This is a genomic window from Cupriavidus sp. USMAA2-4 (assembly GCF_001854305.1).
GTDB lineage: Bacteria > Pseudomonadota > Gammaproteobacteria > Burkholderiales > Burkholderiaceae > Cupriavidus > Cupriavidus malaysiensis.
This window is the reverse complement of record NZ_CP017748.1, coordinates 1,354,695-1,809,587: the sequence shown is the minus strand read 5'-3', so window position 1 is coordinate 1,809,587 and position 454,893 is coordinate 1,354,695. Positions and strand designations below refer to the sequence as shown.

Below are 454,893 nucleotides of genomic sequence, written 5' to 3'. Positions count from 1 at the left end.
CGCCCGAGGAACTGCGCGAGTTGATGGTGCACAGCGCGGTCTACTGCGGCTTCCCTGCCGCCCTCGACGCCAGCCGTAAGTTGACCGAGGTGCTCGAGGCCGCCGCGCATGAGCAGGGCGGAGCCTCCGGGGCGGCGTAGCCGGCGGGCACCCGCCAGGCGCCTGGCCGCCGTGTGGCGCTCGTGCCCGGCGCGGCGTGCTGCGGAGGCGCCCCGCGTCCTCAGTGGCATCGGGCTGATTGAGAATATTCTCGTTGCGTTTCGGAATAACGGCCAATACATTGAGGGAGCTACTCAGGTGGCGGACCCTGCCTGCGTCCTATGCTTGTTCCAGCCTATTTCTCAGCCCTGATGAGGAAAGGCGGATCGCCGCCCGGCCCACCCATCGCCCCCGGCCGGAAGCCCGCCAGTGCGGCGCGCGGGCAAGCAGGCGCATCTCCCCCGGTCCAGCCGCCAGGACGTTCCGCCATGGCCGACGCGCTCATCGTCGACGATCATCCCGCCATCCGACTCGCGGTCAGCGCGCGTCTGGAGCGCGAACTCGGGTTCCACGAGATCCTGGAGAGCGACAATGGCGACGAGGCGTTCGAGCTGGTGCGCCAACACCTGCCCCCCTTGCTTATCGTCGATCTCGGCATTCCCCGCATGTCGGGCATCGACCTGATCGAGCGCGTCGGTGCGGCCCATCCCGAAGTGCGCATGCTGGTCCTGTCCGGTCAGGACGAGGACCTGTCCTGTTCCCGCTCCATGCGGGCGGGCGCGCACGGCTTCGTGGCCAAGCGCCAGAGCCTGGGCGAACTGATCAGCGCCGTACGCAGCCTGCTGGCCGGTTACTCGGTGTTTCCGCTGCACGCGCTCGGGGCGGCCCGCCACCAGGGCTATGCCACCGGGCGCGACGCCCTGACGCTGCTGACCGAGCGCGAGGTCACGGTGCTGCAATACCTGGCGCGCGGCTATTCCAACAAGGACATCGCCCGGGAGCTGCTGATCAGCAGCAAGACGGTCAGCACGCACAAGGTCAATATCATGGAGAAGCTGCACATCGCTTCGCTGATCGAGCTGGCCGACTTCGCGCGCCATCACAACCTGCTGCGCTGACAGCGCGCGCAGGGGCGGGGCGGCGCGCAACGCCTCAGTCCCCGGCGGCTTCCCGCGCGCGCAGTGCCGGCACCGGTTCGGCCGGGACGCTGCGCGCGGCCGGCTGCGTCATATCGCGCCAGCTCGCGTACCGTGCAGGCCGGGACGGGACAGGCCGCGGTGGTCGATAACAAGCCCCCGGCGGCGCCATCGGCGCCGATGCTGGCCGAATGCGGCGCCGACGTGATCACGATCGAGCCGCCCGACGCCGCCGAGGTGATCGGCCGCGCGGTGGCCGGTGCCGACGTCTTCCTGACCAATATGCGCAACCGCGGCGACTGCGCGCCGCGCCTGGGCCAGCATACCCGGCAGATCCTCGCCGAACTGGGCCTGGGCGGATGCGCGCGGGCGCCGGAAGTTGCTCAGCGCCGGTGGTCGAAGCGCCGCGCCAGCCGTTCGCCGCCGAACTGCACCAGCGTCACCAGCACCACCAGGATGGCGATCACGTTGAACATCACAGCGGTCTCGTAGCGCTCGTAGCCGTAGCGGATGGCAAGGTCGCCGAGGCCGCCGGCGCCGACCGCGCCCGCCATCGCCGAGGAGCCGATCATGGCGATCACGGTGACGGTGGCGCCGCCGACCAGGGCCGGCATGGCCTCGGGCAGCAGCACGTGCCGCACGATGTGCCAGCGGCGGCAGCCCATCGCGCGCGCGGCCTCGACCAGGCCGGGATCGACCTCGTTGAGGCCCACCTGCGCGACGCGCGCGAAGAAGGGGATCAGGTGCGCGCTCAGCGGCACCACGGCGGCCCAGGTACCCATGGTGGTGCCGACGATCAGGCGCGTGAGCGGCAGCATCGCCACCAGCAGGATGATGAAGGGGATCGAGCGGAACACATTGACCAGCACCGACAGTACGCGGTGCAGGCGCGGGCGCGGCCACAGCCCGCCCGGCGCGGACAGCGTCAGCACGATGGCCAGCGCCATGCCGCAGACGAACACCACGGCACAGGCGCTGCCGGACATCAGCAGCGTCTCGCCCAGGGCGCGCAGGTACTTGTCAGCCAGCGGCGGAAACATGGCGCGGAATCTCCTGGTAAAGGGCGTGTGCGCCGGCCGCGTGGCCGCTCGCCTCATCCATGGCGCCGCGCGCGGCGCCCGGGTCCGGTTCGTTGGCGGCCGGCGGCAGCGCCTGGTGCAGCGCGCGCAGCGGCCGCAGCAGCGCCAGCGTGGCGTCGGCACGCGGCGCCAGGAAGACCTGGCGCACGGCACCCTGTTCCACCACGCGGCCGTGGTCGAGCACCAGCACGCGATCGCAGGCCTGGCGGATCACCGACATATCGTGCGTGATCAGCACCACGGTCAGGCCGAAGCGCTGGTTGATGTCGCGCAGCAGCGCGAGGATCTGCTCGGTGGTCTCCGGGTCGAGCGCCGAGGTGGCTTCGTCGCACAGCAGGATCTCGGGCTGGTGCACCAGCGCGCGGGCGATGCCGACGCGCTGCTTCTGTCCACCCGAGAGCATGGCGGGATAGGCCTGTGCCTTGCCGGCGAGCCCGACCAGGTCGAGCAGCGCCATCACGCGCGGTGCGATGTCCAACCGTGGCACGCCGGCCACGCGCAGCGGCAGCGCCACGTTCTCGAACACGGTCTTGGCCGACAGCAGGTTGAAGTGCTGGAAGATCATGCCGACGCGGCGCCGCAGCGCCACCAGGCCGTCCTCGTCGAGCCGGCCGATGTCGGCGCCGTCTATCCGCACGTGGCCGCGGCTGGGACGCTCCAGCATATTGACCGTGCGCAGCAGCGTGGACTTGCCGGCGCCGCTGCGGCCGATGATGCCGAAGATCTCACCGCGCGCGACCTGGAACGAGACGTCGTCGAGCGCGGCCGCCGGCGCGCCGGCATAGGTCTTGCCCAGGTGTTCGAAGACGATGTGGGCCGGCGCGGAATCCGGCGGGGGCGGGGAAGGGGCGAAGGTCACGATGGCTCTCCTTGCTCGGGGGCCGGTGGCGGGGCGGGGGGGCGCTGGGCGCTGCGCGCTCAGAATGCCGGGATCACCGATCCCTGGTACTTCGACAGGATGAAGCGCCGCACCTCCTCCGACTGGTAGGCCTTGACCAGCGGCGCCACCCAGGGTGCATTGCGGTCCTGCTCGCGCACCGCGATGACGTTGACGTAGGGATTGTGTTCCTTCCGTTCCACCGCGATGCCGTCGCGCGTGGCGATCAGGCCGGCCTGGTAGGCGAAGGTATTGACGATGGCCGCGGCGTCCACGTCGGGCAGCGAGCGCGCCAGCACCACCGAGGCGCTCTCCACCAGTTCCAGCTTGCGCGGGTTGGCGGTCACGTCGGCCAGCGTGGCGGTGCCGGTGAAGGGGTCGAAGCCCTCGCGCAGCTTGATCAGGCCATGATCGCGCAGGATCACCAGCGCGCGCGTCTGGTTGCTCGGATCGTTGGGGATGCCGATGCGCGCCCCTGCCGGCAGTGCCTCGAGGGATTTGAACTTGCGCGAATAGAAGGCGATCGGCGAGATCAGCGTGTTGCCCACGGTGACCAGCTTGTAGCCGCGCTGCTTGATCTGGTCGCGCAGGAAGGGAATGTGCTGGAAGGAATTGGCATCGAGGTCGCCGTTGTTGAGCGCTTCGTTGGGACTGGCGGTGCCGGTGATGACGATGGGCTGGACGTTCAGGCCCTGCTTCTGTGCCACCTTGGTAACCACTTCCCAGATCTCTTCGTCGACGCCGCCGCGCACGCCTACCTTGATCACCTTGTCGGCAGCGGCCGCCGGCGCGCCGCCGAGCGCGAGGGAGAAGATCGTAGCGCCGGCCAGCAGCGCGGAAAGAAGCGAGCGTCGTTTCATGGGCGGGTTCACCTGGACTGGGAGGGTTTGCGGTGGAAGTCGGCCGGCACCAAGCCGGGAGACCCAGTCTAGGCAGGCACGCGGTGGCGGTCCAAGAAGGAATGCGCACTTGCAAATGCGGCGAGCGCGGCGAAGCGGCGCGCGGCGCGAGGGCGCGCCTGTGGCGATGCCGGAACCGCCGGGAGGCGGGTGGCAATACGGGCGGCCATACAGGCGGCCATACAGGCGGCCATACCGGGCCGCCCTGCATATCCATGCGCGGATTGCTTCGTTGGCGTCGCTGGAGCGGTGCCCTAAGGTGATGGCGCGATACGGCGGACGCAGCGCGCTCCGGACCCATCCGTCCGCGGCCCGTCCGCGCCGACGCAAGCCGATGGCGCCGGATGCGGCTGGTCCGCCCGGTGCCGGTCATACGCTACCGGGAACCTGCCAATGAGCACCACGCCGCCGCGACAACTGCACCTGAACGTCAATATCCTCCACTCGGGCTTCGTGCCTTCGGCCTGGCGCCTGCCGGACAGCGATCCGGCGGCCTTCACCGACGTGCAGCACTATGTGCGCGTGGCCCGCATCGCAGAGGCCGGCAAGCTCGACGCGGTCTTCCTGGCCGACAGCGCGGCCATCATCGACCAGATCCATTTCCGGCCGATCACCGCGCTCGAGCCGACCGTGCTGCTGGCCGCCATCGCCGCCGCCACGACCCGCATCGGCCTGATCGGCACGGCCTCGACCAGCTACAACGAGCCCTACAACATCGCGCGCCGCTTCGCCACGCTGGACCATGTCAGCGGCGGGCGCTCCGGCTGGAACGTGGTCACCACCGCCGACCTGCCGTCGGCACGCAATTTCGGCCGCGACAGCGTGCCCGACCACGCGCAGCGCTACGCGCGCGCCGACGAGTTCACCACCGTGGTCAAGGCGCTCTGGGATAGCTGGGAGGACGATGCCTTCCTCGGCGACAAGGCCGGCGGCCGCTTTGTCGATGCCGGCAAGGTGCATCCGGTGGAGCACCGCGGCGAGCACTTCGCCGTGCACGGGCCGCTCAACCTGCCGCGTTCGCCGCAGGGGTATCCGGTGCTGGTGCAGGCCGGCGGTTCGGCCGACGGGCGTGAGCTGGCCGCGCGCCATGCCGAGGCGGTGTTCTCGGCCTCGCAGTCGTTCGAGGAGGCGCTCGACTACGCGCGCGGGCTGAAGGCGCGCGCGCAGGCGCTGGGACGCGGCCCCGAGGCCGTGCGCGTGCTGCCGGGACTGACCACCATCATCGGCGCGACCGAGGCGCAGGCGCGGCGGCGCCGCGACGAGCTGGTCGATGGCATTCCCTGGGACTACAGCCTGACGCGGCTGGCCGGCACGCTCGGCATCGCGCCGGAGCGGCTCAAGCTGGACCAGGGCCTGCCTGACGACCTGCCCCTGCCGGCGGGCGGCAACGGCAATCACACCTTTTTCCGTGCCACGCTGGCGCGCGGGCGCGGCCTGACCGTGCGCCAGCTGATCCGCGAACTGGCCGGAGGCGGCGGCCATCGTGTCATCGTCGGCACGCCGGAGCAGATCGCCGACGACATCGCCCACTGGTTCCGCCACGGTGCCGCCGACGGCTTCAACCTGATGCCCGATGCGCTGCCGGACGGCCTGCAGGACTTCGTCGACGGGGTGGTGCCGATCCTGCAGCGCCGCGGCCTGTTCCGCAGCGAATACGCAGGCCACACCCTGCGCGAGCATTTCGGGCTGGCGCGCCCGCCCGGCAGGGGGGCACCGCATCGCGCCGCCGCCTAGCGCCGCCCAGTGCCGCCCAGTGCCGCCCAGCGTTGCCTAGGGCCGCCGTACCGGCCCGCCGCCCAGCGGCGGTGCCACTTCCTCGAGCGGCCGCCGTTCGGCATCGATGCCATGCCGCAGGGCGAACAGTCCTGCCGCCACCACCAGCGTCGCGCCGATGGCGTAGCCACCCGCCACGGCGGCGCGGCTGCCGCTCTGGATCAGCAGGCCGAACAGCACCGGCGCGACCAGGCCGCCCGCGCCCGTACCGACGGCGTAGAACAGGGAAATGGCCAGTGCGCGGATCTCCAGCGGGAAGATCTCGCTGGCGGTCAGGTAGGCGGAACTGGCCGCCGCCGATGCGAGGAAGAACACGGCCGCCCAGCACAGCGCCTGGGTGCGCGCATCCAGCCAGCCGGCCAGGAAGGCCCAGCCGGTCAAGGCCAGCCCGACGCCGGACATGACATAGGTGCAGGAGACCATGCGGCGGCGCCCGATCCGGTCGAAGGCGGGGCCGAGCAGCAGGGGCCCGGCGGCGTTGCCGAGCGCGAAGGGGAAGATGTAGAGGGCCGCGCGGGCATCCGGCACGCCGTAGAAGCGCACCAGCACCATGGCATAGGTGAAGAAGACGGCGTTGTAGAGGAAGGCCTGCGACACCATCAGCGACAAGGTCACGGCGCTGCGCATGCGGTAGCGTCGCATCAGCAGCCAGGCCACGTCGCCCAGTGTGGGCGGCGTGCGGCGGGCCGCGGGACGCTCTGCCGGCGCCGGCCGCGCCGGGGCTGCGGCAGCGCGTGCGGCAATGCTCTGCTCGATCTTGCGCAGGGTCGCGTCGGCTTCGTGGAGGCGTCCGTGCATGGCCAGCCAGCGCGGACTTTCCGGCACGTGGCGGCGCACCAGCAGGATGGCCACGGCCAGCGCCGCGCCCAGGCCGAAGCAGGCGCGCCACCCGCGCGCGGGGCCCAGCACGCGGGGATCCAGCAGGAACAGGCTGAGCCCGGCGCCGAGCGCGGCACCCAGCCAGAAGGTCCCGTTGATGGCCAGGTTGACGCGTCCGCGCACGCGCGCGGGGATCAGTTCATCGATGGCGGAATTGATGGCTGCATATTCGCCACCGATGCCCAGCCCGGTGCAGAAGCGGCAGCCTGCGAAGTAGGCGAAGCCGGGGGCGGTGGCAGTGGCAAGCGTGGCCAGCAGGTAGACCAGCAGCGTGAGCAGGAGCAGGCGCTTGCGGCCAAGATTGTCGGCGAGCCGGCCGAACACCAGGGCCCCGCCGATCGCGCCGGCAACATAGAGCGTGCCAGCCAGCCCCACCTGGGCAGCGCTGAGCGACAGGGTATCCGGCCGCTGCAGCACGGCGCCGAGCGAGCCGGCCAGCGTGACTTCCAGTCCGTCCAGCACCCAGGCGATGCCGAGCGCACCGCATACCCGCCAATGCCAGCGCGACCAGGGCAGCCGGTCCAGCCGGGCGGGGATGTCGTGATCGAGCTTGCCGTGCCGGCTGCCTGCGGCGGTGCCGGTCTGGCGTGGGGTCGGGGCATCGGGCATGGCGTCGGCGGGTTCTTGGGGCCGCGCGCGCAGCGCGCTCGCCACCAGGACAACTTACACCATCATCGGCCCGTGTGCCGCCTCCCCGCCCGGATCGCCATGCCGGATGCCGCGTCAACCATGCGGCGCCAGCCGCCCGCCGCCGCGCACGAAGCACATGCCGATCCATCCGCAGCTCATCAGGACCACGATGGCCCCCATGCCGGCCTGCTGCGAGTGGAAGGTCGCGGTGGCGTAGTGCACGAGGAAGGAGCCCAGCCACATGGTGGCGGTACCCGATAGCGCGAAGATGCCGAAGAAGGCCCCGCTTTCCCCCGGCGGCGACAGCCGCAGCAGCAGGGTGCGGCTGGACGAGTAGGATGCCGTGATGAAGGCCGCGTTGGAGAAGCCGATCAGCAGGTAGAGCAGGTCCGGCCAGGTGCGGAAGAAGGGCCCGTTCCACAGCGGCGCCGCGGCGGCGGCGTCGTAGTGCCAGAAGTAGAGGATGCGCTCGGGTGCCATGCCGATCACGCAGACCAGGCCCACCAGCGTCATCAGGACCTCGATGCGTACCGCGACCTTGGGCCCCAGCGCGGCGTCCAGGCGGCTGCCGAGGATGCCGCCGAGCGCCGCGAACACGCTCAGCAGCACGCCGTAGCTCAGCATGGTCAGCGTATGCCACTTCATCACGCCGGCGGCATAGACGCCGGAGAACAGCAGCACGGCGGTCATCGCGTCGACGTACAGCATGCGCGCCAGCAGGAAGGCGGTCATGTCGCGGTGGCCGCGCAGCTTGCCCACCATGCCCAGAAGCGTGCGCAGTCCCTCGCGCAGGGAACGCGCGATGCCGTTGCCCGTGCGCGCGGCATCCGGGGTGAAGAGGAACATGGGCAGGGCACCCAGCACGCACAGCACGCCGGCGATGGGGCCGACGATGCGCTCGGGTTCGTGCGCGGCGGGATCCATGCCGAACAGAGGCTGCGCCGGGATCCAGCCCCAGGGCACCTTGCCGGGCAGGGCGAAGGCCCACAGCACGAACACTAGCACCAGCACGGAGACGGCGTTCGACAGCGCCAGTCCCAGGCCGGAAGCCTTGTGCGCGAGCCGGGGGCCGGCTGCCTGCGCCAGCATGGCATTGTGCAGCACCTCGGTGTAGCCGAACAGCACGTTGATCAGGGTGGCTGCCACCACCACGCCACCGATGCCCAGGCCGGTCAGGTCGGGGCGGGCCCACCACAGGGACATCATCAGCACCGCCATCACCAGCGTCGACACCAGCAGCAGCGGCTTGCGCGGCCCGATGCGGTCGATCGAGGCGCCCAGCAGCGGGGCGGTCAGCGCGATGATCCAGCCGGCCCATTGGCCGTAGGTGGCCACCAGCGCCTGCCCCTTGACCGGATCGCCCACCATCACGGTGGAGAAGTAGGGCATGAACACATAGATGGTCACCAGCATGACGAAGGGATTGCGTCCGGCCTCGAACAGCGACCAGGACACCGCGCCCAGGTCGAGGCGGTCGCCGGAGACCGCCGTGGTGGTCATGGGTGTGGCGCTCATGGTGCGAATCCTTTGCGTTCGGCCAGCAGGCGCTTGCGTTCGTCGCGCGCGCGCTCGGGTTCGGCGGTGACCTGCACGTCGAATGCCGCCAGCTCGGGCGGCACGTACCAGTGCAGCTTGTCCTCGTGATAGGCGGCCCACACGGCCTCGGCCACGGCGACCGGCGGCAGCAGCCGCCACATGCCTTCCGTCGCCGCTCCCGCCCGCACGCGTTCGGGCAGGATGGGCGTGTCGATCAGCCCCGGCAGCACGTCGGCGGCACGGATGCCATGGCGCGACAGTTCGACCGAGAGGGCCTCGGTGAAGCCCTTGACCGCATGCTTGGTGGCCGAATAGACGGCAATGCCGGCGGCGCCGAAGATCGCCGAGGCCGACGAGGTGCTGAAGCACAGCGCGTTCGGCGTGGCCTTCAGCAAGGGCATGGCGGCGTGGATGCCGCCGAGCACGCCCAGCAGGTTGACGCTGACGATACGCTCGATGGTCTCCCACGGCTGCTCGTCGAAGTAGCCGCCGGCGCCGATGCCGGCATTGTTGAAGAGCAGGTCCATGCGTCCGCCGCTGGCGGCACCGAAGCGCTCGATGGCGGCGAGATAGGCGGCGCGGTCGCTCACGTCGAGCGGCGCGAACAGGCCGGCATCGGGGCCCAGTTCGTTCGCCAGGGAGTCGAGCCCGGCCGCATCGATGTCGTAGGCGCCGACGAACCAGCCGCGCGCGGCGAACAGGCGGGCCGTCTCGCGGCCCATGCCGGAGGCGGCCCCGGTGATGAAGATGGCGCGGCGGGTGCTCATGCGCGCACCTCCTCGCTCACGCGGCCGAACTCCAGGCCGGCGCAGTCCCCGCTGGCGCGCCAGGCCTGCAGGATGTCGATGAAGGCGGCGGCGCCCGGCCCGTAGGGGCCGTTGCGGATCTCGCGCGCCGACAGCTTGCCTTCGGCGTTGTAGTAGCCGGGCGTGCACTCGGCCTGGTAGGCGGCGCGTCGCGTGCCGGCGGACACGATGGTGGCGGTCCACGCGGCCTCGCTCGCGGCGCTCGGCTCGACGGTGTCGGCGCCCTCGGCCACGCAGCGCGCGGCGACATAGGCGATGTGATTGGCCTGCTCGTTGAGCATGTGCGGGAAGTTGGGCGATTGCCCCGACTGCGTCACGCTGACGATGAAGCAGTTGGGGAAGTCGCGCGTCAGCAGCCCGTGCAGCGTGGAGGCGCCCTCGGCCCACTTGTCGGACAGCGCCAGGCCGCCGCGCCCATGCAGTTCGAAGCCGGCGCGCCGCTCGAAGCCGGTGCCGACCTCGAAGCCGGTGGCGAAGATCAGGCAGTCCAGCGGATACTCGCGGCCGTCCACCACCGCGCCGGCCGGCGTGATGCGCTCCACGCCGCGGCCCGCCGTGTCGACCAGCGTGACGTTGGCGCGGTTGAACATGTCGAGATAGCCGTCGTGGAAGCAGGGGCGCTTGCAGAACTGGCGATACCAGGGCTTGAGCGCCGCCGCCGTGGCCGGGTCGCGCACGACGTGGTCGACACGGGCGCGGATCTGCTCCATCTTGGCGTAGTCCGCCATCTGCATCGCCTGGACCGGATCGGCGACGCTGCGGTCCGGCCGCACCAGCCGCATGATGTCGGTCCAGCCGTCGTTGACCAGGTCCTCGGCCTGCGGGATCCCGCAGACCAGGTTGTTGAAGTTGTCCATGCGCTGCTGCTGCCAGCCCGGCCCCAGGCTGGCGGCCCAGGCCGGATCGGTGGGCTGGTTGTTGCGCACGTCGATCGACGAGGGGGTGCGCTGGAACACGTAGAGGTGCCCGGCCGCCTCGGCCACGTGCGGAGCGCACTGCACGGCGGTGGCGCCGGTGCCGATGATGCCGACGCGCTTGCCGGCCAGCCCGGCCATGCCGCCGCGATGATCGCCGCCGGTGTAGGCGTAGTCCCAGCGGCTGGTGTGGAAGCTATGCCCGGCGAAGTGCTCCAGGCCCGGGATGCCGGGCAGCTTGGGCTTGTTCAGCGGGCCCGTGGTCAGTACCAGGAAGCGCGCCTGCAGGCGGTCGCCGCGGTCGGTGCCGACCTGCCAGCGCGCGCCGGCTTCGTCCCAGCGCAGCGAGGTCGCCTCGGTCTGGAACAGCGCGTCGCGGTACAGGTCGAAATGCCGGCCGATGGCCTGGGTGTGCGCGAGGATCTCCGGCGCCTTGGCGTACTTCTCCGTGGGCATGGTGCCGACTTCTTCCAGCAGCGGCAGGTACACATAGGACTCGATGTCGCAGGCCGCGCCGGGATAGCGGTTCCAGTACCAGGTGCCGCCGAAATCGGCGCCCTTCTCGATGATGCGGATGCGCGCGAAGCCGGCTTCGCGCAGGCGCGCGGCGGCCAGCAGCCCGCCGAAGCCGCCGCCGATCACGATCGCATCGAAGGTGTCGGACTGCGGTGCACGGCGCAAGGCCGGGTCGGCGTGCGGATCCGCCGCGAAGCGGGACAGTTCGCCCGCGATCTCGACATACTGCGCATTGCCGTCCGCGCGCAGGCGGCGCTCGCGTTCCTGCCGGTACTTTTCCTTCAGCGCGGCCGGGTCGAAGTCCCAGCGCGGGTCGTTGGCTTGCATTGTCTCGTCTCTCCGTGGCAGGTGCGGGGTCTGGTGGGCCGGCAGGCGGGGGCCGTATTGTCGTCTTGCGGCCGCGGCCGTCAAGTGGTGCGGGCCGCCGGCGGGGCGCCGTGCTTCAGGCATCGGCGGAGTGCGATGACCGGCCGCATGGTGGCCGGGGCCCGGGGCGCCCGGCCGGTTGGGCCGGGCATGCGGCGCGCAAGGACGCGGGATGGGGGGCGTGTTCGCTTGTCATGGGGGCGCACTCCAGCGACCCATTCTAGGTGCGCCGCCGCGCTTTTCGTCATGCATATCGCGCATCAGAAAATAGCGCGCCTGCATGCTGCGCTCGCATATCCCCGCGCTGGCGCGGGTAGGCAGGGCTGGCGCCGTGCCGCGCGTGCAATGCAGCAAGGGCGGGGCGCCCGTGTGCGGGCTCAGGCGCCGCCCGTCACCGGCCAGCCGGCATCCCTGCCTGGCTGCTGCGCGAGGCGCCGCGCGGTGCTGCGCAGTTCCTTGACGAAGGCGCGCATGATGGGGGTCTGGCTGCGTCCCTTGAGCAGGTGCACGCCGTCGTTGGTGCTGAGGTGGCGGTCGGCCGTGAGGTAGCGCAGGCGGCCGTCGGCGGCGGCGCGCCGTGCCAGTGACAGCGGCACCAGCGTGAGCGCGGTGCCGCTGCGCGCGAGGTCGAGGCAGGCCGCGGTGGACTGCAGTTGGAACTGCGGGAAGGCGCCGCCGGCGCGCATGGCCACGCTGGCCGGGGTGAAGTCAGGCTCGCCGCCGGCCGGTACCCGGGGCAGCGCCCAGGGATAGGCGGAGAAGTCGATCGCCTCGCCCTGCATGGCGGCGATCTCATGCTCGGCCGAGAAGACCACCGCCAGCGGCTCGGTGGGCAGCGCCAGCATCAGGATGTCCTCGGCGAAGCGCGAGGCGTCGAAGCGGCGGCGATCACATACCACCAGGTCGAGCTCGCGGTCGAGCAGGCGCTGCAGCAGCGGCGTGGTATCGCCGCTGGTCAGCGTGAGGTGCACCAGCGGATGGCTGTGCGCGAAGGCCGTGACGGTCTCGGTCAGCAGGGGCTGCAGCGGATAGGCGCCGCAGCCGACGCGCACGGTGCCCTGGCTGGACGCCTTCAAGCCCGCGGCATCCTCCTTGAGTGCGGCGGCGGCCGCGATCACGGTCTCGGCCTGGTGGATCAGCCGGCGCGCCGCCTCGGTCGGCGTGACCGTGTGCGTGGTGCGGTCGAACAGGCGGCAGTCGAGCGCGCGTTCCAGGTTCTGGATGCTGCGGCTGAGCGCCGGCTGGCTCATCGCCATCTCGTCGGCCGCGCGGGCGAAGCTGCGCAGGCGGTAGAGCGCCTGGAAATGCCGGAGTTGTCGCAGGTCCATGTCGATTCCGCTTGCTGATGCGCGCGATGCATGAGGGAGGACGCGCCGGTGGCGCCGGCGCCTGTCGTGTCCGCCCTGTGCGCCCGACCGGTCTCAGGCCGCCTGCCAGCGGCCGTCCGTCTCGCGCGCACGCCCCTCGGCGGCGAGCTTGAACAGGTGTGCCAGCAAGGAGCGCTGCGCCACCGGATGCATGCGCGGCGGCACGTCGTCGTAGACGCGCGCCAGCAGGGCGCCGAGCTCGGCCGCGCCCAGTTCGGCCAGCGCGTTGACGACCTTGGCCTCGCGCTGCAGGCGGTGGCGCACCAGCACGCGGATGGCGTCGGCGGGGCGCGGGATCAGGAAGCCGTGGCCTGGCGCCAGCCATTCCAGGTCCTCCTGCAGCAGGGCGCGCAGCGAGTCGAGGTAGGCCTGCATGTCGCCGTCGGGCGGATTGATGACGACGGTCGAGCCCTGCATCACGTGATCGCCGGTGAACAGCGTCTTCTCTTCCTCGAGCAGGTAGCACAGGTGATTGGACGCGTGCCCCGGCGTATGTACCACGCGCAGCGTGCAGCCTTCGCCCAGCGCGAGGCGCTCGCCATGCTGCAGCTCGCGTGCCGGGGCGAAGCCGGCATCCTGCCGGGCGCCCGGCGGCGCCGCGCGGCCCAGCACGGTGGCGCCGGTGGCGGCCTGCAGCTTCGGCGTCGCGGGCGAGTGGTCGAGGTGGGTATGGGTGGCGAGGATCCAGCGGATCGGGCCCGGCGCCGCGGCCAGCACGGCCTGCACATGCTTGTCGTCGTCCGGGCCGGGGTCGATCACGGCCCAGGCATCGCTCGCGGCATCGCCTACCAGGTAGGTATTGGTGCCGGGGCCGGTCATCACGCTGCCATTGCCGGCGGTCACGCGCCAGACGCGCTCCGACAGCCGCACCGGCGCGCCGGCTTCCAGCTCATAGCGCGCTTGCGCGCTGCCGTGCGGGTCGATGCGCCCGATCTCGGCGTAGCAGGCCTCGTCCGGCATGACCGGGCGCGGGCCGCCGGCGCCGAGGCCGATGCGCGGCATGATGCAGGCGATGTCGCGCCGCTGCGCGGAAAAGTCGAAGCAGGCCTGCGCGCTCTCGAAGTGCGCGATCGCCGCCAGGTTGCGGCGCGTGGCATTGACGAGCTTGAGGCCATGGTCCGGATGGATTGCTTCGGAGGGCCGGATCCAGCAGTGCTCGACCACCTCGTCGCCGTCGTGCAGCGCAACCTGTCCGGGCGGAGCGATGGCGACGAAGAAGCGGGTATCGAAGCGCTTGGGCAAGCCTGGCGGCGTCAGCCAGTAGCTGTGGTAGGCCAGGCGATCGACCGCCAGCCTCAGGCCGATCTGCGCGCAGGCCTGGGCCAGGCCGGGGCCGCCGCGGCGTGCGGCGGCGCGCAGCAGCGCGAGCTGGTCGGGGAGAAGCTGGTCGGGCACGAGCGGCTCGGGACCGGTGCCGTAGGCGAACAGCAGTCCGGCCTCTTCGAAGCATTCGCGCACCGCGGCGAGATAGAAGTCCAGTCCGCCCGCGGCCAGGCCGAGGCGCTGGCTGGCGCTGCTGTCGTCGAGGCCGGCGGCGTGGGCGTGCAGGTCGCGGTCCTGCGCGTCCAGCGTGCCGCCGGGGAAGACATAGGCACCGCTGCTGCGGTCGTTGTCGCGTTCGGCGCGGCGCACCATCAATACCTCGGGGCCGGCGGGACTGTCGCGCAGCACCAGCACGCTGGCCGCGCTGCGCAGGGAGTGGGGGGTGGTCTGGCTGCCGCTCTTGTCTGTGCTTGTCATGATAGGCGGATTGTCTCCTGGGGTCGGGCCGCGCCGCCGGGGCGGCGCGGCCAGCCCATAGTGTAGTCGGGTTGCCCTGCGCGCGCCCGCGGGGGCCACCGATTCACGCCTAGACAGAATGTATTGAAATGGGAGGTGAAAGACATGGCATGCGGGAATCAGCGCTAGGCGCCAAGCGCAGCCATAGCCCGGCTATGGCGAGCATCGGCAACGACGCGATGAGCCCGCATGCCATGGCAGGCACCGACCGATTTCAGTGATTCAGTGGACTAGAGTCAGGCATCCAGTGCCCCGAACGCTCGCAGCCGGTACGATAGCGCCGGCGCTACCGCCTTCGCATCCAACCGAGGAGACAACACGATGAAGACGCGCATCACCGAACTGTTCGGCATCCGGCACCCGATCATCCAGGGTGGCATGCACTATGTGGGCTTCGCCGAGCTGGCGGCGGCGGTCTCGGCCGCCGGCGGCCTGGGCATCATCACCGGCCTCACGCAGAAGACCCCCGAACTGCTGGCGCGCGAGATCGCGCGCTGCCGCGACATGACCGACCGGCCGATCGGTGTCAACCTGACCTTCCTGCCGACCTTTTCGGCGCCACCGTACGCCGAGTACATCGCGGCCATCGTCGAAGGTGGCGTGCGCATCGTCGAAACCGCCGGGCGCAGCCCCGAGGCCTATATGCCGGCACTGAAGGCGGCCGGCATCAAGGTGATCCACAAATGCACCTCGGTGCGGCATGCGCTGAAGGCGCAGCAGATCGGCTGCGATGCAGTCAGCGTCGATGGCTTCGAATGCGGCGGCCATCCCGGCGAGGACGACGTGCCGAACATGATCCTGCTGCCGCGCGCCGCCGACGAACTCAGCATCCCCTTCGTCGCCTCGGGCGGCATGGCCGATGCGCGCAGCCTGGTGGCGGCGCTGGCGCTCGGCGCCGACGGCATCAATATGGGCACGCGCTTCATCGCCACGCAGGAGGCGCCGGTGCACGAGAAGGTCAAGCAGGCCATCGTGCAGGCGAGCGAGCTCGATACGCGGCTGATCATGCGCCGGCTGCGCAATACCGAACGGGTGCTGCGCAATGCCGGCGTCGACCGCCTGCTGGAGATCGAGCGCGAGAAGGGCGAGGCGCTGCAGATCGCCGACATCTACGACCAGGTGGCCGGGGTCTATCCGAAGGTGATGGCGGAAGGCGAGCTGGACGCCGGGGCGTGGAGCTGCGGCATGGTGGCCGGCCTGATCGACGATGTGCCGACGGTGCAGGCGCTGATCGACGGCATCATGGACGGCGCGCACCGCATCATCCGTGAGCGCCTGGAGGGCATGCTGGGCTGAGGCGGCGGGCTAGGGCTCGGGTGCAGGCTCAGGCTCAGGCCCGCATCGCCGCATCGCATACCGCCACCAGCCGCGCGGCCAGGTCGCGCGTATGGGCGGCGGTCTCGGCCTGCACGTGCAGGCTCAGCTCCAGCGCCGGCGCCGGCGCGAAGCCGTCCGCCGCCTCCAGGATGCGGTGCCCGTCGGCGGCCAGCCGGCGCGGCAGCATGGTGATACCCAGCCCGTCCGCGACGGCCGCGCGGATGCCGGCGAGGCTGGCGCTGGCATAGGCGATGCGCCAGCGGCGGCCGGCGGCATCGAGCAGGTGGGTCATTTCGCCGCGGTAGAGCCCGCCCAGCGGGAAGGCCACCAGGGGCAGCGGGTCGCGCCCGCGCGCGGGGCGCTCGCGGCTGTCGAGCCAGCACAGCGGTTCGGCCCAGCTGGCCAGGCCCGGCGCGCTGCCCACGCGCTGCTTGATCAGCACCAGGTCCAGCTCGCTGCGCTGGAAGCGCTGCCACAGCTCGTGGCTCAGTCCGCTGGTCACTTCCAGGCGCACGCCGGGGTGCGCATCGGCGAAGGCCGCCAGCGCGGGCGTCAAGGCATGGGCGACGAAATCCTCGGGCACGCCCAGCCGGATCTCCCCCTGCGCATCGCCTTGCGCCAGCTGGGCCACGGCCTCGTCCATCAGTTGCAGGATGCGGCGCGCATAGCCGAGCAGGTGCTCGCCCTCGGGCGTGGCCGTCACATAGCGCCCGCCGCGGTGCAGCAGTTCGCAGCCGAACTGGGTCTCCAGCCGGCGCACCTGCTGGCTGACGGTGGATTGCGTCAAGTGGACGCTGTCCGCGGCACGCGTGAAGCTGCCGGTGTCGGCAACCGCCACGAAGCTGCGCAGCAGCACGGGATCGAGCATCGCTGGTATTTGAAAAGCCACTGATCGGCATTTCATCATTTAATTTCCCAATCAGCAAGGCGCTTCCTAGAATGGCCTGCCACGACCGGGCCGGCTGCCGCCAAGCCGTCGCCAAGCCGCTGTCACGCCCGGCCGTCTCATCTCATTTCCGCGGGGAGTTTCCATGTCCACCCATCCAGACCTGCTGCGCGAGGCCGTACGCCTTGCCCAGGACAATCGCGCGCGCGGCGGCCGTCCGTTCGGCGCGGTGCTGGTCAGGCACGGCGAGATCGTCGCCACCGGCGTGAACGGCATCGTGCACAGCCATGATCCGACCACGCATGCCGAGATGGAGGCCCTGCGCGCCGCCAGCCGCCGCCTGGCAACCCCCGACCTGTCCGGCAGCGTGGTCTACGCCAGCGGCCATCCTTGCCCGATGTGCCTGGCGGCGCTGGTCATGGCGGGCGTGGAAGCGGTCTACTACGCCTTCGACAATCCCGATGCCGCGCCCTTCGGCCTGTCCAGCGAAGCCGCCTACCAGAAGCTGCGCCTGCCGCTGGTGCCGCCGCCGCTGGCGCTGACCAAGCTCGATGTGGGCGTCAGCGCGATGGCCGTGTACGGCGCACGGGCCGGCCGTGCCTGAGCGGGCAGTACGCGCGCGGCCCGGGTCGCGCGCCGCCTGGCTCGCGCTGGTGGTGCTGGTCGGCATGAACCTGCGGCCGTTCCTGACCGGCGTGGGGCCGCTCGCCGAGCAGATCCACGACGGCACCGGCCTGACTTTCCGCGGCATGGCCTGGCTCACGCTGCTGCCGATGTGGCTGATGGGGGTGGGTGCCCTGCTGTCGCCGCTGCTGTGGCGCGCCGTGCCGGCGCGCCACGCGGTGTTGGGCGCCCTTGCCTTGCTGGGGCTGGGCTCGGCACTGCGCGCCGCCTGGCCGCAGGGGGGCGCGCTGATTGCCGCCACGGCGGTGTGCGGCGCCGGCGTGGCCGTCATCCAGGCGGTGTTCCCCGGGCTGATCAAGCAGCGTTCGGCGGGGCAGGTCGCTGCCGTGATGGGTTTGTATTCGGCCGCGCTGATGGGGGGCGGTGCGCTCGGTGCCCAGTTGACGCCGTTGCTGGCGCAGTGGTCCGGCAACTGGCGCGGCGCGCTGGCCGCCTGGGCGGCGCCTGCCTGGCTGGCGCTGCTGTTCGCGTGGCGTGCGCTGCCCAGGCCGGCGCCGGCACGTCCGGGGCCGGCACCGGCGGGTGCCCGCTTGCTGCAGCGCCCGCGCACCTGGCTGCTGATGGCCTGCTTCGGCCTGGTCAACGGCGGCTATGCTTCCCTGGTGGCGTGGTTGCCGGCCTTCTACCAGTCGCGTGGCTGGAGCGGTACGCACAGCGGTGGGCTGCTCGCACTGATGGCGTTGGCCCAGGCCGGCGCGGCGCTGTTGCTGCCCGCGCTGACGGCGCGCTGGCGCGACCGCCGGCCCTGGCTGTGGCTGACCCTGGCGCTGCAGGCGGCAGGCTTCGCCGCCTTCGCCGCATGGCCGGACCTGGCGCCGCGTGCCTGGGCCGCCATCTCCGGTGCGGGGCTGGGTGGTTGCTTCGCCTTGTGCTTGATCGTGGCGCTCGATCACCTGCCCGACGCGGAGCAGGCTGGCGAACTGAGCGCGCTGATGCAGGGCGGCGGCTTCCTGATCGCCGCCACGGCGCCCTGGGTCTGCGCCGCCCTGCGTGACGCAAGCGGCGGCTTTACCGCAGGCTGGCTCGCCCACCTCGGCTGTGTCGCCGTGGTGTCCCTGCTGGTCGCACGGCTGGCGCCGCGCGGCTATGGCGCGGCGCTGTCACCGCCGGGGCGTGCCTGGCATCCCCCCGGCGAACCGGGGCGAGCGGGCAACGGCCCCCGCGTGGCAGACCAGCCTCGGGGCTAGTCCATTGCGTCGGAGAAAGCGCACCCGAGCGGCGGGGCCTTTCGAATGACGCAGTGGGTTAATGCACCTGCATGCCCCGCATCGCGTGGATGCGCTCATGGTGTCGCTGCATGCCTTCGTACTGGCGCTGCACCACGTTGCGGATCGCCTCCGGCATATCGAGCTTCAGCGCGGAGCGGTATTCGCGGCGGGCGGCGGCCTCGCCGCGTTCGCATTGCTGCAGCACCACGTCGTCGTTGTTCGGCGCGATCACATGAAGGATTTCCATCCAGCTGCGCAGCATCGTGCCACCCATGGTGCCGCGATCACGCGGCGCGGCGCCGAGTGAAGTCACCAGCGCCTGCAGTTCGCTGACCGAGGTGCGGCAGGACTCGGCGGTCCCGCTCAGGACGGCGCGGATCTCCGCATCCTTCACTTCGCGCGCGCCCGCGCTGCAATTGAGCTCACCATCCTTGCCGACCTCGATCAGGTGGTTCAGAGTGGAAACCAGTTGGCCTTGCGCTTGATCCATGGCAGTCTCCTTTGCTGTCACCGGCTGACGCGATGCGCTGCGCACCCGGCGCCGGGGCGATGCCGGCGCGGCGGCGCTGGCTCGCGCGCCATCGTCAGCACCAGTATAGGCAGCGGGCCGGCGTTCGCGGCGGGGGCATATCGAGAGGGGCGGTGCGCCAGGGGCCTCGGCTGCCGCCCGCAGCGGGCGTTCGGGCCGGTGCTACCGAAATGCGCCAGCAAGCAAGGAGAAGCAAGATGGCAAAGCTCCGCGAAGCCTTGATCCATGATCTGCATCCGACACAGATCACCGTCGGCATGATCGAGGTGCATGACAAGAAGAAGCATCTCGCTGCCTTGAGCGCGGCGGAGCAGAAGGCCTTCATGCAGGCCCATCCGATCCCGGCCGTGGTAGGCCCTGCCGGCAAGCTGTTCATCACCGATCACCACCATCTGGGACGCGCCGCGCTCGAAGCGGGCGTCACCAGCGGCTTTTTCACGGTGGAGGCGGACCTGTCCGACCATGCGATCGATGCATTCTGGGCCGAGATGAACAAGAACCTCTGGGTCCATCCGCTCGACCAGAACGGTGTGCGCCACTACTACGCGCAGATCCCGTCTCACCTCAGCAAGCTGGTCGACGATCCCTACCGCTCCCTGGCGGGTTATGTGCGCGACGCCGGCGGCTACGAGAAGACGCCGACGGCATTCGCGGAGTTCGTCTGGGCGGACTTTTTCCGGCGCGCCATCCCGGTGGAGGACGTCAGCACGGATTTCCAGCGGGCGGTGCAGGCAGGGATCGCCCTGGCCAAGGGCAGCCTGGCCTCCGGACTGCCGGGGTGCAAGACACGCTAGGCAATCTGCCCGGACCTGCCGCAGGTCGCCGCGGCTGGCCTCGCGGCGGCGGGCTTGTTACAGAGTACATAGACAGTTACAAAGCGAACCCGCGTGGCTGTCAGCGGGGCATTTCCGGCCCACGTTAGTTGGGGCATGCCGGGCGATCCGCGCCCGGCATCGACAAACCGGGAGTGCTTCATGCAAACGCGCAAACTGATTGGTGGCCTGACTTTCGCCCTGCTCGCCGCCGGCCTGGCAGGCGGCGCCATGGCAAGCGAGAGCCAATGGGGCAAGAACCATCCGCGCCGCGAAGAGGTGAACCAGCGGCTGGCCAACCAGAACCAGCGCATCCACAAGGAAGTGCGGGAGGGCGAGATCTCGCACGCGCAGGCCGCCAGGCTGCATCGGGAAGATCATCAGATCCGCCAGGAAGAGCGTGTGATGGCCAGCCACGACGGCGGCCACATCACGCGCGCCGACCAGCGCGCGCTCAACCAGCAGGAAAATGCCGTGAGCCGCCTGATCGGCAAGTGACGCGCCGCGGTCCGCCGGCCGGTGCCGGACGCCGGGCGCGCGGACCGGACCACGCGGATGGGAGAAGGGAAGAGGGGCTGCGGCCCCTCTTTTTGTATCCGGCTCAGGGCTGCTTGATGGCATGGGAGGCGGCGTGTGAGGCGGCGTGTGAGGCGATAGAGGGGGCGGCAGTGCCGGATGGTATGCTTGGCGCCACCCAATCCATGGCAGGGACGAGGCCGCCCGGGCCACACAGGCCGCCCGCAAGGCGGAAGGCATCGCCCGGCCATGCCGTCCCTGACCTCCCATGCCGGAACTTAACCAGACGTTCACGCTGCCGCGCTGGCGCTTCACCCGCTGGCTGGTGAAGATCGACGCCGATGTCCCGGACGAGATCCGGCATGCCCTGATCGGCAGCCTGTTCGGCACGCTCTCCATCTTCGTCGGCGGGGTCGTCAACACGCTGCTGGTGGCGGCCCTGATCGCCTGGCATCTCCAGCGTCCGCAGTTCTTCGCCTGGCTGGCACTCGAATGCCTGATCTGCGTCGCGCGTATCGGCGTGCTGCTGTCAGCCTCGCGCCGCGCACGCGCCGGCCGCTCGACGCATACCGATATCCATATCCTGCTCAGCCTGGCGTGGGCGTTCAGCGTCGGGCTGGGGACCTTCCTCAGTATCACCAGCGGCGACTGGCTGGCGGCCGCGCTGGCCTGCTTGTCCTCCGCCGCCATGGTCGGCGGTATCTGTTTCCGTAATTTCGGCGCGCCGCGCATGGCCGGGCTGATGATCCTGCTGGCGCTCGGGCCCTGCTGCCTGGGCGCGGTGGTCGCGCGCGAGCCGCTGTTCCTGCTGACGCTGGTGCAGTTGCCCGTCTACGTGGCCAGCATGACCAGCGCGTCCTTTCGCTTGAACGCGATGGTGGTCGCCACCATGCAGTCAGAGCGTGAAAATGCCTATCGCGCCCGCCACGACTCGCTGACCGGCCTGCTCAATCGTGCCAGCCTGCTGGCGGAGATCGGCGCCGCCATGCGGCGCGGCCGCGCGGTGGCGGTGCGGCCGGTGTTGCTGTATCTGGACCTCGACGGCTTCAAGGCGGTCAACGATGCCTACGGGCATGGCTGCGGCGATGACCTGCTGGAGCAGGTGGCAGTGCGCATGCGCGCTGCCGTGCCTGCCGGCGCGCAGGTCTCGCGCATCGGCGGCGACGAGTTCGTGATCCTGCTCGCCGGCCATGGTGACGATGGGGTGCGGGCGCTGGCAGGAAGGTTGCTGGTGGAGATCGGCGCGCCCTACCAGCTGCACGGTGGCGTGCAGGCGGTCATCGGCGTCAGCATCGGCATCGCGCCGGTGCCGGCCGATGGCCAGAGCGCGGATGCCGTGCTGAAGACCGCAGATCGCGCGCTATACACCGCCAAGGCGCGCGGCAAGGGGCGTTTCCACATGGCTGGCACGGCGTAGCGCCGCGCCTGGACACGCGAAGCCGGTCGGCCAGCCGCCATCCGCGGGCAGGAGAGACGGACTTCCCCTGTCCGGCCGAAGGAAGCGATCCAGCCAACTGCTGCGCTGTGCTAGGTCGTGGACCGCGCCAGTCCGGCGCACAGTGGGCGCATCAGGTCAAGGCTCGCCGAGCGGGGCGTAGGCGACGGCGCCGGAGCGCTGCCAGTTCCTATGGAGGTCGGGGTAGAGGCGCGCGGCCGAGACCAGGCTGTCGCGCAGGGCCTTGTCGTGCCTGGCCTCCTCGTCGAGTGCCGGTGCGGCGGCGCGGCGAGGATGACCAACCGTGGCCGGCCGGCTGGCTTGGGGCGCGGCGCGTGGTCGCTTGCTTGCCGGCAATGCCTTCGCACTCGCGTCCGCTTCCTTCGGCGCGGGCGGGGCTGCCTGCGCCGGCATGGCTTGCGTGGTGCCTTGCGGCGCGGGCGCTACCGCCGCCTTGGCGGAGGGCGATTTGTCGGAGGCCGCCGCCGAAGGCGGCTCGGCTTGCCCGGGCGAGGGCGTGGCGGCTTTGTCCGCATGGACTTCCGCTGCCGCAGCGCCGGCCGTGACAGGTGCCTGCGTTGGCGCTGGTGCTGGTGCTGGTGCTGGTGCTGGTGCTGGTGCTGGTGCTGGTGCTGGTGCTGGTGCTGGTGCTGGCGCGGACGCGGACGCGGACGCGGCCATGGCGGCGTCGCCCGTCGCCGTCTCCTGGGGCACAGCCAGCGTGACCGGGGCAGCAGGAATGCTGGCCGGTTCGGCCGTTGCCGCCGTTGCTGCCATTTCCCCGGTTGCCGCAGTTGCCGCCGTGCCGATTGCCGCCTCGGCCGCCGGGTGCTCCGTGTCCTGGTACCAGACCACGGCCCCGCCGAGGAGGGCAGCGGCGATCGCGGCAAGGGCGGCGAGCTTGCCATAGCGGACCAGGGTACGCCGGCGCCGCTGGCTTCGCTTGTGCGCCTGCTGGCGGCGTGCCGACTCGTGTCTCGCTACCGCATCCGCGCGGATCGCGTTCAACGCTTGCGTGACCTCTTCCGCCGGCCCGTACGGCGGCGGCAGGGGCAAGGTGGAGAACAGCTGAGGAAAGGTGGTGGCGGACACTTGAGTCCCGGCTCCCGAAGCAGAGGTCCGCGCATCACTCGCACGGATCGGTCGATTTCAATGCAGGCCATGCTAGCAGCAGGTTCTGTCTATCCACCATGGGATTCGTCTGATTTTGCGGAGGCCAATATCTGCCATCCAACAGGCGGAGAGCCGGTCCGCGGCCGGGGAGAGCGCGATGTCGAGCCCATGATTTCGTATCGGATTGCTCATCCGACTGCGCATGCGATTGATGGAGCTACTTCCTACTAAAAATCAGAAAACGCTTAATCTGATGCAGGCGCATCTTCGCTAATTTGCACGGACGTCAACTTAGTGAACCGATGCGCCATGAACGTCCTCCCCTCCCCCAGGCGCGCCAGGCTGGCGCACCTCGCGATGGCCGCCGCGGCCTGTGTCATGCTGCATGGTTGTGGCGGTGGCGACGGCGGCTCCACCAGCACGCAGGCCGGCCCCGGCCCGGCTCCGGTCACGCCCGCGCCCGATGGCGGCGGCCGGCCGGATGTCGCAACGCTCGCCGTGCACGACATCACGCCGCAGTCCGGCGTGCCCGGCACCAGCGTCACCATCAGCGGCGAAGGCTTTACCCGCAGCACCAGCCTGTCCTGGGGCGACAAGCCGCTCGACGGCGTGTTCCAGTCTGCCACGCAGATAACCTTCGTGCTGCCGTCCACGCATGCGGCGGCCGACACCAGCCGAGCGCTGACGTTGCGGCGCGAGGATGGTGCCGAAGCGAGCGGGGCGCAGCCGCTCACCATCGAGGCCGTGCCCGAGCCGGTCGCGCTGAGCATCGCCTCGGCAAGTGTCGGCCAGCTGGTGCGTGTGCGCGGCGCCAACCTGCAGCTGGCCACGCGCATCGCCATCGGCGACCAGTCGGTGGCGGCCAGCGCCACCGCGGCCGACGGCACGTGGCTGGATTTCGTCGTACCGGCGCAGGCGGCGAGCGGCTCCGTCGTGGTGATCGATGCCAAGGACCGCCGCTTCGCGGTGGCGCCGCTGGAGGTAGGCGGCACGGGCCTGGCGGTGAAGATTTCGGACGTGCAGGTCGCGCAGGCCCAGCTGCACTCCGTCAGTGGCGCCGTGCCCAGCCGCTATCTGCGGCTGGTGCCGGGCAAGCCGTTGCTGGTGCGGGTGCGCCTGGAACCCGGCGACGGGGCGCAGACGATCGAGCCGGAGGTGCGCCTGACCGTACGCAACGATGCGCTCGGCACGCGCACCGTGGCCATGAAAGGCCCGCCGAAGCTGGGGGCGCAGACCGTGGCCGAGGACGACCTGGCCGGCAGCTATACCTACGAGCTGCCGGGAGAGTGGGTGCAGCGAGGGCTGAAGCTCGACGTCGAGGCCAACGAAAAGCGCTTCCCCGGCGTCACCGCACGCTTTGCCTATGAGCCGCCTGCCGGCGTGCTGGGGGGCGGCACCTCTATCCGCCTGCACCTGGTGCCGATCCAACCCGATTCCGGCGAGACGGTCAACCTGGATCTCGACACCTTCCAGCGCAATGTGCGCGGGCTCTATCCGCTTTCGGAAGTGGAGTTCATCGTCGAGCCGCCGCTGAAGCAGCCTGGCATCCTGCTGAGCGACAGCCTGAAGTGGCTCGGGGCCGTCGCCGAACTGCGCAAGGCCGGCGGAGCGACCAACAGCGACTTCTACTTCGGCATGCTGCCCTGTGACAGCTGCACCAGCTATGCCTATATTGCGGGCCGTACCGCGGTTGCCTCGCACCGCTGGTACGGCAGGGAAGACTACGCCACGGGCGGCGTGATGATGCATGAGCTGGGCCACAACTTCGGTCGCGAGCACAGCTTTGATGACGCAGCCTTCCCCTACCGGACAACGGACGGTGCCGATCGTCTCGGCGGCCCCTGGGTAGTCAACCTGCTGCGCGGCCGCATCCTCTACGATCCGGCCAAGCAGTATGACGTGATGTCCTACAGCTATCCCAAGACCGTTTCGGACTACACATACAGCGGCGCCTATGCCTACCTCGAAAAGGCGGTGCCACTGACCCAGAAGCCTGCGGCGCGCGAAACACGGTCGGCAGACGCCAAGGATGCAGCGGCAAAATCCGCCGACGCGCTCTACATCGCTGGCAGTATCGGCAAGGATGGCGTGGCGGCCACGCTGTCGCCGCTGCTGCGCATGCCGATCGTGCCCGATACCGTGGCGCTCGCTCCGCAGGCGGTCGTGCGGCAGGGAGACCTCGTGGTGGAAATCGACGCGGCCGGCGGCCGCTTCCGCTATCCGGTGCACCCGGTCGGCCTGAGTCACGGCGAGGGGGCGGCAGCGCTTGCCTTCGAGCTGGCCGTGCCGCCCATCGAAGCCATCCGCTCGATCCGGGTCCTGCGCGATGGCAGCCCGCTGCTGACGCGCGACGCCACGCAAGGCGCGCCACGCCCGCTGATGGCCGTGCGGCCGGGTCCGGGGGCCACGTCTACCGACTGGGGCAGCTACCTGCTGCGCGACGGCAAGCTGACGCTGACCTGGGATGCGCGGCGCTGGCCCTGGCTCAGTGTGTGGCAGGACGGTGAGGGCGGCCTCAAGCCGCTCGCGGTGAGCCGCACCGGCGGCAGCCTGGAGGAAGCGCTGCGAGGGCAATCGGTGCGCGGCCTCGTCATCGGTCTGAGCGACGGCCTCAACGGACGGCTCGAACGCATCACGCCGTAAGGGCTCACGGCAGGGTCCACCACGGGCCCGCCATGGGTCCCACATCAGGGTGTCGGCGCAGGCCGGCGCCCTGATGCTCTGAATCACAGAGTCGCGGACTGAGTCCGCCCTCAGTTCACCGATGGGCCGCGCAATGCGTCACCACGAGGGCTCGCAAGGCCTCAGCCTTTCCGCATATCGTCCCTCGCCTCGTACGACATCCCCGAAAGACTGAGTTCTTCCACGAACCCAAGACGCTGGACACCAGCGGTGGATCGCCCTCCAGCCGGCTTCTCGCTTGTGCAGGCGATATAGGGAAAGGCCCTCGAAGTTCATCGCTCGGTGCGGCAATGGCTCACACAATTCCTCCGAAATTCCGGACGCGTCTGATGTGCATCCCTTGTGCCGCTACCTAATATCGTGGTTGCAAACCGATAGCTTTTCCATCGGTATCGCACAAGCGCTTTCCTGTTCATTCCTCCAATAGTCCAAGCAAAAACATCATGAAACCACTGCGCAATATCACCTTGAAGAGCCTGAAGCAGCAGAAGGGCCAGGGCATGACCGAGTACATCATCATCGTCGCGCTGATCGCGGTGTCGGCGATCGGCGTGTACTCGCTGTTCGGCCAGACGATCCGTAACCAGACTGCGGGCCTGACCAAGGAAATGTCCGGTCAGGATGCGGCAGACAACATCAAGAAAGCCCAGAAGAATGCGACTGACGCGACCCAGAACGCGGACAAGACGAAGAACCTGGGTACGTATAACGACAGCAACAACGTGGGCGGCGGCAAGTAAGCCAAGCAATCGCTCATATGCATCGTCCTGCCCACCCGGGCAGGGCAGGCCGCGTCGCCCGCTCCCAGGGCGGGCAGACGCTGGCCTTCGCCCTGGCCTTCCTGCTGACCGGTTGCGTGGCCGTCTACGTGGTCTTCCATGCCTTCCAGGGCACGACCGCCAAGATCAAGCTGCAGAACACCGCGGACGCCGCCGCCTACAGCGCCGCGGTGCTGCAGGCGCGCGACTACAACTTCGCCGCGTACACCAACCGTGCCATGGTGGCCAACCAGGTGACCGTGGCGCAGGCCGTCAGCCTGAGGTCTTGGATCGACGACCTGGACAACACCTATACCCGGGACTGGTCCGACCTCGACGCCCTGATCAACCAGTACGCCGACCATCCCGAACAATGGAATTCACCGAAGCGCGCGGGCAAGCAGCAGATCCGGCCGGTGCGCGAAGCCTTTGACGCCCTGATGCCTACCCTGGTCACCGGCGTGGACAAGATCATCCACGCGCTCAGCCTGGCCCAGGCCAACTACCACGCGGCCACCTTCCTGGCCGTGCCGGAAACGGCCGACCTCGTCGCCCGCGAGAACCAGGGCGATACCCACGTCACCGGCGGCTACTTCTCGAGCGCCCGCAATGCCGCGCAGTTGGCCGAGTGGCAGCAGTACACCATCACGCTCGATCCGCAGCAAGGCGGCATCGACGTGCGCGACCGTTTTGCCGAGGTCACCACCGACGGCAAGACGCTGGACGGCTTCATCAAGGACCGCACCGCGCCGCGCAGCATGCCGCCCGGCTACCAGCAGATCGATGACAGCGCCAACCGGGCCTGTGGCTGGAGTTCGACCGCTTCGCGCATCGTCACCCATACCTCGCACAAGGGTGGCACCCAGTTGCGCATGAACCTGAAGGGTTGGGCCGCGATCGATGCCACCACGGCGAGCAGCCGCATCGAATGTGTCTACTTCGGCTACCCGCGCAATGTGTCGTTCGACATGACCACCGGGCGCGGCGGCGCTGCCAACGGCGAACTGCTGCGCGTCAGCGGCGTGGATTCGTACATGGTCATGCCAGTCCCCTTGCCGGCCAACTGGAAGGGCTACGGTGGCTACTACAACTTCAGCGACCATCGCAGCGGCGTGCCCGGCCGCAACGTGCTGGGCGGCATCGCCGACCAGTTCCAGGCCGGGCCCGGCAAGTCGCTCGACGCGGTGCATGGCGGGCTGCAGCCCTATATGGAGGTGCGCGGCAGCGCCGGCTCGCGTCCTGGGCGGGACCTGCCGCCCAACCGTGCGCCGCGTATCACCATCGAGGTCGAACGCAGCGCCGCGTCGCTGGTCAAGACGCCTGGCCTGAACGGTGGCGGACGCATGCGCGTCGAAGACCGCAGCGCCGGCGGCGTGATGCGCGCGCTGGCGAGCGCCAATGCCTATTTCCTCCGGCCCGACGAGCCGGGCCTGGTGGGCAAGGCGGCCGGCATGCTGGTCACGCCGGCGGGATGGCGGCGCGACGATGCCAAGATCGAGTATCCGAACCTTTTCAGCCCCTATTGGCAGGCGACGCTGGCACCGACCAGCGACGCGGAGCGCCAGGCGGCGATCGCCGCGCAGGCCGGCGGGGCACAGGACGACGGGAAACGCCGATGATCAGGATGCAGAAACCATTGCGCGCCGGCCAGCACGGCCAGGCGATGGCCGAATTCGTCGTGCTGGCCGTGTTCGTGCTGAGCGTGCTGCTGCTCGCCATCGTCTCGCTGGCCAAGCTCAACGATGTCCGCAACAAGGTGCTGATGGGTTCCCGCTACGCGGCCTGGGAACGGACCCTCTGGATCGACGGTAATTTCAACAAGCCGGAGAGCGGGCCGCCGGCCTGGGAGGATCCCGCGACCGACCAGGGCTGGTACAGCCAGTACGGCCCCAACGCGCTGGCGGCGAGAAAGGACGATATCGAGCTCAAGGCGGAGTTCCTGCGCCGCGTCGTCACGGCCAACGGCGAGCCCCTGCGCCAGACCGACCGCGAGGTGAGCTACTCCCTGCCGAAGAACCTGCAGGCCATGTGGCTCGACCACAGCGGCAAGGCGCTGGTCGGCCGCTCGGACGAAGTCCGCGTGGTGTCCGACGTGCGCGATCCCGGCGCGGAAGCGCTGCGGGCGCAGACCGCCGGGCCCTTCGGCTCGGTCAACGACTCCCGCGGCCGCGCCGTCGTTGCGCGCATGAACCTGAGTACCCGCAATCTGCAGCGCGCCGCGGTATCGGTGGATGCCGGCGCACGCAATCCCGCGCTGGTGCGCTTGTGGCCGACCTTCAAGGGGCTGACCTTCACCGACACCACGATCATGCTGAGCAATACGTGGATGCCGGAGGGCACGGACTCCCACCAGGCACTGTTCGCCCAGGCCGTCCCGGCCAGCCGGGCCAACCTGGTGGAGCCGGGCCAGTACCGGCAACTGGCCATCTATGCCCCTGAAATCGCCGATCTGCAGTTCGGGCGCTTGGCCCCGGACGTGGTGCCTTACGAGCGGGTGAGCCAATGAACGCCATGCAGATGAACGCCATGCAGATGCGCGACATGAAATCGGTCGAAGGGCTGCGGGGCGCATGCCGGCGGGCACTGTTGTCCGCCTGCCTGTTGATGCTGCCGTTCGCGGCGCCGGCTCAAGAGCGCTGCGACAAGCAGCCGGTCGCGCCGGAGCGCATCGAAATGGTCGGGCGCGACATGCTGATCAATGGCCTGGAGAGCACGGTGACCGCCGTGACGCTGCCGGGCTCCTCGCAGGACGTGTCGGCCGCCTTCCGTGACTTCTGGTCGCGGGAAGACGTGCCGGCCAAGGGGCGCAGCCTCGGTGCATCGCTGGCGTTGAGCGCGCTCGACGGAGACTGTTTCTACCTGCTGCAGCTTCCGCGGCAGTCCACGGCCGAGGCGGTGCGGGGCATCCTGAGTGTGACGCGCCTGACCCCTCGCGCGCGCCAGCATCAGATCCGCGCGGAGCAGGTCGCCCTGCCGGCCGGTGGCCGCACCCTGTCCGATATCGAAAGCCGCGATATCCGGCAGACGGGCCGTACCTGGGTGCTGGACGTGCCCGGCCGCGGCAAGGAGGGCATGGAGGCCTACCAGCGCCGGCTGGCCGGCGAGGGCTGGCGCCTGGTTGCGCAGGCACCGGCCTATGCGCTGGATGGCAGCAATGCCGTGAACGGCCATGCGCTGGCCATGCAGCGCGGCAAGGACCGGCTCGACGCGGTGTTCTCCGACGGCGGCGCCTCGAGCCGGGCCGTCGTCAATGTGATCCGGAGTTTTTGAATGACGTTCGTTGCAACCCGATCCGGCGCGCCGCGCCGGCGCACCGGCCATGCAAGGTGCGCGGGACCGCGGGCCCAGGCCGGACAGGCCTATGCCGAGTACATCGTGCTGCTGTCCTGCACCGTGTTCGGCTTCCTGCTGTTCTTTCGTTTCGCCTGGACCGAAGAGGCACTGATCACCGCCCTGAAGTCCTTTTTCCAAGCCTACAGCTTTTCCTTGTCGCTGCCCTGAGCGGGGCAGCCCAGTCTTATGCTTAAAAAAATCAAGATCGGGTCCATCCTTGGCAATCCCTGGGCGTTGCTGCTGTTTGCCGCACTGATCGCCTCAGGTCTGACCTACCTGTCCTACCAGTACCTCGCCGCCCGCGAGGAGCGACTGAAGGAGTCGATGGCGCAGCAGCGCCAGGCCGGCGTCCAGGTCGTGGTGCCGGTGCGCGATATCGAAGCCGGCACCTCGCTGGCGTCGGGCGTGTTCGCCATGCGCGAGATTCCCCCTGACCTGGTCTATGACGACATGGTGCGCGCGGAGGATTTCGCCGCGCTCGAGGCCTCGCAGACGATCAAGCCCGTGCTCCGCGGCAGGCCTCTGCGCCGCGCCGATGTGGAGGCCCTGCGCGGGCGCGACTTCTCCGATCGCCTGGCCCCCGGGCAGCGCGCGGTGACGCTGGAGATCGACACTATCAACTCCACGGCCAAGATGGTCAAGCCCGGCGACCGGGTCGACCTCTACTGGACCGGCACGCCACGTGTCGTGAACAGCGAGGGTGCGAGCCGGGAAGAGCCGCGCATGATCCGCCTGATGCTGTCGAACGTGCTGGTACTGGCGGTCGGCCAGGATGTGCGCCCGCGCGATGCCGGCGAGGCGCTCGACGAGCAGGACGGCCGGCGCCGGACGGACTACGACACGGTTACCGTGCAGATCGCCGTCGAGGACGCGCCCCGCGTGGCGCTGGCGCAGCGTATCGGCGGACTGCGCCTGCTGTTGCGCAATGCGGATGAAGAGGGCTTCACCGTTCCCACCGGCCTCAACGAGAGCAACCTGTTCTCGGCGGGTGGGGAAGCCGAGCGCGCGGTGGAGATCATCGCCGGCGGCATGGGACGCCAGATGATGCGCGTGCCGGACGAAGCCGAGCCGGCGCGCCGCACCGGCCCCTCCGCACCCTCCGCGCCATCCACGGCCGCGCCCGCCGCCGCGCCCCAGGCGCCCACCCACAGCCTTGTCGACCAGGCGAACGCCATCGTGCAGCAATTGCAAGAGCGCGCGGCGCCGGGTCAGAACCGATAACGAGTCGCGCTCATGTCATTCGTAGAAAAGAAACCGGTGCGCCAGCCGCGCCGCGGTACCCTGCTGCCGGCGTGCATCGCCGCGGTACTGATCGTCCAGTCGCTGCCCGTGGCCCATGCGGCCGGCAATGCCGGCTGGGTCCAGGCGGTTCCCGCCGCTTTCACGCAGACCTCCGAGGGTGTGCTCGAGATGTTCCGCGGCGAAGCCCGGACGCTGTCCATACCCGGCACCATCAAGCGCATCGCGGTCGGCAACGGCCGCATCCTGTCGGCCAGCGTGGTCGATGGCCGCCTGCTGCTGCTGGGCGATGGGGCGGGCGTGACCTCGCTGATCGTGTGGACGGAGAAGGGGGTCGCCCTGGAGACCAAGGTGCGTGTGGCCAAGGCCAACGTCGAGGAAAACGCGGCCCAGTTGCGCCAGGTGCTCGGCAACATCCCCGGCCTGCGGGTGAGCGCTACCGGCCCCAATATCGTGCTGTCCGGACCGGTGCATCGCGACAAGCTGCCGCTGATCAAGGCGGCGATCGACGGCCTCGAGCACGTGATCGACACCACGACGATCGAGGAAGGCGATGCGCTGAAGAAGACGGTGCACTTCAAGGTGCAGATCGTGGAGATTTCCCGCACCGCACAGAAGAAGCTCGGCATCGCCTGGGATACGCAGATTGCCGGGCCGAACATCGGCGGGCAGGGCCATATCGCCACCGGCATGGCCAGTGCCGCCTTGTCGGGGACCGGCTATTTCCTCGCCGGCATCTCGACGCAGCTCGCTTCCCGCATCAACCTTGCCGTGCTCGACGGCGACGCCTATATCCTGGCCGCCCCCGAGCTCAACGCCAAGAGCGGTGGCGTTGCCACCTTCCTGGCCGGTGGCGAGGTGCCGATCCCGCGCGCCGGCGCGCTCGGCACCATCGATATCCAGTACAAGCCCTACGGCATCAAGCTGGACATCAGCCCGGTGGTCGATTCGAACAACGTGATCTCCGCCAAGCTGCAGACCGAGATCAGCCAGATCGATCCCTCGGTCAGCTACGGCGGCATGCCCGGCTTCCTGACGCGCCGTACCGAATCGGACGTGTCCATCCGCGCGGGCGAGACGCTGGCGATCTCCGGCCTGGTCAGCGCGGATGCCTCCGACATGGCGTCCAAGCTGCCCTTCCTGGGCCAGATTCCCATCCTCGGCCGGCTGTTCCGCTCCGACGACTTCCGCGCCAAGAAGAGCGATCTCGTGATCTTCGTCACGCCGTTGATCTCCGATCCATCGCAGCCGGGGCAGGAGCCGAACGCCGGGCTGATGTCGCGCGCCAGCCAGATCGACGAGAACTACCGATCCCGCTATGGCGATCCGAGCCCCTTGTCGGTCATCAAGCCGGACGGCCAGCGTGCCAAGGCGGTGCCCGTGGAGGCGGCGCCCATGGAAGAGGCCGGGAAGCCCGCGCCAGCGCCGCTTCAGGCCCCCGTGGAGGCACCAGCACCAGCACCGGCACCAGCGGCACCGGCACCGGCACCGGTACCGGCCGAACCGGCCGGTACCTCGGCGGGCATTGCCGCTATCAAGCCGCGCTTGCTCGATGGCGCCATGCCGCGGTCGGCAAGCGCGGACGAGGCACGAGTGACTGCTGTGCGCCAGGGCCAGGGCCAGGAGCAGCCGCAGGCGCGTAGCGCCCAGCGGCCTTTGCTGCCGGGGGGCGCCAAGCGCATGCCGCAGCAGGTCGACGTGCTCGGCGGCGGCGCCGTGCCGATGCGCTGACGCTCAGGAGGAAACGGACTATGTTGACTATCCAGGTGAATCGGCGCAATGAGGCGCCGCAGGAGATCGAGTTCGACCAGGCCTGCGTGATCGGTAAGGACGCATCCTGCGACGTCATCGTCAAGGGGCTGCTGGTCGGCCGTGTGCACGCCCGCATCGCATTGGAGAACGGCGCATACTACATCGAGGACCAGGGCGGCATGGTGGCCACGCTGGTCAACGGCGAGCCGGTGACCCGCTACGGTCCGCTCAATGCCCCGGACACCATCGAGATCGGTACCGCCACTATCCGTGTCCTGCGCTTCTCATCGCGCTCGCACGCCGCGGCCGCCGCGCAGGCTCCAGCCAGCGGGACCGTCGACGCGGTGGCCTATGCCGCGCGGCTGAACGGCGCCGTCCCCGGTCAAGGGGACGCGCCGCAGTTGCCGCGCGACCCCTTTGCCATGCCACGCCCGGCCGATGACCTGCCGGCGCCAGCGCCGGCGGTGGCGCCGAGCGGCGCCACGGCAAGCGTTGCCAAGCCGTCGCCGGCGGTCGCCACCGAGGTGCAGCCGCGCCGACGCGCGACCGCCAGTCCGTCCGCCGAACCGCAGCAGGTAGCGCCGATCAACAGCCCGCTCGGCATTGAACTGCGCAAGCGCGCCCACCAGAAGGTGATCGGCGCGCTCGACCTGCGCCGGCTCAACGTCGCACGCATGGATGAGCGGGAACTGCGCGAAACGGTCGGCGCCACGCTCGACGAGGCACTGGGTGGCGACCCGCGCTTCAAGGTGCCGGAGATCCCTCTGGAGGTGCTGAAGAAGTCAGTGTTCGACGAGATCATCGGACTCGGCCCTTTGGAAGAGCTGTTGGCCGACGACTCCGTGTCGGAAATCATGGTCAACTGCCATGACGAGATCTTCATCGAGCGCTCCGGCAAGCTGCAGCGAACCCCGGTGATATTCACCGACGACCGCGCTGTGGTGGGCGCCATCGAGCGCATCGTCGCGCCGCTGGGGCGGCGCATCGACGAGAGCTCGCCGATGGTCGACGCGCGCCTGGCCGACGGCTCACGCGTCAACGCCGTGATCCCGCCGCTGGCGCTCAAGGGGCCGAACATCACCATCCGGAAGTTCTCCAAGCGCAAGCTGGTCGGCGAGGACCTGATCCGCTTTGGCTCGATGTCACCCGATATGCTCGAGTTCCTCGAGGTGGCGGTCGAGCGACGTGCCAATATCATCATCTCCGGCGGTACCGGCTCGGGCAAGACCACCTTGCTGAACGTGCTGTCCAATTTCATTCCCGATGACGAACGCATCGTCACGGTGGAGGATGCCGCCGAACTGCAGCTCACCCAGCCGAACCTGGTTTCGCTGGAGGCCCGCCCGCCCAATATGGAAGGCAAGGGGGCAGTGCACATCCGCGAACTGGTCAAGAACTGCCTGCGCATGCGCCCGGACCGCATCGTGGTCGGCGAATGCCGCGGCGGCGAGGCGCTGGACATGCTGCAGGCGATGAACACGGGCCACGACGGCTCGCTGACCACCGCGCACGCGAACTCGCCGCGCGACTGCCTGGCCCGTCTCGAAGTCATGACCCTGATGGCCGGGCTCGACCTGCCGGTGACCGCCATCCGCGAGCAGGTCAGCTCCGCCATCGACATCATCGTGCAGCAGACCCGCTTCTCGTGCGGTTCGCGCCGCGTGACGCACATCACCGAGGTCAGCGGCATGGAGTCCGGCGTGATCCTGCTGCAGGATGTCTTCGTGTTCAAGGAAGAGGGCTTCAACCGCGACGGCAAGATCCAGGGCCGCTTCACGCCGACGTCCTACGTGCCGGACTTCTACCAGGATCTCCTGCGTCGCGGCATCCCGGTCAATACGGATATCTTTACCCACACGGGGGAGTGAGGCGCTGCCATGAGTCTGACCGTCGTCCTGCCCGTCATCTTCTGCGGCATCCTGCTGATCGGCTGGATCCTGATCAGCCAGGGCAAGAAGTTATTCACTTCCCGTACCGAGCACGTCGCCGGCGAACTGGCCGCCTCGCTGGCCGACACCTTCGTCTTCGTCAGCCGCCAGAAGGTGCTGGCCTGGACCACCGGGGCGGTGGTCCTGCTGCCGCTCGGCGTCTTCGTCGCCACCGGCAACCTGCTCGCTACCGCGGTGGCCGCGCCGATGGCGTTCATGGTGCCGCGCAAGTACATGGCCTGGATGCGCAAGCGCCGGCTGCAGATGCTGGAGCAGCAGATGCCAGATGCCCTGCTGATGATGGCCGGCGCCATGCGTGCCGGCGCAAGTTTCCCGATCGCGCTGGAGAGCGTGGTGGCGGAAGCGCAGCCGCCCGTTTCCCAGGAGTTCGACCTGCTGCTGCGTGAGCTGCGCCTGGGCGTCGATCTCGGCATCGCCATGCGCAACATGGAGAAGCGCGTGCCGCTGGCGGACTTCATGATGGTCACGGCGGCGATCGCCATCTCGCGCGAGGTCGGCGGCAACCTCGCCGAATCGCTGGAGTCGGTGGCGCGCACCTTGCGCGAGAAGTCGATGATGGAGGGCAAGATCCGCGCCCTCACCGCACAGGGCCGCATGCAGGGCATCGTGATGACCTGCCTGCCCTTGCTGATGATGCTGGTGCTGCGCCACATGGAGCCCGAGGCGATGGTGCCGCTGTTCTCGGAGCCAGTGGGGTGGGCCACGCTCTCGGTCATCGCGGTGATGGAGTTCCTCGGCTACAAGTCGATCACCAAGATCACCCATATCGATGTGTAAGCCATGCTGCTGCTGATCGCCTTTCTTATCGGGGCAGGATCCCTGTCCGCCGTGGTCATTATGTTCCTGTCGATCAAGCGCCTGACCGGCGCGGTCCCGACGGAAGACCGCCTTTACCTCGACCCGCTGCCGCCGATGCTGCGCGCGCTCTGGCCCCTGGTGAATTTCGTCGACCACCATTTCGGCGTCCTCGTGCGTCCTGGCACGCTGAGCCGGATCGAGCAGCAGCTGCGCGTGACGGGCCTGCTCTTCCTGCTGTCGCCGCGCCAGTTCGCCGCGCTGCGCATCCTGTCGACGCTGATCGCCATGATGATGGGCATCCTGCCGATGGTCTTGCTGTCGTCGTTCTCGCCGTGGATCCTGCTCGGCATGGCATTGCTGGGCTGGTATTACCCGCGCATCTGGGTCCACGACATCCGCCGCCGCCACGTTGCCCGCATCCTCAAGCAACTGCCGATCTATCTCGACTTCCTGACCCTGGCGGTGGAGGCCGGCCTCAACCTGAACGGCGCGCTCAAGCATGCGGTGGAGAAGGGGCCGGACGGGCCGCTGCGGCGCGAGTTCGAGCACATGCTGCGCGACCTGAAGTCGGGACTGTCGCGTACCGAGGCGCTGCGCCGGCTCGACGAGCGGGTCGAGATCCGTGAGATCAGCAACTTCGTCGGCGTGGTCATCCAGGCCGACCGCATGGGTTCCGGCATGGCCGCCGCATTGCGCTTCCAGGCAGACCAGCGTCGCGTGGAGCGCTTCCAGCGTGCAGAGAAGCAAGCCATGGAAGCGCCGGTGAAGCTGGTGTTCCCGCTGCTGGTCTTTATTTTTCCCATTACCTTCATCGTGCTGGCGTTCCCCATCGTGATGAAATTCATGCAGGAGGGATTGCTGTGAAGCTGACCTTGTTGAACGTTGCCGGCCGCAGCACGCCGGTGCTGGTCGAGGTGGCGCAGACCTCGGTCGAGCGCATGGTCGGGCTGCTGGGCCGCGACGGCCTGAGCGACGACGCCGGCCTGCTGCTGCGGCCATGCGGCGCGGTGCATACCTTCGGCATGCGCTTTGCCATCGATGTGGTCTTCCTCGACCGCAAGCAGCAGGTGCTGGAAATCCAGCATGAGGTGCCACCGCGCCGCGCGCTGTTCAAGATACGTGCCCTGCAGGTACTCGAACTGGCAGCAGGCGCGGCGGAGCGGCACCGCATCCGGGTCGGCGATACGCTCGCCTTCGAGGAACGGCAATGCGAGCCAATCTGAGGCCTCCCGCCCGGCAGCACGGGCAGGCCGCGGTCGAGTTCATCGTGATCGCGCCGCTGCTGCTGTTCTTCTGCCTGGGCATCCTCCAGTTCGCGCTGCTCTACCAGGCCAAGGCGACGCTCGACTACGCCACGCTGCAGGCTGCGCGCGAGGGGGCCGTCAACCACGGTTCGCTGGAGAGCATGCGCATCGGCCTGGCGCGCGGCCTGGCGCCGCTGTACGCGCGCGCCGCGGATGCCGACGGCAGCCAGGCCGCTTTCGACAAGGCAAGGGCCGACGTGCGCGCGCACAGCGTGATCACGCTGGTCAGCCCGACGCCTGCCATGCTGCGCGACTTCGGCCAGCCGGTCGGCTACGACGGGAAGACCTTCACCGAGATCGCCAACGATACGCTCTATTACCGCAATACGCGGGCGGGACGGGAATCCGGCGTCAACATCCAGGATGCCAACCTGCTCAAGATCCGCGCCCTGTACTGCTACGACATGTACGTGCCACTGGCCAACAAGGTCTTCTACTACGTGGCCAACGTCATCGGCAATATCGGCAGCGGCGGCATTCTGACGCGCGAACCGGCGGAGCCGGGCGATCCCTACGGCAGGCCCGCCAATCCCGATTCGCCTTGCCTGGTGAAGCTGGAAGACGGCATCGAAACCGGCCGCTGGCCGCTGGCGCTCGAATCGGAGGCGCTGGTGCGGATGCAGTCGCCGTTCCGGGGTGGCAAGTGAGGCCGAAGGTGGGAGGGCAATCGGGACGGCAAGCCTGCGGCGTGCGGCAGCTGTGCGGCGGCCGGCGTCTGCCGCGCTGGGCGCTTGCCGTACTGCTGGCCGCTGCCGCTGCGCAAGGTGCGCACGGTGCGACGACTGGCACACCATCGGGCGCGGTTCAGGTTATCCGCGGTGGCCTGGGCGAGGGCGTCGGGCCCATGCGCGAACCGGAGCCGGACGAGCGGCTGGCGCGGATCGTGGAGATTGGCGCGCAGTCTGCTCCGCGCGGCTTAGCGGGCCCGCCCGCCGTGGCCACGGCCGCGCGCATCGGTCGCCTGGCGCCCATCATCAGCGAGGCCGCGCTCGCCACCGCCGTCGACCCGTCGCTGCTGATGGCCGTGATCGACGTGGAATCGCGCGGCAACCCACGCGCGTTGTCGCCCAAGGGGGCGACGGGCCTGATGCAGCTGATGCCGGCCACCGGCGCGGAGCACGGCGCGGCCGATCTCTACGATGCGCGGCAGAACGTGATGGCCGGCGCCCGCCACCTGGCCATGCTGCTCAAGCGCTTCGGCAGCCTGCCGCTGGCGCTGGCCGCCTACAACGCCGGCAGCGGGGCCGTGGCACGGCATGGCGGACGGATCCCCCCGTACACCGAGACGCAGGCCTACGTGCCGATGGTGATGGAGCGCTATGCGTTCTATGACCGCATGAACCTGCGGGCCAGGTAGCCGTCGTCCGGCGGCGGCCTGTCGGCGCATCGTCTTGGGAATCCGGCCTGCGCCGGTCTTCCTTCCGCCCGCCGCCAGCGCACCGTTTCCTCTCGTCTTCCCCCTCGCTCTCCCTTTCCCTTCTCCTCATCCTTTTCCGAGCGCCTGCTTCCGCGGATTCGTATCGGTCTGATGGTTCCCTTCGCCGCGAGGGGCTGGGAAAAGGCGCCGAGGCGCTCGGATCGCGGGCTTCGCATGCCTTGCAGGCCGCGGCTGGACGGCAGGTATGCCCAGGCGCCGGTGCTGCGGCAAATCTCCGTCCGTACCGGTCTTTTCGTAAGACGCTTCGCAGCGAAATCCTCTGCACTTTCAGACTCGTCCAATGCCTTTCCAGCGAGGCTTTCGCTATCGTTTTCATGCCTTGAAGTGGCACTTCCACACGCCGCAGTTCTATTTTCCAAGGCCGACGCAACGATCTCATGCAATGCAATTCGGCCGTTCAGATTAGGGAAGAAACACCTTGAACAAGTCATACAAGATCATCTGGAGCGAAGCCCAGAACGGATGGGCCGTGGCCTCCGAAATCACGGCCGGGCGCGGCAAATGCAAGGGTGGCCGCGCGGCCGTCAGGCGCAGCCGCGCCGCCGGGCTCGCCGCAGGCGGACTGATGCTGGCGGCGGGGAGCGCGCAGGCGGCGCCCGCAAGCGATCAGTTGATCCAGATCCGGCCCGGTCTCGATGCCGGTGCGAGTTCCGTCAAGCCTGCGCAGGCCAGGGATCCCGGCGACATGGCCATCGGTGCCAGTTCCGTCGCGCAAAGCTCGACGCCGAGCGGGAGCGGCGATCCCAACTTCTGGCACGCAGCCACCGCGGTCGGCTATGGCTCCCATGCGATCGGAGACCGCACCTCGGCCTTCGGCCTGCAGGCAGACGCCAGCGCGGAGCACGCCACCTCCATCGGTGCGCAGTCCAAGGCCGTCGGCAAGACCTCCACCGCGCTTGGCGCGCGGGCTCAGGCCAGCGGTGACAGCGCAATCGCAGCGGGCGCGGATGCGCGCGCCAGCGGCTACCGGAGCGTAAGCATCGGCACGCGCTCGTCGGCGACCGCAGACAGTACCTTGTCGCTCGGCAACGATGCCGCCGCGCTGGCGGCCTACAGTGCCGCCATGGGCAACCAGGCTACCGCTACCGGGCGCAACAGTGTGGCGCTCGGCGCCAAGTCCGTGGCGGACCGTGCCGATACCATTTCGGTCGGCACCGACAGCTACAAGCGGCAGATCACCAACGTCAAGGCGGGCGTGCAGGAAACCGACGCCGTCAACGTCGCCCAGCTCAGCGAGGTCGCTGTGCTGGCCGCGCAGGGCAACCGCTACTTCAAGGCGCAGGGTCTCAGCGACGGCTCCGACGACGCCCAGGCCAGCGCCCTGCGCGCCGTGGCCATCGGCGCCGGTGCGCACGCCAACGCCACGAACACCGTCGCGCTCGGCGCCGGGTCCGTAGCCGACCGCGACAACAGCGTATCGGTGGGCACCCAAGGACAGCAGCGCCAGATCACCAACCTGGCGGCGGGGTCCTCGCGCACCGACGCCGTCAACGTCGGCCAGCTGAACGATGCCATCCAGAATGTCACCGGCGGCGGCAACAATTCGATTGCCGATGCGGTCATGTACGACGACGCGGCCAGCCATGCCAGCGTCACCCTGAAGCGCAACGGCGGCGGCAGCGTGGCCCTGCGCAATATCGCTGCCGGCACTGCCGATACCGATGCGGTGAACCTGAAGCAGCTCACCGATGCCGGCCTGAAAGTGGACGGCAACGGTAACGTCAAGGGTGCGTTCGTCGCCTACGACAGCGAAACCAAGGACCTGGTGACGCTGGCCGGCGCCAAGGGCGGCACCACCATCACCAACCTGAAAGCCGGCAAGGCCGATCTCGATGCGGTCAACATCAGGCAACTGAAGGACGCCGGCCTGCTCACCGAGGACCCGGTGACCGGCGACCAGGTCGGGCTGGCCGTGTCCTACGACAACGGCAACCGCGACGACATCACGCTCAAGGGCAAGACCGGCACCATCATCCACAACGTGGCCTCAGGCAAGGCGCAGCACGATGCGGTCAACGTGCTGCAGATGCAGCAGGCGGGCGTTCTCGGTGACGATGGCGTGGCCAACCAGGTGGTGCTGTTCAACGGCGCCAACGGCGAAGCCAATGCCGCCGGCAAGAAGCTGATCAACCTGAGCAAGGGCGAGTCCGACACCGACGCCGTCACCGTCAAGCAGCTCAAGGATGCTGTCGCCAGCGGCATGGTCGAACCCACCAAGCTCGACTTCCTTGCCGTCAACAGCAAGGGAGGCAGTCCGGTGGCAGTGGCCAAGGGCTACGACGGCATCGCCCTCGGCACTGACGCCCAGGTGGCCGAACGCGCTACCAACGGCATCGCCATCGGCGCTGGCGCCTCCGCGGATGGGAGCAATTCCGTCGCCCTCGGTGCAGGCGCCAATACTGCCGGCCGCCAGAACGTGGTATCGGTGGGTTCCATCACCACGTCGAGCAATCCTTCTATTCCGCCGGTGGAAGATACGCGCCAGATCATCCACGTGGCCGCCGGCACCCAGGCTACCGACGCCGTCAACGTCTCGCAGCTCACCGGCGTGACCCAAGCGCTCGGCGGCGGCGCCGGCATCGACAGCGCCACCGGCAAGCTCAACGCGCCCAAGTACACCATCGGCGGCAAGGACTACAGCAACGTCGGCGACGCGCTGCAGGCAGCCAGCACGGCGGGCGGCGCCAATCCGCTGGCCGTCAGCTACGACGACGACACCAAGGCCAAGATCACGCTGAACAGCGGCGGTTCCGCCGCCGCCATCACCAATGTCGCGAATGGCCGCAGCGCATCGGATGCCGTCAACCTGGCCCAGCTCAAGGACACCGTGTCCACGCTGGGCGGCGGCGCCACCATTGACGCCGAAGGCAAGGTCAAGGCACCCACCTATACGGTGAAGGGGCTGGATGGCAAGGATGGCACTTACAGCGACGTGGGTTCGGCGGTTGATGCGCTCAATGCGAATATGAGCAATATGGCGCCGAACCTGAAGTACATCAAGTTCGGGGTCTCTACCGCCGCCCAGGCGCAGGCCACCGGAACCGATGCAGTGGCGCTGGGGGGCAACGCCTTCGCCATGGGCGACCATGCCGTCGCCGTGGGGCGCGGCGCGCGCGCGCAGGGCGACGATGCCATTGCTTTTGGCTACGGATCGAACGTGCCGGCGGAACGTTCGCTGGCATTCGGTGTAGGCGCAGTTGTCACGCAGCCCGGATCGGTGGCGATCGGCTACAACTCCGAGGCGCATGAGGCCAATACGGTGTCGGTGGGCAATAAGGACAATGCCCGACGCATCGTCAATGTCGCCGATGGGGTTGGCGAGAAGGATGCGGTGAACCTCGGGCAGGTTACCAACCTGCTGAAGGAGAAGAAGCCATCACCGGAGCTGGCGGCGGAGTTGGGGCCGCAAGAGCCTGGACTGGTCGCACACGCGACGGGGACGGAGTCCGTTGCGATCGGTGGCAACTCTTTTGCCATGGGGAGTCGTACTATCGCTATCTCCCGCAATGCGCGCGCGCAGGGCGATGACGCGATTGCGATCGGCTACCGAGCAAATGCGCCGGCGGATGGCGCAATGGCCCTTGGCGTGAATAGTAGCGCATCGTATGCCAATTCGGTGGCGCTCGGTTTCAGATCCGTGGCTACCGAGGCGAATACCGTATCGGTAGGCAATTCGACGCTCCAGCGCCGCATTGTCAACGTGGCCGATGGCGTGGGTGACAATGACGCGGTCAACCTCAAGCAAGTCAACAACCTCCTGAAGGATCTGACGCCCCAGTCGGAGCAGCGGGTACTGAGCGCCGAAGTGAAGTCCAGTCTCACGCCGGCTCAGATGCTCTCCGCTGGGCCGACGGACAAGACGGGCACGACTGAGGCGATTGCCTGGGATTCCTTGGCAATCGGTGTGGCTGCCCAGGCTACAGCAGCCAATACATTTGCTGCAGGCTCGAACGTTTCGGCCTCCGCCAAAGGCGGGGTGGGTATCGGTCAGAACGTGGCGGTCGATGGCGAGAATGGCGTCAGCATTGGTAGCACCACCAGCGCGAGCGCGAGAGACTCGCTGAGCATTGGTTCCCAATCGTCTTCGGATGGTGAGCGCTCCGTCGCGATCGGCAGGAGCGTGTCTGTTGGACGCGAGGGCGGTAATCTGGGCGCAGGGACCGTTGCAATTGGCAGCAATATTAGAGCGCTTGGAAATAACAGCATCGTGCTGGGTGCCAACAGCGACGGATCGAAGAGTGACGTTCTGTCGATCGGATCCACTGGCGCCGAGCGCAGGATTATCCATGTGGCGAAGGGCACGGGCGGAACCGATGCCGTCAACGTCGATCAGCTGAATGATGCGCTCAAGTCTGTCCCGACCAATGCGCTGGCGGTATCCTATGACGACGACAAGAAGTCGAAGATCACGTTCAACAAGGGCGGCGAGGCGACGACACTGACCAACGTGGCCACGGCCAAGAACGACACCGATGCGGTGAACCTGAAGCTGCTGAAGGATGCTGGGATCAAGACCGATGACAACGGCAATCCGTCCAACAGCTTCGTGGCCTATGACGACAGCACCAAGACCAAGGTCACCTTCAACAGTGGCGGCGCTGCCACGAAGCTGAGCAATGTGGCGGCTGGCGTGTCGGAGAACGATGCGGTCAACGTCAAGCAATTGACGGACCTGGGTGCGCAGATCGGCAGCGACGGTAAGGTGAAGGGCGAATTCCTCGCCTACGACGACAGCACCAAGACCAAGGTGACGTTGGGCGGTAAGGATGCCAAGACGGCAGTCCAGCTGACCAATGTCGCCACGGCCAAGAGCGACACCGATGCGGTGAACCTGAAGCTGCTGAAGGATGCTGGGATCAAGACCGATGACAATGGCAATCCGTCCAACAGCTTCGTGGCCTATGACGACAGCACCAAGACCAAGGTCACCTTCAACAGTGGCGGCGCTGCCACGAAGCTGAGCAATGTGGCGGCTGGCGTGTCGGAGAACGATGCGGTCAACGTCAAGCAATTGACGGACCTGGGTGCGCAGATCGGCAGCGACGGTAAGGTGAAGGGTGAATTCGTCTCCTACGACGACAGCACCAAGACCAAGGTGACGTTGGGCGGTAAGGATGCCAAGACGGCAGTCCAGCTGACCAATGTCGCCACGGCCAAGAACGACACCGATGCGGTGAACCTGAAGCTGCTGAAGGATGCTGGGATCAAGACCGATGACAACGGCAATCCGTCCAACAGCTTCGTGGCCTATGACGACAGCACCAAGACCAAGGTCACCTTCAACAGTGGCGGCGCTGCCACGAAGCTGAGCAATGTGGCGGCTGGCGTGTCGGAGAACGATGCGGTCAACGTCAAGCAATTGACGGACCTGGGTGCGCAGATCGGCAGCGACGGTAAGGTGAGGGGCGAATTCCTCGCCTACGACGACAGCACCAAGACCAAGGTGACGTTGGGCGGTAAGGATGCCAAGACGGCAGTCCAGCTGACCAACGTGGCCACGGCCAAGAGCGACACCGATGCGGTGAACCTGAAGCTGCTGAAGGATGCTGGGATCAAGACCGATGACAATGGCAATCCGTCCAACAGCTTCGTGGCCTATGACGACAGCACCAAGACCAAGGTCACCTTTAACAGTGGCGGATCTGCCACGACGCTGAGCAATGTCGCCGCGGGCTCCCTTGACAACGATGCAGTCAACCTGAAACAGCTCAATACCGGCATGGGGCAGGTTGCCGCCGCGCTGGGAGGTGGTGCCGCAGCCGACGGCAAGGGTGGGATGACGTCGCCTTCCTATATCATCAACGATGCGAGTGGCACTCCCCACACCTATCAGGACGTCGGATCTGCCCTGTCGGCGGTGACCGAGAGCATGCAGGTCATTGCACCGAACCTCAAGTACATGAAGTTCGGTCCGTCGACGGCGGCACAGGCTCAGGCTACTGGTACCGACGCCGTTGCCATTGGCGGCAACGCCTTTGCGATGGGTCCCCAAACCCTCGCAATCGGTCGGGGCGCGCGAGCGCAAGGTGACCAGGCCATGGCCCTGGGCGCGAGCACGAACGCGAACTCGGAAAGAGCGCTGGCGCTTGGATACGGTGCAGCCGCACTCGATAACAATGCCGTGGCGGTTGGTTTCGGCTCGGTAGCGTCGCAAGCCAATACCTTCTCCGTGGGCGATACCGAGAATCTCCGCCGGGTCGTCAACGTGGCGGCGGGGCAAGGGGATACCGATGCGGTCAACCTCGGACAAGTCAACAAGATGCTGGCCGACTTGAACAAGCCGGCGCACGAAACGCGACAGATCCTGAGTGCGGAGACGCGGTCGAGTGTTCCGATCGAGAAGCTGTTTGCCGTCGGGCCGACGGACAAGGGAAGCGAAACGCAGGCGCTGGGCGCGGATGCGATCGCCATCGGCCTGACCGCGCGCGCGGACGCGGACAAGGCCGTAGCGGTTGGCTCCAATGTCATCGTGGGTACGGCCAACTCAGTCGGTATCGGCAGCAATGTGTCGGTCAATGGAGAGAGCTCGCTTGCGATCGGCGTCCAGGCATCTGCTGACAAGGACCGCGCCCTGGCGCTTGGTCACAAGGCAGCGGCTGACAGCGCGGACTCTATCGTGATCGGATCCAACTCGCGTGCAGCTGCGCAGGCAGAGGGCACAGTACTGATAGGCAATGCCATCGGCTCCGCAACCGGCAAGAACAGTGTCGTCCTCGGCGCCAACAGCAATGGCGCGCTTGACAACGTCATCTCCGTCGGCGCCAAGGGCAACGAACGCCGCATGGTCTTCCTCGCCGCCGGTACCGGTGACACCGACGCCGTCAACGTCTCGCAGCTCAAGGGCGTGACCAAGGCCCTCGGCGGCGGTGCCGAACTGAATGCGGACGGCAGCGTCAAGTCGCCGACCTACAACATCGGCGGCAAGACCTACACGGACGTGGGCTCGGCACTGGCGGCGGCGGCCAACAGCGGCGGTAGCGGCGGTGGCGGCACGGACCCGTTGTCGGTTCTCTATGACAACGACCAGCGCACCACGCTGACCCTGAACAAGGGCGGCAGTGCCACCACGCTGACCAACGTGGCCGCCGGCAAGGCCGACAGCGACGCCGTCAACATGAAGCAGCTCAAGGACCTCGGCGTCACGATCGACGGCGATGGCAATGCGACCAATGCCTTCGTCGCCTACGACGACGCGAGCAAGGAGCACGTGACGTTCAACAAGGGCGGCAAGGCCTCCGTGTTGTCGAACGTGGCCGCCGGCCGCTCGGATGGCGATGCGGTCAACCTGAAGCAGCTGACGGATGCTGGCCTGACGTTTGACGACACCGGCAAGTCGACCAATACCTTTGTCGCCTACGACGACAAGGGCAAGGGTTCGGTGACCTTCAACAAGGGCGGCGATGCGACCAAGCTGAAGAACGTTTCCGCCGGCAAGGACGAGACGGACGCGGTCAACGTCAAGCAGATGAACGATGCCATCCGCGCCAGCGCCGGCACCGGCGATCCGCTCGGTGTGATGTACGACGACGACACGAAGGAGGCGCTCACCCTGGCCGGTACCAAGGGCAAGGGCACCAAGATCCGCAATCTTGCGGCTGGCACGGAAGATACCGATGCAATCAACCTGAAGCAGCTGAAGGATGCCGGTCTGTTGGGCACCGATGGCAAGACCAGCCTGGCGGTGACCTACTCGGACGCCGAAAAGAAGTCCGTCAACTTCGGCACCCTCACCAGCGGTCCGGTCCTGTTGACCAATGTCGCCAATGGCCTTGTCGAAAAAGGCAGCAAGCAGGCCGTGAACGGTGGCCAGTTGTTCGACCTGAAGGAGCGTGTGGACGATCTGGGTAACAAGGTTGACAAATGGAACCCGGGTGGCAACGGCGGCACCGGCGGTGGCAACGGAGGAGGCACCGGCGGTGGCAATGGCGGCAGCAGCGGTACCGGCAGCAACGGGCTGTTCGCCGCACACGGCGATGCCAGCACCGAAGGCGCGGTGGCCACGGGTACCCACTCGACGGCCTCCGGCGCCAACGCCAACGCCACGGGTATGCACGCCACGGCGACCGGTGCGAACTCGGTGGCCAGCGCCACCAAGTCGACGGCGATCGGCCATGGCTCGACCGCCAAGGCGGAGAATTCGGTGGCGATCGGTGCCGGCGCCGTGGCTGACCGTGCCAACACCGTCTCCTTCGGTTCGGCAGGCAACGAGCGGGAGCTGACCAATATCGCCAGCGTCGACCCGACCGTGGCTGCCAACGCGATGAGCGCGGTGAACGCGACGACGATGAATAGCGCGATCGCCCGCAGCGCGGCCGATACGCTGCAGTCGGCCAATCAGTACACGGACCAGGCCGTCAGCGGTCTCAATACCCGCATCGACGGGATGGACCGCACGCTGAGCCGTGGTATCGCTGCGGCTGCCGCGCTGAACAACGTCACGCCTTACCTGCCGGGCCGGACTTCGCTCAACGCTGGCATCGCGGCTTACCGCGGCCATCCGGCGGTGGCGATCACGGTCTCGCGCTGGAACAGCAAGGGGAACATCAACCTGAACGCAGGCGTGTCCTCGGCTGGCGGCAACAGCACCATCGTGCGCGCTGGTGTCGGCGTGGTCTTCGGCCAGTGATCCTCGGTAGAGGTCGATAAGCGAAGGGCCGCGGAAGCTCCGGCTTCCGCGGCAACGCCGTTCGGTCGAGCGGAGCGGCTTGTGTCCCACGCCTATGCAAGACGGTGGCCGCGCAGCCACGGCGCCAATGCCGTGACTGCGCGGCCCGCTTGCCGGGCGTGAACCGCAGGCCCGCTTCCCTCGAATACCTACATCGAACGGCAAGGCCGCCTGCGCGGCCTTTTCTCGACAGGGACAACACGTGATGAAAACACCAATCTTGGTGCTGGCCATGGCGGCGGCGACGCTAGCCGGCTGCACCAGTACGACAGTACGGGACAGCCTGGGCATCCAGGATCCCACCGTGCTGAAAAGGGGGCTGGGCGCCGAGCAGAGCGTCAACGCCGGCGCGGTCACCGATCATTGGGTGGCCGCCTACGGCGCCGTCGGCAAGCCTGCCGAAGCGCTTGCCAATGCCGCCCAGCGCTTCGAAGCGCTGCCGGACGAGGCCAGGGGCAGCTACTTCGCGGCCAAGGGCCGCTGCTGGGTCGAGGCCGGCAAGGCCGAACTGGCGGCCAGCAACCGCTGGGGCTTCGTGGAAGAAAGCATCGGCGAAGCCGCGCGCCAGCTCGCCATGGTGGAAGGCCGCGAGCCGCTGTCGGCCGCCAACCAGGAACTGCGGACCAGTTCCGTCGTGCGGCCCGACCTGTGGCAGGCCATCAACGGCTACAAGGCCGACCCCCGCATCAACGCCTGCCCGACACTGCAGCCGGAGCTCGCCTGCGCCGAGGTCAAGTTGATCCACGCCGGGCATGATGCCTGGGCACGCAATTTCACCAGCGCCAAGCAGCGTGCCGACGACGTTGCGCAAGGGCTCGCCAAGGTCGCCGCCGGCGTCGAGGCGTGCAAGCCGCCGGCACCGCCTCCGGTCGCCGTGGTGCCGCCCAAGATCACGCTGCAGGCCGACGCCACCTTCGGCTTCGACGAAGGCGACGAATCGGGCCTGCTCGCAGCCGGGCGCTCCACGCTCGACAAGCTGGCGACCGACCTGCGAGGGAACCAGGACGTCACGCGTATCGACATGATCGGCTACACCGACCGCATCGGCTCGGCAGCCTACAACCAGCGCCTGTCCGTCCAGCGCGCCGAGACCGTCAAGCGCTACCTGGAGCAGCGTGGCGTCGGCGTGCCGATCAACGCCCGAGGCGCAGGCGCGGGCAACCCGCTCGTGTCCTGCGAGCAGCGCAACCGCACCGCGCTGATCCAATGCCTGGCGCCGAACCGCCGGGTGGAAATGTTCATCCGCAAGGACTGAACGCGGAGCGGACGGGCCCGCGGGGCCTGATCCGCGCCATTTCCCACAGGCCTCCGCCATCCGCCGCGCCCCAGCGGCGCTGGCGCGAGGCCGTCAGCATCCCTTGGTGCGCACCGCACGCCTCGCGGCAGCCGCCGCCAGCGCCAGATGCCACGTCACACCACTCGCATGGAGACCTGATGAAGCACCGCAGGCAACAGCAGCAACAGCACGGCAGGCAAAAGCAGATCGTCTCCCGCCTCGGCTCCGCCCTCATCGCCTTCGGCCTGGCCTACAGCGCCGCTGGCATGCAACTCAAGCGCGAGGGCTCGATGCTGGCCGGGCTCGCGGTGCTGGCATGCGGCTGGCAGATACGGCGGCTGGGGGATTGAAGAGAGAGGTAGTTACGCGGACTTCGCGTTCGCAGGAGGAGGTAAGACACATTCCGCTGTTTCCGTCGAATCTGATCATTCGACACAGTGCCTCTCAGGCAGAGGGGGAGTGGCCTGTGGAGGATAGGGCAATGGGAGGGTGAAGAAGGGTTCAGAAAGAAGAATGGATGCATTGCGCATTTCCCAACTGCGTCGTGTCGTGACGGGCTATGCCCCGCAAGGACGCATGTGAAACAAAGCTCTTGAGACAACCATGCAAAAGAACTCCTGTGCAAGCCTGCTGCTTGCGGCCGCCATCCTCGGCGGTTGCGGCGGCGGAGACGGCGGCAGCCCGTCCCTCGACACCCAATCCTCCCTGCATGCCCCGGCCGGCCTAGCCTACTCCGACGCCAGCATCGTCTACGTGCAGAACCAGGCCATCGCGGCGAATCGCCCGAACGTTGCCGGCAGCAGCCCCATGCGCTACAGCGTCGCGCCGGCCTTGCCGGCGGGGCTTGAGATCGATCCGCAGTCCGGCTTCATCACGGGTGTGCCGTCGGCGGTGACCGCTGCGGCTCACTACACCGTGACGGCGACCAATCCGGCAGGCAGTGCCACCGCGCGCGTGCAGATCGAGGTCAAGGCAGAAGCCGTTGCGCCGGAGCAGCTCCGCTATCAGGACGAATCGGTCGTGTACGAGGCGGGCACCAGCATTCCGCCCAACGCGCCGCGCAATCTTGGTGGCGAAATCACGTCTTACGAGATCAGCCCCGCGCTGCCCGCCGGGCTGGCGCTCCATCGTGGCACCGGCGTCATCAGCGGCACCCCCCGGGCGGCGGCCGCGCCTGTGTCCTACGTCGTCACAGGCAGCAACGCCAAAGGCAGCGTGTCCGTGAGCCTGCGCATCGAAGTGAGCGAGCGCGTGGTGGCGCCGGTATCGCTGCAGTACGGAGCCGCTTCGGTCGTCTACAGCCAGGGGCAGGCCATCGCCGAGAATGTGCCGCAGAGCACAGGGGGCAAGATTACCGCGTACTCGGTGACCCCTGCGCTGCCAGCCGGCCTCAGTCTTCATCCATCGACCGGTGTCATCAGCGGCACCCCCGCGCGGGCGCAGGGGGAGTCTGTCCATACAGTGCTGGGCAAGAACGCCGCCGGTAGCGTCTCGGCAACGGTGCGGATTGCCGTTGCCGCCACCGGCAGGTGGGAGACGGCCGGCAGTCGGCTCCAGGGCCCTCAACGGACGACTGCCACACTGCTGCCCGATGGCAAAGTCCTGGTGGCCGGCGGCGTTGTGTCCGTTCCCGGACCTGGATCGACGCGTGCAGGCCATCAGGCGGGGATATTTCCACCGCAGAGTCTTATCAATACGGCCGACGTGTACGATCCGGCAACGCGACAATGGACGTCGGCCGGTGAAGTGGCAACCATGCGGACCCATCACACTGCGACGCTTCTGCCGAATGGCCTTGTGCTGCTTGTTGGCGGATGGATAGGCCCCTCGGCTACGCTCTACGATCCGGGCACCGGCACCTTCAACACCATCACCGGCAACAAGATCTACGAGCCCCATACAGCAACGCTGCTGCCCAACGGCAAGGTACTCGTCATCGGGAACGTCGATAAGCTGAACGGCGAAGGCGACGGCAACGTGACCATGGCCGAACTCTATGATCCCGCCACGGGCACCTGGTCCCAGGCAGCGGCCATCGATCAGGCGGATCCCGGCTACCGGTCCCACAGGAAGCACACCGCCACGCTCCTGCCCGATGGCAGGGTACTGGTCATGCTTGGCGCGAATGCCAGGCTCTACGATCCGGCAACTGATACCTGGACCAAGACAGCGGGCCCGACGGCAGAGCATTCCATGCATACCGCGACATTGTTGCCGAATGGAAAGGTCTTGATCGTCGGCAACGGTGGCACGCAGACCGAGTTGTATGACCCTGCCTCAGGCCAGTGGGCGAGCGGCGGAACGCTGCCCGATCCCGTTGGCGAACATGCCGCCGTGTTGCTGCCGAACGGCAACGTCCTGATTGCGGGCGGTAGGCGCTCGGTACTGAATCTTCTTGCCCGTGACGACAACTCCGCCTTCTTGTATGAGCCTGATTCGGCAACATGGATCCAGGCCAGCAGCATGGCGGTCAATCGCTCGCAGCATGCAGCGGTATTGTTGACCGACGGGGGAGTCCTCGTCGTCGGCGGGGCGTGGACATCGTCTGCGGAGATCTACCGCTGATCCAGATGGTCCTCGCGAGCGGACATCGTGTGGCATCGGGTGTCCGCTCGTTGCCTTAGGTCTCCCGCTGGCGCGTGCTGGCTGCGGTTGGGGTCCAAGCAAACCGATTGTGCTCCTGGCACGGTACAACGCGGCGGCTAAGCCTTGGTCTACCTGGCCGGGGGCACAGGAGCAGATTGCCAAGTTCTTCGAAGAGGCCGTCCTGACATTCAGTTCGTCGAGAGATGTTGTTTGCCTGGGGGATGGCGCAACTGACTTTGCACTATCAGGTTTGCTGAAGTGCATAAGATCGGTGTTCCCGGAGATGCTGACCATTCCACAGCATCACTACTTGGCCGGTCAGCATGATGCATGGGCATCACGATGGAGGGAACGATGGGATTCGGTTTCCGACTTCCGGCGAAGTTGGCTCAAGGAACTCAACGCTCGCCTCTACGCTCTACGCGACCGTGTTTTCAATGCAATCCAGTCCTGCTGATGGTCGTAAAAGATGAACACATTGAAACTTAATTTTGCATTTATTGTATTAATATTGCTTCAGGTGTGCACTGCTGCGTCGGCCGCATGGGAGGATGCGGCTGCGCAATACGATCTGGCAATTTCCTATGAAAAAATAGCCAACCCTGACATGATCAAAGCTCGTTTCTGGATTGAGCGAGCGGCCCGGAAAGGCTTTGCAAGAGCCCAGTATGCGTTAGCGTCCCTCTATTTGACTGGGCACACTTTGAACGATGATAAGACGGCATTGAGATGGTTTCAGATTGCGACTGACCAGGGTTTTTCGCGAGCCCAATCTCATTTTGGATGGGATCGTAATCACGTAGATCAGCTGTCGCCAGAGTCAAAGGAAGAGGTCATCAACAATTACAGATCTGCCGCATTGCAGGGCGACGCCAAGGCTCAATATGCCTTGGCTTTTTCGTACAAGGAAATTATTGGTAGTTGGGGGGATGCTGTCTACTGGTTCGGTCAGTCGGCAGAGCAAGGTCATATGGCTGGGGAAAACAGAATGGGCATCATCGCCGAGGGCGAGGGGAGATTCGCTGATGCCTTGGCGTGGTACAAGAAATCTGCGGAGCACGGCTACGATGCCGCCATTTACAATATGGGTCGCATGTATATGAACGACTTCTTGCACTCGATGGTCAGGCACGGCCAAATCGTTCCTTATGACTATGATGAGGCTATTCGATTGGAGTCGATAGCCGCCGGGCGAGGATATGTGGTTGCGCAGTATGCGCTTGGAAGTCATTACTTGAGGGGCGGGAATCCGGAGGAGGGGATCCGCTTGCTTAAAGCCGCGGCTAACCAAGATTATGCGGCGGCTGAGGGCCTTCTAGGTGCAGTATATGTTGAAGGGCGGCTTGTGCCGCAGAATCGCGAAGAAGGCCTGCGCTTGCTGCAATTGGCACTTGACCAAGACTCGAACGAGGCCAGAATGATTCTGAGAAGAATCTATTTTGGAGACGGACTGGCAAAGGGTCAGCCGCAACTCACGGAGCAGAAGTAGGGCACCTCGAATTGACGCTTTCTGAGTTGGCGTTGTGGTCTACTCTTGAGCCCGCAGAAGGCCGACCGGCAGGAGAGTTTGCGCGAACGTTGAGGGGCAGGGCGCAGATTCCCGGCTGGCGATGCTGCGCAGGAACGATACGTCGCGCTAGCGGCGGCGAGCAGTGCCTGACGGGCAGGTCGCCGCGCTGCCCGCCCCGAGCAGGAGCGCGGCAGCGACGCGGCGTAGATGCCGCTTGGTAGAGCCTTAGTAAAGCGTACGCGCCAGGAACGTCAACGTACGGTCCCAGGCCATCTCCGACCACACGGGGTCGAACTGCGTCGCCGGCAGGCGGCCGGGGCCGACGGCGGTCTCGTTGGCGAAGGCATGGTGGGCCAGGTAGCGGTGGAAGGTGAAGTCGACCTTGGCTTCGCTGAGCTTGGCTTCCAGCGCGTCGACCGATTCCGGGGTGAAGAAGGTGTCCTGGGTGGCCCAGTGGCCCATCAGCGGCACGCGGATCTTGGCGGGGTCGATGTATTCGAGCGGCGGCAGGCCGTACCATGCCACGCCGGCGGCGAGGTCGGGGTTCTGGCCCAGTGCCAGCAGGGTCAGGGCGCCGCCCATGCAGAAGCCGGTGATGGCGACGCGGCTGGCGCGGGTCTTCAGGTATTGCACGGCGCCGGCGATGTCTTGCGAGGCGGCATCGCCGAAGTCGAGCCCGCTCATCAGGTGGTGGGCTTCTTCGGCCTCGACGGTCGACTTGCCGCGGTACAGGTCGGGCACCAGCGCGAGGTAGCCGCAGCGCGCGAGCCGGTCGGCGACGCCGCGGATCTGGTCGTTCAGGCCCCACCATTCCTGGATGACGACCACCGCGGGCGCGCCTTCGGTCTTTTCCGGGGTGGCCAGGTAGCCCTGGAGTTCTTTGCCGTCGGGGCGCTGGAACGTGATCGTGGTGCCGTTTGCTTGCGTCATGGATGGTCTCCTGTGGCTGTGGGAGCGTTGGGGCGGAGGCCGCGCCTTGGCGCGGGCCGGGGAAGCGCGGCGGTGGCGGATGTGGCGGCCACCGGTTCCCGGGCGATTGTAATGCCCATCGTGCCACGGCGTGGCCGGTCGCGGCGCAGGAGGCGGTGAAGGGGCGGCGGACGAGCCGGCCGGCGCCCGCTACAACACTGAGCCGGCCGCCCGCGCGCCCGGCGCCATGTCAATGGCGGTCGCTTTCCGGGTACCAGTAGACGCGCTTGCGCTTGCCGGCGCCGGCGATCTTCACCTGCTGCACGCCGATCGGCGAGGTGGCATCGCCGCCTCCGGTGGCGGTCTGGCTGCCGCCGCCGATCACGACCGGCACCAGCGTGGTGCTGCTGCCATTGGTTACCGGCACGATGCCGAACACGGCCGAGGGGGGGAAGCCGCCACCGTCGAGCACGATCGAGCGCGCGGTGTTCTGTCCCGCGCCGGTGACGAAGTTGAAGGAATAGGTCCGGGCCGCGCCCAGGTTGGGGAAGCACTGGTTGGGGCTCGGCACCGTCGGCGTGTTGGTGCCGATGGTGGTGTAGCCGGCGACGGTCAGCGCCGCGTTGACGGCTTTTTCGCCGGGATTGGTGAGCGTGATGTAGAAGCCGGAGCCGGCGCCGCTGTAGGGCTGGGTGCTGGTCGTGATGTCGGACAGGCCGGCCTCCGTGATTGGCGTCCAGGCGAACGGCATGCCGGAGATATTGCTGTCCTTGATCATATAGAGCCGGTTGACCACGTTGTAGGCGAGGCCCGGGGTGGGCGAGGTCGAATAGAGCGGATGTTCGCGGTCGCCGGAGCCGATCATGACGGCATCGTAGCCCGCGGTGGATACCACGTCGGGCGGATAGAAGAACTTGCGCGCGTTGTTGCTGCCGGCCGAGCCGCCCAGCGCGGCCAGCTTGGTCATGGTCCAGTTGGCCGGTGCATTGCCGGCCGCAGCCTCGAAGTCGGCCCGCCACAGGTTGCCGCCGAGGTCGCCGACGTAGAGGCGCTCGCTATAGCCGTCGCCGTTGCGGTCGAGCAGGGTAACGTCCGAGGGAATGGCGCGCGTGAGCCCGGCCACCTTGACGCAGGCGCCGCTCATGCCGGTGCAGTCCGGCAGCGCGCTCCAGACGAGGCTGCCGCTGACCGCATCGAAGGCGAACAGGCCGCGCCCCATGGTGTCGCCGCCGGTGCTGGCGTTCGCGTTGTAGGGATCGCTGTCTTCCGTCGAATCGTAGCCCGCCCCCATGATCACCAGCGGGTTCGCGTAGCCGCGCACGCGCAGCACGCGCGGCTGCGACCAGGTCTGGCCGAGTTCGGGCAGGTCCGCGTAGCTGTGCCGCCATAGGAAGCTGGGGCTGAGCGGGTTGGTGACGTCGATGGCGTAGAGGAAGCGGCCGCCGCGCCGGGCGGTCAGGTAGATGACCACGCGGGGGCTGGACGGATTGCGCAGGTCCTGCATCACCGCCGTGCTGCCGTCGAAGAAGTAGTCGCGCGGCAGGGGCGTGGGCGTGATTCCGCCGGGGGTCGTGGACAGCTGGATTTCCGGGGAGTTGACGTAGAGGCGGCCTAGCTTGCCGAAGAAGTCGGGCGCCACGAAGCCCCATAGCTCGCCGCCTGGCCGCACCCCGTTGATACCCGCGCTCTGGTTACCGTTGATGGCGTGGAACACGCCGTCGTTGGTGCCGTAGTACACGACCACGCCGGTGCTGCCATAGTTGACCACCGCGGGGCGCGAGTGCAGCACGTCCGCGTGGATCGAGCTGCGCACGGTGACCGGCGAGCCGGGTCCGGCTTCCGCTTCCTTGCCGGCGATGCTGGTGGAGTCGGCCGCCTTGGTGTCCTGTCCGCGCATCCAGGCGATCAGCTTGGGCAGCTCCGTGCTGGTGATGGTCGGCACGCCGGCTTCGCCGGCATTGATGGCGGCCAGTCCCGCCGAACCGGTCAGCCAGCTGTTGCTGGTGTCGAAGGAGGTAAAGGCGGTGCTGGCCTGGCAGCTGGCGTTGCAGGTCAGCAGCGTGCGCCCTTGCTGGCTGGTCAGGTTGGTGGCGCGCAGCATTTCCCCGGCGCCGCCTTTCTCGACGATCTCGCCGTCGGGGAGATCCAGTTTCCAGCCGGCGCTCGACGGGCTGTTCTGCCAATAGCCCTGCGCCGGCCAGTTGGCCACCGAACCCGTGCCGTAGCCGCTGGCACCGTATGTCGGGGGCGGGTCGGCGGTCCAGAAGCTGACCGCGTTGGGCGAGATGAATCCGGTGGAGGCGTTGCTGATGGCCTTCTGCCTCTTGGCGTCCTGCAGCACGATGTTGCCGTTGCTGTCGTAGCCGATCTGGTACTGCTTGAGGTTGCCCAGCCAGCGCGGTGCCGCGCTGGCATCGGGGCGGAACATGCCGACGTAGACCTGGTTCAGGAACTGTCCCTGGGCGTTGACGGAGGCCGGCAGGCTCACCGAGGCGAACACGCTGTTGACGGCCTGCACTTCATTGAAGATGCTCATCAAGGCGTTCTGCAGGGCCTTGGCGTCGCCCACGCTCACCGTGAAGTTGGAACCGCCGCCGTTGCTGGACATGCTCTTGACCAGCGCGTCGTAGGACGGATTGCTGCCATCGGTCACGTCGATGGTGTAGGTGACGACATTCTGCTTGTAGGCTGTGTTGGCACCGCCGGACAGGTCGCTCTGGTACATGAAGCGCGCCCACTCGTCGCCCCAGTTCTGCTGGTACTTGTTGGCGTTGGACGGCAGGACGAGCTGCGCCTGCTGTGCCGAGGTGGCGCCGGCCGTCTGCAGCGCTGCGAGCGCGGGCGGTGTGCCGTTGGCGGTCTTGGGGGCGTTGTTGTTGAACGACCCGGCGATATAGATGATGAAGGTCTTCTGGCAATGGTCCGTCAGCGGCGAGGTGTACTTGGTGCCGGAGATGCCGGTGCCGCCCGTGAAGTAGGCCCAGGCTTCGGCCATGGACTCGTCCAGCAGGTTCTTGCTGGCCTTGGCAGTCACGTTGATGTTGTTGCGTACCAGTGTCTGGAAGTTGGCGATGGCCGTACTGTCCATCACCGGCAGGGGGCCGGGCGGCACTGGCGACGGGTTCGGATAGTAGAACAGGCCGCCACCCGTGCTGGCCGGTGCGAACATCATCAGCCCGAGGCGGATCTTGCCGAGCAGGGCCGGGTTGGAGCCGATCGCGCCGAGCGCGTTGTACAGCGCGCAGGCCATGAAGTCGGCATCCTTGGCGCTGGACGGGGTCCAGCTCGGGCACCCTGCGCTGCTCGGGATGGTCACGGAGGCGTCCCAGGCGGCGGCATTGTCCATCACCAGCAGGATGTTCGGCTGCCCCGCGCCGGTCTGCAGCCCGGTGTACAGGTCGATGTCGTCGGCATGGGCGGGCGAGGCGGTCGAGAAGGCGAGTGCGGCGACGGCGGCCAGCCGCAAGGCAATGAGGAAGAGGTGGCGCATGGCGGCTAGGGGCGGGCGGCTGGGGGGCGGTGGGCGCGCGGGATCGCAGGCCGGCGCGGCGATGGATCATGGGCATGTGGTGCCGACCGGCACGCGTACGGCAACGCCCTGGTGCAAGGTCACGTTGGCGCCGGTCGTGCTGTCGTTGACGCTCGCCTGCACGTCCCACTGGGTGGAATTGCACAGGGAATTGCCGCCGCTGGCGGTCGAGGTCAGGATGCCGGTGTTCTGGTTGCCATTGCCGAGGTAGCAGGACACGTCGTCGGCATTGGTCGTATCGAGGTCGGTGTCCTTGATCGGCTGGCTGCTGGTGCACACAGGCGCCGAGGCCTGCGCCACGTAGTCCGCGGTGCCGTCGCCGTTCACGTCGACCGCCACGCTGGAGGCCGCCGCGGCCGGGTTGGCGGTGAAGTCCTGGCTGATGGTCTGTTCGATGGCCTGCTGCGCCGCGCTGCGGGCTTCCACTGTGTGCTGCTGGTTGCCGGCCACCTTCACGTTGACCACGCTGGAATGGATCAGGGAGATCACCAGCAGGAGGAAGATGACCATGAAGATCAGCGTGACGACGAGCGTCATGCCCTGCTCGCGCGCCTGCTTGTGCTGTCGCAGCGATGGCATGGCCTACTCCCTCGGGCCGGCTACGTTGGCCAGCCGGGCAACCTGCGCGTAGACATGGCGCTTGTAGCCATCGTTGAACGGCCCGCTCGGGCTGCTCCGCCCGAGGTCGTACTGGCGCGTGTCGGTCCAGCCGTTGGCGCGGGTGGTGGTGCGCGCCAGCAGGCTGATGCGCACGGACGTCACGTTATGCCAGTTGGCCGACGGCGTAGCCCACGAATAGCCGGTGACGCTCGTGCAGGCGCCGCTGTTGTCGATGCCGGGATTGTCGACGTAGCAGTCGGCGGAGCCGTTGTTGTCCTGGTCGACGCCGAAGGAAAAGTGCATATCCTGGATGCCCTGCGCGATGGAGTTGACCTGGAACGCGCCGTTGATGAGTTCGACCATCTTCAGTGTGGGGATCCCGTCGCCGCTGCCGGCGCAGTTGTCGCAAGCGGCGAGATAGAAGATGCGGACCACGGCTGCGCGCAGCGGCGCGAGCGCGCTCGAGGTGCAGGCCTTGGTCTGCAGGGTGAAGGCCGCCGCGCTGGTGTCGAAGACGAAGGGAACCGGGTCGCTGCCGCAGGCGGAGTTCTGCAGGTAGGCCTGGCCCGTGGTGGCCGACGCCGTTGCGGCCGCGGCGCTGGTGGTCGAGACACGGCGGATCGCCAGGATCTCCGATTGTGCGCTGAGGTTCGGCAGGCAGGAGGCGACCGTGCCGGCCGCGAATCCCTGGATGGGCACCGGCATGGTCACCGGGCTGTTGGCGAAGCCGAGCGCGGTACTGGTGGTGGCGCACAGCGACGGCATCGATACCGTTGCGCTCCTGGCCTGGCCGGTCTCGCCATAGAAGCCCGCCAGTTCGGTTTCGTGCCCGATCATGTCGAGCGCATAGCGCGCGCTCTCGATCTGGTCGGAGACGGACGCCAGCAGGGAGCGCGACTGCGTGGTCGAGAAGTAGAGGCTGCCGAGGGCGATGAGCATGAGCATCCCGATCGTGATGCCGATCATCAGCTCGACCAGCGTCCATCCTCGCTGCGAGGGGCGGTGGAGGCGGGGGCGGTTCATGACAAGGTGGCGATCCGGACCTGGATGCTGACGACGCGGCGCGTGGTGTCATCGCCGAAGCTGCCGCTGCCGCACGGCAGCGCGGGCGCCACGGTCTTGGCCAGGCCTTGCCAGGCGACCGAGATGCGGTAGACCTGGTTGACCGGGTCGACGGATTCGATGCAGCCCAGCGCACCGATCATGGCACCGAGGGATTTCCCGCCGCTGGTCTCGGCGCTGCCGAGCAGGGCGTTGTTCCAGGCGGTGAGGTCCGTCGTCGCCAGCGCCTGCTGGGCGGCGTTGCCCAGCGCGCAGGCCGGTACCGAGGTCGAGCCGCTGCCCAGCACCGTCATCGGGGATCCCGCCGCGTAGCAAGGGGCGACCTGGCGATTGGCGTTCAGCCGTGCCGCCATGTCCTGCAGCAGCGTCAGGGCCTGGACACGCTGGTAGGTCTCCATTTCCATCTGGTTCGAGCGGGCCAGCAGCCCGGCGGCACTGAGCAGGGCCACCAGCAGGATCACGACCGAAACGAGGATCTCGATCAGCGCGAAGCCGCGCGCCGGCCTGCGTGGTCGGGGGCGTCCTCGGTGGGAAGGGATGGCCCTCATGCGCAAGCTCCATTGACGACCGAGACGCGCCCGGTGCCGCTCAGTACGACGCAGAGCACGGTCGTGCTCTGCGCGGGGGCGGCCGTGGAAAGCTGGAAGCTGGTTCCGCCGGCGACGGGACGGCCGTCGTTGCCCATGGCCAGGGACGTGCCGCTGGTCGTGGAGATGGCGATGCCCTGGTAGGGGCCGAAGCTGCGCACCTGCGTCGTGCCTGCCGTCACCGCCCAGCCGCCGCTCCAGCTGCTGGATGCATTCACCGAAACGCTCGTATTGCGCGTTACCGCTTCGCTGCGCGCGAGCGTGAGCGCGGCCGCGAGATCGAGCGAGGCATTCTTTATGCGCTGCGTGGCAACGAAGCTGGCAAAGGACGGCGCGGCCATGGACGCGAGGATGGCCAGCACGGACAGCGTCACCAGCAGCTCGATGAGGGTGAAGCCCGCCGGCTTGGCAGGGCGGCGGGTCCGCTCGGCGAGGCGATGGGTCCGATGCGTCATGGCCTACTGCCAGCAATCGGACGCCGGTCCGGAGGCGGACTTGACGCCTGCGTTGGACAGGGAAAGCGTACCGCAGCGCGTGTCGTTGCTGGACTGAGCGCCGATCGGTGTGGCCGTCAGCGTGTACGTGGGCGGCGGGCCGGCATTTGCCGAGACGCTGACCTGGTAGCTGGCGGAAATGCTCGAGGGCAGGGCTGAGTAGCCCAGTGCGGCCAGGCTGGTGCCATAGGCGCGGTTGTCCAGCAGGTAGCGCTCCTGCGTGGCGGAAACCTCTAGCAGGAACGACTCCGCCGCTGCGCGATTGGAGTGCACAACGTACTGGATATACGAAGGGTACGCCACAGCGGCGAGAATGCCGACGATGGCAACCGTCACCATCAACTCAATGAGGGTGAATCCCGGCTGCTTGCGCGGCAGGCCATAGCGCCATCGCGCGACGCCTGGGAGGCGTGCGGCTTTGACCCATGTTTCCCGATAAAAGCGACAGTCATCCCATCGCTGTGGCACTGCCGGGCTTCTTTGGCCCATGCTCGCGCTCCTTGACCCGAAAATCTATCGCGGGCTTGTCATGCAAGCCCGCTTGTAGTTGCAGCGAGTGTAGACGGGAACCTCGTGGTGGTCAAAGTCGAACCGCAAGATGGGTGTGCGCGTTGTATGGATTCAACTGGCGGGGACCGAAGGAGGGCGTGGCTCCTTGCCGCCGTGCTCGCGGCCACCTTCGATCGGGGGCCGTCCGGGTTCGTTCGGGTTCGTTTGGACTGAGGGGCGGTGAATGCCGCGGAGCGGCGCCCGGGAAGAAACGCAAAGGGGCCCGCGCAAAAAACCGGCGGAGCCCCCTAGTGAAAAATGAAAAACCCCGGTAGATCGTGGATCTACCGGGGTTTCATATTTGGTGGCGAATCAGGGACTCGAACCCCGGACCTGCGGATTATGATTCCGTCGCTCTAACCGACTGAGCTAATTCGCCGTTGAAGACCGCAATTATACGTGGACTTCAGAGCCTGTCAACACCTTTGTGCAAAGATTTTTCCTAGGCGTTTTTCCGCCGGGGTGGCCGGGGCCGCCGGCCGCCTCCGGCGCCCCCGTTCGCGCGCGGCGGGGGTGTCGGGGGCCGCGGGGCTCAGTCGTGGGCGTAGATGTTGACGTCCTTGGTTTCGCGGACGAACAGGGCACCGATCACGAAGGTGACGGCGGCGATGATGATCGGGTACCAGAGGCCGTAGTAGATGTTGCCGTTCTGCGCCACCAGCGCGAAGGAGATGGTGGGCAGCAGGCCGCCGAACCAGCCGTTGCCGATGTGGTAGGGCAGCGACATCGAGGTGTAGCGGATCCGGGTCGGGAACATCTCCACCAGCATGGCGGCGATCGGCCCGTAGACCATGGTCACGTAGATCACCAGGATGACCAGCAGCACCAGCACCATGATGGTGTTCATCTGGGCGGGATCCGCCTTGCTCGGGTAGCCGGCGGCGCTCATTGCTTCGCCGACCGACTTCTTGAAGCCGGCGATCTGCTTCTTGCTGTCTTCGCTGAAGCTGTGGCGGTCTTCGGTCAGGCCGGCGTTGAAGGCGGGGATCTCCTTGTCGCCGATCTTCACCGAGGCCACCGTGCCGGCCGGGGCGCTGACCACCTCGTAGCTTGCGCTGGCCTGGGCCAGGGTGCGCTTGACGATGTCGCAGGAGCTGCGGAAGTCGATCTCGCGGGCGATCGGGCTGCCCTGGAAGGAGCACTGCGCCGGGTCGGCGGTGACGACGATCTGCGCGGACTGCTGGGCGCGCTCCAGCGCCGGGTTGGCGTAGTGCGTGATCGCCTTGAAGATCGGGAAGTAGGTCAGCACGGCCAGCGCGCAGCCCGCCATGATGATCCACTTGCGGCCGATCTTGTCCGACAGCGAGCCGAAGAAGATGAAGAAGGGCGTGCCGATCAGCAGGGCGCCGGCGATCAGCAGGTTGGCGGTCTTGGCGTCGACCTTCAGGACCTGGGTGAGGAAGAACAGGGAATAGAACTGGCCGGTGTACCAGACCACGGCCTGGCCGGCGGTCAGGCCGAGCAGCGCCACGATCACGATCTTCAGGTTGCGCCATTGGGCGAAGGACTCGGTCAGCGGCGCCTTGGAGGTCTTGCCCTCGGCCTTCATCTTCTGGAAGGCGGGCGATTCGCTCATCGACAGGCGGATGTAGACCGACATCCCCAGCAGCAGGATGGAGACCAGGAAGGGGATGCGCCAGCCCCAGGTGTCGAAGGCCGGGCCGGTCAGCTCGCGGCACAGCAGGATCACCAGCAGCGACAGGAACAAGCCCAGCGTGGCGGTGGTCTGGATCCACGCCGTATAGGAGCCGCGCTTGCCGTGCGGCGCGTGCTCGGCCACGTAGGTGGCCGCGCCGCCGTACTCGCCGCCGAGGGCCAGGCCCTGCAGCATGCGCAGCGCGATCAGGATCACCGGCGCGGCCCAGCCGATGGTGGCGAAGCCGGGCAGCAGGCCGACGATGAAGGTCGACATGCCCATGATCAGGATGGTCACCAGGAAGGTGTACTTGCGGCCGATCATGTCGCCCAGCCGGCCGAACACCAGCGCGCCGAAGGGACGCACGATGAAGCCGGCGGCGAAGGCGAGCAGGGCGAAGATGAAGGCGGAGGTCGGGTCCAGGCCGGCGAAGAACTGCTTGGCGATGATCGCCGCCAGCGAGCCGTACAGGTAGAAGTCGTACCACTCGAACACCGTGCCGAGCGAGGAGGCCAGGATGACCTTCCTCTCCTCCCTCGTCATGGGTGCGTTCTGAGTGCCGCCCCCCGGCATCGCAACGTGCTGCGCATTGGCCATGATGTCTCCTTCGATTGTCGTAAGGTCTCCGTGCGGGCCGGGGGCGACACTGCGCGAGCACTTGCGGAGGCTCCCGGCCTGCCGAAGTTGCTTGGATTGTGGGAGGCGAAACTTACTGAGTTCTGACAGATTCCCATCGGAAATGGGGAGTTTCGTCGGGGTATACGCTAGGCCGGAAGCAGGCCTGCGCAAGGCCTCCGCCTGCTGCGCCGCGCAAGGAAGAGAGCTTGGAAAACGGGAGGAAAAGACGGCTGGCGCGATGCAGGGGATGCCGCTACGCAGCATCGTCGCGCCAGTTCTCGGGTGCCGCTTGCGCCGCGGCTGCGGCGGCCTCTGCATCGTCGGCGCGGTTCATGCGCCAGGCGTAGATGGCTGCCATCAGCACGTAGACGATCAGGGCGCCCTGGGCGCTGACCCAGAAGGAGAAGGGCCAGCCGAAGAAGTCGAAGCGCAGTTCGCGCGCGAACCAGCTCACCACGAAGGTGACGACGAACCACACGCCCAGCAGCGCGCCGATCCAGCGCACATTGCGGTACCAGGCGCGCCGTTCGTCCGGGGTGTCGCGATGGCCTGCCATGCTCAGTGCTCCGCGTCCTCGGCCGGCCGCCGCAGCGTGATGTGCAGGCGGGCGCCGGCGCGGCGCGGCTCCTGCTGGTAGACATGGTCGAGGATGCGGATCTCGCCGCCGTGCTGCTGCACGATCTCGCGCACGATGGGCAGGCCCAGCCCGCTGCCCTCGGTATTGGTGCCGAGCACGCGGTAGAAGCGCTCCATCACGCGCTCGCGCTCGGCCACGGGGATGCCCGGGCCGGTATCTTCCACGTCGAGGTAGGCGAAGGGTTCGAAGGGGTCGGCGCTGACCCGCACGGTGGCGTGGCCGCCGGGCGGGGTGTAGCGGATGGCATTGTCGATCAGGTTGTTCAGCATCTCGGTCAGCATCAGCCGGTTGCCTTGCACCATGACCGGATGGTCGTCGGCATCCAGGCCCAGGTCGATCTGCCGTTCCCACGCACGCGGCAGCCAGTCCTTGACCACCTCGCGCGCCAGCGCGGCCAGGTCCAGCGGCGCCATGCCGGCGCTGCTGGCCAGGTTCTCCATGCGTGCCAGCGACAGCAGCTGGGTGACCAGGTGGGCAGTGCGCTCCGAACTGCCGGCGATCTGCGCCAGCGAGCGGCGCAGCTCCTCCGGCGATTGCTCGCGCTGGGCCAGCTCGGCCTGCATGCGCAGGCCGGCCAGCGGCGTCTTCATCTGATGGGCGGCGTCGGCGATGAAGCGCTTCTGCGTCTGCACCGACTGGTCGAGGCGCGCCAGCAGTTCATTGAAGGAGGACACCAGCGGCGTGATCTCCTGCGGCGCCGTCCCCTCCTCGATGGGGCTGGTGTCGCCGGGATTGCGCGCGCGGATGCGCTGCTGGATGGCGTTGAGCGGGGCCAGCCCGCGCGTCAGGCCGAACCACACCAGCACCACCGCCAGCGGCAGGATGACGAACTGCGGCAGGATCACGCCCTTGATGATCTCGTTGGCCAGGCGGGCGCGCTTGTCCAGCGTCTCGGCCACCTGCACCAGCACCGGCTGCTCGCCGGACACGTTGCGCAGTTCCACATAGGTGTAGGCCACGCGCACATCGTTGCCCTTGACGCGGTCGTCGCGCAGCGAGACCAGGCCGGCGTGGCCCTGTTCGTCCTCGTTCGGCAGCGGCAGGTCGCGGTCGCCGGCGATGTACTCGCCGCGCGTGCCGACCACCTGGTAATAGATATTGTCGGTTTCGTCGGCACGCAGGATCTCGCGCGCGGACAGCGGCAACTGCAGCGTGACGCGGCCGTTCACCTCGCGCACCTGCTGCGACAGCACGATGGCGCTGGCTTCGAGCGAGCGGTCGTAAGGGCCGTTGGCGATGGACTTGGCGACCAGGTAGGTCACGGCGATGCTCATCGGCCACAGCAGCAGCAGCGGCGCCAGCATCCAGTCGAGGATCTCGCCGAACAGGGAGCGCGCCGCCGGCTGGCGGGCATCGTCCTCCAGGTGCGGCAGGGCGTCGGCCAGGGCGACGTCGTCGGGCAGGGCCGCGCTATCCGCCGCGGCCGGCGGCGGGCTGGCGGCGGCGCGGCGGGCCTGCCGCGCGTGTCCACGCCGCCAGGGCAGTCTGAGCAGGGTCATGTCGCGTGCGGGCAGCCGGCCTGGACGGGGGAGGGCACCAGCGCGGTCCTCAGGCGTGCACGGTGGTCGAGGCGCCGGCCGCGCCGGCCGCGTCCTCCGGTAGCGGCGCGGCCTGGAACTTGTCCAGGCAGTAGCCGAGCCCGCGCACGGTGGCGATGCGGATGCCGCCCACCTCGATCTTCTTGCGCAGCCGGTGCACATACACCTCGATGGCGTTGTTGCTGACTTCCTCGCCCCATTCGCACAGATGGTCGACCAGCTGCTCCTTGGACACCAGGCGGCCGGTGCGGCTCAGCAGGATCTCGAGCAGGCCGAGTTCGCGTGCCGACAGCTCCAGCATCTGCTCGTTCAGGTAGGCCACGCGGCCGACCTGGTCGAAGGCCAGCGGGCCGTGGCGGACCAGGGTGCCGCCGCCGCCGGCGCCGCGCCGCACCAGGGCCCGCACGCGCGCCTCCAGTTCGGTCAGGGCGAAGGGTTTGGCCATGTAGTCGTCGGCGCCCAGGTCCAGCCCCTTGACCCGCTCGTCGACGCTGTCGGCGGCGGTCAGGATCAGCACCGGCAGCATGGCGCCGCGCGCGCGCAGCCGCTTGAGCACTTCCAGGCCGGACATGCGCGGCAGGCCCAGGTCGAGGATGAGCAGGTCGAAGCTCTGGGTGGACAGCGCCGAATCGGCTTCCAGTCCGCTGGCGACATGGTCGACGGCATAGCCCGACTGGCGCAGCGAGCGCGTCAGTCCGTCAGCCAGCACGTCGTCATCTTCGGCGATGAGAATGCGCATAGTCAGTGTCTCCTCCCTGGCCAGGCCCGGGCGCCTTTACTTTTTGCGTCCGTGGCGCGGGCGGGGCTTGCCAAGCATACTGTTTTTTTATACAGTACTCGCACGTTCGGCGAGGACCGGCATCGGGGCGGCATGGCCTGGCGGTCCTGCCGGGTCGGTGCCCCGCGGCGCCCGGCAAGACGGCGGCGCGGGAGCGGGATCGCCCTGGCGCCTGCGCCGGGGCCAGGATGCGCCGGCGGGCCGGCGCGGCACGCACGGAAACCAGGCGCCGCGCCACATGCGGCCTATTTATACACCATTGACGGAAGGACGACCATGGACGACAAGAAGGCGGGTGCAGGCGTGAGCGCGGAGAAGCAGAAGGCGCTTGCCGCGGCGCTTTCCCAGATCGAGAAGCAATTCGGCAAGGGCTCGATCATGCGCCTGGGCGACGGTGACGTCGAGCAGGACATCCAGGTCGTGTCCACCGGTTCGCTGGGCCTGGACGTCGCGCTCGGCGTGGGCGGCCTGCCGCGCGGCCGCGTGGTGGAGATCTACGGTCCGGAATCGTCGGGCAAGACCACGCTGACGCTGCAGGTGGTCGCCGAGATGCAGAAGCTGGGCGGCACCTGCGCCTTCATCGACGCCGAGCACGCGCTCGACGTCAACTATGCCGGCAAGCTGGGCGTCAATGTCGGCGACCTGCTGATCTCGCAGCCCGACACCGGTGAGCAGGCGCTGGAAATCGCCGACGCGCTGGTGCGCTCCGGCTCCATCGACCTGATCGTGATCGACTCGGTCGCCGCGCTGGTGCCGAAGGCCGAAATCGAAGGCGAGATGGGCGATGCGCTGCCCGGCCTGCAGGCCCGCCTGATGAGCCAGGCGCTGCGCAAGCTGACCGGCACCATCAAGCGCACCAACTGCCTGGTGATCTTCATCAACCAGATCCGCATGAAGATCGGTGTGATGTTCGGTTCGCCCGAAACCACCACCGGCGGCAACGCGCTGAAGTTCTACGCCTCGGTGCGCCTCGATATCCGCCGCATCGGCTCGATCAAGAAGGGCGACGACGTGATCGGCAACGAGACCAAGGTCAAGGTGGTCAAGAACAAGGTGTCGCCGCCGTTCCGCGAAGCCTTCTTCGATATCCTCTACGGCCAGGGCATCTCCCGCCAGGGCGAGATCATCGACCTGGGCGTGGATGCCAAGATCGTCGAGAAGTCGGGCGCCTGGTACAGCTACAACGGCGAGAAGATCGGCCAGGGCAAGGACAATGCGCGCGAATTCCTGCGCGAGAATCCCGATATCGCCAACGAGATCGAGAACAAGGTGCGCGTGGCGCTGGGCGTGGCCCCGCTGAACGGCACGGCGGTCGCGGCGCTCGAGGAATGAGCCGGCGCCGGGGCGGTCGGGCGGCGCGCATCGCCGGCTGTCATGCCTCGGACTGCCTGCCCGGACTACCTGAGCCGGGCTGCCACGAGGGCGCCGGCCTTGCCGGTGCCCTCGTTGTACCTTAGTCGCTGTGCCTTTGTTGTACCTCTGGGTAACTTGCAGTGCCTGCGCGATGCCCTCCGCGTGGCATTCCGCTGGAGGCGGCCTCACGCGGAGCCGGCACGCCTTCCGCCACCGCTGTCACCGCTGTCACCGCTGTCACCGCTGTCACCGCTGTCACCGCTGTCACCGCTGAAATCGCTGCAGCCGCTCTATCCAACCTCCGCTTCCTTCCGCTGCCCGGCCTCGGGCATCCCGCCCCGCAGCCATGTCCACCCGTCCCCCGCTCTCCCTCAAGGCCCGTGCCATCGGCTACCTGTCGCGGCGCGAGCACAGCCGTGCCGAACTGGCGCGCAAGCTGGCGCCGCATGCCGAGTCGCCCGAGGAGGTCGAGCAACTGCTGGACGCGCTGGAGCGCGAGAACTGGCTGTCCAATGTCCGTTTCGTCGACAGCCTCGTGCATCGGCGCGCGGCACGCTATGGCGCGGCGCGCGTGATGCAGGAGGCCAAGACCCACCAGCTGGGCGGAGAGCAGTTGCAGGCGCTGAAGGAGCGGCTGGCCGATACCGAACTGGCGCGCGCCCGCGCCGTCTGGCAGAAGCGCTTCGGCGTGGCGCCGGAGTCGCCAGAGGCCCGGGCCAAGCAGATCCGTTTCATGATGGCGCGGGGCTTTTCCCGCAGCGTGATCGGCAAGGTCATCGCGGGGCAGGGCGATGAGCCGTCCGATGAGTGGCCAGGGGACGACTGATTGCCCCTGGCTGCCGGAACGCCGTGGCGGGAAGCGGCCAGCCAGCCAGCCGGCTCCGGTCCTTCCATCCATGTCTGCTGGGAAATACCTATGACGCCGGCAGGTGTATTGTGCACGCCGGTACGCGCCAGTACGCGCCGATGTGCAAGTGGCCGCCGGCGATACCAGCCTGCCGCTGGGCGTCCATCCGCCCGGCATGCCGCGCCGGGCTTCGCCGTGCGACCGGTGTGGCGCGGGTGGCCGGGTAGCGGCCGCGGTGCGCCAATGTGCTGCCGACAGCGCGACCTGCGCGCAGTTCCCGGCCAATGCGGCCCGGCATGTTAAACTCTTCGGGTTTTTCGGCTCCGCCGTCCGATTTCTGCCGTCCATCTGTCCTCGCTTCAGCCTGGTTTCATGCCCCTCTCCCCGCCCGTCAACCGCGCCCTGCGGCATCGCCGTGCCATCACGGCCGAGGCCTATCTCAGGGAAGATGGCCTGTGGGACATCGAGGCGCGCCTGACCGACACCAAGCCGCGCGAGATCGAGCTGGCCGGCGGCCGCGTGCGCCCGGAGGGCCAGCCCTTGCATGACCTGTGGCTGCGCGTGACGATCGACCTGCGCATGAACGTGGTCGACGCCGACGCCTGCTCCGACTGGGTGCCCTATCCCGGCCATTGCGACACCATCGGCCCCGCCTACCGCAAGCTGATCGGCCTGAACCTGATGAAGGGTTTCCGCAAGGCTGTGCGCGAGCGCCTCGGCAGCGTGGCCGGCTGCACGCACCTGACCGAACTGGCCGGAGTGCTGCCCACCACCGCCATCCAGGCCTTCGCGGGCGATGTCATCAGCATCCGCGACGGCGAAGACGATACCCGGACCGATCCCCCCTACCAGTTGCACGGCTGCCATGCCCTGCATTTCGAGGGCGAGGTGGTCCGCCAGTTTTATCCGCGCTGGTATGGCTACCAGCCGAAACCGAAGACCGGGCCCCAGGGGGCGCAGACTCCCACGGTGCCGCGGCCCGAAGCCGGCGAATCCGGCGAAACGCGGTCCACGCCCGGCAGGTCCACGGTGCCCGCCGGCTGACGCCGGCGCCGCGGACCCGCATCAACACTTTCCCTCTTACGCCTACCCGAAAGGAAACACGCATGAATATCCATGAGTACCAAGGCAAGGAAATCCTGCGCAAATACAATGTGCCGGTTCCGCGCGGCATTCCGGCCTTCTCGGTCGACGAGGCCCTGAAGGCCGCTGAAACCCTGGGCGGCCCGGTGTGGGTCGTGAAGGCGCAGATTCATGCGGGTGGCCGCGGCAAGGGCGGTGGCGTCAAGGTTGCCAAGAGCATGGACGAGGTCAAGACCTACGCCAGCAACATCCTGGGCATGCAACTGGTCACGCACCAGACCGGCCCGGAAGGCAAGAAGGTCAACCGCCTGCTGATCGAAGAAGGCGCTGACATCAAGAAGGAACTGTACGTTTCGCTGGTGGTGGACCGCGTGTCGCAGAAGGTGGCCCTGATGGCCTCCAGCGAAGGCGGCATGGACATCGAAGAAGTCGCTGCCCACACCCCGGAAAAGATCCACACCCTGATCATCGACCCGGCTGCCGGCCTGCAGGATGCCGACGCCGACGATATCGCGCGCAAGATCGGCGTGCCCGACGCCAGCGTGGCGCAAGCCCGCCAGGCCCTGCAAGGCCTGTACAAGGCCTTCTGGGAAACCGACGCGTCGCTGGCCGAAATCAACCCGCTGATCCTGACCGGCGACGGCAAGGTCATCGCGCTGGACGCCAAGTTCAACTTCGACTCCAACGCCCTGTTCCGTCATCCGGAAATCGTCGCCTACCGCGACCTGGATGAAGAAGACGCCAACGAAATCGAGGCCTCGAAGTTCGACCTGGCCTACATCTCGCTGGACGGCAACATCGGCTGCCTGGTGAACGGCGCCGGCCTGGCCATGGCCACCATGGACACCATCAAGCTGTTCGGCGGCGAGCCGGCCAACTTCCTCGACGTGGGCGGCGGCGCCACCACCGAGAAGGTGACCGAAGCCTTCAAGCTGATGCTGAAGAACCCCGGCCTGAAGGCCATCCTGGTCAACATCTTCGGCGGCATCATGCGCTGCGACGTGATCGCCGAAGGCGTGATCGCCGCCTCCAAGGCCGTGTCGCTGTCCGTGCCGCTGGTGGTCCGCATGAAGGGCACCAACGAAGAGATCGGCAAGAAGATGCTGGCCGACTCCGGCCTGCCCATCATCGCGGCCGACACCATGGAAGAGGCTGCCCAGAAGGTGGTGGCCGCTGCCGCCGGCAAGTAACAAGCCGCGCAGTCACGCCAACCATTCGCGAACGCACGCGGCGCGCCGGGGCTTGAGCCCGCGCGCTGCCTGAAGCCAAGCAAAGGATTACAGCATGTCGATTCTGATCAACAAAGATACCAAGGTGATCACCCAGGGGATCACCGGCAAGACCGGCCAGTTCCACACCCGCGGCTGCCGCGACTACGCCAACGGCAAGAACTGCTTCGTCGCCGGCGTGAACCCGAAGAAGGCCGGCGAGGACTTCGAGGGCATCCCCATCTACGCCAACGTCAAGGAAGCCAAGGACGCCACCGGCGCGACCGTCTCGGTGATCTACGTGCCGCCCGCAGGCGCCGCCGCCGCGATCTGGGAAGCCGTTGACGCCGACCTCGACCTGGTGGTCTGCATCACCGAAGGCATCCCCGTGCGCGACATGATGGAAGTCAAGGACAAGATGCGCAAGCAGAACAAGAAGACCCTGCTGCTCGGTCCGAACTGCCCCGGCCTGATCACCCCGGACGAAATCAAGATCGGCATCATGCCCGGCCACATCCACCGCAAGGGCCGCATCGGCGTGGTGTCGCGCTCGGGCACGCTGACCTACGAAGCCGTGGGCCAGCTGACCGCGCTGGGCCTGGGCCAGTCGTCGGCCGTCGGCATCGGTGGCGACCCCATCAACGGCCTGAAGCACATCGACGTCATGAAGATGTTCAATGACGATCCCGATACCGACGCCGTCGTCATGATCGGCGAGATCGGTGGTCCGGACGAGGCCAACGCCGCCTACTGGATCAAGGAAAACATGAAGAAGCCGGTGGTCGGCTTCATCGCTGGCGTGACCGCGCCCCCGGGCAAGCGCATGGGCCACGCCGGCGCGCTGATCTCGGGCGGTGCCGACACCGCCCAGGCCAAGCTGGAAATCATGGAAGCGTGCGGCATCAAGGTCACGCGCAACCCGTCCGAAATGGGCCGCCTGCTGAAGGCTGCGCTGTAATTCGGCGTCCGATTCCCGGTGTCCCGCCGCGCCCCGCGCGGCGCCGGCACCGACCGCCGGCCCCGGCCGGCCATGCAATGCCCCCGCCTCATGCGGGGGCATTGTCATTCTGGCGGAGGCAATCCCGTTGTCCTTGACGCCCCGGCCTTGCACGACTTCCCGCCAGACAAAGCGGCTCAACGCACTTGAGACCCAGGACACTAGGGTATCTCCCAGGTCTGCTGGTATCCTGATTGAAACCTAATCGAAAGGTTCATACGGTAAATCTCCATGTCTGAATTTTCAGACATCCGAAATGCCGCAGTCGCGCGCCGAGCCAGCGCGCGGACCTGTCGTTATCCATCAACACCAAGTCATAGAAACCGAGGAGCTTCACCGTGGAATTGCTGTCCTCCACCGCGTTCTGGATCGCGCTGGGATCGATCATCCTGACCAATATCGTCTTGTCGGGCGACAACGCCGTGGTGATCGCCCTGGCCTCGCGCAACCTGCCGCCCGCCCAGCAGAAGAAAGCCATCTTCTGGGGCAGCGCCGCCGCCATCATCATGCGCGTGGTGCTGACCGTGGCGGCCGTCAAGCTGCTGAGCCTGCCCTACCTGAAGATCGTCGGCGCCCTGCTGCTGGTCTACATCGGCGTGCAATTGCTGACCGGCGACGATGACGAGGACGGCCACGATGCCAAGGACAATATCTGGGCCGCCATCCGCACCATCCTGATCGCCGACCTGGTGATGTCGCTCGACAACGTGGTGGCCGTGGCCGCCGCCGCGCAGAAGGGCCCCGAAGGCAGCCAGCTGATGCTGCTGGTGCTGGGCCTGGGCCTGTCGATCCCGCTGATCGTGTTCGGCAGCACCATCCTGCTCAAGGTGATGGAGCGCTTCCCCATCATCATCGTGCTGGGTGCCGCCCTGCTGGGCTACCTGGCCGGCGAGATGCTGGTCAGCGACCCGGTCGACGCCGCCTGGTTCGAGGCCAACGTGCCGCACGCCCACCTCGTGTTCGGCGTCGTCGGCGCCGTGCTGGTGGTGCTGATCGGCAAGCTGCTGCAGCGCCGCGGCGCACAGACCGCCTGACCGACCCGTCCTCTCAGCGGCGACTGGGCGTGAAGCCCGGGCGCCGTCGTTCCGGGCGGCCGCAGCGATGCGGCCGCCCGTTTTTCTGCTGGAGCGGGGAGCGGCGCGCTGCCCGGGAGGCGCCGGATTTCAGTTGGATTCGTTTCTGATCGAAACGGCGCTTCCATCGCCTGCCGCAGCCTGTCAGCCTGGGTGACAAAATTTGCGCCAGCGCAAAGCCATCGGCCGCCCAACTGCCGAAAATTGTCACTTCGTGCCTTCACATACCCTCCAAAAGGCTGGCATGAAGACTGCTTTATATGTCCCGCATCACATGAAACACGATGTTTCATCACATCGGGAAAATACCTTCAAGGGGTCAAATCACCATGCAACGCGTACAACAACTGAAGAAGCTGGGCCGCCGTGCCCAGAAGGGCTTTACGCTGATCGAACTGATGATCGTCGTGGCGATCATCGGTATCCTGGCGGCGATTGCGATTCCGCAGTATCAGGACTACGTGACGCGCGCGCGCTGGGCCGACAACATTGCTTCGATCGCATCAACGAAGATCGCTATTGGACAGTGCCTGCAGGAAAACAGTGGCGACATGACGAAGTGCGCGACGGCAGCTCTGCTGAACACGGCCGTTGGCTATCCTTCGTTGCCCGTACCGAAAAATGGTACCGTTGCTTGGGATGGTACTGTTCCGGCACTTACCATCACCGGCTCGGGTCAGTTGACCGCGTGCGTCGTGACCTTTACGCCTGTTACTACGGACCCGACGCAGATCAAGTGGACCGGCGCTACGTCGGGCAATGGTTGCACGAAGCAACAGACGGGCGTCTGATAGGCTTGTAAGCATTGGAAGAAGGCGCCCCACCCGGGGCGCTTTTTCTTTCCCCACCCCCCAAGCTATCATGCGCCTTTGCCCCCACCAGGCACCCGCATGCCGCCTCTCAGGTTCTCGCTTCCGGCCCTAGCCGTTTTCCTCGCTGTCGCGTTTCCCCCGCTGGTTTCCCGGCATACCCTGCCGCTCGCTACTTTCTACGGCGAATGGGCCTCGCTGCTGCTGTTCGCGTTGAGCGCCTGGCTGTTGTGCAGCCTCGCCACGCGCGCCGGCCAGCGTAGCGAGGCGCCGCTGCTGCCCATCGCCGCCCTGTTCCCCCTCTGGTTGATCTTGACCGGCCTGCTGCAGGCCGCCGCCGGCATGCCCGACATCACCGGCAGCCGCCTGCTGACGCAGCTGGCGCTGGCGCTGGGCGCGGTGGTGATGCTGGCCGCCTGGCGCTACGGGCAGGCCGCGGGCCGCGACGGGCGCCGCCACCTGCTCGATGCGCTGGCCGCCGCCTGGCTGGTGGCGGGGTTGCTGGGCACGCTGGCGCAATGGGCGCAGGTCTTCCACCTGGAGCCGGGCAGCCTGGGCCTGGTCTCTTCCTATTTCTACGATGACAACCGCCGCCTGTGGGGCAACCTGAACCAGCCCAACCACCAGGCCACGGTCGAGGGGCTGGCGCTGGCGGCCTCGGTCTGGCTGGCTGCGCGCGGCCGCCTGGGCGCGCCGGCCTGGCTGGCGGCGGCGCTGCTGCTCGAGAGCGGCATCGTACTGTCCGGCTCGCGCACAGGCGTGCTGCACGTGGGGCTGGCGACCTTGTGCGCCTTGCTGATGGCCTGGCTGGCGCGCGCGGGCGCGATGGATGGCGAGCGTGGCCGACTGGGCGCCAGCGCGCGCCGCGCCGGACCGCTGGCGCGGCCGGCCGGCCTGTTGTTCGCGGCGGTGGCGCTGGTGGCGGGCCTGCTGGTGCTGCAGCCCCTGGTCAAGGCGGCGGGGCAGGCCTTCGGTTGGAACCTGTTCGACACCATCGCCCAGCTGCAGGCGGCCGACCAGATCTCTTCGCGTGGCGCGCTGTGGACGCATGCCTGGGCCATGTTCCGTTCCCACCCCTGGCTGGGGGTGGGCTGGGGCGAGTTCGGCTGGGCCCAGTTCGAGCAGCTGGCGCTGGTCGGGGTGACGGCGGAGATGTCCCTGCACGCGCACAATGCCGTGCTGGACCTGTTGGCCAAGACGGGGCTGGTGGGCACGGTGGGCGTGCTGCTGGTGCTGGCCGGCTGGCTGTGGCGGGTGGTGCGCGCGCGCCTGTGGCGCGGCGATGCCGACGAACGCGCGCAGAGCCTGCTGGCGCTGACGTGGCTGGCCATGCTGTGCGCGCATTCGATGCTCGAATACCCGCTGCACTATGCCTACTTCCTGCTGCCGTTCTGCTTCCTGATTGCCTGGCTGGAGCCGTCCGGCCTGGTGCGCTGGCAGCCGCCGCGCGCCGCGCGCCGGCTGGCGGCGGCCTTGTTCGTGCTGGCGGCCGGCGTGGTACTGGCCACCATGTGGCAGGATTACCGGCGCCTGGAGGCGCGCGAGTATGCCGGCAGCGCCAAGCGTGCCGGCCTGCCGCTGCCGCGCTTCTGGTTCCAGACCCATGCCGGTGCCGAGCGCGCCGAGCTGGCGCGCATCACGCCGGCCAATGCGGCGGCGCTGTTGCCGGGCCACCTGGCCGCCGTGCACCTGCTGCCGACGCCGGAGATGATCGCGCGCACCGCGTGGCTGATGGCGCTGACGGGCAAGGAGGCGCAGGCGCGAGTCTGGCTGATGCGCCTGCGTTTCTACTACGCGGGAGATGAGGCGGCGCAGTATGCCACCGTGAACAAGGCCTGTACCGGCGTGCGCGCCGAGGACCGGCCGGAGGCCTTCTGCGACTGGGTGCGCAAGCAGGCCGCCTCGCACCAGGAAGACTGAGCGGGCCGCCGATTGCGCCGGCAGCGCCGGCCCGCCGTGCGCCGGCAGGCGGCGCTCAGCAGGCCGATATGCCGGGTGCGCCGAGGCTCAGTAGGCCGGCGGGGCGTAGTAGCCCGGCGGCGGAGGCGGCGGCGCGGGCTGGTAGTAGGCGGCGCCGGCCGGCGGCGCGCTGCGGATCGCCATATTGCCGTAGACCGGCACCTTGTTGCCGCTGGCGTACATGCACTGCACGTAGGCCGCGTCGTAGCGTCGCTGGCTGCCATAGCCCGAGTAGTAGGCGTTGTTGGCGCCGATGGCCGAGCCGGTAAGCAGGCCGGCACCGGCACCGATGGCCGCGCCGCGGCCGCCGCCGAAGGCTGCACCGGCGGCCGCGCCGACCGCCGTGCCCAGCACGGCGCTGCCGACCGCGGTATTGGCGGCGGCCTGGTCGGCGCTCACCCCGCCGATTTGCGCATAGGCGAACTGGCGGCAGCTGGCGTCGTCCGCGCGGAACTGGTCGAAATTCTTGCCGGTGCCGGGCAGCGCCATCACGCTTGGGCCGGTGGGCATCACGGTACAGGCGCTCAGGGCCAGTGCCACAAGCGGCAGGCCGAGAAGGGGGAGGGCTTTCATGGCGATTCCTCTGGCATGGGGACGGCGCGTGCGTGGCGCTCCGTCGGGATCGGGCTGGTCAGGCCGGCGGCGGGGCGCCGTCGGCGCGGCTCGACGGCGGCTGCGCGGGCACCTGCTGCCAGCCGCCCGGGCAGGCCTTGATGTAGGGGTAGTAGCCCTCGGGTTTGCTGCAGTGGTACCAGTAGGATGGCCCCTGGTCCGGCGCGCCGCCGGCCGCGGCGGGCGGGATGCCGGCGGGATCGACGTCACCCTGCTCGATATACTGCGGCGGCGCGCTCGGCTCCGCTACCACCGCGGGCGGGTAGTAGTAGCCGGGGTAGTAGTACGGATAAGGGTAAGGGTAGAAGCCGGGCCCGACATAGACACCGACGCCGACCCGCCCGCGGCCGTACCAGCCGTGGGCCTGGGCCGGCAGGCTGGCCCCTGCGGCAGCCGCCAGCGCGGCGGCAAGCAGGCCGATGCGGCCGAGATCTCGCGCGTTCATGTTGCTCACCTTGGTATCTCAGGGCACCGCGTGGTGCGGCTTTCCCGATGTGAATTGAATACCAATTTAACGCGCAAGCCCACGCTCCTGATGGCGTGGAAATGGGCCGTTACGCTTATTACAGAGCGGCCTGTGATGTTGTAAGCCTGTGACATCGGCGCTAAGAATCGCCGACGCCACGCCACACGCGTTCACCGCCCGGGCGCAGGCGGGCGGTGAGCCGGAATGATCGGGAATGGCCCGGAATGATCCGGGTCGTCCGGAGTCGTCCGGAGTCGTCCGGAGTCGTCCGGAGTCGTCCGGAGTCGTCTGGGTAGTCCGGGGTAGTCCGGGCGCGGCCGCCTTCAGCCCGCCACCCAGTCCCCCGACTTGCCGCCATGCTTTTCCAGCAGCCGCACATTGCCCATCACCATGCCCCGGTCCACCGCCTTGCACATGTCATAGATGGTCAGCAGCGCGACCTGCACGCCGGTCAGCGCTTCCATCTCCACGCCGGTCTGGCCGCGGGTCTCGGTGCGCACCGTGCAGGTGACGCTGGCGCCGGCCGCGTCGAGCGCGAAGTCGACCGCGACCTTGGTCAGGCCGATGGGGTGGCAGAGCGGGATCAGGTCCGCGGCGCGCTTGGTGGCCATGATGGCGGCCACGCGTGCGATGCCCAGCACGTCGCCTTTCTTCGCGCTGCCGTCGCGCACCAGCGCGAACGTGTCGGGCTGCATGGTGATGGTGCCGCTGGCCACGGCGACGCGATGGGTGCTGGCCTTGTCGCCGACGTCGACCATATGGGCTTGTCCGGCGGTATCGAAATGCGTGAGCTGGCTCATGGCGGGACTGGAGAGTGGAGGGTGAAGGCCGCGGCGCTGCCGCCGGCGTAGCGGCCTGCGCCGCCGCCGGGCAGGGCAAGCCCCGTGGGAACGGCATGGGAAGGCCGCTATCATAGCAATATGCTACCGTCCCGACCGCTCCGCACCGGCTCCGTCCGCGCCCGCCACGACTCCGGCCATGACCCGCTCCGCCGTATTGCCGCGCGGCCGTGGCGTCTGCGCCGGCCGCTGGCGGCGCTGCTGGCCGTGAGCCTGCTGGCGCCCGGCTGGGCGCAGACCGTCCTGCCGCCCGGGCTTTCGGTGGGCGGTGCGCCGGGCGCCGAGGTGAGCGACCAGGTCTACGACAACCTGAACCGCAGCGTGAAGGCGGGGCAGAAGTCGGACTTCGTGCACGGCGGCAACACCGTGGTCGAGGGCAGCGGGCCGCAGTTGCCGGACCTGGGCGATCCCTCCAGCGCGGCGCTGTCGCCCGATATGGAACGGCGGCTGGGCGATCGCATCATGCGCGAGATCCGCCGCGACCCTGACTACCTGACCGACCCGCTGCTGACGGAGTACCTGAACGCGCTCGGCTTCCGCCTGGTCGAGGCCGCGCGCAAGCAGAACATCTCGGGCGCCAACGGCGCCGGCACCTTTGCCACCGGCTTCGAGCTGTTCGGGGTGCGCGACCGCACCATCAACGCCTTCGCCATGCCCGGCGGCTACGTCGGCGTGCATACCGGGCTGCTGGTGCAGTCGGAGACGGAATCGGAGCTGGCGTCGGTGCTGGGCCACGAGATCGGCCACGTGATGCAGCGGCACATCGCGCGCGGCATCACCAAGCAGGACCAATCGATGTGGATCGCGCTGGCCGCGATGGCGCTGGCCGGCCTGGCTGCCACCAAGAGCGGCGATGCCGCCGCGGCGCTGGCCATCGGTGGCCAGGGCATGGCGGTGGCCAACCAGCTGTCGTTCTCGCGCAGCGCCGAGCGCGAGGCCGATCGCGTGGGTTTCCAGATCATGACCGCGGCCGGTTTCGATCCGCAGGGCATGCCGGACTTCTTCCGCCGCCTGCAGCGCGTGATGGGCATCTCCGAGAACTCGCTGCCGGCCTATGTGCGGACCCACCCGCTGACCTCGGAGCGCATCGCCGACATGCAGGACCGCGCCAGCCACGTCAGCGTGCGCAAGGTGGTCAGCACGCCCGACTATGAGTTTGCCCGCGTGCGCGCCCGCGTGCTGCAGGAAACCACGCCGAGCGACCTGCAGAACGTGCGCAATGCCATGCAGACGCAACTGGCCGGCGCCGCGCCGGCGCGGCAGCCGGCGCTGTGGTACGGCATCGCTTTCGCCGAGCAGCGGCTGGGACGCTATGCCGCCGCCGAGACCGCGCTGACCGAGGCACGCCGCCTGTACGGCAATATCCCGGGCGCGACTTCGGGCACGCCGATGCTGGACGTGATGACCATCGAGCTGGCGCGCGAGCAGGGCCGGACCGCACAGGCGCTGAGCCAGGCGCAGGCGTCGATGCGCGCCTTCCCGCTGTCGCACGCGGTGGCCCTGTGCTATGGCGAGACGCTGTTGTCGGTCGGCCGCTGGAACGAAGCGGTGGCCTATCTGCGCGAGCGCACCCGCGAAGAGAACACCCGTCCCGAGTGGTGGGGCCTGCTGGCGCGCGCCTATGCCGGCAGGGGCCAGCAATTGCTGCAGCACCAGGCACTGGCCGAGCGCTATGCGATGGACGGCTCCTACCAGGAAGCGATCGAGCAATTGCAGATCGCGCGCAAGGCGGGCGACGGCGACTTCTACACCCTGTCCGAGGTCGATGCGCGCCTGCACCAGCTGCAGCGCCTGGCGCGCGAGGATCGCCAGGACAACAAGGGCATGCCGAACTGAGCCCGGGCGGGCGCTGCCGGCTGTCTGCCTTTCTCGCTTATCCCTGCTTTCCCGCCCCTTTCGCTTTCTCGGCTTTCTCGGCTTTCTCGGCCTTCTCCGCCTATCCGGCCGGCTCTGCCTGCGGCATGCGCACGAAGCCGAAGCGCGCTGGCACTTCCTTGTCCAGGATGGGTTCGATCGGCAGGTCCGCGCTGCCGTGATGGAACACGCCCAGCGCCGCGCCGCAGGCTTCGCCGTGCCAGGTGCTGGCGCTGCTGAAGGCATCGAGGTCATGGTCGTGCAGCAGCACGGCCTGCACGCCGCTCGCGCCCGTCAGTTCCTCCTCCATCCGGCATGCCAGCACCACGTTGCCATGCTCGTCGGCGTAGCAGGCGACGGGCGCCAGCGCGTGGCCACTGGTGGTGGCGAGCCGGCCCTGGTGCAGCCGCGCGACCCACGGCGCATAGCCCAGCGCGACGAAGACCCGCTGCGGGCCGTTCTGGAAGTACCAGGCGCCGTGCGCGTCGCGCTGGTAGTTGCGCTCGATGAAGCGGACCAGCGCCTCGTTCCGGACCGGATCGCCGGACAGGCCGTGCTGCTGCGCGTATTCGTTGCGGATGCGCCACTGCCCGCGGCGGTCCAGTGCCAGCCAGCCATAGCAGTTCGGCACGTCGGGCCAGCGGGCCATGGCCTGCTTGACGATCTCATCCATCTGTCTTGTCTCCTGCGCGGGCGTGCCGCCCGCTAGCATGGGCCTCCGGCGCCACCGTGCACCGTGGCGCGCCGGGGCATCGCCGGATCTCAGGCGACGCTGTCGAAGAAGCGCAGCACGCGCTGCGGCAGCCAGCCGATATGCCCAGCATACGGCAGCAGCGGCAGCTGGCGCAGCAGGCCTTCGCGCGGCGTCATGAAGCCGACGTGGCCGCCGTGCTCGGGCTGCTCCAGCCAGACCGCGGCGCTGACCTGCTCCGGGCCGGGCAGGTGGCGCGCCGGCAGGAAGGGGTCGTTGCGCGCATTGAGCACCAGCGTCGGCACGGCCACGCTGCCCAGCACGGGTTTGCTGGCCGCACGCGTCCAGTAGTCATCCGTGTCGCGGAAGCCGTGCAGCGGCGCCGTCACCACGTTGTCGAAGGCATAGAGGTCCTGGCTCGCCAGCACGGCATCGCGGTCGAACAGGCCGGGATACTGCAGCAGCTTGGCCAGCGACTTGCGCTTGAGCGTCTGCAGGAACATGCGCGTGTAGACGCGGTTGAAGCCGCGCGCCAGCGCAGCGCCGCCGGCGGCGAGGTCGAGCGGTGCCGACACCGAGGCGGCCGCGGCGACCAGCCGCCCCGCGGCCTGGCCCTGCTCGCCCAGGTAGCGCAGCAGGGCATTGCCGCCCAGCGAGATGCCGACCGCCAGCAGCCGGCGCGCCGGCGCGCAGTGCTGCGCGTGCAGGCGCTGCAGGATCCAGCCGATCTCCTCGGCATCGCCCGAGTGGTAGAAGCGCGGCGCGAGATTGAGTTCGCCCGAGCAGCCGCGGAAGTGCGGCACCACGCCCTGCCAGCCGCGCGCCGCCAGCGCGTGCATCAGCGCCTGGGCATAGTGGCTGCCCGAGTCGCCCTCCAGTCCATGGAACATCACCACCAGCGGCGCATCGGGCGCGGTGGCATGCGTGGTCCAGTCGAGGTCGATGAAGTCCCGGTCGGGCGTGCTCCAGCGCTCGCGCCGGAAGCCGACCTGCGGACGGCGCGTGAAGCGCGCCGGGATGATGGTCTGGGTATGGCCGTCGCACAGCCACCAGGGCATGCGCTGCCCGGCGCCGAAGCCGGCAGCAGCCTCGGTCTCGGCCTCGGCGGGGGCGGCCGGCGCCGGGGGGCTGGTGAAGGTCGGATGCCGCATGCCTGCAGGGCTGCCGTGGCGGAGCGCCGGGCAGCCCTCCCGTTTCAGTGCAGCGCCTGGCCCGGCACGGCGCTGCTGGCGCCGGCGAGCTGGGCCGCATTGGCCGGGCTGCAGTGGATGTGGGCGATGCGCCAGCCTTCGTGGTTCTGCATCAGCACGTAGGTGGTATGCACGTAGAGGTCGGCCTCGACGCGGTCGCCGCCGAAGCGCAGCGCCTCGGTCACGTCGAAGATGGAGACGCCCAGCGAGGCATGGCTGCTGGCCTCGATCACGTCGACCAGCACCGGTTGCTCCTCCAGCAGCTGCGCGTAGGCCTGGCGCAGCTGTTCATGGCCGATCAGGCGGTGGCCGTCGGGCATCACGCAGGTGATGGAGTCCTCGTCGAGCCAGAGCCGCAGCGCGCCTTCGGCGTCGCGCAGCTTGAGGGCGTCGCGGTAGGCCTCGACGATGTCTTCGGCGGAATCGAACAGGCGGGCGAAGCGGGGCATGGGTGGCGATGGTCTGGGAATCGATCCGGTGGGGTCCGGGCTCAGGGCTGCTGCAGCAGCTTGCGCAGCTCGACGAACACCATCTCGGGCTGGATGTCCTTCAGGCAGCGCAGGTGGCCGAGGGGACACTCGCGCTTGAAGCATGGGCTGCATTCCAACTGGAGCCACATGATACTAGCAGCCTGCGACAGCGGGGGCGTATGGCGCGGGTCGCTGGAGCCGAACACGGCCACCTGGGGCCGGTTCAGGGCGGCGGTGACGTGCATCAGCCCGGAGTCGTTGCAGACCGCGGCCTCGGACAGGGCGAGCAGGTCGACAGCGTCGTCGAGCGAGGTCTGGCCGCACAGGTTGCGCACGAAGGGCGCGCCCTGCACGATCTCGGCGGCGATCTCGGCATCCTTGCCCGAGCCCAGCGTGATCATCTGCGCGTAGGGGAAGGAGCGCCGCAGCATCTGTGCGAGTTCGGCGAAGTGCGCGGCCGGCCAGCGCTTGGCCGGGCCGTATTCGGCACCCGGGCAGAAGGCGATCAGGCGCGTCTGCGGCGGAATGCCGAAGCGCTGCGCGGTGGCGGCCACGCGCTGCGGGTCGATGCGCAGGCGCGGCTCGGGCAGTGCTTCGGGCAGCCGCGCGCCGGGCTTGAGCGCCAGCCGGGCGTAGTGCTCCACCATCGGAGGGCGCTGGTCGCGCGGCGGGTTGGCGTGGCGGATGTTGAGCAGGCCGAAGCGCGCTTCGCCACGATAGCCGATGCGCAGCGGAATGCCGGCCATCCAGGGGATCAGCGCCGACTTGAAGGAATTGGGCAGCACGTAGGCCGCGTCATAGCCTTCGTTCTTGAGCTGCTGGGCGAACAGCAGGCGCGCGGAGAGCTGCAGCTTGCCGTGTGCGAGGTCGGTGGGAAAGACCTTGCCGATCTCGGGCATGCGGGCGAGCACCGGGGCCACCCATTTGGGTGCCAGCGCATCGATCTGCATGCGCGGATGCCGAGCCTTGAGCAGCGCGAACAGCGGCTGCGCCATCAGCGCGTCGCCGATCCAGTTCGGGGCGATGACGAGGGCTTTCTTCATGAGCGGGGGGCGGCAGGCCGGCCGGCGCCCGGCACGCGCGCCGCCAGCACCGATACCCCGGCGCGCCCGCGGGCGCGTCGGGGAAGGGGGCGGGGTACGTGCGCCGGGCGGGGGCGGGATGCGGTCAGTGGTGGCCCTTCAGTACGGTGCCGGGCTTGAGCTTGTACACGGTGCCGCAGTAGGGGCACTTGACTTCACCCGTGTCGGCCACGTCGAGGAAGACGCGCGGATGGTAGTTCCACGCCGGGGTCTTGCTGGTGGGGCAATGCAGCGGAATGTCTTCTGCGCCGATCTCGATGGTGCTGGCGGTTTGCGTCATGGTGTTGCAGGGAGGGGTGTTGTTCGTCGTCGGCTGGCCGGTCCGGGATCAGACCTGGGTGAGCCAGTGCTTGTTGCGTTCGTCGGTGCTGCCCACGGCCGCGCAGAAGATGCCCGGCAGAGGAGGGGAGTCCGGCAACCGTTGGCGCTGCGCCAGTCGATCAGCTTGCCGTCCATCCGGATCCTGCCGGCGGGAGCCGCCATCGACATGGTCTTCTCCCGCACGCCGTAAAAGCTGCAAAACCCACATTGTAAGCCGCGGGAACCGAGGTGCCAACGCACGCGGGCGCGCCGGGCTAGAATCAGCGGTCGGTTGCCGTGCCGCTTGCGTCTCTCGCGCGTGCGCGGGACGGCACCGCCGGGGCGTCCGGACTCCCCCCGCGTCGCGCCCGCCGGTCTTTCCGTTCATTTCGCTTACGTTTATTCCGCTCATCTTGCCCTTCGGTTTTTCTTGACCTTCTTCTTGACCCTCTTTCCCTGTTGCCAGCACCCATGTCCGCATCCCGGCCACCTTCCGCGCTGACGCCGGACCCGTCGTCCGATCCCGGCGCGGGCACGGCACGGACCGATGACTGGCGCGAGGCGCTGCAGGCACTGCGCGCGCTGGCCGGCGAGCCGGGCGCCGCCCCGGAAGACGCGGCCGGCGGCGCGCCCCGCACCCGCCTGCTGTGGATGGTGAGCCTGGAGCCGGACGGGGCGGTGGCCGCCATCGAGCCGCTCGAACAGAGCCAGGGCGCGCGCGGCTGGGGCAAGCCGCGGCCGGTGGCGCTGGCGCGGCTGGCCGAAAGCGAGAGCCTGGGCCCGGACGACGCGCGCGTGGCGCGCGCGATCCGGCCGGCGCGCGGCTACGGGCGGCGCTTCGTGCTGGACCGCGCGGCCGCCATGCTGGCGCTGATCGGGCATCCCGGCGTGGTGCTGGCAGGCCGTCCCGAGCAGCCGCTGGCGGTGGAGGCCGGCGAGCCGGTGCTGGAGGTGGTACGCGAACCCGGGCACTACCTGCTGCGGGCCTGGCCGCCGGTACGCGAATCGCGCCTGCTGGAAGGCTATCTCGACGCGGCGGCGCGCCAGGAAGCGGAGACGCTGCGCCAGATCACCGTGGTACGCGACGGGCCGCAGCGATTGCGCGTGGTCCGCCATACGCCGGCCCAGCTCGCCGCCGGGCGCGTGCTGGCGCGGGGGCTGCCGGTGCCGCTCGAGGCCCAGGCCGAACTGGACGGCGCGTTGCGCGCGCTTGCCGCGCACTTCCAGGTGCAGGCCGACCAAGGTGGCCTGGCCTTCGAAGTGGCGCCCGAGCACCGGCTGCGCGCCGAACTGGCGCCGCACGGCCGCGGCGTGGCCTTGCGCCTGGTGGTCACGCCGCTGGGGCCGCTTGGCCCCCGCCTGGCGCCGGGTGCCGGCCGCGAACGCCTGCTGGCCACCATCCAGGGCGAGACGCGCGCGACGCGGCGCGACCTCGCCGCCGAGCAGGCCCATGTCGCCGAGTGCTTCCACGCGCTGCCCGAGCTGGTGCCGCTGGCGTCGGACGATGGCGAGCTGCAGTGGACGCTGGACGATCCCGAGATCGCGCTGGCCGTGCTGGAGCAGTTGCCCGGGCTGGCCGGCGTGCAGGCGCTGGAATGGCCCAAGGGCCGCGCCATGCGGGTGCTGGGCGCGGGCCTGCCGCAGCTGGCGGTGCGCGTGGCGGCTGCCGGCGAATGGTTCAAGCTGGCCGGCGAGCTGACCGTGGCCGAGGGCATGGTGCTCGAACTGGAACGCCTGCTGGCCTGGGCCGCCGGCCATCCCGGGCGCTTCGTGCCGATGGGCGACGGTCTCTACGTGGCGCTCACGCGCGAACTGCGCGGCCGCCTGCGCGACCTGGCCGCGGTCGCCGCCCCGGCCGCCCGCGACGGCGGCCTGCGCGTGCCCGCCATGGCCGCGCCCTGGCTCGATGACGTGCTGGCCGGTGCCGGCATCGACCCCGACCGTCATTTCCGTGAGCGCGTGGCGCGCCTGCGCCAGGCGCGCGCGGCGGCACCGGCGCCGCTGCCGGCCACGCTGGCGGCCGAGCTGCGCCCCTACCAGCAGGACGGCTACCGCTGGGCCATGCAACTGGCGCAGGCCGGCTTCGGCGCCTGCCTGGCCGACGACATGGGCCTGGGCAAGACCGTGCAGGCGCTGGCCGTACTGGTGGCACGCGCCGGCGGCGGCGCGGCCCTGGTGGTGGCGCCGACCTCGGTATGCGGCAACTGGCTGGAGGAGGCGCGCCGCTTCGCCCCCTCGCTGCGCGTGCACGACTACGCCGGCGACGGCCGCCAGGCGGTGCTGGCGCAGGCCGGCGCGGGTGACCTGGTGGTGGTCTCCTACACCCTGCTGCAGCAGGCGCGCGCCGACTTCTGCGCGCAGGCCTGGCATACCGTGGTGGCCGACGAGGCCCAGTCCTTCAAGAACGCCGGCGCCAAGCGCGCCCAGGCCATGTTCGCGCTGCGGGCCGATTTCCGCCTGGTGCTGAGCGGCACGCCGCTGGAAAACCGCCTGGCCGAGCTGTGGTCGGTGATGCGCTTCTGCAATCCGGGCCTGCTGGGCTCGCTGGTGCGATTCAACGAACACTTCGCCGCGCCGATCGAACAGGCCGGCGCGCGCGAGCCGCGCCTGCGCCTGCGCCGCATGATCGCCCCCTTCGTGCTGCGCCGGACCAAGGCCGAAGTGCTGGAGGAGCTGCCGGCACGCACCGAACGGGTGCTGCGCATCGAGCCCGATCCGCTCGAGGCCGCCCACTACGAGGCGCTGCGCCGCCAGGCCGAGACGGCCGCCGAGCAGGCGCTGCGCGCCGCGGCCCGGGCCAGGCGCCCGGGTGCGCCGTCCGCGGCCGGCGGCACTGCGGCGCCGGCGGCCGGCGCCGCCGCAAGCGAAGCCGAGGCGCGCCTGCACGTGCTGGCCCAGCTGACGCGCATGCGGCGTGCCGCCTGCGATGCCCGGCTGGTCACGCCCGAGCTCGAACGGCCGGGCGCCAAGGTGCGTGCCTTCGTCGCGCTGGCGCAGGAACTGGCCGCCGCCGGCCACCGCGCGCTGGTGTTCAGCCAGTTCGTCGATTTCCTGCAACTGCTGCGCGCCGCGCTCGACGAGGCCGGGCTGCGCTGGCAGTACCTCGACGGGGCCACCCCCGCGGCGGAGCGCACCCGGCGCGTGGCCGCCTTCCAGGCGGGCGAGGGCGACTGCTTCCTGATCAGCCTGAAGGCGGGCGGCTTCGGCCTGAACCTGACCGCGGCCGACTACGTGATCATCACCGACCCGTGGTGGAACCCGGCCGCCGAGGACCAGGCCATGGGGCGCGCCCACCGCATCGGCCAGCAACGCCCGGTGACGGTTTACCGGCTGATCGGCGCCGGCACGGTGGAGGAGGGCATCGTCGCCCTGCACCAGGGCAAGCGCGAACTGGCCGACGGCATCCTGGCGGCGGGCGAGGGCGCGGCGGCGCCGCTGCCGGACGTGGACGAACTGGTGATGCTGCTGCGGCGCTGAGGGGGGGCGTGGTGGCGCCAGGGTGGGCGCGGTGTGGCGATTCCTGGCACAGAGGCCCGGCACGGCTGGCCCGTGGCTTGCGTGACACCAAGGGAGCGCTGGCCATGCCGCCCCGTTCCAGTGCAGCAAGGGGCGCTTATGCCCCGCCGGCATACCTTCAAGCGATATGCATCGTTGGTAATGTGCCCGATCGTTGGTATCTTGCTGCCTTCGGCCCGCTGCGCGGCGGGCCGCATCAGCAGACGCCACGACGAGCCACGACGAGCCACGACGAGCCACGACGAGCCACGACGAGCCACGACGAGCCACGACAAGACAGCCGGTCGGAGCGGTACGCCAGGAAGCGCGCTTGCGCGCCGACGAGCCTGGGCGCACCGGCATCGACACGGCCCGACCGAATACCGCATCACACGATCCACGCATCACACGATCCACTCAGCCAGGCTGCCCCCGACATGATCCGTTCCGCTTCCCGCCTGTATTCCCCGCTCGCCCTGCTGGCCGCCGTGCCGGCTGCCTTGTCGCTTGCCCTGCCGCTCGCCCTGGCGCCGGCTCCGGCGCGGGCGGCGCAATGGCCCGCCCAGCCGGTCACCATCCTGACCGGCTTCACCGCGGGCTCCGGCGTGGACATGGTCGGGCGCACGCTGCAGGAGTCGCTGCAGAAGACGCTGAAGACGACGATCATCTTCGACTACCGCCCGGGCGCGGGCGGCAACGTGGCCTCGGAAGTGGTGGCCCATGCCAGGCCCGACGGCTACACGCTGCTGCTCGGCACGGCGGCCACCCATGGCATCAATCCGGCCCTGTACAAGCACCTGGCCTTCGACGCGGACAAGGACTTCACCCCGATCGCGCCGCTGGTGGAAGTGTCCAATGTGCTGACCATCAATCCGGCCGTGATCGACGTGAAGTCGGTCAAGGAATTCATCGAGAAGGTCAAGGCCAACCCCGGCAAGTACAACTTCGCCTCGACCGGCAATGGCACCGGCACCCACCTGGCCTTCGCCGAGTTCAACGCGCGCGCCGGCCTGGACATGGTGCACGTGCCCTACAAGGGCGGCCCCGACGCGCTGCAGGCCGTGCTCAAGGGCGAGGTCTGCTGCATCTTCAACCAGGTGCAGAGCGTGCTGCCGCAGTACCGCGCCGGCAAGGTGCGCCTGCTCGGCGTCAGCACCGCGCGGCGCGTGCCGGCCATTCCCGAGGTGCCGACCGTGGCGGAGAGCGGGCTGCCCGGCTTCAACAGCGCGATCTGGTTCGGCTTCTTCGGCCCCAAGGGACTGGATCCGAAGGTGGTGCAGAAGGTCAGCGAGGCGGTCAAGGTGGCGCTGGAGGACCCGGCCGTGCGCCAGAAACTGGTCGACGCCGGCAATACCCCGCGCATCGAGACGCCTGAGCAGTTCCGTGCCACCGTCAAGGCCGACCGCCAGAAGTGGGCCGGCGTGGTCAAGTCGGTCGGCGCCTCCATCGACTAAGCGCGCGGGCCGGCATCGCCTGCCCGGGGGCGAGGGCGGGTCCGGTGATCCGCCGCGATCCGCGGCGGTCCGGGCAGGGCGCCATGGCATGGCACACAGGCGCCTTGTCGAATGTGATGTTTTCGCAATAATTTCTTAAGCGGGTGCTTAGCAGGGCCGGCCCTGGCCCTATAATGGTGACGCGTCCGCCGTCCGGCGGGCGACGTCCCCCCGACCGGCCTTGCCAGCCGCTGCGGCCTTCCCGGCCGCGCGGCGGCGCCAGCCATCCGGTCGTGCTGTCTCGCGCCCTCTGCCATGATCCTCCGATTGCGCCAGGCCCTGTTGCGGCCCTGGCACCGCATTGCGCCCGCCGAGCGTTCCGCCTTCGTCGACGGTGCCCGCTATTTCGCGGCGTCGTTGCCGGCCACCTTTTCCTGGGGGCTGGTCACCGGTATCGCCATGAGCAAATCGGTGATGACGGTACCCGAGGCCATCGGCATGTCGCTGCTGGTCTACGCGGGCTCGGCCCAGCTCGCCGTGCTGCCGCTGTTCGCGGCCGGCATGCCGCTGTGGACCGTGTGGATGACGGCGGCCGTGATCAACCTGCGCTTCGTGATCTTCAGCGCGGCGCTGCAGCCTCACTTCAGCTACCTGCCGCTGTGGCGGCGCACGCTGCTGGGCTCGTTCAACGGCGACCTGCATTTCGTCTACTTCATGCGCCGCTACAGCGAGCCGGGCTACGAGCCGGGCAAGGAAGGCTATTTCTGGGGCATGGCGCTGACCAATTTCCTGGCCTGGCAGACCTCCTCGATCGCCGGCATCCTGCTGGCCAGCCTCGTGCCCGATGCCTGGGGGCTGGCCGTGGCCGGCACGCTGGCCCTGATCCCGGTCATGGTGGCCACCATCCAGACCCGCTCCACGCTGCTGGCGGTCGCGGTCTCGGCCGTGCTGGCGCTGCTGTGCTTCGACCTGCCGTACCGCCTGGGACTGGTGGTGGCCGTCTGCGGCGCGCTCGCCGCCGGCATGGCCAGCGACGAGTTCGCCGCGCGCGCCACGCTGCGCGGGCTGCGCCGCCGCCGCGCCGGCAGCGACGCCGGAGACCGCGCATGAGCCATCTCGAGATCTGGATCGCGCTGGTCGGCATGGCCGTGGTGACTATCGTCACGCGCGCCTTCTTCCTGATCGCGGGCGAGCGCGTGACGGTGCCGGACCGCCTGCAGCGTGCGCTGCGCTACGCGCCGGCGGCGGCCCTGGTGGCCATCGTGCTGCCGGACCTGCTGACCTGGCAGGGCCACTTCACGCTGGCGATGGACAACCTCAAGCTGCTGGCCGGCATCGCCGCCACCGCCTTCTACCTGGTGACGCGCAGCATGATCGGCATGATCGTGGCCGGCATGGCCGTCTACACCGGCCTGCGCCTGTTCGGCTGATCGACGGCCGATCAATGATCGGCGGCCGATGACAAACGACTGACGGCCGCCTGCGCCGGTGGTCAGGCGTCGACCAGCGCCGCGCCGAGCTGCGTCAGCAGGTGGGCCAGCCGCGCCTGCGTGCCGGTGCCGGTCTTCTGGAAGATGCTCTTGAGCTGCGAGCGGCTGGTCTCGCGGTGGATGCCCAGGCGGGCGCAGGCCTCCGGCAGGCCGGCACCGCCCGCCAGCGCCGTGGCCAGCCGGATCTCGGCCGGGGTCAGGCCGTAGAGGTCGCGCAGCAGGCTGCCGAGCAGCGGCGGCACCTCCTTGACCTCATGCACCATGACCAGCGCCGCCGGTTGCTGCCAGTCCTGGGCGAGCCGGTGCTGGGGCGGCAGCGGCACCACCACCACGCTGGCCTCGCAGCCGTCGGCCGCGCGGGCGCGGGCGCCGCGCGCCGGGATCGGCGCAGCCGGGTCGCAAGCGGCCTGCAGCATCTCGTGGAAGGAACGCGACAGGGTCCATGCCGTGGTGCGGCCGGCTGCCGGCAGCAGCCGGCGCAGCCAGTCCTTCCCCTGGCGGTTGCCCATCAGCAGCCGGCCGTCGGGCAGCAGTACCAGCACGGCAAAGGCGAACTGGTCGAGCAGCGTGGCCGACAGCGCGCTCATGGCCAGGCAGGCCTGGGCATGCTCGCGCAGGGCGATGGCCTGGCGCAGGTGGGGAATGGCCCAGTCGATCCCCTGGACTTCGTGCGGCAGGTAGCTGTCGCGGCCGGCGGCGCGCTGCAACGCGAGGAAGACATCGTAGTCGGGGCGCCGTTCCACCAGGCAGCCGGCCACCGAGGACATGCCGTAGGCACGGATGAATTCGCCATAGAAGGGCAGGCGGTACATCGCGTGGTGGCCGCCCAGCTCGCGCGTGTCGACGTACCAGTCGCCCGCATTCAGTTCAGCGGTGAAGCGATGGGCCGGGTCCACCGGCTCGAAGTCCCGGTGATAGGCGGCCGCCGCTTCCGGCACCGGGTTGACGACCTGGTTGACGGTGAAGCGGTCGTGGATGGTGTCGAGCACCACCAGCGAGCCGTACGCGCTGTCGGTGGCGCGGCACAGCGCGGCCAGGCTGCGCTGCCAGGCATCGGGTTCGACGATGCCCTGGTAGAGGCCGCGGATCGTCTCGTGCATTTCGGTCTCGTACTTGTCGCGGTGGTCCATGCTGCCGGGCACCTCGTCACGGTGCGCCGGGGCCGCTGGCACCCGGCGGGAGTTCAAGCCTGCGCCAGGGCGGCGGCAAGCTGGGCCAGCAGATGGGCCAGCAGCGCTTGCGAGCCGGTTCCCGTCTTCTGGAAGATGGCCTTGAGCTGCGAGCGCGCGGTCTCGTGCCGGATGTGCAGGCGCGCGGCGGCCTCCGGCAACCCTTTGCCGGTGGCGAGTTCGCAGGCCAGGCGGGTCTCGGCCGGCGTCAGCCCGTACAGGCTGCGCAGCACGTCTGGCAGCAGCGGCGGGGCGCCGCCGCGCTCATGCACCACCGCCAGCGCGGCGGGCTTCTGCCAGGCGCTGGCGAGCCGGTGCGAGGGCGCCAGCGGCAGTACGATCACCTGGGCATCGTTGCCTGCGCCGTCGGTGGCCAGCGCGGCCTGGGCCGCGACGGGCGCGGCAGGGTCGCAGGCCGCGCGCAGCATGGCGTGAAAGGGGCGGGTCAGCTTCCAGTCCGAGACCTTGCCGGCCGGATCGAGCCGGCGCGCCCAGCGCTCGCCGATGCGATTGCACAACAGCACGCGCTGGGCGGGCGAGTAGACGACCACCCCGAAGGCGAGGCGCTCCAGCACCGCGTCGGCCATGCCGGCCAGCGAGGCGACCTCGGCGGTGCGGTCGCGCAGGCGCATGGCGCTGCGCATATGCGGGATGATCCAATCCAGCGCGCGGGCATCCTCGGGCCGCCAGGCCGGCCGCGGGAAGGCGCGTTGCAGCGAGAAATACACCTCGTAGTGCGGCTGGCGTTCGACCAGGCAGGCCGCATAGGAGCGCAGATCGAAGGTGTGGAAGAACTCCTGGTAGAACGGATGCCGCGCCATCGCGCCTTCGCCTAGGTCGCGCGCGTCCACGTACCAGTCGCCGACGCCCAGCCGTGCGGCGAATTCCTTGGCGGGATCGATCGCCTGGTACTGCCGCTCGTAGCGCTCGTGCAACTCGCGCACGGGGTTGTGCGTCTCGCCCAGGGTGACCTGGTCGTGTACCGTGTCGTACACCAGCATCGAGGCATGGGCGCTGCCGGCCATGCCGCTCAGGATGCGCAGGCTCGCCTGCCACGCATCCGGCTCCAGAATGCCGTCGTACAGGCCGCGGATGGCCGCGTGCATGTCCGGCTCAGTCATCATCAACCCCTTGTGCCAATGGCAGTCGCGCTGGGAATCTTCGAGTTGTGTCGCGACTTGACCGGAATATTCTTGGTCATGAGTGCAGCCCTTCTGTGAGGGCTTGCGGATCTGCCTGTACCTATATGCAGACGTTAATTACATTATCCCAACGACCGTGGGGATGCTCGAATTGGTAACCCTTCTTAGGAAGGGTAGGCAGGTTGAGATTGAAAGCGTAACTGCCTCGGTTGTGATGTGGGTAGCACTTTACTGCGAGGGGCACCCCAGGAATCCGCGAATCAGGGGGCTCGTTCGGGTAAAATGCCGGATTCCCGCGATTTCTCTCCCATTTTTCCGTTTCCGTCTTTCTCGAAACTGATATGTCCACTGTCCTGCGTCTTTCCGATCTCATTTCCCAAGGCAAACTCTCCGGCAAGCGTGTCTTCATCCGCGCCGACCTGAACGTGCCGCAGGACGACGCAGGCAACATCACGGAAGACACGCGCATCCGCGCCTCGGTGCCGGCCATCGAGGCCTGCCTGAAGGCCGGCGCAGCCGTCATGGTCACTTCGCACCTGGGCCGCCCGACCGAAGGCGAGTTCAAGCCCGAGGACTCCCTGGCGCCGATCGCCGCGCGCCTGTCCGAGCTGCTGGGCCGCGAGGTGCCGCTGGTGCAGAACTGGGTCGACGGCGTGCAGGTCGCGCCCGGCCAGGTGGTGCTGCTGGAGAACTGCCGCGTCAACAAGGGCGAGAAGAAGAACAGCGACGAGCTGGCGCAGAAGATGGCCAAGCTGTGCGACGTCTACGTCAACGACGCCTTCGGCACCGCGCACCGCGCCGAAGCCACCACGCACGGCATCGCCAAGTACGCGCCGGTGGCCTGCGCGGGCCCGCTGCTGGCCGCCGAGATCGACGCGCTGGGCCGCGCGCTGGGCCAGCCGGCCCGCCCGCTGGTGGCCATCGTGGCCGGCTCCAAGGTGTCGACCAAGCTGACCATCCTCAAGTCGCTGGCCGACAAGGTCGACCAGATGATCGTCGGCGGCGGCATCGCCAACACCTTCATGCTGGCCGCCGGCCTGAACATCGGCAAGTCGCTGGCCGAGGCCGACCTGGTGGCCGAGGCACGCGCCATCATGGACGTGATGAGCGCGCGTGGCGCCTCGGTGCCGATCCCGGTCGACGTGGTCTGCGCCAAGGAGTTCAGCGCCACTGCGACGGCCACCGTCAAGGACGTCAAGGACGTGGCCGACGACGACATGATCCTGGACATCGGCCCCAAGACGGCCGCGCAGCTGGCCGAGCAGCTCAAGGCCGCCGGTACCGTCGTGTGGAACGGCCCGGTCGGCGTGTTCGAGTTCGACCAGTTCGGCAACGGCACCAAGGTGCTGGCCCAGGCCATCGCCGATTCCAAGGCCTTCTCGATCGCCGGCGGCGGCGACACCCTGGCCGCCATCGCCAAGTACAACATCGCCGACCGCGTGGGCTACATCTCCACCGGCGGTGGCGCCTTCCTCGAGTTCCTGGAAGGCAAGAAGCTGCCCGCTTTCGAGGTGCTGGAGCAACGCGCGGCGGGCTGAGCCCGACGCCGGGGCGCCGAGCGGCGTCCCTGGCGCGCCGCACGGGTCCCGCGGGCCCGCGGGCGCGCCGCCTCTTCCACGGAAACCCGGAACCCGTCCATGACCCGTTCGACCAAGATCGTCGCCACCATCGGCCCCGCCTCCAGCACGCTGGAGATGCTCACGCGCATGATCGCGGCCGGTGTCGACGTGGTGCGCCTGAATTTCTCGCACGGCACCGCCGACGATCATCTCGAGCGCGCCCGCATGGTGCGCGAGGCCGCCCATGCCTGCGGCCGCGAGGTGGCCATCATGGCCGACCTGCAGGGGCCCAAGATCCGCGTCGGCAAGTTCGAGCACGGCAAGATCACCCTGAAGCCGGGCGACGCCTTCATCCTCGATGCCGCCTGCACCCTGGGCAACCAGGAGCGCGTCGGGCTCGACTACAAGGACCTGCCGCGCGACGTGGGTCCGGGCGACCTGCTGCTGCTCAATGACGGCCTGATCGTGCTGGTGGTCGAGCGCGTATTCGGCGGCGAGATCTTCACCACCGTCAAGGTGGGCGGCGAGCTGTCCAACAACAAGGGCATCAACCGCCTCGGCGGCGGCCTGTCGGCGCCGGCGCTGACCGCCAAGGACATGGAAGACATCAAGACCGCGATGGCGCTGGGCGCCGACTACGTCGCGGTCAGCTTCCCCAAGAACGCCACCGATATGGAAATGGCCCGCCAGCTCGCGCTGGTGGCAGGTCAGCCGCACAACCACAAGGCCCGCATGATCGCCAAGATCGAGCGCGCCGAGGCGATCCGGCCGGGCGTGCTGGAAGAGATCCTGCAGGCCTGCGACGGCATCATGGTGGCGCGCGGCGACCTCGCGGTCGAGGTCGGCAACGCGGCGGTGCCCGCGCTGCAGAAGCGCATGATCCGCCTGGCGCGCGAGGCCAACAAGCTGGCCATCACCGCCACGCAGATGATGGAAAGCATGATCGTCAACCCGGTGCCGACGCGCGCCGAGGTGTCGGACGTGGCCAATGCCGTGCTGGACGGCACCGACGCGGTGATGCTGTCGGCCGAGACCGCCGCCGGCCGTTTTCCGGTCGAGACCGTCGAGGCGATGGCCGCGGTCTGCATCGAGGCGGAGAAGTCCGAGGTGGTCCAGCTGGACACCGACTTCCTGAACCAGACCTTCACCCGCATCGACCAGTCGATCGCGATGGGCGCGCTGTTCACTGCCTATCATCTGCAGGTGAAGGCCATCGCCGCGCTGACCGATTCGGGCGCCACCGCGCTGTGGATGAGCCGTCACCGCATCCATGTGCCGATCTATGCGATGACGCCCAACCTGACCTCGCAGCGCAAGATGCAGCTCTACCGCAACGTGGTGCCGCTGCCGCTGGACGCCAGTTCGGACCGCGACGTGGCGCTGCAGCAGGCGGAAGACCTGCTGCTGGCGCAGGGCGTGGTGCAGCGCGGCGACTTCATCGTGCTGACGGTGGGCGAGCCGATGGGCCAGCCGGGCGGAACCAATACCTTGAAGATCGTCCGGGTGGGCGGCTGAGCGCGCGGCGCCGGAAGCCAGCGACCGCCACGGACCGCCGCGGACGAATCCGATCAGTAGAAGAAACCCCAGATACCCCAAATCTTTCCCTTTAGGAGTCTGACATGCCACTCGTATCGATGCGCCAGCTGCTCGACCACGCCGCCGAGAACGGCTACGGTCTGCCGGCTTTCAACGTCAACAACCTGGAGCAGGTCCAGGCCATCATGCAGGCGGCCGACGAAGTCAACGCGCCGGTGATCATGCAGGCCTCGGCCGGTGCCCGCAAATACGCCGGCGAGCACTTCCTGCGCCACCTGATCGAGGCGGCGGTGGAAGCCTACCCGCACATCCCGGTGGTGATGCACCAGGATCACGGCCAGTCCCCGGCCATCTGCCAGGCCGCGATCGACCTGGGTTTCTCCTCGGTGATGATGGACGGCTCGCTGCGTGAAGACGGCAAGACCCCGTCCGACTACGAGTACAACATCGAAGTGACCCGCAAGGTGGTGCAGCTGTCGCATGCCATCGGCGTCACCGTGGAAGGCGAACTGGGCTGCCTGGGCTCGCTCGAGACCGGCGAAGCCGGCGAGGAAGACGGCATCGGCGCCGAAGGCAAGCTGGACCATTCCATGCTGCTGACCGACCCGGAACAGGCCGCCGACTTCGTCAAGGCCACCCAGCTCGACGCGCTGGCCATCGCCATCGGTACCTCGCACGGCGCCTACAAGTTCACCCGCAAGCCCACCGGCGACATCCTGGCGATCAACCGCATCAAGGAAATCCACGCCCGCATCCCCAACACCCACCTGGTGATGCACGGTTCCTCCTCGGTGCCGCAGGAACTGCTGGAAGAGATCCGCCAGTTCGGTGGCGACATGAAGGAAACCTACGGCGTGCCGGTCGAGGAGATCCAGGAAGCGATCAAGTACGGCGTGCGCAAGATCAACATCGATACCGACATCCGCCTGGCCATGACCGGCGCGATCCGCCGCTTCTTCGTCGAGAACCCGAGCAAGTTCGACCCGCGCGAGTACCTGAAGCCGGCCCGCGAAGCCGCCAAGCTGGTGTGCAAGGCGCGCTACGTCGCCTTCGGCTGCGAAGGCCAGGCAAGCAAGATCAAGCCGGTCGCGCTGGCCGACATCGCGGCGCAGTACAAGACGGGCAAGGTCGCCCAGGTCGTCCAGTAAGGTAAGGCCTGCCGGCCGCGCCTGCCTCGCCTTGCGGGCAGGTGCGCGGCCCGCCAGTTTTCCGTGTCCCCGCCCGTGCGGGGACGACGCATTTTTGAGCGCCACGCTTTTCCTCCGCGCGACGCAAGATCGGAATCACCATGTCCAACGCTCTCTACCAGTCCTCCATCGACTCGCTGCCCCTGCTGGGCCGCGGCAAGGTCCGCGACAACTACGCCGTCGGCGAAGACAAGCTGCTGATCGTCACCACCGACCGGCTGTCCGCCTTCGACGTCATCCTGGGCGAGCCGATTCCGGCCAAGGGCCGTGTGCTGAACCAGATGGCGAACTTCTGGTTCAAGAAGCTGGCGCACATCGTGCCGAACCATGAGACCGGCGTTGCTGCCGAGAGCGTGGTCAAGCCCGAGGAAGTGGAGCAGGTGCGCGGCCGCGCGGTGGTGGTCAAGCGCCTCAAGCCGATCCTGGTCGAAGCCGTGGTGCGCGGCTACCTGGCCGGCAGCGGCTGGAAGGACTACCAGGCCACCGGCAGCGTGTGCGGCATCGCGCTGCCCGCCGGCCTGCAGAACGCGCAGAAGCTGCCCGAGCCGATCTTCACCCCGGCCGCCAAGGCCGAGATGGGCGAGCATGACGAGAACATCTCCTTCGCCGAGGTGGAAGCCCGCATCGGCAAGGAGCTGGCCGAGAAGATGCGCGACATCTCGATCCGCCTGTACAAGGAAGCCGCCGACTACGCCGCCACGCGCGGCATCATCATCGCCGACACCAAGTTCGAGTTCGGCCTGGACGAGGACGGCACGCTGACGCTGATGGACGAAGTGCTGACCGCCGATTCCTCGCGTTTCTGGCCGGCCGACTCCTACCAGGTCGGTACCAACCCGCCGTCCTTTGACAAGCAGTTCGTGCGCGACTGGCTGGAAGCCGTCCGCATCGACGGCAAGCCCTGGCCGAAGACCGCACCGGCGCCGAAGCTGCCGGAAGACGTGGTCGAGAAGACCGCGGCGAAGTACCGCGAGGCGCTGACGCGCCTCACGGGAGAAGAACTGCAGTAAGGAAAGGATGCGCCAGTGCCGCTAGAACTGGCCGACAGGTGTGCCCCCTCTCCCCTCATGGGGAGAGGGTTGGGGTGAGGGGTGGTCTAGCAAGGCGCCACATACAGACGAAGCCATTGGCATTGTCCAGCACGTCGCCGCCAGCCAGCGCCCACCCTCACCCCCCAACCCCTCTCCCGCAAGCGGGAGAGGGGAGGCCACCGCCGCGATGCCGGACGGGCTCGTGTCGGTGACTGTTTTCTCCCCTCTCCCGCTCAGTGGGAGAGGGGCCGGGGGTGAGGGCCGGCGCCCGCGTAGAGCGAGTCCCTTCGTTCTGGCGAAGGCCCGTCCTCACCCCCACCTCCTCTCCCGCAAGCGGGCGAGGGGAGTAGATTGCCGTAATGCCAACGGCGCCGCTCGAGCCGGCGCCGCCAGAAACTGGAAGGATCCAACGTGAGCAATACCGCGAAGCCGCTGGTCGGCGTGGTGATGGGAAGCAGTTCCGACTGGGACGTGATGCAGCACGCCGTGGCCATGCTGAAGGACTTCGGCGTGCCCTTCGAGGCCCAGGTCGTGTCGGCCCACCGCATGGCTGACGACATGTTCCGCTATGCCGAGACCGCGCGTGCGCGCGGCCTGCGTGCCATCATCGCCGGTGCCGGCGGCGCTGCCCACCTGCCGGGCATGATCGCCGCCAAGACCATCGTGCCGGTATTCGGCGTGCCGGTGCCGTCGAAGTACCTGCGTGGCGAAGATTCGCTGCTGTCCATCGTGCAGATGCCCAAGGGCGTGCCGGTGGCCACTTTCGCCATCGGCGAGGCCGGCGCGGCCAATGCGGCGCTGCATGCCATCGCCACCCTGGCGGCCACCGACGACGCGCTGGCCGCCGCGCTCGAAGCCTTCCGCGCCCGCCAGACCGAGGCCGCGCGCGCCATGACCCTGCCGGTCTGAGGCCGCCGCCCCGCCATCCGTCCACCAGGAACTCCAGCATGCCCACCGATATCCATCCCAACCTGGCCGAAGCCCACACCCCCGAATCGCGCGCCGAGTTCGGCGTCGACCGCCCCGACGCCCCCATCCTGCCGGGCGCCTGGCTGGGCATGCTGGGCGGCGGCCAGCTCGGCCGCATGTTCACACATGCTGCCCAGGCGATGGGCTACAAGGTGTGCGTGCTCGATCCCGACCAGGACAGCCCGGCCGGCACGGTGGCGGAGAAGCATATCTGCGCGCCCTATACCGACGAGGCAGCACTGGCTGAAATGGCTGCGCTGTGCCCGGCGGTGACGACCGAGTTCGAGAACGTGCCATCGATCTCGCTGGACCGGCTCGAACAGCTCGGCGCCTTCGTCGCGCCGCGCGGCTACTGCGTGTCGATCGCGCAGAACCGCATCGGCGAGAAGAAGTTCTTCGCCGCCTGCACCGAGCGCACCGGCGTGCCGCCCGCGCCGCACTGGGTGATCCAGCACGATGCGGACGTCGACCAGCTGCCCGAGGAACTGCTGCCCGGCATCCTCAAGACCGCGCGCATGGGCTACGACGGCAAGGGCCAGGCCCGCGTGAAGTCGCGCGAGGACGTGCGCGCCGCGTGGAAGGCCATGCAGCACGTACCCTGTGTGCTGGAGAAGATGCTGCCGCTGGCCTATGAGGTTTCGGTGCTGGCCGCGCGTGCCGCCAACGGCAGCACGGTGACCTGGCCGCTGGCCGAGAACGTCCACCGCGACGGCATCCTGTTCTCCACCGTGATGCCCTCGACCAGCGTGTCGGACGACATTGCCGACCGGGCCCGCGCCGCCGCCGCCGCCATCGCCTCCGAGATGGGCTACGTCGGCGTGCTGTGCATCGAATTCTTCGTGCTGACCGACGGCACCCTGGTGGCCAACGAGATGGCGCCGCGCCCGCACAATTCCGGCCACATCACGATGGACGCTTGCGAGACCAGCCAGTTCGAGCAGCAGGTGCGCGCCATGGCGCGGCTGCCGCTGGGCCGCACGCGCCAGCATTCGGCCGGCAAGATGCTGAACCTGCTCGGCGACGTCTGGTACGAATTCGGCCTGGAGCGCACGCCTGCCTGGGACGAGGTGATGGCATTGCCGGGAACGAAGCTGCACCTGTACGGCAAGAGCGATGCGCGCCCGGCGCGCAAGATGGGCCATGTCAACTGCATCGGCGACAACGCCGAGGAAGCGGCGGCGGCCTTCGCCGGCGCGGCGGCGGCGCTGCACATCCCGAGCTGACCGCAAGCGGGCCGCGCGCCGCCGCCGTGGCGCGCAGCCCCGCTTTCCTGCCCACCGACCACCGCATCACAAGGATCCCCATGTCGCCGCGCACGCCCACGGCCGCCGAACTGGACGAAGCCGTCCGCCTGCTCGAAGCGGGCCAGCTCGTCGCCTTCCCCACCGAGACCGTCTACGGCCTCGGCGCGGACGCCGAGAACCCGGAGGCGGTGGCGCGCATCTTCGCTGCCAAGGGGCGGCCCTCCAACCATCCGGTGATCGTGCACGTGGTCGACGGGGCCGACATCAGCTACTGGGCCGATGAGGTGCCGGAGGCCGCGCAGAAGCTCATCGACGCCTTCTGGCCGGGACCGCTGACGCTGATCCTCAAGCGCGCGGCCCATATTCCCGCGGCCGTCGCCGGCGGGCAGGACAGCCTCGGCCTGCGCTGTCCCTCCCATCCGGTCGCGCAGGCGCTGCTGTCGCGCTTCAAGCGCGGCCGCGGCGGCATCGCCGCGCCGTCGGCCAACAAATTCGGCCAGGTCAGCCCGACCACCGCCCAGCACGTGCGCGACGAATTCGGCGACAGCGTCTACGTGCTCGAAGGCGATGGCGTGGAGGTCGGCATTGAATCGACCATCGTCGACCTGTCGCGCCTGGCCCAGGGCGTGGGGCCGGTGCTGCTGCGCCCCGGCGCGATCACGCCGGAAATGATGGCCGCCGTGCTCGGCAGCACGCCGCAGCCGCCGGACGCCGCCGCGCCGCGCGCCTCCGGCACGCTCAAGGCTCACTACGCGCCGCGCACGCCGCTGCTGCTGGCCGAGGCCGGCACGCTGGCAGCGCGGCTCGCCGGCTTCCCCGCCGATGCCCGCATCGCCTGGGTCGGCGCTACCGCGCCGGCCGATGCGCGCTGCACCTGGGTGCAGGCCCCGGCCGAGCCCGAGGCCTACGCGCGCGAGCTGTACCGCCTGCTGCGCCGCCTGGACAAGGAAGGCTTCGCCTGCCTGGCCTTCGAACGCGTGCCCCCGGGCCACGCGTGGGACGGCGTGCGCGACCGCCTGCAGCGCGCCGCCGCGGCGTTCGAGTTCGAGTAGCACACGCCGGGAGCATCGGGGCGCGGCATCGCCGTCGCGAGCGCCCGCCCTCTCCCCCGGCGCCTACCGCGCCTCCCGGCGCCTACTGCGCCCCCCGATACACCCACTGCATCAGCGCGTCATGCGCTTCCTGCGCGCGCGCGGCATTCGGGTGGTTGATGTAGGCCACCACCACATAGCGGCTGCCGTCGAGCGCGTCGACATAGCCGGCGAGCGCGCGCACGTCCTGCAGCGTGCCGGTCTTCAGGTAGGCGTTGCCGGCCGCATTGCTGCGCGTGAGCCGGCGGCGCAGCGTGCCGTCCACGCCGAGGATCGGCAGGGAGTCGATCAGCGCCGGGCCGACGTCGCTGGCTACGGCCTGCTGCAGCAGGCGTGCCATGTCATAGGCGCTGATGCGTTCCTCGCGCGACAGGCCGGAGCCGTTGTCGAGCACGAGGTCGGGCATGTCCAGGCCCTGCTTGTGCAGCCAGCGCTGCACCACGCGTGCCGAGCGCGCCGTATTGGCGGGACCGCTGCGGTCCTGTTCGGCGCCGATGGTCAGGAACAGCTGGCGCGCCATCACGTTGTTGGAGAACTTGTTGATGTCGCGCACGATGTCCGACAGCGGGGCGCTGTAGTGCCGTGCCAGCAGGAAGGCGCGCGGCGGCACCTTGCCCAGGCGCAGCGCCGGCGCGTGGGCGAAGCGCCCGCCGGCCTGCTGCCATTCGGCGACGAAGCCTCCCCAGGCGAAGTCGTTGTGCGACAGGGCGGCGATATTGACCACGTGCTCGCCGCACTCGGCCGAGTAGCTGCCGTTGAAGGCGGCCAGCACGGTGCCGTCCGGCTGCGCTGACAGCACCGGGTCGGCGTGGGAGCCGCCGTCGCGGCACTTGCCGCGCGAGAGCGTGAGGCGGTTGTCCAGCTTGAGCTGGGCCAGCGCCGGCGTGACCGAGACGGCGACCGATTGCGTGGCCGGGTCGGGCGCCACGGTGAACGACAGCGTCTTGAAGGCATAGAGCAGCGCATCGGGCTGCACGTTGTAGGCGCGCAGGCTTTCGCCATCGATGGTGCTGCCGTTGTCGAGGCTGCCGTCGAAATAGCTGCGGTCGAGCACCAGGTCGCCATTGATGGTGGTGGCGCCGGCGGTGCGCGCGGTGCCGATCAGCTTGGCCATTTCCTCGGGCACCAGCTTGGGATCGCCGTGGCCGCGCAGGTACACATTGCCGTTGATGGTGCCGTTGTTGTCCGGCTGGTTGTCGGCGTAGAGCGAGGTCTGCCAGCGGAAGCCGGGGCCGAGCAGCTGCAGGCCGGCGAAGGTGGTGACCAGCTTCATGGTCGAGGCCGGATTCATCGGCGCCTGGGCGTTCCAGCTCGCCACCGGCTGGGGCGCGCCGACCTTGATGACATAGAAGCTGGCGGCCGAGGGTGGCACCTGCGCGCGCGTCAGTGCGGCGACCACGGTGGCCGGCAGGCCGCCGAGCCGCTGCGCCGGCTCGGCGCGGCGGGCCTGGCCGGCATGGCGGGTCTTGCCGGCGGCAGCCTTGGCGGTGACGGGCTTGGCAGCGGCGGTGGACAGGTGGCCTGCGCACAGCAGGGCGGCGGCACAGAGCGGCAGCAGGCCGCGGCGGAGCAGGGTGGAGCGATTGGGCATGGTGGCGATGTTAACGCATGCCCACCGGCTTCCGGATGACCGCGCGGTGCGGAACGGCTGCGGGCGTTGCAAAGATGCCGAGACCTTGCCGGCGCGCGTGCGCCAGGCGGCGCAGGCGTCGCCCGGTGCGCCTGGCCGGGCGCCTGTCAGAGCGCCATTCAGGTCGCCGGAGGCGGCATGCCCAGCCGCGACAGCAGTGACTTGAGCGTGGCCTGCTCCTCGGGCGACAGCGCCTGGGCGATGCGCGCATCGTGCGCGCGCACCGCGTCCGTGACCGCCTCCAGGGTCTTGCGTCCGCCATGGGTCAGCGCCAGGCTGTAGGCGCGCCGGTCAGCCGGTGCGGGGCGCCGCTCGACCAGTTGCATGGCCTCCAGCGCGTCGACCAGCAGCACGGCGCCCGAGCGCGCAATGCCGAGGATGCGGGCGAGGTCGGTCAGCTTCAGGTGCGGATTGCGCGCGATGATGATCAGCGCGGAAAAGCGCGGCGGAGTGATCTGCCACGGTGCCAGCGAGGTGACGAAGTCCTCGTAGATGCGGATCTGCGCGCGCCGGATCGCATAGCCCACCAAGCTGTCGAGCACGCCGTAGTCGACGTCGGGCAGGTGCGGGTCGAAGCCGGCATCCTGCAGTGCCGGATCGGGCGCGAGCGCCTCGCGGTTGCCGTGCTGGCGCGGCGTAGCTGGGGCCATGGTGTGAGGAGGGACGGGTCGATGTGAGGCGCGGCCGGCGCGGGGCGGCTAGCGGACGCGGAAGTATCGCATGTCGACCCGGTCCGGATAGCGTGCGCCGGTGGCGACGAACAAGTGCTGCATCAGCCAGGCATAGCGCGGCGCGCCCGTCTCGAAGCGCGGCGTGGTGCGGAAGTAGAGGCGGGCCGGATCGACTGCTTCGCCGGCGGCGAGGCGCGCGACCAGCGCCTGCGGTCCGCTGCGCAGGCCGGCGTTGACGATGTAGATATGCGCGCCGTCATCGGTCTCGAGCACGTAGCGCGCCTCGATGTCGGCCACGCTGATGGCGTCGCTTCCATCGTCGGCGTCCGGCGCGTCGTGGCGCATCAGCTGGAAGTCGGCACCGCCGGGCAGGATGCGCCCGCGCAGCAGCGGTCCCTCGACGGTGCCGTCGAGGATGGGGATCACGCGCCGCCGCCCGAGCACGCTGGTGCCGGCTTCGAGCGCCGGCGCCAGCCGGAAGGAAAAGTCCGCCACGTGTTCCAGCGTGGGCGCGGGCAGGACATGGCCGTCGGCCGCAGCGGCGGCGCTCACGGCAGCAGCTTCCAGTTGCCGTTGTCGATGGTCAGCATGACGCGGCCACGCTGGTCGAAGCCGAAATGATCCTGCGCGCTGTAGTTCAGCACACCGTGCGAGACCACGATGTCGCGCTCGTGCTCCAGCGCGTCCTTCAGCGCCTGGCGGAAGGCCGGCGTGCCGGGGCGCGCCTGCTTCAGCGCGACCGGCACGATGCGCTGCAGCACCAGGCCGGCATCATAGGCGTGCGCCCCGAACTGGGTGCGGCTTTCGGTGCCGTACTGTTTCTCGTAGCGTCCCACGTAATCGAGCCCGGCCGCCTTCGACGGCGTGCCCGCCGCCAGCTGCTCGGCCACGATCACCGGCCCGGCCGGCAGGATGGCGCCGTTGACCGCCTTGCCGCCGATGCGGATCAGGTCCTTGGTGGCTGCGCCGTGCGTGTGGTAGACCGGGCCGTTCCAGCCGCGCTCGCGCAAGGTGGTGTGCGGCAGCGCCGCGCCGGTGCCGGCGCCGGCGATCAGCACGGCATCGGGGCGGGCGGCGATCAGGCGCAGCACCTGTGCGGTGACGCTGCTGTCCGAGCGCGCATAGCGTTCCGTGTCGACGATGCGGATGCCGTTGGCCGCCGCCGCGCTGGTGAACTCCTTGAGCCAGGTCTCGCCATAGGCATCGGCGAAGCCGATGAAGCCGATGGTCTTGACGCCGTTCTTGTGCGCGGCCGCGGCCACCGCCTGGGCCATCAGTCCGGTCGGCTGCGCCAGCCGGTAGGTCCAATCACCGCGCCCGGGGCGCAGTTCGATGGGCGAGAAGGCCAGCTGCACCGTCTTGCTCTCCTCCGCCACCTCGGCGATGGCAATTGACGGCGCCACCGCCGACGAGCCGAGGATGATGTCGACCTTGTCCTCGGTGACGAAGCGGCGCGCCAGCTTGGTCGCCTGGGTCGGGTCGGAGGCGTCGTCGAGCACCACATAGCGGATCGCCTCGCCGCCGATGCGCTCGGGCAGCAGCGGCATGCTGTTGCGCTGGGGAATGCCCAGCGAGGCCGATGGCCCGGTGGTGGACAGGCTGACACCGACGGTGACGTCGGCCAGTGCGGCGCCGCAGGCGAGCGTGGCGGCGAGCGACAGCAACAGGCGGGCAAGGCGGGGGCGCGGCATGGTGGTCTCCTCTTTCATACAGTCTTTCTAGTTGGTCCGGTCCACGGCATTCTCCGCTGCGGTGGGCCGGCCAGGCGTCGCGGCCGGGCGCGGACGTGGCGCCCGCGCCGGCGGCATCAGCGGCCGCCGCCCTGCAGCGACTGGCGGTCGAAGCCGGCAAGCTGCTTGTAGCGCAGCGCGATGGCTTCCAGCTCGCTGTGCGCGATCACCTGCCCGATCTCGGCGAAGCCGGCGGGCGCGCGCTCCTCGGCCAGCTGCATCACCTGCTCGGGGCCGTTGAGGCGGTTGCGCAGCACGATGCCGGCGGTGCGCGGCAGGCGCTCGGCCTCGTACTCGCGCAGCGCGTAGGCGACATCGGTGCTGCCCGCCAGGCAGTCGACCAGGTGGCGCGCGTCCAGGATGGCCTGGGCGCTGCCGTTCGAGCCGATCGGGTACATCGGGTGCGCGGCGTCGCCCAGCAGGGTGACGCGGCCGAAGGTCCAGCGCGGCAGCGGGTCCTTGTCCACCATGGGGAATTCATAGATGGCCGCGGCGCCGTCGATCAGGGCCGGGATGTCGATCCAGTCCCAGCGCCAGCCGGCGAAGGCCTCGCGGAACACGGACTTGTCGACCTGCTTGTTCCAGTCGCTGCGCGGCGGCGTGTCATCCACGTGGTCCGGCACGCGCAGTTCCGCGATCCAGTTCACCAGCGAGCGGCCCTGGCGGCGCAGCGGTTCGGAGATCGGGTAGGCGACGAACTTCTGGTCCTGATGGCCGGCCATGAACATCGAGCGTCCATCCAGGTAGGGCGCGGACTCGGTGACCGCGCGCCACAGCATGCGGCGCGAGAAGCGCGGCAGGTCGCCCTCGGGATAGAAGTGGCGGCGCACCGCCGAGTGGATGCCGTCGGCGCCGACCAGCACATCGGCCTGGGCCAGCACCTCGGCCTGGTCGGCGCGGCGGCGCAGGCGGAAGGTCGCCGCCTCGCCCGGTCCGCGCCGGCGTTCGCCGGTATCGAGCACCGCTTCGAACGCATGTCCGGTGTGAACGCGCGCGGCGCCCAGCCGCTCCACCGCGACGCGGTGCAGCAGCATCTGGAACTCGCCGCGGTGGACCGAGAACTGCGGCCAGTCGTAGCCGGCCGCGCGCCCGCGCGGCTCGTGCCAGATGCGCTGGCCCAGCTTGTTGTAGTAGGACAGGGAAGCGGTCTCGACGGCGATCTCGGCCAGCGCGTCCTGCAGGCCCAGCTCGGCCAGCTCGCGCACGGCGTGCGGCAGCAGGTTGATGCCCACGCCGAGCGGACGCAGGGTCTCGCTGGCTTCCCACACCTCGGCCTCGATGCCGCGGCGATGGCACATCAGCGCCAGCACCAGCCCGCCGATGCCGCCGCCCGCGATGGCGATCTTCATGATGTCTCCCCCTGCCCATGAGCGCACCTGGAACGCAGGACGCGCGGGCTCCGGTTGCTGAAATATTGTTATGCAGTATAACAATCGGAGCCGTGCCCGCAAGGCGTGCGGGGCCTGGGGGAAACCCGCGGGTACGGCGTCAGCCGAGCGCGGCCTTGCCGCCCTTGCCTGTGCCGTCCGCGCCGGCATCGTCCGGCTGGCCGGATTCCAGCGGGAAGACCGCGTCGTAGGCGAGGTTGTAGAAGAAGGCGTAGACCATGTAGAAGATCGCCACCGCGATGTCCATCAGCAGGGCCTGCAGCAGGCTGATGCCCAGGTACCAGGCCACCGCCGGCAGGAACACCACCAGCAGGCCGAGTTCGAACAGGACGGCGTGCAGCACGCGGACCGCCGTCGATTTGCGCAGCTGCCCGGTCAAGCGCAGCATGGCCTTGTCGAACAGCAGGTTGTAGACGTAGTTCCATACCGCGGCGATGGCCGAGGCGACCACGGCCATCAGGCCCATCTGGGGCAGTCCGTAGCCGAACACCCAGCTGGCCAGCGGCGCGAAGATCAGCAGGCCGATCAGCTCGAAGCCGACCGTATGCCGGATCCTGTCCATGGGGGTGCGCATCTTCATGGTCTTGTCCACGCGAAAGCAAAGCGGCCAGTCTATCCGGGCGCAGTGGGAGATCAAGTTAGGTAGTATCCGGAAAACAGATGGATCGGGAATCTGCGTGATGAGTCTTTCACTCGAACAATTGCAGGCCTTTGTCGCCGCGGCCGAATGCGGCTCCTTCTCGGCCGCCGCGCGCCGCCTGGGCAAGGCCCAGTCCGTGGTCAGCACGGCGGTCGCCAATCTCGAGATCGACCTGGGCAATGCCTTGTTCGACCGCAGCGGCCGCTATCCTGTGCCGACCCCGGCCGGTGAACGCCTGCTGGCCGAGGCCAAGGTGATCCTGGAGCGCTGCGAGCATTTCCGTGGTGTGGCCGCGAGCCTGGGCGAGGGGGTCGAGACCCGGCTGGTACTGGCAGTGGACGAGCTCTACCCGGAGGAGACCCTGGGAGTCATGCTGGAGGAGTTCTCGACGCGCTTCCCCGCGGTCGAACTCGAACTGCTGTTCCCGCTGATGGAGGACGTGAGCCGCCTGGTCAGCGAAGGCTGCGCCGACCTGGGCATCATGTGGCGGCAGGAAGTGCTGCCGCCGGCGCTGGCCTTCCATGGCCTGGGCTGGGTGCCGATGCAGATCCTGTGCGCGCCGGACCATGCGCTGGCGGGGCAGCGCGTCGGCTGGGAAGAACTCAAGCGGTACCGCCAGCTGATGGTGGCGACGCGCAGCGACAGCGAGGAGAAGATGCGCCTGCGCGTGGCCGCCGACGTGTGGTGGGTGGAAAGCCAATGGGTCATCGTGGAACTGGTCAAGCGCCGGCTCGGCTGGGCCTTCGTGCCATGGCACGTCGCCGCCAACTCGCCGGCCGCGGCGGCACTGGTGTCGCCCGCGCTCGATTTCGACGAGCAGGACTGGCCGGTGGCGATGGAGCTGGTGTGGCACAAGCAGCGTCCGCTGGGCAAGGCCGCGGCCTGGCTCAAGCAGCGCATCTGCCGCCAGCCGCTGCCCCGTCCCGCCGCGCTGCCGCGCCGCCAGGCGGGATGAGGCGCGCGGCCGTTACCAGACCCGCACCTTGATCTGCAGCGACACGCAGCCGGTGCCCTTCTCCTTGGTGGTCGGCACCACCACCAGGTTGGCGCCGATGCGGCCGAATTCCACGCTCAGCACGGGTACCGCCAGCGGGAACCAGCGGCCATGGTCCACGTCCGGATAGCCGCGTATCGCGCCCACCATCACCCCGAGCCGGAACGGCCCCAGGTGCAGCGGCTGCCAGGCCAGGCCCCCGTAGGTCGACTGGGCGCGCATGCTGTTGCGGTAGGTGCCGGCGACCAGGGTGAAATCCTCGGTGAAACGCCAGGCCGCGCCGAAGCCCCAGTTGAAGGCATTCAGCGTACCCCTGTCCTTGAAGTGGTAGGAGAGGAAGCCAGCGTCCAGCCAGATCTGGCTGTGGAAGGGTTCCTTGGCGGCCTTGGCCGGGGCTGGGGCCGAAGTCTCGGGTTGGGTCTGGGCCGGGGCCTGATCCGGGGGCGGCGCGGTGTCCGCGGCAGCCACCTCACCTGTGGCGGAAGCGTCTGCCGCAGCAACGGAAACGGGTCCGGCGCCCGGTGCGCCCGGTGCTCCGGGTGCTCCGGGTGCTCCGGGTGCGGTCGATGCACTCGACGTGTCTGGTGTGGCCGATGCGTCCGGTGCGCTCGGTGCGTCCGGCGCGCTCGGTGCGTCCGGTGCGGTCGAGGTGGCCGACGCCTCCAGCAGGTCCTCGGCGCGTGCGTTGCTTGCGCCGCTCTCGCCAGCCTCGTTGACCGAGCCTACCGTGTCGGCCGCCCAGGCCGGCGCCGGTGGCAGCGCGACGCACAGGGCCAGGCCGGCCAGGCAGGCACACACGGGTGCGAGGCGATAGGGGATACGCCACGGGCGCGCGCTGGCGCCGTGTCGGGGGGAGCGTTGCATGACGGCTCCTTCAGAAAGCGGATGGTCCGCGGGGACGGCCGGCGGCATGGCCGCGGGCCCCTGGAGCGGGCGTGGTCCGGCTGGCTATGGGAAGGCGCTGGTCATGGCAAGGTCCCCCGGTCGGTCGGCCGGTGCGGGGGTGGCACGTCTGCCGCGTGCCGACCCCGGCAACCGGCATGATGTTGATGGCACAGCCGCGATGCGCGGCTGTGCATGGATGGCATCCGTTGCTGCCTGTGACTGGAGTGTGGTAGACGGGGCGGGGTGTCGCTATCGGCCGGAAGCCTTAAGGCTGGCGTACTAGGCCGAAGCGTCTAGGACGAAGGTGCGGGGCGGGGATGAGCGCTGCGGGGATGCCTGGTGTGCCGGCGGTCAGGCCGCCGGCCTTGGTTGGGGCAGGGCGCTAGTGTCCTGAATCACGAATTCCTGGACTAAGTCAGCCCTGGTTCCGTCGACGGGCCACGCGATGCGCCGTCACGAATGCTCGCAAGGCTCCAGCCTTGCTGCGCTCTGCCCCTGGCCTCGCCCCGATGTCCCGACTTCCAGTATCGAGAAATAACGTCCTGACGCTTCACAACTAGCGACCCAGCCCGATGTCGCGCGCCAACGCATGGTAGCGCGCCACGCGTTCCCGCACATAGGCGGCCAGCGCATCGCCGTGCCGGTCGAAAGGAAAGAGGCCGGCCTGCTCGCGCAGTGCGGCGAAGGCGGGGCTGGCCTGCAGCCGTGCCAGCCGGTCGACCCAGCGGCGGTAGTCGGCCGGTGCCACCTGCGGGCCCATATAGACGCCGCGCGCGATCTCCCAGACGATGTCGTAGCCCTGCTCGCGCGCCGTCGGCACCGCCGCCAGCCGGCCGGGCAGCCTGGCTTCGGACAGCACTGCCAGCAGGCGCACCTGGCCCATGCCGAGCTGGGCCACGGCCTCCGACGCGTCGCCGGAGACCGCCTGCACGAAGCCCGCGCGCAGCGCGGTGAAGGCTTCGCCGCCGCCTTCCACGCCGATGAAGCGGAAGCGCTTGAAGTCGACGCCGGCCGCGCGTGCCACCAGTGCCGCCTTCATCCAGTCCTGGTTGCCGATGGTGCCGCCCGCGGCGAACACCACCCGCGACGGGTCGGCCGCGAGCGCGCGGACCAGGTCGCGCAGCGTGCGGTAGGGCGAGTCGGCGCGCACGGCGATGACGCCATAGTCGGCGCCCAGCGTGCCCACCCAGCGCACGTTGTCGATGCCATAGGTGCCGAACTTGCCTTGCGCCAGCGCCAGCAGCGAGCCGCCGGAGAAGGCCACCAGGGTGTCGGGCTCGGCGGCGCGCTGCGTGATCAGCGTGTTGTAGGCCACCGCGCCGATGCCGCCGGGCAGGTAGCTCACCTGCATGGGCGGCGAGGCCGGCGCCACCAGCGGCAGCGCCGCGCGGGCCAGCTTGCAGGTCAGGTCGAAGCCGCCGCCGGGTTTGGCCGGCACGATGCACTCGGGTGGGGCCACCGCGCCGGCGGCGGGCATGGCGGCCGGCGCCAGCATGGCGCAGGTGGCGAGCAGGAGGCCGGCGGCGCGGCGCGCCGCGGCGGCGGGACGGTGGGTCATCGTGGTATTCCAGACAGGGCGGGCGGGTGCGGCGCCGGCTGCGGCGCCGGCGCGCGTCGGTGCGAGAATAGCGCCTGTCGGCGGCGCGCGCAGCATCGCGTGCGGCGCGCGCCGCATCGCGGCCGGCACCCGGTGCGGGACACCAGGGCACCAGAAGAACGAGGAGGAGCAGCGGGCATGAGAGTACTGTTGGTCGAGGACCACGATGAACTGGCCACCTGGGTGGCGCAGGCGCTGCGCGCCCTGCATTTCACCGTGGAGCACGCGCCCGATGCCGGCAGCGCCGAGGCGCTGCTGTTCAGCACACACGCCGGCGGCGGCGTCGGCGCCGCCGGGCCCGGCAGCGACTATGCGCTGGTGCTGCTCGACCTGACCCTGCCCGATCGCGATGGCCTCGACCTGCTGGCCGCGCTGCGCCGGCGCGGCTGCCGCGTGCCGGTGATGATCCTGACCGCGCGCGGCGCGGTGGGCGAGCGCGTGCGCGGCCTCGACCTGGGTGCCGACGACTACCTCGCCAAGCCGTTCGACCTGGCCGAGTTCGAAGCGCGCGTGAAGGCGCTGCTGCGCCGCTCGCGCCAGACCGAACTGCCGCAGGTCGCCTGCGGCGGGCTGCGCTTCGACACCGTGGCGCGTACCTTCAGCGTGCACGGCGAGCCGCTGCCGCTGACGCCGCGCGAGCATGCCGTGCTGGAGGTGCTGATGAGCCCGCCGGGGCGCACCGCCAGCAAGGACAAGATCTTCGCCAGCATCTTCACGCTGGCCGAGGATACCCAGCCCGACGTGATCGAGGTCTACGTGCACCGCCTGCGGCGCAAGCTGGAGGGCTCGGGCGCGGCCATCGTGACCCTGCGCGGCCTCGGCTACCTGCTGGAGGCGGCCGGTGCCTGAGCGGGTACCTGAGCGGGTACCTGAGCCGGCCGCAGGCGCCGGCGGCGGCGCCCGGCCGCGTCGCGGCACCAGCCTGCGCGCGCGCCTGCTGTGGTGGCTGATCCCGCCCCTGCTGCTGCTGCAGGCTGCCTATGGCGTGGTGGCCTATCGCAAGGCGCTGGCCTCGGCCGACCTGGCCTACGACCGTACCCTGCTGGCCTCCGCGCGCAATATCTCCGAGCGCGTCTCGCTGACGCCAGCCGGCGTGCGCGTCGACGCGCCCTACATCTCGCTCGACACCTTCGAGGTGGGCATGAACGCCACCATGTACTACCGCGTCAGCGGCGTGCACGGCGAATTCGTCTCCGGCTACCGCGACCTGCCGCCCTACGACGACAGCCAGCCGCGCACCGCGCTCTACCCGGCACTGGTCAGCTTCTACGATGCGCAGTACCGCGGCGAGCCGGTGCGGGTGGCGGCACTGCACCAGCCGGTCATGGATGCCACCGGCGCCCATGGCGGCATGGCCCTGATCGAAGTGGCCGAGACGGTCGGCTCGCGCCAGGCACTCACGCGCAAGATCCTGTTCGAGGTGCTGTGGGGCCAGCTGATCCTGACGCTGGCGGCGGTCCTGGTCATCTGGCTGTTCACGCGGCGCGCGCTGGCGCCGCTCGATGCGCTGCGCGATGCCGTGGCCGCCAGCCAGCCCGGCACCACCACGCCGCTGCCGCTGCACGCCGCCCCGCGCGAGGCGTTGCCGCTGGTGCAGGCGCTGAACGGCTATATGGGCCGCCTCGACCAGGCGCTGGCGGCACAGCGGCGCTTCATCGCCGATGCCGCGCACCAGTTGCGCACGCCGGTGACGGTACTGCGCACGCAGGCCCAGCTTGCCGCGCGCGAGACCGATCCGGCCGAACTGCGCCGCATCGCGCAGAGCCTCGCCGACAGCAGCGCGCGCATGGCCGCGCTGGCCGACCAGCTGCTGTCCAGCGCGCGCGCCGCGCACGGTGCCGCCGCGCCCGCCACGCCGCTCGACCTGACGGCGCTGGCGCGCCAGGTCTGCCTCGAACTGATGCCGGCGGCGCGCGCGCGCGGCATCGACCTCGGCCTGGAAGCCGGGGGTGGGCAGTGGGTGGCGGGCACCGAACTGCTGCACGAGCTGCTGGTCAACCTGGTCGACAACGCCTTGCGCCATGCCGCGCAGGGCGGCACGGTCACGGTGCGCACGCTGGCGGAAGACGATGCTTGCGTGCTCGAAGTGGAGGACGACGGTCCGGGCATCCCCGAGGCCGAGCGCGACGCCGTGCTGGAACCCTTCTACCGCGGCAAGGGCGCCGGCCCCGGCGGCAGCGGACTGGGGTTGACGATCGTGCGGGAGATTGCCACGGCCCACGGCGCGGCGCTGCAGCTGCGGGACGGGGCCGGCGGCAGGGGGTTGCGGGTGCGCGTGGCGTTTTCCCCCGCCGTGGGCGACGGGGTGCCGCGCAGCTGAGGGCGACGGCATGCCTGCCCGCGCCGCGTGCTAGCAGCCGGCAGCCGGCGCGGCCCCAGTGCCGCCTCGTTATTCCTTGGTCGTTGCCTGTGCCATGCCCTGCGCCGCGGGCTGATCCGCGCGGGCCAGCGGCGTCCACGCCGGTGTGGCGGCAGCCGGCGCGGCGCCGGCTGGGAGGGCTCCGCCCGCCCCGGCGGGCGCCGCGCCTTCCACGTGCCAGCCGCCGCCCAGCGCGCGCATCAGCACCACGCTGGAGGTGAGCTGGCGCCCGTAGATGGTCAGCGCCGTCACCTCGGCGTTGTAGGCCGTGGTCTGCGCGGTCAGGACGTCGAGCAGCGCGGCGGTGCCGGCGCGATAGCGGTTGTTGACCAGCGACAGCGCCTCGCGCGCCGAGCGCAGGGCGTCGTTCTGCACCGTCGCCTCCTGTGACAGCAGGCGCGCCGCGGCGAGGTTGTCCTCGACTTCCTGGAAGGCGGCCAGCACGGCCTGGCGGTAGTTGGCCACCGACTGGTCGTAGGCGGCCACCGCCTGGGCCTTGGCCGCGCTGCGCAGGCCGCCGTCGAACAGCGTGCCGGCCAGTGCCGGGCCGAGCGACCAGACGCGGTCGGGCAGCGACAGCCAGCGCGCCAGCGTGGCCGCCGACAGGCCGCCCGAGGCTGACAGCGTCAGGGTGGGATAGAAGGCGGCCTGCGCCACGCCGATCTGCGCGTTGGCGGCGGCCATCTGGCGCTCGGCGGCGCCGATGTCGGGGCGGCGCTCGAGCAGGGCGGACGGCAGCGCCAGCGGCACATGCGGCACCCGCGCGGTGAAGTCGCGCGGGGGCAGCGAGAACGAGGCGGGCGGCTTGCCGGTCAGCATGGCGATGGCATGCTCGTACTGCGCACGCGTGATCTGGATGTCGATCTGCTGGGCCTGGGCGCTCTTGAGCTGGGTTTGGGACTGCAGCACGTCGGAGCGCTGGGCGGTGCCGGCCGCATACTGGTTCTGCACGAGCTGCAGCGAGCGCGCGTAGTCGGCCACGGTGTGGTCGAGCAGCGCCTTCTGCTGGTCGGTGATGCGCAGCAGGAAGTAGGTCTGCGCCAGCGTGGCCTGGGTCGACAGCAGGGTCGAGGCCAGCGTCGAGGCGCTCGCCTGCGCGCTGGCTTCGCTGCTCTCCACCTGGCGCCGCACCTTGCCCCACAGGTCGGGCTCCCAGCTCGCCGTCAGCGCGGCGCTCTGGCTGTTGGCGATGCGCGTCGCGTTGCCGCTGATGCCGCCGTTGCCGCTGCTGCTGCGGCTGGCGTTGGCGGAGGCGCCCACGGTGGGGAAGTAGCCCGCGCGCGACGATTGCAGCAAGGCCTGCGCCTGGCGGTACTGCGCCTCGGCCGCCTTGATGTTCTGGTTGGAGATCTGCACCTGCGCCATCAGCCGGTCGAGGTCGGAGTCGCCGAAGATGGACCACCAGCGGCCGCGCTCGCTGGCATCCTGCGGGTCGGCCGGCTTCCACTCACCCCATTGCGACGTGTCGGCCGCCGCCGCCGCGCTGCCGGCGCCGCCGGCCTCCTTGAAGGCGGGGGCGGTCGGCGCGTCGGGCCGGTGATAGTCGGGACCGACCGCGCAGCCGGCCAGGAACAGGGCGCAGGCCAGGGCCAGCGGGGCGTGGCGTCGGAAGGGGCGGAGGGAGGCGTTCATGTATCGCATTCAGGATTCGAGTCCGGCGGGACGCGCGCCGGGGCCGGCACGGCGGCGGCGCCAGGCCAGCACCTTGAGGCGCAGGCGGTCGAGCGTCAGGTAGACGACCGGCGTGGTGTACAGCGTCAGCAGCTGGCTCATCACCAGGCCACCGACGATGGAGATGCCGAGCGGCGCGCGCAGCTCGGCACCGTCGCCGTGGCCCAGCGCCAGCGGCACCGCGCCCAGCAGCGCGGCCATGGTGGTCATCAGGATGGGGCGGAAGCGCAGCAGGCAGGCACGGTAGATCGCCTCCTGCGGCGACAGGCCTTCGCGGCGCTCGGCGTCGATGGCGAAGTCGATCATCATGATCGCGTTCTTCTTGACGATGCCGATCAGCAGGATCACGCCGATCAGCGCGATGATGGTGAAGTCCGTGCCCGTGGCCAGCAGCGCCAGCAGCGCGCCGACCCCGGCCGACGGCAGCGTCGACAGGATGGTCAGCGGGTGCACGTAGCTCTCGTACAGCATGCCGAGCACGATGTAGATCGTGATCAGCGCCGCCAGGATCAGCAGCGGCTGGCTGCTGAGCGAGTCCTGGAAGGCGCGTGCGCTGCCCTGGAAGCTGGCGCGCAGCGTCTCCGGCGCGCCGATGCGCGCCATCGCCTGCTGCACCGCCTCGGTGGCCTGCGACAGCGAGAAGCCTTCGGCCAGGTTGAACGAGATGGTGGAGGCGGCGAACTGGCCCTGGTGGTTGACACCCAGCGGGGTGCTGGTCGGCAGCACCCGCGCGAAGGCCGCCAGCGGCACGCGCTTGCCGCCGCCCGTGACCACGTAGACGTCCTTGAGCGCCTGCGGGCTCTGCAGGTACTCCTGGCTCAGCTCCATCACCACCCGGTACTGGTTCAGCGGGTTGTAGATGGTGGCCACCTGGCGCTGGCCGAAGGCGTCGTTGAGGACGGCATCGACCTGCTGCGTGGTGACGCCCAGCTTGGAGGCGGTGTCGCGGTCGATGATGACCGAGGTCTGCAGGCCCTTGTCGTTGGTGTCGGTGTCGACGTCCTCGATGCCCTTGATATTGGAGAGCGCCGCGCGCACCTTGGGCTCCCAGTCGCGCAGCATCTGCAGGTCGTCAGACTGCAGGGTGAACTGGTACTGCGAGCTGCTCTGGCGCCCGCCGATGCGGATGTCCTGCACCGACTGCAGGAACAGGCTGGCGCCCGGCTCCTTGGCCAGCTTGCCGCGCAGCCGCGCGATCACCTGGTCGGCGCTTTCCTTGCGCTCGGACAAGGGCTTGAGCGTGACGAACATCTGCCCGGTGTTGCGCTGCGAGCCGCCGGTGAAGCCGGTCACGTTGACCACCGCCGGATCGGACTGGACGATGTGGATGAAGTTGTCCAGCTTGATGCGCATGGCCTGGAACGAGGTGGCCTGGTCGGCGCGGATGAAGCCGATCAGGCGCCCGGTGTCCTGCTGCGGGAAGAAGCCCTTGGGCACCGCGGTGTAGAGATAGACGTTCAATCCCACCGTGGCCAGCAGGATCAGCCACACCAGCTTGCTGTGGCGCAGCGCGAGGTCCAGGGAGCGGGCATAGCCTCTGTGCATCCAGTCGAAGGCCCGCTCGCTGGCCTGGAAGAAGCGGCCCTGCTTCTCCGGCTCGGCGCTCTTGAGCAGGCGCGCGCACATCATCGGCGTGGTCGTCAGCGAGATCACCAGCGAGACCAGGATGGCCACCGACAGCGTGATGGCGAATTCCTGGAACAGGCGGCCGACGATGCCGCCCATCATCAGCAGCGGGATGAACACGGCGATCAGCGACAGGCTCATCGACAGCACGGTGAAGCCGACCTCGCGCGCGCCGCGCAGCGCGGCGGCCATCGGCTTCATGCCCGCCTCGATGTGGCGCGAGATGTTCTCCAGCACCACGATGGCATCGTCCACCACGAAGCCGGTGGCGATGGTCAGGGCCATCAGCGACAGGTTGTTCAGGCTGAAGCCGGCCAGGTACATCACGGTGAAGGTGCCGATCAGCGAGACCGGCACCGCCACGCTTGGGATCAGCGTGGCGCGCACATTGCGCAGGAACAGGAAGACCACCATGATGACCAGCGCCACCGAGATCATCAGCGTGTGCTCGACCTCGCGCAGCGAGGCACGGATGGTGGGGGTGCGGTCCATCATCACGTCCATCTGGATGGCCGCGGGGATCATCTTCTGCAGCTGCGGCAGCACGGCGGTGACGCGGTCGACCGTCTCGATGATGTTGGCGCCCGGCGAGCGGTTGAGCACCAGCAGCACCGAGGGCTTGCCATTGGCCGAGCCAGCGTTGCGGATGTCCTCCACCGAGTCGACGATGGTCGCCACGTCGGACAGCCGCACCGGCACCGAGAAGGATCTGGGGCCCTTGCCCGCGGCGTTGCCGCCGGTGGCCCCGCTGCTGATGGTGCTGGTGCCGCTGCTGGTGGTGATGGTGGTGATGGTGACGCCGTTGACCGTCTTGGTGCTGACGCCGCCGCCTGCGGTGGCGTTGGCGGTGCTGGCGATCAGCGCGCCGGCCGAGGTTGACGAGTAGGTGCCCGGCGTGGCGTAGCGGATGATCAGCGGTGCGTACTCGGCCGCCGTGCGGGCCTGGTCGTTGGCGTAGACCTGCCAGTTCCTGGCGGCGCTCTCGACCGTGCCGAGCGGGCGGTTGGCGTTGGTGGCGCTGATGGTGTTGCGCACGTCTTCCAGCGCGATGCCGTACTTGTTCAGCGCGTGCGGGTTCAGCTCCACGCGCACCGCCGGCAGCGAGGCGCCGCCCACCGTGACCTGGCCGACGCCCTCGATCTGTGACAGCTTCTGCGCCAGGATGGTGGACGCGGCGTCGTAGAGCTGCCCCCGCGTCATGGTCGGCGAGGTCAGGCCGATGATCATGATCGGCGCGTCGGCCGGATTGACCTTGCGGTAGGTCGGGTTGCTCGGCAGGCTGGTGGGCAGCGTGCCGCGCGCGGCATTGATGGCGGCCTGCACGTCGCGCGCGGCACCGTCGATGTCGCGCGACAGGTCGAACTGCAGCGTCACGCGGGTCGAGCCGAGCGAGCTCGACGAGGTGATCTCGTTGACGCCGGCGATGGCGCCGAGCGCGCGCTCCAGCGGCGTGGCCACGGTCGCGGCCATGGTTTCGGGGCTGGCGCCCGGCAGCGAGGCCGATACCGAGATGGTGGGGAAGTCCACCTGCGGCAGCGGCGACACCGGCAGCATGCGCAGCGCCGCCAGGCCCGCCAGCAGGATGCCCAGCGTCAGCAGCGCCGTGGCGACCGGGCGGCGGATGAACGGAGCGGACAGGTTCATCGCGGCTCCGCCGGTTCGGGCACGCCGCCGCCCCAGCCACCGTCACCCTCGTCGTCCGGGTTGCCCGGATCGCCGATGTGGCGGCGGCGCCAGGCCGCAAGGCGCGCGGCGATGCGGTCGAAGGCCAGGTAGATGACCGGCGTGGTGAACAGCGTCAGCACCTGGCTGACCAGCAGGCCGCCCACCATGGTGATGCCCAGCGGCCGGCGCAGCTCCGAGCCGATGCCGGTGCCCAGCATCAGCGGCACCGCCGCCAGCAGCGCCGCCATGGTCGTCATCAGGATGGGGCGGAAGCGCAGCAGGCAGGCCTGGAAGATGGCATCGCGCGGCTTCATGCCGCCTTCGCGCTCGGCTTCGAGCGCGAAGTCGATCATCATGATGGCGTTCTTCTTGACGATGCCGATCAGCAGGATGATGCCGATGATGGCGATGATGCCGAGGTCCTGGCCCGACACCAGCAGCGCCAGCAGCGCGCCGACCCCGGCCGAGGGCAGCGTCGACAGGATGGTGACCGGGTGGATGGTGCTTTCGTACAGCACGCCGAGCACGATGTACATGGTCACCACCGCCGCCAGGATCAGCCACAGCGTGTTCGACAGCGAGGCGCGGAAAGCCAGCGCGGCGCCCTGGAAGTCGGTCTGCATCGAGATCGGCAGGCCGATCTCCTGCTCCACCTTGCTGATCTTGTCCACTGCCGCGCCCAGCGAGGCGCCCGGCGCGAGGTTGAACGAGATGGTGGAGGAGGGGAACTGGCCCTGGTGGTTGATCGCCAGCGGGCCGGTGCGTTCGCTGATGCGCGCCACCGAGCCGAGCGGCACCTGGCCGCCCGAGGAGGAGGGCAGGCGCAGCTCGGACAGCGATTGCGGGCCGGTGCGGAACTCGGGCATGGTCTCCAGCACCACGCGGTACTGGTTGGACTGCGTGAAGATGGTGGACACCAGGCGCTGGCCGTAGGCGCTGTACAGCGCGCTGTCGATCACCGCGGTGGTGATGCCGAAGCGCGCGGCGGCGTCGCGGTCGATCTCCACGTAGGCGCGCATGCCGTTGTTCTGCAGGTCGCTGGCGACATCGCGCATCTCCGGCTCCTGCTTGAGCCGCTCGACCAGCCGCGGCACCCAGGTGGCCAGGTTGGCGGGGTCGGGATCCTGCACCGTGAACTGGTACTGCGTGCGTGCCACGCGGTCCTCGATGGTCAGGTCCTGCACCGGCTGCAGGTACAGCGAGATGCCGCCCAGCTTCTCGACCGAGGCCTGCAGGCGGCGCGCGATGTCCTCGATGCTGTCGCTGCGCTGGTCCTTGGGCTTCAGGTTGATCAGCATGCGGCCGGCATTCAGCGTGGCGTTGGTGCCGTCCACGCCGATGAAGGACGACAGGCTCTCCACTGCCGGGTCCTGCAGCACCACCTTGGCCACTGCTTCCTGCTTCTGCGCCATGGCCGGGAACGAGGTGCTCTGCGAAGCTTCGGTGATGGCCTGGATCACGCCGGTGTCCTGCACCGGGAAGAAGCCCTTGGGCACCGCCAGGTACAGCAGCACGGTCAGCACGAGGGTGCCGATGGCCACCAGCAGCGTGCTCTTCTGGCGGTCCAGCACCCACTCGAGCGCGCGGCCGTAGCTGGCGATCACGTCGTCGAAGAAGCGGCCGGTGGCGCGGTGGAAGCGCGACAGCTCTTCTTCCGGCACGTGGTACAGCAGGCGCGCGCACATCATCGGCGTCAGCGTCAGCGATACCACCGCCGAGATCAGGATCGACACCGCCAGCGTGATGGCGAATTCGCGGAACAGGCGGCCGACCACGTCGCCCATGAACAGCAGCGGGATCAGCACGGCCACCAGCGAGAAGGTCAGCGAGATGATGGTGAAGCCGATCTGCCTGGAGCCCTTGAGGGCCGCCGCCATCGGCTTCTCGCCCTCCTCGATGTAGCGCATGATGTTCTCGATCATCACGATCGCATCGTCCACCACGAAGCCGGTGGCGATGGTCAGCGCCATCAGTGTCAGGTTATTGATCGAGAAGCCGGCCAGGTACATCACGCCGAAGGTGCCGACCAGCGACAGCGGCACGGCCACGCCCGGGATGATGGTGGCCGGCACGTTGCGCAGGAAGACGAAGATCACCATCACCACCAGCGCCACCGCCAGCAGCAGTTCGAATTCCACGTCGCGCACCGAGGCGCGGATGGTGGTGGTGCGGTCGGTCAGCAGTTGCACGTGCACCGCCGCCGGCAGGGACTTCTGCAGCTGCGGCAGCAGCGTCTTGATGCGGTCCACCACCTCGATGACGTTGGCGCCGGGCTGGCGCTGGATGTTCATGATGATGGCAGGCTTGTCGTTGGACCAGGCCGCCAGGCGGGTATTCTCGGCGCCGTCGACGATGTTGGCGACGTCGGTGATGCGGATCGGCGCGCCGTTCTGGTAGCCGACGATGATCTGCTTGTATTCGTCGGCCGACTTGAGCTGGTCGTTGGCGTCGATGGTGGAGGCCCGCGCAGGGCCGTCGAAGCTGCCCTTGGAGCCGTTGACGTTGGCGCTGCCGATGGCCGTGCGCAGGTCGTCGATCGACATGCCGAGCGAGGCCAGCGCGGTCGGGTTGGCCTGCACGCGCACCGCCGGGCGCTGGCCGCCGCTGAGCGTGACCAGGCCGACGCCCTGCACCTGCGAGATCTTCTGCGCCACGCGCGTGTCGACCATGTCCTGCAGCTTGGGCAGCGGCAGGGTGTCGGAGGTGATGCCCAGCGTCAGGATCGGCGCGTCGGCCGGGTTGACCTTGCTGTAGACCGGCGGCATCGGCAGGTCGGCCGGCAGCAGGTTGCCGCCGGCGTTGATGGCCGCCTGCACCTCCTGCTCGGCCACGTCGAGCGACAGCGTCAGCTCGAACTGCAGCGTGATCACCGAGGCGCCGCCCGAGGAGGTCGACGACATCTGCTTGAGGCCCGGCATCTGGCCGAACTGGCGCTCCAGCGGGGCCGTGATCGACGAGGTCATCACGTCGGGGCTGGCACCGGGGTAGAGCGTGGTGACCTGGATGGTCGGGTAGTCCACCTCGGGCAGCGCCGACAGCGGCAGCAGCTTGAAGGCCACCAGGCCGGACAGCAGGATGGCGAGCATCAGCAGCGCGGTGGCCACCGGTCGCTCGATGAACAGGCGTGACGGGTTCATGCGCGGTCCTTACTGTCGGGCCGGCGCCGCGCCGCCGTGCGGGGCCGCGGCTGCGGCGGCCGCGGCGGATGCACCGGAGGCCCCGTCGCCGCCGCGGCGGCGACGCTCGGCACCGCCCGTACCAGCCGCCGCGCCCGCGCTGGCACCGCCTGCGCTGGCGCCGCTGGCGCCCTCGCGGCGATGGCGCCGCCCGCGCGGCTGGCTGGCCGGCACCAGCTCGGCGGCGCGCGCCGCCGGGTCGACCGTCTCCACCGTCATGCCGTCCTTGAGCCGGTCGGCGCCGTCGACCACCACGCGCTGGCCCGGCTGCAGGCCCTTGGAGACCGAGACGTGATTGTCGTCGCCCGGGCCCAGCGTGACCGGCTGCGACTTGACCTGGCTGTTGCCGTCCACCACGTAGACGAAGGTGCCCTGCTGGCCGCGCTGCACGGCGGCCACCGGGATCACGGTAGCGTCTTGCAAGGTGTCGACGCGCGTGCGCACGTTGACGAACTGGTTGGGGAACAGCATGCCGTCGGCATTGGGGAAGATGGCCTTGAGCTTGACCGTGCCGGTGGTGGTGTCGATCTGGTTGTCGGTGGTCAGCAGTTCGCCCTCGGCCAGCTTGTTGCGGGCCTGGCGGTCGAAGGCCACCACCGGCAGCTTCTCGCCGGCGTTCAGGCGCCGCAGCACGGTCGGCAGGTTGTCCTCTGGAATGGTGTAGAGCACGGCGATCGGCGCGACCTGGGTGATCAGCGCGATGCCGTTGGTGTCGCTGGGGCTGACGATATTGCCGGGATCGACCTGGCGCAGGCCGATGCGGCCCGATACCGGCGCCAGGATGCGCGTGTAGCCGAGTTGCAGGCGGGCACTGTCCACATTGCCCTGGTCGGTCTTGACCGTGCCCTCGTACTGGCGCACCAGCGCGTCCTGGGTGTCGGCCTGCTGCTTCGAGACCGAATCCTGGGCCAGCAGGGTGCGGTAGCGCTGCTGGTCCAGGCGCGCGTTGTCGAGCAGCGCGCGGTCGCGCGCCAGCGTGCCCACGGCCTGGTCGAGCGTGGCCTGGAAGGGGCGCGGGTCGATCTCGGCCAGCACGTCGCCGGCCTTGACCATCTGCCCTTCCTTGAACAGGACGCGCAGCATCGGGCCCGAGACCTGGACATGGACGGTCACGTTGGCCACCGGTGTGACGTTGCCGAGGCCGTTCAGCACCACCGGCATGTCGCGCTGCAGCACGCGGCTGACCACCACCGGAGAGCGCGGCATACCGCCCGGGCCCCCCGGGCCGCCGGGACCACCGCGGCCGCCCGGCGCGCCGCGCCCCGCCGGGGCCGAGGCGCCGGCGGCGGCATCGGCGCTCTGGCCGGCACGGTGCTTGGCCCAGTACCAGCCGCCTGCCGCCAGCGCGGCCAGCACCACGACGGCGATCAGCTTGCGGCGGGGCGAGCGCGCGCGCTGCCCGGTGGCTGCCGGAGGCGGATTGAGCGACGGGTCTTGTTCAGGTTGAGCCATGTCTGGGATCCAGGGGGCGACGCGCTGGGCGCATCGGCACGGGTTCGAAGAAGGAGGAAGCGGCAGTATGCCGTAACGCAATGGCAGACCGGCCGGACGGACGGTCCGGCCCATGGGGTCTGCGCGCATGTGCCGCATCGACGCTTCGCGGTTGGGGTCGGAAGGGGCCGGGTGTCAGGCGCGGCCGGGCGGCATCGGATATAGCGCTAGCATAATGTGCGGACCCGGGCGCATGTATTTCGAACTCTGAGGCAAATATTACAGACGATTACGCACAGCCCGGGGGTGTAATGTGCGGAAACAAAAGCAACATCCCGTGCCGAGCAGTCTGATTATCATGTGCCTATGCGAGCCACCCAGCCTACCCAGATCCTGGTCGTCGACGACGATCCCGAACTGCGCGACCTGCTGCGCGAATACCTGAGCCAGCAAGGATTCGCCGTATCCGTGCTGCACGATGGAGACGGGCTTGCGGCCCGGCTCGAGCGCGAGCGGCCCGCGCTGATCGTGCTCGACCTGATGATGCCGAAGACCGACGGCCTCACCGCGCTGCGCAACCTGCGCGCCAAGAACGACGACATCCCGGTGATCCTGCTGACCGCGCGCAGCGACGAGATCGATCGCATCGTCGGGCTGGAGATCGGTGCCGACGATTATCTCGGCAAGCCGTTCTCCCCGCGCGAACTGCTGGCCCGCATCAACGCGGTGCTGCGCCGCAAGCTGCCGCGGCCCGCGGCGGCGCCGGAGGACCGCGAATCGATCGGCTTCGGCCCCTTCCGCGTCAATTTCCGCCAGCGCTCGCTGGCGCGCGGCAGCGAGGACGTGGCGATCAGCGACACCGAGTTCGCGCTGTTGAAGCTGCTGCTGATGCATCCGCTCGAAGTGATGTCGCGTGAACGCATCGTCGAGTCGATGTACGGCACCGCCAGCGGCATCAGCGACCGTGGCATCGACGTGCAGATCTGGCGGCTGCGCCGCCTGCTCGACGAGGATGCCCAGCGCCCGCGCTATATCCAGACGGTGCGCGGGCGCGGCTATACCTTTGTTCCGGACGAGGCCGATCCCGGCACGCAATGAAGTTACGCATCGACACGCTTTTCGGCCGCATGGCGCTGCTGATCGCCGCCGTGCTGGTGATCAGCCATTTCTCCTGGCTGGCCATCCTGCGCATGGATCGGCGCCAGCAGCAGGTGGACTATTCGGTCGAACAGATGCTGTTCCAGCTCAACAGCATCGAGCACGCCCTGGACGCTAGGCCGCCGCTGCCGCTGCCCAGCCTGGTCGAGGTGGCCGGCTCGGCCAGCGCGGCCGAGCATGCCACCGCCCCCAAGGGCGGGCGCTCGCGCCGGCTGGTCGAACAGTTCTCGCGCCGCCTGCCGGCCGGAACCCAGTTGCGCGTCGAGGAGGAGAGCACGCCGCGCCTGTGGATCAAGCTGCCGACACGGCACGAGTGGATCGCCATGCCGATGCTGTGGGTGGTCAATCCGCCGCCCGACAACCGGCTGGTGCCGGGTGTGATCCTGGTGGTGGGCGTGGCCATGGTGTTCGCCCTGCTGGTCGCCTGGCAGATCCAGCGGCCGGTGCGCGACATGGCCGGGGCCGCCGAGCGCCTGGCGCGCCAGCAGGGCGGGGTCCAGCCGCTGCGCGAGCGCGGGCCGCACGAACTGCGCCAGCTGATCCAGCGCTTCAACCAGATGGTGTCCGACCTGGCGCGCATCGACCAGGAGCGCAATACCATGCTGGCGGGCATCGCCCATGACCTCAAGACGCCGCTGGCGCGCCTGCGCCTGCGCGCGGAAATGCTGTCCGATCCGAAGGCGGCGGCCGGCGTCACGCGCGACGTGGAGTCGATGTCGGCCATCGTCGAACAATTTCTCACCTTCGCGCAGAGCGGCGAGCCGGCGGCGCGCCCGGTGCCGGTGGACAAGCGCATGACCGAGCTGGCCGCCTCGCTGTCCGAGCAGGACCGCCCGGTGGAACTGGCACTGGCGGCCGGCGAAGGCTTCCGCCTGATCGCCACCCAGCTCGACCGCATCGTCGGCAACCTCGTCGACAACGCCTATGCCTACGGCCTGCCGCCAGTGCGCATCGCCACCCAGCGGCAGGCCGACGGCTGGCACCTGATCGTCGAAGACAGCGGGCCGGGCATCCCGAGCGACGCCGTCGAGCGCGTCACCCTGCCCTTCGTGCGCCTCGATCCCGCGCGCGGCGGCAATGCCCACTCGGGGCTGGGCCTCGCCATCGTCGACCGGCTGGTGCGGCAATCCGGCGGCAAGCTGGCCTTGCGCAACCGGCCCGAAGGCGGGCTGATGGTGGAGATGGTGTTTCCGTTCGCGCCGGTGGCGCAGGCGGCCTGAGGCGTAGGGGAGGGGGCTGGCTGGGGCTGGCCGCCAGCGGCTTCGACCGGCGCAGTGAGGTGTCTCTCGCGTCGGTTCGCGCCCCTCTCCCGCAAGCGGGAGAGGGGCCGGGGGAGAGGGCAGGCGCCCGCAGTCCGCCGGCGCCTTCCCCCCCGATCACTGCGCCTTCTTCTTCTCCCCGATGCGGCTTTCCTTGCCCGCCAGCAGCTTGGCGATGTTCTGCCGGTGCCGCACGATCAGCAGCACGGCGATCAGCAGCACGGCGCCGGCCGTGACGTCGGTGCCGAACATCAGCACATAGAAGAAGGGCGCGAACACCGCCGCGATCAGCGCGGCCAGCGAGGAGTAGCGGAAGAAGAAGGCGATCAGCAGCCAGGTCGCCAGCGTGCCAGCGCCCAGCAGCGGATGGATGGCGAACAGGATGCCGGCCGCGGTGGCCACGCCCTTGCCGCCGGCGAAACGGAAGAAGACGGGGAACAGGTGGCCGAGGAAGACCGCGCCCGCGACCAGCGCGACGCCGGTCTCGTCGACGCCGTAGGCGGGGCCGAACTTCTGCGCCAGCCAGACCGCGACCCAGCCCTTGAGGGCGTCGCCCAGCAGCGTCAGCACGGCGGCCTTCTTGCTGCCCGAGCGCAGCACATTGGTGGCGCCGGGATTGCCGGAGCCGTAGGTATGCGGGTCCGGCAGGCCCATCGCCTTGCTGACGACGACGGCAAAGGAAATCGAACCGATCAGGTAGGCGGCGAGGGCGAAGAGCAGGTTGGCCATGTGGGGAGTCTGTGCTGAAGCTGGGCGCGATTGTAGCGCGGCGGGAAGCACGGCAAGGCCGGCGCGGTCTTGGTGACTTCCCTTAGCCGCGTTTCAGCCGCGCTCCAACCGCGCTTCTTCCGGGCGAAACGGGGGTGCTGCGGCCGGCCGTGCTCAGCCGTCCATCAGCGCGCACTGCACAGGCGTCGCGCCCAGCAGGCCGGTCAGCGCGGCCGGGGCCAGGCTGACCAGGTAGCCGCGCTTGCCGCCGTTGATGTAGATGCGTTCGAGCTCGAGCACGCTGGCTTCCACGTAGACCGGCATGCGCTTGCGCGTGCCGAAGGGCGAGGTGCCGCCCACCAGGTAGCCGCTGTGGCGCTGCGCCACCTCGGGCTTGCATGGCTGCACGCTCTTGCAGCCGATCTGCCGCGCCAGGTTCTTGGTGGAGACCGAGCAGTCGCCGTGCATCAGCACCACCAGCGGCTGCGCGCGCTCGTCCTCCATGATCAGGGTTTTGACCACATCGTGCTCGGGTACGCCGAGCTGGCGCGCGGACTCGCCGGTGCCGCCGTGGTCGACGTAGTCGTAGACGTGCTCGCCGAAGGCGATGCGGTGCTGGCGCAGCATCTGCGTGGCCGGCGTTTCGGAAACGTGCTTGTTCTTGCTCATGGTGCGGTGGGCTGCCCGATCGCGAGAAGGATACACGAGGCGGGCCCGGTGCTCGCGGCCGGCGATCGTCGGCCGCCCGCCGCCTCAGTCCTCGGCGACGAAGCCGGTGGCCTCGACGATGGGCTTCCAGGCGGCGCGCTCCGCCTTGATGCGGCGCTGTGCTTCGCTGCCCGGCTTGGCATCCACCTCCAGGCCCAGGGCTTCCAGCTTGGCGGCCGTGGTGGCGTTGCCGGACGCCGCCACGAACATCTTGCCGACGCTGGCGACCACCTCCGGCGGCGTGCCGGCCGGAAGGAAGGCGCCGTACCAGCTGGTGGCGAACTCGAACTGGTCGAAGCCCTGCTCCTTCAGCGTGGGCACCTCGGGCAAGGCCTTGGCGCGCCGCATGCCGCTGACGCCGAGGAACTGCAGCTTGCCGCCCTTGTACAGCTGCATCATGCTCGCCACCGCGTCCCAGCCGATGGAGACATTGCCGCCCACCACGTCGACCAGCATCGGCGAGGCGCCGCGGTAGGCCACCGGCGTGATCTGCGTCCCGGTCGCCTTGCCGAGCGCCACCGCGCCCAGGTGGCCGGCGCTGCCGATGGTCGCCAGGCCAAGGCTGGCCTTGGACGGGTTCTGCCTGGCCCAGGCCAGGTATTCCTTCATGTTCCGGTACGGCTGGTGCACGCCGGCGGCGACCACGGTCGGCACCTCGGTAAGCAGGGCGGCCGGCACCAGGTCCTTGTCCGCGTCGTAGGAGAGCTTGCGGTAGGTCAGCGGGAAGATGGTGAACAGCGGCGAGGGGCCGATGAAGACCGTCTTGCCGTCCGGCCTGGCGCGCTTGACGTAGTCCAGCGCCAGCCGCGCCGAGGCGCCGGGGCGGTTCTCGACGATGACCGTGCCGTGGCCGTCCTGGCGCAGTTGCTCGGCATAGATGCGGGCCAGGCTGTCGGCGGCGCCGCCCGGCGCATAGCCGACGATGATGCGCATGGGCGTGTCGTCCTCGGCCGCGGCCGGGCGCGGCAGGGTGGCGACGGCGGCCGCGCAGGCGGACAGGGCCACGGCGTGGAGCAGGAATCGGCGACGGATGGGGCGACGGATGGCGGTCTTCATGATGGAGGCGGGGGCGGGCGCTGTGCGGTTGGGCGGAAGGGAGAGGGTGCGGCGGCAGCAGCGTTCAGCCGGGCCAGCGCGCCAGCAGGTCGTGGGTCGATTCGAACAGGGCGGCGGCGCGCAGCAGCATCGCGTCCTGGCGGAAGCGGCCGACCAGCTGCAGGCCGACCGGCAGGCCGTCGTCGCCGAAGCCGCAGGGCAGGCTGATGGCGGGGTGGCCGGTCATGTTGAAGGGCATGGTCCAGGGGAACCAGTGCGCGCGCACGTTCTCCAGCGACTGCCCGTCGATATCGATGGTGCCGAACAGGTCCTGGTCGAGCGGCAGCGCGGTGCGCGTCAGCGTGGGCATGGCCAGCAGGTCGGCGCGCTGCAGCAGGGCCTGCACGCGCAGGAACAGGGCCGAGCGCTCGAACATGGCCTGCTGGTATTGCACGCCGCTGAAGGCCGCCGCCGATTCGATCTGGCGCTTGAAGGTGTCGCTGAGCTGGTCGCCATGGGCCGCCACGATGGGGGCGAAGCGCGTACGCCAGACCGTGTGGTTGATGGCGCGCCAGATCGGCTCGACATCGAAGCCCTCACCGGAGAACGGCTCCAGCTCGGCGCCGAGCGTCTCCAGGCGGTGCAGGCTTGCCTCGAAGGCGCGTGCCACATCGGCCGCCACCGGGCGTCCGGGCGGCGCCAGGCAGTACAGCACGCGGCGGCCGCGCAGGTCGCCGCGCGCCTGCGCGGCCTCGACATAGTCGGGCTTGGGCACGCCGATCGACCAGGGGTCGCACTCGTGCTCGCCAGCCATGACCTGCATCATCAGGCCGGTGTCGGCCACGGTGCGGGTGGTCGGCGTGACATAGGTCTGGTTGCCGAACAGGTCCTGGGCCTGGCTGTGCGGGATCACGCCCTGGCTTTGCTTGATGCCGACCACGCCGTTGCAGGCGGCCGGGATGCGCGTCGAGCCGCCGCCGTCGGTGGCGACCGCCAGCGGCGCGATGCCGCTCGCCACCGCCACCGCGGCACCGCCGCTGGAGCCGCCGCAGGTGCGCGCGGCGCTCCAGGCGTTGCGGGTGCGGCCGAACAGCGGCGAATCGGTCAGGCACTTGGAGCCGAACTCGGGCGTGGTGGTCTTGCCGATCAGGATGGCGCCCTGCGCGCGCAGGCGCGCCACCGAGACCGCGTCCTGCGCCGGCACATTGTGCTGGTGAGGCAGCGCGCCGAAGGTGGTGCGCACCCCCTGCGTGTTGACGATGTCCTTGACGGTGAAGGGGATGCCGTGCAGCGGCCCCGTCGCCCGGCCCGCCATCTGCGCCTGCTCGGCGGCGCGCGCGGCGTCCATGGCCTGCTCGGCGCACAAGGTGATGAAGCAGTTCAGTTCGGGCTGGAGCCGGGCGGCTCGCGCCAGCACGGCTTCGGTCAGCTCCACCGGCGACAGCTCGCGGCGCGCGATGCGCTCGCGCAGCACGGTGGCGGGCAAGAGGCAGGGATCCTCGTGCATCGAGGCAGTCTCCGACGGCGAGGGCGTCCGGCCGGGCGGCTCGCTGGGCACCGCGCTCCCGCCATCCCCTCTTGTTTGTGTATCGCGTTTCTGTATTCTGGATCCAGAATACAGGATTCCGACCTATAGTAGACGCGCGGGCGGCCCTTGTAAACTGTGCGGATCGGCGTCGCCCGCCCGGTCCTGTCCGGTGCCGGATCGCCGGCGCGGACACAGTGGCACGGCGCAATGGCGCAATGGCGCAATGGCAGCAGGGGCACGGCGACAGAGACAAGAAGACGAGGCGAGGGGGAAGATGGACGAAACGTTCGCGTGGCAGAACCGGGTGCGTCTGGTGGAGGAGGTGGCGCAGGTCCTGCGGGAGCGTATCTACCGGGGCGACTATCCGCCCGGCAAGCCACTGCGGCAGGTGGAGATCTCGGCAGACCTGAAGATCAGCCGCACGCCGCTGCGCGAGGCGCTGCGGCTGCTGGAGCGCGAAGGCCTGGTCAGCGCCGAGACGGCGCGCGGCGTCAACGTCGTCAACGCCGACTTCAAGCAGCTGATGGATGCCTACGCCCTGCGCGAGATGGTGGACGGGCTGGCCGCCCGGCTCGCCGCGCAGCGCCTTGGTGAGCGTGCCGGCGCTGCCCTGCGCGCCATCGTCGCGCGCCAGCGCGAGGCCCTGGCGCCGTGGCAGCCGCAGGTGTACACCGCGGCCAATGTGGACTTCCACGCCACCATCATCGAGCTGGCCGACAATGCCTACCTGTCACGTCAGCTGCCGATCGTCCATATGACCTCGCAGGTGTTCGCGCCGCGTGTGCTGTTCGAGGCAGACCGCGCGCGCACGGCGATCGACGAGCACCTGCGCATCGTCGAGTCGATCGAGCAGGGCGACGGCGAGGCGGCCGAGGCACTGGCGCGCGCGCACATCCGCAATTCGATGGCGCGCCTGCGCGCCCTGGGTGCCGGCGGCGAGGACTGGGTCCATCCATCCAAGAACCAGGACTAACCGCGCGGGTGATGGTGGCGGTGCAGTTCGCGCAGCCGCTCGCGCGCGACGTGGGTATAGATCTGCGTGGTGGAGATGTCGGCGTGGCCCAGCAGCAGCTGTACCACGCGCAGGTCGGCGCCATGGTTCAGCAGGTGGGTGGCGAAGGCATGGCGCAGCGTGTGCGGCGACAGCGGCGCATGGATGCCGGCCTCGCGCGCATGGCGCTTGATCAGGTGCCAGAAGGCCTGGCGTGTCATGCCCTCGCCGCGCTGCGTGACGAACAGCGCGTCGCAGGCGCGCCCGGCCAGCAGCGCCGGCCGGGCTTCGGCCAGGTAGCGGCGCAGCCAGTCGCCGGCCTGCAGGCCGAAGGGCACCAGGCGTTCCTTGCCGCCCTTGCCGCCCACCACGCGCGCCACGCCCTCGTTCAGGCCGATCTCCACCGTGCGCATCTGCGTCAGCTCGGACACGCGCAGGCCGCTGGCGTACATCAGCTCCAGCATGGTGCGGTCGCGCAGGCCGAGCGGCGCGGCGGTGTCGGGCGCGTCCAGCAGCGCCTCGACCTGGGCCTCGCTGAGCGTCTTGGGGAAGCGCGGCGGCTGCTTGGCCGGGCGCAGCAGCAGGCAGGGATCGGCCGCGATCAGGTGTTCGCGCAGGGCCCAGCGGAAGAAGCGCTTGAACACCGTCAGCCGCCGGTTGGCCGACGATGCCAGCGTGTCGTGGTGGCGCGCGGCGAAATAGGCCCCGAGCGCCGTATCGTCGACGCCGGTGAGTTCGCCGCCGCCGCTATGGCGCAGCCAGCGCGCCAGCAGGGTCAGGTCGCGGCGGTAAGCATCGATGGTATTGCGCGACAGCCCGTCCTCGAGCCACAGCGCGTCGCAGAAGCGCTCGATCAGCGCGGTGTCGGCGGGGGCCGGCTCCGCCGCGGCCAGCGCCTCGCCCAGGTCCTGCGGATGGTTCATAGCAGCAGCACGCCTTCGTGGCGCAGCAGCCAGTGCTTGACGTCCAGCAGGTAGCCCGAGCTGTGGTGGGCGAAGCCGCCCAGCCCCTGCTGGCTGACCACGCGATGGCAGGGAATCACCAGCGGCAGCGGGTTGTCGCCGCAGGCCTGGCCAACCGCGCGCGGCATGCTGTCGAGCTGTCGGGCGATCGTGCCGTAGGTGGTGGTGGCGCCGCGCGGCACCGCGCGGATGGCCTCCCACACACGCTGGCGGAAACCGGTGCCGGCCAGGGCCAGCGGCAGGTCGAAGGGGGCGTCGGGGTCGGCGTAGTAGGCCTCGAGCTGCGCGGCCAGCCGGCACACCAGCGCGTCCGCGCTCGCCTTGACGGGCGTATCCGGCGGCAGGTAGGCGATCTCGCGGATGCCGGCGGCGTCCGCGCGCACGCCCACCCTGCCGAAGGGGGCCGGCAGGATGGCGTCGAAGCGGGCAGGAATCAGGGATGGCATGCGGGCATTCTAGTCCACTGCATCAGGTGAAGGGCAGCCCCGCTCGACAGCGCCCCGGGCCGCATGCAGCGCCGCAAGGGCTCGCCATCGCCGTGCCATGGCGGCGCTTTGCACCTGGCCTGCGACCTGCACTGCCGCGCGGGTACGTTCTTGGGGGGCGCTTTCGCTCTCCCTGACGCAATGGACCAGAGCGTTCCGCGCTGCCGGCGAACGCCAATGAAAAAAGCCCCCTGCCAAGGGGGCTTCAAAAGGGCCTTGGAGCCTGCAGCCTGGCGGCGCCGAGGCACCGCCAGGCACGGCTAGGGGAGGGCTCTCCCTGCCGGCCCGCTTACTGCTCCAGCTTGATGTTCTGCACCTTGACCAGGTTCTTCATCTTCTCGAATTCCTTCTTGATCTCGGCCGCGTGCTGCGCCGGCGTGTTGCCGGACGGCTCGGCGCCGGCGGCGCGCAGGCGTTCCTGGAAGCCCTTGTCCTGCAGCGCCTTGACGGCGGCGTCATGCAGCTTGGCGATGACTTCGTCGGGCGTGCCGGCCGGTGCCACCAGGCCGTACCAGGCCGGATCGTTCGGCTCCTTCAGGCCGACTTCGGCGAAGGTCGGCACATCGGGCATGGTGTCGATGCGCTTGTTCCAGGCCACCACGATCGGGCGCAGCTTGCCGGCCTTGATGAAGGGCATGGAGGAGGGCAGGTTGTCCATCATGATGGGCACCTGGCCGGCGATCACGTCGTTCAGGGCCGGGCCGGCGCCGCGGTAGGGCACGTGCACGATGAAGGTCTTGGTCGCGACCTTGAACTGCTCGCCGAGCATATGGCCGAAGCCGCAGGTGCCGGACGAGGCGTAGGAATACTTGCCCGGATTGGCCTTCAGCACGGCCAGGAATTCCTTGTAGCTCTTGGCCGGGAAGTTCGGGTTGACGGCGATCACGTTGGCCACGTTGGCCAGGTTGGTGATGGGCTTGAAGTCCTTGATCGGGTCGAACGGCAGGCGCGGGTTGCAGGCGGGGTTGACCGCCATGGTCGACACGGTCGAGATGCCGATGGTGTAGCCGTCCGGCGCCGCCTTGGCGATCGCGTCGGCGCCGATCGAGCCGCCGCCGCCGGCGCGGTTCTCGACCACCACCGGCTGGCCCAGGATGCGGCTCATCTGGTCGGCCGCGCCGCGGCCGACGATGTCGGTGGTGCCGCCGGGTGCGAACGGGATGATGAGGCGGATCGGCTTGCTGGGGTAGCTCTGCGCCTGCGCGAAGGAAGCGCTGGCGGCCAGCGCCAGGGCCAGTGCGATGTTGCTGTGCTTGTGCATGAGATCGTGTCTCCCGTCTGAGGTCCGGGCCAGGGTCGGGCCCGGGGTGTGAAAACCGGCGTGCCGCGTGCGCAGGTGGCGGGTGGCGCGCCGGACCTTTTTCATGCGCCGTTCGGTGCCGCGGAGCTGAGGTCCTGAATCACAAATTCGTGGACTCAGTCAGCCGACAAGCCACGCGATGCGTCGTCACGAATGCTCGCAAGGCTCCAGCCTTGCTGCGTTTCGTTCCTGGCCTCGCACGTCTTCCCGACAGACTTAGTGCTTCCACGAATTCAAGACTCAGGACACTAGCCACCGAGCAGGCCGCGCTTGAGTTCGCGGTCGACCGGGTTGTTGCCCAGGTAGGTGCGCAGCACCGCCTGGTAGAAATCCTCGCCCGGGATCGGCCGGCCGCGCGGCGTGCCGTTGATGGCCACCACCATGCCGGTGTCCGGGGTGAAATCGATATCGATCACATCGCCCTTGTGGGCCGTGCCGATCAGGTTCATGGTGAGGCCGAACTGTGTCAGCCGGTCATGGATCTGCTGGCGCTGCGATTCGCTCAGGTTGATGCGCAGCCCCTTGTCGAGCGCCTTGATGAAGGTGTCGGGCTCGACTTCGCGCAGCGGGCGGATCTGCAGGCGCTTGGGCCCGCTGCCGCCCAGCACCATGGTGGCGTTGTGGACCTTCTCGGGCAGGTAGAGCGCGGCGACATAGCCCTTGTCGAGGAAGCCCGCGCGCAGGCCGGCACCATTGAGCTGCAGTGTCCTGCCGCCGACCCGGGCGGCGTCGTCCAGGCGCAGCCCCGCGATCATGCCGGCGCTTGCGCCGCTTGCCGCCAGGCACAGCAGCGCGGCCGCCGCGCATCGCGCGGCAAGCTGGCGGCGGCTGGCGCGCAGCGGCTTGGGAAGGGTGCTACCGGACGGCATTGCGGCAAGAAAGGTACGGCAAAGTGTGTCATGCTGCCGGAAATCTGGAACAATACCTATCCGTATCTGCCCTAGGGCGCACATTTCAGCAAGTGGCGTGCGCTCATCAGCCAAGGCCCGCCCCCCGGACCACAGCGGCCACACACGGCCCGACCAGAACAATAAAGACAAGAAGGCCGACATGTCCTCCGCCTTGCTGCTGTTGCCCGACTTCAGCCTGATCCTGATCGGATGGCTGCTGGTGCGCTATACCTCGTTCGACCGCGTGTTCTGGTCCGGCGTCGAGCGCCTGGTCTATTTCGTGCTGTTCCCGGCGCTTCTGCTGCAATCGACCAACAGTGCCCAGCTGGATTTCTCCTCCACCTCGGCCATGCTCGGCCTGGGGCTGCTGGTGATGGGTTTCGGCATGGCGGCCGGCTACGCGGTCAGGTGGGTGCTGCGCCCGGACCCGGTCGCCTTCGCCTCCGGCCTGCAGACCGCCTTCCGTTTCAATTCCTACATCGGCCTGGCCCTGGCTGCGCGCCTGGGCGGCGGCACCGGCCTGGCCATGATGGCCCTGCTGGTGGGCTTCACCGTGCCGCTGGCCAATGTGGTGGCGGTGTGGGCGCTGGCGCGCCATGGCGAATCGCGGCTGCTCGCCGAACTGGCGCGCAACCCGCTGATCCTGGCCACCGCGGCGGGGCTGGGCACCAACCTGCTGGGGCTGCACGCGCCGGAGGTGCTGGCGACCACCTTGAACCGGCTCGGCTCGGCCTCGACCGCGCTAGGCCTGATCACCGTCGGCGCGGGCCTGCAGCTGCGCGCCGCGAGCGGCTCGGTGGGCGCCATGACCTGGTGGACCGTGGTGAAGCTGGTCGCCATGCCGGCGTTTGCCTGGCTGGTCGGCCGCCACTTGCCGCTGACCCCCCTGCAACTGCAGATGGTGGTGCTGTACGCCTCGCTGCCGACCGCCTCGAGCTGCTACATCCTGGCAGTGCGCATGGGCGGTAACGGCCCGATGGTGGCGGCCACCATCTCGGCGATGACGGTCGGTGCCATCGTCACGATGCCGTTCTGGATGGCCTTGCTGGTCTAGTTGCCGCCGGGCCCGGCGGCCGCTGCGCGGTCCTGTGCCAGGGCCCAGTCGATGTGCTCGCGCACCAGCGGGCTGGCGCTGTCCCGGCGCGCCGCCAGGGCGGCGCGCAGGCGCGCGGCGAGGGCGGCATCGCCGCCTTCGGCCGCGCTCGCCGCGCGCAGGCTGTTGCCCAGTCCCACCGCCAGGTTGCGCAGCCAGCGCTCGTGGCCGATGCGGCGGATCGGGCTGCCCTCCAGCCGCTGGTTGAATTCCGCCTCGCTCCAGCCGAACAGTTCGGCCATGTCCGGGGCGTCGAAGCCATTGCGCACATCGAAGTCGGGCAGCGTGGCGCGCCGCGCGAACTTGTTCCAGGGGCAGGCCAGCTGGCAGTCGTCGCAGCCGTAGACGCGGTTGCCCATCGGCGCGCGCAGCGCCTCGGGGATCGCGCCCTTGTGCTCGATGGTCAGGTAGGAGATGCAGCGGCGCGCGTCGAGCCGGTAGGGTGCCAGGATGGCCTGGGTCGGGCAGATGTCCAGGCAGCGCCGGCACTGGCCGCAGTGACCGGGTTCCGGCGGGTCGGCCGGTAGCGCGATGTCGACCAGGATCTCGCCCAGGAAGAACATCGAACCGGCGGCGCGGTCGAGCAGCAGCGTATGCTTGCCGCGCCAGCCGAGCCCGCCGTTGCCGGCCAGCGCGACCTCCATCACCGGCGCCGAGTCGGTGAAGACGCGGTAGCCGAACGGCCCGATGGCCGCCTCGATGCGGCTGGCCAGCGCCTGCAGGCGGCTGCGCAGCACCTTGTGGTAGTCGCGTCCGCGCGCATACAGGGAAATCACCGCGGTGGCCGGGTCGTCCAGCCGCGCCAGCTCGCTGCGGCGCCAGCCGTCGCCGGTGCCGGCCGGCAGGTAGGGCATGCGGGCCACGATGGCGCGCACCGTGCCGGGCACCAGTTCGGCCGGCCGCGCGCGCCTGGTGCCGTGGTTCGCCATATAATCCATGTCGCCGTGAAAGCCCTGCGCCAGCCATTCCAGCAGCCCGGCTTCGGCATGGCTGAGGTCGACGTCGGCGATGCGCACCGCATCGAAGCCCAGCTCGGCACCCCAGCCGCGGATGGACTGGGCGAGCGCCGCCAGCCCGGCGGCGGGCACGGTTGCGGTGCCGTGGCCGTCACCGGTCCCGGCCGGCGCGCCGGCGGCGCGTGAAGAGGAGGCGGCTGGCGCTTCTGCGACTCGGTCGATCATCCCTGAATTGTACGCAATGCCCCTGCTCGAAGAACGCTCCCTGCCCCTGCCCGACGAGACGGCCACCGCCGCCCTCGGCGCCGCGCTCGCCCAGGCGGTGCGCATCCTGCCGCCCCAGGCCATCCATGTGCAACTGTCCGGCGACCTCGGCGCGGGCAAGACCACGCTGTCGCGCGCCATCCTGCGGGCGCTGGGCCATGCGGGCAAGGTGCGCAGTCCCACCTACACGCTGTGCGAGCCCTACCAGGTGGCGCGCGCCGACGGCTCGCCGCTGACGGTCTACCACTTCGACCTCTACCGCTTCGCCGACCCCGAGGAGTGGATCGACGCCGGTTTCCGCGACTGCTTCGCGGAGCCGGCCCTGAGCCTGGTCGAATGGCCGGAGAAGGCCGGCACCCTGCTCGGGGAACCAGACCTGCATCTGTTGCTTCAAACGGACACGGCCGCGGCCGATATCGCAGCCGAGGGGCGCATCGCCTTGCTGCGCGCCTATACTCCCACTGGACTGACCTTGCTGAACGCATGCTGATCAAGCGACTCGCCACCGACCGACCCGATGGACCAGACGGCCTGCTGCCGGCCCGCCGCAAATGGATGGCGCAATGCCTGAAGGCGGGCGCCGGCACGGTGGTGCTGACGCTGGCCGGCACGCAGATCGCGCGCGGCGCCGGCATCGTGGCGGTGCGGGTCTGGCCCGCCGAAGACTACACGCGCGTCACCATCGAATCCGATGCGCCGCTGGCGGCGGTGCACCAGATGGTGCGCAATCCGGATCGCCTGGTGGTGGACGTCGACGGCCTCGACCTCTCGCCCACGCTGCGCGAGCTGGTGGCCAAGGTCACCCCCAACGATCCCTATATCCAGAGCGTGCGCGTCGGCCAGAACCGCCCGCGCGTGGTCCGCCTGGTGTTCGACCTGAAGGAAGACGTCACGCCCCAGGTGTTCACGCTGGCGCCGATCGGCAATTACCGCAATCGCCTGGTGTTCGACCTCTACCCGGTCAATCCGCCCGACCCGCTGTGGAAGCTGGTGCGCGAAACCGAGGACAAGCAGCGGCGCTACGCCGAGGCGGCGCCCCCGCTGGCGGACGGCACGGCCGCCGCCGGCGCGGGCGGCCTGGGCAGCGCCGCCATCGCGGGTGCCCAGGGCGCGGGCGAGGAGGATGCCATCGGTGCCCTGGTGCGGCGCTTCGACGAGAAGGGCCCGGCCGGCACGACGGCACCGCCGCCGCTGCCGCCGATGGCCGCGGCCAGGCCGAGGCCCGCACCGGTCCCGGCACCCGAGCGTGCTCCGTCCGCGCCCGCGGCGCCGCCGCCGATGGCGCAGGCCAATATCCCCGCCGAGCGCCCGCTCAAGATGCGCCGCCTGCTGACGGTGGCCATCGACCCCGGCCACGGCGGCGAGGATCCTGGTGCGATCGGCGCGGCCGGCTCGCGCGAGAAGGACGTGGTGCTGCAGATCGCCAGCCGCCTGCGCGCCAAGATCGACGCCCAGCCCAATATGCGCGCGATGATGACGCGCGATGCCGATTTCTTCGTGCCGCTCAACGTGCGCGTGCAGAAGGCCCGCCGCGTGCAGGCCGACCTGTTCGTTTCCATCCACGCCGATGCCTTCCTGTCGCCGGAGGCGCGCGGTGCCTCGGTGTTCGCGCTGTCCGAGCGCGGTGCCTCGAGCAGCGCGGCGCGCTGGCTGGCCAACAAGGAAAACTCCGCCGACCTGATCGGCGGCGCCAATATGAGCAACAAGGATGCACAGGTCGCGCGCGTGCTGCTGGACCTGTCCACCACGGCGCAGATCAACGACAGCCTGCAGCTCGGCAAGTCCGTGCTGGGCGAGATCGGCGGCGTCAACCGGCTGCACAAGGGCAGCGTCGAGCAGGCCGCCTTCGCCGTGCTGAAGGCGCCGGACATCCCGTCCATCCTGGTCGAGACCGCCTTCATCAGCAATCCCGAGGAAGAGCGCAAGCTCAACGACGACAGCCACCAGGAACAGCTGGCCAACGCCATCCTGCGCGGCATCCGCAACTACTTCGCGCGCAATCCGCCGCTGTCCAAGAACCCTTCGGTCTGATGATCTGAGGCGCTGAAGCCCTGGGCCAATCCCAGGACACCGGCCGGCCGTGCGTGGCACAACAAAACAAGACGGGGCGCCCAAGGGCGCCCCGTCCTGCATGCGGCCGGGGCCGCGCGGGAGGGTCGGATTCAGGCGCGCACCGGCGCGGCACCCGGGTTCCTGGCCTCGTCACGGTTGGCGTAGCGCGAGGCGATCACCGAGCAGACGATCAGCTGCAGCTGGTGGTAGACCATCAGCGGCAGCACCAGCAGGCCCAGGGCGGGGTGCCCGGCGAACAGGATCTTGGCCATCGGGATGCCGTTGGCCAGGCTCTTCTTCGAGCCGCAGAACACCGCCGTGATCTCGTCCTCGACCGGGAAGCCCATGCGGCGCGCGGTGAAGGTGGTGGTGCACAGGATCACGAACAGCAGCACGGCGGCCAGGGCCATCACGCTGGCGATCATCTGCCAGTGGTACTTGTGCCAGAGGCCGGCGGCGGTGGCATCGCAGAACGAGGAGTAGACGATCAGCACGATCACGCCGCGGTCGATCTTGTTGGTGACCTGCTTCTTCTTGGCCAGCCAGTTGCCGATCAGCGGGCGCGCAACCTGGCCCAGCGCGAACGGCAGCAGCAGTTGCAGCGCCACGCCGAGCAGGGCCTTGCCCAGCGGCATCGAGGCGCCGCTGGCGCTGATCACCAGGCCCATCAGCAGCGGCGTCACCAGCATGCCGATCAGGCCGGAGATGGTCGCGTTGAAGATGGCGGCCGGCACGTTGCCGCGTGCCATCGAAGTCATCGCCACCGACGACGACACCGTGGACGGCAGCGCGCACAGGTAGAACACGCCGAGCAGCAGCTCGGGCGGCAGCACCTTGCGCAGACCGATCATCAGCGCCACGCCCACGATGGGGAAGACCACGAAGGTGAAGCTCTGCACGAACAGGTGCAGGCGCCAGTGGCGCGCCCCGGCAACCAGCTTGTCGCGCGACAGCGCCGCGCCGTGCAGGAAGAACACCAGTGCGACACCGAGGTTGGTGACCAGGCCGAGATGCAGCGGACCATCACCGGTGCCGATCTCCGGCGCCAGCAGGGCGATGCCGATCGCGGTCAGCATCACCAGGATGAAGCCGTCGATCAACGCATACAGTTTCTTGAAAGGAAAGAGCAGGGTGGACATGTGGGTGGGGCGGCTGAAGATGGCTAAGGACGGCTAAGAACCGCTAAAGAGAGGGAAAGACGGACTGGGTGGTATTGAACGCCATCGATGTCTAGAATGCAAATTCATTTATCGAATCCATTGATGCATTAACCGTATGAATTACACCCTCCGTCAATTGCGTGTTTTCCTCGCGGTGGCCGCGCATGGCAGCTTCAGCCGGGCCGCCGATGCGGTCGGCCTGACGCAGCCCGCCGTCAGCCGCGGCGTGGCGGAGCTGGAAGACGTGCTGGGCGTGCGCCTGCTCGACCGCACCACGCGGGAGGTGGTGCTGACCGAGGCAGGGCAGGCGCTGGTGCCGGCGCTGGAGCGCCTGCTGGAGCAGCTCGACGACACGCTGGAAGAAACGCGTCAGCTTGGCGAACGCTATCGCGGGCGTGTCGTGATAGCCAGCGCACCCACCATCTCGGCCAGGCTGATGCCGCTCTATGTGGCGGAATGTGCCCGGCGCTTCCCCGAGATCCGCCTGACGGTGCGCGACAACGTGCAGGCCGGCGGCCTCGAACAGATCCACGCCGGCGCGGTCGACTTCGGTGTGCTGGTCGACCCGCAGGCGCGCGAGGCGCTGACCATCGAGCCGCTGGCCACCGACCCCTTCTGCTTCGTCTGCCGCCGCGACCACCCGCTGGCGCAGCAGGCCACGGTGCCCTGGCGCGCGCTGGACGGCGTGCCGCTGGCCCTGCTCGACTTCGCCTCGGGCAGCCGGCCGCTGATCGACCGCATCCTGGCGCGGCACGGCGTGGTACCGCAAGTGGTGCAGGAGCTGGGCCACTCGGCGAGCGTGTTCGGCATGGTCGAGGCCGGTATCGGCGCCTCGGTGCTGCCTTCGCTGTCGCTGCCGCTGCCGGAGGCCTCGCCGCTGGTATGGCGGCCGCTGGTGCCGCGCGAGGAGCGCAGCATCGTGATGGTATGCCGCGAAGACCGCTCCTTGTCGCCCGCCGCCGCCGCGGTCTGGGACATGGTCCGTACCCTGCCGCTGCCGCAGGAGCCCGGCGCGGCGTGAGCCGTGCCGGGCCAGGCAGAGCGGAGGCCAGACGATGTCAGTCCTCGCTTACGTTTGCTCCGGTGCGGTGCTCAGCCCGGCTGGGCCGTGACCATCAACGCCTCCAGGGCGAAGCTGCCATCGGGCTGGACCCGATAGTGGCGGCTCACCTCGGCCGGCGCCAGCTGCCACAAGTGGCGGATCGCTTCGACGGCCACCGGCGCCGTGCGCATGCGCTTGACCCAGCTGTCGAACTCGATCTCGATGCGCCAGCCCGGCGACAGCGTGGCGGCGAAGCCGGCCTCGGCAAACATCTCCAGCCAGGCCGGGCCGGTGTAGTCGCGCACGTGCGAGGGATCGCGCAGCAGCTCGACCGACTGCAGCCAGGTGTCGCACAGCGGATCGGTCGAGCCGGCGATATCGATCAGCACCACCTTGCCGCCGGGGGCCAGCACGCGCCGCATCTCGCGCAGCGCGGCCGGCACGTCGCGCCAGTGGTGGGCGCTCATGCGCGAGATCACCGCATCGAAGGCGGCGTCGGCGAAGGGCAGCACCTCGGCCGCGCCGTGGCGCGTGCGGACATTGTCCAGGCCACGGTCGCGCGCGGCCTGCGCCACCACGCCCAGCATGTCCTCGGAGAGATCGTAAGCCGTCACTTCGGCGGCCACGGGCGCGGCGGCGAAGCTGGCATGGCCGGCGCCGCAGCCCAGGTCGAGCACGCGCGGACGCGCCAGCGTCGCCAGCGTCGCCAGCTCGGCGGCCAGGCGCGGCAGGTCCGGGCCCTGCGCATGGACCGTGCTGGTGAGGTAGGCGCTGGCGGTGGCGCCGAACTGGGAGGCGACGAGTTCTTGTTGTTGCATGGCGGATTCCTGGATGGGGTTGCTCGGCGTGGCGTCCCGGCCACGCTGCGGCCTTGCGCATCGCATGGCCTGGAGCTACTGTAGGCAGGCCCGTTTCCCGGGACAAGTCGTCAATTTATCCTGGTATAAGAATCACCAGCCTGCCATGTCCCCGCTGCCTTCCCACCCTGATGCCACAGGGTTCGATCCCGTGCCCGCCGCCGCCCCCGCCGCTGCCGGCGGCCTGCCCGGCACGCTCAGCCGTGAAGCCGCGCTCGGCGGCTTCCTGCGCGCCCACCGCGAGCGGCTGGCGCCGGCCGAGGTCGGCCTGCCGCCCGGGCGCCGGCGCCGCACGCCCGGCCTGCGGCGTGAAGAAGTAGCGCAGCTGGCCGGGCTCAGCGCGACCTGGGTGACCTGGCTGGAGCAGGGGCGTCCGGTGTCGTTGTCGGCGGGGGCGCTGGCCAGCCTCGCCGCGGCGCTGCGGCTGTCGCGCGCCGAACGGGCTTATCTGTTCGAACTGGCGGGGCGGCGGGATCCGCAGCTCGCCGGCGAGGAAGCGGCGCCGCCGGCGGTGCTCGCCAGCGTGCAGTCGATCGTGGGTCCTGCCTACGTTCTGGACCGGCAATGGAACGCGCTGGCCTGGAACGAGGCGGCGGCGGACCTGTTCGTCGGCTGGCTCGACGGCGCCTGCGGTGCCGACGGTGCCGACGGTGCCGACGGTGCCGGCACCGAGCGCAACCTGCTGCGCGCGATGTTCCTGTCGGCGCCGCTGCAGGCCCTGGTGGAGGACTGGCCGCACCGGGCAGCGCGCCTGGTGGCGGAGTTTCGTGCGCACAGCATCCGCTATGCCGGCGAAGCGCCGACGCGCGCGCTGGTCGAAGGCCTGCTGCGCGACAGCGCGGCCTTCCGTGCCGACTGGCTGTCGCAGGACGTGGAGGAGCGCCAGGGCGGGCGGCGCGGCTTCCGTCACCCGCGCCGCGGCCTGCTGCATTTCGAGCAGCTCACGCTGCTGCCGGCGGCGGCGCCGGGCCTGATGCTGGTGATGCTGCTGCCGGCCTGAGCCGGCCTGACCCGTTCCTGCCCGGAGGGTCCGGGGCAGGCACAGCCGGCGCTGCGGCGCCGCCTTACTTCGGCTGCATCCGGATCGCGCCGTCCAGGCGGATCACCTCGCCGTTGAGCATGGTGTTGTCGAGGATGGCGCGTGCCAGCTTGGCGTATTCGGCCGGGCGTCCCAGGCGCGGCGGGAAGGGTACCGAGCGCCCCAGCGCGTCCTGGACTTCCTGCGGCATGCCCAGCAGCATCGGCGTCTCGAAGATGCCGGGGGCGATGGTCATGCAGCGCACGCCGTCGCGCGACAGGTCGCGCGCGATGGCCAGGGTCATGGCCACCACGCCGCCCTTCGAGGCGGCATAAGCGGCCTGGCCGATCTGGCCGTCGAAGGCCGCCACCGAGGCCGTGTTGATGATCACGCCGCGCTCGCCTTCGGCGTTCGGTGCGTTCTGCACCATGGCGGCGGCGGCCAGGCGGATCATATTGAAGGTGCCGACCAGGTTGATGCGGATGGTCTTGTCGAACTGCTCGAGCGGGAGCGGGCCGTTCTTGCCCACGGTCTTGCCGGCGGTGGCGATGCCGGCGCAGTTGACCAGGCCGGCCAGCTTGCCCAATGCCAGGGCCGCCGCGACCACTGCCTGGCCATCGGCCTCGGAGGTGACGTCGCACTTGACGAAGCGGCCGCCGATCTCGGCCGCCAGCGCGCTGCCGGCGGCCTCGTTGAGGTCGGCGATCACGACTTTGCCGCCGGCTTCCGCCAGCATGCGGGCAGTACCGGCGCCCAGCCCGGAGGCGCCGCCGGTGACGATGAATGCGTTGTCGCGGATTTCCATTTGCTGTCTCTTCCTTTCGCTCTGGCGGCGGTTCGCCCGGCCGCTCGGTCCGTCGGATGTGCCGCACGCCGGGTCGGTGCCGGCGCGGCTTCTCGTCTGACGTTTACGTAAACGTCAATGCATCGGTATTGTACGGGGCGGCAGGCGCAGCGCAAGGGGGTGTCGCACGGGCACGGTGCGGGCGGCGACGAAAAAAAAGCGACCCTTGCGGGTCGCTTCGTTCGCGGCGGTGCCGGCTTACTTGAGGGCGTCGAAGGCGCGCGCGGTGATGTCTTCCACGCTGCCCAGGCCCAGGATCTTGCGGTACTGCGGCGGAGCCACCTTGGCGGCGGCGTCGCCCTTGGCGGCCCAGTCCGAGTAATAGTCCACCAGCGGGCGGGTCTGCTGCGAATAGACGTCGAGGCGCTTGCGCACCGTGTCTTCCTTGTCGTCGTCGCGCTGGATCAGGGCCTCGCCGGTCTCGTCGTCGACGTTGTCGACCTTGGGCGGGTTGTACTTGACGTGGTAGGTCCGGCCCGAGGCCACGTGCACGCGGCGGCCGCTCATGCGCTCGATGATGGCGTCGAAGGGGACGTCGATCTCCAGCACGTAGTCGATCGCCACGCCGGCTTCCTTCATGGCCTCGGCCTGGGGAATGGTGCGCGGGAAGCCGTCGAACAGGTACCCGTTCTTGCAGTCGTCTGCCTGCAGGCGATCCTTGACCAGGCCGATGATGATGTCGTCCGACACCAGGCCGCCCGCATCCATCACCTTCTTGGCCGCCACGCCCAGCGGCGTGCCTGCCTTCACTGCGGCGCGCAGCATGTCACCGGTGGAGATCTGCGGGATGCCGAACTTCTCGCAGATGAACTTGGCTTGCGTGCCTTTGCCGGCGCCGGGCGCGCCCAACAGGATCAAACGCATTTACGGGTCCTCAGAGTTTTGAATCTGGTCAGGCGGGGGGAACAAGACGGAGGGTAGCGCCTGAACTTGACGCAGGGCTTACCGCGGGGCTGTTGCCGCGGGCCGCATCGGGTTCAGGTCAGGTGACGGTCGGTACGCCCGCGGCCCGCCGCAAGGGCAGGGGCCGGCGCCGCCGAACGGGCTCGATCTCTATCTCCCCACCGAGCCTTGTCCGGTCGCTCCCGGCGGCCGGCGGCTCTGTATGGTCAAGCATTATGCCACGAGGGCGCGGGAAATCGGCCTGCCGGCGGGAGTTAAGCTGTATTGACAGCAATGTTCCCGCTTGACAGGGCCCCGGCCCGCCAGGAATTTGCGCGCCCCCCGGGCGCTCAGGGCCCTTCCTGGGCCATGGCCTCGGCCCACAGCGCGCGCACGCGTTCCAGGTCGGCCCGGGTGTCGACGCCGGGCGCCGGGGCCGCGTCGGTCTGCAGCACGCCGATACGCTCGCCGTGCCACATGGCGCGCAACTGCTCCAGCGCCTCGGTCTGCTCGACCGGTGCCGCCGCCAGCGCCGGAAAGCGGCGCAGGAAACCGGCCCGGTAGGCGTACAGGCCGATATGGCGCAGCACCGGCATGGCCGGCAGCGGCACCTGGGCGCCGGCCGCCGGCTGGCTGGGCACCTGGCTCCAGGCATCACGTGCCCAGGGGATGGGCGCGCGCGAGAAGTACAGTGCGCGGTCGGCGGCATCGCACACCACCTTGACCACGTTCGGGTTGAAGACTTCGGCCACCTCGTGCAGCGGATGCGCGGCGGTACTGATGGCGCAGTCGGGATGCGCCGCCAGGTGCAGGGCCACTTCGTCGATCAGTTGCGGTGCGATCAGCGGCTCGTCGCCCTGCACGTTGACCACGATGGCATCGTCGGGCAGGCCCAGCAGGCCGACCACCTCGGCCAGCCGGTCGGTGCCGGTGGCATGGTCGGCGCGTGTCAGCAGCGCCTCCACGCCGTGCGCCGCGCAGGCCTGCAGCACGCTGTCGGCGTCGGTGGCCACCACCGTGCGGTGCGCCGACGACGCATGGGCGCGCTCGGCCACCCGCACCACCATCGGCTTGCCGCCGATGTCGGCCAGCGGCTTGTCGGGCAGCCGCGTGGACGCCAGCCGCGCCGGGATCACCACGGTGAAGGCGGGGATGCTCATGGCCGCACGCTCACTCGGGGTTGACCACGCGGCCGGGCACGGTCTGGCGTGCCTCGTCGGCCAGCATGACGGGGATGCCGTCGCGGATCGGGTAGGCCAGCTTGTCGGCGTGGCAGATCAGTTCCTGGGCGGCGCGGTCGTATTCGAGCTTGCCCTTGCACAGGGGGCAGACCAGGATTTCAAGCAGCCGGTTGTCCATCTCGGTGTTCCTTGGTGAGGCTTCCCGCCGCCGCTGCGGCCGCGGCGGCAGCCGGTGCGGCTGCCTGCGCGCGCGCCGCCACGGCGCCGCGGATCTTGTCGATCAGGCCCGCATCGATCACGGGCGTGGTGGGGACGACCCAGATGCGCGGGTCGTCGAAGCGCTCGCATTTTACGGCATCCTTCTCGGTGATCAGGATGGCATCGGCGCTGCGCGCGGCTTCGTCGTCGGCAAAGGGGTCGATGGCGAAGTCATAGTGGTCGGGCAGCGGCAGCGTGGCGGGCGCGAGGCCGGCCGCGCGCAGGCTGGCGAAGAAGCGTTCCGGATTGCCGATGCCCGCCGCAGCCAGCACGCGCTGCCCGGCGAAACCGGAGAGCGGGCGGGCCATGGCCGGGTCGACCAGCTGCCAGGCGTCGCCGGGCTCCAGCCGCATGCCGTAGACATCGGGGCGGTCCGGCGAAGCGCGGAAATCCGGGTCGTTGATCAGGGTGGCGTCACGCCGGCGCGACAGCGGTTCGCGCAGCGGGCCGGCCGGCAGCAGCAAGCCGTTGCCACCCATGCGGGTGTCGAACATGACGATCTCGAAGTCGCGCTGCAGGCGGTAGTGCTGCAGGCCGTCGTCGAGCAGCAGCACGTTGACGCCGGGGTGGCGTACCAGCAGCGTCTGCGCGCAGGCGGCGCGGTCGGGGAAGACCCAGACCGGCACGTCGGTGCTGCGCGCGATCAGCAGCGGCTCGTCGCCGACGTCGGCGGCCCGGGAGCTGGCGCTGACGCGGCGCGGCCGCTCCAGCTTGACGCCGTAGCCGCGCGAGACCACGCCGGGACGCAGCCCGGCTTCCTGCAGTGCCTGCGCCAGGGCGATCACCGCGGGGGTCTTGCCGGTGCCGCCCACGGTCACGTTGCCGACCACCACCACCGGCACCGGCAGCCGCGTCGAGCGCAGCCAGCCGCGCCGGAAGGCCAGCCGCCGCGCGGCGCTGATGGCGCCGAACAGCAGCGACAGGGGCCACATCAGCCAGGCGAAGCCGCCACGGCGCTGCCACTGGGCGGTGACGAAGTCAGCGAGATGGTGGCGTGGAACGGGCATGGTGCGGAGGGCTCGTGGGTGGAAGGGCGGATGGCAAGGCAGGTGGAACCGGCCCGCCCTGCCATGGCAAGGGCTCCGGCGCCGGCGCCGGCAGGCGGCCGGCACGGCGGCTCCAATCATTATGGGCATTGCGCAGCGCATGCTGCAAGCCCGCGGCCGGCGGGTCTCAGCGCGGCTGCTGGCTCTGCGTGGCGAAGGTCAGGCGCGGCAGGCCGGCCAGGCGCGCTGCCTCCAGCACATTGATGACAGCCTGGTGGGTGGCCTGCGCATCGGCGTTGACGACCACCACCGGCGGCTGGCCGCCGTTGTCCGGGCCGGCCGCACTGCGCAGGTGGTCGGCCAGGCTGGTGACATCCTTGAACTCCAGGATTTCCTTGTTGACCGCGTAGACGCCGCGCGCGGAAACCGAGACCAGGATCTCGGCCGGGCGCTGCCGGGTGCGTTCGGCATCGGCGGTGGGCAGCTGGATCTGCAGCTCGCTGAAGCGCGAATAGGTGGTCGTGATCATCAGGAAGATCAGGATCACGAGCAGCACGTCGATGAGCGGGATCAGATTGATCTCCGGCTCCTCGCGCCGCTGGCGGGAACGGAAGCGCATGATGGCGGATATCCGGGGCAGGCGGGGCGGGTGGGGCGGCCGTCAGCCGCGCCGCGGCGGCAGGATCGCGTCGAGGAAGGAGGCGGCGCGGAATTCCAGCTCGGCCACGTAGTCGTCGACGCGGCGGCGGAAGAAGCGCCAGAAGATCAGCGCGGGGATCGCCACGATCAGCCCGAGCGCGGTGTTGTAGAGCGCCACCGAGATGCCGTGCGCGAGTTGCTCGGGGTTGGTGCCGGTGCCGCCCTGGCTGCCGAAGATCTCGATCATGCCGATCACCGTGCCGAGCAGTCCCATCAGCGGGGCGACCGAGGCGATGGTGCCGAGCGCGTTCAGGTAGCGCTCCAGCTCGTGGGCCACTGCCCGGCCGGCTTCCTCGACCACCTCCTTGGCGGCATCGCGCGTGGTGTGCGGCTGCAGCGCCACATGGCGCAGGCCCGCGGCCAGTACGCGGCCGAGCGGCGAACCCTGTTCCAGGGCATTGACCGCCTCCGGCGTGGCGCGCCGCTGCTGCGCCACCGCCAGGGCTTCGTCATAAAGCCTGGGCGGCAGCACCTTGCTGCGCTGGAGGCTCAGGAAGCGCTCGACGATGAGCGCCAGCGCCAGCACCGAGGCCAGTAACAACGGCCAGATCGGCCAGCCGGCCGCTTGAATGATGGAAAACACGTGGAACCCCGGAATCGACTGCAGCATGGCGCCGGCTCCCAAGTCCTGCGCCGGCTGTTATCAAAAAAATCAGGCGCCACTCTAACGCGCGCCCGGATGGTGGGCAAGCCGCCGCGGCGCAGTGTCGGGCCGGCGCATCGCCGCGCGCGGCGCGCTTTCCACACGGGACAGGGACAGTCTTGTGGACGGATTGTGGAAAGCGCCCGGACAAGAGCGCTAAGTCATTGATGCCAAAGGGAAGAGGAATCTCTGCTTAAAAAATAGGCAGGCGCCTTCCCGATGCCGCCCGGGATGGCGGCATGGGCCTTTTCGCCCATCGCGGACCGCTGGCGGCAGCGCGGACGTGCCTGCCGGTGCCGTCAGGCGCCGATTTCCACATGGAAGCGGGACAGTGCTGTGGATCGGTTGTGGAAAGACTTCGGAGAAATAGCCTAAGCCTTTGATTGGAAAGAGTTTGTTTCATCCTGCCTAAATAATGGGCAGTAGCCGGCGCATCGGCGGCAAGACGATGCCCCGCGACGGCCTGCCGTACTTTCCACATCGCTCAGGGACAGTCCTGTGGAGCGGTTGTGGATAAGTTGGGGAGCGGAAACGTAAACCGTTGATTCCCAAGGCGGAAGCCCCTCCCGCTCAAAAATTGGGCAGTGCCTGCCGCGCCGCCCTCGGGGCCGGTCCGGATGCCGCAGCGATTCCCGTCGCCGGCCAGCAAGACGCTTTGAGGTATGTTTTGCGGCACTTGTTTGCCGATCCCCGGGCTGCGTCTCAGGGTTTTCCAGAGATACTGTGGATAACTTTGTGAACAAGCCTTGGGCGCGGCCGGTAAGTCGTTGACGCGTAAGGAATTTGCTTAACTTGCCTAATTTTTGGCTTGGGCGAATCCTCATAAGAATCAAGGGCTTGTCGAGTATCCCGCGGGTTTGCGGGAGATGCTGTCATATTTCGGTAGCCTACTTGACAGACCCGTTATGCTGTGGACATGTCCACTTCCAGCCGCTTGACAGGCCCCGAGCATGACCGATTTCCAGAACTTCCAGCGTGAAACGCGATCTCCCGCACCGGCCGGCGGACGCGAGGTGATCCCGGTCGGGGAGCTCAACCATGCCATCGCCTCGCTGCTGGAACGCAGCTTTCCCCTGGCCTGGGTGCGCGGCGAAATCTCCAACTTCACGCGGGCCGCGAGCGGCCACTGGTATTTCTCGCTGAAGGATGCACGCGCGCAGATCCGCTGCGTTATGTTCCGCGGCCGCAACCAGCATGTCGATTTCGCTCCGCGCGAGGGCGAGGCGGTCGAAGTGCGGGCCCTGGTCTCGATGTACGAGGCGCGTGGCGAGGTCCAGCTCAATGTGGAGGCGATGCGCCGCGCCGGCGTCGGCAACCTGTACGAGGCGTTCCTGCGCCTGAAGGAAAAGCTGGCGGCGCAAGGACTGTTCGATCCCGCGCGCAAGCGCGAACTGCCCGCCCACCCGCGCACCATCGGCGTGGTCACTTCGCTGCAGGCGGCGGCGCTGCGCGACGTGCTGACCACGCTGCGCCGGCGTGCGCCGCACGTGCCGGTGGTGGTCTACCCGGTGCCGGTGCAGGGCGCGGGAGCGGCCGAGAAGATCGCCGCCATGCTCGAACTGGCCGGCCGCCGGGCCGAGTGCGACGTGCTGATCCTGTGCCGTGGCGGCGGCAGCATCGAAGACCTGTGGTCTTTCAACGAAGAGGTGGTGGCGCGCGCGGTGGCGGCCAGCCCGGTGCCGGTGGTATCGGGCGTGGGGCACGAGACCGACTTCACCATTGCCGACTTCGTCGCCGACGTGCGCGCGCCGACGCCGACCGCCGCGGCCGAGCTGGTGAGTCCGGACCGCGCCCAGCTGCTGCGGCAGGCCGCGCGCGAGCGCGAGCGCCTCGTGCGCGCCATGCGCGCGGCCATGGACCGCCGTGCCCAGCACCTCGACTGGCAGGCGCGCCGCCTGCGCAGCCCGCAGGCGCAACTGCAGGAACACCGCGCCCGCGTCGACAACCTGGCGCGCCACCTGCGGGCCGCCCTGCAGAGCGGGCTGGTCGCGCGCCGCCACCGCCAGCAGCTGCTCGGCATGCGCTGGGCGGCGGCCCGTCCCGACGTGGCGCCGGCGCGCGCCGAGCTCGGCCGCCTCGCGCTGCGCCTGCAGGCCGCCGCCGCGCGCGGGCAGGAGCGGGCCGCGCAGCGCCTGCACCGCGCCGCCGGCGCGCTTGAGCTGCTGGCGCCGCAGCGCACGCTCGAGCGCGGCTATGCAGTGCTGCTCGATGCGCGCGGCAAGGCCTTGCGCGCACCCTCCGAATTGCGCGCCGGCAGCGTGGTGGAGGCCCACCTGGCGGAGGGCGTGGCCGATCTCGCCATCGCCAGCGTGCAGCCCAAGCTGTCCGACTTCTGAGGCGCGGCGGGGCGATCCGGAATGAAGGGGATAGGGACGCAGGGGCATTGCCGGGTGCGTTTGCGCGGGTCTGGCAAGTCCCCTACAATCTTTTATTCCTGACCCACAACCCGCAGAGACAGAACAATGGAACATACTCTCCCCCCGCTTCCCTACGCACATGATGCGCTCGCTCCGCACATCTCGAAGGAGACCCTGGAGTTCCATCATGACAAGCATCACCAGACCTACGTCACGAACCTGAATAACCTGATCAAGGGCACCGAGTTCGAGAACGCCACGCTGGAAGAGATCGTCAAGAAGTCGTCCGGCGGTATCTTCAACAACGCCGCCCAGGTCTGGAACCACACCTTCTATTTCAACGGCCTGTCGCCCAAGGGCGGCGGCGCTCCGGCCGGCGCGCTGGCCGACGCCATCAACGCCAAGTGGGGCAGCTTCGACAAGTTCAAGGAAGAGTTCACCAAGACCGCCGTGGGCACCTTCGGTTCGGGCTGGGCCTGGCTGGTCAAGAAGGCCGACGGTTCGCTGGACCTGGTCTCGACCTCGAACGCCGCCACCCCGCTGACCACCGACGCCAAGCCGCTGCTGACCTGCGACGTGTGGGAACACGCCTACTACATCGACTACCGCAATGCCCGTCCGAAGTACGTCGAGGCATTCTGGAACCTGGTCAACTGGGAATTCGTCGGCCAGAACTTCGCCGGCTGATTGCCGCCGGTGTCTCACGGGCCGCCAGCGGCCCGCGAGACACGTGCATGACAATCCTTGGCAATGCCGTCTGCCTTACCTGACGGCTGCCTGTCCGAGAGGCTGTTCACGCCCTCGGCAAAACAGCGCATCGAAGCCCCGGAGATTCCGGGGCTTTTTGTTTGTGCTCCGGCACGCTCCGGGGCCTGCCGTGGCTGAGGTCGCAGTTTGACTGCAGGCGCGCATCTTCCGGTATCTCCATTCGATTGTCTCCAGAAGTCCGTCGATCTGCGCAGAAGCTGCCGGGGGCAGGCGCTGGCCGGCCGCGGCGGCCTGGATCACCCCGTCGGCTTCGTCTCTATGCTCGCGTGCTGGACCACACCGACGGCTTCGCCATGCGTGGCACCTTGCTGAACCACCCCTCTCCCCCACCTTCTCCCCGTGCGGGGAGAGGGAGCCAAGACCTCGTGCTTGGCGATTGGTGTTGGCGCATCGCGTCGTCCCGACTTGCGGCGCAATTCAATTGAGCTTGACCACAGTTGATTTCTAGAATCGTCGCAGGCTGATAAACGGAGGGACACCGTGCGACGAGCAGTGAGAGAAGCCGCTGGCCAGCGCCGCGCCGGCGGCGCACACCGGGATAGCGGTTCGACGCGGGGTGCCAGATGACCGGCGCCATGGAGCAGATGGCCCTGGCCGGCATCCGGGTACTGGATCTGTCACGGATCCTCGCGGGCCCGAGCGCGACGCAGCTGCTGGGCGATCTCGGTGCCGATGTCGTCAAGGTGGAGCGGCCCGGCGAGGGCGATGACACGCGCAAGTGGGGCCCGCCCTATATCCAGGATGCGAACGGCAACCCGACCGACGAGAGCGCCTACTACCTGAGCGCCAACCGCAACAAGCGCTCGATCGCGCTGGACCTGGCGTGCGACGAGGACCAGGCCCTGATCCACCGCTTGCTGGAGCGCGCGGACGTCCTGGTGGAGAACTACAAGGTCGGCGGCCTCGCCCGCTACGGCCTGTCCTACGAGCAGCTCAGGGAGCGGTATCCCAGGCTGGTCTATTGCTCCATCACCGGCTTCGGCCAGACGGGGCCCTATGCGGAGCGGCCCGGCTACGATTTCCTGATCCAGGGCATGGGCGGCATCATGAGCCTGACAGGCGAGCCCGAGGGGCAGCCGATGAAGGTCGGTGTCGGTATTGCGGATGTGATGACGGGAATGTATGCGGCGGTCGGGATCCTGGCAGCGCTGCATCATCGGAACCAGCATGGCGAAGGCCAGCATATCGACATCTCCCTGCTCGATGCGCAGATCGCCTGGCTGGTCAACGGCGCCACCAACTACCTGGCCGACGGGAAGCTGCCGCGGCGCCTGGGCAACGGCCATCCGAACATCGTTCCCTACCAGGTCTTCGACACCGCCGATGCGCCGATGGTCCTTGCCGTGGGCAACGATGCGCAGTTCGAGCGCTTCTGCCGCGTAGCCGACCTGGTGCCGCTGACGTGCGATGCCAGGTTCAGCACCAATCCGGCGCGCGTCGCGCATCGGGAGGCGCTGTGCGAGCGGGTCGCCGCCGCGCTGGGCCGGCGCGGGCGGGCCGACTGGCTGGCGGCGCTGGAAGCGGCCGGCGTGCCGTGCGGCCCCGTGAACAACCTCGAGGAAGTCTTCGGCGATCCCCATGTCAAGGCACGCGGGGCCGAGGTCCGGGTGCCGTGCGAGTGGGCCGGCGATGGACATGTCAGGCTGCTGGCCAACCCGCTGAAGCTGTCGCGCACACCGGCGACCTACCGCAGGCCGCCGCCGCGCCTGGACGAGCATCGCCGCGCGATCCTGAGCGACTGGCTGCCTGACTGACACGAAGACGAAGACGAAAACGAAGGCGAAGGCGAAGACGACGCCGCAGGAGAAGACATGTTCGAACTCACCGCACAACAGAAGGCACTTCAGGGCAGGGCGCGCGAGCTCGCGCAGGGCGTGTTCGCCCCCACCGCCGCCGCCACCGACGAGACGGAGGCCTATCCGTGGGCGAATGTCGAGCGCCTGCGCGCCGAGGGCTTCATGGGGATGACGATCCCCAAGGCGCTCGGCGGGCAGGGCCGCAGCTATCACGACACCGTCATCGTGATCGAGGAGATGGCCAAGGCCTGCGCCACCATGGGGCGCATCACGGTCGAGGCCAACCTGGGCGCGATCGGCGCCATCATGCGCTACGGCACCGACGCGCAGCGCCGGCTCGCGGCCGAGGCCGTGCTCGGCGGCGACAAGCCGGCCATCTGCATCTCCGAGCCGAACGCCGGCAGCGCGGCCAGCGAGATGACGACGCGTGCGGACCGCCTGGGCGATCACTACATCCTCAACGGCGAGAAGTACTGGATCACCGGCGGCGGCGTGTCCCGGCTGCATCTCATCTTTGCCCGCGTCTTCGACGATGGCATGGAGCAGGGTATCGGCGCCTTCCTCTGCATGCGCGACGGCGACAGCCCGCAGGGCCTGGTGGTGGGCCGGCGGCTGTATGCGATGGGGGTGCGGGGCATTCCGGAAACCCATCTCGAGTTCCACGACCTCAAGCTCCACAAAGCCATGCTGGTGGTGCCGCCGGGCGGGCTGCAGCGCGGCTTCGCAGCCCTGATGAACGCCTACAACGCGCAGCGCGTCGGTGCCGGCACGGTGGCATTGGGCATCGCCCAAGGGGCCTATGAAGAGGCCGTGGCCTATGCGAAATCCCGCGAGCAGTTCGGGCGCCCGATCGCGGAGTTCCAGGGCCTCCAGTGGATGATCAGCGATATGTCGATCCAGCTCGAGGCCGCCCGCCTGCTGCTGCACGCGGCCGCATGCAGCGGCGCAGATTTCCCCGACATCGCCATGGCCGCCCGCGCCAAGATCTTCGCCGCCGAGACCGCCAACAAGGTCGCCAGCGATGCCCTGCAGGTCCACGGCTCCTCGGGCTACGGCCGCCACCTGCCGATGGAGCGGCACGTGCGCGACGCCAGGATGTTCACCATCGCCGGCGGGACCGCGCAGATCCTGCGGACGCAGGTGGCCGGGAGCATCCTGGGCATGAAGCTGCCGCAGACCAGGCAGGGGTACCTGGCGCGGTAAGCCGGACGTCGCGGCGCGCCGGAGCGCGCCGCGCAGGCCTCAGGCCGTCTTCTTCGCCGGCAGCGTCTTCGCCTGCTGCCACAGGGCCCACGCCGCGGGCGAGAGGCGCTTCTCGCTCAGGCACGCCAGGCCGATGCGGCGCGATGCGCGCGGCGCGAGGCTGCGATACACCACGCCCTCGAACCTGGCCGGCGCGGCCAGCGCGGCGATGATGGACACGCCTTGCCCGCGCGCCACGAATTCCAGGATCGACAGCAGCTGCGACAGCTCGTGCGTCACCGTGGGGCGTATCTCGGAGCGCGCGAACAGCCGCGAGACCAGCTCCTGGGAACCCGCGTGGGTCAGGACCAGGGGATAGGCGGCGAGATCCTTCAGCGAGACCGTCGCGCGCGCGGCCAGCGGGTGCTGCTCCGGCAGCACCGCGACGAATTCATCGACCGCGAGGGGATGGGTGTCGAACTGCGCCTTGGGCAGCGTCACCACGCCGATCTCGATGCGTTTCTCCACCAGGTCCTGCTCGATCTCCGCATCCGGCTTCTCGGTGACATAGACCTCGATACCCGGATAGCGCGCCTTGAACTTCTCCAGCAGCGGCGGCAGCAGGTTCAGCGAAGAGCTCGGACCGAAGGAGCCGATGCGCAGCTTCCCCGTCTTCAGCCCCGCGCTGGCGGCGGCGGTCGTCTGCACCAGGTGCAGGGCCATGAAGACATCGCGCACATGGGGCAGGATCAGCTGTCCTGCATGGGTCAGCGCCAGGTGGCTCCCATTGCGGTCGACCACCGCGGTCCCGAGCACCGTTTCGAGCGCGCGCAGCGCATGGCTGGTGGCGGAGGGCGTCATGCCCAGCCGCGCGCCGGCACTGGCGATTCCGTCGGAAGAGGCCAGCGAGAGAAAGAGCTCGAGCTGGCGCAGCGTCGGCGTGCTTTGGGCGATGTCTGGCATTGAGTTCATTCTCAATTGAGTGTGACGGACTTGAATTCTAGACTGTGTTCCATCCGATCGCCCAGATCGATTCCAGCCCGGTCCCGGACCGATTCCTGCTGCAGAACCATGGAGAGTTTGAAGATCATGTTTTCGACAATGATGGCGTCGCTGCGACCCTCGCCCATCCAGGAAATGGCGGAACTGAGCCGACGCGCCGTCGCCGCCGGCCAGGACGTGGTCGACATGACGCTCGGCGAGCCCGACTTCCCCACCCCGCCGCACGTGGGCGAGGCCGCCGTGCAGGCCATCGCGGATGGCCAGACCCGCTACACGCCGATCAACGGCACGGTGAGGCTGAGAGAGGCGATCGTGGAGAAGTTCCGGCGCGAGAATGGCATCCACACCACCCCCGGCGAGATCAGCGTCGGCTGCGGCGGCAAGCAGGTGATCTACCAGGCGATGCTCGCCACGCTGAATCCGGGCGACGAGGTCCTGATCCCGGCACCTTACTGGGCATCGTACGGCGACATCGTCACCATGCATGGCGGCGTGCTCAAGCCGATCCGGACCAGCCCCGCGCAGGGCTATGCGATGCAGCCGGAAGAGCTGGAGGCGGCCATCACCGCGCGCACGAAATGGCTGATCCTGAATTCGCCGAGCAATCCCAGCGGCACCGCCTACACGCGTGCGCAGATGGAGGCGTTCTGCGCCGTGCTGCGGCGCAGTCCCAACCAGTCCTTCTTTATCCTGGCCGACGACATCTACGAGCACATCCTGTTCGATGGCGCCGTGTTCTCGACCCTGGCGAACATCGCGCCGGATCTGAAGGACCGCATCCTGACCGTCAACGGTGTGTCCAAGGCCTATGCCATGACCGGGTGGCGCGTCGGCTTCGCATGCGGGCCCAAGCCGCTGATCGAGGCGATGACGAAGATCCAGATGCAGGTGAATTCGCACACGTCCTCGGTTTCGCAGGCCGCGGCCGTGGCCGCGCTGGAAGGCCCGCAGGACGAGGTGCGGCGGCGGTGTGCCGCCTTCCAGGCCAGGCGCGACCTGCTGCTCGAGCGCTTCGCGCACATCGAAGGGCTGCGCACGCCGCGGCCGGAAGGGGCCTTCTATCTCTTCCCCGATGTGCGGGCCTTCATCGGCAGGTCCAGGGCGGACGGCGGCCGCATCGCCAATGACGTGGATTTCGCCGCCTATCTGCTGCAGCACGGCGTCGCCGTCGTGCCGGGGTCGGGCTTCGGCATGCCAGGCTTCATGCGCCTCTCCTACGCCACCTCGGAAGACAAGCTGGAGAGCGCGGCAGCGCGGATCAAGGCAGCCACCGAGCGGCTGCAATAGGCCGGCGCGCCGACCGCTGGCCCCTGGTCGCGCTCGGCGCCGCGCCTTCACTCTTATCGACTGTATCAACCGGACTGCCTGTCCTACCTCGAGGATGCTTCACCATGACCACTGTGTCTGAATTGATTGGCCAACGTCTCCACGCCGCCGGTTGTCGCCGCGCATTCGGCATCCCTGGCGGTGAGGTGCTTGCCGTGATGCAGGGGCTCGACCAGGCCGGCGTCAGGTTCACCCTCGTCAAGCACGAGAACGCGGGCGGCTTCATGGCCGAAGGCGTTCATCACCGCGACGGCGCGCCGGGCGTGCTGGTCGCGACCCTGGGGCCCGGCGTGGCCAATGCCGTGAACGTGGTGGCGAACGCCTGGCAGGACCGCGTGCCCATGCTCTTCCTCACCGGCTGCGTCGACGAAAGCGAAGCGGCGACCTACACGCACCAGGTGTTCGACCACGCCCAGCTCATGCGCCCCATCACCAAGGCCTCGCTGCGCATGACGGCGGAGGCGGCCGAGGCCATCATCGACAAGGCCATCGCGATCGCCATGGACGACCCGCCGGGGCCGGTGCATATCGACGTGCCGATCTCGGTGGCCGTGCAGCCGGCGAAGCCCGCGGCCGGCAGCCGGCGCGCCGTTCCGGCGCCGAGCGTTCCCGCGGACTCGCCGGCCTTCGAGGAAGCCAGGCAATGGCTGGCCGCGGCGAAGCGCCCGGTGATGATCGCCGGCGTCGAGGCGCTGCATCACGGCGCGCAGGATGAAGTGCGCGCGCTGGTGGAGGAACTGGGCATCCCGCTGATCACCACCTACAAGGCCAAGGGCATCGTCGACGAGCGCCATGGCTTCGTCATCGGCGGCGCGGGTTTGTCGCCCATGGCCGACAAGGTGCTGCTGCCGCTGATCCAGGAAGCGGACCTGGTATTGCTGGCCGGCTACGACCCCATCGAGATGCGCGTGAACTGGCGCAATGTATGGGGTGCGGACCAGCGGGTGGTGGAGTTCTCGGCGACGCGCAACACGCACTATATGCACCAGGCTTCCCACACCTTCGTGGGCAGCATCAAGGAAGGCCTGCGCAAGCTGCGCAGCGGGATCCGGCGCGCCTCGACCTGGTCCGCGGCGGAGGTCGGCACCATCGTCGGCGCGCTCGCCGCGATCTGCCGGACTGATGAAACGTGGGGGCCGGGCGCGATCGTCGACGTGGCGCGGCGCGTCCTTCCCGACGATACCGTGGCCTCGGTCGACAGCGGCGCGCACCGGATCCTGCTCAGCCAGAGCTGGAAATGCTATGAGCCGCGCGGCCTGATGCAGTCGTCCGGCCTGTGCACCATGGGCTGTTCGCTGCCGCTGGGCATCGGCGCCAAGCTCGCCGATCCGGCGCGCGCGGTCGCGGTATTCACCGGCGATGCCTGCCTGGAAATGACACTGGGCGAGCTGGCCACCGCCCGCGACGCGCAGACGCCGGTCATCGTCTTTGTCTTCGCGGACGAGTCGCTCTCGCTGATCGAGATCAAGCAGCGCGCCAACGGGCAGGAGAACCTTGGCGTGGACTTCGCCGGCACCGACTTCGCCGCGGTCGGGCGCGCGCTGGGCGGCCTCGGCTTCGACGTCCGGTCCAGAGACGAACTCGAGCATGCGATCGGCCAGAGCCTGGAGGCGGATTGCTTCAGCGTGATCTGCTGCCACATCCCCCGCAAGGCGTACGACGGGCGCATCTGAGGACCGGCGCGCGGGGACGAAGGCGAGGCATGTCCCCGGCGCAAGCCCTGGCACCGGCAAGCTGACGAGGAGACAGAATGAGCAGGACGGAGGAGACAGTCCCGGAGCGCACGCGATACTGGCTGAAGACCCTGATCGGCTTCAAGACCGTATCGGGCAGCGACTCGAACCTGGCGCTGCTCGAATGCGTGGAGGCGGCGCTGGCCCGGTCGGGCTTCCGCACCTTCTACAGCAAGTCGCAGGATGGGGCGCGCGCCAATCTGTTCGCGTCGATCGGAGCCGGGGACGGCGGGCTGCTGCTGTCGGGCCACACGGATGTCGTGCCCGTGGCCGGACAGGCGTGGAGCCGGCCGGCATTCGAGCTCACCGAGGATGCGCAGCGCTTCTATGGGCGCGGAACATGCGATATGAAGGGCTTCATTGCCAGCCTGCTCGGCGCGGTCGAAGCGGTCGAAGCGGCCGACCTGAGCCGGCTGGGCCAGCCCCTGCATATCGCCCTGACCTATGACGAAGAGATCGGCTGCCTCGGCGTGCGCAGGCTGATCGAAGACCTGGCGGCGGCGCGCATACGGCCATCGGCCTGCATCGTGGGGGAGCCCACCGCCATGCAGGTGGTGCGCGCGCACAAGGGACGCCAGGCCTACCGCTGCCATGTGCAAGGCCAGGCGGCGCACTCGTCGCTGTCCGGCGCCGGCGTCAATGCGCTGCTTGCCGCCAGCCGGATCGTCGGCGCGGTGGGCGAGCGCGCGGACCTGCTGCGGCAGACCGAGCACGACGACGGCTTCTACGTGCCGTATTCGACCATGGCGCCCTGCCGCATGATGGCCGGCCACGCCAACAATGTCATCCCGGAGACGGCGGAGTTCGATTTCGATCTCCGCTTCCTGCCATCGACCGATCCGGAGGCGGTGATGGCGCCGATCCTCGACACGGCAGCGGCGATCGAGCGGGAGATGCGGTCCAGGGTGGCCGACGCCAGCGTGCGCATCGAGCGGCGGACCTCGGTTCCCGCGCTCGCGCCGGCAGACGGCGCGAACGGTGTCGCCGCCATGGCGCTGCAGGCGGGTGCGCGGCCCGGCCGGCACGTCGCCTTCACCACCGAGGGCGGGCTCTACCAGCAGGCCGGCATTCCCGCGATCCTCTGCGGCCCGGGGGATATCGCCCAGGCGCATACGGCCGACGAGTTCATCGACAAGTCGCAGATCGCCGCCGCGCACGTTTTCTTCGAGCGTTTGCTGGCGCTGCTCGGGCGCGGGTAGGGCTCGGGCAGGGCGCGGGCAGGGCGCGGGCAGGGCGGCAGGCAGCCCCAGCCTGCCGCCTCTCCCAGCATGCCGGGCGACGTCACGGCGTTCACCTGGGCATGGTTCGCCATGCGGGTGGTTCCCGGCGGATAGTGCGGGCGTTCGCGGTGGGCAATGTCCTCGGTGTCATCCTTCCGCCGTCGGTGCTGAGCCAGATCGACAGCCAGTCGGCAGCGCGATGCTGGCCGCCATCAACGCCGAGCAATCGCCGTGCAAACGCCGTGCCCGGCAGTTGCTCGATCCAGGTCGTGCAGTTCCCTTGGCGCCTGCGGGCGAGCCCCGGCGCGTTGTATGGTGCCGACACTAAGGCCGGCGGCAGCGCCGCGCCAGCCTGCCAGCGCGCGTGCGCGGCGCTGCCGCGTGACAGGCTGCAGGCAGTAGCGCCGGCATCACTGCCGCCCCCTTGAATGTGGTTCCCGCTGCCTGCGCGCCATGCGCAAGTGCCGTTCATGGCGCCTGTGCAGGGTGTACGCATGACAGTGGCAATGTGATGCCGCTGTCATGAATTGCAGCCATCCGCTTCCGATCCGCAATGAAAGCCGGGGAATGCCGGCCAATTCCCCGTTTTGGCGTGTGGGCCCGGCTTGTACAGTACGCCCGCATTCAACGGGTCGGATCAAGTGATGGAAGCAAATCGCATTTCCAATGTCTGTGGCGCCGATGCCCGCCGCGCGGCCGGGTGGCCGCGCCGCCCGCGGCTGCCGGGGCCCGTGTGGCTGGCGGGCGCTGCCGCGCTGCTGGCCATGGCAGGCTGCGCCCAGCTGCCCGGCGAGGCGCCGGAGGGCGCCAAGCGTGGCAGCGAGGTCTTCCGCTTTGCCCTGCCCCCTGACGCGCTGGGCGCGCATGACCCGCAGCTCACCGCCGTGCTGGGCAAGGCGGGCGCGCTGGCGGCCGCGCAGAAGCAGCCCGCGACCATCCTGGTGAGCGCGCTGGGCCAGGATTTCCCTTACCTGAACCAGGCCTTGTGGGCCGGCGTGCCGGCACGTGCGGCGACGCGCGTGCGCCTGGAAAACCTCACCGTCGGCGCGGGCCAGCCCTATAGCGTGGCGATCCGCGTCGCCGAGTGACCGGAGTCCCGCCGATGCCTCGCGTCTTCGTATCCCTGCGTTTCCCCATGCTTGCGCTTGCCGCCTGCCTGACGCTGTGGCGGCCTGCCGTGGCCGCGCCGGCCGATGGCGCGGCGCCGGACCGTGTCTATCCGCCGCTGCCGTCGATGTCCCTGCTGCCCGCCGGCACCGCAGCGGCGCCGGACGATGGCGCGGAGCCCGCGCCGTCTTCGGCGCACGCGCAAGGCCGCAAGCGGCGCGCTCCGGTGCTGCTGCCCGTGGCGCTGGTGCGCAAGCCGGCTGCCGTGCCGGCGCCACGCCTGGTGGTGTCGGAGGCATCGCATGCCTACCTGGCCGGCATCGAACAGCAGCTCGAGCAGGCGCTCAAGCGCTGAGCCGCGCTGAGCCGCGCCGAGCATCCGATGCGCCACACCATTCCCGCCACCCGCCGATCCTGGAGCCCGACCATCATGCCCTGCGCAGCGCCGTCCCGGCCCGAGTCCACGCACCGTCGATTACCGCGCCGCGCCGCCTGCGCGGCAGCCCTGGCCCTGTCCTTGTCCGCCTCGCTATGGAGCTTGTCCGCCCACGCCGGCGACTGCTTCGAGCAGGCCGGGGTCTACCAGGGCGTCAATCCCCTGGTCCTGCGCGCGATCGCCTGGCACGAATCGAAGGGCGATCCCGCGGTCGTGCACCGCAATACCAACGGCTCGGTCGACGTCGGCCAGGCGCAGATCAACTCGGTCCACTTCGGCACCCTGGCGCGCTACGGCGTGCCGCGGCAGGCCCTGACCGATGCCTGCGTCAACATCTACGTGGCCGCCTGGCTGCTCAAGCAGAAGATGGTCAAGTACGGCAACACCTGGCGCGCCATCGGCGCCTATCACTCCGAGTCGCCAGGCCAGCGCGACGACTACGCACGCCGCATCCAGCGCATCCTGGTGGCCTGGGGCGAGCTGCAGGCGGCGCGTTGATCCGGCGCTGACGCCGCGCTCAGGCGGCGCTCAGGCGGCCTCGTCGAGCGCCTCGGCCAGCGCCGCGCGCAGTTCGCGCAGCGGCGGCGCCAGCCGCCCCGGCGTTTCGCGATGCACCAGCCAGGCCCGCACGCGCGGCTGGAAGTCCCGCACCGTCACCACGCGCAGCGCCGGCAGCCAGGCGCTGTCCGCCAGCGCCGCCGCGGTGGTGAGCCCCAGGCCGAGCCCGCGCGCCACCAGCGACAGGCGCAGTTCGTTGGCATGGGCTTCGATGCCGACCCGCAGCGGCAGCCCGGCCGCTGCCAGCCGCTGGCGGATCGCGCTGCGGAAGCCGCAGCCGTCGGGGTTCAGCACCCAGGCCTGCTCGGCCAGGTCCGCCAGTGACGGGTCGGCCGGCAGCGGCAGTTCGCGCGCGGCCACCACCAGCACGGGCTGGCCGCCCAGGTCGCAGGCTTCCAGGCCGGCCGGCAGCGGTGCCCCTTCGGGCAGGCAGAAGGCGGCCGCGTCGATCTCGTGGCGCCGGCACTGCTCGGCCAGCGCCTCCGGCCAGCCCGACTGCACGCGCAGGGCAAGGCGTGGAAAGGTCCGGTGCAGGCGGTCGAGCGGTGCCGCCAGTGCGACTTCCGACAGGTAGGGCGTGATGCCGAGGCGGAACTCGTCGGCGGCATCCTGTTCGCCGGACACGCCGCCGCGCAGCGCCTCGACCGCGTGCAGCACGCGGCGCCCGTGCTCGTAGGCGGTGCGACCGGCCCCGGTGGGACGCAGCGGCTTGGCCTGGCGGTCGAGCAGGACCGCGCCCAGCCGCTCCTCCAGGCTTTGCACGCGCCGGGTGATGCCCGGCTGGGTCAGGTGCAGGCGGGCCGAGGCGCCCACGATGGAGCCGGTCTCCACCACGGCCACGAAGGCTTCGAGATCATGCAGGTTCATGCCACTCTCGCATATCGAACATGACGCGGATTCAATGGCCGGATTATAGGGAGCCGGCCTAAAATCGGCCGCAGCGGCGGGAGGCGCGCAAACCGGCGGATGGGCCGCCGGCCGGCACCGCCGGGAGACCGTGCATGACCCTGCTGTTGGATACCACGATTCCGCGCACGCTGGACGTGCTGCTGGCCCGCTTCGCGCAGCGTCCCGCCACGCGCGTCGAGGCCTGGCTGTTCGAGGACGAGGCGGCCCGCCGCGAGGCCGAGGCAGTCCTGGCGGGCAGCGGTACCGAGGCGCGCTTGTACAGCGCCTACAAGCCGCTGCTGCACCATTTCCTCGAGACGGTGGCGCCGGCGCGGCCGCGCCGCGTGACGGTGCGCACGCCGGCGGGCGACTTCGCCCGCTTCCGCCTCGAAGCGTATCCGCTTGCCGCGCTGTTGCCGGACACCGCGCTGAGTTTCGTGCCGGGCGAGCTGCCGCTGGCGTACGAAGTGGACCTCGACGGGCAGGTGCAGCGCGTCTTCGTGCCGCACCGTGCCGGTGCGCAAGGCGGCTCGTGCGGCTGGCTGCGCGTCTGGGAGGGCGAGGCGCTGGTCGAGGACGGGCCGCTCGAGACCGAGTTCGAGCAGGCCTACCAGGCCGTGATGGCGGCGGTCGGCGCGCATGCCTGGCCCGCGGCGGCGCCGTACTTCGGCACCTTGCAGATCGAGGTGGAAACCGGCGGCATCGAGCGGCGCCTGCCCTGGCAGGACGAGTGCCTGAGCACGCGCGAGGCCCTGCACGAGGAGTTCTATTTCGCCATCCTGGCCGGGTTCCAGCAGCGCGCCGGCAAGCCCGACGGCGACCGCACCCTGCAACCCGGCCAGATCGTGCCGCTGCTGCGCGCCGGCAGCGGCGACACCCACGTGCGCGTGTCCGTGCTGCCGCTGGCGCCCGCCGCGCCGGAGCCCGCGCCGGCATCCGTGCCGGTACCCGCCGAGGCCGCGCCGGGCGGGCTGGCGGCGGCGATCGCGCCGCTCACGCCGGCACAGGCCGACGCCGCCATGGCGGCGCTCGGCGGCGAGCCCTTCCTGCACGCGTCGACGCAGGGCAGGCCGGTGCGCGGAGCCTACTTCGCGGGCGCCGGGCCGGCGCTGGTGGTGACCGGCGGCCAGCATGCCAACGAGACCTCGGGCGTGGTGGGCGCACTGCGTGCTGCGCAGGCGCTCAAGCAGCGCGGTGCCCACTTCGCCGTGGTCGCCAGCGAGAATCCCGATGGCGCGGCGCTGCACCAGCGCCTGCGCCAGGACCATGCGCGCCACATGCTGCATGCCGCGCGCTACACCGCGCTGGGCGACGACCTCGAGGCACGCCAGGCGCCGCCGTACGGCGAGAAGGGCGCCCGCCTCGAAGCCATCGCGCGGACTTCGGCGCGCCTGCACCTGAGCCTGCACGGCTACCCGGCGCACGAGTGGACGCGGCCGCTGAACGGCTACGTGCCGCATGGTTTCAGCCAGTGGACCATCCCCAAGGGCTTTTTCCTGATCCTGCGCTACCACGCCGGCCTCGATGGCACGGCCTTCCTGGACACGCTCACCGCCCGGCTGGCGGCCGATCCGGAGCTGGCCGCGTTCAACGCCGCGCAGCTCGCCGTGTGGGACGCGCATGCGGGCGAACTGCCGTTCGCGGCGCGCCACGGCATCCCCTGCATGCTGATGGAGGACCACCGTTCCACCGTGCCGTTCACGCTGGTGACCGAGTTCCCGGACCAGACCGTCTACGGCGCTGCCTTCCGCCTGGCACACACCACCCATATGCGCACGGTGCTGCATGCGGCGGAACTGCTGCAAGAGGGCTGGCTCAGCTGAGCGGGGCGGGAGGCGCCCCCACGGCGTTCGCGCCGTCATCGGCTCGTGCTAAGGTTGCATATCGCGTTTTCCGGATATGTCGCAATGCATGCTGGCCTGGTCGAATCCAACTATGGCTCGGACCCGGTAGGTCTGGTCAGTGGTTTCCGCTTCCGCGCCGGCCAGCCCGGCGCGGAGATCGACTCCGCGGCCGCCGTGGCCTGGCTCAAGGAAGCCGGCGCGGTGCCGCAGGCTGCGGAGCAGGGCGCAGCGACAGGCGACGAGGCAGCGCAGGACTTCGTCTGGCTGCATTTCAACCTGTCGCACAGCGCCTGCGAGCGCTGGCTGCGCACCACCCTGGGCCTGCCGGAGGCCTTCTTCGAAGCGCTGCGCCAGGGTTCCAGCTCGACCCGTATCGAACGGCTCGAATCCACGCTGCTGGCCGTGGTCAACGACGTCATCTACAACTTCGGCGTGGTCTCGACCGATATCTCCACCCTGTGGGCCTGCGCCGACCGCCGGCTGCTGGTGACCGCGCGCGCCAGGCCGCTGCGCTCGGTCGACCGGCTGCGCGCCTCGGTGCGTGCCGGCGAGCGTTTCCGCTCGCCACTGGATGCGCTGGTGCACCTGTTCCGCGACCAGGCCGACGTGCTGGTGCAGATCGTGCGCGAGACCAGCGCCAACGTCGACAAGATCGAAGACCAGTTGCTGTCGCAGCGGCTGCAGGGCAACCGGTCCGCGCTGGGCGCCATGCGGCGCGGCCTGGTGCGGCTGCAGCGCCTGCTGGCGCCCGAGCCCGGCGCGCTGTTCCGCCTGCTGAACCGGCCGCCCGAGTGGGCGCGCGAGGACGACCTGCTGGAGTTGCGCGCCTCCACCGAAGAATTCTCGCTGGTGCTCAACGACCTCGCCGCGCTGGTCGAGCGCATCAAGCTGCTGCAGGAAGAGATCGCCGCCGCGCTCAACGAGCAGACCAACCGCACGCTGTTCACCCTGACCCTGGTCACCGTGCTGGCGCTGCCCATCAATATCGTGGCCGGCTTCTTCGGCATGAACGTGGGCGGCATCCCGCTGGGCGACCACCCGCACGGTTTCTGGATCCTGGTGGTGCTGGTGGCCACCTTCACGGTATTGGCGGGCCGCTGGGCCTTCCGCCGCAGCGCGGGTTGAGCCGATGGAGCCGCGCCTGCGTCACGCCCCTGCCATCTGCGTCGCTTAGCATCGGCGGAGGCCCGACGGCATCTCTGGGAGAACAATATGGAACAAAACGAAGACGCACTGATCCGGCGCATCTATCGGGAGTTGGCCGACCACTACGACGAGGAAATCGAGCTGGAGCTCGAAGACCGGCTGCCGGAGTCGCTCAGCGATGCCGGCGCCGGACCGGACGAAGCCGAGCGCGAGGCCCGGCACCAGTATTTCCACGAGCTGTTCCGCCTGCAGGGTGAGCTGGTCAAGCTGCAGAACTGGGTGGTGTCCAGCGGCCACAAGGTGGTGATCCTGTTCGAAGGGCGCGACGCCGCCGGCAAGGGCGGCGTGATCAAGCGCATCACGCAGCGCCTCAATCCGCGCGTATGCCGCGTGGCGGCGCTGCCGGCGCCCAACGACCGCGAGCGCACCCAGTGGTACTTCCAGCGCTACGTCTCGCACCTGCCGGCCGCCGGCGAAATGGTGCTGTTCGACCGCAGCTGGTACAACCGCGCCGGCGTCGAGCGCGTGATGGGCTTCTGCACCGACGAGCAGTACGAAGAGTTCTTCCGCTCCGTGCCCGAATTCGAGCGCATGCTGGTGCGCTCCGGCATCCAGGTCATCAAGTACTGGTTCTCGATCTCGGACGACGAGCAGCACCTGCGCTTCCTCAGCCGCATCCATGACCCGCTCAAGCAGTGGAAGCTGAGCCCGATGGACCTGGAATCGCGCCGGCGCTGGGAAGACTACACGCGCGCCAAGGAAGTGATGCTGGAACGCACGCACATCGCCGAAGCGCCATGGTGGGTGGTGCAGGCCGTCGACAAGCGGCGCGCGCGCCTGAACTGCATCCATCACCTGCTGGGCCAGATGCCCTACGTCGACGTCGAGCACGCGGAAGTGGTGCTGCCCGCGCGCGAGCGGCGCAAGGACTACGTGCGCCTGCCGGTGCCGGCCACGATGATCGTGCCGGAAGTGTATTGAACGAGAAGGCCGGCGCGATCGGGTTCGCGCCGCGCCGGGTTGCTCCCCTCTCCCGCTTGCGGGAGAGGGGCTGGGGGAGAGGGCAGGCGCCGGCTGGCCGCGGTGGTTGGGATCACACCGTCGGCTTCATTCTTGAACGGCTTCGATTCTGCGTGGCGCCTTGCTAAACCACCCCTCTCCCCAAACCTCTCCCCGTGCGGGGAGAGGGAGCCGAGACACTATGCTTGGCCGATGGCGTTGGCGATACCCGTTGGCTCTCTCGATCGGCTCAGGCGCATCCCGCCGCTATCCCCCGCTCCCCTCATATCCCGCGAATGCCTGCTCCAGCGTCAGCACCGTGCCTGTCAGCGTCGCGTCGTAGCCGGGCAGGGCGTCCACGCGTTCGCGGAAGCTGTCGCTGCGCAGCGCCGAGACGGCGCGCGCCAGGGCCGGCGTCTGCAGCATCTTTTGTTCGATGGCGAAGAAGTAGCGCTCCTTGAGCACCGGCACGAAGCCGAGGCCGAAGCGGCGCGCGGCGGTTTCCACGCCGAAGCCCACGTCCGCCATGCCGCTGCCGATATAGGCGGCCACCGCCGCATGGGTGAACTCACCGTTGCGGTAGCCGTCGATGCGCGCGGGCGCGATGCCGCGCGCCTGCAGCAGCAGGTCGAGCAGCAGGCGCGTGCCGGAGCCCTCCTGCCGGTTGACGAAGCGCACGCCGGGGCGGCACAGGTCCTCCAGCCCCACGATCCGCCGCGGATTGCCGGCTTCGACGAACAATCCCTGGGTGCGCACGGCCAGGTGCACCAGGCAGTGCGTGTCCGCCCGCAGCCAGGCGCGGAAGCGGGCCAGCACGGGCGCCTCGAACTCACCGACCGGCACGTGGAAGCCGGCGATGTCGCAGCCGCCTGAGGCCAGCGCCGCCACCGCTTCCAGGCTGCCGCAGTACTTCAGGTCATGGCGCACATGATGCTCGTCGAGGAATTCGCGCAGCGCCGCCACGGCGAAACCGTGGCTGGCGTGCAGGCGTACCGCGGGATCGGCGGCGCGCACCAGCTTGTCGAGTTCGATCTCCAGTTCCGAGGCCAGGCTCTCCAGCGTCGGCGACAGGCGCGCGCCGATGCGCTTGCTGGCCCACACCAGCTGCTGCGCCAGCGGCGTCAGCACGCTGCCGCGCCCGCGCGTCTTCTCGATCAGCGCCCCGCCGAACAGCGCCTCCGCGTCGCGCAGGATGCCCCAGGCATAGCGGTAGGACAGCTCCACCGACTCGGCCGAGCTGCGGATGCTGCCGCTCGCCTCGATGGCGTCCAGCAAGGCGACCAGCCGGGAGATATCCAGCGGCGCGCGTGTGTCGCCGTGTTCCTCGCGGAGCTGCAGCTGGGGGTGGATGGCGATGCGAAGCATGTCGTTTATGAAATAAAAAGCCTATTGATAGAGCACAGTTGGCTGCCTATAGTCGCAAAATCAGCCGTTGCTCGTTCGGTTCGAACGAGCAATATGAAAAAAATAGCATATAAGGCCGCCGCAACCCAGCCCGTTCCCGGTCCGCTCCCAGCCCGCCAGCGACTGGCCGCGGATGCGCTCCGGGCGCGGCCTTGCCCATGCCCACGGATGCCCATGCCTGACATCGCCCAGCCGGCCGCGCCGGCTTCGCTCGCCGCCGTGCCGCAGCCCGATGGCGAGCGCGCCGCGCAGATCGCGCGCCTCATCGACGCGCACCGGCAGCGGCCGGGTGCGCTGCTGCCGATGCTGCACGCCCTGCAGGATGCCTTCTCCCACGTGCCGGACGAGGCGGTGCCGCTGCTGGCGCGCGCGCTCAACCTGTCGCGTGCCGAGGTGCACGGCGTGATCACCTTCTACCACCATTTCCGCCAGCAACCGCCGGCCGGGCAGGTGGTGCAACTGTGCCGCGCCGAGGCCTGCCAGGCGGTCGGCGCCGAGGCGCTCGCCACGCACGCCCAGCGCGTGCTGGGCTGCGCCTTCCACCAGCCCAGCGCCGATGGCGCCTTCACGCTGGAGCCGGTCTACTGCCTGGGCCTGTGTGCCAGCGGCCCGGCCATGATGCTCGGCGAGCAACTGCACGGCCGCGTCGACGCGGCACGGTTCGATGCGCTGCTGGACGCCGCGCGCACGGCGCAGGCCGGGGAGGGCGGGGCATGAGCGCAGACCGATTCCTCGAGGCAGGCCGCCTGCCGGTCACCGTCTACGTGCCGCGCGACTCCGCCGCGCTCGCCGTGGGCGCCGATGCCGTGGCCGCCGCCATCGCCCGCGAGGCTGCCGCACGCGGTGAAGCCGTGCGTATCGTGCGCAATGGCTCGCGCGGCATGTTCTGGCTGGAGCCGCTGGTCGAGGTGGCCACCGCGCAGGGCCGGGTGGCCTACGGCCCGGTCGCTCCGGCCGACGTATCCGCGCTGTTCGAGGCAGGCCTCCTGCAGGGTGGGGCCCATCCCCTCGGGCTCGGGCCGACCGGCGAGATTCCTTTCCTCAAGCAGCAGGAACGGCTGACCTTCGCGCGCGTGGGCATCACCGATCCGCTTTCGCTCGACGACTATCGCGCCCACGAGGGCTATGCCGGCCTGGAGCGCGCGCTGGCCATGGCGCCGCGTGAGATCGTGCAGGCCGTGACCGACTCCGGCCTGCGCGGCCGTGGTGGCGCGGCCTTTCCCACCGGCATCAAATGGAACACCGTGCTGGGCGCGCAGGCGCCGCTCAAGTACGTGGTCTGCAACGCCGACGAAGGCGATTCGGGCACCTTCTCCGACCGCATGGTGATGGAAGGCGATCCCTTCCTGCTGATCGAGGGCATGACCATCGCCGGCCTCGCGGTGGGCGCGGAGCAGGGCTACGTCTACGTGCGCTCCGAGTACCCGCACGCCATCGCCATGCTGGAGGCGGCCATCGCCATCGCCACCGCGTCGGGTTGGCTGGGCGACGATCTCCGCGGTTCCGGCCGGCGTTTCCACCTGGAGGTGCGCAAGGGCGCCGGCGCCTACGTCTGCGGCGAGGAGACCGCGCTGCTGGAGAGCCTGGAGGGCAAGCGCGGCGTAGTGCGCGCCAAGCCGCCGCTGCCGGCGCTGCAGGGCCTGTTCGGCCAGCCCACGCTGATCAACAACGTGATCTCGCTGGCCACGGTGCCGGTGATCCTGGCGCGCGGCGCCGCCTACTACCGCGACTTCGGCATGGGCCGCTCGCGCGGCACGCTGCCGTTCCAGCTGGCCGGCAACGTGCGCCAGGGCGGCCTGGTCGAGAAGGCCTTCGGCCTGACGCTGCGCCAGCTGCTGGAGGACTTCGGCGGCGGCACGCGCAGCGGCCGTCCGATCCGCGCAGTGCAGGTGGGCGGGCCGCTGGGCGCCTACCTGCCCGAGGCCCGCTTCGACGAGCCGCTCGACTACGAAGCCTATGCTGCCTTCGGCGGCGTGCTGGGCCACGGCGGCGTGGTGGTGTTCGACGACACCGTCGACATGGCACGCCAGGCGCGCTACGCCATGGAGTTCTGCGCCATCGAATCCTGCGGCAAGTGCACGCCATGCCGGATCGGCTCCACGCGCGGTGTCGAGGTGATCGACAAGCTGGTCGCCGGCCGGCGCGAGCAGGCCGTGCTGCTGCGCGACCTGTGCGACACCATGCTGAACGGCTCGCTGTGCGCGATGGGCGGCATGACCCCCTATCCGGTGCTGTCGGCGCTGGATGCCTTCCCCGAGGACTTCGGCCTCGACGCCGGGGCGCAGCGCGCGGCCTGAGGCCGGGCAGTGCCACAGAGAACGGAACACGAGACACGCATGAAATCGATCGACGACATCGACTACGGCACGCCCCGCAGCGAAGCGGAGCGTGAGGTCACCCTCGAAATCGACGGCGTCGCCGTCACCGTCCCGGCAGGCACGTCGGTGATGCGCGCCGCGATGGAAGCCGGCACCCAGGTGCCCAAGCTGTGCGCCACCGACAGCCTGGAGCCGTTCGGCTCCTGCCGCCTGTGCCTGGTGGAGATCGAGGGCCGGCGGGGCTATCCGGCCTCCTGCACGACGCCGGCCGAGGCCGGCATGAAGGTGCGCACCCACAGCCCCAGGCTGGCCGAGCTGCGCCGCGGCGTGATGGAGCTGTACATCTCCGACCACCCGCTCGATTGCCTCACCTGTCCCACCAACGGCAACTGCGAGCTGCAGGACATGGCCGGCGCGGTCGGCCTGCGCGAGGTGCGCTACGGCTTCGACGGCGCCAGCCATACGGCCATGGCCAAGGACGAGTCGAACCCGTACTTCACCTACGACCCGTCCAAGTGCATCGTCTGCAACCGCTGCGTGCGTGCCTGCGAGGAAACCCAGGGAACCTTCGCCCTCACCATCGGCGGGCGCGGCTTCGAGGCGCGCGTCACCGCGGGCACCGGCGGCAGCTTCATGGACTCGGACTGCGTGTCCTGCGGCGCCTGCGTGCAGGCCTGCCCCACCGCCACGCTGACCGAGACCTCGCTGATCCGCCTGGGCCAGGCCGAGCGCAGCACCGTCACCACCTGCGCCTACTGCGGCGTCGGCTGTACCTTCAAGGCCGAGACCAAGGGCGAGGAAGTGGTGCGCATGGTGCCGTACAAGGACGGCCAGGCCAACGACGGCCACGCCTGCGTCAAGGGCCGTTTCGCCTGGGGCTACGCCACCCACCAGGACCGCATGCTCAAGCCGATGATCCGCGCCCGCATCACCGATCCGTGGCGCGAGGTCTCGTGGGAGGAAGCCATCGCCTACGCCGCCGGCCAGTTCCGCCGCATCCAGGCCGAGCACGGCCGCGATGCCATCGGCGGCATCGTCTCCTCGCGCTGCACCAACGAGGAGGGCTACCTGGTACAGAAGCTGGTGCGCGCCGCCTTCGGCAACAACAACGTCGACACCTGCGCGCGCGTGTGCCACTCGCCCACCGGCTACGGCCTCAAGCAGACCCTGGGCGAGTCGGCCGGCACCCAGACCTTCCGCTCCGTCGAGAAGGCCGACGTGGTGATGGTGATCGGCGCCAACCCGACCGACGGCCATCCGGTGTTCGGCTCGCGCCTGAAGAAACGGCTGCGCGCCGGCGCCCGCCTGATCGTGGTCGATCCGCGCCGCATCGACCTGGTCGAGACCCCGCACGTGCGTGCCGACTACCACCTGCAACTGCGCCCCGGCACCAATGTCGCGCTGCTGAGCGCGCTGGCGCACGTGATCGTCACCGAGGGCCTGCTGGACGAGGCCTTCATCGCCGCGCGCTGCGAGGACCGCGCCTTCCAGCAGTGGCGCGATTTCGCCAGCCTGCCGGAGAACTCGCCGGAAGCGACCGCCGATGTCACCGGCGTGCCCGCCGAGACCGTGCGCGGCGCCGCGCGCCTCTATGCCACCGGCGGCAACGCCGCCATCTACTACGGCCTGGGCGTGACCGAACACGCGCAGGGCTCGACCGCGGTGATGGCCATCGCCAACCTGGCCATGGCCACCGGCAACGTCGGCCGCGAGGGTGTCGGCGTGAATCCGCTGCGCGGCCAGAACAACGTGCAGGGCTCCTGCGACATGGGCTCCTTCCCGCATGAGCTGCCGGGCTACCGCCATGTCTCGGACGCCACCACGCGCGGCCTGTTCGAGTCGGCCTGGAACGTCGACATCCAGCCCGAACCCGGCCTGCGCATCCCCAATATGTTCGAGGCGGCGCTGGCCGGCAGCTTCAAGGGCCTGTACTGCCAGGGCGAGGACATCGTGCAGTCCGACCCCAACACCCAGCACGTGGCGGCGGCCCTGTCGGCGATGGAATGCATCGTGGTGCAGGACATCTTCCTCAACGAGACCGCCAAGTACGCCCACGTCTTCCTGCCCGGCTCCTCCTTCCTGGAAAAGGATGGCACCTTCACCAATGCCGAGCGCCGCATCTCGCGCGTGCGCCGGGTGATGCGCCCGCGCGCCGGCTATGCCGACTGGGAAGTGACCATGCTGCTGTCCAATGCGCTGGGCTATGCCATGGACTACCGCCATCCGTCCGAGATCATGGACGAGATCGCGCGGCTCACGCCCACCTTCCACGGCGTCAGCTACGACCGGCTCGACGAACTGGGCAGCCTCCAGTGGCCCTGCAACGATGCCGCGCCGCAGGGCACGCCGATCATGCACGTGGATGGCTTCGTGCGCGGCAAGGGCCGCTTCATGATCACCCGCTACGTGGCCACCAGCGAACGCGTCAACCGCCGCTATCCGCTGATCCTGACCACCGGGCGCATCCTGTCGCAGTACAACGTGGGCGCGCAGACGCGCCGCACCGACAACGTGCGCTGGCATGACGAGGACCGCCTGGAGATCCATCCGCACGACGCCCAGGAGCGCGGCATCCGCGACGGCGACTGGGTCGGCGTGCACAGCCGCGCGGGCGAGACGGTGCTGCGTGCGCTGGTCAGCGAGCGCATGCAGCCGGGCGTGGTCTACACCACCTTCCACTTCCCCGAGTCCGGCGCCAACGTGATCACCACCGACAACTCCGACTGGGCCACCAACTGTCCCGAATACAAGGTGACCGCGGTGCAGGTGATGCCGGTGGCGCAGCCCTCGGCCTGGCAGCAGCAGTACCGCGATTTCAACGAGCGCCAGTTGCAGCTGCTGCAGGCGGCCGGCGCGGAGGCGGGCTGAGGTGGCGCCGACCGCACGGCCCGCCATGCCATTGTCATTGCCATCGCTATTGCCATCCCCATGAATGTCGACAACCTGATCAAGATGGCCAACCAGATCGGCGGCTTCTTCGAAGCCATGCCCGACCGGGAGGAGGCCCTGGCCGATATCGCCGGCCACATCAAGCGCTTCTGGGCGCCGCGCATGCGCGAGGCGCTGCTGCAGGCCATGGACCGTGGCGATGCGCCGGGCCTGGATGCGATCGTGTGCGAGGCGGTGGGACGCTACCGCGCGGGCTGGTAGCGCGGCGAGGGGGCGCGGGCGACGCCCCCTCGCCCAGTGGTGCCGGAACCGGAGCCGGAACCGGAACGGCTAGCGCAGCCGCAGCGGCTCCAGCAGGGCGGCGTCGTAGTCGCCGCGCGAGATCTTGCCCAGCTCCAGCATGCGCTGCAGGATATAGGCCTGACGCTGGCGCGCGCGGCGCGGGTTGACCACCGGATTGTTGGCCGACGGCGCCTTGGGCAGCCCGGCCAGCATCGCGCACTCGGCCAGCGTGAGTTGGTCGAGCCGCTTGCCGAAATAGGTCTGCGCGGCCTCGGCGAAGCCATTGGCGCCCTCGCCGAGGTAGACCTTGTTCAGGTAGAGCTCCAGGATCTCGTCCTTGCTGAAGGCATGCTCGATGCGGTAGGCCATCAGCGCCTCGTAGAGCTTGCGCGTATAGGTCTTCTGGCGCGACAGGAAGAAGTTGCGCGCCACCTGCATGGTGAGGGTCGAGGCGCCCTGCGACAGGTCGTCGGACAGGTTGGCCACGCCGGCGCGGACCACGCCCACGTAGTCGATGCCGTCGTGCAGGTAGAAGCGGTCATCCTCGATCGCCACCACGGCCTGGGCCAGGTGCGGCGGGAAGTCCGCAATGGATACGTAGCCGGGGGTCTGGCGGAAGGCGTAGAGGGCGTCGAGCGGCGGCAGCTGCCGGCTGGCCACGACGGCGGCCAGCGCGCCCAGCAGCGCCGCTGCCAGCGCCAGCATCGCCACCAGCTTGAGAAAGGCGGACCAGAGTTTCATGGCGCGTATTGTGCCAGCCTCCGCCCGCCAGGGGCACTGCGGATGCCCCGGGGGGGCGGTGCGGCCGGCCTACAGCCAGCCCAGCCAGCGCCAGTAGGTGGCGGCGAACAGCAGCATCAGCGCGTAGCCGATCACCGTCATGGGAATGCCGACCTTGGCGAACTGGCGGCCGTTGAAGGTGTCGGTGCCGAGGCAGACCATGTTCTGCGGTGCATTGATCGGCAGCACGAAGCCGAAGCTCACGGTGAAGCCGAGCAGCATGGTCAGCCCGACCTGGTGGAGGTCGCCCGGCAGGGTCTGCAGCACGGCGATCAGGATCGGCAGCAGCGCGGCGGTCAGCGCCGTGGCGCTGGCGAAGCCGAGGTGGATCAGGATCAGGAAGGCGGCCAGCACGGCGAACACGAACAGCGGTCCCTGCCCGGACAGGCCGGAGTTCGCCACCACGAACCTGCCCAGCCACTGGCCGGCCTGCGTGGTGAGCAGGGCGGTGCCCAGGCTGATGCCCACGCCGAACACGATCAGCGTGCCCCAGGGGGTGCGTTGCTGCATGGTCTTCCAGTCCATCACGCCCACGCGCGGCAGCATCAGGATGACGAGGCCGACGAAGGTGACAGTGGCGGTGTCGAACTGGTGCAGCTTGCCCTCGGTGGCCCAGAACAACAGCAGCCCGAGCGAAACCGCCGCCAGCCGCTTCTGCGGGCCCGTCATCGGGCCCAGCGCGGCCAGTTCCTGCTGCACGGCCTCCTTGCCGCCGGGGATTGCGTCGGCTTCGGCGGGCAGCAGCACGCGCACCAGGAAATAGAGCACCACCGACATCACGATGGCCCACGGCGCGCCGGCGATCAGCCATTGCAGCCAGGTCACGCGCTCGCCCAGCAGCTTGTCCATGAAACCGACGGTGAGCAGGTTCTGCGCGGCGGCGGTCTGGATGCCGACGTTCCAGACACTGGTGGCCTGTGCCACGGTGATCATGATGCCGGCGGCGATATTGGATTTCTTGTCGACACCGAAGGCAGCGATCACGCCCATCATGATCGGCACCACGCAGGCGCTGCGCGCGGTGGCGCTGGGCACCACCAGGCTCAGCGCGATGGTGACGGCGATGGTGCCGATCAGGATGCGCCGCGTGCTGGTGCCGATGGCCGACAGCGTGACCAGCGCGATGCGGCGGTCGAGCGCCGTCACCGTCATCGCCGCGGCGATGAAGAGGGCGGCCGCCACCAGCGCCAGCGCGGTATTGGAAAAGCCGGACAGGGCCATGCCCAGCGCCTTGCCGGTGCCGTACAGCTTGTCGGGTGCCGCCACGTCGGGAGCGAAGCCGATCAGGCCCGCCATCAACGAGGTGATCATGATGGCGCTGGCTTCGTAGGAGACCGCCTCGGTGATCCACACCACCACGGCGAAGGCCAGGATGGCCAGCATGCGGTGGCCGGCGACCGGCAGGTCGGCCGGCAGTGGCAGTGCCAGCACGGCCAGCAGTGCCACGGCGGCGGCATACAGGCCCCAGGGCTGCGCCCTGGCGGCGGTGGACTGCGCGGCAGGCTTGCCCGCCTTGGCATCGGGCAGCGTGGATTGCGGGCTGGGATCGGGCATGGGACTCCTCGCGGTAGCGGCCCGCGCAGCGGGGGCCGGATGGTACGGCCGCGGAGCGCCAGGAAGGCGCGCCCGGCATGGCAAAAAAATTATCCGGCCCGCGCGGTGGCGCTGTCGAGGGCGATGCCGGCGTCCTTTGCGCCAGCGCAAGGGCCGGGGCGATGCGATCGGCGCGATTTCCCGGCATGCGCGGCGATCTGAAATAATTGGGGCGACCTGATGAATGTTTTCGCGCGCGGCGGTCATCGCCGCCGGCTGCGCGTTCCTTTCCAACGATTCTCCTGGCCAAGCACTATGTTCAAGTGGTTCGCATCCTGGCAGGCGCGCGTGGCGCCGGCCATCCTTCCCGACGGTGCCGGCGCCGGCGCTGCATCGACCGACACGCCGCTGCACTTCGAGAAAGTTGCCAACGCGCGCGACCTCGGCGGTCTCACCGGCGCAGGCGGCCGCCGCCTGCGCAGCGGCCGCCTGCTGCGCAGCGGCAACCCGGGCCTGGCCAGCGCCGACGATATCGCGCGGCTGCGTGCGCTGTCGCTCGACCTGGTGGTCGACTTCCGCTCGCCGGGCGAGAAGTCAGCGGAGGAAAGCGGCTTCGGCCAGGTGTTCCACTGGGTCGCCACGCCGGTGCTGGAAGGCAGCATGGCGATGGGCGAACTGCTGCCGCGGCTGCGCACGGCGACGGCGCGGGAGATGGACGATTTCATGCTGCAGGTCTACCGCGATTTCCCCCTCAAGTACCAGGAGGCCTTCGGCGGCTTCATGAAGCATGCCGAAGCCGGCCGCAGCATGCTCTACCACTGCACCGCGGGCAAGGACCGCACCGGCTTCGCCACCCTGCTGCTGCTGTCGGCGCTGGGTGTCGCGCCGGACGTCATCGAAGCCAACTACCTGGAGTCGAACCGCTGGAACGCCGCCTTTATCCAGGGCGTGCTGCAGAAGATGGCGCCGCTGGGCATCGCCGCCGAGGTGATGATGCCGCTGCTCGAGGTCAAGCCCGAGTACCTGCAGGCCTCGCTGCAGGCGATCGAGGAGGGCTGGGGCAGCGTGCCGGCCTATGTCGGCACGGCGCTGGGTGTCGAGGCGGAGCAACTGCGCGCGCATTACCTGGAGGGGTAGGGCGCAGGCATGGGGGGCGAGGCCGGCATGGCGGGCGCCTGCCCTCTCCCGCAAGCGGGAGAGGGGAGCAGACCGGCGCGGTGCGATCCCCGTCGCGCTGGACGAAGCCGAAACGAGATGCGCCAACACCAAGCGCCAAGCACAAGGTCTTGGCTCCCTCTCCGCATGGGGGAGAGGGCGGGGGAGAGGGGTGGTTTAGCAAGGCGCCACATCCAGCGAAGCCATCGGTGTGGTCCAGCACGCGAGCACGGAAACGAAGCCCTCGGTGTGATCCAGCACGCGAGCACAGCAACGAAGCCAACGCTGAGCCCCAGCGCTAGGCCGCCGCCTTCTGCGCCATCGCCTCGCGCATCAGGCGCGCGGTGCTGAGCGCCACGATGCCTTCTTCGTCGGTGGGGAGCACCAGCACCGGGATGCGGCTGCCGTCGTGGGTGATGCGCTGGCGGTTGTCGTCGTTGGCGCCCGGATCGAGCTCGATGCCGAACAGGCCGGTCAGGTGGGCGCAGATGCGCGCGCGGACCTCGGGCGAGTTGGCGCCGATGCCGGCGGTGAAGACCAGGGCGTCGAGCCCGCCCAGGGTGACGGCCAACTTGCCCACTTCCTGCGCGGCGCGATAGGCGTAGAAATCGATCGCCAGGCGCGCGCGCGGTTCGGCGCTGGCCTGCAGCACGCGCATGTCGCTGCTGACGCCGGACAGGCCCTTCAGGCCGGACTCCTGGTACAGCATGGCCTGGATCTCGTCGGCCCGCATGCCCTGTTGCGCCAGCCACAGCACCGCGCCCGGATCGACCGCGCCGCAGCGCGTGCCCATCGGCATGCCATCCAGCGCGGTCAGGCCCATGGTGCTGTCGATGCTGCGCCCGTCGCGCAGGGCGCACAGGCTGGCGCCGTTGCCGAGGTGGGCCACCACCACGCGTCCCTCGGCCAGGTCGGGTGCCACCTGGCGCAGCCGGCGCGCGATGTACTCGTAGGAGAGGCCGTGGAAACCGTAGCGCCGGATGCCCTGCTCGAAGTAGCGGTAAGGCAGGCCCAGCAACTGCGCCATGACGTCGTGGCCGGCGTGGAAGGCCGTGTCGAAGCAGGCCACCTGCAGCAGTTCGGGCGCGGCCTCGCGCACGGCGCGGATGGCGGTCAGGTTGTGCGGCTGGTGCAGCGGCGCCAGCGGTACCAGGGCCTCCAGCTTCGCCAGTACTTCGTCGTCGATGCGCACGGCCTCGGTGAAGTCCGCGCCGCCATGCACCACGCGATGGCCGATCGCAACCGGCGGGTTGTCGCGCAGGCCGATGCTGAGCACCAGCCGGATCAGGCGGAAAGCCGCGTCGTGGTCGGCCACCTGGGCCAGCGGGAAGCGCTCGTCGGCCACCGGGCGGCCATCGGCCATGTGCACGGTCAGGCGCGGCGCCACGCCGATGCCTTCGATCTGTCCGTGGGCGCTCAGCTCGGGATTGACATCACCGTCGCCATGGGCGGCCTCGGGCACCGTGTAGACGGACACCTTGACGCTGGACGAACCGGCATTGACGACGAGGATGGTGGGGGACGGATGGTTCACGCTGCGCAGGCTCCTGTCGGATGGCGGATGGTGGCTGGTGGACACGATGGCGCCGGCCTCAGATGCGCGCCGTGGCCACCGCGGCGCGCCGCGCATGGGCCAGCAGCACCGCCAGCGCGCAGCTGGCGATGCGCGCGCGCACGCTGTCGGCGCGGCTGGTCAGCACGATGGGCACGCGCGCGCCCAGCACGATGCCGGCCGCTTCGGCGCCGGAGAGGAAGGTCAGCTGCTTGGCGAGCATATTGCCGGCCTCCAGGTCGGGCACCAGCAGGATATCGGGGTCGCCCGCCACTTCCGAAGCGATGCCCTTGGCCTCGGCGGCCGCCTGGCTGATGGCATTGTCGAAGGCGAGCGGGCCGTCCAGCACGCCGCCCTCGATCTGCCTGCGCCGGCTCATCATGCACAGCGCGGCGGCGTCGATGGTGGAGGGGATCTTGTCGGTCACCGTTTCGACCGCCGACAGGATGGCCACCTTGGGGCGGTCGATGCCGAGCACGCGCACCAGGTCGATGGCATTGCGGCAGATGTCGGCCTTGTCGTTGAGCGAGGGGAAGATATTGACCGCGGCGTCGGTGATGAAGAGCGCCTTGTGGTAGCTCGGCACGTCCATGGCGAACACGTGCGACAGGCGCCGCTCGGTGCGCAGGCCGCTGCTGGCGCTGGTGACTTCGTGCAGCAGCTCGTCGGTATGCAGGCTGCCCTTCATCAGCAGTTCGGCCTCGCCCGCGCGCACCGCCTGCACCGCGCGTGCGGCGGCGGCGTGGCTGTGCGGTGCGTCGATGATCTGCGCGCCGCCGAGCGCGAGGTCGTGCGTGTCGGCGACCTCGCGGATGCGGGAGGCGGGCCCCACCAGCAGCGGCTCGATCAGGCCGAGGCGCGCGGCCTGGAGCGCGCCGCCGAGCGAGGCGGCGTCGCAAGGATGGGCGACGGCGGTGGGGATGGCGGGTTGGCCGGCGCAGCGTGCCAGCAGGGCGGCGTACTTGTCGGTTGGCGTGTCCATGGTGTCTCGCGGTATTTCACGGATTCGTCATGCTGGCCGGGTGTTCGCGCTGTTCATAGTGCAATGCGCAAAAAGCAGGACCAGTATAGGCCACATGTTGCGCTCCGCGGGGCATGTCTTTGTTGAGATGGCGCAAGAAATGCCCGGATTGCCTCGCTTGTGTGATTGCGGGTGCCATGACAAGCTGGTAGATTGCCAGTTGTTGCATAGCAGCATCCTGCGGCCCGCGACGGCATTGCCAGACCTGCCCGGCACTTGCCGGCCGATGCCACGATAGCCGCCGCAGGGCGCCTGTGTGCTGGATCAAGGAGGCAAGCGAGTGAACGCAAGCGAACCCGTCTCCCGCCACGGCCAGGCGGCCCCGGCGGAGCCCGCGCAGCCGGCGGCGCATGTCACGGCCGGCACAACGGCCCTCACACCCTTCATACCCTTCGCGCCCTTCGGGATGCCCGCCACCCTGCCGCTGCCGGCCTGGCCGCAGGCGGCCTGGGACTATGGCGTCGATGCCTGGCAGCGCATGGTGCTCACGCTCGACATCCTGCGCGAGCGCGGCAACCAGACCGTCGAGCACGAGCGCGAAGGCATGCCGCCGGTGCTGGTGTTCGACTATGAGATCGTGCTCGACGGACGCACGCTGCCCGATCCGGTCAACTACGCCCTGCTGCGCATCGTCGCGCCGGAAGGCGACGAGACCGATGACAGCAAGCGGCCCTTCGTCGTGATCGACCCGCGCGCCGGCCACGGGCCCGGCATCGGCGGCTTCAAGATCGACAGCGAGATCGGTATCGCGCTGCGTGGCGGCCATCCCTGCTACCTGGTGTCCTTCTTCCCCGAGCCCTGTCCCGGACAGACCATCGCGGCGGTGACGCGCGCCGAGGAAGTGTTCCTGCGCACCGTGACCGAGCGCCACCCGCAGTCCGACGTCAAGCCCTTCGTCATCGGCAACTGCCAGGGCGGCTGGGCGCTGATGCTGCTCGCGGCGAGCGCGCCGGACCTGGTCGGCCCCATCCTGCTGGCCGGTTCACCGCTGGCCTACTGGTCCGGCCAGCGCGGGCGCAACCCGATGCGCTACAGCGGCGGGCTGCTGGGCGGTTCGTGGGCCTCGTCGTTCGCCGCCGACCTGGGCAACGGCCATTTCGACGGCGCCTACCTGGTGCAGAACTTCGAGCAGCTCAACCCGGCCAACGCGCTGTGGGAGAAGCTCTACAACCTCTACGCCAAGGCCGATACCGAAGGGCCGCGCTTTCTCGACTTCGAGCGCTGGTGGGGCGGCCACTACCAGCTCAACCGCGACGAGATCGACTGGATCGTGCAGAACCTGTTCGTCGGCAACCGGCTGACCTCGGGCGAGCTGCGCAGCCCCGACGGCAAGTCGGTGATCGACCTGCGCAACGTGCGCTCGCCGATCGTGGTGTTCGCCTCCTGGGGCGACAACATCACGCCGCCGCAGCAGGCGCTGAACTGGATTCCCGATCTCTACGCCGACGTCGATGAGATCGTCGCCAACGAGCAGGTGATCGTCTACTGCCTGCACGATTCGGTGGGCCACCTGGGCATCTTCGTTTCGTCCGGCGTGGCCAATCGCGAGCACACCGAACTGTTTTCAGCACTCGACCTGATCGACGTGCTGCCGCCCGGCCTCTACGAGGCCGTGATCGAGGACATCGCGCCGGACACCCCGCATACCGACCTGATCGAGGGGCGTTACCTGATGCGCTTCGCGCGGCGCACCATCGACGATATCCTGGCCCTGGACGACGGCCGCGACGACGAGCAGGCCTTCCGCGTGGTGCGGCGCGTGGCCGAGATCAACCAGCGCTGCTACGACACCTTCGTCTCGCCGGCCGTGCGCGCGCTGTCGAACGAGGCCAGCGCCCACCTGTTGCGCGGGCTGCAGTCCTCGCGCCTGGAGCGCACGCTGCAGTCGGACGCCAATCCGTGCATGGGCTGGGTCGGCGCCCTGGCGCCCATGGTGCGCGAGCACCGGCGTCCGGTGGCGCGCGACAACCCCCTGCTGGCGCTCGAGCACGTGGTGTCGGCCGCCATCGTGGCGGCACTGAACCAGTACCGCGACACACGCGATGCCTGGTACGAACACGTCTTCGAGACCATCTACCGCTCGCCGCTGGTCCAGGCCATGGTCGGCATGGATGAGCGCGCCGCCGCCACGCAGGCGGCGCCGGCCGCGATCGATGCGTTGCGCCGCGAACTCACCGCGCGCCGCATCCGCGATGCGCAGGGCGATTTCGACCAGGGCGGCCCGGTCGATGCCTTCGTGCGCATCCTGGCCTACGTCAAGAGCGACTATGCCTCGATCGAGGAGCGTCCCTTCAACCTGATGCGCAAGATGGCGCGCGAGCACATGCAGCAGCAGGCCTCGCTGAACGACCTCAAGCAGGCCGCGCGGCAGCAGACCTTCCTGGTCTCGCTCGACGCGCGGCGCGCACTCGAGACGCTGCCGGCGCTGATGCCGGACCTGTCGTTGCGGCCCTTGCTGATGATCGCCATCCATCGCGTGCTGACGCTGCCCGGCCCGTTGCAAGGTGGGGAGCTCGAACGCTATCGCGAGGTGGCGCATGTGCTGGGCACGGACCACAAGGAGGCGCTGCCGCAGGGCGGCGCCGCGGATGGCGGCCAGGCCGGGCGCGACATCCCGGCACCGGGCGCGGAGGTCGATACCCATGCCGATACCCATGCCGATACCCATGCCGATGCGCGTGCCGATACCCATGCCGATACCCATGCCGATGCGCGTGCCGATACCCATGCCGATGCGCGTGCCGATGCCGGCGACAGGCCGGCCGCGGCGGCAGGCGCCAACCGGCGCACCACGCGTCGCGCGGGGACGGCGGCCAAGTCCGCGCAGGCCGGGGCGGGTACCGCCGTGCGCAAGCGCGCGCCGGCGCGCGCGCAGCGCAAGGCTTAGGCGGCATAGGCCCGGCATAGGCCCGGCATAGGCGGCGGGCGTTGCCATCGCGCAGGACCATGAGGCTCGAGGCCGCCCCGGAGGCGGCAGGAGAAACACCATGAACGAAGCAGCCGGACGGCCGCTGGACGGGGCACGCGTGCTGGTGGCAGGCGTTGCCAACGCCGATTCCATCGCCTGGGGATGCGCGCGCGCTTTCCATGAGCTGGGCGCCGAAGTGGCGCTGACCTACCTCAACGACAAGGCCCTGCCGCACGTCGCGCCGCTGGCCGAAGCGATCGGCGCGCCGATCCTGATGCCGCTCGACGTCGAGGACGACAAGCAGGCCGAGGCCCTGTTCGCCCGTATCGGCGAGGCCTGGGGCAGCCTGGACGCGATGGTGCATTCGATCGCCTTCGCGCCCAAGGCCGATCTCCAGGGCGGGTTGCTGGCCTCGTCGGCGGCCGGTTTCGCGCGCGCCATGGATATCTCGTGCCACTCCTTCGTGCGCATGGCCCGTCGCGCGGTGCCGTTGATGTCGCATGGCGGCACGCTGTTCGCCATGAGCTACGAGGGCGCGCGGCGGGTGGTGCCCAACTACGACCTGATGGGGCCGGTCAAGGCCGCGCTCGAGGCCTGCTGCCGTTACCTCGCCTACGAGCTCGGCCCGCGCGGCATCCGCGTGCACGCGATCTCGCCGGGGCCGCTGAAGACGCGCGCGGCCTCCGGCCTGAAGGACTTCGACCTGCTGCTGGCACAGGCGGCGGGGCGCGCGCCGCTGGGCGAACTGGTCGACATCATGGACGTGGGCTTCGCCACTGCCTATCTCGCCACACGCTACGCGCGGCGGCTGTCCGGCAACACCGTCTATGTGGACGGCGGCGTCCACGTCATGGGTTGATGGCGGCCGCCGCGGCGGCGCCTACAATTAAAAACGCAGGGGCGCCGCTTGGAGTACTGCCGTACTGTTCGAGGCGCTGCGCCAGTCAAGGAATATCGACATGCAGGTATTGATCCGCGGGCTTCATCGGGATGTGACCGAGCAGATGCTGCGAGACAAGCTGTCGCCGTACGCGCCGGTCAATTCGGTCGAGCTCGTGCGCGATGGCGATCCCGACCATCCCTGGGCGTTCGTCGATCTCGGCGTCGATGTCTTCTCCGCCTGGAACCTGCTGCGCCGCTTCGACCGGCAATACTTCGCCGGCAGCATGATGCGCTGGTACATCCCCGCCCACCAGGACTGACGGCCGCGACCGCAGCACGCGGGGCGCGGCACCGCGCGGTGTTGCCAGCGTTACCATAGCGTTCCTCCACTGTTCCCGGCGCCGCGCAGGCGCCGTCCTGCCATGGCTTCGATGCTCGAACTCGACGGGGCGATCTGGTTCCGCTCCGGCTCACGCGACTGGGGCGGGCACGACCGCATCGCCTTGCTGGCGGCGATCGGCGAGCAGGGCTCGATCACGGCCGCGGCCAAGGCGGTCGGGCTTAGCTACAAGGCTGCCTGGGACGCCATCGACGCCATGAACAACAGCGCCGGCGAGCCGCTGGTGCTGCGTGCCGCCGGAGGCAAGGGCGGCGGCGGCACCCGCCTGACCGAGCGCGCCGAGCGCCTGATCCGCACCTACCGCGCGCTGGAGGCGGAGCATCGGCGTTTCGTCGAGCACCTGGCGCGGCTGGGCGAGTCGGCCGCCGACGACCTCGACCTGATGCGGCGCTTCCAGGTCAAGACCAGTGCCCGCAACAAGCTGTTCGGCACGGTGGCCCAGGTGCGTGGCGGCGTGGTCAACGACGAGGTGGTGCTGGCGCTGCCGGGCGGGCAGCAGGTGGTCGCCACGGTCACGCGCGAGAGCGTGGAATCGCTCGGCCTGGCGCCCGGCGTGGAAGCCTTCGCGCTGGTCAAGGCGACCTCCGTGCTGCTCGGCCTGCCCGAGCCCGGCCTGCGCCTGTCGGCCCGCAACCAGCTGGCAGGCAAAGTGACCCGGGTGATCGCGGGTGCGGTCAACAGCGAAGTGGTGCTGGAACTGGATGGCGGCGGCACCGTGGCCGCCGTCATCACGCTGGCCAGCGCCGAGGCGCTGGGGCTGCAGCCGGGCCACCGCGCGCACGCCATCTTCAAGGCTTCGAGTGTGATCCTCGGTACCCTGGGCTGAGCGCGCTACGTGCCTGCCGGCCTTCCAGGCACATGCCGACGTACGGCCGACGTACGGGCCGAAGCACGCCCGACGGCGCACCTGTCACAATGCCGGGTCACGCCCGGCGCACTCCCCGTGCTGCCGTGCCGGCGCGCTGCCTGGCGCAAGCACCGGCCCGCCTTCCATCCGCCAGCAAGGTGACACCATGCCACGCAATATCGAAATCAAAGCCCGCCTCGACGACATCGACGCTCTGCTGCCGCGTGTGGCGGCGCTGGATGCTCGCGGCCCGGAACTGCTGCAGCAGGACGACACCTTCTTCGCCTGCGCTGCCGGCCGCCTCAAGCTGCGCGCCTTCGGCCCCGAGCGCGGCGAACTGATCTTCTACCGGCGCGCCGACAGCGCGGGGCCCAAGCTGAGCGACTACCGCATCGTGCCCACCGCCGAGCCGGATGCGCTGCGCGCCGCGCTGGCCGATGCCTATGGCGTCAGCGGCCGCGTGCGCAAGCTGCGCACCTTGTACCTGGCCGGCCGCACCCGCATCCACCTGGACCGCGTGGAGGGACTGGGCGATTTCCTGGAGCTGGAAGTGGTGCTGGCCGACGGCGACAGCGAGGCCGACGGCGTGGCCGAGGCGCACGCCTTGCTGGCGCACCTGGGGGTCGGGCCGGAGCGCCTGCTGGAAGGTGCCTACGTCGACCTGCTGCGCGCCGCGTAGCGCGCGCCGGCGGCGTGCGCGGCTCAGGCCACGCGCGCGTCGGCCGGCGCGTAGACGCGTGCGTGGCCGTTCGTCGCGGCGGCGTGGATGCGGCCGTCGCGGATTTCCAGCACGTGCTCGGCCAGCGCCTCCACGTCCTCGGGATCGTGGGAGATCAGCACCATCGGCACGTCCAGGCTGGCCTGCAGGGCGCGCAGTTCGGCGCGCAGGGTCGCGCGCAGCGCGGGGTCGAGCGCCGAGAACGGTTCATCGAGCAGGATGATGTCGGGCCGCGCCACCAGCGCGCGCGCCAGTGCCACGCGCTGTTTCTGCCCGCCGGAGATCTCGGCCGGATAGTGGCCCACCAGCTGGCGCAGGCCGAAGGCGTCGATCCAGCGTTCGGCCTCGGGGTGGCGCTGCCGGCGGCCCGGGTTGCGCCAGCCGGTGGCGAGCCCGAAGGCGATGTTCTGCCCGACAGTCAGGTGCGGGAACAGCGCGTAGTCCTGGAACAGATAGGCCACGCGCCGCTGCTGCGGGCGCACGTCGATGCGCGCCGCCGTGTCGAACAGCACGCGTTCGCCGAGCACGATGCGGCCGGCGTCGGGCGACAGCAGCCCGGCAATGGCTCGCAGCGTCAGGCTCTTGCCGGCGCCGGAGGGGCCGAACAGGGCGATGCGGCGGCTCGCCGAAGTGAAGGCGATATCGAGCAGGAAGTGCCGCTCGGCGGATTCCATGCGCTTGCGCAGGCTGACTTGCAGGCTCATGGTGGACTCAGCGGAGTGGCTGGCGCGCGGTGGCGGGGACCAGGCGTGCGGCCACCACCAGCAGCACCACGCAGGTGACCGAGGTCACCAGCACCAGCAGGTTGGCGGTGCGGTCGTCGCCGGCCTGCACCGCCTCGTAGATCGCCACCGACAGCGTCTGCGTGCGGCCCGGCAGGTTGCCGGCCACCATCAGCGTGGCGCCGAACTCGCCCAGCGCGCGCGCGAAGGCCAGCAGCACGCCGGCGACGATGCCGCGCATCGCCAGCGGCAGCGTGACGCGGAAGAAGATGCCGGCTTCCGATACGCCCAGCACGCGCGCGGCATTTTCCAACTGGTGGTCGACGCCTTCGAAGGCCGCCCGCGCGGACTTGAGCACCAGCGGGAAGGCGACGATGGTGGAGGCCAGCACGGCTCCCTGCCAGGTGAAGACCAGTTCGATGCCGAGCCGGTCCAGCCAGGCGCCGAGCACGCCGCGCCGGCCCACCAGCACCAGCAGGTAGTAGCCCAGCACGGTGGGCGGCAGCACCAGCGGCAGCGTCAGCAGCGCATCGATCACGTCGCGCGCGCGCGAGCGCCAGCGCGCCAGCGCAAAGGCGGCGGCCACGCCCAGCACGGCGTTCAGCACGGTGGCGCAGCCGGCCACCTTGAGGGACAGGGCGAGCGGTACCCAGGCGGCGTCCATCATCCGGTCCGGTCAGGCCGCCGGAGCAGCCACAGGCACAGGCACAGGCACAGGCACAGGCACAGGCACAGGCGCTCAGGGCTTGTGGAAACCATACTTGGCCAGGATGGCCTGGCCCTCCGGCGACAGCACATAGTTGACGAAGGCGGCGGCCTGCGTGGCCTGCCTGCTCTGGGTGGTGACGGCGATCGGGTAGGTCACCGGGGTGCGCGAGGGCACGCGCACCGCCACCTTGACCTTGTCGGGCATCACGGCCGCGTCGGTGGCGAAGACGAAGCCGGCCTCCACCTCGCCGCGCGCGACGTAGTCCAGGCTCTGCCGCACGTTCTGCGCCAGCACCCCCTTGGCCGAGACCGCGTCCCACAGGCCGGCGGCTTCCAGCGCACCCTTGGTATAGCGGCCCACCGGCACCGAGGCCGGGTTGCCGAAGGCCACGCGCTTGACCTCGGGGCGGGCCAGGTCCTGCAGCGACTCCAGCTTCAGCTTGCTGTCGGCCGGCACGATCATCACCACCTGGTTGGCGGCGAAGTCGCGGCGGCTGGCGGGCTGCACCACGTGCTCGGCCTCGGCCTTGTCCATCGCGGTCTGGTCGGCCGAGGCGAACACGTCGGCCGGCGCGCCCTTGATGATCTGCTGCATCAGCACATCGGAGGCGCCGAAGTTGAGCAGCACCTTGGTGTCGGGGTGGGCGCGCTCGTAGGACTCCGACAGGGTCTTGAAGGCGTTGGTCAGGCTGGCCGCGGCCGACACCACGAGGTCGGCGGCATGGGCCGGCGCGGCGGCGAAGGCCAGCACCGAGAGGGCGGTGGCTGCGGCGGCGCGGAGCGCGCCGAGCGGGCGGCGGGCGGGCAAGGGCGAGCGGAAGGGCATGTCGGGATCCGGTGGCAGGACGAACGGGCCGGCGCCGGCGGAAAGCGGCGTCGCAGGCGCAATATAAATCTGTATATAACGAGGGTCAATGGTAGGGCAGGCCGAGTCCCGCGTCCATGCGGTGCGCCGCAAGATCGACATCACGTCGGCTGAATGGGCTCTTTGCAGCATATTCCCGCCCACGGCAGCCCGGGGCGTGGGCGCGCTTCGCCTGCCAGCTGGTCAAGGCAGGCTGCCGCGCGTTCGTCACGGTCTTGTCACCGGATTGCAAAACGTTTGCCACTCCCGCTGTCCAGAATCCGGGGCTCCGAGCACATCACAACAAAGAAGGGAGCTCATAGATGTCCGATGTTCACTACCAGGTCGCCCGCCTCGCGGTGCTGGCCGCGGCAGCGGCCGCCCTCGCGGCCTGCGGTTCCGATGACAGCGCCGGCGGCAGCGGCGCGGGCGGCAGCGGCGCGGGCGGCAGCGCCGGCACCGCCGGCGGCACCAGCCAGGCCGCCGTCGCGGCCGGTACCAAGACCACGCTGGCCCTGCTGGAAACCACCGACCTGCACACCAACGTACGCAGCTACGACTACTTCAAGCTGGCCGACGACAGCTCGCTCGGCTTCGAGCGCGTCTCCACGCTGATCAAGCAGGCGCGCGCCGAGTTTCCCAATACGGTGCTGCTGGACAACGGCGACACCATCCAGGGCACCGCGCTGGCCGACTACCAGGCCCAGGTCAATCCGCTCAAGTGCAGCGAGACGCTGGCCATGTACAAGGTGATGAACGACGCCGGCTACGATGGCGGCGGCATCGGCAACCATGAGTTCAACTACGGCCTGGCCTACCTGAACCAGGTCACCGGCAACAAGTTCAGCGTCGAAGGGCTGCCCGACCCCGCACAGCAGACCGCGTGCGCCGGCCCGGCCTTCCCGCAGGTGCTGGCCAACGTCTACAGCGTCAAGACGCGCAAGCCGCTGTTCAACCCTTACACCATCATCACCAAGCAGGTGAAGGCCACCGCTCCCGACGGCAAGGCTGTCACGGTGCCGGTCAAGATCGGTATCATCGGCTTCGCGCCGCCGGCCATCATGAGCTGGGACAAGCGCTGGCTCGACGGCAAGGTCTACACCGTCGGCGTCAAGGAAGCCGCCGAACAGTTCGTGCCGGAAATGCGCGCCAAGGGCGCCGACCTGGTGGTGGTGATCTCGCACGGCGGCCTGGACTCGTCCGCCTACTCGCCCGACATGGAGAACGGCAGCTGGCACCTGTCCAAGGTGGCCGGCGTCGACGCCATGCTGATCGGCCACTCGCACCAGATCTTCCCCGACGCCGCCAGCACCGTGCCGCAGTTCAACCTGCCGGGCGTGGACAAGGCCAAGGGCACCGTCAACGGCGTGCCCACCGTGATGGCCAACTACTGGGGCAAGCACCTGGGCGTGATCAAGCTGCAGCTCGCCCACACCGGCTCGCGCTGGACGGTCGACACCAGCGCCACCAAGGTGGAAGCGCGCTCGATCCAGAACGCCGACAAGACCTATGTGGCGGCCGACGCCGCCGTCGCGGCCAAGGTCGATACCGAGCACAAGGCCACCATCACCTACGTGAAGACGCCGATCGGCACCACCGACTACCGCATGAGCAGCTACTTCGCCGACGTCGGCGATCCGGGCGCGATCCAGATCGTCAACCAGGCGCAGGCGGCCTATGTGAAGGACTACATCGACGCCAACCTGCCGGCCCTGAAGTCGCTGCCGGTGCTGTCGGTGTCGGCGCCGTTCAAGAGCGGCTTCGGCGGCGGCAACGACTATACCGACGTGCAGGCCGGCAACCTGGCCATCAACAACGCGGCCGATCTCTACCTGTACCCCAACACGGTCTACGCCGTGAAGGTCAACGGCGACGAGGTCAAGGCCTGGCTGGAGACCGCCGCCAAGCGTTTCAACCAGATCAGCACCACCACCACCGCCGACCAGCAGCTGATCAGCAGCTTCCCCGGCTACAACTTCGACATGTTCACCACGCCCGACCTGCAGTACGAGATCGACGTGACGCAGCCGGTCGGCAGCCGCATCAAGAACCTGACCTACAAGGGCGCACCGCTGACCGCCGCGCAGCAGTTCATCGTGGCCACCAACAACTACCGCGCCAGCGGCGGCGGCAACTTCCCGGGCCTGGACGGCAGCAAGACGGTCTATGCCTCGCCGGATGCCAACCGCGACGTGCTGATCGCCTACATCAAGAAGGCAGCCTCGATCACGCGCGCGGCCAACGGCAACGCGCGCAGCTGGCGCTTCACCAAGGTGGCGACCGCCGGCAAGGTGGTGTTCAGCTCGGCACAGGGACAGTTGCCGCAGGCACAGGCGGCCGGCCTGACCAACATCAGCCTGGACAAGGCCGATGACGGTTCGGGCAAGAACCTGTCGCGCTACCTGGTGGACCTCAATGGCTGAGCGTGCCATGCGCGCCCCGGCCGTGCCGGGCGGGTCCCGGCGCGGCCTGGCCAGCGTGCCGCGGGCGCAGCCTGCGCCCGGGGGGCGCCCGGCGCGCTGGCGCCATCCGCTGCTGGCCGCCGCGCTGGCGGCGGTGGCGGTCGCGGCGGCCGGCGTCGGTGGCGCCGGGGCCTGGCGCCACCACACCGAGACGCGCCGCGCGCAGCTCGCCGAACTGCGCACGCTGGCCGGCTCGGCCGGCGATGCGCAGGCGCTGGCCGCGCTGCGTGCGGCCGCCGCGCGCGGCGAGACGGCGGCGCAGACCGCGCTGGGCGAGGCGTTGTGGGACCGCGCCGAGGCGCAGCCGCTTGCCGAAGGACGCCAGTGGCTGCAGAAGGCGGCACTGGGCGGCGACGTGCGCGCCCACCTGCTGCTCGGCAAGGCGGCCCTGCTCGGCGTGCCGGCCGGCAGCGGCATGGATCCGGCCCGGGCCCGCGCGCACCTGGGCGCCGCCGCGGACGCGGGCGACCCCGGTGCCGCCTACTACCTCGGCCTGCTGCACCGTGGCGGCTACGGCCAGCCCGCCAATCCCAAGGCAGCGGCGCACTGGTTCACGCTGGCCGCCCAGGGCGGGGTGCCGCATGCGATGTTCATGCTCGCCAACGCCTATCGCGAAGGCGACGGCGTGCCGCTCGACCCGGCGCGCGCGCTGGCCTGGTACGAGCAGGCGGCCGAGCGCGAACATCCGGAATCGAGCCAGGCGCTGGCCATGGCCTACCGCAATGGTGAGCTGGGGCTGGCGCGCGACGAGCGCCGCTTCCGCTCGCACCTGGCCGAAGCCGCGCATGCGCTGCGGCATCCGGCGCTGGCGCCTTGAGGGTGCGGCCGGGCCGCCGGGCCCGGCTGCTGGTACTGGCAGTGCTCGCCGCTCAGGCCGGCGGGCTGCCTTCCTTGAAGCAGGCCTTGAGCTGGCTGCGCAGCTCCGGCGTGTCCTGGTGCCGGTGCACCTGCACCGCATGCTGCACGGCAGCCTCCAGCAGTTCTTCTTCGGTGTCGGCGCTGAGCGCGACCGTGCATTGCGACTCGCTGGGATAGTCGCGGCAGTCGATGTACTTGCGTGCCATGCTTGCCTCCTGGAGCGAAGGATCCGGCGCGGATGAGGCGTCTGGGCGGGGGACGGCGGGGGGGCGGGGTGGCGCCCCGCGGCCGGCCTATCCAGTATAGGGGGCGCTCAGGCGACCGGCGTCACCACCTTGCCCCCGGCCAGGAAGGCGGCCAGGTTCTCCAGCACCAGGGCCGCCATGGCGGCGCGCGTCTCGTGCGTGCCGCTGGCCATGTGCGGAGCGAGCACCACATTGTCCAGCGCCAGCAGCGCTTGCGGCACGCGCGGCTCGTCGCGGAAGACATCGAGTCCGGCGCCGCCGAGCCGGCCCGTGCGCAGCGCCTCCACCAGCGCGTCCTCGTCCACCACGCTGCCGCGCGACACATTGACGAGGATGCCGCGGGGGCCCAGCGCCTCGATCACCGCGCGCGACACCAGTCCCTCGGTCTGCGGGCCGCCCACGCAGGTGATGGCGAGGAAGTCGGCCCAGTCCGCCAGCGCCAGCAGGTCCGCCTCGAAGCGCCACGGCGCACCCGCGCGCGGGCCGCGGTTGTGGTACGCGATCTCCATGTCGAAGCCGGCGGCGCGGCGCGCCACCTTCTCGCCGATGCGGCCGAGGCCGAGGATGCCGAGCTTCTTGCCGGACACGCGCGTGGTCAGCGGGAAGGCGCCTTGCAGCCAGCTGCCGGCGCGCACGAAGCGGTCGCCGTGGGCGATGCCGCGCGCGCTGTCCAGCAGCAGGCCGAAGGCCAGGTCGGCCACGCAATCGTTGAGCACGTCGGGCGTGTTGCTGACCACGATGCCGCGTGCGCGCGCAGCCTCGATATCGATGGAGTCATAGCCCACGCCGAAGCTGACGATGGCCTGCAGCTTCGGCAGCGCCGCGATCAGCGCGGCATCGCAGCCATGGCGCGCCGAGGTCACCACCACGCGCACCGAGGCGCCATGCGCGCCCGTCCAGGCGGCGCGGTCGGCCTGCTGCCACAGCGCCACCGCGCCGTACTGCTGTTGCAGGGTGTCGTTGAGTTGCGGCGCCAGCGGGCCGACCTGGAGGATGGCGTTGTCGGACATGGGAGATCTGTGAAGGATTGGGTCCTGAACCGCAGGTTCGTCGACTGAGTCCGCCCCGAGTCCGCCGAGGGGCAGCGCGATCCGTCATCACACAGGCTCGCGCGGCTTCCCGACAGACAGCGCTCTTCAACGAATGCAAGACTCAGGGCATTGGGAGTCGGAAGAAGCGGCACCTGCGCGGTGCTTATTGCGGCCAACCGAGGTGGTCTCCCGCGGCGGCAGGCAATGGTAGCCCAAGTCACCGTTGCGCGCTTGCCGCACTGCGGCCGCCACTCGGGGAAATCCCCACCTATGCGAATTCATCTCCAGTATTAATCTCACGGATTAGTGATTAATCCCTGGGATTAGTCGGCGCGGCAAGGCGAACCGCGCCGCTCGCGCACGGGCGCGGGCATGCCGCCGAGACATGGGAGACCAGGTAATGAAGAAGCTGTTGCTTGCCGCCGCCGCATCCGCGCTGATGGCGCCGGGCGCCCACGCCCAGACCTCCGTGACCCTGTACGGGGTGGTGACCGCCGCCGTGCAGTACGTCAACCACGCGCAGAACACCGTCGGTGGCGTGCTGGCGCCCGGTAGCGGCTCGGCCGTGCTGATGAATTCGTCCGGCATCGCCAACTCGCGCTGGGGCCTGCGCGGCACCGAGGACCTGGGGGGCGGCCTGCAGGGCGTGTTCGTGCTGGAGAACCAGTTCGCCACCGAGAACGGCCAGCTCGCCGGTGGCCTGATGTTCGGCCGCCAGGCCTATGTCGGCCTGAACAGCCGCGCCTACGGCAAGGTCACCTTCGGCCGGCAGTACACCTCGTCCTTCTTCGCGCTGGCGAACTTCATGCCCACCGCCTACGCGCCCGAGTTCGAGCCTGTGGTCGGCTTCGCCGGCCCCAATTTCCGCGAAAGCAATATGGCGCAGTACACCGGCACCTTCGGCCCGGTCACGCTCTACACGCACTGGTCGTTCGGCGAGCGCGCCGGTTCGGTGACGGCGGGCTCGGCCTACGGCGCCGGCGCGACCTACTTCAGCAACGGCTTCGGCATCGGCGTCGGCTACGACGAAGTGAAGACGCTGAACACGGCCGAGGCGACCGGCGCCTCCGGTGGCAGCGACTACGGTCGCGACATGCGCGCCGCCATCGGCCTCAGCTACATGCTGGGCCCGGTCAAGCTGATGGGCGGGTACCGCTGGGGCAATTCGGTGGCGCCGGCCACCGGCACGCCGACACTGCTGCCGCATCGCGACGATATGTACTGGGCCGGCGTGAACTGGCAGGCGTTGCCGGCGCTGCAGCTGACGCTGGCGTGGTACTACGACAACATCAAGCGCGCGAACATCGGCGGCACCGTGGTCAATCCGCCCAACCCGCAGCAATACCTGGCGCTGGCCGACTACAACCTGTCCAAGCGCACCGACCTGTTCGCCGCCGTCATCTACGCGCACAACGCTTCGCTGAACTGGGACAACATCGGCTACCTGCCGAGCGGGCAATCCGTCGGCTACCTGCCTGCCACCGCGCAGACCTACTACAAGACGCCGGGTTCCAGCGGGCAACTGGGCATCTCCCTGGGCATCCGCACCATCTTCTGACCCGGACCGGGCGGACCCAGTCCGGCCTGCCGGCCGGATTCGCAAGGCCTCGCCGGCGATGCCGGCGGGGCCTTTTTTGTGGCTGCGCCGGGCTGGCAAGGTGCGATGGGCAATGTGCCGCGTGGGCGAACGACGGCTTCAGCTATGCCATCGGTTCGCTCCCCTCTCCCACTTGTGGGAGAGGGGCCGGGGGAGAGGGTGGGCGCTGGCACGAAGCGAGCGCCGTCGTATTAGCGAATGCCGGCCCTCACCCCCAACCCCTCTCCCGCAGGCGGGAGAGGGGAGCCCGGTTGCCGCGTGGCGGGTGCTGTCGCGCTGGCGAACGACGGCTTTAGCTATGCCATCGGTTCGCAAGACCGTGTGCTTGGCGCTTGGCGCTTGGCGCTTGGTGTTGGTGCATCTCGTAGGCTTCGTCCAGCGCGACGGGGTTCGCATTGCGCGGGTTCGCTCCCCTCTCCCACTTGCGGGAGAGGGGCCGGGGGTGAGGGCGGGCGCTGGCACGAAGCGAGCGCCGACGTACTGGCGAATGCCGGCCGGCCGAGGTCGCTCAGTCGACCCGCTCGACTTCCGGCATATCGAAGCTGCGGTCTAGCAGCGCGCGCCGGGGCTGGTAGAAGCGCAGTGCCAGCGAGAAGCGGCCGGCCGGCGCCGGCAGCCAGTTGGCACGCGCGTCGGCGCTGTCGGGCGCCGCGTGCTGCAGCCAGATGTCGAAGGAACCATCGGCGTGCCGGACCAGGCCGGGCGTGCGGTCGCCCAGCGCGTAGCGCTGCAGCGGGTTGTCGGTGAAGAAGCGACGCCCGTCGGGCGCGAATTCGTACATCGTCAGTGACCAGAAAGCGTCCACCTGCATGTCGGCGGGAATGGCCAGCCGGTAGCGGTGGGCGCCGTCGAGGGCTTCGCCCCGGCCGTCGGTCAGCGCGGTGAAGTAGATCGCTTCCTCGCGCTCCAGCGCGCCCAGCCCGACCAGGGAGACGAAGGCCCGGTAGGCATAGTCGTCGCCGAAGTTGCCCAGGTGGTCGACCCCGGACGACCAGCTGCCGCCGCGCCCGCTGCGATAGGAGGTGTCGGGCGGCGCCTTGCGCAGGGCGTGCAGGTTGGCGGCGTGGGTCTCGGTCCAGGCCTGGCGCACCGCCGGGTCCAGCGCCTGCCAGGCGTTGCGCGCGCCAGGGCGCAGGCCGAGGTCGGCGTAGCCCGCCACCAGCGCCTGCTCGTGCGCGGGCACGGGGTTGCGGCCCATCACCTCGTTGACCAGTTCCAGGTAGTGCTCGGGCGAGCGCTCGTCGGGCCGCGCCTGCAGCAGCCTGGGCGTGCTGCCGGCGTCGAGCGGCGCGAGGCGCATGGCGTCCTGCAGCGCATGCACGGCGGGCAGGTCTTCCTCGCCGTCGACCAGCACGCGGCCCAGGGCCCAGATGTCGTTGCTGGGCAGCCGCAGCAGCCGGGTGCCGGCCGGCGCCTCGCCCTGCCAGCCGGGGCCGGCCAGCAGGAAGGCGGTGGCGGCCGTGCCGGTGGTGCGCCGGCCGATGCAGGCGGCGTTGTTGGTGAAGATGTCGAGGAAGGCGAAGCTGTAGTAGCGGTCCTGCATATCCGGCAGCGACAGCAGCAGCGGCCCGCCCGACAGGTCCAGCCAGGCGATCGAGTACAGCGTGTCGTTGTTCGGCATGGTGACGGTGCGCGCGCGGTGGTTGAGCAGGCGCCGGTTGTGATGCAGCACATTGGGCGGCGCGCCGCGCTGGCTGTGGTTATCCGGGTTCTGCGTGAACTGCCAGCGGGTCTGCGCCACGTCGTGGACCGGGAAGCTGTAGACCAGCGCGTCGCGGATGCGCGCGTGCAGGGCGGTGTCGTCGTGCATGGATGTCTCTCTCGTCGGTGGTGGGGGATGCGGGGAATGCGGATGGACAAGCGATGGCGCGGCCGGCGGCCCTTACTCCGGCGTGACGCCGGCGGCGCGGATCACGTCGCCCCACATGCGCGTGTCGGCGCGCACGGTGTCGGCGAACTGCTGCACGCTCTTGATCGGCGGCGTGCCCATGTTGTAGGCGGTGAAGCGCTCGCGCAGCGCCGGCGCGGCCAGCGCGCGGTTCATCTCGGCGTTCAGGCGCTGCACGATGGCCGGCGGCGTGCCGGCCGGGACGAACAGGCCGTACCAGCTGTCGGCCTGGAAGGGGTAGCCCTGCTCGGTCATGGTGGCCAGCGCGGGAAAGGCGGGCGCGCGGCGCGTGCCGGAGACGGCGATGGGCCGCAGCTTGCCGGCGCGGATCAGCGGCAGCGGCGAGCTGGCGTCGACGAAGGCGAGCTTGACGATGCCGCCCTGCATATCGGTCAGGATCTGCGAGACGGTCTTGTAGGGCACGTGGCGCAGCTTCAGGCCGGTCTGCGCCTTCAGCGATTCCATGGTCAGGTGGCCGCCCGAGCCGATGCCCCACGAGGCATAGTCCAGCCCCTGCGGCTGTGCGCGCACGTAGGCGGCCAGCTCGCGGATATCGTGCACCGGCAGGTCGGGCGAGACCACCAGCAGGTTGCCGCCCGAGCCGACCTGCGCCACCGGCACGAGGTCCTTCTGCGCATCGTAGGGCAGGGGCGGCTGCAGCGTGGCGTTGATGACGATGGAGGCGGCGTAGGTGAACAGCAGGGTGTAGCCGTCGGGCCTGGCCTTGGCCACCGCGGCGCTGCCGAGGATGCCGTTGGCGCCCGGCTTGTTGTCCACCACCAGCGGCTGGCCGAGCGCCTTGCCGAGCTGTTCGGCGAAGACCCGCGCGAAGATGTCGGTGCCGCTGCCCGCGCCGGAGGCCACCACCAGGCGGATCGGGTGGGACGGCCAGGCCGCTTCCTGCGCGGGCGCGGCGCCGGCCGCCAGGCTGGTGGCGGCCAGCAGTGCGGTGCCGAACCGCCAGGCGTGCGAGGGAGAGCGCCGGCGCGCAGGCGCCCGCGCGGCGCGATGGGACGGGGCAAGGGATGGCGTGGCATGCATGGTTGTCTCCTGTTCGGGGCGGCATCGGGCCGCGATGCCGGCTGTATCGCTGGCTTGCTGGCTTGTGTGTGTGCGTATGTACGTATGTGCGGACGGGCCGGCGCCGGCCCGCGTGCTGCAATCAAGCGGCCGGTCCCGCTGTCGCCGCGGTTCCGGTCACCACCGCATCGAGGGCGAGCGCGCCTGCGCCGGCGGGGTAGGCGAGCAAGGGGTTGATGTCGATCGACTCGAGCGAATCGCCCGCCGCCGCGGCCAGGCGCGACAGCGCGGCGATGGCGTCGGCCAGCGCGTCGAGGTCGGCCGGCGGCTGCCCCCGATGGCCGCGCAGCAGCGGCGCGGCGCGCAGCGCGCCGATCATCTCCAGCGCGCCGGCGCGATCGACCGGCGCCAGGCGGAAGCTGACGTCCTGGAACACCTCGACGTTGACGCCGCCCAGGCCGAACATCACCACCGGCCCCAGCACCGGGTCGCGGTGCGCGCCGAGGATGCACTCGATGCCGCCGCGCGCGGCCATGCGTGCCACCAGGAAGCCTTCGCGCGCGGCCTGCGGCGCGTGGCGCGCGAGGTTGTCCTGCAGGCGCGCGCAGGCGGCGCGCACCGCGCCGGCGTCGGCGAGCCCGAGCGCTACCCCGCCGATATCGCTCTTGTGCAGGATGTCGCGCGACAGCACCTTGAGTGCCACCGGGTAGCCGAGCGCCTCGGCGGCGGCCACGGCGGCATCGGCATCGCGCGCGGCACGGCAGGGCACGCAGGGCAGGCCGTGCGCGCCCAGCAGGGCCATCGAGTCCGCCTCGTTCTGCGTGCCGCGCGCCAGCGCCAGCGCAGGCAGCACCGGTGTCGGCGCGGGCGCTGCGGCGCCGCTGCCCAGGTGGCGGCGGAAGTGGTTGAGCGCGGCCACCACGCGCACCGCGCGGCCGGGCTCGTCGAAGCTGGGGCAGCCCAGCGCGTCCAGCTCGGCGCGCAGCGGCGCATGCGACAGGGTGCTGAACACGATCAGGCGATCGGGCCAGGCGGCACGCAGCGCCGCCGCCATGCGCGTCTGCACCGGCGCCATCGATGGCGACAGCCCGCCGGCGGCGAGGAAAACCAGCAGGCTGCCATAGCCGCCGTCGCCCAGCATGCGCTGCGCGGTGGCTTCGAGCAGGCCCGGGTCGGAGGTGACCTGCCCGGTCACGTCGACCGGGTTGCGCGGCGCCGCGAACGGCACCCGTTCGGTCAGCCAGCGCTGCGCCGCCTCCGGCATGGGCGCCACGTCCAGGCCGGCGTCGGCGGCGTCGTCCGCCATCAGCGCGCCGACGCCGCCGGAGACGGTCAGCAGCCCGAGCTTGTCGTTGGGCGGCAGCCGCCCGACCGAGAGCGCGTAGCCGATGCTGAAGAACTCCTCGATGCCGTGCGCGCGCCACACGCCGTACTGGCGGAACAGCGCATCGTAGACGGCGTCGTCGCCCGCCAGCGAAGCGGTGTGCGAGGCGGCCGCGGCGGCGCCCAGGCCGGTGCGTCCCACCTTGACCGCCACCACCGGCTTGCCGTGCGCGCGCGCCAGCGCCAGCGCGGCCTTGAGGCGCTCGCCGTCGCGGCAGCCTTCGAGATAGGCCAGGATCACGCGCGTGGCGGGGTCGGCGGCCAGCCAGGCGATGCAGTCGGCCACCTGGATGTCAGCCTCGTTGCCGGTGGTGGCCCACCAGGACAGGCCCAGGCCGCGCTCGCGCGCCAGCGCGTAGGCATAGGCGCCGAAGGCGCCGCTCTGGCTGACGATGGCGATCGAGCCCGCGCGTGCCTTGCCGGCGCCGACCACCGGCGAGAAGGTGGCGTAGACATCCTGCGCCACGTTCATGAAGCCCAGGCAGTTCGGTCCGAGCAGGCGGATGCCCGCCGCGCGCGCCTTGTCGGCCAGGCGGCGCTGCATGGCCGCGCCGTCGGCGCCGACCTCGGCGTAGCCGGCCGAGAACAGCACGATATTGCGCACGCCGGCGGCGATGGCATCGTCCAGCGCGCCGTCCACCTGTGCCGACGGCACCGCGAACACGGCCAGGTCGATGGGCGCTTCCACCGCGCGCAGCGACGGCCAGGCACGCACGCCCTGCACTTCGGCGCGGGCCGGGTTGATCGGATAGACTTTGCCCTGGTAGCCGCATTCGAGCTGGTAGCGCAGCGGGATCGCGCCGATCTTGCCGGCGCTGGCCGAGGCGCCGACGATGGCGATGCTGCGCGGCGAGAAGAAGCTGTCGAGGGAGGCGGAGACAGCGGCGGAGGCTGGGGTGGTGGTGTCTGGCATGGGCGTGGACGAATGGGGCGGCGGAAGCGGTTCCGGCCCTGGGCAAGAGGAGGGAAGCCTCCGGGGGCACGCCCCGGGGGCATCGTGCGTGTTCAGCGCATCGTTCAGCGCATCGTTCAGCGCATGCCGAAGGCCGCCGCGCTGCCGTCTTCGATGCGGTCGGCGCAGCCCAGGTAGATGCTGCGCGACACATAGCTGCGCACCTGGCCGGCGCGCTCGCGCAGCCACGCCGCCTTGAGCCGGCGGGCCTGCGCGATCTCGGGTGCTGCACCGGGCCCGCCGTCGGGCACGGTGGCCAGCGCGTCGATGACGTGCAGCGCGAGCTGGTGCTCGCCGCGCGCGGCCAGGGCCTCGGCGTGGCGCAGCAGCGCGCCCTTGTCGGCGATGGCGGCGGCCAGCTCGGCGGCGGCCGCGGCCGGGGGCGCCGGATGCAGGCTGGTCGGGTTGCGGTCCCACCAGCCGTTCTCCGAGCGGTAGATGTCCCGCACGATATAGCTCGGATCACCGTAGGTCGGTTTCATCCAGGGCACGTCGAACCACTCGGGCGGATAGGTGATCTCGGCCAGCAGCTCGCGCTCGCCGCGGCCTTCGTTCATCAGCCGCACCACCTCGGCGTGCAGCCAGCGCAGCGCGCCGGCGGTATGGCCCAGCACGCGCTGCACGGTCTCCTCGCCCTCCAGCACCGCGCCGAACTCGCGCACTACCTTGAGCGGGCGCAGGTCGGCCAGGCGCTCCAGCGTGCCGGCCCAGCGCAGGGTGTCGCGCAGCGTGCGGAAGGGCGTGCCGATGTTCGGAATCGAGTCGATGACCGCGGCGCTGCCGTACAGCACGCGCGCCCCGGGCACCCACACCGCGCTGACGTCGTCGGTCTCCGACGGCGCCCACAGCAGGTGGACACGGCGCGCGCCGCTGCCCAGCACCAGCTGCTCGGCATAGGTCTGGTCCGGATCGTGCAGGCGCAGCAGGCCGGCGGCCTGGTCCGGCTGGCGGCGGAACTGCAGCGCATTGATGCGGTTCTGCAGGCCTTCGGTGCGGCGGTAGCGCGCATAGCGGGCCGGCACGTTGGCATGGGCGACCAGGCGCGGGCGCGCGTGCCCGCGCTGCACCGCATCCTCCAGCCACAACGGCACGCCGGCGTTGTAGCCGACGTGGCCATGGCTATAGCACAGCGCGACCACCGGCCGCGTGCTGACCTCGCGCAGGCTGGCGATCATGCCGGCGGTGACGCGCCCGCCCGGGCCGGCGTCCACCACCACCAGGCCTTCGTCGATCTCGGCCACGAAGCTCTGTCCCTGGCCGCGCAGCAGCCAGACGCCCGCAGCGACCGGCTCGATGCCGCTGCCGGTGTCAAGCGGGGTCCGGTCGGCGCCGGCCTTGCGTGTGTTGTCTGTCATCCGGAGTCTCCTCTTTTTAATACTTTGGATTAAGCATGGAGATTAAATTTACCGGATGGCCCCGCGTTGTCAAGCACATGTGGGGCTCCTGCGGAGCCGCGCCGGGGGCGTATCGGCCGTCAGCCGGCGCCGCGTCTCGGCCGGCGGGCCGTGCCGGGGAAAACCCCAGTGGGCTGAATCCGGGCGACCCTCTACTCTCGGAAGATCAGGTAATCCCCTGCATTAATTCCGGCCGGTGCATGTGTTGCATGCGGTACCGGCAGGCGAGGGGAGACGGGACCAGGCAAGCGCCCGCGGCCGCTCGGCGGCAGGCGCGGCGCCGGCGCCAGGGGGCGGCCGGCGGCACCAGACAGGAGCGCAGGAAGCATGGCAGACACGCTGACGACTTCACCGCCGCAAGGCACCGCCCGGGCCGACGCGGATGGCGCTCCGGCCGCCGCCGCTGGCGTCTACCAGCCGCGCAAGGCCTGGGCCATCGCCACCTGGCTGACCGCCTTCTCGGCCATCAACTTCCTCGACAAGGTCGTGCTCGGCATGGTGGCGGTGCCGCTGATGCGCGACCTGCAACTCACCCCGACCCAGTTCGGCGTGGTTGCCGGCAGCTTCTTCTGGCTGTTCTCGATCTCCGCGGCGGTGGTCGGCTTCGTCGGCAACCGGGTGCCGGCACGCTGGCTGCTGCTGGCGATGGCGGTGTTGTGGTCGCTGGTGCAGTTCCCGGTGGCGCTGGCTTCCAGCGCCACCGCGCTGCTGGTCTCGCGCGTCATCCTCGGCGCGGGCGAGGGGCCCGGCTTCCCGGTCTCGGTCCACGCGCTCTACAAGTGGTTCCCGCACGAGAAGCGCAACCTGCCGGTCTCGCTGATCAACCAGGGCGCCACCATCGGCCTGCTGCTGGCCGGCCTGGGCGTGCCGCTGGTGACCCATCAGTGGGGCTGGCGCGCCAATTTCGTCGTGCTCGCCGCCGCGTCGCTGCTGTGGGCGCTGGGCTGGCTGATCTGGGGGCGCGAAGGCACGCTGCGCACCGAGGTGCAGGCGGGCGGCAGCGAGCCGGCGCGCGCGCAGGCGCCCGTGTCCTACCGGCGCCTGCTGACCGACACCACCGTGCTGTGCGGCTTCCTGACCGGCTTCGCTGCCTACTGGGGGCTGGCCCTGGCCCTCACCTGGCTGCCGTCCTACCTGGAACAGGGCCTGGGCTTCGACGCTGCCGCCGCCGGCCGCATGTTCGCCATCATCGTGGCGGCGGGCGTGCCGGTCAGCATGGGCCTGAGCTGGTGCTCGCAGCGCATGCTGCGCCGCGGCGCCTCCTCGCGCTCCGCGCGCGTGGTGTTCAGCTGCGTCTGTGTCGGCCTCGGCGGCGTGCTGCTGCTGGCACTGCCGCTGCTGCCGCTGCCGCCGGGCGGCAAGGTGGCGCTGCTGGCGGTGTCGGCGGTGCTGCCGCCGATCACCTTCGCGCTCGGACCGGCCGTGCTCGGCGAGATCGTGCCGGACGCGCAGCGCAGCGCGCTCATCGCCATCAGCACTGCGGTCTCCACCAGCGCCGGTGCCGTCGCGCCGGTGGTGATGGGGAAGCTGGTGCAGGCGCAGTCCCACGCCGGCGCCGCGCACGGCTTCGAACTCGGCTTCGGCGTATGCGGCGCGGTGATGGTGGCGGGCTGCCTGGTCGGCATCCTCGGCCAGCACCCGGAGCGCACCAGGCAGCGCCTGCGCGCCTGAGACGCCGGGGCCCCGCCCGCAAAGGGCAGGGGCGACTCCGCACTTGTCCCGGCTTGCCGGTACCAGGGCCTGCGCCGATAATCCTCCGGATTAGCTTATGAGGTATTGGCAGATGAGCCGCGTGCGCAACCGATCGCTCTCCTCCTTCCTGGCCGACGCCAGCGTGATGGACCCGCCGCCCGGCCCGGCGCCTGCCCCGCGCAAGGCGGCGCCCGCCGGCACGCCCGGCGCCCCGGCCGCCAACCCGCTGGAGAACGAGACCGCGCGGCGCATGCTGGAGATCGCCGAGCGCCTCTTTGCCGAGCACGGCGTGGAACTGGTGCCGCTGCGCCAGATCGTGGTGGAGGCGGGCCAGCGCAACCGCTCCGCGCTGCACTATCACTTCGGCTCGCGCGAGGCCCTGGTCAGCCACCTGCTGAACTTCCGCCTGGCCCAGGTCAACGTGCTGCGCGACCGCTACCTGGACGAGGTCGAGGCCGCCGGCCTGGGCGGCGACGTGCGCACCATCGTCGAGGCCTCGATCAGCGCGCTGGCCGATACCATCTGCGACACGCCGTGGGGCGCGCGCTACGTCAAGGTGCTGGCGCAGGCTACCCTGAGCCCGGGCCTGGTCAACGAGGAGATGATCGATCCGGCGGCCATGTCCGGCGTGATCCGCGCGCGCCGCCTGATCGCCGCTGCGCTGCCCGGCATCCCGCGCAAGGTGATGCATCACCGGCAGCAGTGGTTCAACCAGAGCGTGGTCTACGCGCTGGCGCAGTGGTGCCAGCAGTCCGAGGGCAAGCCAGAGCAGCCACCCGTGGCCGACCTGGCCGACTACTGCACCGCCGCGCTGACCGCGCCGGTCAGCAAGGGGCGCCGCGTCTGGCGCAGCAGCAAGGGCCGCGCGGCCTGAGCCCGCACGCCGCACGCCGCGCGCGTATGCTTGCAGCGCAGCGGGCGTGTTCCGCGCCCGCATGACCGGACCCATCAAGATGCCCACCATCTATCTCGCCGGCTTCGACGTGTTCCGCCGCGATGCCATCGCCCACGGCGAAGCGCTCAAGGCGCTGTGCGCCACCTACGGCTGCGACGGCCTCTACCCGCTCGACCATGCCCTGCCGCCCGGGCTGAGCGGTCCCGCCGCGGCGCAGTGGATCTACCAGGCCAATCTCGCGCTGATCCGGCGCGCCGACCTGCTGATGGCCAACCTGGACGACTTCCGCGGCCCGGGCGAGCCGGATGCCGGCACCGCCTTCGAGGTCGGCTACGCGGTGGCGCTGGGCAAGCCGGTGTGGGCCTACAGCGCCGATGCCGGCACGCTGCTGGAGCGCGTGGCGGTGGTGACCGACGCCGAGGGCCGCGGCCTCGACGCGCGCGGCTACGTGGTGGAGGACTTCGGCCTGGGCAAGAACCTGATGCTGGCGTGCGCGGCGCGCATGGTGCAGGGTGGCGCGCGCGAATGCCTGCAGGCGATCGCACGCGCGGCGTCCTAGTGGACAAGCCGCCTGGCTGCTTAGCCCCTTAACCCGCTTAACCCGCTTAACCCGCTTAACTCCGCCTAATCACCTGGCTGCTTGGCCGCCTCCGCGCGGCATCAAGGCTGCAGCGCGCGCACGCCGCCGGCGATGTCGTCGGCCGCGCCCGCCAGGATCTGGCGGTAGGCTGCCACCACGCCGTCCACACCGCTGCCGGCCGGCAGGTCGGCACGGCTCTGGCCGCTGGCCAGCTTGCCGTCCGGCAGCCGCCGCACGGTCCAGTTGATCAGGGCGCCGGCGCGGCCGCCGGGCGCGGCATCCAGGCGCACCACGTCGGCGGTGATACGGTAGACCGGCTCGACGCCGGACAGGCCCTGCCGGTAAGTGTCCTGGGCGTCCAGCGCGGCCTGCAGGCGCTGCGACAGCGCATCGCGCAGCTCATCGGGCAGCGGCGCCGACCAGCGCGCCAGTTCGAGGCGGCGCAGCCGGCTGTCGCCATCGGCGCTGCCGTCCTCGCCCACCACCAGTTCGGCGCGGTTCAGGCGCTCGGGCACGTGTACCGGCGCTACTTCGATCCACACGGGTTTGCCTTGGGGCGTGGCCTGCGGCGCGGCGGCCGCGCCGGTGCCGCTGGCCTGCGCCAGCGTGTAGTAGCGCGGCTCGGGCGAGGCGCAGCCGGCCAGCAGGGCGGCCAGGGCGGCCGCGGCAAGGGTGTTCGCCAGGGTTGCCGCGCCGGTGCGCGCAGTGGCGGCCGGCAGGCGGCGCGGGTCGGTGCGGCGGGCGTCGAATCGGGGGCGGTTCATCACGGCTTCTCCGTCTTGCCGCGCAACAGCGCTTCGGGGTGGCGTTCGAGATAGTCGGTCAGCGCGCGCAGCGAGGCGGCGGTGCGCGTCAGCTCCTGCAGCATGCGGCGCGTGTCCTGCTGCAGCGGTGCGTCCGCAGCCAGCGTGCCGTTGGCCGCGTTCAGCGTCTTGCGCGCGTCCTGCAGCGCCGCGGTGACCTGCGGCGCGACGTCGCCGTTGAGCTGGTTCACCAGCTTGTCGGCATTGGCCATCATCCGGTTGAGCGAGGCCATCGTGGTGCGCAGGTCCTGGCCGATCTGCTCGAACGGGATCTTGTCGATCTTGGCCACGATGTCGCCGAGCTGCGCCTGCAGTTCGTCGAAGGTGCCCGGCGTGGTGGGCAGCTCGGGCAGCGTGGCGTTGCCGTCGAAGGTGGCCGGGGCCGCCTTCGGGAAGAAGTCGAGCGCCACGTAGAGCTGGCCGGTCAGCAGGTTGCCGGTGCGCAGCTGCGCGCGCAGGCCGCGCTTGACCAGGCCCTGCACGATGGCGTGGGCGAGCTGCTCGTCGCGCACGTCGCGCTGGCGGAAGCCCATGCGCGACGGGTAGAACTCCACCACCACCGGCAGGCGGAAGGTCTTTGTCGCGCGCACGTACTCGATGCCGATGGAGCGCACCTGGCCCACCTCCACGCCGCGGAAGTCGACCGGTGCGCCCGGCGCCAGGCCGCGCACCGACTGGTCGAAGTTCAGCACGGCCAGCGTCGGCGCCAGCTCCTCGGGCTCCTTCATGGCCTCGGTCTGGTCGGCGGCGAGCAGGAACTGCGTGTTCTCGGCCGCTGCCTCGGTGGCGGGCGAATGCTCCGGCTGCTGGAAGGCCACGCCGCCCAGCAGCACCGTCACCAGCGACTGGGTGGACAGTTTCAGGCCGCCCGCATCGAGTTTCAGGTCGACGCCGCTGGCGTGCCAGAAGCGGGTGTCGGCCGTAACCAGCTTGTCATAGGGTTTGTTGACGAAGATCCGCAGCGTGATGTCGCGTCCGTTGGGCGCGAGCTGGTAGGCCACCACGTGGCCGACCGGCAGGCGCCGGTAGTAGATCGGCGAGCCGATCTCCAGGGAGCCGAGGTCGGCGGCGCGCAGCACGAACTGCTTGCCGGAGGAGTCGGAGGTCACCACCGGCGGCGCTTCGAGGCCGGTGAAGTCGCGCACGTGCTCGTCGGACTTGCCGGCGTCCACGCCGATGTAGGCGCCCGACAGCAGGGTTTCCAGCCCCGATATGCCGCTGATGGCAAAGCGCGGGCGCACCACCCAGAAACGGGTGTCCTTGACCGCGAAGGACTCGGCGTCCTTGGTCAGCTCGATGATGGCGGCCACGTGCGAGCGGTCGGGGGCCAGCCGTACCGATTTCACCAGCCCGATGTCGACCTCCTTGTAGCGTACCGCGGTCTTGCCCGGCGTCAGCCCCACGGCGGTGTGGAAGGTGACGGTGATCTCCGGCCCGCGCGAGGTGATGGTATGGACCAGCAGGGTGATGCCGACCACCGCCGCCACGATCGGGATCAGCCACACCACCGAGGGCAGCCAGCGCGCGCGGCGCTTGCGCGCGGGCTCGGGTGGCAGCGGTGGCGATGGGGGAGCAGGAGGGCGGGCGGGCGGGGGAGCGTTGCGGTCCGTTTCTTCAGACATGTTCATTTTCCAGCGAATCCCACAGCAGGCGCGGGTCGAAGCTGAGCGAGGCCAGCATCGTCAGTACCACGACCGAGGCGAAGGCGAGGGCGCCGCCTCCGGGGATGATGGTGGCAAGCGCACCGGCCCGCACCAGCGAGGCCAGCAGCGCCACCACGAAGACATCGAGCATCGACCAGCGGCCGATCACTTCCACCAGTTCGTACAGCTTGGTCTGCTGCCGCATGCGCCAGGTGGAGCGGAATTGCACGGACAGCAGCAGGAAGGTGAGGATCGCCATCTTCAGCATCGGCACCACGATGCTGGCCACCAGCACCACGCCGGCCAGCAGGTGCGAACCCGACAGCCACAGGTAGACCACGCCGGAGAAGATGGTGTCGCGCTGGGTGCCGAGGATGGTCTGGGTGATCATCACCGGCAGCAGGTTGGCCGGGATGTAGAGGATGTAGGCCGACAGCAGGAAGGCCCAGGTGCGCGTCAGGCTGGCCGGCTTGCGCACGTGCAGCGTGGCGCCGCAGCGCGGGCACGGCTCGCCGGCCAGGCTGGCCGGGCTGACACCGGCGCAGGCGTGGCAGGACAGCAGCCCCTGCGCGCGCGCTGTCGGCACCTGGGCCAGCGGCGTGCGCTCGTCGTCATCGGTGATCCCGGCCACCACTTCCGCCGCCAGCGCGCGCGAGCGCTGCAGGCGCGAAGGGCCGGCCGCCGTGCCGCGTTCCTCCGCGGGGGAGGGCTTGCCTGCTGGTGTCATGGCGCGGGTGCCTCGTCCAGGTGCTGCCACAGGTCGCGCGGATCGAAGGACAGCAGCGCGGCCAGCACCACCACGAGGGCCCCGAAGGACCACAGCGCGACGCCGGGCAGGACCTCGGCCATGCTCGACAGCTTCACCAGCGTGACCAGCACGCCGATCATGAAGACCTCGATCATGCCCCACGGCCGGGTCTGGCAGATGCCGCGCACGATGCGCTCGAAGCCGGCCGGCATGCGGTGCCGCGTCATCGGCACCAACAGGTAGCACATCATCAGCAGTTCGGTGAGCGGAAACAGGATGGTGGTGGCGAAGACCAGGAAGGCGACCAGCTCCATGTGGTCGGCATACAGGGCTTCCACCGCGCCCAGCAGCGTGGTGTGGGTGCGTACGCCCTGCAGGTCCATCGCCACGATGGGGTAGGCGTTGGAGATGAGGAACAGGATCAGCGCGGTCAGGGTCAGCGGCAGTTGGCGCCGGTAGGCGCGCCGGCTGTCCTGGTAGAGCGGGCTGCCGCAGCGCAGGCAGCAGGCGCGCTCGCCCGGCGCCAGCGCCGCGCGCTGGTAGAGCGCATCGCAATAGTGGCAGGCCACCAGCGCGTTGGTGGTGCCGCTGGCCGCGAGTTCTGCGGCAGCCGAAGGCGGCAGCGCGGGTGGCGCGGCGCTCTGCGGTGGCGCATCGCCCGGCGGTGCGGATGGGGTCGGTGGACGCGGATCCATGGGCGGGCTCAGGGCGCTTCCTTGCGCCCGGGCGGCGCCTCCGCGGCGGCGCCCGGCAGTGCCACCGCCTGGCCCACGGTCCAGTCGCGCAGCAGCGCGTACGCCACCGCCAGCACGGTCGGCCCGATGAAGACGCCGAGGAAGCCGAAGGCGAGGGCGCCGCCCAGCACGCCGAGCATGATCCAGATCAGCGGCATATCGGTGCCCTTGCTGATCAGCAGCGGCTTGATCACGTTATCGGCCATGCCGACCACGCCCATGCCCCAGACCACGATGAAGATGGCCCAGCCGACCGAGCCCGCGTGATAGAGCCACAGTGCCGCCGGGATCCACACCAGCGGCGGGCCGACCGGGATCACCGAGAGGAAGAACGTGACCAGGCCGAGCAGCGCCGGCGTGGGCACGCCCGCGATCCAGAAACCGATGCCGGCGAGCAGGGCCTGCACGAAGGCGGTGCCGAGCACGCCGTAGACCACGCCCTTGATGGTGTTGCCGGCCAGCGAAAGCAGGTGGTCGGCACGCTCGCCGCCGATGCGGCGCATGCCGGCGCGCAGCCAGGCCACGGCGAACTCGCCGCCCGTGTAGAAGAAATAGGCCAGCACGATGGACAGGGCCAGCTGTCCCAGGCCGGCGCCGACCGACAGACCGGCGCCCAGCAGCGCATGGCCCACCGGCGCCAGCAGCTTGCGCACATTGGCCAGCATCTCCGAGTCGGCATGCAACAGCTTGTCCCACGAGGTCTGCAGGTAGCTGCCCAGGTAGGGCAGGCTGGTCAGCCAGTCGGGAAGCTGCGGCAGGCCGTGTTCCACGTAGCGGTCGACCAGGGCCGACATCTCGTCGATATGGGCGGACACGCTCGCACCCGCGTAGACGAAGGGGCCGAGCACCACCACGAAGGCCAGCAGCACGAAGATCAGCGCCGCCACGCCGCGCCGGTTGCCCAGCCAGCGCGACAGCACCGTGTAGGGATACCAGGAGCTGTAGGCCAGGATGGCGCCCCACAGCAGGGCGGTGGTGAAGGGGGCCAGCACCAGCAGCGAGCCGCCGATCAGCACGATCAGGGCGAATACGGCGGCGAGCCTTTCGATCAATTGGCCGGAACTCATTGGATGGCTCTCCCTTGCTGCCGGTGTGACGATTGGAACGTAAATATATCGGAAAACCGTTTCTGGTCCGGAAATGATTGCTGCGGTGCACACCGCCGTGCCGCCGGTGCGCGATGGTGGCTCAGACCGCGCCGGCGCCACTTCGTTCGCGGCCGGCAAGCCATGGCGAAAGCCGCGGCGGCCGCGCCCGCTACGCCTGCCCGTGCCCGGCGCGCAAGGCGGCGCCAGCCGCTGCAGAGACCTTGCCCCCTTGCCCCCTTGCCCCCTTGCCCCCTTGCCCCCTTGCCCCCTTGCCCCCTTGCCCCCTTGCCCCCTTGCCCCCTTGTCCATTGTCCGCCCTTCCACGCCGAGGCAGCGCCAGCGTGCTTCCTTATGGCGTAAGCGAAGCTTTTTAGTGCCAATATATGGGAGTCAATATTATATATTGACACTAAAGGAGTGGCCGCCTAGGATGGCAGCACCAAAGGCATGCCGGGCGCCGCCGCGGCAGACATCCACCGCCACTTAGGAGTGCTCTGATGACAACAGGAGACAAGGTCAAGGTCGCGATCATCGGCTCGGGCAATATCGGCACCGATCTGATGATCAAGGTGCTGCGCCACGGCCAGCATCTGGAAATGGGCGCGATGGTCGGTATCGACCCCGCCTCGGACGGACTGGCGCGCGCCGCGCGCCTGGGCGTTCCCACCACCGCGGAAGGCATCGACGGCCTGCTGGCCCTGCCGGGCTTCCAGGACATCCGCGTGGTGTTCGACGCCACCTCGGCGGGCGCGCACGAGCACCACAACGCCAGGCTGCAGCAGCACGGCGTGCGCGTGATCGACCTGACGCCGGCCGCCATCGGTCCCTACGTGATCCCGGCCATCAACCTGGACCAGCAGCTCGACGCGCCCAACATCAACATGGTCACCTGCGGCGGCCAGGCCACCATTCCCATCGTGGCGGCGGTGTCGCAGGTGGCGACGGTGCACTACGCCGAGATCGTGGCCTCCATCTCCAGCAAGTCGGCCGGTCCCGGCACGCGCGCCAACATCGACGAGTTCACCGAGACCACCTCGCGCGCCATCGAGGTGCTGGGCGGCGCCAAGCGCGGCAAGGCCATCATCGTGCTGAACCCGGCCGAGCCGCCGCTGATCATGCGCGACACCGTGTTCGTGCTGTCCGACCTCACCGAGCAGTCGCGCATCGAAGACAGCGTGCACGCCATGGTCGAGAAGGTGCAGCGCTACGTGCCCGGCTACCGCCTCAAGCAGGCCGTGCAGTTCGACCGCTTCGACGCGGGCAACGCGCCCAACGTCCCGGGCCTGGGCCGCGTGGCCGGCCTCAAGACCTCGGTCTTCCTCGAAGTGGAGGGCGCCGCCCACTACCTGCCGGCCTACGCCGGCAACCTCGACATCATGACCTCGGCCGCGCTGGCCTGCGCCGAGCGCATGGCAGAAACCCAGCTTTGCGCCGCCTGAAAGGAGCCGACATGAGCGACAACAAACTCTATATCTCCGACGTCACGCTGCGCGACGGCAGCCACGCCATCCGCCACCAGTACAGCGTCGAACACGTCAAGGCGATCGCCGCGGCGCTGGATGCCGCCGGCGTCGATTCCATCGAAGTCGCGCACGGCGACGGCCTGTCGGGTGCCAGCTTCAACTACGGCTTCGGCGCCCACACCGACGTGGAGTGGATCAGCGCCGCCGCGCAAAGCGTCAAGCGCGCCAAGATCGCCACCCTGCTGCTGCCCGGCATCGGCACCGTGCACGACCTGCACGCCGCCTACGACGCCGGCGCGCGCGTGGTGCGCGTGGCCACCCACTGCACCGAGGCCGACGTCTCGCGCCAGCACATCGAGAGCGCGCGCAAGCTGGGCATGGACACGGTCGGCTTCCTGATGATGAGCCACATGACCACGCCGCAGAAGCTGGCCGAGCAGGCCAAGCTGATGGAAGGCTACGGCGCCACCTGCATCTACGTGGTGGACTCCGGCGGCGCGCTGACCATGAACGACGCGCGCGACCGCGTGCGTGCGCTGCGCGACACGCTCAAGGCCGAGACCGAGATCGGCGTGCACGCCCACCACAACCTGAGCCTGGGTGTGGCCAACTCGGTGGTGGCGGTGGAAGAAGGCGCCAACCGCGTCGACGCCAGCCTGTCGGGCATGGGCGCGGGCGCCGGCAACGCGCCGCTGGAAGTCTTCATCGCCGTGGCCGACCGCATGGGCTGGAACCACGGCTGCGACGTGCGCGCGCTGATGGACGCTGCCGATGACCTGGTGCGTCCGCTGCAGGACCGCCCGGTGCGGGTGGACCGCGAGACGCTGGCGCTCGGCTACGCGGGGGTCTACTCGAGCTTCCTGCGCCATGCGGAGACGGCTTCGGCCAAGTACGGTGTGCCTACGGTGGATATTCTGGTGGAACTGGGCAAGCGGCGCATGGTCGGTGGTCAGGAGGACATGATCGTCGACGTGGCGCTCGATCTGGCGCGCTGAGCAGCGCTGATCGACTTTCCGGTGTCCCGGTGGCCTGATTTGCATTCGTGACTCGGTGCCCCTTGTCGCTTGTCTTCGAGCGGTGTTGGCGTGCGGGGCAACGGCCTGTCTCGACTCCCCTGCGGGGAGCTGACTCGCTTTCGTGACGCAAGGCTTTTGCGCGTGGATTCGAGTGGTATCGGTCTGTGTGACAACGGCCTGTTTCGACTCCCCCTGCGGGGGAGCCGACCTACTTTCTTGGTCTTGCCCAAGAAAGTAGGCAAAGAAGGCGCGCCGGGTGCGGCTCAACCCCCCCTCGCGTGCTGGGGCAAAGAGCGGCCGGGCCCCAACTCGGATCGCCTTAAGGCGATCCTCAGACAGGGGGCCCTCTTGTCCGCTCTTTGCCCCAGCACGCGAGGCGCCGCACACGGCAGGGAAAAGAAGTCACGCCTCGCTGCGCTTCGGGTGGGGGTGTTCGGCCAGCTCGCTGGCCGAACACCAATGCACGCGTGACTCGATGCCTTGTCGCTTGTTTTCGGGCGGTGTTCGTGTGCGGGGCAACGGCCTGTTTCGACTCCCCTGCGGGGAGCCGACTGGCTTTCGTGACGCAAGGCTTTTGCGCGTGGATTCGAGTGGTATCGGTCTGTGTGACAACGGCCTGTTTCGACTCCCCCTGCGGGGGAGCCGACCTACTTTCTTGGTCTTGCCCAAGAAAGTAGGCAAAGAAGGCGCGCCGGGTGCGGCTCAACCCCCCCTCGCGTGCTGGGGCAAAGAGCGGCCGGGCCCCAACTCGGATCGCCTTAAGGCGATCCTCAGACAGGGGGCCCTCTAATCCGCTCTTTGCCCCAGCACGCGAGGCGCCGCACACGGCAGGGAAAAGAAGTCACGCCTCGCTGCGCTTCGGGTGGGGGTGTTCGGCCAGCTTGCTGGCCGAACACCAATGCACGCGTGACTCGATGCCTTGTCGCTTGTCTTCGGGCGGTGTTGGCGTGCGAGACAACGGCCTGTTTCGACTCCCCTGCGGGGAGCCGACTCGCTTTCGTGACGCAAGGCTTTTGCGCGTGGATTCGAGTGGTATCGGTCTGTGTGACAACGGCCTGTTTCGACTCCCCCTGCGGGGGAGCCGACCTACTTTCTTGGTCTTGCCCAAGAAAGTAGGCAAAGAAGGCGCGCCGGGTGCGGCTCAAAAACCCCTCGCGTGCTGAGGCAAAGAGCGGCCGGGCCCCAACTCGGATCGCCTTAAGGCGATCCTCAGACAGGGGGCCCTCTAATCCGCTCTTTGCCTCAGCCCGCGAGGCGCCGCACACGGCAGGGAAAAGATGCCACGCCTCGCTGCGCTTCGGGTGGGGGGTGTTCGGCCAGCTCGCTGGCCGAACACAAAGAGTCAGCGAACCAAGCCATTACGCAAGAACGAGCCGAGCCGCATACCAACGGTTTGGCCTTTCCCTCCCGTGTGCGGCGCCTCGCGAATTGGCCCCGGCCGCCGATGAAGCCCGTCCGCTGTCTGAGCGGCCGCAGGCCGCGAGTTCGGACGGGCGCGGCGGCCGGGGCCAATTCGCGAGGGGGTTTCGCCGCACCCGGGTCGCCTTTCTTTGCTTACTTTCTTTGGCGAGACAAAGAAAGTGAGTCGGCTCCCCGCAGGGGAGTCGAAACAGGCTTTTGCCTCGCAGACCGATATCGCTCGAAGACAAGCGACAAGCGTCGGGTCACGAGAGTCGAAACAGGCCGTTGCCTCGCAATCCGACATCGCTCGAATCCAAGCCCTCGACCATCACCCCCTCGACCATCACCTCCTCCTCCCCCCCAACTGCCGGCTAACCCCCGCCGCGGCCTCCTTCACCACCCCCACCAACTCCTCCATCCGCTCCGGCCCCATATACTGCACCGCGCTCGTCACGCTGATGGCCGCCACGATGCGCCCGGTGGCGTCGCGCACGGGCGCTGCCACGCAGCGGATCGAGGGCTCGTCCTCGCCGAGGTCGAAGGCGCTGTCGCGCGCCGCATAGCCGCGCATCAGGCGCAGCCATTCCTCTTCGCCCGGCGCGGGTTTGCCGGCGGCGGCTTCGTGCGCGCGGATGCGGCGCCACTCGTCCTCGCCGCGGTCGAGTACCAGGGCCTTGCCGACGCCGGTGGTGGTGATGGGATTGCGCCCGCCGATGCGCGAGCTGATCTCGACCGCGCGCTGTCCGGGCAGCTTGTCGAGATAGATCACTTCCTCGTCGACCAGCGTGGCGAGGTGCACGGTGTCGCGCGTCTGCGCGGCGAGTTGTTCGAGGAAGGGCTTGGCGCTGGCCAGCACGTCGGACTCGCGGTGGGCCTGGAAGCCGAGTTCGATCAGTTTGCTGCCCAGGCTGTAGCCGCGGCGCGGTTCGTGCTGCAGGTAGCGCGCCTCGACCAGCGCGGAGGCGAGCCGGTGCGCGGTGCTGGAGGACAGGCCGGTGTGCTTGACGATCTCGGGCAGCGAGGTGAAGCCCTTGGCGACGGTTTCGACGATCTCCAGGCCGCGGAACAGGGTCTGGCTGGCGCTGGTGCGCTTGGCGGGTTCGTCGGAGTCGGGCGTGCGGGTAGGCATGGATGGGAGCGTGTGGTGCGGGGTGTTCGCCGCGCGTGGCAGGCGGCGCTCCATTCTAGTCCAGTGCGCGCCGCGCGCAGTGCGATGGCACTGGAACGCCGGCGCGGGCGGGAGGATAATCCGCTGCAGCGGATGCGGCGCGCCGCCGTGGCGGGCGCGCCATCAGTGAACGAATCCATGGAGGCATGGATGGCCAGAAGGAGAATACGTTGACCCAAGCCAAGCCCGTCGATCCGATCGACATTCCCGGCACGCTGCGGGAGCCCGCCGACCTGGAGAAGTACCGCGGCGACTGGAGCGGCCTCAAGGGCGGGCTGCCGGCCGTGGTGTATCGGCCGGCCAGCACGGCCGAGGTGGCCGCGATCGTGCGCAGTTGCCGCGCGCAGGGCGCGCGCATCACGGTGCAGGGCGGCCTCACCGGCCTGGCCGGCGGCGCCGCGCCGGATGCCGGCGACGTGGTGATCTCGCTGGAGCGCCTCAACCAGGTCGAGGATTTCGACGACATCGGCGGCACCATCACCGTGCAGGCCGGCGTGCCGCTGGCGAAGCTGGCCGAGATCGTCGAGGCCAGGGACTGGTACTTCCCGCTGGACATCGGCGCGCGCGGCAGCTGCCAGATCGGCGGCAACGTGTCCACCAATGCCGGCGGCAACCGCGTGCTGCGCTACGGGCCGATGCGCGACCTGGTGCTGGGCATGGAAGTGGTGCTGGCCGATGGCACCGTGATGCCGATGCTGAACCGCGTGGTGAAGAACAACACCGGTCCCGACCTCAAGCACCTCTTCATCGGCACCGAAGGCACCTTCGGCATCGTCACCCGCGTGGTGCTGCGCCTGTTCCCGCGTCCGGCGGTGCGGCGCAGCGCGCTGTGCGCGGTGGCATCGTTCGCGCAGGTGGCCCAGCTCCTCAAGCAGGCGCGCGGGCGCCTGCCCGGGCTGTCCTCGTTCGAGGTGATGTGGCAGGAATACCTGGTGGCCGCCGCGCGCGCGCTCGGGCGCGCGGTGCCGCTGGGCGGCGGCCACCCCATCTACGTGCTGGTCGAGGCCGAAGGCAGCACCGCGCCGCAGATGCAGGAGATCTTCGAAGGCTTCCTCGGCGAGATGCTGGAAGAGGGCGTGGTGGCCGACGTGATCGTCGCGCAGACGCAGGAGCAGGCGCAGTCGCTATGGGATTTCCGCGATGCCATCGGCGAGCTGCTCAAGCAGCTTTCGCCCTTCGTCTCCTTCGATGTGGGCATTCCGCTGCGCGTCACCGCCGACTACGTGGAGACGGCGCGCGCGCGGCTGCAGGCGGCCTTCCCGCAGGCCTCGCACCTGTTCTTCGGCCACCTCGGCGACGGCAACCTGCATATCGTCAGCGGCCCGCATGCCAGCGAGGCCGACCAGCTCGCGGTCGACGAGATCGTCTACGGGCTGGTGGCGGAAGTGGGCGGCAGCATCTCCGCCGAGCATGGCATCGGCCGCATCAAGAAGCCCTTCCTGCATCTGAGCCGCAGCGAGACCGAGCTGGAGGTGATGCGCGCGCTGAAGCGCACGCTGGATGCGGGCGACGCGCTGAACGCGGGGCGCATCCTGTAGCTTGCCGGCCCCGCCGCGGCACTACAGTGTCGTCACCAGGCGCATCAGCTCGGCCTGGCGCGTGCAGCCCGTCTTGCGCAGGATGGCCGACAGCTGCTTGCGCAGCGTGTGCAGGCTGACTTCCAGCACCTTGCTGCAGTCGTCCACCGTGAGGCCGGCCGCGAGGTGGTGGCACAGCCGGGCCTCGGCGGGCGTCAGCGCGAACAGTTCGCCGAGCATCTCGGCGTTCGGCACGTCGAAGATATTGCGGCGCTCCACGCGCATGCCGACGCAGCCGCTCAGGCCCTGGTTCAGGTCGTTGTCCACCGGCCGCATGGCCACCCGCAAGGAGCGGCCCCAGCCGTCGGGCATGGCCAGCATGGCGGGCCGGCCGATGGCGGCCACCTGCCGGATGCCGGCAAGCAGGCGCGCCTGCCATGCCGGTTCCCGGTGGACCAGGCGCCTGGCCTGCAGGCTCAGGTAGCTGTCGCCGCACAGCAGGGCCTCCAGCACGGGCATGCAGGCTTGCACGTAGCCGTCGCTGCGGCACACGAGATAGCTCTCGCGGCCGCCATCCAGCACCTGTCCCAGCAGGTCCATGCCGCGTTGCGCGGCGAGGCGCCGCGCCGCGTAGGCGTGCGTCAGCAGGCGTCCGTACTCGGCCAGGTGATCGGCATGCGCGTGGCTGGGCGTGCTCACGCGCGTGCGCTGCACGCTGAGGCCGCACATCACTTCGTCGTCGTTGCAGACCACCACGCCGGTCAGCTGGCGCATCTGGTGGGGCAGCATGAAGTCGGTCCAGAACAGGCGGTCGTGCGCGGTCTCGTGCTCGCGCTCGGCGCACGAATCGCTCCAGGTGCCGGCCGGCGCGTACCAGTAGCGGCGGCGCGAGTCGTCATACTGGAAGAAGTGCTGTCCGTACTCGATGACGGCCTGCTCGTCGACGCCGACGTGCTCCAGGTAGCGCACGGTCTGGCTGGCCTTGTCGTGGCAGACGAAGGAGGCGCTGTCCGCGCCCAGGAAATCCCTCGCGGTCCGTATCACATCCAGCCAGCAGCCCTGGCCGGAGGCGACCGCCTGCACGGCGTCTTTGGCGCGCCGGAAGCTGGTGGTGCTGTGCACGTGGTGTTCCCCTCGTTTTTCTGGTGGATTCTTCCTGCGGGCATTCTGGTGAGCGGTTCGGCACGACGTCAAGCGCTGCTGCGGAGGGGATTGTCAGCGGTGCCGGCCCGGCACGACGGGGCGCGGGGGAGCAGCGAGGGGAGCAACGAGGAGGGCGTGGCGCAGCGCACGCGGTGTGGGTGCCGCGTGCGGGAGGGGCGGAGCGGGGAAGGTACTACTGGTGCTACGGGTACTACTGGCCGGAAGAATCGCCCGGCGATCTGCGCTGCGCGCCGCCGGCGGAGTGCGACAGCGAGCGCGACTGCGACTTCGAGGTCGGCATCTGGTCGAGATCGGGCGGCGCGTTGCGCGCGGCCGCCTTGCTGCCGACGGCACTGTAGCGCTCGCCGATGCCGGCATTGACACCGCCGCGCGTGTACATCTTGATCTGGTCCGGCGTGGTGCGGATGCCGGAATAGGTCGAGTTCGCTGCCTGGCCGTAGACGCCGCCGGCTGCGCCGCCAGCCTCCCCGCCGCCGTACAGCGCGCGTCCGGTCGGACCGAGGCCGGACATCGAGGCATAGGAGCCGTAGGTGCCGGCGTGTGCCCCGGCGCTCAGGGCGAGGAGAATCAGAAGTGCGTGCTGCTTCATATGCGGTATCCCGTGGAGCTGCCGCCACCGATGGCGATCGCGCGCCACCGCCATGCTGTGCTGCCAGGACATTGTGCGCGTTCACGCGGCCGGAATTGCTACTCCTGTCGAGGGGATGCCGAAGCATTGCCCCATCGCGGTGCCATGCCGTCTTTGGCTGTCTTTTGCTGTCTTCGGCCAGGCCCGGGGGCGGCGATGGAGCGCGCCGGCAGCGCCCGGGGTCCGGCGCGGTATGATGGCCGCGCCCGCGGTTGCCCCGTAATCCCGTAATTCCGCCACCCGCCCTTCCCGATGATGAAAGAGCCTTCCGGCCTGCAACTGGCCGGCCGCCATCCCTCCATCGCCGCCTTGCGCGACCTGGTCGCGCGCGTGGCGCGCAGCCAGGCGCGCACGGTGCTGATCTATGGCGAGACCGGCACCGGCAAGAGCCTGGTCGCGCGCATTCTCCATGAGCAGTCGGACCGCGCCGCGCGCGAGTTCATCGACATCAACTGCGCGGCCATCCCGGCGCAGCTGCTCGAATCCGAACTGTTCGGCCATGAGCGCGGCGCTTTCACCGGCGCGGTCGGCAAGAAGGAAGGGCTGGTCGAGGCCGCCAACGGCGGCACCGTGTTCCTGGACGAGGTGCGCGAGCTCGACCCGGTGATGCAGTCCAAGATCCTGACGCTGCTCGACACGCGGCGCTTCCGCCGGGTCGGCGCGGTACGCCCCATCAGCGTGGACGTGCGCTTCATCGCCGCCACCAACAAGATCCTGCTGAGCGAGGTCAAGGATGGCAAGTTCCGCGAAGACCTGTACTACCGCCTGCAGGTGATCGCCATCAACATCCCGCCGCTGCGCGAGCGCGGCGACGACATCTTCCTGCTGGCGCAGCAGGCCCTGGCGCGCTACCGGCAGCAGTACGGCAGCCGCATGGCGCACCTGGACCCCGAGGTCGAGCGCATCTTCCGCGCCTACCGCTGGCCCGGCAACGTGCGCGAGCTGGAACACCTGCTGGAGCGCATCTGCCTGCTGGAGGAGGGCGACTGCGTGCTGCCGCGCCACCTGCCGGCGCGCATCCTGCGCGAGGTCGACGCACGCGCCGATGCGTCCGCCGATGCCTCCGCCGGCACGGACGCCGCCATGGCGGCAGCGCCGGTGCCCGGCGAGGACTACCACGCCGCCACCGCGCGTTTCCAGGCGCGGCTGATCCGCGCGGCGCTCGATGCCTGCGGGCAGAACGCCGGCCAGGCGGCGCAGCGGCTGGGCCTGAGCCGCCACGCCCTGCGCCACCAGATGCTCAAGCTCGGCCTGACAGATGCGTGAAATCAACGCATCTGCGTGGAGATTCTCGCGTGAAATGCACGCAGGCTGCGGGTCGGAATTCCTAAGTGGTTGAATAAAAAGGGAAGTATTTCGCGCCGGCGGATGGCACGGCTTCTGCGTAGGGACAGGCATCCGCGCCAGCCGGCGCTTCTCGGGAGCTTCCTCCATGCAGTCGCTGAAGATCATCTGCCCCAACGGCCATCTCGGCTTTGCGCCGCTGCGCACGGCCAGCTTCGAACTCGGGGTGGCGGCCGGGCCCGACTACATCGCCGCCGATTCGGGCAGCGACGACGTCGGCCCGGTGCCGCTGGGTTCGGACACCTCGACCAGCCCGGAGGCCTGGCAGCGGCATGACCTCGAACAGATGCTGCTGGCCTCGCGCCGGCTGGGGGTGCCGATGATCATCGGCTCGGCCGGCGACACCGGCAGCAACAGCCGCGTCGACCTCTACGTGCGCATCATCCGCGAGCTGGCACAGAAGCACGGGCTCAAGCGCTTCCGCCTGGGCTACTTCTACTCCGAGGTGGACAAGGCCACGCTGCGCGCCGCGCTCGAGCGGGGCCAGGCCATCCGCGGCCTGGACGGCTTCGCCGACCTCACGCGCGCCGAACTCGATGCCACCGACCGCGTGGTTGCCATGGCCGGCGTGCATCCCTACCGCGCGCTGCTGGCGCAGGGCGCGGACGTGATCATCGGCGGGCGCAGCTCGGACGCCGCGCTGTTCGCCGCGCCGGCGCTGCACCACGGCTTCCCGGCCGACCACGCCTACTACCTCGGCAAGGTGCTGGAATGCGCCTCCTTCTGCGCCGAGCCCTATGGCGGCAAGGAGACGGTGATGGGAACCATCTCGCACGATGACGTGCGCGTCACCGCCATGCATCCCGAGCAGCGCTGCACGGTGGCTTCGGTCGCCGGGCACGCCATGTACGAGCGCTCCAATCCCTTCGAGGAATTCGTCGCCGGCGGCCGGCTCGACATGACGCACTGCCGCTACGAACAGGTCGATGCCCGCACCACCCGCATCACCGGCGCGCGCTTCGAGGAGGCCGGCACGGTGCGCGTGAAGCTGGAAGGCGCGGGCAAGGTCGGCGAACGCTACGTCGGCCTGTGCGGCATCCGCGATCCCTACACCATCGCCAACGTCGACCGCGTGATCGCCTGGGCACGCGAGCAGGTGCGCGCGCGCTTCGGCCCCGATGGCTACGCGCTGCACTACAACGTGTACGGGCGCGACGGCGTGATGGGCGAGCTGGAGCCGCTGCGCGACCGGCCCGGCCACGAGCTGTGCGTGATGGTGCAGGGCGTGGCCCCCACCGCCGGGATGGCGGAGGAGGTGGCCATGATCGGCCTGCGCCAGATGTTCTACGCGCGCCTGCCGGACGTGAAGGGCACGGCGGGTTCGGTCTCGTTCCCGCTCGACGAAGTGCTGCGCGCCAGCCCGGCCTACCGCTGGACGCTGAACCACACCATCGAGGTGGCGGATCCGATGGCGCTGTTCCCCACCCACCTGACCGAAGCCGGTATCTGAAGGACCGAGGAAGACCACGATGAGCACCCAGAAACTGCACGAGCTGGCCAAGACCATTCGCAGCAAGAATGCCGGCGTCAACAAGATCACCTTCGATATCATCTTCCGCGATGCCGCCGAATACGAACGCGTGAAGCGCTCGGGCGTGCTGTCGCGCGAGCGTGTGGCAGCGCTGTACGGCATTGCCGGCGAGCGCATCTCCGACTTCGTCGCCTACGATCCGGCCTTCGCCATCAAGTTCACCATCTACCGCAGCCGGCCCAGCGGCAGCGCCGGCGATGGCGACATCTTCGGCGCGCAGCAGTACGCACCGCTGCTCGACCTCGACATTCCCGCCTGAGCGCGCCGCGCCAGGCCAACCAGATCGAAGAGGTAGCCATGCACAAGAACTCCGCTTTGCAGCGGGTGGCGCGCTTCGCGCAAGGCCTTGCGGCCGCCGGTGCCCTGGCGGGCGCCATCGCGCCGCTGCCGGCGCGCGCCGATACCGCCGCGGCCGTGCCGCCGCTGGTGCGCATCGTGGTGCCGTTCTCGGCCGGAGCCAGCAACGACGTCATCGCGCGCGCGCTCGCCCCCGGCCTGGCGCGCCGCCTGGGCGCCAATGTGATCGTCGAGAACAAGCCTGGCGCGGCTGGCGCCATGGGGGCCGACTTCGTCGCCCGCGCGCCGCGCGACGGCTCCGTGCTGCTGTTGACGTCGTCGACCTTCCTGACCGCGGCGGCCACCCAGCCCAGGTCGCCCTACGACGCCATCGCCGCCTTCGCACCGGTCGCGATGGTGGGCAACGGCCCGCTGTTGCTGGCGGTGTCGGCCGCCAAGCCGTTCCACACGCCGGCCGAGTTGCTGGCCGCGGCCAAGGCGCGCCCGGGCGCCATCACCTATGGCTCGGCGGGCATCGGCTCGCTCGGCCAGATGGCGACCGAACTGCTGAGCGACGCTGCCAAGGTGCGCATGATGCATGTGCCCTACAAGGGCGCCTCCAATGCGCTGCTGGACCTGTCGGCCGGCCAGATCGACGTGATGATCGGCAACTACAGCTCGATGGCGCCGCAGATCCGCTCAGGCAAGGTGCGCGCGCTCGCGGTGACATCGCAGCGCCCCAGTGCCGCCTTCCCCGACCTGCCCGCGCTGGGGGCCACCGTGCCGGGCTACGAGATGGACATCTGGGTCGGCGTGCTGGCACCGGCCGGCACGCCGGCGGCGCTGGTGCAGCGGCTCAATCGCGAGATCAACGACACCGCTGCCTCGAGCGAGATGCGTGCCGTGCTCGATCCCGACGGCGCACTGCCGCAGGCGCTCAGCCCGGCGGACTTCGCTGCGCGCATGAAGCAGGAACTGGCGCAGTGGAAGCGGCTGGCGGTCGAGCACAAGATCGTGGTGGAGTAGTCGGGAGGGGGCAGGGCGCGGGTTCGCTCGCCTTTGCCGCTGGTTGTCTCTCCTCTCCCGCTTGCGGGAGAGGCGCTGGGGGAGAGGGCAGGCATTCGCCACAGCGACACCCCGCACGTCGCTCGTGGCAGCCATGCGGCGCTCAGCGTCCGGCGCCGAGCAGGCTGTCCTTGAGCAGGGCCGCCATCAGGTCCGACTGCGTCACCATGCCCACCACGATGCCGCCGGCGTCCACCACCGGCACGTGATGCAGCCCGCCATCGCAGAACGCCTGCGCCAGTTCGATCATCGGCTGGTCGGGGCGTGCCGTGAGCACGGCCGGGGTCATGCGGTCGGCCACGCGCTGGCGCGGGCCGGCGGCGTCGCGGCCGAGCAGGTGGTCGGTGGCGCTCAGCATGCCCCGCAGGCGCCGTTGTTCGTCCACCACCGGCAGCGCCTTGATGCGATGGCGGGCCAGCAGGTCCCAGGCGTCCTCCAGCGCCTGCCCCGGCTGCACGGCAACGACATCGCGCGACATGATGCCGGCGCAGCGCAGTTCGCCGAAGCGGCGCCGGTAGGCGTGCTGCTCGGCGGCGATCAGGATGGCTTCGAGGTCGTCTTCCTCGATGTCGAGGAACTCGCCGCGCTCGGCCAGGGCCTGGTCCAGGTCGGCGCGCGTGATGCCGGCGCGCTGCGCGGGCGGCGGGTCGGCGGTGCCGTGTCCCGGCGCCGCTTCGGGCGGGCGGTGCGGATAGCGGCGGCGGGCGAGGTTGTTGAAGACCAGCGCCAGCAACAGCAGCAGCATGGAGTTGACCAGCACCGGCATCACCACGAAGCCGAAGCCGAGCGCGCGCACCGCCGGGCCGCCGAACACCGCGGTGATGGCGACGGCGCCGCTGGGCGGGTGGATGCAGCGCAGCTGGAACATCAGCGCGATGGCCACCGCCACCGCCACGCCCGCGGCCAGGCCGGGGGCCGGAATCCATTGCGCGCAGGCCACGCCCACCAGGGCCGCCACCAGGTTGCCGCCGATGATCGACCACGGCTGCGCCAGCGGGCTCGACGGCACCGCGAACAGCAGCACGGCGGAGGCGCCCATCGGGGCGACGAACCAGGGATTGAAGCCGGCCAGCAGATGCCGGCTGATCCACTCGGTGCAGAACAGCCCGAGCAGCGCGCCGGCGCAGGACTTGATGCGCTCGCGGCGGCTGGCCGCGATCGGCATGGGCAGGAAGGTGCGCAGCCACGCGGCGGTGCGCTGGGGGGCGAGCGGCAGGGAAGTGGAGGGCGGCACGGTACGGCGGGGAGGATCGGGAGAGGGCGTCGGCGAAATATATCAGAAGATGATATAAGTCGCCGGCGCCCGCACCTGCCGCGGCAGGCAGGTGCCCGCACCGCCACCCCGGCCGGCGCGCACGCGGCGCACCGGCCACACGTCAGCGTCAGTTGGCGCTGATGGTCAGCACCAGCGTGCTCTGCGTGCTCAGGCCGGCGGAATCGGTCGCGCTGAGGACCAGCGTGTAGGTCCCGGCCACCGGGTTCGTCCAGTTGAGCAGGATCCCCTGCCCGCTGGCGGCGAAGGTCATGCTGGGCGGCGCGCCCGAAATCCTCACCAGGATGGCGCTCGCGCCCGGGTCCGACACGCCGATCACGCCGCTCAGGGCACGGCCCGCCACGCCGCGGATCGGCGCCGCGGAGAGCACCGGCCCGATCGGCCTGGTGGAGACCTGCACCGTCAGCACGGCGCTGCCGCTCTTGCCGGTGGTGGTGTCCTTGGCGGTCACCGTCACGCTGTACTTGCCGGCCACCGGCGAGGCCCAGGAGAGCACGCCCGCGCTGCTGATCGTCATGCCGGACGGTGCCCCGCTCAGCGCGAAGGTGACCGGATCCGATGCGCTGAACTGGACCTGGAAGCGCAGCGCGCTGCCCGGCTGGGCCGCGACCGTCGTGGCCTCCACCACGGGCGCCGGGGGCGCGGCGATGCCGATGGTGGCGGTGGCGTGGCCGGCGCTGCCGGTGACCTTGTCGGTCGCCGTCACGGTGACGGCGTAGCTGCCCGCCACCGGCTGAGGCCAGCTGATCAGGCCCGCCGCGCTGACGGTCATGCCCGCCGGCGCATTGGCCAGCGACCAGGTGACCGCGTCCGGCGCGCTCACCGCCATGGTGAAGCTCAGCGCGCTGCCGGCCGTGCCATTCACGGTCACCGGCGTGACCACCGGTGCCGGCGGCTGGGCATTCGCCGTCAACGACGTCAGCAGGCTCGACACATTGGGCGTGCCCAGGCCCGAGGGCTGGTCATAGCCGGTGTGCGCCGCGCAGGTGGCGCAAGCGCCGTCGCTGCCCTGCGTGATGTCGCGGAAGGCCGCGGCATAGGCGCCGGCGTTGGCCCCGACGTTGCCATAGAGCAGCGTCTGCGCCAGGCCCAGCGGCGCCTTGCCGCCTTGCGCGCGCAAGGCGTTGGCGATGGCCGCGATGGCGGCCCACTGGGGCGTGGCGAGGCTGGTGCCGCCGACGCTGTACCAGCTGGCGGTCGACCCTCCCGGCGGGATGACCGCCACGTACTGCCCGGTGTAGGGGTCGGCGTTGAACGCGACGTCGGCGACCGAGCGCATCGACAGCGAGCCGACGCCGGGCACGGCCGGCGTCTGGTACGACGGCACCGTCGTGTACTGGCTGATGCCGCCGCCGGTGCCGCTCCAGACCGACTCCGTGCGGGTGCTGCCGTTCAGCACCAGGTGCGTGCCGCCGACGCCGAGCACGTTCTTCGAGACGGATGGCCACTCCACGCCGGTGCCGCTGTCGCCGGTCGCCGCCATGTAGGTCATGTTGGTGCGCGTGAAGGCCGAGTCGACCGAACTGGTCCAGCTGCCTTCGGCGGCGCCGAAGCTCATCGAGATCACGCCCGGGCCCATGGCGTTGGCCAGGTTGATGGCGCCCAGCAGGCTGGCGGTGGAGGCGTTCGAGGCCTGGATCAGGATGATGCGGGCGAGCGGGGCGGTGGCATGGACCCACTGCACGTCGAGCGCGATCTCGGTGGCCCAGCCGGAATCGTAGGGCGGAGCGATCGAGGTCATGGCGCCGGAGCTGGTGGCATTGACCACCGAGAACTGGCAACCCCCGGTGCTCGCCGCCGGCAGCGGCAGGGTGGCGCCCGGCGCGATCGCGGTGGTGGTGCAGCCGGGCAGGCCGAATTTCTGGCTGAAGGCGGCGAGCTCGGCGGCGATATTGGGATCGCTCATGGCGTCGACGATGTAGACCGTCTGTCCGGCCCCCATCTGCGCGGCCACGCTCGCGCTCAGGCCGGTCCACGAGGCCGGCAGCGCGGGCAGGCCGTAACCCGCGCGGATCTGTGCCGGCGTGTAGGTCGTGACCGTGGTCGAGCCGCTCGCCGCCGGGGCCGCTGCCAACGGGTTGGCGGCCAGCGCCAGGGGCGTGAGCCGGGTGGTGGACGTGGCCGCCAGGGCCGCCGGGACGGCCTGCGTCGCGGCCGGCTGCAGCGCGGAAGCGGACGGGGCCTGGCTGTCGAGGTCGGCGGGCGCGGCCAGCACCACCGGCGCAAGCGAGAAGTGCGGCGTCAGCGCCGCGCTGGCGACGTCGGCCGCAAGCGGCGTCAGGGTGATGCTGGTCGACGTGGCGGGGGCCGCGGCATTGCCCGAGCCGTCGGTGCTGCCGCCGCAGGCGGACAGCAGCGCAGGCAGCAGCAGCGGCACCAGGGCGGATATCGGAGCCGGTAGCAGCGGGCGCTTCGGCAGGGCGGGGCGCTTCATGGGCGGACTCCCGCAGGCGGTTGCACCGGAATCACCAGCACCGGCGGCGCGGCATCGGAAGCGGCATGCGCGGGCGCGCGGCGGACCCAGCCCCCCGCACATTGCTGCACCTCGGGGTAGTAGCCTTCCGGCGCCTGGCACCAGAGCTGCTGGGCGGCGGGCGCCTGGGCCTGCACCGCCGGCGGCGGCGCGTCGGCCGCGCAGCCTCCGGCGAGGGCCGCCGCGGCGAGCGCGCTGCCGCCTGCGACGACCGTCTGGCGCCAGCCGAGCCGGGCCAGCGAATGGCTTGCGCTGGTGCCGCTGGCGTCGGGCGCCGGCGTGGTGGCGGGGGAGTGAACCGTGTCGGGGGCGGGAATCGCCTGTTCCGGGGCGGGCGCGATGCCCGCGTCAATCTGGCTGTGCCTCATGGTGTCTCACCGGGTTTGCCATCGAGGTCGATGGCTGGGTCGGCGCGGCACCGGCCGTCCGCAGCGGACGGCTGCCGGTGTCGTGCGCGGGGAAGATGGCGTGCAGGAAAGCGGGTGCTGCGCAGGTGGCGGGCAATGTATGGCACCGCCAGGCACGGGATGGCCGGACTCGCATGCAAAACAGGCGTCGCGCGGCATGTGGATTCCTCGTGGTGGTGTGGCCCTGGCGCACGCTAGGGATATCGGCGGGCGGGGCAGGGTCTGTAGGCCTGCGTGCTGGATCGCACCGAGGGCTTCGCTGGGCGTTCCTGAGCCGGATCACACCGAGGGCTTCGCTGGATGTGGCACCTTGCTGAACCACCCCTCTCCCCCGCCCTCTCCCCGTGCGGGGAGAGGGAGCCAAGACGTCGTGCTTGGCCGGCGGTGTTGGCGCATCGTTTTGGCTCTATTCAGCGCGAGGGGATTCGCACCGCGCCGGTCTGCTCCCCTCTCCCGCCTGCGGGAGAGGGGGCCCGGGGGTGAGGGCAGGCGCTGGCTGGCCGCGGCGGCTTCCGCTATCGAATTCCGCCGCAGACTTCCGCTACTTCTTCGTCAACCGGTCCACCAGGCTCTTGGCTTTCTGCTCGTTGCGCCGCTCCTGCTCGGCCTTTTCCGCCGGCGTGAGCGCGGCGGTGTTGCAGCCGTTGGCGTAGGTGGGGAAGCGGCTGGCGCATTGCGCGGCCAGTTGCTTGGCGCGGTTCCAGTCGCCGGCCTGGCCGTAGAAGCGGATCGCATCGGGCCAGGCGGCCGGCGCGTCGTTGAAGTAGGTGAAGCCCTGGTCCATCACCGTCTGCGCCGCGCGGCCCTGGCCGGAGCCGAGCAGGCCGTTGGCGCGTGTCACGTAGACGGTCCAGGCGCGGTCCGGCTCGGATTGCAGGTTGCGGTCGAGCACCATGGCGGCGCGCTGCATCTGCATGCCGTTGCCGCCCGGGCCGATCTCGGCCAGGCTCAGCGTCAGCAGCGGCAGCGCCTGGCGTGCGGTCGGGCCCGAGGCGGCGTCCAGCGCCAGCTTGCGCGCGCGGACGAAATCCTGGGCCTGCAGCGCGCCCTGGGCATCGGCCGCGAGCTGGTAGTTCTTCAGCGTGGCGGCGCTGCGCTTCTGCGCCAGGGCGCGCGTCCACGGCTCCACGCTCGGGCGCGGGCGCGGCTTGCCGGCCATCAGCGGCATCACCTGCGCGGTCAGCGAGTCGAGGCGCGCGCTGGTCGACGGGTGCGACTCGGTGAACTGGCCCCACAGGTCGCGCACGCCGCTGTCCACGCTCTGGAACAGGCCGGCGGTGCCCGATTCGAGCGAGGCCTGCATCTCGCGCATGGCGTGGTTGACGGCGTCGTTGCCCTGCGCGGCGCTCTTCTTGCGCGCGTTGTCGGCGGCGGCCAGCTTGACCTGCTCCAGCACGCGCTGCTTCTGCGCCTCGCGGCGCGCCGCGTTCTGCTGCTCCCAGGTGTCCTGGCGCTCCAGGAAAGCCTTGAAGCCCTGCGTGAAGGAGTAGCCCAGGCGCAGGCTGACGGTGGCGCCGAAGCGGTCGGCGTTCTCCTCCTGCTGGCGGCCCCAGGCCGGCACCAGCACGCCCTTGCCGAGCAGGTAGGAGGCCACCATGCTGTCGCCGATGCCCCAGCCGGTGGCATTGCCGGCCTTCTGCGCCAGCACCATGCCGACCGAGGCCCACAGCGCCATCTTGTCTGCGGTGTTGCTCGCGCCCTCGAGCTGGTGGTAGTCGAGATAGACGTGGCCGTACTCGTGCGACAGGATGGCCACGATCTCGTCTTCCGACTCGGCCGACGACAGCCAGCCGAGCGAGAGGTAGATGTTGCCGGCGCCGGTGCAGTAGGCCTCGAGGTCGTTGGAGGCGGTGATATAGACCGCGCCCGGCCAGTTCGGCACGCCGGCGGCGGTCTTGACCTTGGCCAGCAGGCCGTTGAGGTAGGCCTGCATCTCGGGCATCTCGACCAGGCCATTGCCGCGCGCGCGCTGGTTGCGCACGTCCTGCGCGGCATCGGGCCAGGTGCGGCCGGTGGGCACCGGCGGCAGCTCGCCGGTGGTGACGACGAAGCTGTCGCCGCCCGGCAGCGTGGCGCAGGCGCTGGCCAGCAGTGCCGCGGCACCCGCCAGCGCGGTGGCGCGCAGCAGGCGCGTCCAGCCCCTCATGCGTGCCATGCGCGCCATGCGGCCATGGCGCGCCAGGTTCTTGCCGGCTCGCATGGGCTCAGCGGCAAGCGTTCTCGCCGGCACCCGGGGTGGAGCCGGTGGGGCTGTTATTGGTCTTGCCCTGGGTCACGGTGGCGTCGCAGGCCGCCTTGGCGGCGCGCGCCACGCGCACGGTCATGCCGTCGACCCAGTAGTCGCGGCCGCCCACGCGCACGCGGTAGAAGTCGTCCTTGGCCTCCAGGATGGCCCAGGGCAGGTTGTCGGCGGCCACCGTCTGTGCGGCGTTGGCATCGCCCGGATGCGCATACAGCGGCAGCGGCTTCTGCACGGCGGCGGTGACCTGTCCCAGGGTGGCCGGCGTGGCGGCCTGCGCGGCCTGCATGGCAGTGGCGGACAGGCCGGCCAGCAGCGACAGCGAGGCGGCGGCAAGCGTTTGGCGGAGGGCAAAGCGGCGCATGGTTCTACTCCGAGTGGTGCGATTCAGGAAGCGGCGGCTCGTCCGGGTCTTCGCCCAGGGCGACATCGGTGATCTTGCGGGTCCAGCCCAGCCATTCGGCGGCCAGCGCCATGGCGGCGAGGTCGACCACCGGCAGGGTGCCGATGTCGAGCACGCCTTGCGCCAGCAGGATCACCAGCAGGATCACCGCGGTGGAAAAAACGATGCGGCCGAGCTGGCGCGCCAGGAAGTCGGTCAGGCGGCCGGCGGCCAGCAGCGCCTCGGCCAGCAGGTGCTGCGGCGTCCAGCGGGCATGGCCGCGCGCGATCGCTTCGAGCGCATGGCGGCGGCGCGCCAGCCAGGCACGCGCCGCGCGCCACCAGCGCCGGCCCAGCCAGGCGTGGCGCCGCGCCGGGGCGTCGTTGCCGCCGTGGCCGGCGGACAGCAGGTAGCGCCGGTGCAGCAGCCAGTGCGCCAGGATCACCACCGCCGTGCCCAGCAAGGCCAGGCGCCAGGGCGGCAGCAGTTCCCATTCCAGCGCGCGCTTGTAGCGGGTGCCGTAGGTCAGCAGGTTGTCGAGCGCCATCGCATGCAGGAACACGCCCGGGATGGGGCCGTGCACCGGCGAGGCCACCAGGTCGTTGGAGCCGGCCATGGAAGTGCCGATCAGCACGAAGCGGCCGTCCAGGCGCTCGCGCAGCGTGCGCTCGTCGGCCTCGCTCGACGGCTTGAGCTGGCGCATGGCCAGCGCGCGGCTGTAGGGGCAGATCGGCTGGTAGGCTTCCTTGCCTTGCCAGAGCGCGCGCAGCGGCGCCGGCAGGACCTCGGCCAGGCCGGAGGAAGGGCGGCACCACTCGGCGTAGCGCGGCAGGTCGCCGTTGCGCACGCCCCAGACCAGGGCCATCGGCTCCTCCTCGCGCGCCAGCCGCAGGCCGCCGGCATCCTCGGCCATCGCCAATGCCGCGCTGCGCGCGGGCTGGCCGGCGCCGTGGCCGGCCTCGCTACCCGCGTGGCCGCCTTCATGTCCTTCCGCCTCGCGCCACAGCGGATAGCTCCACACCAGGCGGTCGATGCGGTCCGCCTCGTAGTCCACGCCCACCAGCTGGAAGCAGGGCGCCTCGCCGGGCGGCGTTTCCAGCCCCGGCCGCAGGGCCAGCTTGCCGTCGGGGCCGGGCAGCGCGGCCAGGAACACCGGCACGCCGCGGTCGCGCAACCGGCACAGTGACTGCACCAGCGCGGGCAGGGTGGCATCGTCGCGCGCCTGGGTGAAGGTGATGTCGAGGAAGATCGCGCGCGGCTTGTAGACCTGCCCCAGCACCGACAGCCAGCGTGCATGGGTGCGGTAGGGCACCGGCCAGCCCTGGCCCAGTTCGGTCAGCGAGGCGTCGTCGATCAGCAGCACGGTGACGTCGTCGCGGTGGGTAGCGGGATAGAAGGCGCCGACCAGCGCGCTCTGCAGGCGCGCGGTGACATGGGTGATGGCGTCGCTGGACGGCACCACCTTGGGAATGCCCCACAGCATCAGGAAGGAGATCACCAGCGCCACCGGCAGCGAGAAGGCGAAGCGCGTGGCGGGTTTGTGCGGAGCGGTCCGGTCCTGGTCGCCGGCTTCCGGCAGGGCGCCGGCGGCGGCCGGCGCGGCGTGGGAGTGGTGCGAACTGGGCACGTGCTTCTTCTTGTGTCTTGTTGCGGCTCCCGCCATGGCGCCGGCGGCCTGGCTCGGGCCGGAGTGCCAAATGTGTCAGAAGCGATATCAATGCGGGCAATGTGCGCCATCATACTATCGCGGACATTACAAATGCTTACATTTGCCGCCGCTGTGGCATGGCGCCGACACCTCGGCGGGCGGCCCCGGCATGTCGCCGCGGTCTGCGCAGATATATCATGACATGATATATTTCGACGCTTCCGGCCGATGCGCCGCGCCTCGGTCCCCAGGGCGGGCGCCGTGCCGCGCCAGCCGGCGCCCTGCACGACTCCCGCCCTCTCCAGCCGTCCGCACCTAGCCATGTCCTCCCTGCCGCCCCCCGTGCCATCCTCCCCGCCGTCTTACCACCCGCCTGCCGCGCCACCGATCTCCAGGCGCGACTACCACGTCGACCGCCGCATGCTGCTGCTGGCCGGCGTGGCGCTGGGCATCGGCGCCGTCAGCACGCTGGCGGCGGACGTGCTGCTCAAGCTGATCCGCTTCTTCACCAACCTGTTCTTCTTCCAGTCGCTGTCGCTGGCCGAGCGTTCGCCCGCGGGCCACGCGCCGGGCGCCTGGGTGATTGCCGTGCCGGTGCTGGGCGGCCTCATCGTCGGCCTGATGGCGCGCTACGGCAGCGACAGGATCCGCGGCCATGGCATCCCGGAGGCCATCGAGGCGGTGCTGTTCGGCAAGAGCAAGATGTCGCCGCGCGTGGCGGTGCTCAAGCCGCTGGCGTCGGGCATCGTGATCGGCAGCGGCGGCCCCTTCGGCGCCGAAGGGCCGATCATCATGACCGGCGGCTCGATCGCCTCGCTGCTGGCCCAGTACCTGCACCTGACAGCCGCCGAGCGCAAGACGCTGCTGGTGGCCGGCGCCTGTGCCGGCATGACCGCCATCTTCGGCACGCCGGTGGCGGCGGTGCTGCTGGGCGTGGAACTGCTGCTGTTCGAACTGCGCCCGCGCAGCCTGCTGCCGGTGGCGCTCGCCTGCGGCGTGGCCGGCTTCCTGCGGCCCTGGCTGTTCGAGGCGGGGCCGCTGTTCCCGCTGCAGACGGCGCCGGCATCCACGCTGGCGCTGGCCTCCTGCGTGGTGGCCGGCCTGCTGAGCGGCGTGCTCGGTGCGGCGCTCACGCTGGGGCTGTACAAGGTGGAAGATGCCTTCGGCAAGCTGCGCCTGCACTGGATGTGGTGGCCCGCCCTGGGCGGCCTGGCGGTCGGCATCGGAGGCTACTTCGCGCCGCGCGCGCTGGGCGTGGGCTATGACGTCATCGGCGACCTGCTCAACCATCGCCTGCTGCTGGAGGCCGCACTGGCGCTGCTCGCGGTCAAGGCAGTGATCTGGGTGATCGCGCTCGGCTCGGGTACCTCCGGCGGCGTGCTGGCGCCGCTGCTGATGCTCGGCGCCGGCCTCGGCACGGTGCTGTCGCCCTGGCTGCCGGGCGGCTCGCCGCAGCTATGGGCGCTGGTGTGCATGGCGGGGGTGCTGGGCAGCGTGCTGGGCGCGCCGCTCACCGCCATCGTGTTCGCCTTCGGCCTCACGCACGACAGCGAGGCGCTGCTGCCGCTGCTGCTCACCACGGCAGTGGCCTATGGCCTGACGGCGCTGCTGATGAAGCGCTCCATCATGACCGAGAAGATCGCCCGGCGCGGCCTGCACATCTACCGCGAATACAGCGTCGACCCGCTCGCGCGCCAGCATGTGGCGGACCTGATGACGCGCGAGGTGATCTGGATCGACGGGGGCCTGACCCTGGCCCAGGCCGCGCAGGCCTACTTCGGCGAGCACGCCGCGCATCGCGGCTACCCGGTGGTGCAGGACGGCCGCGTGCTGGGCCTGCTGGACCGCGCCCTGCTGCGCGGGCGCGAGCAGGAGGGTACGCCCTGCGCCGCGCTGTTCGCCGGCGCGGCCGCGCCGGCCGTGCTGCTGCCGGAAGAGACGGCGCGCGCGGCGGCGGGGCGCATGGCGGCCCTGGGCGTGGGCCGGCTGGCGGTGGTGGACGATGCGCGGTCGATGCGGCTGGCCGGCATCGTGTCCCTGCGCGACCTGCTGCGCCCGAGCCGGCATCTGTGGCTGGAGGAGACGCAGCGCGAACGGCTGCGCGGCGGGGGTGGCGGCAGTGCCAGCGCCGCGGGCGAGGCGGCGTCGGCAGTGAGCTGAAGCCGCCGGCTCAGATCATCCCCGTCAGGTGCTGCACCAGCAGGCTGCTCACCGCCACGCTGCACCACACCACCAGGCCCAGCAGCAGGGGCTTCCAGCCCGCGCGGCGCAGGCGCTGCACGTCGGTGCTCAGGCCGATGCCGGCCAGGGCCAGCACGATCATGAACGGCGCGAGCTGGCGGATCGCCGCGGTCAGGGCGGGCGGCAGCCATTCATTGACCACCGAGGCCAGCACGAACAGCACGATGAACCAGGGTACGTTCTTGTGCAGCGGCACGGCGGCGGCGCCCCGCCCGCGGCTGAAGAGCAGGCCCAGGACCAGCGTGACGGGCACGATCATCATGGCGCGGGTCAGCTTGACGATGGTGGCGTACTCGCCGGCGAAGTTGTTCCAGGCGTAGGCCGCCGCCACCACCGATGAGGTGTCGTTGATGGCGGTGCCCGCCCACAGGCCGAAGCCGGTGTCGGACATGCCGAAGTGCCGGCCCAGCGCCGGGAAGATCATCACCGCGACGATATTGAACAGGAAGATGGTCGACAGCGCGTAGGCGGTGTCATGGTCGTCGGGACGCAGCACCGGCGTGATGGCCGCGATCGCCGAGCCGCCGCAGATGGCGGTGCCGGCGCCGATCAGGATCTTCAGCTTCTCGGGGATGTGCAGCAGCTTGCCCACCGCCAGCGCCACCGCGAAGGCCACGGCCAGCGTGATCAGGGAGACGGGCAGGGAGGTCAGCCCGGTGCGCACCACCTCATGGATCGGCAGGCTGAAGCCCAGCCCCACGATCGAATACTGCAGCACCTGCTTGGAAGCGAACTGCAGGCCAGGCTGCAGCGCCGCGCCCGGCTGGTAGACGCTGCGGCAGCCCAGGCCCAGCAGCATGGCGATCACCGCCCCGCCCAGCAAGGGGAAGAGATGGCCCAGGAACATGGCAGGAACGGCGATGGCGATCACCAGGGCCAGGCCGGGGGCTTTACCGCTGAGAAGCTTGTTATGCATGGTCGTCGGCTTATGTTCGAATTTTGCATGACGTTATTTGTTTTATGTCTAAGGAGACAAACGAATAAAGTTTCTATCTTCTATCTGAAAAATCGATAAGAAGGCTGGAAAAGTCGACTATAGGGCGCTCAGTCGGCGCGATTCGACCATGCCAGGCGGATCAGCGCCGGGGCGTCTGCCATTCGGGAGGGGGGAATTCTGCGGAGATGGCGGCGCAGCTGTACGCCGCAGGGGGGGGCTGTGGGTCGGGTCGACGGGTTCCGGCAGGGCCCGCCCAGCGGCCACGCCTCGCCCGGCCGGCGCGCATGGGCATCCGGATCGGCTGGCCGGGGTCCGGTGCGTTGCCAGCGGGCCGCTGCCGGGCCGGCGCGCTGACACGATGCTGACCTGTGCTGGCGCCTGCCTTCGGCACGCATGAGGCGGCCTTGCGGTTGACAGGGTAAGTCCTAGTGTGTCGATGTGGCGAGCCGGCCGTTTCTGAAATGCATTTGAAAGCCTTGCTTGCGATAAATGCGCGCGACAAGTCAATAAGAAGGGATACGCGTGTTGAAGCGGATGACGTCTGCCGGCCTCGCGACGGGGATGCTGGCATTGCTGGCCCAGTTCGGCCAGCCGGTTTTTGCTGTGGAGCTGAATGGGGATACCGACCCGGGCGCCGCCATGCGCGCGGGGAAACGCGTGCGCGAAGCCGGCGGCTGGGGCCGCAGCGGCGACAGCGCCGCGCCGGCTTCGGCGGCGGCAGCCGCTCCGGCAAGCGCCGCCGGTGCGCCGGCTGGCGCCGACGGCAGCGTGGCCAAGGGCGTGATCGGCCCCGGCTTCTCGCTGTGGGAACTGACGCAGGAACTGCGCGCCAACAACCCGCAGCTGATCCAGGCGCGCGCGCTGTACCAGGCCGCCAAGGCCCAGGTGCCGCAGATCGCCGCGCCCAACAACCCGCAGGTCGGCTTCATCTGGAACAACCTGCCCAAGAACAGCCCGCTGGCCTTTGCCCGTGCCGAGCAGTTCAGCTACACGCTGACGCAGTCCTTCCCCTTCCCCGGCAAGAAGGCGCTGGCGGCGGAGATCGCCGACACCCAGGCCGAATCGCTGGACGCGCAGCGCGATGCGCTGTTCCTGCAGCTCTACGCCCAGCTCAGCACCACCTACTTCCAGTCGCTGTCGCAGAAGGCCCAGCTCGAGGTGCTGCAGCTCAACCTGAAGCGGCTCGAACAGGTCAAGCAGGTGGCGCGCATCCGCTATGCCAACAACGCCGCCGGCTACGTCGACTACCTGAACGCGCAGGTGGCGCAGAGCAGCGCGCAGAACGATGCCTTCACGCTGGAGCGGCAGTACGAGAACGGCCTGAAGTCGATCAACACGCTGATCGGCAAGGCGCCGGCCTTCCCGCTGGAACTGCGCCAGGACAGCAGCGCGACGCGGCTGCCGGCCGCGCCGCTGCCGGAGCTGGAGGAGATGGCGCTGCGCGAGCACCCGGGCGTGCGCGCCTCGCGCTACCTGGTGGAGGCCGCCGAGAAGGGCGTGCGGCTGGCGCGCAAGGCCTACCTGCCGGACTTCCAGGTGATCGGCACCTTCAACGGCAACAATCCGCCGCTGGGCTTCCGGCCGGCCAGCTACGGCATCGAATTCGACATCATCATTCCCCTGTTCTTCTTCACCAAGGAACGCTACGGGGTGGATGAGGCGGTGGCCAACAAGGTGGCCTCCGATGCCAACGAACAATCCGTGCGCCAGCAGACCCTGCTGGGCGTGAACACCGCGCACAACACCCTGCGCCAGGCCGTCAACCAGATGGAGTTCCTGCGCCGCCGGCAGCTTCCCGAGGCGATGGCCGCCTACAAGATGGCCTTCACCAACTACGCCAACAACAACGCCGCTTTCACCGACCTGCTGACGGCCAGCACCGCCTTGAAGAACGCGGAGCTGGCGGTGGCGCAGGCGGAGGCGGACGCGCGCCAGGCGTACTACACGCTGGCGGCGGCGGTGGGCCGGGAATCTCTTTGATGGAATGCAGGATTAGCGGGATCTGAGCGGATGAACAAGAACCTGATGATGGGCGCCGGCCTGGTGGTGGCGCTGGCATGCGGCGCCGTGGGCGGCAATTTCTGGGCGCAGCGCAATGCCGGACAGGTGCCGGGCGCTGCCGGCAAGCCGACGGCGCTGGCCGACGCGGCGGCCGGACAGGCCGCGCAGCCGCGCGTGCGCGCCATCCCCACCACGCTGGCGCTGCCCGAAGGCGGCTTCGACCCGAAGATCGTGCAGAGCGCGACCTTCAGCGCGCAGCCGGTGCGGGTGGACATGCCGACGCCGGGCCGGCTGGCCTACAACGTGCAGCAGGCCAAGCTGGCCTCGGCGCGGGTGGCGGGCCGGGTGGAACGCATCCTGGTGTACGAGGGCGCCAAGGTGCGCGCCGGCCAGCCGCTGGCCGAGCTGTACTCGCCCGAGTACATCGCGGCGCAGAACGAGTTCCTGCTGTCGCACAATGCCTACCACACCTTGTCGAGCAGCGACCTGAAGGAGCTGCTGGACGATGCGCGCCAGACCATGCAGTCGGCCGAGAACAAGCTGCGCGTGCTGGGCGCGAGCAGCGAGGACATCGCGCGCATCCGCGAGCGCGGCACGGTCAGCGAGACGCTGACGATCCGGGCGCCGATCAGCGGCACCATCGTCAAGCGCGAGATGGACCAGGGTTCCTACCTGAACGTGGGCGACGCGCTGATGAGCGTGATCGACACCAGCTCGGTCTGGTTCACCGGCAACCTGTACGAGCACGATATCCGCAACGTCAAGCTGGGCCAGGCCATCGAGATCGAGACGGCGGCCTACCCGGGGCGGCGCTACACCGGCCGGGTGAGCTTCATCGCGCCGAACGTCGATGCCGACACGCACACGCTGCAGGTGCGCTGCGACGTGCCCAACCCGGACGGGCTGCTCAAGCCGGAGATGTACGCCACCGCGCGCATCGTGACCGGCAGCCGGCAGGCGCTGATGGTGCCGCAGTCGGCCATCGTCAAGGACCAGGGCAAGCTGGTGCTGCTGACGCAGCCGGACGCGCAGCACGTGCGCCGGCAGGTGGTGCAGGGCATGCCGCACGGCGACGGCATGTTCGCCGTGACCGACGGCGTGCCGCTGGCGCAGCCGCTCAAGGTGTTCACGCAAGGGGGCATGCTGCTCAACGAGATGCTGCTCAAGCAGGAGTCCTGAGATGGCGTTCACCCCGATCCGCGCCATCCTCAAGCGCCGCCTGATGATCGTCTTCCTGGCCGTCGCCCTGCTGGTGGCCGGGGTCCTGAGTTTCCTGCGCCTGCCGCTGCAGGCCTATCCCGGCGTGGCGCCGGTGACGGTGCAGGCCATCACGCAATGGCCGGGCCGCAGCACGGTGGAGGTGGAGCAGCAGATCACCATCCCGGTGGAGAACGCGCTGGCCAGCGTGCCGGACGTGCAGTCCTTCCGCTCGGTGTCGCTGTTCGGGCTGTCGGTGGTGACGGTGAAGTTCAAGGAAGGCGTCGACAACTTCAAGGCGCGCCAGAACTTCGTCACCTACCTGTCGCAGGCCAACCTGCCGCAAGGCGTGCAGGCCGCGCTGTCGCCCGACAGCGATGCCACCGGCGAGATCATGCGCTTCCGCCTGGAGGGCGACGGCGTGGACCTGACCACGCTCAAGACCGTCCAGGACTACACCGTCTACAAGGAAATCAAGCACATCCCCGGCGTGGCGGACGTGTCCGCCTTCGGCGGCATGGTCAAGCAGTACCAGATCGTGCCGACGCCGGAGAAGATGCAGGCCTACGGCCTCACGCTCAAGCAGGTCATCGACGCGGTGACCAATGCCAACGCCAACACCGGCGGCGGGCTGATGAAGGCCGGCGAGCAGCAGTTCGTGGTGCGCGGCGTGGGCCTGCTGCAGACGCTGGACGATATCCGCAACGTCACCGTGGCGACGACCAACGGCGTGCCGGTGCGCGTGCGTGACATCGCCGAGGTGCGCGAGGGCCATGCGCAGCGCCTGGGCATGGTGCAGTTCGATCGCCAGGACGATGTGGTCGAGGGCATCGTGCTGCTCAAGCGCGACGACAACGCCTCCGAAGTGCTGGCCCGGGTGCGCGACAAGATCGCGGACCTGAACGAGAACACGCTGCCCAAGCATATCCAGATCAAGCCCTTCTATGACCGGCAGAACCTGCTGGATCTCACCATGGGCACGGTGGAGCATGCGCTGTTCGTCGGCATCTCGCTGGTGCTGATCGTGCTGTTCGTCTTCCTCGGCAGCTTCCGCGCGGCCGCGGTGGTGGCGGCGGTGATTCCGCTGGCGCTGTGCGTGTCCTTCATCAACATGGACCACTTCAAGGTGCCGGCCAACCTGATCTCGCTGGGCGCCATCGACTTCGGCCTGATCGTGGACGCGGCGGTGATCGTGATGGAAAACATCATGCGCCACCTGGAGGAAGGCCAGTCGAACACCGAGGAAGCCATCGTCAAGGCCACCAGCGAAGTGCAGCGGGCCATGATCTTCTCCACCGGCATCATCATCGTGGCCTACTCGCCGCTGTTCTTCATGGGCGGGGTGGAGGGCATCATCTTCAAGCCAATGGCCTTCACCATGGGCTTCGCGCTGCTGGCTTCGATCGTGCTGGCGCTGACCTTCGTGCCGGCGGTGACCTCCTTCGTCTTCAGCGGTTCGCTGCGGCCGCACTCGCCGCGCTTCATCGAGATCATCCTCAACGGCTACAAGCCGCTGCTGCGCGGCCTGCTCAAGCGCCCCGGCATGGTCTTCCTGGCCGCCGCGCTCGGCCTGGGCGCCACCCTGTACAGCTCGCGCTACCTGGGTACCGAGTTCCTGCCCACGCTGGAAGAGAACAACCTGTGGCTGCGCGTGACGCTGCCCAATACCGTCGACCTGGACTATTCGGCCTCGATCGGCCGCGAGCTGCGCGCCTACTTCCGCGAGCAGCCCGAGGTGCGCGCGGTCTCGCTGCAGATCGGCCGCCCCGACGACGGCACCGATTCCACCGGCGTGTTCAACCAGGAATACGCGCTGTACTTCAAGCCGCGCGAAGACTGGCCCAAGGGCACGACCAAGCAGCAGGTGGTCGATCGCCTGACCAAGCGGCTGAACCGCGTGCCGGGCATCGAGTACAACTTCTCGCAGTACATCCAGGACAACGTCAACGAGGCGCTGTCCGGGGTCAAGGGCGAGAACTCGGTCAAGATCTTCGGCCCCGACCTGCTCGCCCTGCAGGACAAGGCCAAGGAAGTGGAGTCCATCCTCAAGCGCGTGCCGGGCCTGGCCGACGTGGGTATCTTCAAGGAGCTGGGCCAGCCCACGCTGAACATCTCGGTGGACCGCGAGAAGACCGCCCGCTTCGGCCTCAGCGTCAACGACATCCAGACCCTGGTGCAGTACGCCATCGGCGGCGACCCGGTCACGCAGATCCTCGACGGCGAGAAGACCTTCGGCCTGACCGTGCGCCTGAACGACAGCGCGCGCAACAACGCCGACGTGATCAACCGCCTGCTGGTGGACACGCCCGACGGGCAGCGCATTCCGCTGTCGATGGTGGCCAAGGTCGAAGTCACCGACGGTCCCTTCTTCATCTACCGCGAATCCGGCAAGCGCTACATCGCCATCAAGTTCGGCGTGCGCGGGCGCGACCTCGGCAGCGCCGTGACGGAGGCGCAGGAGAAGGTCAAGCAGGCGGTCGCGCTGCCGGCCGGCTACACCATGTTCTGGGACGGCCAGTTCAACCAGATGAAGGTGGCGCAGAAGAAGCTGGCGGTGATCGTGCCGCTCACCATCCTGGTGATCTTCCTGCTGCTGTACAGCACCTTCGGCAACTTTAAGGACGCACTGATGGTGGTGCTGAACGTGCCGTTCGCGGCCATCGGCGGCCTGCTGTCGCTGCATATCGCCGGCGAGACGCTGAGCATCTCCGCGGGCATCGGCTTCCTGTCGCTGTTCGGCATCGCCATCCAGGACGGGGTGATCCTGATCTCCTACATCAACCGCCTGTCGCAGTCCGGCGCGGACGACCTGCATGAAGCGGTGGTGGAGGGCGCCTCGCTGCGGCTGCGCCCGGTGGTGATGACGGCCATGCTGGCCGGCCTGGGCCTGCTGCCGGCGGCGCTGTCGCACGGCATCGGCTCGGAGGCGCAGCGGCCGCTGGCGCTGGTGATCGTGGGCGGCATGGTGACCACCACGCTGCTGACGCTGCTGGTGCTGCCGGTGGTGTTCGCCTGGGTCAACCGCCGCCGTGGCGGCCAGGGTGGCGCGGATGCGGCATCGTTGACGCCGGCCGAAGGGGTGTGAGCATGCGCCGGGCAGGAAAACAGTAAGGCAAGGGAACGAGGAAAGCATGTCGGAAGGTTTTCACGTGCATGGCGCGCACGACCACGCCCTGGAGCACGCTGCGGAGGCGGGCCATGCGGACCGCTTCGCCGGCCGCATCGCGGTCATGACGGCGATCTTGTCGACGGCAGGCGCGGTGTTCGGCTACCAGGGCGGCGCCACGCAGAACGAGGCGCTGCTGTTGAAGAACGAGGCCGCCATCCACAAGACCGAGGCGGCCAATCAATGGGCTTACTACCAGGCCAAGGGGCAGAAGCAGGCCATCGCCGAACTGACGGCGCAGTTGCCGGGTGTCGACCAGGCGGCGGCCAGGCGCGAGGCGCAGCGCTACGCCGCCGAGAAGGAGGTGATCCGGCAGAAGGCCGACGCCCAGGAGCAGGCCGCCCGGCAGGCGGACGAGGCCAGCGAGGCCGCGGTGCACCATCACCACCGCTGGGCGCAGGCGGTCGTCGCCATCCAGGTGTCGATCGCGCTGGCCGCCATCACGCTGCTGTCGCGGCGGCGCTGGCTGCAGGCCGTCTCCTATGGCGTGGCGACGGTCGGCGGGATCCTGGCGGTGCTCGCGGCGCTGCACCTGTAATCGGGGCGCAGCCAGTGCGGCGGGCGGTGCGGCAGGAAAGCGGGCGCGCCATGCGAGCCGGCCGAAACAGGGCCGGCCGGCGGGGCCCTGCGCGACCGCCGCCGGCGTGCGTCCCGGCCGAGGGCAGCCGATGCCGTTGAAGCGGATCTCCGGCATCTTCTTCAGCCGGCCGACCCTGTTCATCGTCGGCGCGGTGGCCGGCGCGCTGGCGCTCGCCGGCATCGCCGCCATGGTGCTCTACGAGATGCGCATGGACGCGCTGGGGCGTGCGCGCGACGGCGCCGAGAACCTGGCGCTGATCCTGCAGCGGGATATCGAACGCAACCTCGAGGTCTACGAGCTCTCCATCGACGCCGTGGTGGACGGCGTCAGCGACCCGGCCACCCTGCGCCTGCCGGCGGGGATCCGGCAGCGCGTCTTGTTCGACCGTTCCACCCACGCGCGCGACATGGGGACGCTGCTGGTGGCCGACCGGACAGGCGAGGTCGTGTTCGACTCCGCAGGCTATCCTCCCAGGCGGCGCAATCTCGCCGAGGAGGACTACTTCACCGTCCACCAGCGCGCCGCCGGGGCAGGACTCTTCATCAGCCGTCCCTTCGTGCCGGGCGCGCAGGCAGCAGACCAGGCGATCGCGCTGAGCCGGCGGCTGGCCGGCCCGCACGGGGATTTTGCCGGGGCCGTGGTGGGCACGCTTCGCCTGAACTATTTCCACCGCCTGTTCGATGGCATGACGCTCGGCGACCACGGTTCCCTGACCCTGCTGCGCAGCGACGGCACGGTGCTGATGCGCCGGCCCTACAGCGTGTCGGAGATCGGGCGCAGCATCGCCGCGGCGGCTTCCTTCAAGCCGCTGCTGCTGGCCAGCAGCGGCAGCTTCATCGGCACCGCGGCGCTGGACGGCGAGCGCCGGCTCTACAGCTTCCGCCACATCGGCACCCCGCCGCTGATCATCGTGGTGGGGCTGTCGACGCAGGACATCTATGCCGAATGGCGGCGCCGTGCCTGGGCCATCGGCATGGTGGTGGCCTTGCTCGATGCCTTCTTCATCGCTGTCTCCGTCCTCTTCGCGAGCCAGCTCCGCCAGCGCCTGGCGATGGAAGCGCAGCTGCACCGGCTAGCCAGCACCGACGGCCTGACCGGGGTCGGCACGCGCCGCCTGCTGGACGAGACGCTGGACACTGCCTGGCGCGCCGCCAGGCGGCAGCGGCAGCGCTTGTCCTTGCTGATGGTGGATGCGGACCGCTTCAAGTCGTTCAACGACCGCTTCGGCCATGCGGCGGGCGATGCCGCGCTGCGGGCCATCGCACAATGCATCGCCGCCAGCGCGCGCAGGCCGGGAGACTTCGTCGGCCGCTACGGCGGCGAAGAGTTCTGCGTGCTGTTGCCCGGCACCGGCCTGGACGATGCCATCCGCGTTGCCGAGCGGATCCGCGCCGCCGTGCAGGCCATCGATCCGGCTGCGCTGGGCGCAGGCGAGGACAGGCTGAGCGTCAGCATCGGGGTCGCCTCCTTCGATGGCGATACACAGCGCTATCGCAGCCGGCAGGAACTGCTGCTCGCCGCCGATCATCGCCTGTACGAAGCCAAGGCCGGCGGGCGCAATACGGTGCGGCCGGCGACGGCCGCCGCCACACCAGCCGCCACACCAGCCGCCACACCAGCCGCCACACCAGCCGCCACACCAGCCGCCGGCGGGGGCGCCGCCCATCCTTTCACCGAGCGGGGCTGAACCCCCGCTGTGCCGCTTCCCGCCAGGGGCGGCCAAGGCCCGCCGCGCGCTGCCGGCGGTGCTTGCCGATGGCTCCCGGCGCCGCGCATGTCCATGCCTTTGCGTGCGGGCAGGCCGATTCCCACAAGTATTCCCACAAGTATTCCCACAAGGCCGCCGGCGGTGCGGGGCAACCTTCGCCCCAGCCCTGACCGCCATCCCCATGTCTCATATACCGGGAGTCTATTGTGTAGAATGAGAGTGCTTGGGGGTTACATGTATCGTATTTCTAACAATAATATTTCCAGGTCGGGCGGTGTCGTAGTGCGGTTCGACGTCGTTTTTTCACCCTTTTCGCCGCTTTCGGCTTCCTCGGCCTCCTCGGCCTCCTCGGCCTCCTCGGCCTCCTTGCACCCGGTGGGCGGGCATGCGGGCCTGCCTGCCGAGGCAGGGCAAGGCGAGCAGGTCACCATCCTGACCCCGCGGCAGGCCGAGGTCTACGCCATGCTGCTCGACGGCCAGCCGGATAAACGGATCGCCCAGCGGCTGGTCTTGCAGGAATACACCGTGAAGGAGCACGTCTCGGCGATCTTCGGCAGGCTGGGCGTGGACAACCGCCGGCAGCTGATCCGGCAGGCCTGCCTGCCCGGCTGCCACACGCCGCCGACCCACCTGGCGCGGCGGGAGCCTGCGCGCGGGGAGGCGATCTCCCCGGCCCAGCTCGGCCTGACGGCACGCCAGGCCGATGTGTTGCGGCTGCTGCTCGACGGCGCAGGCAACCGGGGCATCGCGCGGCAGCTCGGGCTGAAAGAGGACACGGGCAAGGGGCACGTCACGGCCATCCTGCGGGCGCTGAACGCCAGTACCCGCTCGCAGGTGATGGTGCTGATGCGGCCGTTCTCGCTGCTTTAGCCGCCAACCACCAGCCGCCAACCACCAGCTAGCGCGCCCCGCCCGCGGCCCCGCGCAGCAGGCGTCCTGGCAGCTCGCCGGTGGCCTGCCCGTGCTCGAAGATCGGCATGCCGGCCACCAGCGTCGCCACGTAGCCGTCCGCGTCCTGCACCAGGCGGCGCCCGCCGGCCGGCAGGTCGTAGACCATGCGCGGCGCGTGCAGGTTCAGGCGCGCGTAGTCGATCACGTTGATGTCTGCCTTCTTGCCCGGCTGCAGCAGGCCGCGGTCATGCAGGCCATAGAGCCGGGCGGTTTCCAGCGTCTGCCGCCGCACCATCGCTTCCACACTCAGGCGCGGGCCGCGCCGGCGGTCGCGGGTCCAGTGGGTGAGCATGAAGGTGGGCATGCTGACGTCGCAGATATAGCCGCAGTGCGCGCCGCCGTCGGCCAGGCTGTTGACGGTGCTCGGGGTCTGCAGCATGGCGTGGATCTGCGACAGTTCGCCGTAGGAGTAGTTGAAGCTGGGGTAGTAGAGGATGGCCTTGCCGTCCTGCTCCAGCATCAGGTCGTAGATCACCTCCAGCGGGTCGCGCCCGCTCTGCCGCGCCAGGCTGGCCACGCTCTTGTCCTCGGCGGGCTCGTAGTCGGGCCGTGCCTCCATCGGGTAGATGCGGGAGAACTGGCTGAACATGCGCTCCAGGTTCTTGTCCGCCAGCGTGCGTTCGCCGTGCAGGATGGCGTGGCGCGTATCGGGCTGCCGCAGCGCGGCGATGCGCTGCGCGAACGGCAGGCCCTGCAGGCGCTGGTAGGCGACCGACTGGATAAAGGGATGCAGGCTGGTCTCCCACGAGAACAGCAATCCCAGCGGACGCCCGCAGATGCCGCCGAAGAGCGGGATGTCCTGCGCCCGGGCGTCTTCCAGCGCCGCCAGCAGCGTCTGCCACAGGTCGGGCTCGGGATCGGTCTGCTGCAGGTTGAACAGCACCGGCAGCCGGTTGTGGCGGGCCAGCTTGCGCAGCCAGGGGATCTCGCCGTCCATCGACACATGGTTGGAGGTCATCTGGAACACGCCGTGGCCGGCCGCGCCCAAGGTCTCGCCGAGCGCGCCGATCTCGGCCAGGGTGGCGAAGGTGCCGGGCGGGTACTTCCTGCCCTCGTATTTGTGCAGGAAGGTGCGCGAGGTGGAGAAGCCGAGCGCGCCCGCGCGCATGGCCTCACCCAGCAGCGCGCACATCTGCTGGATGTCTTTCGGCGTGGCCTCGTCGTGATGCACGCCGCGCTCGCCCATCACGTAGGTGCGCAAGGCCGAGTGCGGCACCTGGGCGCCGATGTCGAGCGCCTTGGGGCGCCGCGCCAGCGCGTCGAGGTACTGCGGAAAGCTCTCCCAGTCCCACTGGATGCCCTCGGAGAGCACCGCGCCGGGAATGTCCTCGACGCCCTCCATCACGCGGATCAGCCAGTCACGGTCCTGCGGCCGCACCGGGGCGAAGCCCACGCCGCAGTTGCCCATGATGGCGGTGGTGACGCCATGCCAGGTGGAGGGCGTCAGGTAGGGGTCCCAGGTGGCCTGGCCGTCGTAGTGGGTGTGGATGTCGACCCAGCCCGGCGTGACCAGGCAGCCGCTGGCGTCGATGACGCGGCGGGCGGGACCCGCGCTGCCGCCGGCCTGCTGGATGATGCCGTCCTGGATGGCCAGGTCTCCGGTGCGCGCCGGGGCGCCGCTGCCGTCGACGAGCGTGCCGCCGCGGATAACGAGATCGTACATAGTGGCTGGTAGTGGTGAGTAGTGCGTAGAGTCTGGTGGTGGTCGATGCCGCAGAGGAGTGACGGATGGCGCTGGAGGGCGATGGAGGGCGCCGCCTCAGTCCAGGCGGATGCCGGCGCGCCGGATCACCTCGCCCCAGCGCTCGTAGTCCTGGCGCACGATCCGGGCGAAGGCGTCCGGTCCGGCGCCGCTCACTTCGTTGCCCTGGGTGCGCACCAGTTCGGCGATCTCGGGTGAGCGCAGCACCTTGTCGAGGCTGCGCGCGATCTTCTCGGCCAGCGGCCTGGGCATGCCGCCCGGGCCGAAGAAGCCCTGCCAGCCCACGATGTCGATGCCCGGCACGCCTTGCTCGGCGATGGTGGGCAGGTCCGGCAGCACCGCCAGCCGCTTGTCCGCGGCCACGCCGAGCAGCTTGAACTTGCCGCCCTTCGCGCTTTCGATGGCCGAGGCGGTGCCGTCGAAGTAGAGCTGCGCGTCGCCCGCCATCACCGCGCGCGTGGCGTCGGTCACGCCCTTGTAGGGCACGTGCACGATGTCCAGGCCGGCGTTGCGCTTCAGGATCTCGGCATTGAGCTGCGAGGTGGAGCCGATGCTGTAGGAGGCGTAGTTCAGCTCGCCGGGATGCTGCCTGGCGTAGGCCACCAGCTCGCGCACGTTGTTGTACGGCGCGTTCGGCTGGGTCACCAGGATGGTGGCCGAGCGCACCGCCTGCACGATCGGCGTGAAGTCCTTGAAGGGGTCGTACGGCAGCTTGCGGTAGAGGTGCGGGTTCTGCGTGTGCGTCACCACGATGGTGTAGAGCAGCGTGTAGCCATCGGGCGCCGCGCGTGCCACGTCCTGCGCGCCGATCAAGGTGCCGGCCCCGGGCTTGTTGTCGACGATGAAGCTGCCGCCGGTCTGCTCCGCCAGCCGCTGCAGGATGACGCGCAGCGAGGCGTCGCTGCCGGCGCCGGCGGGGAAGGGCAGCACCACGCGCACCGGCCGGCCCTTCTGCGGCCAGTCGGCGGCGGAGGCGGATGGGGCGGGCTGCGCCTGTGCCGTTGCGGTGGCGGCGAGCAGCCAGGCCGCGGCTGCCGTCCTGGCGATGCTGGTGGCGGCCCGGGTGGCGGTCCGGGTGGTGGTCCTGGCGGTCGAGCTGCCATGGCTGGCGTGCCGGCCGCCGCCCGGCGCGCAGCCGGGGGCGACACCCGTACCGATGGGGGCGTGGTTCATGTCCTTGTCTCCTCGTTGTGCAACGCAATGTGCATCGTCGGCTTGGCCTTCTGCGAGGCCGTCATGCCGCCCGGGGCCGGGGCGCGAGCCTTGGCGCCTCGGCGCCCTGGTACCGGGGGCATTGCCAGACCATTGTGGTGCCCGCTAGGATTCAAATCCAATGCATATTGCTGGGCGCAAAACAAAATAAAAGTTATGGTCAGCCTCCGCCGCTTGCAACACTTCCTGGTCCTTGCCGAAGAAGGCGCCTTTTCGCGCGCCGCGCGCCACCTGCACCTGACGCAGCCGGCGCTGACGCGCAGCATGCAGACGCTGGAGGAATCCCTCGGCCTGCAGTTGCTGGAGCGGCGCCACGACGGCATCACCCTGACCAGCGCCGGCAGCGCCATGCTGGCGCGCGCCAAGCGCGTGCTGGGCGAGGCCGGCGCCATGCAGTCCGAGGCCGAGCAGATCCGCGGCATCGAGGTGGGGCAGGTCAACTTCGGCGTCGGGGTGCTGCCGGAAGCGGTCTTCCTCGAGGAAGTGCTGGCCAGGCAGGCGGCGGAGCGGCCGCACCTGACCGTGCACGCCGACATCTCCAGCTGGGTGCGCCTGTATGAGCGGCTGCAGCGCGACGAACTGGATTTCGTCGTGGCCATGACGCGCAGCCTGCCGCCCATTTCCGGCTACCGCATCATCCCGCTGCCGCCGCAGCACCAGGGATATTTCGTGCGCGGCAGCCATCCGCTGGCCGGCGCCGGTGCCGGCGAGATCCGCGCGCGCCTGCAGGGCTATCCCCTGCTGTCGCCGGAGATGCCGGCGGCGGCCAAGGAGCGCATCGCGCGGCTGTTCGGCAAGCCCGCCTTCGACGAGATCGGCGGCCTGCGCTGCGACAACGCGCCCATGCTCAAGCGCCTCGCGCTGCGCTCGGACGTGGTGCTGTTCTCCACCCGCGAGAACCTGCGTGAAGAGCTGCTGCGCGGGGAGTTCGTCTGGCTGCCCGTGATGAGCGAAGCCGAGGGGGTGCTGGATCTCTCGCTGGTCTATCCGGAGCACCGCTACCTGTCGCCGGCGGCGCGCTGGATGATGGAGCGGATCCAGGCGTATTTCAGGGAGTAGGGGGCGGGAGCGGGGCGCCGGCGGGGCCGGCTCCGCTCAGGCGGCCGCCGGCGCCAGCCTGGCGCTGCGATCCACCGCCGCCAGCGTCTGCCGGATGCCTTCCGCATAGGGCGTCTTGGGCAGCGGCCCGAGCAGGCGCTGCAGCGCGCTGTCGTCGAGGATCAGCGGGTCGGTCAGCAGATAGTGCATCTCCACCATTTCACGCAGCAAGGGGTTGAACAGGCCGAGCAGGCGCAGCATCGGCTTGCCCACGATGCGCAGCCGCATCGGGCGGCCGCTCTGGCGCTCCATCTCGGCCACCAGCGCGCGCTGGCTGGTCACGCCGGCGCCGGCCAGGTGCCAGATGCGGCCAAAGGCGGCGGGCGTGTCGATCAGCCGCGTCACCACCGGCCCCACGTCCGGCACGAAGACGAACTCGTGCGGACGGTCGATGGGGCCAATCAGGTCGGCCGTGCCGCCGTTGACCGCCGCCAGCGCGGCACGGTGCAGGAAGCTGTTGGCCACGCCGGGGCCGTAGAAGTCCGGCAGGCGCAGCACGGTGGCCTGGATCCTGCCCTCGGCGTGGGCCTGCATCAGCAGGTCTTCCTGCGCCAGGCGCATGCGGCCCTTGAAGGTATGCGGCACGCGCGGATGGTCTTCGCTGACCGGGTTCTGCTGCGCGCGGCCATAGGGGTAGACGGTGCCGATCAGCACCACGCGCTTGACCCCGGCAGCGATGGCCCCATCCAGCGTCTTGCGCATCAGCTCGGGGTGCAGTTCGAACTGCCAGTAGTTGACGCCGACCAGGTAGATCAGCGTGTCGATGCCCTCCGCCGCAGCCCGCACCGATGCCGGCACCTGCGGATCCCAGGCCACGATCTCGGCGAGCGGATCCGCGCCGAAGGCCCGGCGCAGGCTGTCCGCGCTGCGGCCCACCACGCGATAGGGCCGGCCCTGGGCGCGCAGCGCGGCGGCAAGGCTTTGGCCGATGGCACCGGCGGCGCCGATCAATGCAACCTTGGACATGGCAAGACTCCCTTCAGACGACCTGGCGGCCGGGTTGGATGGACGCAGTGTGCGCCGGCGATAGTGAAAAGAAAATCGCCTAGAATCGCGTAGCCACTATAGAAAAATGCATAGCATGTCCGATGCCGAACCGAACTGGGAGTGGTACCGCAGTTTCCTGCAGGTGCTGGAAACGGGCTCGCTGTCGGCCGCCGCCCGCGCCATGGGCCTGACCCAGCCCACCGTCGGCCGCCATATCGACCACCTGGAGGCCACGCTGGGGCTCAAGCTGTTCACGCGCTCCTTCGACGGCTTCGCGCCCACCGATGCCGCGCACGAACTGCGCCCCCATGCCGCCGCCCTGGCCGCCACCGCCGCCTCGCTGCGCCGCGTGGCGAGCGGCCATGGCGACGGCGTGCGCGGCACGGTGCGCCTGACCGCGAGCGAAGTGATCGGTGTCGAAGTGCTGCCCCCGGTCCTGGCCGCGCTGCGCGCAGCGCATCCCGCGCTCACCATCGAAATGGTGCTGTCCAACCAGCCCGACGACCTGCTGCGGCGCGAGGCCGATATCGCCGTGCGCATGTTCCGCCCCGAGCAGGAAGCGCTGGTGGCCCGGCGCGTGGGCGCCATCGAAATCGGCTTGCACGCGCACCGGCGCTACCTGGCCGCGCACGGCACGCCGAAATCGCTGGACCAACTGGCGCACCACACGCTGATCGGCTACGACCGTGAAACCGCCTTCATCCGCCGCCTGCAGCAGCAATACCCGATGCTCGTGCGCGACCGCGTGGCGTTCCGCGCCGACAGCGACCTGGCCCAGCTCAGCGCCATCCGCGCCGGCTTCGGCATCGGCGCGTGCCAGGCCGCGCTGGCGGCGCGCGACGGCGAACTGGTGCGCGTGTTGCCACGCGCGTTCGCGCCGGCCCTGGAGACGTGGGTCGCCATGCACGAAGACCTGCGCGACAGCGCGCGCTGCGCGGCGGTGTTCGCCGCGCTGGTGGCGGGGCTGCAGGCGTATATCGAGGGGGAGCAGCGGCCGGCATGACGCCGTCGGCTGTGCCGTGGTGGCTGGGATCACACCATCGGCTTCGTCTCTATGCTCGCGTGCTGGACTACACCGTTGGCTTCGCTTGGGTGTGGCGCCTTGCTAGACCACCCCTCTCCCCAACCCTTTCCCCATGCGGGGAGAGGGAGCCAAGACCGTGTGCTTGGCGATTGGTGTTGGTGCATCGTCGGCTTTGTCCAGCGCGACGTGATTCGCACCGCGCCGGTCTGCTCCCCTCTCCCGCTTGCGGGAGAGGAGCCGGGTGAGAGGGCCGGCCTTCGCCGGCACCATGGCGCCCGCCTTCCACGAGCGCTCGCCGGCCCTGGTTCAGGTGCCTTGCTGCGTCCGCAAGGCGAGCAGGTCGACCACCTGGGCCGCCACCATTTCCACCCAGCGGCGATACTGCAGCGGCCCGGGATGGAAGCGGTCGCGCGCCATCTCTTCCGGCACCGCCGCCCACTGCAGCGAGACGTAGCGGGCCCGCGCCTCCTGGTCGATCCAGCGCCGCAGCAGGCGGTCGAGGCGCGCGGCGTAGCGGCCCAGGTACCAGCGCAGCGGATGCGGCGCGGCGGGCAGGATGTGCAGCGGGGGCAGGCCGGTGACCACGAGGCCGGCGGCGCCGCTGCGGCGGAACAGCGCTTCGACCAGGGCCTGGTAGTCCTTCAGGAAACGGCCGGGCCGGCGTTGCGAGGTGACGTCGTTGGTGCCCAGCGCGGTGACGATGAAGTCGGCGGGCGCGATCTCGCTGGCCTGGACCAGCTCGATCGCCTCGATCGTATTCACGCCGGATCTGGCCACCAGCTGCCAGGTCACCGCGCGTCCGGTGCGCGCCGCCAGCAGGCGCGCCAGCGGCTGTGCCAGGGCCTCGTGCTGCTGATCGACGCCCACGCCGGCGGCCGACGAATCGCCGACCACCAGCAGGCGCAGCGGCGTTGCTTCCGGCGCTGCTGCGTTCTCCTGGCCCATGCGCGGCCCCGCCGCTTCCGGCAGGCGCAGCGCCGTCTTGCGCAGCTGGTGTGCCTGTCTCAGCAGGATGGGGCCCAGCACCCCTTTGTAGAGCAGCAGCATGGCAGTGAAGGTGAGTGGCGTCCGTGCCCGGATGGTCGCGGCAGCCTGTCGTGGTGCGCGGAAGTGGCCCGTATTCTACCCGGCGCACCCGCGCATCCCGGGGCGGGGGACAGCGCCGTGCGTGCTGCCCTGAGCCACCCTCACAGCCACCCTCAGAGCCACCCTCAGAGCCGCCCTCACAGCCGCGCCAGTCCCTGCATCCCCTGCCAGCCGACGTACAGTCCCACCAGCACGATCAGCGCGCCGGAGAAGTAGGGGGCCTTGCGCGCGAACTCGCCAAAGCCGCCCCAGCGCCGGGAAACGTGCTTCACGCTGAGCGCCGCCAGCGCCCCCGAGGCCACCATCGTCAGCGCCAGGCCGATGCTGAAGCACAGCACCAGCGTCGCGCCGAGCGTGATCTTCTTCAACTGCAGGCACAGCAGCAGCACGGTGATCGACGCCGGGCAGGGAATCAGGCCGCCGGTCAGCCCGAACACGATGATCTGGCCGGTGGTCACCTCGCGGTTGGCGAAGCGGCGGCGGATGTCGTTGGCGTGCGCCAGCTCGTGCGCGTCCTGGTAGCCCGGCGCGGAAATGTCCAGCCCTTCGTAGTCCTTGACCACGTGGTGGTGATCGTCGTGCTCCACGAACTCCACGTCATAGTCATGCCGGTGATGCGGCTCACCCAGGCGCAGGCGGGCAATGAATTCATGCGGCTCGGGGATGGGCTCGGCTGACTCGAGGAAGCCGTCGCGCTGCACGAAGGGGAAGAACTGCCGCGAGCCATCGGCACGCTCCGTCTCCAGCTCGACCTGGCTGGCCGGCCAGGCGTGCGGGTGGCGGCCCTCGGCATAGAGGCGGAAGCACGGCGGCACGCCGTCCTCGAAGATCTCCAGCCGCAGGGTGCCGTGGTGGCCGGTGTCGATGAAGCGGGCCGCGGCATGATGATGGCCGTGACCATCGCCGTGATCGTGGCCGTGATCATGGTCATGCCCATGATCGTGATCGTGATCGTGATCGTGCGCATGCCGCTGTCCCTGCCAGGTACGCCACAGCATCCATGCTGCCACCGCCACGATCAGCACCGCCGAGGCCACCTGGAAATAGGGCTCGGTCGCCTCGGCGCTCCAGTTGCGGCCGAAGTACAGCCCGGCCATGGCCACCGCCCAGACCACCGCCGTATGGGAAATCGTGGCCGACAGCCCGAGCAGCACCGCCTGCGACAGCGTGCCGCGGATGGCCACGATGAAGGCTGCCATCATCGTCTTCGAATGGCCCGGCTCCAGGCCATGCAAGGCACCCAGCAGGATGGCGCTGGGGATGAACAGCCAGGCGTTGCCTTGCTGCAGGAGGGTGGAGAACTCGGTCATGGCGGCGGATGGGCGGCGCGCGTGGCACGCGCTGAATGGATCGGCTTCGGGGTGGGCGCAGTATACTCCCCCCCAGTATAGTCATGCTACCCTCAGGCCTTCCCGAAGCCCCCCCGATCCCGCCCCGGAGCCCCCGACGCCATGCCCCATACCATCCGCGACAAAGCCAAGCTGCTGGCGCGCGTCAAGCGCATCCAGGGGCAAGCCGCAGCGCTGGAGAAACAACTCACGGAAGAGGCGGAATGCGTGGACGTGCTGCAACAGATCGCCGCCATCCGGGGCGCCGTCAACGGACTGATGGCCGCCGTCATCGAGGGTCACCTGACCGACCACGTGGTCAAGGAACCTGACGAGGGGCGTCGGCAGCAGGACCTGGATGCCGTGCTGCAGGTCATCAAGTCCTATCTGAAGTAGGGCGGTCTGCGCGGCGGAGGGTATCCGCTCCCGCTTCCGCTCCCGCATGCACATCCGCATCCGGTGCGATGCGGCGCCCCTGTACACGGCGACGCCGCGACAGGCGGGGGGGGCAAGGCCGCGCGGGGGCTGTGCGGGGCCAGCCCAAAGAGCGCGCCCCTGTCGAGGCAGGGGCGCTGGGCAGGGCAGGCGAGGGGTGTGGCGGGCTCAGGCCGGCGCCAGGCGCGAGGTGCCCGCGTTGCTACCCCCGACCCGGAAGAATGCAATCGCCGTGGCCAGCTCGGCGGCGCGCTCCTGCATCGATTCCGCCGCGGCGGCGGCCTGCTCGACCAGGGCGGCGTTCTGCTGCGTCACCTGGTCCATCTGCGCCACCGCGCCATTGACCTGCTGGATGCCGGTGCTCTGCTCGTCGCTGGCCGCCGTGATCTCGCCCATCAGGTCGGCCACGCGCTTGACCGCACCGACCACGTCGGCCATGGTGCTGCCCGCTTCGCCCACCAGCACGTTGCCGGCATCGACCTGGCCGACCGAAGCCTCGATCAGTGTCTTGATTTCCTTGGCCGCGCCGGCGCTGCGTTGCGCCAGGCTGCGCACCTCGCCCGCCACCACGGCAAAGCCGCGTCCCTGCTCGCCGGCGCGGGCAGCTTCCACCGCGGCGTTGAGCGCCAGGATATTGGTCTGGAAGGCGATGCCGTCGATCACGCCGATGATGTCGGTGATCTTGCTGGCGGAAGCGCTGATCGCGTCCATGGTCGCGACCACGCGCGACACCACTTCGCCGCCCTTGGCGGCGATGTCGGAGGCGCTGGCGACCAGCGTGTGCGCCTGGCGGGCATTGTCGGCGTTCTGCTTGACGGTGGCGGTCATCTGTTCCATCGAGGCCGCGGTCTCTTCCAGCGAGCTGGCCTGCTCCTCGGTGCGGCTCGACAGGTCCAGGTTGCCGCTGGCGATCTCGCGGGCCGCGTTGCCGATGGTGTGCGAGGCCTCGCCGATCTGCCCGATGGTCTGCGCCAGTGCGCTGCGCATGCGGCTCACCGCCGCCAGCAGGCTGTGCTGGTCATCGCCCCGGGTCTCGATGCGCACCGTCAGGTCACCGGCGGCGATCCGATTGACCACATCCGCCGCGTAGGCGGGATCGCCGCCGAGCGTGCGCTCCAGGCTGCGGTTGGCCATCGCCGCCAGCAGTGCCAGCACCACGCCCACCGCCAGCAGCAGGCCGCCGGTCTGGTACAGCGAGTGCAGGAAGGCCGCATTGATATCGTCCATGTAGGCGCCGGTGGACAGGATCCAGTCCCAAGGCTCGTAGCGCAGCACATAGGACAGCTTCGCCACCGGCTCGGTGCCGCCCACATGCGGCCAGACATAGGACACGAAGCCGCCATCCGGCTGCTTCGCCGCCGCCGTGATTTCCACGTACAGGCGCGTGCCGGCGGCGTCCTTGAAATCGGTCTGCTTCTTGCCGACCAGGTCCGCCTTGATCGGGTGCATCACGACCCGCTCCTCGGAGTCGGTGACGGTGAAGTAGCCGTCCTTGTCGTAGCGCATCGCGCGGAAACGGTCCAGCGCCTGCTTCTTCGCCTCCTCCGGGCTGATGGCGCCGCTGCGGGCGAGATCGTCGTATTGCCTGGCCAGGTTGACGGCCTGGGTCGTCACGCTGACCAGGTTGTGCTTGCGTTCCTCGATGCGGATCTGCCGCGCCTGGTAGGCATTGACCACAGACAGCAAGGCGAGGGCGACAAGGCAGAAAACAAGCGGTAGCCAGAGCTTCTGGCGAAACGTAAGCGTGCTCATGATATGGGGGCTCCAAGGTACTTCGCCTGCGCAGAGCGAGGCATGCCGGCCACGTCGGCAGGCACGCGGGGGTTTAACGACGGCCGGCCGGAGGAACTTGAGCAGCGGCGCGGGCGACTCCACTGGCAGGGCAGCAGAAGCGGCGCAAAGGCATCTTGGGGGCAGTCAGCAGGCCTTGCGGCTGGCGACGGACGGCGTGTCGGCCCTCGCTGCGGTGCGAGGGCGCATGCCGAGGCGGGGTGACGAGGATGGGTGACGAGGACGGGTGATGAGGGTGGCTGCAGGGTGGCGGCAGGTGGCTGCAGGGAGGTGCGAAGGATGGGCGATGCGACAGGCTGGCGGGCGATGAACAGTCCGGCCGCGCCTGCGCCGCCGACTATGGCACCAACCGTATCGGACCGGGGTACCGCGCCACCATGCCATCCGACGTCAGCAGCGTGATGCCTTCTACGTTGGCCTGCGCCACCAGCAGGCGGTCGAACGGGTCCCTGTGCAGCGGCGGCAGGCTGTCGACCGTCACCGTGTGCTCGCTGGTGACCGGCAGCTCGCTGTAGCCGTTGTCGAGCAGCCCGCGTCGCAGTACGCGCGGATCGACGCGGAAGTCGCTCCGGCCAAGCCCGCGCTTGATGGCGATCTCCCACAGGCTGGCTGCGCTGAAGAACAGTTCCGAGTCGGGAGAAGCGATCAGCTCGCGGGCCGGCAGGGGAAGGCGTTCCGGCAGCCCGGCGGCCCACAGCAGCAGGTGCGTGTCGAGCAGCAGCTTCATGCGTTGCCGCCGAACAGGGCTTCGATCTCGCCGGCGCCCAGGGTGTCGAAGTCCTCCGGCACCGCGATCTCGCCGGCCAGGAAACCGAGCCGCCGGACCTGGCCGGCATCCGGGGCGGACAAGGGCACCACCTTGACCAGGGGCTTGCCCGCCTTGGCGATCACGAACGGCTCGCCGCGCGCCGCCTGGTCGACCAGGCGCGAGAGATGGGTTTTGGCTTCGTGGATGTTCACGGTTTGCATGGGTTTCACCAACTGGACTAAGTTTGCTTAGTCTAGTCCATATTGGCGGGTTGTTGGGAGCCTGATCCACCACTCTGAGCGGCGGTCGGGCGACGAAGGCACCGCGGGCGGAGACACTCGCGTCTTGGCGTCTTGGCTTCGAAGCGTATCCGGTCAGACGGCCGCAGAACGTTGCCATCGGTGACGATTGCGGCGGCCCTGGCCTCGCCTGCCGGCGATCGCCATGCCATGGGTTTGCTCCCCTCTCCCGCCGGCGGAAGAGGGGAACCCGGTTGCCGCGTGGCGGGTGTTGTCGTCATAGCGAACGCTGGCCTTCGCCTTCGCCTTCGCTATGCCACCGGTTTGCTCCCCTCTCCCACTTGTGGGAGAGGGGCCGGGGGAGAGGGCAGGCGCCCGCAGCAGCCGAGACATCGCATGCACCTGCATCACCAACCACCACCAACCACCACCGCGTCACCCCTTCCCGCCAAGGAAAGTCTGATATCTCGTTTCAGGGATATGACGCAGGGCGCCGCTTTTCTAAGCTTCGGTCATCGCGCTGCATTCTCCCGCAGCCCGAATACTGACCTGGAGACATCGATGCCCCTGTTTCTCAATGAAGTCTGGCTTGGCGACATCCAGCCCAAGGTGATGGAAGACGCGGTCGCGTTCTTCGGCAACCTGAGCGTCGGCACCAAGCCCGGCAACCTGCCACCCGACCTGCGCATGGTCGCCGGCCCCTGGCTGTCCGCCGAGGAAGCCAAGGTGATGTTCATCTTCGAGATCGACGATCCCTCGACCATGTTCGACGCCTACGCCGAGCGCGTGGTCAGTGGACTGTTCGCCCGCCGCAAGCTGACGCTGTTGTCGGGCTGGGACCAGATGAAAGCCTACACCGACCGTGTGTCGGCCGATCAAGCTTGAGCAAGCAGGGAGAAAGATGATGCCGAAGTTCTTCAACGAAGTCTGGTTGCGCGATATGTCCCCGAACACCATGCAGGGGGTGGTGGATTTCCTCGGCAAGCTGCGCCAGGGCGTGCGGCCGCACAACCTGCCGGGCGACCTCAAGCTGCTGGCCGGACCGTGGCTCTCGAACGAGGAGGCCAAGGTCTATTTCGTATTCGAGATCGACGACCCCACCGAGACCTTCGAGGCGTTCGCCGAGCGCGTCGCCGACGGCTTGTTCCTCAAGCGTCGCCTGACGCTGATCCAGGACTGGGATGGCGCGCGGCGCTTCTCGCGGTACCTCTCCAGCCGGCAGGGCGAGGCGGCCTGATCCGCCCGGGTGGCCGCACCGGCCACCATCGCCATGCCGCTGGACACCAATAAAACAGACCACAGGAGACAAGTGATGAGCGGGTTCAACAGCGGGCGCCGCCTGGCGCTCAAGCAGGGGTTTGCCATGGCGGCCGCGTCCGCCGCCTCCGGCCTCATGATCGGCACGCCGGCGCGCGCGGCGGGGCAGGCGTTCCGCTACAAGCTCGGCATCGCGCTCGACGCCACGCATCCGACCACGGTCAACCTGAGCGCGGCGGCGGCCGAGATCGCCCGCGCCTCGAACGGGCGGTTGGAGATCCGCGTCTTCCCGAGCAGCCAGCTCGGCAACGACACCGACATGATCTCGCAGGTCCGCGCCGGCGCCATCGACTTCGTCAGTACCGCGGGCCTGATCTGGGGCACGCTGGTGCCGGTGGCCTCCATCAGCGGCATCGGCTTCGCCTTCCCGGGCTACGAGCAGGTCTGGGCGGCCATGGACGGCGAGCTGGGCGCGCATATCCGCGCGGCCTTCGCCAAGGTCAACCTGATGCCCCTGCCGAAGATCTGGGACCACGGCTTCCGCCAGGTCACCAGCAGCAACCGGCAGATCCATGTGCCGCAAGACCTCAACGGCTTCAAGATCCGGGTGCCGCTGAGCCCGGCGCTGACTTCGATGTTCAAGGCCTTCGGCGCGGCGCCGGCCGGCATCAACATGGCCGAGACCTACACGGCACTGCAGACCAAGGTCGTCGACGGGCAGGAGAACCCGCTGACCATCCTGCAGACGCAGAAGCTGTACGAGGTGCAGAAGTACTGCTCGCTGACCTCGCACGTGTGGGATGGCTTCTGGCTGGTGGCCAACCAGCGCGCCTGGAACGCGCTGCCGGAAGACCTGCGGCAGCTCGCCGCCACCACCTTCGATGCCTGCGCCATCAAGCAGCGCCAGGCGGTGGATGCCTTGAACACCCGCCTGCGCGAGGAGCTGAAGGGGCGCGGCATGGCCTTCAACCAGCCCGACGTGAAGGCCTTCCGCAACTACCTGAGCCAGGCCGGTTTCTACAAGGGCTGGCAGCAGAAATTCCCGGCCGAGAGCTGGGCGCTGCTGGAGAAGTACGCGGGCAAGCTGGCCTAGCCGCGCCGCCGCGCCGCCGCGCCGCCGCGCCATCGCGCTGTTGCCACCGGCGGTCTCTCACCGATGGCTGCGCCGCGATGCCCGTTCTCCCTTGAGCGTTCCCCCTTGAGCGTTCCCCCTTGAACGCCGCTCCCCGATGGCCGGTGGCCACGCGCCACCGCCGTGGGCGCACTCACCCCCAACCTACCAAGAGACCCGATCATGATCCTCAAGCAAGCCCTCTCGCTGCTGACGCTGACCCTCACGCTCTCCGTGATGGGAACGCAGGCCGCCGCCGCCGCTGACCTGAAAGGCAAGGTCATGAAGACCCCCACCGGCTACCTGGTGGTGCTGCGCCACGGCGACAACGTGCTGCAGAGCCTGGAGCAACTGGCGCGCGACGAGCAGATCCCCAGCGCCAGCTTCGTCGGCATCGGCTTCATGTCGGAGGCCACCTTCGGCTTCTACGACTTCCAGCGCAAGCAGTTCGACCCGAAGACCTACCGCAACGTCGAAATGGCCAATATGACCGGCTCCATCGCCTGGAAGGAAGGCAAGCCGTCCATCCATGCCCACGGCACCGTGACGGACGGCAGCTTCAACGGCGCCGGTGGCCACCTGCTGGGCCTGACCGTGGGCACCGGCTCGTGCGAGATCACCGTCACGGTGTATCCGCAGCGCCTGGAGCGTTTCACCGATCCCGAGATCCAGGCCAATGTCCTCGGCCTGCCGCAACAGTAGGGGAGGTGCGTCATGTCCACCCGAATGTTCGAAGGCGACCCGCGCGCCATGGAGAGTCCCGCCAACGCGCCGGCGAGCGGGGCGCCGGCACGCGCGCTGCAGCTGGCCGACAAAGTGCTCGGCGTGCTGTCGGAGGTGCCGGCCGCCTTGCTGGTGGTGGCCGAGGTCGCCGTGCTGTTCTGCGGCGTGCTGAGCCGCTACGTGCTGCACACGCCGCTGGTGTGGGTCGATGAAGTGGCGTCGCTGCTGTTCATCTGGCTCATCATGCTTGGCTCGGCGATCGCATTCCGGCGCGGCAGCCACATGCGCATGACGGCGCTGGTCGACAAGGCAGGCCCGCAGTGGCGCGGCGTGTTCGAGCTGGTGGCGACGGTGGCCGCGCTGGCGTGGCTGGCGCTGGTGGCCTATCCGGCCTACGCCTTCGCCAGCGAGGAGGCGCTCGTCACCTTGCCCACGCTGGACATCTCCAATGCCTGGCGCGCCGCCGCGCTGCCGGTCGGCATCGTGCTGATCCTGCTGATGGGCGTGGTGCGGCTGCTGTCCACCGCCAGCCGGCGCGCGGTGGTGGTGGCGCTGCTGGCCTGCGGCGCGGTGGCCGGTGGCCTGGTCGCGCTGCAGCCGGTGCTGCAAGACCTGGGCAATGCCAACCTGCTGCTGTTCTTCGTCGGCATCGTCGGCCTGCTGATCCTGGGCGGGGTGCCCATCGCCTTCTCCTTCGGCCTGGCCACGGTGGGCTATCTCTCGCTGACCACCTCGACGCCGACCATCGTCGTGATCGGGCGCATGGATGAAGGCATGTCGCACCTGATCCTGCTGGCGGTGCCGCTGTTCGTCTTCCTCGGCATGCTGATCGAGATGACGTCGATGGCGCGCGCCATGGTGCAGTTCCTGTCCAACCTGCTCGGCCAACTCCGCGGCGGCCTGTCGTACGTGCTGATCGGCGCCATGTACCTGGTGTCCGGCATCTCGGGCGCCAAGGCGGCGGACATGGCGGCGGTCGCGCCGGCGCTGTTCCCGGAGATGAAGCAGCGCGGCGCCGACGAAGGCGACATGCTGGCGCTGCTGGCCGCCACCGGCGCGCAGACCGAGACCGTGCCGCCGAGCCTGGTGCTGATCACCATCGGCTCGGTCACCGGCATCTCGATCGCCGACCTGTTCACCGCCGGCCTGCTGCCGGGCGTGGTGCTGGCCCTGATGCTCGGGCTGCTGGTGTGGTGGCGCGCGCGCAAGACCTGCGCGCCCTGCACCCCGCGCGCCAGCCGCGCGGCGGTGGGCAAGAGCCTGCTGGTGGCGCTGCCGGCGCTGGCCTTGCCCTTCGTCATCCGCGCGGCGGTGGTGGAGGGCGTGGCGACGGCGACGGAGGTGTCCACCATCGGCATCGTGTACGCCATGCTCGCCGGCCTGCTGGTGTACCGCCGCTTCGACCTGCGCCGGATCTGGCCCGCGCTGGTGGACACGGCGGCGCTGTCGGGCGCCATCCTGCTGATCATCGGCGCCGCTACCGGCATGGCCTGGTCGCTCACGCAATCGGGTTTCTCCAGCGACCTGGCGGCGGCCATGGCGCGCCTGCCGGGCGGCGCGGCGGCCTTCATGGCGGTGTCGATCGTGGCCTTCGTGCTGCTCGGCAGCGTGCTGGAGGGCATTCCCGCCATCGTCCTGTTCGGGCCGCTGCTGTTCCCCATCGCGCGGCAGCTCGGCATCCACGATGTGCACTACGCCATCGTCGTCGTGCTGGCCATGGGCATCGGCCTGTTCGCGCCGCCGTTCGGGGTCGGCTACTACGCCGCCTGCGCCATCAGCCGCACCCCGCCGAGCCGGGGCGTGCGGCACATCTGGCGCTACATGGCATCGCTGGCGGCCGGCACGGTGCTGGTGGCTGCCGTGCCGTGGATTTCCACCGGCTTCCTTCCGCACTGAAGCACTGAAGTACTGAAGCACTGAAGTACTGAAGCACTGAAGTACTGAAGCACTGAAGCACTGAAGCACTGAAGCACTGAAGCACTGAAGCACTGAAGCACTGAAGCACTGAAGCACTGAAGCACCGGGGCGCCGCGCCCCGGTGCATGGATGTGGCGATCCCTTCAGCGACGCATCCATGCATCCACTGACTGATCTCCCGACGCATCGAGCACAACCATGAAATTCGCAGCCTTCGTCGAGTACGCCAACGAGCCCGAGCGGCTTGCCCAGCTCCGCCCGCTTCATCGGGCCTACCTGCAGGACCTGCTGCAACAAGGGCGGCTGGTGGTCGCCGGTCCGTTCGCCGACGGCAGCGGCGCGCTGTTCGTCTACGAAGTCGCCAACGAGAGCGAGGCGGCAAAGCTTGCCGCCAACGATCCCTTCGCCAAGGCCGCGCTGTTCCGCGCCGTCGTCATGAAGCCGTGGAAGCTCGTCTTCGCGAGTCCCGACAACCTCAACCCGCCGCTGTGAGGTGCCGCCGATGACCGAGACGATGACCCAGGCGATGACCAAGACGACCCACGCGGGCATGGACACTGCCGTGCTGCAACGGCTGGCCGCATCGCTGCGCCAGGCCGCCCAGGACGGCCAGCCGGTGCCGCCGCTGCGGGATGACCTCGCGGCCATGGGCGAGGCGGGCGCCTATGCCGTGCAAGACATCAACACGCAGCACGCGCTGGCCGCCGGGCGCCGCCTGTCCGGCCGCAAGATCGGCCTGACCTCCAAGGCCGTGCAGCAGCAGCTCGGCGTCGACGCACCGGATTTCGGCATGCTGTTCGCCGACATGGAACTCGCCCCGGATGAGCCGGTGGTCCTCGGGCGCGTGCTGCAGCCGAAGGTCGAGGCCGAAGTGGCCGTCGTGCTGGAGCGCGACCTGGGCGACACCGGCGACGGGCCGGTCACGCTGGCGCGCTTGATCTCGGCCATCGCCTATGTGCTGCCCGCCGTCGAGATCGTCGGCAGCCGCATCCGCCACTGGGACATCCGCCTGCTGGACACGGTGGCCGACAACGCCTCGGCAGGCCTCTACGCCCTCGGCACCCGGCCGCGCAAGCTGTCGGAGGTGGACCTGCGCACCTGCGGCATGCTGATGGAGCGCCGGGGCGAGGTGGTGTCGCTCGGCGTGGGCGCGGCCTGCCTGGGCCATCCGCTCCATGCCGCGCTGTGGCTGGCCCGCAAGATGGCCGAAGTCGGCAGGCCGCTGCTGGCCGGCGACGTCATCATGAGCGGCGCCCTCGGGCCCATGGTCACGGTATCGCCGGGCGACGTCATTGACACCACCATCGCCGGACTGGGCACGGTGCGTACTGCTTTCTCGGCGGCTTGATTGCGCAGCTTGATGGCGTGACTTGACGGCGTGTCTGGATGGCGTGCCTGGATGGCGTGGGGCACGGCCTGCGCGTTCGCGCAGGCCGGCCGCCCTATGTTTCCTTGCCGGGGCGCTTGCCCTTGGCCGGCGCGCTGGCCGTCGTGGCCTGTGATGTGGCCTGCGGTGCGGCTTGCGGCGTGCCTTGGGCCGTGGCGGCCCGCGTCAGCTTGCGGATCAGGTCGATCACGGTGCGGCTGGCATGGGTCAGCGGCCGCTGCGTGCTGATGGCCAGCACCAGCGTGCGCGTCAGCACCGGCTCCACGATGCGGCTGACGCCGATGCGCCCGAGCCGCATGTCGACGTCCACCGCCTGCCGCGTCAGGATGGTATAGGCCGCGTGATTGGCCACGATCTCGCGCATGGCCGTCAGCGAATCCACCTCGATCTGCGTGTTCAGCGGCACGCCCGCTTTCTTCGCCTCGTCCAGCAGCATCATGTGGAAGCCGTCCGGCGCGCCCGGCAGCACCAGCGGCAAGGCGGCGGCCTCGGCAAAGCGGCAACTCAGCCCGGCCACGCGCGGGTCGCCCGCCGGGGCGATCAGGTAGAGCTCATCCGTGGCGAGCGGTTCGTCCGTCTTGTGCAGGCGGTCGCCATAGCGCGAGAACACGCCCACGTCGGCGCGCCCGCTCGCCAGCGCCTCTTCGATATTGCCGGCGAAGCCCTCCATCAGGCGCAGGTCGATCTTCGGGAAATCCGCCCGCACCCGCTGGAACAGCGGCCCGACGATCTGCTGGGTGATGGACGCCTGCAGCGCCAGCCGCACCGGCCCGCTGGGCACGTCGGCCCGATCCCTGACCTCGTTCTTCAGCTGCTCGAACTCGCCCAGCAGCGACTTCACCCGCGGCATGATCGACTGCCCGAACTCCGTCAGCACCACGCCCCGCCCGGTGCGGTAGAACAGCTTCGCGCCGAACTCGCTCTCCATCGAGGCAATGTGCTTGCTCAAGGCCGACTGGGCCATGCCCCGCGCGGCGCAGACCTTGCTGAGGCTGCCCGCCTCGACGATGTCGGATAACAGTTGCAGGTGCTTGATGTCCATCGCCTGTCCGCGCCAGGAGAAACAGAAGCGTGCGCTGCCGCACCGGCTGGCAGGGCATGGCCCGCGCCTGCGTGCGCGGCCGCACGGTGGCCAGATTGTAGCGAGATTCCCCGGCGGGGATGGGGTGTCCGGCAATTGCCGGCGCGCACGCCAGACTCGTGCACGGGAGAGGTCCCATGCCCCTGGCTCTTCCCCTCGCGCAAGCCGTTGGATGGTGAAGGCGCGCCGAAGCGTATCCCGAAGCGTATCCCGAAGCGTATCCCGAAGCGTATCCCGAAGCGTATCCCGATGCGTATGCCGATGCGTATGCCGATGCGTATGCCGATGCGTATGCCGATGCGTACGCCGATGCGTATGCCGATGCGTATGCCGATGCGTATGCCGATGCGTATGCCGAAGCGTATGCCGAAGCGAATGGCGCCAGCAGGCACCCTGAGCCGCCCACACCGCAACCTGCCGCTCTGCTGCCGTTCTCCCGCGTCCGGCTGGCTTTCTTACAAAGCATTACATCTGCCGGTAAGCGGAAACCTATGCTCAAACTACGAGATCGGTTGGAGAAGAAGGCCATGTCAGCAAACCATATCAACCTGCCCGGCTTGACCTTGATCGCATTGTCCGGCGCCGTGCTGCTTGCCGCCTGTGGAGGCGGAGGAGACGGCGGCTCCGGTGGTGGCACCGGGACCCTCAGCGTCGCCATGACCGACGCGCCCAGTTGCGGCTTCGATCACGTGTTCGTCACGGTCGACCGGGTGCGGGTGCATGCGGATCCGAATGCCGACGTGAAGGGCAGTGGCTGGACGGACATCACGCTGAATCCGGCGCGCCGCATCGATTTGTTGAGCCTGACCAATGGCGTGCTCACCACACTAGGCCAAGCTGTGTTGCCTGCCGGCGACTTTCAGCAGATCCGGCTCGTACTGGTTCCGAACGCCGGCGGGGCGCCGGCAAATTCCGTGGTGCCGACGAATGGCAGCGAACAGGCGCTCGACACGCCAAGCGCCGTGCAGTCCGGCATCAAGATCATTCGTCCGTTCACCGTCGCGCCCAACACGCTGACCGATCTTATCCTCGACTTCGACGCGTGCAAGTCCATCGTGGCACGGGGTAACGGCTCGTTCGCCCTCAAGCCGGTCGTGACGGCCCTGCCGACCAGCGTCAGCGGCGCCGTGACAGGCGTGGTGAGCGGCGGTCCGGGCGCCAACGTCTACGCGGAACGCCATGGCGTCGTCGTCAAGGCGACGGTGGCAGACGGCAGTGGCAGCTTCACGCTGTCGCCGATCGAGCAAAGCAGCACGGCAGGCAATGTCGACGTCGTCATCGTGCCCATCGCATCGAATGGCCTGAGCACGGGCATCATCAAGGGGGTTCCCGTCGTGGCGGGCGGCAGCACGGCGGTCGCTACCGCTGCTACGCCGATCTCGCTGCCGCAATCGTTGTTCCGCACGGTTTCCGGGACGGTCACGCCAGCCAGCGCGCAGGCAACCATTCGCGCGCTGCAGCAGACTGGCGGCGCGACGTTCGAAATCGCTGCGACTGCCGCGGCGTCCGATACCGGCGCATACAGCCTGTTCCCAACCCAGCCGGCGCTGCCCGCGAGCGCGCCCATGGTGGGCAGCTTCCAGGCGATGCTACCCATCCCGCTCCAAGCGGACGGCACCGCCGCCGGCAAATACAGCATCCAGGCCACCAGCGCCACCGGCGCGGTCAGCACGCAACAGGTGAATGTCAGCAGCAGTAACGTCGTGCAGAACTTTGCCTTCTAGGCAGCGGCGCAGAACGGGCTTCCGTCCACACGGCCAGGCCAGCGAAGGCCATGGCCGCGGGGGGCGATGACCTCCATCGCTCTGCGCGTCGTGCAGCGCATCGAGAATTGTCAGACGTCAGGGGACTTGCCATGAGCAAACATCGCACTGCAGTCTTGGCCGCCACTGTCCTGGTGGCTTGCCTGTCAATTGCCGCGTACGGCCGGGACAAAGGTGGCGGCGGGGGTGGGGCAATGGGAGGCGGCATGGGAGGCGGCATGGGGGCACCGGGCAGGATGGGCAGTGAGCCCGGTGGTCAATCCGGCAGCCACATGAGCAGTTCCGGCCAGCTCAACACCAATGGGCCGGAATCCACCGACCGCGACAAGGGCAGGGCGCGCGCGGAAGACCGCAGGGACATGGACCGTGGCGACATGGACCGCGACAAGACGGACCGCGACAAGGCAGACCGCGACAAGGCAGATCGCGACACGGATCGCGACACGGATCGCGACACGGACCGCGACACAGACCGCGACCATCACTCGCAAAAACCGCTGGCGCCTCGGCAAGACAAGCGCTAGTCCGTTGCGTCAGGCAAAGCGCTCCCGAGCGGCGGCACATCCAGGTCGCAGGCTTTGCCACGACACGTAGGCCTGGAGGCGCAGTCGATCGGGGGGCTTTCGAATGACGCAGCGGACTAGGCTCGCTCCATCTCGTGCTCCGCCGCCAGGGCGAGGAAGGCCGAGCGCGACAGGCGCCGCTGCCTGGCGGCCGCGTCGATCTGCTGAAGAAGCCGTTCCGGCAGGCTGATATTCAGCCGCACCGCCTTGGATCTCAGCTTGGACAGATCGATGTCGAACAGCATCCAGACGCCGCCTTCGAACTCGGGCGATGCGGTCAGGGATTCCAACGGCGTTGGCCGGGGAATGGGTGTCTCGCTGCCGGCGAAATGGGCTTCGGCGGCCTCCTGCACGGCGGCGGGCAGATCTTCCCAGTCGTCTGCCGCGGCAAAGCAGCCCGGGAAGTCGGGGAATGAGACGCCGTGCGCGTGCCTGGCGTCTCCCACGTGGACATACAGGGGATAGAGCATCCTTCTTCCTTACCTCAAGCCAGCCTGTTTCTGGAGTCTGCGCACCGTGCCTATCGGGAGATCCTTGTTCGGATGCGGGACCGTTACCTTTCCCGGCGTCGTCGGGTACCTGAACTGATGGTGGGAACCCACGGTGTAGACGAGTTGCCAGCCATCCGCCTTGAGTTGCCGGATCAGGTCTGCGCTATGCATCGATGTCGTGTTTTATATCTTACACAAGAATGTGTAATCGGGCTGCGTCGTGCCGGCAACGGCTCTAGCTATGCCACTGGTTTGCTCCCCTCTCCCACTTGTGGGAGAGGGGCCGGGGGAGAGGGCAGGCGCTGGCGCGAAGTGAATGCCGTCGTGCTGGCGAATGCCGGCCCTCACCCCCAGCCCCTCTCCCGCAGGCGGGAGAGGGGAGCCCGGTTGTCGCGAGGCGGGTGCTGTCGCGCTGACGAACGACGGCCTTCGCCATGCCACTGGTTTGCCCGGTTGTCGCAAGGGAGGGTGTCCCCGTTATGGCGAACGCCATCCCTAGCGATGCCACCTGTTTGCTCCCCTCTCCCACTTGTGGGAGAGGGGCCGGGGGTGAGGGCAGGCGCCAGCAAGAAGCGAGCGCCGTCGTACACACGAATGCCGGCGCGAAGCCGATGCACTGCATCGAACCATCAACCGCAGTACACAGGCGAGACTTTCCGGAAAGAAGTCCGGCAAGCCAGACAGACGAGACATTGCAAGCTGTCAATGCGCACAAACGCACGCCTGCCCCGCACAAGCAACCTGCATCATCTTTCGTCATCTTTCCATGCTCAGATGGCAACCGAACGCGCCGCTATACTCCCGTGGGGGTGGAATGTGGCGGAACGCACCCTCGTACGCATTGCGGCCGGCTATGCTGTCGGGACAGGGCCGGCGTACATGTGAATACAACGCTAACCAGAGAGAACAAGAATGAAAATCGGGGTCTTATCTCGCGCAGTCACGGCAACGCTTGCGGCGGCATGTCTCGCCACTGCCGCCGGCGCGGCGCAGGCGCAAGGCATCTACGCGCCCTTTGTCTATCTCCCCATGACCCCGGTGCCGCTGATCGACCAGATCGGCGTGCAGCAAGGAATCCAGCAGTTCAATCTCGCCTTCGTGGTGGCCGGCAGCGGATGCCAGCCTTCCTGGGGCGGCGTGCAGCCGATCGGCGCGAACGCCAGCGGCTCGCTGCTGAGCACCATCGCCACGTCGATCGCCAACTTCCGCGCCAAGGGCGGCGAGGTGGCCGTGTCGTTCGGTGGCGCGGCCGGTACGCCGCTGATGCAGGCATGCAGTTCCGTGTCGACCTTGAAGAGCGCCTACCAGACCGTCATCAATACCTACAATCTCACGCACGTCGACTTCGACCTCGAAGGCTCGCCGCTGCAGGACACGGCGGCGGTGTCGCGCCACTTCAGGGCGCTCGCGCAATTGCAATCCAGCCTGGCAAGCAAGGGCAAGACGCTGCATGTCACGCTCACGCTGCCGGCCATGCCGTACGGTCTCACGTCGGATGCCGTCAACGCCGTCAACGTGGCCATCCAGAACAAGGTGACGTTCGACGCCGTGAACCTGATGACGATGGACTACGGCACCGCCGATACCGACATGGGCGCGGCGGCCGTCAGCGCGGCGCAGGGGCTGTACTCGCAGCTCGACACGGCCTACAAGGCCGTCGGTCAGGTCAAGAGCAATGCGCAGCTGTGGCAGATGGTCGGCGTCACGCCGATGATCGGCGTGAACGACACGCCGGGCGAGATCTTCACGGTGGCCAATGCGCAGAGCGTGCTGAATGTCGCCAGCACCAATGGCTACGGCCTGCTCAGCAACTGGTCGATCAGCCGCGATCAATCGTGCCCGAACGGCGGCACCCAGGTTTCGCTGAGCTGCTCAGGCATTACGCAGAATCCGTATGACTTTGCTACCGTGTTCAAGCCGTTCAACGGCCATTGGGGCACGGGCGTGACGCAGGATCCGAATTACTGAGGCCGCAGCGGGAATTCAAACCGCCCCTGAACTCACCCGAGCGCAATGCAGCCGGCCGCGCAGCATGAAGCGGCCGGTATCCATGCTTCGTGCCATGGCTTGCGAGCCAGCAGAGCATAATGCGGCAGGATGTCAGTCGCATGAAAAAAAAGAGGGCATAGGCGCGGGGAGCTCCTATGCCCTGAGGACTGCAGCAACGGGGTCAAATTGCGTTGCCAGTAGCTATTGTGGTGCATTGCATCAAAGTCGTTACCCCGCAGAGGGCGGGTTACCGTCTTAAGAGGGGTAAAGGAATGGCGTGGGCGGGTGGGGTACCTGCCGGCTCGGCAGAGCACCCGCTACACCCGGGGCCACGGTGCTCGGCTTTCGGGGAGAGAGCCCGTCCAGGCAGCTGATGCGGGCATTTCCGCAGCCCGCGCGCTCTCCTGGGACAGCCTGCGGGCTTCGCCGCATCGCAGTGCAAAACGCTGGACAGGGTTCCACCGTTTCGCCAGTATCCTGCTTTGCGCATATCCCGCAGGGTCACTCCAGCGGCTCCTCCCGCTCGAATGCCGTGACGTCGACGCGCTGGACCTTGCCCATCTGCCGCACCTCGGTACGCAATACGAAGAAGACGGACGGACAATACCAGTCGGTGACGTTCATTACCGTCGGTATCGACTCCAGCCGTTCACCGGCAAACTCCAAGGCGCCGAGCGAGGTACGCTTCTCGTAGCTAATGGGGAGGCATTTCTGCGGACCCAGCGCGGTGGCAATGGTTTGCAGACGCCCCACCTTACGAGGCCCCACGGCTACCGAGGCATGCTCCGCGCGCATCGTACCCACCTCCTCGCCCGTCGCCAGCCGATAGATCTTGACGGAGAGGGCCGACTCGAACGTCTCGCCATCGAGCACCTTGCCTTCCTGAAGCGCCATCGATGCGTAATCCAGCACGCCCCGGCCCCGGAACGCCGCTTCGCCGAACATACGGGCATAGCGGGCGCGCGCATTGACAACGGCGCTGATACTTTCCACATTGCCTTCGCTACCGCTTTCCGCAGGCACGATGCGCACAGCATGCACCTGGTCTACCACGACAGGCGGACCCTTCAGGGCGGCCATCGCCGACTTCGAATGGATTTCGAAATTTGCCTCGCAACCGCCCGGCTGGACGGCAGCCTGGCGCAGCCGGAAGGTGATCGACATCGGCATTTCGCCGTCGGCCTCCATTTGCACGCGGGTGCCGGCCCGAAACCACGGCATGTCGCATAGCGAGGCGGGCTGCCCGCCTGCCTGCATGGGCTGCGCGGCCACGTATTGAACCGGCAAAGCGCCGGCAAGGCAAAAGGCCACGGTAGCGGCAAGCCGCCAGTGGCCATAGGTCAATGCCATGCTGAGACCGATGCCAGCAACCGGCCGCGTCCGACGACGTGGTGAAGTGGTACGCGCACAAGAAACCGCACAAGAAACAGCATTCTTGCGGCAGCTTTCGTTGTCCTCCACAATGAACGCCTCCTGATACAGTGGCTGCCTTCGCAGTAGCGACGATGCACACGGATAATGGCCGGGATGTCATGTCTCTTGGCCATCGGCGATCGCCAGCTCCCTGTTTTCGACACAACATCACAAAAGGGTATTGAGCCTATGGCCTGGACCTACCTGATTCTGGCTGGCTTGTGTGAAATCGGCTGGCCGATCGGCCTGAAGCTCGGTGGCATAGACTCCCTGCAACGCATTCTGTGGATCGTCTTTGCCATTGCCTGCATGGCGATCAGTGGCTTCCTCCTCTTGCTCGCCCAGCGCGAGATCCCCATGGGAACCGCCTATGCCACGTGGACCGGGATCGGGGCCGTGGGCGCGTTCCTGGCCGGGATCTTTGTCTTCGGCGACGCCAATACCGCGATGCGGTGGGCGTCTGTCTGCCTGATCACGGCCGGCATCATCGGCCTGAAGCTCGCGTAATCCCTCCGGCAATTCGCGGGCAAAGCCCGCTGCGAGCAGCCAAGTACCGGTCTCCAGCCTCCAGCCTCCAGTCTCCAGCCTCACGCACAGTCCGGCGGGTCTGGCATGCCGCGTCATGCCGAGTCATGCCGAGTCATGCCGAGTCATGCCGTTTGCCGGTCCTCCCCACGGAAGACGTCATTGGCCGCGCGCCGCCTGGCAGGACGCCCCTGCCGCTGGCTTGCCGAACAACAGTCGCGTGTACTTCGCGGATACGGGGCTGCGCTGGCCCTTGGCGTTGAAATAGCGGTCTTCTCGACACAGGCATTCCTTGACGTCACAGAAGACGCCGTTCGAAAAGGTGAACGCCGAGTGGTCGAACGGCCCGCGCGAAAAGCTCCGCGCGGCGATCTTCTTGCCGAGATAGCGTTCCGTCAGCCCCTGCGAGACGCCATCCTTGTCCGCACAGATATAGCCGTCGCAGAGGACACCAGCGGTCGGTGAATGCACACCCCCCGCACGTGCCGACACCGTGCCTGCGGCAAGGAACAGCGCAAATGCCGCAAATGCCGCAAATGCCAACGGCCATCGCGATCCACTCATCGCCACCTCATCCGATGCGCCGGGCGGGCCATGGCGCACCGCCGCCGTGAGCACGTGCGCACCCGGGCTCCCCGGCAGGACAATCCTGCGGGATAGCCGGCTGGCACCGCCTCAAAAGTCGATCTTCTGCAGTTCCCACGCATTCTGGGCGTTCCTGCAATAGAGGGGCTCAAGGATCAGCACCGGACCCCTTCCCCGCATCTCCACGGTGATCCGGCGGCAAGGCGTCCCTTTGCGGCGCAAGGTCCGCGGCGTAACGTTTGCCTCGACGATCGGCATGGAGGTCTGGCTTTTCCAGTGCGTTACCTTGGCGTCGCGCTCTTCGTCGCGCACCCGGTACACCTCGGCCTCCAGCCGGGACAGATCCTCCGTGCTCAGGTGAGACAGCGGCGTATCCGATAGAAAGCCGAAATTGCCCTGTGCCTGGGCGCCGGCGGCGAACGATGCCAGCACGATGCCGGCCAACATGCAGCGGTAGGAAGTTCGAGCAAGCATAGCGATCCTGACAGTCCAGAAGTTATCGCGCCCGCGTCATCGCATCGGCCATGGCCGCGGTCGATCGCTGCACCGCGCTGCAGCGGGCGTGCCTCGGTCACCTGAAGCCCGGCATATCGTGGCGACAACGATGTGCGATGCACCATCACGGCATTTGCATTGCATGATAATGCCGGGAAGTCCACGCGATTCTGAGGAATTCTGAGATCCGCCCGGACTGTGGCTGGCGGCGGACAGCTGAAAGCTGAAAGCGGACAGCGTCATGGCTGCTGGATGTCGACCTCGCCGAGAAACTGATACCCTCGCCCGCGAGCCGAGCGGATGGGGAGTTCCATGCCTGAGGCCGCTTGTACCGCCTTGCGCAATTGATACACATGCGTATCCAGGCGGCGCTGGTCATACTGATCGTAGTCTTCGGAGAGGGCGTTGACGATCTCGCGCCGGTTGACGGGCGCCCCGCGTCCTGCGGCAATGGCGCGCAAGATAATGAACGCTTGTGCGGTAAGGCAGATAGGGGCCTCACCAGGCGGGAGAATCTGGCGCCGCCCGACATCCAGGATCCAGCGCGTGCTGACGCCCCCCGCCGCCAGCCGGCGGCCCAGCGCGGCCACCGTTGCGGCAAGTTCTTCCAGGTCGAAGGGCTTGCCAAGATAGTGATCCGCTCCGATCATGAGGCCGCGAACTCTCTCAGCGGTACTGCTGCGCGCCGAGACAACGATGATGCCCAACCGGCGTCCATGTGCGCGCAGCCAGTCGATCAGATCGATGCCGTCGCCGTCCGGCAAGCCAAGGTCGATCACGGCAATGGCATGGTCGCACGGAGAGAACACCTGGCGAAACTCGGCGAGGGTGCCGACGGCGTCGGTGCGGTGCCCGCACTCGGTCAAGTAGCCCGCCAGTTCGCTGCGCAGGACAGGCTCATCTTCAAGAAGGATCACGCTCACCATGGACGTAGTGTACTGTGCTCGCTATTCGCCCATTCTGAGGAAATCCGGTCCCTTCTGTTCCCCTCGTTCGCCGGGATCCATGGCTTGTCGCGCCTGTCGCGCCTGGCTGCTGATTCTCCTCTTGCTGCTTTGCCATGGCGCTGGCGCACAGACGCCACGCAAGCTCACCGCCACTGCCGACCCGATCGATCTCGCCCCCCATATGGCATGGCTGCGCGATACCACGGGCGCCATGACCATCGAGCAGGTGGCGGCTTCCCCCGCCTGGCAGGCGCTTCCCGGCAATCTCAACATGGGGTTCACGCACGACGCGATCTGGCTGCGTGTCGCCATCGACCGGCCCGCCGACGGACCGCGCGACTGGCTGCTCGAAATCAACAACGCGGTGTTTGCCGAAGTCCGGCTCTATCAAGCCAGCGCCGGCGCTGGCTGGCGCGAACGCCGCGCGGGCGGCGACGTGCCGCGCAGCGAATGGGACTGGGATTTCCGTGTTCCGGTCTTCCGCCTGCATGTGGACGAGCCGGGTCCACATACCTTCTGGCTGAGAATCCGCTCCCGAACCTCGATTTCAGCGCAGGTCGTTCTCTGGCAGCCGGCGGCATTCCAGGCGCGCGCGAACACCGAATCGCTGGCCTACGGGATTCTCTTCGGTGCCTACGCCGCAATCTTCATCTTCCATCTCCTCTTCTGGACGTGGACGCGCGAAGAAGTGAACCGATGGTACGCCGGCTACGTGGCCTGCAGCATTGGACAGATGCTGCTGAACTTCGGGCATCTGCAGCAGTACACCGGCATGCCGGGGCCGCTCGGCGACAGGCTGCTGGCGCTGCTGATCTGCAGCTCGATCTGGTTTGGCGTCAAGCTGTGCGTGCAGTTCCTGGGGCTTGCCGCATTGATGCCCCGCCTTGCCCGTATCCTTCCGGCGCTGGCACTGGTGCTTGCCGTGGTCACCTCGTTCCTCGCGGTCGATGTCGGCTACGCCGCAGGCGTTGCGCCAGCGCAGATGTCGATCCTCGTGCTGATCGGCATCCTGACGGCGATCGGCCTGCGCCTTTGGCTCCGCGGGCACCGGCACGCTGGCTTCTTCCTGCTCGCCTTCGGCATCTACTTTGCCGGCATCGTCCTGCGCATCCTGCGCAACCTGACCGTTCTCCCGCCGAACCTCCTTACCGACAACTGCTACCAGGTCGGCGCCATCGCGCATATGGCGGTCATGAGCCTTGCCATCACCTGGCGCTACAACGCCTTGAAGCAGGAGAACGCCCGGGTGCAGGCCGAGGCGCTGCGCGTGCAGACTGACTATGCACTGTCACTGGAATCGACGGTGACGAGCCGGACCGCTTCGCTGGTCGCGGAGATTCGCCGCCGCGAAGCGGTCGAGGGAGAACTGCGGCTTGCGCTGGAAGCCGAGAAGCGGGCACGGCAGGAGCAATGCGATTTCGTGGCCATGGTCTCGCACGAATTCCGCACCCCGTTGTCGATCATCGATACCAGCGCCCAGCGCATTGCCGGGAGCGCAGGCACGCCTCAGCTCACCAGGGATCGCAGTGGCAATATTCGCCAGGCGGTGCGGCGCATGACCTCGCTGATGGATGCGCTGCTTTCCCTGGATCCCCTCGACAACGCCCTGCGCGCCTTCGCGCTGGCCAGTGTCGACCCGGAGCCTTTGCTTCGCAGCGTCGCAAGGGAATGGGATGGTGACACCGTGGTTGTCACCTGCAGCGCGCTACCCGGGGCGTTTCCTTGTGACCCGGAACTGATGCGCCTCGCCCTGCGCAACCTGCTGTCCAATGCCATCCGGCACTCTCCCCAGGACTCACCCGTTCATCTTGGCGCGGTTGGCGGGGACAACGGTATCGCCATCTCGATCACGGATCGAGGCCATGGGATTCCAAGCGATGAGTTGCCCAAACTCTTCCAGAAGTACTTCCGCGGCCGCCGCGCCGCGGGCAAGCCAGGCACGGGATTGGGCCTGTACCTGGTCAAGCGCGTCATCGACCTGCATCAAGGGAGTATCCGCGTCGATAGCCAGCTCGGGCACGGCACGACGTTCGTCATCTCACTGCCGCATGCCACAGCGGGCCCTGCGCGCCCATCCGCCGCTGCCGACAACTTGCTGCTCACTTCAGGCTGACATGGGGCAGGGCAGAGCCGGGTGGCGCGGAGCCGGACGTGCCAGGCGGCGTCAAGCCGATCGCATGGCAATTGCCGAGCCACCGCGAAGCCACGACGCGGCAGGAAACGATGGAATGGCGGCCAAGACCCTGCAGAAGTTGCGGGCCGGCGGGCACGCTGAGAATGGTGTATGAGCCGATGCTTTGCGGTGGATCGGTTTTCGATGCCGATCCTGGGTCAGGGCCTGGTGCAAATCAAGGTGAAAATCAACGCGCAAATCAACGCGCAAATCAACGCTCAAGCTGCCTGGCAGCACTGGCTTCGAGGTTTGCGCGCTCTGCATCCAGATACCGATAAATGCTTTGCAGGTCGGCGATTTTCTGTCTGATTTCCGCCATCTTCTTTTCAATTACCTTGGCACCGTCAGCGCAATCGATCAGCTTGTTCCGCTGCGCATCCAGAATCTCGCCTATTTCCTTCAGGGAAAAACCCATGCTCTGCGCGCGCTGGATAAAGTCCAGGTCCTGCAGGGTCTGCGCTGAATAAACGCGATAATTGTTGGTTTGCCGTAGCGGTGAGATCAGGCCGATTTGCTCGTAGTAACGCAGCGTATGGCGGCTGGCGCCGCTGCGGGCCTCGAGTTCGCTGATTTTCATGAAAACACCACTTGACTATAGAGTTGGGTCGACAGTTTACACTCGATTTCTCGCCTTACCAAGGAGCAGGGAAATGAGCGTGGAGTGCTTTGTCACGGGGGGACCGGCTTCATCGGTCAACATTTGCTGGCGACCCTGAGTGCGAAAGGTCACACCATCCGGGTGCTGATGCGTCGCCCGGAGCGACTCGCCGCACTGCGGGAGCAAGTCGACAAGCTGGGCGGGAACGCCACCCGGGTATTTGCGGTAGCTGGCGATCTGGAACAGGACAACCTCGGGCTGAGTCTTGCTGACCGAGAAGCGCTAAGGCAGGCGAAAGTCGTATTCCACCTGGGCGCCCATTTCGCTTGGGGGCTTTCATTGGCGCATTCTCGTGCGGTGAATGTGGAAGGGGCAAAGCGCGTGGCGCTGTTGGCGGCCGAGCAGAACAGCCGCTTAGTGATGATCGGCGGCTACATGCTGAAGAATCATGAACATCTGCAACGCATCGGCATCGATCCGCGTTATCCGGGGCTGACGGATTGGCCTGCCGTCTACCGGCGTGTCGGTGCTTACGAGGGGAGCAAGATCGAGGCGCATTTTGCCACCCTGGAGCTCATGTCCGCCAAGGGCGGTGAGATGACCGTTGTCCACCCCGCGACGGTTTGCGGCCACAGCCGCACGGGGCACATCCTTGACGGCCAGCCGCTGGTGGAGCTGATACGCAACCTGGTGCAGGGAAAGCTGACGGCAGTGCCCGGTACGGCCAAGCACTGGCTGCCACTGGTCACCGTGGATTACCTGGTTGAGCTGGTGGCGGCTTGTGCCTTGGATCCTGCCATGGCGGGCCAGGAACTGCTGGCGCTCGATGGCCAGACTCCCGCCTTGCGGGAACTCCTGGCTCAGGCGGCGCAACCCGTTGGCGTAAAGCCTCCCAGGCATTACATTCCGCTCCGGTTGCTGAAGTTGCTACTGGGTATTCCTCCCGTCGCGCGGTTTTTGAATACCAAGGCCGAAGCCCTGGACTTTATCCAGACCACTCGTTTTGATACAGCGGCGCTCGAGCAATTTGCCGGCAGGCATGGCATAGCCAAACCGGATATACGTCAGTCTTTGCAGCACACGGCAACCTTCGTCAACGCCTATTGCCTGGCCAAGGGGAAGTCCCGCTGACTTCTCCCCTGGGCGCGACAAAGGCGTCGGCCCCGTCAGCGCCGTCAGCCCCCGATTCAAGTTCGAGCGCCTGGATCCTGGCGATCCGTGTCGGGATCAAGGCAGGCGCGCGCCGGATGGAAGGGAGGGGCGTGGCGCATTGCCCGCCCGAAGACACCGGCCACACGCAATCAGATGATTCGGTTGCTTGCTTCCCCGGGTGGGTTCCTTGGGCGGAAGCGCGCTGGCGAGCCCGGCGCTAAGACGATCCGGATCGGCATACAACGGACCATCGACGCCGCGCTCACCAATCGAGCACGGCGGGAAGCGTCATGGCTTCGGTATGGGGAAATAGCCCTGACGGGGGGTACGGGCGGGTATCGAGATCATGATCCATCTCTCTCCCGCGCATTATCTAAAGGTCCAATGGCTCGGCCCGTGAAGAGGATCGTGACAGAAGGTCATAACGGAAGATCGTAACAGACGATTCCTGCGTACACGATCTCGATTGAAATCAGTTTTCCTCAGTTTCCGGCCGAGATTCTCGGCTATGATGCCCTCAACCGGTCTGGAAATAGACTGAATATAAAGCCACTTTCCTATTCCATTCGAGGATACGCATCTTGAAACCCTTGTCAAAGTTCGCATTGGCGGTTTTCATGGCGACCCTGACTGGCGCACCGCCGTCTCTGGCCTGCTCCCGCATTACTTATACCGGCCCGGATCATATGATCGTCACGGGCCGTTCCATGGATTGGATGGTGCCGGTACATACCAACCTGTGGGCGTTTCCGGCGGGAACGGCTCGCGATGGCGCCGCCGTGGATCATTCGCTCACCTGGACATCGAAGTACAGCAGCGTCATCGCCGCAGCCTATGATGCCGCGACGACCGATGGCATCAATGAGAAGGGCCTGGTCGCCAACCTGCTGTACCTCGGCACGGCCGACTACGGGGTACGCAACAAGGCGCAACCGGGGCTGTCGATCGCGGGCTGGGCGCAGTACGTGCTCGACAACTTCGCGACGGTTGACGAAGCCGTCAACGCGTTGCGCGCCGAGCCGTTCCAACTGGTGCTTCCGGAGTTGCCTGGGGGCTTCAAGCCGGCCCTCCACCTCGCGATCTCCGACGCAACGGGCGACTCGGCGATCTTCGAGTACCTGAACGGCAAGCTGGTCATTCATCATGGCCATCAATATGCCGTCATGACCAACGAGCCCAGCTACGATCAGCAGCTGGCGCTGAACACGTATTGGCAGGAAATCGGCGGTACCGCGATGCTGCCCGGCACGGAAAGGCCCGCCGACCGTTTCGTCCGCGCCTCCTATTACCTGGGCGAAGCCCCGAAGACCGCCGATCCCGTGCTGTCGGTGGCCGCCATGTTCTCCATCGTGCGCAATGTCTCGGTGCCGATGGGCGCGCAACGACCCGGTGCCCCGAACGTGGCGCCAACGCTTTGGCGAACCGTCGCCGATCATAAGAACCGGATCTACTATTTCGAGGCCACCACGTCGCCCAACGTCTTCTGGGTCTCCTTCGACAAGGTCGATATCAAACCTGGCGGACCAGCGATGCGGCTTCCCGTTGATGACGGTCCGGTGTGGGCTGGGGACGTCGCGGGCAGTTTCAAGGCCGCCGATGTCTTCCGCTTCCTGCCAGCCAAGAGCTAGTCTGCTCTGCACGGAATCGGAAAGCCCCTCGGCAGGCCAGCCAGGCGCGGCGATGCGCGCTCAGACTGAGCGGGCGACCTGCCGGGTAGCGAAAGCACATTGATGTCGATGAGGGGGCCTTGCGGCTTCCTTCCCGGTGCGCCGAGGACTCGGAACCGCAGCGCCACGCTCCGCGCTCCGTGCTCGGCATGCTCGACCGGCAGGGGCGGCATCTTTCCGCTTGGACCTGAGTTTCCATCGATGGGAAACCGTGCAGATTTCCTGCCCGGCCATGGCAACCCGTCTCCAATCTTCTCGCGAACACACGAACACACGAACACATGAAGCGATTCGTGCTGCTTATCCTGATTTCCTGCGCTGCCAATCAAGCCAGCATCGCTGAGACGTCTGATCTTTCGGCGCATGACATTGCCAAGCTGCTTCAGAATCCTCTTGCGGACACGATCAGCCTCCCCTTTGCCAACGACACCAACTTTCCTCTTGGCCCAGATCGACGAGCAGGCAATGTGCTGAACATCCAGCCTGTGATTCCATTCCGGCTGAACAGTGACTGGAATCTCGTCACGCGCACCACGGTGCCGTTGATCTCGCAACCCCGCCTTTCCCCGTCCGATCCGGCAACATTCGGGCTCGGTGACATTGTCCCCATGGCCGTGCTATCACCCAGCACCGCATCCAATGTGACATGGGGGCTCGGTGCGACGTTCTCGATTCCCACCGCAACCAGCAGCAGCCTTGGCGCAAACCGATGGGCCGCGGGGCCCGCCGCCGTGGTACTTACCATGCCGGACCCATGGGTGTTCGGTCTGCTGGTCAGTCACTTGAGCTCCTTCTCTGGCTCCAGTTCCGGCGCACGCATCGATCGAACCGCAGCCCAGTACTTCGTCATCTATAACTTCCCAAGTGGCTGGTTCCTGTCTTCCACGCCAATCATCGCCGCGGACTGGGCAGCAAAGTCCAATGCGCGATGGACTGTGCCGGTAGGAGGGGAAATCGGCAAGGTCTTCAATCTTTCCGGGCAGGCGATGTCAGCATCGATCGGGCTCTACCGCAATGTCATCAGGCCGACGGATTCTCCCGATTGGCAGGTAAGGCTCAATGTGAGTTTTGTTTTTCCTCGATAGACCGTCTTACGCTGCCGCCATCGTGATCGGTCAGCCCGATGCAGTGATCGTCCGGTTTCGTCACAAGAAGTTGCCGCCCGAGTAGAAGGCCAATTGGCGCCGCCATGGCGCGCCCGCGCCTTACCAACGGCGCTTCGGCAAGCACCGCAGTCTGACCGTCTTCTGCCCATCGCCTGCAAATGCGGAGCAAGCTCTCGCGGATTCCCCCAAAAACCCAGGAAAAGCTCGGCATCGGGTTCGAATCCCCACGAACCGAGGGTGCGCGAGTGGACGCCGGTGTGGGCGGTACTGTACTAGGCTTAACCACGTGTCTGACGTAACCGAGCCGCGCATACGGCACGAAGACCCGGAGCCACGCCAATGTCCATCCAACGATACGGTCATTACATCATCGAGGGCATTGGGAGGCCCATCGGCGGTGGCAAATTCGCCGCGCTCGGGCGCGTGCGGTTGGGGGATTTCACCGTCGAGGAATCCGATGAGCTCGGACATTTCGAGCAGTTTGCGGATGCCCAATCCCGAGGTCTTTCGTGGGCACAGCGCCGTGCCGATGAGATGAGCGCAGGACACTGAGCCGCCCTGAATCACGGCGAACGGCAGCGGGCTGTCAGCGGGGCGAGCCCGTCTCGGGCCGGGAATTCACTCGCATCCGCTCAGAATCTCAGAAGGACAGTTGCGCGTCCGGCTTCTCGGCCAGGATCGCGCGCTTGAACTGGGCCTGGATGCGCGCCAGCGCGGCATCGTTATCGGCTTCGAAACGCATCACCACCACCGGCGTGGTGTTGGACGGGCGCGCCAGGCCGAAGCCGTCGGCGTACTCGACGCGCACGCCGTCGATCTTGTTGACCTCGCGTGCGCCTTCGAACGTCGCGTTGGCGCGGATCTTGTCGAGCAGCGCGAAGGGTTCGCCCTCGGCGCACTTGAGCTGCAGCTCCGGCGTGCTGTTGGAATTCGGCAGCGCGTTGAGCACCGCGCTGGGGTCGGCATGGCGCGACAGGATCTCCAGCAGGCGCGCGCCGGTGTAGAGGCCGTCGTCGAAGCCGTACCAGCGGTCCTTGAAGAAGACGTGGCCGCTCATCTCGCCGGCGATCGGCGCACCGGTCTCGCGCAGCTTGGCCTTGATCAGCGAATGGCCGGTCTTCCACATCAGCGGCTCGCCGCCGTGCTGGCGGATCCAGGGGGCCAGCTTGCCGGTGCACTTGACGTCGTAGATCACCTGCTGGCCCGGGTTGCGCGCCAGGATCTCCTCGGCGAACAGCATCAGCTGGCGGTCGGGGAAGATGACCTGGCCGTCCTTGGTCACCACGCCGAGGCGGTCGCCGTCGCCGTCGAAGGCCAGGCCCAGCTCGCAGTCGGTCTCGCGCAGGCTGCGCATCAGGTCCTGCAGGTTCTCGACGTGGGCCGGGTCCGGGTGGTGGTTGGGGAAGCTGCCGTCGACCTCGCAGAACAGCTCGGTCACCTCGCAGCCAAGGCCGCGGAAAAGCTCGCCGACGAAGGCGCCGGCCACGCCGTTGCCGGCGTCCAGCGCGATCTTCATCGGCCGCGCCAGCTTGACGTCGGCCAGGATGCGGTCGATGTACTGACGGCGGATGTCGAGCTGCCGGTAACCGCCGGCGCCGCTGGTGAAGGTGCCGGCCTCGATGCGCTGGCGCAGGCCCTGGATGGCGTCGCCGTAGATGGCCTCGCCGGCCAGCACCATCTTCAGGCCGTTGTAGTCGGGCGGGTTGTGGCTGCCGGTGACCATGATGCCGGACGTGGCGCGCTGGCCATCGAGCTCGACATAGGTACCGAAGTAGACCATCGGCGTGGCGACCATGCCCAGGTCGATGACATCGAGACCTGCCGCGCGCAGGCCCTCGACCAGGCCGCCGAGCAGGTCAGGGCCGGACAGGCGGCCGTCGCGGCCGACCACCACGGCCCGCTCGCCCTTCTCGACGGCGGTGGAACCGAAGGCGAGGCCGACGGCGCGGGCCACCTCGCGGGTCAGCGTCTTGCCGACGATGCCGCGGATGTCATAGGCTTTGAAGATGGTGGGATCGAGTTGCATGGCGTTTTACGATGCGATGAGTGGATGCAGGGGATGCGGCAGGTCACCGCAGCGACAGGGTCGTGGCGCTGCGCAGTGCTGCGTGTACGATTGCCGCTGCAGCCAGTAGCTGCGGAGAAGATGGGGGAAGATACCCCGACGGGGATCTACTTCCAGCGCGCCGTGCTCCACCCGTTTGCGCTGGGAGGGGGAAGGTCGGCGATACTCACCATGCCGAGACGGGCATACTCGCCCTTGAATTCAGACCACGCATTGGCGACTGCGTGCACATCCAGGACGTCGATCGTGACCAGTTCCCGGGCACGGGTTTCCACGGTGAAACTGGCCGAATATCCAGCGGGCGCTTGATCAGTTTCGCTTGCGGCGCGGTGCCGTATGTCCGACCGCCGGATCACGCCATCCAGGACCGTGCCGTCCTTCATGCGGATCAACACGATCCCGAACAGCGGCATGCCCTGCGTGATCTTGAGCACGTGTCGAGCTTCGTCCGTATTGGTAGTCAGGCGGCCCATCGGTGAATCGAATCGAGGTCTGTGGATGTCAATCTGTGTCGTATTGCACTGCGAGCGCGATCCGGTCGGCGGCCTGGTCGCTGAATGCGTTCGGTCCCGTTGATCGCAGAGTGGCTCCGACAGCCAAGCGTTGGCTTGGGAAGCGTAGAGGTGGGCATAGGCGCGGGGGCGCCTATGCCCGGGTTGGCAACCGGACCTACCCCATGCCAAGTTGCAGGCAGGATTTTGCTGCATGACAGCAGAAACCTGTTCCCTGCGTGCGAAGGGTTCGGGCGTGTTGCGATGCCCTCTTCCGCCAGCAGGAGAGGGCGCCTTATCGTCAACGCTATAAGGATGCGGATGCGTTGTCGTCGGCTGCCACAGCCGCCAATTCGCTCAACAACCGCGCCTCCAGCGCCAGCCCCTCCGCCACGGAGAGAATGCCCTCGTGCATGGCAGGCAGCAGCTCGCCGAACTGAGGGTTGCTGGCGGCGTAGTCGCGCAGGAAGAAGAGTAGGCTGTGCAATTGCGCGGCCTTGTCGGCGGCGACTTCGCGCGGGGTTTCCAGCGCGTACCAGGTGGTGACACAGACGGCGCTGCCGCTGTGGCTGACGGTGATGTTGCCGTGGGTGGTTTCAGACATGGCAGGGCCTCCCTGCCGATGCGCTGGCTAACTTCTGGAGGCACGCCAGCGGTACGGTGCTGGCGAGTGCGAGTCGAATCATGGTGGCTCCCATTCGTGCGGATCGATGAAATCTCCGCTTGGCAAAAGCGGGCCGCCTTCTTGTATGGGACGCCAATCCCGTCGTCTTCCCATTGGGAAAGTCGATATGCCCGGAGCGGGCGCATGTGGACCGAAGCATGGCAATACCTCCTTGTTTGCTTCCGATGTTCGCCGGTCCTTTTCAGTCGGGCTGCCAACCCCGGTCGTCATCGCAGCGACGACATGGCTAGCTTAGCGGCACGATTCAAGTAGAAGTATTGCAGTTTGTAAATACTGCAGACTCGTCAGTAGGAGGAAAGGAGCGTTGCGCGGGACCACGCTGATTCGATCCTCAACTGTCGAGTGCCAAAGCGATAATGCCTAGCCTCAAGGCTTGATGCAGTGTCCGCTGCAGAGCCGCCAAATGTACTGTGACCGTTCAACGGGAGAAGAGCGCGTGAGTGATGTCGTTCGGCAGCCGCAGGAAGCGGCCGGGCATGATGCCTGGTTTCGCCGTCAAGTGGAAATCGGCCGTGCCTCGGCCGACGCTGGCAATCTGATTCCAGCATCCGAGGTTGAAGCCAAGTTCGAAGCAAGGCGAGAGGCGACTCGCCGCCGGCTTAAAGGTGAGGCTTGATGACGCTGTGCTGGATCTCGGAGGCTCTCCAGAACTGCGAAGACATCTACGACAGCATCGAAGTTGAAAACCCAGGCGCTGCGCTGGGACTCGGCGCAATGATTGCGGAGAAGGCCGTCCTTCGCTAGCGCGACAGCCCCTGCCGCGCGACAACCGTGCTCCCCTCTCCCGCCTGCGGGAGAGGGGTTGGGGGAGAGGGCCGGCATTCGCTAGTACGACGGCGCTCGCTTCGTGCTAGCGCCCACCCTCTCCCCCGGCCCCTCTCCCACAAGTGTGAGAGGGGAGCAAAACGGCGGTGTGGCGAAGGCCGGCCGGCATTACGTTCACGCCAGCCTACAGCTTGTAAGTACTCAGCAAAATACTCGTCTCCGTCGCCGAAATCCCCTCAATCATCCGCACCCGGTCCAGCGTCCGGTCGAAGGCCTCCAGCGAATCGGCGCGCAGTTCCGCGATGATGTCCCAGCGCCCGTTGGTGGTGTGCAGGGCCTGCACATTGGGCTCGCCGCGCAGGGCCTGCAGTACTTCGCGGGATTTATTGCCTTCCACCGCCACCGTCATCCAGGCGCGGATGCGGTGCGGTTCGGCCTCGGGCTTCAGGCGCACCGTGTAGCCCACGATCACGCCGTCCTGTTCCAGCTTGGCGATACGGTTCTGCACGGTCGCGCGCGAGACGCGCAGCGCCTTGGCCAGCGCGGTGACGGGGGTGCGCGCGTCGTCGCGCAGCAGGGAGAGGAGTTGGCGGTCGGTGTCGTCCATCTGGCCGGTTTCCGGTGTATTTCAGACGGCACTTGGCAAAGTGCCAGAAAGTACTGAAGTTTTGCTAAGACGGTGAGACGTTTTGCTCATTCTGCTCCCTTTTGGCTAACGTCGCCATTGCGCAGAATTCAGTCAGGCAACACGGAGCCGCCGGTGCGCCCGACCACCTTCCAGGGCGCCCCAGGACTTCCCAGCCGCTATCCCGACCCCTGACACGCCATCTCTATAGATAGGAGCCGAGCCATGCGCCAACCCACCATCCTGCTGATCGATCCCACCCACTACGATGTGTCCTACAGCATCAATCCGTGGATGGACCCGGCGCGGTGGGCCAGCGATCCGCTGGGCATGCACCGTAGCGCCGTGACCGCCTTCGAATCGCTGCGCACGGCGCTGCTGGCGGCGGGCTTCGCCGTGGAGGTGGCGCAGGGCACGGCCGGCCAGCCGGACATGGTGTTTCCCGCCAACGCCGCCGTGGTGCTGGACGGCCGCGCGCTGCTGGCGCGCTTCCGCTACCCGCAGCGCCGCGGCGAGGAAGCGCCCTTTGCCCGCATCTTCGAAGACCTGCGCCTGCGCGGCCTGCTCAGCGAGGTGAGCCTGCTGCCGGAAGGCTGCTACCAGGAAGGCGCGGGCGACTGCATCTGGGACGCCACGCGCGGCCACTTCTGGGCCGGCTTCGGCCCGCGCTCCACGCGCGCCGCGGCCGATGCGGTGTCGGCCTACTTCGACCGGCCGGTGGTGGCGCTGGAGCTGGCCACCGAACAGAGCTACCACCTCGATGTGTGCTTCTGCCCGCTGTCGGGCGGCGAGATTCTCTACTACCCGCCGGCCTTCACCGCCGAGTCGCTGGTGGCGTTGCGCCGCCGCGTGCCGGCCAGCCAGCGCATCGAGGCCACCGAAGCCGACCTGCGCCACTTCAGCGTGAACGCGGTCAACCTGCACGACCAGGTGGTCATGACCCGCACCACCCCGCACCTGCGCAGCGAACTGGGGCAGCGCGGCTACCGCCTGCATGAGGTGGACCTGACCCCCTTCATGCTGTCCGGCGGCGGCGCCTACTGCATGACGCTGCGGCTGGACCGCAGCAGCGCGGGCGCCAGCACGGCCGGGGAAGAGGGCGGGGAGCAGGCGGCGGCCTGAGCGGCAGGCGCCAAGCCAAAGAATACGAACGGAACGGGACCCCACAGGAGCCAACCATGAAGGAAACCGCCATGACCCGCTTCCTGGACGCCGGCGATGCCGCGCGCCTGGTGCGCCATGTCGGCGTGGGCCAGGCCATTGTCGAATTGGCCGGCCATCTCCAGCAGGACCTGCTGCGCTGGGACGCCTTCGATAAGTCCGCCCGGCTGGCCAGCCATTCGCGCGAAGGCGTGATCGAGCTGATGCCGGTGACGGACGGTGTGCAATACAGCTTCAAGTATGTGAACGGCCATCCGCGCAACGGCCTGGCGGGCCTGCCCACGGTGATGGCCTTCGGCGTGCTGGCCGAGGTGTCGACCGGCTTCCCGCTGCTGCTGGCCGACATGACGCTGGCCACCGCGCTGCGCACCGCCGCCGCCTCGGCGCTGGCCGCCCGGCTGCTGGCGCGCCCGGGCGCCGCCACCATGGCGCTGATCGGCAACGGCGCGCAGGCCGAGTTCCAGTCGCTGGCCTTCCACGGCATGCTGGGCGTGCGCACCATCCACGCCTACGACATCGACCCGGACGCCACCGCCAAGCTGATGCGCAATCTTGCCGGCGTGCCGGGCCTGACCATCGTGCGGATGGACTCGGTGCGCGAAGCGGTGCAGGGCGCCGACATCGTCACCACGGTGACGGCCGACAAAACGCACGCCACCATCTTGCTGCCGGACATGATCCGGCCGGGCATGCACCTGAACGCCGTCGGCGGCGACTGCCCCGGCAAGACCGAACTGCACCCGGACATCCTGCGCCGCGCGCGCATTACGGTGGAATACGCCGCGCAGACGCGCATCGAAGGCGAGATCCAGCAGTTGCCGGCCGATACCCCGGTAACCGAACTGTGGCAACTGGTCAGCCGCCAGGCGCGCGGGCGCGAGTCGGCGGACGACGTGACCGTGTTCGACTCGGTGGGGTTTGCGCTGGAAGACTACTCGGCGCTGCGCTGGCTGCATGCCAAGACGCATGCCCTGCATATCGGGCGCTATGTGGAGCTGGTGGCCAATGCGCCCGACCCGCGCGACCTGTTCGGGTGGGCGATGGCGGGGGAGGGTGGCGAGGCTGGAAAGGCGGCGGAGACGGCGGCGGAGAAGGGGGGCGATACGGGCGCAGCGGCGTTGTTGGGGACGGCCCACGCGCTGGCTGCTTGACGGGCACCGGAGCCGGAAGGACCAGCAAGGACCAAGAAAGATCAAGGACTGGCGGCGCCCCTCTCCATCCGGGGCCGCCGCACAACGGAACCCAGGGGTGGGAACGGGGGCAATGGGCCGGCCGGGCAGCAGCATCGCTCGGCTGGCCCGGCGCCTTTCTGGTGGTCCGCCTTTCTTCCGCGTTGTCTCTTCCCCGATTCCCTGATCGCAATCGTGGTGCCGCAAGCGCGGCACACTGTCTCGCGGGCACACGTGCCGCCTGTGCGCGGCAGAGCCAGGCCGCCGTCGCTGCCGCCGCAGGCATGGCAAACTCGCATACCAGCAATGCGCCATCCGCAACCTGCTGCGCCGGTTTGCCAGTAAGAATCGGATCACGCTTTCGCAGCGGGCCGCCCGCCGCCTGGCGGCTTTCCCTCATCGACAGACAGCCAACTGGACAAAGACAACGCAATGGAATCGACAGCATCGCAAACCAGGCGCGTGGCGCTGGTAACGGGCGCCGGCAGCGGCATCGGCCGTGCCACGGCCAACCGCCTGCTGGATGACGGCTTTACCGTGGTGGTGGCCGGGCGCCGCCCCGAACCGCTGGGCGCACTCGTCGAGGAAGCCAAGGCACGCGGGCGCGAGGCGCTGGCCGTGGAAACCGATGTGCGCGAGTCCGCCAGCGTCGATGCCTTGTTCACCACCATCGAGCAGCGCTATGGCCGCCTCGACGTGCTGTTCAACAATGCGGGGGTCAATGCACCGGCGGTGCCGATGGACGAACTCGATGTCGAGGTGTGGCGCAACGTGATCGACACCAACCTCACCGGCGTCTTCCTGTGCGCGCGCGCCGCCTTCCGGCTGATGCGGCGGCAATCGCCGCAGGGCGGGCGCATCATCAACAATGGCTCCATCTCGGCCCACGCGCCGCGGCCGTTCTCCTCGCCGTACACCGCCAGCAAGCACGCGGTGCAGGGCCTGACCAAGAGCATCGCGCTCGACGGCCGCCCGTTCCAGATCGCCTGCAGCCAGATCGACATCGGCAACGCCCTGACCGAACTGTCGGCGCGGATGCAGAAAGGCGTGCTGCAGGCCAACGGCACGGTGGCGCCGGAACCCATGGTCGACGTCAAGCACGTGGCGGATGCGGTCGGCTATATGGCAAGCCTGCCGCTGTCGGCCAATGTGCTGAATATGACGGTGATGGCAACCAATATGCCGTTCGTCGGGCGCGGCTGAAGCGCGGGCCCCAAGGCGGGCCTGGACGAGCAGGGTAGGGGGCAGGCGGCCGCGCTGGCCGCCTCGTGCCTGGGGTGCGTGCGCCGGAACGGGCCGGGCGGCCCGTCATGGTGGCGCGAAGTGCCCGGGCGCTCCGGCAATCAGCCGGCCGTGCGTCCGTTCATCATCAACTGCGCGCGCAGGAAACCCTTCACTTCTTCCAGCGTCGGGGTCTTCAGGAAGACCATGATGCCCCGGTGCTGCAGCGCATCCGTCACACCCTCGAAGCTGCGCCGGCTGGTGATGACGGCGAACACCACGCGCTGGCTGGCAAAGAACTGCTGCAGCTTCTCGATGCGGGCCATTTCCTCGGGGTTCACTTCCTCTACGTAATAGAGGACCACGCGCGGATGGCTGCTGACCGACGCGATGATGGTGTCGATCACATCCTCCACCACCACACTCTTCAGCGGCAGGCCCCACTTGCTGAGCTGAGTGTGAATCCTCTGCGCCTCTTGGTGGTTCGGGTGGAAGACCACCAGATCCAGTTCGTGCACAGACGCCGGCACTTCCTTGCCCACGCGCGTGGCGAGCAGGTTGTGCACTGTCTCCTTATGGATGCGGCGATGACCGCCGTTGGTTTTCCAGGCACCCAGCTCACCGCGTTCCACCATCTTCTGGACGGTGCCCAGCGAGACGTTCAGCAACTTCGCCGCCGTCCGGGTACTGTAATAGGGCTTTTCAGCCACATCAGAGTCGATCGTCATCAAACTTACCCCAAGGAATCCGGAAATCCGATGCTCCCACCGCGCTGGTTAACGGCGCCATGCCTTGATTCATGAGAGATGGGAAGCACTCACGGCCAGGATTGCTCACTCTGGTTGGATTCCTCCGCCCGTCGTGTCGGCACTCTTTTGGTGCGTGCATGTCTGCATAGCCATTCAAGGATCAACCCCCCCATAGGAGGGGTTGGTCCGAATGATATGACATCTCCGAGAAAAAGGGAGTCCCCGCAAAGAATCCTTACATGTGGGTTTGGGAATCTTCTGTGCGAAAGACCACCAATGCCAAATCTGGCAGGGCGCTGGAGGAATGTCCGGGATGCGCAGAATGGCCGAAGCACGCCGTCAGCATGGAGCATCTTGTGGCAGGCGTGCGGGGCAAGTGTGGCGAGACTGTTTCGCTGGAACGCAGGGGAAGTGAGACGAAGCCGGCCGCTTTGGCAGGCGCAGATGGCAGAGGCAATCCATGGCGCCGGAGCGGCGCCATGGCAAACAACGCGCCCGAGGTCAGGCGTAGGTCTTGACCAACTTGTTCTTCAGTGGCCAGCGCTTGGACGCCAGGATCCAGATGCAGATCAGCGGCCCGAACACGGGCACCAGCGAGATGAGTGCATAGCCCGGCTGGAAGTGGGCCTGCTTGAACACGCTTCGGAACGGCAGGAACCAGGCCAGTTCGAAGACCACAAAGGCTAGAAGAAAGGCGATGCTCATTGTGTGGAGGCTCTCGACATTGGGTATTGCGTCAGGGCGCGGTTTCGTGTTTGGTTGCGATTGATTATCGAAAGCGTCCCCTTGTGCTGCACCCCTTCCAGAGGAGGGTTACCGCCAAATTGGGGTAGAGAAGTCCCTCCAAACTGCCGATAACCGGCACCGCGCCTGGGTGTCCGCATCGGCCTCAGGCAAGGCGCGCCGCCCTGCCTCGGCCCCCGCCGCGCCGCCACGCGGCACAATGTTGCAGCGACATCTCAGACAACCTGAGCGCGGGTCGGATGTCATGACATCGCCATGAGTGGCTGCTACCAGTGTGCGGGTCCTCCCTTGCGTGGGGAGGGGCGGAGTCAGGTGGCGGCACTCGGCATCGGCACGCGCCTCCACGAGCTGGCGGTCGCTGACCCGTACGGCCCGTTCCCCTCCACGTTTGCACAAACCGAAAATGGGTTGATCCCCCTGCGTGTGGGGTGGGGCAGCTTTGGAATGCTTGATACCTTTCGGGCTGGCAAAAAATTGGTGCAATGCCCACAGTGGTATTTCCGGCATATATCCGCTTTTTTTGCTGATTACGAGTGCCGAATTCTCACCCGGATGGGGGTGGATTCAGCCAAGCTGCAACAGCCGGATCCGCAAGCCCGGTGGGGGTTTCCGGGCGATGGGATGGGCGAAAAGAATGTGACGTGATTGCCGCTGAAAGATAGCAATTTTGCGCTAGAAGGAGGCCCCTTCTTGGGGAACTCCCCCTCGCAAAACTGCTAAAATCAACAGTTGCTAAAAAATCGCCATCCATAGGCGATAAACATAGATGCACACGCCGGCCAGCGCGCAGGCAGGCCGGGCTTTCCGGCTCGCCGCCAGGCCAGGGGTGTGTGGTTGCCGAGTTGTCCGGCAAGGTGTCGGCAGGGAACGTGCAAAGTGGATGAAGCATGGGTACGGCTGGTCGGCCGGTGTCTCCGTGCGCCTCGCGCGTGCTCGGCGTCATGTCAACTCTGAAGACGTATTCATGCTGTCAAGAATCTCGAGCGCTCGCAAAGGACTCGCCGCCCTGGTCGCGGTCCCCCTGCTGGCAAGTTGTGCCCTCGCACCTGGCATGCGGTTCGACCCGCAGCGGCCGCTGAACCCCGACGATCCCAATACCGTACCGAAGGTGACGCCGATCACCCTTGACCTCGTGCGCGCGTTGAAGGCGGAGGCGCCGGTGGTGAACAAGGATGTGGAAGAACTCTTTGGCGAGGCTCAGCCCTATCGCATTGGCGCCAGCGACATCCTGTCCATTGTGGTGTGGGACCACCCGGAACTGGTGTTTCCGACGCAGACCTATTCCATCGGCAACGCCTACGATATCCCGAACTACAGCGGCGCGGCCAATGTGCCTGGCTATGTGGTGAGCCCCAAGGGCACGATTCAGTTCCCCTACGCCGGCGTGGTCGATGTCCTTGGCAAGACCGCAGACGACGTCCGCGGTGAACTCAGCAAGAAGCTCGACAAGGTCGTCAACATGCCCCAGGTGACGGTGCGTGTGCTGGCCTACCGCAGCAAGCGCGTCTATATCGACGGCGAAGTGAAGACCCCAGGTCCGCAGAACATCGATGACGTGCCGATGACACTGGTGGAAGCCATCAACCGCGCGGGCGGCATCAATGTCGCCACGGGGGACAACAGCCGTATCCGTGTCACGCGCGGAAGTAAGAATTACATGGTCAGCCTGCCAGGATTGTTGGCGATGGGCGTCGACCCCACCCGCCTCCTGCTGCGCAGTGGTGACATCGTGCGCGTAGAGCAGCGCGAAGACAGCAAGGTGTTCGTCGCTGGCGAAGTACTGAAGCCAATGTCCGTGTTCCCGCGCAATGGCCGTCTGACGCTGAGCGAGGCATTGGGAGAGGCCGGCGGCGTCAACCCCAATACGGCCAACGCCAAGGAAATCTATGTCATCCGCAAGCAGCCGGATGGCGACGCCGCTGTGTATCACCTGGACGGCAAGTCCCCTGTTTCGCTGGCGCTGGCTGAAGGCTTTGAAATGCGCCCGAAGGATATTGTCTACGTCGATACCGCCGGTGTGACCCGCTGGAGCCGCGTGGTCAACCAGTTGCTGCCGATCGGCTCGTGGTTCACCTCTACCGCTGGTGTTCTGAAATGATCAAGAACGTCATGATCGTTTGCATTGGCAATATCTGCCGGAGTCCGATGGCGGAGGGGTTGCTGCGTGAAGAGATGCCGGAGGTCAACGTTTACTCAGCCGGCCTCGGAGCGCTGGTGGGGCATTCCGCCGACGCGACGTCCGTCGAACTGATGGATGCGGCCGGGGTAGACATTCACGCGCACCGTGCCCAGCAGCTTAACAACGTGCTGGCCAGCCAAGCAGATCTCATTCTCGTCATGGATAACGAGCAGAAGGTCGAAGTACAGCGCCGTCATCCGTCTACTACGGGGAAAGTTTTCCGGCTGGGTGAGCCCGGAAAATATGATATTCCCGATCCCTATCGCCAGCCACGTGAAGCATTTGAGCAGACGCTAGAGTTGATTCAGCGCGGGATCGGCGCATGGGTGCCTCGTATTCGAGCGCTAGGCTAAATAGAATTTGCAGTGACTAACATGAATCAAAATCCACCGTATGTACCCGTTGCGTCGCAACAGCCGCCGGATGATGAGATCGATCTCGTCAAGCATCTAGATGTGCTGGTCGCAAATCGAGTGTTGATTGCCGGGATCGCGCTCGCTGTGATGTTGCTGGGCGCGGCATATGCATTTCTGGCTCGCCCTGTCTACCAGGCCGATATTCTCGTGCAAGTAGAAGACACGCCGGGCGATGCAAAAAGTCTCCTCGGGGATGTGTCGAGTCTGTTTGATGTCAAGACACAAGCTCCGGCGGAGATGGAGATCCTCCAATCTAGAATGGTCGTCAGTAAAGCGGTAGATAGCCTGCAGCTTTATATCGATGCCAAGCCGAAGTATTTTCCGCTGATCGGTAGGTGGATTGCAAATAGCTCCCAAGGCCTTTCGCAGCCGGGGTTGTTCGGGCTTGGCGGCTTTGCTTGGGGAGCTGAATCTATCAAGGTCTCGTTGTTCGATGTGCCTGAGGAGTTGGAAGGAGCGCCTTTCCAACTTACAGTACTTGGAGACGGCCGATTTCGCTTGGAGCAAAGTAGTCTGGATCAACCAATCGAGGGGAAGATCGGGCAGCCAATCGAGGTCAAGCAAACGATCGGTGCAATTAGCCTCCTTGTTAATCAGCTGAAGGCAAAGCCAGGTATCGTCTTTACTCTGGTTCGTAAGTCGCGCCTGAAAACATTGGAGCAATTGCAAGACCAGCTTAAGATTGCCGAAAAGGGAAAACAGAGTGGAATTATCGGTGCCTCTCTCGAGGGGGCCGATCGCCGTCTTACGGCAGAGATCCTGAATGAGATCGGCGAGGAGTACGTTGCACAGAATATTCGCCGCAAGTCAGCTGAGGCAGAAAAGTCCCTGGTATTTCTGGGCGATCTACTTCCGCAACTGAAGAGGGAGTTGGAGCAGGCTGAAATCAAGTACAACCAGATGCGCAATAAGCGCGGCACGTTTGATTTGAGCGAGGAGGGTAAAGCTTACTTGCAAGAGGGCGTAGCGGTTGATACAAATCTCCAAGAGCTCAAGCAGAAGCGAGAGGAGCTATTGACGCGTTTTCGGCCGGATCATCCAGCAATCCAAGCTATTGACCAGCAGATCGCCACGCTGACCGCCAAGTCTGCCAGCTTGGCAACGCGCATGCGTGGGTTGCCAGATCTCGAGCAGGACACATTGCGGCTCATGCGCGATGTTCAGGTTAATAATGACCTCTATGTTGGTCTCCTGAACAATATGCAGCAGCTGAAGTTGGTTAAGGCAGGCAAGGTCGGTAACGTTCGTTTGATCGACAATGCTCCGGTTCCAGAGGAGCCGGTAAAGCCAAAGAAGGCTCTTGTTATTGTTCTGGCTGCTATTGTTGGTACGTTTCTTGGCATCGCTGCCGCTTTCGTACGCAATGCGCTTTATGGTGGAATCACCGACCCTCAGGATATTGAGCAGCATAGCGGTTTGAATGTCTATGCAACGGTTCCTCTTTCCCAAGCACAGATTCCATTGGCAGAGGAAATTAGACTTCGAAAACCGGGATTACACCTTCTTTCGAGCCTGTATCCGAATGATCCATCGGTCGAAAGTATGCGTAGCCTGCGCACTGCACTCCAATTCGCCATGCTGGATGCCGGGAATAATCGGGTTCTGCTGACTGGTCCGACCCCCGGTGTAGGGAAGTCGTTTGTTTCCGTGAATCTTGCTGCAATTATGGCAAGTGGTGGAAAGCGAGTCTTGCTGGTCGACGCCGATCTCCGGAAGGGCTATCTGAATCAGTATTTTGGACAAGATCGGCAACCAGGCCTTTCTGATGTTCTCGCCGGCAAAGTTGATCTGGATAAGGCTATTCGTCGTGGAGTCGCGGAGAACCTCGACTTTATTTCGACGGGTACTCTGCCTCCCAATCCAGCGGAACTTTTGCTAAATGAGCGAATGGTTCAATTGCTAGACTCATTCAGCGATCGGTACGATCTGGTTCTTATCGATACACCGCCGGTGCTAGCGGTGGCAGATACCGGCGTGCTGGCTGCTCGGTGCGGAACTGTGTTCTTGGTCACTCGTTTTGAGCGGACCACAATCGGCGAGGTAACTGAATCGGCCAAGCAACTACGGCAGAGCAATATCGATGTTAAGGGTGTCATTTTTAATGGGCTTGATCCCAATGCATTCCGTTATGGCTATGGTTCGAAGTATGGTCGCTATCGTTATGTTTACTATGGGTATGCAAGCGAAGGAAATTCACACAAAGTGAAGTAATAGAGGGTAACCAGCACTGGTCTATGCTGGTGAAAAAAATAATAGAGAGGATCGTGCTCCCGATGTTTGTCTTTATTGGCGAATACGATCCTCTTAGAAAGCAAGGCCATTCTTAGTTAATGGCGCTATGTTGTATCCGTGCGAGGCCAGGGAATATTCGGCGCGGTGATCGCACGCGATTTTCATACAGGGGAGTTTCGCGGCATTGATGGCGAATGCGCGCGTATATGGCTATTTGATCTACCCTGAGGAGCCTCTGCGTGACAAGCAAGTGAATTTTTGCGAGCACAGCCTCCATCGAGTCATTCATTGTTATCTGGCGTCTTTGCTATTTTTGAGATGGCCCGTTGGCTGCTCGATACCGCCAAATACCCGGTACTGCAGCGGCGTCCAGTAGGAACTAGCTGCCCTTTCTAGTATCCGTGGTCTGTTTGTTATCCAGTTTCCGAATTACACAACAGCTATGTCGAATTCCACTGCAAACGAACTTATTGCGCGCCTGAATGGTCGCGAATCCATCATCGGCATTGTAGGGCTTGGATACGTTGGCCTTCCATTGATGCTGCGTTACAGCGCAGTTGGCTTCCGAGTATTGGGTATCGACATTGATGCAGTAAAGGTTGAGAAGCTCAACCAGGGGCAAAGTTATATCGAGCATATATCTGCCGCGAACATCGCAAGAGCCCGTGAGGCGGGCTTCGAGGCCACCACGGATTTTTCGCGGGCAAGTGAGTGCGATGCGCTAATCCTTTGCGTGCCGACGCCACTGAACAAATACCGTGAGCCAGATATGAGTTTCGTGATCAACACCACGGATGCCATTAAGCCACACTTGCGCGCGGGTCAGGTGGTTTCGCTAGAGAGCACCACTTATCCGGGGACGACCGAGGAGGAGTTGCTGCCACGCGTGCAAGAGGGCGGACTGGAAGTCGGCAAGAATATCTTTCTTGTGTACTCACCGGAACGTGAAGACCCGGGCAATGCCAAGTTCGAGACTCGCACGATTCCCAAGGTGGTGGGCGGTCACACAGAAATCTGTCGTGAGGTCGGCGTCGCGCTCTACGAGCCGGCTATCGACCGCGTCATCCCGGTTAGCAGTACCAAAGCGGCCGAAATGACGAAGTTGCTGGAGAACATCCACCGCGCCGTCAACATCGGCCTGGTCAACGAGATGAAGATCGTGGCCGACCGCATGGGTATCGATATTTTCGAAGTAGTCGATGCCGCTGCGACTAAGCCGTTCGGCTTTACCCCCTACTATCCGGGGCCGGGGCTTGGGGGGCACTGCATTCCCATCGATCCCTTCTATCTGACCTGGAAAGCCCGCGAGTACGGCTTGCATACCCGCTTCATCGAGCTTTCTGGCGAAGTCAACAAGGCCATGCCGGAGTATGTGGTCGGCAAGTTGATGGACGGCCTTAATTCGCGTGGTAAAGCTCTCAAGGGATGCAACATCCTGGTGCTCGGCATCGCTTACAAGAAGAATGTTGACGATATGCGCGAATCGCCGTCCGTGGAATTGATGGAACTGATCCAGCACAAGGGGGGGGTTGTAGCGTACAGCGATCCGCATGTGCCAGTGTTCCCCAAGATGCGTGAGCACCATTTCGAACTGTCCAGCGTGACCCTCAGCGCGGAAACGCTGGAGGCATTCGACGCGGTTGTGCTGGCGACGGACCACGACAAATTCGACTACGCCCTTATCAGTGCGCATGCCAAGTTGATCGTTGACAGCCGCGGCAAGTACCGCGCGCCCGCTGGCCACATCATCAAAGCCTAAGAACCGGAGAACAGCGTTGAAGAAATTTGCCCTGATCGGTGCTGCTGGCTACATCGCACCACGCCATATGCGCGCTATTAAGGACACTGGCAATGAGCTGGTGTCTGCCTACGACATCAATGACTCTGTTGGCATCATCGACAGCATTTCGCCGCAGAGCGAGTTCTTCACGGAATTCGAGCGCTTCTATGACCATGCTTGGCGCCTAAAGCGTTCGGCGACGACAGCGTTGGACTATGCGTCGATCTGCTCGCCGAATTATCTGCATCAGCCACATATCGCGGCCGGCCTGCGCCTTGGGTGCGATGTGATCTGCGAAAAGCCGCTGGTTCCGACGCCCGAACTGTTAGATGAACTGGCGCTGGTCGAGAAGGAAACCGGCAAGCGTGTCTATAACATCCTCCAGTTGCGGCACCACCAAGCCATTTTGGCATTGAAGGATCGTGTGGCCGCCGAGGGTGGCCAGCGCAAGCATGACGTAGAACTGACCTATATCACCTCGCGTGGCAAGTGGTACATGGAGAGTTGGAAAGGCGACGATCGTAAATCGTTCGGCGTTGCTACCAATATCGGGGTACATTTCTACGACATGCTGCACTTCGTGTTCGGCAAACTACAGCGCAATGTTCTGCATTTCGCCGACAAGTCAAAGGCAGCGGGCTATCTCGAGTATGAGAATGCTCGCGTGCGCTGGTTCTTGTCGATCGATGCCAATGATCTGCCTGAAAGCATCAAAGGCAAGAAGCCGACCTATCGCTCCATTACGATGGACGGCGAGGAGATCGAGTTCTCGGAAGGTTTCACCGATCTGCACACCATCAGCTACCAAGAAATCCTGGCAGGCCGTGGCTACGGCATCGAGGATGCCCGTCACTGTGTCGAAACGGTGAACACGATCCGCTCGGCAAAGGCTCAGGCCCCGCTGAATGGCGAAGGGCATCCGATATTGGCGCAACTTCTCCGATGAGATGGAAATGACCTATCAGGTACATCAGTCGGCAATCGTGGATGAGGGTGCTCGGATTGGAGATGGCACCCGGATTTGGCATTTCGTTCATGTCTGCGCGGGCGCGAAGATCGGACGGGATTGCTCTCTCGGTCAGAACGTATTTGTCGGGAATCATGTTTCTATTGGGGATAACGTCAAGATTCAAAATAACGTCTCCATCTTCGATAACATAACGCTGGAGGATGGTGTTTTTTGTGGGCCGAGCATGGTATTCACCAATGTTTATAATCCGCGCTCATTAATTAGCAGAAAAGAAGAATATAGAAATACGCTCGTAAAGCGTGGTGCAACCCTCGGGGCGAACTGCACGATTATTTGTGGGGCAACGATCGGAGAGTTTTCTTTTATCGGTGCCGGTGCGGTCGTCAACAAGGACGTACCTCCCTACGCGTTAGTAGTGGGAGTTCCGGCACGTCAAATTGGATGGATGAGCGAATTCGGTGAGCAACTGGAGTTGCCGTTAAGCGGTAATGCCGAGGCTCGGTGTCCCCATACCGGCGCACTCTATACACTATCCGATGGGAAGCTTAGCAAAGTCGAGGTGGCCTGATAATGATCCAATTTATTGATCTTGCCGCGCAGCAGAGTCGCATCAAGGATCGTATTGATGCCGCTATCAGTCGCGTATTGGCGCATGGGAAATATATTCTAGGCCCCGAGGTTGAGGAGCTAGAGGGGAAGCTCGCGGCTTTCGTGGGCGTGAAGCATTGCATCAGTTGCGCAAATGGAACAGATGCCCTGCAGATCGCCCAAATGGCCTTAGGGATTGGTCCAGGAGATGAAGTAATTACACCTGGATTTACATATATCGCGACCGCCGAGACGATTGCTCTTCTTGGAGCAAATCCTGTCTACGTGGATGTGGATCCGAAGACGTATTGTCTTGATCCGAGTGCCCTTGAGGCTGCAATTACATCGAAGACAAAGGCAATTATTCCGGTCAGCCTGTACGGGCAATGTGCTGATTTTGATGCGATCAACTCGATTGCCGAGAGGTATGGCATTACGGTAATTGAAGATGCTGCTCAGAGTTTTGGTGCAACGTACAAGGGGCGGAAAAGCTGCGCAGTATCCAAGATAGCATGCACAAGCTTCTTTCCGAGTAAGCCTCTCGGTTGCTACGGCGACGGCGGAGCAATCTTTACAGATGACGACGACCTAGCGAGAGTAATGCGCCAAATCGCTCGGCATGGACAAGACCGCCGATACCACCACGTACGGGTTGGAGTGAATAGTCGCTTGGACACTATTCAGGCTGCTGTGTTGTTGGAAAAGCTCGTTATTTTTGAAGAGGAAATTCAACTTCGCCAAGAGGTTGCCGACCACTACCGCCGCTTGCTGGCTGATGTGCCGGATTGTACTCTCCCAAGAATCGAGGCGCATAATAAAAGTGTGTTTGCGCAGTTCACGATTCGCACGCCTAATCGAGAGCGAACCATCGCTCAGCTTTCCAGTCATGGAATTCCCACGACCGTGCACTATCCGCTGCCATTGAATAAGCAACCTGCAGTACAGATAGAGGAATGTGACCTACCCGTCGGAGATCAGCTCGCGTCAGAGGTGCTTAGCCTCCCAATGCATCCCTATTTGTCGATTGCGGAAATCGAAAAGATCGCGGCTGCATTCATCAGATGAAAGTCGTTATCCTGCTTACAAGCGCTTACCCTTATAACCCGGGAGAGCAATTTCTCGAGAAGGAAATTGAATTTTGGGCGGAGCGGGGTGACTGTCACGTAATCGTCGCTCCGATGACGGCCGTCGGGGAATCGAGGTCGGTGCCTGCTGGGGTGAAAGTGGATTTAACGCTTGCCAGGATAAATACAAGAGCACAGAGATTTCGATTCGGGCTGGCTGCATTGTGCTCCAAGCAATTGTGGCGGGAATTGGGAATGGTTTTGAAAATATTCGGATTCAAGCCATTCTGCGTCATGAAAGCGCTTCAGAGTACAATGCAGACCCTTCTGTTTGCGAATGGTATCCAAGCAATCTCGGAGAAGAACGGCAGGGCTGATGTAGCATACAGTTATTGGAATGACATTCTCTCTTTCTCGGCCTTAATTGCGAAAGAGCGTGGCCACCTTCGAAGAGTTGTCTCGAGAGCGCATGGATTTGATGTGTATGCCGAGCGGAGAAGGCATGGTTATATGCCATTAAAATGGCAGTTCTCGCAAAGCTATGACAACATCTTCTTCGTGGCGAAGAATGGTTGGGAGTATTTCGGTCGTACGTATCCCGTAAAAAGAGAGCGAATGGCCATCCGTCGCCTAGGTGTGGATACTAGCGGCGAGGGCATCTGTGCATCGAGCGATTTAAATGAAATTCAGCTTGTATCGGTTTCCTCCTGCATTCCGCTAAAGCGAATCGACAAGATAATTGGTGCCTTGGCTTGCTTGGCGCGAAGGCTTGAGCAGAATAAATGCATCTCGTGGGTGCATTTTGGCGATGGCGAATTGATGGATTCGCATAGGGAGCTCGCGGCTCGCGAGTTGGAGCCTTTGGGCGTGCGTTGGAAGCTATATGGTGCTATTCCAAATTCACAAATTAATGCCTTCTACGAATCTAATAAGGTAGATATCTTCCTAAACACCAGTGAAACTGAGGGTGTTCCGGTCTCCATCATGGAGGCAATGGCTTGGGGAGTCCCGGCTATAGCGCCAGATGTGGGAGGCGTATCTGAAATCGTTGATGCAGAAACTGGGATTTTGCTTTCGAAGAATCCTTCTGTGGAGGAGATTGCAGAGGCCATCGCGCGATATTGGAATATCTCGCGGGACAATGCGCTCAGGCAGCGGGTGAAATCGAAAATAGCCGCTGAATTTGATGCGAAAAAGAACTACAGAAAGATTATCGATGAAATTATCGAAGGCAACCCTGTGAGTTAAGGCGATGTCCGCTAAGAAACTAGCATACTTCGTGCTCGGACCTATTGGCGCGGCATTCTTCGGATTTCTTGCCTTGCCGATTATGGCGTGGCATTTTTCAGTTGTCGATATCGGTAGATTGAATGTGTATAACACATTCAGCTCCATAGTCGTCTTGGTTTTTTTGCTGGGCTTTGATCAGGCTTATGTCAGAGAGTATCATGAGATCCGGGACCGTTCGGCGCTCTTTCGATTTTGTTTTTCCCCCGGGTTCATTCTCCTGTTGGCTGCATTTTTGATTGCATTTCCGTTTGGTCGTGAGATTTCGTTCGCCCTGTACGGGAGTCATAATGCTGATTGGTTTGCTGCGACCGCGGTATGTACGATTGCAGCTTTCATGGGGCGTGCATTTTCACTTGTCGTTCGCATGCAAGAGCGAGGGCTGGCGTATTCGATCAGTCAGATTCTACCGAAGCTGCTGTTTCTTCTGTCCCTGCTGGGCTCTTTGATTTTTGGTAAGACCGGCGGATTTGATTATCTCCTTGCTTCCCAAATTATTTCGCTATTGAGCGTAGTGGCGATATTCGGATGGAATGCGCGGGATGGCTGGTGGACTTCAGTAAAGAATGAAGTTGAAACGCATGAGAAGAGAAGAATTGCAGAATTTGGACTCCCCTTGATCGGTGTTGGATTGGCGTCATGGGGATTGAATGCGACTGGTACGGTCGCCCTCAGAACGTACTCCGATTTTGAGCAACTCGGGGTTTATTCAATGTCGATCAATTTTGCAGGAGTCGCGACTGTTTTTCAGGCTGCATTTACTACAGTTTGGATGCCGATGATTTATAAATGGTCGGCTCGCGGCGATGATCTGCAGCAGGTTGGTCAGATCAGTGAGCGCGTAGCGGCTTTGATTGCTATGTTGTTTGCCATCGTTGGCATGTTCTCTTGGGTGGTCGACTTCTTCCTGCCCCCAAAGTACAGCGAGGTTAAATATATTGTCGTCTGCATGGTCGCTCAGCCTCTTTTTTACACACTATCAGAGACAACGGTCGTGGGTATACATATTGCGAGGCGCAGCACAATCGCCTTGCTGGTTACAATTCTAGCGCTGGCTCTTGGTTTGCTGGTGAGCTTCGCTCTCGTTCCTAGCTACGGTGCAGCCGGGGCTGCAGTTGGGAATGCGGTGGCGTTCTTCGCCTTTTTTGTGGCACGCACAGAAGCCTCTTGTCGAGTTTGGAGATCATTCCCGCAAAAGAGAAAGTATTCGATATTCTCGCTGATTCTGGCTGTAGCTGTTGTAAGCACCCTGTATGGCAATAGGCTCCCAGTACATTACAGTTTGCTCTGGCTTGGTGTACTCGTAGCCACAATTTTTATCTTCCTCGATGAATGGAGGGTGATGTGGCGAATCGGGCAAGGCCGACTGAGAAGGTATCAGTTTCCTAGCTAATAACTAGCCAGCAGTTATGAAGTGACTGCTGATTAATAAAGAACTCTATTAGAGAAATGAAAATCCTGCATGCGGCGGCGCTCTTGAGACCACCTTCTGGGATCGTCTATCAGATGAAGGTCGAGCTAGAGGCCGCTAGACAGCTAGATCTTGATTGGTCGGTAAAGATGTTTTGTCCTAGCAACTGGATGGCACCATCAGACGTGCTTCAGTTTGCGAAGACAGTCAACGCAGAACCGAAAGATAAATCCAGTCTTGCGAAGTTGATGGATTGGATAAGGCTTCGTGCCGAATATCACCAATGGCTGGAAAGTCAAGAGGCTGAGGTGGATGTCTTCGTCTTGCGACATTATGTTCATGATCCATTCCAATTGCGTTTCTTGAGAAAATGCAGGAAGCCGATATATCTAGTTCATCACACGCTCGAAACCCACGAGTTGCGCAGTCCAGGAAATCTCTCGGCAAAAATTCGGACTTGTTTGGAAGAGTTCTTGGGAAATCGATCCATTCGTGAGTCTGAAGCGACTATTGGCGTCACGAGGGAGATCATTAACTACGAGATTGAGCGCTCCAGGCAAGCTGGAAGAAAATTCATAATCTATCCCAACGGAATTTCATTTCAAGGTGATTCACCTTCGGATCATAGAGGTGAGGTGCCGGAAATTCTATTTGTCGCTGGCTACTTTATCGACTGGCACGGGTTGGATAAGTTACTTGATAGTATAGAGAGAAGTGATTCCTCCTTCGTCCTTCACCTTGTGGGGGACCTATCTTTGAGTGACATGGAGAGGGCAAAAAAAGATCCGAGAATAGTTCTGCACGGAAAATTGCCACAGACAGAAATTCGCTCCCTGTCGGAGCGTTGCTGGATAGGATTATCTTCATTTGCGCTGGATCGCAAAAACATGGAGGAGGCTTGCACGCTAAAAGTACGAGAGTATTTGATGCATGGTTTGCCAGTTTATGCTGGGCATCGAGAAGTCCTCCCCGATCATTTCGCGTATTATCGCCGAGGGGAAGCGAAGATTGATGAAATTGTGGCCTATTGTGGTCAGATGCGTGGCGTCTCCCGGCAGGACGTGAGGGCGGCCTCAAAGCCCTATATTGACAAAGTAGACCTTCTAGCTGATTTGAATCGAGAAATCATGAAGAATCAGGGCGCCAAAGGCACGGGGACGGCGTTGGGGAAGCCGACGCGCAGTTTTGAAACTAACTGCCAACAATAAGATAAGTCGTGTTGGAATACTTCACACTCTCGATTCTTCTGCTGTCAGAGATCCTTTTTATTAAAGGGGGGCAGGGCGGCGTAAGCTTCTTCTTCGTCCTTGCTCTACCGCTGCTTCTACTATGGCTCTTCGTATCGAGGCGCTTTCTGTGGTCCCGATTGGCAGCGACGACCTATGCTTTCTTCGGCATTCTCTCGACATATGTAATTGTCGGTGCGTTTCTTTATGATAGACCGACAATGTTGGCTCAGTTGGTTATCTATTTGATTTCTCCCCTCCTTTTTATCCAAGTGGGTGCATACGGAAAGGAGAGACTGTGGGGAGGCTGTCTTTACCTCGCTTTGGTAGTGTCGGTGGGATTGGCGATTGCGCAGTTCAGCTATTCAACATTTGGCATGGTTGGTCCTGCCGGGCTATTCCAGAGAATCGCAGAAAGTATATATGCTAACCAGAGTGATCTGGGGCTCGAGAATATTTACGGCCGTGCAACGGGGTTCTTTACAAATCCCAATACACTTGGGCTATTCGGCGGAGTTTCGTTTTGGATTGCGGTGCTTCTGCGGGATAGTCTGTCGCGGTTAAGGTTTGCGGTGCTCTGCTTGCTCGCAATTCTATGTATTTTGTTTTCAATGTCGAGAGGTAGTCTCGTTGGCTTTCTCGCTTCGTTTCTTGCTTATTCCTTGATTGAGATCATGAGCGGCCGACTGGTGTTGCGTGGGCGCTTCTTTGTCGCGCTGGGGTTGGTCGCAATAACCGTAGGCGTGGTTCTGTTCTCCGGAGTGCTCTCGGTTGGTCAGTTCGACAGATTTGATGAGCTTTTTGCATTGGCTCAAGGCGGCGGGGTAAAGAGTTCCGAGAATCTAGGGGGGCGGGTACAAGCTTGGCAAAGCATTGTGGGGCGCCTCAATGATTATCCATTTGGAACCATTCTTCCTCCACAGCTGGTAATTGATGAGTCACCCGACAATCAGTTCATTTACTTTCTGGCTCAAGGCGGATACGTACTGTTTCTGTTCGTGGTGATTTACTACGCAGTCGCTCTATTTTTCACGCGGCCGACTCGCTCGAGGAGTCGAAGTGTGCTGTTTTCCGCCACCATTTTTGCGATTATTAATTCGCTCACAATGGTCGTGATGAATAGCTTTGTTTTCTCACTGTTCTGGCTTTTGCTCGGAGCAGCTATTGCACGGTTGCGGTGGCGCCACTAGCCTCAGCTTGGCCGCGATTCAGCCTGCGGATAGAAGATGATGGTTTGTGAAGTTAAATTTGATGCTTGAAAAATGACTGGATCGAGAAAACTGCTTCAAGTAAGTACAGTATCAAGTACGCTGAGGGCCTTTATCCTGCCATTTGCCGATCACTTTCGAAGAAAGGGATGGATTGTCGATGGCATGGCCGCGAACATCCGCGAATCAAAGGAATGCCGCGCTGTGTTTCGCGAGGTGTTTGATGTCGATTTGAGTCGAAATCCGTGGGATCTCAGGAATCTGTTGGCGGGTGTTAAGCGTATTCGAGAAGTGGTTATATCAGGTGGATACGACATTGTTCATGTTCATACACCTGTGGCGGCTTTTATTACTAGACTAAGCTTGCGAAAGCTGAGGCAGATGGGGAAGGTCAGGGTGGTTTATACGGCACACGGCTTCCACTTCTACCGAGGAGGGCCGAAGATAAAAGGAAGTATCTTCTGGATTCTTGAGCGTATCGCCGCGCGCTGGTGTGATGTGATTGTTCTTATTAATAAGGAAGATTTTTCGGCTGCCTCCAGGCTTAATCCTAGAGCGCGCCGATATATGCCTGGGATTGGCGTTGATTTAAGAAAGTATAATCGTAGTAGCGTGAACCCGTCGGAAGTGCAGGCTATTCGAGAAGGCTGGCAGGGAGGCTCTGAGGATTTTATTTTTATCAGCATCGGTGAACTGTCTAGGCGCAAACGCCCACTTGATGTAATTAATGCATTCGCGGGTCTAAGGGCGAAGCAAGCGAAATTGGTTTTCGCCGGAGATGGACCTCTCCGGGCGGAATGTGAGGCGCTAGTGAATTCTTTGGGGCTGAATGCGCGAGTCATTTTTCTTGGTTTTACAAGTAATGTTGTGCAGGCACTCGCCGCATCGGACTGTGTCATATTGGCCTCCAGTCAAGAGGGCTTACCTCGCTGTTTGCTCGAATCCATGAGCATGGGCGTACCGTTTATCGCGACTTCTATTCGAGGTACCGAGGAGTTGCTAGAGTCAAATGGTGGACTGGGCTTCCAGGTTGGCGATGTTAAGGCGCTAACTGGACACATGGATAAGTTGATGGAAGATCCTTCAAGTGCTTCGCGTCTCGGAGAGATGGGCCAGCACGAAGCTTGGCGTTATTCGCTGGAAAATATAGTTTCCGAACATGAGGATTTATATAATTCTGTAAATTGATGATTTTTCCGTATTGAGGTTTTAGGTGGTGGGATTTTTAGTTATGCCTGGTTTTTCTTTTCTTGCCGGCTATCCGATATGAAGGACATCTAGGCGCAGGGTGCAAGTTAGCGCCAAGCTCGGAGGCCAGATAGCTCGTGCATGCGAAGAGCAGACGGCAATAAGTATTAATGCGATGTGATGAATTAACCTGGCGAAGGTTATTTCGTCCCACAGATCTATGAGTTCGGATTAAGGCCGCGTGGCCGAAATTTATAAGGGCCCTTTCTATGTTGAACACAAGTATCTCTCCCTGGCCGAGTTTCACGGAAGAAGAGGCCACCGCTGTCAAAGAAGTATTGCTGTCAAATAGGGTCAATTATTGGACCGGTGGTGCTGCGCGGGAATTCGAAAGGGACTTTGCGAGCTGGATAGGCGTGGACCATGCCGTGGCGCTCGCTAATGGGTCCGTTGCCATTGAAGCTGCTCTACGGGCACTCGGTATTGGGGCTGGCGATGAGGTGATCGTAACGCCCCGTACATTCTTGGCATCGGCATCAAGCATCGTGTTGGTAGGAGCAAGACCGGTATTTGCTGATGTTGACCGTAATAGTCAGAATATTACAGCGGAAACTATTAAAGCAGTTATATCGGATCGTACGAAGGCTATACTCTGCGTCCATCTGGCTGGATGGCCGTGTGATATGGACCCAATTTTGGCTCTAGCACGGGAAAATGGTATCGCTGTGATTGAAGATTGCGCCCAAGCTCATGGCGCTGAGTATAGGGGGAAGGCTGTGGGTTCCCTTGGCGATATCGGGGCATGGTCGTTCTGCCAAGATAAGATCATGACGACCGGAGGAGAAGGCGGCATGGTTACGACCAACAACAGAGAGCTTTGGTCGCATATGTGGTCATTCAAGGACCACGGTAAGAGCTATGAGGCTGTCTATGAACGTGAACATCCCCCAGGATTCAGGTGGCTGCATGAGACATTTGGGACCAACTGGCGCATGCCTGAGCTTCAAGCCGTTATCGGCTCTATTCAGCTGAAGAGAATGAAGGAGTGGTCCGCGAAGCGACAAGGGAATGCGGAGTATCTTCTTGAAGCCTTTCGAGGGAAGGCTGGTTTTCGCGTGCCGGAGCCGCCACCGTTCATTACGCATGCTTGGTACAAGTTCTATGCCTTCGTGGTTCCAGAAGAACTGGCTGGTGGTTGGTCTCGCGATCGTGTCATGCACGAAATCAATTCGTTGGGGGTGCCGTGCTACTCGGGTTCCTGCTCAGAAGTCTACTTAGAGAAGGCTTTTGATGGAACGGACTTGCGGCCTGAAGTGCGTCTACCCGTAGCGAAGGAGTTGGGGGAAACCAGCCTAATGTTTCTAGTTCATCCGACGCTGACGGAGGGTGAAATGAGAAGATGTGCTGAAGTTATTTCAGATGTGGCAGAACGCGCCAGTCGCTAATCGGGCACTTATCATAGAGTGTTAAGAAATGCCCAACCGCTAGGGGACTATAATGAGACGCGGAGTCTTTCGTTCTAGCAGCGTCACAATGCTTTTGTTGGCCTTAGGTATCCTTTGGCCCTGTCAGCGGGCGGTTGGGGCTTCAGCTAGCACACCAGCTATTTTCGGTGATTACGCGGCGGCACCCAGGAAGAATGGTCACGTTGATTCGGACGCTCTCTTGAAGAGATTGGTCGAGTTGAACGCTAACACTTACATGTGGCTTATCTGGCGGAGTCCGAATGATTGGCCTGACTTGAAAGACTTTTTACCTAAGGCCGCGGCGGCCGGTATATCTGTATGGGTCTATTTGGTACCCCCATCGGAGACCGGGCTGCAAGATAAGCGATTCCCATTTCCCGAACCGTTTCGAGTAGACTACATCCGCTGGGCGCAGGAGATTGCTCAGCTCTCGTTAGCACATGGCAACCTCGTTGGCTACGTGATTGACGATTTCTGGGGAAACGTTCAGACTGGCAAGCTGACCAAAGACTACGTATCTCGTTTCGTCGCCGCAGGGAAGTTGATCAATCCACGCCTTAAATTTTATCCGCTTTTCTATTTCAATGAGATCGATGAGGCATCATCGAAGTATTTATCGACAATAGCAGACGGAGTGGTGGCGGCATATCCGAGAAACGATGGCGGGGTGAGAAAGGCCGTTGGATATTTGCGGGATGACTTTAAGGAGCCAGCTCAGTTTAAGATATCATTCCCCTCTAAGATCCCGTCTGTTGCTGGCGATGCAGCGCTGTCTTCACAATACGTGAGAATCACAGATCAGCGCCACGCACGATTGCATTTTAGCTACAAGGATAATTTCGATGCCAATACTGCCGGATTCCGCGAGTTCCAGGTTCGGGTGGATGGGACGGTGGTATGGAGAGAGGATGTCGCGGGCATTGATGACGGTCAAGCAACTGTTGATATTTCGGATGCGATCGGCGGCAAGACCCGAGTCACTATTGAAATTGGCCTGGTTGACGTAAATGCCGTGGGTAATTTTCCGATAGAAGCCAGCGTTTGGGGGGTATCGGGTGAAGGTGTAAACATTGCAGACTTCAACCGAGGAAATGTATGGCAGACAATTCTTCGTGGACAGTATAAGGCGCAGATCGAGGGGAGCTATTCTGGGCGCCAGCGGTTCAAGTTGCCGATGATTCTCATGCCGTCTGCGAATTCTGCAGCTTTCGAGGACCGCTATGGGGTAGCCGGGTCTTCCGAGAATATGGTGCAGAAGATTGACGAGTCCGCTAAGCTTGTTAGAGATGGGCTTGTTGAGGGCGTGGTGACGTATTCCCTCGACAAATCAAAACGTAGCGAGGAGTTTGATCTCGTCCGCGAAATCTATCGAGGTGGTGAAAAGTAAGAAAACTGCTGATAAGTGAAATGCAAAGACTTTCCTGTGCGGGCTCGGTCACGTCGCTAGCGAAGGTGCGATGAATCCTTCGGCCGGCCTTCCCACTAAACTCTGCTTGGTGGGAAGGCTCCAGTTCTTAGGCTCCTGAGGTGGCACACCGCTACGTCCAATTTATTACGAGACATATGCGTCGTGCTGCAGTTTTTAGTAGACCGGTTAAATGGCACGCGATTCCCGTAGAGGATGCTAAAACTGGTCTGGATTGGCAGAATGTGTGTTATCGATCGGTCGGGGATCTCGTGGTCTTTTTTTGAAATTAGGAATTCTTGTTGCTAATTTCAAAGAGATCCCGCAGTGAGTCGATCCATCGCACGGGGGCTTGTCCATCCCGTAGATTAAGATTCTGTTGCGGGTGAATATTCCTGTCGCTGCCGACAAGACATGCGGTATCCCAGCCTAGTAGGTTAGGGGCAATAAAGTCCTTACTGGGATTGTCGCCGACATATAGGTACTTTTCTGCAGGAAAATCTCGCATGATCAACCTGAAGCGCAGTGGATCCGGCTTTTCGGATCCATGCTCTTCGGAGATATAAACGGGGATATGCTCGAGTTCAAGAGCTCGCAATTTCTTGCGCTGGCTGATCGAGCGGCCGTCGGTCAATATGGCGACGGACAGAAACTCAGATTGCATGCGTAAAACGGCTTCTCTAGTTTCATGACTGAGGGCTATCTTTGGTTCATGAAGCCTGTAGATCCATAGCAGGGATTCCTTCGTGCGACTAGGCAGCCCGGCAAGGCGGCAGATACCCTCGAAAATATCGCCGCCCCCATGTTGCTTGAGCTCGAGGATATCTTCTGTCACCTCCAAACCGTAGATTTCGCGAACTTGTTGGCATACCGCTTGGATACCGGATATTTGGTAGTCTGCTTCCTTGTAGAGGGTATCGTCAAGGTCTAATACGACTACCGTATCCCTTCGCTTAGGATGCGCCATGCACGAGAACCTTTGCATCGTAGCGTAGCATCAGTAGATCAGCTTCCCAGTTATCGAAGAAGGTGATTTCTTTTTGCAAGATATATTCATCAAGGAGCCAGCCGGGGTAGTTGGCACCTGCGCTGTAGGAAAGCGGATAACCGCCGCCGAAGCGAGGATTGATCTCTAAGGCTGCAAAGCGCCCTGTTTCCTGATTTGAAAAGACTTGTACGGTGATGCAACCCCTTGCACCTTTCAACTTCTTGAGCTTGGGCAGCAGGTAGTCGTAGACGTGATTTCGACGGGTTACGCCTTTGTTGACTTCGCCTCCCCGAACCTCGATGCGTTGCCTAGGCACAAGACAAGATAGATCACCGGACTTGTTATAGTAAGCGTCTACGGTGAACTCTGTGTGTGATCGATCAATGAATTCCATGAACATCATTTTCTCATCAGAGCGCAGCGAGTCTGTGAGTTGATGTTCGTCCTGAATGAGCATTGCCCCGACGCTGTTGCTCCCATCATACGGCTTTGCAAAACAAGGATACTGAATGGTGGAGCGGTCAAAGATCTCCGGCGTGTCGATTTCCAGTTCGGAGAAGAGATCGGCAGTAAGCCTTTTGTCGCGACACTGACTAACCAGATTCTCGTCAGCGACAATAATACTAATGCCATACTCGGAGAAGGCTGCTCGGTGTTGCGCGAGCAGCAGTAATTCCGTGTCGATGGTTGGAATTACCAACGCTACCTGATTCTTCTTGCAAGTCTCCAAGAGGAAGTCGATGTAAATGGGATCCGTGACGCGAGGTGCCGAAATGGCTTCATCAACGACCCTGCAAGCGGCTGAAAGGCCGGGTTTCATATCAGTGGCAAGTATTTTTGCCGGCAATTCACGCTTCTTAATCTCGAGTGCAAATGCCTGAGCAAGCTCAACCCTTCGGCCCGCGGATAGTAGGAGCACGTTCTGCATTTTAGCCTTTATTCCTTTCCCTTAAACAGTGGCATGGTTGCTTCGCCCGGCGCACTGATTCCGTCTTTTGCGATCACTTTCTTCAAGGTCAGCAGCATGATCTTGAAATCGAGCCAAGTTGAGCGGTTGTCTACATACCATACATCTAGCTTGAACTTCTCATCCCAGCTCAAAGCGTTACGACCATTGACTTGTGCCCAGCCGGTAATTCCTGGCCGGACCTCATGGCGCCTAGCTTGCTCAGGGGTGTAGCGATCGAGATACTCCACCAGGAGCGGGCGAGGTCCAACTAGGCTCATCTCGCCCTTGATGACATTGATGAGTTCAGGGAGTTCATCCAGGCTGGTGGAGCGTAGGAAGCGTCCAAATGGCGTAAGGCGATCTGCATCCGATAAGAGGTCACCATCAGCAGTACGGGCGTCCGTCATCGTGCGGAATTTGATCATCTGGAATTGTCTGCCATGCATTCCCGGACGGATTTGCCGGAAGAATATCGGCTTACCGAGTTTGATGCGGACGAGGAGCATCAGGAGGAGCAGCGGAAGCGCCAATAAGGTGATGGCAACTAGTGCCAGTATGACGTCGATAACTCGTTTCATTTATTCTTGCGATCCGGTTGCAGGTCTGCGGGTATTGCTTGGGAAATTAAGGCGCAACAGTGTGACGGTAGGTTGCGTAAGCGCTTGATATTTGATCACAGAATGGTTGCTATTTCGTGATTGTAACGCTGGGAAAAGCGGGGTAATCCCAAAGCGCTTCCGCTAGCCGTTGTTGCTAGGTTTTACCCACAGCATCAACAGTTTGTAAAGCGTGTACTGGCCGTATACCGATAGGGGATGCCCCTGACACGCAGACTACGCGGTCATGCTTTCGCATTGCATACACGCAGTTTCAGGCATTCTGAGCTGAGACGTGGAGTGATGGATCATTTTCGGTAGCCATCCCCGAAACCCGGGAGACATGCCATGATCAGGCGCTCGACGCTTCCCTGTCAATATTCTCGACTACGCGCTCTCGTCGCCTTCTAGGCATTGGGGGGATTTTGACAGTTCGCGACGTTGAAGGAAAAAGCCGCCACACGCGTGGCGGCATCCTTGGACATGGAGGTGGATCAGGCTGCCTGGTTCGCTTCGACTGAACCGACTGTACGGCTATTGCTTGCGGGGCCTTCAAATTTGCTCAGCGCTGCAGGGCGCGGTACGAGAACATGTGTCTTGCTTCTCGTCGGCTTGTTGATCCGACCCTCAAGGGAGGAGTACGGTGCATACTCAGTCACCAGCGCCTGCACCATCGTCTGGATCTTCAGCTGATCCCGACTATCGCAAGCCGCAAACAGCGCCGCCAGCTTGTCCTGCAGCTCCGTCTCAGACAAGCGATGCTCACGCGAACACATGATCCGCTCGTGCGAGCTCGGTGTGACCTCTCCACCGATCAGCAGTTCTTCATAGAGCTTCTCGCCGGGACGAAGGCCCACCACCTTGATCTCGATGTCGCCGTGCGGGTTGTTTTCCGTCTTTTCGCGCAGCCCGGACATTTCGATCATGGTGCGTGCCAGGTCGACGATGCGCACTGGTTCGCCCATGTCCAGCACGAAGACTTCGCCGCCCTTGGCCATGGCGCCGGCCTGGATGACGAGCTGAGCGGCTTCGGGGATCAGCATGAAGTAGCGGATCACGTCCTGGTGGGTGATGGTGATCGGCCCGCCGTTCTGGATCTGCTGGCGGAACAGCGGCACCACCGAGCCGGAGGAGCCGAGCACGTTGCCGAAGCGCACCATGGAGAAGACGGTGCGGGTGTTTCGGCGCGCGGCGGCGGCCTGGAACACCAGTTCGGCGATGCGCTTGCTGGCGCCCATCACATTGGTGGGGCGAACCGCCTTGTCGGTGGAGACCAGCACGCAGGTTTCCACGCTGTAGCGGTCGGCGATCTCGGCCACGACGGCGGTGCCGAGCACGTTGTTGCGGATGCCTTCGGCCATATTGCTTTCGACCAGAGGCACGTGCTTGTAGGCGGCGGCGTGGTAGATGGTGTCGACGCAGTTGCCTTGCACGGCTGATTCCACCGCTTCGCTGTCGCACACGGAGCCGATCTTGGCGACCAGGCGCAGGTTGGGGAAGCTGTGGCGCAGTTCCTGCTCGATGGTGTACAGCGCGTACTCGGAGTGGTCGAACAGTACCAGCCTGCGCGGTCCCTGGCTGGCGATCTGGCGGCACAGTTCGCTGCCGATGGAGCCGCCGGCGCCGGTCACCATGACGGTCTTGGCGTGCGTGCACTTGGCGAACAGGCGGTGCTCGGGCGGTACCGGTTCGCGGCCGAGCAGGTCTTCGACCTTGATGTCGCGGATGGACTGGGTGGTGATGCGGCCGTCCACCAGTTCCAGCAGCGTGGGCAGCGTGCGGACCTTGATGTGCAACTCGCGCAGCGAGTCGACGATCTGGCGGCGGCGGCCGGGCGAGCTGGAGGGCAGGGCGAGCACGACTTCGTCGATGCTGCGCCGGCCGATCTGCTCGGCCAGCTTGCCGGCGAAGTGCACGGGCAGGCCGGCCACGATCTTGTTGTTGAGGCTGGGATCGTGGTCGAAGAAGCAGACCGGGGTGTAGTCGCTGCTGGCGCGCATGGCAATGGCCAGCTGGAAACCGGCTTCACCGGCGCCGAAGATGGCGATGCGCTTGGCGGCGCCGGCGTCGCGGGCGCTGGCCGGTTGCAGGCGCAGCAGCGAGCGGGCGAGCAGGCGCGAGGCCACCACGTAGGCGAAGGCGATGAACCAGTAGATCAGCAGGCCGGTGCGCGGCAGCGCTTCGCTGCTGAGCAGGAAGGACAGGCTGTAGGTGCAGAGCAGCAGCGTGCCCAGGCTGACGCCGGTTACCCACAGGACCTTGAGGTCCATGTACCGCACCACGGAACGGTAGAGGCCGCTGAGGTAGAAGACGGGCAGCGTGAGGGCGGCGATGATGAGCGGCGGCATCAGGCCGTACTGCTGGACGAGGTCGAAGCTGCCCTTGCGCAGCACGAGCGCCAGCATGAAGCACAGCGGCAGCGCTATCACATCGGCGGATACCATCAGCGCCATCTTCTGGGGCCGTGGCAGGTTGATCAGTCGCGAAATCAGCATATGTAGCATACCAGTCACTCCGCTGTGGCCTGGGAAGACGCCAGGACGCCATGCGGTTGCCGGCTGGGAACCCGGGCGGTGGTCTGGTCCGCTGTGTTACCGAGTTCAAGGTTCATTGCGAGCTCCTAAACGTCCCTGCTGCCGCTTGACCCGGCGGCAGCTGGTGGATAAAACCCCCCGTTTAAGAAAAGGGCGAGAAGTCAACTTCTTTGCCCGATCTGTCATACCGCTCTTTCTGATGGCGATAAGACAATAATGTCATTTTTATCAGATTCCGAATCATAGAGAACAGGGGTACATCACGCAATCAGGCGTTGGCGTTCCCGTACCCCACATGGGATGGGTTTCCGCTAGGTTTTGCGCTGCCGGGGCTCAGAGGATTCCGATTCGGAGGGCGGGCAAGTCGCTGCGCCTTGTCGAATTGGCGCTGTGTTGGGCGGCTTTCGCGATGGTCTGCCGGGGTTCCGGGGCGGGCGGATCGCTTGCGATGGCGTGCTGGGCAGCCTTTGCCCCGAGATGCCGCGGTTGGCAGGCTTGGGCGTGGGGGCGGGATGCGGGACGGCGGGTGTGCCCTGGTATCGCCGGCGCAGGACCGGAGTTGAGGGCCGGCGCCGGGTGCGGGCAGCCGTGCTGAGCCGGGCGAGGCCAGGCGCGCGGGCGTTGGCGGCTCGGCTGCAATAGCGAGCGACGCATATCGAGGCCTGCGCAAATGGCAAGGATTTTTTTAAAGAATTCGGGGGGGAATAGCGGGGCGGCGCATGTCGACTGCCAACGCGTGATTCGCGTCCACGTGGGGTGCCGGCTCGCCTGCTACGCGGTGTGTGCCTGCGGTGCCTGCCGTGCTTGTGGGATGTGTGTCAGATGCGTGTCAAATGTGCATCTGATGTGCATGCGATGCGCGGGGCGGCCATGGAGGCGCGGCGATCGTGTGCGGGGGCGCGAGGGATTGCGGGGGCGCGCGGCGGTCGCGGGCAGGCCGCAGGTGGTGCGGTCGGGCCGTAGTGCAGCTAGTAGCAGTGGCGCGCGCCATCGAATGGCCCGGCTGTTGCTACGGTTGGGTCTTGTCCATCCGCTGCACCAGCGAAATCACCTCGAACCGCGTCTTCACCCCGAGCCGCTTCAGGATCTCCGAGACGTATTCCTTCACCGTGTAGATGGACAGCCCCATCTGCTCGGCGATCTGCTTGTTCGGCAGGCCTTCGATGAGCCGGACCAGTACGGCCAGCTGGCGGCCGGTGAGGCCGAACTCCGGCAGCTTGCCGTCGTGCGCGGGTGTGGGCGCGGGCGGCGTTGGCGCCGGATCGTGTGCTGCCGCGCCTGGTGTGGCCCTGCTGTCTTCATTCGTCAGCAGGGCCATCAGCTGCTGCGCGTGGCGCAGTGCATCGCCGCGCTTGCGCAGGCCCAGCCGCTTCAGCGTGGCGGCGACGTGGTCCTTGGTGGTGTTGGCGGTCAGTCCGAGCTGGCGGCCGATCAGCTTGTTCGATTGCCCGGTGAGCAGCAGTGCCAGCACGGCGCGTTGGCGTGGCGTCAGCTTGGCGATGGCGGATGCGGCAGGCGCGGTAGGCGCGGCAGGTGCCGGGACGGGCGGGCTGGAACCGGTAGCTGGGTAGGAAAGGGCGTTGCCTGGCGGGTCGTTCGGATTCATCTGCCTGCGTGCGCCATTCTCGTCGGGGCCTGTCTCCGATCATTGCGGATAGGAAATGGCAGGGGGGCGGTTCCGACGGATGGCTTGTCGTTTTCGGCATGAAGCCGGCGTATATCAGGGGGCTGCGTTTCTGAGTTTATGTATTTATGTTAATACAATTATGGTCATGCTGGATGACTGGGTTGATGTGTAAATAGTGGCCTATGCTTATCTTGCTGCTTTGTTCTGGTTTTCCCGATTGAGCAGCCGACGTTTCTTACCGTTTTGCCGCGCCATATTCGGCGGAGGTATTCCGTGCCATCGGCGTGATGCGCCGGGGACGGAAACGGATGGTGTGAGCGGCAGATTGTCGCCGACCGCTGCCTTTCGGCCGGCCGGATGGGCACCGCCTCGCAGGTGTCGTTCGCCAGGGTGTCGCCGGCTGGTGTGGCGATGCCCCGCTGTGCATAGGTATTAACCCTGGATTGTAATGGGGGATTGCTGCGCTGCGCAATGACGGCCAATGCGCGTTGGCGTGGCATCCAATGCAACGCTCGCCGGGCTGCCGCACCGCTGGATGCGATTCCGGGTGCATTGCCGGGCGGGGTCGGATGACGCGGCTGAGCGGTGCTTCCGCGGTCCTGGTGCATGGCGTCTTGCCCGGTGCTTCCGGGCATTTCGCGAATGTCTTGCCCGCGCGTGGCGGCGATGTTTCCGCTGGATCGATGCGTGTTTCCCACAGGCGCTTTCCCGGATGGACAGGGCATGGATGGCGCCTGTCCGTGCGGTGGGCCGCCATTCAGGTGGGCAAATGTCTATTTATTCGGCGCTTTCCCCTATAGGAGGGGTTTTGGTTTCCCTGCCGGGGGAGGGACATTCAGCTTGCGCCATGGCGGAGTTCCATTTCAGGCACAGGTGCGGTGCAGCAATGGCGGAGCCTTCAGGCCGGTGCGGACGCGCAGTGGCGCGTACCCACCGGAAAGAAGGGCAGGCGCGAGGTACGGGGTGATGCGCGGGACATATTCAGTGCCGGTTGGGGCCCGCGCGGACAACAATAAAGCGATTGCCGCGTCGATGTTCCGCGTGCACGCAATAACAACAAGATGGAATAGATGCAAGAGACTCAACTCGCAGCCCGCGAGCGGGAGGAGTTGGACAGGGCGTTCGCGTCGTTCGTGGGCATGGAGGGTGGCAATCCGGCCGCCGCCATCTGGATCTGCGATGTGGCGCCGCTGATCGCTTCCGTCCCGCTCGAGGTTGCGTTGCGGCCGCAGCTGGAACCGGGGGCTTGGGACTTGGCGTTCCGGCGGCGCCATGCGCGTTGGCTGCCCCGCTGGCAGACGCATCTGCGCGTGGCGCGCGTGCTGGCCGCCGCGCGGGCGGCGGCCCTGCACCCGGGGCGCAGCCACGTCAGCGCGCAGGCGTATTTCGAGCACTACCTCTACCGGCCCGGTGGCTGGGACTTCAAGCTGAACCTGTTCCCGCTGCCGGAGCGGCCGGACCCGGTGCAGTCGTGGAGCAAGACCTTCCGCGACCAGCCCTGGCTGCGCGTGAAGTCCGACTATGCGCGCCTGTGCCGGCTGGGCGGGCGTTTCCGCTTCATTGCCTCGCTGCGGGAGCAGTACCGGCCGCGCCTGGTGCTGTGCCTGGGGCAGCGGCATGCGCGCGACTATCTGCGCGCCTTCGGTTTCGAGGGCAGCGAGCGCGCCGAGGCCTGGCTGCAGCCGGCCGACACGATGCGGCGCCTGGATGTGTACGAGCACGGGCAGACGGCCCTGGTCTTGAGCCCGCCGTTCGGCGGACCGCAGGGCTTGAGTTCCGATGTCCTGCTCGATGCGCTGGGCACCTTCCTGGCCAGGTGGCTGCGGCCGGAGGACTTTCCGGCGCTGGCGGGCGCGGACGGCAGCGGGGCGGGACGGTTGCCGGCCGGGCCGACGGGGCCGGTTGGAACGTAGGTCGCCGGTCGCCGAGGGGCCGGGCACCGCGGTTGCCACGGCCCCCCGGACAGCGCGGGTGCGGCATGGCGCATGGCCTTTGCAGCACCGCGCGTGTTGTGCGCACGCTCGCCGGTGACGGCAACGCTTGTTCGCGGCGCCGACCTCGGCTAGCCTCTTTGCAGAGCCATCCTCCTTCCTTCCTTTCATTTCACCGCTGCGAACCTGACTTGACGCGATACCGTCCGATCTTTCTTAGCGGTGCGGCGCTGCAGTCCCTGCGCCGGCGCTTCCCGCCATTGAACGTGGCGGCGGCGGCGTGGCTGGCCGTCACCTGGGCGTTCGCGACCTTCCAGCTCGATGCAGAACGTGAGCGCCTGCTTCAGAGCGCGGCCATACGTACCAGCGCGGAGGCGCGGGCCTTCGGCGTCTACTCGAATTCCAGCATCCTGCGCCTGTCCGAATTCCTGCTCGACCTGCGCGCCAGCTGGGCGGCCGGCCCCGGCGTATTTGTCCAGGTGGTGCGCGAACGGCAGAACCTGGTAAGCGACTTGTCCTTCCAGGTGTCGGTGATCGACCGGCAGGGGCTGCTGCTTTATTCATCCATGGCGCCGGTCACCGACCGGGTGGACCTGAGCGACCGCGAGCACTTCCGCGTGCATCGGGACGCCGGCGGGCGTGACGAACTGCATATCAGCGACCCGGTGAAGGGCAAGGTGTCGGGCAAGTGGTCGATCCAGTTCACCCGGCCGATCTTGCGCGACGGCGCCTTCGACGGTGTCATCGTGGTCTCGGTCAGCCCCGAGCAGTTCGCCGGCTTCGCGCAGACCTTGAGCATCCGCCAGGACGAGGTGGCTGCCATCATCAAGAATTCGGGCCAGGTGCTGGCCCGGGCGCCGGCCATCGAGGGCAGCTACTCCCGGCCGGTGCGGGGCCGGCCGTTCTCTGCCAGCGATGCGCCGCTGGCGGGCAACTACCGGGCCGTATCCGGGTCGGAGGGCGTGGAACGGATCTTCGGCTACTACCGTGCGCCCGAGTTCGGCCTGAACTTTGTCGTGGGCCAGTCCATCGAGGGGGTGCTGGCACCCTACCGCGTCTATCGCCGCGTGGCGCTGGCGGGCGCGGTGGCCTCGACGCTGCTGCTGGCCCTGCTGTACTGGAGCCTGCGCCGCTCCATGGCGGAGCGCCGGCGCCACCTCGAGGAGATGCGGCTGGCGTCGCTGGTCTACGCCTCGAGCAGCGAGGCCATGGTGGTGACCGCGCTCGACGGCTCCATCGTCGACGTCAATCCCGCCTTTGCCTCGGCCACCGGCTATGCCGCCGCCGAGGTCAAGGGCCAGCCCGGCCGCATCCTGGCCGGCGCCGGCAACGATGCCGGCATGCTGGAGCGCCTGCGCGAGACGGTCGCGGCGCGCGGGCGCTGGAGCGGCGAGGTGGCGATCCGCCGCAAGGATGGCAGCGAGTTTCCGGCCTACCTGGCCATCGACACCTTCCTGGCCCATGCCGAGGGCGAGCGCCGCCGCGTGGCCCTGATCCATGACATGACCGACAAGCGCCATGCCGAGGAGGTGATCCGGCACCAGGCGAACTTCGATGCGCTGACCGACCTGCCGAACCGCCGGCTGTTCTTCGAGCGGCTCGAGCAGGAGATCCGCCAGGCGCGCCAGGCACGCGAGGCGCTTGCGCTGCTGTTCATCGACCTGGACCGCTTCAAGGAGGTGAACGATACCCTCGGGCACGACCACGGCGACCTGCTGCTGCAGGAGGCCGCGCGCCGCATCACGCAGGCGGTGCGGGCGAGTGACACGGTGGCGCGCCTCGGCGGCGACGAGTTCACCGTGATCCTGCCCAACGTGAGCGATCCGGCCGTGGTCGATCGCATTGCCCAGGCGATCCTGGAGCGCATTGCCGCGCCCTATCCGCTGGCGGGCGAACTGGTGATGGTCTCGGCCAGCATCGGCGTGGCCACCTATCCGCGCGATGGCGAGAGCGCCGAGACCCTGGTGGTGCGCGCCGACCAGGCCATGTTCGCCGCCAAGGCCGAGGGCCGCAACCGCTGGAAGGTCTTTACGCGCGCGCTGCTGCAGGCGGAGAAGGAGCGCCTGCGCGTGACCGGCGATCTGCGCGTGGCGCTGGCGGAGAAGCAGTTCCTGCTGCACTACCAGCCCGTCGTCGACCTGCGCACCGGCAGGGTCTGCAAGGCCGAGGCGCTGATCCGCTGGAACCATCCGCTGCGCGGGCCGATCGAGCCGGCCGATTTCATCCCCGTGGCCGAGGAGACCGGGCTCATCATCGAGATCGGCCAATGGGTGCTGGGGCAGGCGCTGGACCAGCTGCCGCGCTGGCAGGCGCTGCTGGGGCGCGGCTTCCAGATCTCGGTGAACAAGTCGCCGGTGGAGTTCCTCGCGCCGCCCGGCGCGCCCGATACCTGGTCCGACATGATCGCGCAGCGGCAGGTGCCGGTCGGCGGCCTCGTCATCGAGATCACCGAGGGTTCGCTGATGTCCCAGGATGCCGATGTCATGGACCAGCTCTCGCGCTTCCAGGCGGCGGGCATCGAGATCGCCCTCGATGATTTCGGTACCGGCTACTCCTCGCTGTCCTACCTGCGCCGGCTCGACATCGACTACATCAAGATCGACAAGTCATTCGTGCGCGCGCTGACGCGCGGGCCGGACGACGTGGCGCTGTGCCGCGCCATCATCGGCATGGCGCACGCCCTGCGCATCCGCGTGATCGCTGAGGGTATCGAGACCGTGCAGCAGCGCGACATCCTGCTGGCGGCGGGCTGCGACTACGGGCAGGGCAACTACTTCTGCCCGCCGGTCGAGGTGGGCACCTTCGAGGCCTTCGCCGCTGCGCTGACCTGATGGCCTGACCTGATGGTCTGATTCGACCGCCTGCTTCGATCGCCTGATGGGATGGTCCGGGCTCGCTTGGTCTGACCCGGTCCGACTTGGCCTGACCTGCCGCGGACCTTTCGCGCCGGCCCGGCCATGGGGTGGGCATCTATTGCCATACCCCCGACATCCCCTGCGAAAATTCTCACTCTACCCTCCTGCCGGAGGGTTCGGAAGCGTTGCGACGCAGCATCGGTTCCGCACAGAATGTGCGCAACAAGAGAGGCGTTACCCGGGCCGGAAGGCCGTGATGTCTTGGCCGTATGCTTGCGCGCGACTTTGACCACGACACGACCACGACACGACCATGAGCCTGCTTGAGTGCCGCAGCAGCATCATCCCGGACCTGGCGGATCTTCTGCCCGATGCCGTCTTCCTGGTGGAAGAGACCGGCCGCATCGCGTACGTCAGCGCCGCCAGCAGGACGGTGCTTGGTTATGAGCCGGCGGAACTGGTTGGCCAGCGCGTGATCGACCTGGTGGTGGCGCGCGACCGCGACAAGACGCGCCGCGAGGCCGGCGAGGTGATGGCGGGCAAGCTGCGCGTGGGCTTCGAGAACTGCTATGCGCACAAGCGCGGCGGCGATGTCCATCTGTCATGGTCGGCCCGCTGGCTGGAGGCGGACCGCCTGCGCTTGGGCGTGGCGCGCGATATCAGCGCGCTGCGGCGCGCCGGGCCGCTGGAGCGGCTCGGGCGGTTGGCCGAGGGCAAGCCCTTGGCGCCGCGCGAGCGGGAGATCCTGGCCTTGCTGCTCACGGAGGCCACCGAGAAGCAGATCGCCGACCAGCTCGGCCTGGCGTTCTCGACCACGCATTCGTATATCACCGCCATCTTCCGCAAGTTCGGTGTGCGGGGACGCGCGGGGCTGATGAGTCTGTGGCTGCAGCAGGACGCGGCCGTATCGTAGCGGCCGCAGTGTGCGCAGTGTGCGCAGTGTCAGCCGTGTGCGCAGTGTCCGTGGTGCCAGGCTTGCCGGCGGGCGCCGCCGTGCCGCCGTGGCGCATGCAGAGGAGGGAGGCCGCGCCGCGGCGTTCCCGTCAACGAAACAACCGCAGCCAGATCAGGGAGGGGAGATTGGAAAGCATTGTGCCGTCTCGACTGGCGACGTGGTTGGCGGGCGCTCCGCAGCGCTCGCGTTGCCGGCGGCTTCCCGGCCATCGCCTAGAACGAGGTGGTGAGGCGGCTGAGCTGCGCTTCGATACCCATGAACAGGTGGCCCAGCACGCGCCAGGCCAGTTCCTTGTCCTGCGCATCGTCGCGGCCGAAGGCCCATTGGAAACTGCCGTCCGAGTCGATCGTCATGGCGCCGTGCTGGTTGAGGTAGACCGTGAGCACGACCGCCTTCTGCAGGTCGCCTTCGCCCAGCTTGCGCAGCCACGAGAACGTGACGATGGAGACGAAGCGGCTGTTGACGAAGCCGTAGGACGTGTCGATCAGCACCGTGCCGTACACCGTCTGCAGCGCGAAGCAGCGGAAGCTGTCCGCTTCGAAGTCCTGCCCGGGCTGCGCCACGGCAGCCAGTTCGGGGTCGGCGAGCGCTTTCTCGAGGAAGTCCTTGAACTGCTCGGCGTATTGATTCAACAGGACAGCCGTCCTGGCATTCGCGTGCGCCGCTTGTCGGCTGTCCAACCGGTAAGGAACCATCTTCCGTTCTCAAGGCAATGTGTGACAGGGCTGCATTCTCGTGTCGAGCTGCACAAGACACATCCCCACCTTGGTGTGAATTGGAACCGCCGGGTGGCATCGCGGGCCTGGCCGGCCATCGTGCCCGAACCGCGCGCGGCTGTCGCCCCTCTGATTAGTGGGGTGTGGGTGGACCCCGCCTACGCTATGCTCGGTCGCCGGCTGCGGTCGGCGACCGCGGCGGCCCTGCGCCATTCTGGTGCGGCGTGGCGGGCGGGCTCGGCACGCCTGGCGTGGCGTTGGGGGAGCCCCCATTTGGGGGCTGCGCAATGTGCGAGCCGTGGCAACAATGCCAGCAATGTCATAAATTCAAGACAGGATCGGCGCGCCGTGCCGGGGATACGTGGGGCATGCGCGGGGCGGCCGCGCGTAGGTTGCCAAGGCGAAAGGTGCCAAGCGAAGGTATCGGATGTCATGAACAAGAACAAGAACGAACCGTGGCTCGCGGCCGAGGTGTTCCGCCAGGCCGTGGCGGCCCTGCCGCTGGTTTCCATCGACCTGCTGGTCGAGGACCATCTGGGCCGCTTCCTGCTGGGCCGCCGCAGCAATCCGCCGGCCCAGGGCAGCTGGTTCGTGCCGGGCGGACGCATCCGCAAGGGCGAGCGCAGGCTGGAGGCGCTGCGGCGCCTGCTGCAGGAGGAACTGGGCCTGGCACCGGACGCGGTGCCGGCGCAGGAGCTGGAATTCCGCGGCGTCTACGAGCACTTCTACGACACGAACTTTGCCGGCGAGGCCGGTAATCCGACGCATTACGTGGTGCTGGCCTATGCCTTGCGCTGGCCGGGCGGGGATGCCGCGCTGCCGCTGGCGCAGCATGGCGCCTATCGCTGGCTGACCGCTGAGCAGGTGCTGGCGGATGACGGTGTGCATGCGTATGTGAAGGCGTATTTCGCGGAGCCGGGCACGTCGGGCCAGCCGGGTTGATTGGTCGAGCAGGTCGATCAGCTCGCTGAGGTCGATCAGGTCAGCTGGGTTTGTCAGCTTGGTCGGGCCGGTCGCCGTGCCGGGTAGTCCAAGCGGGCTATGGTGCCTGCGGAGCACTTGCGCAATCATGCAGGGGCTCGCGGCCATGCCGCCCGACGATGACAGGCGCCGATCCCGGCGGCGGCAAGGCCGCGCGCCGGGATGAAAGGACAAGGAGGAGGGAGGGGCGGCAAGCGCGAGTGCGAGGGAGTACCCGCGCGAGGGAGAGCCGGCGATGACCGGCGCGCCAGGTGGAGACAACAAGCAGCAACAAGCAGGAAGGTGGAAGGAAAAGCCCGGCAGCATGTCGACCGCGTCAGAACACAGCCTGGACAAAGGCGGGACAGAGTCGAAATGAAGTCAGGGGGAGCGAAAGTCAAGCTCGGGACCAGCGGTCCGACGCAGCAGCGCGGGGCTGGTGTCCTGATTCTTGAATTCGTTGAAGCACTCAGTCTGTCGAGAAGACCTGCGAGGCTGGGAACGAAGCGCAGCAAGGCTGGAGCCTTGCGAGCGCATCGTGACGATGCATCGCATGGCCCGATCGACGGACTCGGGGCGGATTGTGTCAACGGATTCGGGATTCAGGACACCAGGTAAAGCTGCTGTAGAAGAGGCCGCGGTCCACAAGAAGTTGGGAACTGCATAAAAGAGAAAAGAGGCTACGGGACGCTGGCCGACAGCGCTCGAATGAGGGTCATGCAAAGGTTGGGTCGCATGCAGCAAAATCAATTTCCGGTGTTTAGCCGTGCGGAGCTAGACAGCGCATTTGCATCATTCACGGGGATGGAAGGTGGTAACCCAGAGGCTGCCCTATGGGTGTGCGATGGCGCGCCTCTGTCCACCGGTATGCCATTGGCGGATACCTTCCAGTCGCGCCTGACAGCGCCGGCGTGGGACGCGGAATTCCGACAGCGTCACGCGCGGACGATGTCGCGCTGGCAGACGCATTACCGTATCGCGCGCGTCATGGCGGCGGCACGGGCGTCGACGTTGCCACCGGGGCGCAGCCCGATCGACGCGCAGGAGTATTTCGCGCGCCATCTTTATGCGCCGCATGGCTGGGATTTCAAGCTGAATCTCTATCCCTTGCCGGATCGGCCGGACGCCGCGCAGCCCTGGACCAGGACCTTCGGCGAGCAGCCGGAGTTGCGTTCCAAGGCGGCATACGTGCGCCTGTGCCGCGAGGGCGGACGTTTCCGCTTCCTGGGCGCGCTGCGCCGCAAGTACCAGCCGCGCGTGCTGCTCTGCCTGGGTGAGCGCTACCAGCGCGATTACCTGCGCGCCTTCGGCTTCTGGGGCATCCTGCCGCAGGAGGCCATCCTGCAGCCGGCCGACAGGCCGTGGCGATTGCAGGTCTACCAGCACGAGGGGACGGCACTGGTGCTGACGCCGTCCTTCGGCGGCGCCAATGGCTTGAGTTCCGATGTGCTGCTCGACGCGCTGGGCACCATGCTGTCGCAGTGGATGCGTGCGGAGGACTTCCCGGCCTGCCGGGGCGTGACCCTGGACGCCGCTGCCGCCTCCGGCACCACGGCGCTCGATCGGCTGGTGGTCAGGACCGCATCGCACGGCCACAGCGCGGCGCGCGCCCTTCCGCTGGCCGTGGCCTGAGCCGGCGCGGCGCCGCCGGGCGCCGCCGGATGCAGGGGTGGGGCGCGGACGGTGTGCGGGCTCGAGCGAGTTCGCACACCGTCCGCGCCTGCCTGGCATTGCTCCGTCGGGGTGGGCGGCCTCTTCTGTGGCCTATTCTGTGGCCCCTTCAGTGGCTTCTTCGGCAGTGGCTGCCTTGGCAGCCGCGTTCCCCGCTCGGGGCGCCGGCGCCTACGGCGTGCCGGTGCCGGCCGCCGCGACCAGGCAATCGGACAGCTTGTCGAAATAGCGCAGCGCGTCCTGTGTCAGCTCGACCTGCTTGCGTCGCGCATCTTCCGTATCGCTCAGGGTCACCCAGCCTTTGTGCCGCATCGACTTCAGCCGTGTATGCACGGTGGCCGGCGAGCCCAGTCCCGCCGTGGCCATGATGTCGCGCACGGACAGGCGCGTGCGCTGCTGCTGCGCGCGCGCGACCTGCGAGAGGATGCGTTCCTCCAGCGGATCCAGCGCCGGCAGCGAGGGCAGGCTGCGCAGCGTGTCGGCGAGCTGGAGGAAGCGGAGGTAGATGTCTGCTGGTCGGGTCAAGATGTCGTCGTCCTTATCGGCCACCGACACGGCAATCCGCTGCGTGCGCTCGGCCTGCATCCGGGCTGCATTGCCTGCATGCAGGAAGGTGGCTGACCAGTCGACTTGCGCGGGCGGGCCGCATTCTACGTCATCGTGCGTAAGGTTCAGAGGCGTGCTGCTGATGCGCTGATGCGCTGATGCGCTGATGCGCCCGCGCGAGGGCATCGCCTCGGGCGGCTTCGTCAGCGTGCCGGCGCCGCGCGGTCGCCTGTTGTGACGCCGGGCATGTCGCCTCGACTGGCGGCCAGGCAGGACTCAGGCCGCCTTGAGCAGCAGCGCATAGTCGTCTAACGGCTGGAGGGCCGGTTCGGTGGACAGGTCCAGGTCCGTTGCGTCGAGCGAACGTGCCAGGTAGCGGCCCAGGGCTTCGAGCAGGACGTTCGAGCTCAGGCCGCTGACGCCGGCCAGCGGCGGCGCCAGCACCAGCGTGGTGCCTTCATGGCGGTACACGCGCAGCGATCGGGCCTGGTCGGCCGGCTGGATGACCGCATCTTCACCGCTGACGCCGTGGAAGCCGAACGCCTGCAGGAACAGCTCCGGCACGCGCGAGCCGGTGCAGACCACCAGCTTGGGGCGCATCCGCCGGCGCAGGGCCGCGATGAAGCGGAAGCGGGCGCCTTGGCTGCACAGGTCCCGGTAGCGCTGGCGCGGCGAGAGCGGGACGCACTGCTGGTAGGCGTCCCACAGTGCCTTGTGGTTGCCGCGGGCCGGCAGCGGGAACAGGCTGAGGCAGAATGCGTTGCCTTGCTCGGCGTAGAGATCGCGGAAAAAATAGTCGACGGGATCGATGGCGCCGGTGGGAAGCTCGCGCACCACCTCGGTGGCCGCCGCCAGGATGCGCGCGATTTTCTGGTGGTTCTGCCATTGCGGCAGCCGCTCGCGGTTCTCCCTGAGGAAGGCCGCATTCCATGCCTGCGGATGCTGCGGCGCGCGGTACGGCGGCACGAAAGCCGGCGGCAGGTTGTGGGGGGATTCCTCGCAGAACCAGACCGCGGCTGCGGTGTTGCCGGTCATGCCAACGAATGAGGCGAAATACGCCTCCAGATCTTCCTTCGTCACACCATTCTCCTTGGCCTTCCTGCCCGCATCGCCTTGGGGCTGGCACCTGGCCTTTTTGTTCTTCCCGATGTCGCCTCCATCGCATCGTGTCCACGGACCGCGCATGGATGGAGTGCATGCTTAAATTTCGATAAATCTGTTATAAAAATTATAACACTCAAGTTGGCAGATTATGGCGTGTGGATGCCAGCTCCCGCAGCATCGTAGGGGCAGGTGGAAGGATCGAGGGCAATCCTGCCAAGCGGTTGGCGCTGTCGCACCGCCGGCGGGCAGGGCGCGTTACGCAGGCGAGCCTGGGGGCTGGTGCCGTGCCGGGCGGGACGGGAAGCAGGACGTCCGCGTCCGCGTAGTCCGTGCCTTGACCGCACGGCGCACGTCAGGGCCGGTGCGGGGCTGGCGCGCGATGCACCGCGCAATCAGGGCGGCGCAACAAGAGCGGAGCAACAAGCCGAGCAACAAGCCGAGCAACAAGCCGAGCAACAAGCCGCGCCGTACGCGGCGCAGGATCGTGGCGCAGGACTCCGCTTGCGCGGATCAAGGTCCGAGGATCAAGGACCAGGGATCAAGAGCGGCAGCGCGCCTGCACCGTATGCTCGAGTTCCTCGCGTTCCTGCCGGCTGGCTGCGTCGGTGAGCGACCGGCCGTCCGGCATCACCAGCGAATGGCCCGTGCCATGCGGCGCGGCGGCGCTGCCGTGGGCCAGCCGGGCGCGCAGGCTTTCGCAGGTGGCATCGGAGAGGGGAGGCGGCTCGCGCAGCGCTGCAGGCGAGGTCTCCGGCGCGCTCGGCGGGTGCGGGGCGTAGCCCGCGCCGCCGCGTACGATGGCCTCGGCGATCGCGCCATCGATGGCGTGCGCGGAGTCGTCCGCGTACGCCAGTCCGGCTGCCATGCACAACATGCCCAGGATTACCGGTGCGTGCTTCATCTGGCCCTCCACAGAGTCGGGTCCGCCATGGCGACGGACGGGCGGCGCTTGCCGCGCGGCACAGTGAATCGAGTGTAGTGCATCGGTGCCGCGCGCGGAAATGCCGCGAAGTAGGGGGGGGGGGCGAGGGCGGAAGGCGCGTGTGCTGGCTGGCGGTGCGCCGGCCGCGCGGCCGTGGCGGCACTCGCCGGCCGGCCCGGCACGGCCCTCAAGTCTGTTCCGGTTTTGCCGTTAGACATAGTGCGCGGCCTGGCGGCTGCGCGTGCTTGGACACTTTCCTTGTGCCCGCAGTGATGCGGGCACTGTTTTTTTGTGCGCCGCTTCCGTACAGCGGTATCGCGGCGCCGCCGTGTCTCCGGGCCGCCCGCTGGCACGAGGCGCCTCCTGGCAGTGGCGCATTTCCCATCCCCTGGGGCGAGGCCTGGTATGCGCTGCCGGCGCAGGCGCCATGCTACATTACGCGGATTCGACGCACGGGGCGGATGGTTCCACGCGGGAGACCGCAGGAAGCGGGCTCGGGGAACACGGGCGCGGGGCACAGTTATGGAGGGCTTGCGATGATGGACCGGCCACGGTTGAGCGTGTGCATCGCTACCTATCGGCGCGCTGCCTTGCTCGATGCCCTGCTCGGGGATCTGGCCGCCCAGACGCATGCGCCGCAGCAGATCGTGGTGGTGGACAACGATCCGCTCGGCAGCGCCGCCGACGTGGTGGCGGCCTGGCAGCGCCGCTGGCCCGAAGTTGCCTGGGTCTATCAGATCCAGCCCCAGAAGAATATCTCCCTCACGCGCAATTGCGCCGTCGCCCTGGCCGATGGCGCCTGGCTTGCCTTCATCGACGACGATGAACGTGCCCCGCCGCGCTGGCTCGAGGCGCTGGAGGCGGCGCGCGACCAGTACCAGGCCGACGGCATCCTGGCGCCGGTGGTGCCCGAGCTGCCGCCGCACGCGCCGGCCTGGGTGCGGCGCGGCAAGCTCTACGACGATCCGCATATGGCGAGCGGCACCATCGTGCCGCACAACGTGATGCGCATCGGCAATGCGCTGCTGGCGGCCGCCTGGCTGAAGCGGATCGACCCGGTCTTCGACCCGGCGTTCGGCCTGACCGGCGGGGAAGATGGCGATATGCTGATGCGCCTGGTCAATGGTGGCGCACGCATCGTCTGGTCGGAGGAGGCGGCGGTGACCGAACCGGTGGCCGACGCGCGCATGCAGGTGGATTGGATCCTGAAGCGCGCCATGCGCGGCGGCCAGGATTTCGCCCGGCACTTCCGCGCCGGCAAGCTGGGCGGCCGGCCGGGTGCCTTGCGCAGCCTGCTGTTCTATGCCCGCGCCGGCGCGCAGGCCGCCCTCTCCGCGGGTTTGGCCTTGCTCACGCTGCCCTTCGGCCGCCATCATGCTGTCTACTGGCTCGCGCGCTGCAGCGCCAACGTGGGCAAGCTGTCGGTGCTGGGCGGTTGGCACTATCGTGAGTATGCGTAGCGGTGTATGCGTGCGCATGTGCGTAGCCCGTCGGTGCCCGACTCCCTTTTGAACCGTTCCCCATGACGCTGACGCTCCTGGTCCCGCTGTTGCTCCATGCCCTGCTCGCATGCCTTGCCCTGCCGGTGACGCTGGCGACGGTCTACCTGGGCACGCTGACCCTGCTGTCGGCCCGGCTCGCGCGCCCGCAGCCGCGCCGGCGCAGCCTGCGCTTCGATGTCCTGGTGCCCGCGCATGACGAGGCGGCCGTGATCGAGCGCACGGTACGCAGCCTGGTCGCGCTGGATTGGCCGCGCGAAGGCTTCCGCGTGATGGTGATCGCCGACAACTGCACCGACACCACCGCGCAGCTGGCCCGCGATGCCGGCGCGTGGGTGATCGAGCGCAGCGATGACGTGCGGCGCGGCAAGGGTTATGCGCTGGAGTTCGGTATTGCGCGCAGCGCCGCGGATGGCGTGGCGGATGCGGTGGTGGTGGTCGATGCCGACACCGTGGTGACGCCCAATCTGCTGGCGGCCTGCGCGGCGCGCATCGAGGCCGGGGCCGAAGCGCTGCAGGTACGTTATGGCGTGCTCAATCCCGACGATTCGGTCCGCACGCGCCTGATCACGATTGCCTACGCCGCCTTCCACGATGTCCGCTCGCGCGCGCGCGAGCGCCTGCGCGCCTCCTGCGGCTTGCGCGGCAACGGCATGTGCCTGACGCACGCGCTGCTGCGCCGGCATCCGTTCCAGGTGTATTCGCTGGTCGAGGATCTCGAGTACGGGATCCTGCTGGGCCTGGCGGGCGTGCGCGTGGGCTATGTGGACGAGGCCAGCGCGGATGCGGAGCTGATCAGCGGCGGCCGTGCCGCGACGACCCAGCGCCAGCGCTGGGAGGGCGGCCGCCTGGCCGTGGTCCGTGCCTATACCGGACGCCTGCTCGCCGATGCCTTGCGCCGCCGCAGCTGGATCTCCCTTGAACTGGCCTTCGACCTGCTGACCCTGCCGCTCGGCTATATCGGCCTGCAGATCGTGCTGCTGCTGGGCGCCAGCGTGGCCGTCCAGCTCTGGCTGCCGGGTGCCGGCTTCTATCGCTGGAGCGTGCTGGCCGTCGCGCTGCTGGCCGTGCTGACGCTGCATGTGCTGCGCGGCTGGCAGTTGTCGGGCCTGGGCGCGCGTGCGCTGTGGGACCTGCTGCGCGCGCCGGCCTTCATTCTCTGGAAGCTGTGGGCGCTGCTCAGGCATCGCGGCAATGCCCGCTGGATCAAGACCGACCGGGAGTCCCGATGAGCACCGCGCGTTTGCCGGCGCTGCCGCTGGCCAAGCTGTTCGGCAGTTCGGTGGTCGACCAGGCGCTGCTGTCGGCGGCCAACTTCGCCGCGGGGCTGAGCCTGATCCGCTATGCGTCCGAGGTGCAGTACGGCTACTACATCCTCGCCTTCAACACGATGATGCTGCTGACGACGCTGCAGGGCACCTTCATCGGTACGCCGCTGGTGATCCGGCTGCCGGGGCTGTCGGAGGTTGAGCGGCGCCAATGGCTGGGCAGCTTGTGGCGCGACCAGCGCCGCCTGGGTATCGCCGCCGGCCTGCTGGCGCTGCTGGTGGCGGGCGGGCTGTGGGCCTGGGGCCGGCTCGAACAGCCGATCCTGCTGTTCGTGGCGATCCCCTTCGTGCTGGCGGCGCTGTACCGCGAGTATTTCCGCGGCGTGCTGATGATGTACCACCGGCCGCACGCCGTGCTGCTGGCCGATACCTGCTATGTGGCGGTGCTGCTGGCGGGATGCTGGCTGGCCATCCACTCGCCGTTCGCGGCCGCCATCGTGCTGGTGGCGTCGACGGTCGGCGCTATCCTGAGCGGGCGTGGCCTGGGTGCCCATCTCGGCGACGAGATCGATTGGTCGAGCCGCGGCGGGCGCCTGTACGAGATCGCGCGCGTCGGTTTCTGGGCCGCGTCGGGCGGTGTCATCTACTGGTGCTTCAACCAGGGCTACAACATGGTGGCCGCGGCGACGCTGGACCTGGCCGCGGTGGCCGCGCTGGGCGCCTCGCGCCTGATCATGATGCCGGTCAACCTGCTGTCCGCCGGGGTGCAGCGCCAGCTCACGCCGCTGGCTTCTTCCTGGCTGTACGAGCACGGCGCGCGCCGGACCCTGCGCCGCCTGCTGGCATTCTCCGCCGGCATCGGGGCGCTGACGGTTGTCTATGCCGGCCTGGCCTGGCTGATGCGCGACTGGATCTTCCTGAGCCTGATGCACAAGGACTTCCCCCAGCGCGACATGCTGCTGCTGCTGTGGAGCGTGCTGTTCCTGCTGATGGTGATGCGCGAGCCGCCCACGCTGGTGGTGGTGCTGCGCCAGCGCTTCCGGCTGCTGACCATGACCACGCTGGTCTGCGCGGTCCTGTCCCTGGCGTGCAGCTATCTCGGCATGCTGCGGCTGGGCCCGATGGGCGCGGTGATCGGCATCCTGGTGGGTGAGGTCGGTTGTTGCGTGGCGGTCGGCGTGCTCGCCTGGCGCGAGGTGCGTGCCGATGCGCGTGCCAACGCAGGTGCCGACGTGCGCGAAGGAGGCGGACGATGAGTGCGGCAGCCGGGACGGCGGCGGGCGTGGCGGCCAAGGAGGCCGCGCGCGCGGACAAGGCCATGGTGTCGATCCAGTACCTGCGCGCGATCGCCGCGCTGATGGTGGTGCTGCTGCACCTGGGCGTGCAATGGCAGCGCCTGGGTTACCAGGGCGCGTGGCCGGGATGGCTTGCCGGCGGCGTGGACGTGTTCTTCGTGATCAGCGGCTTCATCATGTGGACCACGACGGCGGCCCGGCCGACCACTCCCACCGATTTCTACGTGCGCCGCATCGTCAGGATCGTGCCGCTCTACTGGCTGCTGACGGTCTTGACCGTGACCATCATGCTGGTTGCCCCGCAGGCGGTCCAGAACTCGCGCTACGACGGCTGGCATACGGTGGCCTCGTTCCTGTTCCTGCCTTCGGTGAGTGCCGGCACCGGCCAGATCGAACCCGTGGTGATTCCGGGCTGGACCTTGAACTACGAGATGTTCTTCTACCTGCTGTTCGGCCTGACCCTGCGCTGGCGCGAGGGCTGGCGCCTGGCGGCCAGCGCGCTGGCACTGGGCGCGCCGGTGCTGTGGCAGGCCTGGACCGGGAAGGCCGGCGGCATCTGGTTGTTCTACACCTCGGATATCGTGCTGGAGTTCGTGCTTGGCATGGCGCTCGGCTGTGCCTACGCGCACGGCCGCCTGAATCCCGGACGTGCCGCCGGCTGGTGCCTGCTCGCGGGCGGCGGTGTGGCGCTGGCGGTGTGCGGTGGTCTCGGCATGTCGCGCCTGCTCACCATGGGGCTGCCGGCCGCCGCCATCCTGGCCGGCGCGCTGGCGCTGGAGCGCGCGCGCGCCGTGCCGCAGTGGCCGTGGCTGCAGCGGCTCGGCGATGCGTCCTACTCGCTCTACCTGCTGCATCCCATGGTGCTGTCGGCCACGGTGCAGCTCTGGCGCCGCGGTGGCTGGGTGAACGGGCTCGGCGCGCAGCTGGCCTATTCGGCCCTGGCGCTGGCGGCGGTGATCGTGGCCGCGCTGATCTGCTACCGGGGGCTCGAGCAGCCGCTCACGCGGATCTTGAGCCGGCGCCTGCGGCCCGTCACGCGAACCCGCCCAGCCGGTCCTTGAGCAGGCGCAGCAGGCGCTTGTGGCGGCGCGTGCGCAGGCGTTCGGAAGACCAGTCGACCAGGCTGTCGTGCACATCGTAGTGGCCACGCTGCTCGGCGGGCACGTGGCCGCTCTCGACCGCCTCGACCAGGCGGGGCAGTCCGCCATAGAAGTTGGGGCCGCGATACGGCGGGTGCAGTGACCAGAGTCCCGGTGCCGCTCCCAGCATGTCGACGCGGTACAGGCCGCGCTCGCGCAGGATCCTGCCGAGCAGGCGTTCCGCCTCGATGACGTCCGGCGGGTTGCCCAGCAGGATGGACTTGAGGCGGCTCCGCGCGTTCGGCCGGTACAGCGGCAGCGTGCCCACGCGCTCGCGCAGGCGCGCCATGTCCATCATGAAGATCCGGGTGCTGACGAACTGGAAGCGATAGGCCGCGTTGCCCGCGACCTGTTCGCGCCGGGGCGGGGTGTCGCCATGGCCGAAGATGGCGAAGTCGGGGCGGGGCGGGCCGGGAAACGGGCCGGTGAGCAGCACGTCGGGATCCGCTTCCATGCAGCGGATCGCATCGTCCATCCAGGTCCGGCTGCCGCCGCCGAACAGCATGTCGCCGTCGAAGTGGGCGACATAGCGCGCCTCGGCATGGTGCAGGCCGTAGAAGTAGGCATAGAACGGGCCGCCGTCCCAGGCCTTGGCGGGCATGTCGTCCTGGCCGAAGAAGGCGCGCGCCACCTCGCGCCGCGCCTCGGGGCTGTAGTCGACCTCGATCACGTCCACCTGCCGGCCCGCCCCGCGCAGGCTCAGCGCGAGTTCGCGCAGGGCGCGCAGGTTCTCGTCATAGCGATTGCCACGGTAGCGGCCCGAGCGGCTGCGGTAGGTGTCGATCGTGACCACGACACGCTCGACCATCGGCGCCCAGACGCGGATCTGGTGCGCGAGCAGGTGCGCGGCATGCGGATAGTCCAGCGGGTAGGTGCTGATCTGGGCGGCGGTCCGGTAGCGGTAGGTCATGCTGGGTTCCCCGGGGTCTCTTTGGCGTTCGGGTGCGTGGGCGCTGCGGCGGCGTGGTTCAGGTGCTGGCTTCCCTGTCCAGGGCGGCCTGCAGCGGTGTCCAGCGCAGCGCGAAGGTGCGCTGCGCGCGCGTGGAGTCGAGCCGGGGGCTGTCCTGCCACAGGCGCGCCAGCGATGGCGGCACCGGGGGCGGCGTGCGCAGGCCGATCCTGCGGCCGGCGATTTCCGCGATCTTCAGCGCCGGCGCGAGCAGGCGCGTTTCCAGTGCCAGCCGGCGCGCGCCGATGCGCTGCACCGGCGTGGCGCGCAGCGCCCGCGCATAGGCGATGAAGTACTCGTTCCAGCTCGGCGCCTGCGCCATCGCCAGGTTGTAGGCCTGCCCGGCCGCCGCCGGCAGGCGCAGCGCGGCCAGCGTGGCCTGGACCACGTCATCGACGTGCACCAGGTTGCTGCAGCCGTCGCCGGCGGCGCCGAGGTCGCCGATGCGATGGGCGCGCAGCAGTTGCGCGATGCGTGTCGACCATTGCGGGCTGCCGCCGCCGTAGATACAGCCGGGGCGCAGCGTGACGCAGCCGGCGTAGTCGCCGAGCCGTTGCTCGGCGGCCACCTTGGCCTGGCCATACGGGCTGGTATCGCTGCCGAACGGGCAGGATTCGTCGATGGTGCCCGCGGCGGAACCGTAGACGGCCATCGAGCTGAAATGGACCAGCGGCAGGGCGGGCTGGCCGCGCCGGTCCAGCGCGCTGCGCAAGGCTTGCGCGCTGGCGGCGATGGTGGCCGGCTGCCCGGCGACGGCATTGATGACCGCGTCGACCTGTTGCAGGGCCGTGCCCAGGGCGGCGGCGTCGGTCGCATCGAGTGCCAGCGCGCCCGGCAGGCCGGCCCGGCCTGCGCCGCGCGAGGCGGCAAGCGGTTGCGCCCAGTCGCTCGCGGCCAGCGCGCCGACCAGCCGCCGGCCGAGGAAACCCGTTGCGCCGAGTACCAGTACACGGATCGTCATGCCAAGTCTTCCTCTTGTGCTCGCCGGGTGGTGATGCCGCTGGCCGCCTCTGGCGTCCGCGCATAGGTCTTGCGCAGGTGATCGGCCAGGCGCAGCGCCAGTGCGACGATGGTCAGGGTGGGATTGGCCTGCCCGGAGGTGGGGAACACCGCGGCGCCGGCAATGTAGAGATTGCCGGCTTCATGCACGCGGCAGTCGGGGTCGACCACGCTGGTGCGGGCATCGACGCCCATGCGGGCGGTGCCGATGTGATGGCCGCCGTAGGCGCCATAGCGGGTCATCTCTGCCTCGACCTGCTGCGGATCGTAGTCGAAGGTGCCGGCGCCGCTGGCGCGCAGTTCCTGCGCGAGCGCCGCGAGCGAGCGGCTGACGGTGTCGGTGTCCTGCTGGCTGTAGCGCCAGTCGATATGCAGGCGCGGCATGCCGAGGGCATCGGTGTCCGTGCCGAGCCTCACCCGGCTGTCCGGGTTGGGCTCCTGCTCGGCATGGAAATCCAGGCTGAAGCGCAGGTTGTCCGGGCGGATGATGATCGACGGGAACTTGCGCGCCGCCAGGTTGCGGCGCCGGATCCAGTGCGCGAGAAAGCGCGCGGTGGCGGGCGCGCCGACGATGACGTTGCGCAGGTGGCCGAGCGCCGCGCCGGCCGACATCGGCTCGTCGGCGTCCAGCCGCTTGGCGTATTCGCGCGGGATGAACGGCCGGGCGAGGTAGAGCAGGGACAGCGCGCCATTGCCGTGGCCGGGGTCCGGGATGCGCGGGTGATGCAGGCGCGCGATGAAATTGCCGGCGTGCAGCGCGCGCTGCGCCTGCGGCAGCAGGGCCAGCCGGCGGCGGCAGTAGATGCCCTCGTCGGAGACCTCGTAGCCATGCCAGACCGAGCGCGCGGCCGACAGGTCGACCGTGCCGATGGTGCCGGCCAGGTGGGACATGTAGTAGCGGCCGACCACGTCGTGCGCGTTGCCCAGTCCGCGGCCGCTGCGGCCGGGATTGGCCAGCAGCAGGCGCGGCACTTCCAGCCCGCCGGTGGCGAGCACGAAGGCGCGCGCATCGACGGTGAAATGATTGCCTGCCAGGGTGCGCACCTGGGCCGGGCCGACCCGTTGCCCGCTGCCGTCGAGGGGCAGCGCGCGCAGGTTCGCGTGCTGGATCACGCGCAGCGCGGCGGTGGCGAGGCGGTGCCGGTAGCGCTGGCCGAAATCGGTCGGGCAACTGAAGCGTTCCAGCGCGTCGGTGGAGAACAGTCCGCTGTCGAACCCTTCGATCATCGGGCGCATGCCGGGCACGGCCGCGGCGCTGTAGGCGAAATCGCCGGCCTCGCACAGCTGGTTGGCGCGCGGGTAATAGGGCAGCAGATCGCTCAGGGCGATGGGCCAGCCGCTGTGCGCGATGTAGTCGCGCGCTTCGAAGTCGATGGCGTCGAGCGGCATGCAGCGTCCGCCCCACAGCGTGGTCGAGCCGCCGAAGCGGCGCACGCGGTAGTGGTCGGCCGGCGGATGCAGGCGCGCATCGGCCACGCTGCCGGCGTAGAGCTGCTGGGTGGCGGCATCGTCGCTGTCGCCGCCGCTTTCGAGCAGCACGATATCGAGGCCGCTGTCGCGCAGGGCCAGCGCGAGGGTGATGCCGGCGGCACCGGCCCCGACGATGCAGACGTCTGCCTTGAGCAGCGAGCCGGCGGGAATGTGGTTGGCGTCTTCGATCATGTGGCGGGCTGTGCGCGCGTGGCTCGGCGGTTCACGGCTTGCTGCGTCGGAATCAGAAGATCCGTTCGCCGACGCGCACGACGTCGCCGGGACGCACGGGATCGGTGAGGTTGGCTTGCTCGCTGCCAAGCTTGCCGGTGGCTTCGTCCATGTGTTCCAGCTGGATGCGGCGGTCGGAGCTGCGCGGCGTGAGGCCGCCGGCGATGGCGATGGCCCGCATCACGTTCAGGCGGTCTTCGACCGGATAGGCTCCCGGCTTGCCGACTTCGCCGTAGACGTAGAACTTCTGCACCTTCGGCACGAACACGATGTCGTTCGCCTTCAGGTCGGTGTCCTGGATGTCCCGGCTGGGGTGCTGGCTGTTGTCGAGGTAGAGCGGGATGCGCTCCTGCTTGTCGTCGACGCGGCGGATCAGCACGGCGGTGTTGCCCGCATCGGCGGTCGAGCCGCCCGCCAGTGCCAGCAGTTCGAGCAGGCTCAGGTGATTGGTGAGCGCGTAGCGGCCCGGGCGCGCGACGCTGCCGAGGATGGACACCACGCGGCTGCGTACCGCGAGCACTTCGACGGCGACCTGCGCGTGTTCCAGGTAGCCGCGGGTGCGCAAGGCGTCGGCGATCTGTTGCCCGATCGCCGCAGGTGTCTTGCCGGCCGCCTGCATGGTGCCGACGAAGGGCACGACGATCTTGCCGTCGGCATCGACCGTCACATTGGCGTTGGCGCCGCCCGGGCCCATGATGGAAATGGCCAGCGTGTCGCCCGGCCCGACGCTGGCGATGCTGCCGGACGAGTCAGGCAGCGGTCCCGGGGTGGTGATCGCCTGGTTGATATCGGTCGCCGGGAGGCCTTGCGCGCCTGCAGTGCCGGCGATCAGTGCCGCCACCGACGCCGCCGCAACAAGCAGCGAAATTTTGAGTTGCCATCCAAATGCCGACACGGTATGTTCCATCCTTTGTGAGTTGCCGCGTATGCGTAAGCCAACGTAAGTGAGTTAACGAAGCTGAGCAAGCAAAGTTAACGAAAGAACGATAGTCGGCGAAAGTACGAGAATCGGCAAAGGTACTAAAGTACAAAGGTACTTTACGACAGCCAGGTCGACGAGGGCCAAGTCCGAGAGCTAAGTCGACGAGGTGTTTCAGTCATGCGGTTTCTCGGCCATGCGGGCGCCATCTTATCAGGGCGCCGCCGCCGGCCGGGGATCCGCGGATGGAAGCGTCGCCGGACTCCAATCTTTTGCCACGGAGGCTATGTGATGGGTTCTCAGTCGCCCGGGAATCGTACCGTGTCGCAGGTAGATTCACTGCTCGAGCAGGTCAAGGTCCGCCTGTTCGGCCTCGCGGTCGATGCGGCATCGTTCGACCAGGCGGTGGAGCAGCTCGTGACGGCTGCCATGCAGCGCGGCGGCGCCGCGCGCGTGGTGGTGACGCCCAATGTCGATCACCTGGTCCGGCTGGACGGCGCGCCCGAATTCCGTGAGCGCTACAGCCAGGCCGATTTCATCTTCGCCGACGGCATGCCGGTGGTGTGGGCGAGCCGCCTGCTGGGACGCCCGCTGCCCGAGCGCGTGACGGGCGCCGATCTGTTCGACGCCTTGTGCCGCGAGGCGCAGCAGCGCCACCTGAAGATCCTGCTGCTCGGCGGCCAGCCGGGGTCCGAACCCCAGCTGCTGGAGAGTTTTTCCCATACCTATGCGGGGCTCGACATCGAGATCGTCAGCCCCTCGATGCAGTTCGATCCCACCGGTCCGGAGGGCGAGTCCTTTGCCCGGCTCGCGCGCGAACGGGCGCCCGACATCGTGTTCCTGTGCGTGGGCATGCCGAAGCAGGAGCAGTGGGCCCTGCACTACGCCAGCCAGCTGCCCGGCGGCATCGTGCTTTGCGTCGGCGCGGCGATGGAGTTCGCCATCGGCATGCAGCGGCGCGCACCGCAGTGGATGCAGTCCGCCGGGCTGGAGTGGCTGTGGCGGCTGGTCAACAATCCGCGGCGGCTGTGGCGCCGCTATCTGGTCGACGATCCCAAGTTCCTGCGCCTGTGCTGGCGAGAGTGGCGTGCGCGGATGCGCCATGGGGAGGCATGAGGGGCACTGAATCGCGACGCTGGGTGCAGGCTGCACTGGTGGCGCTGATGTCTTCCCCCTTGTCGGGCTGGGGCGTACCGCCGGAGTACGCGATCCAGCTCGGCAGCTCGGTCCAGTATCAGGGCAACCCGGGCGGCCTGCCCGAGTCGATGGCCGGCGATATCCATGGCGCCGCGGTGGTGGCCAATACGCTGGGACTGGGCCTGAGCTGGCCGCTCGCCTCGCCGGAAACGCGCCTGGACCTGGCCGCCAGTGCTTCCGATGTGCGCTACAGCAGCAGCCGGCAGCTCGACCACCAGCCTGCCTTCGTCAACTCCACCTTCTACTGGCGGGCGGGCCGGCTGCTGGCCGGCAACCTTCACTACGGCTACTTCAGCCAGCTCAACGGCGCGCTGAACCAGGTCTGGCCCGCGCGCGACATGCAGGTGAACCAGGACGCCAGCGCGGAGCTCGGGCTGCGCGTGACCGACGAGTTGACCTTGCCGGCCCTGCGGGTGTTCCACGCCACCGCGCGCTACGACGTGCCCTACAGCCGCCAGTTGTACAACAGCAACCAGAACGGCTGGCAGGTCTCCACGCGCTATGCGGCGGATCCGGACCGTGCCGACAGCTCGGCGGTGGAACTGGGGTATCGCCGCACCAATGCGGCTTATCCCTGGCGCTCCGATGAGCAGGTTGCGATCATCGACAATGCCTACAGCGATACCGAATGGTTCTCCGGGGCGCAGTGGTACGTGAGTCCCAAGACCTGGATCGGCGCCCGCGCCAGCCTGTTGCAGCGGACCTACGCGAACCTGTCGGCGCGCGATACCCGGCTCGTGACCTTCAATGTGCGCGCCTTATATGATTTCTCGCCCAAGCTGCAATTCGATATCCGCCTCTGGCGCCGGCCGTATGCGAACAATACGCAGCCGCAGGTGATTTACTCGACGCAGACGGGGGGCTTGATCGGGCTGGCCTGGAAGGCGACCAGCAAGACGACGCTGTCCCTGTTCTATCAGCACGCCTTGCAGAAGGACTACACCAGTTCGGCGGCGATTTCCGGATCCGACCAGCTTCGCCTGCCGGCCTACGGCGCGCGGCTTCAGTGGTCGCCCACGGACAATATGCGCTGGATGCTCGATTTCGTCAGCACGCTGCAGCGGGGCAGCTATGCCTACGACGATTACAACCGGCGCTATGTGCGGCTCGGTTTCGAATACACCTTCGGCAGCCGTGGCAACCAGGCGGTGCGCAGCCTGCTGAAGCCCAGCCTCTGCGGTGAAGCCTATCCTGCGCTGACGCTCTGCTGACGGGGCTGACGGGGCTGACGGGCGGCGTGACCGGCGGTGCCATGCCGAAGGGCTTCGGCATGGCCGCACGATCGCTTGCGCGGCCGGCCGCTCAATACGTCGCCCGCACCTGCGCGAGCACGGCCGGGACCGTGCGCAGCAGGATCTTCAGGTCGAGCAGCAGCGACCAGTTCATGATGTAGTAGCGGTCGAACTCGATGCGGCGCTCCATCTTGTCGAGCGTATCGGTTTCGCCGCGCAGCCCGTGGATCTGCGCCCAGCCGGTCATGCCCGGCTTGACGCTGTGGCGCAGCATGTAGCCGGGGATCCGGGCGCGGTACAGCTCATTGTGCTGGGCCGCGTGCGGGCGCGGGCCCACCACGCTCATGGAGCCGCTCAGCACGTTGAAAAGCTGCGGCAATTCATCGAGCGACGAGCGGCGCAGGATGCGGCCGACCCGCGTCACGCGGTCGTCGTGCATCGTTGCCTGGCGCAGCACGCCGTCGGTGGCTGCGCTGCCCTCGACCTTCATCGAGCGGAACTTGAGGATGGTGATGGGGGTGCCGCGTTCGCCGTAGCGGGTCTGGCGGAACAGGATCGGGCCCGGCGAGTCCAGCCGGATGATGCACGCGATGGCCAGCAGCAGCGGCCACAGCACGAGCAGCGCCGCGGCGGCGACCACCACGTCCATGGCGCGCTTGAGCAGCCGCGACAGGCCCAGGATCTTGCTCGAGTGGACCGTCAGCAGCGGGATGCCGGCGATTTCCGTCAGCCGGGGCATGACCGGCCCGAGGAACTGCGGCATCGGCATCAGGTAGATGGAGGCGGTGGAGTCGTAGAGGTGGTCGACGATGCGCGCGATGCCGGTGCGGTCGTCATGGATGTGCTGGGTCAGGATGGCCGCCTCGAAGCGGCCCGCCATCAGATGCTGGACGGCATCGTCGTAGTTGCCCAGGTAGGGCAGGGAATCGATCGACTCCCCACTCGAGGGGGGTGTTCCGGCATAGAAGCCCGTCACGTGCATGCCGAGGATCGGCGAACGCTGCAGCCGCAGGTTCAGTTCGCGGGCGTCGGGGGCGATGTTGCCCAGGAAGACGGCCCGGCGCCGGCTGCCCGGCAGGTTGTTGACGTAGCCGGCAACATTGCGCAGGAGCATCAGGCTGGCGATCTGCAGCCCCAGGGCGACGAAGCCCCAGGTGAGCAGCAGGCTGTGCGAATGGGCCAGCCAGTTGCCGACGCCGTGGGCCATCAGGACCAGGCCGAAGGACAGCGTCAGCGGCACGCGGAACCAGCGCAGGATGCCGTGGCCCAGCATCCACGATGCACTGCGCGCGCTGATCAGCAGCGGGAAACTGGCATAGGACGCGAAGGCGCTGAGGGCGATCAGCGCGATCATGATCAGGGCGTACGGTTCGAGATTGGCGTCGACGCCTTGAGAGAGGAGCAGTACCGCGAAGGAGGCGGCATTGACCAGGGCGCTGACCATGCCGGCCAGGACCAGGAACGATCGGAGATGGTGACTGGGCAGCCACGGTTGCAAAAACATGGCGATTTCTTGGTCTGATCAGCCGATGCTCGGATCCCCTGGGGGCTGCTGCGGGGGAGTCATAAACTTTCTATAGCACATGGCGCCGATATGGCAAATACGGAATGCCATGGCACATATGACACAGTTGTTGCGGTTGGTGCAGTTGGTGCAGTTGGTGCGGTTGGTGTACTTGGTGCTATATGCAGTTGGCGCAGTTGGTGTGCCAGGCAGCCCGTATGATGGTGGATAGCAAAATGGACTGTCAACGACTATCGTGGCGTATTCCGGTGCGCATTCACCAAGCGTCTGTTCCGCGCATATTGCGGGGGCATATTGCGGGGGTTTACCGCCCGCTATTCCGCCGCGGGCGGACGGTGCTCCTGGGTTAAAATCTGCCCCCGTCGGCTGGGCGATATCAGAGAGGGTGTTGCGTGGTGAATTCAAGACCGTCTGATGCGGGTCTTTTGTCGGTCAATGCGAACCAGTTGGGTGCGATTCTTTTCGCACGCCGTCGCGTCATCGTCGGCGTGGCCCTGGCCACCCTGCTGGCGACCGCATTGCTGCTGGCCGTGCGGCCGCGCCTGTGGACCGCCTCGTCGGATGTCTACGTCGATTTCAAGGCGAACAACCCGCTCGACGGCACCATGTACTCGTCGCTGTCGGCGACGTCGGATGACAACTACATCCAGACGCAGATCGACATGATCCAGAGCCCTGCCGTGATCGAGCGCATGCTCAAGACACAAGGGCTGCTGGTGTCCGATGGCGCCAATGGCACCAACGATGCCAAGGCGCGCGACCTGCTGGTGCAGAGCGTGGCCAGGAACCTGACCGTGACGGGGGGCCATGGCAGCCGGATCCTGCAGGTGTCGTTTGCCGGCGACTCGCCGACCCGGGCCCGCGACGGCGCCAATGCGATCGTCAATGCCTACCTTGCGCTCAGCCAGGAGGTTTCGCAGTCGTCGGCACGCTCGGTCAGCCAGCAATACAACGCCCAGCTCGAGCAGTTGCGGCGTGAAGTCAACACGATCCAGTCCGACCTGACCAAGTACCGGGAGCAGACCGGCAACATCGACCAGCAGCCCGACAATATGGAGTCGACGCGGCGCCTGCACGACATGCTGAGCGAGCAGCAGACGCTGCAGGCGCAGATCCGCGATGCGCGCGCGCGCAACGAGGCCACCGGCAAGCTGCTGGCGGCCGGGACCCGTCCGGAGGACTTGCCGCAACTGGCCACGCTGGCCTCGCTCAACGAACTGCGCGAGGGCCTGACCCAGGTCAACCGGCAGATCGGCACGGTCGATGGCGCGCTGGGGCGGAACCATCCGACCGTGCGCGGGCTGCTGGCGGAACGGCAGCGCCTGCAGTCGCGTGTGGCGGTTGCGGCGCAGGCCGCGCTGTCCGCGCAGCGCGACGATCTCGCCCGTCTCCAGGCCCAGGCGGCCGCACTCGACAGCGATATCGAGGCGCAGCGCAAGCACGTGCTGCAGCAGTTGGGCGAGCGCGACCGCATTGCCGCCTACCAGCGGCAGCTCGATGGCGCCGAGCGGGTGTACAACGACGTCCTGCAGAAGTACGGCAGTGTGCTGATGGCCAGCAGCGTGACGCTGCCGCGCATGGTCGTGCTGCACGTGGCGGGCACGCCGGTCAAGCCGTCGAGCCCGAAGGTGACCCGCAGCCTGTTGGCCGGGATGCTGGTCGGCGTGCTCGGCGGGATCGGCCTGGCCCTGCTGCTGGAGCTGGGCAAGCGCCGGGTGCGCTGCGCGCAAGACCTGTCGCGCAACCCGGCCCTGAACATGATCGGCCATATCGGTCGCCCTGTGGCCACGAAGACATGAACGATACTTCCGCGAAGCTGGCGCCCGAGGAGCAGGAGCGCGGCGAGCAAGTGCGCGACGAGCAAGTGCGCGGCGAGCAAGTGCGCGGCGAGCAAGACATGGCCGCCGCCGCGCCCATGGCGATGGAGCGCATGGGGGATCGCTTCGTGCGGGCCGGCCTGTTGACGCAGGCCCAGGTCCAGCGCGTGGTCGAGTTCCAGGCGGCGCGGAACCTGCGCTTCGGCCAGGCCGCCGTGCAGCTCGGCTTCGTCTCCGACCAGATGGTGTCGGCCGTCCTCGCCGAGCAATACCAGTATGAAGTCTCCACGCTGACCCGCCCGATCGAGCTGCCCCTGGCGATCGCCGCCGATCCGTTCGGCCAGGAGGCCGAGGCCATCCGGCAGCTGCGCGCGCGGATCTCGATGGGGATGGAGGGGCAGCGGCATTTCTCGCTCGCGCTGGTCAGCCCAAGCGCAGAGGCGGGCTGTGCCTACCTGGCATCGAGCCTGGTGGTGGCGTTCGCGCAGATCGGCCGCAATGCCCTGCTCGTGAATGCCGACCTGCATGCCAGCGGGCAGCGCGAGATGATGGGGCCGGCGCAGCCGACGGGGCTGTCGAGCATGCTGGCCGGGCGCCAGCCGCCCGGTGCCTATCGCACCATTCCCGGCATTGCCGCGCTCGGCATCCTGGACGCCGGGCCGCAGCCGCCGAATCCCGCCGAGCTGCTGCGCGACGCCGCGTTGCGGCGCATCCTGGACAGCTACGTCGATGCCTTCGAGATCTTCATCGTGAAGACGCCGGCGGCGAACACCTCGGGTGACGCGCTGTCGATCGCCCGGCAGGTCGATGCCTGCCTGCTGGTGGCGCGCAAGGATGTCACGCTGATGTCGGAGCTGGAGGAGACGGCGCGCCTGCTGGAGAGCGCCAACGTCAAGGTGCTGGGCACGGTCTACAACGAGTATGCGCCGCCCGAGCCGCGCGCCGACGGGCTGGCCGGGCGGCTGCGTGGCTTGCTGCGCAGCTGGCTGCCCTGGCCGCTGGCGGGCCGCGGACGCTGAGCGGCATGGCGAGCGAGCCGACGCGATTCTCCTCGCCGGCCCGGCCGGATGGCGCGGCGGGTACGGCGGGTGCTGCCGGTGACGGCGCTGCCCAGTCGCAAGAGGCGGCGCGCTGGGAGGTGCGCCAGCGCTGGCTGATGCGGCTGCTGATCGGCTTCAGCTTCGTGTGCGCGCTGGTCCCGGATACGCTGTCGATGAGCGAGATCGGGCCGGCGGCGGATCACACCATCACCGGCGGCTCGGCGCTCCGGCAGGTCGAGTTCGGCTCTATCTATGCGGTCTGTGCCTGGCTGGCCTGGCGCCGTCCGCAGGACACGCTGGCGCGGCTGCGCGGCATCAATCCGTTCCTGGTGGCGTTGCTGCTGTACTGCGCGGCGACCGCGCTCTGGTCGCCGTTCCCCGTCCTCACGCTCAAGCGCGCGGTGATGTTCGCCGGCATGATGCTGACCGGTTTCGCCTTGTCGCCGCCGTTCAGCGAACCGCGCCAGCTGTTCCGCGTGGCGCTGGGCACGCTGACCATCCTGCTGGCGGTTTCGGCCTTGGTCGCGGTGCTGTGGCCGGCGGTCGGCGTCGACTACCTGCTCGGCGGCGCCTGGCGCGGCATCATGTGGCAGAAGAACATGCTCGGCAGCGTTGCCGCGGTGGCCGCGCTGCTGTGGCTGCGCGAGCGCCTGGCGCCGGACGCGAACGTGCGCGCGACGACCGCCGGCCTGCTGTTCAGCCTGTTCATGCTGGCCATGGCCAAGAGCGCGACCGCGCAGCTGATCACCGGCATTTCCTTCCTGATCTACCTGACGACGCGCCGCAAGCTGACGGACGGCCGCACCGGCTCGATGCTGCTGCTCGGCGGCGGGCTGTTCGTCATGTACGCCTTGCTGCTCTTCTTCGTCGTGGCCGGACGCATGCCCGGGGTCGAGGATGTGCGCGGCCTGGTGACGGGGCTGTTCAACAAGAGCAGCGACCTGACCGGGCGCGACCAGATCTGGGCCATGGTCTGGCTGTCGATCAGCAAGCACCAGTTGCTGGGCGGCGGCTACGGTGCGTTCTGGACGGGGGAGGGCGGGCCGGCCCAGTACGTCGAGCAGGCACTCGGCTGGATGCCGCCGCATGCGCACAATGGCTACCTGGACGTCCTCAACGAGCTGGGCCTGGTCGGCCTGGGCCTGTTCCTGGGCGCCTTGCTCTGGCATGCCGTCAGCCTGGTCCGCCTGTATTTCATCGACAGCGAGGACGCCGCCATGCATATGGCGCTGTTCGTATCGATCCTGATCAGCAATTTCTCCGAGACGCAGTTGCTCGCCAATACCGCGTTCCAGAACATCATCTTCCTCTACTCCGCGATGGTGGTCAGTGCCAGGCTCGCGACGAGCCGGAAGGCCTTGCCGCAAGCGCGGCGCCGTCCCGGGCTCGCGGCGGGATGACGCGCCCCCGGCGCGGCCTGCTGCCGCGGCTCCTGCTGCCGCTCGCCCTGGCGGCCTCGCTGATGCTGCCGGCTTCCGGCCAGATCGCCGAACGCGCCTGGCGCGGCATGGTGCCGCGCGAGGCCAGCTACTTCCGCTTCGAGATCGACGAGGATGCGCTGCGCGGCGCGCCGGATCAATCCGCGCTGAACACGCCGCTCGATGCCGCTTCCCGCCTGTTCGTGCGCGACGGGCACTTCTACCAGGTGGGCGCCGACCTGGCGCCGGGCACGGCCGACGACCGGCGTGTCCGGCTGTTCGGCGTCAACCTGACCTTCGGCGGCAATTTCCCCGATGCGGCGGGCGCGGTGGCGCTGGCCAGGCGCTTGCGCAAGCTCGGCGTCAATGCGGTGCGCCTGCATCATCTCGATTCGCTGCCCTCCGACGAGCGCGAGGCGCCGCTCAGCATCCTGTCGAGCGGCCCCTATCCGAGTTTCAATCCGGTGGCCGTCGCGCGCCTGCGCCACCTGATCGATGCGCTGGCGAGCGAAGGCATCTATATCGACCTGAACCTGCACGTCGGCTACCGCTTCCGGCCGGCCGTCGACGACCTGCCGGCACTGGACGACGGCATGACCATGCCGCCGCTGGACGCGCCGATCCACGTCTACGACGAGCGCCTGATCGCGCGGCAGATCGGCTACGCGCGCGGACTGATCGACGGCCTCGGCCTGTGGCGCAACCCGGCGCTCGCGCTGGTCGAGATCGACAATGAATCGTCGCTGCTCAACGCCTGGCACAACGGCCACTGGAGCGAGGCCATCCCGTCGGCCTACGCGCCCGAGCTCAGGCGGCGCTGGCGCGGCTGGCTCCAGCAGCGCTATGCGACGCTGGCGGCGGCATGCGACGCCTGGGGCGGCTGCGACGACGGTCCCGACAGCGCGGCCCGCCTGCCCGAGCCGGGCCGGGCCCGCGGCCAGGGCGCGCAGCGGCGCCTGAGCGATTTCCTGGAGTTCCTGGCCGCCACCGACAAGGCCTACTTCGACCGCCTGCGCGCCGCCGTGCATGAGGCCGGCGATCCGCTGGTGCCCGTCACGGGTACGCAGATGACCTTTGGCGGCGCGATGAATTTCGACGCGCAGGCGTCGATGGATTTTATCGACGAGCATATCTACGTCGCGCATCCGAACTATCCCGGCGGGCGGGGCGACGCGGGGCGCTGGCGCATCCCGGTGCTGTCGGCCAGCGCGGACGAGATGAACCGGCTGCTGGCGCTGGGCCAGCGGCGCGACCGCCGGCGTCCCTTCGTCGTCAGCGAGTACAACGAACCGTTCCCCAATCCGCGCGGCAGCGAGATCATCCCGATCATGAGCCTGCTCGCGGCGCAGCAGGACTGGGACGGCATCTTCTTCTTCGAGTACAGCGACAGCGCCACGCCGCCGCGCGCGCCGGCCCGTTTCAACCTGGCCGGCGACTGGGGCAAGTATGTGCTGGCCGGGCCCAGCGCCCGCCTGTTCCGCACTTTCGGCCTGGCGCCGCTGCCGGATCGGATCGACCTGCCGCTGGCGCCGGCCGACCGCCTCCGGATCGGCCTGAGCGAGCGGGCCGATGCGCTCGAGCACGATCTGCACGAGCGGCTCGGCGCCACCCCCGAGCTGGCCTGGCGCGGCCGGGTCGCCGCGGACCTGGCGCCGGCGGCGGCTTCGGTGCGCCTGCCCGCGCCGGGCCAGGGCCCCTATGTGACGCCCGACGGCGCGGTCCGCTTCGATCCCGTGGCCGGTCGTCTGCTGGTCGACACGCCGCGCCTGTGGGGCTTGTTCGGCACCACCGCCTCCGCCCGCCTCGGCACGGAGGCGGCCTGGATGCAGTTCGACGCGGGCGGCCAGGGCAGCGCCAGCGTGTGGCTGGCCTCCCTGGATGGCGCCGACCTGGGCCGGTCGCGGCATATGCTGCTATCGATGGGAACGCTTACCTTGGGGGCCTCACCTGGCGCCGCTGCCGGTACTGCTGCTGGTGCCGCCGCTGGTGCCGCCGCTGGTGCCGCCGCTGGTGCCGATCCTGGCCGGCCGGCCAGGATCGTGCCCTATGACGGCGACCTCCGCTGGCTGACCTTGGCGTCCGGCGTGGCCGGCGCGGCCGGCGCGGCCGGCGGTGACGCGCCGCCGCGCGCGACCGAGCCGCCCACCTGGATGGCGCGCCTGCCCGTCACGCTGGGTTTGGGCGCGCGTCCGGGCGTGCTCAGGATCTACCCGCTCGATGGCACCGGGCAGCGGCGCAGCGGGCCGCGCCTGCCCGAGGTCAGCAGCGGGCCGTCGGGCTGGACCATCGCCTTGCAGCGCGACGCGGCGACGTCCAGCCCCTGGTATGAGATCGAGATCACGCCGAACTAGCCGGACTAGCCGCGCTGGCCGGACCGCCCGGGGCTGGCGGAAGCGGACCGGCGTGCCGGCTTACTCTGCCGCGCGGCCGTAGGTGTCCTCGAAGCGCACGATGTCGTCTTCGCCGAGATAGGCGCCGGACTGCACTTCGATCATCTCGAGGGGGATCTTGCCGGGGTTGGCCAGGCGGTGCACCGTGCCGAGCGGAATGTACGTTGACTGGTTTTCCGTCAGCATGCATTCCTTGTCGCCGATGGTCACCAGCGCGGTGCCCTTCACGATGATCCAGTGCTCGGCGCGGTGGTGGTGCATCTGCAGGCTGAGCTGCTGGCCGGGATTGACGACGATGCGCTTGACCTGGAAGCGCTCGCCCTGGTCGACGCCTTCGTACGAGCCCCAGGGGCGGACCACGCGCCGGTGCGTGAGCGATTCGCGCCGGCCCGACTTGTTCAGCCATTCGACGACCTTCTTCACGTCCTGCACCTTGTCGCGATGCGCGACCAGCACCGCGTCGCCGGTTTCCACGATCACCACGTTCTCGACGCCGAGCGCCGCGACCATGCGGTGTTCGGCGCGGATGTAGGCATTCGTCACCGCTTCGGCGTAGACGTCGCCGATCAGCGCGTTGCCGTGCGCGTCCTTGGCGGCGATGTCGGCGAGCGCGCTCCACGAGCCGATATCGTTCCAGCCCAGGTCGGCCGCCTCCACCACCGCCGCGCGGCCGGTCTTCTCCATCACGGCATAGTCGATCGAGATGTCGGGGCAGGCGTGGAAGGCTTGCGCATCGAGGCGGAGGAAATCGTGGTCCTGCTTCGCCTGCTCGAATGCGAGCGCCGCCTGGCGCGCGATCTCCGGCGCATGGCGGCGCAGTTCCTCCAGGTAGGCCGAGGCCTTCAGCAGGAACATGCCGCTGTTCCAGTAATAGCCGCCTGCGGCGAGGAAGCCCTGCGCGGTCGGCGCATCCGGCTTCTCGACGAAGGCGTCGACCGCGTAGGCCTTGGGCCGGCCGGCCAGCGGGCTGCCGCGCCGGATATAGCCGTAGCCCGTGTGCGGCTGCGTCGGCGCGATGCCGAAGGTGACGAGGTAGTCGTCGGCAGCCACTGGCAAGGCATGCTGCACGGCAGCCGCAAAGGCCGCGTCATGCGCGATCGCGTGATCGGACGGCAGCACGAGCAGCAGCGCATCGGGCGCTGCGCGCATGGCGAGCAGCGCCGCGACGGCGATGGCGGGCGCGGTATTGCGGCCGACCGGCTCAAGCACGATCGAGGCGGGTGTCACGCCGACCTGGCGCAGCTGCTCCGCGATCAGGAAGCGCTGCTCGTTGTTGGTGACCACGATGGGCGCGGCGGCGCCTGGCAGATGCTGCAGGCGCAGCGCCGTCTGCTGTGCCAGCGAGTCGTCGCCGGTGAGCCGCAGGTATTGCTTGGGATGGCCGCTGCGGGACATCGGCCATAGCCGCGTACCGCTGCCGCCACACAGGATGACGGGTTGTATGTGCATTGTTTTCCTCGGGACGCCCAGTGGATCCATCCGGCAAGCCGGTCGGCGCGGCCGGCGCGGCCAGCGGGTATCTCGGGACGGCTTCATGCATGGCGCCACCGCATCCTGGCCGGCATGCGGCGGGTCGCTGCGGCGGCTCCGGCGGCCCTGGCGACTGCCGGCGGAGTTCCGCAGCCGGTGTCGAACCGTTGGCAGATACCCGCTCGCGCGCCATCCTCGATGCCTTGCACGCGCTGGGGGAGATCATCTCACAACACGCCAGCGGCGAGTGGGCTGGCGCGCCTGGTCAGGCCGGGTGCCGGCGCCGATGGCGCGTTCGCCTCTTGGCCCCGCTCCCGGCCTCGCGCTTACCCCTGCTGCAGCCCGTACTTGCGGATCTTGTCGAACAGCGTGGTCTTGGCCACGCCGAGCGCCTCGCTGGCGCGGCTGAGGCTGCCGTCGTGGCGGCGCAGCGCGTCGGCGATCAGGGCACGCTCGAATTGCTCCACGGCCTGCGCCAGCGGCAGTGCCGCCGGCGGCGGCGCGTCCTGGCCGGGCTGGCAGCCCAGGCCGAGCACGTGGCGCTCGGCCAGGTTGCGCAGTTCGCGCACATTGCCGGGCCAGGGATAGGCCACCAGCGCGGCCTGTTCCGCCGGCGTGGCCGGCACGGCCTCGCGCTCGAAGCGCAGCGCGGCCTGGGCGACGAAGTGCTCGAACAGCAGCGGGATGTCTTCGCGCCGTTCGCGCAGCGGCGGCAGTTCCAGCGTGACCACGTTGAGCCGGTAGTAGAGGTCGGCGCGGAACTGGCCGGCATCGGCCAGCGCGCGCAGGTCGGCCTTGGTGGCGGCTACCACGCGGGTGTTGACCGAGACCGGCTGGTTCGAGCCCAGCCGCTCCACCACGCGTTCCTGCAGCACGCGCAGCAGCTTGATCTGCAGCGGCATCGGCATGCTCTCGATCTCGTCGAGGAAGAGCGTGCCGCCCTCGGCGTGCTCGATCTTGCCGATGCGGCGCCGCGCCGCGCCGGTGAAGGAGCCGGCCTCGTGGCCGAAGATCTCGCTCTCGAACAGTTGCTCGGGCAGGCCGCCGCAGTTGATGGCGACGAAATGCTTGCTGTGGCGCGCGCTGGCCTCGTGCAGGCAGCGCGCCACCAGCTCCTTGCCGGTGCCGGTCTCGCCGTGGATCAGCACGTTGGCGGCCGTGTCGGCCACGTCGGCGATCAGGCGGCGCAGCCGCTCGATGGCGGGCGAGACGCCGATCAGCCGGGCTTCCAGCTTCTCGCGGCCGGACAGGCGCGCGCGCAGTTCTGCCACCTCGCGCGTCAGCCGGCGCTGCTCCAGGGCGCGCCGCGCCACGTCGACCAGGTGCTCGGGCGAGAACGGCTTCTCGAGGAAATCGTAGGCGCCGCGCTTCATGGCCTGGACCGCCAGCGTGACGTCGCCGTGGCCGGTGATCATCACCACCGGCAGGGCGGGGTCGCGCGCCTTGAGCGCGTCCAGCAGGGACATGCCGTCGCTGCCCGGCAGGCGGATGTCGGACACGACGATGCCGGGGTAGCCGGCCTGGACCTCGCGCAGCGCGGCCTCGGCGCTGCCCACGCCGCGCGTGGCGATGCCTTCGAGCTTGAGCGCCTGCTCGCAGCCGAGGCGGACGTCGGGGTCGTCCTCGACGATCAGGACGGTAAGGGGAGAGGGATCGGCCGCCATGCTCGGGCTACTCGGGGTACTCAGGGTACTCGGGCTACTCGGGTTCAACTCGGACACTCGGATTCAACTGGGATCGACTGCAAACCGGAAACCGGGATTCTGCCTGGATTCAGGCGGAATTCGCTTCGGCCTCCGGCTCGGCCAACGGCAGCGTCAGCGTGAAGCAGGCCCCGCCGTCGGGGTGGTTGCTGGCGCGCAGGCTGCCGCCGTACTCGTTCAGGATGCCGGCCGACAGCGTCAGGCCGAGCCCAAGCCCCTGGCCGGCAGGCTTGGTGGTGAAGAAGGGCTCGAACAGCCGCGCGAAGGCGTCCTCGGACAGGCCCGGGCCGCTGTCGCGCACGGTCAGGTGAGCCTTGCCGCCGCTCACCGTGGCGCGCAGCTCGAGCCGGGGCGTGCCCTGGGCGCCGGGGCTTTCGCTGGCGTCGAGCGCGTTGCCGATCAGGTTGACCAGCACCTGTTCGAGCCGGTTCGGCTCGCAGACCACCGCCAGGCCGGGCTCGATGTCGCGCACGATGTCGGGCTGCAGCGCCTGCACGCGCGTATCGAGCAGGAACAGCGCGTTGTCCACGGCTTCGTCCAGCCGCGCGCCGCGCCTGCCGTTGCCGGGCTTGCGCGCGAAGGACTTGAGCGCGCCGGTGATGCGGCCCATGCGCTCGACCAGGCCGATGATGGTGCTCAGGTTGGTGCGCGCGGTCTCGTAGTCGCCGCGCTCGAGGAATTTCTGTGTGTTGCCGGACAGCGTGCGCAGCGCGGCCAGCGGCTGGTTGAGCTCGTGCGCGATGCCGGTCGACATCTGGCCCACGGTGGCCAGCTTGCCGGCCTGCAGCAGGCCGTCCTGGGTCTGGCGCAGCACCGCCTCGGTGCGGGTGCGCTCCGCCACCTCGGCCTGCAGCTGGGCATTGGCCTGCGACAGGTCGGCGGTGCGCTCGGCCACCTTGCGTTCCAGCTCGCTGTTGGCGGCCTCCAGCGCGGCACGCGCGGCCAGGCGCTCGCCGATGATGCGGCGGCGCACGTTCCAGGCCGCGCCGAGCAGCAGCACGAAGGCCGCCACCACGCCGCTGAGGGCGGCCGTGTTGAGCGCCGCCACGCGCGCCTGCATGGTGTTGGAGAGCAGTTCGAGGTGCCAGTCGGTGCCGGGCAGCGCCGCGCTCTGGGCCAGCATCGGCGGGCCGCCGCGCAGGCTGACCAGGGTGTCGCCGTTGCGCAGCTTGCGCACCGGCTGGAACGCCAGCGGCGCCAGCGGGGCGCGGTTGTACTGCAGGCTGTGGATCAGGCGCTGGCGCTGCTCGTCCGACATCGGCTTGAGCGCCAGCAGCCGCCACGAGGGCTCGGAGGCGAGGATGACCACGCCGTTCTCGTCGGCCAGCAGCATCTGCATGTCGGGGATGCCGGTGCCTTGCCAGTGCTGCTCGACCGCTTCCAGGCCGATCTTGACCACGGCCACGCCGATCGGGCTGTCGCGCGGGCCGATCGGCGCCGACAGGTAGTAGCCCGATTCGCTGCGCGTGGTGCCGACACCGTAGAAGCGGCCGAGCTGGCCCTCCATGGCGGCGTGGAAGTAGGGGCGGAAACTGAGGTCTTCGCCCAGGTAGCTGTCCGGGCGCTGCCAGTTGCTGGCGGCGAGCACATTGCCGTGCGCATCCAGCACATAGACCACGCGCGTGCCGGCGCGCGCATTGAGCGCGACCAGGTAGGCGTTGGCCGCCGCCACCCGTGCCGCGTCGCGCGGGTGGGCCAGCAGCGCCTCGATGCGCTCGTCGAGCGACAGCAGGCCGGGCACGTGGTCGTAGCGCGCCAGCTCGCTGGCCAGGGCCTGCGTGTACAGGCGCATCTGCACCTGGCCGCGCTCGGCCTGGCGCGTCAGCGCGGTGTCGTAGCTGAGGCGGTAGCCCAGCCAGCTGGCCACGCCGATCAGCGCCGCCAGCACCACCATCGCCAGCGCGGGCGCGAACAGGCGCGGGCGGCGGACGGGTTCCGTCGAGGCGCTGGCGCCTGCGGAGAGGCCGGAGGAGGAGGGCTGGCCGGTCATGGGCTGGCGGGGGAGGGTGGGTGGAATCGGGGCTGGATTCGGGATGGGTGGAATCGGCGCAGCGGCGCTGGCGGGTCGAGGCGCGCGAAGCGCAGGCTCCGGCACGGGCGTCGGCGACGCGGTGCCCCGTTTTACCACATCCCGCACCGCGGAATGAATAAGGGCCCGCCCGCCTGGTCGGCGGCCGGGCCCTGGCACGGCTGCGGGAAGCTTACTTGCCCGACAGGACCTGAACGGGTGTCAGGTCGGCGTCGGCCGAGGGTTCATCCTCTGCCGACAGCACCGGCGCGCCGATGGCGCCTTCGCTCTTGGCGACGACGCTGGTTGCAATCGCATTGCCCAGGACATTGGTCACGGTACGGCCCATGTCCAGCACGTGGTCGATGCCCAGTACCAGCAGGATGCCGGCCTCGGGCAGGCCGAACATCGGCAGCACGGCGGCCACCACCACCAGCGAGGCGCGCGGCACGCCGGCGATGCCCTTGCTGGTGACCAGCAGCACCAGCAGCATGGTGATCTGCTGGGTCAGCGACAGATGGATGCCGTACACCTGGGCCACGAACAGCGCGGCGAAGGAGGTGTACATGATCGAGCCGTCCAGGTTGAACGAGTAGCCCAGCGGCAGCACGAAGCCGGTGATGCGCTCCTTGACGCCGAAGCGGGTCAGCGCGTCGATGACCTTCGGGTAGGCCGACTCGCTGCTGGCGGTGGCGAAGCCGATCATCAGCGGCGCGCGCATCAGCTTGAGCAGGCGGAACACGTCGCGGCCCAGGAAGAAGTAGCCGCCGGTGATCAGCGCCACCCACAGCAGCGCCAGCGCCAGGTACAGGCTGCCCAGCAGCTTGGCGTACACGCCCAGCACGCCCAGGCCCTCGGCCGTGATGACGGCCGAGATGGCGCCGAACACGCCCACCGGGGCGAAGGCCATCACGTAGTTGGTGACCTTCAGCATCACCTGGCCCAGGCCTTCGATGGCGGCCAGCACCGGCTTGCCGGCGCCGTCCTTGACCGTGCCCAGCGCGAAGCCGAAGAACAGCGAGAACACCACGATCTGCAGGATCTCGTTGGTGGCCATCGCTTCCACGAAGCTCTTGGGGAACATGTGGGCGATGAAGTCGCGCAGGTTCAGCGACGCCGTCTTCACGCTGGAGGTGGCGTCCGCCGCCGGGATCGCCAGGTTCATGCCGTGGCCCGGGGTCAGCAGGTTGGCCATCACCAGGCCCAGCAGCAGCGAAGTGATCGAGGCGCCGATGAACCACGCCATCGCCTTCATGCCGATGCGGCCGACGGCGCGCCCGTCACCCATGCCGGCGATGCCCGCCACCAGCGTGGCGAACACCAGCGGCCCGATGATCATCTTGATCATGCGCAGGAACACGTCGGTCAGGATGGACAGGTGGTCCGCGATGGACTTGGCGGTGGCGGCGTCCGGCGCCATGTTGTGCGCGGCGGTGCCGGCCAGCACGCCTAGCAGCATTGCAATGAAAATCAGGGTGGGCAGTCGATTCAGTTTCATCGTGGATCGGAACGATGCGCCCGGCGCGGGGCGACGGGCGGCTGTATTGCAAGGGGGCCGGCTGGCTGGCGCGGGACCGGTGTCCGGTCTGGCGACGCGCTGGCTCGTTCGGCCAGGAGCGTCAGCGCTGCGGCAGCCGCCGTGCGTCGACGGGCGCACGGCGCGTGGGGCGCGATGCGGGATGGGTCACTTGTCCTCCTCTTTTCCTCTGTTGTTGGGTGCGGCCGGGGCCTGGGGGGGCCTCGGCGTCCGCCATGCTTGGTGGCGCCTTCTATCGCACGAGCCGTGCCAGCGCTGCATGCGCGCGCATGCATGCCTAAGATGTTGATTTTGCTGCGGAAAAAAATGTGATGCGGGCGCTTTGTTCGGTTTTCCGTGTGTTGGCGCCGGATGGCCGTTCGGATTACCGAATGCGTGGCCGGGCGATGGGTGGCGGTGGCGGCATGTGCGTCGCGGCGGCGCCGGGCGAGGTGCCGGATGCTGGACGGGGGGAGGAGCCGCATGGACCGGGATGGTCCGGGATGGTCCGGGATGGTCCGGGATGGTCCGGGATGGTCCGGGATGGTCCGGGATGGTCCGGGCCGGGCGGGGATGGGCGGAGACTAAGCCTGCCTCTCCGTCTTCTGGCGCATACCAATCGCCGTGGCCCGGCTCCTAGAATGAAGCCATCCGGCCGGTCGGATACGGACCCGACACGGGTCGGAGGGGCTGGCGCCCGGCCGCGGGGCGCAGGGATGGGGGCCGGACATGAGTTCGAAGCACGCCTTTGTCACGCTGGACGCGCTGCGCGGGATTGCCGCCCTGGGCGTGGCGGTGACGCACATGCCGCGGGTCTTCGATGGCGTGACGGTGCCGAATGCCCACCTCGCCGTCGATTTCTTCTTTCAGCTGAGCGGCTTCGTCATTGCCTTCGCCTACTTGAAGAAGATCGAGGAGGGGATGAGCCTCGGCACCTTCGTGCGGGCCCGCGTCAACCGCCTCTACCCCATCTTCCTGGTCGGCATCCTGCTGGGCGTCGCGGTGGCCGTGGCGGCCCTGGCCTTCGGCGGCGCCGGCATGTCCGTGTCGTGGTCGGGGCGCGCCTTCGGCTGTGCCGTGCTGCCGAACCTGCTGATGCTGCCGGCCTTCGGCTGCGGCGTGGACAACCTGATCTTCCCCTTCAACCCGCCGATGTGGTCGGTGTTCCACGAGTTCCTGGTCAACATCGCCTTCTTCCTGCTGATTCCGCTGTTGCGCTTCCGCCTGCTGGTGCTGTGCCTGCCGCCGTTCCTCTATCTTCTGCTGGCGCCCTTCGTGCTGGGCAGCGGCGGCTTCGACTTCGGCTTCGGCTGGGGCGACTTCCTGCCGGGCTTCCTGCGCACGGCCGCGTCTTTCCTGGTCGGCGTGAACATCTTCCTGGCCGCCGACCGCCGCATGTCCAGCTCCAACCTGGTCGGCGTGCTGCTGGCGGTGGTGACGGGGGCGGCGCTCTACGCTTCCCATACCGGCCTGATCTACGAGTCGGTGATGGTGGTGGTGGTGTTTCCGCTGGTGGTGTGGTTCGGCGCGCGCTACAACCCGTCGCATGCCGGCCTGGCCTGGCTGTTCGTCAAGCTGGGCAGCATCAGCTATGTGCTGTATGCCATCCACAAGCCGACCTACCAGCTGTTCTACGGCGCGCTGCTCAAGTTCGCGCCATCGCTGATCGGGCGCGCCGGCATGGCGCTGGGCGTGGCCATGCTGGCGGGCATCGTGCTCCTGTCCTGGTGGCTGGCGCGCTATTACGAGCCGGCGGCGCGCGCCCTGCTGGGCAAGGTGGGCGCCGCGCGGCGGGCCGCGCCGGCTTCCGCGGAGTGATGCCGGCGGGGTGACGCCGCGCAGTGATGCCCCGCAATGCCGCCCCGCCGGGACCTCAGCTGTCCTGCGAGGCGCGCGCGGTGCGGCTGTCGAGGAACAGGTCGAGCGGCATGGGCCGTCCGATCACATAGCCCTGCGCGAAGTCGACGCCGATGGTGCGCAGCACGTGCAGCGTCTGCTCGTCCTCCACCGATTCGGCTACCGTGCTGACGCCGAGGCGGTGGCCGATATCGTTGATGGAACTGACGATCTCGCGGTCCACCGCGTTGCTGGCCAGGTGGCGGATGAAGCTGCCGTCGATCTTCAGGCAGTCGACCGGGAACTGCTTCAGGTAGGCGAAGGAGGACAGGCCGGTACCGAAGTCGTCCAGCGCCACCGTGCAGCCGGCGCGCCGCATCTCGGACACCAGCCGGTTGGCCGCCGCCATGTTGTTGATCAGCGCGGTCTCGGTGATCTCCAGCTGGATGCGGCTGGCGGGCAGCACCGAGTCGTGCAGTTCGGCGTGCAGGAAGGGCAGCAGGAACGGCTCGCCCAGCGAGTTGGCCGACAGGTTGATGCCGACCGTCAGCCCGGGCACGGCGAGCAGGCGCGCGCCATAGCTGCGCAGCACGTGACGGATCACCCAGCGGTCGACGTGGCCCATCAGGTCGTAGCGCTCGGCCGCCGGGATGAAGGCGCCCGGCATCACCAGCTGGCCGCCTTCGTCGATCATGCGCACCAGGATCTCGATGTGGTGGGCGTCGGCGCAGGCCACCTGCAGCGGCCGGATCTCCTGCGCGAACAGGCGGAAACGGTTCGCCTCCAGCGCCGAGTGGATGCCGGCCGCCACCTGCAGTTCCTGGTGGTGGCGCTGGGCGTCGCTCTCGTCGCTGCGGTAGACCGAGACGCGGTTGCGGCCGGCCGCCTTGGCGGCATAGCAGGCCACGTCGGCGCGGCTCATCAGCTCGCCCACGGGCGGCGCCTCGGCGTCGATGGCGGTGATGCCGATGCTGGCGCCCAGGTCGTAGACCCGCCCCTCCCACGGGAAGCGCTGGCCGCGGATGGCGTCGATCACCTTCTGGCACACGGCCTCGGCATGTTCGACGGTGCAGTTGTGCAGCAGCAGCCCGAATTCGTCGCCGCCGAGCCGGGCCAGCACGTCGTCGGTGCGCACGTGGTGGCGGATCACGTGGCTGAGCTCGCGCAGCAGCACGTCGCCGGCGGCGTGGCCGGCGGTGTCGTTGACGATCTTGAAGCGGTCCAGGTCGATGAAGCACAGCGCATGGCGCTGCAGCTGCTGGCGCGCCGCGTCGCAGGCTTCGCGCAGGCGCTTCTCGAACCAGTTGCGGTTGGGCAGCCCGGTCAGCGCGTCGTGCGTGGCCGAGTGCGCCAGTTCGCGCTGCAGCGCGCGTGCCTGCGTGATGTCCTGGAACACCAGCACCGCGCCCAGCACCTCGCCGGCGGCGGTCAGCACCGGCGCGGCCGAGTCCTGCACGTCGTGGCGGTCGCCGTTCAGGCCCAGCAGCACGGCGCCGTCCTGCAGGTAGACCGGGCGCAGCGTCTGCAGGCAGGTGGCCACGGGATTGGGGATGACGTCGCCGCTGTTCTCGTCGACCACGCGGAAGATCTGCTCCAGCGGCTGCCCCATGGCGGCGGGCAGGGTCCAGCCGGTGAGCTGCTCGGCGATGGGGTTCATGAAGGTGACGCCCATCTGCGCGTCCGTGCAGATCACCGCGTCGCCGATCGAGCGCAGCGTGATGTGCAGGCGTTCCTTTTCCTCGAACAGCGCTTCGGTGAGATGGCGCTGCTCGGTGATGTCCCAGTTGGTGCCGACCATGGCGCTGGCGCGGCCGTCCTGCTGGCGCGACACCATGGCCATGGCGCGGATGTGGCGCACCTCGCCGCCGGGCAGGCGGATCCGGTATTCGGTGTCGAAGGGGCGCGTGCCCTTGATGGCATGGCGCATCTCGTCGCTGGCGCGCTGCAGGTCGTCCGGATGCAGCATGGCGATCCATTGCTCCAGCGCCAGCACGCCGCTGCCGTCGGCCTCGCGCGCGGGCAGGCCGTGCAGCGCGTGCATGCGCGCGTCCCAGGTGATGGTGGAGGTGACGAAGTCCCACTCCCAGATGCCCACCCCACCGGCCTCGACGGCGAGCTGGGTGCGGCGCGACAGGCGTTCGAGCGCCTCCTGCGCGGTCTTGCGCTCGTGGATGCTCTCCACCTGGGCGATGAAATGCAGCGGCTCGCCGCTGGCCTCGTCGTGCATCAGGGAGACCGCCAGCAGCGCCCACACATACTCGCCGTTCTTGCGCAGGTAGCGCTTTTCCATGCGGTAGGACTCGATCTCGCCGGTCAGCAGCTGCTCCAGCTGGCGCAGGTCGGAGGCGAGGTCGTCCGGGTGGGTGATGGTCTGGAAGGGCAGCTCGGCCATCTCGTCCGCGGAGTAGCCGAACAGCTCGCAGATGGCGCGGTTGACGGTATGCCAGCGGCCGTCCAGGCTCACCAGCGCCATGCCGATCGCCGAGTGCTCCATGGCCTGGCGGAAGCGCTGCTCGCTGCCGCGCAGTTCATTGCGGTCGTGGCGGTTCTGCTCCACCACGAAGGCGATGCAGATCGGGAAGATCACGATCAGCGCCGCCGAGATCTGCCCGGATTGCAGCAGCGCGGTCGGCGCGGCGTGCCAGCCGGCATGGGCGGAGTACAGGTCCAGCAGCACGGTGACGGTGACCGAGAGCAGCGCCAGCAGCGCCGTGACGAGCGGGTTGGAGCCGAGCGCCGTCAGCAGCAGCGGCATCGATAGCACGATGAAGTGCTCGTGGCCGAGCCAGACGGTGGCGCAGCTGGTGGCCAGGCACAGCAGGGACAGGCCTGCCAGGCGCCAGCGCCGGCGCGGCGCCAGCGTGGTCAGGATGCGCTCGCGGGTCAGCGTGGCCATCAGCGGCAGCAGCAGCACCGCGCCCAGCGCGTCGGATGTCCACCAGGTCCACCACGCCGAGGTGTAGAGGCCCTGGTAGACGGTGCTGATCACGGCTGCGCCGAGCGTGGCGCCCACCGCCGGCCCGATCGTGCTGCCCGTGCCCATCACGATGGCGAAGCCGGCCAGCGGGCCGGTGCTGGCCTGGCGCGTGCTGGCCAGCAGCTGGCGCGCCAGCCAGGCCGACAGGCCGATCTCGGCGGTGTTGGCGCCGGCCAGCAGCAGGGCGGCGCCGAAGCTGTCGCCCATCAGCCAGTTGGCGAGCAGGATGCCCGCCAGCACGGACGCCAGCAGGCCGCGTGTTTCGGCGCGGGGCCGGCGCAGCAGGAGCCCGAGCGCGAAGGCGCTGGCCAGCCAGATCGTGGCTGGCTCGCCGGGGTTCCGCGAGACCGCGATGCTGCCCGCGCCGAAGGCTAGCGTGCCGATGGCGGTCAACAGCATCGCCAGGCGTGGATGCTGGGCAGTGGAGGGCTGGCGGTAAGCCGGGTCGGGCTGCATTCGAGTCTTGCCTGGTCTGGTAGAGCGGGAGCTGGGAAACCTTCTGGCTTGCCGGCGGGCCGGGGTCGCGCCGCCGGCGCCCCGAGGCCGGCGGCGCGCGCAATTCCCCTGAGGCTAGCCGCAATACTGTTCAGATAGTATTTTTAAAGCCATAATCCTCATCCATCGAAGCTTCAATGGATGAGGGTGATGGCCAGAACACGCAAGACGCTGCCGTCGAGAGTTGACGTTGCGCATTTGATCAGCGCCGGGGTGCTGGCCAGCGTGTGTCCACGGACGTTGATCGAAGAAGTGTTGGCCGAGACCGGCAAGGCCAGCCAGCGGGAGCGGCTGCTGCCCGCGCCGGCAGTGGTGTATTACGTGATGGCGCTGGCGCTGTGGCGCGAAGCGCCGCTGGAGGAAGTGCTGCGCGTGGTGTGCGAAGGCCTGCAATGGCTCGGCGGCGGCCACACTGAGGCGGTGCAGGCCAGCAAGTCCGCGATCTCGCAGGCGCGCAGCCGGCTGGGCCCCGAGGTCATGCGCCAATTGGCCGATCGGGTGCTGCGCCCGCTGGCCGCGCCGGGGGCGCCAGGGGCGTGGTACCGGGGATTGCGCGTGATGGCCCTGGACGGCAGCTGCATGGACGTGGCCGACGAGGCGGCCAACGCCAAGTTCTTCGGCTACCCGGGCGCCTCGCGCGGCCAAAGCGCCTTCCCGCAGGCGCGCGTTCTGGGCCTGGTGGAATGCGGCACGCACGCGGTGGTGGCAGCCGGCATCGCACCCTACGGCCACAGCGAGCAGGTCATGGCCGCCCAGTTGCTGCCCGCCAAGCTCACGCCCGAGATGCTGGTGCTGGCCGACCGCAACTTCTACGGCTTCAAGCTCTGGCAGACCGCCTGCGCTACGGGCGCCAAGCTGGCCTGGCGGGTCAAATCCAACCTCAAGCTGCCGGTAGAGCAGATGTTGCCCGATGGCTCGTACCTGAGCCGCGTGTTCGACAGCGACGACCGCGCGCGGCGCGCAGGGCAAACGGTGCGTGTGATCGACTACGCGCTCGAGGGCTCGGCCACGCCGGCGCAGGGCAGCTACCGGCTGCTGACCAACCTCCTGGACCCCGATGCGGCGCCGGCCCTGGAGCTGGCCGCGCTGTACCACGAGCGCTGGGAGATCGAGGGGGTGTTCGATGAGTTCAAGACGCATTTGCGCGCCAACAGCACGGTGCTGCGCAGCAAGACGCCCGAGCTGGTGCAGCAGGAGCTGTGGGGGCTGCTGCTGGCGCACTTTGCGATTCGCCAGTTGATGGCGCAGGCGGCCTGGGCGCGCGAACTCGATCCGGATCGCCTGAGCTTCATGCACGCCGTGCGCGTGATCAAGCGCAAGATGCCGCAAGCTGCGGCCGTTTCCCCCTGAGCGTTTGCCTGCCTGGCGCGAGGCCCTGCTGGCCGAGATCGCGCGCGGGCGCTGCGTGAGCAGTCGTGGGCGCCTGAACCCGCGCGGCGTCAAGCGCAAGATGAGCAACTTCAATGTTCGGCATCGCGGCGCAGCGCTCCATTTGCGGCATCAGCCAGTGCCGGTGCTTCGTATCTGAACAGTATTTAGGCTAGCCGGCAAGTGTAGCCATATGGGGGAGGCGGGATAGCCCAGATTTGGTGGGGTTGGCCGGCCGCTTTCAGGGCTGGCGCTCGCGGCGGTTTTGCGCTATGGGCGGTGCCGGCGCCGCCACCCGGGAGGTCCCCGCGCGCACCAATGTAGTGCCGGCAAGGCGGCCGCGGCCCGGCCTGCGGGGCCGCGCGGGGGCAGGAGAACGCTGGCGCACGTCACGAGGGAATTTGCACTATCCTCGGAAGGCTTTGCCAGGCACGGGCCGGCCATGCGCGCGGCAGTGCCCGGCAGCCATCGACCGGGCTGGATTCGATAACAAGACCGGCCGCCATGCCAGCGGCCGGCACCCTGCACATCACCAAGGAGTGTCCCCATGACCACCCTAGAGATCAACGGCAAGCCGCAGGAGCTGAACGTGGACCCCGCCACGCCGCTGCTGTGGGCGCTGCGCGAGAACCTGCACCTGACCGGCACCAAGTTCGGCTGCGGCATCGCGTCCTGCGGCGCCTGCACCGTGCATATCAACGGCCAGGCCACGCGCAGCTGCGTGACGCCGGTGTCGGCGGTGGCCGGCGCGCGCATCACCACCATCGAGGAAGTCGGCGGCGACAAGGTCGGGCGCGCGGTGCTCGACGCCTGGGTCAAGCACGATGTGGCCCAGTGCGGCTACTGCCAGAACGGGCAGGTGATGAGCGCGGTGAGCCTGCTGCGCAGCAAGCGGCATCCGACCGATGCCGACATCGACCAGGCCATGGCCGGCAATGTGTGCCGCTGCGGTACCTATCAACGCATCCGTGCCGCCATCAAGGACGCGGCCCGGACGCTGGGCTGAGGGGAGGGAGACATGCGCATCCGCGAACTCGAAGCGCTGGCGGGCGGCAACCGTCCCGCCGGCGAGGCCGGCACCGCCACCCTGAACCGCCGTGGCTTCCTCAAGCTGACCGGCCTTGCCGGCGGCGGCCTCGCCCTGGGCGTGGCGCCGGCCCTGGCCACGGCGCAGGCAGGCGGTGCCCCCAAGGCCCCGCCGGCACCGCCGCAGGCTTTCCTTACCATCGCGCCGGACAACACCGTCACCGTGGCCGTCAACCGGCTGGAATTCGGCCAGGGCGTGCACACCGCGCTGCCGATGGCGCTGGCCGAGGAACTCGATGCCGACTGGCGCAACGTGCGCGCCGTGCTGGCGCCGGCCGGCGACCCGTACAAGGACCCGATGTTCGGCATGCAGATGACGGGTGGCTCGACCGCGCTGAACCATTCCTTCCAGCAGTACCGCGAACTGGGCGCGCGCGCCCGCGCCATGCTGGTGGCCGCGGCGGCCAAGCAGTGGCAGGTGGATCCGTCCGCCTGCAAGGTCGAGCTGGGCGTGGTCAGCGCCGGCAGCCACCGCGCCACCTTCGGCGAACTGGCGCAGGCGGCGATGGCGCTGCCGGTGCCGCAGCAGGTGACGCTCAAGGATCCCGCGCGCTTCCGCCTGGTGGGCAAGCCGGTGCCGCGCCTGGACGCGCGCGGCAAGCTGAGCGGCGCGACGCTGTTCGGCATCGACACCCATCTCGACAACCTGCGCGTGGCGATGGTGGCGCGGCCGCCGCGCTTCGGCGGCAAGGTCAAGACCTTCAACGCCGACAAGGCGCGCGCCATGCCGGGCGTGCGCGATGTGCTGCTGGTGCCGGTGGACCGCGGCGGCACCGGCGTGGCGGTGGTGGCCGACGGCTACTGGCAGGCGCGCCAGGCGCGCGACGCGCTGCAGATTGACTGGGAGGACAGCGGCTCCAAGGTCTCCAGCAAGGCCCTGTTCGATGAATACGGCAAGCTCGCCGACCAGCCCGGCACGGTGGCGCGCGAAGCGGACCTGGGCGCGATGGGCAGCGCGGCCCGCACCATCGAGGCCGAGTACCGCTTCCCCTACCTGGCGCACGCCCCGATGGAGCCGCTCAACTGCACGCTGCAGGCCGAGGTGGCCGGCAAGAAGGCCACCGCGCTCAAGGTCTGGGTCGGCTCGCAGTTCCAGACCGTGGACCAGGCCGCGGTGGCGCGCGTGTTCGGGCTGGCGCCCGCCGGGGTCACGCTCAACACCATGATGGCCGGCGGCGGCTTCGGCCGCCGCGCGGTGCCGACCTCCGACTACCTGGTCGAGGCCGCGCAGGTGATGCGCGCATGGATCGCCAACGGACATGCCGAGCCGATCAAGGTGATGTGGAGCCGCGAGGACGACATCCATGGCGGCTACTACCGGCCGCTGCATGTGCACAAGGCGCGCATCGGCCTGGACGCCCAGGGCAAGGTGCTGGGCTGGCGCCACGTGATCGTCGGGCAGTCGATCCTCAAGGGCACGCCCTTCGAGGCCTTCATGGTCAAGGGGGGCGTCGACTCGACCATGACCGAAGGGCTGGTCGAGAACGAGTACGGCCTGCCGCTGCAGCTCTCCGTGCACCATCCGCAGGTGGATGTGCCGGTGCTGTGGTGGCGCTCGGTGGGCAATACGCATACCGCCTACGTCAAGGAAACGCTGGTGGACGAACTGGCCGAGGCGGCCGGCCAGGACCCGGTGGCCTACCGCCTCGCGCACTACGACGAGGCCAAGCACGCGCGCCAGCGCGCGGCGCTGCAGCTCGCCGTGCAGAAGTCCGGCTACGGCAAGCGCAAGCTGCCCAAGGGCCAGGCGTGGGGCGTGGCGGTACACGAGTCGTTCGGCTCGGTGGTGGCCTATGTGGCCGAGGTTTCGCTGGACAAGGGCGAACCGCGCGTGCACCGCGTCACGGCCGGCGTGCATGCCAACCGCGTGGTCAACCCGATGAGCGCCGAGGCCCAGATCCAGGGCGCCTGCGTGTTCGGCCTGGCCATGACCAAGCCCGGCTTTGCCATCGAGATCGAGAACGGCGTGGTGAAGAACAGCAATTTCCCCGACTACCCGCCGCCGCGCATCACCGACGCACCGGTGGTCGACGTGTTCTTCGTGCCCTCGCAGGACAACCCCTCCGGCCTGGGCGAGCCCGGCGTGCCGGCCATCGCGCCGGCCATGGCCAACGCGCTGTACCGGCTCACCGGCAAGCGGCAGCGGCAACTGCCGTTCGTGCTGGCTTGAAGGGGGGCAGGCGCCAGCTGGCCGTGGCGGTCTGGAGTAGGCCATCGGCTTCGGTTCGCTCCCCTCTCCCGCTTGCGGGAGAGGGGCTGGGGGTGAGGGCAGGCGCTGGCTGACCGCAGCGGCTTGGATCACACCGTCGGCTTCGTCTCTGCGCTCGCGTGCCGGACCACACCGACGGCTTCGTCATGCGTGGCACCTTGCTAAACCACCCCTCACCCCCACCCTCTCCCCGTGCGGGGAGAGGGAGCCAAGACCTCGTGCTTGGCGATTGGTGTTCGCGCATCCTGCCGGCTTCGTCCAGCGCGATAGGGTTTGCGCCGGACACCCAACTAAAGTAGGGTGGCCGCGCGGGAAACCCGCGCCAAGATTGACTATGTGCCGGCTGGGGCCGGCATACAGGCCGCCCGCATCCGGCATCGCTTGCTGTGGAGACACCTCGCGAGCAAGGCTGCGGCGGCCGGCCAGGCGTGCCCGCATGACGGCGGGTTCGAAGCGGAGGTACGACACCCGGGCGCGGGGGGAGGCGAAGTGGGGCGACTGCGATGGATGGCCTGCTGATACAGCGCGCGTCGCGCGTGCAGCTTCTGCTCGCCGGCGCCGCCGCGTTGCTGATCCTGCTCGCGCTGGTGGCGGCGTCGCCGCGCGCGAGCTTGCCGTTGCCGGCGGTCGTGCCGTTCATGCCGATGTGCGCGCTGACCGTGTTCACCACCGCGGGCATCGCGGCCTACCTGCTGGGAGCGCAGTTCCATGCCACCCGGCAGCCGATGCTCGGCGCGCTCAGCGGTGCCTACGCCTTCACCGCGCTGGCGGTCGCCCTGCAACTGCTGATGTTCCCCGGCGTGTTCACCCCGGCCGGCCTGTTCGGCGCCAATCCGCATAGCGCGGCCTGGATGTGGGTGTACTGGCATGGCGGCTTCCCGTTCTTCGTCATCGTGGCGGTGCTGGCGCGCGACCGGCTGCAGGCGAGACTGTTCGCCGCGCGGCAGGCCGGATGGTGGAAGCTGGTCCTGGTCGGCGGTCCGGTGCTGGCCGCCGCGCTGCTCGGGCTGCTGGCCGTGCATACCCGGGAGGCGCCGGACTTCGGGCTGCCGGACCATGTGGTGGGCGTGATCGCCTACCGCACCGCCACCGTGGTCTGGCTGCTCAACGCGCTGGCGGTCACGATCGTTATCCTGGGCGGGCGCCTGCGCGCCGTGCTGGATCTGTGGCTGGCGATCGCCGTGCTGGCGTGCTTTACCGATACCACCCTGAACCTGCTGAGCCCGGCCCGCTTCACGCTCGGCTGGTACCTGGCGCGCCTGTTCAGCATGCTCGCGCCGGGCGTGCTGGTCTGCGCGCTGGTCTGGGAGGTCACCGCGCTCTATGGCCGCCTGTTCGCGGCCCACGCTTCCTTGCTCCAGGCTTCGATGCATGATGCCCTGACCGGCGTGTACAACCGCAGCTACTTCGATGTCGAGTATCGCCGCGAGCTGGAGCGGTCCGCGCATGGCGGGCAGCAGCTCTCCCTGCTGATGATCGATGTGGACGACTTCAAGCGCTACAACGATACCTACGGGCACTGGAAGGGCGACCAGTGCCTGGCCGCGGTGGCGCATGCGCTGGCCTCGGTCGTGCGGCGCGGGCCGGACTTCGTTGCCCGCTACGGCGGCGAGGAGTTCGCGCTGGTGCTGCCCGCCACCGACGAGCAGGCGGCGCTCGCGGTCGCCGAGCGCGCGCGGCAGGCGGTGGCGCGGCTGCGCCTGGAGGTGCCCGCCGGGATCGGCCACGTGACCGTCAGCGTGGGATGCGCCACCCGCGCGGTGGGCGCCTCGGATCCTCCCGAGCAGCTCATCCAGGCCGCCGATGCGGCGCTGTATGAGGCCAAGAGCGCCGGGCGCAACTGTGTCCGCTTTGCGGAGGCGCCGGCCTGAGTGCCGGTGCGAGGCGGACGCGTCAGCGCGGGGTGTCGCCGGACGCCGCCATGTCGGCCTCGTAAGCCTGCAGCCACGCCTCGCGCAGTCCGCGCAGCTCCGGCGCGCCGGCATCGCTGACGGCCCACAGGCGCATGTCGCCGGCGCGCCAGCTTTCCAGCACGTAGCCGTCGCGCAGCACCGGCATGGCGCCGGCCTGCCGGGCGGCGTCCGCCGGCAGCACGAAGACGTCGATCGGGTGCAGGTTGCGCCGGTAGACCAGTACCGCGACGGTGCGTCCGGCCACGTGGTCGAGGCGGCCGCCCACCAGCGGGAAGCCGTGCGTGGCGAGGTCGTAGACCGGTGGCGCATAGTCGAGGCGGCCGTTGAACCAGGGCTTGACCGTATGGCGGTCGGACGAGGCCACGTCGTAGCTGCGGCCGGACAGCAGGGCGCGCACGTGGCTGTCGACCAGGGCGTTGGCGAGGCTGTCGGCCTGGGGGCCCAACTGTGCATAGCGCACCAGCCCGAGCGACAGCGTGGCGACGGTCAGTGCGGCCATCGCGGCATTGGCCGCCGGCGGCCAGTCGAACCAGCGCAGCCAGTGCAGCCAGCGGGGCCGGGCGCGCGCCGGCTGCCGCGCGGGTGCCGGTGCCGACCGGGCATGCTCGGCCGGCACGCCGCTGCCCCGTTCCGGGATGCCATGGGTGGCGTCATGGGTGGCGTCATGGGTGGCGTTTTCGGTGGCGCCGTGCGTGGTGGCATGCGCGGTGGTATGCACCGCGGCCGTGGCGGCTGGCACGGCTTGCGGCACCGCCACGCCGCCCGGCAGGGCCGCCAGCAGCCGCGCGCGCAGCGCGGCGTCGGCGCGATAGTAGGGCGCGCCCTCGCGCACCGCGGCGCGCAGCGCGCGCAGGGCTTGCAGCTCGGCGCGGCAGCCGGGGCAGCCGTCCAGGTGCTGTTCCAGCCGGAGCGACTCGGCCGCGCCCAGTTCGTCGTCGGCCCCGGCTTGCAGCAGGGCGCGCGCGTCACGGCATTCCATGGCCAGTCTCCTTGCCGGCGAGGCCGGCGTCGATCTCCCGCACCGCCTCCGCCGGGCGCGTCGCGGGCCGTGTCCCGGTGCGCAGTGCGGTGACGGTGTCCGCCAGCAGGCGGCGCGCGCGCGCCAGGCGCGACATCACCGTGCCGATCGGCACGTCGGCGATGCGGGCGATGTCGCGGTAGGGCAGGTCCTCCAGTTCACGCAGCACGATGACTTCGCGGAAGGGCACCGGCAGGCGTGCCAGCGCCTCGCGCACCAGCCGCACGTCTTCGGCGCGCAGCAGCCACTGTTCCGGTCCGGCCAGCGCGGGTTCCTGCCAGCCGGGCAGGGCTTCGCCGCCGTCGCGGTTCTCGTCGTAGCCGTCGCCCGCCTGGGCCGGGTCGCGCCGCTCCCAGGTGCTGGCGCAGGTGTTGCGCACGATGGCGAGCAGCCACGGGCGCGCCTGCTCGCCGTGGAAAGCGTCGAAGTAGCGGTAGGCGCGCAGCATGGCCTCTTGCAGCACATCCTCGGCCTCCGTGCCGCCGCCGCACAGCCAGCGCGCCAGGTTGTAGGCGGCGTCCAGGTGCGGCAGCACGATGGCCTCGAAGCGACGGCGCTGTTCGGCAGCGTCCACATGCCTCCTTTGGGGTTTGCCGCGCCGGCCCGGGCCGCGTGCCGGTGGCGCGCGGGGCCGGGTCCGCCGGCGGGTTTCCAAGGTATACCGCGCCGCGTGCCGCTTTATTCCCGGCGGCACGCGGCCAGCCAGCCAGCCTGCCTGCGTGCGGGTCGGCGCGGCGCGGCGCGGCGGCGGCATGCCGCCGGAGCACGTTGCGGGAATAAGCCGGCGCGCGCGCCGGTACAACAGGTGTAGCACCTTTTTCTTGCGAAGGAGTCACCATGAACCATCAGTGGAACCGGCGCGACTTCCTGCGCCTGGCAGGCGCCGCCGGCGGCGCCGTGTTTGCGTCGGCCCTGCCCGGCTGGGCGGCGGCGCGCGACGAGGATTTCTACTTCGTGCAGTTGTCGGATGCGCACTGGGGCTTCCAGGGGCCGGCCAATCCCGATGCGCGCGGCACCTTGCCCAAGGCCGTGGCGGCGGTGCAGGCGCTGCCGGCCAAGCCCGACTTCATCATCTTCACCGGCGACCTGACCCACAGCGTGGACGATCCGGACGAGCGGCGCCGCCGCATGCGCGAGTTCCAGGGCGTGGTCGCACCGCTGGCGGCGTCGCACACGCTGCACCTGATGCCGGGCGAGCACGACGCCGGGCTGGATGGCGGCGCGGCCTTCCGCGAACTGTTCGGCCCCACGCACTACGTCTTCGATCACAAGGGCGTGCACTTCATCGTGCTGGACAATGTGTCGGACCCGGCCGGCCGGGTCGGGCAGGAGCAGCTCGACTGGCTGTCGCAGGACCTGGCCCGCCAGCCGCGCGATGCGCGCATCGTGCTGTTCACGCACCGGCCGCTGTTCGACCTCTATCCGCAATGGGACTGGGCCACGCGCGACGGTGCCCAGGTCGTCGAGCGCCTGATGCCGCACGCGAACGTGACGGTCTTCTACGGCCACATCCACCAGGAGCACCACCACATGACCGGGCATATCGCCCACCATGCGGCGCGCTCGCTGATGTTCCCGCTGCCGGTGGCGGGCTCGCAGCCGCAGCGCCAGCCGGTGCCGTGGGATCCGGCGCAGCCCTACCGCGGGCTGGGCTGGCGCAGCGTCAGCCTGGGGCCGGACGCGGCCGACGTGGCGCTGGTGGAAAAGCCGATCCTGGCGGCGGCGCCGGAGCGGGCGTGAGGAATGGACGCGAGGAACGGACGAGAGGGGAATCATCATGCCTGATGCTGCGAAGATCGCGTCGCCGCAGCGACGCCGCTGGGTGGGCCGTGCGCTGGCCGGGGCGCTGGCGCTGGCTGGTACGCCGCTGCTGGTGCGGGGCGCGGCGGCAGCGCCGCGCGTGATCGCGGTGAATGCCCGCCGCTTCGTCTTCACGCCCGATCGCATTGCCCTGCGCGCGGGCGAGCCGGTGGTGTTCGAGCTGACCGTGCAGGACACCTTCATGGGCTTCTCCGTGCCCGAGCTGGGCATCCGCGCCGACCTGGTGCCGGGCCGTACCGTGCGCCTGCCGGCGATGGTGCCCAAGGCGGGCAGCTACACCTTCCTGTGCGATGTGTTCTGCGGCAGCGGCCACGAGGACATGCACGGGCTCATCGAGGTGACGGCCTGAGGTTGGGGCGGAAGAAAGGGCGGAAGAAAGGGCGGGAGAGGACGGGGAGGAGAGGCCGGCAGGCGCGGGCAGGGGCGGCGTAAGCCGCCTCCGCCCGCGCGCACCGCCTCAGTCGGCCTTGCCGGCCAGGGCGTGCGGGTCGCCTGCCCCGCCGGAGCGCCGTGCCTTGCGCCGCATGTACCAGTAGTGCAGGCGGTCCAGGTAGAGGTAGACCACCGGCGTGGTGTACAGCGTCAGCAGTTGCGACAGCAGCAGGCCGCCCACCATGGCGTAGCCCAGCGGGCGGCGCAGTTCCGAGCCGGCGCCGTGGCCGAGCATCAGCGGCAGGCCGGCCAGCAGCGCGCACATGGTGGTCATCATGATGGGGCGGAAGCGCAGCAGGCAGGCCTGGTAGATGGCTTCCTGCGGCGTCATGCCCTTCTCGCGCTCGGCCACCAGCGCGAAGTCCACCATCATGATGCCGTTCTTCTTGACGATGCCGATCAGCAGGATGATGCCGATCAGCGCGATCACCGAGAGATCGTAGCCGCCCGCCATCAGGATCAGCAGCGCGCCCACGCCCGCCGACGGCAGCGTGGAGAGGATGGTGAGCGGGTGGATGTAGCTCTCGTAGAGCAGGCCCAGCACGATGTACACCGCGATCAGCGCCGCCGTGATCAGGTAGGGCTGCGAGGCCAGCGAGGCACCGAAGGCCTGCGCCGTGCCCTGGAAGGCACCGGTCAGGGTCTGCGGGCGGCCCATGCCGGCCAGCGCGTCGTTGATCGCCTTGACCGCCTCGCCCAGCGATACGTTGGGGGCCAGGTTGAAGGAGATCGTCACGGCCGGGAACTGGCTCTGGTGGCTGATCGACAGGTAGGCGGTGTGGTCGGTGTCGATCTTGACGAAGGTCGACAGCGGGATCTGCTGGCCCGTGAGCGGCGAGGTGACGTAGAGCTTGTCGAACAGGCTCGGGTCTTCCTGCAGCGCGGGCGTGGCTTCCAGCACCACGTGGTAGCTGTTGATCTGCGTGAAGTACTGCGCGACCTGGCGCTGGCCGATGGCGTCATACAGCGTGGCGTCGATCAGCGCCGGCGTGATGCCGAAGCTGGAGGCGCGCGCGCGGTCGATGGTCAGGCGCGCGGCGGCGGCGCCGTTCTGCTGGTCGGAGGCCACGTCGGTGAGCTGCGACAGCTTGCGGAAGCGCTCCAGGATGCGCGGCGCCCAGTCGTTGAGCTCGTCCAGGTTGGCGTCGATCAGCGTGTACTGGTACTGCGTGCGCGACAGCCGGCCGCCCACGTTGATGTCCTGGCCGGCCTGCAGGAACAGGTTGGCGCCCTCCACGCGGGACAGCTTGGGACGCAGCCGCGCGATGATCTCGTCGGCGGTGGCGGTGCGGCCTTCTTCCTTGGGCTTCAGGCTGATGAAGACGCGGCCGGTGTTGACGGTCTCCTGGCCGCCCAGCATGCCGACCGCCGCCACGTCGGGATCGGCGCGCACGATGTCGGCGAGCTGGATCATGCGCGCGTTCATCGACTTGAACGACGCATCCTGGGCGGACTCGGCGAAGCCGAACAGGAAGCCCGTGTCCTGCTGCGGGAAGAAGCCCTTGGGAATGATCACGAACAGCGTGGCCGACAGCGCCACGGTGCCGATGAAGGTGCACAGCGTCAGGAACTGGTGGCGCATCACCACGTCCAGGCCGCGCCGGTAGGCTGCCAGCATGGCGTCGAAGCCGCGCTCGAACAGCTGGTAGAGGCGGCCGTGCCGCTCGGACGGTGTGTGGCGCAGGTAGCGCGAGCACAGCATCGGCGTCAGCGTCAGCGACACCACCACCGACACCAGGATGGTCATGGTCACTGTCACGGCGAACTCGCGGAACAGCCGGCCGACGATGCCGCCCATCAGCAGCAGCGGGATGAACACCGCCACCAGCGAGACCGAGATCGACACCACGGTGAAGCCGATCTCGGCGGCGCCCTTGATGGCGGCTTCCATCGGCGCCATGCCTTCCTCGACATGCCGGTAGATGTTCTCCAGCACCACGATGGCGTCGTCGACGACGAAGCCCACGGCGATGGTGATCGCCATCAGCGACAGGTTGTCGCGGCTGTAGCCGAGCAGGTACATGCCGGCCGCCGTGCCCATCAGCGCCAGCGGCACGGTCACGCTGGGGATCAGCGTGGCGGGCAGGTTGCGCAGGAAGACGAAGATGATCATCACCACCAGCGCGATGGTCAGCACCAGCGTGAACTGTACGTCGGCCACCGAAGCGCGGATGTTCTGCGTGCGGTCCGCGATGGTGTTGACCCGCACCGACGGCGGGATCGAGGCCTGCAGGCGGGGCAGGGCGGCCTTGACGCGCTCGACCGTCTCGATCACGTTGGCGCCCGGCTGCTTGGTGACGGCCAGGATGATGGCGCGCCCGTTGTGGATCGTGTTGCCTTCCGGCACGCCGGCGCCGGCAAAGGCCCAGGCGGCCAGCTTCATGTTCTCGGGGGCATCGACCGCCACGCCCACGTCGCGCACGCGCACCGGGGCGCCGTTGCGGTAGGCCAGCACCATGTCGTTCCACTGCGAGGCCTTGGTGAGCTGGTCGTTGGTGTAGACGTTGAAGGCCTTGTGCGTGCCGTCGGTGCTGCCGGTCGGCTGGTTCACCGTCGTGCTGGCGATCACGCCGCGGATGTCCTCCAGGCTTATGCCCATCGAGGACAGCTTCTGCGGATCGACCTGGATGCGCACCGCCGGCTTCTGCTGGCCGCCGATATTGACCAGGCCGACGCCGGAGATCTGCGAGATCTGCTGGGCCAGGATGTTGTCGGCGTAGTCGTTGACCTCGGTCAGCGGCAGCGAGTCCGACTGCACCGCCAGCACCAGGATCGGCGCATCGGCCGGGTTGACCTTGCGGAAGGTCGGCGGCGAGGGCAGGTTGCTCGGCAGCTGGCCGCTGGCGGCGTTGATGGCCGCCTGGATGTCCACCGCGGCGGCGTCGATATTGCGGTTCAGGTCGAACTGCAGCGTGATCTGCGTGGTGCCCTGCGAGTTCGACGAGGTCATCTGCGTGAGCCCCGCGATCAGCGAGAACTGCCGTTCCAGCGGCTGTGCCACGTTGGAAGCCATGGTTTCCGGACTGGCCCCCGGCAGGTTGGCCGAGACCTGCACGGTGGGGAAATCCACCTGGGGCAGCGGCGCCACCGGCAGCAGCGGCCAGGCCGCCACGCCGATCAGCGCCAGCGCGATGGCGAGCAGCGTGGTGCCGATCGGGCGCTTGATGAAGGCGGTGGAAAGGCTCATGACTTCCTGCCTCCGGCGGGCGCGGCCGAAGCGTCGGCCGCGGTCCTGGACGGGGCTTGCCCCTCGGCCACGCGCGAGCCGGGCTTGAGCTTGTACTGGCCGTCGACCACGACGCGGTCGGCCGCGTTCAGGCCCTTGTCGACGATGGCCTTGCCGTCCTGGATGGTGGCCAGCGCGATGTCCTGCTGGCGTACGGTCTGGTCGGCCTGGACCACGAACACGTAGGGGCCGTTCTGGCTGCGCTGCACGGCGGCGGCGGGAATGGTGAGGGCCTGCTTGCGCGTATCGACCACCAGCGCGGCGTTGACGTACTGGCCGGGCCACAGCAGGTGGGACGGATTGGCGAAGCGCGCCTTGAGCTGGATCGTGCCCGAGGTGGTGTCGATGGTGTTGTTGAGCAGGATCAGGCCGCCGCTGCCGAGCGCCTCGCCGGAGGCGCGCTCGCTGGCGGTCACGGCCAGCGGCTTGTCGCCGCTGGCGCGCATGGCGCGGTTGATGCGCTGGAAGGATTCTTCCGGCAGCGTGAAGACCACGTCGATCGGGTCGATCTGGCGGATCACCACCAGGCCGTTGGTGTCGGTGGCGTGCACGATGTTGCCGGGGTCGACCAGGCGGGCGCCGACGCGGCCGGAGATCGGCGCGGTGATGGTGGTGAAGGCGAGCTGCACGCTGGCGTAATTGACCTGGGCCTCGTCGTTCTTGACCGCGGCGGCGAGCTGGTTGACCGTGGCGCGCTGGGTGTCCAGCGTCTGCTGGGTGGTGGCGTTTTCCTTGATCAGGCCCTCGTAGCGCTGCAGGTCCAGGCGCGCGTTGGCGAGCTGCGCCTCGTCGCGCGCCTTTTGTGCCTGGACCTGCTGCAGCTGTGCCTGGAAGGTGCGCGGGTCGATCTGCGCGAGCAGCTGGCCGGCCTTCACGTCCTGGCCTTCGGTGAAGCCCACGCGGTCGAGCTGGCCGTCCACGCGCGAGCGCACGGTGACGGTGGCCACGGGCTGCACCGTGCCGACGCCGGTCAGGCGGATCGGTACATCTTCCTCGCGCACCAGCGCGGTGGTGACCTTGACGGCGGGGACGGCCGCGGCGGGCTGGGGGGCGCGCATGCGGCCCAGCGAGCCGGCGGCGAACCAGATCAGGGCGAGCAGGATCAGCGCGGCGAGGATGAGCAGCGGGAGTTTGCGGCGGTTGGGGCTTGACGCCATGACAAATGCCTCGGTCTTGTTGCGCCTGTGGCGCCTATCTGGGATCAGGGATGAGCGGACGGCGGGGTGGCCGTGCCGGCGAGGGTTTCCTTGGCGGACGCGGTGGACGCGGTGGACGCAGCGGATGCGGCAGGCGCAGCGGACAGCGCATCCGCATGCCAGCCGCCGCCGACCGCCTTGATCAGGCCGACGCTGGCCGCGAGCTGGCGCCCGCGCAGCTGGATCGCCGTGCGCTGGTTGGACAGTGCCAGCGTCTGCGCGGTGATCACCGACAGGTAGGTGGCGGTGCCGCCACGGTACTGGGCCAGTGTGACCCGCTCGGCATCCTGCGCCGCCTTGACCGCCTGGTCCTGCTGCACCACTTCACGGTCGAGCACCGCGAGCGAGGCCAGGTTGTCCTCCACGTCCTGCAGGGCCGCCAGCACCGTCTGCTTGTAATTGGCCACGGCAGCATCGTAGGCGGCCAGCGCCTGGTCGCTGCGCGCGCTGCGCAGGCCGCCGTCGAACAGGGTCTGGGCCAGGGCGGCACCGAGCGACCACACCCGCGCCGGCGGCGTGAACCAGTTGGCGAGGCTGGCGCTGTTGGAGCCGAGTGCCGCATTGAGCAGCAGCTGCGGGAAGTAGGCCGCGCGCGCGACGCCGATATTGGCGTTGGCCGCCGCCGCCTGTCGCTCGGCGCTGGCGATGTCGGGGCGGCGTTCCAGCAGCGTCGACGGCAGGCCGGGCGGGATCACCAGCGCCGTCATCGTGAATGGCTCGCTGGGAATGCTGAAACCCGACGGCGGGCGACCCACCAGCACTGCCAGGGCATGCTCGAGCTGCTTGCGCTGCAGCACCAGGTCGGTGGCCTGCGCCTGCGCCGCGGTCAGCGTGACGGTGGCCAGCGAGACGTCGGCCTGGGTCACGATGCCGGCGCGGAACTGGCTCTGGCTCAGCTTGAGCGACTCCTGGTAGCCGGCGATGGTGCGCGCATACAACTCGATCTGCACATCGGTGATGCGCAGCTGGATATAGTCTTGCGCCACTTCGGCCTGGATCAGCAGGCGGGTCGCGGCGAGCTGCGCGGCGCTGGCCTGGGCGCTGTCGCTGGCGGCCTCGGCCTGGCGGCGCACCAGGCCCCACAGGTCAGGCTCCCAGCTGGCGTCCAGCGCCGCCGTGTAGTAGGGGCCGATCGAGCTGACGCCGAGCGTGGTGGTGCGCTGCCGGCCGGTGCCGACATTGGCTGACACGGTGGGGAAGAAGGCCGAGCGGGCCTGCTGCACCAGGGACCTGGCCTGGCGGTACTGCGCCTGGGCCTGCTGCAGGGTCTGGTTGGACGCATTGGCCTGGTCGACCAGTTGGTCGAGCCGGCGGTCGCCGAACAGCTTCCACCAGTCGAGGCCGGCTTCGACGGTGCGCGGTTCGGCCACCTTCCACTGGGCGGGGTCCATCACCGCTTCGCTGAACGCGGCCGGTACCTCGGTGGCCGGGCGCTGATAATCGGGGCCGACCGCACAGCCGCCCAGGCCGGCGAACACGAGTGCCAGGCTCACGCCACGCCAGCGGGCGTGGCGCGGCAGTGCGTCAGGGGGACGCGCGCAGGACATCGGGCAACACTCCTAGTGGCAGGCTGGTTGGCTGCCGGACGGGGGGCCGCCGGGGGCGGCCCCTGCAGGGGGACAAGACTGCCGTGGACGGGGGAGGGCCGCGGCGGCGTTCCGGTGGCTGGCGGGCGCACGACTCCGCGCGCATGCCCGCCGCACGCCTCGCAGCTAAGAATACTGCGCGGCAGAGAGTCACGATATGTGCACAGCATTACCGAATATTTCAATGGATTACGCCACGGCGGGGCCATTCCCGCCGCAAGTGGCAACTGGCGCACGCACCCGGGCGGCGGCCCGCTGTCACTGAAATCTCCCGTAATCACCGGCCAGGGCTGGCGGCCGGTTTCGGCACGCTGGCAGCGCCCGGACCGCGCCATGCCCATCCTTGTTCCCACTATATATATATGTCGCGCGTGGCGATGGCGCGCGATCCTGCCGGGCCGGTTGCGGGCGTGGGAGCTTGGGGCTGCTTGGGGCCGCTTGTGCTCGTTCGTCGCCGCTTGTCGCCGCTTGTCGTCTTTTGCACGAAACGGCACGCACCCCCGATCCGTCATGTTGCAATTGCCAGCCGGCCCGCGTAGAAAGGAACCACAAGAAGACCGGCCCCACGCCGTTCGAGAAAGCCGACAAGGTATCGACCATGGAGACCCCACAGCCCAACGCATTGCTGCCCTATGCCCTGCTGGCAGTGCCCGCGCGCCTGGCCATCTGCCGCGCCTTGCTGGAAGCGGGGGAGCATGGGCTGCCCGCCGCCGAACTGGCGGCCATCGCGGGGCTGACGCTGCCGCGTGCCACGCACTGCTTCCGCGAGTTGCTGCAAGCCGACGTGGTGGCCGTCACCGTGCACGGGCGGCAGGTCAGCTACGTCCTCAAGGCCCGCCACGCGGTGCGCGAGGCGCTGGATTATCTGGGCAGTTCCGGGCTGCTGAGCTGAACCGTTGCGAGGGTGTCGCCCGACACTCCCGCCTCCCGTTTTCCCCCGCCGTACCCACCGCCCGCCAGGCAGCCGGCCGGCGGCGAGTTGCCGTCGTAGCCGGCGGGAGCCGTTCTCCCTTCTTCCGGGGTAGTCCATCTTGGCGATAGCGCCGGCGCCCGGCGAACGCCGGATTTCGCCGTGCCATCGCGATTTTTCCTGCAAATATGCTCGATAAGCAGCATTTCGGCTTTTTCTGCGGCGTTTGCGTCGTCCTTGCGGCATCTTTCCCATCTTTTGTCCCCCCATTGGTGGGATGACGTTCGCCGGGAAAATCGGGCATTAATGTCGTCGGTATCATTTTTGAAATTTCTTACATTTCTGCCGATAACCTCTGCGGAAATGACCGCCGCGCGGTGATCGCGGCACCGGCCTCGATGCCGGGCCTGGCATCCGCCAAGACACAACAAGCACCCCGAAATCCATTCAGGAGCGAGTAATGCAAACGAGTCTCAAGAAACCCCTGGTACTGGCAACCATGGCTGCCGCAGCCGTGCTGGTCGTCGCCTGCGGCGGCGGCGACGATTCGTCCACGCCGTCCACGCCGACGGCCAGCGTCAGCGGCAAGGCTGTGGACTTCTACCTGTCCGGCGCCACCGTGACCTTCACCGGTTGCAACAACCAGACCGCGACGACCGACGCCAACGGCAACTTCGCCTTCCCGTCCGGCTGCACCAGCAGCCCGCTGACCGTGACCGGCGGCACCGATATCGGTACCAAGCAGCCGTTCAAGGGCGTGCTGCAGGCACCGGCCGTGGCCTACAAGGCAGGCCAGGTCCCGGTGATCTCGCCGCTGACCACGCTGGCCGTGGCGCTGGGTGTCAGCCCCAGCGTTCTCGCCGCCAAGCTGGGCGTGACCAGCGATCCGACCCTGGTCGACCCGATGACCGACCCCGCCGCGCTCAAGGCCGCGGTGGTGGTGCAGCAGTTGGTCGATCAGATCAGCAAGACCCTGTCCGGCCTGGCCGCCAGCGCCGGTGGTTCGATCAGCTCCAGCGCCGCCGCGGCGGCCGCCGCCAAGGCCGTGGCGAACGCGATCAACTCCGCTTCGGGCACGGTCAACCTGGGCAGCCAGAGCCTGGTCTCCAGCGCCATCCAGGGCGCCGTGCTGAACGCCCAGTCCAGCCTGCCGGCCGCTCTGCAGTCCAACATCAACGCGGTCGCTGCCAACGTCGCCGCGGTCGCCTCGCCGCTGGTCAGCACCACCGTGACGAGCGTGTCGAACGCCGTGAGCAACATCACGCTGGGCTCCTCGCCGTCGGCCACGCTGTCCGCGCTGCAGAGCTCCGGCTCGCTGAACAGCGTGATCAGCAGCGCCAGCTCGACCCTGGCCACCACGCTGGTGTCGGCCGTGACGCCCGCCGCGCTGGGCAATAGCGGGCTGACCGCGCAACTGGCGACCTTCGGCAATGCCGTCGCCACGGGTTCGCCGTCCGATGTGTCGAATGCCGCCACCGCCCTGGGTTCTTCGGCCATCAATAGCTCGGTCGTCACCAATATCAACAACGCCATCACGCTGAACAACTACGTCCAGGTCGGCAATGTGTCGATCAACGGCGGCACGCCGGTCGCCTACAGCTCCTCGCTGACGGGCACCGGCACGCTGGCCGACGTCAAGGCTGTGCTGACCACCGTCGGCTCGCCGTTCGGCACCAACAGCTCGAACGTCCGCGCCGGCCTGCACTACAGCTACAACGGCAACAACGTCGACCTGATCATCGACAACGTCCAGCTGACCTTCGCCAGCGGCGCGCTGACGGCGGCCACGGTGCCGGCCAACACCAGCTACACCTTCAACATCTCGGGCGGCATCACCGCCAGCGTCAAGGCCACCAACAATTCTGCCGATAACCTGTTCGGCACGATCGGCGGTGTGGGTGCGCTGGACCTGCCGGTAACGACCTTCCTGAGCAAGCTGCAGGCGGCCGGTTCGCTGAGCTCCGCGCAGATCGCGTCGCTGACGCCGAAGTCGGGTGGTACAGCCAATGTGACCTTCGCGCTGCTCGGTACCTCGGCTAACGCGGTGGTGGTCGGCACCGGCACCGGTACGGCCGCCAAGAGCACGGGCACGGCCACGGTGACCGCCGGCAGCACGACGGTCAGCGGCAACGGCCTGACCTTCTCGCTGTCGCTGAACTAAGCCGGGAGCCCTGCTCCGGTTGGTCGTATCGCCCCCCCGCGGGGCGATGGCGCCACCGGGCGCCCGCATGCCACGGTAGACCGGGGGCGTGCAGCGGGCGCCCGGTTTTTCTCGTTTACGGGCTGGCCTGCGCCAGCCCGTTCGCACAACTGCAGTTAGGGGGCAGCGATGTCCCTGGAGTCCGAGATGTTCCTGTCCGTTTCGCGCCGGCGTGCCGCCGGTGCCATCGCGCTGATTGCCCTGGCCGGCGCCGGCAGCGCCCGCGCCGCGTCCGAGGACGAGTTCCTGCTCGCCGAGCCGACCACCGGCGAGTCCGACCGCTTCCGCGTCGAGGCCAGCTACGACGCCGTCAACAGCACGCTCGACGTGTTCAACCTGCGCACCCGCCAGGGTCCGCTGCCGGACGGCGCGGGCGACTACCAGGGCGGGCGCGTGATGGTCGGCTACAAGTTTTCCCCGTACTGGTCGGGCGCGGCCACCTACTGGCGCCGCAACATCACCTACGGCCAGGACACCAACGGCATCGACAGCTGGCAGGTGGCACTGCACTTCGACCCGCTCGCCGAGCCGGGCGCGCGCGATCGGTTGCTGTTCCGCTTCTCGCTATGGGGCGATACGGCCGGCGCGCTCAGCAAGAACTCGCCGACCACGGTGAAGGGCACCACCTTCAACCAGCTGACCGTCAACAACCCGAACGACATCCAGGCCCAGGCCGACATGATGTTCTCGGGCCAGCTCAACGACTACAACACCCTGACCGGCTTCGTCGGCGCCGGCATCAGCCGCGTCACGGTGGGCTCGATCAATGCGCAGCTGCGCCGCGGCAACTGCAACTTCAACGTCAGCATCAACTCCGACAACATGGCCAACGGCGCGCTGGCCGCGCCCTGTTCGGTCGGCGGGGTCACGCTGCAGCAGGCTTCCTTCAGCACCGACGCGTCCCAGTTCGGCATCAATGTCGGCCAGGACCTCAACTACACCGCCGGCTTCTTCTCGCTGGGCGGCTCGTGGCGCTGGCGCTACAAGGACTTCGGCGCCCACCTCGGCTACCAGTTCCAGTACCTGCTGCGCAGCGACATCGACAGCCGCATGTCCAGCTACGGCGCCTCGCCGATCAAGTCCAACCATTCGCTGGGCCTGGAGCTGTCCTACAAGGTGGTGAAGAACGTCGAGCTGTTCGTGCGCGGCCAGGCCTTCCTCTACAACTTCGTCGGCACCATTCCGATGCTGTACAACGCCGCCACCGCGGGGCGCCTGGACCGCTACTACGGCTACGCCTCCTTCGGCGTGCGCTTCTCGGGCTTCTGAGCGCGCCCGCGGGTTTGCCGCCGCCGCCGCGCGCAGCGGCGGCGCGCCTGGCTCCGCCAGCGGGCACCGCCCGCCCACGCCCCCGCTGAAGGCCGGCTCAATGCGCGGCCACCGCGCCGCCGGCCGCTCCCTTGACCGGCCCGGTCAGCCAGATCAGCGGCACGATCGCCAGGAAGATGACGCCCGGGATCCAGATCGAGAACGGATCGTCGACTTCAGTTGCATCGCGATCGAGCTGCATCGCTGTTGCTGGAAGCCGATGCCAAGGTCCTTGAATCGGCACTGGAAGCCAAGCGCCTTCGCGCACTGCTCCCGCCAACCATCATCCCTGTTTGCAGGGGCAGGTCACCTGGTGCGAGCCATCAAGGGCGTGCCACGCAAAGTGAATTGTGCGGAAAGGCACGGTGTACGGTGGAAGGCTCCAAATAGGATCATGACAGACCGGCGATGGCGCGAAGCCGGCCTCTGTCCGCGTTCGCGTTGCCAGGGGCAGCCCTCCGCGACACGCCGTTGCCACTTGAGATGCTGCGGCAGAGCAGCGCAGATGGGGTCAGATCATGGGTACACCGGAAGCAATCCCTTGCCTGCTATGTACCGCGCTCGCGCGGCGCTGGCGGGATCCGAGTGACCGCCTGAAGGGCGGTCGCATCTACCGGTGTGCCGCCTGCGGCGGACGTTACGCCGTCACTGGCGATGCCTTGGCTGCGCTCGAAGGGAGTGCATGGGATAGTGCCCAGCTACTGGAGACGGTTCGGCAGTGCATTGCAGTCGGCAAGCTCCCCCGAATCGAGAAGGTCAGCGGTAGACCGCAAGTGGTAGCGGCGGGCAGCCAAATCTCGTGAACGCTTTGGCGCCGCACTGACAGATCACCATGCCGGAAGCTCGCAGACCTTGGAGATGCGGCCCGCGTTGCCCGCAACCATTGAGCCCGCCCGCGGCCAGGATAGACCAGAATAGGCCAGGATAGGCCAGGGAATCACCCCGCGCCATCCATCGGGATTCCGCACCCCCCGCAGCTGCCGTTTGTTCCCGGCGCGCAGCCGTGAGAATTCCATCTGCTCGGGTGTGACCATCCTGGCGCCAGCACTGTTCAGATTGACGGCCTGCCCGGCCTTCACCCAGTGACACGGCGTCTGCTCTGATTCGCCCCGGCTCGCGTGCCGCCGCGCTTATGCCTGGCCCGTCCTTGACGCGTTGGAAAGCAACCGCTTTGAACTCCTCCCCGTGTGGCTGCCTTGGTGCCTTGGGCGTCGTTTTCCTTCCTTTGAGTGGCGTGTGCACACGACCGTTTGGAAGGCGAAGGTTCAGGGAAAGCGCAGATGTTTCGCCTCGCTTCGGACGCTACCGCACAGACCCTGCCTTGGCGGAAGCTGAAAAATGCCAACAATAAAGCGTCACTAAACGATTATCGGCGCAAGCGCCGATGGATAGTGGCGGCAACGATGTGGCGAAAGAAAACAGCGGTCTCGAACGAACCTGTGCAGGGTGTCTCGTGGGCGACAACATCAAATCGGTCTTGACCGCTCTCATCGCAGCCGCGGGCGTCATCTTCATCTACGCAAAGAGCACGGGCACCGAGGTGACTGCTGTGCTCTCACAACTGATTCATGCTTTGGTTTCGCAGGTGCTATAGGCCAGCCGCAGAGTCGGATGAAAGGAGCGGCACGAACTGCCGGAGAACACCCTTCGTCCATTGGCCCCATGCAGTTCCAGCCCAGCAGAAGGATGGTCTCGATGCACTGATGTCCGGCATAGAAAAACGCTAGTCGAGCGGATTCACCAGCCTTGCCCGGTCAGCATGGCTGGCGTGCAGTCACCGCTTTCCCGCGCCATCGGAATGAGAACTCTCACCACTGAGGTGAAAATGAAGAACCATAAAGAAACGGGTATCGCGGCGGTTGAATTCGCCTTGGTCCTGCCGGTCTTGCTTACCCTGGTTTTCGGCGCGATCGAGTTCAGCATCGCCCTGTATGACAAGGCCGTCATTACGAACGCAAGCCGCGAAGGTGCGCGTGCCGGCATCGTCCTGAAGAATCCCAAGGCCAGCGTGAGCGACATCCAGAATGTCGTGCTGAACTACTGCCAGGCCAATCTCATCACCTTTGGCTCGGCCACCACCCCGACTGTCACCGTGCCCTCTGGCAGCGGCGGGAATTTCGGTGCGCCTCTCACGGTTTCGGTCACCTACAAGTACACGGGGCTGGCACTCGGCAACATCGTCGCTGCGCTGACAGGACCGATCACCCTGTCAGCCACCACCGTGATGAACAACGAATAGCCGACCATCCACAGCATAGGCGAGGGTATCCATGCCAGTCCGACAAGCCAACAGGCCGGCCTCGCGGGGCCGGCCGTTTCTCCCGACGCAACGCGGCTCGATTGCCGTCATGACAGCCGTGCTGCTGACGGTCCTGCTCGGCTGCACCGCCTTGGCGGTCGATGTCGCGTACCTGTACATCGTACGCAATGAACTGCAGAACGCCGCCGATGCAGCGGCCCTGGCAGGCGCGCCCTGCCTCAACCCGCGCACCGAATGCCTGAACACCAAGAACAGCGCACCGGATTGGGCCACAGCCCAGCAGACGGCCACCAACGCAATCTCGCTCAACAGCTCCACCGGGGTGCAACTGGCCAGCGGGACGGTCGAGTATGGCTACTGGAACCTCACCGGCACCCCTGCCGGCCTGCAGTCACTCCCGATGACTCCGGGAAGCAATGACCGCCCGGCGGTGAAGGTAACGCTCTCCAGATCGACCGGCCAGAATGGCGGCCCGGTACCGACGTTCTTCGCGCGGATCTTCGGAACCACGTCCATGCCCGTCAGCGCAACCGCCGTCGCGGTGTTCTCCATCCCAGGCTATGCCGGTCACGGCAGCCTCTTCCCTGTGGCGATCACGAAATGCCTCTATGACAACTACTGGAACTCGACCACCCATTCGCCGATGACCGCCACGTCGACCACCAGTCCCCCGGGCTTCGACAGCAGCATCACCCAAGTCGTCGGCCAGCCTTACTATTTCAAGGTCACCTCGTCCTACCATGCGGGACCTTGCGAGGCAGGCCAATGGACGTCGCTGGACATCGACAGCAACAATGTGCCGACGATCCGCGGACTGATCAGCAGCGGGAATGGCGCGGGCATCGGGGTCGGAGACAGCATCTGGATCGAGCCGGGTACGAAGACCACGCTCTACAGCAGTGTCAATGCATGCAGCGCCGCAGGGGACAAGTCTTGCGAGTACGTGACCGTCCCCGTCGTGCAGGACATCTCGACCCATGCCTATAACCCCGTCGTCGCATTTGCCTGCCTGCATATCTTGTCGGCTGCCGGAGGCAGCGACAAATCCATTCTGGTCCAGATGAGCAATGACACCAGCCACTGCGAGACATCCAATTCAGGAGGCATCGGCCCGAACTATGGCTCGTACACCCCGCCGCGGCTCGTCTACTAGGCAGTGCCTCACCTGCTTGAGTGGCATCCCGGCTCTACGGAGCACTCACCGGCGATTAGCGGGCTGCAGCGGATCGATTCGGGCGCTCACCGTGCCGCAGGGCCCGCCACTCGCTGCCTGCCAGCCTCCCGTCCAGGCTGGTCGCAGGTCGCCCACGGCGACGATCCGGTTCACCGTTTTTGCCCCGCTACCCGGCCGGGGCTTTTTCTTGGCGCTTCGAAGAGTTCCTGGAGATCCGGCCTTCGAACAGGCGTCGCAACCCGGTCAATGGCAGCCAATTCAAGGAGGCCCATCCCAAGCGTCCTCGGGAATCCTAACGGATCGATATGTGCTCGGTTCGAATAGGGAATCCGCCGCGGGCATGGCGAGGCATCGCGGTGCCTCGATGGCCAGGATCGTTGCCGCGCTATCGCTGGTGCCGGTCATTGCGCCTTTCCATGTCGCCGGGGCGGAAGTGGAAGCCTTACAGGCGGACTTTGTCGCGCCCCTTCAGGCCCAGCATGTCGCGTGCCTCCGCCGGCGTCGCGATCTCGAAGCCGAGGCGCGCCAGCACGTCGCGTATCAGTTCCACCTGCTCCGCGTTCGACGTGGCCGGCCGGCCAGGTCCGAGCGACAGCGAGTCTTCCAGGCCCACGCGCACGTTGCCGCCCATCAGCGCGGCCTGCGTGATCAGTGGAAGCTGGTGCTTGCCGGCGCCGAGCACCGACCACCGGTAGGTGTCGCCGAACAGCTTGTCGGCGATGCGCTTCATGTGCACCAGGTTTTCCGGATCCGGACCGATGCCGCCCAGGATTCCGAGCACGAACTGCAAGAAGATCGGACCCTTGACCAATCCGCGATCGACGAAGTGCTTCAGGTTGTACAGGTGGCCGACGTCGTAGCACTCGAACTCGAAGCGTGTGCCGTGCCGCTGGCCCAGCCGCTCCAACACTTCCTCGATATCCGCGAACGTGTTGCGGAAGATCGAGCGGCGCGAGCCTTCGATGAAGTCGCGCTCCCACGCGTGCTTGAATGCCTTCATCTTGTCGAGGATCGGGAAGATGGCGAAGTTCATCGATCCCATGTTGCACGAGGCCATTTCCGCCGATACGTCGAGCGCGCCGGCGAGGCGCTCGTCCAGCGTCATGTTGACCGCGCCGCCGGTGGTGATGTTGATGACGGCGTCAGTCGCCTGGTGAATGCGCGGCAGGAACTGGCGGTAGGTGGCCGCGTCGAAGGCGGGCCGGCCGTCCTCGGCATGACGCGCGTGCAGATGCAGGATGGCGGCGCCCGCCTTCGCGGCGGCGATGGCCTCGCGCGCGATGTCGTCGGGTGTGGCGGGCAGGTAGGGCGACATGCTCGGCGTGTGGATCGAGCCGGTTACCGCGCAGGTGATGATGACTTTGCGTGCCATGGTGCTGGTGCTCCTGGTAGGGGTCAGGCCGGTTCGGCGACGACGATGTTCTCGATGTGGCCGATACCGTCGATTTCCACGCGCATCACGTCGCCGAGCTTGAGGAAGCGCGGCGGCTTCTGCGCACCGCCGACGCCGGACGGGGTGCCCGTGGCGATCACGTCGCCGGGCTCGAGCGTCATCACGGTGGACAAGCAGGCGATCTGCTGCCAGATGTCGTAGATCATTTCGCTGGTGTTGACCTCCTGCCGGCATTCGCCGTTGACGAGCATGCGCATCTGCAGGTCGTGCGGGTTCTTCACTTCGTCGGCGGTGACGAGCCACGGGCCGAACGGCCCGTGTGTGTTGAAGGACTTGCCGAGCATCATGGTCGGCGAGCGCATTTGCCAGTCGCGCACCGAGACGTCGTTGCAGACCGTGTAGCCGGCGACCACCGACGCGGCCTCTTCCGCCGGCACATGCCGGCAGCGCCGGCCGATCACCACGGCGAGTTCGGCTTCATAGTCGAGCTTGTCCGACACCTTCGGCATGTGGACCGGATCGAACGGCCCCGTCACGCACGACACCTGCTTGTTGAACCAGACCTGGCTGTCGGGCACCTGGATTCCGGCCGCGATTGCCTCTGCCACGTGGCGGCGGTAGTTCATGCCGATGGCGAGGAACTTCGATGGGTTCGGCACCGGTGCGTCCAGGCGCACGTCGGCGAGCGGCCAGGTCACCGCGTCTTCGAGGCGCACGTCGCGGGCGCGCTGCATCAGTGCGGGGCCTCCCTGCAGCAGTTCGAGCATGGTGGACGGCAGCGCGCGATCGCTGGCGGGCAGGTCGATGACCTGCCGGCCTTCGACCTTGCCGATCGAGCGATGGCCGCGGCATTGGAAAGTGACGAGCTTCATGTTGTGCTCCTTGTGTTCCTGGTGTGACGGATGATTGGATGGAGGGTGGCGGGTCGTCAGGCGTCGCCTTCCGGGCTCCCGGCGAAGATGGCGGGCAGGTCGGGGCCCCAGAGATACATGCCGTCCTCGGGCGCGTGGTCGGCGGCAACCCAGTCGACCGACGCGGGGATGTAATCCATCGTGGCGCTGTATTCGGAGAAGCTGCCCCACGGGTCCTGCACGTAGTAGAAATAGTTGGAGCCGAGGACGTGACGTCCGACGCCCCAGCCGTTGCGGTACCCGGCGGCGGCCATCTGCATATAGCCGAGCCCCACTTCCTCGATGGTCGGCACGTCCCAGCTCAGGTGGTGCAGGGCCGGCGCGGGGCTCGCCGCGAAGGCGAGCAAGTGGTGATCGCCGCCGTGCGGCGCATGGATGAATGCCACGCCGTCGCCCGATCGATCGGACAGGCGCAGGCCCAGCACGCGCTCGCAGAAGTCGATCTGCGCGGGCACGCTCGTGGTGGCGAGTGCGATGTGCGACAGCCGCGAGGGCTCGACGCGCGGCGTGTTGCGCCGGTACGGCGCGCAGCGCGTGCCGTCCACCGGCAGCGGAGGGTTCGCATGGGCAGCCGCGTCCAAGGTGGTTTTCACGCCGGCGCGGATCTGCAACGGCAGGCCGTCCGGATTGCGGATCCAGAAGCCGGAAGCATCGGCGCCCGCGGGCGGATCGATCAGCGCGACGCCGGCCTCCAGTGCGCGCGCGCGCAGCGCCTCCAGGTCGTCCTCGAAGGCATGCAGCGTGAGCCATTCGAACTTCTTGCGCGCGCCCTGGCGCAGCCGGCCCCACACGTGCGGCGAGCCGAAGGTGCGGATCAGCAGGCCGGTGTCGCCGTCGGGCTGCACGTCGAGGCCGAATGCCGAGTAGAAGCGATTCGCGTCGTCGAGCGACGGCACGGTCATGCGGAACTCGCCGATCGAATGGATGCCGAGGCGGTCGCGCCTGCGTTGTTGCGTCATGGTGTCTCCTGTCGTGGGATGGAATTCAGGCGCATTGCAGTGCGTGGCGCCAGGTATCGACGAGCGCGTCGAGTTCGTCCGCGCTGCGTGCCGCGCCGAAGCTGTAGAAATCGGGGCGCGCGAGCACGGCTTCCACGCCATGCCGGTCGAAGTAATCGGCGTACACGCCTTGCAGGTCGGCGAAGCCGCCGGGACCGAAATGGGCGATGATCGCCTGCTGTTTGTCGAGCCCGGCGCGGTTGGCCGGACTGAGCTTGTCGAGGACCTCGCGGTTGCTGGCGATCAGGGCGAAGCCGTTGCCGAACACGTCGTCGAAGAGGCCGCGGCGGCCGCCGGACTCGACCATGCCCTGGGGTGCCAGCCAGCCGCTGCCGGGCGCGTGCGGGTCATAGAGGCCCGCGCCCAGGCGCGGCTGCGGCGCCTCGGGCGGCCGGAAACCGGGCGTGGCCTGCGCGGCCAGCATCTCGCGGTCGCGCGCGGCGGCCGCTTCGGGATCGGTGATGCAGATGACCTTGCCCAGCGCGATCGAGAAGTCGATCATTTCGCGCACGTGGTGCAGCCGCTCGGGGCCGTAGCTGTCGAGCAGGGTGTCGCCGGCCTTGCCGTCGAGGATCGCGTTCAGTCGCCACGCGAGCGCCCCCGCGTCGCGCAGGCCGCTGCACATGCCCTGGCCGGCGAACGGCGGCATCAGGTGTGCCGCATCCCCGGCCAGCAATGCGCGGCCCTTGCGCCATGACTTCGCCCAGCGACCGCGGAAGGTGTAGACGGCGTGGCGTTCGAGGAGCGCGTTGTCGGGCGTGATGTCCCAGCGGGCAAGCAGGTCCCACGCCACCGTATCCTGGTTCATCTGCTCCGGGGTCTCGCCGGGCAGCAGCATGAATTCCCAGCGGCGGCGGCCCGGGCCGCCCGACACGATCGTCGTGGGCCGCGCGGGATCGCACAATTGCCAGCTTCTCGGCATCCACTCGCGCTGCTGCAGGGGCTTCACGTCGACCACCAGCCAATCGAACGCGAAGCCGAGGTCCTCGAACTCGATGCCGAGAGCGTTGCGCACCATCGAGTTCGCGCCGTCCGCACCCACCAGGTAGCGCGCGCGGATCCTGCCGGTTTCGCCGCTGCCGACCCACCGGCCATCCACCAGCCCGCCGGCCTCGATATCGAGCTCCACCCTCTCGGCTTCTTCGCGCAGCGCGGTGGCCGACCAGCCCTGGCGTACCGTGACGTTCGGCAGCCGCTTGACGTGGCGGTCGAGCACGGCTTCGAGCTCCGGCTGCGCGAAGGTGCTGGCGACAGGCCAGCCGCTCGGACCCTGGCCCTCCCAGCGGAAGTCCATCAGCACCTCATGGTTGGCGTTGCACCACTGGTAGCGGTCGGAGGCCTCGGCAATGCGCTTGATATCATCGATGACACCCGAAGCCTGGAAGAGGCGGGCAATCTCGTGGTCGTAGTGGACTGCGCGCGGCAGCGGATAGAGATCGGGCCAACGCTCGACGACGGCCACGCTGCGCCCCGCGCGCCCCAGCATCAGCGCGAGCAACTGGGCCGTGGGGCCATAGCCGACGATCGCCACATCCACGAACTGGTCTGCCTCCATGTCTTCTCCCGGATCAGGTAAGATCTTAAAATGACGAATCAGTACAATTCATACTTAATTGTCAACTTGACGAATTGCTTCACGCAATGGGGGAAACCCGAGGGGTCGCGATGAGGGCGTCGGGCGACAGCGCGGGGCTGGCCGCGAGCGAAGCGGCCAAAGAGGATCATCGTGTGCGGACCGGCGCGGCACGGCGCGAGTCGACGCGGCGCAAGCTGCTCAGCGCGGCAGTGGAAGTGTTCGCGGCCAAGGGGCCGGACGCAGCGTCGATCGACGACTTCCTCGCCGCGGCGGGCGTCGCGCGCGGCACCTTCTACAACTACTTCAAGACCACCAGCGAAGTGCTTTCCGCCGTCACGTCGGAATTGAGCGACGCGGTGATCGCCCGCATCGAGGACTGTGTACGACAGATCGACGATCCGGTCGAGCGGGTCTGGGTGGGGTGCCTGATCTACATGGAAGTGGCCGTGTGCCATCCGGCCTGGGGCAGGTTCATCGCGCGGGCAGGGGGGCGCAGCGAGGCGACGGGGCGGCTGACTGACATCTACCTGCCGCGCGATCTCGTCAGCGCGCGCGAACGAGGCATGGCGCATTTCACGCACGACCGCGCGGCCAGGGATCTCGTGGTAGGCGCGATCTACCAGAGCATCGAGACGGTGTTATCCGGCGCGGCGGAGCGCCAGCACTTGCGAGACCTGATGCGTCTCGTACTGGCCGCACTGGGCATTGCGCCATCGACTATCGAGCGGCTCAACGACATGCCGCTGCCGGAGATCGAGCTGCCTGACAGCCTGAAATCGTTGGAAGCAGCGAAACCGTAGCCCTTGACCTATCTCCAGGGCTCGTGAACCTGATGCCGCCAGTTCCGCCCGCCAATGCCGCTAGCCCGCGTCTGCCCCGCAGTGTCGGCGTTGGCCGCCTCCGTGGCCGGGGTTGTGACCTGCGCCGGTCTGATGGGCAGGCCGGGCGACATCGAAGGGATATGGATGGAACCCGTGGTAGGGGCGGGTCAAGCTGCGTGTCAGTTCAAAGTCGGGTGAACAAAGTTCAAGGCTGAGCGAATCTCGACACCTGCCTACTGTCGAGATTCACTCAACTATGAACCGGTGGGCCGCTAAGCGTGTAGCCAGCACCGCCTTGACGTCCGAAGCATTTACGCTGGCTTAGCAGTTGCTCGGCAACGAACCAGGGCAGAAGCTCGTCGACACGGTTGACCGCATGGTCTGGGATGCGCGCGAGCACGAAGCACAGATAGGCCTCGGGATCGACGCCATTGAGTTTGGCTGTGCCGATCAAGCTATAGATTGCCGCAGCGCGCTCTCCGCCCGAGTCTGCACCCACGAAGAGGTAATTGCGCCGCCCGATGGCCACGCCGCGCAGGGCACGCTCGACCGGCAAATTGTCGATCTCCAACTGCCCGTCGTCGCAATAGCGCGTGAGAGCCGCCCACCGATTCAATGCGTACAGAATCGCTCGACTCGTGTCGGATTCCGGCCAGGCTCAAGGTGTGGGAGTGGATTGAGATCTCGTGGTGTGCGAGGCATCAGTCTCCATGGGTACTTCGCTCTGGCGCTGGTGGCTAATGTTCTGGGGCGTGCGGTTGGGCGGCGGGTCGCACCGGGGGCAGGACCGGGCTCGGGCCAAGGCTCTTCTGGAGGGGGCGACTGCCCGAAAAAACGCCCCAGCCGGGTGGCTGGGGCGGAAGTAGGGAACGGGGTGTGTCGAACGCCCCGTGGGGACTGTAGGTTTTGCTGTCAGGAGCCGCTATCCCTCAATAGGGGGACTTCGGTGCGCTGGCCCACATGCCTGTGACGTGCGGTAGCTCCGGATCTGACGCGCTACCGCATCGGGAACTTCGCAGTGAGTGCGCCGCCCAGCGCCGGCGCGGCGGCCCGGTAGCGGTGATGCTGCAGATTGTTCGTGGTCGCCTTAGGCGCTTTGGCCCATTGCTGCCGGTGGCTGCCGGTGAGAAGAGGACCCTCGCTGGCCTAGCCGAGGGCCCAATAAGACGGGCATTGCGAACGAGCCCAGGGCAATTCTTGCTTGCGCCAGCGGTCGCTTGAATGCGGGAAATTCCCTTACGTCGAGATGCGACAGCGGGCTTGACATGCTGACCGTTCATCGACTGTCAGTTACAGAGCCTTGGAGGTGCCTGATGGCGGCGGCAGCCGACTAAGACGCCCGGCGGGCGTAGATGATGAGGCCTGTTCTAGGGGCGTCAGGGGCTGCGCAGCTTGCCACTGGAAAACCGTGGAGGCCTGGCCCAGTTGACAGGGATGCCGGATTCTGACTGACAAGCTCCCTCACCGTTAGCGTTGCACTAGACTGGAAAGAGGGCTTTGGACGACCACGCCCGCGTTGGACTTGTCTGCTGCTAGAAGCTTTGGCAGGTCTCAGGATTTTCAGGAGGGCAGCCATGGGGGATATAGGTAAGCGTGTCGCCGGAGCCGTCTTGCGCTACGCCAGCGTTTATGCGGTTGCGAGCCGATCGGCGACGGCCCAGGGTGTAAGCTCGTCAATCTGGTTGATAGGATGGTCTGCAATGCGCGTGAGCACGGCGCGCAGATACGCCTCGGGATCAAGGTCGTTGAGCTTGGCCGTGCCGACCAGGCTGTAGATCGCGGCGGCACGTTCGCCACCTGAGTCCGCGCCAGCGAACAGGTAGTTCCGGCGCCCGATGGCCACACCGCGCAAGGCGCGCTCGACCGGCAGGTTATCGATTTCCAGACGCCCATCGTCACAGTAGCGCGTGAGCGCTTCCCACCGATTCAGAGCATAGAGGATCGCCCGACTCGTGTCGGATTTGCGCGAGAGTGTCTCCAGTGTGGCGCCCAGCCACGCATGGAGTTGATCGAGCAAGGGCCTGGCGTGAGATTGCCGGTACGCTCGCCGCTCGTCAGGCGGTTTGCCCCGGATCGCTTCCTCAACCTTGTACAGCGCGCCGATGCGTTCTAGCGCTTCGGTATTCAAGGCATTCGGCCGCGCGGCATGCAGTTCGTAGAACTGCCGCCGGGCATGGGCCCAGCAAGCTGCTTCGGCCACTCGTCCGGTTTCGTAGATTGCCTGGTAACCGCCGTAGGCATCGGCCTGCAGCGTGCCGTTGAACGATTCGAGGTGCTGCTGCGGGTGGATGCCCTTGCGATCCGGTGTATAGGCGAACCAGACCGCCGGCGGCGCCATGTCGCCTGAGTTTCGGTCGTCGCGCACGTAGACCCACAGCCGTCCGGTCTTGGTCTTGCCATTGCCCGGCGCAAGCACCGGCACTGGCGTATCGTCCGCATGCAGTTTTGTGGCTGCCATGACGTGCCGGCGCAAGGCATCGACGAGCGGTTGCAGCAGATTCGCTCCATGGCCAACCCATTTCGCCAGCAGCGAGCGATCTAGCTCCACGCCTTCGCGAGCATAGATCGCCGACTGGCGGTAGAGCGGCACGTGGTCCGCGAACTTCGAGACCAGCACATGGGCCAGCAAGCCCGGGCCGGCCCGGCCACGCTCGATGGGGCGGCTCGGCGCAGCCGCTTGTGCGATGTGGTCGCAGCACGTGCACGCCAGTTTCGGGCGCACGTGGCGGATCACGCGAAAGCTGGCAGGCACATATTCGAGTTGTTCGGAGATGTCTTCGCCAAGCTGCTTCATCGGTCCGCCACATGCCGTACAGGTTCCCCCCGATTCCGGCCAGTGAGTCAGGATCTCGCGTGGCAGATGCTCCGGGAGTGGTTTGCGTGGCGCCTGTTCAGGTGCGGTACGCGGCGTCTTCGGAATCTCGATGGGAGCGGCGCCTTCGTCGGCTTCCAGCTCTTCCAGCCGCAACTCGAGTTGCTCGATCTGGCGATCCAGTTTCTCGGAGCTGCGGCCGAACTGCATGCGGCGAAGCTTCGCGATCAGCAGCTTCAGATGCTCAATCTCAGCCTTGGCAGTGGCATTTGCTGCCTTGTGCGATTCGACCACATCTTCCAGATGCCCGATGCGCGCATCGCGCTCAAGCAGCAAGGCTTTGAGCGCTTCGATGTCGTCCGGATAGGCGTCTGCCGTGGTCATGCCGGCAGTTTACGCGGTGGCCAGCAGGTTTACAACGCCGATGTCGGCTCTGTCGTGCGTAGGGGCTGCCGCCAGTCGATGCCTTCGAGCAGCATGGACAGTTGGGCCTGGCTCAGGCACACCACGCCACCATCGGCACGTGGCCACACGAACCGGCCGCGCTCCAGCCGCTTCATCAGCAAACACATGCCGTCGCCGCTCCACCACAGCACTTTGATCAGATCGCCACGCTTGCCTCGAAACACAAACACGTGCCCGCTGAATGGATCTCGCTCCAGCACCGTCTGGACCTTGGCGGCCAGGCTGTTGAAGCCCGAGCGCATGTCGGTTACGCCGGCGGCCAGCCAGATTCTCGTGTGGCTGGGTAAGCCGATCATGCTGCCGATCCCGATGTGCCGCGCAACATGCGGAGCACCAGCAGTAACGTGGCTTCGTTGGGCGAGCCTTCAATGCGCACGAGGGTGTTACCCACGCTGATCTCGATGGAGCCCGCCGCAGCAGCGCTGGCAACTGGAGCCGGGGCCGGATGCTCCATCTCTTGCATCGGTGCTTCCACTGTCACGGGCAGCAAAGCCACCGGATCGTATTCGCCAGCACGAAGCGATCGGCGCCATTTGAATAACAGGTTCGGATTCAACCCGTGTTCCATCGCCAAACGCGCCACCGATACGCCTGGTTCGCAGGCCAGCTTGGCCAGATGCCGCCGGAATTCGATGGGGTGGTTCGGGATGCCTTTGCGTGAGCTTCTCTTCGGTGCCTCTGTTGCCACTGTGGTCCCCACTACTTTTTGGTGGGGACTACTCTGGCAACTTCTTTTCACATCGTCGAGACGGTGCCGGGGACACGCTTACGGATATAGAGAAGTTGGCCGAACAGCATATCCGCGAATCAGAGTCCCATCTGCGCCAGATTGATGAGCTTTTTGCTCGTGCGCGCAAGGCGGCTTCGAGCGCTGCTGTGGCGCCGGAGATCTTGGATGAGGTCAGCAAGATCGAGCAGGACCGCCATCGCTTGGCCCAGGAACTCAACCATATTCGCGACTTGCCAGCTCACGAGCGGGCGGCGAAAGTGCAACATGGCGAAGGCATCAAGCATGGCCTCGAGGCGATCGGATTGCAACTGGAGCAGCTATTGACTGCCGTCCTGAACAGCAGATATTAGCTTGGTGACCGGGCGATCGCATTGTGCCGCACGCACGACAGTGGAGGCTTGGCCTTGGGGGCAGTTTTCAATGCGATTCGTGGGCCAGTTTTTCGGCGCAAATCAACCGCCACGCTCTCCCAAAGCCCTGATCCCCTCTTTCAGTGCATCTTCCAATGCCTGAACTGTGTCGTGGCCCATCGCCACGAGCGTATGGCCGCGGCCGAACGTGGTGATGGAGACGGTGGGGAGCATATCTCCATTCCGATACTCCTCGATCGCTCTTACGACCGCTGAGCCGAATCCGAACCAGACACCGGCATCGTTGATGTTGCCAGCACTCCAGCGCGGCGGATCGTTCAGCAGTACCGCGATGAGCAGTCGCTCTTCCCGGGGAAGCTCTGCTACCCGGGCGAAGGCTTCAGCAATGTCCATGACTGCGGGTGACGCGGCCACGTGACGACCTTCGCTCAGTGCGCATTCCCTTTCATGCCCTCGGCTTCCATCGCGGCGTGCCATTCCTCGTACGCCTCGATTGGCTCCATGGCCTCGTCGACGAACGCGGTTGCGCGTTCCGCTGCGGCCTGTGTCTCGGGGGGGACATCGCTCTGACCGTCTTCCTCGGTACCTGGTGGTAACAGCATGTCCTCAAGCATCGCGCGGAGTTCTGGCGTATTCCATGGCTTGCCCAGCCTGGCCCTCCGGTTCAGATAGTGACGGATTTCCGAGTCTTGCTCGGCGGTGAGCGGAAGCCCTCGGAACGTAGGGTCCGTGTTGTGATGAATCATGATGCGCCTCCCGAAGCGGTCTGCGCTTTCAATGTCTTTCCATGTAGAGATAGTGATTCCCTGCGGCCCATGTCGCGCGTTGCGAGTGGTCGCTGTGCCGCGTGCGTGCTTTTCGCCAGGCTGACTCACGTCTTCTTCTTGGCGACACCCTCGTTGGCGACGCGGGATTGAACGCTGCTGAACGGGGTGGCCGGCACGGACGGCTTCTTGGGTTGCTTGGGCTTCTTGGGTTCGCGGTTGCCACGTAGTTGACTCTTGGCCATGGCGGTGCTCCTGAAGATTGGCTTGCCGGGTTGGCAATCCCAGCATACGCGCTTAGTCTCCGGCAAAGGGAAAAAACTTTCCTGCGGCGCGAGTGGCTAACGCAACGGAGAGAAATCGGGCTGGAGGGAAACGGGCGCATACTGGAACTGGCGCCGCGCACGCCAGCGAGCAAGGAAACGCTCGGCGTCACCGGACAACAGGAGCCCACCATGGCACTGAACTTCCCGAATCCCAGCCGCAGCTACGACGCCTCGCGGCACTGTGTTTGCTTCTGGGGCTACGACGGTGCGCGCGAGGTCGCTTTCCAGGTCACTGACACTGTTCTTTCGCTCCTGAGTCATGGGGCTGCCTTCGAAGAGACCGCCTTTCTGGACACGTTCGATCGCTATCGCGACCCGATACTGACAATGGCCAGAGATATCTACACACCAGGAATGCGCAACACGTACACCATTTCGTAGGGGCGACTTGTCGGCCAAGCAGCGGAGGGTTGAACCGCAATTTTCTAGTTATGACCTCTAACGCTGCGGCTGCCCCGCGTTGGCCTTGTAAGATCGCGCCGCCGAGTGGACGACGCGATGGACGAACGCCAGCTTAGCAATGACCGTTGGAGACAGGGAAAACGGATACGCGTCAGGAACGCCTAGGCTTCGGCCTAGGCCGTTGATCGCGTAGGTGAGGGGGTGCCACCGGTGGACCAGGCTCTGGAAGCTGGAGCGCTCGACGGGTGTGTGATCGGTCAGGGACGGATCGTGTTGGACTGGTGGCTTCAGGATCAACCCATACCCCGTTGCAGTTTCTAGTGTATCCACCATGTGGAGGTAGTGGCACCAAGTCTCTGCCCAGTCCTCCAGCGGGTGCATTGTGGCATAGGCACTGATGAAGGCATCCTGGTAGTTCGTTGGCGGGCCTTCGTTATAATAGCGCGTGAGCGACGTCGCGTAGTTAACCTGCTCATCGCCAAAGAGCTTCCTGAACGGCGCAAGCCGGCGTGTCGACTTGATCAGGCGCAGGAAATAGAAGTGGCCGACTTCATGGCGAACGTGCCCAAGCAGGGTGGAGTTGCCCCTGTAACTCAGGACACGCGGACACCGTTAGGTTGATGACGCCACAGCACGCCTGAACTCGCGAGGCGAGCGGTAATTCAGCGCTTTGTGCGGGTGGCGCTCATTGTAATGTTCAAACGCAACGGCCAGACGCGAGAGTGCCGTTGGCGCGTCGGACTTGTCCATATAGGCGACGTAGTTGTGCTTCATGGTCTTCACGAACGACTCAGCCATGCCATTGCTCTGCGGCGAACGCACGGGCGTGGTCAGCGGCTCCAAGCCCAGCTCGCGCGCGAAGCTGCGCGTGCGATGGTCGATGTAGGCCGAGCCGTTGTCCGTCAGCCAGTCGATGGGCTGCGCGGCCTGCGCGGTGCCGAAGCGCTGTTCGACGGCGGCCAGCATCACGTCGCGCACCACGTCGCCGCTATGCCCGCCAGTCGTCGCGGCCCAGCTAATCGCCTCCCGGTCGCAGCAGTCTAGCGCAAACGTCACGCGCAGCGGCGTGCCATCGTCACACCGGAACTCGAAGCCATCCGAGCACCAGCGGGTATTGCTTTGGTCCACTGCCACGCGACCGTCGTGCCGTCGCTTGTCTCGCCGCACGCCGGGACGGCGCAGCAGCAAGTGGTGCTCACGCATGACCCGATATACGCGCTTGTGGTTGATGCACGGTGCGCCGACCATCTCGCGACTGCGGCGCAGCAGCGCCCAGATGCGTCGGTAGCCGTAGGTCGGCAGGTGCGCCACATGGGCCTGGATTTCCTCGACCAGTTCTGTGTCGTCGGCCGGCCTGGCGCTGCGACCATCTTGCCAATTGGACGAGCGAACCTGTTTCACCGCCACGCCAGAGCGCGCCACACCGAGAACTTCGCAGACCGTTTTCAATGGTCGTCCCCCGGCAGCAAGGGCGAGCGCGCAATCAGGTTTTTTGAGCGGCCCCATTCCACGGCTTCCTTCAGGATTTCGACTTCCATCGTCTTCTTCCCGAGCAGTCGTTGCAGTTCCTTGATTTCCTTGATGGCTGCGGCCAACTCCGAGGCGGGCACCACGGTTTCGCCCGCTTTCACCGCCGCCAGACTGCCTTCCTGGTATTGCTTGCGCCAGCCGAACACCTGGTTCGGGTTCACGCCGTGCCGTCGGGCCACGGCTGACACCGATGCTCCCGGTGCCAGCGTCTCCTGCACGATGGCGATTTTTTCCTGCGCCGTGCGCCGACGACGGCGCTCCGGCTCAGTCAGAATTTCGATGGGTTCCACGTAATGACTAGGCTTACTGATAGGCACAAGACTATCCCTTATTTTAAGAGAGTCCTTGTGTCCTCAGATACGTGGGGCCGCTCCACTATGCCTGCATGCTGATGCTGCAACCGGTCAGCGGCCCGACCGTGACCGTGCAATTCGAGTACTGCGGCAATGCGACGGCATCCAACAGCCCGTGCATCGCCAATGGGCTGGCCGGTGGAACCAGCGGTCCGCTGATTCCGGCCCTTGTTGAATAGTGTGCCTCGTGACAGAGGGACCACCAGCGCGGCGAATCTTGCGTCACCACTGATGCCAACAGACCCCGGAGACGCGACCCGTTTTGCTCGGAAGTGCTCTTCTCGCGAACCTCGTCGATATCGTCGTCGGACCTCAACGGAGGACGGGACGCTGACAGCTACGATGGTGGTTCTCGTCTTCGTGCTCGCTATGCGTGCCTTCTACTTGAGTGTGAAAGTTGCAAGGGCAGCGCTGATTGCTCTGGGAGTTAGCTGTTGCGCGTCGAGCTACGGCGCAGAGTCTATATGGAGCAACTCCCTGCCTTTGTGTCACCGTTTTCTGTCCCAGGAAAGTGCGTATGTGGGTACTCCGCGTTGCAGGTATCGTGCATTTGCGCGAGACTGAAAGTATCGCGTTGCCGGACGAAGCCTGCGCTCACCTTGGGGACATATCAGTTCGGGAGTATGACGAGCAGTTCCCAGGGCACGTGTCTGTGGCCCTGACAGCGGACGTGCGGAGCCCTAGAGACGGACGCATTGGGGGAGGCCCAGCCAATGAAACACCTTTTCCATTCCGATCCACCGCTGCAGCGGGCGCGGTATTTGTGGCGCCTCTGGGGATTCCTGCTGCTCTCAGGCGTGGCATATGCTGTATGGGTGTACGTGCTGAGAGGGTGAAGGCGGCCTACAGGCGGTGCTGGGCTACTGGTTCGCGCCGCGCAGCAAGGTGATCGGGATTGCGGATGGCGCAGCGTTCCTGACGGGGGCAAATATCGCCATCAATGGCGGGCAACACCTCCAGTAGCACACGGCGTGCTGCAGAGATTGGGGCAACAGGAGTCTCATCGCAGCCATGGGCTGGTCGGTGACGAATGCGGTCGCCAACAAGACCAAGCTGCGTCTCTACGCGCTGGGATCACCGGAGCGATTCCCATCGATCAAGGATATCCCCACCCTCGCGGAAAGCGGCTATGCCGTCGATGCCGATACGTGGTTCGGCATTCTCGCCCCGCCCGGCACGCCGCAGGCCGTGGTCGACGCCATCCAGGCGCAGGTGGTGCGCGTCACTGGCCAGGCCGACTTCCGCGCGCGCCTGGCCGACATGGGATATACGCCGATCACGATCGATCCGAGGAAGTTCGGCGAGTTCGTCCAGGCCGAGAACCAGCGCTGGGGCGCGGCGGTCAAGGCGGCCCGGATTCGCGTGGAAGAGTGAAGTCATGGCCGTGGACAGGCGGCAGGCTGGTCCGCCAGCTTCGACGTAGCGTGAGTGGAAGACAGGGCGTGCGGTTGCCTGCAAGGCTCTCGGGATGGCACGGTCGCGATGCCGTTCCGGACCATATTGGCGAATGCACAGGCCTATCGCCCGCACGCCTGCGCATCGTTCCCGGCGACGCCTTAAACTCTGCGCTCTTCCAACCGTTCGCAGGAAAGACGCCATGTACTCATCCACCTTCATTTTCCGGGCCGGGGAATTCGATGACGAGTTCCACCGCCTCGACCAGCAGATCGCGGAGTCGGCGCGCGCGATTCCCGGCTACCTGGGCGAGGAGACGTGGGAGAGCCCCGGCAAAGATCTGATCCAGAACGTCTACTACTGGGAATCCGAAGAGGCGCTGCTACGGTTGATCCGCCACCCCGCGCACCTGGAGGCGAAGTCGAAGCAGGCGCGCTGGCTCGACGGTTATCGGGTCGTCATTGCAAAGGTGATTCGCGAGTACGGGGACGGTGGCATTTCTTCGCAAACGCTTGAGCCGCCACAAGCGCTCAAGCTGCCCGCCCAGCCCTAGCGGCAGTGCTTTCGAGGAATGGCTCACCTGCGGGCAAGGCGCGGAGGCGAACTCACCGGGTGCGGCCGGATGGCGCACCGGCACGCCGGCCGGATCGGCGTGCCCGCCCGGTGGCCGCAGCGTCGGCAGCGGCGTCCGCGCGGACACGGTCATGGCCGGTATCGCGCGCCATGCCGGGGCCCTGGCCCGCGAAGAGTCTCTCGGCCATGAAGTCGATGAACACGCGCAGTTTCGGCGCCAGGTGCTTGCTGGAGGGCCAGAGCAGGCGGAAGGTGCCTTGGTGTTCTATGTGCTTGTCCAGCACGGTGGTCAACTCGCCCAGTTCGAGCGCCGTGCTCACCATGAAATCAGGCAGGCAAGCGATGCCCAGGCCATCCTTGGCCACATCGAGCAGTGCTTCGGACGTGTTGCAGACCATGGTCGCCGGCAGCACCACGTCCGCCGCCGCCGCGTGGCTGCGCTTCAGCGGCCAGGCTTCGAACTTGCCGGTGCTGGGGAACTTGTGCTGCAGGCAGGCATGGCCGGCCAGATCGGCGGGCACCCGCGGCGTACCGTGGCGGGACAGATAGCCGGGCGACGCGACCAGCAGCAGGCGGTAGGTCCCGAGCGGACGGGACATCAGGCGCGAGTCCGTGGGCTTGCCGGTGCGCACGACGGCATCGAATCCTTCCTCGATGACATCCACCAGCCGATCCGAAAAATCCACGTCCAGTTCGATGGCCGGATAACGATGCATGAAGGCGGTCAGCGCCGGCATGATCAGCCTGCCGACCAAGGGCAGGCTGATGCGCAGCCGCCCTTGCGGGGCCTGGCGCGTCTCGGACAGCTCCAGCTCGGCGGCCTCGACCTCGCACAGGATGCGCCGGCAGCGCTCCAGGAACAGCGTGCCTTCGGCGGTCAGCGTAATGCTGCGCGTGCTGCGGTGGGCTATGGCTTCTTCGAGCCTGCCGACGGGCCGTACCATCGCGCCGGCGTATCGGACGGGATGGACATCGCCGACGTATCGCTGGAAGAAAATGTCCGGCGTATCGGCACGGTGCCGCTCCTGTTCGCGCCCGGCTCCGCGTGGAGCTACTCGCTTGCGACCGATGTGCTCGGGCTCGTGATCGAGAAAGCGTCCGGCCTGCCGCTTGCCGAGGCGATCCGGGCACTGGTGACGGCACCGCTCGGCTTGGCCGACACCGGCTTTTCCGTGGCCGACTCCGCCCGTCTCGCGGCGGGGTATATCAACGAGGGTGGCGCGTCCCGCCGCATGGCCGACCTCGAACTGGTCCGCCTGCCCTTTATCCCGGAGGCGGAAGGCATGCGCATGGCACTGGGGCGGGCCTTCGAGAGCCATGCCTTTGCCTCGGCCGGCGCGGGCATGATCGGCTCGGCCGAGGATCTGCTCGCCCTCCTCGAAACCCTGCGCAAGGGCGGCGCGCCGCTGCTGTCAGCGTCCCAGGTCGAGGCCATGGCGACAGACCAGGCGCCGGGCATGGACCTCCTGCCATGGCCGGGCCGCGGCTTCGGCCTCGGCTTCACGGTGCTGCGCGATCCAGCCGCGGCCAACTCGCCCGAACCCGCGGGGACGTGGCGACTGGGCGGCGCCTACGGGCATTCGTGGTTCGTCGACCGCGCCAACGGCCTGACCGCCGTCGCCTTCACCAATGCCGGCCTGGAAGGCCAGTCGCCTGGCGGACGGTTCCCGGATGATCTCGCCAACGCCATCTATGGGTGATCGGCTGAGCGGGGAGCATGAGCCAGCGTGAAGGCGGCAATGCAGCCTCCGCAATGGCGTGCAATGGGGAGGCCGGAAGAAGACCATGCGAACGAGTCGCTGGGTTACACCCTGAGGTTGGGCCTGCTTTGCGTAGTGGGAAGTGGTGGCCGAGGATCGACGCGCAACGAATCGCCGGCATCTGAATGATCCCTGCTTGAGGAGGGCGAGATGCCAAGCGATCTTCGCTAAAGTTCCGGAAAAACGGTGCCATCCAATACAAGAATGGCAGAGATTTTCAGGGAAAAGAACCTTAGGAATCGCTGATCCATGAGGCTTGCGCTTGATGTTGCACAAGCCAAGGATTTGCCAAGGATTTCGGTTTTCGCAACGCGGCAGAGAGGGACGATTCAAGCCATTTTTCTCTCGTTTCGCACCTTTCCTGGCGCGCTGTGCGCGCTCAGGACGGATTGCTCCCCTGTGAGGCCGACAACAGCTTCCTGGTGAGCGCCAGATTCGCCAGGCCAGACAGGCTGAACCACCCGCGTCGCCAAACGCGTGCTCCAGATGACTGCCGTGCTGATTAAATCAGTCTTTCCCTAGAGACTACATTTTATAACCGCGGCCTCTGGAAGGCGAAAAACAGAGGGAAGCTCATTCGTCCCTACAATGAGCGTCACCATGCAGTTCAACTCGTGCTGCGATTCGCCGTATATCCTTTCCACCGCGTTATCTGCACAGCGCATCCCGAGCAGCCTGGAGTATTTCTTGCGACAGAGCTTCGTTATCGACCACGCGCGACATCATGAGCGCACCGATCATGGCTGACGCAGCCGCCAGTGACTTGCCACGCTTGCTTGCTTCGGTGCCTCCTAACTGTTCCGCAATGAGACCCGCGAGACGTAGAAACCCGTCCGTCGCGACTTGCCGCGTGCACGAGTCGGCTCTCGCCATATCTCCACCCAGCGCCGCAAACGGGCAGCCAATCGACATATTGTCACGATGCGTGACCGACAGGTAACGCTCCGCTATCTCCCGGCGCGCCTCACGAGGCGGCTTCCCCTGCACGAACGACTCGAGCGTCTGGTATAGCGTCGCGCTGGCGACATCGCATGCTTCCGCCACAAGATGGTCCTTCGACTCGAAGTGCCGATAGAACCCGCCTGGGGTCAGGCCGGCAGCCGACATGATGTCGGCAATCCCTGCGCCAACCACGCCTTTCCCGCGCAACTCCCTTGCGGCGGTTTCCACGATCCGCTTGCGGGTCTCGTTTGCCTCTACCCTGGACTTTCTCATATCGATCAGGCGCCTGAGCGTTCCGTGTAAAACTTTTCCTTGACACTTAGAGTATACTCATACTCTAATTGGATGTCGACCATACTCTTATTACTCAAGGAGGCGGAAGTGGGACAGGACTGGAAGCATGGATACGTCCATACCAACGGCATTCGCATGCACTATGTGGAGCAGGGCTCCGGGCCGCTGATCCTGCTCTGTCACGGGTGGCCTGAATCGTGGTTTTCGTGGCGCCATCAAATCGCGCCATTGGCGCGGGCCGGGTACAGGGTTGTCGCAATGGATCAGCGAGGCTACGGCGACACCGATGCATCGCAAGCAATCGACGCATACAACGTCCTGAATCTCGTTGCGGATCTGGTCGGCCTGGTTCATGCGTTGGGGGAAGAACACGCGATTCTCGTCGGGCACGATTGGGGATCCATGGTCGCAGCGACCGCTGCACTGCTTCGTCCCGATATGTTCCGCAAACTGGCTTTGCTGAGCGTGCCGTACCTGCCGCGCCAGACACTGCGGCCGGCCGTCCGCTTTCAATTGCTCGCGCAAGAGCAGCATTTCTATCAACAGTATTTTCAGGAACCCGAACGGATTGAGCGCGAACTCGAAGCCGACGTTCGACGCGCTTTGCTGGGCATTCTGTATTCGGCCTCGGGGCAGGCTCGCTCGAGTGAAAAGCACCGCCATTCCAGCTTCGTCCGTTTCGACAAGGCCAGTCGTCTTGTCGACAGTCTCGTGTTCCCCGACGAGCAACCCGCCTGGCTGACGACGGAGGAACTCGACTACTTCACGGCACAGTTCAAAATGTCGGGTTTCCGGGGCGGCATCAACTGGTATCGGAACTTCGATCGGAACTGGGAACTGACGCCGTTCCTGGACGGCGCGCGCATCCTCCAGCTCACGGTCTTCATCGCGGGTGAACTGGATGGCGTGCTGAAGATGGCGAAGGAAGAATACGAGGGCCTCGAACGTAACGTGCCCAACCTGACGGGAAAACACCTGCTTGCCGGAATCGGTCACTACGCACAACAAGAAGCGCCCGACGCGGTCAATCAGCTGCTGCTGTCGTTCCTGTCCAACCGGGGATAGGGACGATGCATATGGATCAGACTTCAAACAAGCCCGATGCCGCCGCGCTACGTCGCGCTCGCATTTTGGGCGGCCCCCTGTTTCGAACCCTGCTGTCGCTCGGGATAACCACCATCGCCGTATTGATCGCCCAGACATTCGTCGGCGTGCTGGAGACGTGGTATTTGAGTTTTCTCGGTACCGATTCATTGGTCGGTGCATCGCTTGTCTTCCCGATCTCGATGTTGATGACGATGATGTCCAATGGCGGCATTGGAGGCGGCGTTGCATCCGCCGTGGCTCGAGCAATTGGCGCCGGTAAACGGCGCGAAGCTGATGCGCTCGTCCTGCATGCGGTTGTCGTGGCGGTGGTGCTCGGCTGCCTTTTCACGATATTGGCGTGGTGCTACGGTCCCGAGTTGTATGCCGCACTCGGCGGCCGGGGACCGGGACTCGCCGCGGCGGTGACCTATTCGAACTACGTATTCGCCGGCGCCATACCAGTCTGGATCGTCAACTTGCTGTGCGCAGCCCTGCGAGGTAGCGGGAACGTCAAGGTTCCCGCGATCACGACTTTCGCCGGTGCGCTGGTGCTGATTCCACTTTCGCCCTTGCTGATTTTCGGCATAGGCGCTGTACCCGGCCTGGGTATTGCCGGTGCGGGTATTGCCGTCTCCCTCTATTACAGCATTGCCGCCGTCGCGCTTCTGGTCTACATGGCCAGTGGGCACGCCGGATTGATCCTGACGCGCGCGCCGCTGAATCGACGTTTCTTCTCGGACATTCTTCGGGTCGGGGCGCTCTCGTCGGTAGGCGCACTGCAGCTGAATCTGATGGTCGTATTGCTGACCGCGGTGGTAGGGCATTTTGGCCAGGCTGCGCTGGCCGGTTACGGCATCGCTTCACGACTCGACTACGTCTTGATACCGCTGCTGTTCGGTCTGGGTACCGCGGTGCTGACCGTCGTCGGGACATGCATGGGAGCGGGCGACATCGCGCGGGCCAGACGAGCCACATGGCTCGGTATTGCGATGGGAGCCGGCTTCACGCAGATCATCGGGCTGGTCGTCGCCATCCATCCGCCCGTCTGGCTGGCTCTGTTCACGCATGACACGGCCGCGACCCACTTCGGGAGCCTTTACTTGAGGACCATCGCGCCACTCTACGGTCTGGTCGGCGTGTCTTTCATCCTCTCGTTTGCGGCCCAGGGTATCGGCCGCCCTTTCTGGACAATCCTGGGTGGAACGGCTCGCTTGCTCATTGCGGTCGGTGGTGGATGGTTGGCCGTCAATCAGCTGGGTGGCGGCATGGGGACGCTGTCCGCCTTCGTCGCGGCGGGGACGATCGGTTCAGCGCTGGTATGCGCGGCCACGATGGTGCCCAAACGTATCTGGACTCGGGTCGAGGTGTGACGGATCGCGCAACGACCCGCCGTTATTGATCGGCTATATCTGGAGAATTGTGAAATGAATCGTACCGTCATCGCTGGTTATGTGCGCACGCCTTTCGCATTTGCACGCAAGGGGCCCTTTCACGCAACGCGGCCGGATGATCTCGCCGCCGTCGCACTTGCCGAACTGGTCCGACGCAGCGGAATCGATCCACACCTGATCGAGGATGTACTGATGGGGTGCGCCTATCCCGAGGGCGCTCAGGGCGACAACGTCGCACGTATCGCATCGCTGCTCGCCGGACTGCCCGTTCAAATCGGTGCCGCGACGGTCAATCGCTTTTGCGGCTCATCGATGTATGCCATCCACATGGCGGCCGGACAGATAGCCATCGGTGCCGGCGAAGCGTTCATCGCGGCCGGTGTCGAGAGCATGACGATGGTACCGCAAGGCGGCTTGTCGGCCTCTCCGAATCCGCGTTTCGCGTCGAGAGAACATCCCGATGCGGACGTTCCGACCCAGGCGTACACGCCTATGGGCGTCACTGCCGAAAACGTGGCGGCACGCTGGACTATTTCGCGTGAGCAACAAGACGCGTTCGCCGTCGAGTCTCAGCGCAAGGCTTCACTCGCGCAAACCGAAGGTCGTCTGGACGATGAGATTGTGCCGGTTATCACGCCCGATGGCACCGTGATCGATCGCGATCTTTGTCTGCGTCCGCAGACTTCGCTCGAAGGGCTCGCTGCGCTGAAACCTGCGTTCGGGGAAGGCGGTACCGTAACGGCTGGTACCGCGTCGCCTTTGACAGATGGTGCAGTTGCCGTACTTGTCACGTCGGAAGCATTCGCGCGACAGCATGGGCTCGACGTGCTCGCCCGCGTACGGTCGACTGCAATCGCGGGCCTTGAACCCGAAATCATGGGGATGGGGCCGGTACACGCGACTCACAAGGCACTTGCGCGTGCCGGCTTGCGCACCGAGGACATGGATGTGATCGAAATCAACGAAGCCTTTGCCTCGCAAGCGATCGCGTGTATGCGCGAGCTCGGCATCCATCCCGATCGAACCAATATCGACGGCGGAGCAATCGCGCTTGGCCATCCGCTCGGCGCAACTGGCGCACGGATCACGGCCAAGGCAGCGACGCTACTGCGTCGTGTCAATGGTCGTTACGCACTTGCCACGCAGTGTATCGGGGGCGGACAAGGGATCGCGACTGTTCTCGAAGCGGTGTAGTCAGTGCACGGAGGCGACCCCGCCGAATAAGATTGGCTAACAATACTCCTCGACGAATCGGGAGCAGATGACAGAGCACGCGAGCTTGAGCGAGGCGAGATGAATATCGAGGCGACGTTCGAAGCGAATGCGTAACTTGCCGAACCCGGTATGCTCGCCTCCCGGCTACTGCAGCGACGGGCGTGCGGAAATCGACAACCTGATCGCCGAGCGAGCACTGCGCGGCGTCGCCCTCGGCAGACGGAATTACTTGTTCGCCGGCGCCGACCCCGGTGGCGAACGTGCCGCCGCGATGTATAGCCTGATCGGCACGGCACGCCTGAACGACCTCGATCCCGAGGCGTATCTCGCCTACGTGCTCGAGCGCATTGCTGACCATCCGATCAACCGCATCGACGAACTGCTGCCGTGGAACGTGGCTTTGTCGCTGCCGTCTACTGCTCACGTCGAGCCCATCCGATAGCATCGCAACTCCCCGTCGTCGTCGACCTACGCTACGGTGCTGATCGAGTGCTTACCCTACAACGACATATTCAACAGCATCAACGGATCGTCGAACCCGCGAATTCCCGTGGCATAGCCCTTGGATGTCTGCAACCGCCAGACGAAGCCCGGCGAGCGCCCGGCCAGTGCGTTGAGTCATTCAATTGCGCAACGATGCCCCTGCATCAGCGGCGTGTCCAGCGGCGCGCGCGTGCGAAATACTCCGTTACGCAAAGTAGTCAGCGTCATCTGTCATGGTTGCCTCATCTCGCTTCGAAGTGAGCCTGCTGGCCGGCGGAAATGGCCTGGTCCGATACCTGCAACGCCAGTTCGGCAGCTACGGCATCAGCCCCGGCCTTGATGAAGACGTCGAGGTCGGACGTGGGCAGGAAGCGTTTCATGATGGCCTCCAGCTCGGCCTTCCCTGCATCGTCCAGGCTGCGATTGCCGTTGGCGAGCCGGGCCACCGCCGCGCGATAGCACCCAATATAGGCACGCTGCGCGGCAATCATTTCGAGCGGCTTGCCCGCCTGCCCGTGCCCCGTGTAGAACAGTGCGATGTCGCCGGAAAGCCGTTCGAGCGCGTCGAGGCTGCGCCACCAGTCCGCCGTGTGGCCGTCGTTCATGAAGGAATGGACGCCGTTGAAAACCATGTCGCCGATAAAGGCGACACGCGGGTGGCGTCCCACGATCCAGACGAGATCCCAGTTCGATTCGCCCGGGCCGAACTCCCTGACCTCGAACGACACGCCATCGAAATGCAGCACGTCGCCATCGTGCACGAGGCGATTCGGGAACGTGCGTCGTGCCGGCCAATCGTCGCCGAACACCGGCTGCCACTTGACGGCCTTGGCATCGTCGGTACGGCGCATCGCCTCGTCGACGCCCTGCGTGGCGATGATCGGCACATCGTCGAGACCACGGATCAGCTCGCCGACACCGTTGTAGTGATCGGGATGCCCGTGCGTGATCAGCACCGCGAGCAAGGGTTTGCGCAGCGCATCCAGCCGGTCACGCACCTGGCGCGCATCCGATACGGTCATCATGGCGTCGATGGCCACGACACCGTTCGGCAGTTCGACCAGGAACGCGTTGGTGAGAAAGGTGCGCGCACCGGAGGTGCAGGTCACCACATTGAATTCAGGCTCCTTGAAACCGGTCATTTGAAGGTTCTCTCATTAAGCGAAATCCCGCGAGATGTTCGGGATAGGAGGATGACATGATTACCGGTCGGGCAAGGCTCCATCCGGCAGCCGATACGCCGACAGATCGACGCGCCCGTGCGCTCGCCGCACAGGTCGACCGCCGCGGCATTGCCCGCCACAGAGCATACGTTAAACACCGCCCGGAGAAACCCGTTGCCACGTAGAGGGTGCGATCGGCGTCAATGGAATCCCTAACCAGAATGGGAGCCCACATGAGGAGTTCACCATCTGCCCGTGGCACTGGGCGGCCGTTGACCAAGTAGACATGATCAGGGTGCAAAACCCCGTCGTAGTCGAGGAAGAGGATCATTGGCTTGGCTCTTGTACTCGGCCGGGAAGCGTCTCCTTGGTTCCTTACGGTAACCGTCCTGACTCTCGGCAGCTTCTGACATAGGTCCCTACCTATCGTTGGTGGGGACCTATTGTACCTATCGACACTTCTACGTCTAGCAGGCTGCTGAAGTACTCCCCGCACAAACGGCATGCTTTTCGCCTGCGCAGGTGAGTACTGTCTAACTTCACAATCCGGAAGCCGCGCACTGCTGAATCGAGTTTTTCGGCTGCTGGGCACCAATTTCCCGCTTCATTTCCCCGATTACCGCAACTGCGGACGGTATTGTCCCAGCGAGCGCATGCGCACGAGGTTGTAGGCGGCCATGCTCAAGACGAACATCTGGTCGACTCGCTTCAGTCCGCGCACCATCACCTGGCGCATGTGCCCGACCGTCTTGACCCATCCAAAGCTTCGCTCGATCAGCTTGCGCTTTTGCTGCGAGACGGCAAAGCCAGGGCTGCAAGCAATGGCATCGGGAACTGCCGAGCGCCGACCCGAGGTGTTTTGCGCCACGTGCGGCGTCATCTTCATCTCCAAACACGCTTCGATGAACTCCTGCGCGTCGTAGCCCTTGTCTGCACCCACTGTGATTTCCGTGTCCGGGTCGAGCGTTGCCTGCCGGGCGTCGTTAAGCATGACCTTGGCAGCCTCGCGCTCGGCGTGTCCATCAGCGATGCTCGCCAGGGCGCTGACTACCAAGCCATGACGGTTGTCACTCAACGTATGACCCATGTAGCGCAGTTCACTGCCAGTCTTGCCTTTGCGATAGAGCTTCGCATCGGGATCGGTCTTGGACTGATGCGTCTCGTTGCTGCGCTGCTGCCCCCTGAATTCGCCACTATCGTCGTCGCCATCTCTGCCATCCTTGCGCACGAAGCTCTTGTGGCCTGCCCACGCCTGGATCAGCGTGCCGTCCACGCTGAAGTGCTCGCCAGACAGCCAGTTCTTCTTCTGAGCGAGGGCCAGTACCTCGTTGAAGAATTCGATCACTGCATCGTGCTGGATCAGGCGCGCACGGTTCTTGGTGAATACTGTGGTCTTCCAGCCGATTTCGTCGTCGCCCTCGAACGCGCAGATCTCCCGCAAGGAGGGCACGAAGCCCAGCACGGCGCAGCATTGGTTGCAGGAGACATTTTCGAAGAAGACAAGATTGCCGCAGCAAGTGCAGTGAGAGGTCTTCATGCCGAGGTAACCATTGTGTATTGAGTGTCCCGCTGAGCTGGGCAGGCAGATGCGCTGGCGCTACCGAGCATGCAGCCTTCAGAAGGCGGCTAGCGAACCCCGGCTACCACGTGGCAGCCCCTTGCCATGAACTTCTCGGATCGGTAGGTGAGCCACTTCTGGTCACCAACGTATTCCCGCGGCTGTTGTTCCGTGCGTTGGGACAGTAACGCTCGTGATGGTGCTAATACCATCATAGCCTGCGACGACGCGATAAGCTCCCAGAGCCTGCCTGATCGGTATGGGACCACATCCACATAGGCATCAAATACTGAGACACCACATTGCGACGGCATAGAGGCGTAGAACCGGACTCACCCCAGCGAGCCGGACTCTCTGGCAGCGGCATTGGATCTCGCGGCATCGCGAATGGTCGGCCTTCTTCTGGCCTGCCTGTACGCAAGTACATGGTGCGTCGCTTGCGAAGCCACTTTGTAAGGGAGATAGGACGGGCGGCGATGGCCCCCTATACTGGTAACTAGAGCGCTCCTGAAGTCTGAAGGCTTCAGGCTCGCCTACCATTCGTTTCCGGGCCCCCCCCTCGACGACGTCTGAGGATTGGCGACTCCTAAAGTCACTCACGGGGATTCCTGGAAATTTGATGCAAAATGCCACTCGGCGAACTCTGCGCCCCCACCTCCTCCGTCGCCACGAAAGCCGGCCGTTTGACAGGATCGATGGAATCGATGCCCGGCTGTCGTCCTCCCTCTTCGCGAAGCCGATCGCCAGATTGACTGCCGCTCTTGTTTCTACCCTTCAGCGTATGGGACCTATCGATCCATGCGCGCTGCAATCTGCTTGTGACAAAGATGCCCTAAGCATTCTCAATAACGCGAGACGGATGGGAAGGATTACCCGCTCGCAGTGGCAGGTTGGCTCCAACAGTGCCGGTACATGATCATGGCTGCCGACATGCAGTCAGCCTTGCAGCCAACGAAGGAAACATCATGAGCAACCACTCAGTGAAGACCAAGTACCGGTGCCTGCCCGCCACACGTCTGATGCGTGACCACTCGGTTGATGGGTTTTCGGAGGGAAGCAGTCACAGGTTTGGATTCCTACGACTGGCAGCGACTCAATGGCATCGGGCAGCCACGCTGCTGATTGACTGGGACCGCGCCATCAATGAAGGCTGGCCCAACCTGCGATCGCCATTGTGCCCCAAAGCCAAGTGGGACTGGAGCCTGGGACGACATCATCCCACCGCCTTCCGTCGACTCGCCGGAAATAGGAAATGATGCTGTGTGAGGTAACACCATGCGTACATTGCTGTATTTCATCGTAAAAGACGTTGTCACGGCGCGGCTGGCACAAGCGAGACTAGGCGAGCTTGCCGATTCATCAGCACAAGTCGTGGGACCGTGGTTTTCCCAGCACGACAACCAGCCAGTGGAGGCGTTGCCGAGCATCGACGTCGGTCAGATCACGTATCGCGAAGAATTGGCGATCACTGGAATTCTGGTCGGAGCAATCGTCGCCGCGCTGGTGGTTCTCAGATACGGAGTCTCGACTGGACCCGGCGCCGCTGCCCTGGCGTATGTTGGTGCTACGACGCTGGGCGCAATGATCGGCTGGTGGGGAGGCGGATTGATCGGCACCAGGATTGGCCGTCTCGGATTGGGGCGGCGGAAAGCGCAAATGGCACAAGGCCAATTGCTGATGATTGCTGGCTGCAAGTCGAATTTTAAGGAATCCACGAAGCAGTTAATTCACGAACTGGGCGGTGTGGTGATCGACGAGCACAACGACCTATTGCCCAACCTCAGGTGGGTATGATTGCCGTGCCTCCAACCATCTAGGAGGTCACTCCTCCGTTCTTGAGTTCCATCTTGCGAAGGGTGCCAGAACGAAAAGGAGATGAGTATGCAAAGGATCAAAGAGTACAGGGGTTTTGCGATACACGTTGATTTGCTTGAGACCTCCGATGGGATGTTTGATACGTGGTTCCAGATCAAGGGGCCGATTAAAGCCCATGAGGCAGTCTACGGCACGCCCTTCAAGGTCTTTGGCTCGCCGTTTTCACGCCGCTGGGCGCATTTGGTTGGCGAGCTCGCTGGGCGGGCGTTCATTGATCAGGTCCTAGGTGTCGACGAATTCTGAATGGAGTTCAACGGCCTCGGGGCTGTCAGAGATTTTGTGTTTAGGGCATAACATGTCGCTAAGGCGGGCGGTTTCAAGTGCGAAGTGCAACACCCCCTCAGTTATTGAACAGGAAGCGGTCCGTGGGATTGGCCAGAACCTGCGCGAGGCTTTGTAGCGGGGAGTGCCAGTTCAGGGTTTTGCGCGGCCGGCCGTTGAGGCTGTCGGCGATGGCGTCAAGTTCTTCCTGCGAGTGAACGGACAGATCGGTGCCCTTGGGTAAGTACCGGCGCAGCAGGCCATGGTGTTCTCGCAGGTGCCGCGCTGCCAGGGGCTATGCGGGTCGCAGAAGTACACGCGCACGCCAGTGGCGGCGCTCAGTTCGGCGTGCCGGGCCATCTCTCGGCCCTGGTCATAAGTCAGGGTCTGGCGCAGTGTAAGCGTGTAGCCAGCACCGCCTTGACGTCCGAAGCATTTACGCTGGCTTAGCAGTTGCTCGGCAACGAACCAGGGCAGAAGCTCGTCGACACGGTTGACCGCATGGTCTGGGATGCGCGCGAGCACGAAGCACAGATAGGCCTCGGGATCGACGCCATTGAGTTTGGCTGTGCCGATCAAGCTATAGATTGCCGCAGCGCGCTCTCCGCCCGAGTCTGCACCCACGAAGAGGTAATTGCGCCGCCCGATGGCCACGCCGCGCAGGGCACGCTCGACCGGCAAATTGTCGATCTCCAACTGCCCGTCGTCGCAATAGCGCGTGAGAGCCGCCCACCGATTCAATGCGTACAGAATCACTCGACTCGTGTCGGATTTTCGTGAGAGCGTCTCCAGCGTGTCGCTCAGCCACGCGTGGAGTTGATCGAGTAGAGGGCGCGCCTGCGCCTGGCGATATGCGCGACGCTCGTCGGGCGGTTTGCCCCGGATCTGCTCTTCGACCTTGTAGAGCGCTCCAATGCGTTCCAGCGCTTCGGTATTCAAGGCATTCGGGCGGGCGGCATGCAGTTCGTAGAATTGCCGTCTGGCATGGGCCCAGCACACTGCTTCGGCAACGCGTCCCGTTCCGTAGATCGCTTGATAGCCACCGTAGGCATCAGCTTGCAACGTCCCGTTGAACGAGTCGAGATGGTACTGCGGGTGGATGCCTTTGCGGTCCGGTGTGTAGGAAAACCAGACGGCCGGCGGCGTCGCATCGCCCGACGCACTGTCATCGCGCACGTACACCCACAGGCGCCCAGTCTTAGTCTTCCCGTTACCTGACGCGAGCACCGGCACTGGCGTATCGTCGGCGTGGAGCTTCGTTGCCGCCATGACATGACGGCGCAGCGCCCCGACGAGCGGCTGCAGCAGCGCCGCACAGCGGCCCACCCACTTCGCTAGCAGCGAACGCTCCAACTCGACGCCTTCACGCGCATAGATCACAGACTGCCGGTAGAGCGGCGATGATCCGCGAACTTCGAGACCAGTACATGAGCCAGCAGTCCTGGACCAGCCATGCCTCGCTCGATGGGGCGGCTCGGCGCAGCAGCTTGAGCGATATGGTCGCAAGCCGCCCAAGCTTGGCCGGAATCGGAAAAGCCCCCTCAGCCCGTGGGGGGAGCACGAGACGACTAGTAGATGGACGTTCCCCGGGGGCGAGACCAGTTCCTGTGCCAAGTGGAGGACAAAGCTCCGCCCATAGCCGAAGAGGCGACGCTTGCCAAACTTCCGTTGGTGCTGGTGCTAGACTGGAATCGACCATTCAATCGATTGGCCTTATCGGGGGGCGGGATGCTGGCAGCAACGGTTGTCGTCCTCGTGCTTGTTCTTCGCGCCTTCTACTTGAACGTGAAGGTTGGAAGAATGGCGTTGATTCGGCGCTCTGGCCACAGGCTGCTGCACGTCGAGTTGCGGCGCTGTGTCTACATGGAGCAACTTCCTGCGTACATTTCACAGTTCCCCGTTCCTCGGGAGATGCGAATGCGGGTGCTGCGCTTCGCGAGCATTGTCCTTTGGCGGGAGACAAGCAGCATCGCTTTGCCGGACGAGGCCTGCACCCACCTCGGGGATATATCCATTCAGAATTACGACGAACAGTTTCCGCGCTGGGCACGTGTCCGTGCCTTGGTAGAGGCCAGAGCGGGGCCTGATCGGAGCCTTAGAGGAAAGCCGAGCCAGTGAGACACCTTTTCCATTCCGATCGGCAGCAGCAGAGGGAGCGGTACTATTGGCGCGTTACCGGCTGCGTGCTTGTCGTAGCCATGGCATATGCCGCCTGGGTGTACCTGCTGAAAGGGTGAGCGCGGCCTCTCAGGCGAACTGGAATAGGGTTCGATCTGGTCGGCAGTAGGGCTTCCTGTCGCTCTCGTGCCGGGATGCGCAGGGCCGTCCGGTCCTTCGCGGGACCTGCGCGTCGCGTCAGGCCTGGCGGATCTCAAGCCGGTTCCCAGCCTGTTCTCGGGCGGACTCCTGCGCTGGCTTTGACGCCAGCTCTAGTGCAGTTCGCCAAACCGGCTCGACCGTCGCCGTCGTCGGTAAGCGCGATTGGTTCAGCACTGCGGCGAAGCGGAACAACTGATGCTCTCACACGTCGACCACGTCTCTATACTCAGGCTTTCCGCCCTGCACACGGTATCTACATGGGCCGAAACACCACCTATCTTGTCGGTATGCGGCGCCAGGTCTTGCCCAGATGGTGACGAAGTGCAGCGCACCGCCCGTCGATCGCACGGTCAATCGTTGCGTGATGTTCATGAGGGCTCTGTGGGAGGATTGGGAGCGCCAATCAGCGTGTGATCCGTGCTCGCTCGATTGGGAGAGCCTGTTCTGAATTGGCACCTTACGGACACCCTTGACATGCCAGAAAGTGCAGCCTTCGAAAGGCTGGAGTCAATCAATAGAGGCGGAGTCAAGGCGGGAAACGGCCAGGCAGTCCGCGTCGCCGGCGGACGCTAGGCTGCCGCTGCGCTGCCCAATGTGGCGACGGATCGGCAATGTGACCCAACCGGCAGACACGAAAGCTTTCTGCCTGGGTCCGCACATCAATGCGGTTCGGCTATTGCACTGCTTTCCAAAAGTGTAGAATTTCGGACGCAGGAACGGAATCTGGAAGCTCTTCATGCGGTCGACGTTCATCTATTCGAATAGCGCACCGGACATGGATGCCATCGAGCACCAGTTGTCGGCAGCCGACCGCGCAGGCTATACCGTCGACCTGAGGCGTGCCTTCTGGGAGTGCGTGCCGCCCTTGGTAAGCGCGCTCGAACGCCCCCAGCTGCGCGCTCTCATGCAGCGCCTCGCCAACGGGGACGTGGTCGTGGCCATGCAGTTGTCCTGCCTCGGGCGCAGCGTCCAGGATGTGCTCGCGACCATCATGAGATTCCGCAAGCTCGGCGTCGGGCTGTACTGCGTGGAGCTGGGCCGCGCGGATCTGGCCCGCAGATCGCCCCCGATGGCCGTCACGCTGCTGCGCGCCATTGCCGCGATCGACGAGGCGACGCGCAGCGAGCGCATGCGCGCGAGCGCCGCCGAGGCCAAGGCCAACGGCAAGCAGCTGGGGCGGCGGCCCTCGCTCGGGAAGGCGGAGCGCAATGGGATCCTGCAGTCGCTGTCGGATGGAGCTTCGGTCAGCGAGGTGGCCCGGTTCTTCGGCACATCCCGGCAGACAGTGCTGCGCATCCGGACCGCCCATGCCGAACAGAACGGCCCGCTCAGCCCGTTGAAGCCGGCTGGCGGTGCGCCGCCCGACAACCTGGAAACCGAATCCCCGCCGCTCGCCGACAGGCCTGGGCGGGCATGACCGTCAACACTCTCCTTCCTAACGTCCCCATGGCTCCGTCCATTGCATCAGGGCGGTTCAGCAAGCTCAAGTTTCCGATTATCGGCCTCGGCGCTTCGGCGGGAGGCACCGAAGCCTTGCTCAGCTTCTTTGAAGAGATGCCTGCCGACAATGGCATGGCCTTTGTCATTGTCCTGCACCTCGCACCGGAGCAGACCAGCCATCTTGCCGGCATCCTCCAGAACGTCACCGCGATGCCGGTGCAGCAGGTCACCACCACGACCGCGATCGAGAAGAACCACGTCTACGTCATCGCGCCGTCGTCCGACCTGCAGATGGTCGACGACTACCTGCAGGTCCGCAAGGCCGCGGCGCACGCCGGCCCGCAAGTCGCGATCGACCTGTTCTTCCGCACGCTCGCCGAATCGCAACGCGAGCGCGCCATCGGCATCATCCTGTCCGGCGTCGGCAGCGACGGCTCGGTGGGCCTGGCGCACGTCAAGGAAATGGGAGGCGTGACCCTGGCGCAGAGTCCGGACGATGCAAAGTTCGACGGCATGCCCAATAGTGCCATCGCGACAGGCAAGGTCGATATCGTGCTGCCCGCGGCGGAAATGCCGCAGCGCCTGATCGAGTTGCGCGACAACGCGCGCCTGATCCGGCTGCCGTCGGCGACCGAACTCGACCAGGAGAGCCAGTCGAGCGACACCCCTCTCGACCAGCAGGATGGAGAAAAAGCGCTGCAGGAAATCATGCTCATGCTGCGCACGCGCACCTCTCACGATTTCCGGGGTTACAAGCGGGCCACAGTCCTCAGGCGGCTCGAGCGGCGCCTGCAGGTCAACGGCATCCGCGACCTGGGCGCCTATCGCGAATTCCTGCAGCTGCATCCCGAGGAAACGCGCCTGCTGCTGGATGACATGCTGATCAGCGTCACGCACTTCTTCCGCGACAAAGACGCTTTCGAAGCCTTGCAGCGCGAGGTGATGCCGGCCCTGTTCGCCAATCGGGACGAAGACGGGGAGCGCGTGCGCGTGTGGGCGCCCGGGGTTGCCACCGGGGAAGAGGCCTACTCGCTGGCCATGCTTCTGGAAGAGGCTTCCGGCTCGAGCCATGTCGTACCGCCGTTCCAGTTGTTTGCCACCGACATCGACGAAAAGGCGATCACCGCGGCACGGGCCGGGGTCTATCCGGAAACCATCGTCAGCGATGTCTCAGCGGAGCGGCTCCGGCAGTTCTTCACCAAGGACCAGTCGCACTTCCGCGTCAAGAAGAAGCTGCGCGAGCGCGTGCTGTTCGCCCTGCACAATGTGCTGAGCGATCCGCCATTCTCCCGGCTGGACCTGGTGTGCTGCCGCAACCTGATGATCTACCTCGACAGGGAGGCGCAGGCGGAAGTCCTGCGCACTTTCCACTTTTCGCTGCGTCCCGGCGGCTACCTCTTCCTCGGCAGTTCGGAGTCGGCCGATATCGCCTCCAAGTACTTCAGCGTCGTCGACAAGAAGCATCGAATCTACCGGGCCAGCACCGCGGCCCGCGTGGGCGGGGTATCGCCGGCGCTCGCGAGCGACATGCCCGGTCCGCGGCCGATTGCCGCTACCGTCGAGACCCCGGGCAAGCGCAAATCCTCGTATGGCGACCTGCATCAGCGCCTGCTCGAGCAGTTTGCGCCGCCCAGCGTGCTGATCAACCGCGATTCGGAGATCGTGCACCTGTCGGACCGGGCGGGCCGTTTCCTGCACTATGCCGGCGGCGAACCATCGCACAATGTCATCTCGGTGGTGCATCCGGCGCTGCGGCTTGAAATGCGTACGGCGATATTCCAGGCCCTGCAGGGCAACAGCAGCGTGGAATCGCGGCGCATCCGCCTGGTGCGCGACGATCGCCCCTATTTCGTCAAGATGACGGTGCGCCCGGTGCATGACCCCGATGCATCCGATGACTTCCTGCTGGTGCTCTTCGACGAGGTCGAGGACACCATGGATGCGGAGAACAGCGCCCAGGGCGAAGGCAGCCGGGATCCCCTGGTGGCACAGCTCGAGCGCGAATTGCAGCGCACGCGCGACCAGCTGCAGGTGACCATCGAACAGTCGGAAACGTCCACGGAGGAGTTGACCGCATCGAACGAGGAGCTGCAGGCGATCAACGAAGAGTTGCGCTCGGCCACGGAAGAGCTCGAGACCAGCAAGGAGGAACTGCAGTCGATCAATGAGGAGCTGGTCACCGTCAATGCCGAACTGAAATCCAAGGTGGACGAGACCGCGAAGATCAACGACGACCTGCAGAACCTGATCACGGCCAACGACATCGGCACCATCTTCGTCGACCGGACCATGCGCATCAAGCGCTTCACCCCGCGCGCTGCCGACGTGTTCAGCATCATCCCGTCCGACGTCGGCCGCCCCCTCTTCGACATCACCCATCGGCTCGAATACGACGGACTCGCCGCCGATACGGCGGAGGCATTCGGCTCCCTGCGCCTGATCGAGCGCGAAGTGCGAAGCACGCATGGGCACTGGTATATCGCGCGCTTCATGCCATATCGGACCACGGAGGACCGCATCGACGGTGCAGTGCTGACCTTCATCGATATCACTGCGCGACGCGAAGCCGAGGAACGCCTGCACGAGGGCGAGCGGCGCATGCGCATCGTGGCGGAGAGCACGAAGGAGTACGCCATCATCACCATTGACGAGAGCGGGCTGGTGATGACCTGGAACACCGGCGCAGTGCGCATGTTCGGCTTCGAGGAAAGCGAGATCGTCGGGCAGCCGTTCGAACTGCTCTACCCGCCCGACGAGCGCGAGCACGGTGTGGCGGGCGAAGAACTGCGCAGGGCGCGCGAGGAAGGACGTGTGGAGGAAGATCGATGGCACATACGGAAGGACGGCTCGCGCGTGTATTGCACCGGCGTCCTGATGCGTCTGAACGAGGATGGCCTGCGCGGCTTCGCCAAGATCGCCCGCGAGGTCAATGTCGACGAAGCCGAGCGCAAGCGCGACGAGTTCCTCGCGGCGGTATCGCACAAGCTCAAGAGCCCGCTCAACCTGATCTATGCCAACGCGGAATTGCTGGCACGCTCCCCCGAGGCACACCGGAGCCTGCAAGTGTCCCGTGCCGCCGACACGATCCGGCGCAGCGCCATCAGCCAGGCACGGCTGATCGATGACTTGCTGGATGTGTCGCGCCTGCGCACGGGGGAGTTGACCATCCACTACGCGGCGGTGGACTGGCGCGAGATCGTCGAGCGCATCTGCCTGGCCTTGGACGAGGAAGCGCGCAGCAAGGGCATCAAGCTCTCGCCGCACCTGCCGGGGAATCCGGTGATCATCCAGGCCGACCTGCCCCGCATGGAGCAAGTGGTATGGAACCTGGTCGCCAACGCGCTGCAGTCGCCGGGTGCCGGGCGGGTGAACGTTACCCTGGCGGACGATGGCGAAGCGGCGACGCTGCAGATCGAAGACGATGGCAGCGGCATCGAAGCGGAGCTGTTGCCGCACGTGTTCGACATGGTCGAACGCGGCCGCCCGTCGCTGGGCCGCGACGACAGGCTTGGGATCGGGCTCTACCTGGTCAAGGAACTGGTCGGCCTGCACGGCGGCTCGATCACGGTCGAATCCACCGGCATGGCATCCGGCGCCCGCTTTACGGTCGCCTTGCCATTGCGCCGCGACAATGCCAGGGAGACCGACGAGGGACGGTTCGAGGCCAAGCCATTGAAGGCAGTGCACGTCCTCATGGTGGATGGGGACACGTCGACCAACGATGCGTTCCAGGCGCTGCTCAGCACCGAAGGCGCACAGGTGACCTGCACGGACAGCAGCGAAGAGGCCATCCGGATAGTGGAAGACCAGGCCATCGATGTCGTGCTGTCCGGCTTGAACCTGGGCGGGCCGGAGCGCCTCGCTTTCCTTGCGGCCCTGCGCGCCAAGCCTGAGAACGCCCACCTGCCTGTCATCGCGCTCAGCGCCGTGGTGCAGCGCGGCGGCATGCAAGGCGCCATGCAGAATGGCTACTCCGCCTACCTGACCAAGCCGATCGTACTCGATGAACTGGTGGCGGCCATTGCACGCGTGCGGGCTTCCAAGGACGAGTAGGTTCCCTGCATGGTGCCAAGGCGCGACGGCAGTCGACGTAGCCGCCGCATCAACGACCCCGCCGCGCGGACAGCCGCGCCATTCCTGACAAGGGCCGAACCATGCCCTTGTCGCGTCCGGACACGGCGCCGAGGTGGTCGCCACATCGACGCGCTGCAGATCCCGCAGCATCATTCTTTGACAAGGTTGCCCGCGCCGCAGAGTCGGGAGCGACGTTCGAGGCCGAGGAGGGGCAGGCCTAGCGCATGTGCACGCTCTGCGAGGCACCCATCCGTACGCTAGCTTGTGTTCCAGGACGTTGCCGGTAGCCCCTCTTTGGGCTTGTCGCTAGCTAGGGCGCTTTCCCTTGTGCCGTAGAGTGCATACAGGCTAACCCCGGAAGGCTGCTCAACTTCGGATGAGCTTGCTTTGCCGGGAGGTCCGCATCTACTTCATCGCCATGCCTCCGCCATGTCGATCCCGCTAACTCATTGAGAAGAAAGGAAATTCTTGGCGGCGAGATTGTGTGGGATTCCTGCGGAGTTCAGAGTTACGTGACCCAGGTTCAGAGTTGAGCGAATCTCGACACCTGCCTACCCCTATCCAAGGCCTCTCCGGGAAAACCCCCATTCAGGCCTTGTCTTGAAAACGTAAACCCCCGTCCCTATAATTAGCACTCGTCCGGTGGGAGTGCTAACAGCTTGATCCGGCGAGCCAATTCTGCTGGCCGTCCGTGCTGGCGGCCTCAATTTGTGAAATAAAACTCACTTGTACTAAGGAGTCCGTATGAATCTGCGTCCTTTGCACGACCGCGTGATCGTCAAGCGTCTGGACAACGAAACCAAGACCGCATCCGGCATCGTGATTCCCGACAATGCTGCCGAGAAGCCCGATCAAGGCGAAGTGCTGGCCGTTGGCCCCGGCAAGAAGGACGACAAGGGCAACTCCATTGCCCTCGACGTCAAGGTGGGCGATCGCGTGCTGTTCGGCAAGTATGCCGGCCAGGGCGTGAAGGTGGATGGCCAGGAACTGCTGGTCATGCGCGAAGAAGACATCATGGCGGTGGTCAACAAGTAATGCGGCTGCCGGGCGCCGTGCGCCCGGGCCCTGCTTGTGACGCGCCCGCCGCGGCGGGACGCCTGAGTCTCTCAGACTTATCCAACATTCCCGGTCTCCCGCATGGGGGATCCATCCAAGATTCGGAGTAACAGAACATGGCAGCTAAAGACGTAGTGTTCGGCGACGCCGCCCGTGCCAAGATGGTCGAAGGCGTGAACATCCTCGCCAACGCAGTGAAGGTGACCCTGGGCCCGAAGGGCCGTAACGTGGTGCTGGAGCGCAGCTTCGGCGGCCCGACCGTGACCAAGGACGGCGTGTCCGTGGCCAAGGAAATCGAGCTGAAGGACAAGCTGCAGAACATGGGCGCCCAGATGGTCAAGGAAGTGGCTTCCAAGACCAGCGACAACGCCGGTGACGGTACCACCACCGCAACCGTGCTGGCCCAGTCGATCGTGCGCGAAGGCATGAAGTACGTGGCCGCCGGCATGAACCCGATGGACCTGAAGCGCGGCATCGACAAGGCTGTCGGCGCTGCCGTGGAAGAGCTGAAGAAGCTGAGCAAGCCCACCACCACCAGCAAGGAAATCGCCCAGGTCGGCGCGATCTCCGCCAACAGCGACAACTCGATCGGCGAGCGCATCGCCGAGGCGATGGACAAGGTCGGCAAGGAAGGCGTGATCACCGTCGAAGACGGCAAGTCGCTGGCCGACGAGCTGGAAGTCGTGGAAGGCATGCAGTTCGACCGCGGCTACCTGTCGCCGTACTTCATCAACAACCCGGACAAGCAAGTCGTCCAGCTGGACTCCCCGTTCGTGCTGCTGTTCGACAAGAAGGTCTCGAACATCCGCGACCTGCTGCCGGTGCTGGAGCAAGTGGCCAAGGCCGGCCGCCCGCTGCTGATCATCGCTGAAGACGTCGAAGGCGAAGCCCTGGCGACCCTGGTGGTCAACAACATCCGTGGCATCCTGAAGACCGCCGCCGTCAAGGCTCCGGGCTTCGGCGACCGCCGCAAGGCCATGCTGGAAGACATCGCCATCCTGACCGGCGGCACCGTCATCGCTGAAGAAGTCGGCCTGACGCTGGAAAAGGCGACCCTGCAAGACCTGGGCCAAGCCAAGCGCATCGAGATCGGCAAGGAAAACACCATCATCATCGACGGCGCCGGCGACGCAGCCTCGATCGAAGCGCGCGTCAAGCAGATCCGCGCCCAGATCGAAGAAGCGACCTCGGACTACGACCGTGAAAAGCTGCAAGAGCGCGTGGCCAAGCTGGCCGGCGGTGTTGCCGTGATCAAGGTCGGCGCAGCCACCGAAGTCGAAATGAAGGAAAAGAAGGCACGCGTGGAAGATGCGCTGCACGCTACCCGCGCAGCCGTGGAAGAAGGCATTGTCCCCGGCGGCGGCGTGGCCCTGCTGCGTGCCCGTGCTGCCATCGCTGGCCTGAACGGCGACAACGCCGACCAGAACGCCGGTATCAAGATCGTGCTGCGCGCAATGGAAGAGCCGCTGCGCCAGATCGTGCTGAACGCCGGTGAAGAAGCGTCGGTCGTCGTTGCCAAGGTCATCGAAGGCAAGGGCAACTACGGCTACAACGCCGCTTCGGGCGAGTACGGCGACCTGGTGGAAATGGGCGTGCTGGACCCGACCAAGGTGACCCGCACCGCGCTGCAGAACGCCGCTTCGGTGGCTTCGCTGATGCTGACCACCGACTGCGCCGTGGCCGAAGCTCCGAAGGAAGAGTCGGCTCCGGCAATGCCGGGCGGCATGGGCGGCATGGGCGGCATGGACGGCATGATGTAAATCTGCCGGACTGCCGGCTTCGGCAGCCTGTCTGAAAAAACCCCCGCGGGTGCGAACCCGCGGGGGTTTTTGTTTGGGCGGCCGCCGCGTCCTGCGTATGCCGCCGGCAGAGGGGCGCGCGCGGCGGCGGGCCGGCTTCGGGCGCGGCATCCAGGGGGCGCGAGGCCCCGGCCTTTGGATGCCGGGCCGGCGCCTCAGAACAGTCCAGGCACGACGCGGTAGCGCACTTTGTCCTGATAGGCGCGGTAGGCCGGATCCGCGCTCAGCAGCCGTTCCTCGCGCACCGCGCGCACCGCCAGCAGCCCCAGCTGCACGGCGTACACCAGCAGGTTCTGCAGGCCGAAGTTGACCAGCAGGAAGCCGATGTAGGAAATGAAGTAGCCGAGATAGATCGGGTGCCTGACGAGGCGGTAGGGGCCGCCCGAGACGATGCCCCGGTTCGCCGGCAGCAGCCCGAAGGCACGCCGCAGCGTGAGCTTGGCGCCGATCTGCAGCAGGATGCCCGCGGCCTGCAGGGCCACGCCGACCATTTCCGGCACGAGGTGGATGCCCGGCGCCAGCTGGATCCACAGGAAGTAGTAGGTGGCGGCGATCGCGCAGGCGACGGAGATCGGGCTCCAGTCGCGCTTCTCCGGTACCCGCGCCGTCAGGGCGATGGCGATGGTGACGAACTCCGCCAGCACGATCAGCAGCAGCGTGATGCGGCCCGGGTCGGCCAGCCATTGCTGCGCGGCGGCATAGGCGAAGGCGGCGAACAGCAGCGAGGTGGCGAGCCGCAGCGCGGCTTCCACAGCGTAGTCGCGCAGGCCGAGAGGCCTGGGCACGGCAACGGTTCCTGCGTCCGTGGGCGGACGTTCTGGCATGGTGTGGAGTTTCCTTCCCCGTCGATGGGCCGGCCTGGGGGACCGCGCCGTGCGCTGCCCGCCGATCTCACCGGAAGCTGTTCTGTTCTTGTTCCACTTGCGGCGTCGCAAGGGCTGACAGCCTCCATATTACCGTCGTGAAGCCAAGCCGACAGGACAGCTTCCGTGCATCGTTGTATCGGCGCTTCAGCCCCCGCCCTGGCTATTCCGCGTGCAAGCGATCGGCCGTCCTTCACGTTCGCGCGCCCGGCCGTGGCAGCCGTGGCGGCGTCGTGCTTCATGGCCCGATCAGCCAGACTTGCCCGAGTTCGGTGGCGGGAAGCGGGGTTGCAGCGATGTGTGCGTTGCGCAGGAATTCTCCGTCTTCCTGTTCGCCCCTGCCGATCATGCGGACCGATCGCCCCCGGAGGAAGGGGTCGTTCTGCACGAGGTCGTCGAGGACCGTGTTGCGATCGACGAACAGGAACACGATGCTGCGCCGGTCCGCTGGTGTGTCGGGTAGCCGCGCCAGCTGGGCACTGATGTGCGTTTCGATGTTCCGCAGCTGCCACGGCACCAGGATCAGCACGCTGCCTGCGACGAAGGCCCCGGCCAGGTTCCGAAGGGCCGAAAACGCTTTGCCGCCGTCGTGGCGGAATTCCCCGGCGACCGCGGCGCCCGCGAGGATCGGCAGGGTGCCCCAGGCGGGATGGAAATAGCGGTATCCCCAGCCGTTCCCTTGATCGAACGGAACGAAGAAGTAGCCCAGGAAGGTGACGAGGGCCGAGGCGGCGAGCAATTGCACGGCGGCTCTCTCCCGCCAGCGCGCGTAGCCCATGCAAGCAAGCACCAGCAGACCCGGCACTGCCCAGACCCACAGCTTGATGGTGCCGGCCACGCGGGAGATGAGGATCGATGCGTCGGGTAGGGAAAACACCGACGCGACCCGGGCCAGGAAGCCCTGGGACGGTGGATGTGTCGCCGGGCCGGCCACGTCGGCGCCGACATGAGCCGTGACCAGGACCCAGCCCAGGCCGAGCAGCACGGTGAGCGGCAAGTAGCCGGCGAGGAGTGCCGCCGCGTGTCGCGACGGCGGCCGCTGGCCGAGGAACCAGATCAGCCACGGCAGCGCAAACAACGTGTGAGGCAGCGGATTGTGGAAGGTCAGCGCGATCGAGCCGACCACGCCGCTGAGGAACAGGCTGCGCGTGGTCGGTTGCAGGAAGCCCCAGGTGAACACCAGATTGGCCAGCAGCAGGCCGGTCATGGCGAAGTACGAAATACCCGAGCCCGCGAACACCGGGGAGGCGACGGTGAACAGGATCGCCCAGCCGGCTATCGCCTCGTTTTCCGGAAACACGAGGCGGCAGGTGCGCGCGATGGCGACCACCGTCAGTGCCGACAGCACCGGATTGCACAGCCATTCGGCGCCGGCCAGGCTGAACGGCGCCATCAGAAGGGCGAAGCCGGGCCAGTAGGCGGAGATCACGTTGCCGCTGGTATGCGACACGACCAGGAAGTAATTCTGAAACGGTTGATAGATGAGGCGGTCGAGCCACGATGGCGGGAAATGTGCGGACAGGGCGCCGTTGGCGAAGAGGCGGCTCTGGAACCAGACAGCGTACTCGTCCATCGAGAGCGGATGCGCGTGATACACATAGCGTGCGCCCAGCGCGAACACGATGCCGGTCAAGGCTGCGGCGCGCCACGGGTGGCGCCCGCACGCGGCGGCCACGGCGGCCATGCGGCCGCAGTACGGTGCGAGCGCGGCGGCCAGCGGGACCAGCAACACACTCGCCTCGGCGACCGGCCGATCATAGGTGTAGAGCAGATGGAAGAAGATCGACATCCGGCCCGGCACGTGCGGCTCGATCGCGAGCAGCAGTGTGCAGAGGACACCGACGATGCCTGTCCAGACGGCCAGCCGCGTCGCAGGAGACACCGGGGTGCGGGCATCGGGTTCGGCATTCTCAGCGGTCGCCATGATTCATCTCCGAGATTCATCTCCGACGCTCGAGGACTTCGCGGATGACTTCGCAGTAGGCATCGGCACAGCGTTCCCAGGACCAATGCATGGCGGCCCAGTCAGCGACTTCGCGGCGCCGTCCGGTGAGCCGCTGCGGGTCGGCGAGCAGTGCCGTCAGGTGGCGATGCCAGGCCGGCAATGCGTGATCGGCATCGACGGTCTCGGAGAACAGCACCTGGTCGAGGCCAGGCAGGGCAGAAGCCGTGTCGCGGCCGACGATGGCTGGCGTGCCGCAGGCCATCGATTCCTGCACGACCAGCGGAAAGCCCTCGCCGGTACTCGGCAGCACCAGCAGGTCGGCGGCGCGATAGAGTTCGGCCAGCGAGGCGCCGGCACGATCACGGAACACCCGGACATTGCCGCGTGCCCACCTCTCCGGATCCATTTCACCTTTGCCGGCGAAGATCCAGGTGGCATCCGGCAGCAGCGCCGTCAGTTTCTCCAGCAGAGCCAGGCCCTTTTTCTCGACGAAGCGGCCGACGAAGAGCAGGCATGGGCGGCCGGCGGGAATGTCCAGCCTGGCGCGCAACTGCGCACGCGCCGCGTCGGCGATCGGGGAGAACGTGGAAAGGTCGAGGCCGTTGGGAATCAGGCGGCCCCGGCAGCCGGCACTGGCGTCGGGCAGGAACAATGTCCTGACGGTATTGCTGACGAAGGCGGCGGCGTCGGCGTACTTGAGCATGGTTCTTCCCAGCGTCAGGTTCGCCACGGTGAGCATCCGCGACATCAGCCTGCTGCGGAACGGCACCGCGCCGACGTGCTGGGTGATGAGAATCGGCTTGCGCAGGATCTTCGCCATCGAGAAGGCCGCCAGGCTGCCGACGTAGATGTAGTCGTGCAGGTACACGAGGTCGGCTTCGCGCACCGCGTTCCACAGCGGTATCAGGCGCAGCGGGGACCAGATCGGGTAAGGCATGTGGAAGCGGCGCTCCAGCGGGTTCCACGTGCGCACGGGCAGGCAATCGACACCGCCGAGCGCCGGAGCGGGATCGCAGTCGCTGGCGAACCACGTAATGGCCGTTGCCCTGTCACGGGCCAGCGCTTCCGCCAGATGACCCGCGACGATCTCGATGCCGCCGCGGTGGGCGGGGAAGAAATGGGTGACCAGGAGGATGCGCATCCGTTGCGCGCCGACCCGGGGCAGCGCTGCGCCGCCTCCGCGCCGGGAGGCAGGCGCCCGGGCCGATACACCGTTCTGCGGTGGCAGGTCGTGTGTCACGGCGCGAAGGTCCAGCGGAGATGGGCCAGGAAATTGAAGATCATGAACAGCAGGGTGATCGTGACGCTGGACAGCAGGTAGTGGATGCCCAGTGCGTCGACCATGACGAACATCAAGCCCAGGTTCAACGCCAGGGAACCCGACATCACGATGTAGTAGCGCCGGATCTCGCGAAAGCTCGGGCGTAAGACCTGCGTGAAGGTGAGGTATTTGTTGAAGACGAACCCCACGCCGTTGACCGCGAAGAACGAAATGGCAGCGGCGACCAGGTAATGCCACCCGAGGCGGGTCGTCACGAACCAGATCGTCGCCAGGTTCAGCAGTGTGCAGATACCCCCGACCAGCACGAAGCGCAGGAACTTCCCGGGCAGGGGCAGTACGCGAGAGGCCGGGTGCGGAGTCATCGGGCTGGTGGCTCATGCGATCTTGACGGATTCGACGAGCACGCAACCGAAGGGGCCTGTCGATGGCGAGGAGCGGTTCAGGCCGATCGCCAGCATCCTGCTGGCCATGCCGGCCAGCGCGTTCGGAACGGAAGACTTTGCTTTGCGCAAGCCGAGGCTGCGCTGGATGTCGATCGGCTGGCGGCGCTTGCCGAACACCAGGTAGAGAACGCCCGCGGTCAGCCTGGAGATGGTCTCCCAGCGCCTTACCTCCTTCGCGCTCAGGTATTCGACATGGTCGCTGACCGTCAGCCCCCTGCGGGCCAGCTCCCGTTGCCAGAGCTCGACGCTCCAGTAGCGCTTGTGCGCACAGCGGCGATCGATCTCGTCCAGGTAGGCGGAGCGGCTCGCCGCCGGCAGCCACGGGCCGCTCAGGCAGGCATGGAAATACTCGCTCGGCACGGTGAACACGAATCTGCCGCCCGGCTTGAGGACGCGCGAGACTTCATCGAGCACATCCCCGATGGTGTCGATATGCTCGAGGACGGAGTTGGAGAAGACGAAATCGAACGAGGCTTCCGGTTCGGGAATACGGCCGCCCGAGGTTGTGTGGATGGTGTCGTAGATGCCGAGCGCGCCGGCCTGGCCGGTTTCGAGCGGGTCGATGTCGACGCCCACCAGTTCGCGCCTGCCGACGTGATCCGTGATGGTCTTCATCAGCTTGCCGTCGCCGCAGCCGAGGTCCATGCCGCGACCGGGCGGAAACGGCCGGGACAGCACGACGTCGATCTCGATGGCCCGCCACAGGCTGGTCGCGGGTTGGAATGGCGTTTCCCTGAAGAAGCGCCGGAGCAGGTCGGAATTCATGGTCATTTCGTGCCGCCTCCGTTCACGCCCGTGCCGCGCGTTCGATGATCTGATGTTGCATGCCGAGGATCGCGAGCGCCGAGTCCGACCCGATGGACTCGAGCGCGTTGCCGGAGCGGATCGAGCGCGCGAAACCCGAGAAGACATCGTCGTTGCCGTAGAACAGTGCGCCTCTGAGATGCCGGATTCCGCTCGTGAAATGCTGCTGCCAGTGCTGCCAGGTGGCGGACAACGAGGTGCGCAGGACCGTCGCGGTCGTATGGGCGCCATCGTTCGGCAGGCGGATGTAGATATCGCGGAAGACGTCGACGATCCCCATGAAGCGCTCGCCGCACACGACCACTTGCCATTCGCTGACCGGCGATTCGAAGTTCATGTTCAACATGACCGGAATCGCGCCGTGCGGTGTGTCGCATTGGTAGTGTGCGGTGATCAGGCACGGCGTTTCGAGGCCAGTGCTGCTCGGGACGACGGTGGCCTGCTCGAGCGCCAGCGAGCCGGGCGCCAGGCGCCGCAGCAGATAGAACATGTGGGGGCTCTCGTCATAGAACAGGCCCAGCGGAAGGTCTTCGTACCAGGCTGGCAGGCGGCGTTCCGGATTCCCGAACTGATGCGCGGTGATCGAGCGGATCCTGCCGTAGCGGCCGGCTTCGACATCCCGCAGCAGGCGCTTGGTCGAAGAGGCGAACTGAAAGTTATGCACGATGCAAAGGGTCCGCTCATGGGCTTTCGCCAGCTTGACCAGTTCTTCGCCTTCCGCCACGCACATCGTGAACGGCTTCTCGGTCAGCACGTGCTTGCCCGCCCGCAGCGCTTGCGCGATCAGCGGGTAGTGGGCTTGCGGGCCGGCACCGATCGTTACCGCATCGACGTCGTCGAGCCACGGCACATCGGCAAGCGATCCCGTGCAGGCGTGGTGCCGGATGCCGAGGCGCTGCGCGACACGTTGCGCGTGCTGCGGCTGGCGATCGACCAGGCCGACGACTTTGAAATCCGGGTCGCGCAGCATCACCGGCAGATGACGGTGAGTCGTCACCCATCCCAGTCCGATGGACGCCACGCGGATCGGGGCGGCGGCAGTTGGGGACATCGTTTCCATGGTTCGCTTATCTCCTGGCGCAAGGCGCGGCATGGCCTGCGTGGCCTGCGTGGCCTGCGTGGCCTGCGTGGCCGTGATGCCTTTCCCCCTCGCGTACGAGCAGATTGAGGAAGAAGGCGGAGAACGCCCCGTCCATGCCGAGTACGATCAGCGTCGTGGCGACGATCGCCAGGTGCACGGTGCTTTCCATCGGAAGCGCCGGATTGGCCAGCCATTTGAACAGCATGCAAGCATCCAGCACCAGGCCGAGCACCGCGGTGGCCGCGCCGCCCAGCAGACAGGCTTCCATCGCAAATGGACCGGTAGCCCATCGGACGATGCGTCCTCGCAGCGATGCATGCTTGTCGGCCATGATCACCTTGGCGAGCACGCCCATCGTGATGAAATTGAAGCCGATCAACGTCAGGAGGCTGGCGAGCGCGAGAAAGTGCGGGCCCACGAAGTGCCCGAACAGGTGCGTCGGGCCGCCCGCCAGCAGGCCGAGCAGCAGCAGGCCGGCGACGAACATCAGGAGCCCCGGCATCACGAAGACGTGGTTGGGTGCGTAGGTGAGGATGAAACGCAGGTGCCGCCAGCCATCGCGGAACGAGCGCAGATGTGGCGGACGGTTGCGCTTGTCGGGGTGGAGCGCGGTCGGAATCTCGACGATGCGCAAACGGTTGCGCGCCGCGTTGATCACCATCTCCGATGCGAACTCCATCCCGGGTGTCTGCAGATCCATGCGCGCGAACGCGTCCCGCGTGAACGCGCGCATGCCGCAGTGGAAATCGCCGACCGGGACGCTGCAGGTCAGCCGCGCGATCGTCGACAGCACCGGGTTGCCGAGGTAGCGATGCAGCGGCGGCATCGCATGCGGCATGATGCCGCCCTTGAAGCGGTTGCCGATCACGAACTCGTAGCCTTCCTCGATCTTCGCGATGAAGCCGCGGATGTTCGACCAGTCATAGGAATCGTCCGCGTCGCCCATGATGATGATGTCGCCGTCGGCCGCCGCAATGCCGGCCATCAGCGCCGAACCGTAGCCGCGCACCGGCTGGTGCACCACCTTCGCGCCGAACTGGCGCGCGATCTCGACCGAGCGGTCGGTGGAGCCGTTGTCGGCGACCACCACCTGGCCCGTGATGCCCAGCTCGGCGAAGCTGCGCTGGGCCTTGGCTATGCACATGGGCAGCGTCATTTCCTCATTGAGGCAAGGCATGACGGCCGACACCCGGATCCGGCCGGCAGCAGGACCGTTCGCGGCTGCGGCCGGCGCGGCGCGATTCGACACGGACGTGCCGCCGAAGTCCTGGCGCAGAAGAATTTCGCTCGCCATGTTGCATCTCCCGATGAGTCACATGTTTTTTCTGATGCTCGCCTGCGGTGAACGCAATGCGGCCGGCATCGCTGCCTACCATCCGGAGCCCGGCCGTGTTCGATGATGCGGAGGGCGTACGCGTACGGCGATACAGGCCGGGCTGGCAAAGAGAGCGAACAGGCCGGGCGTTGCGAACCGGATGTGGTCGCGGCAGCGCGAATGCGTGAGCTGGATCCTGCTATGCCTGCCGGGATGGCAGGCATTGCGCAGTGCCGAAAGGAGTGGGCGCAGCATGCTGCTCAAGCCCGAGTTCGCCGGACATGCGGCTTTCGTTCTGGTTTTCATAGGCCCCCCGAATACGAAACGTTCTTCTGCGCGTATGGCGTCTACGTGCGCCGCTCGACCCGCGCTCACCAGCGTTCACCAGTGCTCCGGCAGCTTTTTCCGGCTGCCGGGTTGCGCAGGGCCGACGAGGCTGATCGACGACGTATGCAGGGAGCGTGCCACTTCCCCGGAGCCCGCCTGCCGGCTACCCGGAGCCAGCCTGGAGGCTGAGCGCGGGGCGGCGTTGTGCGCGAAAGTGCGCTGTCGCCACGGAAAACGTTTCAGGCCTGCAACGCCAGGGCCGCGCAGGCCCGGCTTCCGGATCCCGCTCGCGGCGTGCCGCGACCGGTGCGCACCGGAGGAAACCTGGCCCGGTGCCCAGCGTTTCCAGGTTGAAACGCTCAGGCCGGAGGCAGGCGCGGCGCGGTCCGGGCGCGGGCGGCAGAAGCCCGTCGCAAAGGCGATCAGAGCCGGGTCCCAGGGCTTGAGCGGCAACCTGCCGCATGCAGGGAGGCGGGGTACGTGCTGCGGAAAGGATGGCGATTCAGTGCTGAAACGCTGGCCGCCGCCGCGCCCATTCCGCGCGATGCGCCTGGCCGCTGCGTGCCGGCCGCTTCCGCTTGCGAGGTGTTGCCGGTCCGGCAAGGTGAGCGTGATATGTGAGGTCGCCTCCGACCATTCCGCGGATCGGCGGGGCTGCCCCAGCGCATCGTTGCATGGGCGCTTCGGCTTCCGCCCGGCTTCCGTTGAGCTTCCCCATCGCCACCCTTTCGCGCGCAGGCGACACGGCCGCGGGCCCGCCTTGGCGGCGCGAGCGGTTTCAGGCCTGAATCATCCGTTCGGTCGGTTTCCGATTTGGCGGTGCACGTCTACAAATGACGGTAAGGGCGGGGCAGGGCGTCAGCGGCGCCGGCCTCGATGACAAGACACGGCATGGCGCTGCCGACCGGGCGGCGCGGCCTCTATTGAACGGTCGGTGTGATATGCGGAACGACTGGAACAAGAAGGCAAGAGGTGCGGTGCTGCCGATGGTCGGCCTGATGCTGGCCGTGCTGATCGGGATGGCCGGCCTCGTCATCGACCTGGGCAGCCTCTTCGTGGCGAAGTCGGAGCTGCAGTCGGCGGTCGATAGCTGCGCCCTGGCCGCGGCGCAGGAACTGGACGGCACCTCGAGCGCGACGGCTCGCGCGCAGAGTGCGGGGCTGACCGCGGGCAACGCCAACAACGTCCAGTTCCAGAGTGTCTCGGCGTCGCTGACGAGTGCCGATATCACCTTCAGCGACTCGCTGACCGGCTCGTTCAGTTCCGGCTTCTCGCCCACCGCTGCGGCCTACGCGAAGTGCAGCCATACCACCAGCGGCATCGTCGCCTTGCTGATCAAGATGGTCGGCGGCCCGTCGAGCAACAGCGTGGCCGCGGTCGGCGTGGCGACACGCTCGCATGCGCAGAGCGCTTGTCCGGTGCCCATCGGCTTGATCCCCAAGACCGGTGGCACTGCCCCCAACTATGGATTCCAGGTCGGGGAGTGGGTCAACGTGCTCTATGACGGCAGCAAGACCGCGGCGCCGGGCGAGATGGGCTGGTACAACCTCAACGGGACCACCAGTGCCTCCGAGACCAAGAACGAGATGGACATAGGTTACTGCGGCTCCAAGGTCGGCGATACGCTGGGCACGCCGGGTGCCAAGGTGTCCGTCGACGACCAGTGGAATGCCCGCTTCGGCATCTACAAGAACAACGGCGACGTCACGACGATGCGGCCGGACTATACCGGCTATGCCTACACATCGCTGAACTGGACCAACAGCGTGCCCCAGAATGCCTTCAACGGGACGCCGGCGAGCGGGTCGGATCCGACCGCCGCCAACTTCCTCACCAAGCGCGCGGCCTATGCCAACTACGCCAACACCGGAACGAGCGTCCAGACCGGCGACAACATCACCGGCCTGGGCATGAAGGGCGGGTACAAGACCCTCGCCACCAACGGAAACACCGGCCAGCTGGCAACGTATGGCATGAGCCGGCGGCTGGTGCTGGTGCCGGTGGTGTCGGCCAGCAAGATTGTCGATTTCGCCTGCATGCTGATGCTGCAGCCCGTCAGCGGACCGACTGTCACGATCCAGTTCGAATTCCGCGGCAATGCCAGCGCAACGAACAGCCCGTGTACGGCTTCCGGCCTTGCCGGCGGCAGCGCAGGCCCCCTGGTGCCGGTCCTGGTGCAGTAGGAGGTGCGATGAACAAGAAGCGACAACGAGGCGTGGCGGCCGTGGAGCTTGGCTTCACGATGTGCCTGCTCCTGGCCATCGCCTTCGCGATCACGGAGTTCGGCCGAGCCATCTATACCTACAACACCCTGACCAAGGCGGCGCGCGATGCCGCGCGCTACCTGAGCACGCAGGCCGCGGGCAGCAGCTCCGCGGCGACCACCGCCACCAACCTCGCGGTCTATGGCGTGCCGGTCGTCAGCGGATCGCCGGCGCCGCTGGTGCCGGGACTGACGACAAGCATGGTGTCGATCTGCGACGCGTCGAACGTCGCCTGCACGTCGAACATCTTCCAGGGCACCAATCCGGCCATCAATACGGTGACCGTGACGATCAGCGGCTATACCTTCAGTCCGGTGCTCGACATGCTTGCCTTCACCCGTTTCTACACCAAGGGAACGAGCTCGATCACATCGCTGTCGTTCGGCAGTATCTCGGTCACGATGAGGCAATCCTATGAATAGCCATCAACGGGGTGCGACCGCGGTCGAATTCGCCCTGGTGTCGCTCATCTTCTTCAGCGTGGTGCTGGGCATCCTCGAATTCGGCCGTGTCCTGTACACATGGAACGCGGTGGCGGAAGCCACCCGCTGGGGGGCGCGGCAGGCCGTGGTCTGCGGGCAGGGTTCGGCATCCGTGCTGGCACGGATGCAGCTCATCGTGCCGAGCCTGACCACGTCCAATGTGTCCGTGCAGTGGTACGACGGCAGTGGTGCGGTCAGTACGACCTGCGATGCCAGCAGCTGCGCCGGCGTGTCGGTCAGCGTGTCGGGCGTCAGCCTGACCACGATCTCACCGCTGCAGTCGAGCGGCTTCATGACGCTGAATGTGCCGGGCTTCTCCACCTACCTGCCGCGCGAGATCATGGGGCAGGATGCGGGCAGCAGCTCGGTCTGTTCCTAGGCTGCGCTGTCCTGCCTCTGTCCCGCGCCGCCGCTCCCGCCTTTCCATTTCCCTTCGCAGCAGCACCCCGGCACCTGCAGGCTGCCGGGGTGCCGGGGTGCCGGGGTGCCGGGGTGCCGGGGGTGCCTCAAGGCGCCTCAGATCTCCACCGTGTAGCACCAGTCGAACTGAGGGTTCTCGGGCGTTCCTGTCTTGCGTCCGATATAGCCACGGGGATTGCACACCACGCGGCTGTGCTCGAGCCGGTAGTCGAAGCTCGTATGGGTATGGCCATGCACCCACAGGTCGGCGCGGGCCACCAGGTCCGGCCGGCGCGAGATGAAGCCGCCGGACACCAGGTCGTGTGAAAAGCGGGGCGCCAGGCTGCCGAGATCGGGGGCGTGGTGCGTGACCACGACGGTGCGCCCGTCGAAGGGCGCGCTCAACTCGGCGTCCAGCCACGCGCATGCCGCCCGGTGGCGGGCCAGCGCATCCTGCGGCGAAAAGGTGCGCCGGCTGCCGTCCGCATCTTCGACTTCGATCAGCCGGTGGTCGAGCATCACGCCGGCACAGGCCTGCATCGAGGACTCGCGCCGGTCGACGCCGAACAGTTCGTAGTCGGTCCACCACGTGGCGCCGATGATGCGGACCGGTGCCTCGCCCGCCGGAGCCAGGGTGATCGACCTGTGGTTCAGCACGTGGACGCGCTCGTGCTGGCTGCCCGCGGCGGCCAGCTGCGCCTCGACCACGCCGAAAGTGCCCTCGTAGTATTCATGGTTGCCCGGCACGTAGACGACCGGGCCGGCGAAGCTTCGCGCCGCCCAGTCGACGCCGGCGCGGCCATTGGCGATGTCACCGGCGAGAATCACGAGGTCGGCTTCGCAGGCCGGCACCGAGGCGGGGGTGTGATGCTCGAGATGGAGGTCGCTGAGGATGCGCAGCTTCATGGGGTCTCCTTGCGGCGCGTTCGCCGCGACCACGGTCTGCGGGAATTCTTCAGAAATCGCCGGCATCGGTCAAGGGGGCGCGCGCAGGCCCGCCGGGCGGCCGGCCGGTGCCGCAACGAGAAAACCCGGCACGAAGCCGGGAAATGGACCACCGCCCCGGCATCGAATGCCGGTTGGCAGCCCGGGGGCCAACGCCGTCGCTGGCGGGTACGGGTCCGGTCAACCGCCCGTATGCCCGCTCATGGTCGGCAGCAGTACCCTATAGATCTGGATGAACGCCGGCCCGAGCAGGACCAGCATCAAGGTGGGGAAGATGAGGAAGATCAGCGGGAAGAGCAGCTTGAGGGCGATCTTGGCCGCCTTTTCCTCCGCCAGCATCCTGCGCTTGGTGCGCAGCATGTCGGACAGCACGCGCAGCGATTCGGCCAGGCCGGTGCCGAAGCGGTCCGCCTGGATCAGCATCGAGGCGAACTTGTCGACGTCCTCCACGCCGGTGCGCAGGGCGAGGTTGGTCAGCGCCTTCTCCTTGGAAAAGCCGGAGCGCAGTTCGAGCAGCATCAGTTCCAGTTCCTCGGCCAGGACGGGGCAGCGCAGGGCAAGCTCCTGGGTGACGCGCAGCAGCGCGGCGTCGAGGCCCAGGCCGGCCTCGACGCAGACCGTCAGCAGGTCGATCACATCCGGGAACTCCTCGAACACGGCTTGCTTGCGCTTTGCTGCCTTGCGCGAAAGGACGATATTCGGCAGGTAGTACCCGATGGCGCCCGTCAGGGCGACGAGGGTGAGCATCGCGTTCTTGTTCTGCGCCAGCGGATGCCCGCTCACGAGCACCAGCGCGATCAGCGGCAGCGCCAGCGCAAGGAAGGTCTTGGCGGCGAAGTAGAGCGGGGCCGCCGAGGCGCGCCGCCAGCCTGCGTTCATGAACGTCAGCCGCAGCTTGGACTTTTCCCATCCCTCGGCCGGCAGCGAGAGCTGTGACACGGGACGGGCCAGGCGGGCGAGCTGCTCGATCCAGGCATTGCCTGTGTCGTCGCTGCTGCCTCCGGGGTTGGCGATCTGCTCGATCCGGCCGCGCGGGCGGCCGGGCGCGAACAACTGCAGCAGGCCGAAAGCGGCGCCGAACGCGGCGATGAATATCAGGGCCAGCACGAGACCCTGCTCGGAATAGATGCCTTGCATGATGGCTTTCCCCCCAATGGCTTGCTTCATTTTCTTGAGTCTGCCTTCCCGTCAGCCCGCGCCGGCCCGCGTCGGGCCTGTCTGGCGCATCTGGCGCATCTGGCGCGGGCTAGACGTGGATGCGGATGATCTTGCGCATCCAGAATACGCCCGAGATCATCATGCCCAGGGCGACCCACAGCGTTTTCACGCCGATGGGGTCTTCCCACAACACCTTCATGAACCCCGGATTCAACACCAGGATGAGCCCCGCCGTGACGAAGGGCAGCAGCCCCAGGATCCACGCGGACAGCCGGCCCTCGGCCGACAGCACGCGGATCTTGCCGTAGAGCTTGAGGCGATCGCGCACGAGGTTGCCGATGGTGTCGAGGATCTCCGCCAGGTTGCCGCCGCTTTCGCGCTGCACCAGCACGGCAGTCACGAAGTAGCGCAGGTCGTTGACCGGGACGCGCATGGCCAGGTTGGTCAGGGCATCTTCCAGCGACACGCCGTAGTTGATTTCCTCGAACGTGGTGCGGAATTCGGGGCCCATCGGCGCGTTCAGTTCCTGCCCGACCATGCTCAGCGCACCGGCGAAGGCGTGTCCTGCGCGCAGCGCACGGCTGATCATGTCGACGGCATCGGGCAACTGCTCCTCGAGCCGCTTCAGGCGCTTGCGCCGCAGCGAGGAGACGTGCAGCAGCGGCAGGGCGCCGAGCAGCAGGGCGCCCACCACCACCACCAGGGCGGGAACGGGCAGCCAGGGGCCGGCGGCGAGGGCCAGCAGCGCCACCGACAGGCTGTAGCCGAGCAGTTGCCCGATCGACCAGTTGCTGCCCGACTGTTGCAGCCAGCGGTCCAGCAGGGTCACGCGCGGCAGGCTCATCAGCCAGCGCTGCATGCGCGGCGATTCGCTCAGCAGCCGCTTCTTCAGGATGGAAAGGGTCTCCTCCCCCACCTGGCCGCCCGCGGAGAGGGCGCGGATGCGCGAGTCGATCCGCTTGGCCGAGGCGCCGTGATAGCTGTTCCACCACAGGTAGCCGCCTTCGATACACAGCACCACGGCGATGAACAGGAGGATGACGAAGACATAGAAGGCGAAGTCCATTTTGCTCTTCCTCGTGAAGGGAGTCGGGCCAGGGCCGGTGCGGCAGGAGCACCGCCCGGCACGTCGTCAGACCTCCATGCGCCGGGCCGGGTCGTAGGCCTCGTCGGGCAGTCCGACGCCGAAGACGCGCAGGCGCTCGGCGAACTTGGGGTAGACGCCGGTGGCGCGGAAGTGGCCCTTGACCGTGCCGTCCTGGGCGATGCCGGTGCGCTGGAAGGTGAAGATCTCCTGCATATTGATCATGTCCCCCTCCATCCCGGTGATCTCCTGGATGCTGACGATCTTGCGCCGGCCGTCGGTCAGGCGCGAGGCCTGGACCACCACCGTGATGGCCGAGGCGATCTGCTGGCGTATTGTCTTGGCGGGCAGGCTGACCCCGGCCATGTTGACCATGTTCTCCAGCCGGGTCAGCGCATCGCGCGGCGTATTGGCGTGGATGGTCGTCAGCGAGCCTTCGTGGCCGGTGTTCATGGCGTTGAGCATGTCCAGCGCCTCGCCGCCGCGCACCTCGCCCAGGATGATGCGGTCGGGCCGCATCCGCAGCGCGTTGCGCACCAGGGCACGCTGGGAGATCTCACCCTTGCCCTCGATGTTGGGCGGGCGCGTTTCCAGGCGCAGCACATGGGGCTGGCGCATCTGGAGTTCCGCCGCGTCTTCGATGGTGACCACGCGTTCGTCTTCGGGAATGAAACCCGACAGGACATTGAGCAAGGTGGTCTTGCCGCTGCCGGTGCCGCCGGACACCATCACGTTGACCTTCGCCTTCGCCAGCGCCTGCAGCAGTTGTGCCATCGGTGGCGTCAGGCTCTTGAGGCTGACGAGGTCCTCGACCTGCAGCGGGTTGACCGAGAAGCGCCGGATCGAGAGCAGCGGACCGTCGATGGCAGAGGGCGGGATGATGGCGTTGACCCGGGAGCCGTCCGGCAGGCGGGCATCGACCATGGGGCTGGTCTCGTCGATGCGCCGGCCCACGCGCGACACGATCTTCTCGATCACCTTCATCAGGTGGGCATCGTCGTAGAACACCGTATCGGTCAGTTCGAGCTTGCCGCGCCGCTCGACGTAGGTCTGCTTGGCGGTATTGACCAGGATGTCGGACACCGTCGGGTCGTGCAGCAGCGGCTCCAGCGGACCGAAGCCGAACATCTCGTCGTAGATGTCGGCGCTCAGCTGGCGGCGTTCGGCATCGTTCATCAGCAGCCGCTGCTCGTCGACGATGCGGTTGACCAGGGTGTTGATCTCGTGGCGGATCTGGTCCGCCGGGAAACGCGCCAGCCGTTCGAGATCGATGTTGTCGAGCACAGCTTCATGGACCGTCTTCTTGAGCGGGAGATAGGCGGCCTGGTGGACCTTGTCCGACTGGGGTTCCGTGCGCAGGGTCGGCACGGGGACGACCTCGGTAAGAGACAGGTGTTCGCGAATCGACATGATGGACTCCGTGTATCGGCTGCCGGTGCCGGCCGCCAGGCATTGGTCGCGTCAGGATGCGGGCCTCGGGCCCGGGGCTTCAGTCCTCAGGCTTCGGGCTTCAGGCTTCAGGCCGTGTTCGGTGCCGACGTCTTGGAGCGCAGGAAGAAGCGGCCCAGCGCCGAGACGCGCTCCCCGCTGGCACTCGGCGCGCTGCCGCGCTCCACCACCAGGTTGTGCCCGAGCGCGGTGAGGGCCTTGGCGATCGCGCTGCGCTTCTGTTGCTGCACGGCGGGGACGCCATGGCTGATGGCGTCGTCGACCGCGGCCGGATCGTCCGGCAGGGTCAGCAGCGTCTTGGTGCCGAAGATGCCTTCGAGCGTGTCGCGCCGCAGGCCGTCCGCCTTGCCCTGGCGATTGACCAGAAGCAGGAGCTTCTCCGGGCCGTAGTGCAGCCCCTCCAGGACTTCCAGCATGCGGCGCCCGGTACGGGCGTAGGCAATGCCGGGCTGCGTGACCAGCAGGATCTGGTCGCTCAGGTCCAGCGCCGCCACCGAGACAGGATTGATGTCCTGGCCGGCGTCGATCAGCACGAAGTCGTAGCTGGCCGCGGCCAGCGAGAGCACGTATTCGACGCGGTCCTTGCGGATGTCGCCTGCCTTGACCGGGTCGCTGGCGCCGGCCAGGATGTCGAAGCTCGGCGAGACGTGGATGAGGCAGGCTTCGAAGAAGGCATCGTCGAGGCGGTCGATCTGCGCGCAGACATCCGCCAGGGTCGCCGGCGGTACCTTGTCGGTGACGAGGAAATGCGTGTCGCCGAACTGGAGGTTCAGGTCGATCAGCAGGACGCGCTTGTGCTCCAGCGCGCTGAGGACGTAGCCGAGGTTGCCGGCGAGGAAGCTGGCGCCGGCACCGCCCTTGCCCGACACCAGCGAGATGACACGGGCCTCGTTCCTCGCCGCCGCGACACGGTTGGCCTCCAGCCGCTGCAGGGCCTCGGCGAGCTGGGCCCGGTCGAGGGGCCAGCCGAGCACGTCGCTGACGCCGGCGCGCAGTGCGCGGATCAGCAGGTCGGGGGGGCGGTCGTCGCTGACCAGGATGCAGGGCAGGCCGGGATACTGCTGCCGTACCGACTCCAGCGCGCGCAGGTGTGAGCTGTCGCCGCTCGCCTGATCCAGCACCAGGACATCGGCGCTGCGCATCTGGGTGCCATGCGAGGGCAGCTTGGACGCGGCATCCTGCAGGCGCATGGGCAGATAGTTCCCGCTCGTGCTGGTGACGCGCGCGAGCTCGCCCAGACGCTCGGCCGATTCCGAAACGATCAGGATCTTGAGCATGACATCTTCTCCTTGGTCAGCATCGACTGCCTGCGGCCACTAGCGGCTGCCGGAGCCCATCATGCTGGCGTCGCCGTAGCCGGTACCCATGCCGACGCCCGTGGCGGCGCCCGAACCGTAGGCGCCTCCGGCCGGCGTCATCCGGATCAGCGAGCGGTCGTAATTGTTCATCGCGGTCACGGCGGCCTTGCCGTCGACGCCGCTCAACGGCGGCTGGTCGGCCGGGCCATCGGGGTTGACCATCTGGGCACGGTTGACGGCGCTGAGCGCCTGGCCGAACTGCTTGTCCCAGATCGGCGTGGTGGTGACGCAGGCGCTCAGCAGGGGGCTGCACAGGGCGAGCAGCGCCAGCCGGCGGAGAGTCCGCATGGTCTTGGTCGGTTGGGTCATGGCATCACTCCACTTGGGACTTGTCGGCTTGGCTCGGCTGCGCGGCGGCGCCGGTCACGATGGGCTCGTCGAGCGGCTTGCCTTCCGGCATCGCGCTGAGTTCCGGCTGCGCCTCGGGCGTGGCCGGCGGCGGCATCTGGAGCAGCGGTGCGGCAGCTTCCGGCTTGGGCGACGTCGCGGTGCCGGCCACGACGGGCTCGTCGAGCGGCTTGCCTTGCGGTATCGCGCTGAGTTCCGGCCGCGGCACGGGTGTGGCCGGCGGGGGCAGCTGCGTCAGCGGCGGGGCGGCTTCGGGCTCGCGCGAGGAGGAGGCGCCCGGCGCCGGCACGGTGGGGGCGGACGGTGCGGCCGGCGTGGCCGGTGCGCTCGGGGCCGGAGCCTGGGGCATCGGCGACGGGGACTGTCCATTGCCGCCGTTGCCGCTGTTGTTGCGCTTGGGCGAGCCCTCCATATTGCCCATCATCAGCACCTGCAGCTCGTTGGTACGGGTGAAGCTGTCCGTCGGCAGCGGGATGGACGCGGTCTGCATCGGCTGCACCAGGTGGGGCGTGATGACGAAGACCAGCTCGGTCATGTCCCGCTGGTAGGAGGTGCTGCGGAACAGGGCACCCAGCACCGGGACTTCGCCGACGCCCGGAATGGCCTGGATGGCGCCGCGCGCGTTGTCCTGCAGCAGTCCGCCGATGGCGAACGTCTCGCCATCGCGCATCTGCACGGTGGTCGTGGCCCGCCGCGTGGTGATCAGCGGCAGTACCGTCTGGGCGTTCGAGCCGCTCTGCACCGTGGCGCTGACCGTAGCGCCGGTGGGCGACAGCTCGGAGACCTCGGGCGAGACCTTGAGATTGATCCGGCCGTTGCTCATCACCGTGGGCGTGAACTTCAGCCCGACGCCGAACTCCTCTTCCTGCAGCGAGATCGTGGCGCTGGTGCCGGTATTGCTCTGCACGACCGGGATGAAGATCTTGCCGCCGGCGAGGAAGCTTGCCTCCTGGCCGCTCAAGGTGACCAGGTTGGGTTCGGCCAGGATCTTGACCAGGGTGTCGTTCTTCTGCGCGTCGACCTCGACCTGGAACGGCCTGTGGTTCGCCTTGCTGGCGAAGATGGCCGAGGCCGCGCCGGACAGCAGGGCGCTGGCCAGCCCGCCGCTCCAGGTACCGAAGCCGCCTTGCAGGTTCAATTGGGCACCCATCTGGTTGAGCAGGGTCTTCGAGACCTCGGCGACCTTGACCTCCAGCATCACCTGCTGCGGCGTATCCACCGCCAGCATGTTCAGCACGCCGCCGGTCTTCTTGTCGCCTTCTGCCTGGGCGGCGCTGGCATAGACGCGGGCGATCTCCATGGCCTGCTGCGCCGCCTGTGCGTTGGAGACCGAGCCGGTCAGCACCAGGTTGTCGGCCGCGGTGGTCACGCGGATCTTGCTCTCGCCGGGCATCAGCTGCGTCAGCGAGTTCTGCAGGCCGGCCGCGTCGACGTTGACCACCACATTGATCACGCTGCAGGTGCCGCTGCGGCCTTGCACGATCATGTTGGTGGTGCCCACGCTGCGTCCGAGCACATAGAGCGTCTGCGGCGACACCATGGTCGCCTGCACGATGGCAGGATTGCCCAGCGTGCGGTTCTTGACCGCTTCCGGCAGTGGAATCAGCGATGACTTGCCGACCGAGACGACCACGGTGCTCTCATTGCGCAGCGCGCCCGTGCAGTTCGGTCCGCGCCCTTCCGGCGCCACCGGCGTCGCCGGCGGCGCCGTATTCATGCTGATGGTCATCTGCATGGGCCCGCCGGCGGGGCGGCCCGGAGCCGACTGCGCCGGCTGGGCCGGCGCGGTCGACCTGCCGATGATCGCGCCTTCGGCAGCGCTCTGTGCCGTGGCCAGGCTTGGAGCGCCCAGTGCCAGGCTGACGACGCCCGCCACCAGCACACGGGTGCCAGCGGGCGCATTGTTTTCGTTCTGCTTGGTTCTCATGTCTTCCCTCCCCCGGGATCGCTAGCTGGCACCCGACTGGTCACGCGGATACCCTCGGCTGGCGTCGGGCTGGCGCAGGCGCCGCCCGACGCAGGTCCAAAAGAATCAGAATCAGATTCAGATTCAGAAGCACTCCTGGCTGCCTTGCATGCCGGCGAGGACGCCGATGCAGTCGCCGCGCGGTGCGGGCGGGCGCGGGCGTGCAGGGGCACGCGGCGCGCTGACGGTGATCACCTTCGGCGGCGCGACCACCGGTGCGGCGCCGAGCAGCGTCAACTTGGTGGCGCCGTCCGTGCTGGTCGCGGCGACGTCCACCTGGTTGCGCAGGACCAGCGAGAGCGTGCCGACACTGCGCGCCACGTCCAGCTTCTCGGCCTGCTCGGGCGTGACTTCCAGGGTGACGGCATTGACCACCTTCGGCTGCGTATCGTCGCGGCTGACCTGCTGGGCGACCGCCAGCACCAGGATCTTTTCCAGCACGATCTTCGAGATGCTGGCGCCGTTCGGGTTCTGGCTCTTGGTGTCTTCGCTGGTGTTGACGATCACGTCGACGAGGTTGCCGGGCAGCGCGAAGCCCGCCACGCCGACCACGTCGTTGACCCGCACCGTGATGGCACGCTTGCCTGCGGCGATCACCGCCGACAGGCCGCCCTTGGTGCCTTGCGGCGAAAGCTTGGCCTCGAGGATCGGCTCGCCGCGCTGCAGGCTGGTGCGGACCACGCGGCCGCTCAGTTCCCGGGTGTCTTCGAAGGAGCCGGCCGGCACGCTGGAGATCGGCCAGCTGACCACGCGCAACTGCTCGGGGCCGAGCGGTTGCCCCAGGTCGATGTCGGCATTGGCGACGATCACCTGCCGCGTCGAGCCGGAGCCCTGCTGTATCAGCCAGCGCGACGCCGAGACCACGGCGGCGATGCCGGCACCGAGCGCCACGATCAGCATCAGAATGGCACGAGCGTTCTTCATGTTGCACCTCCCTACGGTAGTCGATGACCCTGTCCTTGGTGTCAGCGGGATGCCGCGTCTGGTTCATCGGTTGTTGCGGCGTCTGCCCGAACGCGCGCGGGCATCCCCCAATCCATCTCCGGCCTGGCCTGCAGGTCTCCGCCTGCCTCGACGTGGGCGCCGAAGTACAGCCGCCAGGCGTTCCGCAGGGCTTCCTTTTCCACGCGCGGTGCCAGGCCGTGGTACCGGTTGGCAGAGCCGATGAGCTGCAGCAGGTCGCCGGGAATGCAGGCGAGCAGCGGCACGCCGCTGGCGCCGTGCAGTGCCTCGATCAGGAAGGTCAGCTCCGCATCGCTGCTGTCCAGGCCGGCTTCGTCGGCCGCTTGCCGGAACACGCGCCGATACGCCTGCGGGTCGAGTGCACCGACGTAGATCTTGCTGCCCAGCCGGCGCAGGAAGGCATCGTCGGCCAGCTTGTGGGGATCGAGGTTGGACGAGAACACCGGCCAGACGTCGAACGGCACGGAGAAGCGCAGGCCGCTGCGCAGCGCATACGTGTCCACGCCGCGGTCGAGGGGCACGATCCAGCGATTGAGCAGGTCTGTCACGGCGACACGCTGCCGGCCGAGGTCGTCGACGATGTAGATGCCGTTGTTGGCTTTCCAGTGCGGCGGCGCCTGGTAGAAGCCGGAGGCGGGCTCGTAGCGCAGCTCCAGCATCTCCAGCGTCAGCTCGCCGCCGGATAGTACGGCCGGGCGGTGGCAGTCGACCCAGCGGCGGTCGCGCGAGCGTGACGTTTCGAGTTCGTCGTCGCCCACCGGAGCGTGCACCAGCGGATCGAAGACCTGGATGATTTCCCCGGCGATGGTGATGGCATGCGGCACCGGAATATGGCCGGGCAGGAGTTTGCAGAGCCGTTGCGCCAGGAAGGTCTTGCCGCTGCCGGCAGGGCCGAACAGCATCAGCGGGCGGCTGCTGTTGAGGGCGATGCCGATGCCGTCCAGGGTGCCGGGAGGGATCACCAGGCTGCCGAGCGCGGCGTGGAGTTCGGCCTCGGTCACTGTGACGCGCGCGATCGTATGCTGGCGCACCGCCGCGCAGTAGGCCTGCAGCGTGACCGGTGCAGCGCCGACGTAGCTGCAGCGTGCAGTCAGTTCGCTGGCGCGTTGATAGCCGGCATCGGTGAGGTGGTAGCGCACATCGATGTCGCTGTCGCCGCGATGGGCGACTTCCAGCTGGCGTTCGCGCACGGCGAAGGCCGCCACTTCCTGGACCACGGTGACGGGCAGCTTGAGCACGTCCACCAGCTGCGCGAGCATCGCCGTGCGTTGCCGATGCGCGGCCTTGAGCAGCAGGCCGGTCAACAAGGGCATTTCGAGGCCGGTGTCGGCCACGCTGCGCGGCGCGATCTCCCAGGCATGCCGGGAAGCGAAGCCGGCGCTGGTGTCGTGGGGCAGCGGGGATGCCGGCGTTTGCCGCTCGGGCATCGTGAGGGTGTTGCCGAGGCGCATGGCGCTTCTCCCTGTGGTGGCGGCAGCCGGTGCTCAGGCGGTGGCGAACAGCACGCCGACCGTGCCGATCGCGATGGCGACGCCGTATGGAATCGAACCCACCGAACGCAGCGCGGCGGGATCTCCCGTGCCGTCGCGTTGCGGCCGGATCTGCCCGGCGCTGGCGAGCATCAGGCGCAGATTGCGCAGCAGCGGCACCCATTGCCCCGCCGCGAGGGTTTGCACGATGGCCCAGACACCGCCGATCACGAAGGCAACCAGGGCGATCTGCACCGCCATGGGGGCGCCGAGCCAGGCGCCGACGGCCGCCATCAGCTTGACGTCGCCGGCGGCCATGCCACGCATCAGGTAGAGCGGCAGCAAGAGGCCGAGGCCGGCCAGCCAGCCGCCGGACCACTCGAACAGTCCGGACACGGCACCATGCATGGCGCATTGCACGGGCAAGGCGAGCAGCCACGCGCCGAAGGTCAGCCAGTTCGGGATACGGCGGCGCCGCAGGTCCTGGGCGGCGGCGGTGGTGACGACGGTGATCACGCAAGGGCCGACAACGGCGCCGATGGCGAAGGGATAGATCATGTGAGATTCCCCTGGTGCGGTTGCGGCCGTGGCGCGTGGCTGCGCCGTGGCTTGCAGTGGACGGTCGTCTCTGCACGCGCGGCAGGCGAGCTGCCGCTGCGTATTGCGGCAGCAGGCGGCCTGGTCGCGGTGCGGCGAGGTGTCGCGCATGCGGTCCATGGTGTGCCTCCTTGCTACGGCTATGTTCTCGGATGAAGCCGTGGCGCCAGGCGTCACGGGCTCCCATGTCAATGCTCTCTCGGTATCTGTCGGCGCTGGCCCGCAGCCGGAGCGCGATGAGGACGCTCCGGCCGCGGGGCTGGCGCGGTTCAGGTCACCAACTGGCCGGCGATGTAGTTGAAGATGCCCTGCAGGCTCGTGCCGACGCTGGTCACGGCCGCGATGATGGCGACCGCGATCAGCATTGCAATCAGGGCATATTCGATGGCTGTGACACCATCCTCTTCGCGGGCGAAGTCAGGCGCGTGGAGTATCGTGGGTTCCATCGCGTTCTCCTGTGTGGTCGCCGCGTGCCGGATCAGGTCACCAGCTTGCCGGCGATGTAGTTGAAGACGTTGTTGAGGTTGGTCCCGACCAGCTGGACGGCGGTGATGATGGCCACGGCAATCAGTGCCGCGATCAGGCCGTACTCGATGGCGGTGACGCCTTCGTCGTCTTGGGTGAATTGCTTCAGTTGCGTGATGAGTGCTTGCATGACAATCTCCTTCGCGTGGAAAAGCAGGGTTCTACATCCAATCAAGCTCAAGCCGGCATCAGGAGCCGGGCGGCCCGCAGGCGGCGCAGGCGTGGAACTGCCACTGGCCGTCGTTGCCACGCTGGCCACGCTTCGCGCTGCCGTTCCGGCAGGCGCAGTCACCCGGCTTCGTGCCATGGTGGCCACCGGTCGCGGTGCGTCCGGTGTCGGAGCGGGTGGCGGTTTGCGTAGCGGGCATAGCCTTCGGTCAGTGGTGGGTTCCTCGCCGGCGGCGGTGTCGCGGATCGCGGGCACCGCTTGCCGGGATGTCGACGCCGGGAATCGCCGTCTGACGAAGGCAAGGCAAAACGCGGGCCAGCCGCCCTCGATGCCTTGTGCGGCAAGGCTTTGCGGGATATCTGCCGGTGCCGTCGGGATGCGGGGGGCGGGCCGGGCAGGCCATCGTTTCGCGCGGGAATCATGCCGAATAGAACGAGCCGGCGAAGCACTGAGACCAATGGATGGCCGGCGCACCGGCCAACTCATCCATTCGGCTGATGACAGCGCCCGACGAGCCGTTTGCCAGGCCCGGCCGCGCCGTCTGCCGCGGGCGCCTACGGCATTCGCCCGAGCAGGCAGGCCATGCAGTGCGCGCCGGTCCATGTTTCACGCGGGAAACGTCGGGTGCCGCAGGCAAGGCGGGCCGCGCCGATTCCGGCGTGCAAGCCATGGGAGCGTGGTGCAGCGGCGGTCGCCGCGGCGGCTCCGGGCCGGCCGCTTCAGTTTGGAAACGTGGCGCGGGCCCGGCTGGAATGGCACCTTGGGCGGCCTTGCCTGATCGCGCGGCTTGGTAGAAAACAGCAGGCATGGAGGGTCGCACGCGCGAGCGTGGCTGACCATGTGAGGTGTGCCTCTGCGAGACGACCATGCAAGCAGGACAACCGATACGAACCGGCGATTGGCTCAGCGGCGCGAGCCTGCGCGCGGGCTGCTCGCTCGTCCTGGCACTCTATGCGGCATTCGTCCTCAGCTGGGCCTGGCTGACCCGCGGTTTCACCTTGGGCACGGTGCTGCGGCCGGGCACCGACTTCTCGGTGTTCTGGAGCGCGGGTCATCTGGCGCTGCAAGGGGAGGCCGCGGCCGCCTACGACTACACCAGGCTGCAGCCGGTGATCGCCGCCTACGGCGCGCTGGCCGACGGCGCCAGCTTCGACCTGCCGTGGCTCTATCCGCCTGCTTTCCTGTTGTGGATGGCGCCGCTGGCCGCGCTGCCCTTCGCCTTGGCCTACGTGGTGTTCATCGGCGGCAGTGGCTGGGCCTACGTCGCGGGTCTGCTGCGCCTGCAGGCGGCGGGCGGATGGTCCGCCGGCGTGGCGCGCTGGCTGCCCGTCGTGGCCTGCCCGGGCTTCGTGGTGACGGGCGCGATGGGACAGAACGCCTTCCTGACCGCGGCCCTGGCGCTGTGGGCCGTGCTGCTGCTGGAGCGCCGTCCGGTGATCGCGGGGATGCTGGCCGGGGCTCTGTGCATCAAGCCGCAGCTCGCCGTACTGCTGCCGCTGGCCTTGCTCGCGGCACGGGAGTGGCGGGCGCTGGCCGTCGCCGCGGCAACGGCGCTGCTGATGACGCTGCTGGCTGCCTGCGTGTTCGGATGGGACACCCTGCCGGCCTTCCTGTCCGCCGGTGCCCGGGCCAAGCACGAGATGCTGGAGCATTCCGACACGGCCTGGTACGCGATGCCCACCGCCCTGGCGCTGGCCCGGCTGCTGGGGGCTTCGGCCGCTTCCGCGTACCTGGCCCAAGGGATTTCGGCGCTGGCCGCGGCGGCGGCGGTCGCCTACGTCTGGCGCCGGCAGGCCGGGCCGGTCCTGCGCGCGGGCGCATTGGGCGTCGGCACGACGCTGGCGACGCCCTATCTCTGGTACTACGACCTGAGCTGGCTGGGCATCGCCCTGGTGGCACTGGCCGCCCTCGGCATGGGCAAGGGCGGCTGGCTGCGTGGCGAGCGGCTGCTGCTGCTGGCGGGCTGGCTGCTGCCGCTCTATCTGTTCGTCAACCGTGGCACGCGCTGGCCGCAATGCGGTGTGCTGGTGCTGGTGCTGGTGCTGCTGGCCGTGCTGCGGCGGGCCCGTGCCGCGCCGGTGTGCACGGGAAGGGGCGCGGCATGAGACCTGGCGCCGTGCCTGGGTATCGCTGTCATGGCAGGGCCGGGGCGCCGCTGCCGCGGGAAATGGAGGTGTCCGGCCGGAAGCGCCGCCACAAGGCGAACCGGAACGGGGAGGAGGCATGATGATCCGCTATTCCGAAGTGAAATTGCTGTCGCTGGTGGTGCCGTGCCACAACGAGAGCGCGGCGATCCGGCCGTTCTTCGCCAGTGTGATGCCGATCCTGGAGGCGATGGAGGATGTCCGCTTCGAGATCGTCTGCGTGAACGACGGCAGCACGGACGATACGCTCGAGCGCCTGGTGGCGGTCGCGCGCCGTGACATGCGGGTGCGCGTCATCGACCTGACCCGCAATTTCGGCAAGGAGGCCGCCATGACGGCCGGCATCGACGAGGCGCTCGGCGATGCCGTGATTCCCATCGATGCCGACCTGCAGGATCCGCCGGCGCTGATCCCGCTGCTGGTGGAGAAATGGCGGGCGGGCGCCGAGGTCGTGCTGGCGCAGCGCCGCGATCGCCGCTGCGACAGCCTGCTCAAGCGCATTGCCGCGACGGCGTACTATCGCGTGCACAACCGCCTGTCGGAACTCAAGCTGCCGGAGAACGTCGGCGACTTCCGCCTGATGGATCGCGTGGTCGTCAACGCGCTGAAGCAGCTGCCGGAGCGCCGGCGCTTCATGAAGGGCTTGTTCGCCTGGGTCGGCTTCCGTACGGAGATCGTGACCTACGAGCGCCAGGCGCGTTGCGCGGGGGACTCCAAGTTCTCCGGCTGGAGATTGTGGAACTTCGCGCTGGAGGGAATCACCAGCTTCAGCACGCTGCCCCTGCGCGTCTGGACCTATATCGGCTCGGCCTTTGCCTTCCTCGCGTTCTGGTATGGCCTGTTCATCGCCGCGCGCACACTCGTGCTCGGCGTGGACGTGCCAGGCTATGCCTCGCTCTTGTGCGTGCTGCTGTTCTTCGGCGGCTTGCAGCTGATCGGCGTCGGCGTGGTCGGCGAGTACGTGGGGCGGATCTACTACGAGGCCAAGGGACGGCCCATCTACCTGGTGCGCCAGCGTTTCCACGCCAGGCCGCATTCCGAGCAGGCATCGGCCGGGCGCCGCGTCGTCGAGTTTCCGCGCATGCGTGGCGGCAAGCGGCAGCCCTGATGGCGCCGCACGGCGGGCGTGCAGCGGTCTGGCCAGCGGTCTGGCGTGCGCGATCGCGCGGGCCGGCCACGGCCGCTTTCCCGCCGCACTGTCACCTGCGCTGAAATTGCGCCGGCGCGAATGGCGCCGACAGTCGAACGTTGCGGGGGCGGGGAAGGGGCCGGCGCGGGCCGGGCATCAAGTCGCGGCCGGCGCGCGGAAGGCGTAGAGCCGGGCGCCGGCGTAGGCGAGCGTCGTGTACGTGACCATGCCGCAGGCCTGGGTCAGCAGTTGACCGCTGCCGAGCAGCCGGCTCACTTCCAGCACGACGGCGAGGTTGGCCGCGTAGGCTACCGCGCAGACGGCGCCGTAGCGCAGCAGTCCCTGTTCGACGGCGCCGCGGTGGCGGAAGGTCCAGATGCGGTGCCAGGTAAAGCCCCAGAGAAAGCCGATGGCATAGCCGATGGCATTGGCCGCCGCGTCTCCCCAGCCGAACAGGCGCAGCGCGGCCCAGGTCGTGCCGAAGCCGACCGCCGTATTGCTCAGGCCGACCAGCACGAAGCGCAGGAAGGGGTGGCGCAGCAAGCGATGCATGGGCAGGCGCGGCGGTGAATGCCGGGACAGCGCGCTAAGGATGCGCTTGATGCGCTCAGGCGCGCTGCTCGACGACGTCGAGCTCGCCCCGGCGTACCTGCAGCTTATGTTCCCGCATCATCCGGAACAAGGTGACACGCGAGATGCCGAGTTCCTCGGCGACGTCGATGAGCCGTTCATGGTGGCGCTGCAGGGCTTCCTTGAGTGCCTGCAGTTCGGCCGCATGCCTGACCTTGGCCAGGGTGGGCGGCCGTTCGGTCTCGGCTGGCGAATGCAGTTCCAGGTCGCAGGGCCGGATCACGCCGTCTTCGCACATGGCGGCCGCATTGCGGATCCGGTTGATCAGCTCGCGCACATTGCCAGGCCAGTCGTGGGCATGGAGCGAGCGCAGCGCCGCCGGAGAAAAGCCGCGGATCCGTTCCGGCGAGTGCTTGCGGATCTGGTTGAGGATGTGTTCGGCCAGCAGCACGATGTCGCGCTCGCGTTCGCGCAAGGGCGGCTGCTTGACGCGCAGCACGCACAGGCGGTGGTACAGGTCGCCGCGGAAGCGTTCGGCAGCGACCGCTGCCTGGAGGTCGACGTGGGTTGCCGACACCACCCGCACGTCGACGGCGATGGATTCGGTGCTGCCCAGGCGTTCGATATGGCCGGTTTCGAGGAAGCGCAGCAAGCTGGTCTGGCTCTCGAGCGGCATGTCGCCGATCTCGTCCAGGAACAGGGTCCCGCCGTGGGCCAGCTCGATACGCCCCGGCTTGCGCTTGGCGGCGCCGGTGAAGGCGCCACGTTCATAGCCGAACAGTTCGGACATCAGCAGCGTGGGCGGGATGGCCGCGCAGTTCACCGCGATGAAGGGACCCGAGGCGCGTGCCGACGCCTGGTGGATGGCACGGGCCGCCAGTTCCTTGCCCGTGCCGGATTCGCCGGAGATGAGCACCGGCATATCCCAGCGCGAGACCTTGGCGATGCTGCGGAACAAGGCCTGCATGGCCTCGCAGTTGCCGATCATGCCGTCGGGGCGGGGGGCGTGCGGGAACGCCTGCGCGGTGCTCGAGCGCAGCGTGGCCATGCCGACCGCGTGGCCCAGCGCATAGTCGACATGCGCATCGTCGCACGGCGCGGTGCAGTAGTCGATGAAATACAGCCCGAGCATATTGCGTGCGACCGGGGTGAGATCGCTGGCACCGTCCGTCAAGCCGATCCAGCCGATGTTGCGCAGCGCCAGCCAGGGTTCGACCGCCTGCAGGTCGGCCGGGGCCACGCCAGCGCGCAGGTCGAGCAGGCCGGCCATCGGCTGGCTGTCCAGGTCCATGCCTTCGAGATCGCTGACGCTGGAGGCGAAGTGGGGTTTCCAGCCTTGCTGGGCCAGGTGGCGGCACAGAGTCCCGTCATGCTGCCGCGACAGATAGAGCAGTGGGCGCGGTATATACGCGTTCATTGCGATTCCCCCGATTTCTTTTCTTGTGCCGCCGGAATGCAGCGGCCTGGGCACATCATCGGGGATCGGGCGCAGGCCCTCGATCGAGCGCATCCCGTACAGGGTTGCAGGATGCAGGCGTTGCCTGCTTCCGGTCCGTGCGTTTCCGCTCCCCAGCGTCGACGTCGAGGCGCTCCTGGTTTCGGACCAGTTTCCTGCTGGCTCGATGGCTGCGTTGTTCTCTAGCGGAACTGGCTTGCCGTCGTCAGCTCGGGCTTGACCCGAGCACCCCCGTCGGACCTGCTTTAGCGATGTCCGTGCCAGATCGGCTAAGTCCTTGATTTTGCTAGGCGAGGCGTTGCAGAAGTGAATCGTCTTCCGGCATTCGTAACCAGATGTTTCTGGTGTGCCGTCGGCTTTCCTTGCCGTTGATCCTTCGAAATCAGCCGCCATGGAAAGCCGGCGTCATTTCCTGGGCGGAATCCGGTGTTCAAGCGGCGCATTTATGGCGGCTGGCGCATTTGCCCCGATTCGGCCGCGGAAGGAGGCGGGTGGCAGACAGGTTGCAGAGATGAAACTTGCCGGAATGCAAATGAGAATGGTCTCTGCGCGCCAAGGCAGGCCCCAGGTCGGAGTGATCGCTGCGGGCTGCGCGAACGGAGGAGGCGGTGCCGCTTCGACGGGCCGGATGCTAAGTCAAAAGGCTGAGTTTTGATCGAGCCGGGGAGCCGGCCCCGTCTGAATAGGCGAGGCGATCTTGGTTGAAGGGGGCGCCGCGCAACAGGGCGGCTTTGGTTGCAATTCTGTTACAGCGCTGTTGTTTCCGGCCGCCGCCGGGACGGAAACCGGGCGCAAGCGCGCGGCTGCGGCGTCGACGCCCCGCAGTCCTATCCGGCGTGCCGTCAGCTGCCGGAGGCCGTGTCGCCGGCGCCGCGCGTCGGCTGTGCCGAAGCCGCCACCTGCTCGCGCAGCCAGCCGATCAGGCGCAGGATGTGGGCTTCGCGCGGATTGCCTTCGCGCCACACGACCCAGTAGTGCAGGCTGGACGGCACGCTCACCTCGCCCAGCTGCACCAGTTGGCCGTTGGCCAGGTAGTCGCGGGCCAGCAGCGCGCGCGCGGTGGCCACACCGAGACCGGCCACCGCCGACTGCAGCATCAGGCCTGCGTCCTGGAAGATCGGCCCGCGCTCCGGCTCCTCGGGCGGCAGCCCGGCGCGTTCCAGCCAGTCGCGCCAGGGGCGCAGGGCGAAGCGCAGCATCGGCAGCCCCGGCAGGTCGGCCAGCGTGAAGCCCGGGTAGCGCGCCAGCAGCTTGGGGCTGGCCACGGCGATGACGTGGTCTTGGATCAGGCTGCGGCATTCGAAGCCTGGCAGGTCGACGCGCTGGTGCCAGATGCCGAGGTCGACGCCGTAGGGGTCGGGTGGCGAGATCTCCGCGTGCAGGCGCAGGTGCAGGTCGATCTCGGGCGCGGCGTCGTACAGGCTGGGCAGGCGGTGGATCAGCCAGGCGTTGGCCAGGTCGGCCATCACGCTCATCTGCAGGCGTACCACCGGCGGGCCGCTGCTGGCGCAGGCTTCGCGCAGGGCCGTTTCGAGTTCGTCCAGCGCGCCGCGCACGCGCTCGGACAGGCGCAGGCCCGCGCTGGTGGGCTGCATCAGGCTGCCGCTGCGCTGGAACAGCTTGCTGCCCAGCTTGTCCTCCAGCCCGCGGATATGGTGGCTGATGGCGCTGTGGGTGAGCGATAACTCTTCGGCGGCGCGTGAGAAGCTGCGGTGGCGCGCGGCGGCCTCGAGCGCGCGCAGCGCCTGCAGGGCGGGCAGGTGGAAGGGAGGTTCGGCCATGGCCGTCAAATTCTACTCACAATCTCCGCCGATATCTTTCGTTGGTCATGCACCGCCCTGGTGACGACAATCCCAGCATGACGACGACCTCTTCCTCCTCCCTGCCGCCCGCGCCACGCGCGTCCGCCCCTCCCACGGCCACGGCCACCCAGCCTGCCTCGCCGGTGCGCTGGCGCGTGCTGGCGGTGTTCTCGCTGGGCTTCCTCGTGTCCTACATCTTCCGCGGCGTCAACCTGGGCTTCGCGCCCTACCTGACGCGCGAGCTGAGCCTGTCGGCGGCCGACCTCGGCCTGCTGACGAGCTTCTATTTCCTCGGCTTCGCCTGCGCGCAACTGCCCGCCGGGCTGATGCTCGACCGCTTCGGCCCGCGCCGCACCGAGGCCGTGATGCTGGTGTTCGCCGCCGCCGGGGCGTGGTGCTTCTCCCAGGCGGGCGGCATGGCAGGGCTGGCGGCCGGGCGCCTGCTGGTCGGCGTGGGTGTGTCGGTCTGCCTGGGTGCGGCCATCCAGGCCCTGGCGCTGTGGTTTCCCCTGTCGCGCATGCCTTTGCTCAATGGCGTGGTGATGGCGATCGGCGGCCTCGGCGCGGTGGTGGTGGGCACGCCGCTGGCCTGGCTGTTGTCGGTCATGGACTGGCGCGGCGTGAGCCTGGGCCTGGCCGGCTTGTCGCTGGCGATGGCGCTGCTGTTGTGGTTCGGCGTGCCGGACGCGCGGCGCCAGGGGCAGCAGACCCTGGGCGAGCAGTGGCGCGGCACCGTCCGCATCCTGCGCAGCGCTGCCTTCTGGCGGGTGGCGCCATTGACGCTGCTCAACCAGGGCATCTTCCTGGCGGTGCAGACGCTGTGGGTCGGTGCCTTCCTGCGCGATGTCTCCGGCGCCGGCCAGGCCGCGGCGGCGGGCCTGGTGTCCGTGATCGGCTTCGCCATGATGGCGGGCTGCGTCGGCTCGGGCTGGGCGGCGCGCTATCTCGAGCGCGCCGGCCTGAGCCTGTATGCCTTCGCCGGCCTGGGCATGACGGGCTTCATCGTGGTCCAGCTGCTGATCATGGCGGGCGTGCCGCTGCCGGCGCCCTGGCTGTGGGCCGGCTATGGCGTGTGCGGCTCCAGCGGCATCCTGACCTATGCCGTGCTGGCGCGCAGTTTCCCGGCGTCGCTGATCGGTCGCGCCACCACCGCGCTGACGCTGCTGGTGTTTCTCGCGACCTTTGCCTGCCAGGTCGGCATCGGCTATGTGCTCGATTTCTGGCCCGCGGTGGGCGGCCGCTATCCGGCCGTCGCCCATCTGTGGATCTGGGGAGGGCTGGTCCTGCTGCAGCTCGCGGCCGCGGCATGGTATGCCTGGGCCGGCCGCGGCGGGCGCGCCGCGCTGCGCGAGGCGTGAGCTGGCTGGGTGTGCCCGGTGGGTCTGGGCGGGCCCGCTGGGCGCGGTGGGCCCGATGGGCAGGGCGGCAGGGCCGGCTGGGCGGGTGAGGCCGCGTCGCGGCCGGCTACAGCACCAGAGGCCGGTCGTCCAGCGCATTGGGGCGCGGCCGCCCATCCGCCGGGAAGTGCGCCTCGATCAAGGCATGGATCCGCGCCACCGCTTCCAGCACGGGCCGGACCGACAGCTCGCGCGCCAGGTCCTGGGCCAGTGCCGTGCAGACGGCATGCCAGGCCGCCTTGCCGACACAGGCATCGACGCCGCGATCGGCCAGCAGCTCGACGGCATGGTCGGCGAGGTTGATGTAGAGCAGCACGCCGGTGTGCTCTTCGGTATTCCACACTTCGAGCGCGCCGAACAGGGCGCGGGCGCGCTGGCGGTCGCTGACGCCGCGCCAGGCGTGGCCGACCGGCAGGCTGGCTTCGATGACCACGCGTACCTCGCCGCGATGGCGCTGCTCGCCGGCCCGCACGGCTTCCTGCAGCGCCTGCTGTGCCGCCGGCGGGAAATGGCGCCGGGCGGTGCCGGGACGGTGGCTCAGGTGGCGCAGGGCGCGTCGGATGAAAGGCATGATGGGCGTCTCCGTATGGCTGCCGTGTATCGCTGTCGCGCTACCAGTTTCCGGAGGCGCCGCCGCCGTCGAAGCCGCCTCCGCCACCGCCGCTGAAGCCGCCACCGCCGCCGCCACGGTCGGAGTCGCCGAAGCCGCCGCCACCCAGGCCGCCGAGACCGCCCAGGCCGCCCAGTCCTCCGAGGCCGCCCAGCCCGCCAGGGCCCGGGCCGCGGTTGCCGTAGCGGCTGCCCGTGACGATGTCGGGCGCACGCGGGCGCAGCGCGGCCGAGATGAAGAAGAACAGGATGATGGCGAGCGGGAACCCTACCGCCAGCCAGGTGTTCCAGCCGTCCTGGCCGGCCGTCCCGGCGGCCTGCGGCCCGGGCAGGCCCTCCTTGTCGATGGTGGCCTGGATGGCCGAGACGCCGGCGGCCAGGCCGCCGTAGAAGTCGTTCTGGCGGAAGTGGGGCGCCATCACGTCCTGCAGGATGCGCTTGGACATGGCGTCGGTCAGCGATCCCTGCACGCCCCGGCCGACCTCCAGCCGCATCTTGCGCAGGCCGGGCGGGTTGTCCTTGGCGATCAGCACGATCACGCCGTCGTCGATGCCTTTGCGGCCGGCGCGCCAGGCGTCGGCGACCCGGATGCTGTAGGCGTCGATGGGCTCGGGCGCGGTGGTGGACACCATCAGCACGAAGATCTGGCTGCCGTGCTGCTGCTCGTACTCCGCCAGCACGTTCTCCAGCGCGCGGCGCTGGTCGGCGCTGAGCGTGCCGGTGAGGTCGGTCACGCGCTGCGTCAGCGGCGGCACGGCGACGAAGCCGTCGTCGGCGGCGTGCGCCGCCGGCGCCGCCAGCAGCAGCGCGAGCGCCAGGGCTGCCAGCCAGGCCAGCCAGCCTGGCAGCGGTGCCAGGGCCCGCGGCCAGGGACGTGCCGCGCAGGATCGCATCATGTCGTTCGCCCCGGGGTCAGAACTTCACGGCCGGCGGCGTCGCGATCGCCTTCTCGTTGTCCACGGTGAAGGCGGGCTTGACCTGGTATTTGAAGACCATGGCCGTGAGATTGGTGGGGAAGCTGCGCGCCAGCACGTTGTAGGCCTGCACCGCGACGATGTAGCGCTGGCGTGCCACCGTGATGCGGTTCTCGGTGCCTTCGAGCTGCGACTGCAGGTCGCGGAAGGAGGCATCGGCCTTCAGTTGCGGATAGTTCTCCGACACCGCCATCAGGCGCGACAGCGCGCTGGTGAGCTCGCCCTGGGCCTGCTGGAAGCGCTGGAAGGCCGCAGGGTCGTTGAGCGTCTCGGGCGTGACCTGGATGCTGGTGGCGGCGGCGCGTGCCTTGGTCACCGCTTCCAGGGTCTCGCGCTCGTGCGTGGCATAGCCCTTGACCGTGTTGACCAGGTTGGGGATCAGGTCGGCGCGGCGCTGGTACTGGTTGATGACCTCGCTCCAGGCGGCCTTGACCGCTTCGTCCTTGGCCTGGAAGTCGTTGTAGCCGCACGCGCTCAGCAGGCTCGCAAGCCAGGCCAGCACGAGCCAGCGGATCAGGGTCAGGGGCGAAGTCAGGGAAGCGGTCATCGAGGGCTCCAAAGTCAGGCGAATCTCCAGTGTAGCGCACGGGCAGGTGCCCCTTGCGTGGCGCCAGCCGGTTGACGCGGCGCGGCATGCGCGGGTAGATTGTCGGTTCCCGGCGCGCCGATGCGCCGGATTTTTCCAGTCCTGGATTCTCCCTCGTGCGCCGCGCCTGTCCCGTTTCCGCCATCGCCGGCCCTGCCGTTCCCGGCCAGGCCGGCCTGCGCGCGCACGCCAAAAGCAAAAAACAGCCGCTCATCTGACCGGGGCGCGCTGTTCCGTCAGATGAGCGACGGAACGGCACGCACGGCAGGGCGCTCATCCCCCCTGGTCCGCATCTCCCGCTCCGCGCGCACCTGTGCGGTTTTCCGATCGGTCGATCCGGAGAGTTCGATGCAAGACGTGAGGCAAGAAGAGATCCAGCAGGGCATCAGGCAAGACACCAGGCAAGACATCGGGCAGGAGGTGTTTTCAGGCATCTGGCTGCCGCTGGTCACCCCCTTTGCCGGGGGCGAGGTGGACCATGGCGCGCTGCGCAGGCTGGTGGCGCACTACCGCGGCAGCGGCATCGCCGGCCTGGTGGTGTGCGGCAGCACCGGCGAGGCCGCGGCGCTGGACGAGGCGGAGCAGCTGGCGGTGCTGGATGCCGTGCTGGAAGAGGCCGGCGGGCTGCCGGTGATGATGGGCCTGGCCGGCTTCAACCAGCGCCAGGTGCTGGCGCGGCTGGCACGCCTGAACGAGCGGCCGCTGGCCGGCCTGCTGACGCCGGCGCCCTGCTATGTGCGGCCGTCGCAGCAGGGGCTGCTGGGTTACTTCAGCACGCTGGCCGACCACGCGGCGGCGCCGCTGGTCCTCTACGACATTCCCTATCGCACCGGTATCAAGATCGAGACCGCAACCCTGCTGGCGCTCGCCGGCCACGGCAATATCCGCGCGCTCAAGGACTGCGGCGGCAGCCTCGACAGCACCCAGGCCGTGATCGACGACGGCCGCCTGGCGCTGCTGGCGGGGGAGGATGCGCAGGTGCTGGGCACGCTGTGCCTGGGCGGCCGCGGCGCCATCATCGCCTCCGCCCACGTCCGGCCCGACCTGTTCGTGGGCCTCTGGCGGGCCGTGGAGGCCGGCCGGCTGGCCGAGGCGAGGCGCCTGTTCCGGGCGCTCGCGCCGGTGCTGTCGCTGCTGTTCGCCGAAACCAACCCGGGGCCGCTCAAGGCCCTGCTGGCCCGGCAGGGGCTGTTGCGCGACGAGCTGCGCGCGCCCATGACCGCGGCCTCGCCCGCCTTGGCGGAGCAGCTGGCGGCGGCGTACGCGGCGCTCGATGGCGTGCGCGCGCCGGTGGCCGGCGCCTGACGCGCGCTACCCCGGCGGTCGTTCAGCGCGACGGGCGGCACCGGCCGCCCGGGCCGCCCGGGCCGCCCGAGTCGCTCAGGCCGCGAACGCCCGCCGTGCCGCGTCCAGCGTTGCCTGCAGCACCGCGTCGTCATGGCAGGACGAGACGAAGCCGGCCTCGAAGGCCGATGGCGCCAGGTAGACGCCGGCGTCGAGCATGGCGTGGAAGAAGCGGTTGAAGCGCGCGGTGTCGCTCTGGGTGACCTCGGCGAAGCTGGCGGGCACGCCCTCGCGGAAGTAGATGCCGAACATGCCGCCGACCGCATCCGCGGCGAACGGCACGCCGGCCGCGCGCGCGGCGTCGGCCAGGCCGTCGGCCAGCTTGCGGGTCTGGGCGGCCAGGCGGTCGTGGAAGCCGGGCGCCTGGATCAGCTTGAGCGTGGTCAGGCCTGCCGCCACCGCCAGCGGGTTGCCCGACAGCGTGCCGGCCTGGTAGACGCCGCCCAGCGGCGCCAGCTTGGCCATGATGTCGCGCCGGCCGCCGAAGGCCGCCGCCGGCATGCCACCGCCGATCACCTTGCCCAGGCAGGTCATGTCGGGGGTGATGCCGTAGTGGGCCTGGGCGCCGCCCAGGGCCACGCGGAAGCCGGTCATCACCTCGTCGAAGATCAGCACCGCGCCGTGTCGGGTGCAGAGCGCGCGCATGGCCTGCAGGAAGGCGTCGCTGGCGCGCACCAGGTTCATATTGCCGGCCACCGGCTCGACGATCACCGCGGCGATCTCGTCGCCGTGGCTGGCGAAGGCCTGTTCCAGCTGGGCCACGCTGTTGTACTCCAGCACCATGGTGTGCTTGGCGACATCGGCCGGCACGCCGGCCGAGGAGGGCGCGTTGCGGGTGGTGTCGGCGAAGGTCAGCAGGCCGGAGCCGGCCTTGACCAGCAGGCTGTCGGCGTGGCCGTGGTAGCAGCCCTCGAACTTGATGATCAGGTCGCGCCCGGTGAAGCCGCGTGCCAGGCGCAGTGCGCTCATGGTCGCTTCGGTGCCCGACGAGACCAGGCGCACCTGCTCGATCGACGGCACCAGCTTGCAGATTTCCTCGGCCATTTCGATCTCGGCCTCGGTGGGCGCGCCGAAGGAGAAGCCCTGGGCAGCAGTCTGCTGCACCGCGCGCACCACCTCCGGATGGGTGTGGCCGACGATCATCGGACCCCACGAGCCGATGTAGTCGATATAGCGCTGGCCGTCCGCGTCCCACATATAGGCCCCCTCGGCGCGGGAGATGAAGCGCGGCGTGCCGCCCACCGAGCGGAAGGCGCGCACGGGCGAGTTGACGCCGCCGGGAATGGTCTGCTGGGCACGATCGAAGAGCTGCTGGTTGCGGGACATGGCCTTGTCTGAAGTCAAAAGCAGGGGAAAGGCGTCCAACCGGCCGTCAATTCGCGGCGAACACGCAGGGATTTGCGGGGATTCGCGCGCGAACTGCGCGGCAACGGTCGGGAACGCGGCGTATTTGGCACGGATCTGGCTTGCCACGGCTGGCGCCGTCTGCGCTGATTCGGTACCATCTGCGCTGAATTTTAATGGAGAGTCACCTGCCCGTTATGGAATACAAGACCTGGATGTGCCTGATCTGCGGATGGATCTACGATGAGGCCGCCGGCGCGCCCGAGGATGGCATCGCCCCCGGCACCCGCTGGGAGGACGTGCCCATCAACTGGACCTGCCCCGAGTGCGGTGCCCGCAAGGAAGATTTCGAGATGGTGGCTATCTGAGCCACCGGCGCGCGCGCAGCCGCGTCGCGCCGAAGCGACAGATCGCCGGAGGTGGCCGCATTGCCGCGATTGACGGCCCCCCGGCGTCTTGTCACACTCTGCTGCAAATTTGAACACGGTTCCCGGCCGGCCGCTGCCACCGGGGACACGGGTAGGCGCGGGAACCATGCGCCGCCCGGCAAGCAGCCGGCTCGCCGGCTTTTTGGGAAAAAAACTAGATATCGGGGTCCGCCGGGTCGGCCAGACTGATCCGGTCGGGTGTTCTCAAGTGAATGCCGGCGCATCCGCATGGACGGGCGCCGTTCGCGGGAACAAAATGCGGGTCGCTCAGATTGCAGAACACGACGGGGTCGCCGGCGCGCCGGGCGCGGCATGCGCACGCCGCAAGGTGCTGGTCATCGATGACTCCAGCACGATCCGCCGCACGGCGGAGATCTTCCTGTCGCAGGCGGGTTGCGAGGTCATGCTGGCCGAGGACGGTTTCGATGCCCTCGCCAAGGTGGGCGACCTGCACCCGGACCTGATTTTCTGCGACATCCTGATGCCGCGCCTGGACGGCTACCAGACCTGCTCCCTGATCAAGAAGAGCCCGCGCTTCCACGCCATCCCGGTGATCATGCTGTCCTCGCGCGACGGCGTGTTCGACCGCTCGCGCGGCCGCCTGGTCGGCGCGCGCGACCATCTCGCCAAACCGTTCACCCGCGAAGCGCTGCTGCACGTGCTGGAAACCTGCGCGCCGGCGCCGGCCGCGCTGGCGTCCGCAGCGTCCGCAGCGTCCGCAGCGTCCGCAGCGTCCGCAGTGTCGTCTGCGGCATCGTCTGCAGCCTTGCCTGCATAAGACGGCACGCCGCACGCATGCGCTGCGCGAACCCAATCCGATCATGACCATCCATAAGATCCTCATCGTAGACGACTCCCCCACCGAGGCGCTGTTCATGTCCGACCTGCTCGGCAAGCGCGGCTTCAAGGTCTCGGTCGCAGGCAACAGCGAGCAGGCCTTCGCCCGTCTCGAGAGCGAAGCCTTCGACCTGATCCTGATGGACGTGGTGATGCCCGGCCAGAACGGCTACCAGGCCACGCGCTCGATCAAGCGCGACGAACGCTTCAAGGACATCCCGGTGATCATGTGCACCAGCAAGGGCCTGGACACCGACCGCATCTGGGGCATGCGCCAGGGGGCCGCGGACTACATCGTCAAGCCGGTCGACGGCGAAGAACTGCTGACCAAGATCGCCGCCCTGTCGCACTGAGCCATCCGCCACCCGCCCGCGCCATCCCCGCCATGAACGCTCCCCGCCAGGACCTACGCGTGCGCCACACCCGCCTGCAGGACTACCAGGCGATGCTGGCGCGGCGCTTGCGGGAGGCGCGCAGCCTGCCCGCCGTCGACAGTTATCTCGGCCTGCAGGTAGGCGCCCGGCACTGGCTGCTGCCGCTGGCCCAGACCGGCGAGGTGATCGAGATGCGCCAGCCCGCGCGCGTGCCGCTGACCCAGCCCTGGTACACCGGCCTGGTCAGCGCGCGCGGCAACCTGCTGGGCGTGATCGACTTCGGCCTGTTCTGCGGCGAGGGTGTCACGCCGCTGCAGCCGGGCAGCAAGATCGTCGTGCTGTCGCGCGAGGTCGAGCGCGCCTGCGGCATCCTCGCCACCCGCGTCATGGGGCTGCGCCACGCCGGCGAACTGAGCCCGCCGCCGGGCGGAACCGGCAGCGGGACCTGCCGCGAGTGGGAAGGCGCGAGCCTGGTCGACCGCGAAGGGCGCGGCTGGCAGGTGCTGGACGTGCGCCGCCTGCTGGATACGCCGGCGTTCCTGCAGGCCGGGCGCCGACCGGCCTAGCGCGGTCGCCAGGGCAGCGTGCGGCAGGCGCCGGCGCTGCACAGCATGCAGCACAGAAGAATCATCGAATGAACGGATTGAGGGGAGCTATGGGTTTCAAGAGATTCAGCCTGGGTCGCCGCACGCAGGTGGCGCAGGCCGCGGGGCTGGCGGCCGATGGCGTGTCGGTGGCGCCGCTGCCGGCGGCGCCAGGCGGTCTTGGCGCCACTCCCGTGGACCGGCTCGGGGCCTGGCTGCGCGGCATGTCCTTCTCCAGCCGGCAGCGGGTCTTGACGATCGGCCTGGTGGCTTCGCTGGCGGCGCTGCTGGGCTCGGTCTACTTCGACAACCGGCAGGCCGACAACGGCGCGGCGCAGATCGAGATCGCCGGCGACACGCTGATGCACTCGCAGCGCCTGGCCAAGGCGGTGCCGAACGCGCTGCTCGGCAATCCGCAGGCCTTCATCCAGCTCAAGCAGTCCAGGGAGCAGCTTGCCGCCGACTTGCTGGCGCTGCAGGAAGGCAGCGCTGCGCGCAAGGTGCGGGCCACCACCGGCGCGGCCGAGCCGCTGCTGGAGACGGCCATGGGCTCCTGGAAGCGCAGCGAGAAGAGCGCGGGCGACGTGCTGGCCCAGCAGCCCACGCTCACCACCATCGGCCAGACCCTGCAGATCTTCAACGCCTCCAACCCGGAACTGCTGGAATCGGCCGAGCAGGTTGCCGCGATCAAGCTGCAGTCGGGGGCGAACGCGCGCGAAGTGGCGGCCTCGGCCCAGCTGGTGATGCTGACGCAGCGCCTGGGTAAGAACCTGAACGAGTTCATCGCCGGCGAAGGCGTCAACCCCGAGACCGCTTTCCTGCT

The 454,893-nt window shown here is 67.7% G+C and carries 383 protein-coding genes, 1 tRNA gene and 9 pseudogenes (2 of these 393 running past the window's edge); 200 read left to right on the top strand and 193 right to left on the bottom strand.

Features of this window, described 5'->3' with window-relative positions; all coding sequences use genetic code 11:
• Both BKK79_RS07880 and BKK79_RS07875 read left to right on the top strand, forming a co-directional pair.
• Positions 1 to 140, top strand: the end of a protein-coding gene (locus BKK79_RS07880) for a carboxymuconolactone decarboxylase family protein (RefSeq protein WP_071037496.1). It extends 313 nt beyond the left edge of the window; only the last 140 of its 453 coding nucleotides appear in the window; the start codon falls outside the window, past its left edge; its stop codon occupies positions 138 to 140.
• A gap of 327 nt (positions 141 to 467) precedes the next feature.
• Complete coding sequence (locus tag BKK79_RS07875; protein ID WP_071011106.1) at positions 468 to 1,097, top strand: response regulator transcription factor; 630 nt, start codon at positions 468 to 470, stop codon at positions 1,095 to 1,097.
• A gap of 108 nt (positions 1,098 to 1,205) precedes the next feature.
• On the opposite strand, the gene BKK79_RS40260 is transcribed toward BKK79_RS07875, so the two are convergent.
• The 4 genes from BKK79_RS40260 to BKK79_RS07860 are packed head-to-tail and all read right to left on the bottom strand — an operon-like array spanning position 1,206 to position 3,931.
• On the bottom strand, positions 1,206 to 1,439 hold the full coding sequence (locus BKK79_RS40260) for a hypothetical protein (protein WP_156811111.1): 234 nt from the start codon (positions 1,437 to 1,439) through the stop codon (positions 1,206 to 1,208).
• 59 nt (positions 1,440 to 1,498) lie between these two features.
• Complete coding sequence (locus BKK79_RS07870) at positions 1,499 to 2,155, bottom strand: methionine ABC transporter permease (protein WP_071011110.1); 657 nt, start codon at positions 2,153 to 2,155, stop codon at positions 1,499 to 1,501.
• Positions 2,136 to 3,056, bottom strand: coding sequence for a methionine ABC transporter ATP-binding protein (locus BKK79_RS07865; RefSeq protein ID WP_071038465.1), 921 nt, complete (start codon positions 3,054 to 3,056; stop codon positions 2,136 to 2,138). The genes BKK79_RS07870 and BKK79_RS07865 overlap by 20 nt, the downstream gene beginning before the upstream one ends.
• A gap of 56 nt (positions 3,057 to 3,112) precedes the next feature.
• Positions 3,113 to 3,931, bottom strand: a complete 819-nt coding sequence (locus BKK79_RS07860) for a MetQ/NlpA family ABC transporter substrate-binding protein (RefSeq protein WP_071011111.1) — start codon at positions 3,929 to 3,931, stop codon at positions 3,113 to 3,115.
• Between the two features lie 432 nt (positions 3,932 to 4,363).
• Here BKK79_RS07860 and BKK79_RS07855 point away from each other — a divergent pair, with 432 nt between their 5' ends.
• Complete coding sequence (locus BKK79_RS07855; RefSeq protein WP_071037495.1) at positions 4,364 to 5,704, top strand: LLM class flavin-dependent oxidoreductase; 1,341 nt, start codon at positions 4,364 to 4,366, stop codon at positions 5,702 to 5,704.
• 36 nt (positions 5,705 to 5,740) lie between these two features.
• Here the strand turns inward: BKK79_RS07855 and BKK79_RS07850 are convergent, their stop codons facing one another.
• The 6 genes from BKK79_RS07850 to BKK79_RS07825 all read right to left on the bottom strand — a co-directional run bounded on the left by BKK79_RS07850 (position 5,741) and on the right by BKK79_RS07825 (position 14,497).
• On the bottom strand, positions 5,741 to 7,231 hold the full coding sequence (locus tag BKK79_RS07850; RefSeq protein ID WP_084084876.1) for an MFS transporter: 1,491 nt from the start codon (positions 7,229 to 7,231) through the stop codon (positions 5,741 to 5,743).
• A gap of 114 nt (positions 7,232 to 7,345) precedes the next feature.
• Entirely contained in the window at positions 7,346 to 8,767 is a 1,422-nt protein-coding gene (locus tag BKK79_RS07845; protein ID WP_157128411.1) for an MFS transporter, read from the bottom strand.
• Entirely contained in the window at positions 8,764 to 9,555 is a 792-nt protein-coding gene (locus BKK79_RS07840; protein ID WP_071011113.1) for an SDR family oxidoreductase, read from the bottom strand. The genes BKK79_RS07845 and BKK79_RS07840 overlap by 4 nt, the downstream gene beginning before the upstream one ends.
• Complete coding sequence (locus BKK79_RS07835) at positions 9,552 to 11,351, bottom strand: flavin-containing monooxygenase (protein WP_071037494.1); 1,800 nt, start codon at positions 11,349 to 11,351, stop codon at positions 9,552 to 9,554. The genes BKK79_RS07840 and BKK79_RS07835 overlap by 4 nt, the downstream gene beginning before the upstream one ends.
• Positions 11,352 to 11,767: 416 nt before the next feature.
• The gene (locus tag BKK79_RS07830; RefSeq protein ID WP_071037493.1) at positions 11,768 to 12,718 is read right to left on the bottom strand and encodes a LysR family transcriptional regulator; all 951 of its coding nucleotides are present in this window, start codon (positions 12,716 to 12,718) and stop codon (positions 11,768 to 11,770) included.
• 93 nt (positions 12,719 to 12,811) lie between these two features.
• On the bottom strand, positions 12,812 to 14,497 hold the full coding sequence (locus BKK79_RS07825; RefSeq protein ID WP_071011118.1) for an MBL fold metallo-hydrolase: 1,686 nt from the start codon (positions 14,495 to 14,497) through the stop codon (positions 12,812 to 12,814).
• Between the two features lie 360 nt (positions 14,498 to 14,857).
• On the opposite strand from BKK79_RS07825, the gene BKK79_RS07820 reads away from it, so the two are divergent.
• Positions 14,858 to 15,832 carry an NAD(P)H-dependent flavin oxidoreductase gene (locus tag BKK79_RS07820; protein ID WP_071011119.1) on the top strand — a complete coding sequence of 325 codons (975 nt, stop codon included), beginning with the start codon at positions 14,858 to 14,860 and terminating at the stop codon, positions 15,830 to 15,832.
• A 34-nt stretch (positions 15,833 to 15,866) separates the two neighbouring features.
• On the opposite strand, the gene BKK79_RS07815 is transcribed toward BKK79_RS07820, so the two are convergent.
• On the bottom strand, positions 15,867 to 16,721 hold the full coding sequence (locus BKK79_RS07815; RefSeq protein ID WP_071037492.1) for a LysR substrate-binding domain-containing protein: 855 nt from the start codon (positions 16,719 to 16,721) through the stop codon (positions 15,867 to 15,869).
• A gap of 163 nt (positions 16,722 to 16,884) precedes the next feature.
• Here BKK79_RS07815 and BKK79_RS07810 point away from each other — a divergent pair, with 163 nt between their 5' ends.
• Positions 16,885 to 17,343, top strand: a complete 459-nt coding sequence (locus tag BKK79_RS07810) for a nucleoside deaminase (protein ID WP_071037491.1) — start codon at positions 16,885 to 16,887, stop codon at positions 17,341 to 17,343.
• Positions 17,291 to 18,610, top strand: coding sequence for a cyanate transporter (locus BKK79_RS07805; RefSeq protein WP_084084605.1), 1,320 nt, complete (start codon positions 17,291 to 17,293; stop codon positions 18,608 to 18,610). Before BKK79_RS07810 ends, BKK79_RS07805 begins: the two co-directional genes overlap by 53 nt.
• Before the next feature lie 58 nt (positions 18,611 to 18,668).
• On the opposite strand, the gene BKK79_RS07800 is transcribed toward BKK79_RS07805, so the two are convergent.
• A complete protein-coding gene (locus BKK79_RS07800) occupies positions 18,669 to 19,121 on the bottom strand; it encodes a PA2169 family four-helix-bundle protein (protein WP_071011125.1) in 453 nt (150 codons plus the stop codon).
• Between the two features lie 236 nt (positions 19,122 to 19,357).
• Between BKK79_RS07800 and BKK79_RS07795 the strand changes: the two genes are divergently transcribed.
• The 3 genes from BKK79_RS07795 (at position 19,358) to BKK79_RS07785 (ending at position 21,905) form a co-directional block, all read left to right on the top strand.
• On the top strand, positions 19,358 to 19,954 hold the full coding sequence (locus BKK79_RS07795) for a ParB-like protein (protein WP_071011127.1): 597 nt from the start codon (positions 19,358 to 19,360) through the stop codon (positions 19,952 to 19,954).
• Positions 19,955 to 20,134: 180 nt separating this feature from the next.
• Positions 20,135 to 20,470, top strand: a complete 336-nt coding sequence (locus BKK79_RS07790) for a hypothetical protein (RefSeq protein ID WP_071037489.1) — start codon at positions 20,135 to 20,137, stop codon at positions 20,468 to 20,470.
• A gap of 286 nt (positions 20,471 to 20,756) precedes the next feature.
• The gene (locus tag BKK79_RS07785) at positions 20,757 to 21,905 is read left to right on the top strand and encodes a GGDEF domain-containing protein (protein ID WP_071037488.1); all 1,149 of its coding nucleotides are present in this window, start codon (positions 20,757 to 20,759) and stop codon (positions 21,903 to 21,905) included.
• 156 nt (positions 21,906 to 22,061) lie between these two features.
• On the opposite strand, the gene BKK79_RS07780 is transcribed toward BKK79_RS07785, so the two are convergent.
• A complete protein-coding gene (locus BKK79_RS07780) occupies positions 22,062 to 22,337 on the bottom strand; it encodes a hypothetical protein (RefSeq protein WP_071037487.1) in 276 nt (91 codons plus the stop codon).
• A gap of 155 nt (positions 22,338 to 22,492) precedes the next feature.
• Here BKK79_RS07780 and BKK79_RS40255 point away from each other — a divergent pair, with 155 nt between their 5' ends.
• The 20 genes from BKK79_RS40255 to BKK79_RS38910 all read left to right on the top strand — a co-directional run bounded on the left by BKK79_RS40255 (position 22,493) and on the right by BKK79_RS38910 (position 52,305).
• Positions 22,493 to 22,648 (top strand): hypothetical protein, encoded by a 156-nt coding sequence (locus BKK79_RS40255; RefSeq protein ID WP_157128410.1) that lies wholly within the window; start codon positions 22,493 to 22,495, stop codon positions 22,646 to 22,648.
• 697 nt (positions 22,649 to 23,345) lie between these two features.
• Positions 23,346 to 25,679: an IPT/TIG domain-containing protein gene (locus tag BKK79_RS07775; RefSeq protein WP_084084601.1), complete on the top strand. Its 2,334-nt coding sequence runs from the start codon at positions 23,346 to 23,348 to the stop codon at positions 25,677 to 25,679.
• A gap of 482 nt (positions 25,680 to 26,161) precedes the next feature.
• Positions 26,162 to 26,458 (top strand): Flp family type IVb pilin, encoded by a 297-nt coding sequence (locus BKK79_RS07770; protein ID WP_157128409.1) that lies wholly within the window; start codon positions 26,162 to 26,164, stop codon positions 26,456 to 26,458.
• A 17-nt stretch (positions 26,459 to 26,475) separates the two neighbouring features.
• Entirely contained in the window at positions 26,476 to 28,095 is a 1,620-nt protein-coding gene (locus tag BKK79_RS07765) for a hypothetical protein (protein WP_071011135.1), read from the top strand.
• Positions 28,092 to 28,982: a hypothetical protein gene (locus tag BKK79_RS07760; RefSeq protein WP_071037485.1), complete on the top strand. Its 891-nt coding sequence runs from the start codon at positions 28,092 to 28,094 to the stop codon at positions 28,980 to 28,982. The genes BKK79_RS07765 and BKK79_RS07760 overlap by 4 nt, the downstream gene beginning before the upstream one ends.
• Positions 28,979 to 29,746, top strand: a complete 768-nt coding sequence (locus tag BKK79_RS07755) for a hypothetical protein (RefSeq protein ID WP_084084599.1) — start codon at positions 28,979 to 28,981, stop codon at positions 29,744 to 29,746. Before BKK79_RS07760 ends, BKK79_RS07755 begins: the two co-directional genes overlap by 4 nt.
• Positions 29,747 to 29,977 carry a hypothetical protein gene (locus BKK79_RS07750; RefSeq protein ID WP_071011137.1) on the top strand — a complete coding sequence of 77 codons (231 nt, stop codon included), beginning with the start codon at positions 29,747 to 29,749 and terminating at the stop codon, positions 29,975 to 29,977.
• 18 nt (positions 29,978 to 29,995) lie between these two features.
• Positions 29,996 to 31,030, top strand: a complete 1,035-nt coding sequence (gene cpaB, locus BKK79_RS07745) for a Flp pilus assembly protein CpaB (RefSeq protein ID WP_071011139.1) — start codon at positions 29,996 to 29,998, stop codon at positions 31,028 to 31,030.
• 12 nt (positions 31,031 to 31,042) lie between these two features.
• Positions 31,043 to 32,779 carry a type II and III secretion system protein family protein gene (locus tag BKK79_RS07740; RefSeq protein ID WP_071037484.1) on the top strand — a complete coding sequence of 579 codons (1,737 nt, stop codon included), beginning with the start codon at positions 31,043 to 31,045 and terminating at the stop codon, positions 32,777 to 32,779.
• Between the two features lie 20 nt (positions 32,780 to 32,799).
• The gene (locus BKK79_RS07735) at positions 32,800 to 34,668 is read left to right on the top strand and encodes an ATPase, T2SS/T4P/T4SS family (RefSeq protein ID WP_071037483.1); all 1,869 of its coding nucleotides are present in this window, start codon (positions 32,800 to 32,802) and stop codon (positions 34,666 to 34,668) included.
• A 9-nt stretch (positions 34,669 to 34,677) separates the two neighbouring features.
• The gene (locus BKK79_RS07730; protein ID WP_071011144.1) at positions 34,678 to 35,526 is read left to right on the top strand and encodes a type II secretion system F family protein; all 849 of its coding nucleotides are present in this window, start codon (positions 34,678 to 34,680) and stop codon (positions 35,524 to 35,526) included.
• 3 nt (positions 35,527 to 35,529) lie between these two features.
• Positions 35,530 to 36,411, top strand: a complete 882-nt coding sequence (locus tag BKK79_RS07725) for a type II secretion system F family protein (RefSeq protein ID WP_071011146.1) — start codon at positions 35,530 to 35,532, stop codon at positions 36,409 to 36,411.
• A complete protein-coding gene (locus BKK79_RS07720) occupies positions 36,408 to 36,770 on the top strand; it encodes a DUF192 domain-containing protein (protein ID WP_071011148.1) in 363 nt (120 codons plus the stop codon). The genes BKK79_RS07725 and BKK79_RS07720 overlap by 4 nt, the downstream gene beginning before the upstream one ends.
• Positions 36,755 to 37,498, top strand: coding sequence for a TadE family protein (locus BKK79_RS07715; protein ID WP_071011149.1), 744 nt, complete (start codon positions 36,755 to 36,757; stop codon positions 37,496 to 37,498). The genes BKK79_RS07720 and BKK79_RS07715 overlap by 16 nt, the downstream gene beginning before the upstream one ends.
• Before the next feature lie 197 nt (positions 37,499 to 37,695).
• On the top strand, positions 37,696 to 38,208 hold the full coding sequence (locus BKK79_RS07710; protein ID WP_071037482.1) for a lytic transglycosylase domain-containing protein: 513 nt from the start codon (positions 37,696 to 37,698) through the stop codon (positions 38,206 to 38,208).
• Positions 38,209 to 38,707: 499 nt separating this feature from the next.
• Positions 38,708 to 46,915, top strand: coding sequence for an ESPR-type extended signal peptide-containing protein (locus BKK79_RS07705; RefSeq protein WP_071037481.1), 8,208 nt, complete (start codon positions 38,708 to 38,710; stop codon positions 46,913 to 46,915).
• Positions 46,916 to 47,159: 244 nt separating this feature from the next.
• Positions 47,160 to 48,209 (top strand): OmpA family protein, encoded by a 1,050-nt coding sequence (locus BKK79_RS42050; protein WP_071037480.1) that lies wholly within the window; start codon positions 47,160 to 47,162, stop codon positions 48,207 to 48,209.
• A gap of 179 nt (positions 48,210 to 48,388) precedes the next feature.
• Positions 48,389 to 48,580 carry a hypothetical protein gene (locus BKK79_RS07695; protein WP_071011155.1) on the top strand — a complete coding sequence of 64 codons (192 nt, stop codon included), beginning with the start codon at positions 48,389 to 48,391 and terminating at the stop codon, positions 48,578 to 48,580.
• Positions 48,581 to 48,833: 253 nt separating this feature from the next.
• Positions 48,834 to 50,795 carry a putative Ig domain-containing protein gene (locus tag BKK79_RS07690; RefSeq protein ID WP_084084597.1) on the top strand — a complete coding sequence of 654 codons (1,962 nt, stop codon included), beginning with the start codon at positions 48,834 to 48,836 and terminating at the stop codon, positions 50,793 to 50,795.
• A 490-nt stretch (positions 50,796 to 51,285) separates the two neighbouring features.
• Positions 51,286 to 52,305, top strand: coding sequence for a tetratricopeptide repeat protein (locus tag BKK79_RS38910; protein ID WP_084084595.1), 1,020 nt, complete (start codon positions 51,286 to 51,288; stop codon positions 52,303 to 52,305).
• A 246-nt stretch (positions 52,306 to 52,551) separates the two neighbouring features.
• Here the strand turns inward: BKK79_RS38910 and BKK79_RS07680 are convergent, their stop codons facing one another.
• The 12 genes from BKK79_RS07680 to BKK79_RS07625 form a co-directional block, all read right to left on the bottom strand.
• Positions 52,552 to 53,256, bottom strand: a complete 705-nt coding sequence (locus BKK79_RS07680; protein ID WP_071037478.1) for a dienelactone hydrolase family protein — start codon at positions 53,254 to 53,256, stop codon at positions 52,552 to 52,554.
• A gap of 229 nt (positions 53,257 to 53,485) precedes the next feature.
• Positions 53,486 to 56,725, bottom strand: coding sequence for a pilus assembly protein (locus BKK79_RS07675; protein ID WP_071037477.1), 3,240 nt, complete (start codon positions 56,723 to 56,725; stop codon positions 53,486 to 53,488).
• Positions 56,726 to 56,791: 66 nt separating this feature from the next.
• Entirely contained in the window at positions 56,792 to 57,343 is a 552-nt protein-coding gene (locus BKK79_RS07670; protein ID WP_071011164.1) for a pilus assembly PilX family protein, read from the bottom strand.
• 3 nt (positions 57,344 to 57,346) lie between these two features.
• A complete protein-coding gene (locus tag BKK79_RS07665; protein WP_071037476.1) occupies positions 57,347 to 58,387 on the bottom strand; it encodes a PilW family protein in 1,041 nt (346 codons plus the stop codon).
• Positions 58,384 to 58,974, bottom strand: coding sequence for a type IV pilus modification PilV family protein (locus BKK79_RS07660; RefSeq protein ID WP_071037475.1), 591 nt, complete (start codon positions 58,972 to 58,974; stop codon positions 58,384 to 58,386). Before BKK79_RS07660 ends, BKK79_RS07665 begins: the two co-directional genes overlap by 4 nt.
• Complete coding sequence (locus tag BKK79_RS07655; protein WP_071011169.1) at positions 58,971 to 59,468, bottom strand: GspH/FimT family pseudopilin; 498 nt, start codon at positions 59,466 to 59,468, stop codon at positions 58,971 to 58,973. Before BKK79_RS07655 ends, BKK79_RS07660 begins: the two co-directional genes overlap by 4 nt.
• Positions 59,469 to 59,471: 3 nt before the next feature.
• Entirely contained in the window at positions 59,472 to 59,885 is a 414-nt protein-coding gene (locus BKK79_RS07650) for a type IV pilin protein (protein WP_157128470.1), read from the bottom strand.
• A 473-nt stretch (positions 59,886 to 60,358) separates the two neighbouring features.
• Positions 60,359 to 60,435: transfer RNA gene (locus tag BKK79_RS07645), tRNA-Met, on the bottom strand.
• Positions 60,436 to 60,588: 153 nt separating this feature from the next.
• The gene (locus tag BKK79_RS07640; RefSeq protein WP_071011173.1) at positions 60,589 to 62,289 is read right to left on the bottom strand and encodes an MFS transporter; all 1,701 of its coding nucleotides are present in this window, start codon (positions 62,287 to 62,289) and stop codon (positions 60,589 to 60,591) included.
• A 274-nt stretch (positions 62,290 to 62,563) separates the two neighbouring features.
• A complete protein-coding gene (locus BKK79_RS07635) occupies positions 62,564 to 62,866 on the bottom strand; it encodes a DUF4212 domain-containing protein (protein WP_071011175.1) in 303 nt (100 codons plus the stop codon).
• A 2-nt stretch (positions 62,867 to 62,868) separates the two neighbouring features.
• Positions 62,869 to 64,446, bottom strand: a complete 1,578-nt coding sequence (locus BKK79_RS07630) for a sensor histidine kinase (protein WP_071037473.1) — start codon at positions 64,444 to 64,446, stop codon at positions 62,869 to 62,871.
• Between the two features lie 49 nt (positions 64,447 to 64,495).
• On the bottom strand, positions 64,496 to 65,224 hold the full coding sequence (locus BKK79_RS07625; RefSeq protein WP_071011178.1) for a response regulator: 729 nt from the start codon (positions 65,222 to 65,224) through the stop codon (positions 64,496 to 64,498).
• A gap of 315 nt (positions 65,225 to 65,539) precedes the next feature.
• On the opposite strand from BKK79_RS07625, the gene recA reads away from it, so the two are divergent.
• The 8 genes from recA (at position 65,540) to BKK79_RS07585 (ending at position 74,553) form a co-directional block, all read left to right on the top strand.
• Positions 65,540 to 66,595 carry a recombinase RecA gene (gene recA, locus BKK79_RS07620; RefSeq protein ID WP_071011180.1) on the top strand — a complete coding sequence of 352 codons (1,056 nt, stop codon included), beginning with the start codon at positions 65,540 to 65,542 and terminating at the stop codon, positions 66,593 to 66,595.
• A gap of 367 nt (positions 66,596 to 66,962) precedes the next feature.
• A complete protein-coding gene (gene recX, locus BKK79_RS07615) occupies positions 66,963 to 67,442 on the top strand; it encodes a recombination regulator RecX (RefSeq protein WP_071011182.1) in 480 nt (159 codons plus the stop codon).
• A 393-nt stretch (positions 67,443 to 67,835) separates the two neighbouring features.
• Positions 67,836 to 68,507 (top strand): DUF2889 domain-containing protein, encoded by a 672-nt coding sequence (locus BKK79_RS07610; protein ID WP_231907977.1) that lies wholly within the window; start codon positions 67,836 to 67,838, stop codon positions 68,505 to 68,507.
• A 62-nt stretch (positions 68,508 to 68,569) separates the two neighbouring features.
• The gene (gene sucC, locus BKK79_RS07605; RefSeq protein WP_071011183.1) at positions 68,570 to 69,736 is read left to right on the top strand and encodes an ADP-forming succinate--CoA ligase subunit beta; all 1,167 of its coding nucleotides are present in this window, start codon (positions 68,570 to 68,572) and stop codon (positions 69,734 to 69,736) included.
• 94 nt (positions 69,737 to 69,830) lie between these two features.
• Complete coding sequence (sucD, locus tag BKK79_RS07600; RefSeq protein ID WP_071011185.1) at positions 69,831 to 70,712, top strand: succinate--CoA ligase subunit alpha; 882 nt, start codon at positions 69,831 to 69,833, stop codon at positions 70,710 to 70,712.
• Between the two features lie 377 nt (positions 70,713 to 71,089).
• The gene (locus BKK79_RS07595; protein WP_071011186.1) at positions 71,090 to 71,785 is read left to right on the top strand and encodes a TerC family protein; all 696 of its coding nucleotides are present in this window, start codon (positions 71,090 to 71,092) and stop codon (positions 71,783 to 71,785) included.
• A gap of 368 nt (positions 71,786 to 72,153) precedes the next feature.
• Complete coding sequence (locus tag BKK79_RS07590) at positions 72,154 to 72,615, top strand: pilin (RefSeq protein ID WP_071016080.1); 462 nt, start codon at positions 72,154 to 72,156, stop codon at positions 72,613 to 72,615.
• Positions 72,616 to 72,714: 99 nt separating this feature from the next.
• Positions 72,715 to 74,553: a PglL family O-oligosaccharyltransferase gene (locus BKK79_RS07585; protein WP_071011188.1), complete on the top strand. Its 1,839-nt coding sequence runs from the start codon at positions 72,715 to 72,717 to the stop codon at positions 74,551 to 74,553.
• An 87-nt stretch (positions 74,554 to 74,640) separates the two neighbouring features.
• On the opposite strand, the gene BKK79_RS07580 is transcribed toward BKK79_RS07585, so the two are convergent.
• The 3 genes from BKK79_RS07580 to moaC all read right to left on the bottom strand — a co-directional run bounded on the left by BKK79_RS07580 (position 74,641) and on the right by moaC (position 76,470).
• Positions 74,641 to 75,165 carry a YMGG-like glycine zipper-containing protein gene (locus BKK79_RS07580; RefSeq protein ID WP_071011190.1) on the bottom strand — a complete coding sequence of 175 codons (525 nt, stop codon included), beginning with the start codon at positions 75,163 to 75,165 and terminating at the stop codon, positions 74,641 to 74,643.
• 58 nt (positions 75,166 to 75,223) lie between these two features.
• A complete protein-coding gene (locus BKK79_RS07575; protein WP_071011192.1) occupies positions 75,224 to 75,649 on the bottom strand; it encodes a hypothetical protein in 426 nt (141 codons plus the stop codon).
• Positions 75,650 to 75,993: 344 nt separating this feature from the next.
• On the bottom strand, positions 75,994 to 76,470 hold the full coding sequence (gene moaC / locus BKK79_RS07570) for a cyclic pyranopterin monophosphate synthase MoaC (protein WP_071037472.1): 477 nt from the start codon (positions 76,468 to 76,470) through the stop codon (positions 75,994 to 75,996).
• 120 nt (positions 76,471 to 76,590) lie between these two features.
• On the opposite strand from moaC, the gene BKK79_RS07565 reads away from it, so the two are divergent.
• Entirely contained in the window at positions 76,591 to 78,345 is a 1,755-nt protein-coding gene (locus BKK79_RS07565) for a M48 family metalloprotease (protein ID WP_083383949.1), read from the top strand.
• Between the two features lie 100 nt (positions 78,346 to 78,445).
• On the opposite strand, the gene BKK79_RS07560 is transcribed toward BKK79_RS07565, so the two are convergent.
• The 5 genes from BKK79_RS07560 to BKK79_RS07540 form a co-directional block, all read right to left on the bottom strand.
• Positions 78,446 to 79,036 carry a DUF2946 family protein gene (locus tag BKK79_RS07560; RefSeq protein WP_071037471.1) on the bottom strand — a complete coding sequence of 197 codons (591 nt, stop codon included), beginning with the start codon at positions 79,034 to 79,036 and terminating at the stop codon, positions 78,446 to 78,448.
• Between the two features lie 89 nt (positions 79,037 to 79,125).
• Entirely contained in the window at positions 79,126 to 80,112 is a 987-nt protein-coding gene (locus BKK79_RS07555; protein ID WP_071038459.1) for a YheT family hydrolase, read from the bottom strand.
• A 137-nt stretch (positions 80,113 to 80,249) separates the two neighbouring features.
• Complete coding sequence (locus BKK79_RS07550) at positions 80,250 to 80,693, bottom strand: YybH family protein (protein ID WP_071011211.1); 444 nt, start codon at positions 80,691 to 80,693, stop codon at positions 80,250 to 80,252.
• 41 nt (positions 80,694 to 80,734) lie between these two features.
• Complete coding sequence (waaF, locus tag BKK79_RS07545; protein WP_071011213.1) at positions 80,735 to 81,757, bottom strand: lipopolysaccharide heptosyltransferase II; 1,023 nt, start codon at positions 81,755 to 81,757, stop codon at positions 80,735 to 80,737.
• A 124-nt stretch (positions 81,758 to 81,881) separates the two neighbouring features.
• Positions 81,882 to 82,076 carry a zinc-finger domain-containing protein gene (locus BKK79_RS07540; protein WP_071011215.1) on the bottom strand — a complete coding sequence of 65 codons (195 nt, stop codon included), beginning with the start codon at positions 82,074 to 82,076 and terminating at the stop codon, positions 81,882 to 81,884.
• A 491-nt stretch (positions 82,077 to 82,567) separates the two neighbouring features.
• On the opposite strand from BKK79_RS07540, the gene BKK79_RS07535 reads away from it, so the two are divergent.
• The 4 genes from BKK79_RS07535 to BKK79_RS07520 all read left to right on the top strand — a co-directional run bounded on the left by BKK79_RS07535 (position 82,568) and on the right by BKK79_RS07520 (position 88,454).
• The gene (locus BKK79_RS07535) at positions 82,568 to 85,573 is read left to right on the top strand and encodes a DEAD/DEAH box helicase (protein ID WP_071037470.1); all 3,006 of its coding nucleotides are present in this window, start codon (positions 82,568 to 82,570) and stop codon (positions 85,571 to 85,573) included.
• Positions 85,574 to 86,031: 458 nt separating this feature from the next.
• On the top strand, positions 86,032 to 87,045 hold the full coding sequence (locus BKK79_RS07530; RefSeq protein WP_442873252.1) for a Bug family tripartite tricarboxylate transporter substrate binding protein: 1,014 nt from the start codon (positions 86,032 to 86,034) through the stop codon (positions 87,043 to 87,045).
• A 294-nt stretch (positions 87,046 to 87,339) separates the two neighbouring features.
• Positions 87,340 to 88,134, top strand: coding sequence for an AzlC family ABC transporter permease (locus BKK79_RS07525; protein ID WP_071011218.1), 795 nt, complete (start codon positions 87,340 to 87,342; stop codon positions 88,132 to 88,134).
• Complete coding sequence (locus BKK79_RS07520) at positions 88,131 to 88,454, top strand: AzlD domain-containing protein (RefSeq protein ID WP_071011220.1); 324 nt, start codon at positions 88,131 to 88,133, stop codon at positions 88,452 to 88,454. The genes BKK79_RS07525 and BKK79_RS07520 overlap by 4 nt, the downstream gene beginning before the upstream one ends.
• Before the next feature lie 62 nt (positions 88,455 to 88,516).
• Here BKK79_RS07520 and BKK79_RS07515 read toward each other — a convergent pair whose 3' ends face one another.
• Together BKK79_RS07515 and BKK79_RS07510 are read right to left on the bottom strand one after the other, a co-directional pair.
• Positions 88,517 to 89,644, bottom strand: coding sequence for a helix-turn-helix transcriptional regulator (locus BKK79_RS07515; RefSeq protein WP_071037468.1), 1,128 nt, complete (start codon positions 89,642 to 89,644; stop codon positions 88,517 to 88,519).
• A 53-nt stretch (positions 89,645 to 89,697) separates the two neighbouring features.
• Entirely contained in the window at positions 89,698 to 90,804 is a 1,107-nt protein-coding gene (locus BKK79_RS07510; protein WP_071038458.1) for a helix-turn-helix transcriptional regulator, read from the bottom strand.
• Between the two features lie 362 nt (positions 90,805 to 91,166).
• Between BKK79_RS07510 and BKK79_RS07505 the strand changes: the two genes are divergently transcribed.
• From BKK79_RS07505 to BKK79_RS07475, 7 genes are all read left to right on the top strand, one after another.
• Positions 91,167 to 92,363 (top strand): phosphoglycerate kinase, encoded by a 1,197-nt coding sequence (locus BKK79_RS07505; protein WP_071011224.1) that lies wholly within the window; start codon positions 91,167 to 91,169, stop codon positions 92,361 to 92,363.
• Between the two features lie 99 nt (positions 92,364 to 92,462).
• Positions 92,463 to 93,899, top strand: coding sequence for a pyruvate kinase (gene pyk, locus BKK79_RS07500; protein ID WP_071011225.1), 1,437 nt, complete (start codon positions 92,463 to 92,465; stop codon positions 93,897 to 93,899).
• Between the two features lie 104 nt (positions 93,900 to 94,003).
• The gene (gene fba / locus BKK79_RS07495; RefSeq protein WP_071037467.1) at positions 94,004 to 95,068 is read left to right on the top strand and encodes a class II fructose-bisphosphate aldolase; all 1,065 of its coding nucleotides are present in this window, start codon (positions 94,004 to 94,006) and stop codon (positions 95,066 to 95,068) included.
• Between the two features lie 140 nt (positions 95,069 to 95,208).
• Entirely contained in the window at positions 95,209 to 96,117 is a 909-nt protein-coding gene (locus BKK79_RS07490) for a phosphoribosylaminoimidazolesuccinocarboxamide synthase (protein ID WP_071011229.1), read from the top strand.
• A 432-nt stretch (positions 96,118 to 96,549) separates the two neighbouring features.
• Positions 96,550 to 97,047 (top strand): 5-(carboxyamino)imidazole ribonucleotide mutase, encoded by a 498-nt coding sequence (gene purE / locus BKK79_RS07485; protein WP_071011231.1) that lies wholly within the window; start codon positions 96,550 to 96,552, stop codon positions 97,045 to 97,047.
• Positions 97,048 to 97,085: 38 nt separating this feature from the next.
• Positions 97,086 to 98,330, top strand: coding sequence for a 5-(carboxyamino)imidazole ribonucleotide synthase (locus BKK79_RS07480; RefSeq protein WP_071011233.1), 1,245 nt, complete (start codon positions 97,086 to 97,088; stop codon positions 98,328 to 98,330).
• Between the two features lie 80 nt (positions 98,331 to 98,410).
• On the top strand, positions 98,411 to 99,403 hold the full coding sequence (locus tag BKK79_RS07475) for an L-threonylcarbamoyladenylate synthase (RefSeq protein ID WP_071037466.1): 993 nt from the start codon (positions 98,411 to 98,413) through the stop codon (positions 99,401 to 99,403).
• An 82-nt stretch (positions 99,404 to 99,485) separates the two neighbouring features.
• Here the strand turns inward: BKK79_RS07475 and dacB are convergent, their stop codons facing one another.
• The 6 genes from dacB to BKK79_RS07445 form a co-directional block, all read right to left on the bottom strand.
• Entirely contained in the window at positions 99,486 to 101,033 is a 1,548-nt protein-coding gene (gene dacB, locus BKK79_RS07470) for a D-alanyl-D-alanine carboxypeptidase/D-alanyl-D-alanine endopeptidase (RefSeq protein WP_071037465.1), read from the bottom strand.
• Positions 101,034 to 101,191: 158 nt separating this feature from the next.
• Complete coding sequence (locus tag BKK79_RS07465) at positions 101,192 to 101,722, bottom strand: MarR family winged helix-turn-helix transcriptional regulator (protein ID WP_071037464.1); 531 nt, start codon at positions 101,720 to 101,722, stop codon at positions 101,192 to 101,194.
• A gap of 48 nt (positions 101,723 to 101,770) precedes the next feature.
• On the bottom strand, positions 101,771 to 102,295 hold the full coding sequence (locus BKK79_RS07460; protein ID WP_071037463.1) for a DUF3237 domain-containing protein: 525 nt from the start codon (positions 102,293 to 102,295) through the stop codon (positions 101,771 to 101,773).
• The gene (locus BKK79_RS07455; protein WP_157128408.1) at positions 102,292 to 103,434 is read right to left on the bottom strand and encodes an ABC transporter substrate-binding protein; all 1,143 of its coding nucleotides are present in this window, start codon (positions 103,432 to 103,434) and stop codon (positions 102,292 to 102,294) included. The genes BKK79_RS07460 and BKK79_RS07455 overlap by 4 nt, the downstream gene beginning before the upstream one ends.
• 116 nt (positions 103,435 to 103,550) lie before the next feature.
• Positions 103,551 to 104,822, bottom strand: coding sequence for a flavin-dependent oxidoreductase (locus BKK79_RS07450; protein WP_071011245.1), 1,272 nt, complete (start codon positions 104,820 to 104,822; stop codon positions 103,551 to 103,553).
• Positions 104,823 to 104,961: 139 nt separating this feature from the next.
• The gene (locus BKK79_RS07445) at positions 104,962 to 105,435 is read right to left on the bottom strand and encodes a PACE efflux transporter (protein WP_071016090.1); all 474 of its coding nucleotides are present in this window, start codon (positions 105,433 to 105,435) and stop codon (positions 104,962 to 104,964) included.
• 106 nt (positions 105,436 to 105,541) lie between these two features.
• Here BKK79_RS07445 and BKK79_RS07440 point away from each other — a divergent pair, with 106 nt between their 5' ends.
• Positions 105,542 to 106,456 carry a LysR family transcriptional regulator gene (locus BKK79_RS07440; RefSeq protein ID WP_071011246.1) on the top strand — a complete coding sequence of 305 codons (915 nt, stop codon included), beginning with the start codon at positions 105,542 to 105,544 and terminating at the stop codon, positions 106,454 to 106,456.
• A 12-nt stretch (positions 106,457 to 106,468) separates the two neighbouring features.
• On the opposite strand, the gene BKK79_RS40250 is transcribed toward BKK79_RS07440, so the two are convergent.
• A complete protein-coding gene (locus BKK79_RS40250; RefSeq protein WP_157128407.1) occupies positions 106,469 to 107,359 on the bottom strand; it encodes a hypothetical protein in 891 nt (296 codons plus the stop codon).
• Between the two features lie 577 nt (positions 107,360 to 107,936).
• Positions 107,937 to 108,938, bottom strand: coding sequence for a tripartite tricarboxylate transporter substrate binding protein (locus BKK79_RS07430; RefSeq protein WP_071037461.1), 1,002 nt, complete (start codon positions 108,936 to 108,938; stop codon positions 107,937 to 107,939).
• Positions 108,939 to 109,115: 177 nt separating this feature from the next.
• Here BKK79_RS07430 and BKK79_RS07425 point away from each other — a divergent pair, with 177 nt between their 5' ends.
• Together BKK79_RS07425 and BKK79_RS07420 are read left to right on the top strand one after the other, a co-directional pair.
• The gene (locus tag BKK79_RS07425) at positions 109,116 to 109,826 is read left to right on the top strand and encodes a response regulator (protein WP_071037460.1); all 711 of its coding nucleotides are present in this window, start codon (positions 109,116 to 109,118) and stop codon (positions 109,824 to 109,826) included.
• Entirely contained in the window at positions 109,819 to 111,297 is a 1,479-nt protein-coding gene (locus BKK79_RS07420) for a sensor histidine kinase (RefSeq protein ID WP_084084589.1), read from the top strand. The genes BKK79_RS07425 and BKK79_RS07420 overlap by 8 nt, the downstream gene beginning before the upstream one ends.
• 69 nt (positions 111,298 to 111,366) lie before the next feature.
• Here BKK79_RS07420 and BKK79_RS07415 read toward each other — a convergent pair whose 3' ends face one another.
• From BKK79_RS07415 to BKK79_RS07400, 4 genes are read right to left on the bottom strand one after another with little or no spacing between them, the layout of a single operon-like run.
• Positions 111,367 to 112,968, bottom strand: coding sequence for an efflux transporter outer membrane subunit (locus BKK79_RS07415; RefSeq protein ID WP_442873246.1), 1,602 nt, complete (start codon positions 112,966 to 112,968; stop codon positions 111,367 to 111,369).
• Positions 112,969 to 112,977: 9 nt separating this feature from the next.
• Positions 112,978 to 116,277 (bottom strand): efflux RND transporter permease subunit, encoded by a 3,300-nt coding sequence (locus tag BKK79_RS07410; RefSeq protein ID WP_071011252.1) that lies wholly within the window; start codon positions 116,275 to 116,277, stop codon positions 112,978 to 112,980.
• The gene (locus BKK79_RS07405) at positions 116,274 to 119,435 is read right to left on the bottom strand and encodes an MdtB/MuxB family multidrug efflux RND transporter permease subunit (protein WP_071037459.1); all 3,162 of its coding nucleotides are present in this window, start codon (positions 119,433 to 119,435) and stop codon (positions 116,274 to 116,276) included. Before BKK79_RS07405 ends, BKK79_RS07410 begins: the two co-directional genes overlap by 4 nt.
• A 9-nt stretch (positions 119,436 to 119,444) precedes the next feature.
• The gene (locus tag BKK79_RS07400; protein ID WP_071037458.1) at positions 119,445 to 120,926 is read right to left on the bottom strand and encodes an MdtA/MuxA family multidrug efflux RND transporter periplasmic adaptor subunit; all 1,482 of its coding nucleotides are present in this window, start codon (positions 120,924 to 120,926) and stop codon (positions 119,445 to 119,447) included.
• Positions 120,927 to 121,271: 345 nt separating this feature from the next.
• Here BKK79_RS07400 and BKK79_RS07395 point away from each other — a divergent pair, with 345 nt between their 5' ends.
• Together BKK79_RS07395 and BKK79_RS07390 are read left to right on the top strand one after the other, a co-directional pair.
• Positions 121,272 to 122,003, top strand: coding sequence for a response regulator (locus tag BKK79_RS07395; RefSeq protein WP_071011256.1), 732 nt, complete (start codon positions 121,272 to 121,274; stop codon positions 122,001 to 122,003).
• Positions 122,000 to 123,283, top strand: coding sequence for an ATP-binding protein (locus BKK79_RS07390; protein WP_071037457.1), 1,284 nt, complete (start codon positions 122,000 to 122,002; stop codon positions 123,281 to 123,283). The genes BKK79_RS07395 and BKK79_RS07390 overlap by 4 nt, the downstream gene beginning before the upstream one ends.
• A 156-nt stretch (positions 123,284 to 123,439) precedes the next feature.
• Here BKK79_RS07390 and plsY read toward each other — a convergent pair whose 3' ends face one another.
• From plsY to BKK79_RS07370, 4 genes are all read right to left on the bottom strand, one after another.
• The gene (gene plsY / locus BKK79_RS07385; RefSeq protein ID WP_071011260.1) at positions 123,440 to 124,051 is read right to left on the bottom strand and encodes a glycerol-3-phosphate 1-O-acyltransferase PlsY; all 612 of its coding nucleotides are present in this window, start codon (positions 124,049 to 124,051) and stop codon (positions 123,440 to 123,442) included.
• Positions 124,052 to 124,204: 153 nt separating this feature from the next.
• The gene (locus BKK79_RS07380) at positions 124,205 to 124,699 is read right to left on the bottom strand and encodes an aminoacyl-tRNA deacylase (RefSeq protein ID WP_071037456.1); all 495 of its coding nucleotides are present in this window, start codon (positions 124,697 to 124,699) and stop codon (positions 124,205 to 124,207) included.
• Between the two features lie 84 nt (positions 124,700 to 124,783).
• Positions 124,784 to 125,794 carry a Bug family tripartite tricarboxylate transporter substrate binding protein gene (locus BKK79_RS07375; protein ID WP_084084585.1) on the bottom strand — a complete coding sequence of 337 codons (1,011 nt, stop codon included), beginning with the start codon at positions 125,792 to 125,794 and terminating at the stop codon, positions 124,784 to 124,786.
• Positions 125,795 to 125,858: 64 nt separating this feature from the next.
• Positions 125,859 to 127,280: an amidase gene (locus tag BKK79_RS07370; RefSeq protein WP_071037455.1), complete on the bottom strand. Its 1,422-nt coding sequence runs from the start codon at positions 127,278 to 127,280 to the stop codon at positions 125,859 to 125,861.
• Between the two features lie 295 nt (positions 127,281 to 127,575).
• On the opposite strand from BKK79_RS07370, the gene BKK79_RS07365 reads away from it, so the two are divergent.
• On the top strand, positions 127,576 to 128,274 hold the full coding sequence (locus BKK79_RS07365; RefSeq protein WP_071011264.1) for a GntR family transcriptional regulator: 699 nt from the start codon (positions 127,576 to 127,578) through the stop codon (positions 128,272 to 128,274).
• On the opposite strand, the gene xerD is transcribed toward BKK79_RS07365, so the two are convergent.
• The 4 genes from xerD to BKK79_RS07345 form a co-directional block, all read right to left on the bottom strand.
• Positions 128,271 to 129,215 carry a site-specific tyrosine recombinase XerD gene (gene xerD / locus BKK79_RS07360; protein ID WP_071011266.1) on the bottom strand — a complete coding sequence of 315 codons (945 nt, stop codon included), beginning with the start codon at positions 129,213 to 129,215 and terminating at the stop codon, positions 128,271 to 128,273. The genes BKK79_RS07365 and xerD overlap by 4 nt on opposite strands.
• Complete coding sequence (locus tag BKK79_RS07355) at positions 129,212 to 129,688, bottom strand: methylated-DNA--[protein]-cysteine S-methyltransferase (RefSeq protein ID WP_071016096.1); 477 nt, start codon at positions 129,686 to 129,688, stop codon at positions 129,212 to 129,214. Before BKK79_RS07355 ends, xerD begins: the two co-directional genes overlap by 4 nt.
• A gap of 340 nt (positions 129,689 to 130,028) precedes the next feature.
• Positions 130,029 to 131,000, bottom strand: a complete 972-nt coding sequence (locus BKK79_RS07350; RefSeq protein WP_071011268.1) for a tripartite tricarboxylate transporter substrate binding protein BugE — start codon at positions 130,998 to 131,000, stop codon at positions 130,029 to 130,031.
• Positions 131,001 to 131,287: 287 nt separating this feature from the next.
• Positions 131,288 to 131,908, bottom strand: coding sequence for a chalcone isomerase family protein (locus tag BKK79_RS07345; RefSeq protein ID WP_071037454.1), 621 nt, complete (start codon positions 131,906 to 131,908; stop codon positions 131,288 to 131,290).
• Between the two features lie 181 nt (positions 131,909 to 132,089).
• On the opposite strand from BKK79_RS07345, the gene BKK79_RS07340 reads away from it, so the two are divergent.
• Positions 132,090 to 132,983: an AEC family transporter gene (locus BKK79_RS07340; protein WP_071011271.1), complete on the top strand. Its 894-nt coding sequence runs from the start codon at positions 132,090 to 132,092 to the stop codon at positions 132,981 to 132,983.
• Here BKK79_RS07340 and queG read toward each other — a convergent pair.
• Positions 132,980 to 134,203 (bottom strand): tRNA epoxyqueuosine(34) reductase QueG, encoded by a 1,224-nt coding sequence (gene queG, locus BKK79_RS07335; protein ID WP_071037453.1) that lies wholly within the window; start codon positions 134,201 to 134,203, stop codon positions 132,980 to 132,982. The two genes, BKK79_RS07340 and queG, sit on opposite strands and share 4 nt — an antisense overlap.
• A 16-nt stretch (positions 134,204 to 134,219) precedes the next feature.
• On the opposite strand from queG, the gene tsaE reads away from it, so the two are divergent.
• Both tsaE and BKK79_RS07325 read left to right on the top strand, forming a co-directional pair.
• On the top strand, positions 134,220 to 134,732 hold the full coding sequence (gene tsaE, locus BKK79_RS07330) for a tRNA (adenosine(37)-N6)-threonylcarbamoyltransferase complex ATPase subunit type 1 TsaE (RefSeq protein ID WP_071011274.1): 513 nt from the start codon (positions 134,220 to 134,222) through the stop codon (positions 134,730 to 134,732).
• Positions 134,726 to 136,273 carry an N-acetylmuramoyl-L-alanine amidase gene (locus tag BKK79_RS07325; RefSeq protein WP_071011276.1) on the top strand — a complete coding sequence of 516 codons (1,548 nt, stop codon included), beginning with the start codon at positions 134,726 to 134,728 and terminating at the stop codon, positions 136,271 to 136,273. The genes tsaE and BKK79_RS07325 overlap by 7 nt, the downstream gene beginning before the upstream one ends.
• 131 nt (positions 136,274 to 136,404) lie before the next feature.
• Here BKK79_RS07325 and BKK79_RS07320 read toward each other — a convergent pair whose 3' ends face one another.
• Positions 136,405 to 137,433, bottom strand: a complete 1,029-nt coding sequence (locus BKK79_RS07320; RefSeq protein WP_071011277.1) for a bile acid:sodium symporter family protein — start codon at positions 137,431 to 137,433, stop codon at positions 136,405 to 136,407.
• 136 nt (positions 137,434 to 137,569) lie between these two features.
• Between BKK79_RS07320 and BKK79_RS07315 the strand changes: the two genes are divergently transcribed.
• Entirely contained in the window at positions 137,570 to 138,475 is a 906-nt protein-coding gene (locus BKK79_RS07315) for a LysR family transcriptional regulator (RefSeq protein WP_071011278.1), read from the top strand.
• A 71-nt stretch (positions 138,476 to 138,546) separates the two neighbouring features.
• On the opposite strand, the gene BKK79_RS07310 is transcribed toward BKK79_RS07315, so the two are convergent.
• Positions 138,547 to 139,314, bottom strand: a complete 768-nt coding sequence (locus BKK79_RS07310; RefSeq protein ID WP_071037452.1) for a class I SAM-dependent methyltransferase — start codon at positions 139,312 to 139,314, stop codon at positions 138,547 to 138,549.
• Between the two features lie 145 nt (positions 139,315 to 139,459).
• On the opposite strand from BKK79_RS07310, the gene BKK79_RS07305 reads away from it, so the two are divergent.
• Positions 139,460 to 140,353: an MmyB family transcriptional regulator gene (locus BKK79_RS07305; RefSeq protein WP_084084583.1), complete on the top strand. Its 894-nt coding sequence runs from the start codon at positions 139,460 to 139,462 to the stop codon at positions 140,351 to 140,353.
• A gap of 64 nt (positions 140,354 to 140,417) precedes the next feature.
• Here the strand turns inward: BKK79_RS07305 and BKK79_RS07300 are convergent, their stop codons facing one another.
• The 7 genes from BKK79_RS07300 to BKK79_RS07270 all read right to left on the bottom strand — a co-directional run bounded on the left by BKK79_RS07300 (position 140,418) and on the right by BKK79_RS07270 (position 145,804).
• Positions 140,418 to 141,176: a 3-hydroxyacyl-CoA dehydrogenase gene (locus BKK79_RS07300; RefSeq protein ID WP_071011280.1), complete on the bottom strand. Its 759-nt coding sequence runs from the start codon at positions 141,174 to 141,176 to the stop codon at positions 140,418 to 140,420.
• 237 nt (positions 141,177 to 141,413) lie between these two features.
• The gene (gene adk, locus BKK79_RS07295; RefSeq protein ID WP_071011281.1) at positions 141,414 to 142,079 is read right to left on the bottom strand and encodes an adenylate kinase; all 666 of its coding nucleotides are present in this window, start codon (positions 142,077 to 142,079) and stop codon (positions 141,414 to 141,416) included.
• Between the two features lie 368 nt (positions 142,080 to 142,447).
• A complete protein-coding gene (gene kdsB, locus BKK79_RS07290; protein ID WP_071037451.1) occupies positions 142,448 to 143,257 on the bottom strand; it encodes a 3-deoxy-manno-octulosonate cytidylyltransferase in 810 nt (269 codons plus the stop codon).
• Positions 143,258 to 143,267: 10 nt separating this feature from the next.
• Positions 143,268 to 143,456 (bottom strand): Trm112 family protein, encoded by a 189-nt coding sequence (locus BKK79_RS07285; RefSeq protein ID WP_071011283.1) that lies wholly within the window; start codon positions 143,454 to 143,456, stop codon positions 143,268 to 143,270.
• Positions 143,437 to 144,543: a tetraacyldisaccharide 4'-kinase gene (gene lpxK, locus BKK79_RS07280; RefSeq protein WP_071011284.1), complete on the bottom strand. Its 1,107-nt coding sequence runs from the start codon at positions 144,541 to 144,543 to the stop codon at positions 143,437 to 143,439. The genes BKK79_RS07285 and lpxK overlap by 20 nt, the downstream gene beginning before the upstream one ends.
• 166 nt (positions 144,544 to 144,709) lie before the next feature.
• Entirely contained in the window at positions 144,710 to 145,141 is a 432-nt protein-coding gene (locus tag BKK79_RS07275; protein ID WP_071011285.1) for an ExbD/TolR family protein, read from the bottom strand.
• Between the two features lie 42 nt (positions 145,142 to 145,183).
• Positions 145,184 to 145,804, bottom strand: coding sequence for a MotA/TolQ/ExbB proton channel family protein (locus BKK79_RS07270; protein WP_071016100.1), 621 nt, complete (start codon positions 145,802 to 145,804; stop codon positions 145,184 to 145,186).
• A 1,010-nt stretch (positions 145,805 to 146,814) separates the two neighbouring features.
• Here BKK79_RS07270 and xseA point away from each other — a divergent pair.
• From xseA to acdA, 4 genes are all read left to right on the top strand, one after another.
• Entirely contained in the window at positions 146,815 to 148,200 is a 1,386-nt protein-coding gene (xseA, locus tag BKK79_RS07265) for an exodeoxyribonuclease VII large subunit (RefSeq protein WP_071011286.1), read from the top strand.
• A 126-nt stretch (positions 148,201 to 148,326) separates the two neighbouring features.
• Positions 148,327 to 148,908, top strand: coding sequence for a superoxide dismutase [Fe] (sodB, locus tag BKK79_RS07260; RefSeq protein ID WP_071011287.1), 582 nt, complete (start codon positions 148,327 to 148,329; stop codon positions 148,906 to 148,908).
• 644 nt (positions 148,909 to 149,552) lie between these two features.
• Positions 149,553 to 150,743: a CaiB/BaiF CoA transferase family protein gene (locus tag BKK79_RS07255; protein WP_071037450.1), complete on the top strand. Its 1,191-nt coding sequence runs from the start codon at positions 149,553 to 149,555 to the stop codon at positions 150,741 to 150,743.
• Between the two features lie 57 nt (positions 150,744 to 150,800).
• Positions 150,801 to 151,988 carry a 3-sulfinopropanoyl-CoA desulfinase gene (gene acdA / locus BKK79_RS07250; protein ID WP_071037449.1) on the top strand — a complete coding sequence of 396 codons (1,188 nt, stop codon included), beginning with the start codon at positions 150,801 to 150,803 and terminating at the stop codon, positions 151,986 to 151,988.
• Between the two features lie 39 nt (positions 151,989 to 152,027).
• Here acdA and BKK79_RS07245 read toward each other — a convergent pair whose 3' ends face one another.
• Positions 152,028 to 152,930: a LysR family transcriptional regulator gene (locus BKK79_RS07245; RefSeq protein ID WP_071037448.1), complete on the bottom strand. Its 903-nt coding sequence runs from the start codon at positions 152,928 to 152,930 to the stop codon at positions 152,028 to 152,030.
• Between the two features lie 126 nt (positions 152,931 to 153,056).
• Between BKK79_RS07245 and BKK79_RS07240 the strand changes: the two genes are divergently transcribed.
• From BKK79_RS07240 to BKK79_RS07215, 6 genes are all read left to right on the top strand, one after another.
• Positions 153,057 to 154,256: a pyridoxal phosphate-dependent aminotransferase gene (locus BKK79_RS07240; protein ID WP_071038454.1), complete on the top strand. Its 1,200-nt coding sequence runs from the start codon at positions 153,057 to 153,059 to the stop codon at positions 154,254 to 154,256.
• Positions 154,257 to 154,360: 104 nt separating this feature from the next.
• Positions 154,361 to 155,968: a thiamine pyrophosphate-binding protein gene (locus tag BKK79_RS07235; protein ID WP_071037447.1), complete on the top strand. Its 1,608-nt coding sequence runs from the start codon at positions 154,361 to 154,363 to the stop codon at positions 155,966 to 155,968.
• A 77-nt stretch (positions 155,969 to 156,045) separates the two neighbouring features.
• Positions 156,046 to 157,227 carry an acetylornithine deacetylase gene (gene argE, locus BKK79_RS07230; protein WP_071037446.1) on the top strand — a complete coding sequence of 394 codons (1,182 nt, stop codon included), beginning with the start codon at positions 156,046 to 156,048 and terminating at the stop codon, positions 157,225 to 157,227.
• Between the two features lie 785 nt (positions 157,228 to 158,012).
• Positions 158,013 to 158,336: a hypothetical protein gene (locus tag BKK79_RS07225; RefSeq protein ID WP_071038453.1), complete on the top strand. Its 324-nt coding sequence runs from the start codon at positions 158,013 to 158,015 to the stop codon at positions 158,334 to 158,336.
• Between the two features lie 14 nt (positions 158,337 to 158,350).
• Positions 158,351 to 158,710, top strand: coding sequence for a hypothetical protein (locus BKK79_RS07220; protein WP_071011296.1), 360 nt, complete (start codon positions 158,351 to 158,353; stop codon positions 158,708 to 158,710).
• A gap of 75 nt (positions 158,711 to 158,785) precedes the next feature.
• Entirely contained in the window at positions 158,786 to 159,289 is a 504-nt protein-coding gene (locus BKK79_RS07215) for a lytic transglycosylase domain-containing protein (protein ID WP_084084581.1), read from the top strand.
• Between the two features lie 30 nt (positions 159,290 to 159,319).
• On the opposite strand, the gene BKK79_RS07210 is transcribed toward BKK79_RS07215, so the two are convergent.
• Complete coding sequence (locus BKK79_RS07210; protein WP_071037445.1) at positions 159,320 to 160,216, bottom strand: LysR family transcriptional regulator; 897 nt, start codon at positions 160,214 to 160,216, stop codon at positions 159,320 to 159,322.
• Positions 160,217 to 160,350: 134 nt separating this feature from the next.
• Here BKK79_RS07210 and BKK79_RS07205 point away from each other — a divergent pair, with 134 nt between their 5' ends.
• The 3 genes from BKK79_RS07205 (at position 160,351) to ppk2 (ending at position 164,208) form a co-directional block, all read left to right on the top strand.
• Positions 160,351 to 162,060: a hypothetical protein gene (locus tag BKK79_RS07205; protein WP_071037444.1), complete on the top strand. Its 1,710-nt coding sequence runs from the start codon at positions 160,351 to 160,353 to the stop codon at positions 162,058 to 162,060.
• A gap of 84 nt (positions 162,061 to 162,144) precedes the next feature.
• Complete coding sequence (locus tag BKK79_RS07200) at positions 162,145 to 163,206, top strand: transporter (protein WP_071011301.1); 1,062 nt, start codon at positions 162,145 to 162,147, stop codon at positions 163,204 to 163,206.
• Positions 163,207 to 163,293: 87 nt separating this feature from the next.
• The gene (ppk2, locus tag BKK79_RS07195; protein WP_071011303.1) at positions 163,294 to 164,208 is read left to right on the top strand and encodes a polyphosphate kinase 2; all 915 of its coding nucleotides are present in this window, start codon (positions 163,294 to 163,296) and stop codon (positions 164,206 to 164,208) included.
• Between the two features lie 285 nt (positions 164,209 to 164,493).
• Here ppk2 and BKK79_RS07190 read toward each other — a convergent pair whose 3' ends face one another.
• Positions 164,494 to 165,591, bottom strand: coding sequence for a substrate-binding domain-containing protein (locus BKK79_RS07190; RefSeq protein ID WP_071011304.1), 1,098 nt, complete (start codon positions 165,589 to 165,591; stop codon positions 164,494 to 164,496).
• Between the two features lie 213 nt (positions 165,592 to 165,804).
• On the opposite strand from BKK79_RS07190, the gene BKK79_RS07185 reads away from it, so the two are divergent.
• From BKK79_RS07185 to BKK79_RS07170, 4 genes are read left to right on the top strand one after another with little or no spacing between them, the layout of a single operon-like run.
• Positions 165,805 to 166,347 (top strand): formate dehydrogenase subunit gamma, encoded by a 543-nt coding sequence (locus tag BKK79_RS07185; RefSeq protein ID WP_071016108.1) that lies wholly within the window; start codon positions 165,805 to 165,807, stop codon positions 166,345 to 166,347.
• A complete protein-coding gene (locus BKK79_RS07180) occupies positions 166,344 to 167,927 on the top strand; it encodes a formate dehydrogenase beta subunit (protein ID WP_071011306.1) in 1,584 nt (527 codons plus the stop codon). Before BKK79_RS07185 ends, BKK79_RS07180 begins: the two co-directional genes overlap by 4 nt.
• Before the next feature lie 39 nt (positions 167,928 to 167,966).
• Complete coding sequence (gene fdhF / locus BKK79_RS07175) at positions 167,967 to 170,816, top strand: formate dehydrogenase subunit alpha (protein ID WP_071011307.1); 2,850 nt, start codon at positions 167,967 to 167,969, stop codon at positions 170,814 to 170,816.
• Positions 170,817 to 170,876: 60 nt separating this feature from the next.
• Positions 170,877 to 171,098 carry a formate dehydrogenase subunit delta gene (locus BKK79_RS07170; RefSeq protein ID WP_071011309.1) on the top strand — a complete coding sequence of 74 codons (222 nt, stop codon included), beginning with the start codon at positions 170,877 to 170,879 and terminating at the stop codon, positions 171,096 to 171,098.
• A 69-nt stretch (positions 171,099 to 171,167) separates the two neighbouring features.
• On the opposite strand, the gene BKK79_RS07165 is transcribed toward BKK79_RS07170, so the two are convergent.
• Together BKK79_RS07165 and BKK79_RS07160 are read right to left on the bottom strand one after the other, a co-directional pair.
• Positions 171,168 to 171,860 carry a transglycosylase domain-containing protein gene (locus BKK79_RS07165; protein WP_071011310.1) on the bottom strand — a complete coding sequence of 231 codons (693 nt, stop codon included), beginning with the start codon at positions 171,858 to 171,860 and terminating at the stop codon, positions 171,168 to 171,170.
• 69 nt (positions 171,861 to 171,929) lie between these two features.
• Positions 171,930 to 173,453, bottom strand: a complete 1,524-nt coding sequence (locus tag BKK79_RS07160) for a DASS family sodium-coupled anion symporter (RefSeq protein ID WP_084084579.1) — start codon at positions 173,451 to 173,453, stop codon at positions 171,930 to 171,932.
• 294 nt (positions 173,454 to 173,747) lie between these two features.
• Between BKK79_RS07160 and BKK79_RS07155 the strand changes: the two genes are divergently transcribed.
• The gene (locus BKK79_RS07155; protein ID WP_083383958.1) at positions 173,748 to 174,569 is read left to right on the top strand and encodes a tyrosine-protein phosphatase; all 822 of its coding nucleotides are present in this window, start codon (positions 173,748 to 173,750) and stop codon (positions 174,567 to 174,569) included.
• A 316-nt stretch (positions 174,570 to 174,885) separates the two neighbouring features.
• Here BKK79_RS07155 and BKK79_RS07150 read toward each other — a convergent pair whose 3' ends face one another.
• The 3 genes from BKK79_RS07150 to BKK79_RS40245 are packed head-to-tail and all read right to left on the bottom strand — an operon-like array spanning position 174,886 to position 177,329.
• The gene (locus tag BKK79_RS07150; protein ID WP_071016113.1) at positions 174,886 to 176,121 is read right to left on the bottom strand and encodes an acetate/propionate family kinase; all 1,236 of its coding nucleotides are present in this window, start codon (positions 176,119 to 176,121) and stop codon (positions 174,886 to 174,888) included.
• 58 nt (positions 176,122 to 176,179) lie between these two features.
• Entirely contained in the window at positions 176,180 to 177,136 is a 957-nt protein-coding gene (locus tag BKK79_RS07145) for a phosphate acetyltransferase (protein WP_442873251.1), read from the bottom strand.
• A 1-nt stretch (position 177,137) separates the two neighbouring features.
• Positions 177,138 to 177,329: a hypothetical protein gene (locus tag BKK79_RS40245; protein WP_157128406.1), complete on the bottom strand. Its 192-nt coding sequence runs from the start codon at positions 177,327 to 177,329 to the stop codon at positions 177,138 to 177,140.
• 111 nt (positions 177,330 to 177,440) lie between these two features.
• On the opposite strand from BKK79_RS40245, the gene BKK79_RS07140 reads away from it, so the two are divergent.
• The 5 genes from BKK79_RS07140 to BKK79_RS07120 all read left to right on the top strand — a co-directional run bounded on the left by BKK79_RS07140 (position 177,441) and on the right by BKK79_RS07120 (position 182,876).
• Positions 177,441 to 180,047 carry a DUF3141 domain-containing protein gene (locus tag BKK79_RS07140; protein ID WP_442873245.1) on the top strand — a complete coding sequence of 869 codons (2,607 nt, stop codon included), beginning with the start codon at positions 177,441 to 177,443 and terminating at the stop codon, positions 180,045 to 180,047.
• Between the two features lie 100 nt (positions 180,048 to 180,147).
• Positions 180,148 to 180,927: an enoyl-ACP reductase FabI gene (gene fabI / locus BKK79_RS07135; RefSeq protein ID WP_071011315.1), complete on the top strand. Its 780-nt coding sequence runs from the start codon at positions 180,148 to 180,150 to the stop codon at positions 180,925 to 180,927.
• Between the two features lie 100 nt (positions 180,928 to 181,027).
• On the top strand, positions 181,028 to 181,270 hold the full coding sequence (locus BKK79_RS07130; protein ID WP_071011316.1) for an RNA recognition motif domain-containing protein: 243 nt from the start codon (positions 181,028 to 181,030) through the stop codon (positions 181,268 to 181,270).
• Positions 181,271 to 181,381: 111 nt separating this feature from the next.
• A complete protein-coding gene (locus BKK79_RS07125; RefSeq protein ID WP_071016114.1) occupies positions 181,382 to 182,176 on the top strand; it encodes a TOBE domain-containing protein in 795 nt (264 codons plus the stop codon).
• A 187-nt stretch (positions 182,177 to 182,363) separates the two neighbouring features.
• The gene (locus BKK79_RS07120) at positions 182,364 to 182,876 is read left to right on the top strand and encodes a class IV adenylate cyclase (protein ID WP_071011318.1); all 513 of its coding nucleotides are present in this window, start codon (positions 182,364 to 182,366) and stop codon (positions 182,874 to 182,876) included.
• Positions 182,877 to 182,899: 23 nt separating this feature from the next.
• Here the strand turns inward: BKK79_RS07120 and BKK79_RS07115 are convergent, their stop codons facing one another.
• The 3 genes from BKK79_RS07115 to modA all read right to left on the bottom strand — a co-directional run bounded on the left by BKK79_RS07115 (position 182,900) and on the right by modA (position 185,171).
• Positions 182,900 to 183,619: a sulfate/molybdate ABC transporter ATP-binding protein gene (locus BKK79_RS07115; RefSeq protein WP_071037443.1), complete on the bottom strand. Its 720-nt coding sequence runs from the start codon at positions 183,617 to 183,619 to the stop codon at positions 182,900 to 182,902.
• 7 nt (positions 183,620 to 183,626) lie between these two features.
• Positions 183,627 to 184,301: a molybdate ABC transporter permease subunit gene (modB, locus tag BKK79_RS07110; protein WP_071038450.1), complete on the bottom strand. Its 675-nt coding sequence runs from the start codon at positions 184,299 to 184,301 to the stop codon at positions 183,627 to 183,629.
• A 75-nt stretch (positions 184,302 to 184,376) separates the two neighbouring features.
• On the bottom strand, positions 184,377 to 185,171 hold the full coding sequence (gene modA / locus BKK79_RS07105) for a molybdate ABC transporter substrate-binding protein (protein WP_071037442.1): 795 nt from the start codon (positions 185,169 to 185,171) through the stop codon (positions 184,377 to 184,379).
• A 341-nt stretch (positions 185,172 to 185,512) separates the two neighbouring features.
• On the opposite strand from modA, the gene BKK79_RS07100 reads away from it, so the two are divergent.
• Together BKK79_RS07100 and BKK79_RS07095 are read left to right on the top strand one after the other, a co-directional pair.
• Complete coding sequence (locus BKK79_RS07100) at positions 185,513 to 187,612, top strand: bifunctional 2',3'-cyclic-nucleotide 2'-phosphodiesterase/3'-nucleotidase (protein ID WP_071037441.1); 2,100 nt, start codon at positions 185,513 to 185,515, stop codon at positions 187,610 to 187,612.
• Between the two features lie 7 nt (positions 187,613 to 187,619).
• The gene (locus BKK79_RS07095; protein ID WP_084084575.1) at positions 187,620 to 188,468 is read left to right on the top strand and encodes a tetratricopeptide repeat protein; all 849 of its coding nucleotides are present in this window, start codon (positions 187,620 to 187,622) and stop codon (positions 188,466 to 188,468) included.
• A 52-nt stretch (positions 188,469 to 188,520) separates the two neighbouring features.
• On the opposite strand, the gene BKK79_RS07090 is transcribed toward BKK79_RS07095, so the two are convergent.
• The gene (locus BKK79_RS07090; RefSeq protein ID WP_071011323.1) at positions 188,521 to 188,715 is read right to left on the bottom strand and encodes a DUF1059 domain-containing protein; all 195 of its coding nucleotides are present in this window, start codon (positions 188,713 to 188,715) and stop codon (positions 188,521 to 188,523) included.
• Positions 188,716 to 188,822: 107 nt separating this feature from the next.
• Positions 188,823 to 189,764, bottom strand: coding sequence for a 2-hydroxyacid dehydrogenase (locus tag BKK79_RS07085; protein ID WP_071037440.1), 942 nt, complete (start codon positions 189,762 to 189,764; stop codon positions 188,823 to 188,825).
• Positions 189,765 to 190,185: 421 nt separating this feature from the next.
• Here BKK79_RS07085 and BKK79_RS07080 point away from each other — a divergent pair, with 421 nt between their 5' ends.
• Positions 190,186 to 191,343 carry a porin gene (locus BKK79_RS07080; protein WP_071037439.1) on the top strand — a complete coding sequence of 386 codons (1,158 nt, stop codon included), beginning with the start codon at positions 190,186 to 190,188 and terminating at the stop codon, positions 191,341 to 191,343.
• A gap of 547 nt (positions 191,344 to 191,890) precedes the next feature.
• On the opposite strand, the gene BKK79_RS07075 is transcribed toward BKK79_RS07080, so the two are convergent.
• From BKK79_RS07075 to BKK79_RS07060, 4 genes are all read right to left on the bottom strand, one after another.
• Positions 191,891 to 193,192 (bottom strand): DUF1254 domain-containing protein, encoded by a 1,302-nt coding sequence (locus BKK79_RS07075; RefSeq protein WP_071011329.1) that lies wholly within the window; start codon positions 193,190 to 193,192, stop codon positions 191,891 to 191,893.
• Between the two features lie 72 nt (positions 193,193 to 193,264).
• Positions 193,265 to 194,311, bottom strand: a complete 1,047-nt coding sequence (locus BKK79_RS07070) for a Bug family tripartite tricarboxylate transporter substrate binding protein (protein ID WP_084084573.1) — start codon at positions 194,309 to 194,311, stop codon at positions 193,265 to 193,267.
• Positions 194,312 to 194,432: 121 nt separating this feature from the next.
• On the bottom strand, positions 194,433 to 196,586 hold the full coding sequence (locus BKK79_RS07065; protein WP_071037438.1) for an acetate--CoA ligase family protein: 2,154 nt from the start codon (positions 196,584 to 196,586) through the stop codon (positions 194,433 to 194,435).
• Between the two features lie 116 nt (positions 196,587 to 196,702).
• Complete coding sequence (locus BKK79_RS07060; protein ID WP_071037437.1) at positions 196,703 to 197,980, bottom strand: alkyl sulfatase dimerization domain-containing protein; 1,278 nt, start codon at positions 197,978 to 197,980, stop codon at positions 196,703 to 196,705.
• A gap of 366 nt (positions 197,981 to 198,346) precedes the next feature.
• Here BKK79_RS07060 and BKK79_RS07055 point away from each other — a divergent pair, with 366 nt between their 5' ends.
• From BKK79_RS07055 to BKK79_RS07045, 3 genes are all read left to right on the top strand, one after another.
• Positions 198,347 to 199,690, top strand: a complete 1,344-nt coding sequence (locus tag BKK79_RS07055) for an MFS transporter (protein WP_071011334.1) — start codon at positions 198,347 to 198,349, stop codon at positions 199,688 to 199,690.
• Positions 199,691 to 199,802: 112 nt separating this feature from the next.
• Entirely contained in the window at positions 199,803 to 200,585 is a 783-nt protein-coding gene (locus tag BKK79_RS07050) for a TetR/AcrR family transcriptional regulator (RefSeq protein WP_071011335.1), read from the top strand.
• A gap of 79 nt (positions 200,586 to 200,664) precedes the next feature.
• The gene (locus tag BKK79_RS07045; RefSeq protein ID WP_071016121.1) at positions 200,665 to 201,165 is read left to right on the top strand and encodes a nucleoside 2-deoxyribosyltransferase; all 501 of its coding nucleotides are present in this window, start codon (positions 200,665 to 200,667) and stop codon (positions 201,163 to 201,165) included.
• 101 nt (positions 201,166 to 201,266) lie between these two features.
• Here the strand turns inward: BKK79_RS07045 and BKK79_RS07040 are convergent, their stop codons facing one another.
• The 5 genes from BKK79_RS07040 to BKK79_RS07020 are packed head-to-tail and all read right to left on the bottom strand — an operon-like array spanning position 201,267 to position 206,181.
• A complete protein-coding gene (locus BKK79_RS07040) occupies positions 201,267 to 201,950 on the bottom strand; it encodes a PqiC family protein (protein ID WP_083383961.1) in 684 nt (227 codons plus the stop codon).
• Entirely contained in the window at positions 201,950 to 203,611 is a 1,662-nt protein-coding gene (locus BKK79_RS07035) for a PqiB family protein (RefSeq protein WP_071011336.1), read from the bottom strand. Before BKK79_RS07035 ends, BKK79_RS07040 begins: the two co-directional genes overlap by 1 nt.
• The gene (locus BKK79_RS07030; protein WP_071011338.1) at positions 203,604 to 204,359 is read right to left on the bottom strand and encodes a paraquat-inducible protein A; all 756 of its coding nucleotides are present in this window, start codon (positions 204,357 to 204,359) and stop codon (positions 203,604 to 203,606) included. Before BKK79_RS07030 ends, BKK79_RS07035 begins: the two co-directional genes overlap by 8 nt.
• On the bottom strand, positions 204,356 to 205,075 hold the full coding sequence (locus BKK79_RS07025; RefSeq protein ID WP_084084571.1) for a paraquat-inducible protein A: 720 nt from the start codon (positions 205,073 to 205,075) through the stop codon (positions 204,356 to 204,358). The genes BKK79_RS07030 and BKK79_RS07025 overlap by 4 nt, the downstream gene beginning before the upstream one ends.
• 8 nt (positions 205,076 to 205,083) lie before the next feature.
• On the bottom strand, positions 205,084 to 206,181 hold the full coding sequence (locus BKK79_RS07020; RefSeq protein ID WP_071037436.1) for an AI-2E family transporter: 1,098 nt from the start codon (positions 206,179 to 206,181) through the stop codon (positions 205,084 to 205,086).
• 518 nt (positions 206,182 to 206,699) lie between these two features.
• Here BKK79_RS07020 and BKK79_RS07015 point away from each other — a divergent pair.
• Both BKK79_RS07015 and dmpG read left to right on the top strand, forming a co-directional pair.
• Positions 206,700 to 207,641: an acetaldehyde dehydrogenase (acetylating) gene (locus BKK79_RS07015; protein WP_071011340.1), complete on the top strand. Its 942-nt coding sequence runs from the start codon at positions 206,700 to 206,702 to the stop codon at positions 207,639 to 207,641.
• A gap of 11 nt (positions 207,642 to 207,652) precedes the next feature.
• Positions 207,653 to 208,660 carry a 4-hydroxy-2-oxovalerate aldolase gene (gene dmpG, locus BKK79_RS07010; RefSeq protein ID WP_071011341.1) on the top strand — a complete coding sequence of 336 codons (1,008 nt, stop codon included), beginning with the start codon at positions 207,653 to 207,655 and terminating at the stop codon, positions 208,658 to 208,660.
• A 1,765-nt stretch (positions 208,661 to 210,425) separates the two neighbouring features.
• On the opposite strand, the gene BKK79_RS07005 is transcribed toward dmpG, so the two are convergent.
• Entirely contained in the window at positions 210,426 to 211,211 is a 786-nt protein-coding gene (locus BKK79_RS07005) for an IclR family transcriptional regulator (protein ID WP_071037435.1), read from the bottom strand.
• 209 nt (positions 211,212 to 211,420) lie between these two features.
• Here BKK79_RS07005 and BKK79_RS07000 point away from each other — a divergent pair, with 209 nt between their 5' ends.
• On the top strand, positions 211,421 to 212,788 hold the full coding sequence (locus BKK79_RS07000) for an FAD-binding oxidoreductase (RefSeq protein WP_231907980.1): 1,368 nt from the start codon (positions 211,421 to 211,423) through the stop codon (positions 212,786 to 212,788).
• Between the two features lie 21 nt (positions 212,789 to 212,809).
• Here the strand turns inward: BKK79_RS07000 and BKK79_RS06995 are convergent, their stop codons facing one another.
• Positions 212,810 to 213,889 (bottom strand): helix-turn-helix transcriptional regulator, encoded by a 1,080-nt coding sequence (locus BKK79_RS06995; protein ID WP_071037434.1) that lies wholly within the window; start codon positions 213,887 to 213,889, stop codon positions 212,810 to 212,812.
• 232 nt (positions 213,890 to 214,121) lie between these two features.
• A complete protein-coding gene (locus BKK79_RS06990; protein WP_071068673.1) occupies positions 214,122 to 214,520 on the bottom strand; it encodes a hypothetical protein in 399 nt (132 codons plus the stop codon).
• Between the two features lie 291 nt (positions 214,521 to 214,811).
• Here BKK79_RS06990 and BKK79_RS06985 point away from each other — a divergent pair, with 291 nt between their 5' ends.
• From BKK79_RS06985 to BKK79_RS06970, 4 genes are all read left to right on the top strand, one after another.
• On the top strand, positions 214,812 to 215,825 hold the full coding sequence (locus BKK79_RS06985; protein WP_156811127.1) for a sigma-54 interaction domain-containing protein: 1,014 nt from the start codon (positions 214,812 to 214,814) through the stop codon (positions 215,823 to 215,825).
• Between the two features lie 166 nt (positions 215,826 to 215,991).
• Positions 215,992 to 217,353, top strand: coding sequence for an acyclic terpene utilization AtuA family protein (locus tag BKK79_RS06980; RefSeq protein WP_071037433.1), 1,362 nt, complete (start codon positions 215,992 to 215,994; stop codon positions 217,351 to 217,353).
• A gap of 19 nt (positions 217,354 to 217,372) precedes the next feature.
• The gene (locus BKK79_RS06975) at positions 217,373 to 217,693 is read left to right on the top strand and encodes a DUF4387 domain-containing protein (RefSeq protein WP_071011350.1); all 321 of its coding nucleotides are present in this window, start codon (positions 217,373 to 217,375) and stop codon (positions 217,691 to 217,693) included.
• A gap of 38 nt (positions 217,694 to 217,731) precedes the next feature.
• Entirely contained in the window at positions 217,732 to 218,736 is a 1,005-nt protein-coding gene (locus BKK79_RS06970; protein WP_071011352.1) for a tripartite tricarboxylate transporter substrate binding protein, read from the top strand.
• 142 nt (positions 218,737 to 218,878) lie between these two features.
• Here the strand turns inward: BKK79_RS06970 and BKK79_RS06965 are convergent, their stop codons facing one another.
• The 6 genes from BKK79_RS06965 to BKK79_RS06940 all read right to left on the bottom strand — a co-directional run bounded on the left by BKK79_RS06965 (position 218,879) and on the right by BKK79_RS06940 (position 227,176).
• Positions 218,879 to 219,940 carry an HPP family protein gene (locus tag BKK79_RS06965; RefSeq protein ID WP_084084868.1) on the bottom strand — a complete coding sequence of 354 codons (1,062 nt, stop codon included), beginning with the start codon at positions 219,938 to 219,940 and terminating at the stop codon, positions 218,879 to 218,881.
• A gap of 217 nt (positions 219,941 to 220,157) precedes the next feature.
• Positions 220,158 to 222,482 carry a S53 family peptidase gene (locus BKK79_RS06960; RefSeq protein ID WP_071037431.1) on the bottom strand — a complete coding sequence of 775 codons (2,325 nt, stop codon included), beginning with the start codon at positions 222,480 to 222,482 and terminating at the stop codon, positions 220,158 to 220,160.
• Positions 222,479 to 222,889: a hypothetical protein gene (locus BKK79_RS06955; protein ID WP_231907981.1), complete on the bottom strand. Its 411-nt coding sequence runs from the start codon at positions 222,887 to 222,889 to the stop codon at positions 222,479 to 222,481. Before BKK79_RS06955 ends, BKK79_RS06960 begins: the two co-directional genes overlap by 4 nt.
• Positions 222,890 to 223,469: 580 nt before the next feature.
• A complete protein-coding gene (locus BKK79_RS06950; protein ID WP_232346283.1) occupies positions 223,470 to 225,128 on the bottom strand; it encodes a M48 family metalloprotease in 1,659 nt (552 codons plus the stop codon).
• A 4-nt stretch (positions 225,129 to 225,132) separates the two neighbouring features.
• Positions 225,133 to 225,531 (bottom strand): hypothetical protein, encoded by a 399-nt coding sequence (locus BKK79_RS06945; RefSeq protein ID WP_071011357.1) that lies wholly within the window; start codon positions 225,529 to 225,531, stop codon positions 225,133 to 225,135.
• 4 nt (positions 225,532 to 225,535) lie between these two features.
• On the bottom strand, positions 225,536 to 227,176 hold the full coding sequence (locus BKK79_RS06940; RefSeq protein ID WP_071037430.1) for a CHASE2 domain-containing protein: 1,641 nt from the start codon (positions 227,174 to 227,176) through the stop codon (positions 225,536 to 225,538).
• A 441-nt stretch (positions 227,177 to 227,617) separates the two neighbouring features.
• Here BKK79_RS06940 and BKK79_RS06935 point away from each other — a divergent pair, with 441 nt between their 5' ends.
• Positions 227,618 to 229,357, top strand: a complete 1,740-nt coding sequence (locus tag BKK79_RS06935) for a chloride channel protein (RefSeq protein WP_232346298.1) — start codon at positions 227,618 to 227,620, stop codon at positions 229,355 to 229,357.
• A 10-nt stretch (positions 229,358 to 229,367) separates the two neighbouring features.
• Here the strand turns inward: BKK79_RS06935 and BKK79_RS06930 are convergent, their stop codons facing one another.
• Positions 229,368 to 230,354: a YeiH family protein gene (locus tag BKK79_RS06930; RefSeq protein WP_071037429.1), complete on the bottom strand. Its 987-nt coding sequence runs from the start codon at positions 230,352 to 230,354 to the stop codon at positions 229,368 to 229,370.
• 582 nt (positions 230,355 to 230,936) lie between these two features.
• On the opposite strand from BKK79_RS06930, the gene BKK79_RS06925 reads away from it, so the two are divergent.
• From BKK79_RS06925 to BKK79_RS42290, 6 genes are all read left to right on the top strand, one after another.
• A complete protein-coding gene (locus BKK79_RS06925; protein ID WP_232346282.1) occupies positions 230,937 to 232,355 on the top strand; it encodes a TolC family protein in 1,419 nt (472 codons plus the stop codon).
• Between the two features lie 30 nt (positions 232,356 to 232,385).
• Entirely contained in the window at positions 232,386 to 233,555 is a 1,170-nt protein-coding gene (locus BKK79_RS06920) for an efflux RND transporter periplasmic adaptor subunit (RefSeq protein WP_071037428.1), read from the top strand.
• A 1-nt stretch (position 233,556) separates the two neighbouring features.
• Entirely contained in the window at positions 233,557 to 236,658 is a 3,102-nt protein-coding gene (locus BKK79_RS06915; protein ID WP_071037427.1) for an efflux RND transporter permease subunit, read from the top strand.
• Positions 236,659 to 236,704: 46 nt separating this feature from the next.
• On the top strand, positions 236,705 to 237,277 hold the full coding sequence (locus BKK79_RS06910) for a DUF4337 domain-containing protein (protein ID WP_071037426.1): 573 nt from the start codon (positions 236,705 to 236,707) through the stop codon (positions 237,275 to 237,277).
• 130 nt (positions 237,278 to 237,407) lie between these two features.
• Entirely contained in the window at positions 237,408 to 239,006 is a 1,599-nt protein-coding gene (locus BKK79_RS06905) for a sensor domain-containing diguanylate cyclase (protein ID WP_084084565.1), read from the top strand.
• A 303-nt stretch (positions 239,007 to 239,309) separates the two neighbouring features.
• Positions 239,310 to 239,897, top strand: coding sequence for a helix-turn-helix domain-containing protein (locus tag BKK79_RS42290; protein WP_232346281.1), 588 nt, complete (start codon positions 239,310 to 239,312; stop codon positions 239,895 to 239,897).
• Positions 239,898 to 239,925: 28 nt separating this feature from the next.
• Here the strand turns inward: BKK79_RS42290 and BKK79_RS06895 are convergent, their stop codons facing one another.
• Positions 239,926 to 241,641: an N-acyl-D-amino-acid deacylase family protein gene (locus tag BKK79_RS06895; protein WP_071037423.1), complete on the bottom strand. Its 1,716-nt coding sequence runs from the start codon at positions 241,639 to 241,641 to the stop codon at positions 239,926 to 239,928.
• Between the two features lie 96 nt (positions 241,642 to 241,737).
• Positions 241,738 to 242,853 (bottom strand): Bug family tripartite tricarboxylate transporter substrate binding protein, encoded by a 1,116-nt coding sequence (locus BKK79_RS06890; protein ID WP_084084561.1) that lies wholly within the window; start codon positions 242,851 to 242,853, stop codon positions 241,738 to 241,740.
• A gap of 213 nt (positions 242,854 to 243,066) precedes the next feature.
• Between BKK79_RS06890 and BKK79_RS06885 the strand changes: the two genes are divergently transcribed.
• Positions 243,067 to 243,951 carry a LysR family transcriptional regulator gene (locus tag BKK79_RS06885; RefSeq protein WP_198173316.1) on the top strand — a complete coding sequence of 295 codons (885 nt, stop codon included), beginning with the start codon at positions 243,067 to 243,069 and terminating at the stop codon, positions 243,949 to 243,951.
• A gap of 36 nt (positions 243,952 to 243,987) precedes the next feature.
• Here the strand turns inward: BKK79_RS06885 and BKK79_RS06880 are convergent, their stop codons facing one another.
• Positions 243,988 to 244,956, bottom strand: coding sequence for an NAD-dependent epimerase/dehydratase family protein (locus BKK79_RS06880; RefSeq protein WP_071037421.1), 969 nt, complete (start codon positions 244,954 to 244,956; stop codon positions 243,988 to 243,990).
• A 115-nt stretch (positions 244,957 to 245,071) separates the two neighbouring features.
• Between BKK79_RS06880 and BKK79_RS06875 the strand changes: the two genes are divergently transcribed.
• Positions 245,072 to 245,980, top strand: coding sequence for a LysR family transcriptional regulator (locus BKK79_RS06875; RefSeq protein WP_071037420.1), 909 nt, complete (start codon positions 245,072 to 245,074; stop codon positions 245,978 to 245,980).
• A gap of 327 nt (positions 245,981 to 246,307) precedes the next feature.
• On the opposite strand, the gene BKK79_RS06870 is transcribed toward BKK79_RS06875, so the two are convergent.
• Entirely contained in the window at positions 246,308 to 247,048 is a 741-nt protein-coding gene (locus BKK79_RS06870) for an SGNH/GDSL hydrolase family protein (RefSeq protein ID WP_071037419.1), read from the bottom strand.
• Between the two features lie 176 nt (positions 247,049 to 247,224).
• Positions 247,225 to 248,397: a nickel/cobalt efflux protein RcnA gene (locus BKK79_RS06865; protein ID WP_071037418.1), complete on the bottom strand. Its 1,173-nt coding sequence runs from the start codon at positions 248,395 to 248,397 to the stop codon at positions 247,225 to 247,227.
• A 141-nt stretch (positions 248,398 to 248,538) separates the two neighbouring features.
• Between BKK79_RS06865 and BKK79_RS06860 the strand changes: the two genes are divergently transcribed.
• Positions 248,539 to 248,811, top strand: a complete 273-nt coding sequence (locus BKK79_RS06860; RefSeq protein WP_071011378.1) for a metal/formaldehyde-sensitive transcriptional repressor — start codon at positions 248,539 to 248,541, stop codon at positions 248,809 to 248,811.
• Between the two features lie 207 nt (positions 248,812 to 249,018).
• Here the strand turns inward: BKK79_RS06860 and BKK79_RS06855 are convergent, their stop codons facing one another.
• From BKK79_RS06855 to BKK79_RS06845, 3 genes are all read right to left on the bottom strand, one after another.
• Positions 249,019 to 250,602, bottom strand: a complete 1,584-nt coding sequence (locus tag BKK79_RS06855; protein WP_084084559.1) for a methyl-accepting chemotaxis protein — start codon at positions 250,600 to 250,602, stop codon at positions 249,019 to 249,021.
• A 376-nt stretch (positions 250,603 to 250,978) separates the two neighbouring features.
• Positions 250,979 to 251,368, bottom strand: coding sequence for a type II toxin-antitoxin system VapC family toxin (locus BKK79_RS06850; protein WP_071037417.1), 390 nt, complete (start codon positions 251,366 to 251,368; stop codon positions 250,979 to 250,981).
• Positions 251,365 to 251,610 (bottom strand): type II toxin-antitoxin system Phd/YefM family antitoxin, encoded by a 246-nt coding sequence (locus BKK79_RS06845; RefSeq protein ID WP_071011383.1) that lies wholly within the window; start codon positions 251,608 to 251,610, stop codon positions 251,365 to 251,367. The genes BKK79_RS06850 and BKK79_RS06845 overlap by 4 nt, the downstream gene beginning before the upstream one ends.
• Before the next feature lie 579 nt (positions 251,611 to 252,189).
• On the opposite strand from BKK79_RS06845, the gene BKK79_RS06840 reads away from it, so the two are divergent.
• From BKK79_RS06840 to mhpD, 7 genes are all read left to right on the top strand, one after another.
• Positions 252,190 to 252,513, top strand: a complete 324-nt coding sequence (locus BKK79_RS06840; protein ID WP_071011384.1) for a hypothetical protein — start codon at positions 252,190 to 252,192, stop codon at positions 252,511 to 252,513.
• Between the two features lie 16 nt (positions 252,514 to 252,529).
• On the top strand, positions 252,530 to 252,865 hold the full coding sequence (locus BKK79_RS06835; protein WP_232346280.1) for a hypothetical protein: 336 nt from the start codon (positions 252,530 to 252,532) through the stop codon (positions 252,863 to 252,865).
• A 75-nt stretch (positions 252,866 to 252,940) separates the two neighbouring features.
• On the top strand, positions 252,941 to 253,978 hold the full coding sequence (locus tag BKK79_RS06830) for a TRAP transporter substrate-binding protein (RefSeq protein WP_071037416.1): 1,038 nt from the start codon (positions 252,941 to 252,943) through the stop codon (positions 253,976 to 253,978).
• A 201-nt stretch (positions 253,979 to 254,179) separates the two neighbouring features.
• Entirely contained in the window at positions 254,180 to 254,698 is a 519-nt protein-coding gene (locus tag BKK79_RS06825; protein WP_071037415.1) for a PPC domain-containing DNA-binding protein, read from the top strand.
• A 48-nt stretch (positions 254,699 to 254,746) separates the two neighbouring features.
• Entirely contained in the window at positions 254,747 to 256,615 is a 1,869-nt protein-coding gene (locus tag BKK79_RS06820) for a TRAP transporter large permease (RefSeq protein ID WP_232346297.1), read from the top strand.
• A gap of 219 nt (positions 256,616 to 256,834) precedes the next feature.
• Positions 256,835 to 257,128: a YciI family protein gene (locus BKK79_RS06815; protein ID WP_071011393.1), complete on the top strand. Its 294-nt coding sequence runs from the start codon at positions 256,835 to 256,837 to the stop codon at positions 257,126 to 257,128.
• A 58-nt stretch (positions 257,129 to 257,186) separates the two neighbouring features.
• Positions 257,187 to 257,984, top strand: coding sequence for a 2-keto-4-pentenoate hydratase (gene mhpD / locus BKK79_RS06810; protein ID WP_071038443.1), 798 nt, complete (start codon positions 257,187 to 257,189; stop codon positions 257,982 to 257,984).
• 94 nt (positions 257,985 to 258,078) lie between these two features.
• On the opposite strand, the gene BKK79_RS06805 is transcribed toward mhpD, so the two are convergent.
• On the bottom strand, positions 258,079 to 259,065 hold the full coding sequence (locus tag BKK79_RS06805; RefSeq protein ID WP_071037413.1) for a LysR family transcriptional regulator: 987 nt from the start codon (positions 259,063 to 259,065) through the stop codon (positions 258,079 to 258,081).
• A gap of 566 nt (positions 259,066 to 259,631) precedes the next feature.
• On the opposite strand from BKK79_RS06805, the gene BKK79_RS06800 reads away from it, so the two are divergent.
• Positions 259,632 to 260,828, top strand: a complete 1,197-nt coding sequence (locus BKK79_RS06800; RefSeq protein WP_071038442.1) for a DUF4382 domain-containing protein — start codon at positions 259,632 to 259,634, stop codon at positions 260,826 to 260,828.
• 131 nt (positions 260,829 to 260,959) lie between these two features.
• On the top strand, positions 260,960 to 261,391 hold the full coding sequence (locus tag BKK79_RS38900) for a hypothetical protein (RefSeq protein WP_157128404.1): 432 nt from the start codon (positions 260,960 to 260,962) through the stop codon (positions 261,389 to 261,391).
• A 116-nt stretch (positions 261,392 to 261,507) separates the two neighbouring features.
• On the opposite strand, the gene BKK79_RS06790 is transcribed toward BKK79_RS38900, so the two are convergent.
• Both BKK79_RS06790 and BKK79_RS38895 read right to left on the bottom strand, forming a co-directional pair.
• Positions 261,508 to 261,900, bottom strand: a complete 393-nt coding sequence (locus tag BKK79_RS06790; protein ID WP_071011396.1) for a type II toxin-antitoxin system HicB family antitoxin — start codon at positions 261,898 to 261,900, stop codon at positions 261,508 to 261,510.
• 9 nt (positions 261,901 to 261,909) lie between these two features.
• Positions 261,910 to 262,092 carry a type II toxin-antitoxin system HicA family toxin gene (locus BKK79_RS38895; protein ID WP_084084555.1) on the bottom strand — a complete coding sequence of 61 codons (183 nt, stop codon included), beginning with the start codon at positions 262,090 to 262,092 and terminating at the stop codon, positions 261,910 to 261,912.
• A gap of 741 nt (positions 262,093 to 262,833) precedes the next feature.
• On the opposite strand from BKK79_RS38895, the pseudogene BKK79_RS06785 reads away from it, so the two are divergent.
• A pseudogene (locus BKK79_RS06785) lies at positions 262,834 to 263,886 on the top strand (chitinase); the annotation flags it as partial.
• A 525-nt stretch (positions 263,887 to 264,411) separates the two neighbouring features.
• On the opposite strand, the gene BKK79_RS06780 reads toward BKK79_RS06785, so the two are convergent.
• Positions 264,412 to 265,260 carry a hypothetical protein gene (locus BKK79_RS06780; protein ID WP_071037411.1) on the bottom strand — a complete coding sequence of 283 codons (849 nt, stop codon included), beginning with the start codon at positions 265,258 to 265,260 and terminating at the stop codon, positions 264,412 to 264,414.
• Positions 265,261 to 265,512: 252 nt separating this feature from the next.
• Here BKK79_RS06780 and BKK79_RS06775 point away from each other — a divergent pair, with 252 nt between their 5' ends.
• On the top strand, positions 265,513 to 265,830 hold the full coding sequence (locus BKK79_RS06775) for a DMT family transporter (RefSeq protein ID WP_071038441.1): 318 nt from the start codon (positions 265,513 to 265,515) through the stop codon (positions 265,828 to 265,830).
• A gap of 177 nt (positions 265,831 to 266,007) precedes the next feature.
• On the opposite strand, the gene BKK79_RS06770 is transcribed toward BKK79_RS06775, so the two are convergent.
• The 3 genes from BKK79_RS06770 to BKK79_RS06760 form a co-directional block, all read right to left on the bottom strand.
• Positions 266,008 to 266,412 (bottom strand): YcgJ family protein, encoded by a 405-nt coding sequence (locus tag BKK79_RS06770; protein WP_084084862.1) that lies wholly within the window; start codon positions 266,410 to 266,412, stop codon positions 266,008 to 266,010.
• Positions 266,413 to 266,523: 111 nt separating this feature from the next.
• Positions 266,524 to 266,907: a hypothetical protein gene (locus tag BKK79_RS06765; protein ID WP_156811135.1), complete on the bottom strand. Its 384-nt coding sequence runs from the start codon at positions 266,905 to 266,907 to the stop codon at positions 266,524 to 266,526.
• 260 nt (positions 266,908 to 267,167) lie between these two features.
• Positions 267,168 to 267,854: a response regulator transcription factor gene (locus tag BKK79_RS06760; RefSeq protein WP_071011404.1), complete on the bottom strand. Its 687-nt coding sequence runs from the start codon at positions 267,852 to 267,854 to the stop codon at positions 267,168 to 267,170.
• Here BKK79_RS06760 and BKK79_RS06755 point away from each other — a divergent pair.
• Positions 267,853 to 269,988: a sensor histidine kinase gene (locus BKK79_RS06755; protein ID WP_084084551.1), complete on the top strand. Its 2,136-nt coding sequence runs from the start codon at positions 267,853 to 267,855 to the stop codon at positions 269,986 to 269,988. The genes BKK79_RS06760 and BKK79_RS06755 overlap by 2 nt on opposite strands.
• A 271-nt stretch (positions 269,989 to 270,259) precedes the next feature.
• Here BKK79_RS06755 and BKK79_RS06750 read toward each other — a convergent pair whose 3' ends face one another.
• Positions 270,260 to 270,625, bottom strand: coding sequence for a MerR family transcriptional regulator (locus tag BKK79_RS06750; RefSeq protein WP_071037408.1), 366 nt, complete (start codon positions 270,623 to 270,625; stop codon positions 270,260 to 270,262).
• A gap of 73 nt (positions 270,626 to 270,698) precedes the next feature.
• On the opposite strand from BKK79_RS06750, the pseudogene BKK79_RS06745 reads away from it, so the two are divergent.
• The 5 genes and pseudogenes from BKK79_RS06745 (at position 270,699) to BKK79_RS06735 (ending at position 275,123) form a co-directional block, all read left to right on the top strand.
• Positions 270,699 to 271,777, top strand: a pseudogene (locus BKK79_RS06745) (SDR family oxidoreductase).
• A gap of 87 nt (positions 271,778 to 271,864) precedes the next feature.
• Positions 271,865 to 272,236 carry an IS4 family transposase gene (locus BKK79_RS41495; RefSeq protein ID WP_257787592.1) on the top strand — a complete coding sequence of 124 codons (372 nt, stop codon included), beginning with the start codon at positions 271,865 to 271,867 and terminating at the stop codon, positions 272,234 to 272,236.
• Positions 272,237 to 272,376: 140 nt separating this feature from the next.
• Positions 272,377 to 273,426 (top strand): linear amide C-N hydrolase, encoded by a 1,050-nt coding sequence (locus tag BKK79_RS06740; RefSeq protein ID WP_442873250.1) that lies wholly within the window; start codon positions 272,377 to 272,379, stop codon positions 273,424 to 273,426.
• Between the two features lie 320 nt (positions 273,427 to 273,746).
• A complete protein-coding gene (locus BKK79_RS40240) occupies positions 273,747 to 274,550 on the top strand; it encodes a hypothetical protein (RefSeq protein ID WP_157128403.1) in 804 nt (267 codons plus the stop codon).
• 360 nt (positions 274,551 to 274,910) lie between these two features.
• Positions 274,911 to 275,123, top strand: coding sequence for a hypothetical protein (locus tag BKK79_RS06735; RefSeq protein ID WP_071037407.1), 213 nt, complete (start codon positions 274,911 to 274,913; stop codon positions 275,121 to 275,123).
• 88 nt (positions 275,124 to 275,211) lie between these two features.
• Here the strand turns inward: BKK79_RS06735 and BKK79_RS06730 are convergent, their stop codons facing one another.
• The 3 genes from BKK79_RS06730 to BKK79_RS06720 form a co-directional block, all read right to left on the bottom strand.
• Complete coding sequence (locus BKK79_RS06730; RefSeq protein WP_071037406.1) at positions 275,212 to 276,597, bottom strand: phosphomannomutase/phosphoglucomutase; 1,386 nt, start codon at positions 276,595 to 276,597, stop codon at positions 275,212 to 275,214.
• 146 nt (positions 276,598 to 276,743) lie between these two features.
• On the bottom strand, positions 276,744 to 277,070 hold the full coding sequence (locus tag BKK79_RS06725) for a hypothetical protein (protein WP_157128402.1): 327 nt from the start codon (positions 277,068 to 277,070) through the stop codon (positions 276,744 to 276,746).
• Positions 277,071 to 277,434: 364 nt separating this feature from the next.
• Positions 277,435 to 277,731: a hypothetical protein gene (locus tag BKK79_RS06720; protein ID WP_071037404.1), complete on the bottom strand. Its 297-nt coding sequence runs from the start codon at positions 277,729 to 277,731 to the stop codon at positions 277,435 to 277,437.
• 517 nt (positions 277,732 to 278,248) lie between these two features.
• Here BKK79_RS06720 and BKK79_RS40235 point away from each other — a divergent pair.
• Positions 278,249 to 278,428 (top strand): hypothetical protein, encoded by a 180-nt coding sequence (locus BKK79_RS40235; protein ID WP_157128401.1) that lies wholly within the window; start codon positions 278,249 to 278,251, stop codon positions 278,426 to 278,428.
• 333 nt (positions 278,429 to 278,761) lie between these two features.
• Here BKK79_RS40235 and BKK79_RS06715 read toward each other — a convergent pair whose 3' ends face one another.
• Positions 278,762 to 279,184: an Lrp/AsnC family transcriptional regulator gene (locus BKK79_RS06715; protein ID WP_071037403.1), complete on the bottom strand. Its 423-nt coding sequence runs from the start codon at positions 279,182 to 279,184 to the stop codon at positions 278,762 to 278,764.
• Between the two features lie 243 nt (positions 279,185 to 279,427).
• On the opposite strand from BKK79_RS06715, the gene BKK79_RS06710 reads away from it, so the two are divergent.
• The 3 genes from BKK79_RS06710 to BKK79_RS06700 all read left to right on the top strand — a co-directional run bounded on the left by BKK79_RS06710 (position 279,428) and on the right by BKK79_RS06700 (position 282,735).
• On the top strand, positions 279,428 to 280,324 hold the full coding sequence (locus BKK79_RS06710; protein ID WP_071037402.1) for a dimethylarginine dimethylaminohydrolase family protein: 897 nt from the start codon (positions 279,428 to 279,430) through the stop codon (positions 280,322 to 280,324).
• A 56-nt stretch (positions 280,325 to 280,380) separates the two neighbouring features.
• Positions 280,381 to 281,514 carry an ornithine cyclodeaminase gene (locus BKK79_RS06705; protein ID WP_084084549.1) on the top strand — a complete coding sequence of 378 codons (1,134 nt, stop codon included), beginning with the start codon at positions 280,381 to 280,383 and terminating at the stop codon, positions 281,512 to 281,514.
• Positions 281,515 to 281,964: 450 nt separating this feature from the next.
• The gene (locus BKK79_RS06700; RefSeq protein WP_071037401.1) at positions 281,965 to 282,735 is read left to right on the top strand and encodes an SDR family oxidoreductase; all 771 of its coding nucleotides are present in this window, start codon (positions 281,965 to 281,967) and stop codon (positions 282,733 to 282,735) included.
• A 140-nt stretch (positions 282,736 to 282,875) separates the two neighbouring features.
• Here the strand turns inward: BKK79_RS06700 and BKK79_RS06695 are convergent, their stop codons facing one another.
• Positions 282,876 to 283,481, bottom strand: coding sequence for a helix-turn-helix domain-containing protein (locus tag BKK79_RS06695; protein WP_071037400.1), 606 nt, complete (start codon positions 283,479 to 283,481; stop codon positions 282,876 to 282,878).
• 522 nt (positions 283,482 to 284,003) lie between these two features.
• Positions 284,004 to 284,207 (bottom strand): hypothetical protein, encoded by a 204-nt coding sequence (locus tag BKK79_RS06690; RefSeq protein WP_071037399.1) that lies wholly within the window; start codon positions 284,205 to 284,207, stop codon positions 284,004 to 284,006.
• A gap of 351 nt (positions 284,208 to 284,558) precedes the next feature.
• On the opposite strand from BKK79_RS06690, the gene BKK79_RS40230 reads away from it, so the two are divergent.
• The 15 genes from BKK79_RS40230 (at position 284,559) to BKK79_RS40220 (ending at position 302,648) form a co-directional block, all read left to right on the top strand.
• Positions 284,559 to 284,891: a hypothetical protein gene (locus BKK79_RS40230; RefSeq protein WP_157128400.1), complete on the top strand. Its 333-nt coding sequence runs from the start codon at positions 284,559 to 284,561 to the stop codon at positions 284,889 to 284,891.
• Positions 284,892 to 285,210: 319 nt separating this feature from the next.
• Entirely contained in the window at positions 285,211 to 286,344 is a 1,134-nt protein-coding gene (locus BKK79_RS06685; RefSeq protein ID WP_071037398.1) for a polysaccharide biosynthesis/export family protein, read from the top strand.
• Positions 286,341 to 286,778, top strand: coding sequence for a low molecular weight protein-tyrosine-phosphatase (locus tag BKK79_RS38885; RefSeq protein WP_084084547.1), 438 nt, complete (start codon positions 286,341 to 286,343; stop codon positions 286,776 to 286,778). The genes BKK79_RS06685 and BKK79_RS38885 overlap by 4 nt, the downstream gene beginning before the upstream one ends.
• Positions 286,779 to 286,799: 21 nt before the next feature.
• Entirely contained in the window at positions 286,800 to 289,052 is a 2,253-nt protein-coding gene (locus BKK79_RS38880; protein WP_084084545.1) for a polysaccharide biosynthesis tyrosine autokinase, read from the top strand.
• Between the two features lie 463 nt (positions 289,053 to 289,515).
• A complete protein-coding gene (gene wbpA, locus BKK79_RS06665; RefSeq protein WP_071037394.1) occupies positions 289,516 to 290,832 on the top strand; it encodes a UDP-N-acetyl-D-glucosamine 6-dehydrogenase in 1,317 nt (438 codons plus the stop codon).
• A 16-nt stretch (positions 290,833 to 290,848) separates the two neighbouring features.
• On the top strand, positions 290,849 to 291,799 hold the full coding sequence (gene wbpB, locus BKK79_RS06660) for a UDP-N-acetyl-2-amino-2-deoxy-D-glucuronate oxidase (protein WP_071037393.1): 951 nt from the start codon (positions 290,849 to 290,851) through the stop codon (positions 291,797 to 291,799).
• 7 nt (positions 291,800 to 291,806) lie between these two features.
• Complete coding sequence (locus BKK79_RS38875) at positions 291,807 to 292,391, top strand: acyltransferase (protein ID WP_084084543.1); 585 nt, start codon at positions 291,807 to 291,809, stop codon at positions 292,389 to 292,391.
• 2 nt (positions 292,392 to 292,393) lie between these two features.
• Complete coding sequence (locus tag BKK79_RS38870; protein ID WP_084084541.1) at positions 292,394 to 293,476, top strand: DegT/DnrJ/EryC1/StrS family aminotransferase; 1,083 nt, start codon at positions 292,394 to 292,396, stop codon at positions 293,474 to 293,476.
• Positions 293,473 to 294,723, top strand: a complete 1,251-nt coding sequence (locus BKK79_RS38865; RefSeq protein ID WP_084084539.1) for a glycosyltransferase — start codon at positions 293,473 to 293,475, stop codon at positions 294,721 to 294,723. Before BKK79_RS38870 ends, BKK79_RS38865 begins: the two co-directional genes overlap by 4 nt.
• Before the next feature lie 4 nt (positions 294,724 to 294,727).
• Positions 294,728 to 296,155: a lipopolysaccharide biosynthesis protein gene (locus BKK79_RS38860; protein ID WP_084084537.1), complete on the top strand. Its 1,428-nt coding sequence runs from the start codon at positions 294,728 to 294,730 to the stop codon at positions 296,153 to 296,155.
• A gap of 56 nt (positions 296,156 to 296,211) precedes the next feature.
• Entirely contained in the window at positions 296,212 to 297,381 is a 1,170-nt protein-coding gene (locus BKK79_RS40225; RefSeq protein WP_157128399.1) for a glycosyltransferase family 1 protein, read from the top strand.
• A gap of 11 nt (positions 297,382 to 297,392) precedes the next feature.
• Positions 297,393 to 298,589 (top strand): O-antigen ligase family protein, encoded by a 1,197-nt coding sequence (locus BKK79_RS06650; RefSeq protein WP_157128398.1) that lies wholly within the window; start codon positions 297,393 to 297,395, stop codon positions 298,587 to 298,589.
• A 72-nt stretch (positions 298,590 to 298,661) separates the two neighbouring features.
• Positions 298,662 to 299,795, top strand: a complete 1,134-nt coding sequence (locus BKK79_RS06645; RefSeq protein ID WP_071037390.1) for a glycosyltransferase family 4 protein — start codon at positions 298,662 to 298,664, stop codon at positions 299,793 to 299,795.
• 269 nt (positions 299,796 to 300,064) lie between these two features.
• Positions 300,065 to 301,240, top strand: a complete 1,176-nt coding sequence (locus BKK79_RS06640) for a DegT/DnrJ/EryC1/StrS family aminotransferase (protein WP_071037389.1) — start codon at positions 300,065 to 300,067, stop codon at positions 301,238 to 301,240.
• Between the two features lie 238 nt (positions 301,241 to 301,478).
• Positions 301,479 to 302,648, top strand: a complete 1,170-nt coding sequence (locus BKK79_RS40220) for a hypothetical protein (protein ID WP_157128397.1) — start codon at positions 301,479 to 301,481, stop codon at positions 302,646 to 302,648.
• Between the two features lie 307 nt (positions 302,649 to 302,955).
• On the opposite strand, the gene BKK79_RS06635 is transcribed toward BKK79_RS40220, so the two are convergent.
• The 5 genes from BKK79_RS06635 to BKK79_RS42285 form a co-directional block, all read right to left on the bottom strand.
• Positions 302,956 to 303,633, bottom strand: coding sequence for an HAD family hydrolase (locus BKK79_RS06635; protein WP_071037388.1), 678 nt, complete (start codon positions 303,631 to 303,633; stop codon positions 302,956 to 302,958).
• The gene (locus tag BKK79_RS06630; protein WP_071037387.1) at positions 303,620 to 304,582 is read right to left on the bottom strand and encodes an ATP-grasp domain-containing protein; all 963 of its coding nucleotides are present in this window, start codon (positions 304,580 to 304,582) and stop codon (positions 303,620 to 303,622) included. The genes BKK79_RS06635 and BKK79_RS06630 overlap by 14 nt, the downstream gene beginning before the upstream one ends.
• Before the next feature lie 8 nt (positions 304,583 to 304,590).
• Positions 304,591 to 305,181 (bottom strand): sugar transferase, encoded by a 591-nt coding sequence (locus BKK79_RS06625; RefSeq protein ID WP_071037386.1) that lies wholly within the window; start codon positions 305,179 to 305,181, stop codon positions 304,591 to 304,593.
• 512 nt (positions 305,182 to 305,693) lie between these two features.
• Complete coding sequence (locus BKK79_RS06620) at positions 305,694 to 307,703, bottom strand: polysaccharide biosynthesis protein (RefSeq protein WP_084084533.1); 2,010 nt, start codon at positions 307,701 to 307,703, stop codon at positions 305,694 to 305,696.
• Between the two features lie 1,039 nt (positions 307,704 to 308,742).
• Positions 308,743 to 309,339, bottom strand: a complete 597-nt coding sequence (locus tag BKK79_RS42285) for a LuxR C-terminal-related transcriptional regulator (protein WP_071037385.1) — start codon at positions 309,337 to 309,339, stop codon at positions 308,743 to 308,745.
• 1,091 nt (positions 309,340 to 310,430) lie between these two features.
• Here BKK79_RS42285 and BKK79_RS06610 point away from each other — a divergent pair.
• From BKK79_RS06610 to BKK79_RS06600, 3 genes are all read left to right on the top strand, one after another.
• Complete coding sequence (locus BKK79_RS06610; RefSeq protein ID WP_157128396.1) at positions 310,431 to 311,273, top strand: transcriptional regulator; 843 nt, start codon at positions 310,431 to 310,433, stop codon at positions 311,271 to 311,273.
• Positions 311,274 to 311,482: 209 nt separating this feature from the next.
• Entirely contained in the window at positions 311,483 to 314,122 is a 2,640-nt protein-coding gene (locus BKK79_RS06605) for a bifunctional diguanylate cyclase/phosphodiesterase (protein ID WP_232346277.1), read from the top strand.
• A gap of 337 nt (positions 314,123 to 314,459) precedes the next feature.
• Complete coding sequence (locus BKK79_RS06600; protein ID WP_071037383.1) at positions 314,460 to 315,059, top strand: PAS and helix-turn-helix domain-containing protein; 600 nt, start codon at positions 314,460 to 314,462, stop codon at positions 315,057 to 315,059.
• 254 nt (positions 315,060 to 315,313) lie between these two features.
• Here BKK79_RS06600 and BKK79_RS06595 read toward each other — a convergent pair whose 3' ends face one another.
• On the bottom strand, positions 315,314 to 315,733 hold the full coding sequence (locus BKK79_RS06595; RefSeq protein WP_071011455.1) for a hypothetical protein: 420 nt from the start codon (positions 315,731 to 315,733) through the stop codon (positions 315,314 to 315,316).
• 516 nt (positions 315,734 to 316,249) lie between these two features.
• Here BKK79_RS06595 and BKK79_RS06590 point away from each other — a divergent pair.
• Together BKK79_RS06590 and BKK79_RS06585 are read left to right on the top strand one after the other, a co-directional pair.
• A complete protein-coding gene (locus BKK79_RS06590) occupies positions 316,250 to 316,759 on the top strand; it encodes a GDP-mannose mannosyl hydrolase (protein ID WP_071037382.1) in 510 nt (169 codons plus the stop codon).
• Positions 316,760 to 317,725: 966 nt separating this feature from the next.
• A complete protein-coding gene (locus tag BKK79_RS06585; protein ID WP_071011459.1) occupies positions 317,726 to 318,409 on the top strand; it encodes a hypothetical protein in 684 nt (227 codons plus the stop codon).
• 210 nt (positions 318,410 to 318,619) lie between these two features.
• Here BKK79_RS06585 and BKK79_RS06580 read toward each other — a convergent pair whose 3' ends face one another.
• From BKK79_RS06580 to BKK79_RS06570, 3 genes are all read right to left on the bottom strand, one after another.
• Positions 318,620 to 318,973 carry a MarR family transcriptional regulator gene (locus tag BKK79_RS06580; protein WP_071016156.1) on the bottom strand — a complete coding sequence of 118 codons (354 nt, stop codon included), beginning with the start codon at positions 318,971 to 318,973 and terminating at the stop codon, positions 318,620 to 318,622.
• Between the two features lie 297 nt (positions 318,974 to 319,270).
• Positions 319,271 to 320,074, bottom strand: a complete 804-nt coding sequence (locus BKK79_RS06575; RefSeq protein WP_071037381.1) for a hypothetical protein — start codon at positions 320,072 to 320,074, stop codon at positions 319,271 to 319,273.
• A 562-nt stretch (positions 320,075 to 320,636) separates the two neighbouring features.
• Positions 320,637 to 320,999 carry a hypothetical protein gene (locus BKK79_RS06570; protein ID WP_071011462.1) on the bottom strand — a complete coding sequence of 121 codons (363 nt, stop codon included), beginning with the start codon at positions 320,997 to 320,999 and terminating at the stop codon, positions 320,637 to 320,639.
• Positions 321,000 to 321,556: 557 nt separating this feature from the next.
• On the opposite strand from BKK79_RS06570, the gene BKK79_RS06565 reads away from it, so the two are divergent.
• From BKK79_RS06565 to BKK79_RS06550, 4 genes are all read left to right on the top strand, one after another.
• A complete protein-coding gene (locus tag BKK79_RS06565; protein ID WP_231907989.1) occupies positions 321,557 to 322,480 on the top strand; it encodes a glycosyltransferase family 2 protein in 924 nt (307 codons plus the stop codon).
• 62 nt (positions 322,481 to 322,542) lie between these two features.
• On the top strand, positions 322,543 to 323,751 hold the full coding sequence (locus tag BKK79_RS06560) for a glycosyltransferase family 2 protein (protein WP_071037380.1): 1,209 nt from the start codon (positions 322,543 to 322,545) through the stop codon (positions 323,749 to 323,751).
• Positions 323,748 to 325,043 carry a lipopolysaccharide biosynthesis protein gene (locus BKK79_RS06555; RefSeq protein ID WP_071011465.1) on the top strand — a complete coding sequence of 432 codons (1,296 nt, stop codon included), beginning with the start codon at positions 323,748 to 323,750 and terminating at the stop codon, positions 325,041 to 325,043. Before BKK79_RS06560 ends, BKK79_RS06555 begins: the two co-directional genes overlap by 4 nt.
• Positions 325,040 to 326,143 carry an acyltransferase family protein gene (locus tag BKK79_RS06550; protein ID WP_071037379.1) on the top strand — a complete coding sequence of 368 codons (1,104 nt, stop codon included), beginning with the start codon at positions 325,040 to 325,042 and terminating at the stop codon, positions 326,141 to 326,143. Before BKK79_RS06555 ends, BKK79_RS06550 begins: the two co-directional genes overlap by 4 nt.
• Here BKK79_RS06550 and BKK79_RS06545 read toward each other — a convergent pair.
• The 4 genes from BKK79_RS06545 to BKK79_RS06530 are packed head-to-tail and all read right to left on the bottom strand — an operon-like array spanning position 326,115 to position 330,765.
• Entirely contained in the window at positions 326,115 to 327,131 is a 1,017-nt protein-coding gene (locus BKK79_RS06545) for a capsular biosynthesis protein (RefSeq protein ID WP_071011468.1), read from the bottom strand. The genes BKK79_RS06550 and BKK79_RS06545 overlap by 29 nt on opposite strands.
• A 58-nt stretch (positions 327,132 to 327,189) precedes the next feature.
• On the bottom strand, positions 327,190 to 328,131 hold the full coding sequence (locus BKK79_RS06540; RefSeq protein ID WP_071037378.1) for an NAD-dependent epimerase/dehydratase family protein: 942 nt from the start codon (positions 328,129 to 328,131) through the stop codon (positions 327,190 to 327,192).
• Positions 328,128 to 329,831 (bottom strand): FAD-dependent oxidoreductase, encoded by a 1,704-nt coding sequence (locus BKK79_RS06535; protein WP_071037377.1) that lies wholly within the window; start codon positions 329,829 to 329,831, stop codon positions 328,128 to 328,130. Before BKK79_RS06535 ends, BKK79_RS06540 begins: the two co-directional genes overlap by 4 nt.
• A gap of 52 nt (positions 329,832 to 329,883) precedes the next feature.
• On the bottom strand, positions 329,884 to 330,765 hold the full coding sequence (locus tag BKK79_RS06530) for an SLBB domain-containing protein (protein ID WP_198173315.1): 882 nt from the start codon (positions 330,763 to 330,765) through the stop codon (positions 329,884 to 329,886).
• A 345-nt stretch (positions 330,766 to 331,110) separates the two neighbouring features.
• On the opposite strand from BKK79_RS06530, the gene BKK79_RS06525 reads away from it, so the two are divergent.
• Both BKK79_RS06525 and BKK79_RS06520 read left to right on the top strand, forming a co-directional pair.
• Positions 331,111 to 331,905, top strand: a complete 795-nt coding sequence (locus BKK79_RS06525; RefSeq protein WP_231907990.1) for a WecB/TagA/CpsF family glycosyltransferase — start codon at positions 331,111 to 331,113, stop codon at positions 331,903 to 331,905.
• Positions 331,902 to 333,197, top strand: coding sequence for a hypothetical protein (locus tag BKK79_RS06520; RefSeq protein ID WP_157128395.1), 1,296 nt, complete (start codon positions 331,902 to 331,904; stop codon positions 333,195 to 333,197). The genes BKK79_RS06525 and BKK79_RS06520 overlap by 4 nt, the downstream gene beginning before the upstream one ends.
• A 91-nt stretch (positions 333,198 to 333,288) precedes the next feature.
• Here the strand turns inward: BKK79_RS06520 and BKK79_RS06515 are convergent, their stop codons facing one another.
• The gene (locus BKK79_RS06515; protein ID WP_084084529.1) at positions 333,289 to 334,722 is read right to left on the bottom strand and encodes an undecaprenyl-phosphate glucose phosphotransferase; all 1,434 of its coding nucleotides are present in this window, start codon (positions 334,720 to 334,722) and stop codon (positions 333,289 to 333,291) included.
• A gap of 467 nt (positions 334,723 to 335,189) precedes the next feature.
• On the opposite strand from BKK79_RS06515, the gene BKK79_RS06510 reads away from it, so the two are divergent.
• From BKK79_RS06510 to BKK79_RS06495, 4 genes are read left to right on the top strand one after another with little or no spacing between them, the layout of a single operon-like run.
• A complete protein-coding gene (locus tag BKK79_RS06510) occupies positions 335,190 to 336,542 on the top strand; it encodes a GumC family protein (RefSeq protein WP_157903164.1) in 1,353 nt (450 codons plus the stop codon).
• On the top strand, positions 336,539 to 337,579 hold the full coding sequence (locus BKK79_RS06505; protein WP_157128394.1) for a CpsD/CapB family tyrosine-protein kinase: 1,041 nt from the start codon (positions 336,539 to 336,541) through the stop codon (positions 337,577 to 337,579). The genes BKK79_RS06510 and BKK79_RS06505 overlap by 4 nt, the downstream gene beginning before the upstream one ends.
• 5 nt (positions 337,580 to 337,584) lie before the next feature.
• Complete coding sequence (locus BKK79_RS06500; RefSeq protein ID WP_071037375.1) at positions 337,585 to 339,000, top strand: O-antigen ligase family protein; 1,416 nt, start codon at positions 337,585 to 337,587, stop codon at positions 338,998 to 339,000.
• Positions 338,997 to 341,369, top strand: coding sequence for a beta-galactosidase (locus BKK79_RS06495; protein ID WP_071037374.1), 2,373 nt, complete (start codon positions 338,997 to 338,999; stop codon positions 341,367 to 341,369). Before BKK79_RS06500 ends, BKK79_RS06495 begins: the two co-directional genes overlap by 4 nt.
• 60 nt (positions 341,370 to 341,429) lie before the next feature.
• Here the strand turns inward: BKK79_RS06495 and BKK79_RS06490 are convergent, their stop codons facing one another.
• From BKK79_RS06490 to BKK79_RS06475, 4 genes are all read right to left on the bottom strand, one after another.
• On the bottom strand, positions 341,430 to 342,857 hold the full coding sequence (locus tag BKK79_RS06490; protein WP_071037373.1) for a mannose-1-phosphate guanylyltransferase/mannose-6-phosphate isomerase: 1,428 nt from the start codon (positions 342,855 to 342,857) through the stop codon (positions 341,430 to 341,432).
• A gap of 347 nt (positions 342,858 to 343,204) precedes the next feature.
• Positions 343,205 to 344,542 (bottom strand): sigma-54-dependent transcriptional regulator, encoded by a 1,338-nt coding sequence (locus BKK79_RS06485; protein WP_071011484.1) that lies wholly within the window; start codon positions 344,540 to 344,542, stop codon positions 343,205 to 343,207.
• 109 nt (positions 344,543 to 344,651) lie between these two features.
• Positions 344,652 to 346,571, bottom strand: a complete 1,920-nt coding sequence (locus BKK79_RS06480; RefSeq protein WP_071037372.1) for a sensor histidine kinase — start codon at positions 346,569 to 346,571, stop codon at positions 344,652 to 344,654.
• A 211-nt stretch (positions 346,572 to 346,782) separates the two neighbouring features.
• The gene (locus tag BKK79_RS06475; RefSeq protein WP_071011488.1) at positions 346,783 to 348,087 is read right to left on the bottom strand and encodes a dicarboxylate/amino acid:cation symporter; all 1,305 of its coding nucleotides are present in this window, start codon (positions 348,085 to 348,087) and stop codon (positions 346,783 to 346,785) included.
• Between the two features lie 747 nt (positions 348,088 to 348,834).
• Here BKK79_RS06475 and BKK79_RS06470 point away from each other — a divergent pair.
• Positions 348,835 to 349,923: an acyltransferase family protein gene (locus BKK79_RS06470; RefSeq protein WP_071037371.1), complete on the top strand. Its 1,089-nt coding sequence runs from the start codon at positions 348,835 to 348,837 to the stop codon at positions 349,921 to 349,923.
• 55 nt (positions 349,924 to 349,978) lie between these two features.
• On the opposite strand, the gene BKK79_RS06465 is transcribed toward BKK79_RS06470, so the two are convergent.
• Complete coding sequence (locus BKK79_RS06465; RefSeq protein WP_083383984.1) at positions 349,979 to 353,374, bottom strand: diguanylate cyclase; 3,396 nt, start codon at positions 353,372 to 353,374, stop codon at positions 349,979 to 349,981.
• Positions 353,375 to 353,554: 180 nt separating this feature from the next.
• Between BKK79_RS06465 and BKK79_RS06460 the strand changes: the two genes are divergently transcribed.
• The 4 genes from BKK79_RS06460 to BKK79_RS06445 all read left to right on the top strand — a co-directional run bounded on the left by BKK79_RS06460 (position 353,555) and on the right by BKK79_RS06445 (position 359,947).
• A complete protein-coding gene (locus BKK79_RS06460; protein ID WP_011517431.1) occupies positions 353,555 to 354,763 on the top strand; it encodes an IS4-like element ISBvi1 family transposase in 1,209 nt (402 codons plus the stop codon).
• A gap of 565 nt (positions 354,764 to 355,328) precedes the next feature.
• Complete coding sequence (locus BKK79_RS06455) at positions 355,329 to 355,787, top strand: (2Fe-2S)-binding protein (RefSeq protein ID WP_071037370.1); 459 nt, start codon at positions 355,329 to 355,331, stop codon at positions 355,785 to 355,787.
• 12 nt (positions 355,788 to 355,799) lie between these two features.
• Positions 355,800 to 358,037 (top strand): xanthine dehydrogenase family protein molybdopterin-binding subunit, encoded by a 2,238-nt coding sequence (locus BKK79_RS06450; RefSeq protein ID WP_071011494.1) that lies wholly within the window; start codon positions 355,800 to 355,802, stop codon positions 358,035 to 358,037.
• Positions 358,038 to 358,579: 542 nt separating this feature from the next.
• Positions 358,580 to 359,947, top strand: a complete 1,368-nt coding sequence (locus BKK79_RS06445) for a sensor domain-containing diguanylate cyclase (protein WP_071011496.1) — start codon at positions 358,580 to 358,582, stop codon at positions 359,945 to 359,947.
• A gap of 22 nt (positions 359,948 to 359,969) precedes the next feature.
• On the opposite strand, the gene BKK79_RS41485 is transcribed toward BKK79_RS06445, so the two are convergent.
• Positions 359,970 to 360,968, bottom strand: coding sequence for an anti-sigma factor family protein (locus BKK79_RS41485; RefSeq protein WP_071037369.1), 999 nt, complete (start codon positions 360,966 to 360,968; stop codon positions 359,970 to 359,972).
• Positions 360,955 to 361,581: an RNA polymerase sigma factor gene (locus BKK79_RS06435; protein ID WP_071037368.1), complete on the bottom strand. Its 627-nt coding sequence runs from the start codon at positions 361,579 to 361,581 to the stop codon at positions 360,955 to 360,957. The genes BKK79_RS41485 and BKK79_RS06435 overlap by 14 nt, the downstream gene beginning before the upstream one ends.
• Before the next feature lie 263 nt (positions 361,582 to 361,844).
• Between BKK79_RS06435 and BKK79_RS06430 the strand changes: the two genes are divergently transcribed.
• Together BKK79_RS06430 and BKK79_RS06425 are read left to right on the top strand one after the other, a co-directional pair.
• Positions 361,845 to 362,747, top strand: coding sequence for a metallophosphoesterase family protein (locus tag BKK79_RS06430; protein WP_071011500.1), 903 nt, complete (start codon positions 361,845 to 361,847; stop codon positions 362,745 to 362,747).
• Between the two features lie 37 nt (positions 362,748 to 362,784).
• Positions 362,785 to 363,177: a cupredoxin domain-containing protein gene (locus BKK79_RS06425; RefSeq protein ID WP_071011502.1), complete on the top strand. Its 393-nt coding sequence runs from the start codon at positions 362,785 to 362,787 to the stop codon at positions 363,175 to 363,177.
• Between the two features lie 108 nt (positions 363,178 to 363,285).
• Here the strand turns inward: BKK79_RS06425 and BKK79_RS06420 are convergent, their stop codons facing one another.
• From BKK79_RS06420 to BKK79_RS06410, 3 genes are read right to left on the bottom strand one after another with little or no spacing between them, the layout of a single operon-like run.
• The gene (locus BKK79_RS06420) at positions 363,286 to 366,447 is read right to left on the bottom strand and encodes an efflux RND transporter permease subunit (RefSeq protein ID WP_071037367.1); all 3,162 of its coding nucleotides are present in this window, start codon (positions 366,445 to 366,447) and stop codon (positions 363,286 to 363,288) included.
• Complete coding sequence (locus tag BKK79_RS06415; RefSeq protein ID WP_071037366.1) at positions 366,444 to 367,643, bottom strand: efflux RND transporter periplasmic adaptor subunit; 1,200 nt, start codon at positions 367,641 to 367,643, stop codon at positions 366,444 to 366,446. Before BKK79_RS06415 ends, BKK79_RS06420 begins: the two co-directional genes overlap by 4 nt.
• Before the next feature lie 44 nt (positions 367,644 to 367,687).
• Positions 367,688 to 369,229, bottom strand: a complete 1,542-nt coding sequence (locus BKK79_RS06410) for an efflux transporter outer membrane subunit (protein WP_071037365.1) — start codon at positions 369,227 to 369,229, stop codon at positions 367,688 to 367,690.
• A 637-nt stretch (positions 369,230 to 369,866) separates the two neighbouring features.
• Between BKK79_RS06410 and BKK79_RS06405 the strand changes: the two genes are divergently transcribed.
• The 3 genes from BKK79_RS06405 (at position 369,867) to BKK79_RS06395 (ending at position 373,647) form a co-directional block, all read left to right on the top strand.
• Positions 369,867 to 370,160, top strand: coding sequence for an ArsR/SmtB family transcription factor (locus tag BKK79_RS06405; RefSeq protein WP_071011509.1), 294 nt, complete (start codon positions 369,867 to 369,869; stop codon positions 370,158 to 370,160).
• Positions 370,161 to 370,638: 478 nt separating this feature from the next.
• The gene (locus BKK79_RS06400; RefSeq protein ID WP_071037364.1) at positions 370,639 to 372,339 is read left to right on the top strand and encodes a hypothetical protein; all 1,701 of its coding nucleotides are present in this window, start codon (positions 370,639 to 370,641) and stop codon (positions 372,337 to 372,339) included.
• A gap of 186 nt (positions 372,340 to 372,525) precedes the next feature.
• Positions 372,526 to 373,647 carry a hypothetical protein gene (locus tag BKK79_RS06395; RefSeq protein ID WP_071037363.1) on the top strand — a complete coding sequence of 374 codons (1,122 nt, stop codon included), beginning with the start codon at positions 372,526 to 372,528 and terminating at the stop codon, positions 373,645 to 373,647.
• 97 nt (positions 373,648 to 373,744) lie between these two features.
• Here the strand turns inward: BKK79_RS06395 and BKK79_RS40210 are convergent, their stop codons facing one another.
• Together BKK79_RS40210 and BKK79_RS42280 are read right to left on the bottom strand one after the other, a co-directional pair.
• Positions 373,745 to 373,888 carry a hypothetical protein gene (locus BKK79_RS40210; protein WP_156811159.1) on the bottom strand — a complete coding sequence of 48 codons (144 nt, stop codon included), beginning with the start codon at positions 373,886 to 373,888 and terminating at the stop codon, positions 373,745 to 373,747.
• Between the two features lie 778 nt (positions 373,889 to 374,666).
• Positions 374,667 to 374,928 (bottom strand): annotated as a pseudogene (locus tag BKK79_RS42280) (hypothetical protein); the annotation flags it as partial.
• A gap of 142 nt (positions 374,929 to 375,070) precedes the next feature.
• On the opposite strand from BKK79_RS42280, the gene BKK79_RS40205 reads away from it, so the two are divergent.
• The 3 genes from BKK79_RS40205 to BKK79_RS06385 all read left to right on the top strand — a co-directional run bounded on the left by BKK79_RS40205 (position 375,071) and on the right by BKK79_RS06385 (position 377,099).
• Positions 375,071 to 375,280, top strand: a complete 210-nt coding sequence (locus BKK79_RS40205; RefSeq protein WP_156811161.1) for a hypothetical protein — start codon at positions 375,071 to 375,073, stop codon at positions 375,278 to 375,280.
• A 231-nt stretch (positions 375,281 to 375,511) separates the two neighbouring features.
• The gene (locus tag BKK79_RS06390; RefSeq protein ID WP_071037362.1) at positions 375,512 to 375,925 is read left to right on the top strand and encodes a TadE/TadG family type IV pilus assembly protein; all 414 of its coding nucleotides are present in this window, start codon (positions 375,512 to 375,514) and stop codon (positions 375,923 to 375,925) included.
• 31 nt (positions 375,926 to 375,956) lie between these two features.
• The gene (locus BKK79_RS06385) at positions 375,957 to 377,099 is read left to right on the top strand and encodes a TadG family pilus assembly protein (protein WP_071037361.1); all 1,143 of its coding nucleotides are present in this window, start codon (positions 375,957 to 375,959) and stop codon (positions 377,097 to 377,099) included.
• Positions 377,100 to 377,562: 463 nt separating this feature from the next.
• Here BKK79_RS06385 and BKK79_RS06380 read toward each other — a convergent pair whose 3' ends face one another.
• Genes BKK79_RS06380 through mhpA form a run of 4 tightly spaced genes read right to left on the bottom strand, consistent with a single transcriptional unit; the run spans position 377,563 to position 381,977 of the window.
• A complete protein-coding gene (locus tag BKK79_RS06380) occupies positions 377,563 to 378,492 on the bottom strand; it encodes a 3-keto-5-aminohexanoate cleavage protein (RefSeq protein ID WP_071037360.1) in 930 nt (309 codons plus the stop codon).
• 23 nt (positions 378,493 to 378,515) lie between these two features.
• Complete coding sequence (locus tag BKK79_RS06375; protein WP_071037359.1) at positions 378,516 to 379,385, bottom strand: fumarylacetoacetate hydrolase family protein; 870 nt, start codon at positions 379,383 to 379,385, stop codon at positions 378,516 to 378,518.
• A 56-nt stretch (positions 379,386 to 379,441) separates the two neighbouring features.
• Positions 379,442 to 380,383 (bottom strand): VOC family protein, encoded by a 942-nt coding sequence (locus BKK79_RS06370; RefSeq protein ID WP_071037358.1) that lies wholly within the window; start codon positions 380,381 to 380,383, stop codon positions 379,442 to 379,444.
• A gap of 25 nt (positions 380,384 to 380,408) precedes the next feature.
• Positions 380,409 to 381,977: a bifunctional 3-(3-hydroxy-phenyl)propionate/3-hydroxycinnamic acid hydroxylase MhpA gene (mhpA, locus tag BKK79_RS06365; protein WP_071037357.1), complete on the bottom strand. Its 1,569-nt coding sequence runs from the start codon at positions 381,975 to 381,977 to the stop codon at positions 380,409 to 380,411.
• A gap of 110 nt (positions 381,978 to 382,087) precedes the next feature.
• Here mhpA and BKK79_RS06360 point away from each other — a divergent pair, with 110 nt between their 5' ends.
• Positions 382,088 to 382,798 carry a TetR/AcrR family transcriptional regulator gene (locus BKK79_RS06360; protein ID WP_071011523.1) on the top strand — a complete coding sequence of 237 codons (711 nt, stop codon included), beginning with the start codon at positions 382,088 to 382,090 and terminating at the stop codon, positions 382,796 to 382,798.
• A gap of 271 nt (positions 382,799 to 383,069) precedes the next feature.
• On the opposite strand, the pseudogene BKK79_RS06355 reads toward BKK79_RS06360, so the two are convergent.
• The 4 genes and pseudogenes from BKK79_RS06355 to tnpA all read right to left on the bottom strand — a co-directional run.
• A pseudogene (locus tag BKK79_RS06355) lies at positions 383,070 to 383,468 on the bottom strand (transposase domain-containing protein); the annotation flags it as partial.
• Positions 383,469 to 384,446: 978 nt separating this feature from the next.
• Positions 384,447 to 386,015, bottom strand: coding sequence for an IS66 family transposase (gene tnpC, locus BKK79_RS06350; protein ID WP_071037355.1), 1,569 nt, complete (start codon positions 386,013 to 386,015; stop codon positions 384,447 to 384,449).
• Between the two features lie 29 nt (positions 386,016 to 386,044).
• Positions 386,045 to 386,392 carry an IS66 family insertion sequence element accessory protein TnpB gene (tnpB, locus tag BKK79_RS06345; protein ID WP_071023156.1) on the bottom strand — a complete coding sequence of 116 codons (348 nt, stop codon included), beginning with the start codon at positions 386,390 to 386,392 and terminating at the stop codon, positions 386,045 to 386,047.
• Positions 386,389 to 386,796, bottom strand: coding sequence for an IS66-like element accessory protein TnpA (gene tnpA / locus BKK79_RS06340; RefSeq protein WP_071037354.1), 408 nt, complete (start codon positions 386,794 to 386,796; stop codon positions 386,389 to 386,391). Before tnpA ends, tnpB begins: the two co-directional genes overlap by 4 nt.
• Positions 386,797 to 386,879: 83 nt before the next feature.
• Here tnpA and BKK79_RS40200 point away from each other — a divergent pair, with 83 nt between their 5' ends.
• Positions 386,880 to 387,176: a hypothetical protein gene (locus tag BKK79_RS40200; protein ID WP_157128392.1), complete on the top strand. Its 297-nt coding sequence runs from the start codon at positions 386,880 to 386,882 to the stop codon at positions 387,174 to 387,176.
• A gap of 102 nt (positions 387,177 to 387,278) precedes the next feature.
• On the opposite strand, the gene BKK79_RS06330 is transcribed toward BKK79_RS40200, so the two are convergent.
• The 3 genes from BKK79_RS06330 to BKK79_RS41075 all read right to left on the bottom strand — a co-directional run bounded on the left by BKK79_RS06330 (position 387,279) and on the right by BKK79_RS41075 (position 388,206).
• Positions 387,279 to 387,590 carry a hypothetical protein gene (locus tag BKK79_RS06330; protein WP_071037352.1) on the bottom strand — a complete coding sequence of 104 codons (312 nt, stop codon included), beginning with the start codon at positions 387,588 to 387,590 and terminating at the stop codon, positions 387,279 to 387,281.
• A 35-nt stretch (positions 387,591 to 387,625) separates the two neighbouring features.
• Complete coding sequence (locus BKK79_RS06325; protein WP_071037351.1) at positions 387,626 to 387,943, bottom strand: hypothetical protein; 318 nt, start codon at positions 387,941 to 387,943, stop codon at positions 387,626 to 387,628.
• A 125-nt stretch (positions 387,944 to 388,068) separates the two neighbouring features.
• The gene (locus BKK79_RS41075) at positions 388,069 to 388,206 is read right to left on the bottom strand and encodes a hypothetical protein (RefSeq protein ID WP_198173314.1); all 138 of its coding nucleotides are present in this window, start codon (positions 388,204 to 388,206) and stop codon (positions 388,069 to 388,071) included.
• Between the two features lie 210 nt (positions 388,207 to 388,416).
• On the opposite strand from BKK79_RS41075, the gene BKK79_RS06320 reads away from it, so the two are divergent.
• Positions 388,417 to 388,668: a DUF1488 domain-containing protein gene (locus tag BKK79_RS06320; protein WP_071017003.1), complete on the top strand. Its 252-nt coding sequence runs from the start codon at positions 388,417 to 388,419 to the stop codon at positions 388,666 to 388,668.
• A 57-nt stretch (positions 388,669 to 388,725) separates the two neighbouring features.
• On the opposite strand, the gene BKK79_RS38835 is transcribed toward BKK79_RS06320, so the two are convergent.
• Positions 388,726 to 389,262, bottom strand: a complete 537-nt coding sequence (locus tag BKK79_RS38835; RefSeq protein ID WP_335582918.1) for a putative zinc-binding metallopeptidase — start codon at positions 389,260 to 389,262, stop codon at positions 388,726 to 388,728.
• Between the two features lie 39 nt (positions 389,263 to 389,301).
• Positions 389,302 to 390,500 (bottom strand): IS3 family transposase gene (locus BKK79_RS06310; RefSeq protein ID WP_198173324.1). Its coding sequence is split into 2 segments (ribosomal slippage): positions 389,302 to 390,185 and positions 390,185 to 390,500, totalling 1,200 coding nucleotides; the frame shifts between segments, so codons are not numbered across the junction.
• A gap of 104 nt (positions 390,501 to 390,604) precedes the next feature.
• Here BKK79_RS06310 and BKK79_RS40195 point away from each other — a divergent pair.
• From BKK79_RS40195 to BKK79_RS06295, 3 genes are all read left to right on the top strand, one after another.
• The gene (locus BKK79_RS40195; protein ID WP_157128390.1) at positions 390,605 to 390,751 is read left to right on the top strand and encodes a hypothetical protein; all 147 of its coding nucleotides are present in this window, start codon (positions 390,605 to 390,607) and stop codon (positions 390,749 to 390,751) included.
• An 832-nt stretch (positions 390,752 to 391,583) separates the two neighbouring features.
• On the top strand, positions 391,584 to 391,946 hold the full coding sequence (locus BKK79_RS06300; protein ID WP_071037348.1) for a Bug family tripartite tricarboxylate transporter substrate binding protein: 363 nt from the start codon (positions 391,584 to 391,586) through the stop codon (positions 391,944 to 391,946).
• Between the two features lie 223 nt (positions 391,947 to 392,169).
• Positions 392,170 to 392,520, top strand: coding sequence for an antibiotic biosynthesis monooxygenase family protein (locus tag BKK79_RS06295; protein ID WP_071037347.1), 351 nt, complete (start codon positions 392,170 to 392,172; stop codon positions 392,518 to 392,520).
• Between the two features lie 52 nt (positions 392,521 to 392,572).
• Here the strand turns inward: BKK79_RS06295 and BKK79_RS06290 are convergent, their stop codons facing one another.
• Complete coding sequence (locus BKK79_RS06290; protein ID WP_335582917.1) at positions 392,573 to 393,427, bottom strand: LysR substrate-binding domain-containing protein; 855 nt, start codon at positions 393,425 to 393,427, stop codon at positions 392,573 to 392,575.
• On the opposite strand from BKK79_RS06290, the gene BKK79_RS06285 reads away from it, so the two are divergent.
• Positions 393,320 to 394,240, top strand: a complete 921-nt coding sequence (locus tag BKK79_RS06285; RefSeq protein WP_335582912.1) for a serine hydrolase domain-containing protein — start codon at positions 393,320 to 393,322, stop codon at positions 394,238 to 394,240. The genes BKK79_RS06290 and BKK79_RS06285 overlap by 108 nt on opposite strands.
• Before the next feature lie 708 nt (positions 394,241 to 394,948).
• On the opposite strand, the gene BKK79_RS06280 is transcribed toward BKK79_RS06285, so the two are convergent.
• Positions 394,949 to 395,470: a TetR/AcrR family transcriptional regulator gene (locus BKK79_RS06280; RefSeq protein ID WP_232346275.1), complete on the bottom strand. Its 522-nt coding sequence runs from the start codon at positions 395,468 to 395,470 to the stop codon at positions 394,949 to 394,951.
• 117 nt (positions 395,471 to 395,587) lie between these two features.
• Here BKK79_RS06280 and BKK79_RS06275 point away from each other — a divergent pair, with 117 nt between their 5' ends.
• Genes BKK79_RS06275 through BKK79_RS06265 form a run of 3 tightly spaced genes read left to right on the top strand, consistent with a single transcriptional unit; the run spans position 395,588 to position 399,207 of the window.
• Positions 395,588 to 396,601: an alpha/beta fold hydrolase gene (locus BKK79_RS06275; RefSeq protein WP_071037345.1), complete on the top strand. Its 1,014-nt coding sequence runs from the start codon at positions 395,588 to 395,590 to the stop codon at positions 396,599 to 396,601.
• A 5-nt stretch (positions 396,602 to 396,606) separates the two neighbouring features.
• Positions 396,607 to 397,992, top strand: coding sequence for an MATE family efflux transporter (locus BKK79_RS06270; RefSeq protein ID WP_071037344.1), 1,386 nt, complete (start codon positions 396,607 to 396,609; stop codon positions 397,990 to 397,992).
• A gap of 54 nt (positions 397,993 to 398,046) precedes the next feature.
• A complete protein-coding gene (locus BKK79_RS06265) occupies positions 398,047 to 399,207 on the top strand; it encodes a thiolase family protein (protein WP_071037343.1) in 1,161 nt (386 codons plus the stop codon).
• A gap of 36 nt (positions 399,208 to 399,243) precedes the next feature.
• On the opposite strand, the pseudogene BKK79_RS38830 reads toward BKK79_RS06265, so the two are convergent.
• Positions 399,244 to 399,354, bottom strand: a pseudogene (locus BKK79_RS38830) (IS5/IS1182 family transposase); the annotation flags it as partial.
• A gap of 19 nt (positions 399,355 to 399,373) precedes the next feature.
• Between BKK79_RS38830 and BKK79_RS06260 the strand changes: the two are divergent.
• A pseudogene (locus tag BKK79_RS06260) lies at positions 399,374 to 399,670 on the top strand (transposase domain-containing protein); the annotation flags it as partial.
• A gap of 56 nt (positions 399,671 to 399,726) precedes the next feature.
• Here BKK79_RS06260 and BKK79_RS42275 read toward each other — a convergent pair.
• The 3 genes from BKK79_RS42275 to BKK79_RS06250 all read right to left on the bottom strand — a co-directional run bounded on the left by BKK79_RS42275 (position 399,727) and on the right by BKK79_RS06250 (position 402,411).
• Positions 399,727 to 399,837, bottom strand: a complete 111-nt coding sequence (locus BKK79_RS42275) for a DUF3291 domain-containing protein (protein ID WP_084084854.1) — start codon at positions 399,835 to 399,837, stop codon at positions 399,727 to 399,729.
• Positions 399,838 to 399,953: 116 nt separating this feature from the next.
• Positions 399,954 to 400,853, bottom strand: coding sequence for an MBL fold metallo-hydrolase (locus BKK79_RS06255; protein WP_071037341.1), 900 nt, complete (start codon positions 400,851 to 400,853; stop codon positions 399,954 to 399,956).
• A 637-nt stretch (positions 400,854 to 401,490) separates the two neighbouring features.
• Positions 401,491 to 402,411 (bottom strand): IS5 family transposase, encoded by a 921-nt coding sequence (locus BKK79_RS06250; RefSeq protein ID WP_157128389.1) that lies wholly within the window; start codon positions 402,409 to 402,411, stop codon positions 401,491 to 401,493.
• Between the two features lie 1,296 nt (positions 402,412 to 403,707).
• Here BKK79_RS06250 and BKK79_RS06245 point away from each other — a divergent pair.
• Together BKK79_RS06245 and BKK79_RS06240 are read left to right on the top strand one after the other, a co-directional pair.
• Complete coding sequence (locus tag BKK79_RS06245) at positions 403,708 to 404,226, top strand: hypothetical protein (protein WP_071037340.1); 519 nt, start codon at positions 403,708 to 403,710, stop codon at positions 404,224 to 404,226.
• An 87-nt stretch (positions 404,227 to 404,313) separates the two neighbouring features.
• Positions 404,314 to 404,550: a hypothetical protein gene (locus BKK79_RS06240; protein WP_071037339.1), complete on the top strand. Its 237-nt coding sequence runs from the start codon at positions 404,314 to 404,316 to the stop codon at positions 404,548 to 404,550.
• 97 nt (positions 404,551 to 404,647) lie between these two features.
• Here the strand turns inward: BKK79_RS06240 and BKK79_RS38815 are convergent.
• Positions 404,648 to 404,970 (bottom strand): annotated as a pseudogene (locus tag BKK79_RS38815) (IS30 family transposase); the annotation flags it as partial.
• Positions 404,971 to 405,027: 57 nt separating this feature from the next.
• Positions 405,028 to 406,085 (bottom strand): annotated as a pseudogene (tnpC, locus tag BKK79_RS06235) (IS66 family transposase); the annotation flags it as partial.
• 58 nt (positions 406,086 to 406,143) lie between these two features.
• Here tnpC (BKK79_RS06235) and BKK79_RS06230 point away from each other — a divergent pair.
• The gene (locus BKK79_RS06230; protein ID WP_157128388.1) at positions 406,144 to 406,686 is read left to right on the top strand and encodes a hypothetical protein; all 543 of its coding nucleotides are present in this window, start codon (positions 406,144 to 406,146) and stop codon (positions 406,684 to 406,686) included.
• 708 nt (positions 406,687 to 407,394) lie between these two features.
• On the opposite strand, the gene BKK79_RS40190 is transcribed toward BKK79_RS06230, so the two are convergent.
• Positions 407,395 to 407,625, bottom strand: coding sequence for a hypothetical protein (locus BKK79_RS40190; RefSeq protein ID WP_157128387.1), 231 nt, complete (start codon positions 407,623 to 407,625; stop codon positions 407,395 to 407,397).
• Between BKK79_RS40190 and BKK79_RS06225 the strand changes: the two genes are divergently transcribed.
• The 4 genes from BKK79_RS06225 to groL all read left to right on the top strand — a co-directional run bounded on the left by BKK79_RS06225 (position 407,624) and on the right by groL (position 415,217).
• A complete protein-coding gene (locus BKK79_RS06225; protein ID WP_071037337.1) occupies positions 407,624 to 408,304 on the top strand; it encodes a recombinase family protein in 681 nt (226 codons plus the stop codon). The genes BKK79_RS40190 and BKK79_RS06225 overlap by 2 nt on opposite strands.
• 29 nt (positions 408,305 to 408,333) lie before the next feature.
• Positions 408,334 to 412,380 carry a CheR family methyltransferase gene (locus tag BKK79_RS06220; protein ID WP_071037336.1) on the top strand — a complete coding sequence of 1,349 codons (4,047 nt, stop codon included), beginning with the start codon at positions 408,334 to 408,336 and terminating at the stop codon, positions 412,378 to 412,380.
• 765 nt (positions 412,381 to 413,145) lie between these two features.
• Positions 413,146 to 413,436, top strand: a complete 291-nt coding sequence (groES, locus tag BKK79_RS06215; protein WP_071011525.1) for a co-chaperone GroES — start codon at positions 413,146 to 413,148, stop codon at positions 413,434 to 413,436.
• A 137-nt stretch (positions 413,437 to 413,573) separates the two neighbouring features.
• Positions 413,574 to 415,217: a chaperonin GroEL gene (groL, locus tag BKK79_RS06210; protein WP_071011526.1), complete on the top strand. Its 1,644-nt coding sequence runs from the start codon at positions 413,574 to 413,576 to the stop codon at positions 415,215 to 415,217.
• Between the two features lie 194 nt (positions 415,218 to 415,411).
• Here groL and BKK79_RS06205 read toward each other — a convergent pair whose 3' ends face one another.
• The 7 genes from BKK79_RS06205 to BKK79_RS06175 all read right to left on the bottom strand — a co-directional run bounded on the left by BKK79_RS06205 (position 415,412) and on the right by BKK79_RS06175 (position 422,968).
• Positions 415,412 to 416,080 carry a methyltransferase family protein gene (locus tag BKK79_RS06205; RefSeq protein ID WP_071037335.1) on the bottom strand — a complete coding sequence of 223 codons (669 nt, stop codon included), beginning with the start codon at positions 416,078 to 416,080 and terminating at the stop codon, positions 415,412 to 415,414.
• A 277-nt stretch (positions 416,081 to 416,357) separates the two neighbouring features.
• A complete protein-coding gene (locus BKK79_RS06200; protein WP_071037334.1) occupies positions 416,358 to 418,043 on the bottom strand; it encodes a hypothetical protein in 1,686 nt (561 codons plus the stop codon).
• A 16-nt stretch (positions 418,044 to 418,059) separates the two neighbouring features.
• Complete coding sequence (locus BKK79_RS06195; protein ID WP_071037333.1) at positions 418,060 to 419,205, bottom strand: glycosyltransferase family 4 protein; 1,146 nt, start codon at positions 419,203 to 419,205, stop codon at positions 418,060 to 418,062.
• A gap of 95 nt (positions 419,206 to 419,300) precedes the next feature.
• The gene (locus tag BKK79_RS06190; protein ID WP_071011532.1) at positions 419,301 to 419,708 is read right to left on the bottom strand and encodes a GtrA family protein; all 408 of its coding nucleotides are present in this window, start codon (positions 419,706 to 419,708) and stop codon (positions 419,301 to 419,303) included.
• Between the two features lie 12 nt (positions 419,709 to 419,720).
• Complete coding sequence (locus BKK79_RS06185; RefSeq protein ID WP_231907993.1) at positions 419,721 to 420,554, bottom strand: class I SAM-dependent methyltransferase; 834 nt, start codon at positions 420,552 to 420,554, stop codon at positions 419,721 to 419,723.
• A 22-nt stretch (positions 420,555 to 420,576) separates the two neighbouring features.
• Complete coding sequence (locus BKK79_RS06180; RefSeq protein WP_071011535.1) at positions 420,577 to 421,653, bottom strand: Gfo/Idh/MocA family protein; 1,077 nt, start codon at positions 421,651 to 421,653, stop codon at positions 420,577 to 420,579.
• Between the two features lie 7 nt (positions 421,654 to 421,660).
• A complete protein-coding gene (locus tag BKK79_RS06175) occupies positions 421,661 to 422,968 on the bottom strand; it encodes a glycosyltransferase family 2 protein (protein ID WP_071037332.1) in 1,308 nt (435 codons plus the stop codon).
• A 1,289-nt stretch (positions 422,969 to 424,257) separates the two neighbouring features.
• Here BKK79_RS06175 and BKK79_RS06170 point away from each other — a divergent pair.
• The 3 genes from BKK79_RS06170 to BKK79_RS06160 are packed head-to-tail and all read left to right on the top strand — an operon-like array spanning position 424,258 to position 426,441.
• Positions 424,258 to 425,499: a pilus assembly protein TadG-related protein gene (locus BKK79_RS06170; RefSeq protein WP_071037331.1), complete on the top strand. Its 1,242-nt coding sequence runs from the start codon at positions 424,258 to 424,260 to the stop codon at positions 425,497 to 425,499.
• Between the two features lie 8 nt (positions 425,500 to 425,507).
• Positions 425,508 to 426,002, top strand: coding sequence for a TadE/TadG family type IV pilus assembly protein (locus BKK79_RS06165; RefSeq protein WP_071011541.1), 495 nt, complete (start codon positions 425,508 to 425,510; stop codon positions 426,000 to 426,002).
• On the top strand, positions 425,995 to 426,441 hold the full coding sequence (locus BKK79_RS06160; RefSeq protein WP_071011543.1) for a TadE/TadG family type IV pilus assembly protein: 447 nt from the start codon (positions 425,995 to 425,997) through the stop codon (positions 426,439 to 426,441). Before BKK79_RS06165 ends, BKK79_RS06160 begins: the two co-directional genes overlap by 8 nt.
• Before the next feature lie 137 nt (positions 426,442 to 426,578).
• Here the strand turns inward: BKK79_RS06160 and BKK79_RS06155 are convergent, their stop codons facing one another.
• From BKK79_RS06155 to BKK79_RS06100, 12 genes are all read right to left on the bottom strand, one after another.
• Positions 426,579 to 427,367, bottom strand: a complete 789-nt coding sequence (locus BKK79_RS06155; protein ID WP_071011545.1) for a metallophosphoesterase — start codon at positions 427,365 to 427,367, stop codon at positions 426,579 to 426,581.
• 219 nt (positions 427,368 to 427,586) lie between these two features.
• Positions 427,587 to 428,543: a type II secretion system F family protein gene (locus BKK79_RS06150; protein ID WP_071037330.1), complete on the bottom strand. Its 957-nt coding sequence runs from the start codon at positions 428,541 to 428,543 to the stop codon at positions 427,587 to 427,589.
• A 109-nt stretch (positions 428,544 to 428,652) separates the two neighbouring features.
• Positions 428,653 to 429,630, bottom strand: a complete 978-nt coding sequence (locus BKK79_RS06145; RefSeq protein ID WP_071037329.1) for a type II secretion system F family protein — start codon at positions 429,628 to 429,630, stop codon at positions 428,653 to 428,655.
• Between the two features lie 66 nt (positions 429,631 to 429,696).
• On the bottom strand, positions 429,697 to 431,058 hold the full coding sequence (locus BKK79_RS06140; RefSeq protein WP_083383987.1) for a CpaF family protein: 1,362 nt from the start codon (positions 431,056 to 431,058) through the stop codon (positions 429,697 to 429,699).
• A 107-nt stretch (positions 431,059 to 431,165) separates the two neighbouring features.
• Positions 431,166 to 432,374: an AAA family ATPase gene (locus BKK79_RS06135; RefSeq protein WP_071037328.1), complete on the bottom strand. Its 1,209-nt coding sequence runs from the start codon at positions 432,372 to 432,374 to the stop codon at positions 431,166 to 431,168.
• 39 nt (positions 432,375 to 432,413) lie between these two features.
• Positions 432,414 to 432,764 (bottom strand): hypothetical protein, encoded by a 351-nt coding sequence (locus BKK79_RS06130; RefSeq protein ID WP_071037327.1) that lies wholly within the window; start codon positions 432,762 to 432,764, stop codon positions 432,414 to 432,416.
• 4 nt (positions 432,765 to 432,768) lie between these two features.
• The gene (locus tag BKK79_RS06125) at positions 432,769 to 434,730 is read right to left on the bottom strand and encodes a type II and III secretion system protein family protein (protein ID WP_084084513.1); all 1,962 of its coding nucleotides are present in this window, start codon (positions 434,728 to 434,730) and stop codon (positions 432,769 to 432,771) included.
• Between the two features lie 123 nt (positions 434,731 to 434,853).
• Complete coding sequence (cpaB, locus tag BKK79_RS06120) at positions 434,854 to 435,693, bottom strand: Flp pilus assembly protein CpaB (RefSeq protein WP_071037326.1); 840 nt, start codon at positions 435,691 to 435,693, stop codon at positions 434,854 to 434,856.
• Between the two features lie 41 nt (positions 435,694 to 435,734).
• Entirely contained in the window at positions 435,735 to 437,183 is a 1,449-nt protein-coding gene (locus tag BKK79_RS06115; RefSeq protein ID WP_071037325.1) for an ATP-binding protein, read from the bottom strand.
• A gap of 33 nt (positions 437,184 to 437,216) precedes the next feature.
• Positions 437,217 to 437,759, bottom strand: a complete 543-nt coding sequence (locus tag BKK79_RS06110; RefSeq protein WP_071038437.1) for an A24 family peptidase — start codon at positions 437,757 to 437,759, stop codon at positions 437,217 to 437,219.
• A 308-nt stretch (positions 437,760 to 438,067) separates the two neighbouring features.
• Positions 438,068 to 438,244 carry a Flp family type IVb pilin gene (locus tag BKK79_RS06105; protein ID WP_071011557.1) on the bottom strand — a complete coding sequence of 59 codons (177 nt, stop codon included), beginning with the start codon at positions 438,242 to 438,244 and terminating at the stop codon, positions 438,068 to 438,070.
• A gap of 32 nt (positions 438,245 to 438,276) precedes the next feature.
• A complete protein-coding gene (locus BKK79_RS06100) occupies positions 438,277 to 438,453 on the bottom strand; it encodes a Flp family type IVb pilin (RefSeq protein WP_071011559.1) in 177 nt (58 codons plus the stop codon).
• 905 nt (positions 438,454 to 439,358) lie between these two features.
• On the opposite strand from BKK79_RS06100, the gene BKK79_RS06090 reads away from it, so the two are divergent.
• Complete coding sequence (locus tag BKK79_RS06090) at positions 439,359 to 440,597, top strand: glycosyltransferase family 87 protein (protein WP_071037323.1); 1,239 nt, start codon at positions 439,359 to 439,361, stop codon at positions 440,595 to 440,597.
• Positions 440,598 to 440,715: 118 nt separating this feature from the next.
• Positions 440,716 to 441,744, top strand: a complete 1,029-nt coding sequence (locus BKK79_RS06085) for a glycosyltransferase family 2 protein (RefSeq protein ID WP_418235882.1) — start codon at positions 440,716 to 440,718, stop codon at positions 441,742 to 441,744.
• A gap of 177 nt (positions 441,745 to 441,921) precedes the next feature.
• Here BKK79_RS06085 and BKK79_RS06080 read toward each other — a convergent pair whose 3' ends face one another.
• The 3 genes from BKK79_RS06080 to BKK79_RS06070 all read right to left on the bottom strand — a co-directional run bounded on the left by BKK79_RS06080 (position 441,922) and on the right by BKK79_RS06070 (position 445,572).
• Positions 441,922 to 442,317 (bottom strand): GtrA family protein, encoded by a 396-nt coding sequence (locus BKK79_RS06080; protein WP_071011562.1) that lies wholly within the window; start codon positions 442,315 to 442,317, stop codon positions 441,922 to 441,924.
• A 55-nt stretch (positions 442,318 to 442,372) separates the two neighbouring features.
• A complete protein-coding gene (locus tag BKK79_RS06075) occupies positions 442,373 to 443,752 on the bottom strand; it encodes a sigma-54 dependent transcriptional regulator (protein WP_071011564.1) in 1,380 nt (459 codons plus the stop codon).
• Between the two features lie 881 nt (positions 443,753 to 444,633).
• The gene (locus BKK79_RS06070) at positions 444,634 to 445,572 is read right to left on the bottom strand and encodes a LysR substrate-binding domain-containing protein (protein ID WP_071011566.1); all 939 of its coding nucleotides are present in this window, start codon (positions 445,570 to 445,572) and stop codon (positions 444,634 to 444,636) included.
• A 77-nt stretch (positions 445,573 to 445,649) separates the two neighbouring features.
• Here BKK79_RS06070 and BKK79_RS06065 point away from each other — a divergent pair, with 77 nt between their 5' ends.
• Positions 445,650 to 446,951 (top strand): MFS transporter, encoded by a 1,302-nt coding sequence (locus BKK79_RS06065; RefSeq protein WP_071011568.1) that lies wholly within the window; start codon positions 445,650 to 445,652, stop codon positions 446,949 to 446,951.
• 106 nt (positions 446,952 to 447,057) lie between these two features.
• On the opposite strand, the gene BKK79_RS06060 is transcribed toward BKK79_RS06065, so the two are convergent.
• From BKK79_RS06060 to BKK79_RS06050, 3 genes are read right to left on the bottom strand one after another with little or no spacing between them, the layout of a single operon-like run.
• Positions 447,058 to 447,561 carry a TPM domain-containing protein gene (locus tag BKK79_RS06060; RefSeq protein ID WP_071011570.1) on the bottom strand — a complete coding sequence of 168 codons (504 nt, stop codon included), beginning with the start codon at positions 447,559 to 447,561 and terminating at the stop codon, positions 447,058 to 447,060.
• A gap of 40 nt (positions 447,562 to 447,601) precedes the next feature.
• Positions 447,602 to 448,492 (bottom strand): TPM domain-containing protein, encoded by an 891-nt coding sequence (locus BKK79_RS06055; RefSeq protein ID WP_071038436.1) that lies wholly within the window; start codon positions 448,490 to 448,492, stop codon positions 447,602 to 447,604.
• Between the two features lie 19 nt (positions 448,493 to 448,511).
• Positions 448,512 to 449,120: a LemA family protein gene (locus BKK79_RS06050; RefSeq protein ID WP_071011572.1), complete on the bottom strand. Its 609-nt coding sequence runs from the start codon at positions 449,118 to 449,120 to the stop codon at positions 448,512 to 448,514.
• Positions 449,121 to 449,507: 387 nt separating this feature from the next.
• On the opposite strand from BKK79_RS06050, the gene dapA reads away from it, so the two are divergent.
• Positions 449,508 to 450,464 carry a 4-hydroxy-tetrahydrodipicolinate synthase gene (gene dapA, locus BKK79_RS06045; RefSeq protein ID WP_071011574.1) on the top strand — a complete coding sequence of 319 codons (957 nt, stop codon included), beginning with the start codon at positions 449,508 to 449,510 and terminating at the stop codon, positions 450,462 to 450,464.
• A gap of 75 nt (positions 450,465 to 450,539) precedes the next feature.
• Here the strand turns inward: dapA and hemL are convergent, their stop codons facing one another.
• On the bottom strand, positions 450,540 to 451,829 hold the full coding sequence (gene hemL, locus BKK79_RS06040; RefSeq protein WP_071011576.1) for a glutamate-1-semialdehyde 2,1-aminomutase: 1,290 nt from the start codon (positions 451,827 to 451,829) through the stop codon (positions 450,540 to 450,542).
• A 215-nt stretch (positions 451,830 to 452,044) separates the two neighbouring features.
• Between hemL and BKK79_RS06035 the strand changes: the two genes are divergently transcribed.
• The 5 genes and pseudogenes from BKK79_RS06035 to BKK79_RS06015 all read left to right on the top strand — a co-directional run.
• Complete coding sequence (locus BKK79_RS06035; RefSeq protein ID WP_010813017.1) at positions 452,045 to 452,215, top strand: rubredoxin; 171 nt, start codon at positions 452,045 to 452,047, stop codon at positions 452,213 to 452,215.
• Positions 452,216 to 452,531: 316 nt separating this feature from the next.
• Positions 452,532 to 452,972, top strand: a pseudogene (locus BKK79_RS06030) (response regulator); the annotation flags it as partial.
• Positions 452,973 to 453,096: 124 nt separating this feature from the next.
• Positions 453,097 to 453,465 (top strand): response regulator, encoded by a 369-nt coding sequence (locus BKK79_RS06025; protein WP_071011579.1) that lies wholly within the window; start codon positions 453,097 to 453,099, stop codon positions 453,463 to 453,465.
• 32 nt (positions 453,466 to 453,497) lie between these two features.
• Positions 453,498 to 454,052 carry a chemotaxis protein CheW gene (locus BKK79_RS06020; protein ID WP_071037322.1) on the top strand — a complete coding sequence of 185 codons (555 nt, stop codon included), beginning with the start codon at positions 453,498 to 453,500 and terminating at the stop codon, positions 454,050 to 454,052.
• Positions 454,053 to 454,141: 89 nt separating this feature from the next.
• Positions 454,142 to 454,893, top strand: the beginning of a protein-coding gene (locus BKK79_RS06015; protein ID WP_071037321.1) for a methyl-accepting chemotaxis protein. It continues 1,438 nt past the right edge of the window; only the first 752 of its 2,190 coding nucleotides appear in the window; the start codon lies at positions 454,142 to 454,144; the stop codon falls past the right edge of the window.

Excerpts from the sequence above, each read along its gene's own strand:
- BKK79_RS07875 (WP_071011106.1), top strand. The coding sequence starts at position 468 with ATGGCCGACGCGCTCATCGTCGACGATCATCCCGCCATCCGACTCGCG.
- BKK79_RS40260 (WP_156811111.1), bottom strand. The coding sequence starts at position 1,439 with ATGCTGGCCCAGGCGCGGCGCGCAGTCGCCGCGGTTGCGCATATTGGT.
- BKK79_RS07870 (WP_071011110.1), bottom strand. The coding sequence starts at position 2,155 with ATGTTTCCGCCGCTGGCTGACAAGTACCTGCGCGCCCTGGGCGAGACG.
- BKK79_RS07860 (WP_071011111.1), bottom strand. The coding sequence starts at position 3,931 with ATGAAACGACGCTCGCTTCTTTCCGCGCTGCTGGCCGGCGCTACGATC.
- BKK79_RS07855 (WP_071037495.1), top strand. The coding sequence starts at position 4,364 with ATGAGCACCACGCCGCCGCGACAACTGCACCTGAACGTCAATATCCTC.
- BKK79_RS07850 (WP_084084876.1), bottom strand. The coding sequence starts at position 7,231 with ATGCCCGATGCCCCGACCCCACGCCAGACCGGCACCGCCGCAGGCAGC.
- BKK79_RS07845 (WP_157128411.1), bottom strand. The coding sequence starts at position 8,767 with ATGAGCGCCACACCCATGACCACCACGGCGGTCTCCGGCGACCGCCTC.
- BKK79_RS07840 (WP_071011113.1), bottom strand. The coding sequence starts at position 9,555 with ATGAGCACCCGCCGCGCCATCTTCATCACCGGGGCCGCCTCCGGCATG.
- BKK79_RS07835 (WP_071037494.1), bottom strand. The coding sequence starts at position 11,351 with ATGCAAGCCAACGACCCGCGCTGGGACTTCGACCCGGCCGCGCTGAAG.
- BKK79_RS07830 (WP_071037493.1), bottom strand. The coding sequence starts at position 12,718 with ATGGACCTGCGACAACTCCGGCATTTCCAGGCGCTCTACCGCCTGCGC.
- BKK79_RS07825 (WP_071011118.1), bottom strand. The coding sequence starts at position 14,497 with ATGACAAGCACAGACAAGAGCGGCAGCCAGACCACCCCCCACTCCCTG.
- BKK79_RS07820 (WP_071011119.1), top strand. The coding sequence starts at position 14,858 with ATGAAGACGCGCATCACCGAACTGTTCGGCATCCGGCACCCGATCATC.
- BKK79_RS07815 (WP_071037492.1), bottom strand. The coding sequence starts at position 16,721 with ATGCTCGATCCCGTGCTGCTGCGCAGCTTCGTGGCGGTTGCCGACACC.
- BKK79_RS07810 (WP_071037491.1), top strand. The coding sequence starts at position 16,885 with ATGTCCACCCATCCAGACCTGCTGCGCGAGGCCGTACGCCTTGCCCAG.
- BKK79_RS07805 (WP_084084605.1), top strand. The coding sequence starts at position 17,291 with ATGTGGGCGTCAGCGCGATGGCCGTGTACGGCGCACGGGCCGGCCGTG.
- BKK79_RS07800 (WP_071011125.1), bottom strand. The coding sequence starts at position 19,121 with ATGGATCAAGCGCAAGGCCAACTGGTTTCCACTCTGAACCACCTGATC.
- BKK79_RS07795 (WP_071011127.1), top strand. The coding sequence starts at position 19,358 with ATGGCAAAGCTCCGCGAAGCCTTGATCCATGATCTGCATCCGACACAG.
- BKK79_RS07790 (WP_071037489.1), top strand. The coding sequence starts at position 20,135 with ATGCAAACGCGCAAACTGATTGGTGGCCTGACTTTCGCCCTGCTCGCC.
- BKK79_RS07785 (WP_071037488.1), top strand. The coding sequence starts at position 20,757 with ATGCCGGAACTTAACCAGACGTTCACGCTGCCGCGCTGGCGCTTCACC.
- BKK79_RS07780 (WP_071037487.1), bottom strand. The coding sequence starts at position 22,337 with ATGCCGGCGCAGGCAGCCCCGCCCGCGCCGAAGGAAGCGGACGCGAGT.
- BKK79_RS07775 (WP_084084601.1), top strand. The coding sequence starts at position 23,346 with ATGAACGTCCTCCCCTCCCCCAGGCGCGCCAGGCTGGCGCACCTCGCG.
- BKK79_RS07770 (WP_157128409.1), top strand. The coding sequence starts at position 26,162 with ATGAAACCACTGCGCAATATCACCTTGAAGAGCCTGAAGCAGCAGAAG.
- BKK79_RS07765 (WP_071011135.1), top strand. The coding sequence starts at position 26,476 with ATGCATCGTCCTGCCCACCCGGGCAGGGCAGGCCGCGTCGCCCGCTCC.
- BKK79_RS07760 (WP_071037485.1), top strand. The coding sequence starts at position 28,092 with ATGATCAGGATGCAGAAACCATTGCGCGCCGGCCAGCACGGCCAGGCG.
- BKK79_RS07755 (WP_084084599.1), top strand. The coding sequence starts at position 28,979 with ATGAACGCCATGCAGATGAACGCCATGCAGATGCGCGACATGAAATCG.
- BKK79_RS07750 (WP_071011137.1), top strand. The coding sequence starts at position 29,747 with ATGACGTTCGTTGCAACCCGATCCGGCGCGCCGCGCCGGCGCACCGGC.
- cpaB (WP_071011139.1), top strand. The coding sequence starts at position 29,996 with ATGCTTAAAAAAATCAAGATCGGGTCCATCCTTGGCAATCCCTGGGCG.
- BKK79_RS07740 (WP_071037484.1), top strand. The coding sequence starts at position 31,043 with ATGTCATTCGTAGAAAAGAAACCGGTGCGCCAGCCGCGCCGCGGTACC.
- BKK79_RS07735 (WP_071037483.1), top strand. The coding sequence starts at position 32,800 with ATGTTGACTATCCAGGTGAATCGGCGCAATGAGGCGCCGCAGGAGATC.
- BKK79_RS07730 (WP_071011144.1), top strand. The coding sequence starts at position 34,678 with ATGAGTCTGACCGTCGTCCTGCCCGTCATCTTCTGCGGCATCCTGCTG.
- BKK79_RS07725 (WP_071011146.1), top strand. The coding sequence starts at position 35,530 with ATGCTGCTGCTGATCGCCTTTCTTATCGGGGCAGGATCCCTGTCCGCC.
- BKK79_RS07715 (WP_071011149.1), top strand. The coding sequence starts at position 36,755 with ATGCGAGCCAATCTGAGGCCTCCCGCCCGGCAGCACGGGCAGGCCGCG.
- BKK79_RS07710 (WP_071037482.1), top strand. The coding sequence starts at position 37,696 with ATGCGCGAACCGGAGCCGGACGAGCGGCTGGCGCGGATCGTGGAGATT.
- BKK79_RS42050 (WP_071037480.1), top strand. The coding sequence starts at position 47,160 with ATGAAAACACCAATCTTGGTGCTGGCCATGGCGGCGGCGACGCTAGCC.
- BKK79_RS07695 (WP_071011155.1), top strand. The coding sequence starts at position 48,389 with ATGAAGCACCGCAGGCAACAGCAGCAACAGCACGGCAGGCAAAAGCAG.
- BKK79_RS07690 (WP_084084597.1), top strand. The coding sequence starts at position 48,834 with ATGCAAAAGAACTCCTGTGCAAGCCTGCTGCTTGCGGCCGCCATCCTC.
- BKK79_RS38910 (WP_084084595.1), top strand. The coding sequence starts at position 51,286 with ATGAACACATTGAAACTTAATTTTGCATTTATTGTATTAATATTGCTT.
- BKK79_RS07680 (WP_071037478.1), bottom strand. The coding sequence starts at position 53,256 with ATGACGCAAGCAAACGGCACCACGATCACGTTCCAGCGCCCCGACGGC.
- BKK79_RS07675 (WP_071037477.1), bottom strand. The coding sequence starts at position 56,725 with ATGCGCCACCTCTTCCTCATTGCCTTGCGGCTGGCCGCCGTCGCCGCA.
- BKK79_RS07670 (WP_071011164.1), bottom strand. The coding sequence starts at position 57,343 with ATGCCATCGCTGCGACAGCACAAGCAGGCGCGCGAGCAGGGCATGACG.
- BKK79_RS07665 (WP_071037476.1), bottom strand. The coding sequence starts at position 58,387 with ATGAACCGCCCCCGCCTCCACCGCCCCTCGCAGCGAGGATGGACGCTG.
- BKK79_RS07660 (WP_071037475.1), bottom strand. The coding sequence starts at position 58,974 with ATGAGGGCCATCCCTTCCCACCGAGGACGCCCCCGACCACGCAGGCCG.
- BKK79_RS07655 (WP_071011169.1), bottom strand. The coding sequence starts at position 59,468 with ATGACGCATCGGACCCATCGCCTCGCCGAGCGGACCCGCCGCCCTGCC.
- BKK79_RS07640 (WP_071011173.1), bottom strand. The coding sequence starts at position 62,289 with ATGGCCAATGCGCAGCACGTTGCGATGCCGGGGGGCGGCACTCAGAAC.
- BKK79_RS07635 (WP_071011175.1), bottom strand. The coding sequence starts at position 62,866 with ATGGCAGGCCATCGCGACACCCCGGACGAACGGCGCGCCTGGTACCGC.
- BKK79_RS07630 (WP_071037473.1), bottom strand. The coding sequence starts at position 64,446 with ATGACCCTGCTCAGACTGCCCTGGCGGCGTGGACACGCGCGGCAGGCC.
- BKK79_RS07625 (WP_071011178.1), bottom strand. The coding sequence starts at position 65,224 with ATGCGCATTCTCATCGCCGAAGATGACGACGTGCTGGCTGACGGACTG.
- recA (WP_071011180.1), top strand. The coding sequence starts at position 65,540 with ATGGACGACAAGAAGGCGGGTGCAGGCGTGAGCGCGGAGAAGCAGAAG.
- recX (WP_071011182.1), top strand. The coding sequence starts at position 66,963 with ATGTCCACCCGTCCCCCGCTCTCCCTCAAGGCCCGTGCCATCGGCTAC.
- BKK79_RS07610 (WP_231907977.1), top strand. The coding sequence starts at position 67,836 with ATGCCCCTCTCCCCGCCCGTCAACCGCGCCCTGCGGCATCGCCGTGCC.
- sucC (WP_071011183.1), top strand. The coding sequence starts at position 68,570 with ATGAATATCCATGAGTACCAAGGCAAGGAAATCCTGCGCAAATACAAT.
- sucD (WP_071011185.1), top strand. The coding sequence starts at position 69,831 with ATGTCGATTCTGATCAACAAAGATACCAAGGTGATCACCCAGGGGATC.
- BKK79_RS07590 (WP_071016080.1), top strand. The coding sequence starts at position 72,154 with ATGCAACGCGTACAACAACTGAAGAAGCTGGGCCGCCGTGCCCAGAAG.
- BKK79_RS07585 (WP_071011188.1), top strand. The coding sequence starts at position 72,715 with ATGCCGCCTCTCAGGTTCTCGCTTCCGGCCCTAGCCGTTTTCCTCGCT.
- BKK79_RS07580 (WP_071011190.1), bottom strand. The coding sequence starts at position 75,165 with ATGAAAGCCCTCCCCCTTCTCGGCCTGCCGCTTGTGGCACTGGCCCTG.
- BKK79_RS07575 (WP_071011192.1), bottom strand. The coding sequence starts at position 75,649 with ATGAACGCGCGAGATCTCGGCCGCATCGGCCTGCTTGCCGCCGCGCTG.
- moaC (WP_071037472.1), bottom strand. The coding sequence starts at position 76,470 with ATGAGCCAGCTCACGCATTTCGATACCGCCGGACAAGCCCATATGGTC.
- BKK79_RS07565 (WP_083383949.1), top strand. The coding sequence starts at position 76,591 with ATGCTACCGTCCCGACCGCTCCGCACCGGCTCCGTCCGCGCCCGCCAC.
- BKK79_RS07560 (WP_071037471.1), bottom strand. The coding sequence starts at position 79,036 with ATGGATGAGATCGTCAAGCAGGCCATGGCCCGCTGGCCCGACGTGCCG.
- BKK79_RS07555 (WP_071038459.1), bottom strand. The coding sequence starts at position 80,112 with ATGCCCTGGTGGCTGTGCGACGGCCATACCCAGACCATCATCCCGGCG.
- BKK79_RS07550 (WP_071011211.1), bottom strand. The coding sequence starts at position 80,693 with ATGCCCCGCTTCGCCCGCCTGTTCGATTCCGCCGAAGACATCGTCGAG.
- waaF (WP_071011213.1), bottom strand. The coding sequence starts at position 81,757 with ATGAAGAAAGCCCTCGTCATCGCCCCGAACTGGATCGGCGACGCGCTG.
- BKK79_RS07540 (WP_071011215.1), bottom strand. The coding sequence starts at position 82,076 with ATGACGCAAACCGCCAGCACCATCGAGATCGGCGCAGAAGACATTCCG.
- BKK79_RS07535 (WP_071037470.1), top strand. The coding sequence starts at position 82,568 with ATGTCCGCATCCCGGCCACCTTCCGCGCTGACGCCGGACCCGTCGTCC.
- BKK79_RS07525 (WP_071011218.1), top strand. The coding sequence starts at position 87,340 with ATGATCCTCCGATTGCGCCAGGCCCTGTTGCGGCCCTGGCACCGCATT.
- BKK79_RS07520 (WP_071011220.1), top strand. The coding sequence starts at position 88,131 with ATGAGCCATCTCGAGATCTGGATCGCGCTGGTCGGCATGGCCGTGGTG.
- BKK79_RS07515 (WP_071037468.1), bottom strand. The coding sequence starts at position 89,644 with ATGGACCACCGCGACAAGTACGAGACCGAAATGCACGAGACGATCCGC.
- BKK79_RS07510 (WP_071038458.1), bottom strand. The coding sequence starts at position 90,804 with ATGACTGAGCCGGACATGCACGCGGCCATCCGCGGCCTGTACGACGGC.
- BKK79_RS07505 (WP_071011224.1), top strand. The coding sequence starts at position 91,167 with ATGTCCACTGTCCTGCGTCTTTCCGATCTCATTTCCCAAGGCAAACTC.
- pyk (WP_071011225.1), top strand. The coding sequence starts at position 92,463 with ATGACCCGTTCGACCAAGATCGTCGCCACCATCGGCCCCGCCTCCAGC.
- fba (WP_071037467.1), top strand. The coding sequence starts at position 94,004 with ATGCCACTCGTATCGATGCGCCAGCTGCTCGACCACGCCGCCGAGAAC.
- BKK79_RS07490 (WP_071011229.1), top strand. The coding sequence starts at position 95,209 with ATGTCCAACGCTCTCTACCAGTCCTCCATCGACTCGCTGCCCCTGCTG.
- BKK79_RS07480 (WP_071011233.1), top strand. The coding sequence starts at position 97,086 with ATGCCCACCGATATCCATCCCAACCTGGCCGAAGCCCACACCCCCGAA.
- BKK79_RS07475 (WP_071037466.1), top strand. The coding sequence starts at position 98,411 with ATGTCGCCGCGCACGCCCACGGCCGCCGAACTGGACGAAGCCGTCCGC.
- dacB (WP_071037465.1), bottom strand. The coding sequence starts at position 101,033 with ATGCCCAATCGCTCCACCCTGCTCCGCCGCGGCCTGCTGCCGCTCTGT.
- BKK79_RS07465 (WP_071037464.1), bottom strand. The coding sequence starts at position 101,722 with ATGGCCCCAGCTACGCCGCGCCAGCACGGCAACCGCGAGGCGCTCGCG.
- BKK79_RS07455 (WP_157128408.1), bottom strand. The coding sequence starts at position 103,434 with ATGCCGCGCCCCCGCCTTGCCCGCCTGTTGCTGTCGCTCGCCGCCACG.
- BKK79_RS07450 (WP_071011245.1), bottom strand. The coding sequence starts at position 104,822 with ATGAAGATCGCCATCGCGGGCGGCGGCATCGGCGGGCTGGTGCTGGCG.
- BKK79_RS07445 (WP_071016090.1), bottom strand. The coding sequence starts at position 105,435 with ATGCGCACCCCCATGGACAGGATCCGGCATACGGTCGGCTTCGAGCTG.
- BKK79_RS07440 (WP_071011246.1), top strand. The coding sequence starts at position 105,542 with ATGAGTCTTTCACTCGAACAATTGCAGGCCTTTGTCGCCGCGGCCGAA.
- BKK79_RS40250 (WP_157128407.1), bottom strand. The coding sequence starts at position 107,359 with ATGCAACGCTCCCCCCGACACGGCGCCAGCGCGCGCCCGTGGCGTATC.
- BKK79_RS07430 (WP_071037461.1), bottom strand. The coding sequence starts at position 108,938 with ATGACCCACCGTCCCGCCGCCGCGGCGCGCCGCGCCGCCGGCCTCCTG.
- BKK79_RS07425 (WP_071037460.1), top strand. The coding sequence starts at position 109,116 with ATGAGAGTACTGTTGGTCGAGGACCACGATGAACTGGCCACCTGGGTG.
- BKK79_RS07415 (WP_442873246.1), bottom strand. The coding sequence starts at position 112,968 with ATGAACGCCTCCCTCCGCCCCTTCCGACGCCACGCCCCGCTGGCCCTG.
- BKK79_RS07410 (WP_071011252.1), bottom strand. The coding sequence starts at position 116,277 with ATGAACCTGTCCGCTCCGTTCATCCGCCGCCCGGTCGCCACGGCGCTG.
- BKK79_RS07405 (WP_071037459.1), bottom strand. The coding sequence starts at position 119,435 with ATGAACCCGTCACGCCTGTTCATCGAGCGACCGGTGGCCACCGCGCTG.
- BKK79_RS07400 (WP_071037458.1), bottom strand. The coding sequence starts at position 120,926 with ATGGCTCAACCTGAACAAGACCCGTCGCTCAATCCGCCTCCGGCAGCC.
- BKK79_RS07395 (WP_071011256.1), top strand. The coding sequence starts at position 121,272 with ATGCGAGCCACCCAGCCTACCCAGATCCTGGTCGTCGACGACGATCCC.
- BKK79_RS07390 (WP_071037457.1), top strand. The coding sequence starts at position 122,000 with ATGAAGTTACGCATCGACACGCTTTTCGGCCGCATGGCGCTGCTGATC.
- plsY (WP_071011260.1), bottom strand. The coding sequence starts at position 124,051 with ATGGCCAACCTGCTCTTCGCCCTCGCCGCCTACCTGATCGGTTCGATT.
- BKK79_RS07380 (WP_071037456.1), bottom strand. The coding sequence starts at position 124,699 with ATGAGCAAGAACAAGCACGTTTCCGAAACGCCGGCCACGCAGATGCTG.
- BKK79_RS07375 (WP_084084585.1), bottom strand. The coding sequence starts at position 125,794 with ATGAAGACCGCCATCCGTCGCCCCATCCGTCGCCGATTCCTGCTCCAC.
- BKK79_RS07370 (WP_071037455.1), bottom strand. The coding sequence starts at position 127,280 with ATGCACGAGGATCCCTGCCTCTTGCCCGCCACCGTGCTGCGCGAGCGC.
- BKK79_RS07365 (WP_071011264.1), top strand. The coding sequence starts at position 127,576 with ATGGACGAAACGTTCGCGTGGCAGAACCGGGTGCGTCTGGTGGAGGAG.
- xerD (WP_071011266.1), bottom strand. The coding sequence starts at position 129,215 with ATGAACCATCCGCAGGACCTGGGCGAGGCGCTGGCCGCGGCGGAGCCG.
- BKK79_RS07350 (WP_071011268.1), bottom strand. The coding sequence starts at position 131,000 with ATGCACAAGCACAGCAACATCGCACTGGCCCTGGCGCTGGCCGCCAGC.
- BKK79_RS07345 (WP_071037454.1), bottom strand. The coding sequence starts at position 131,908 with ATGCCGTCCGGTAGCACCCTTCCCAAGCCGCTGCGCGCCAGCCGCCGC.
- BKK79_RS07340 (WP_071011271.1), top strand. The coding sequence starts at position 132,090 with ATGTCCTCCGCCTTGCTGCTGTTGCCCGACTTCAGCCTGATCCTGATC.
- queG (WP_071037453.1), bottom strand. The coding sequence starts at position 134,203 with ATGATCGACCGAGTCGCAGAAGCGCCAGCCGCCTCCTCTTCACGCGCC.
- tsaE (WP_071011274.1), top strand. The coding sequence starts at position 134,220 with ATGCCCCTGCTCGAAGAACGCTCCCTGCCCCTGCCCGACGAGACGGCC.
- BKK79_RS07325 (WP_071011276.1), top strand. The coding sequence starts at position 134,726 with ATGCTGATCAAGCGACTCGCCACCGACCGACCCGATGGACCAGACGGC.
- BKK79_RS07320 (WP_071011277.1), bottom strand. The coding sequence starts at position 137,433 with ATGTCCACCCTGCTCTTTCCTTTCAAGAAACTGTATGCGTTGATCGAC.
- BKK79_RS07315 (WP_071011278.1), top strand. The coding sequence starts at position 137,570 with ATGAATTACACCCTCCGTCAATTGCGTGTTTTCCTCGCGGTGGCCGCG.
- BKK79_RS07310 (WP_071037452.1), bottom strand. The coding sequence starts at position 139,314 with ATGCAACAACAAGAACTCGTCGCCTCCCAGTTCGGCGCCACCGCCAGC.
- BKK79_RS07305 (WP_084084583.1), top strand. The coding sequence starts at position 139,460 with ATGTCCCCGCTGCCTTCCCACCCTGATGCCACAGGGTTCGATCCCGTG.
- BKK79_RS07300 (WP_071011280.1), bottom strand. The coding sequence starts at position 141,176 with ATGGAAATCCGCGACAACGCATTCATCGTCACCGGCGGCGCCTCCGGG.
- adk (WP_071011281.1), bottom strand. The coding sequence starts at position 142,079 with ATGCGTTTGATCCTGTTGGGCGCGCCCGGCGCCGGCAAAGGCACGCAA.
- kdsB (WP_071037451.1), bottom strand. The coding sequence starts at position 143,257 with ATGAGCATCCCCGCCTTCACCGTGGTGATCCCGGCGCGGCTGGCGTCC.
- BKK79_RS07285 (WP_071011283.1), bottom strand. The coding sequence starts at position 143,456 with ATGGACAACCGGCTGCTTGAAATCCTGGTCTGCCCCCTGTGCAAGGGC.
- lpxK (WP_071011284.1), bottom strand. The coding sequence starts at position 144,543 with ATGCCCGTTCCACGCCACCATCTCGCTGACTTCGTCACCGCCCAGTGG.
- BKK79_RS07275 (WP_071011285.1), bottom strand. The coding sequence starts at position 145,141 with ATGCGCTTCCGTTCCCGCCAGCGGCGCGAGGAGCCGGAGATCAATCTG.
- xseA (WP_071011286.1), top strand. The coding sequence starts at position 146,815 with ATGACCGATTTCCAGAACTTCCAGCGTGAAACGCGATCTCCCGCACCG.
- sodB (WP_071011287.1), top strand. The coding sequence starts at position 148,327 with ATGGAACATACTCTCCCCCCGCTTCCCTACGCACATGATGCGCTCGCT.
- BKK79_RS07255 (WP_071037450.1), top strand. The coding sequence starts at position 149,553 with ATGACCGGCGCCATGGAGCAGATGGCCCTGGCCGGCATCCGGGTACTG.
- acdA (WP_071037449.1), top strand. The coding sequence starts at position 150,801 with ATGTTCGAACTCACCGCACAACAGAAGGCACTTCAGGGCAGGGCGCGC.
- BKK79_RS07245 (WP_071037448.1), bottom strand. The coding sequence starts at position 152,930 with ATGCCAGACATCGCCCAAAGCACGCCGACGCTGCGCCAGCTCGAGCTC.
- BKK79_RS07240 (WP_071038454.1), top strand. The coding sequence starts at position 153,057 with ATGTTTTCGACAATGATGGCGTCGCTGCGACCCTCGCCCATCCAGGAA.
- BKK79_RS07235 (WP_071037447.1), top strand. The coding sequence starts at position 154,361 with ATGACCACTGTGTCTGAATTGATTGGCCAACGTCTCCACGCCGCCGGT.
- argE (WP_071037446.1), top strand. The coding sequence starts at position 156,046 with ATGAGCAGGACGGAGGAGACAGTCCCGGAGCGCACGCGATACTGGCTG.
- BKK79_RS07225 (WP_071038453.1), top strand. The coding sequence starts at position 158,013 with ATGGCAGGCTGCGCCCAGCTGCCCGGCGAGGCGCCGGAGGGCGCCAAG.
- BKK79_RS07220 (WP_071011296.1), top strand. The coding sequence starts at position 158,351 with ATGCCTCGCGTCTTCGTATCCCTGCGTTTCCCCATGCTTGCGCTTGCC.
- BKK79_RS07215 (WP_084084581.1), top strand. The coding sequence starts at position 158,786 with ATGCCCTGCGCAGCGCCGTCCCGGCCCGAGTCCACGCACCGTCGATTA.
- BKK79_RS07210 (WP_071037445.1), bottom strand. The coding sequence starts at position 160,216 with ATGAACCTGCATGATCTCGAAGCCTTCGTGGCCGTGGTGGAGACCGGC.
- BKK79_RS07205 (WP_071037444.1), top strand. The coding sequence starts at position 160,351 with ATGACCCTGCTGTTGGATACCACGATTCCGCGCACGCTGGACGTGCTG.
- BKK79_RS07200 (WP_071011301.1), top strand. The coding sequence starts at position 162,145 with ATGCATGCTGGCCTGGTCGAATCCAACTATGGCTCGGACCCGGTAGGT.
- ppk2 (WP_071011303.1), top strand. The coding sequence starts at position 163,294 with ATGGAACAAAACGAAGACGCACTGATCCGGCGCATCTATCGGGAGTTG.
- BKK79_RS07190 (WP_071011304.1), bottom strand. The coding sequence starts at position 165,591 with ATGCTTCGCATCGCCATCCACCCCCAGCTGCAGCTCCGCGAGGAACAC.
- BKK79_RS07185 (WP_071016108.1), top strand. The coding sequence starts at position 165,805 with ATGCCTGACATCGCCCAGCCGGCCGCGCCGGCTTCGCTCGCCGCCGTG.
- BKK79_RS07180 (WP_071011306.1), top strand. The coding sequence starts at position 166,344 with ATGAGCGCAGACCGATTCCTCGAGGCAGGCCGCCTGCCGGTCACCGTC.
- fdhF (WP_071011307.1), top strand. The coding sequence starts at position 167,967 with ATGAAATCGATCGACGACATCGACTACGGCACGCCCCGCAGCGAAGCG.
- BKK79_RS07170 (WP_071011309.1), top strand. The coding sequence starts at position 170,877 with ATGAATGTCGACAACCTGATCAAGATGGCCAACCAGATCGGCGGCTTC.
- BKK79_RS07165 (WP_071011310.1), bottom strand. The coding sequence starts at position 171,860 with ATGAAACTCTGGTCCGCCTTTCTCAAGCTGGTGGCGATGCTGGCGCTG.
- BKK79_RS07160 (WP_084084579.1), bottom strand. The coding sequence starts at position 173,453 with ATGCCCGATCCCAGCCCGCAATCCACGCTGCCCGATGCCAAGGCGGGC.
- BKK79_RS07155 (WP_083383958.1), top strand. The coding sequence starts at position 173,748 with ATGTTCAAGTGGTTCGCATCCTGGCAGGCGCGCGTGGCGCCGGCCATC.
- BKK79_RS40245 (WP_157128406.1), bottom strand. The coding sequence starts at position 177,329 with ATGCAACAACTGGCAATCTACCAGCTTGTCATGGCACCCGCAATCACA.
- fabI (WP_071011315.1), top strand. The coding sequence starts at position 180,148 with ATGAACGAAGCAGCCGGACGGCCGCTGGACGGGGCACGCGTGCTGGTG.
- BKK79_RS07130 (WP_071011316.1), top strand. The coding sequence starts at position 181,028 with ATGCAGGTATTGATCCGCGGGCTTCATCGGGATGTGACCGAGCAGATG.
- BKK79_RS07125 (WP_071016114.1), top strand. The coding sequence starts at position 181,382 with ATGCTCGAACTCGACGGGGCGATCTGGTTCCGCTCCGGCTCACGCGAC.
- BKK79_RS07120 (WP_071011318.1), top strand. The coding sequence starts at position 182,364 with ATGCCACGCAATATCGAAATCAAAGCCCGCCTCGACGACATCGACGCT.
- BKK79_RS07115 (WP_071037443.1), bottom strand. The coding sequence starts at position 183,619 with ATGAGCCTGCAAGTCAGCCTGCGCAAGCGCATGGAATCCGCCGAGCGG.
- modB (WP_071038450.1), bottom strand. The coding sequence starts at position 184,301 with ATGGACGCCGCCTGGGTACCGCTCGCCCTGTCCCTCAAGGTGGCCGGC.
- modA (WP_071037442.1), bottom strand. The coding sequence starts at position 185,171 with ATGCCCTTCCGCTCGCCCTTGCCCGCCCGCCGCCCGCTCGGCGCGCTC.
- BKK79_RS07100 (WP_071037441.1), top strand. The coding sequence starts at position 185,513 with ATGTCCGATGTTCACTACCAGGTCGCCCGCCTCGCGGTGCTGGCCGCG.
- BKK79_RS07095 (WP_084084575.1), top strand. The coding sequence starts at position 187,620 with ATGCGCGCCCCGGCCGTGCCGGGCGGGTCCCGGCGCGGCCTGGCCAGC.
- BKK79_RS07090 (WP_071011323.1), bottom strand. The coding sequence starts at position 188,715 with ATGGCACGCAAGTACATCGACTGCCGCGACTATCCCAGCGAGTCGCAA.
- BKK79_RS07085 (WP_071037440.1), bottom strand. The coding sequence starts at position 189,764 with ATGTCCGACAACGCCATCCTCCAGGTCGGCCCGCTGGCGCCGCAACTC.
- BKK79_RS07080 (WP_071037439.1), top strand. The coding sequence starts at position 190,186 with ATGAAGAAGCTGTTGCTTGCCGCCGCCGCATCCGCGCTGATGGCGCCG.
- BKK79_RS07075 (WP_071011329.1), bottom strand. The coding sequence starts at position 193,192 with ATGCACGACGACACCGCCCTGCACGCGCGCATCCGCGACGCGCTGGTC.
- BKK79_RS07070 (WP_084084573.1), bottom strand. The coding sequence starts at position 194,311 with ATGCATGCCACGCCATCCCTTGCCCCGTCCCATCGCGCCGCGCGGGCG.
- BKK79_RS07065 (WP_071037438.1), bottom strand. The coding sequence starts at position 196,586 with ATGCCAGACACCACCACCCCAGCCTCCGCCGCTGTCTCCGCCTCCCTC.
- BKK79_RS07060 (WP_071037437.1), bottom strand. The coding sequence starts at position 197,980 with ATGACAGACAACACACGCAAGGCCGGCGCCGACCGGACCCCGCTTGAC.
- BKK79_RS07055 (WP_071011334.1), top strand. The coding sequence starts at position 198,347 with ATGGCAGACACGCTGACGACTTCACCGCCGCAAGGCACCGCCCGGGCC.
- BKK79_RS07050 (WP_071011335.1), top strand. The coding sequence starts at position 199,803 with ATGAGCCGCGTGCGCAACCGATCGCTCTCCTCCTTCCTGGCCGACGCC.
- BKK79_RS07045 (WP_071016121.1), top strand. The coding sequence starts at position 200,665 with ATGCCCACCATCTATCTCGCCGGCTTCGACGTGTTCCGCCGCGATGCC.
- BKK79_RS07040 (WP_083383961.1), bottom strand. The coding sequence starts at position 201,950 with ATGAACCGCCCCCGATTCGACGCCCGCCGCACCGACCCGCGCCGCCTG.
- BKK79_RS07035 (WP_071011336.1), bottom strand. The coding sequence starts at position 203,611 with ATGTCTGAAGAAACGGACCGCAACGCTCCCCCGCCCGCCCGCCCTCCT.
- BKK79_RS07030 (WP_071011338.1), bottom strand. The coding sequence starts at position 204,359 with ATGACACCAGCAGGCAAGCCCTCCCCCGCGGAGGAACGCGGCACGGCG.
- BKK79_RS07025 (WP_084084571.1), bottom strand. The coding sequence starts at position 205,075 with ATGGATCCGCGTCCACCGACCCCATCCGCACCGCCGGGCGATGCGCCA.
- BKK79_RS07020 (WP_071037436.1), bottom strand. The coding sequence starts at position 206,181 with ATGAGTTCCGGCCAATTGATCGAAAGGCTCGCCGCCGTATTCGCCCTG.
- BKK79_RS07015 (WP_071011340.1), top strand. The coding sequence starts at position 206,700 with ATGACAACAGGAGACAAGGTCAAGGTCGCGATCATCGGCTCGGGCAAT.
- dmpG (WP_071011341.1), top strand. The coding sequence starts at position 207,653 with ATGAGCGACAACAAACTCTATATCTCCGACGTCACGCTGCGCGACGGC.
- BKK79_RS07005 (WP_071037435.1), bottom strand. The coding sequence starts at position 211,211 with ATGCCTACCCGCACGCCCGACTCCGACGAACCCGCCAAGCGCACCAGC.
- BKK79_RS06990 (WP_071068673.1), bottom strand. The coding sequence starts at position 214,520 with ATGAAGCAGCACGCACTTCTGATTCTCCTCGCCCTGAGCGCCGGGGCA.
- BKK79_RS06985 (WP_156811127.1), top strand. The coding sequence starts at position 214,812 with ATGATGAAAGAGCCTTCCGGCCTGCAACTGGCCGGCCGCCATCCCTCC.
- BKK79_RS06980 (WP_071037433.1), top strand. The coding sequence starts at position 215,992 with ATGCAGTCGCTGAAGATCATCTGCCCCAACGGCCATCTCGGCTTTGCG.
- BKK79_RS06975 (WP_071011350.1), top strand. The coding sequence starts at position 217,373 with ATGAGCACCCAGAAACTGCACGAGCTGGCCAAGACCATTCGCAGCAAG.
- BKK79_RS06970 (WP_071011352.1), top strand. The coding sequence starts at position 217,732 with ATGCACAAGAACTCCGCTTTGCAGCGGGTGGCGCGCTTCGCGCAAGGC.
- BKK79_RS06965 (WP_084084868.1), bottom strand. The coding sequence starts at position 219,940 with ATGCCGATCGCGGCCAGCCGCCGCGAGCGCATCAAGTCCTGCGCCGGC.
- BKK79_RS06960 (WP_071037431.1), bottom strand. The coding sequence starts at position 222,482 with ATGAAGCGCCCCGCCCTGCCGAAGCGCCCGCTGCTACCGGCTCCGATA.
- BKK79_RS06955 (WP_231907981.1), bottom strand. The coding sequence starts at position 222,889 with ATGAGGCACAGCCAGATTGACGCGGGCATCGCGCCCGCCCCGGAACAG.
- BKK79_RS06950 (WP_232346283.1), bottom strand. The coding sequence starts at position 225,128 with ATGCGAGCCGGCAAGAACCTGGCGCGCCATGGCCGCATGGCGCGCATG.
- BKK79_RS06945 (WP_071011357.1), bottom strand. The coding sequence starts at position 225,531 with ATGCGCCGCTTTGCCCTCCGCCAAACGCTTGCCGCCGCCTCGCTGTCG.
- BKK79_RS06935 (WP_232346298.1), top strand. The coding sequence starts at position 227,618 with ATGCTGCTGCTGGCCGGCGTGGCGCTGGGCATCGGCGCCGTCAGCACG.
- BKK79_RS06930 (WP_071037429.1), bottom strand. The coding sequence starts at position 230,354 with ATGCATAACAAGCTTCTCAGCGGTAAAGCCCCCGGCCTGGCCCTGGTG.
- BKK79_RS06925 (WP_232346282.1), top strand. The coding sequence starts at position 230,937 with ATGCTGGCATTGCTGGCCCAGTTCGGCCAGCCGGTTTTTGCTGTGGAG.
- BKK79_RS06920 (WP_071037428.1), top strand. The coding sequence starts at position 232,386 with ATGAACAAGAACCTGATGATGGGCGCCGGCCTGGTGGTGGCGCTGGCA.
- BKK79_RS06915 (WP_071037427.1), top strand. The coding sequence starts at position 233,557 with ATGGCGTTCACCCCGATCCGCGCCATCCTCAAGCGCCGCCTGATGATC.
- BKK79_RS06910 (WP_071037426.1), top strand. The coding sequence starts at position 236,705 with ATGTCGGAAGGTTTTCACGTGCATGGCGCGCACGACCACGCCCTGGAG.
- BKK79_RS06905 (WP_084084565.1), top strand. The coding sequence starts at position 237,408 with ATGCCGTTGAAGCGGATCTCCGGCATCTTCTTCAGCCGGCCGACCCTG.
- BKK79_RS06895 (WP_071037423.1), bottom strand. The coding sequence starts at position 241,641 with ATGTACGATCTCGTTATCCGCGGCGGCACGCTCGTCGACGGCAGCGGC.
- BKK79_RS06890 (WP_084084561.1), bottom strand. The coding sequence starts at position 242,853 with ATGAACCACGCCCCCATCGGTACGGGTGTCGCCCCCGGCTGCGCGCCG.
- BKK79_RS06880 (WP_071037421.1), bottom strand. The coding sequence starts at position 244,956 with ATGTCCAAGGTTGCATTGATCGGCGCCGCCGGTGCCATCGGCCAAAGC.
- BKK79_RS06875 (WP_071037420.1), top strand. The coding sequence starts at position 245,072 with ATGTCCGATGCCGAACCGAACTGGGAGTGGTACCGCAGTTTCCTGCAG.
- BKK79_RS06870 (WP_071037419.1), bottom strand. The coding sequence starts at position 247,048 with ATGCTGCTGCTCTACAAAGGGGTGCTGGGCCCCATCCTGCTGAGACAG.
- BKK79_RS06865 (WP_071037418.1), bottom strand. The coding sequence starts at position 248,397 with ATGACCGAGTTCTCCACCCTCCTGCAGCAAGGCAACGCCTGGCTGTTC.
- BKK79_RS06860 (WP_071011378.1), top strand. The coding sequence starts at position 248,539 with ATGCCCCATACCATCCGCGACAAAGCCAAGCTGCTGGCGCGCGTCAAG.
- BKK79_RS06855 (WP_084084559.1), bottom strand. The coding sequence starts at position 250,602 with ATGAGCACGCTTACGTTTCGCCAGAAGCTCTGGCTACCGCTTGTTTTC.
- BKK79_RS06850 (WP_071037417.1), bottom strand. The coding sequence starts at position 251,368 with ATGAAGCTGCTGCTCGACACGCACCTGCTGCTGTGGGCCGCCGGGCTG.
- BKK79_RS06845 (WP_071011383.1), bottom strand. The coding sequence starts at position 251,610 with ATGCAAACCGTGAACATCCACGAAGCCAAAACCCATCTCTCGCGCCTG.
- BKK79_RS06840 (WP_071011384.1), top strand. The coding sequence starts at position 252,190 with ATGCCCCTGTTTCTCAATGAAGTCTGGCTTGGCGACATCCAGCCCAAG.
- BKK79_RS06835 (WP_232346280.1), top strand. The coding sequence starts at position 252,530 with ATGATGCCGAAGTTCTTCAACGAAGTCTGGTTGCGCGATATGTCCCCG.
- BKK79_RS06830 (WP_071037416.1), top strand. The coding sequence starts at position 252,941 with ATGAGCGGGTTCAACAGCGGGCGCCGCCTGGCGCTCAAGCAGGGGTTT.
- BKK79_RS06825 (WP_071037415.1), top strand. The coding sequence starts at position 254,180 with ATGATCCTCAAGCAAGCCCTCTCGCTGCTGACGCTGACCCTCACGCTC.
- BKK79_RS06820 (WP_232346297.1), top strand. The coding sequence starts at position 254,747 with ATGGAGAGTCCCGCCAACGCGCCGGCGAGCGGGGCGCCGGCACGCGCG.
- BKK79_RS06815 (WP_071011393.1), top strand. The coding sequence starts at position 256,835 with ATGAAATTCGCAGCCTTCGTCGAGTACGCCAACGAGCCCGAGCGGCTT.
- mhpD (WP_071038443.1), top strand. The coding sequence starts at position 257,187 with ATGGACACTGCCGTGCTGCAACGGCTGGCCGCATCGCTGCGCCAGGCC.
- BKK79_RS06805 (WP_071037413.1), bottom strand. The coding sequence starts at position 259,065 with ATGGACATCAAGCACCTGCAACTGTTATCCGACATCGTCGAGGCGGGC.
- BKK79_RS06800 (WP_071038442.1), top strand. The coding sequence starts at position 259,632 with ATGTCAGCAAACCATATCAACCTGCCCGGCTTGACCTTGATCGCATTG.
- BKK79_RS38900 (WP_157128404.1), top strand. The coding sequence starts at position 260,960 with ATGAGCAAACATCGCACTGCAGTCTTGGCCGCCACTGTCCTGGTGGCT.
- BKK79_RS06790 (WP_071011396.1), bottom strand. The coding sequence starts at position 261,900 with ATGCTCTATCCCCTGTATGTCCACGTGGGAGACGCCAGGCACGCGCAC.
- BKK79_RS38895 (WP_084084555.1), bottom strand. The coding sequence starts at position 262,092 with ATGCATAGCGCAGACCTGATCCGGCAACTCAAGGCGGATGGCTGGCAA.
- BKK79_RS06780 (WP_071037411.1), bottom strand. The coding sequence starts at position 265,260 with ATGGCATTGACCTATGGCCACTGGCGGCTTGCCGCTACCGTGGCCTTT.
- BKK79_RS06775 (WP_071038441.1), top strand. The coding sequence starts at position 265,513 with ATGGCCTGGACCTACCTGATTCTGGCTGGCTTGTGTGAAATCGGCTGG.
- BKK79_RS06770 (WP_084084862.1), bottom strand. The coding sequence starts at position 266,412 with ATGAGTGGATCGCGATGGCCGTTGGCATTTGCGGCATTTGCGGCATTT.
- BKK79_RS06765 (WP_156811135.1), bottom strand. The coding sequence starts at position 266,907 with ATGCTTGCTCGAACTTCCTACCGCTGCATGTTGGCCGGCATCGTGCTG.
- BKK79_RS06755 (WP_084084551.1), top strand. The coding sequence starts at position 267,853 with ATGGACGTAGTGTACTGTGCTCGCTATTCGCCCATTCTGAGGAAATCC.
- BKK79_RS06760 (WP_071011404.1), bottom strand. The coding sequence starts at position 267,854 with ATGGTGAGCGTGATCCTTCTTGAAGATGAGCCTGTCCTGCGCAGCGAA.
- BKK79_RS06750 (WP_071037408.1), bottom strand. The coding sequence starts at position 270,625 with ATGAAAATCAGCGAACTCGAGGCCCGCAGCGGCGCCAGCCGCCATACG.
- BKK79_RS40240 (WP_157128403.1), top strand. The coding sequence starts at position 273,747 with ATGAAGCGATTCGTGCTGCTTATCCTGATTTCCTGCGCTGCCAATCAA.
- BKK79_RS06735 (WP_071037407.1), top strand. The coding sequence starts at position 274,911 with ATGTCCATCCAACGATACGGTCATTACATCATCGAGGGCATTGGGAGG.
- BKK79_RS06730 (WP_071037406.1), bottom strand. The coding sequence starts at position 276,597 with ATGCAACTCGATCCCACCATCTTCAAAGCCTATGACATCCGCGGCATC.
- BKK79_RS06720 (WP_071037404.1), bottom strand. The coding sequence starts at position 277,731 with ATGTCTGAAACCACCCACGGCAACATCACCGTCAGCCACAGCGGCAGC.
- BKK79_RS06715 (WP_071037403.1), bottom strand. The coding sequence starts at position 279,184 with ATGGACGACACCGACCGCCAACTCCTCTCCCTGCTGCGCGACGACGCG.
- BKK79_RS06710 (WP_071037402.1), top strand. The coding sequence starts at position 279,428 with ATGCGCCAACCCACCATCCTGCTGATCGATCCCACCCACTACGATGTG.
- BKK79_RS06705 (WP_084084549.1), top strand. The coding sequence starts at position 280,381 with ATGAAGGAAACCGCCATGACCCGCTTCCTGGACGCCGGCGATGCCGCG.
- BKK79_RS06700 (WP_071037401.1), top strand. The coding sequence starts at position 281,965 with ATGGAATCGACAGCATCGCAAACCAGGCGCGTGGCGCTGGTAACGGGC.
- BKK79_RS06695 (WP_071037400.1), bottom strand. The coding sequence starts at position 283,481 with ATGACGATCGACTCTGATGTGGCTGAAAAGCCCTATTACAGTACCCGG.
- BKK79_RS06690 (WP_071037399.1), bottom strand. The coding sequence starts at position 284,207 with ATGAGCATCGCCTTTCTTCTAGCCTTTGTGGTCTTCGAACTGGCCTGG.
- BKK79_RS06685 (WP_071037398.1), top strand. The coding sequence starts at position 285,211 with ATGCTGTCAAGAATCTCGAGCGCTCGCAAAGGACTCGCCGCCCTGGTC.
- BKK79_RS38885 (WP_084084547.1), top strand. The coding sequence starts at position 286,341 with ATGATCAAGAACGTCATGATCGTTTGCATTGGCAATATCTGCCGGAGT.
- BKK79_RS38880 (WP_084084545.1), top strand. The coding sequence starts at position 286,800 with ATGAATCAAAATCCACCGTATGTACCCGTTGCGTCGCAACAGCCGCCG.
- wbpA (WP_071037394.1), top strand. The coding sequence starts at position 289,516 with ATGTCGAATTCCACTGCAAACGAACTTATTGCGCGCCTGAATGGTCGC.
- BKK79_RS38875 (WP_084084543.1), top strand. The coding sequence starts at position 291,807 with ATGACCTATCAGGTACATCAGTCGGCAATCGTGGATGAGGGTGCTCGG.
- BKK79_RS38870 (WP_084084541.1), top strand. The coding sequence starts at position 292,394 with ATGATCCAATTTATTGATCTTGCCGCGCAGCAGAGTCGCATCAAGGAT.
- BKK79_RS38865 (WP_084084539.1), top strand. The coding sequence starts at position 293,473 with ATGAAAGTCGTTATCCTGCTTACAAGCGCTTACCCTTATAACCCGGGA.
- BKK79_RS38860 (WP_084084537.1), top strand. The coding sequence starts at position 294,728 with ATGTCCGCTAAGAAACTAGCATACTTCGTGCTCGGACCTATTGGCGCG.
- BKK79_RS40225 (WP_157128399.1), top strand. The coding sequence starts at position 296,212 with ATGAAAATCCTGCATGCGGCGGCGCTCTTGAGACCACCTTCTGGGATC.
- BKK79_RS06645 (WP_071037390.1), top strand. The coding sequence starts at position 298,662 with ATGACTGGATCGAGAAAACTGCTTCAAGTAAGTACAGTATCAAGTACG.
- BKK79_RS06640 (WP_071037389.1), top strand. The coding sequence starts at position 300,065 with ATGTTGAACACAAGTATCTCTCCCTGGCCGAGTTTCACGGAAGAAGAG.
- BKK79_RS06635 (WP_071037388.1), bottom strand. The coding sequence starts at position 303,633 with ATGGCGCATCCTAAGCGAAGGGATACGGTAGTCGTATTAGACCTTGAC.
- BKK79_RS06630 (WP_071037387.1), bottom strand. The coding sequence starts at position 304,582 with ATGCAGAACGTGCTCCTACTATCCGCGGGCCGAAGGGTTGAGCTTGCT.
- BKK79_RS06625 (WP_071037386.1), bottom strand. The coding sequence starts at position 305,181 with ATGAAACGAGTTATCGACGTCATACTGGCACTAGTTGCCATCACCTTA.
- BKK79_RS06620 (WP_084084533.1), bottom strand. The coding sequence starts at position 307,703 with ATGCTACATATGCTGATTTCGCGACTGATCAACCTGCCACGGCCCCAG.
- BKK79_RS42285 (WP_071037385.1), bottom strand. The coding sequence starts at position 309,339 with ATGAATCCGAACGACCCGCCAGGCAACGCCCTTTCCTACCCAGCTACC.
- BKK79_RS06610 (WP_157128396.1), top strand. The coding sequence starts at position 310,431 with ATGCAAGAGACTCAACTCGCAGCCCGCGAGCGGGAGGAGTTGGACAGG.
- BKK79_RS06600 (WP_071037383.1), top strand. The coding sequence starts at position 314,460 with ATGAGCCTGCTTGAGTGCCGCAGCAGCATCATCCCGGACCTGGCGGAT.
- BKK79_RS06590 (WP_071037382.1), top strand. The coding sequence starts at position 316,250 with ATGAACAAGAACAAGAACGAACCGTGGCTCGCGGCCGAGGTGTTCCGC.
- BKK79_RS06585 (WP_071011459.1), top strand. The coding sequence starts at position 317,726 with ATGTCGCGCTGGCAGACGCATTACCGTATCGCGCGCGTCATGGCGGCG.
- BKK79_RS06570 (WP_071011462.1), bottom strand. The coding sequence starts at position 320,999 with ATGAAGCACGCACCGGTAATCCTGGGCATGTTGTGCATGGCAGCCGGA.
- BKK79_RS06565 (WP_231907989.1), top strand. The coding sequence starts at position 321,557 with ATGATGGACCGGCCACGGTTGAGCGTGTGCATCGCTACCTATCGGCGC.
- BKK79_RS06560 (WP_071037380.1), top strand. The coding sequence starts at position 322,543 with ATGACGCTGACGCTCCTGGTCCCGCTGTTGCTCCATGCCCTGCTCGCA.
- BKK79_RS06555 (WP_071011465.1), top strand. The coding sequence starts at position 323,748 with ATGAGCACCGCGCGTTTGCCGGCGCTGCCGCTGGCCAAGCTGTTCGGC.
- BKK79_RS06550 (WP_071037379.1), top strand. The coding sequence starts at position 325,040 with ATGAGTGCGGCAGCCGGGACGGCGGCGGGCGTGGCGGCCAAGGAGGCC.
- BKK79_RS06545 (WP_071011468.1), bottom strand. The coding sequence starts at position 327,131 with ATGACCTACCGCTACCGGACCGCCGCCCAGATCAGCACCTACCCGCTG.
- BKK79_RS06540 (WP_071037378.1), bottom strand. The coding sequence starts at position 328,131 with ATGACGATCCGTGTACTGGTACTCGGCGCAACGGGTTTCCTCGGCCGG.
- BKK79_RS06535 (WP_071037377.1), bottom strand. The coding sequence starts at position 329,831 with ATGATCGAAGACGCCAACCACATTCCCGCCGGCTCGCTGCTCAAGGCA.
- BKK79_RS06520 (WP_157128395.1), top strand. The coding sequence starts at position 331,902 with ATGAGGGGCACTGAATCGCGACGCTGGGTGCAGGCTGCACTGGTGGCG.
- BKK79_RS06515 (WP_084084529.1), bottom strand. The coding sequence starts at position 334,722 with ATGTTTTTGCAACCGTGGCTGCCCAGTCACCATCTCCGATCGTTCCTG.
- BKK79_RS06505 (WP_157128394.1), top strand. The coding sequence starts at position 336,539 with ATGAACGATACTTCCGCGAAGCTGGCGCCCGAGGAGCAGGAGCGCGGC.
- BKK79_RS06500 (WP_071037375.1), top strand. The coding sequence starts at position 337,585 with ATGGCGAGCGAGCCGACGCGATTCTCCTCGCCGGCCCGGCCGGATGGC.
- BKK79_RS06495 (WP_071037374.1), top strand. The coding sequence starts at position 338,997 with ATGACGCGCCCCCGGCGCGGCCTGCTGCCGCGGCTCCTGCTGCCGCTC.
- BKK79_RS06490 (WP_071037373.1), bottom strand. The coding sequence starts at position 342,857 with ATGCACATACAACCCGTCATCCTGTGTGGCGGCAGCGGTACGCGGCTA.
- BKK79_RS06485 (WP_071011484.1), bottom strand. The coding sequence starts at position 344,542 with ATGGCGGCCGATCCCTCTCCCCTTACCGTCCTGATCGTCGAGGACGAC.
- BKK79_RS06480 (WP_071037372.1), bottom strand. The coding sequence starts at position 346,571 with ATGACCGGCCAGCCCTCCTCCTCCGGCCTCTCCGCAGGCGCCAGCGCC.
- BKK79_RS06475 (WP_071011488.1), bottom strand. The coding sequence starts at position 348,087 with ATGAAACTGAATCGACTGCCCACCCTGATTTTCATTGCAATGCTGCTA.
- BKK79_RS06470 (WP_071037371.1), top strand. The coding sequence starts at position 348,835 with ATGAGTTCGAAGCACGCCTTTGTCACGCTGGACGCGCTGCGCGGGATT.
- BKK79_RS06465 (WP_083383984.1), bottom strand. The coding sequence starts at position 353,374 with ATGCAGCCCGACCCGGCTTACCGCCAGCCCTCCACTGCCCAGCATCCA.
- BKK79_RS06460 (WP_011517431.1), top strand. The coding sequence starts at position 353,555 with ATGAGGGTGATGGCCAGAACACGCAAGACGCTGCCGTCGAGAGTTGAC.
- BKK79_RS06455 (WP_071037370.1), top strand. The coding sequence starts at position 355,329 with ATGACCACCCTAGAGATCAACGGCAAGCCGCAGGAGCTGAACGTGGAC.
- BKK79_RS06450 (WP_071011494.1), top strand. The coding sequence starts at position 355,800 with ATGCGCATCCGCGAACTCGAAGCGCTGGCGGGCGGCAACCGTCCCGCC.
- BKK79_RS06445 (WP_071011496.1), top strand. The coding sequence starts at position 358,580 with ATGGATGGCCTGCTGATACAGCGCGCGTCGCGCGTGCAGCTTCTGCTC.
- BKK79_RS41485 (WP_071037369.1), bottom strand. The coding sequence starts at position 360,968 with ATGGAATGCCGTGACGCGCGCGCCCTGCTGCAAGCCGGGGCCGACGAC.
- BKK79_RS06430 (WP_071011500.1), top strand. The coding sequence starts at position 361,845 with ATGAACCATCAGTGGAACCGGCGCGACTTCCTGCGCCTGGCAGGCGCC.
- BKK79_RS06425 (WP_071011502.1), top strand. The coding sequence starts at position 362,785 with ATGCCTGATGCTGCGAAGATCGCGTCGCCGCAGCGACGCCGCTGGGTG.
- BKK79_RS06420 (WP_071037367.1), bottom strand. The coding sequence starts at position 366,447 with ATGAGCCTTTCCACCGCCTTCATCAAGCGCCCGATCGGCACCACGCTG.
- BKK79_RS06415 (WP_071037366.1), bottom strand. The coding sequence starts at position 367,643 with ATGGCGTCAAGCCCCAACCGCCGCAAACTCCCGCTGCTCATCCTCGCC.
- BKK79_RS06410 (WP_071037365.1), bottom strand. The coding sequence starts at position 369,229 with ATGTCCTGCGCGCGTCCCCCTGACGCACTGCCGCGCCACGCCCGCTGG.
- BKK79_RS06405 (WP_071011509.1), top strand. The coding sequence starts at position 369,867 with ATGGAGACCCCACAGCCCAACGCATTGCTGCCCTATGCCCTGCTGGCA.
- BKK79_RS06400 (WP_071037364.1), top strand. The coding sequence starts at position 370,639 with ATGCAAACGAGTCTCAAGAAACCCCTGGTACTGGCAACCATGGCTGCC.
- BKK79_RS06395 (WP_071037363.1), top strand. The coding sequence starts at position 372,526 with ATGTTCCTGTCCGTTTCGCGCCGGCGTGCCGCCGGTGCCATCGCGCTG.
- BKK79_RS40210 (WP_156811159.1), bottom strand. The coding sequence starts at position 373,888 with ATGCAGCTCGATCGCGATGCAACTGAAGTCGACGATCCGTTCTCGATC.
- BKK79_RS40205 (WP_156811161.1), top strand. The coding sequence starts at position 375,071 with ATGGATAGTGGCGGCAACGATGTGGCGAAAGAAAACAGCGGTCTCGAA.
- BKK79_RS06390 (WP_071037362.1), top strand. The coding sequence starts at position 375,512 with ATGAAGAACCATAAAGAAACGGGTATCGCGGCGGTTGAATTCGCCTTG.
- BKK79_RS06385 (WP_071037361.1), top strand. The coding sequence starts at position 375,957 with ATGCCAGTCCGACAAGCCAACAGGCCGGCCTCGCGGGGCCGGCCGTTT.
- BKK79_RS06380 (WP_071037360.1), bottom strand. The coding sequence starts at position 378,492 with ATGGCACGCAAAGTCATCATCACCTGCGCGGTAACCGGCTCGATCCAC.
- BKK79_RS06375 (WP_071037359.1), bottom strand. The coding sequence starts at position 379,385 with ATGAAGCTCGTCACTTTCCAATGCCGCGGCCATCGCTCGATCGGCAAG.
- BKK79_RS06370 (WP_071037358.1), bottom strand. The coding sequence starts at position 380,383 with ATGACGCAACAACGCAGGCGCGACCGCCTCGGCATCCATTCGATCGGC.
- mhpA (WP_071037357.1), bottom strand. The coding sequence starts at position 381,977 with ATGGAGGCAGACCAGTTCGTGGATGTGGCGATCGTCGGCTATGGCCCC.
- BKK79_RS06360 (WP_071011523.1), top strand. The coding sequence starts at position 382,088 with ATGAGGGCGTCGGGCGACAGCGCGGGGCTGGCCGCGAGCGAAGCGGCC.
- tnpC (WP_071037355.1), bottom strand. The coding sequence starts at position 386,015 with ATGACCACGGCAGACGCCTATCCGGACGACATCGAAGCGCTCAAAGCC.
- tnpB (WP_071023156.1), bottom strand. The coding sequence starts at position 386,392 with ATGATCGGCTTACCCAGCCACACGAGAATCTGGCTGGCCGCCGGCGTA.
- BKK79_RS06330 (WP_071037352.1), bottom strand. The coding sequence starts at position 387,590 with ATGGACATTGCTGAAGCCTTCGCCCGGGTAGCAGAGCTTCCCCGGGAA.
- BKK79_RS06325 (WP_071037351.1), bottom strand. The coding sequence starts at position 387,943 with ATGATTCATCACAACACGGACCCTACGTTCCGAGGGCTTCCGCTCACC.
- BKK79_RS41075 (WP_198173314.1), bottom strand. The coding sequence starts at position 388,206 with ATGGCCAAGAGTCAACTACGTGGCAACCGCGAACCCAAGAAGCCCAAG.
- BKK79_RS06320 (WP_071017003.1), top strand. The coding sequence starts at position 388,417 with ATGGCACTGAACTTCCCGAATCCCAGCCGCAGCTACGACGCCTCGCGG.
- BKK79_RS40195 (WP_157128390.1), top strand. The coding sequence starts at position 390,605 with ATGCTGATGCTGCAACCGGTCAGCGGCCCGACCGTGACCGTGCAATTC.
- BKK79_RS06300 (WP_071037348.1), top strand. The coding sequence starts at position 391,584 with ATGGGCTGGTCGGTGACGAATGCGGTCGCCAACAAGACCAAGCTGCGT.
- BKK79_RS06295 (WP_071037347.1), top strand. The coding sequence starts at position 392,170 with ATGTACTCATCCACCTTCATTTTCCGGGCCGGGGAATTCGATGACGAG.
- BKK79_RS06275 (WP_071037345.1), top strand. The coding sequence starts at position 395,588 with ATGTCGACCATACTCTTATTACTCAAGGAGGCGGAAGTGGGACAGGAC.
- BKK79_RS06270 (WP_071037344.1), top strand. The coding sequence starts at position 396,607 with ATGCATATGGATCAGACTTCAAACAAGCCCGATGCCGCCGCGCTACGT.
- BKK79_RS06265 (WP_071037343.1), top strand. The coding sequence starts at position 398,047 with ATGAATCGTACCGTCATCGCTGGTTATGTGCGCACGCCTTTCGCATTT.
- BKK79_RS06255 (WP_071037341.1), bottom strand. The coding sequence starts at position 400,853 with ATGACCGGTTTCAAGGAGCCTGAATTCAATGTGGTGACCTGCACCTCC.
- BKK79_RS06250 (WP_157128389.1), bottom strand. The coding sequence starts at position 402,411 with ATGAAGACCTCTCACTGCACTTGCTGCGGCAATCTTGTCTTCTTCGAA.
- BKK79_RS06245 (WP_071037340.1), top strand. The coding sequence starts at position 403,708 with ATGCGTACATTGCTGTATTTCATCGTAAAAGACGTTGTCACGGCGCGG.
- BKK79_RS06240 (WP_071037339.1), top strand. The coding sequence starts at position 404,314 with ATGCAAAGGATCAAAGAGTACAGGGGTTTTGCGATACACGTTGATTTG.
- BKK79_RS06230 (WP_157128388.1), top strand. The coding sequence starts at position 406,144 with ATGGACGTTCCCCGGGGGCGAGACCAGTTCCTGTGCCAAGTGGAGGAC.
- BKK79_RS06225 (WP_071037337.1), top strand. The coding sequence starts at position 407,624 with ATGCGGTCGACGTTCATCTATTCGAATAGCGCACCGGACATGGATGCC.
- BKK79_RS40190 (WP_157128387.1), bottom strand. The coding sequence starts at position 407,625 with ATGAAGAGCTTCCAGATTCCGTTCCTGCGTCCGAAATTCTACACTTTT.
- BKK79_RS06220 (WP_071037336.1), top strand. The coding sequence starts at position 408,334 with ATGGCTCCGTCCATTGCATCAGGGCGGTTCAGCAAGCTCAAGTTTCCG.
- groES (WP_071011525.1), top strand. The coding sequence starts at position 413,146 with ATGAATCTGCGTCCTTTGCACGACCGCGTGATCGTCAAGCGTCTGGAC.
- groL (WP_071011526.1), top strand. The coding sequence starts at position 413,574 with ATGGCAGCTAAAGACGTAGTGTTCGGCGACGCCGCCCGTGCCAAGATG.
- BKK79_RS06205 (WP_071037335.1), bottom strand. The coding sequence starts at position 416,080 with ATGCCAGAACGTCCGCCCACGGACGCAGGAACCGTTGCCGTGCCCAGG.
- BKK79_RS06200 (WP_071037334.1), bottom strand. The coding sequence starts at position 418,043 with ATGGCGACCGCTGAGAATGCCGAACCCGATGCCCGCACCCCGGTGTCT.
- BKK79_RS06195 (WP_071037333.1), bottom strand. The coding sequence starts at position 419,205 with ATGCGCATCCTCCTGGTCACCCATTTCTTCCCCGCCCACCGCGGCGGC.
- BKK79_RS06190 (WP_071011532.1), bottom strand. The coding sequence starts at position 419,708 with ATGACTCCGCACCCGGCCTCTCGCGTACTGCCCCTGCCCGGGAAGTTC.
- BKK79_RS06185 (WP_231907993.1), bottom strand. The coding sequence starts at position 420,554 with ATGAATTCCGACCTGCTCCGGCGCTTCTTCAGGGAAACGCCATTCCAA.
- BKK79_RS06180 (WP_071011535.1), bottom strand. The coding sequence starts at position 421,653 with ATGGAAACGATGTCCCCAACTGCCGCCGCCCCGATCCGCGTGGCGTCC.
- BKK79_RS06175 (WP_071037332.1), bottom strand. The coding sequence starts at position 422,968 with ATGGCGAGCGAAATTCTTCTGCGCCAGGACTTCGGCGGCACGTCCGTG.
- BKK79_RS06170 (WP_071037331.1), top strand. The coding sequence starts at position 424,258 with ATGCGGAACGACTGGAACAAGAAGGCAAGAGGTGCGGTGCTGCCGATG.
- BKK79_RS06165 (WP_071011541.1), top strand. The coding sequence starts at position 425,508 with ATGAACAAGAAGCGACAACGAGGCGTGGCGGCCGTGGAGCTTGGCTTC.
- BKK79_RS06160 (WP_071011543.1), top strand. The coding sequence starts at position 425,995 with ATGAATAGCCATCAACGGGGTGCGACCGCGGTCGAATTCGCCCTGGTG.
- BKK79_RS06155 (WP_071011545.1), bottom strand. The coding sequence starts at position 427,367 with ATGAAGCTGCGCATCCTCAGCGACCTCCATCTCGAGCATCACACCCCC.
- BKK79_RS06150 (WP_071037330.1), bottom strand. The coding sequence starts at position 428,543 with ATGCAAGGCATCTATTCCGAGCAGGGTCTCGTGCTGGCCCTGATATTC.
- BKK79_RS06145 (WP_071037329.1), bottom strand. The coding sequence starts at position 429,630 with ATGGACTTCGCCTTCTATGTCTTCGTCATCCTCCTGTTCATCGCCGTG.
- BKK79_RS06140 (WP_083383987.1), bottom strand. The coding sequence starts at position 431,058 with ATGTCGATTCGCGAACACCTGTCTCTTACCGAGGTCGTCCCCGTGCCG.
- BKK79_RS06135 (WP_071037328.1), bottom strand. The coding sequence starts at position 432,374 with ATGCTCAAGATCCTGATCGTTTCGGAATCGGCCGAGCGTCTGGGCGAG.
- BKK79_RS06130 (WP_071037327.1), bottom strand. The coding sequence starts at position 432,764 with ATGACCCAACCGACCAAGACCATGCGGACTCTCCGCCGGCTGGCGCTG.
- BKK79_RS06125 (WP_084084513.1), bottom strand. The coding sequence starts at position 434,730 with ATGAGAACCAAGCAGAACGAAAACAATGCGCCCGCTGGCACCCGTGTG.
- cpaB (WP_071037326.1), bottom strand. The coding sequence starts at position 435,693 with ATGAAGAACGCTCGTGCCATTCTGATGCTGATCGTGGCGCTCGGTGCC.
- BKK79_RS06115 (WP_071037325.1), bottom strand. The coding sequence starts at position 437,183 with ATGCGCCTCGGCAACACCCTCACGATGCCCGAGCGGCAAACGCCGGCA.
- BKK79_RS06110 (WP_071038437.1), bottom strand. The coding sequence starts at position 437,759 with ATGATCTATCCCTTCGCCATCGGCGCCGTTGTCGGCCCTTGCGTGATC.
- BKK79_RS06105 (WP_071011557.1), bottom strand. The coding sequence starts at position 438,244 with ATGGAACCCACGATACTCCACGCGCCTGACTTCGCCCGCGAAGAGGAT.
- BKK79_RS06100 (WP_071011559.1), bottom strand. The coding sequence starts at position 438,453 with ATGCAAGCACTCATCACGCAACTGAAGCAATTCACCCAAGACGACGAA.
- BKK79_RS06090 (WP_071037323.1), top strand. The coding sequence starts at position 439,359 with ATGCAAGCAGGACAACCGATACGAACCGGCGATTGGCTCAGCGGCGCG.
- BKK79_RS06085 (WP_418235882.1), top strand. The coding sequence starts at position 440,716 with ATGATGATCCGCTATTCCGAAGTGAAATTGCTGTCGCTGGTGGTGCCG.
- BKK79_RS06080 (WP_071011562.1), bottom strand. The coding sequence starts at position 442,317 with ATGCATCGCTTGCTGCGCCACCCCTTCCTGCGCTTCGTGCTGGTCGGC.
- BKK79_RS06075 (WP_071011564.1), bottom strand. The coding sequence starts at position 443,752 with ATGAACGCGTATATACCGCGCCCACTGCTCTATCTGTCGCGGCAGCAT.
- BKK79_RS06070 (WP_071011566.1), bottom strand. The coding sequence starts at position 445,572 with ATGGCCGAACCTCCCTTCCACCTGCCCGCCCTGCAGGCGCTGCGCGCG.
- BKK79_RS06065 (WP_071011568.1), top strand. The coding sequence starts at position 445,650 with ATGACGACGACCTCTTCCTCCTCCCTGCCGCCCGCGCCACGCGCGTCC.
- BKK79_RS06060 (WP_071011570.1), bottom strand. The coding sequence starts at position 447,561 with ATGCCTTTCATCCGACGCGCCCTGCGCCACCTGAGCCACCGTCCCGGC.
- BKK79_RS06055 (WP_071038436.1), bottom strand. The coding sequence starts at position 448,492 with ATGCGATCCTGCGCGGCACGTCCCTGGCCGCGGGCCCTGGCACCGCTG.
- BKK79_RS06050 (WP_071011572.1), bottom strand. The coding sequence starts at position 449,120 with ATGACCGCTTCCCTGACTTCGCCCCTGACCCTGATCCGCTGGCTCGTG.
- dapA (WP_071011574.1), top strand. The coding sequence starts at position 449,508 with ATGCAAGACGTGAGGCAAGAAGAGATCCAGCAGGGCATCAGGCAAGAC.
- hemL (WP_071011576.1), bottom strand. The coding sequence starts at position 451,829 with ATGTCCCGCAACCAGCAGCTCTTCGATCGTGCCCAGCAGACCATTCCC.
- BKK79_RS06035 (WP_010813017.1), top strand. The coding sequence starts at position 452,045 with ATGGAATACAAGACCTGGATGTGCCTGATCTGCGGATGGATCTACGAT.
- BKK79_RS06025 (WP_071011579.1), top strand. The coding sequence starts at position 453,097 with ATGACCATCCATAAGATCCTCATCGTAGACGACTCCCCCACCGAGGCG.
- BKK79_RS06020 (WP_071037322.1), top strand. The coding sequence starts at position 453,498 with ATGAACGCTCCCCGCCAGGACCTACGCGTGCGCCACACCCGCCTGCAG.